The organism is Cellulomonas sp. Marseille-Q8402 (assembly GCF_965119525.1).
In genome coordinates, this window is the sequence record NZ_CBCPLX010000001.1 from 1 (window position 1) to 451,885 (window position 451,885).

Annotated in this window: 412 protein-coding genes, 5 tRNA genes, 10 pseudogenes and 4 riboswitches (1 of these 431 cut by a window edge); of the genes and pseudogenes, 278 read left to right on the top strand and 149 right to left on the bottom strand. The window is 75.1% G+C overall.

What is annotated here, in order from left to right; translation table 11 throughout:
• Positions 1-180: 180 nt before the first annotated feature.
• The 6 genes from ACWPWW_RS00005 to ACWPWW_RS00030 form a co-directional block, all read right to left on the bottom strand.
• Positions 181-573 carry a DUF7144 family membrane protein gene (locus tag ACWPWW_RS00005; RefSeq protein WP_454048307.1) on the bottom strand — a complete coding sequence of 131 codons (393 nt, stop codon included), beginning with the start codon at positions 571-573 and terminating at the stop codon, positions 181-183.
• A 70-nt stretch (positions 574-643) separates the two neighbouring features.
• Positions 644-1,282, bottom strand: a complete 639-nt coding sequence (locus ACWPWW_RS00010) for a GyrI-like domain-containing protein (RefSeq protein WP_454048308.1) — start codon at positions 1,280-1,282, stop codon at positions 644-646.
• Between the two features lie 181 nt (positions 1,283-1,463).
• A complete protein-coding gene (locus ACWPWW_RS00015; RefSeq protein WP_454048309.1) occupies positions 1,464-2,846 on the bottom strand; it encodes a DNA polymerase IV in 1,383 nt (460 codons plus the stop codon).
• Between the two features lie 88 nt (positions 2,847-2,934).
• Positions 2,935-3,336, bottom strand: a complete 402-nt coding sequence (locus tag ACWPWW_RS00020; protein ID WP_454048310.1) for a (R)-mandelonitrile lyase — start codon at positions 3,334-3,336, stop codon at positions 2,935-2,937.
• A complete protein-coding gene (locus tag ACWPWW_RS00025; RefSeq protein ID WP_454048311.1) occupies positions 3,336-3,644 on the bottom strand; it encodes a carboxymuconolactone decarboxylase family protein in 309 nt (102 codons plus the stop codon). The genes ACWPWW_RS00020 and ACWPWW_RS00025 overlap by 1 nt, the downstream gene beginning before the upstream one ends.
• Before the next feature lie 38 nt (positions 3,645-3,682).
• Complete coding sequence (locus tag ACWPWW_RS00030) at positions 3,683-4,732, bottom strand: zinc-binding dehydrogenase (RefSeq protein WP_454048312.1); 1,050 nt, start codon at positions 4,730-4,732, stop codon at positions 3,683-3,685.
• Between the two features lie 203 nt (positions 4,733-4,935).
• Here ACWPWW_RS00030 and ACWPWW_RS00035 point away from each other — a divergent pair, with 203 nt between their 5' ends.
• Complete coding sequence (locus ACWPWW_RS00035; RefSeq protein WP_454048313.1) at positions 4,936-5,829, top strand: helix-turn-helix domain-containing protein; 894 nt, start codon at positions 4,936-4,938, stop codon at positions 5,827-5,829.
• A gap of 67 nt (positions 5,830-5,896) precedes the next feature.
• Here ACWPWW_RS00035 and ACWPWW_RS00040 read toward each other — a convergent pair whose 3' ends face one another.
• On the bottom strand, positions 5,897-6,577 hold the full coding sequence (locus tag ACWPWW_RS00040) for a response regulator (RefSeq protein ID WP_454048314.1): 681 nt from the start codon (positions 6,575-6,577) through the stop codon (positions 5,897-5,899).
• A complete protein-coding gene (locus ACWPWW_RS00045; RefSeq protein ID WP_454048315.1) occupies positions 6,574-7,857 on the bottom strand; it encodes a sensor histidine kinase in 1,284 nt (427 codons plus the stop codon). Before ACWPWW_RS00045 ends, ACWPWW_RS00040 begins: the two co-directional genes overlap by 4 nt.
• 298 nt (positions 7,858-8,155) lie before the next feature.
• On the opposite strand from ACWPWW_RS00045, the gene ACWPWW_RS00050 reads away from it, so the two are divergent.
• Entirely contained in the window at positions 8,156-10,366 is a 2,211-nt protein-coding gene (locus tag ACWPWW_RS00050; protein ID WP_454048316.1) for an MMPL family transporter, read from the top strand.
• Between the two features lie 93 nt (positions 10,367-10,459).
• On the opposite strand, the gene ACWPWW_RS00055 is transcribed toward ACWPWW_RS00050, so the two are convergent.
• Entirely contained in the window at positions 10,460-11,329 is an 870-nt protein-coding gene (locus tag ACWPWW_RS00055; RefSeq protein WP_454048317.1) for a helix-turn-helix transcriptional regulator, read from the bottom strand.
• A 130-nt stretch (positions 11,330-11,459) separates the two neighbouring features.
• On the opposite strand from ACWPWW_RS00055, the gene ACWPWW_RS00060 reads away from it, so the two are divergent.
• From ACWPWW_RS00060 to ACWPWW_RS00085, 6 genes are all read left to right on the top strand, one after another.
• Positions 11,460-12,935, top strand: coding sequence for an MFS transporter (locus tag ACWPWW_RS00060; protein WP_454048318.1), 1,476 nt, complete (start codon positions 11,460-11,462; stop codon positions 12,933-12,935).
• A 54-nt stretch (positions 12,936-12,989) separates the two neighbouring features.
• Positions 12,990-13,376, top strand: a complete 387-nt coding sequence (locus ACWPWW_RS00065) for a nuclear transport factor 2 family protein (protein WP_454048319.1) — start codon at positions 12,990-12,992, stop codon at positions 13,374-13,376.
• A 44-nt stretch (positions 13,377-13,420) separates the two neighbouring features.
• Complete coding sequence (locus ACWPWW_RS00070) at positions 13,421-14,281, top strand: SDR family oxidoreductase (protein WP_454048320.1); 861 nt, start codon at positions 13,421-13,423, stop codon at positions 14,279-14,281.
• Between the two features lie 153 nt (positions 14,282-14,434).
• Positions 14,435-15,319, top strand: a complete 885-nt coding sequence (locus ACWPWW_RS00075) for an aldo/keto reductase (protein ID WP_454048321.1) — start codon at positions 14,435-14,437, stop codon at positions 15,317-15,319.
• A 2-nt stretch (positions 15,320-15,321) separates the two neighbouring features.
• Positions 15,322-16,338: an aldo/keto reductase gene (locus ACWPWW_RS00080; RefSeq protein WP_454048322.1), complete on the top strand. Its 1,017-nt coding sequence runs from the start codon at positions 15,322-15,324 to the stop codon at positions 16,336-16,338.
• Positions 16,339-16,403: 65 nt separating this feature from the next.
• Positions 16,404-16,790, top strand: coding sequence for a DUF2255 family protein (locus tag ACWPWW_RS00085; protein WP_454048323.1), 387 nt, complete (start codon positions 16,404-16,406; stop codon positions 16,788-16,790).
• 124 nt (positions 16,791-16,914) lie between these two features.
• Here ACWPWW_RS00085 and glnA read toward each other — a convergent pair whose 3' ends face one another.
• Positions 16,915-18,339: a type I glutamate--ammonia ligase gene (glnA, locus tag ACWPWW_RS00090; protein ID WP_454048324.1), complete on the bottom strand. Its 1,425-nt coding sequence runs from the start codon at positions 18,337-18,339 to the stop codon at positions 16,915-16,917.
• 175 nt (positions 18,340-18,514) lie between these two features.
• On the opposite strand from glnA, the gene ACWPWW_RS00095 reads away from it, so the two are divergent.
• Complete coding sequence (locus ACWPWW_RS00095) at positions 18,515-19,012, top strand: RDD family protein (RefSeq protein ID WP_454048325.1); 498 nt, start codon at positions 18,515-18,517, stop codon at positions 19,010-19,012.
• Between the two features lie 240 nt (positions 19,013-19,252).
• On the opposite strand, the gene ACWPWW_RS00100 is transcribed toward ACWPWW_RS00095, so the two are convergent.
• The gene (locus tag ACWPWW_RS00100) at positions 19,253-19,978 is read right to left on the bottom strand and encodes a DUF4191 domain-containing protein (protein ID WP_454048326.1); all 726 of its coding nucleotides are present in this window, start codon (positions 19,976-19,978) and stop codon (positions 19,253-19,255) included.
• 141 nt (positions 19,979-20,119) lie between these two features.
• On the opposite strand from ACWPWW_RS00100, the gene ACWPWW_RS00105 reads away from it, so the two are divergent.
• On the top strand, positions 20,120-20,656 hold the full coding sequence (locus tag ACWPWW_RS00105) for a flavodoxin domain-containing protein (RefSeq protein ID WP_454048327.1): 537 nt from the start codon (positions 20,120-20,122) through the stop codon (positions 20,654-20,656).
• Between the two features lie 35 nt (positions 20,657-20,691).
• Here the strand turns inward: ACWPWW_RS00105 and ACWPWW_RS00110 are convergent, their stop codons facing one another.
• Positions 20,692-21,294: a MarR family winged helix-turn-helix transcriptional regulator gene (locus ACWPWW_RS00110; protein WP_454048328.1), complete on the bottom strand. Its 603-nt coding sequence runs from the start codon at positions 21,292-21,294 to the stop codon at positions 20,692-20,694.
• Between the two features lie 10 nt (positions 21,295-21,304).
• On the opposite strand from ACWPWW_RS00110, the gene ACWPWW_RS00115 reads away from it, so the two are divergent.
• Complete coding sequence (locus ACWPWW_RS00115; RefSeq protein ID WP_454048329.1) at positions 21,305-23,632, top strand: MMPL family transporter; 2,328 nt, start codon at positions 21,305-21,307, stop codon at positions 23,630-23,632.
• A gap of 13 nt (positions 23,633-23,645) precedes the next feature.
• Positions 23,646-24,680 carry a Gfo/Idh/MocA family protein gene (locus ACWPWW_RS00120; protein ID WP_454050361.1) on the top strand — a complete coding sequence of 345 codons (1,035 nt, stop codon included), beginning with the start codon at positions 23,646-23,648 and terminating at the stop codon, positions 24,678-24,680.
• A 15-nt stretch (positions 24,681-24,695) separates the two neighbouring features.
• Here ACWPWW_RS00120 and ACWPWW_RS00125 read toward each other — a convergent pair whose 3' ends face one another.
• A complete protein-coding gene (locus tag ACWPWW_RS00125; RefSeq protein WP_454048330.1) occupies positions 24,696-25,583 on the bottom strand; it encodes a TIGR01777 family oxidoreductase in 888 nt (295 codons plus the stop codon).
• 109 nt (positions 25,584-25,692) lie between these two features.
• Between ACWPWW_RS00125 and ACWPWW_RS00130 the strand changes: the two genes are divergently transcribed.
• Complete coding sequence (locus ACWPWW_RS00130) at positions 25,693-26,727, top strand: LacI family DNA-binding transcriptional regulator (RefSeq protein WP_454048331.1); 1,035 nt, start codon at positions 25,693-25,695, stop codon at positions 26,725-26,727.
• A gap of 116 nt (positions 26,728-26,843) precedes the next feature.
• On the opposite strand, the gene ACWPWW_RS00135 is transcribed toward ACWPWW_RS00130, so the two are convergent.
• The 3 genes and pseudogenes from ACWPWW_RS00135 to lpdA all read right to left on the bottom strand — a co-directional run bounded on the left by ACWPWW_RS00135 (position 26,844) and on the right by lpdA (position 32,165).
• A complete protein-coding gene (locus ACWPWW_RS00135) occupies positions 26,844-28,787 on the bottom strand; it encodes a glucoamylase family protein (RefSeq protein WP_454048332.1) in 1,944 nt (647 codons plus the stop codon).
• A gap of 162 nt (positions 28,788-28,949) precedes the next feature.
• Positions 28,950-30,747, bottom strand: a pseudogene (sucB, locus tag ACWPWW_RS00140) (2-oxoglutarate dehydrogenase, E2 component, dihydrolipoamide succinyltransferase).
• A 32-nt stretch (positions 30,748-30,779) separates the two neighbouring features.
• The gene (gene lpdA, locus ACWPWW_RS00145) at positions 30,780-32,165 is read right to left on the bottom strand and encodes a dihydrolipoyl dehydrogenase (RefSeq protein ID WP_454048333.1); all 1,386 of its coding nucleotides are present in this window, start codon (positions 32,163-32,165) and stop codon (positions 30,780-30,782) included.
• 208 nt (positions 32,166-32,373) lie between these two features.
• Here lpdA and ACWPWW_RS00150 point away from each other — a divergent pair, with 208 nt between their 5' ends.
• Positions 32,374-32,760: an oxidoreductase gene (locus ACWPWW_RS00150; protein ID WP_454048334.1), complete on the top strand. Its 387-nt coding sequence runs from the start codon at positions 32,374-32,376 to the stop codon at positions 32,758-32,760.
• Positions 32,761-33,006: 246 nt separating this feature from the next.
• Here ACWPWW_RS00150 and ACWPWW_RS00155 read toward each other — a convergent pair whose 3' ends face one another.
• Entirely contained in the window at positions 33,007-34,500 is a 1,494-nt protein-coding gene (locus ACWPWW_RS00155) for a leucyl aminopeptidase (RefSeq protein WP_454048335.1), read from the bottom strand.
• 39 nt (positions 34,501-34,539) lie between these two features.
• Here ACWPWW_RS00155 and ACWPWW_RS00160 point away from each other — a divergent pair, with 39 nt between their 5' ends.
• The 4 genes from ACWPWW_RS00160 to ACWPWW_RS00175 are packed head-to-tail and all read left to right on the top strand — an operon-like array spanning position 34,540 to position 36,638.
• Positions 34,540-34,896, top strand: coding sequence for a hypothetical protein (locus ACWPWW_RS00160; protein WP_454048336.1), 357 nt, complete (start codon positions 34,540-34,542; stop codon positions 34,894-34,896).
• Positions 34,896-35,354, top strand: a complete 459-nt coding sequence (locus ACWPWW_RS00165; RefSeq protein ID WP_454048337.1) for a hypothetical protein — start codon at positions 34,896-34,898, stop codon at positions 35,352-35,354. Before ACWPWW_RS00160 ends, ACWPWW_RS00165 begins: the two co-directional genes overlap by 1 nt.
• A gap of 10 nt (positions 35,355-35,364) precedes the next feature.
• The gene (locus ACWPWW_RS00170; RefSeq protein ID WP_454048338.1) at positions 35,365-36,396 is read left to right on the top strand and encodes a quinone-dependent dihydroorotate dehydrogenase; all 1,032 of its coding nucleotides are present in this window, start codon (positions 35,365-35,367) and stop codon (positions 36,394-36,396) included.
• The gene (locus ACWPWW_RS00175) at positions 36,396-36,638 is read left to right on the top strand and encodes a hypothetical protein (protein ID WP_454050362.1); all 243 of its coding nucleotides are present in this window, start codon (positions 36,396-36,398) and stop codon (positions 36,636-36,638) included. Before ACWPWW_RS00170 ends, ACWPWW_RS00175 begins: the two co-directional genes overlap by 1 nt.
• Positions 36,639-36,657: 19 nt before the next feature.
• Here ACWPWW_RS00175 and yczR read toward each other — a convergent pair whose 3' ends face one another.
• Entirely contained in the window at positions 36,658-38,148 is a 1,491-nt protein-coding gene (gene yczR, locus ACWPWW_RS00180) for a MocR-like transcription factor YczR (RefSeq protein ID WP_454048339.1), read from the bottom strand.
• 61 nt (positions 38,149-38,209) lie between these two features.
• Between yczR and yczE the strand changes: the two genes are divergently transcribed.
• Complete coding sequence (gene yczE / locus ACWPWW_RS00185) at positions 38,210-38,896, top strand: membrane protein YczE (protein WP_454048340.1); 687 nt, start codon at positions 38,210-38,212, stop codon at positions 38,894-38,896.
• A gap of 69 nt (positions 38,897-38,965) precedes the next feature.
• Here yczE and ACWPWW_RS00190 read toward each other — a convergent pair whose 3' ends face one another.
• Both ACWPWW_RS00190 and ACWPWW_RS00195 read right to left on the bottom strand, forming a co-directional pair.
• Positions 38,966-39,976 carry an aldo/keto reductase family protein gene (locus ACWPWW_RS00190; RefSeq protein ID WP_454048341.1) on the bottom strand — a complete coding sequence of 337 codons (1,011 nt, stop codon included), beginning with the start codon at positions 39,974-39,976 and terminating at the stop codon, positions 38,966-38,968.
• A gap of 79 nt (positions 39,977-40,055) precedes the next feature.
• Positions 40,056-40,673 (bottom strand): DUF3043 domain-containing protein, encoded by a 618-nt coding sequence (locus ACWPWW_RS00195; RefSeq protein ID WP_454048342.1) that lies wholly within the window; start codon positions 40,671-40,673, stop codon positions 40,056-40,058.
• A 32-nt stretch (positions 40,674-40,705) separates the two neighbouring features.
• Here ACWPWW_RS00195 and ACWPWW_RS00200 point away from each other — a divergent pair, with 32 nt between their 5' ends.
• Positions 40,706-42,094 carry a M20/M25/M40 family metallo-hydrolase gene (locus ACWPWW_RS00200; RefSeq protein ID WP_454048343.1) on the top strand — a complete coding sequence of 463 codons (1,389 nt, stop codon included), beginning with the start codon at positions 40,706-40,708 and terminating at the stop codon, positions 42,092-42,094.
• A gap of 111 nt (positions 42,095-42,205) precedes the next feature.
• On the opposite strand, the gene ACWPWW_RS00205 is transcribed toward ACWPWW_RS00200, so the two are convergent.
• Positions 42,206-42,805, bottom strand: a complete 600-nt coding sequence (locus tag ACWPWW_RS00205) for a DJ-1/PfpI family protein (RefSeq protein WP_454048344.1) — start codon at positions 42,803-42,805, stop codon at positions 42,206-42,208.
• A 49-nt stretch (positions 42,806-42,854) separates the two neighbouring features.
• Positions 42,855-44,069 (bottom strand): quinolinate synthase NadA, encoded by a 1,215-nt coding sequence (gene nadA, locus ACWPWW_RS00210; RefSeq protein WP_454048345.1) that lies wholly within the window; start codon positions 44,067-44,069, stop codon positions 42,855-42,857.
• A gap of 84 nt (positions 44,070-44,153) precedes the next feature.
• Here nadA and ACWPWW_RS00215 point away from each other — a divergent pair, with 84 nt between their 5' ends.
• Both ACWPWW_RS00215 and erpA read left to right on the top strand, forming a co-directional pair.
• Positions 44,154-45,416, top strand: coding sequence for a glycerate kinase (locus tag ACWPWW_RS00215; protein WP_454048346.1), 1,263 nt, complete (start codon positions 44,154-44,156; stop codon positions 45,414-45,416).
• A gap of 257 nt (positions 45,417-45,673) precedes the next feature.
• On the top strand, positions 45,674-46,024 hold the full coding sequence (erpA, locus tag ACWPWW_RS00220) for an iron-sulfur cluster insertion protein ErpA (RefSeq protein WP_454048347.1): 351 nt from the start codon (positions 45,674-45,676) through the stop codon (positions 46,022-46,024).
• Between the two features lie 77 nt (positions 46,025-46,101).
• Here the strand turns inward: erpA and ACWPWW_RS00225 are convergent, their stop codons facing one another.
• Positions 46,102-47,289: a cysteine desulfurase family protein gene (locus ACWPWW_RS00225; protein WP_454048348.1), complete on the bottom strand. Its 1,188-nt coding sequence runs from the start codon at positions 47,287-47,289 to the stop codon at positions 46,102-46,104.
• 230 nt (positions 47,290-47,519) lie between these two features.
• Here ACWPWW_RS00225 and ctaC point away from each other — a divergent pair, with 230 nt between their 5' ends.
• The 3 genes from ctaC to ACWPWW_RS00240 all read left to right on the top strand — a co-directional run bounded on the left by ctaC (position 47,520) and on the right by ACWPWW_RS00240 (position 50,700).
• Positions 47,520-48,419, top strand: a complete 900-nt coding sequence (ctaC, locus tag ACWPWW_RS00230; RefSeq protein ID WP_454048349.1) for an aa3-type cytochrome oxidase subunit II — start codon at positions 47,520-47,522, stop codon at positions 48,417-48,419.
• The gene (ctaD, locus tag ACWPWW_RS00235) at positions 48,419-50,233 is read left to right on the top strand and encodes an aa3-type cytochrome oxidase subunit I (RefSeq protein ID WP_454048350.1); all 1,815 of its coding nucleotides are present in this window, start codon (positions 48,419-48,421) and stop codon (positions 50,231-50,233) included. Before ctaC ends, ctaD begins: the two co-directional genes overlap by 1 nt.
• A gap of 68 nt (positions 50,234-50,301) precedes the next feature.
• Positions 50,302-50,700: a cytochrome c oxidase subunit 4 gene (locus ACWPWW_RS00240; protein ID WP_454050363.1), complete on the top strand. Its 399-nt coding sequence runs from the start codon at positions 50,302-50,304 to the stop codon at positions 50,698-50,700.
• A gap of 65 nt (positions 50,701-50,765) precedes the next feature.
• On the opposite strand, the gene ACWPWW_RS00245 is transcribed toward ACWPWW_RS00240, so the two are convergent.
• From ACWPWW_RS00245 to ctaE, 6 genes are all read right to left on the bottom strand, one after another.
• Positions 50,766-51,371 (bottom strand): dihydrofolate reductase family protein, encoded by a 606-nt coding sequence (locus tag ACWPWW_RS00245; protein WP_454048351.1) that lies wholly within the window; start codon positions 51,369-51,371, stop codon positions 50,766-50,768.
• Between the two features lie 471 nt (positions 51,372-51,842).
• Positions 51,843-52,472 carry a superoxide dismutase gene (locus ACWPWW_RS00250; RefSeq protein WP_454048352.1) on the bottom strand — a complete coding sequence of 210 codons (630 nt, stop codon included), beginning with the start codon at positions 52,470-52,472 and terminating at the stop codon, positions 51,843-51,845.
• Positions 52,473-52,769: 297 nt separating this feature from the next.
• Complete coding sequence (gene qcrB / locus ACWPWW_RS00255) at positions 52,770-54,515, bottom strand: cytochrome bc1 complex cytochrome b subunit (protein ID WP_454048353.1); 1,746 nt, start codon at positions 54,513-54,515, stop codon at positions 52,770-52,772.
• Positions 54,512-55,540, bottom strand: coding sequence for a cytochrome bc1 complex Rieske iron-sulfur subunit (gene qcrA / locus ACWPWW_RS00260; RefSeq protein ID WP_454048354.1), 1,029 nt, complete (start codon positions 55,538-55,540; stop codon positions 54,512-54,514). The genes qcrB and qcrA overlap by 4 nt, the downstream gene beginning before the upstream one ends.
• On the bottom strand, positions 55,537-56,340 hold the full coding sequence (qcrC, locus tag ACWPWW_RS00265) for a cytochrome bc1 complex diheme cytochrome c subunit (RefSeq protein WP_454048355.1): 804 nt from the start codon (positions 56,338-56,340) through the stop codon (positions 55,537-55,539). The genes qcrA and qcrC overlap by 4 nt, the downstream gene beginning before the upstream one ends.
• A 55-nt stretch (positions 56,341-56,395) precedes the next feature.
• Positions 56,396-57,043, bottom strand: a complete 648-nt coding sequence (gene ctaE / locus ACWPWW_RS00270; protein WP_454050364.1) for an aa3-type cytochrome oxidase subunit III — start codon at positions 57,041-57,043, stop codon at positions 56,396-56,398.
• Positions 57,044-57,240: 197 nt separating this feature from the next.
• On the opposite strand from ctaE, the gene ACWPWW_RS00275 reads away from it, so the two are divergent.
• Both ACWPWW_RS00275 and trpD read left to right on the top strand, forming a co-directional pair.
• Positions 57,241-57,675: a hypothetical protein gene (locus ACWPWW_RS00275; protein WP_454048356.1), complete on the top strand. Its 435-nt coding sequence runs from the start codon at positions 57,241-57,243 to the stop codon at positions 57,673-57,675.
• Positions 57,672-58,721: an anthranilate phosphoribosyltransferase gene (gene trpD / locus ACWPWW_RS00280; RefSeq protein WP_454048357.1), complete on the top strand. Its 1,050-nt coding sequence runs from the start codon at positions 57,672-57,674 to the stop codon at positions 58,719-58,721. The genes ACWPWW_RS00275 and trpD overlap by 4 nt, the downstream gene beginning before the upstream one ends.
• A gap of 108 nt (positions 58,722-58,829) precedes the next feature.
• On the opposite strand, the gene ACWPWW_RS00285 is transcribed toward trpD, so the two are convergent.
• Both ACWPWW_RS00285 and ACWPWW_RS00290 read right to left on the bottom strand, forming a co-directional pair.
• Positions 58,830-59,111, bottom strand: coding sequence for an Lrp/AsnC family transcriptional regulator (locus ACWPWW_RS00285; protein ID WP_454048358.1), 282 nt, complete (start codon positions 59,109-59,111; stop codon positions 58,830-58,832).
• A 7-nt stretch (positions 59,112-59,118) separates the two neighbouring features.
• Positions 59,119-61,026, bottom strand: coding sequence for a DEDD exonuclease domain-containing protein (locus ACWPWW_RS00290; RefSeq protein ID WP_454048359.1), 1,908 nt, complete (start codon positions 61,024-61,026; stop codon positions 59,119-59,121).
• Between the two features lie 86 nt (positions 61,027-61,112).
• On the opposite strand from ACWPWW_RS00290, the gene ACWPWW_RS00295 reads away from it, so the two are divergent.
• Entirely contained in the window at positions 61,113-62,426 is a 1,314-nt protein-coding gene (locus ACWPWW_RS00295) for an NYN domain-containing protein (protein WP_454048360.1), read from the top strand.
• A 12-nt stretch (positions 62,427-62,438) separates the two neighbouring features.
• Here ACWPWW_RS00295 and ACWPWW_RS00300 read toward each other — a convergent pair whose 3' ends face one another.
• The gene (locus tag ACWPWW_RS00300) at positions 62,439-64,253 is read right to left on the bottom strand and encodes an AMP-dependent synthetase/ligase (protein WP_454048361.1); all 1,815 of its coding nucleotides are present in this window, start codon (positions 64,251-64,253) and stop codon (positions 62,439-62,441) included.
• Between the two features lie 269 nt (positions 64,254-64,522).
• On the opposite strand from ACWPWW_RS00300, the gene ACWPWW_RS00305 reads away from it, so the two are divergent.
• Positions 64,523-65,467: an ROK family glucokinase gene (locus tag ACWPWW_RS00305; protein ID WP_454048362.1), complete on the top strand. Its 945-nt coding sequence runs from the start codon at positions 64,523-64,525 to the stop codon at positions 65,465-65,467.
• A 20-nt stretch (positions 65,468-65,487) separates the two neighbouring features.
• Here ACWPWW_RS00305 and ACWPWW_RS00310 read toward each other — a convergent pair whose 3' ends face one another.
• Complete coding sequence (locus ACWPWW_RS00310; RefSeq protein WP_454048363.1) at positions 65,488-66,189, bottom strand: hypothetical protein; 702 nt, start codon at positions 66,187-66,189, stop codon at positions 65,488-65,490.
• Between the two features lie 99 nt (positions 66,190-66,288).
• Here ACWPWW_RS00310 and ACWPWW_RS00315 point away from each other — a divergent pair, with 99 nt between their 5' ends.
• From ACWPWW_RS00315 to ACWPWW_RS00325, 3 genes are all read left to right on the top strand, one after another.
• Complete coding sequence (locus ACWPWW_RS00315; protein WP_454050365.1) at positions 66,289-67,065, top strand: lysophospholipid acyltransferase family protein; 777 nt, start codon at positions 66,289-66,291, stop codon at positions 67,063-67,065.
• A gap of 137 nt (positions 67,066-67,202) precedes the next feature.
• On the top strand, positions 67,203-68,423 hold the full coding sequence (locus tag ACWPWW_RS00320) for a pyrophosphate--fructose-6-phosphate 1-phosphotransferase (RefSeq protein WP_454048364.1): 1,221 nt from the start codon (positions 67,203-67,205) through the stop codon (positions 68,421-68,423).
• Complete coding sequence (locus tag ACWPWW_RS00325; protein ID WP_454048365.1) at positions 68,423-69,775, top strand: class II 3-deoxy-7-phosphoheptulonate synthase; 1,353 nt, start codon at positions 68,423-68,425, stop codon at positions 69,773-69,775. The genes ACWPWW_RS00320 and ACWPWW_RS00325 overlap by 1 nt, the downstream gene beginning before the upstream one ends.
• A gap of 71 nt (positions 69,776-69,846) precedes the next feature.
• Here the strand turns inward: ACWPWW_RS00325 and ACWPWW_RS00330 are convergent, their stop codons facing one another.
• The 4 genes from ACWPWW_RS00330 to ACWPWW_RS00345 all read right to left on the bottom strand — a co-directional run bounded on the left by ACWPWW_RS00330 (position 69,847) and on the right by ACWPWW_RS00345 (position 74,208).
• Entirely contained in the window at positions 69,847-70,263 is a 417-nt protein-coding gene (locus ACWPWW_RS00330; protein ID WP_454048366.1) for a VOC family protein, read from the bottom strand.
• A gap of 5 nt (positions 70,264-70,268) precedes the next feature.
• Positions 70,269-70,649 (bottom strand): helix-turn-helix transcriptional regulator, encoded by a 381-nt coding sequence (locus ACWPWW_RS00335; RefSeq protein WP_454050366.1) that lies wholly within the window; start codon positions 70,647-70,649, stop codon positions 70,269-70,271.
• Between the two features lie 68 nt (positions 70,650-70,717).
• The gene (gene pknB, locus ACWPWW_RS00340) at positions 70,718-72,751 is read right to left on the bottom strand and encodes a Stk1 family PASTA domain-containing Ser/Thr kinase (RefSeq protein WP_454048367.1); all 2,034 of its coding nucleotides are present in this window, start codon (positions 72,749-72,751) and stop codon (positions 70,718-70,720) included.
• A 47-nt stretch (positions 72,752-72,798) separates the two neighbouring features.
• Positions 72,799-74,208: a LysM peptidoglycan-binding domain-containing protein gene (locus ACWPWW_RS00345; RefSeq protein ID WP_454048368.1), complete on the bottom strand. Its 1,410-nt coding sequence runs from the start codon at positions 74,206-74,208 to the stop codon at positions 72,799-72,801.
• A 250-nt stretch (positions 74,209-74,458) separates the two neighbouring features.
• Between ACWPWW_RS00345 and ACWPWW_RS00350 the strand changes: the two genes are divergently transcribed.
• The gene (locus ACWPWW_RS00350; RefSeq protein WP_454048369.1) at positions 74,459-74,887 is read left to right on the top strand and encodes an Rv2175c family DNA-binding protein; all 429 of its coding nucleotides are present in this window, start codon (positions 74,459-74,461) and stop codon (positions 74,885-74,887) included.
• 3 nt (positions 74,888-74,890) lie between these two features.
• Here ACWPWW_RS00350 and ACWPWW_RS00355 read toward each other — a convergent pair whose 3' ends face one another.
• The gene (locus ACWPWW_RS00355) at positions 74,891-76,009 is read right to left on the bottom strand and encodes a polyprenyl synthetase family protein (protein ID WP_454048370.1); all 1,119 of its coding nucleotides are present in this window, start codon (positions 76,007-76,009) and stop codon (positions 74,891-74,893) included.
• Between the two features lie 17 nt (positions 76,010-76,026).
• On the bottom strand, positions 76,027-76,533 hold the full coding sequence (locus tag ACWPWW_RS00360; RefSeq protein ID WP_454048371.1) for a hypothetical protein: 507 nt from the start codon (positions 76,531-76,533) through the stop codon (positions 76,027-76,029).
• Between the two features lie 127 nt (positions 76,534-76,660).
• On the opposite strand from ACWPWW_RS00360, the gene ACWPWW_RS00365 reads away from it, so the two are divergent.
• The 3 genes from ACWPWW_RS00365 (at position 76,661) to ACWPWW_RS00375 (ending at position 80,362) form a co-directional block, all read left to right on the top strand.
• Positions 76,661-78,049, top strand: a complete 1,389-nt coding sequence (locus ACWPWW_RS00365; protein ID WP_454048372.1) for a DUF4192 family protein — start codon at positions 76,661-76,663, stop codon at positions 78,047-78,049.
• A gap of 127 nt (positions 78,050-78,176) precedes the next feature.
• Positions 78,177-78,575 (top strand): universal stress protein, encoded by a 399-nt coding sequence (locus ACWPWW_RS00370; RefSeq protein ID WP_454048373.1) that lies wholly within the window; start codon positions 78,177-78,179, stop codon positions 78,573-78,575.
• 185 nt (positions 78,576-78,760) lie between these two features.
• A complete protein-coding gene (locus ACWPWW_RS00375) occupies positions 78,761-80,362 on the top strand; it encodes an RNA polymerase sigma factor (RefSeq protein WP_454048374.1) in 1,602 nt (533 codons plus the stop codon).
• 302 nt (positions 80,363-80,664) lie between these two features.
• On the opposite strand, the gene ACWPWW_RS00380 is transcribed toward ACWPWW_RS00375, so the two are convergent.
• Positions 80,665-80,892, bottom strand: a complete 228-nt coding sequence (locus tag ACWPWW_RS00380) for a DUF7455 domain-containing protein (protein ID WP_454048375.1) — start codon at positions 80,890-80,892, stop codon at positions 80,665-80,667.
• A 150-nt stretch (positions 80,893-81,042) separates the two neighbouring features.
• Here ACWPWW_RS00380 and ACWPWW_RS00385 point away from each other — a divergent pair, with 150 nt between their 5' ends.
• The 3 genes from ACWPWW_RS00385 (at position 81,043) to ACWPWW_RS00395 (ending at position 84,854) form a co-directional block, all read left to right on the top strand.
• Entirely contained in the window at positions 81,043-83,235 is a 2,193-nt protein-coding gene (locus ACWPWW_RS00385) for a DNA gyrase/topoisomerase IV subunit B (RefSeq protein WP_454048376.1), read from the top strand.
• Between the two features lie 66 nt (positions 83,236-83,301).
• A complete protein-coding gene (locus ACWPWW_RS00390) occupies positions 83,302-84,360 on the top strand; it encodes a GNAT family N-acetyltransferase (RefSeq protein WP_454048377.1) in 1,059 nt (352 codons plus the stop codon).
• Between the two features lie 20 nt (positions 84,361-84,380).
• On the top strand, positions 84,381-84,854 hold the full coding sequence (locus tag ACWPWW_RS00395; RefSeq protein ID WP_454048378.1) for a MarR family winged helix-turn-helix transcriptional regulator: 474 nt from the start codon (positions 84,381-84,383) through the stop codon (positions 84,852-84,854).
• Positions 84,855-84,884: 30 nt separating this feature from the next.
• Here ACWPWW_RS00395 and ACWPWW_RS00400 read toward each other — a convergent pair whose 3' ends face one another.
• A complete protein-coding gene (locus ACWPWW_RS00400) occupies positions 84,885-87,401 on the bottom strand; it encodes a DNA gyrase/topoisomerase IV subunit A (protein WP_454048379.1) in 2,517 nt (838 codons plus the stop codon).
• Positions 87,402-87,519: 118 nt separating this feature from the next.
• On the opposite strand from ACWPWW_RS00400, the gene ACWPWW_RS00405 reads away from it, so the two are divergent.
• The 4 genes from ACWPWW_RS00405 (at position 87,520) to ACWPWW_RS00420 (ending at position 92,874) form a co-directional block, all read left to right on the top strand.
• Positions 87,520-90,348 carry a bifunctional acetate--CoA ligase family protein/GNAT family N-acetyltransferase gene (locus ACWPWW_RS00405; protein WP_454048380.1) on the top strand — a complete coding sequence of 943 codons (2,829 nt, stop codon included), beginning with the start codon at positions 87,520-87,522 and terminating at the stop codon, positions 90,346-90,348.
• A 49-nt stretch (positions 90,349-90,397) separates the two neighbouring features.
• On the top strand, positions 90,398-90,967 hold the full coding sequence (locus ACWPWW_RS00410; RefSeq protein WP_454048381.1) for a DUF5998 family protein: 570 nt from the start codon (positions 90,398-90,400) through the stop codon (positions 90,965-90,967).
• 2 nt (positions 90,968-90,969) lie between these two features.
• Entirely contained in the window at positions 90,970-92,148 is a 1,179-nt protein-coding gene (locus ACWPWW_RS00415; protein WP_454048382.1) for an alkaline phosphatase family protein, read from the top strand.
• Between the two features lie 69 nt (positions 92,149-92,217).
• Positions 92,218-92,874, top strand: a complete 657-nt coding sequence (locus ACWPWW_RS00420) for a thymidine kinase (protein ID WP_454048383.1) — start codon at positions 92,218-92,220, stop codon at positions 92,872-92,874.
• Positions 92,875-92,877: 3 nt separating this feature from the next.
• Here ACWPWW_RS00420 and sepH read toward each other — a convergent pair whose 3' ends face one another.
• Positions 92,878-93,993, bottom strand: a complete 1,116-nt coding sequence (gene sepH, locus ACWPWW_RS00425) for a septation protein SepH (RefSeq protein ID WP_454048384.1) — start codon at positions 93,991-93,993, stop codon at positions 92,878-92,880.
• A gap of 125 nt (positions 93,994-94,118) precedes the next feature.
• Between sepH and ACWPWW_RS00430 the strand changes: the two genes are divergently transcribed.
• From ACWPWW_RS00430 to ACWPWW_RS00445, 4 genes and pseudogenes are all read left to right on the top strand, one after another.
• Positions 94,119-94,847, top strand: coding sequence for a trimeric intracellular cation channel family protein (locus tag ACWPWW_RS00430; RefSeq protein ID WP_454048385.1), 729 nt, complete (start codon positions 94,119-94,121; stop codon positions 94,845-94,847).
• Between the two features lie 189 nt (positions 94,848-95,036).
• Positions 95,037-95,465, top strand: a complete 429-nt coding sequence (locus tag ACWPWW_RS00435) for an inositol monophosphatase family protein (RefSeq protein WP_454048386.1) — start codon at positions 95,037-95,039, stop codon at positions 95,463-95,465.
• A pseudogene (locus ACWPWW_RS00440) lies at positions 95,384-95,677 on the top strand (inositol monophosphatase family protein); the annotation flags it as partial. The gene ACWPWW_RS00435 and the pseudogene ACWPWW_RS00440, both read left to right, overlap by 82 nt.
• A 278-nt stretch (positions 95,678-95,955) precedes the next feature.
• Positions 95,956-96,162, top strand: a pseudogene (locus ACWPWW_RS00445) (DUF4193 family protein); the annotation flags it as partial.
• Positions 96,163-96,166: 4 nt separating this feature from the next.
• On the opposite strand, the pseudogene ACWPWW_RS00450 reads toward ACWPWW_RS00445, so the two are convergent.
• Both ACWPWW_RS00450 and ACWPWW_RS00455 read right to left on the bottom strand, forming a co-directional pair.
• Positions 96,167-96,636: pseudogene (locus ACWPWW_RS00450) on the bottom strand (DUF3093 family protein).
• A pseudogene (locus tag ACWPWW_RS00455) lies at positions 96,593-96,880 on the bottom strand (hypothetical protein); the annotation flags it as partial. The pseudogenes ACWPWW_RS00450 and ACWPWW_RS00455, both read right to left, overlap by 44 nt.
• Between ACWPWW_RS00455 and dut the strand changes: the two are divergent.
• From dut to ACWPWW_RS00475, 4 genes and pseudogenes are all read left to right on the top strand, one after another.
• Positions 96,836-97,347 (top strand): annotated as a pseudogene (dut, locus tag ACWPWW_RS00460) (dUTP diphosphatase). The pseudogenes ACWPWW_RS00455 and dut sit on opposite strands and share 45 nt — an antisense overlap.
• Positions 97,348-97,423: 76 nt before the next feature.
• Positions 97,424-98,209, top strand: a complete 786-nt coding sequence (locus ACWPWW_RS00465) for a DUF3710 domain-containing protein (RefSeq protein ID WP_454048387.1) — start codon at positions 97,424-97,426, stop codon at positions 98,207-98,209.
• Between the two features lie 11 nt (positions 98,210-98,220).
• Complete coding sequence (locus tag ACWPWW_RS00470; RefSeq protein ID WP_454048388.1) at positions 98,221-98,589, top strand: OB-fold nucleic acid binding domain-containing protein; 369 nt, start codon at positions 98,221-98,223, stop codon at positions 98,587-98,589.
• Positions 98,582-99,337 (top strand): DUF3159 domain-containing protein, encoded by a 756-nt coding sequence (locus ACWPWW_RS00475; RefSeq protein WP_454048389.1) that lies wholly within the window; start codon positions 98,582-98,584, stop codon positions 99,335-99,337. The genes ACWPWW_RS00470 and ACWPWW_RS00475 overlap by 8 nt, the downstream gene beginning before the upstream one ends.
• Here the strand turns inward: ACWPWW_RS00475 and ACWPWW_RS00480 are convergent.
• Together ACWPWW_RS00480 and ACWPWW_RS00485 are read right to left on the bottom strand one after the other, a co-directional pair.
• On the bottom strand, positions 99,246-99,944 hold the full coding sequence (locus ACWPWW_RS00480) for a potassium channel family protein (protein ID WP_454048390.1): 699 nt from the start codon (positions 99,942-99,944) through the stop codon (positions 99,246-99,248). The genes ACWPWW_RS00475 and ACWPWW_RS00480 overlap by 92 nt on opposite strands.
• The gene (locus ACWPWW_RS00485; RefSeq protein WP_454050367.1) at positions 99,941-100,591 is read right to left on the bottom strand and encodes a potassium channel family protein; all 651 of its coding nucleotides are present in this window, start codon (positions 100,589-100,591) and stop codon (positions 99,941-99,943) included. The genes ACWPWW_RS00480 and ACWPWW_RS00485 overlap by 4 nt, the downstream gene beginning before the upstream one ends.
• Before the next feature lie 84 nt (positions 100,592-100,675).
• Between ACWPWW_RS00485 and ACWPWW_RS00490 the strand changes: the two genes are divergently transcribed.
• From ACWPWW_RS00490 to ACWPWW_RS00510, 5 genes are all read left to right on the top strand, one after another.
• Complete coding sequence (locus ACWPWW_RS00490) at positions 100,676-102,679, top strand: APC family permease (RefSeq protein WP_454048391.1); 2,004 nt, start codon at positions 100,676-100,678, stop codon at positions 102,677-102,679.
• A complete protein-coding gene (locus tag ACWPWW_RS00495; RefSeq protein WP_454048392.1) occupies positions 102,669-103,952 on the top strand; it encodes a class I SAM-dependent RNA methyltransferase in 1,284 nt (427 codons plus the stop codon). Before ACWPWW_RS00490 ends, ACWPWW_RS00495 begins: the two co-directional genes overlap by 11 nt.
• A gap of 272 nt (positions 103,953-104,224) precedes the next feature.
• Positions 104,225-104,416 carry a translation initiation factor 2 gene (locus ACWPWW_RS00500; protein ID WP_454048393.1) on the top strand — a complete coding sequence of 64 codons (192 nt, stop codon included), beginning with the start codon at positions 104,225-104,227 and terminating at the stop codon, positions 104,414-104,416.
• Between the two features lie 151 nt (positions 104,417-104,567).
• The gene (locus ACWPWW_RS00505) at positions 104,568-107,408 is read left to right on the top strand and encodes an aconitate hydratase (protein ID WP_454048394.1); all 2,841 of its coding nucleotides are present in this window, start codon (positions 104,568-104,570) and stop codon (positions 107,406-107,408) included.
• A 112-nt stretch (positions 107,409-107,520) separates the two neighbouring features.
• Positions 107,521-108,087, top strand: coding sequence for a GNAT family N-acetyltransferase (locus ACWPWW_RS00510; protein WP_454048395.1), 567 nt, complete (start codon positions 107,521-107,523; stop codon positions 108,085-108,087).
• A 4-nt stretch (positions 108,088-108,091) separates the two neighbouring features.
• Here the strand turns inward: ACWPWW_RS00510 and ACWPWW_RS00515 are convergent, their stop codons facing one another.
• The 11 genes from ACWPWW_RS00515 to ACWPWW_RS00565 all read right to left on the bottom strand — a co-directional run bounded on the left by ACWPWW_RS00515 (position 108,092) and on the right by ACWPWW_RS00565 (position 119,419).
• Positions 108,092-108,514 carry a DUF1801 domain-containing protein gene (locus tag ACWPWW_RS00515; protein ID WP_454048396.1) on the bottom strand — a complete coding sequence of 141 codons (423 nt, stop codon included), beginning with the start codon at positions 108,512-108,514 and terminating at the stop codon, positions 108,092-108,094.
• 35 nt (positions 108,515-108,549) lie between these two features.
• On the bottom strand, positions 108,550-109,470 hold the full coding sequence (locus ACWPWW_RS00520) for a phosphotransferase (protein ID WP_454048397.1): 921 nt from the start codon (positions 109,468-109,470) through the stop codon (positions 108,550-108,552).
• An 83-nt stretch (positions 109,471-109,553) separates the two neighbouring features.
• Positions 109,554-110,330 (bottom strand): EI24 domain-containing protein, encoded by a 777-nt coding sequence (locus ACWPWW_RS00525; RefSeq protein WP_454048398.1) that lies wholly within the window; start codon positions 110,328-110,330, stop codon positions 109,554-109,556.
• Between the two features lie 11 nt (positions 110,331-110,341).
• The gene (locus tag ACWPWW_RS00530) at positions 110,342-111,883 is read right to left on the bottom strand and encodes an MATE family efflux transporter (RefSeq protein ID WP_454048399.1); all 1,542 of its coding nucleotides are present in this window, start codon (positions 111,881-111,883) and stop codon (positions 110,342-110,344) included.
• Between the two features lie 128 nt (positions 111,884-112,011).
• Positions 112,012-112,707, bottom strand: a complete 696-nt coding sequence (locus ACWPWW_RS00535; RefSeq protein WP_454048400.1) for an NUDIX hydrolase — start codon at positions 112,705-112,707, stop codon at positions 112,012-112,014.
• The gene (locus ACWPWW_RS00540; protein ID WP_454048401.1) at positions 112,704-113,408 is read right to left on the bottom strand and encodes a type 1 glutamine amidotransferase; all 705 of its coding nucleotides are present in this window, start codon (positions 113,406-113,408) and stop codon (positions 112,704-112,706) included. The genes ACWPWW_RS00535 and ACWPWW_RS00540 overlap by 4 nt, the downstream gene beginning before the upstream one ends.
• A 20-nt stretch (positions 113,409-113,428) precedes the next feature.
• The gene (locus tag ACWPWW_RS00545) at positions 113,429-114,883 is read right to left on the bottom strand and encodes a GuaB1 family IMP dehydrogenase-related protein (protein ID WP_454048402.1); all 1,455 of its coding nucleotides are present in this window, start codon (positions 114,881-114,883) and stop codon (positions 113,429-113,431) included.
• Positions 114,884-114,956: 73 nt separating this feature from the next.
• Positions 114,957-115,874 (bottom strand): carbohydrate ABC transporter permease, encoded by a 918-nt coding sequence (locus ACWPWW_RS00550; RefSeq protein ID WP_454048403.1) that lies wholly within the window; start codon positions 115,872-115,874, stop codon positions 114,957-114,959.
• Complete coding sequence (locus tag ACWPWW_RS00555) at positions 115,871-117,061, bottom strand: carbohydrate ABC transporter permease (protein WP_454048404.1); 1,191 nt, start codon at positions 117,059-117,061, stop codon at positions 115,871-115,873. Before ACWPWW_RS00555 ends, ACWPWW_RS00550 begins: the two co-directional genes overlap by 4 nt.
• Positions 117,062-117,066: 5 nt before the next feature.
• A complete protein-coding gene (locus ACWPWW_RS00560) occupies positions 117,067-118,338 on the bottom strand; it encodes a sugar ABC transporter substrate-binding protein (protein WP_454048405.1) in 1,272 nt (423 codons plus the stop codon).
• Positions 118,339-118,393: 55 nt separating this feature from the next.
• Positions 118,394-119,419, bottom strand: coding sequence for a LacI family DNA-binding transcriptional regulator (locus ACWPWW_RS00565; RefSeq protein WP_454048406.1), 1,026 nt, complete (start codon positions 119,417-119,419; stop codon positions 118,394-118,396).
• 205 nt (positions 119,420-119,624) lie between these two features.
• Between ACWPWW_RS00565 and ACWPWW_RS00570 the strand changes: the two genes are divergently transcribed.
• From ACWPWW_RS00570 to pflA, 4 genes are all read left to right on the top strand, one after another.
• A complete protein-coding gene (locus ACWPWW_RS00570) occupies positions 119,625-121,694 on the top strand; it encodes a glycogen debranching N-terminal domain-containing protein (RefSeq protein WP_454048407.1) in 2,070 nt (689 codons plus the stop codon).
• Between the two features lie 104 nt (positions 121,695-121,798).
• Entirely contained in the window at positions 121,799-123,679 is a 1,881-nt protein-coding gene (gene dxs, locus ACWPWW_RS00575; protein WP_454048408.1) for a 1-deoxy-D-xylulose-5-phosphate synthase, read from the top strand.
• 281 nt (positions 123,680-123,960) lie between these two features.
• Positions 123,961-126,228: a formate C-acetyltransferase gene (gene pflB, locus ACWPWW_RS00580; protein WP_454048409.1), complete on the top strand. Its 2,268-nt coding sequence runs from the start codon at positions 123,961-123,963 to the stop codon at positions 126,226-126,228.
• A 92-nt stretch (positions 126,229-126,320) separates the two neighbouring features.
• Positions 126,321-127,229, top strand: a complete 909-nt coding sequence (gene pflA, locus ACWPWW_RS00585) for a pyruvate formate-lyase-activating protein (RefSeq protein WP_454048410.1) — start codon at positions 126,321-126,323, stop codon at positions 127,227-127,229.
• On the opposite strand, the gene ACWPWW_RS00590 is transcribed toward pflA, so the two are convergent.
• The 4 genes from ACWPWW_RS00590 to ACWPWW_RS00605 form a co-directional block, all read right to left on the bottom strand.
• Positions 127,226-129,403, bottom strand: coding sequence for a 3-hydroxyacyl-CoA dehydrogenase NAD-binding domain-containing protein (locus ACWPWW_RS00590; RefSeq protein ID WP_454048411.1), 2,178 nt, complete (start codon positions 129,401-129,403; stop codon positions 127,226-127,228). The two genes, pflA and ACWPWW_RS00590, sit on opposite strands and share 4 nt — an antisense overlap.
• 126 nt (positions 129,404-129,529) lie before the next feature.
• Positions 129,530-130,876 carry an HRDC domain-containing protein gene (locus tag ACWPWW_RS00595; RefSeq protein WP_454048412.1) on the bottom strand — a complete coding sequence of 449 codons (1,347 nt, stop codon included), beginning with the start codon at positions 130,874-130,876 and terminating at the stop codon, positions 129,530-129,532.
• Between the two features lie 77 nt (positions 130,877-130,953).
• On the bottom strand, positions 130,954-131,550 hold the full coding sequence (locus tag ACWPWW_RS00600) for a response regulator transcription factor (RefSeq protein ID WP_454048413.1): 597 nt from the start codon (positions 131,548-131,550) through the stop codon (positions 130,954-130,956).
• 124 nt (positions 131,551-131,674) lie between these two features.
• Positions 131,675-132,256 (bottom strand): DUF3000 domain-containing protein, encoded by a 582-nt coding sequence (locus ACWPWW_RS00605; RefSeq protein ID WP_454048414.1) that lies wholly within the window; start codon positions 132,254-132,256, stop codon positions 131,675-131,677.
• Positions 132,257-132,368: 112 nt separating this feature from the next.
• Between ACWPWW_RS00605 and gndA the strand changes: the two genes are divergently transcribed.
• Together gndA and ACWPWW_RS00615 are read left to right on the top strand one after the other, a co-directional pair.
• Positions 132,369-133,808 carry an NADP-dependent phosphogluconate dehydrogenase gene (gndA, locus tag ACWPWW_RS00610; RefSeq protein ID WP_454048415.1) on the top strand — a complete coding sequence of 480 codons (1,440 nt, stop codon included), beginning with the start codon at positions 132,369-132,371 and terminating at the stop codon, positions 133,806-133,808.
• Positions 133,805-135,067 (top strand): carboxylate--amine ligase, encoded by a 1,263-nt coding sequence (locus tag ACWPWW_RS00615; RefSeq protein ID WP_454048416.1) that lies wholly within the window; start codon positions 133,805-133,807, stop codon positions 135,065-135,067. Before gndA ends, ACWPWW_RS00615 begins: the two co-directional genes overlap by 4 nt.
• A 66-nt stretch (positions 135,068-135,133) precedes the next feature.
• On the opposite strand, the gene ACWPWW_RS00620 is transcribed toward ACWPWW_RS00615, so the two are convergent.
• A complete protein-coding gene (locus tag ACWPWW_RS00620; RefSeq protein WP_454048417.1) occupies positions 135,134-135,619 on the bottom strand; it encodes a hypothetical protein in 486 nt (161 codons plus the stop codon).
• Positions 135,620-135,628: 9 nt separating this feature from the next.
• Positions 135,629-136,438 (bottom strand): dihydrofolate reductase family protein, encoded by an 810-nt coding sequence (locus ACWPWW_RS00625; RefSeq protein ID WP_454048418.1) that lies wholly within the window; start codon positions 136,436-136,438, stop codon positions 135,629-135,631.
• 64 nt (positions 136,439-136,502) lie between these two features.
• Between ACWPWW_RS00625 and zapE the strand changes: the two genes are divergently transcribed.
• Positions 136,503-137,543, top strand: coding sequence for a cell division protein ZapE (zapE, locus tag ACWPWW_RS00630; RefSeq protein ID WP_454048419.1), 1,041 nt, complete (start codon positions 136,503-136,505; stop codon positions 137,541-137,543).
• Positions 137,544-137,618: 75 nt separating this feature from the next.
• Here zapE and treZ read toward each other — a convergent pair whose 3' ends face one another.
• The 3 genes from treZ to glgX are packed head-to-tail and all read right to left on the bottom strand — an operon-like array spanning position 137,619 to position 144,231.
• Positions 137,619-139,442 (bottom strand): malto-oligosyltrehalose trehalohydrolase, encoded by a 1,824-nt coding sequence (treZ, locus tag ACWPWW_RS00635; RefSeq protein ID WP_454048420.1) that lies wholly within the window; start codon positions 139,440-139,442, stop codon positions 137,619-137,621.
• Positions 139,439-141,970 (bottom strand): malto-oligosyltrehalose synthase, encoded by a 2,532-nt coding sequence (gene treY / locus ACWPWW_RS00640; protein WP_454048421.1) that lies wholly within the window; start codon positions 141,968-141,970, stop codon positions 139,439-139,441. The genes treZ and treY overlap by 4 nt, the downstream gene beginning before the upstream one ends.
• The gene (gene glgX / locus ACWPWW_RS00645; RefSeq protein ID WP_454048422.1) at positions 141,967-144,231 is read right to left on the bottom strand and encodes a glycogen debranching protein GlgX; all 2,265 of its coding nucleotides are present in this window, start codon (positions 144,229-144,231) and stop codon (positions 141,967-141,969) included. Before glgX ends, treY begins: the two co-directional genes overlap by 4 nt.
• Positions 144,232-144,543: 312 nt before the next feature.
• Here glgX and ACWPWW_RS00650 point away from each other — a divergent pair, with 312 nt between their 5' ends.
• Positions 144,544-144,753 (top strand): hypothetical protein, encoded by a 210-nt coding sequence (locus ACWPWW_RS00650; protein WP_454048423.1) that lies wholly within the window; start codon positions 144,544-144,546, stop codon positions 144,751-144,753.
• A 22-nt stretch (positions 144,754-144,775) separates the two neighbouring features.
• On the opposite strand, the gene ACWPWW_RS00655 is transcribed toward ACWPWW_RS00650, so the two are convergent.
• The 3 genes from ACWPWW_RS00655 to ACWPWW_RS00665 all read right to left on the bottom strand — a co-directional run bounded on the left by ACWPWW_RS00655 (position 144,776) and on the right by ACWPWW_RS00665 (position 147,367).
• Complete coding sequence (locus tag ACWPWW_RS00655; RefSeq protein WP_454048424.1) at positions 144,776-145,774, bottom strand: IS481 family transposase; 999 nt, start codon at positions 145,772-145,774, stop codon at positions 144,776-144,778.
• 105 nt (positions 145,775-145,879) lie between these two features.
• On the bottom strand, positions 145,880-146,518 hold the full coding sequence (locus tag ACWPWW_RS00660) for an isochorismatase family protein (RefSeq protein WP_454048425.1): 639 nt from the start codon (positions 146,516-146,518) through the stop codon (positions 145,880-145,882).
• Between the two features lie 48 nt (positions 146,519-146,566).
• Entirely contained in the window at positions 146,567-147,367 is an 801-nt protein-coding gene (locus ACWPWW_RS00665; RefSeq protein ID WP_454048426.1) for a putative protein N(5)-glutamine methyltransferase, read from the bottom strand.
• Between the two features lie 130 nt (positions 147,368-147,497).
• On the opposite strand from ACWPWW_RS00665, the gene ACWPWW_RS00670 reads away from it, so the two are divergent.
• Both ACWPWW_RS00670 and ACWPWW_RS00675 read left to right on the top strand, forming a co-directional pair.
• Positions 147,498-148,514: a methyl-accepting chemotaxis protein gene (locus ACWPWW_RS00670; protein WP_454048427.1), complete on the top strand. Its 1,017-nt coding sequence runs from the start codon at positions 147,498-147,500 to the stop codon at positions 148,512-148,514.
• A gap of 211 nt (positions 148,515-148,725) precedes the next feature.
• A tRNA-Leu gene (locus ACWPWW_RS00675) sits at positions 148,726-148,798 on the top strand.
• A 43-nt stretch (positions 148,799-148,841) separates the two neighbouring features.
• On the opposite strand, the gene ACWPWW_RS00680 is transcribed toward ACWPWW_RS00675, so the two are convergent.
• Positions 148,842-150,077, bottom strand: a complete 1,236-nt coding sequence (locus ACWPWW_RS00680) for an RNA polymerase sigma factor (RefSeq protein ID WP_454048428.1) — start codon at positions 150,075-150,077, stop codon at positions 148,842-148,844.
• 3 nt (positions 150,078-150,080) lie between these two features.
• A complete protein-coding gene (locus ACWPWW_RS00685; protein ID WP_454048429.1) occupies positions 150,081-150,434 on the bottom strand; it encodes a YciI family protein in 354 nt (117 codons plus the stop codon).
• Positions 150,435-150,713: 279 nt separating this feature from the next.
• On the opposite strand from ACWPWW_RS00685, the gene ACWPWW_RS00690 reads away from it, so the two are divergent.
• The 5 genes from ACWPWW_RS00690 to ACWPWW_RS00710 all read left to right on the top strand — a co-directional run bounded on the left by ACWPWW_RS00690 (position 150,714) and on the right by ACWPWW_RS00710 (position 154,305).
• Positions 150,714-151,340 (top strand): ANTAR domain-containing response regulator, encoded by a 627-nt coding sequence (locus tag ACWPWW_RS00690; protein WP_454050368.1) that lies wholly within the window; start codon positions 150,714-150,716, stop codon positions 151,338-151,340.
• Between the two features lie 361 nt (positions 151,341-151,701).
• Entirely contained in the window at positions 151,702-152,964 is a 1,263-nt protein-coding gene (locus tag ACWPWW_RS00695) for an ABC transporter substrate-binding protein (protein WP_454048430.1), read from the top strand.
• Between the two features lie 117 nt (positions 152,965-153,081).
• A complete protein-coding gene (locus ACWPWW_RS00700) occupies positions 153,082-153,465 on the top strand; it encodes a VOC family protein (protein ID WP_454048431.1) in 384 nt (127 codons plus the stop codon).
• Positions 153,465-153,830 (top strand): DUF2277 domain-containing protein, encoded by a 366-nt coding sequence (locus ACWPWW_RS00705; RefSeq protein WP_454048432.1) that lies wholly within the window; start codon positions 153,465-153,467, stop codon positions 153,828-153,830. Before ACWPWW_RS00700 ends, ACWPWW_RS00705 begins: the two co-directional genes overlap by 1 nt.
• 13 nt (positions 153,831-153,843) lie before the next feature.
• Positions 153,844-154,305: a VOC family protein gene (locus tag ACWPWW_RS00710; protein WP_454048433.1), complete on the top strand. Its 462-nt coding sequence runs from the start codon at positions 153,844-153,846 to the stop codon at positions 154,303-154,305.
• A gap of 98 nt (positions 154,306-154,403) precedes the next feature.
• On the opposite strand, the gene ACWPWW_RS00715 is transcribed toward ACWPWW_RS00710, so the two are convergent.
• The 4 genes from ACWPWW_RS00715 to ACWPWW_RS00730 are packed head-to-tail and all read right to left on the bottom strand — an operon-like array spanning position 154,404 to position 158,594.
• Entirely contained in the window at positions 154,404-155,234 is an 831-nt protein-coding gene (locus ACWPWW_RS00715; RefSeq protein WP_454048434.1) for an ABC transporter ATP-binding protein, read from the bottom strand.
• Positions 155,231-156,229, bottom strand: coding sequence for an ABC transporter ATP-binding protein (locus ACWPWW_RS00720; protein WP_454048435.1), 999 nt, complete (start codon positions 156,227-156,229; stop codon positions 155,231-155,233). Before ACWPWW_RS00720 ends, ACWPWW_RS00715 begins: the two co-directional genes overlap by 4 nt.
• Positions 156,219-157,205 carry a branched-chain amino acid ABC transporter permease gene (locus ACWPWW_RS00725; RefSeq protein WP_454048436.1) on the bottom strand — a complete coding sequence of 329 codons (987 nt, stop codon included), beginning with the start codon at positions 157,203-157,205 and terminating at the stop codon, positions 156,219-156,221. The genes ACWPWW_RS00720 and ACWPWW_RS00725 overlap by 11 nt, the downstream gene beginning before the upstream one ends.
• A gap of 9 nt (positions 157,206-157,214) precedes the next feature.
• Complete coding sequence (locus tag ACWPWW_RS00730) at positions 157,215-158,594, bottom strand: branched-chain amino acid ABC transporter permease (protein WP_454048437.1); 1,380 nt, start codon at positions 158,592-158,594, stop codon at positions 157,215-157,217.
• A 480-nt stretch (positions 158,595-159,074) separates the two neighbouring features.
• Here ACWPWW_RS00730 and ACWPWW_RS00735 point away from each other — a divergent pair, with 480 nt between their 5' ends.
• On the top strand, positions 159,075-159,821 hold the full coding sequence (locus ACWPWW_RS00735) for an N-acetyltransferase family protein (protein ID WP_454048438.1): 747 nt from the start codon (positions 159,075-159,077) through the stop codon (positions 159,819-159,821).
• Here ACWPWW_RS00735 and ACWPWW_RS00740 read toward each other — a convergent pair.
• Positions 159,734-160,186 (bottom strand): PaaI family thioesterase, encoded by a 453-nt coding sequence (locus tag ACWPWW_RS00740; protein WP_454048439.1) that lies wholly within the window; start codon positions 160,184-160,186, stop codon positions 159,734-159,736. The genes ACWPWW_RS00735 and ACWPWW_RS00740 overlap by 88 nt on opposite strands.
• On the opposite strand from ACWPWW_RS00740, the gene polA reads away from it, so the two are divergent.
• Positions 160,185-162,914: a DNA polymerase I gene (gene polA / locus ACWPWW_RS00745; RefSeq protein WP_454048440.1), complete on the top strand. Its 2,730-nt coding sequence runs from the start codon at positions 160,185-160,187 to the stop codon at positions 162,912-162,914. The two genes, ACWPWW_RS00740 and polA, sit on opposite strands and share 2 nt — an antisense overlap.
• Before the next feature lie 159 nt (positions 162,915-163,073).
• Here polA and ACWPWW_RS00750 read toward each other — a convergent pair whose 3' ends face one another.
• A complete protein-coding gene (locus ACWPWW_RS00750; RefSeq protein WP_454048441.1) occupies positions 163,074-163,919 on the bottom strand; it encodes a class I SAM-dependent methyltransferase in 846 nt (281 codons plus the stop codon).
• 117 nt (positions 163,920-164,036) lie between these two features.
• On the opposite strand from ACWPWW_RS00750, the gene ACWPWW_RS00755 reads away from it, so the two are divergent.
• The 23 genes from ACWPWW_RS00755 (at position 164,037) to ACWPWW_RS00865 (ending at position 191,441) form a co-directional block, all read left to right on the top strand.
• Entirely contained in the window at positions 164,037-165,062 is a 1,026-nt protein-coding gene (locus ACWPWW_RS00755) for a 6-phosphofructokinase (RefSeq protein WP_454048442.1), read from the top strand.
• Between the two features lie 120 nt (positions 165,063-165,182).
• The gene (gene rpsA / locus ACWPWW_RS00760; protein ID WP_454048443.1) at positions 165,183-166,691 is read left to right on the top strand and encodes a 30S ribosomal protein S1; all 1,509 of its coding nucleotides are present in this window, start codon (positions 165,183-165,185) and stop codon (positions 166,689-166,691) included.
• Between the two features lie 184 nt (positions 166,692-166,875).
• Positions 166,876-168,732 carry an ABC transporter ATP-binding protein gene (locus ACWPWW_RS00765; protein WP_454050369.1) on the top strand — a complete coding sequence of 619 codons (1,857 nt, stop codon included), beginning with the start codon at positions 166,876-166,878 and terminating at the stop codon, positions 168,730-168,732.
• Positions 168,729-170,546 carry an ABC transporter ATP-binding protein gene (locus ACWPWW_RS00770; protein ID WP_454048444.1) on the top strand — a complete coding sequence of 606 codons (1,818 nt, stop codon included), beginning with the start codon at positions 168,729-168,731 and terminating at the stop codon, positions 170,544-170,546. The genes ACWPWW_RS00765 and ACWPWW_RS00770 overlap by 4 nt, the downstream gene beginning before the upstream one ends.
• Before the next feature lie 61 nt (positions 170,547-170,607).
• On the top strand, positions 170,608-171,027 hold the full coding sequence (gene hisI / locus ACWPWW_RS00775) for a phosphoribosyl-AMP cyclohydrolase (protein WP_454048445.1): 420 nt from the start codon (positions 170,608-170,610) through the stop codon (positions 171,025-171,027).
• Positions 171,024-172,589 carry an anthranilate synthase component I gene (locus ACWPWW_RS00780; protein WP_454048446.1) on the top strand — a complete coding sequence of 522 codons (1,566 nt, stop codon included), beginning with the start codon at positions 171,024-171,026 and terminating at the stop codon, positions 172,587-172,589. Before hisI ends, ACWPWW_RS00780 begins: the two co-directional genes overlap by 4 nt.
• The gene (locus tag ACWPWW_RS00785; RefSeq protein WP_454048447.1) at positions 172,586-173,260 is read left to right on the top strand and encodes a Trp biosynthesis-associated membrane protein; all 675 of its coding nucleotides are present in this window, start codon (positions 172,586-172,588) and stop codon (positions 173,258-173,260) included. Before ACWPWW_RS00780 ends, ACWPWW_RS00785 begins: the two co-directional genes overlap by 4 nt.
• Before the next feature lie 45 nt (positions 173,261-173,305).
• Positions 173,306-173,629: an HGxxPAAW family protein gene (locus tag ACWPWW_RS00790; protein WP_454048448.1), complete on the top strand. Its 324-nt coding sequence runs from the start codon at positions 173,306-173,308 to the stop codon at positions 173,627-173,629.
• A 133-nt stretch (positions 173,630-173,762) separates the two neighbouring features.
• Positions 173,763-174,320 carry a DUF4190 domain-containing protein gene (locus ACWPWW_RS00795; RefSeq protein WP_454048449.1) on the top strand — a complete coding sequence of 186 codons (558 nt, stop codon included), beginning with the start codon at positions 173,763-173,765 and terminating at the stop codon, positions 174,318-174,320.
• Positions 174,321-174,322: 2 nt separating this feature from the next.
• Complete coding sequence (locus ACWPWW_RS00800; protein WP_454048450.1) at positions 174,323-174,760, top strand: DUF2752 domain-containing protein; 438 nt, start codon at positions 174,323-174,325, stop codon at positions 174,758-174,760.
• Between the two features lie 101 nt (positions 174,761-174,861).
• On the top strand, positions 174,862-175,542 hold the full coding sequence (locus ACWPWW_RS00805; RefSeq protein WP_454048451.1) for a DUF4190 domain-containing protein: 681 nt from the start codon (positions 174,862-174,864) through the stop codon (positions 175,540-175,542).
• A gap of 195 nt (positions 175,543-175,737) precedes the next feature.
• On the top strand, positions 175,738-176,553 hold the full coding sequence (gene trpC / locus ACWPWW_RS00810; RefSeq protein WP_454048452.1) for an indole-3-glycerol phosphate synthase TrpC: 816 nt from the start codon (positions 175,738-175,740) through the stop codon (positions 176,551-176,553).
• 38 nt (positions 176,554-176,591) lie between these two features.
• Entirely contained in the window at positions 176,592-177,893 is a 1,302-nt protein-coding gene (gene trpB / locus ACWPWW_RS00815) for a tryptophan synthase subunit beta (protein WP_454048453.1), read from the top strand.
• Complete coding sequence (trpA, locus tag ACWPWW_RS00820) at positions 177,890-178,708, top strand: tryptophan synthase subunit alpha (protein ID WP_454048454.1); 819 nt, start codon at positions 177,890-177,892, stop codon at positions 178,706-178,708. Before trpB ends, trpA begins: the two co-directional genes overlap by 4 nt.
• 194 nt (positions 178,709-178,902) lie before the next feature.
• Positions 178,903-179,820, top strand: coding sequence for a prolipoprotein diacylglyceryl transferase (gene lgt, locus ACWPWW_RS00825; protein WP_454050370.1), 918 nt, complete (start codon positions 178,903-178,905; stop codon positions 179,818-179,820).
• Between the two features lie 157 nt (positions 179,821-179,977).
• Positions 179,978-184,552 (top strand): glutamate synthase large subunit, encoded by a 4,575-nt coding sequence (gltB, locus tag ACWPWW_RS00830; RefSeq protein ID WP_454048455.1) that lies wholly within the window; start codon positions 179,978-179,980, stop codon positions 184,550-184,552.
• Complete coding sequence (locus tag ACWPWW_RS00835) at positions 184,545-186,035, top strand: glutamate synthase subunit beta (protein WP_454048456.1); 1,491 nt, start codon at positions 184,545-184,547, stop codon at positions 186,033-186,035. Before gltB ends, ACWPWW_RS00835 begins: the two co-directional genes overlap by 8 nt.
• Positions 186,036-186,361: 326 nt before the next feature.
• Entirely contained in the window at positions 186,362-187,792 is a 1,431-nt protein-coding gene (gene pyk, locus ACWPWW_RS00840; RefSeq protein ID WP_454048457.1) for a pyruvate kinase, read from the top strand.
• Positions 187,793-188,016: 224 nt separating this feature from the next.
• The gene (locus tag ACWPWW_RS00845; protein WP_454048458.1) at positions 188,017-188,733 is read left to right on the top strand and encodes an SRPBCC family protein; all 717 of its coding nucleotides are present in this window, start codon (positions 188,017-188,019) and stop codon (positions 188,731-188,733) included.
• A gap of 120 nt (positions 188,734-188,853) precedes the next feature.
• Positions 188,854-189,363: a mycothiol transferase gene (locus ACWPWW_RS00850; RefSeq protein ID WP_454048459.1), complete on the top strand. Its 510-nt coding sequence runs from the start codon at positions 188,854-188,856 to the stop codon at positions 189,361-189,363.
• Between the two features lie 34 nt (positions 189,364-189,397).
• Positions 189,398-190,048, top strand: a complete 651-nt coding sequence (locus ACWPWW_RS00855) for a uridine kinase (protein WP_454048460.1) — start codon at positions 189,398-189,400, stop codon at positions 190,046-190,048.
• Between the two features lie 143 nt (positions 190,049-190,191).
• On the top strand, positions 190,192-191,199 hold the full coding sequence (locus ACWPWW_RS00860; RefSeq protein ID WP_454048461.1) for a hypothetical protein: 1,008 nt from the start codon (positions 190,192-190,194) through the stop codon (positions 191,197-191,199).
• 95 nt (positions 191,200-191,294) lie between these two features.
• Positions 191,295-191,441, top strand: a complete 147-nt coding sequence (locus ACWPWW_RS00865) for a chromosome partitioning protein (protein ID WP_454048462.1) — start codon at positions 191,295-191,297, stop codon at positions 191,439-191,441.
• 21 nt (positions 191,442-191,462) lie between these two features.
• Here ACWPWW_RS00865 and ACWPWW_RS00870 read toward each other — a convergent pair whose 3' ends face one another.
• Together ACWPWW_RS00870 and ACWPWW_RS00875 are read right to left on the bottom strand one after the other, a co-directional pair.
• The gene (locus ACWPWW_RS00870; RefSeq protein ID WP_454048463.1) at positions 191,463-192,740 is read right to left on the bottom strand and encodes a DUF2252 domain-containing protein; all 1,278 of its coding nucleotides are present in this window, start codon (positions 192,738-192,740) and stop codon (positions 191,463-191,465) included.
• A gap of 122 nt (positions 192,741-192,862) precedes the next feature.
• Positions 192,863-193,243 carry an SHOCT domain-containing protein gene (locus ACWPWW_RS00875; RefSeq protein WP_454048464.1) on the bottom strand — a complete coding sequence of 127 codons (381 nt, stop codon included), beginning with the start codon at positions 193,241-193,243 and terminating at the stop codon, positions 192,863-192,865.
• A gap of 190 nt (positions 193,244-193,433) precedes the next feature.
• Between ACWPWW_RS00875 and ACWPWW_RS00880 the strand changes: the two genes are divergently transcribed.
• Positions 193,434-196,142, top strand: a complete 2,709-nt coding sequence (locus ACWPWW_RS00880; protein ID WP_454048465.1) for a cation-translocating P-type ATPase — start codon at positions 193,434-193,436, stop codon at positions 196,140-196,142.
• Positions 196,143-196,204: 62 nt separating this feature from the next.
• Positions 196,205-197,692 carry an MFS transporter gene (locus ACWPWW_RS00885; RefSeq protein ID WP_454050371.1) on the top strand — a complete coding sequence of 496 codons (1,488 nt, stop codon included), beginning with the start codon at positions 196,205-196,207 and terminating at the stop codon, positions 197,690-197,692.
• Between the two features lie 44 nt (positions 197,693-197,736).
• Here the strand turns inward: ACWPWW_RS00885 and ACWPWW_RS00890 are convergent, their stop codons facing one another.
• On the bottom strand, positions 197,737-198,033 hold the full coding sequence (locus ACWPWW_RS00890; protein WP_454048466.1) for an SHOCT domain-containing protein: 297 nt from the start codon (positions 198,031-198,033) through the stop codon (positions 197,737-197,739).
• A 30-nt stretch (positions 198,034-198,063) separates the two neighbouring features.
• Positions 198,064-198,531: a DUF6325 family protein gene (locus tag ACWPWW_RS00895; protein ID WP_454048467.1), complete on the bottom strand. Its 468-nt coding sequence runs from the start codon at positions 198,529-198,531 to the stop codon at positions 198,064-198,066.
• Between the two features lie 274 nt (positions 198,532-198,805).
• Here ACWPWW_RS00895 and ACWPWW_RS00900 point away from each other — a divergent pair, with 274 nt between their 5' ends.
• Entirely contained in the window at positions 198,806-201,358 is a 2,553-nt protein-coding gene (locus ACWPWW_RS00900) for a LuxR C-terminal-related transcriptional regulator (protein ID WP_454048468.1), read from the top strand.
• A gap of 3 nt (positions 201,359-201,361) precedes the next feature.
• On the opposite strand, the gene ACWPWW_RS00905 is transcribed toward ACWPWW_RS00900, so the two are convergent.
• The 7 genes from ACWPWW_RS00905 to ACWPWW_RS00935 all read right to left on the bottom strand — a co-directional run bounded on the left by ACWPWW_RS00905 (position 201,362) and on the right by ACWPWW_RS00935 (position 204,573).
• Positions 201,362-201,859: a hypothetical protein gene (locus ACWPWW_RS00905; RefSeq protein WP_454048469.1), complete on the bottom strand. Its 498-nt coding sequence runs from the start codon at positions 201,857-201,859 to the stop codon at positions 201,362-201,364.
• A gap of 21 nt (positions 201,860-201,880) precedes the next feature.
• Entirely contained in the window at positions 201,881-202,363 is a 483-nt protein-coding gene (locus ACWPWW_RS00910) for a DUF1269 domain-containing protein (protein ID WP_454048470.1), read from the bottom strand.
• A 61-nt stretch (positions 202,364-202,424) separates the two neighbouring features.
• A complete protein-coding gene (locus ACWPWW_RS00915; RefSeq protein ID WP_454048471.1) occupies positions 202,425-203,351 on the bottom strand; it encodes a MerR family transcriptional regulator in 927 nt (308 codons plus the stop codon).
• A gap of 14 nt (positions 203,352-203,365) precedes the next feature.
• On the bottom strand, positions 203,366-204,157 hold the full coding sequence (locus ACWPWW_RS00920; protein WP_454048472.1) for an alpha/beta fold hydrolase: 792 nt from the start codon (positions 204,155-204,157) through the stop codon (positions 203,366-203,368).
• A gap of 132 nt (positions 204,158-204,289) precedes the next feature.
• A tRNA-Val gene (locus ACWPWW_RS00925) sits at positions 204,290-204,364 on the bottom strand.
• Between the two features lie 11 nt (positions 204,365-204,375).
• A tRNA-Cys gene (locus tag ACWPWW_RS00930) sits at positions 204,376-204,446 on the bottom strand.
• Between the two features lie 55 nt (positions 204,447-204,501).
• Positions 204,502-204,573, bottom strand: a tRNA-Gly gene (locus ACWPWW_RS00935).
• A 182-nt stretch (positions 204,574-204,755) separates the two neighbouring features.
• On the opposite strand from ACWPWW_RS00935, the gene ACWPWW_RS00940 reads away from it, so the two are divergent.
• Together ACWPWW_RS00940 and ACWPWW_RS00945 are read left to right on the top strand one after the other, a co-directional pair.
• Positions 204,756-205,922: a chorismate-binding protein gene (locus ACWPWW_RS00940; RefSeq protein ID WP_454048473.1), complete on the top strand. Its 1,167-nt coding sequence runs from the start codon at positions 204,756-204,758 to the stop codon at positions 205,920-205,922.
• The gene (locus ACWPWW_RS00945; RefSeq protein ID WP_454048474.1) at positions 205,919-206,758 is read left to right on the top strand and encodes an aminotransferase class IV; all 840 of its coding nucleotides are present in this window, start codon (positions 205,919-205,921) and stop codon (positions 206,756-206,758) included. Before ACWPWW_RS00940 ends, ACWPWW_RS00945 begins: the two co-directional genes overlap by 4 nt.
• A 17-nt stretch (positions 206,759-206,775) precedes the next feature.
• Here ACWPWW_RS00945 and ACWPWW_RS00950 read toward each other — a convergent pair whose 3' ends face one another.
• Positions 206,776-207,204, bottom strand: a complete 429-nt coding sequence (locus tag ACWPWW_RS00950; RefSeq protein WP_454048475.1) for an SsgA family sporulation/cell division regulator — start codon at positions 207,202-207,204, stop codon at positions 206,776-206,778.
• A 258-nt stretch (positions 207,205-207,462) separates the two neighbouring features.
• Here ACWPWW_RS00950 and ACWPWW_RS00955 point away from each other — a divergent pair.
• A tRNA-Val gene (locus ACWPWW_RS00955) sits at positions 207,463-207,534 on the top strand.
• Positions 207,535-207,587: 53 nt separating this feature from the next.
• Here ACWPWW_RS00955 and ACWPWW_RS00960 read toward each other — a convergent pair.
• Complete coding sequence (locus ACWPWW_RS00960) at positions 207,588-208,784, bottom strand: MalY/PatB family protein (RefSeq protein ID WP_454048476.1); 1,197 nt, start codon at positions 208,782-208,784, stop codon at positions 207,588-207,590.
• Positions 208,781-209,254, bottom strand: a complete 474-nt coding sequence (locus tag ACWPWW_RS00965; protein WP_454048477.1) for a mycothiol transferase — start codon at positions 209,252-209,254, stop codon at positions 208,781-208,783. The genes ACWPWW_RS00960 and ACWPWW_RS00965 overlap by 4 nt, the downstream gene beginning before the upstream one ends.
• A 94-nt stretch (positions 209,255-209,348) precedes the next feature.
• Between ACWPWW_RS00965 and ACWPWW_RS00970 the strand changes: the two genes are divergently transcribed.
• The 20 genes from ACWPWW_RS00970 (at position 209,349) to ACWPWW_RS01065 (ending at position 229,554) form a co-directional block, all read left to right on the top strand.
• Entirely contained in the window at positions 209,349-209,897 is a 549-nt protein-coding gene (locus tag ACWPWW_RS00970; RefSeq protein ID WP_454048478.1) for a CGNR zinc finger domain-containing protein, read from the top strand.
• Between the two features lie 82 nt (positions 209,898-209,979).
• Positions 209,980-212,001, top strand: coding sequence for a threonine--tRNA ligase (gene thrS / locus ACWPWW_RS00975; RefSeq protein WP_454048479.1), 2,022 nt, complete (start codon positions 209,980-209,982; stop codon positions 211,999-212,001).
• 4 nt (positions 212,002-212,005) lie between these two features.
• Positions 212,006-212,617, top strand: a complete 612-nt coding sequence (locus ACWPWW_RS00980; RefSeq protein ID WP_454048480.1) for an HIT family protein — start codon at positions 212,006-212,008, stop codon at positions 212,615-212,617.
• Between the two features lie 7 nt (positions 212,618-212,624).
• Positions 212,625-213,233 (top strand): phosphatidylinositol phosphate synthase, encoded by a 609-nt coding sequence (pgsA, locus tag ACWPWW_RS00985; protein ID WP_454048481.1) that lies wholly within the window; start codon positions 212,625-212,627, stop codon positions 213,231-213,233.
• Positions 213,230-214,201 carry a phosphatidylinositol mannoside acyltransferase gene (locus ACWPWW_RS00990; RefSeq protein ID WP_454048482.1) on the top strand — a complete coding sequence of 324 codons (972 nt, stop codon included), beginning with the start codon at positions 213,230-213,232 and terminating at the stop codon, positions 214,199-214,201. Before pgsA ends, ACWPWW_RS00990 begins: the two co-directional genes overlap by 4 nt.
• A 20-nt stretch (positions 214,202-214,221) precedes the next feature.
• Positions 214,222-215,412 (top strand): glycosyltransferase family 4 protein, encoded by a 1,191-nt coding sequence (locus ACWPWW_RS00995; RefSeq protein ID WP_454050372.1) that lies wholly within the window; start codon positions 214,222-214,224, stop codon positions 215,410-215,412.
• A gap of 16 nt (positions 215,413-215,428) precedes the next feature.
• On the top strand, positions 215,429-216,061 hold the full coding sequence (locus ACWPWW_RS01000) for a hypothetical protein (RefSeq protein WP_454048483.1): 633 nt from the start codon (positions 215,429-215,431) through the stop codon (positions 216,059-216,061).
• Between the two features lie 88 nt (positions 216,062-216,149).
• Positions 216,150-217,073 (top strand): pyridoxal 5'-phosphate synthase lyase subunit PdxS, encoded by a 924-nt coding sequence (pdxS, locus tag ACWPWW_RS01005; RefSeq protein ID WP_454048484.1) that lies wholly within the window; start codon positions 216,150-216,152, stop codon positions 217,071-217,073.
• Positions 217,070-217,687, top strand: a complete 618-nt coding sequence (locus ACWPWW_RS01010; RefSeq protein WP_454048485.1) for an NUDIX hydrolase — start codon at positions 217,070-217,072, stop codon at positions 217,685-217,687. The genes pdxS and ACWPWW_RS01010 overlap by 4 nt, the downstream gene beginning before the upstream one ends.
• A 52-nt stretch (positions 217,688-217,739) precedes the next feature.
• Positions 217,740-218,963, top strand: a complete 1,224-nt coding sequence (locus tag ACWPWW_RS01015; RefSeq protein ID WP_454048486.1) for a pyridoxal phosphate-dependent aminotransferase — start codon at positions 217,740-217,742, stop codon at positions 218,961-218,963.
• Between the two features lies 1 nt (position 218,964).
• Positions 218,965-219,591 (top strand): pyridoxal 5'-phosphate synthase glutaminase subunit PdxT, encoded by a 627-nt coding sequence (gene pdxT / locus ACWPWW_RS01020; RefSeq protein ID WP_454048487.1) that lies wholly within the window; start codon positions 218,965-218,967, stop codon positions 219,589-219,591.
• A 91-nt stretch (positions 219,592-219,682) separates the two neighbouring features.
• On the top strand, positions 219,683-220,438 hold the full coding sequence (locus tag ACWPWW_RS01025) for a YebC/PmpR family DNA-binding transcriptional regulator (RefSeq protein WP_454048488.1): 756 nt from the start codon (positions 219,683-219,685) through the stop codon (positions 220,436-220,438).
• Between the two features lie 101 nt (positions 220,439-220,539).
• The gene (gene ruvC, locus ACWPWW_RS01030; RefSeq protein WP_454048489.1) at positions 220,540-221,109 is read left to right on the top strand and encodes a crossover junction endodeoxyribonuclease RuvC; all 570 of its coding nucleotides are present in this window, start codon (positions 220,540-220,542) and stop codon (positions 221,107-221,109) included.
• An 87-nt stretch (positions 221,110-221,196) separates the two neighbouring features.
• A complete protein-coding gene (gene ruvA / locus ACWPWW_RS01035; RefSeq protein ID WP_454048490.1) occupies positions 221,197-221,817 on the top strand; it encodes a Holliday junction branch migration protein RuvA in 621 nt (206 codons plus the stop codon).
• Positions 221,810-222,865, top strand: coding sequence for a Holliday junction branch migration DNA helicase RuvB (ruvB, locus tag ACWPWW_RS01040; protein WP_454048491.1), 1,056 nt, complete (start codon positions 221,810-221,812; stop codon positions 222,863-222,865). The genes ruvA and ruvB overlap by 8 nt, the downstream gene beginning before the upstream one ends.
• 147 nt (positions 222,866-223,012) lie before the next feature.
• Complete coding sequence (gene yajC / locus ACWPWW_RS01045) at positions 223,013-223,435, top strand: preprotein translocase subunit YajC (RefSeq protein WP_454048492.1); 423 nt, start codon at positions 223,013-223,015, stop codon at positions 223,433-223,435.
• Positions 223,436-223,535: 100 nt separating this feature from the next.
• Positions 223,536-225,407, top strand: coding sequence for a protein translocase subunit SecD (gene secD / locus ACWPWW_RS01050; protein ID WP_454048493.1), 1,872 nt, complete (start codon positions 223,536-223,538; stop codon positions 225,405-225,407).
• A complete protein-coding gene (gene secF / locus ACWPWW_RS01055; RefSeq protein ID WP_454048494.1) occupies positions 225,407-226,516 on the top strand; it encodes a protein translocase subunit SecF in 1,110 nt (369 codons plus the stop codon). The genes secD and secF overlap by 1 nt, the downstream gene beginning before the upstream one ends.
• On the top strand, positions 226,513-227,070 hold the full coding sequence (locus ACWPWW_RS01060; protein WP_454048495.1) for an adenine phosphoribosyltransferase: 558 nt from the start codon (positions 226,513-226,515) through the stop codon (positions 227,068-227,070). The genes secF and ACWPWW_RS01060 overlap by 4 nt, the downstream gene beginning before the upstream one ends.
• Positions 227,071-227,229: 159 nt before the next feature.
• On the top strand, positions 227,230-229,554 hold the full coding sequence (locus tag ACWPWW_RS01065) for a RelA/SpoT family protein (protein WP_454048496.1): 2,325 nt from the start codon (positions 227,230-227,232) through the stop codon (positions 229,552-229,554).
• On the opposite strand, the gene ACWPWW_RS01070 is transcribed toward ACWPWW_RS01065, so the two are convergent.
• The 3 genes from ACWPWW_RS01070 to ACWPWW_RS01080 form a co-directional block, all read right to left on the bottom strand.
• Complete coding sequence (locus ACWPWW_RS01070; protein ID WP_454048497.1) at positions 229,514-230,143, bottom strand: hypothetical protein; 630 nt, start codon at positions 230,141-230,143, stop codon at positions 229,514-229,516. The two genes, ACWPWW_RS01065 and ACWPWW_RS01070, sit on opposite strands and share 41 nt — an antisense overlap.
• Positions 230,144-230,231: 88 nt before the next feature.
• On the bottom strand, positions 230,232-232,055 hold the full coding sequence (locus tag ACWPWW_RS01075; protein ID WP_454048498.1) for a DUF349 domain-containing protein: 1,824 nt from the start codon (positions 232,053-232,055) through the stop codon (positions 230,232-230,234).
• The gene (locus ACWPWW_RS01080) at positions 232,052-232,834 is read right to left on the bottom strand and encodes a peptidylprolyl isomerase (protein ID WP_454048499.1); all 783 of its coding nucleotides are present in this window, start codon (positions 232,832-232,834) and stop codon (positions 232,052-232,054) included. Before ACWPWW_RS01080 ends, ACWPWW_RS01075 begins: the two co-directional genes overlap by 4 nt.
• Before the next feature lie 189 nt (positions 232,835-233,023).
• Here ACWPWW_RS01080 and ACWPWW_RS01085 point away from each other — a divergent pair, with 189 nt between their 5' ends.
• Both ACWPWW_RS01085 and hisS read left to right on the top strand, forming a co-directional pair.
• A complete protein-coding gene (locus tag ACWPWW_RS01085) occupies positions 233,024-233,749 on the top strand; it encodes an MBL fold metallo-hydrolase (RefSeq protein ID WP_454048500.1) in 726 nt (241 codons plus the stop codon).
• Between the two features lie 5 nt (positions 233,750-233,754).
• Positions 233,755-235,122: a histidine--tRNA ligase gene (hisS, locus tag ACWPWW_RS01090; RefSeq protein ID WP_454048501.1), complete on the top strand. Its 1,368-nt coding sequence runs from the start codon at positions 233,755-233,757 to the stop codon at positions 235,120-235,122.
• Between the two features lie 7 nt (positions 235,123-235,129).
• Here hisS and ACWPWW_RS01095 read toward each other — a convergent pair whose 3' ends face one another.
• Positions 235,130-235,672, bottom strand: coding sequence for a TspO/MBR family protein (locus ACWPWW_RS01095; RefSeq protein ID WP_454048502.1), 543 nt, complete (start codon positions 235,670-235,672; stop codon positions 235,130-235,132).
• 120 nt (positions 235,673-235,792) lie between these two features.
• Between ACWPWW_RS01095 and ACWPWW_RS01100 the strand changes: the two genes are divergently transcribed.
• From ACWPWW_RS01100 to ACWPWW_RS01110, 3 genes are all read left to right on the top strand, one after another.
• Complete coding sequence (locus ACWPWW_RS01100; protein ID WP_454048503.1) at positions 235,793-236,866, top strand: Rv2578c family radical SAM protein; 1,074 nt, start codon at positions 235,793-235,795, stop codon at positions 236,864-236,866.
• Between the two features lie 106 nt (positions 236,867-236,972).
• Positions 236,973-238,799, top strand: coding sequence for an aspartate--tRNA ligase (aspS, locus tag ACWPWW_RS01105; protein WP_454048504.1), 1,827 nt, complete (start codon positions 236,973-236,975; stop codon positions 238,797-238,799).
• 408 nt (positions 238,800-239,207) lie between these two features.
• Entirely contained in the window at positions 239,208-239,594 is a 387-nt protein-coding gene (locus ACWPWW_RS01110) for a GNAT family N-acetyltransferase (RefSeq protein ID WP_454048505.1), read from the top strand.
• A 148-nt stretch (positions 239,595-239,742) separates the two neighbouring features.
• On the opposite strand, the gene ACWPWW_RS01115 is transcribed toward ACWPWW_RS01110, so the two are convergent.
• Positions 239,743-241,992, bottom strand: a complete 2,250-nt coding sequence (locus tag ACWPWW_RS01115) for an MMPL family transporter (protein ID WP_454048506.1) — start codon at positions 241,990-241,992, stop codon at positions 239,743-239,745.
• Between the two features lie 67 nt (positions 241,993-242,059).
• Between ACWPWW_RS01115 and ACWPWW_RS01120 the strand changes: the two genes are divergently transcribed.
• The 54 genes from ACWPWW_RS01120 (at position 242,060) to ACWPWW_RS01385 (ending at position 297,470) form a co-directional block, all read left to right on the top strand.
• A complete protein-coding gene (locus ACWPWW_RS01120) occupies positions 242,060-243,484 on the top strand; it encodes a replication-associated recombination protein A (protein WP_454048507.1) in 1,425 nt (474 codons plus the stop codon).
• A 232-nt stretch (positions 243,485-243,716) separates the two neighbouring features.
• On the top strand, positions 243,717-244,343 hold the full coding sequence (gene rpsD, locus ACWPWW_RS01125) for a 30S ribosomal protein S4 (RefSeq protein ID WP_454048508.1): 627 nt from the start codon (positions 243,717-243,719) through the stop codon (positions 244,341-244,343).
• A gap of 158 nt (positions 244,344-244,501) precedes the next feature.
• Complete coding sequence (locus tag ACWPWW_RS01130; RefSeq protein ID WP_454048509.1) at positions 244,502-244,867, top strand: DUF948 domain-containing protein; 366 nt, start codon at positions 244,502-244,504, stop codon at positions 244,865-244,867.
• Entirely contained in the window at positions 244,864-245,361 is a 498-nt protein-coding gene (locus ACWPWW_RS01135) for a hypothetical protein (RefSeq protein ID WP_454048510.1), read from the top strand. Before ACWPWW_RS01130 ends, ACWPWW_RS01135 begins: the two co-directional genes overlap by 4 nt.
• Positions 245,362-245,486: 125 nt before the next feature.
• Entirely contained in the window at positions 245,487-248,180 is a 2,694-nt protein-coding gene (gene alaS / locus ACWPWW_RS01140; protein ID WP_454048511.1) for an alanine--tRNA ligase, read from the top strand.
• Between the two features lie 23 nt (positions 248,181-248,203).
• A complete protein-coding gene (gene ruvX / locus ACWPWW_RS01145) occupies positions 248,204-248,818 on the top strand; it encodes a Holliday junction resolvase RuvX (RefSeq protein ID WP_454048512.1) in 615 nt (204 codons plus the stop codon).
• Positions 248,815-249,978 (top strand): endolytic transglycosylase MltG, encoded by a 1,164-nt coding sequence (gene mltG, locus ACWPWW_RS01150; protein WP_454048513.1) that lies wholly within the window; start codon positions 248,815-248,817, stop codon positions 249,976-249,978. The genes ruvX and mltG overlap by 4 nt, the downstream gene beginning before the upstream one ends.
• Before the next feature lie 276 nt (positions 249,979-250,254).
• The gene (locus tag ACWPWW_RS01155) at positions 250,255-251,139 is read left to right on the top strand and encodes a shikimate dehydrogenase (RefSeq protein ID WP_454048514.1); all 885 of its coding nucleotides are present in this window, start codon (positions 250,255-250,257) and stop codon (positions 251,137-251,139) included.
• 143 nt (positions 251,140-251,282) lie between these two features.
• Positions 251,283-252,953 carry a GspE/PulE family protein gene (locus ACWPWW_RS01160; protein ID WP_454048515.1) on the top strand — a complete coding sequence of 557 codons (1,671 nt, stop codon included), beginning with the start codon at positions 251,283-251,285 and terminating at the stop codon, positions 252,951-252,953.
• Positions 252,954-253,464: 511 nt separating this feature from the next.
• Positions 253,465-254,586 carry a type IV pilus twitching motility protein PilT gene (locus tag ACWPWW_RS01165; RefSeq protein ID WP_454048516.1) on the top strand — a complete coding sequence of 374 codons (1,122 nt, stop codon included), beginning with the start codon at positions 253,465-253,467 and terminating at the stop codon, positions 254,584-254,586.
• Entirely contained in the window at positions 254,586-255,815 is a 1,230-nt protein-coding gene (locus ACWPWW_RS01170) for a type II secretion system F family protein (RefSeq protein ID WP_454048517.1), read from the top strand. Before ACWPWW_RS01165 ends, ACWPWW_RS01170 begins: the two co-directional genes overlap by 1 nt.
• A 176-nt stretch (positions 255,816-255,991) precedes the next feature.
• The gene (locus tag ACWPWW_RS01175; protein WP_454048518.1) at positions 255,992-256,459 is read left to right on the top strand and encodes a type II secretion system protein; all 468 of its coding nucleotides are present in this window, start codon (positions 255,992-255,994) and stop codon (positions 256,457-256,459) included.
• Between the two features lie 94 nt (positions 256,460-256,553).
• The gene (locus tag ACWPWW_RS01180; RefSeq protein ID WP_454048519.1) at positions 256,554-258,410 is read left to right on the top strand and encodes a prepilin-type N-terminal cleavage/methylation domain-containing protein; all 1,857 of its coding nucleotides are present in this window, start codon (positions 256,554-256,556) and stop codon (positions 258,408-258,410) included.
• Entirely contained in the window at positions 258,407-259,147 is a 741-nt protein-coding gene (locus ACWPWW_RS01185; RefSeq protein ID WP_454048520.1) for a PulJ/GspJ family protein, read from the top strand. Before ACWPWW_RS01180 ends, ACWPWW_RS01185 begins: the two co-directional genes overlap by 4 nt.
• 5 nt (positions 259,148-259,152) lie before the next feature.
• Entirely contained in the window at positions 259,153-261,063 is a 1,911-nt protein-coding gene (locus ACWPWW_RS01190; RefSeq protein ID WP_454048521.1) for a hypothetical protein, read from the top strand.
• Positions 261,060-261,848, top strand: coding sequence for a prepilin peptidase (locus ACWPWW_RS01195; protein WP_454048522.1), 789 nt, complete (start codon positions 261,060-261,062; stop codon positions 261,846-261,848). Before ACWPWW_RS01190 ends, ACWPWW_RS01195 begins: the two co-directional genes overlap by 4 nt.
• Positions 261,849-261,942: 94 nt before the next feature.
• Positions 261,943-262,998 (top strand): type IV pilus assembly protein PilM, encoded by a 1,056-nt coding sequence (gene pilM, locus ACWPWW_RS01200; protein ID WP_454048523.1) that lies wholly within the window; start codon positions 261,943-261,945, stop codon positions 262,996-262,998.
• Positions 262,995-263,687 (top strand): PilN domain-containing protein, encoded by a 693-nt coding sequence (locus ACWPWW_RS01205; RefSeq protein ID WP_454048524.1) that lies wholly within the window; start codon positions 262,995-262,997, stop codon positions 263,685-263,687. The genes pilM and ACWPWW_RS01205 overlap by 4 nt, the downstream gene beginning before the upstream one ends.
• On the top strand, positions 263,684-264,466 hold the full coding sequence (locus tag ACWPWW_RS01210) for a hypothetical protein (protein WP_454048525.1): 783 nt from the start codon (positions 263,684-263,686) through the stop codon (positions 264,464-264,466). The genes ACWPWW_RS01205 and ACWPWW_RS01210 overlap by 4 nt, the downstream gene beginning before the upstream one ends.
• Before the next feature lie 86 nt (positions 264,467-264,552).
• Positions 264,553-265,743 carry a chorismate synthase gene (gene aroC, locus ACWPWW_RS01215; protein WP_454048526.1) on the top strand — a complete coding sequence of 397 codons (1,191 nt, stop codon included), beginning with the start codon at positions 264,553-264,555 and terminating at the stop codon, positions 265,741-265,743.
• Entirely contained in the window at positions 265,740-266,309 is a 570-nt protein-coding gene (locus tag ACWPWW_RS01220; protein WP_454048527.1) for a shikimate kinase, read from the top strand. Before aroC ends, ACWPWW_RS01220 begins: the two co-directional genes overlap by 4 nt.
• Entirely contained in the window at positions 266,306-267,430 is a 1,125-nt protein-coding gene (aroB, locus tag ACWPWW_RS01225; protein WP_454048528.1) for a 3-dehydroquinate synthase, read from the top strand. The genes ACWPWW_RS01220 and aroB overlap by 4 nt, the downstream gene beginning before the upstream one ends.
• A gap of 85 nt (positions 267,431-267,515) precedes the next feature.
• Positions 267,516-268,178 (top strand): hypothetical protein, encoded by a 663-nt coding sequence (locus ACWPWW_RS01230; RefSeq protein WP_454048529.1) that lies wholly within the window; start codon positions 267,516-267,518, stop codon positions 268,176-268,178.
• Complete coding sequence (locus tag ACWPWW_RS01235) at positions 268,175-268,687, top strand: hypothetical protein (protein ID WP_454048530.1); 513 nt, start codon at positions 268,175-268,177, stop codon at positions 268,685-268,687. Before ACWPWW_RS01230 ends, ACWPWW_RS01235 begins: the two co-directional genes overlap by 4 nt.
• A 111-nt stretch (positions 268,688-268,798) precedes the next feature.
• Complete coding sequence (gene efp / locus ACWPWW_RS01240) at positions 268,799-269,362, top strand: elongation factor P (RefSeq protein WP_454048531.1); 564 nt, start codon at positions 268,799-268,801, stop codon at positions 269,360-269,362.
• 1 nt (position 269,363) lies between these two features.
• Entirely contained in the window at positions 269,364-269,780 is a 417-nt protein-coding gene (gene nusB, locus ACWPWW_RS01245) for a transcription antitermination factor NusB (protein WP_454048532.1), read from the top strand.
• A gap of 351 nt (positions 269,781-270,131) precedes the next feature.
• Positions 270,132-270,332 (top strand): hypothetical protein, encoded by a 201-nt coding sequence (locus tag ACWPWW_RS01250; protein ID WP_454048533.1) that lies wholly within the window; start codon positions 270,132-270,134, stop codon positions 270,330-270,332.
• A gap of 131 nt (positions 270,333-270,463) precedes the next feature.
• Positions 270,464-271,048: a bifunctional pyr operon transcriptional regulator/uracil phosphoribosyltransferase PyrR gene (gene pyrR / locus ACWPWW_RS01255; RefSeq protein WP_454048534.1), complete on the top strand. Its 585-nt coding sequence runs from the start codon at positions 270,464-270,466 to the stop codon at positions 271,046-271,048.
• Positions 271,045-272,085 carry an aspartate carbamoyltransferase catalytic subunit gene (locus tag ACWPWW_RS01260; protein ID WP_454048535.1) on the top strand — a complete coding sequence of 347 codons (1,041 nt, stop codon included), beginning with the start codon at positions 271,045-271,047 and terminating at the stop codon, positions 272,083-272,085. The genes pyrR and ACWPWW_RS01260 overlap by 4 nt, the downstream gene beginning before the upstream one ends.
• Positions 272,082-273,434 (top strand): dihydroorotase, encoded by a 1,353-nt coding sequence (locus tag ACWPWW_RS01265; protein ID WP_454048536.1) that lies wholly within the window; start codon positions 272,082-272,084, stop codon positions 273,432-273,434. Before ACWPWW_RS01260 ends, ACWPWW_RS01265 begins: the two co-directional genes overlap by 4 nt.
• Positions 273,434-273,976, top strand: a complete 543-nt coding sequence (locus ACWPWW_RS01270; protein ID WP_454048537.1) for a PH-like domain-containing protein — start codon at positions 273,434-273,436, stop codon at positions 273,974-273,976. The genes ACWPWW_RS01265 and ACWPWW_RS01270 overlap by 1 nt, the downstream gene beginning before the upstream one ends.
• Positions 273,973-275,199, top strand: coding sequence for a glutamine-hydrolyzing carbamoyl-phosphate synthase small subunit (carA, locus tag ACWPWW_RS01275; protein WP_454048538.1), 1,227 nt, complete (start codon positions 273,973-273,975; stop codon positions 275,197-275,199). The genes ACWPWW_RS01270 and carA overlap by 4 nt, the downstream gene beginning before the upstream one ends.
• On the top strand, positions 275,199-278,519 hold the full coding sequence (gene carB, locus ACWPWW_RS01280; protein WP_454048539.1) for a carbamoyl-phosphate synthase large subunit: 3,321 nt from the start codon (positions 275,199-275,201) through the stop codon (positions 278,517-278,519). The genes carA and carB overlap by 1 nt, the downstream gene beginning before the upstream one ends.
• On the top strand, positions 278,516-279,373 hold the full coding sequence (gene pyrF, locus ACWPWW_RS01285) for an orotidine-5'-phosphate decarboxylase (RefSeq protein ID WP_454048540.1): 858 nt from the start codon (positions 278,516-278,518) through the stop codon (positions 279,371-279,373). Before carB ends, pyrF begins: the two co-directional genes overlap by 4 nt.
• Positions 279,374-279,584: 211 nt before the next feature.
• Positions 279,585-279,896 (top strand): integration host factor, actinobacterial type, encoded by a 312-nt coding sequence (gene mihF / locus ACWPWW_RS01290; protein ID WP_122148508.1) that lies wholly within the window; start codon positions 279,585-279,587, stop codon positions 279,894-279,896.
• 62 nt (positions 279,897-279,958) lie between these two features.
• On the top strand, positions 279,959-280,534 hold the full coding sequence (gene gmk, locus ACWPWW_RS01295; protein ID WP_454048541.1) for a guanylate kinase: 576 nt from the start codon (positions 279,959-279,961) through the stop codon (positions 280,532-280,534).
• 47 nt (positions 280,535-280,581) lie between these two features.
• A complete protein-coding gene (gene rpoZ, locus ACWPWW_RS01300; protein ID WP_203667121.1) occupies positions 280,582-280,845 on the top strand; it encodes a DNA-directed RNA polymerase subunit omega in 264 nt (87 codons plus the stop codon).
• A gap of 13 nt (positions 280,846-280,858) precedes the next feature.
• Entirely contained in the window at positions 280,859-282,097 is a 1,239-nt protein-coding gene (gene coaBC, locus ACWPWW_RS01305; protein ID WP_454048542.1) for a bifunctional phosphopantothenoylcysteine decarboxylase/phosphopantothenate--cysteine ligase CoaBC, read from the top strand.
• A 10-nt stretch (positions 282,098-282,107) separates the two neighbouring features.
• A complete protein-coding gene (gene metK / locus ACWPWW_RS01310) occupies positions 282,108-283,316 on the top strand; it encodes a methionine adenosyltransferase (protein WP_454048543.1) in 1,209 nt (402 codons plus the stop codon).
• Positions 283,317-283,549: 233 nt separating this feature from the next.
• Positions 283,550-285,490, top strand: coding sequence for a primosomal protein N' family DNA-binding protein (locus ACWPWW_RS01315; RefSeq protein ID WP_454048544.1), 1,941 nt, complete (start codon positions 283,550-283,552; stop codon positions 285,488-285,490).
• Positions 285,487-286,119, top strand: coding sequence for an HAD family hydrolase (locus ACWPWW_RS01320; protein WP_454048545.1), 633 nt, complete (start codon positions 285,487-285,489; stop codon positions 286,117-286,119). Before ACWPWW_RS01315 ends, ACWPWW_RS01320 begins: the two co-directional genes overlap by 4 nt.
• A 36-nt stretch (positions 286,120-286,155) precedes the next feature.
• Positions 286,156-287,103, top strand: a complete 948-nt coding sequence (gene fmt, locus ACWPWW_RS01325; protein ID WP_454048546.1) for a methionyl-tRNA formyltransferase — start codon at positions 286,156-286,158, stop codon at positions 287,101-287,103.
• Complete coding sequence (locus ACWPWW_RS01330; protein ID WP_454048547.1) at positions 287,100-288,641, top strand: RsmB/NOP family class I SAM-dependent RNA methyltransferase; 1,542 nt, start codon at positions 287,100-287,102, stop codon at positions 288,639-288,641. Before fmt ends, ACWPWW_RS01330 begins: the two co-directional genes overlap by 4 nt.
• 22 nt (positions 288,642-288,663) lie before the next feature.
• The gene (gene rpe / locus ACWPWW_RS01335) at positions 288,664-289,341 is read left to right on the top strand and encodes a ribulose-phosphate 3-epimerase (RefSeq protein ID WP_454048548.1); all 678 of its coding nucleotides are present in this window, start codon (positions 288,664-288,666) and stop codon (positions 289,339-289,341) included.
• A 62-nt stretch (positions 289,342-289,403) separates the two neighbouring features.
• A riboswitch (FMN riboswitch) is annotated at positions 289,404-289,536 on the top strand.
• 96 nt (positions 289,537-289,632) lie between these two features.
• Complete coding sequence (gene ribD / locus ACWPWW_RS01340; RefSeq protein ID WP_454048549.1) at positions 289,633-290,670, top strand: bifunctional diaminohydroxyphosphoribosylaminopyrimidine deaminase/5-amino-6-(5-phosphoribosylamino)uracil reductase RibD; 1,038 nt, start codon at positions 289,633-289,635, stop codon at positions 290,668-290,670.
• On the top strand, positions 290,670-291,272 hold the full coding sequence (locus ACWPWW_RS01345; RefSeq protein WP_454048550.1) for a riboflavin synthase: 603 nt from the start codon (positions 290,670-290,672) through the stop codon (positions 291,270-291,272). Before ribD ends, ACWPWW_RS01345 begins: the two co-directional genes overlap by 1 nt.
• On the top strand, positions 291,269-292,609 hold the full coding sequence (gene ribB / locus ACWPWW_RS01350; RefSeq protein WP_454048551.1) for a 3,4-dihydroxy-2-butanone-4-phosphate synthase: 1,341 nt from the start codon (positions 291,269-291,271) through the stop codon (positions 292,607-292,609). Before ACWPWW_RS01345 ends, ribB begins: the two co-directional genes overlap by 4 nt.
• A complete protein-coding gene (ribH, locus tag ACWPWW_RS01355) occupies positions 292,606-293,076 on the top strand; it encodes a 6,7-dimethyl-8-ribityllumazine synthase (protein ID WP_454048552.1) in 471 nt (156 codons plus the stop codon). Before ribB ends, ribH begins: the two co-directional genes overlap by 4 nt.
• The gene (gene pnuC / locus ACWPWW_RS01360; RefSeq protein ID WP_454048553.1) at positions 293,073-293,771 is read left to right on the top strand and encodes a nicotinamide riboside transporter PnuC; all 699 of its coding nucleotides are present in this window, start codon (positions 293,073-293,075) and stop codon (positions 293,769-293,771) included. The genes ribH and pnuC overlap by 4 nt, the downstream gene beginning before the upstream one ends.
• A gap of 44 nt (positions 293,772-293,815) precedes the next feature.
• The gene (locus ACWPWW_RS01365) at positions 293,816-294,079 is read left to right on the top strand and encodes a phosphoribosyl-ATP diphosphatase (protein ID WP_454048554.1); all 264 of its coding nucleotides are present in this window, start codon (positions 293,816-293,818) and stop codon (positions 294,077-294,079) included.
• A gap of 45 nt (positions 294,080-294,124) precedes the next feature.
• Entirely contained in the window at positions 294,125-294,973 is an 849-nt protein-coding gene (gene hisG, locus ACWPWW_RS01370) for an ATP phosphoribosyltransferase (RefSeq protein ID WP_454048555.1), read from the top strand.
• Positions 294,974-295,088: 115 nt separating this feature from the next.
• Positions 295,089-295,493 (top strand): PH domain-containing protein, encoded by a 405-nt coding sequence (locus ACWPWW_RS01375; RefSeq protein ID WP_454048556.1) that lies wholly within the window; start codon positions 295,089-295,091, stop codon positions 295,491-295,493.
• Positions 295,494-295,635: 142 nt separating this feature from the next.
• Entirely contained in the window at positions 295,636-296,877 is a 1,242-nt protein-coding gene (locus ACWPWW_RS01380) for a carboxylate-amine ligase (protein WP_454048557.1), read from the top strand.
• A gap of 80 nt (positions 296,878-296,957) precedes the next feature.
• Complete coding sequence (locus tag ACWPWW_RS01385) at positions 296,958-297,470, top strand: SRPBCC family protein (RefSeq protein WP_454048558.1); 513 nt, start codon at positions 296,958-296,960, stop codon at positions 297,468-297,470.
• Here the strand turns inward: ACWPWW_RS01385 and ACWPWW_RS01390 are convergent.
• A complete protein-coding gene (locus tag ACWPWW_RS01390) occupies positions 297,437-298,615 on the bottom strand; it encodes an acyltransferase family protein (RefSeq protein WP_454048559.1) in 1,179 nt (392 codons plus the stop codon). The two genes, ACWPWW_RS01385 and ACWPWW_RS01390, sit on opposite strands and share 34 nt — an antisense overlap.
• Before the next feature lie 52 nt (positions 298,616-298,667).
• Positions 298,668-299,297, bottom strand: a complete 630-nt coding sequence (locus ACWPWW_RS01395; protein ID WP_454048560.1) for an acyltransferase — start codon at positions 299,295-299,297, stop codon at positions 298,668-298,670.
• 161 nt (positions 299,298-299,458) lie between these two features.
• On the opposite strand from ACWPWW_RS01395, the gene ACWPWW_RS01400 reads away from it, so the two are divergent.
• The 11 genes and pseudogenes from ACWPWW_RS01400 (at position 299,459) to ACWPWW_RS01450 (ending at position 310,775) form a co-directional block, all read left to right on the top strand.
• Entirely contained in the window at positions 299,459-300,547 is a 1,089-nt protein-coding gene (locus ACWPWW_RS01400) for a Gfo/Idh/MocA family protein (protein ID WP_454048561.1), read from the top strand.
• Positions 300,544-301,602 (top strand): SDR family NAD(P)-dependent oxidoreductase, encoded by a 1,059-nt coding sequence (locus ACWPWW_RS01405; RefSeq protein ID WP_454048562.1) that lies wholly within the window; start codon positions 300,544-300,546, stop codon positions 301,600-301,602. Before ACWPWW_RS01400 ends, ACWPWW_RS01405 begins: the two co-directional genes overlap by 4 nt.
• 14 nt (positions 301,603-301,616) lie before the next feature.
• On the top strand, positions 301,617-302,732 hold the full coding sequence (locus ACWPWW_RS01410; RefSeq protein WP_454050373.1) for a DegT/DnrJ/EryC1/StrS family aminotransferase: 1,116 nt from the start codon (positions 301,617-301,619) through the stop codon (positions 302,730-302,732).
• Positions 302,729-303,424 carry a NeuD/PglB/VioB family sugar acetyltransferase gene (locus ACWPWW_RS01415; RefSeq protein ID WP_454048563.1) on the top strand — a complete coding sequence of 232 codons (696 nt, stop codon included), beginning with the start codon at positions 302,729-302,731 and terminating at the stop codon, positions 303,422-303,424. Before ACWPWW_RS01410 ends, ACWPWW_RS01415 begins: the two co-directional genes overlap by 4 nt.
• Positions 303,421-304,533, top strand: a complete 1,113-nt coding sequence (locus tag ACWPWW_RS01420) for a DegT/DnrJ/EryC1/StrS family aminotransferase (RefSeq protein ID WP_454048564.1) — start codon at positions 303,421-303,423, stop codon at positions 304,531-304,533. Before ACWPWW_RS01415 ends, ACWPWW_RS01420 begins: the two co-directional genes overlap by 4 nt.
• On the top strand, positions 304,530-305,789 hold the full coding sequence (locus ACWPWW_RS01425; RefSeq protein ID WP_454048565.1) for a glycosyltransferase family 4 protein: 1,260 nt from the start codon (positions 304,530-304,532) through the stop codon (positions 305,787-305,789). The genes ACWPWW_RS01420 and ACWPWW_RS01425 overlap by 4 nt, the downstream gene beginning before the upstream one ends.
• The gene (locus tag ACWPWW_RS01430) at positions 305,786-307,369 is read left to right on the top strand and encodes an oligosaccharide flippase family protein (RefSeq protein WP_454048566.1); all 1,584 of its coding nucleotides are present in this window, start codon (positions 305,786-305,788) and stop codon (positions 307,367-307,369) included. The genes ACWPWW_RS01425 and ACWPWW_RS01430 overlap by 4 nt, the downstream gene beginning before the upstream one ends.
• Positions 307,366-308,478 carry a glycosyltransferase family 2 protein gene (locus ACWPWW_RS01435; protein ID WP_454048567.1) on the top strand — a complete coding sequence of 371 codons (1,113 nt, stop codon included), beginning with the start codon at positions 307,366-307,368 and terminating at the stop codon, positions 308,476-308,478. Before ACWPWW_RS01430 ends, ACWPWW_RS01435 begins: the two co-directional genes overlap by 4 nt.
• Before the next feature lie 659 nt (positions 308,479-309,137).
• Positions 309,138-309,596 (top strand): annotated as a pseudogene (locus tag ACWPWW_RS01440) (glycosyltransferase family 1 protein); the annotation flags it as partial.
• Between the two features lie 599 nt (positions 309,597-310,195).
• Positions 310,196-310,444, top strand: a pseudogene (locus ACWPWW_RS01445) (DUF6492 family protein); the annotation flags it as partial.
• Positions 310,445-310,526: 82 nt separating this feature from the next.
• Complete coding sequence (locus tag ACWPWW_RS01450) at positions 310,527-310,775, top strand: hypothetical protein (RefSeq protein ID WP_454048568.1); 249 nt, start codon at positions 310,527-310,529, stop codon at positions 310,773-310,775.
• A gap of 6 nt (positions 310,776-310,781) precedes the next feature.
• Here ACWPWW_RS01450 and ACWPWW_RS01455 read toward each other — a convergent pair whose 3' ends face one another.
• The 6 genes and pseudogenes from ACWPWW_RS01455 to ACWPWW_RS01480 form a co-directional block, all read right to left on the bottom strand.
• The gene (locus tag ACWPWW_RS01455) at positions 310,782-311,795 is read right to left on the bottom strand and encodes a hypothetical protein (protein ID WP_454048569.1); all 1,014 of its coding nucleotides are present in this window, start codon (positions 311,793-311,795) and stop codon (positions 310,782-310,784) included.
• Complete coding sequence (locus ACWPWW_RS01460; RefSeq protein WP_454048570.1) at positions 311,774-313,111, bottom strand: O-antigen ligase family protein; 1,338 nt, start codon at positions 313,109-313,111, stop codon at positions 311,774-311,776. The genes ACWPWW_RS01455 and ACWPWW_RS01460 overlap by 22 nt, the downstream gene beginning before the upstream one ends.
• Positions 313,112-313,173: 62 nt before the next feature.
• A complete protein-coding gene (locus ACWPWW_RS01465) occupies positions 313,174-314,478 on the bottom strand; it encodes a hypothetical protein (RefSeq protein WP_454048571.1) in 1,305 nt (434 codons plus the stop codon).
• Entirely contained in the window at positions 314,475-316,349 is a 1,875-nt protein-coding gene (gene epsE / locus ACWPWW_RS01470; RefSeq protein WP_454050374.1) for an exopolysaccharide biosynthesis GT4 family glycosyltransferase EpsE, read from the bottom strand. Before epsE ends, ACWPWW_RS01465 begins: the two co-directional genes overlap by 4 nt.
• A gap of 17 nt (positions 316,350-316,366) precedes the next feature.
• Positions 316,367-317,746 (bottom strand): annotated as a pseudogene (locus tag ACWPWW_RS01475) (glycosyltransferase family 2 protein); the annotation flags it as partial.
• On the bottom strand, positions 317,692-318,609 hold the full coding sequence (locus ACWPWW_RS01480; protein WP_454048572.1) for a WecB/TagA/CpsF family glycosyltransferase: 918 nt from the start codon (positions 318,607-318,609) through the stop codon (positions 317,692-317,694). The pseudogene ACWPWW_RS01475 and the gene ACWPWW_RS01480, both read right to left, overlap by 55 nt.
• 489 nt (positions 318,610-319,098) lie before the next feature.
• On the opposite strand from ACWPWW_RS01480, the gene ACWPWW_RS01485 reads away from it, so the two are divergent.
• Genes ACWPWW_RS01485 through ACWPWW_RS01495 form a run of 3 tightly spaced genes read left to right on the top strand, consistent with a single transcriptional unit; the run spans position 319,099 to position 323,167 of the window.
• A complete protein-coding gene (locus ACWPWW_RS01485) occupies positions 319,099-320,832 on the top strand; it encodes an ABC transporter ATP-binding protein (RefSeq protein ID WP_454048573.1) in 1,734 nt (577 codons plus the stop codon).
• On the top strand, positions 320,829-322,811 hold the full coding sequence (locus ACWPWW_RS01490; protein WP_454048574.1) for an ABC transporter ATP-binding protein: 1,983 nt from the start codon (positions 320,829-320,831) through the stop codon (positions 322,809-322,811). The genes ACWPWW_RS01485 and ACWPWW_RS01490 overlap by 4 nt, the downstream gene beginning before the upstream one ends.
• The gene (locus ACWPWW_RS01495; RefSeq protein WP_454048575.1) at positions 322,808-323,167 is read left to right on the top strand and encodes a hypothetical protein; all 360 of its coding nucleotides are present in this window, start codon (positions 322,808-322,810) and stop codon (positions 323,165-323,167) included. Before ACWPWW_RS01490 ends, ACWPWW_RS01495 begins: the two co-directional genes overlap by 4 nt.
• Before the next feature lie 118 nt (positions 323,168-323,285).
• On the opposite strand, the gene ACWPWW_RS01500 is transcribed toward ACWPWW_RS01495, so the two are convergent.
• Genes ACWPWW_RS01500 through ACWPWW_RS01515 form a run of 4 tightly spaced genes read right to left on the bottom strand, consistent with a single transcriptional unit; the run spans position 323,286 to position 326,951 of the window.
• The gene (locus ACWPWW_RS01500; RefSeq protein WP_454048576.1) at positions 323,286-324,668 is read right to left on the bottom strand and encodes an NtaA/DmoA family FMN-dependent monooxygenase; all 1,383 of its coding nucleotides are present in this window, start codon (positions 324,666-324,668) and stop codon (positions 323,286-323,288) included.
• An 11-nt stretch (positions 324,669-324,679) separates the two neighbouring features.
• Complete coding sequence (locus ACWPWW_RS01505) at positions 324,680-325,795, bottom strand: LLM class flavin-dependent oxidoreductase (protein ID WP_454048577.1); 1,116 nt, start codon at positions 325,793-325,795, stop codon at positions 324,680-324,682.
• A gap of 44 nt (positions 325,796-325,839) precedes the next feature.
• Positions 325,840-326,406 carry a flavin reductase family protein gene (locus tag ACWPWW_RS01510; RefSeq protein ID WP_454048578.1) on the bottom strand — a complete coding sequence of 189 codons (567 nt, stop codon included), beginning with the start codon at positions 326,404-326,406 and terminating at the stop codon, positions 325,840-325,842.
• Positions 326,403-326,951, bottom strand: a complete 549-nt coding sequence (locus ACWPWW_RS01515) for an NAD(P)H-dependent oxidoreductase (protein WP_454048579.1) — start codon at positions 326,949-326,951, stop codon at positions 326,403-326,405. Before ACWPWW_RS01515 ends, ACWPWW_RS01510 begins: the two co-directional genes overlap by 4 nt.
• Positions 326,952-326,970: 19 nt before the next feature.
• Positions 326,971-327,106: riboswitch (SAM riboswitch) on the bottom strand.
• A gap of 227 nt (positions 327,107-327,333) precedes the next feature.
• Positions 327,334-327,447: riboswitch (SAM riboswitch) on the top strand.
• 149 nt (positions 327,448-327,596) lie between these two features.
• Here ACWPWW_RS01515 and ACWPWW_RS01520 point away from each other — a divergent pair.
• The 16 genes from ACWPWW_RS01520 to ACWPWW_RS01595 all read left to right on the top strand — a co-directional run bounded on the left by ACWPWW_RS01520 (position 327,597) and on the right by ACWPWW_RS01595 (position 347,501).
• Positions 327,597-328,796 (top strand): LLM class flavin-dependent oxidoreductase, encoded by a 1,200-nt coding sequence (locus ACWPWW_RS01520; RefSeq protein ID WP_454048580.1) that lies wholly within the window; start codon positions 327,597-327,599, stop codon positions 328,794-328,796.
• On the top strand, positions 328,793-329,392 hold the full coding sequence (locus ACWPWW_RS01525) for a GNAT family N-acetyltransferase (RefSeq protein ID WP_454048581.1): 600 nt from the start codon (positions 328,793-328,795) through the stop codon (positions 329,390-329,392). The genes ACWPWW_RS01520 and ACWPWW_RS01525 overlap by 4 nt, the downstream gene beginning before the upstream one ends.
• Positions 329,389-330,477: an amino acid ABC transporter permease gene (locus tag ACWPWW_RS01530; protein ID WP_454048582.1), complete on the top strand. Its 1,089-nt coding sequence runs from the start codon at positions 329,389-329,391 to the stop codon at positions 330,475-330,477. The genes ACWPWW_RS01525 and ACWPWW_RS01530 overlap by 4 nt, the downstream gene beginning before the upstream one ends.
• Entirely contained in the window at positions 330,474-331,316 is an 843-nt protein-coding gene (locus ACWPWW_RS01535) for an amino acid ABC transporter ATP-binding protein (RefSeq protein WP_454048583.1), read from the top strand. Before ACWPWW_RS01530 ends, ACWPWW_RS01535 begins: the two co-directional genes overlap by 4 nt.
• Before the next feature lie 41 nt (positions 331,317-331,357).
• Positions 331,358-332,374 (top strand): ABC transporter substrate-binding protein, encoded by a 1,017-nt coding sequence (locus tag ACWPWW_RS01540; RefSeq protein WP_454048584.1) that lies wholly within the window; start codon positions 331,358-331,360, stop codon positions 332,372-332,374.
• A 29-nt stretch (positions 332,375-332,403) separates the two neighbouring features.
• The gene (locus tag ACWPWW_RS01545) at positions 332,404-333,624 is read left to right on the top strand and encodes an LLM class flavin-dependent oxidoreductase (RefSeq protein ID WP_454048585.1); all 1,221 of its coding nucleotides are present in this window, start codon (positions 332,404-332,406) and stop codon (positions 333,622-333,624) included.
• 12 nt (positions 333,625-333,636) lie between these two features.
• A complete protein-coding gene (locus tag ACWPWW_RS01550; protein WP_454048586.1) occupies positions 333,637-333,996 on the top strand; it encodes a rhodanese-like domain-containing protein in 360 nt (119 codons plus the stop codon).
• 32 nt (positions 333,997-334,028) lie between these two features.
• A complete protein-coding gene (locus tag ACWPWW_RS01555) occupies positions 334,029-335,144 on the top strand; it encodes an LLM class flavin-dependent oxidoreductase (RefSeq protein ID WP_454048587.1) in 1,116 nt (371 codons plus the stop codon).
• 9 nt (positions 335,145-335,153) lie between these two features.
• Positions 335,154-336,254: an LLM class flavin-dependent oxidoreductase gene (locus ACWPWW_RS01560; RefSeq protein ID WP_454048588.1), complete on the top strand. Its 1,101-nt coding sequence runs from the start codon at positions 335,154-335,156 to the stop codon at positions 336,252-336,254.
• A gap of 105 nt (positions 336,255-336,359) precedes the next feature.
• A riboswitch (SAM riboswitch) is annotated at positions 336,360-336,474 on the top strand.
• Between the two features lie 79 nt (positions 336,475-336,553).
• Positions 336,554-338,188, top strand: coding sequence for an ABC transporter substrate-binding protein (locus ACWPWW_RS01565; RefSeq protein WP_454048589.1), 1,635 nt, complete (start codon positions 336,554-336,556; stop codon positions 338,186-338,188).
• Positions 338,188-339,150, top strand: coding sequence for an ABC transporter permease (locus ACWPWW_RS01570; RefSeq protein WP_454048590.1), 963 nt, complete (start codon positions 338,188-338,190; stop codon positions 339,148-339,150). The genes ACWPWW_RS01565 and ACWPWW_RS01570 overlap by 1 nt, the downstream gene beginning before the upstream one ends.
• Positions 339,147-340,085 carry an ABC transporter permease gene (locus ACWPWW_RS01575; protein ID WP_454048591.1) on the top strand — a complete coding sequence of 313 codons (939 nt, stop codon included), beginning with the start codon at positions 339,147-339,149 and terminating at the stop codon, positions 340,083-340,085. The genes ACWPWW_RS01570 and ACWPWW_RS01575 overlap by 4 nt, the downstream gene beginning before the upstream one ends.
• Positions 340,082-341,761: a dipeptide ABC transporter ATP-binding protein gene (locus tag ACWPWW_RS01580; protein ID WP_454048592.1), complete on the top strand. Its 1,680-nt coding sequence runs from the start codon at positions 340,082-340,084 to the stop codon at positions 341,759-341,761. Before ACWPWW_RS01575 ends, ACWPWW_RS01580 begins: the two co-directional genes overlap by 4 nt.
• Positions 341,758-343,092, top strand: a complete 1,335-nt coding sequence (locus ACWPWW_RS01585) for a M20/M25/M40 family metallo-hydrolase (RefSeq protein WP_454048593.1) — start codon at positions 341,758-341,760, stop codon at positions 343,090-343,092. The genes ACWPWW_RS01580 and ACWPWW_RS01585 overlap by 4 nt, the downstream gene beginning before the upstream one ends.
• Positions 343,093-343,245: 153 nt before the next feature.
• Positions 343,246-346,797 (top strand): ATP-binding cassette domain-containing protein, encoded by a 3,552-nt coding sequence (locus ACWPWW_RS01590; protein ID WP_454048594.1) that lies wholly within the window; start codon positions 343,246-343,248, stop codon positions 346,795-346,797.
• 23 nt (positions 346,798-346,820) lie between these two features.
• On the top strand, positions 346,821-347,501 hold the full coding sequence (locus tag ACWPWW_RS01595) for a GOLPH3/VPS74 family protein (protein WP_454048595.1): 681 nt from the start codon (positions 346,821-346,823) through the stop codon (positions 347,499-347,501).
• Between the two features lie 151 nt (positions 347,502-347,652).
• Here ACWPWW_RS01595 and ACWPWW_RS01600 read toward each other — a convergent pair whose 3' ends face one another.
• From ACWPWW_RS01600 to ACWPWW_RS01610, 3 genes are all read right to left on the bottom strand, one after another.
• Positions 347,653-348,153, bottom strand: a complete 501-nt coding sequence (locus ACWPWW_RS01600) for a glutathione peroxidase (RefSeq protein ID WP_454048596.1) — start codon at positions 348,151-348,153, stop codon at positions 347,653-347,655.
• Between the two features lie 23 nt (positions 348,154-348,176).
• A complete protein-coding gene (locus tag ACWPWW_RS01605) occupies positions 348,177-349,370 on the bottom strand; it encodes an NAD(P)/FAD-dependent oxidoreductase (protein ID WP_454048597.1) in 1,194 nt (397 codons plus the stop codon).
• Between the two features lie 87 nt (positions 349,371-349,457).
• Positions 349,458-349,940 (bottom strand): PLDc N-terminal domain-containing protein, encoded by a 483-nt coding sequence (locus ACWPWW_RS01610; RefSeq protein WP_454048598.1) that lies wholly within the window; start codon positions 349,938-349,940, stop codon positions 349,458-349,460.
• Between the two features lie 160 nt (positions 349,941-350,100).
• Between ACWPWW_RS01610 and ACWPWW_RS01615 the strand changes: the two genes are divergently transcribed.
• The 5 genes from ACWPWW_RS01615 (at position 350,101) to ACWPWW_RS01635 (ending at position 357,531) form a co-directional block, all read left to right on the top strand.
• Positions 350,101-352,434 (top strand): family 43 glycosylhydrolase, encoded by a 2,334-nt coding sequence (locus ACWPWW_RS01615; RefSeq protein WP_454048599.1) that lies wholly within the window; start codon positions 350,101-350,103, stop codon positions 352,432-352,434.
• A gap of 55 nt (positions 352,435-352,489) precedes the next feature.
• Positions 352,490-353,278 carry a class I SAM-dependent methyltransferase gene (locus ACWPWW_RS01620; protein WP_454048600.1) on the top strand — a complete coding sequence of 263 codons (789 nt, stop codon included), beginning with the start codon at positions 352,490-352,492 and terminating at the stop codon, positions 353,276-353,278.
• A 149-nt stretch (positions 353,279-353,427) separates the two neighbouring features.
• Complete coding sequence (locus ACWPWW_RS01625) at positions 353,428-354,246, top strand: ABC transporter ATP-binding protein (RefSeq protein ID WP_454050375.1); 819 nt, start codon at positions 353,428-353,430, stop codon at positions 354,244-354,246.
• Between the two features lie 88 nt (positions 354,247-354,334).
• Entirely contained in the window at positions 354,335-355,330 is a 996-nt protein-coding gene (locus ACWPWW_RS01630; protein ID WP_454048601.1) for an ABC transporter substrate-binding protein, read from the top strand.
• 26 nt (positions 355,331-355,356) lie between these two features.
• Positions 355,357-357,531 (top strand): iron ABC transporter permease, encoded by a 2,175-nt coding sequence (locus tag ACWPWW_RS01635; RefSeq protein ID WP_454048602.1) that lies wholly within the window; start codon positions 355,357-355,359, stop codon positions 357,529-357,531.
• A 1-nt stretch (position 357,532) separates the two neighbouring features.
• On the opposite strand, the gene ACWPWW_RS01640 is transcribed toward ACWPWW_RS01635, so the two are convergent.
• From ACWPWW_RS01640 to ACWPWW_RS01680, 9 genes are all read right to left on the bottom strand, one after another.
• Entirely contained in the window at positions 357,533-358,351 is an 819-nt protein-coding gene (locus ACWPWW_RS01640) for an alpha/beta fold hydrolase (RefSeq protein WP_454048603.1), read from the bottom strand.
• Positions 358,352-358,421: 70 nt separating this feature from the next.
• Positions 358,422-359,474, bottom strand: coding sequence for an NAD(P)/FAD-dependent oxidoreductase (locus tag ACWPWW_RS01645; protein ID WP_454048604.1), 1,053 nt, complete (start codon positions 359,472-359,474; stop codon positions 358,422-358,424).
• Entirely contained in the window at positions 359,471-360,004 is a 534-nt protein-coding gene (locus ACWPWW_RS01650; RefSeq protein ID WP_454048605.1) for an isoprenylcysteine carboxyl methyltransferase family protein, read from the bottom strand. The genes ACWPWW_RS01645 and ACWPWW_RS01650 overlap by 4 nt, the downstream gene beginning before the upstream one ends.
• On the bottom strand, positions 360,001-361,089 hold the full coding sequence (locus ACWPWW_RS01655) for a type III polyketide synthase (protein ID WP_454048606.1): 1,089 nt from the start codon (positions 361,087-361,089) through the stop codon (positions 360,001-360,003). The genes ACWPWW_RS01650 and ACWPWW_RS01655 overlap by 4 nt, the downstream gene beginning before the upstream one ends.
• A 69-nt stretch (positions 361,090-361,158) precedes the next feature.
• Positions 361,159-362,007, bottom strand: coding sequence for a UbiA family prenyltransferase (locus tag ACWPWW_RS01660; protein WP_454048607.1), 849 nt, complete (start codon positions 362,005-362,007; stop codon positions 361,159-361,161).
• Positions 362,008-362,028: 21 nt separating this feature from the next.
• Positions 362,029-362,691 carry a PAS domain-containing protein gene (locus ACWPWW_RS01665; protein ID WP_454048608.1) on the bottom strand — a complete coding sequence of 221 codons (663 nt, stop codon included), beginning with the start codon at positions 362,689-362,691 and terminating at the stop codon, positions 362,029-362,031.
• A gap of 127 nt (positions 362,692-362,818) precedes the next feature.
• The gene (gene dinB / locus ACWPWW_RS01670; protein WP_454048609.1) at positions 362,819-364,042 is read right to left on the bottom strand and encodes a DNA polymerase IV; all 1,224 of its coding nucleotides are present in this window, start codon (positions 364,040-364,042) and stop codon (positions 362,819-362,821) included.
• 70 nt (positions 364,043-364,112) lie between these two features.
• Complete coding sequence (locus ACWPWW_RS01675) at positions 364,113-364,496, bottom strand: hypothetical protein (RefSeq protein ID WP_454048610.1); 384 nt, start codon at positions 364,494-364,496, stop codon at positions 364,113-364,115.
• 5 nt (positions 364,497-364,501) lie between these two features.
• Positions 364,502-366,379 carry an anthranilate synthase family protein gene (locus tag ACWPWW_RS01680; RefSeq protein ID WP_454048611.1) on the bottom strand — a complete coding sequence of 626 codons (1,878 nt, stop codon included), beginning with the start codon at positions 366,377-366,379 and terminating at the stop codon, positions 364,502-364,504.
• Between the two features lie 206 nt (positions 366,380-366,585).
• Between ACWPWW_RS01680 and ACWPWW_RS01685 the strand changes: the two genes are divergently transcribed.
• The 11 genes from ACWPWW_RS01685 (at position 366,586) to ACWPWW_RS01735 (ending at position 379,719) form a co-directional block, all read left to right on the top strand.
• Positions 366,586-367,029, top strand: coding sequence for a hypothetical protein (locus ACWPWW_RS01685; RefSeq protein ID WP_454048612.1), 444 nt, complete (start codon positions 366,586-366,588; stop codon positions 367,027-367,029).
• Positions 367,030-367,291: 262 nt separating this feature from the next.
• Entirely contained in the window at positions 367,292-368,173 is an 882-nt protein-coding gene (locus ACWPWW_RS01690) for a manganese catalase family protein (RefSeq protein ID WP_454048613.1), read from the top strand.
• A 10-nt stretch (positions 368,174-368,183) separates the two neighbouring features.
• The gene (locus ACWPWW_RS01695) at positions 368,184-369,077 is read left to right on the top strand and encodes a hypothetical protein (RefSeq protein ID WP_454048614.1); all 894 of its coding nucleotides are present in this window, start codon (positions 368,184-368,186) and stop codon (positions 369,075-369,077) included.
• A gap of 158 nt (positions 369,078-369,235) precedes the next feature.
• Positions 369,236-369,610, top strand: coding sequence for a phage holin family protein (locus ACWPWW_RS01700; RefSeq protein WP_454050376.1), 375 nt, complete (start codon positions 369,236-369,238; stop codon positions 369,608-369,610).
• Complete coding sequence (locus ACWPWW_RS01705) at positions 369,603-370,244, top strand: DUF3618 domain-containing protein (RefSeq protein ID WP_454048615.1); 642 nt, start codon at positions 369,603-369,605, stop codon at positions 370,242-370,244. Before ACWPWW_RS01700 ends, ACWPWW_RS01705 begins: the two co-directional genes overlap by 8 nt.
• Before the next feature lie 142 nt (positions 370,245-370,386).
• Positions 370,387-371,379, top strand: a complete 993-nt coding sequence (locus ACWPWW_RS01710) for an ABC transporter ATP-binding protein (protein ID WP_454048616.1) — start codon at positions 370,387-370,389, stop codon at positions 371,377-371,379.
• The gene (locus ACWPWW_RS01715) at positions 371,376-372,062 is read left to right on the top strand and encodes an ABC transporter ATP-binding protein (RefSeq protein WP_454048617.1); all 687 of its coding nucleotides are present in this window, start codon (positions 371,376-371,378) and stop codon (positions 372,060-372,062) included. The genes ACWPWW_RS01710 and ACWPWW_RS01715 overlap by 4 nt, the downstream gene beginning before the upstream one ends.
• Complete coding sequence (locus ACWPWW_RS01720; protein WP_454048618.1) at positions 372,059-375,361, top strand: FtsX-like permease family protein; 3,303 nt, start codon at positions 372,059-372,061, stop codon at positions 375,359-375,361. The genes ACWPWW_RS01715 and ACWPWW_RS01720 overlap by 4 nt, the downstream gene beginning before the upstream one ends.
• Entirely contained in the window at positions 375,358-378,069 is a 2,712-nt protein-coding gene (locus ACWPWW_RS01725) for an FtsX-like permease family protein (RefSeq protein WP_454048619.1), read from the top strand. Before ACWPWW_RS01720 ends, ACWPWW_RS01725 begins: the two co-directional genes overlap by 4 nt.
• Positions 378,070-378,256: 187 nt before the next feature.
• Positions 378,257-378,556 (top strand): hypothetical protein, encoded by a 300-nt coding sequence (locus ACWPWW_RS01730; RefSeq protein WP_454048620.1) that lies wholly within the window; start codon positions 378,257-378,259, stop codon positions 378,554-378,556.
• A gap of 173 nt (positions 378,557-378,729) precedes the next feature.
• On the top strand, positions 378,730-379,719 hold the full coding sequence (locus ACWPWW_RS01735; protein ID WP_454048621.1) for a D-alanyl-D-alanine carboxypeptidase family protein: 990 nt from the start codon (positions 378,730-378,732) through the stop codon (positions 379,717-379,719).
• Here ACWPWW_RS01735 and ACWPWW_RS01740 read toward each other — a convergent pair.
• The gene (locus ACWPWW_RS01740) at positions 379,710-380,642 is read right to left on the bottom strand and encodes a formate/nitrite transporter family protein (protein ID WP_454048622.1); all 933 of its coding nucleotides are present in this window, start codon (positions 380,640-380,642) and stop codon (positions 379,710-379,712) included. The genes ACWPWW_RS01735 and ACWPWW_RS01740 overlap by 10 nt on opposite strands.
• Positions 380,643-380,766: 124 nt before the next feature.
• Here ACWPWW_RS01740 and ACWPWW_RS01745 point away from each other — a divergent pair, with 124 nt between their 5' ends.
• A complete protein-coding gene (locus ACWPWW_RS01745) occupies positions 380,767-382,422 on the top strand; it encodes a GGDEF domain-containing protein (RefSeq protein WP_454048623.1) in 1,656 nt (551 codons plus the stop codon).
• Between the two features lie 50 nt (positions 382,423-382,472).
• Positions 382,473-383,270 (top strand): NAD-dependent epimerase/dehydratase family protein, encoded by a 798-nt coding sequence (locus ACWPWW_RS01750; protein WP_454048624.1) that lies wholly within the window; start codon positions 382,473-382,475, stop codon positions 383,268-383,270.
• A gap of 20 nt (positions 383,271-383,290) precedes the next feature.
• Here the strand turns inward: ACWPWW_RS01750 and ACWPWW_RS01755 are convergent, their stop codons facing one another.
• A complete protein-coding gene (locus tag ACWPWW_RS01755; RefSeq protein ID WP_454048625.1) occupies positions 383,291-383,878 on the bottom strand; it encodes a DinB family protein in 588 nt (195 codons plus the stop codon).
• 59 nt (positions 383,879-383,937) lie between these two features.
• Here ACWPWW_RS01755 and ACWPWW_RS01760 point away from each other — a divergent pair, with 59 nt between their 5' ends.
• The 4 genes from ACWPWW_RS01760 to ACWPWW_RS01775 all read left to right on the top strand — a co-directional run bounded on the left by ACWPWW_RS01760 (position 383,938) and on the right by ACWPWW_RS01775 (position 387,637).
• Positions 383,938-384,960, top strand: a complete 1,023-nt coding sequence (locus tag ACWPWW_RS01760) for a phosphotransferase family protein (protein ID WP_454048626.1) — start codon at positions 383,938-383,940, stop codon at positions 384,958-384,960.
• An 86-nt stretch (positions 384,961-385,046) separates the two neighbouring features.
• Positions 385,047-385,832 carry an ANTAR domain-containing protein gene (locus ACWPWW_RS01765; protein WP_454048627.1) on the top strand — a complete coding sequence of 262 codons (786 nt, stop codon included), beginning with the start codon at positions 385,047-385,049 and terminating at the stop codon, positions 385,830-385,832.
• A gap of 171 nt (positions 385,833-386,003) precedes the next feature.
• Positions 386,004-386,708 (top strand): ANTAR domain-containing protein, encoded by a 705-nt coding sequence (locus ACWPWW_RS01770; RefSeq protein WP_454048628.1) that lies wholly within the window; start codon positions 386,004-386,006, stop codon positions 386,706-386,708.
• 74 nt (positions 386,709-386,782) lie between these two features.
• A complete protein-coding gene (locus tag ACWPWW_RS01775) occupies positions 386,783-387,637 on the top strand; it encodes an aminotransferase class IV (RefSeq protein WP_454048629.1) in 855 nt (284 codons plus the stop codon).
• A gap of 18 nt (positions 387,638-387,655) precedes the next feature.
• Here the strand turns inward: ACWPWW_RS01775 and ACWPWW_RS01780 are convergent, their stop codons facing one another.
• Positions 387,656-388,807 carry a M20/M25/M40 family metallo-hydrolase gene (locus ACWPWW_RS01780; RefSeq protein WP_454048630.1) on the bottom strand — a complete coding sequence of 384 codons (1,152 nt, stop codon included), beginning with the start codon at positions 388,805-388,807 and terminating at the stop codon, positions 387,656-387,658.
• Positions 388,808-388,854: 47 nt separating this feature from the next.
• Entirely contained in the window at positions 388,855-390,144 is a 1,290-nt protein-coding gene (locus tag ACWPWW_RS01785) for a sensor domain-containing phosphodiesterase (protein WP_454048631.1), read from the bottom strand.
• 141 nt (positions 390,145-390,285) lie between these two features.
• Here ACWPWW_RS01785 and ACWPWW_RS01790 point away from each other — a divergent pair, with 141 nt between their 5' ends.
• The 3 genes from ACWPWW_RS01790 (at position 390,286) to ACWPWW_RS01800 (ending at position 393,546) form a co-directional block, all read left to right on the top strand.
• Entirely contained in the window at positions 390,286-392,163 is a 1,878-nt protein-coding gene (locus ACWPWW_RS01790; protein WP_454048632.1) for a glycosyltransferase, read from the top strand.
• A complete protein-coding gene (locus tag ACWPWW_RS01795; protein WP_454048633.1) occupies positions 392,105-393,256 on the top strand; it encodes a hypothetical protein in 1,152 nt (383 codons plus the stop codon). The genes ACWPWW_RS01790 and ACWPWW_RS01795 overlap by 59 nt, the downstream gene beginning before the upstream one ends.
• Before the next feature lie 80 nt (positions 393,257-393,336).
• Positions 393,337-393,546, top strand: a complete 210-nt coding sequence (locus tag ACWPWW_RS01800; protein ID WP_454048634.1) for a hypothetical protein — start codon at positions 393,337-393,339, stop codon at positions 393,544-393,546.
• Positions 393,547-393,631: 85 nt separating this feature from the next.
• Here ACWPWW_RS01800 and ACWPWW_RS01805 read toward each other — a convergent pair whose 3' ends face one another.
• The 3 genes from ACWPWW_RS01805 to ACWPWW_RS01815 all read right to left on the bottom strand — a co-directional run bounded on the left by ACWPWW_RS01805 (position 393,632) and on the right by ACWPWW_RS01815 (position 396,138).
• Positions 393,632-394,210 carry a Dps family protein gene (locus tag ACWPWW_RS01805; protein WP_454048635.1) on the bottom strand — a complete coding sequence of 193 codons (579 nt, stop codon included), beginning with the start codon at positions 394,208-394,210 and terminating at the stop codon, positions 393,632-393,634.
• A gap of 99 nt (positions 394,211-394,309) precedes the next feature.
• Positions 394,310-395,212 carry a non-homologous end-joining DNA ligase gene (gene ligD, locus ACWPWW_RS01810; protein WP_454048636.1) on the bottom strand — a complete coding sequence of 301 codons (903 nt, stop codon included), beginning with the start codon at positions 395,210-395,212 and terminating at the stop codon, positions 394,310-394,312.
• Positions 395,212-396,138, bottom strand: coding sequence for an ATP-dependent DNA ligase (locus ACWPWW_RS01815; protein WP_454050377.1), 927 nt, complete (start codon positions 396,136-396,138; stop codon positions 395,212-395,214). Before ACWPWW_RS01815 ends, ligD begins: the two co-directional genes overlap by 1 nt.
• Positions 396,139-396,217: 79 nt before the next feature.
• Here ACWPWW_RS01815 and ku point away from each other — a divergent pair, with 79 nt between their 5' ends.
• The 5 genes from ku to ACWPWW_RS01840 all read left to right on the top strand — a co-directional run bounded on the left by ku (position 396,218) and on the right by ACWPWW_RS01840 (position 400,355).
• Positions 396,218-397,222, top strand: a complete 1,005-nt coding sequence (gene ku, locus ACWPWW_RS01820; protein ID WP_454048637.1) for a non-homologous end joining protein Ku — start codon at positions 396,218-396,220, stop codon at positions 397,220-397,222.
• A gap of 12 nt (positions 397,223-397,234) precedes the next feature.
• Positions 397,235-398,287, top strand: coding sequence for a PHP domain-containing protein (locus tag ACWPWW_RS01825; protein WP_454048638.1), 1,053 nt, complete (start codon positions 397,235-397,237; stop codon positions 398,285-398,287).
• A 142-nt stretch (positions 398,288-398,429) separates the two neighbouring features.
• On the top strand, positions 398,430-398,711 hold the full coding sequence (locus ACWPWW_RS01830) for an HU family DNA-binding protein (RefSeq protein WP_454048639.1): 282 nt from the start codon (positions 398,430-398,432) through the stop codon (positions 398,709-398,711).
• A 151-nt stretch (positions 398,712-398,862) separates the two neighbouring features.
• Positions 398,863-399,267 (top strand): Fur family transcriptional regulator, encoded by a 405-nt coding sequence (locus tag ACWPWW_RS01835; protein ID WP_454048640.1) that lies wholly within the window; start codon positions 398,863-398,865, stop codon positions 399,265-399,267.
• A gap of 35 nt (positions 399,268-399,302) precedes the next feature.
• Positions 399,303-400,355 (top strand): threonine aldolase family protein, encoded by a 1,053-nt coding sequence (locus ACWPWW_RS01840; RefSeq protein ID WP_454048641.1) that lies wholly within the window; start codon positions 399,303-399,305, stop codon positions 400,353-400,355.
• A 529-nt stretch (positions 400,356-400,884) separates the two neighbouring features.
• Here the strand turns inward: ACWPWW_RS01840 and ACWPWW_RS01845 are convergent.
• Complete coding sequence (locus ACWPWW_RS01845; RefSeq protein ID WP_454048642.1) at positions 400,885-402,759, bottom strand: DEAD/DEAH box helicase; 1,875 nt, start codon at positions 402,757-402,759, stop codon at positions 400,885-400,887.
• A gap of 267 nt (positions 402,760-403,026) precedes the next feature.
• Entirely contained in the window at positions 403,027-403,443 is a 417-nt protein-coding gene (locus ACWPWW_RS01850) for a CoA-binding protein (RefSeq protein WP_454048643.1), read from the bottom strand.
• Positions 403,444-403,538: 95 nt separating this feature from the next.
• On the opposite strand from ACWPWW_RS01850, the gene ACWPWW_RS01855 reads away from it, so the two are divergent.
• The 8 genes from ACWPWW_RS01855 to ACWPWW_RS01890 all read left to right on the top strand — a co-directional run bounded on the left by ACWPWW_RS01855 (position 403,539) and on the right by ACWPWW_RS01890 (position 409,092).
• The gene (locus ACWPWW_RS01855) at positions 403,539-404,186 is read left to right on the top strand and encodes a CDP-alcohol phosphatidyltransferase family protein (protein ID WP_454048644.1); all 648 of its coding nucleotides are present in this window, start codon (positions 403,539-403,541) and stop codon (positions 404,184-404,186) included.
• Positions 404,183-405,166 (top strand): DUF881 domain-containing protein, encoded by a 984-nt coding sequence (locus tag ACWPWW_RS01860; protein ID WP_454048645.1) that lies wholly within the window; start codon positions 404,183-404,185, stop codon positions 405,164-405,166. The genes ACWPWW_RS01855 and ACWPWW_RS01860 overlap by 4 nt, the downstream gene beginning before the upstream one ends.
• A complete protein-coding gene (locus ACWPWW_RS01865; RefSeq protein WP_454048646.1) occupies positions 405,163-405,495 on the top strand; it encodes a small basic family protein in 333 nt (110 codons plus the stop codon). Before ACWPWW_RS01860 ends, ACWPWW_RS01865 begins: the two co-directional genes overlap by 4 nt.
• Before the next feature lie 4 nt (positions 405,496-405,499).
• On the top strand, positions 405,500-406,306 hold the full coding sequence (locus ACWPWW_RS01870; RefSeq protein ID WP_454048647.1) for a DUF881 domain-containing protein: 807 nt from the start codon (positions 405,500-405,502) through the stop codon (positions 406,304-406,306).
• Between the two features lie 112 nt (positions 406,307-406,418).
• Positions 406,419-406,934 (top strand): FHA domain-containing protein, encoded by a 516-nt coding sequence (locus ACWPWW_RS01875; RefSeq protein ID WP_454048648.1) that lies wholly within the window; start codon positions 406,419-406,421, stop codon positions 406,932-406,934.
• Complete coding sequence (gene ftsR / locus ACWPWW_RS01880; RefSeq protein ID WP_454048649.1) at positions 406,931-407,728, top strand: transcriptional regulator FtsR; 798 nt, start codon at positions 406,931-406,933, stop codon at positions 407,726-407,728. The genes ACWPWW_RS01875 and ftsR overlap by 4 nt, the downstream gene beginning before the upstream one ends.
• A 69-nt stretch (positions 407,729-407,797) precedes the next feature.
• The gene (locus ACWPWW_RS01885; protein ID WP_454048650.1) at positions 407,798-408,355 is read left to right on the top strand and encodes a bifunctional nuclease family protein; all 558 of its coding nucleotides are present in this window, start codon (positions 407,798-407,800) and stop codon (positions 408,353-408,355) included.
• A gap of 131 nt (positions 408,356-408,486) precedes the next feature.
• Positions 408,487-409,092, top strand: a complete 606-nt coding sequence (locus ACWPWW_RS01890; RefSeq protein WP_454048651.1) for a MerR family transcriptional regulator — start codon at positions 408,487-408,489, stop codon at positions 409,090-409,092.
• Between the two features lie 111 nt (positions 409,093-409,203).
• On the opposite strand, the gene ACWPWW_RS01895 is transcribed toward ACWPWW_RS01890, so the two are convergent.
• Genes ACWPWW_RS01895 through ACWPWW_RS01925 form a run of 7 tightly spaced genes read right to left on the bottom strand, consistent with a single transcriptional unit; the run spans position 409,204 to position 419,721 of the window.
• Complete coding sequence (locus ACWPWW_RS01895) at positions 409,204-410,016, bottom strand: endonuclease/exonuclease/phosphatase family protein (RefSeq protein ID WP_454048652.1); 813 nt, start codon at positions 410,014-410,016, stop codon at positions 409,204-409,206.
• On the bottom strand, positions 410,013-413,423 hold the full coding sequence (locus ACWPWW_RS01900) for a hypothetical protein (RefSeq protein ID WP_454048653.1): 3,411 nt from the start codon (positions 413,421-413,423) through the stop codon (positions 410,013-410,015). The genes ACWPWW_RS01895 and ACWPWW_RS01900 overlap by 4 nt, the downstream gene beginning before the upstream one ends.
• A complete protein-coding gene (locus ACWPWW_RS01905; protein ID WP_454048654.1) occupies positions 413,416-414,315 on the bottom strand; it encodes a hypothetical protein in 900 nt (299 codons plus the stop codon). Before ACWPWW_RS01905 ends, ACWPWW_RS01900 begins: the two co-directional genes overlap by 8 nt.
• Positions 414,312-416,573, bottom strand: coding sequence for an exo-beta-d-1,3/1,6-glucosidase (locus tag ACWPWW_RS01910; RefSeq protein WP_454048655.1), 2,262 nt, complete (start codon positions 416,571-416,573; stop codon positions 414,312-414,314). Before ACWPWW_RS01910 ends, ACWPWW_RS01905 begins: the two co-directional genes overlap by 4 nt.
• A gap of 6 nt (positions 416,574-416,579) precedes the next feature.
• On the bottom strand, positions 416,580-417,479 hold the full coding sequence (locus tag ACWPWW_RS01915; RefSeq protein ID WP_454048656.1) for a carbohydrate ABC transporter permease: 900 nt from the start codon (positions 417,477-417,479) through the stop codon (positions 416,580-416,582).
• 2 nt (positions 417,480-417,481) lie between these two features.
• Positions 417,482-418,432 (bottom strand): carbohydrate ABC transporter permease, encoded by a 951-nt coding sequence (locus ACWPWW_RS01920; protein WP_454048657.1) that lies wholly within the window; start codon positions 418,430-418,432, stop codon positions 417,482-417,484.
• The gene (locus tag ACWPWW_RS01925; RefSeq protein ID WP_454048658.1) at positions 418,429-419,721 is read right to left on the bottom strand and encodes an extracellular solute-binding protein; all 1,293 of its coding nucleotides are present in this window, start codon (positions 419,719-419,721) and stop codon (positions 418,429-418,431) included. Before ACWPWW_RS01925 ends, ACWPWW_RS01920 begins: the two co-directional genes overlap by 4 nt.
• Before the next feature lie 187 nt (positions 419,722-419,908).
• Between ACWPWW_RS01925 and ACWPWW_RS01930 the strand changes: the two genes are divergently transcribed.
• Entirely contained in the window at positions 419,909-420,997 is a 1,089-nt protein-coding gene (locus ACWPWW_RS01930; RefSeq protein ID WP_454048659.1) for a LacI family DNA-binding transcriptional regulator, read from the top strand.
• A gap of 6 nt (positions 420,998-421,003) precedes the next feature.
• On the opposite strand, the gene ACWPWW_RS01935 is transcribed toward ACWPWW_RS01930, so the two are convergent.
• A complete protein-coding gene (locus ACWPWW_RS01935; protein WP_454048660.1) occupies positions 421,004-421,774 on the bottom strand; it encodes a ParA family protein in 771 nt (256 codons plus the stop codon).
• Between the two features lie 65 nt (positions 421,775-421,839).
• Between ACWPWW_RS01935 and ACWPWW_RS01940 the strand changes: the two genes are divergently transcribed.
• Positions 421,840-422,517 carry an MBL fold metallo-hydrolase gene (locus tag ACWPWW_RS01940; RefSeq protein ID WP_454048661.1) on the top strand — a complete coding sequence of 226 codons (678 nt, stop codon included), beginning with the start codon at positions 421,840-421,842 and terminating at the stop codon, positions 422,515-422,517.
• Between the two features lie 10 nt (positions 422,518-422,527).
• Here ACWPWW_RS01940 and ACWPWW_RS01945 read toward each other — a convergent pair whose 3' ends face one another.
• Both ACWPWW_RS01945 and ACWPWW_RS01950 read right to left on the bottom strand, forming a co-directional pair.
• Positions 422,528-423,526 (bottom strand): LacI family DNA-binding transcriptional regulator, encoded by a 999-nt coding sequence (locus tag ACWPWW_RS01945; protein ID WP_454048662.1) that lies wholly within the window; start codon positions 423,524-423,526, stop codon positions 422,528-422,530.
• A gap of 61 nt (positions 423,527-423,587) precedes the next feature.
• Positions 423,588-423,746: a hypothetical protein gene (locus ACWPWW_RS01950; protein WP_454048663.1), complete on the bottom strand. Its 159-nt coding sequence runs from the start codon at positions 423,744-423,746 to the stop codon at positions 423,588-423,590.
• 148 nt (positions 423,747-423,894) lie between these two features.
• On the opposite strand from ACWPWW_RS01950, the gene ACWPWW_RS01955 reads away from it, so the two are divergent.
• On the top strand, positions 423,895-425,079 hold the full coding sequence (locus tag ACWPWW_RS01955) for an AI-2E family transporter (RefSeq protein WP_454048664.1): 1,185 nt from the start codon (positions 423,895-423,897) through the stop codon (positions 425,077-425,079).
• 32 nt (positions 425,080-425,111) lie between these two features.
• Here ACWPWW_RS01955 and ACWPWW_RS01960 read toward each other — a convergent pair whose 3' ends face one another.
• Positions 425,112-425,846, bottom strand: coding sequence for a methyltransferase domain-containing protein (locus ACWPWW_RS01960; RefSeq protein WP_454048665.1), 735 nt, complete (start codon positions 425,844-425,846; stop codon positions 425,112-425,114).
• 108 nt (positions 425,847-425,954) lie between these two features.
• Here ACWPWW_RS01960 and ACWPWW_RS01965 point away from each other — a divergent pair, with 108 nt between their 5' ends.
• The 5 genes from ACWPWW_RS01965 (at position 425,955) to ACWPWW_RS01985 (ending at position 429,656) form a co-directional block, all read left to right on the top strand.
• A complete protein-coding gene (locus ACWPWW_RS01965; RefSeq protein ID WP_454048666.1) occupies positions 425,955-426,290 on the top strand; it encodes a cupin in 336 nt (111 codons plus the stop codon).
• Between the two features lie 10 nt (positions 426,291-426,300).
• Positions 426,301-427,035: a class I SAM-dependent methyltransferase gene (locus ACWPWW_RS01970; protein WP_454048667.1), complete on the top strand. Its 735-nt coding sequence runs from the start codon at positions 426,301-426,303 to the stop codon at positions 427,033-427,035.
• A gap of 103 nt (positions 427,036-427,138) precedes the next feature.
• Positions 427,139-427,567, top strand: a complete 429-nt coding sequence (locus tag ACWPWW_RS01975; protein WP_454048668.1) for a YciI family protein — start codon at positions 427,139-427,141, stop codon at positions 427,565-427,567.
• Between the two features lie 35 nt (positions 427,568-427,602).
• The gene (locus tag ACWPWW_RS01980; protein WP_454048669.1) at positions 427,603-428,817 is read left to right on the top strand and encodes an RNA polymerase sigma factor; all 1,215 of its coding nucleotides are present in this window, start codon (positions 427,603-427,605) and stop codon (positions 428,815-428,817) included.
• On the top strand, positions 428,814-429,656 hold the full coding sequence (locus ACWPWW_RS01985; RefSeq protein WP_454048670.1) for a phosphotransferase family protein: 843 nt from the start codon (positions 428,814-428,816) through the stop codon (positions 429,654-429,656). The genes ACWPWW_RS01980 and ACWPWW_RS01985 overlap by 4 nt, the downstream gene beginning before the upstream one ends.
• On the opposite strand, the gene ACWPWW_RS01990 is transcribed toward ACWPWW_RS01985, so the two are convergent.
• Positions 429,646-430,410: a glycosyltransferase family A protein gene (locus ACWPWW_RS01990; protein WP_454048671.1), complete on the bottom strand. Its 765-nt coding sequence runs from the start codon at positions 430,408-430,410 to the stop codon at positions 429,646-429,648. The genes ACWPWW_RS01985 and ACWPWW_RS01990 overlap by 11 nt on opposite strands.
• A gap of 163 nt (positions 430,411-430,573) precedes the next feature.
• On the opposite strand from ACWPWW_RS01990, the gene ACWPWW_RS01995 reads away from it, so the two are divergent.
• Both ACWPWW_RS01995 and ACWPWW_RS02000 read left to right on the top strand, forming a co-directional pair.
• Complete coding sequence (locus tag ACWPWW_RS01995) at positions 430,574-431,665, top strand: EAL domain-containing protein (protein ID WP_454048672.1); 1,092 nt, start codon at positions 430,574-430,576, stop codon at positions 431,663-431,665.
• A gap of 61 nt (positions 431,666-431,726) precedes the next feature.
• Positions 431,727-431,897 carry a DUF1059 domain-containing protein gene (locus tag ACWPWW_RS02000; protein ID WP_454048673.1) on the top strand — a complete coding sequence of 57 codons (171 nt, stop codon included), beginning with the start codon at positions 431,727-431,729 and terminating at the stop codon, positions 431,895-431,897.
• 54 nt (positions 431,898-431,951) lie between these two features.
• Here the strand turns inward: ACWPWW_RS02000 and ACWPWW_RS02005 are convergent, their stop codons facing one another.
• Both ACWPWW_RS02005 and ACWPWW_RS02010 read right to left on the bottom strand, forming a co-directional pair.
• Positions 431,952-432,593, bottom strand: a complete 642-nt coding sequence (locus tag ACWPWW_RS02005) for a winged helix-turn-helix transcriptional regulator (protein WP_454048674.1) — start codon at positions 432,591-432,593, stop codon at positions 431,952-431,954.
• A gap of 5 nt (positions 432,594-432,598) precedes the next feature.
• Positions 432,599-433,033, bottom strand: coding sequence for a VOC family protein (locus ACWPWW_RS02010; protein WP_454048675.1), 435 nt, complete (start codon positions 433,031-433,033; stop codon positions 432,599-432,601).
• Positions 433,034-433,209: 176 nt separating this feature from the next.
• Between ACWPWW_RS02010 and ACWPWW_RS02015 the strand changes: the two genes are divergently transcribed.
• The 8 genes from ACWPWW_RS02015 to ACWPWW_RS02050 all read left to right on the top strand — a co-directional run bounded on the left by ACWPWW_RS02015 (position 433,210) and on the right by ACWPWW_RS02050 (position 439,871).
• A complete protein-coding gene (locus ACWPWW_RS02015; protein WP_454048676.1) occupies positions 433,210-433,551 on the top strand; it encodes a YciI family protein in 342 nt (113 codons plus the stop codon).
• Between the two features lie 37 nt (positions 433,552-433,588).
• Positions 433,589-433,999, top strand: coding sequence for an NAD(+)--rifampin ADP-ribosyltransferase (gene arr, locus ACWPWW_RS02020; protein WP_454048677.1), 411 nt, complete (start codon positions 433,589-433,591; stop codon positions 433,997-433,999).
• Between the two features lie 63 nt (positions 434,000-434,062).
• Positions 434,063-435,304 (top strand): MFS transporter, encoded by a 1,242-nt coding sequence (locus ACWPWW_RS02025; protein ID WP_454048678.1) that lies wholly within the window; start codon positions 434,063-434,065, stop codon positions 435,302-435,304.
• A gap of 4 nt (positions 435,305-435,308) precedes the next feature.
• Positions 435,309-435,647: an ArsR/SmtB family transcription factor gene (locus tag ACWPWW_RS02030; protein WP_454048679.1), complete on the top strand. Its 339-nt coding sequence runs from the start codon at positions 435,309-435,311 to the stop codon at positions 435,645-435,647.
• Between the two features lie 138 nt (positions 435,648-435,785).
• Positions 435,786-437,324 (top strand): arylsulfatase, encoded by a 1,539-nt coding sequence (locus ACWPWW_RS02035; protein WP_454048680.1) that lies wholly within the window; start codon positions 435,786-435,788, stop codon positions 437,322-437,324.
• 10 nt (positions 437,325-437,334) lie between these two features.
• A complete protein-coding gene (locus ACWPWW_RS02040) occupies positions 437,335-438,279 on the top strand; it encodes an HAD family hydrolase (protein ID WP_454048681.1) in 945 nt (314 codons plus the stop codon).
• Positions 438,276-439,241 (top strand): formylglycine-generating enzyme family protein, encoded by a 966-nt coding sequence (locus ACWPWW_RS02045; protein ID WP_454048682.1) that lies wholly within the window; start codon positions 438,276-438,278, stop codon positions 439,239-439,241. Before ACWPWW_RS02040 ends, ACWPWW_RS02045 begins: the two co-directional genes overlap by 4 nt.
• A gap of 51 nt (positions 439,242-439,292) precedes the next feature.
• Complete coding sequence (locus ACWPWW_RS02050) at positions 439,293-439,871, top strand: GNAT family N-acetyltransferase (protein WP_454048683.1); 579 nt, start codon at positions 439,293-439,295, stop codon at positions 439,869-439,871.
• Positions 439,872-439,876: 5 nt separating this feature from the next.
• On the opposite strand, the gene ACWPWW_RS02055 is transcribed toward ACWPWW_RS02050, so the two are convergent.
• Positions 439,877-440,269, bottom strand: a complete 393-nt coding sequence (locus tag ACWPWW_RS02055; RefSeq protein WP_454048684.1) for a MerR family transcriptional regulator — start codon at positions 440,267-440,269, stop codon at positions 439,877-439,879.
• 66 nt (positions 440,270-440,335) lie between these two features.
• Between ACWPWW_RS02055 and ACWPWW_RS02060 the strand changes: the two genes are divergently transcribed.
• The 6 genes from ACWPWW_RS02060 to ACWPWW_RS02085 all read left to right on the top strand — a co-directional run bounded on the left by ACWPWW_RS02060 (position 440,336) and on the right by ACWPWW_RS02085 (position 445,377).
• The gene (locus ACWPWW_RS02060) at positions 440,336-441,025 is read left to right on the top strand and encodes an SDR family oxidoreductase (protein WP_454048685.1); all 690 of its coding nucleotides are present in this window, start codon (positions 440,336-440,338) and stop codon (positions 441,023-441,025) included.
• 72 nt (positions 441,026-441,097) lie between these two features.
• Entirely contained in the window at positions 441,098-442,030 is a 933-nt protein-coding gene (locus tag ACWPWW_RS02065) for an oxidoreductase (RefSeq protein ID WP_454048686.1), read from the top strand.
• Positions 442,031-442,352: 322 nt separating this feature from the next.
• Positions 442,353-443,282: a hypothetical protein gene (locus ACWPWW_RS02070; protein WP_454048687.1), complete on the top strand. Its 930-nt coding sequence runs from the start codon at positions 442,353-442,355 to the stop codon at positions 443,280-443,282.
• Entirely contained in the window at positions 443,279-443,668 is a 390-nt protein-coding gene (locus tag ACWPWW_RS02075; RefSeq protein WP_454048688.1) for a GntR family transcriptional regulator, read from the top strand. The genes ACWPWW_RS02070 and ACWPWW_RS02075 overlap by 4 nt, the downstream gene beginning before the upstream one ends.
• A 306-nt stretch (positions 443,669-443,974) precedes the next feature.
• Positions 443,975-444,469: a flavodoxin domain-containing protein gene (locus tag ACWPWW_RS02080; protein WP_454048689.1), complete on the top strand. Its 495-nt coding sequence runs from the start codon at positions 443,975-443,977 to the stop codon at positions 444,467-444,469.
• A 179-nt stretch (positions 444,470-444,648) separates the two neighbouring features.
• The gene (locus ACWPWW_RS02085; RefSeq protein ID WP_454048690.1) at positions 444,649-445,377 is read left to right on the top strand and encodes a dienelactone hydrolase family protein; all 729 of its coding nucleotides are present in this window, start codon (positions 444,649-444,651) and stop codon (positions 445,375-445,377) included.
• Here ACWPWW_RS02085 and ACWPWW_RS02090 read toward each other — a convergent pair.
• Positions 445,374-446,042 carry a TetR/AcrR family transcriptional regulator gene (locus ACWPWW_RS02090; RefSeq protein ID WP_454050378.1) on the bottom strand — a complete coding sequence of 223 codons (669 nt, stop codon included), beginning with the start codon at positions 446,040-446,042 and terminating at the stop codon, positions 445,374-445,376. The genes ACWPWW_RS02085 and ACWPWW_RS02090 overlap by 4 nt on opposite strands.
• Before the next feature lie 110 nt (positions 446,043-446,152).
• Here ACWPWW_RS02090 and ACWPWW_RS02095 point away from each other — a divergent pair, with 110 nt between their 5' ends.
• From ACWPWW_RS02095 to ACWPWW_RS02105, 3 genes are read left to right on the top strand one after another with little or no spacing between them, the layout of a single operon-like run.
• Entirely contained in the window at positions 446,153-446,944 is a 792-nt protein-coding gene (locus tag ACWPWW_RS02095) for an SDR family oxidoreductase (RefSeq protein WP_454048691.1), read from the top strand.
• Positions 446,937-447,380, top strand: coding sequence for a nitroreductase/quinone reductase family protein (locus ACWPWW_RS02100; protein WP_454048692.1), 444 nt, complete (start codon positions 446,937-446,939; stop codon positions 447,378-447,380). The genes ACWPWW_RS02095 and ACWPWW_RS02100 overlap by 8 nt, the downstream gene beginning before the upstream one ends.
• Before the next feature lie 47 nt (positions 447,381-447,427).
• Positions 447,428-447,721, top strand: coding sequence for a DUF1214 domain-containing protein (locus ACWPWW_RS02105; RefSeq protein ID WP_454048693.1), 294 nt, complete (start codon positions 447,428-447,430; stop codon positions 447,719-447,721).
• Between the two features lie 433 nt (positions 447,722-448,154).
• Here the strand turns inward: ACWPWW_RS02105 and ACWPWW_RS02110 are convergent, their stop codons facing one another.
• On the bottom strand, positions 448,155-448,694 hold the full coding sequence (locus ACWPWW_RS02110; protein ID WP_454048694.1) for a TetR/AcrR family transcriptional regulator: 540 nt from the start codon (positions 448,692-448,694) through the stop codon (positions 448,155-448,157).
• Between the two features lie 82 nt (positions 448,695-448,776).
• Between ACWPWW_RS02110 and ACWPWW_RS02115 the strand changes: the two genes are divergently transcribed.
• Positions 448,777-449,166 (top strand): hypothetical protein, encoded by a 390-nt coding sequence (locus ACWPWW_RS02115; RefSeq protein ID WP_454048695.1) that lies wholly within the window; start codon positions 448,777-448,779, stop codon positions 449,164-449,166.
• Between the two features lie 177 nt (positions 449,167-449,343).
• Here ACWPWW_RS02115 and ACWPWW_RS02120 read toward each other — a convergent pair whose 3' ends face one another.
• The 3 genes and pseudogenes from ACWPWW_RS02120 to ACWPWW_RS02130 all read right to left on the bottom strand — a co-directional run.
• The gene (locus ACWPWW_RS02120) at positions 449,344-449,676 is read right to left on the bottom strand and encodes a DUF732 domain-containing protein (protein ID WP_454048696.1); all 333 of its coding nucleotides are present in this window, start codon (positions 449,674-449,676) and stop codon (positions 449,344-449,346) included.
• A 141-nt stretch (positions 449,677-449,817) separates the two neighbouring features.
• On the bottom strand, positions 449,818-450,171 hold the full coding sequence (locus ACWPWW_RS02125) for a DsrE family protein (protein WP_454050443.1): 354 nt from the start codon (positions 450,169-450,171) through the stop codon (positions 449,818-449,820).
• Between the two features lie 529 nt (positions 450,172-450,700).
• Positions 450,701-451,165, bottom strand: a pseudogene (locus tag ACWPWW_RS02130) (SDR family NAD(P)-dependent oxidoreductase); the annotation flags it as partial.
• Positions 451,166-451,301: 136 nt separating this feature from the next.
• Between ACWPWW_RS02130 and ACWPWW_RS02135 the strand changes: the two are divergent.
• Positions 451,302-451,885, top strand: the 5' portion of a protein-coding gene (locus ACWPWW_RS02135; protein ID WP_454048697.1) for a helix-turn-helix domain-containing protein. 247 nt of this gene lie beyond the right edge of the window; 584 of the gene's 831 nt are visible here — the first part of the coding sequence; its start codon is at positions 451,302-451,304; its stop codon lies off the right edge, out of view.

Consider the following 451,885-nt stretch of genomic DNA (forward strand, 5'->3'; position numbering starts at 1 on the left):
GCCCTGACCCACGTCGCCGGGGCCGAGGGGGGCAGCGGGCCGCGGGCCGGCACGCCCAGGGCGTCTTTCGCCGGGTCCCAGCGGGGGACCGCCGCGAAGGGGGCGCCGCGGCCGCCCTGACGCGCCGGCGGGGGGGCGGGCCGGGGGGCGGGCCCCCGCGGCCGTCCCGCCACGGTCGGATCACGCCGTGATGTCGCGGCCGTGCGCCGTCAGGGCCCAGATCACGAACACGTCGAGGGCGATCACGACGATGCCCCAGATCGGGTAGTACGGCAGCCAGACGAAGTTCGCGATCGCGCTCAGCGCCGCGACGACGACGCCGACGGACCGCGCCCAGACGGATCCCTGGAAGACGAAGAACCCCGCGAGGGCGACGACGACGCCCAGGATCAGGTGCACCCACCCCCAGGTGGTGATGTCGAAGGAGAACGTCCACTCCTGGCCCACCACGTAGAGGGTGTCGTCGGCCAGCGCGACGAGGCCCTGGACGGCGTGCAGGACGCCGATCACGATCATCATCGTGCCGGCGAAGACCGTGAAGCCCACGGCCGCGGTGCTGCGCGTCTCGCTCATCGCTATGTTCCCTCCGGTGCGCGGGTCCGTCCGACGCCTCGAAACTAGGAGGGGCGCAGCGGGCACGGCATCACCCGCCGCGGGCGACGTGCCCGCCGGCGGGCCGTACGGGCTGCCGCAGCACGGTCCGCAGCCGCGCCGGGGGGACCCGGCGCGGGTCGCTGAGGTAGATCTCGTGGTGCGGGCCGTTCCAGGTGAGCCCGCGGGCCGGCATCACCTCGTCGTGGAGCCGGGCGAGCGTCGGGCCCTCGTCGTCGTAGGCGCCGACGTGCAGGATCTGGAGCACGCGGCCCTCGTCCAGGCGCAGCAGCCGCACCCGGTCGACGGGCAGCCCCGGCTTCCTCGTGGTCGCGGTCGCGAGGCCCGCAGCGACGTCCTCCTCGCCGACCTGGTCCGGCAGCGGGAGCAGCATCGTCCAGTCCCAGTCGCCCTTCGCGCGTGCGGTGAACGCCCGGGGGTCGGCGCTGGTCCACAGCCCCTCGAGCGGCCCGACGACGACCTCGGTGCCGGTCCGCGCCCGGAACGCGGACCTGACGGCGTACCCGGCGGCGTACAGCGCGCCGACCGCGGCGGCGTAGGCGGGAGCGGTGTCCGGGTCGCCGTGGCCGTCGACCCCGAGGTACGTCGTGGGCGGGACGACCACCTCGACGACGTCCGCCGCGCCCGGCTGGTAGAGGTCCTTCCGGTCCTTCTTCAGGTCGATCCGCACCCGCGTCAGCCCCGGCGGGTCAGCCGGACGACCGGGAGCACGCGGTCCGTCCTCGTCTCGTCCCCCGCGGGCTGCGGGGCCACGGCGCGGGCCGCGCGGTCGTCGTCGACGCTCATGGAGACCTCCCGGTGCGGCGTCGTCCTCGACGCAGGCGTCCGGACCACACTGGCACACGCGCGGCCTACTCCGCCGGCGGCAGCTCCGTGCCGTCCGGCCCGAGGGCGCCGACCAGCTCGATCTGCTCCGCCTCCGGGTCGAGCACGCGCTGGCGTCCCGGCCCGGTGGCGGCGGTCTCGAACCGGACCGCGACCCGGCCGTCGTCCCGCGCCTTCACCACCCAGCCGCGGCCGTGCTCAGGGTGCCGCACGTCGAGCCCGGGCACGGCGTCCTCGTGGCGCAGCCGCCCCCGCCGGCGCCGCGCGACGGGCCGGAGCGGGGCGCCGTCCTCCGGGTCGGGGTCCTCGGCGGCGACCGCGGGGGCGAGGTCGAGCATCAGCTGCGCGTGCTCGGACAGCCCGTGGAACGACACCCCGAGCAGGCGCACCGGCTCGGTCAGCTCCACCAGGTCGAGCGCCCGCCCGGCCGCCTCCAGCAGCGCGCCGCGGTCCGCGGTGGGCGACGGCAGCGTCACCGACCGCGACACCGTGCTGAACCCCGCGAACCGGACCTTCACCGTCACGGTCCGCGCCGCACCGCCGTGCCGCTCCAGGCGGCCGAGCGCCTGGTCCGTGACCGCCGGCAGCTGGGCGGCGACCTGCGGGCGCCCGTGCAGGTCCCGCTCGAACGTGTGCTCCGCGCCGGCCGACTTGCGCTCGCGGGTCTCGGCGACGGGCCGGTCGTCCCAGCCGCGCGCGACCCGGAACAGGTTCTCGCCCGCTGCCTCGCCGAGCACCATCGTCAGGGTGTCGAGCGGCTGCGCCCGCAGGTCCGCGACGGTGCGCACGCCGATCTTCTCCAGGCGCTCGGCGGAGACCGGGCCGACGCCCCACAGGGACCGCACGCGCATCGGCAGCAGGAACGCGTCCTCGTCGCCGGGCGCGACGACGAGGACCCCCGCGGGCTTCGCCGCTGCCGAGGCGAGCTTCGCGACGAGCTTGGACCGGCCCATCCCGACGGACACCGGCACGCCGGCCAGCTCGACGGCGCGCTCGCGCAGGGACCGGGCGACCTCGGGCCAACCGCCGGGTCCCGGGGTGACGGCGCCCAGGTCCGCGAACGCCTCGTCGATGCTGAGCGGCTCGACCGCGTCCGTCCGCTCGCGCAGCGCCGCCATGATCCGGGCGGAGTACGCGCTGTAGGCGTCGAAGCGCGGCACGACCACCGTGGCCCGCGGGCAGGCCCGGCGGGCGCTCTCCATGGACATCGCCGACCGCACGCCCATCGCGCGGGCCTCGTACGACGCGGCGGCGACGACCCCGCGCGGACCGGTGCCGCCGACCAGGACCGGGCGCCCGCGCAGGGACGGGCGCTGCGCCTGCTCCACCGACGCGAAGAAGGCGTCCGCGTCCAGGTGGGCGATGCTCGGCTCCGGCCGCATCCGGGGTGCCGTCACCGCGCTGCTCACGTCCCCACTGTGCCGCACGGACGGCCGGCGGGCGCAGCGCGACGACGGCGCGGGATCCGTGGTTCCCGCGCCGTCCGTCCCCGGTGGCTCAGCGTCCGGCGTACTCGGTGTCGGTGACGTGCTCGAGCCACGTGGTGGTGGTGGCGGGGTCGTCGGCGCTCTCCAGCATCGCCAGGTGCTCCATCCAGCGGTCCGGCCCGGCGCCGTGCCAGTGCTCCTCGCCCGGCGGCGTGTACACGGTCTGACCCGGGTGCACCTCGACGACCGCGCCGTCGCGGGTCCCGACGAGCGCGGTGCCCTGCGTGACCCGCAGGAACTGCCCGCGGGCGTGCGAGTGCCACGCCGTCCGGGCGCCCGGGGCGAACCGCACGGTCGCCACCGTCATGCGCTGGTCGGCCTCGTGCGGCCCGGCGACCGGGTCGAGCCAGACGTCGCCGGTGAACTGCTCCGGCGGGTTCTTGGTCGTGCGGGGGGTGGGCTCGATCTGCATCAGGCGAACAGCTCCTTGGCCAGGGTGAGTGCGGAGACGGCGCGGGGCCACCCGGCGTAGAACGCCACGTGCGTGATGGCCTCGACGATCTCCTCGCGGGTCAGGCCGTTGTCGAGGCCCATCGGGATGTGCGCGCGCAGCTGCTCGACGTTGCCGGCGGTGACCAGGCTGGTGATCGTCACCAGCGACCGGTCGCGCGGCGACAGCTCGGGTCGCGCCCACACCTCGCCGAACAGGACGTCGTCGGTGAGGTGCGCGAACGTCGGCGCGAGGTCGCCGAGCATGCGCTGGATCGGGGTGTCGGACATGGTGCTCTCCTTCGTCTCGGTCGGGCTCGGGGCGGGCGTCAGGGGCGGAGCATGACCTTGAGGGCCTCGCGCGCGTCCATCGCCCGGTAGCCCTCCGCCGCGTCGTCGAGGGACAGCGTCCGGTCGAACACGCGGCCGGGCTCGATCTCGCCGGACAGCACCTGCGGGATCGCGGCGTCGAGGTAGGCCCGCACCGGGGCGGGGCCGCCGTTGAGCGTGACGTTCTTGCCGAACAGCGAGCCGAACCCGACGGGGGCGTCCTCGTACTGCGGCACGCCGACGCGGGAGATGGTGCCGCCGGCCCGGACGACGCCGTAGGCCTGCTCGTAGGCGGGCATGTGGCCGACGGCCTCGAGCACGACGTGCGACCCCTCGCCGCCGGTCAGGTCCAGGACCTGCGCCACGCCCTCGTCGCCGCGCTCGGCGACCACGTCGGTGGCGCCCAGCTCGCGGCCCAGGTCGGTGCGCGACGTGTGCCGGCCCATCAGGATGATCCGCTCGGCGCCCATCTGCCGGGCGGCGAGCACGGCCGACAGGCCGACCGCGCCGTCACCGATGACCGTGACCGTCTTCCCGGGCTCGACGCGGCCCACGGACGCGGCGTGGTAGCCGGTCAGGTAGACGTCGGACAGCGTGAGCAGCGAGGCGAGCAGCGACTCGTCCGCCGTCGCCGGGTCCACGTCCGGGACGACGACGAGGCTGCCGTCCGCCAGCGGGACGCGGGACAGCTCGGCCTGCAGGCCGTTCGTCTCCGGGGTCGCGTAGAAGCCGCCGTGCGGGCAGGCGGTCTGGAAGCCGTCGCGGCAGATCGGGCAGGTGTTGTCGCTGAACGCGAACGGGGCGATCACGAAGTCGCCCTTCCGGACGGAGGTGACGGCGGAACCGGTCTCCTCCACGACGCCGATCAGCTCGTGGCCCATCGACTGGCCCTGCTCCGACGCGGGCATGGAGTGGTACGGGTGCAGGTCCGACCCGCAGACGCACGCGCGGACGGTCCGCACGATCGCGTCGGTCGGCTGCTGGAGGACGGGGTCGGCGGTCTGCTCGACGCGGACGTCGCCGGCGCCGTACATGAAGGTGGCACGCATGGGGGGACGATCTCCTCGGAGGTCGGGGTCGGGGGGTGCTTCCAGGTTCGCCCACGCCGACCGCCGGGTCGCCCGGAACAGGCCCTCGAGTCAGGCCCTGTCAGTACCCCCCACCGGCGCCCCGGCGCCGGGTGACCGTGCCCGGGAACGGGGGGCCTGACCGGACCTGTCTCGCGCGCGGCCGCGTGCCTACGCTCGACGGCATGGACCCTCGCGACGAGCTGCGTGACTTCTTGATGGGCCGTCGCGCCCGCATCACCCCCGAGCGGGCCGGCATCACCTCGACCGGGTCGCGACGCGTGCCCGGGCTCCGGCGCGAGGAGGTCGCCGAGCTCGCGGGCGTGTCGACCGACTACCTCACGCGCCTCGAGAAGGGGAAGGTCGCCAACCCGTCCGACTCGGTGCTGGAGGCGGTGTCCCGGGTCCTCGAGCTGGACGAGGCCGAGCACACCCACCTCGTGGACCTGGTGCGGGCGCTCGGTCCCGGGGGCCGGGTCGCGGCGCGTCGTCGTCCCGGCGGTCCGGCACCCCGGCCGAGCCTGCAGTGGATGCTGGACGCGATGTCCGACGCGGCCGCGTTCGTGGGCAGCCCGTTCCTGGACGTGGTGGCGATGAACCACCTCGCGCGAGCGGTGTACTCGCCGATGCTGGACGGGGCGGGGGAGGAGCGGCCCAACTTCGCCCGGTTCGCGTTCCTCGACCCGGCGTCGCAGGACCTGTACCCGGACTGGGAGGGCGCCGCGCGGGTCGCCGTCGCGCAGCTGCGGCTGGCGCTCGGCCGGCACCCGCGCAGCCGGGCGCTCGCGGGCCTGGTCGGGGAGCTCGCGACCCGCAGCGACGAGTTCCGCACGATGTGGGCGGCGCACGAGGTGCGGCTGCACTTCGCCGGGACCAAGCAGTTCGCGCACCCGGCGGTCGGGCCGCTCGAGCTGTCGTACCACTCCGTGGAGCTGCCGAGCGACCCCGGGCACACCCTGACGATCTACAACGCCGTGCCCGGCTCGCCGTCGGCGGACGCGCTGCGGCTGCTGTCGGCGTGGGCGGCCTCCCGGGCGACGGGCGGCACGACGGCCGGTGCCGAGGTCGGCAGCCGGTAGCCGCGCGCGACCTGACGCCCGCGTGCAGGACGGCAGCGACCCACGACCGGGCCCGGCGGGCAGGTGGTCAGCCCAGCGGCGCCGTCCCCGGCTCCACCAGGCCGCTCTCGTAGGCGAACACGACGAGCTGCGCCCGGTCGCGGGCGGCAGTCTTCATCATGGCCCGGTTGACGTGGGTCTTCGCGGTCGCGGGGCTGATGTAGAGCCGCTCCGCGATCTCGGTGTTCGACAGCCCGGCCGCCACGAGGGCGACGATCTCGCTCTCACGGGCCGTCAGCTGGTCGAATCCCGGGACCGCTCGCGCCGGCCGGCGCTCGGGCTGCCCGAGCACCCGCTCGACGAGGGCGCGGGTGGCGCCGGGCGACAGCAGCTGGTCGCCGGCCGCGACGGTCCGGATCGCGTCGATGAGCACCTCGGGCTCGACGCCCTTGCCGAGGAACCCGCTGGCGCCCGCGCGCAGCGCGGTGACGACCAGCTCGTCGGTCTCGAAGGTGGTGAGGACCAGCACCCGCACGCCGGCGAGCGCGTCGTCCTCGGTGATCCGGCGGGTGGCCTCGATGCCGTCCACCTCCGGCATGCGGATGTCCATCAGGACGAGGTCGGCCCGGGACGCGCGCGCCGCCGCGACGGCCTCGGTGCCGGTCGAGGCCTCGCCGACCACCTCGATGTCCTCGGTGGCGTCGAGCAGCAGGCGGAAGGTGGCGCGCAGGAGCGCCTGGTCGTCGGCCAGGAGGACGCGGACGGTCACGGGGAGGCTCCTTCAGCAGGGGCGTGGTCGGCCCGCGGGTCCGCGGGCAGGGTGGCGACGACCTCGAAGCCGCCGTCGGAGGTGCGACCGGCGCGGAGCACGCCGCCGGCGGACGCGGCGCGCTCCCGCATGCCGATCAGCCCGTTGCCGGTGCCGGGGGCGGGCGGGTGGTCCGGCCGGCGATCCGCGGGGTTCACGACCCGGAGGCGGACCCCCGTCGTCGTCCAGGCCAGCTGCACGTCCACGACGGTGCCGGGCGCGTGCTTGGCGGCGTTCGTCAGCGCCTCCTGCACGATGCGGTAGGCCGCGAGGTCCACCTGCTGCGTGAGCGGGCGCGGGATGCCGGTCACGGTCGGGCGCACCTCGGTCCCGGCGGTGCCGAAGGACGCGACCAGCTCGTCGAGGGCCGCCAGGCCGGGGACGGGACCGAGGTGGCCGGCGGCTTCCGTGGCATGGCCGGCGTCGGCGGCGTCCGGGCCTCGCAGGAGCCCGATCGTGGCGCGCAGCTCGTCGATGGCGCGGCCGGTGTGCTGGGTGATGTCGCGCAGCGCCTGCTCGGCCGCGTCCGGCTGGGCCCGCAGCAGGTACCGGGCGACCCCGGCCTGCGCGTTCACCAGCGTGAGGTTGTGCGCGAGGACGTCGTGCAGCTCGCGGGCGATCCGCAGGCGCTCGTCGAGCACCGCCTGCTGGGTGTGCGCCTCGCGCTCCTCGGCGAGACGCTGCGCACGTTCCCGGCGCCCCGCGCGCCACACGCCCAGCGCGGCAGCGGTGACCACGACGTAGAACACGACGAGGTCCGTCAGCACGGTCTCGGACGACTGCGTCGTCAGGCCGACGACCGCGAGGACGCCGCCCGCGACGAGGCCGGACACCCACCCGGCCACCCGGGGCGCCCGGGAGGCGAAGGTGGCGACCGCGAGCATCGTCGCGAGCGGCGCGGGCTGGTACGCACCCATGCCGCTCGCCGCGCGGGCGACGTCCGCCGGCAGAGACAGGAAGACCAGGATCGCCGACTCCGCGACGACCGTCCCGGTGAGCGCGACCAGCGGCCGGTAGGTCCGCAGGAGCAGCGGGGCCCACGCCCCCACGATGCCGATCCACAGCGCGAGGTCGGGGAGCTCCGTGCGGCCGGTGCGGACGGTGGCGACCTGGATCATCGCGAGCAGCCAGAGCAGCGTCACGGCGGTCTGCCGCCCGGTCGGGCGGGTCCCGCGGGTCGACGCGTCGACCGCGAGGATCGTGGCGGGGATCCGGCGGACGAGCTCGGCGGTGCGGGTCACGGTGCCTCGTGGTGCTAGTGGTGCGGTCGGTGCGGCTCAGGGTGTCACGGCGTGCGGCTGCCGGGTCGAGCCTCGTCGGTCCGGCGGCCCCGGTCATCGGCCTGGTGCGGTATCACCCGGTACGGCAGCCGCCGTAGTCCCGCCTGGTGCGCGGCCGGCGCGGTCCGACGCACGCCGTGGGGCGAGAGGCGGTACCGCGGATGCGGTAGGGCGCATGGTCCGCCTGCACGATTCGCCGCGCGGACGGCGCGATGACGATGGCTCACGCATCCCCGTCGTCGTGTCACCAAGGAGAGCCATGTCCACGTTCCTCGCCCAGCTGGGGCGCTTCAGCGCCACCCACCGGGTGGTGGTGGTCCTGACCTGGGTGGTGGTGCTCGCCGGTCTCACCGGCGTGCTCGCCGTCAACGGGTCGGGTGAGTCCGCCGCCGAGACCATCCCGGACTCGCGCGCCTCCCAGGCGCTCGAGGAGATGGACGAGCACTTCCCGAGCGAGGGGGCCGCCGGTGAGTCGGCGCGGGACGCCTCGCTCCAGCTCGTGTTCCACCCCGAGGGGTCGACCGTCACCGACCCTGTCGTCGACGCGCAGATCGCCCAGGTGCTCACGGACGCCGCGACGCTCCCGGGCGTCGAGTCCGTCAGCGACCCGTTCGACACGGCTCGGCCCGTCGTCTCCCCGGACGGCGAGCTCGCCGTCAGCACGCTGACGTACGGGACGCTCGACGAGGAGCAGCAGGTCGACTACTACGACGCCGCCCTGGCGCTCCGGGACTCCGCCCCGGCCGACCTCGGCGTCGAGCTCGGCGGGAACCTGGTCCCGATCGGCGCCCCGGAGACCGGCATCGGCGAGCTGCTCGGCGTCGTCATGGCGTTCGTCGTCCTGCTGCTGACGTTCGGCACGCTGCGGGCGGCCGGCGCGAACCTGCTGGTCGCGGTCGTCGGCGTCGGGGTGGGCCTGCTCGGCGTGCTCGCGTACGGGTCGATCTGGCCGATCGGCGAGAACTCCATCATCCTGGCCTCGATGCTGGGCCTGGCGGTCGGCATCGACTACAGCCTGTTCATCCTCTCGCGGTTCCGCAACGAGCTGCGCGCCGGCAGGAGCGTCCTGGACGCGGTCGCCAAGGCCACCGGGACCGCGGGCACGGCGGTCGTCTTCGCCGGCCTGACGGTCGTCGTCGCCCTGGTCGCCCTGGTCGTCGCGAACATCGGGTTCATCACCGAGATGGGTGTGGCGGCGGCGTTCGCCGTCCTGGTGGCGGTCCTCCTCGCCCTGACGTTGCTGCCCGTCCTGATGCGGACGATGGGTCTCACGACGCTCTCCAAGAAGCACCGCGGCGAGCTGGCCGCCGGCCACGTCTGGGAGGAGTCCGAGCACCCGACGAAGGGCTTCCTGGTCAGGTGGGGCGATGGCGTGGTGAAGCACCCGGTGCCGGCGCTGCTCGGCGGAGTCCTCGTGCTCGTGATCGTCGCGCTCCCGGCGCTGAGCATGAAGACGGCCTTCAGCATCCCCGGCGGCAGCGACCCGGAGTCCACCGAGCGGACCGCGTACGACCTCATCGTCGACGAGCTCGGCGGCGTGCAGAGCCCGATCATCGTCCTCGCCGAGGGTGACGACATCGCCACGCACACCCCCGAGGTCGAGGCCGAGCTCGCCACGCTGCCCGGCGTGGCCCAGGTCGTCCCGGCCGAGATCGACGCCGACGGGGACTACGCCCGGATCACGGTCATCCCGGCCGGTGGCCCGATCGACGACTCCACCACGGACCTCGTCCACTCCGTTCGCGACCGGGCCGACAGCATCTCCGGTGTCCACCTCGAGGTCACCGGGGAGGCCGCCATCGGCATCGACCAGACCGAGGCGCTGAACCAGGCGCTCATCACGTACGTCATCGTGATCGTGCTGATCTCGCTCGCGCTCCTGGTCCTGATGTTCCGTTCGCTCCTGGTCCCGTTCTTCGCCACGGCGGGGTACCTGCTGTCGGTGCTGGCCTCGTTCGGAGCGAGCGTCGCGGTGTTCCAGTGGGGCTGGGACTTCCCGCTGATCCAGGCGCCGCAGGGCGACCCGATGATGAGCCTGCTGCCGATCCTGCTCGTCGGTGTCCTGTTCGGCCTGGCGATGGACTACCAGGTGTTCCTGGTGTCCCGGATCAAGGAGATGCACGACAACGGGCTGGACGCCAGGGCCGCGATCCGTGAAGGGTTCGCCCGGTCCGCCCCGGTCCTGGTGGCGGCGGCGTCGATCATGACCGTCGTGTTCGCCGGGTTCGCCTCCAGCACGTTCAACGTGGCCGCCTCCATCGCCTTCGGCCTCATGGTCGGCGTCGTCGCGGACGCGTTCGTCGTGCGGCTCGTGCTGATGCCGGCGCTGCTCTCGCTGTTCGGGGAGTCCGCCTGGTGGCTGCCGAAGTGGCTCGACACGATCCTGCCGACCATCGACACCGAGGGCCACGCCCTCGAGCACGCCCAGGACGCCCGGGCCGGAACCGAGCCGCAGCCGGCCCGGGTCTGATCCGCCCGCACCCGGCCCGCGCACCCCGTTGCCGGTGCGCGGGCCGCGTCGTGCGTGGGGACGGCGCGGCTCGTCGCCTGCCGGACGCCGTCGTCAGGTGGCGACGGCCCCCGCGCGGCGCTGGGTCGCGCTGATGGAAGCCAGCAGCGCGAGCGCGTCGTGCGAGGGGGAGCCCGGCTCCGCGTAGTACGCGATGAGCGTGAGCCCGTCGTACCCCGGCAGCTCCAGGGCCTGGAAGGACAGCTCGAGGTCCCCGACGCCGGGGTGGTGGAACTGCTTGACCCCGCTGCGGTGGAACCGCACGTCGTGCACCGTCCACATGCGCCGGAAGTCCTCGCTGCCCACGGATAGCTCGCCGATCAGGTCGGACAGCTCCCGGCTGTGCGGGGCGCGGCCGGCCTCCTGCCGGAGGATGGCGACGGTGTCCTCGGCCATGTCCTCCCACTTCCCGAGGGCGGTCCGGGCCGCGGGGTCGAGGAACAGGTACCGGGCGAAGTTCTCGGCGGCGGGGGCCGACGCCCCCTCGGGGTGGTAGAGCTCGCGCGCCAGGTCGTTCATCGCCAGGACGTCCAGCCGCCCGTTGCGGACGAACGCGGGGATACCGGTCATGCCGTCCAGCAGGTGCTGCACGCCCTGCGGCAGCCGGGCCGGAGCCCGCCGCCGGCGCGGGTTCGCCCCGGCCGACGCCGCGCGCGCGAGGTCGAACAGGTGCTCGCGCTCGGCGGCGTCGAGCCGCAGCGCCCGGGCGAGCGCGTCCAGGACCGGCTCGGAGGCGCCGGCGATGTTCCCGCGCTCGAAGCGGTTGTAGTAGTCGACGCTCATCCCCGCGAGCAGCGCGATCTCCTCGCGTCGCAGGCCGGGGACGCGGCGTCGCCCGCCGCCGGCGGGCAGGCCGACCATCTCGGGGGTCAGCCGGGCACGCCGGCTGCGGAGGAAGTCGTGCACCTCGTCTCGGATCGCCATCCCGCCACGCTACGTCCGGCCCGAAGCCGCAGACAGGCACTGGCGTTACACGCACACGCCGTCACTACCGGACCCTCCGCGCAGCCGGTTCGCTGGGTGGCGTCCCCACCGACGTCCGCAGAGAGCAGCCATGTCTTCGACCTCCACCGCCCCGACCGGGGGCACCCAGCGCTGGTACGCGCTGGCCGTCATCTCCATCGCCCAGCTCATGGTGGTGCTGGACGCGTCCATCGTGAACATCGCCCTGCCGCAGGCGCAGGTCGACCTCGCCTTCGACGACTCGCTGCGCCAGTGGGTCGTCACCGCCTACAGCCTGGCGTTCGGCGCCCTGCTGCTGCTGGGCGGGCGGCTGTCCGACATGTGGGGCCGCAAGCGCTCGTTGAGCATCGGCCTGGTCGGGTTCGGCCTGGCGTCCGTGCTCGGCGGGATCGCCCCGCACATCGGCGTCCTGCTCGCCGCACGCGCGCTGCAGGGTGTCTTCGCGGCGCTGCTGGCGCCCGCGGCCCTGTCGGTGCTGTCGACGACGTTCACCTCCGGCACGGACCGCGCCACCGCCTTCGGCGTGTTCACCGGCATCGCCGGCGCGGGGGGCGCCATCGGCCTGCTGCTCGGCGGCGTGCTCACCGAGTTCGCGTCGTGGCGGTGGACCCTGCTGGTCAACGTCGTGTTCGCCGTCGTCGCCCTGGTCGGCGCCGCGCTGTTCATCCACGAGCCCGCTGGTGGGCGCAACCGCAACCGGCTCGACGTGGTCGGGACCGTGCTCGCCTCGGTCGGCCTGGCCGCGCTGGTCTACGGGTTCACCCTGGCCGAGGAGCGCAGCTGGGGCGCGTGGCAGACGCTGGTCTCCTTCGCGGTGGCGGTCGTGCTGGTCGTGGTCTTCGTCGCCACCCAGACCCGCGCCGCGCACCCGCTGCTGCCGCTGCGGGTGGTCACCGACCGCGCGCGCGGCGGCTCGTACCTGAGCATCGCGCTCGGCATGGCGGCCAACTTCGCCCAGTTCCTGTTCCTCACGTACTACCTGCAGCAGGTCCTCGGGTTCACCCCGCTGGCGACCGGCTTCGCGTTCCTGCCGCTCGTCGTCAGCCTGGTGGTCGGTACCAGCCGGCTCGGCGGCCGCTTCACCGCGCGGTTCGGGGTGCGACGCGTGATGGGCAGCGGCTACCTGGTCGCCGCCATCGGGCTTGTCTGGCTGACCCGGATCAGCACCGGGGACGACTACTGGACCGTCGTCGTCCCGGCGACCGTCGTGATGGGCCTCGGGCTCGGGACCGCGCTGATCGCGGGCATGACCACCGCCACCCGCGGCGTCCAGGTCACCGACGCCGGCGTCGCGTCCGCCCTGGTGAACACCGCCCAGCAGGTCGGCGGCTCGGTCGGCACCGCCTTGATGAGCGCCATCGCCGGCGGTGCGACCGCGGCCTGGCTCGCGGCCGGGCGCGGCACGTCCGCCGCGGCCGCGGTGCACGGCTACAGCGTGGCGTTCTGGGTGGCGACTGCGTTCCTCGCCGCCGCCGCCCTGGTCGCCTTCACCGTCGTCACGGACCGGAGCGGGACCGACGCGGACCGGGACAGCGACGACGCCGCGCCCCTGGTGCACGTCGGCTGACCACCACGGTCACGTCTCCCCGACCCGCCGCACGCGATGAAGGAGCACCCACCCATGATCCCGACGTACGACGACAGCAGCGACCGGCGCGCGATCCGGGCGGCCGACCGCGCCCTGCTCGACGGACTGGTCCGGCGCGACGTGGCCGCTCTGGAGCAGCTGCTGGCGCCCGACTTCGTCGCCGTGCACATCACGGGCCACGAGCAGTCCCGCGCGGACTGGCTGGCTCAGATCGCGTCCGGCGACATGGCCTACCACCACGTCGCCGAGGAGTCGAGCGACCTCCACCTCGACGGGGACCACGCGGTGCTGGTCACCCGGAACCGCGTGACCCCGACCATCTGGGGCTCGCGCGCGACCTGGCCGCTGGAGTCCACCACCCACTACGCACGGCACCCCGGCGGCTGGACGATCGTCCGCTCCGCCGCCACCACGTACTGATCCCGTCCCGCACCGCGCGGGAGACCCACACCGAGGAGCACGTCATGTCCGCACCCACCGCACCCACCTCGACCACCGAGGTCGTCGTCGTCATCGGCGCCGGCGCCATCGGCCAGGCGATCGTCCGCCGGGTCGCCGCCGGCCGCACCGTCCTGGTGGCCGACATCGACGACGACAACGCCGCCGCGGCGGCCCGCACCCTCGAGGGCGCCGGATACCAGGTGACCACCGGTCACGTCGACGTCTCCGACGGCGCCTCCGTCACCGCCCTCGCCGAGCAGGCCGCCGCGCTCGGCGCCGTCACCCGCGTGATCCACACCGCCGGGCTGTCCCCGGCGCAGGCGAGCCCGCAGGCGATCGTCGCCGTCGACCTGGTCGGCACCGCCCACGTCCTGGAGGCCTTCGGGCGCGTGGTCGCCCCCGGCGGATCCGGCGTCGTCATCGCCAGCCAGGCCGGGCACATGATCCCGCCCCTGCCCGCCGAGCAGAACGAGGCGCTGTCCCGCACGCCGGCGAGCGAGCTCACCGGCCTGCCGATGCTGCAGGCCGACGCCGTGCCCGGCTCCGGGTTCGCCTACGCGCTCGCCAAGCGCGCGAACGTCCTGCGGGTCCAGGCCGCCAGCGTCGAGTGGGGCGACCGCGGCGCCCGCCTGAACTCCCTGAGCCCCGGCATCATCATGACGCCGCTGGCGCTCGACGAGCTCAACAGCCCCGCGGGCGAGACGTACCAGGAGATGATCCGCGCCTCCGCGGCCGGTCGCGTCGGGTCGCCCGACGAGGTCGCCGGAGCCGCCGCGTTCCTGCTCGGCCCCGACGGCGCGTTCGTCACCGGCACCGACCTGCTCATCGACGGCGGCGTCATCGCGTCGATCGTCACCGGGCGGTTCCAGGTCCGCATCAGCTGACCGGACCGCGGACCGCCCCGCACGCCGAACCACCCGGTCGGCACGCGGGGCGGTCAGGACGCCGAGTGCCTCTCCCGTGCACCCCCGGTCCAGGTAACGACAGTGCCCCCTCCGGGGGCAGCGCGCGGGCGAGGGCGGGCTTAGCGTCGAAGCATGACCGAGCACACCCTGACCCTCAACAACGGCGTCACCCTGCCCGCCCTCGGCTTCGGCGTGTTCCAGACGCCGCCTGCCGAGACCGTCGCCGCGGTGACCGAGGCCCTGCGCGTCGGGTACCGCCACATCGACACCGCCGCCGCATACGGCAACGAGCGCGAGGTCGGCCAGGCGATCGCCGCCTCCGGCGTCGACCGCGCGGACGTCGTCGTCCAGACCAAGATCTGGATCAGCGACTACGGCTACGACGCCACGCTGCACGCGTTCGACAAGAGCGCCGGCAAGCTCGGCGTCGAGCAGATCGACCTGCTGATCCTGCACCAGGCGCTGCCGAGCCGGTTCGACCTCACGGTCGACGCCTACCGCGCCCTGGAGCAGCTGCTCGCGGACGGCAAGGTCCGCGCGATCGGCGTCAGCAACTTCATGCCCGAGCACCTGGACCGGCTCGTGGCGGAGACCTCGGTCGTGCCCGCGATCAACCAGATCGAGGTGCACCCGTACTTCCAGCAGCGCGACCTCCTCGCCAAGGACGCCGAGCTCGGCATCCTGTCGCAGGCGTGGTCACCCATCGGCGGCATCACGTTCTACCGCGACGGCGCCCACGGCAGCACGTTGCAAGACCCGACGATCGTCGAGATCGCGCGGGCGCACGGCAAGACGCCTGCGCAGGTGATGCTCCGCTGGCACCTGCAGCAGGGCCGCCAGGTGATCCCGAAGTCGACGAAGCCGGAGCGCATCGCGGAGAACCTCGACGTGCTCGACTTCGCGTTGTCCGCCGAGGAGCTGGCGCGCATCGACGCCCTGGACACCGGCGTGCGCGGCGGGCCGGAGCCCGAGCAGATCACGCTGGACACCTTCGGCCGCGACATCCCGGAGGCGTGACCATGGAGCAGCGCAGGCTCGGGCGCACCGGCGTCTCCGTGAGTCCGCTGTGCCTCGGGGCGATGATGTTGGGGCCCTGGGGCAACGACGACCGCGCCGACGCGACCCGGATCATCCACCGCGCGCTCGACGCCGGGATCACCTTCGTCGACACCGCCGACGTCTACTCCGGCGGCGTCTCGGAGGAGATCGTCGGCGAGGCGCTCCGGGGTCGGCGGGACGACGTCGTGCTGGCCACGAAGTTCTTCATGCCGATGGGTGACGACCCGAACCAGCGCGGCGGCTCGCGGCGCTGGATCATGCGGGAGGTCGAGGCGTCGCTGCGCCGGCTGCAGACCGACCACATCGACCTCTACCAGGTGCACCGGCCGAGCCCGGACACGGACGTCGAGGAGACGCTCGGGGCCCTGACGGACCTGGTCCGGCAGGGCAAGGTCCGGTACATCGGCTCCTCGTCCTACTCCGGCAGCCAGATCGTCGAGGCGCAGTGGGCGTCGCGCGACCGGCACCTGGAGCGGTTCGTCACCGAGCAGCCGCCCTACTCGATCCTGGTGCGGGGCATCGAGCAGGACGTCCTGCCGACGACCCAGCGGTACGGCATGGGCACCCTGACGTACAGCCCGCTGTCCGGCGGCTGGCTGTCGGGCCGGTGGCGCAAGGGCGCCGAGGCGTCGCCGACGTCGTCGGCGCGGCCGTCGGCGCGGTTCGACATGAGCAGCCCGGCCAACCAGCGCAAGCTCGACGCCGTGGAGGAGCTGGCCCAGCTGGCCGAGCACTCCGGGATGTCGCTGCTGGAGATGGCGATCGCGTTCGTCATCCGCCACCCGGGCGTGACGTCGGCGATCGTCGGTCCGCGCACGATGGAGCAGCTGGAGTCCTACCTGCAAGCCGCGGAGATCGCGCTGCCGACGGACGTGCTGGACCGGATCGACGCGATCGTCCCCCCGGGCGTGACGATCAACCCCGATGACGACAGCTACGGCGCGGCGGAGCTGGTCCCGGCGGCGCGCCGGCGCTGAGGCGTCTCGCCGCCGGGGCCGACCACCGTGCCGACATCCCGATCGAGACCGACGAGGAGCACATCATGACCAGCTGGACGTCCAGCGAGCTCGAGCGCATCGGCGCAGCCACCGAGCTGCGCCTGGCTTCGCGGCGCGCCGACGGATCCCTCCGACCGTTCGTGACCATGTGGGTCGCCCGCACGGGCGACGGGATCTACGTCCGTTCCATGAACGGCGTCGACAACCCGTGGTTCCGGCACGCGGTCTCCGCCGGGCGCGGCCGGCTCAGCGCCGGGGGAGTGGAACGCGACGTCCGACTCGAGCAGCCCGAGCCGGACGTGCACGCAGCGCTCGACGCGGCCCTGCACACCAAGTACGACCGGTACGGGCCGGGGCCGGTCGGCTCCATCACCGGACCCGACCGGTACGACGCGACGCTGCGGCTGGTGCCGGAGAGCGCGGACAGCTGACCCGGTGCGCAGCGGCTCGTTCCCGGCTCGTACGGGACGAAGCGGAACCCCCGCCACCACAGGGGTGACGGGGGTTCCGGTCGTGCGGGTCAGGCGCTACGGGAGCAGCCGTGACACCTGACGATCACACGTCGTAGTACAGCTCGAACTCGTGGGGGTGCGGGCGCAGCCGGATCGGGTCGATCTCCGCGGAGCGCTTGAAGTCGATCCAGGTCTGGATCAGGTCCGGGGTGAACACGTTGCCGGCGGTCAGCCAGTCGTGGTCGGCCTCGAGGTTGTCCAGCACCTCGCCGAGCGAGCCCGGGACCTGCTGGATGAGCGCGTGCTCCTCCGGGGGCAGCTCGTACAGGTCCTTGTCGACCGGCTCCGGCGGCTCGATGCGGTTCTGGATGCCGTCCAGGCCGGCCATCAGCATGGCCGCGAAGCACAGGTACGGGTTGGACGACGGGTCCGGCACGCGGAACTCGATGCGCTTGGCCTTCGGGTTCGAGCCGGTCACCGGGATGCGGATGCACGCGGAGCGGTTGCGGGCCGAGTACACCAGGTTGACCGGGGCCTCGAAGCCGGGGACCAGGCGGTGGTAGGAGTTCACCGTCGGGTTGGTGAACGCCAGCAGCGCCGGGGCGTGCTTGAGCAGGCCGCCGATGTACCAGCGCGCGACGTCGGACAGGCCGCCGTAGCCCTTCTCGTCGAAGAACAGCGGCTTGCCGTCCTTCCACAGGGACTGGTGCACGTGCATGCCCGAGCCGTTGTCGCCGAACAGCGGCTTCGGCATGAAGGTCGCGGTGCGGCCGTCGGCGTGCGCCACGTTCTTCACGACGTACTTGAACAGCTGCACCTTGTCGGCCGACTTGGCGAGCGTGTCGAAGCGGTAGTTGATCTCCGCCTGGCCGGCGGTGCCGACCTCGTGGTGGGCGCGCTCGACCTCGAAGTCGAGGGCGTCCAGCTGCAGCGAGATCTTGTCGCGCAGGTCGGCGAAGTGGTCGACCGGCGGCACGGGGAAGTAGCCACCCTTGTAGGGCGTCTTGTGGCCGAGGTTGCCACCCTCCTCGACGCGGCCCGTGTTCCAGGCGGCCTCGATGGAGTCGATGGAGTAGAAGGACGAGTTCTGCTTCGTCTCGAAGCGCACGTCGTCGAAGATGTAGAACTCGGCCTCGGGGGCGAAGAACGCCGTGTCCGCGATGCCGGTCGACCGCAGGTACGCCTCGGCCTTCGCGGCGACCTGACGGGGGTCGCGCGTGTAGGGCTCGTCGGTGTACGGGTCGACGATGTGGAAGTTCAGGCAGAGCGTCTTCTCGGCGCGGAACGGGTCGATGAACGCCGTCGTCACGTCGGGGAGGAGCTTCATGTCCGACTCGTTGATCGCCTGGAAGCCGCGGATCGAGGACCCGTCGAACATCTGGCCCTCGACGAAGAAGTTCTCGTCCACGGTCGCGGCGGGCACGTTGAAGTGCTGCATCACGCCGGGCAGGTCGCAGAACCGGACGTCGACGAACTTGACGTCCTCGTTCTTGATGAAGGCCAGGACTTCCTCTGGCGTGCTGAACATCCGCTGCTCCTCGGGTTGACGTGCCCGTACCTGCCGGGCTCCGTCGAGGCTAGGCGTGCGCAGTTTCCCTGCGGTGTACCCATTGTTTCGAGCGTGTTACGCGACCCCGGATCCGTGTTGCCGGGAGGTGACGGCAGCGCGCGGGGCCCGCGTCCGCGCCGGTTACCGTTGACGCATGGTCGATCGCGAGGACGTCGGTTCGTGGCTGCAGGGACCCCCGGCGGGGGAGCCCGGTGCGGCCGCCGGCACCCGGCTGGGTCTCCCGGCGTCCGGTCGCGGGTCGCTCGCCCCGCTGAGCCGGCGCCTCCTGGCGCTGGTCGTCGACTGGTTCGCGTGCCAGCTGATCGCGTTCGCGTTCCTGCCCGCCGACGTGCAGGCCGGGGCGACGCTGGCGATCTTCGCGCTGGAGAACGTGCTGCTGGTCGGGACCGTCGGCGGGACTCTGGGGCACCGGCTGCTCGGCATCCGGGTGCGCCGGGTGCTGCCGCCGCGCACCCTCGCCCGGCACCCGGACGCGGCGCCGTCCGACCCCGGGCCGGACGTGCCGCCGAACCTGCTCCTCGCGCTGGTGCGGACCGTGCTGGTGTGCCTGGTGATCCCCGCCGTCGTGTGGGACGCCGACGGCCGCGGCCTGCACGACCGCACCGCCGGCACCGCCATCGTCCGCCGCTGACCGGCTGACCGGCTGACCGGCTGACCCGCGGGCGGCGGCCCGGGACCCAGGCGAGGGCGTCGGTGGTGCACGAGGTCATCCGTCGTGCCCGAGGTCGTCGTCTCTGCGGGACGACCTCGTGCCGGAGTGACGACCTCGGTGCAGCGATCGCGCGGCCGGGTGGCAGCGTGTCCGCACAGCAGAGCGCCCGGCCTCCGTCGAGGAGGCCGGGCGCCGTCGTGCGTGCGGGTGCGCGCGGGCTCAGCGGCCGCGCATGCCCTTGCGGTCGGGGCGGGCGCGCATCGGGTCGACGCCCTTCGGCACGGGCATCTTCACGGCGCCGAGCGCGGTCAGCCGCTTGAGGACCTCGCCGGTCTCCTGCTTGGTGAGCTGCGGCTTGAGGCGCTGCACCCTGCGGGCGAGCTGCGGCAGCGGGGTCTGGCCCTCCTCGCGTCCGACCTCGATCAGCGTGATCGGCACGCCCTGCAGGACGCGAGCGGTGCGCTTGCGCTCGGACTCGAGCAGCTTGCCGATGCGGTGCGCCGGGCCCTCGCCGATCAGCACGATGCCGGGCCGGCCCACGCCGCGGAACACGAGGTCCTGGGTGCGGGGCGCCACGGCCACGGGCTCCTCGGTGAACGTCCAGCCGCGACGGATGGTGCCGAGCGCGGACATCGCCGCGCCGGGCTGGCCCTCGATGCGGGAGTACGCCGCGCGCTCGGCGCGGCGGGTCAGCGTGAACATGGCGCCGAGCAGCGCGAACGGGATGCTCAGCAGCAGCATGTAGACCCACGGGCCCCAGAGCAGGCCGATGACGACGCCGACGGCGACGATGCCGAAGAACACCGCGAGGATCAGCCAGGTGACCGCCGGGTCCTGCTGGCGGGTCATCTGGTACGCCTGCCAGACCTGGTGGTACCAGCGGGTCTTCTTCACCTTGGGGGGCTTCGGCGCCCCGGTCGCGGTGGCGTTCTTCTCACGGGCCATGACGTCGGAGTCTACCGGCGCCCGCGACCGGTTCGTCGCCCGCCCGCGGGGCGTCGGTCACCCGGTCCGTGTCGGGACCGAGGTCCCTCGTGGGTGGCCCGCCGCCGGGTGAACCTGGGGGGAGGTCGCGGCACCGGCGCCGTGGCCCAGGACGCAGGGGAGGGCGACATGCGGGTCCTGGTGACGGTGGCGTCGCGGCACGGCGGGACGCAGGGGATCGGTGCGGAGGTCGCGGGCGTGCTGCGCGCCGCGGGCCACGAGGTCGCGGAGCTCGACCCGGACGACGTCGACCAGCTGGAGCCGTACGACGCGGTGGTGCTGGGGTCGGCGGTCTACGTGGGCCGGCTGGCGGCGGCGCTGCGCGAGCTGGTCGACCGGCTGTCCGCCCAGCTCGTGGCGCGGCCGGTGTGGCTGTTCTGGTCGGGGCCGGTGGGCGACCCGCCGCTCCCGGCGTCCGCGCCGGACGACGTCGACGTCGTCGCGCGCCGGGTCGGTGCGCGGGACGTGGCGTGCTTCGCGGGGCGGTTGCGGCGCGAGGAGCTGGGCCTGGCCGAGCGTGCGCTCGTGGCGATGATCGACGCCGAGGCGGGTGACTTCCGCGACTTCGAGGAGGTCGGCGCGTGGGCGGCGACCGTGGCGTCGGCGCTCAACCGGCTGGAGCGCGCCGGCCGGCGCTGAGCGGGTCGGGCTACCGGAGGGCGACGGGGCGCCGCTCAGCCGGCGCGCGGCTCCGGGTCCGCGTCGGAGCCGGCGTCGGCCCGGGTGGTGGCGGACGCGGGGGCGCGCCGGGCCACGACCAGCAGCAGCGCCCGCAGCTGCTCGACCTGCTCGGGCGTCAGCCCCTCGGTCACCATCGCCTCGGCGGCCTCGGGGTCCGACGCCGCGAGCACCGCCTCGCGCCCGGCGTCGGTGATCGCGATCTGCTGCTTGCGCCGGTCGGTGGCGTGGGCCGAGCGGGTGACGTAGCCGGTGCGCTCGACGCGGGCGAGCACGCGGCTCATCGTCTGCTCGGTGACGTCGCACATCGCGGCGAGCTCGGCCTGCGTGCGCGGCCCGCGCAGGAGGATCACGAGGACGGGCTGGCTCGCGTGGTTGAGGTCCCAGGACGCCAGGTGCGCGTTCCAGTCCCGCTCGACGCGGCGCGCGGCCGCGGACAGCAGCCGGCCCACCGGCCAGCCCCCCGGCTCGCGGGCGGCCATCGCCGTCCACCGCGGGTGCCGGTCGGCGCTCTCCGCCGCGTGCCGCTCCACCACGTGCTCCTCCTCGTCGGGCTGGTGCCCCGGGCTCATGTTGCCGGAACGAGGCGCGTCCCGCATAGTGCTCAGCATGCTGAGTAACGGGGTGCGGGGGATCGGGCGGGGCCTGGTGGTGCTGGCGGTCGCCGCGGGCTGGCTGGCGGTGGCGGCCTTCGGCGGGATGGCGCAGGGGCAGCTGTCGCAGGTGCAGACCAACGACTCGGCGGCGTTCCTGCCGTCGTCGGCGGAGTCGACGCGCGCCGCGGAGCTGTCGTCGGAGTTCACCCAGGCCGAGTCGTTGCCGGTGCTGGTGGTGCTCGAGGCGGAGGACGGCGGCGCGCTCGACCCCGGCGCGATCGCCGCGGTGCAGCCGGTGGTCGAGGGGCTGCCGGACGTCGCCGTGCCCGGCGCCGATCCCGCGGCGGGCGATCCGGCCACCCTCGGCGACGTGCTCGTCGGTGACGTCGTGGTCGTCCCGTCCGAGGACGGTGAGGCGCTGCTGGTCCCGCTGTCCCTGGACGCCGCGGCGGCCGAGGCGTCGCTCGCCGACGACGAGAGCGTCGTGGGCGCCGTCGTGCAGGCCGTGCGGGACACCCTGGCCGACGAGCTCGGCGCGACGGCGGACAGCGCGGGGGAGGCCGGGCTGCGCGCCTGGGTCACCGGCCCGGGCGGGTTCGTGGCGGACCTGACCAACGCGTTCGGCGGGATCGACGGGGTGCTGCTGCTGGTCGCGCTCGGTGCCGTGCTGGTCATCCTGGTGCTGGTCTACCGGTCGCCGTTCCTGCCGCTCGCCGTGATCCTCACCGCGGTGTTCGCGCTCTGCGCCGCCGCGCTCGCGGTCTACCACCTCGCCGACTCCGGGGCGCTCACGCTCAACGGGCAGGCGCAGGGCATCCTGTCGATCCTCGTGGTGGGCGCGTCGGTGGACTACGCGCTGCTGATCGTCGCCCGCTACCGCGAGGAGCTGCGCGCGGTGGAGGCGCCGGCGGTCGCCGTGCGCCGCGCGCTGCGCCGCAGCATCGAGCCGATCACGGCCAGCGCCGGCACGGTCGTCGCGGGCCTGCTCTGCCTGCTGCTGTCCGACCTCGCCTCGAACCGCTCGCTCGGCCCGGTCGGCGCGATCGGCATCGCGTCGGCGTACCTCGCGGCTTTCACGCTGCTGCCGCTGCTCCTGCTGGTCGCGGGCCGCCGGTCGCGGGTCCTGTTCTGGCCGCGGGTCCCGCGCGTGGAGACCGCCGGCGCGCACGCCGCCGGCCCGGTCCCCGCCGAGGCGGGCGTCGCGGCCGCCCCGCACCACGGCGCGCACGTCGTGCCCGGGTCCGACGTCGACCCCGCCCCGGCCGCCGGGCTCTGGGGCCGGCTGGCGCGCGCCGTCGGACGGCGGGACCGCGTGGTGTGGATCGGCACCGCCGTCGTGCTGCTGGCGTTCGCCGCGTTCCTCCCGACGTTCCGGGCGTCCGGCACCGGCCAGGCCGACGTGTTCCTCACCGACGTCGACGCGGTCGCGGGCGAGGAGGTGCTGGCGGACCACTTCCCGGCCGGCACCGTGCAGCCGGCGACGGTGCTCGTCGCCCAGGAAGAGGCCGACGCGGTCGTCGACGCGGCGCTGGCCGTCGACGGCGTCGTGTCCGCCACGCCCTACACCGGTGCGGCCTCGGGGGCTCCGACGGGTGCGCCCGCCGCCGAGGACGCGGAGCCGGTCGTCGTCGACGGCCTGGTCCGGGTCGACGTGGCCACGGAGGCCGCGGCCGACACCACCGCCGGCGTGGACACCGTGGAGCGGCTCCGCGCGGCGGTGCACGAGGCGGCGCCGGACGCGCTGGTCGGCGGTGCCGCCGCCGAGACGCTGGACGCGCAGGACGCGGGCACCCGCGACCTCCGGGTGATCGTGCCGGTGGTGCTCGTCGTGATCCTGCTGATCCTCATGGTGCTGCTGCGCTCGGTCGTGGCCGCTGTGCTGTTGATGATCGCCAACGTGCTGTCCTTCGCGGCGGCGCTCGGCGTCGCGGCGCTGGTGTTCGAGCACGTGTTCCACTTCCCGGGCGCCGACCCCGCCGTGCCGCTCTACGCGTTCACGTTCCTGGTCGCCCTCGGCGTGGACTACTCGATCTTCCTGATGACCCGGGTGCGGGAGGAGAGCGCCCGGTCCGGGACCCGGGACGGGGTGCTGCGGGGGCTCGCCGTGACCGGCGGGGTGATCACGTCGGCGGGCGTGGTGCTCGCGGTGACGTTCGCCGCGCTGGGCGTCATCCCGCTGCTGTTCCTCGCGCAGCTGGCCTTCATCGTGGCGTTCGGTGTGCTGCTCGACACCCTCGTGGTGCGCAGCCTCCTGGTGCCGGCGCTCGTGCACGACCTCGGCCCCCGCACCTGGTGGCCGAGCCGGCTGGCCCGCGCGGAGGAGCGCGCCCCCGCGGCCTAGGGTGGCGGCCATGATGGACGCGCTGCGGGTGGGACTGGTCGGCTACGGCTCGGCGGGGCGGGGCATCCACGCCCGCCTGCTGCGGGAGGTCGGCGCCCAGGTCGCGCGCGTCGTCTCCCGGAACCCGGACCGCGCGGCGGCCGCCGAGCAGGACTGGCCGGGCGTGGCCGTCGACCCCGACGTGCAGAGCCTGCTCGGGCACGCGGCGGAGCTCGACGTCGTCGTCATCGCCAGCCCGACCGGCGAGCACGTGGAGCACGTCGGCCTCGCGCTCGCCGCCGGGCTGCCGGTCGTGGTCGACAAGCCGCTCGCGACGACCGCCGAGGAGGCCGCCGACCTGACCCGGCTCGGCGTCGCGGCGGGCGGGTTGCTGACGGTGTTCCAGAACCGCCGGTGGGACCCGGAGCAGCTCACGCTGCGGGCGCTGCTCGACGCGGGGGAGCTGGGCCGGGTGCACCGGTTCGAGCGGCGCTGGGAGCGGTGGCGTCCCGTGCCGCAGCACCGGTGGAAGGAGAACGACACCCGTGCCGGCGGCCTGCTGCTGGACCTCGGTGCGCACCTGGTCGACTCGGCGGTGCAGCTGTTCGGCCCGGTGGCCCGGGTGCACGCCGAGCTGCGCAGCCTGACGACGCCGGCGGAGGACGACGTGTTCCTCGCGCTGACGCACGTCGCCGGGGAGGACGGGTCCGCCGTGATCAGCCACCTGCAGGCGGGCGGGCTCGTCGGCGCGCCGGGGCCGCGCACCCGGGTGCTCGGCGACCGCGGCGCCTACCTGGTGACCAGCTTCGAGGGGGAGGCGACCCCGTTCGCCACGCTCGACGACGCGGTGCAGGGCGACGACCACGAGGGCTGGCTGGTGCACGGCGACGAGCGGACCCCGGTCCGCCGCGCGCCCGGCGGGCACCCCGACTTCTACCGCGCTGTCGAGGCGTGGGTGCGGCACGGCGGACCGGTCCCGGTCGACCCGGCCGACGCGGTGATGACGGCCCGGGTCCTGGACGCGGCCCGGGTCTCCGCGCGGGAGCAGCGCGTGGTCGCGCTGGGCTGACGCGCGCCGCGCCGGTCAGCCCAGCAGGGCCCGCGCCGCCGACCGCGGGGTGGGGTGCCGGTGCACGAACCCCGAGGCCGTGAGGACCGCGGGCGTCGCGCGCAGCGAGCCGAGGATCTCGTCCGAGAACTGCCCGAGCGCCAGGCGCAGCGCGAACGCCGGCACCGGCAGGACGGCGGGCCGGTGCACGGCCTCGGCCAGGGCGCGGACGATCTCGATCTCCGTCGCCGGCTCGGACACCAGGTTGACGGGTCCGGCCACCGGTGCGTCGAGCAGGTGCAGGATCGCGCGGACCTCGTCCTCCAGGCTGATCCAGCTCCAGTACTGCCGCCCCGAGCCGAGCGGTCCGCCCAGGCCGAGCCGGATCAGCGGCAGCAGCCGTCCCGCCGCGCCCCCGGAGCGTGCGAGCACGATGCCGGTCCGCAGGAACGCGACCCGCACGTCCGGCCGGGCCGCCGCGGGTGCCGCGGCCGCCTCCCACTGCTGCACGACGCCGGCCAGGTAGGAGGAGCCGTACGGGTCGGCCTCGGTGACGACGGCGTCGCCGCGGTAGCCGTACGCACCCGTGGCGGAGCCCTGCAGCAGCACGCGCGGGGGTACGTCCATCGCGGCGATCGTCGCGGTGATCAGGCCGGTGGTCCGGGTCCGGGACTGCAGCACGACGCGCTTGCGGGCCGCGGTCAGCCGCTTGTCCCCGACGCCGGCACCGGCCAGGTTCACCACGGCGTCGGCGCCCGCCAGCGCGGCCGGGTCGAGCACGCCGCGGTCCGGGTCCCAGGTGTGCTCCTCGGGGCTCCGGGCGGGCCGGCGGACCAGCCGCCGGACCGTGTGCCCCTCCGCGCGCAGGCGCTCGACCAGCGCCGTCCCGATCAATCCGCTCGACCCCGCCACGACCACGACCATGCGCCGACCCTACGGGGGCGCGCGCCGGCCGGCCCGCGCGGCACCAGCCCGGGACGCCCCGGGCCCCACCCGGCACCCGCCCGCGGGCACGGCCCTAGGGTGGGGCGGCATGGACGCCGTCCCGCCGACCGCCGGGCTCACGCCGCCCCCGCCGCCGCTCGCGGTCGTGGCCGCCGAGGCGGGCGTGTCGGTGCCCACGGTGTCCAAGGTGCTGAACTCCCGCCCCGACGTGGCAGCGGCGACCCGCGCCCGGGTGACCGAGGTCCTGGCGCGGCACGGGCACGCGGTGCGGCCGTCGGGCAGCCGGCGGACCGGGTTCGTCGACCTGCGCGTCGTCGACCTGGACAGCACCTGGGCCGAGGCCGTCGTGCGCGGCGCCGCCCGGGCCGCCGCGCGGCTCGGCGCCGACCTGGTCGTGACGGTGGACCCGGAGACGGAGTCGTGCGGCCCCTGGGTGCGGCACGCGCTGCGGCGGGGCACCGACGCCCTGGTGAGCGTCGTCGGCGTCCCGGACGAGGCAGCGCGGGCGGACCTGGCGCGGGCGGCGGTGCCGGTGGTGGTCGTCGACCCGCGGACCCGGCCGGACCCCGACCTGCTCGCCGTCGCGGCGACCAACTTCCGCGGCGGCCTCGACGCGACGGCGCACCTGGTCGGGCTCGGCCACCGGCGCATCGCGACGATCACCGGCCCGCAGGACCAGGACAACGCCGTGGCGCGGCTCGCCGGCTACCGGACGGCCCTCATCCAGGGCGGCCTCGCGGTCGACGACGACCTGGTGCGCGGCGGCGCCTACGGGGTGGACGCCGGGTTCCGTGCCGCCGAGGTCCTGCTCCGGTCCGACGAGCCGCCGACGGCCGTGTTCGCCGCCAGCGACGACACCGCGATCGGCGTGCTGCGGGCGGCCCGTGAGCACGGCGTGCGGGTGCCCGCCGACCTGTCGGTGGTCGGCTTCGACGACCAGCCGGTCGCGGCGTGGCTGGACCCGGCGCTCACCACCGTCCGGCAGCCGCTCGACGAGATGGGCGACGCGGCCGTCGCCCTCGCCCACCGTGCCCGCGCGGCAGCGGCCGGGCCGGCGCACCTCGAGCTGGCGACCCGGCTCGTCGTCCGGGCGTCGACGGCGCCCCTGCGTCGGCACCCCTGAGCCGCCGCTCCCCGAGCAGGCCCTGCGCCTGCTCGCCGCCGGTACGACACGCGACCCGCGCATCCACCGATCGGTCGGTGCGCGGGTCGCGTGCGCGGGCCCGGGGCCCGCCGGACTCAGCCCCCGACGGTCAGGACGACGGGCTCACCGGGCACGGTGACGCCCGCGTCGTTGGTCGTGCCGATGCCGAGCGTCAGCGTGCCCGGGGTGGTCACCGGAGCGCCCGCGCAGGTCCACGCGCCGTCGGCGTCCACGTCGGCCGTGCACCAGACGGCGCCGTCGGCGGCGGTGACCGTGAGGTGCGCCCCGGGCTCGCCGGTGCCGGCCAGCCGGTCGACGGCCGCGACGGTGGACCCCGGCGCCGGCTCGGTCACCACCGGGACGACGGGCGCGGCGGACGACGAGAACACCTCGGCGGCGAGCACCGGCCGCAGCCGCTGCTCCATGTCCGGCCCGACCACGTGGTCGCGCAGCAGGCCGTCCCCGAGGTAGTTGCCGATCGCGGCGACGATCATCGACTGGTCGAGGGACAGGTACCGTTCGGCGACGGTGCCGGAGCGGACCGCCACCGCGTCGTAGAACCCACCGGGGCCGTAGGCGTCGAAGTCCTCGGCGATGTTCTGCAGGTTCTCGACCACGGCGCGCGGGTCGTACTCGAGCCCGAGGAACGCCGCGTGCGGGGTCACGACGCCGTCGCCGAACGCCGGCTCCGGGTTGGTCGCCTCGCGGCAGCCGGTGAAGCCCAGGTCGACGTCGGTGGTGCCGTCCGACAGGTAGCCGTCCGACCGCATGCCGAGCACGTCGACCCCGTACTCCGCGTACCCGCCGTGCGGGTCGCTGGCGGGGGAGAAGCCCCAGTAGCCGTAGCCCGCGTCGTCCAGGCCGTGCCGCCGCTGCGCCTCGACGACCAGCGGGTGGTTCACGCCCCACGACCGCGGGGCCCACTCCGACTCGGGCACCAGCATGTCGGGCATCAGCGCCTCGAACATCGAGCCGCCCCAGCCGGGCACCAGCGCCAGCTCGTCGTCGTGGTAGACGCCCTCGTAGACCGGCACGCCGTCGTAGGTGCGGGTCACGCCGCTCGGGCGCTGCTCCTGCCACGCCCAGTCGCAGGTGGAGGGGAACGTGCGGTAGGTGCCCCAGTACGCCTCGGACGGGATCTCGCCGTCGGCGATGCCCAGGTACAGCGCGATCCGGGTCTCCGACACCGTCGTGTCGTAGTGGTGGCAGGTGTAGTAGACGGTCGACCCGCCCTGGTAGCTGCCCGGCACCGAGCAGCCCGAGGGCTCCTCGTCCCAGAACCCGCCGCGGATCAGCCCGACGCCCAGGTCCGGCCGGCCCTCCGGGTTGTAGTAGACCCCGAAGTGCATGGAGTCGTAGAGCGCGGTCGCCTCGGCGGCCAGCCGCGGCTCCGCGGACGCCACCACCCGCAGCGCGGCCGCCAGCCAGCCGTTGTCGACGGAGGACAGGAAGTGCTCGACGACGGCGCCGTCGTCCGGCCACGTGTCCACGCGGTCGCCGGTGGCCGGGTCGTACCAGTTGTAGAACATGCCCGACTCGTCGTGCCGGTCCATCCGCCCGAGGGTGTCCAACGTCGTCGCCAGCCGCTGCCGCGCCTCGCGGCGGTCGAGCAGCCCGAGGTCGCGCGCGACGACCGTCGACCACAGGTACCCACCGATGTTGGTGGGCGACGTGTACGCGCTGGCCGTGGCGGGGTCGAGCGAGCCCTCGATGTTGTCGGCCACCAGGCCCGTGCCCGGGTCCGTCATCGCGTCGAGCGAGGTGTACGTGTCGGCGAGCCACTCCCGCAGCAGGCGTCGGTCGCCGCCGCCGCCGTGCCCGCCGCCGTGGCCGTTCCCGTTCCCGCCGCCGGCGGCGACGGGTGGTGCGGCGGTGGCGGTGACCGGCACCAGCGCGGCACCCGCCGCGGCCAGCAGGGCGGCGAGCCCTGCGGCCACGACGCGCCGGCCGGTCCGCCGCCATCGTGGCCGCCGGGCGCGGGGCGGGTCCTCGGGGGAGTCGGGCTGGCGCCGGTCGACGGCGCGGGGTGCTGCTCGCATCGGGCACGTCCTCGTGGTCCGGGGTGCCGAAATTTCGACACCCGTTGTCGAAAGAGCGCCAGCACGGTACCGGCGCCGCCCGGCCCGGTCAACGGGAGCGGACACGCCGACGCCCCGGCGACCACGAGGGTCACCGGGGCGTCGCGCGCGCTCAGCGAGCGGTCAGAGGCCGACCTCGGCCTCGAACGCGCCCTCCTCGATCCGCTGCTTCACGGTCATGAGGTACCGCGACGCGTCCGCGCCGTCCACCAGGCGGTGGTCGTAGGACAGGGCCAGGTAGCACATCGACCGGATCGCGATGACCTCCTCGCCGTCCGCGCCCTTGACGACGACCGGGCGCTTGACGATCGCGCCGGTGCCGAGGATCGCGGACGTGCCGCCGGGGACGATCGGGGTGTCGAACAGCGCGCCGCCGGAGCCCGTGTTGGTCACCGTGAAGGTCGCGCCGGACAGCTCGTCCGGGGTGACCTTGTTGGCGCGGGTGCGGCCCGCGAGGTCGGCGATCTTCCGGCCGATGCCCGCGAGGTTGAGGTCACCCGCGTCGCGGATCACCGGCACGACGAGGCCGCGCTCGGTGTCCACCGCGATGCCGATGTTCTCGGAGCCGTGGTAGGTGATCTCCTTGCCCTCGAGCACGCCGTTGATCTTCGGGTGCACCTTGAGCGCCTCGACCGCGGCCTGCACGAAGAACGGCAGGAACGTGAGGTTGACGCCCTCGCGCGCCTTGAACGAGTCCTTGGCCTTCGCCCGGAGCCGCGCCACCTTGGTGACGTCGACCTCGACCACGGAGGTCAGCTGCGCCTGGCTGTGCAGGGCGTCGACCATGCGCTCCGCGATGACCTGCCGCAGGCGGCTGGCCTTCTCGGTGGTGCCCCGCAGCGGCGAGGGCTCGACGGCCTTCGGCGCGGCGGCGGCGGCAGCGGCGGGCGCGGCGGCGGGAGCCGGGGCGGCGGCCTTCGCGGCCTCCTCCGCCTTGGCGGCCGCCTCGAGGACGTCCTCCTTGCGGATGCGGCCGCCCACGCCGGTGCCGGTCAGGGTCGACGTGTCGACGCCCTTCTCGGCGGCCAGGCTTGCGGACCAGCGGCGTGAGGTACGACCCGGCGGCCTGCGGCTGCGCCGGGGCCTGCGCGGCGGGCGCCGGGGAGGCGGCCTGCTGCGTCGGGGCCGGCACGGGGGCAGGCGTCGGAGCCGGCGTGGGGGCGGGGGCCTCCTCCGGCGCGGCGACCTGCGGAGCGGCCTCGGTCGCGGCAGGGGCGGACGCCTGGGCGGCGCCGTCCTGGGCGGGCGCGGCGGCGGCCGGGGCGGAGCCCGAGCCGATCACGGCGAGCGGCGCGCCGACCTCGGCGGTCTCGTCCTCGCCGACCAGGATCTGCTGCAGCGTGCCGGCGAACGGCGACGGGACCTCGGTGTCGACCTTGTCGGTCGAGATCTCGAGCAGGGGCTCGTCGACCTCGACGGTGTCGCCGACCTGCTTGAGCCAGCGGGTGACGGTGCCCTCGGTGACGGACTCGCCGAGCGCCGGCAGGGTGACCTGCTGGCCGTCGCCGGAGCCCTGGGCCTCGGCGGCGGGCGCCGGGGCGGGCTGCTCGGTGGCGGGCGAGGCGGACTCGACCTCGGGGGCCGGGTCGCCGTAGCCCTCGCCCTGCGTCGTCGCGCCGGTCTGCTGCTGCGGCGCGGCCTGCGGCGCCTGCTCGGCCGCAGCGGAGTCGCCGCCCGCGCCGGAGCCGTCGCCGATCACGGCCAGGACGGCGCCGACCTCGGCGGTCTCGTCCTCGGCCACGAGGATCTGCTCCAGCACGCCGGCGAACGGCGACGGGACCTCGGTGTCGACCTTGTCGGTCGAGATCTCGAGCAGGGGCTCGTCGACCTCGACGCGGTCACCCACGTTCTTGAGCCAGCGGGTGACGGTGCCCTCGGTGACGGACTCGCCGAGAGCGGGAAGCTGCACGTTGTCGGACATGACCGCTCGTGTCTCCTTCGAAAGTGCTGTGGTCAGTTGTGGGCGTGCAGCGGCTTGCCGGCCAGCGCCAGGTGCGCCTCGCCGAGAGCCTCGTTCTGCGTCGGGTGGGCGTGCACGAGCGCCGCGACGTCCTCGGGGTAGGCCTCCCAGTTCACGATGAGCTGGCCCTCGCCGATGAGCTCGCCGACCCGGGCGCCGATCATGTGGACGCCGACGACCGGCCCGTCCTTCTGGCGCACGAGCTTGATGAAGCCCTGCGTCGCGAGGATCTGGCTCTTGCCGTTGCCGCCCAGGTTGTACTCGAGGGTCTCGATCGCGTCGGCCCCGTGCACCTCCTTGGCCTTCGCCTCGGTCAGACCGACGGACGCGACCTCGGGGTCGGAGTACGTGACGCGGGGGATGCCGGACTCGACGATCGCCTGCGGCTTCAGGCCCGCGATCTCCTCGGCGACGAAGATGCCCTGGGCGAAGCCGCGGTGCGCGAGCTGCAGGCCGGGGACGATGTCGCCGACGGCGTAGATGTTGCCGACGCCGGTGTGCAGGCGGTCGTTCGTGATGACGAAGCCGCGGTCCAGCGTGATGCCCTGCTGCTCGTAGCCCAGGTCGGCGGTGCGGGGGCCGCGGCCGACGGCGACCAGCATGAGGTCGGCGTCGAACGTCTTGCCGTCCTCCAGCGAGACGTGCACGCCGTTCTCGTCCTGGGTCACGCCGGAGAACCGGACGCCCAGGTTGAAGTTGATGCCGCGCTTGCGGAACTGGCGCTCGAACGCCTTGGACAGCGCCTCGTCCTCGTTGGGGACCAGGTGGGGGAGCGCCTCGATGATCGTGACGTCCGCGCCGAACGACTTCCAGACGCTCGCGAACTCCGAGCCGATGACGCCGCCGCCGAGGATGATCGCCGACTTCGGCACGAAGTCGAGCTTCAGCGCCTGGTCCGACGTGATGACCTTGCCGCCGATCTCCAGGCCGGGGAGCGAGCGGGCGTAGGAGCCGGTGCCGAGGATGACGTTGCGGCCGGTGACGCGCTCGCCGTTCACCTCGACGGTGTCCTGGGACACGAGCTTGCCGTAGCCCTCGAAGACGGTGATCTTGCGGGACTTGATCAGCCCCTGCAGGCCCTTGTAGAGGCGGGCGATCACCGAGTCCTTGTACTCGTTGACGCCGTTCATGTCGATGCCGGTCAGCTGCGTCTGCACGCCGAAGTGCGCGCCGTCGCGGGCGTTGTCGGCGAGCTCGGCCGCGTGCAGCAGGGCCTTGGTCGGGATGCACCCGTTGTGCAGGCAGGTGCCGCCGACCTTGTCGGCCTCGATGAGGGCGACGCTCAGGCCGAGCTGGGCACCGCGGAGCGCAGCCGCGTAGCCGCCACTCCCTCCGCCCAGGACGACGATGTCGAAAGCGGATCCGGTCGTGTCGGACACGTGAAGACTCCTCCGGCGCAGACATAGGGGAACGCGGTTGTTCCGCGGACCATCTTGTCATCTCCACTTAGGCCCGACGACCCAGATCACGGGGGTCGCCCTGTGATTCTGGGAACAGTCATCCCATGTCTCGACGTCCCGGGCGGGCGTGGTGCGCCTCCTGGGTGAATCCCAGCGGACGTCCAGCCGGCGCCGTTAGGCTCCCGCCATGGGCCTGTTCTCCCGTCTCCGCCGACCGGCCGCTGCCGGCACCCCGGACGCCGAGCCGACCGGCCGCGCCGCCCGCGAGGAGACGGTCGAGCACCTGCGCGAGTTCATCCGGACGCGCGTCGGCGTCGAGGCCCACCTCGAGCCGCCGACCAACGTCACCCAGTCGACGCTCATGCTCATCGCCACCGACGGGGAGTGGACCCGGCGTCGGGTCCCCGACGCCAAGGCGGGCTGGGCGCTCGCGCGGTCGCTCGGCGTGCCCGTGTACGACGTGCAGCGCACCGGGTACCCGCAGCGCATGCGCGACTGGAACAGCCGGCAGCGCATCGAGCGCCAGCGCGCCCAGCGCGAGCGCGCCGCACGCCGCGCCACCGACCCGCGCTGACCCCGCCGCCCGCGCCGCCCCGCTCCGCCCGCACGCCCGTCGAGGTAGTGCGTTCGCGCCGAGGTAGTGCGGGATGGCGCACTATCTCGCGGATATCGCACTACCTCGGCGCACGGTGGTGTGCGCGGGAGCCGGGGGAGCGTGCGGGTGCGCGGGAGTCGGCGGGGCGCGGGGTGGGGCGCGGGGTGGACGCGACGACGCCCCGGGCGCCTCGCGGGCGGCCGGGGCGTCGTCGGACGCGGGCGGTCAGCGCTGGGCGCGGGCCTCGATCAGCGCGAGCATCGTCCGCACGCCCACGCCGGTGCCGCCGACGGGGGTGTAGCCGAACGGCGCCTTCTCGTTGAACGCCGGTCCGGCGATGTCGAGGTGCGCCCACGGCGTCGTCCCGACGAACTCCTGCAGGAACAGGCCGGCGGTCAGCATGCCGCCGAACCGGTCGCCGATGTTCGCGATGTCGGCGACCTTGGACTTCAGGCCGGCGCGCAGGTCGACGGGCAGCGGCATCGGCCAGAACGCCTCGCCGGCGGCCTCGGCGGAGTCGACGACCTCGGTGCGGACGTCGTCGGTGCCCATGACCGCGGAGACGCGCGGGCCGAGCGCCACGAGCTGCGCGCCGGTGAGGGTCGCGATGTCGAGCACCAGGTCGGGCTTCTCCTCGACCGCGGCGACCAGCCCGTCCGCCATGACGAGGCGGCCCTCGGCGTCGGTGTTGAGCACCTCGACGGTCTTGCCGCCGCGGATGGTGAGCACGTCGGACGGGCGCTGGGCGCTGCCGGACGGCATGTTCTCGGCCAGGCAGAGCCAGCCGGTGACGGCGACGGGCAGCTCGAGACGGGCCGCGGCCACGACGGTGTGCAGCACGGCGGCGGCACCGGCCATGTCGGACTTCATCGCGTCCATGCCCGCGGCGGGCTTGATCGAGATGCCGCCGGAGTCGAACGTGATGCCCTTGCCGACCAGCGCCACCTTGGCGGCCGGGCGGGACGGGGTGTAGGCCACCTTGACCAGGCGCGGCGGGCGGACCGAGCCCTGGCCGACGCCGAGGATGCCGCCGTAGCCGCCGGCCGCGAGGGCCTTCTCGTCGAGGACGGTGATCTTGAGGTTGCGGGTGCCGGCGTCCTTGACCGCGGCCTTCGCGACGTCGGCGAACGCGGCGGGGTACAGGTCGTTCGGGGCGGCGTTCACCAGGTCGCGCACGCCGTGCACGGCGGCGGCGAGCACCTCGGCGCGCGCCAGCGCGGCCGCGGCCGACTTGTCGCGGGCGCGGGGGGTGAGCACCGCGATCTCCGTGACCGGCACGTCGGCGTCGGTCGTGCGGTAGCGGGTGTACGCGTAGGCGCCGAGCAGGGCGCCCTCCGCGACGGCCGTGACCTGCTCGAGGTCCTCGGCCGGCAGCGCGACGGCGACGGTCGCGGTGCCCGTGAGCTCGCGCAGCGCGGCGCCGGCGGCGCGACGCAGGGTCTCCGCCTCCGGGGTCGCGCCGGCGTCGAGCGCGCCGATGCCGGTCAGCACGACGGCCTTGGCGGCGAGCGCGCCGGAGGCGGGCAGGCGGCGCACCTCGTCGGCGGCGCCGGTGATGCCGAGCACGCCGGCGAGGTCGGCGACCTGGGTGGCGGTCTCGGCCGGCAGCCAGTCGGCGCCGACGACGCGCGGGCCGTCAGGGCTGCTCGCGACCGCGACGACGAGGGCGTCGGCGGTCTGGCGGGTGGGGTTCGCGGAGGTCAACGTCACTCGGGGCACCCGCCGATGCTATCGGTGCTCCGGGTACCGTGGGGCTCCGTGACCCCGCCCCTCCTGTACGCCGTGTCCGTGGCGGCGCTGCTGCTCGCCGGCTGGGCCTGCTGGTTCGCGGTCCGCGACCGCGCGGTGGTGCTCCGCCAGCTGTGGGGTGCGGCCGTCGTCGAGGGGCTGATGCTGGTGCAGGCGGTGGTCGCCGCGGTGCAGCACGCGACCGGCACCGTGCCCGCGGAGCCGGTGGTCTTCTGGGGGTACGTCGTGACGCAGCTGGTGCTGCTGCCCGCCGCGGCGCTGTGGGCGTTCGCCGAGCGCACCCGCTGGTCGTCCGTCGTGCTGCTGGTCGCCGCACTGGCCGTGGCCTTCCTGCAGCTGCGCCTCGAGCAGACGTGGGCCGCCTGATGACGCAGCCACCGACGGCCCCCACCGCCAGCACCGCGACCGGCCCCGGTCGCGTGCTGGTCGCGATCTACGGGGTGTTCGCCCTCGCGGCGACGGCGCGCGCCGGCTTCCAGATCGCGCAGAAGTTCGGCGAGGCGCCGCTCGCGTACCTCCTCTCCGCCCTGGCGGGGGTCGTCTACGTGCTGGCGACCGTCGCGCTCGCGAAGGACTGGCGGCCGGCGGCGTGGACCGCGGTGCTCGTCGAGCTGGTCGGGGTGCTCGCGGTCGGCACGCTGTCCGTGCTGGACACGGGTGACTTCCCGGACGAGACGGTGTGGTCGGTCTACGGCCAGGGGTACGGCTACGTCCCGCTGGTCCTGCCGTTCCTCGGGATCGCGTGGCTCTGGCACACCCGCCCCCGCCCCGGGGGCGCCCGCTCCGAGCGACCGTCCCGGCCGGGTGCCGCCGCGGACCAGTAGGTTGGGGGCCGTGTACGGCCTCCTCTTCCGCCAGGTCTTCTCCCGCATCGACCCCGAGCAGGCGCACCACCTCGCGTTCCGCGCGATCCGCGTCGCCTCCCGCGTCCCCGTCGTCAACGGCGTGCTGCGCACCGTCTTCGCCACCCCCTCGTCGGGTGCCGTGCGGGTGCTCGGCCGCACCTTCCCGTCGCCCTTCGGGGTCGCCGCGGGCTTCGACAAGAACGCCGTCGGGGTGCCGGGGCTGACGATGCTGGGCTTCGGGTTCGTCGAGGTCGGCACCGTGACCGCGTGGCCGCAGCCGGGCAACGAGGCGCCGCGGCTCTGGCGGGTGCTGGACCAGCGCGCGCTCCGCAACCGGATGGGCTTCAACAACGAGGGCGCCGTCGCGGTCGCGAAGCGCCTGCGCGCGCTCCGCTCGACGCCGTCGGGCCGGGCGTACGTGGTCGGCGTGAACATCGGCAAGACCAAGGTCACGCCGCCCGAGGACGCGGCCGACGACTACGCCACCAGCGCCGGGCACCTCGCGCCGTACGCGGACTACCTCGTGGTCAACGTGTCGTCCCCCAACACCCCGGGGCTGCGCGACCTGCAGTCGGTGGACGCGCTGCGGCCGATCCTGCAGGCGGCCCGTGCCGCCGCGGACGAGTCGGCTGCCGCCGCCGGGCGCCCGCGCGTGCCGCTGCTGGTGAAGATCGCCCCGGACCTCGCGGACGCGGACGTCGACGCGGTCGCGGACCTGGTGGCCGAGCTCGGCCTCGACGGCGTCGTCGCGGTCAACACGACGATCGCGCACGACCTGGGCGAGGGCGGCCTCTCGGGGCCGCCGCTGCTCGAGCGCGGGCTCCGCGTCGTCGCGCGGCTGCGCGACCGGCTCGGCCCGGATGCCGTGATCATCGGCGTGGGCGGCATCACGACGGCCGCGGACGCCCGCGCCTACCGTGCCGCCGGCGCGGACCTGGTCCAGGGCTACACCGGCTTCATCTACGAGGGCCCGGCGTGGCCGTCGCGGATCGGACGGGCGCTCGCCGGGGGTGCCGCGTGATGGTGCTGCGCCCGCAGTGGGCCTGGGAGCTGACGGGGGAGTCGGGCACCGTGCTGGACCGGCCCGTGTCGCCCGTGTTCACCACCCGGTTCGATGCCGAGGAGTGGCTCGGCCTGCAGTGGCGGGCGCTGCGGGACCAGGGGGTGCGGTCGCTGGTGCTGCGCAACGACGGGACCCTGGTCACGCCGGTCTACGACCTGCTCGCGGTCCCGGACCAGGTGACGGTGCGTCCGCGCGACTGAGGCGTCGCCGGGCGCCGGGTCAGACGAGCGCGCTCGGCCGGGCGGCGACGGTCCCGGGGGCGAGATCGCGGCCCGGGGCGCCCAGCGCGGCCCACGCGAGCGCCAGCCCGTCGACCGCGCGGCGCAGCGCGTCCGGGCCCGCGGTGAACGGGAGCCGGATCCGGTCCTCCAGGGCGCCGTCGACCGCGAACGCCGGCCCGGGCGCGACCCGCACGCCGTGCGCCAGCGCCAGGGCGCTCAGCGCCGACGAGACGGGCGCTCCGAGGTCGACCCAGAGGCACTGACCCCCGGCCGGGACGGTGAACCGCCAGTCCGGCAGCCGCTCGGCCAGGAGCCCGGCCAGCAGGTCGCGCCCCGCCCGCAGGTGCGCGCGGCGCTCCGTGACCGGCCCGGTGCCGAGGCGCAGCAGCTCGACGGCGACCAGCTGGTCGAGCACCGCCGTGCCGAGGTCCCCGCTGCGCCGGGCCAGCGCCAGGCGGGTGACCAGGTCCGCGGGACCGCGCAGCCAGCCGACCCGCAGCCCGCCCCAGTGGCTCTTGGACATCGAGCCGATCGCCACGACCCGCGCGCCCGTGCCGTCGCCCGCCCAGGGCTCCGGCTCCGGGCCGTCGAGGGTCAGGTCGGTGAGCACCTCGTCCCCGACGACGACCGTGCCCGTGCGCCGTGCCAGGTCGCGCACCCGCGCCCGTCCGGCGGCGTCGAGGGTGGCGCCGGTCGGGTTGTGGTGGTCGGGGATCAGGTAGACGAGGCGCGGCGCGACCTGGCGCACGGTGGACTCCAGCAGGTCCAGGTCCGTGCCGCGCACGCCGCCCGAACCGGTGGGCACGGGGACCGGCCGGGCGCCGGCGGCCCGGACGGCCTCGATCGCGTGCGGGTAGGTGGGCTGCTCGACGACGACGCGGTCGCCGGGGCCGGCGTGCGTGGACATGAGCAGCGCGATGGCGTGCTGCGCCCCGGTCGTGACGAGCACCTGGTCGGGTGTCGTGGGGGTGCCACGGGCGGTGTACCGGTCCGCGATCGCCTCCCGCAGGACGTCCAGCCCGAGCGGGGCGTACCCGTGGCCGGCGTGCGCGGGGAGGGCGTCGACGGCGCGCCGGGCCGCCGCGTGCAGGTCGCGCGGCGGGGTGCACGCGGCGATGGTCAGGTCGACGACGCCGTCCGCGTCGAGCGGGCGGTGCACGGGCAGTGCCGTCGCCGGTCTCCCGGCGCGTGCGGCCGTCCCGGGCGGCAGCGCCGTCACGGTGCCCGACCCCTGCCGGCTCAGCAGGTACCCCTCCTGGCGGAGCACGTCGTACGCTCCCGAGGTCGTGGTGCGGGAGACGCCGAGCGCGGCCGCCAGCTCGCGCTCGCCGGGCACGCGCGTCGCGAGCGGGAGGTCGCCCGACAGCAGGGCGCGCCGCAGGGCGTCGGCCAGCGCGGCGTACGCGGGGCCGGGGCGGCGCCACTGACCGACGACGGTGGCCAGGCCGGTGCCGCCGATCCGGCGGTCGGAGACGAGGAGCGTGGACATGAGGCCACTTTCTCCCAAGTGGCTGTCGAAAGGAAGGCCTCTCATGCCAGAAGATGAGGCCATGACACCGCAGACCCCGGCCACCACGTCCCCGCGCACCGCGGCCGGCAACCGAGCAGTCCGTCGCGGCGTGCAGCTGGTCGTCGGGCTCGTGCTCTACGCCGTCTCCATCGGGCTGCTCGTGCACTCCGGCCTCGGCAACATGCCGTGGGACGTCCTCAGCCAGGGCGTCTCGCGCCAGATCGGCTGGTCCCTCGGCACGGTCACGGTGGTGCTGAGCGTGGTGATCCTGGTCTGCTGGTGGCCGCTGCGGCAGCGCCCGGGCGTCGGCACCGTCGCGAACGTCCTGGTGATCGGCGTGCTGATCGACCCGGTCCTCGCGCTGCTCGACCGGCTGCCGGACCCGATGCCGCTGCCCGGCCGCATCGGCCTGGTGGTCGCCGGCATCCTGCTGAACGGCCTCGCGAGCTCGCTCTACATCGGCGCCCGCCTCGGGCCGGGGCCGCGCGACGGGCTCATGACCGGTCTCGTGGCCCGGACCGGCTGGCCCGTCGGGCCCGTGCGGATCGCGATCGAGGTGACCGTCGTGGTCGTCGGCTGGCTGCTCGGCGGCACGGTCGGCCTCGCGACGGTGGCGTACGCGCTCGGCATCGGGCCGCTGATCCACGTGCTGCTGCCGCGCCTGACGGTGCCGGTGCCGCCCGCGGTCGCGGTGCACGAGCCGGCCGAGCCGGGCGAGGGTCGCTAGGGCGCACGACACGGCCGGGCCCCGCCGCTCCGGAGGGAGCGACGGGGCCCGGTACCGCCGAGGCGGACGTCAGCGGGTGGCGGGCGAGCTCTTCGCCGTCTCCGCGGGGTCCGTGATCACGGCGTCGCCGAGGATCTCGTCGATCCGCGTCATCAGCTCGGCCGGGATCTGCACGCCGGACGCCTTGACGTTCTCGACGACCTGCTCCGGGCGCGAGGCCCCGATGATGGCCGCGGCGACGTTCTGGTTCTGCAGCACCCAGGCCACCGCGAGCTGCGCGAGCGACAGCCCGAGCTCCTGCGCGACCGGCGTCAGGTCCTGCACGCGCTGCAGCACGTTCGGCTGGTCGAGGAAGCGCTTGATCGTGTTCGCGCCGCCCTTCTCGTCCGTGGCGCGCGAGCCCTCGGGCAGCGGCTGGCCCGGCTTGTACTTGCCGGTGAGCACGCCCTGGGCGACGGGGGACCAGACGATCTGCGACAGGCCCAGCTCCTCCGAGGTCGGCACGACCTGGCCCTCGATGACCCGCCACAGCGCGGAGTACTGCGGCTGGTTCGAGATCAGCTGGAAGCCGAGCTCCTGCGACAGCGCGTGGCCGGCGCGGATCTGGTCCGCGGTCCACTCGCTGACGCCGATGTACAGCGCCTTGCCCGAGCGGACGACGTCGGCGAACGCCTGCATCGTCTCCTCGAGCGGCGTCGCGTGGTCGTAGCGGTGCGCCTGGTACAGGTCGACGTAGTCGGTCTGCAGGCGCCGCAGGGAGCCGTCGATGGACTCCATGATGTGCTTGCGGGACAGGCCGGAGTCGTTCGGGCCCTTGGGGCCGGTCGGCCAGTAGACCTTCGTGAAGATCTCGAGCGACTGCCGGCGCTCGCCCTTCAGGGCCTCGCCGAGCACCTCCTCGGCGACCGTGTTCGCGTAGGCGTCCGCGGTGTCGAAGGTGGTGATGCCGTTGTCGAGGGCGGCCCGGACGCAGGCGGTCGCGGCGTCGTTCTCGACCTGCGAGCCGTGCGTGAGCCAGTTGCCGTAGGTGATCTCGGAGATCTTGAGGCCGGAGCGGCCCAGGTGGCGGTAGTTGACCATGCGACCACTGTAGGCACCAGGCAGCGGTGCCACCGCCCGGGGCGGTCAGGCCGGCGGCCGGGCCGCGGTCAGGCCGCGGTCACTCCGGGTACTCGCCGTGCTTGACCTGCGGCTTCGGCAGGCGCGCGCGGCGGATCTGGAACACGCGGGTGATCGCGTACATCATCAGCCCGCGCTGGATCGCGTCCGGGCCGAACCTGGCGACCAGGCGCTTGCGCAGCCGGCGCCACATGATCGCGACGTCGACGACCATGCCGATGATGAACAGGTAGAGCACGATCAGGCCGAGGAACGCCAGCTCCGGGCTCACCGACGTCAGCAGCATGTTGAGCAGCAGCATGACGATGGCGACCGGCAGGAACAGCTCGCCGAGGCTCCAGCGGGCGTCCACGTACTGCCGGACGTACCGGCGCACCGGGCCCTTGTCCTTGGCGGGCAGGTAGCGCTCGTCGCCGGTCTGCATGGCGGCGTACTGGCGGTCGCGCTCGACGCGCTGCGCCGCCTTCGCCTCCTTGGCCGCGGCCTTGCGGTCCTGGGGCACGAGCGGGCGACGGTTGGCCGCCTCGGCGACCTTCCGCTTGGGGGTGGGGCGGCCCTTGCCGCCGGGTCCCTCGATGATCCCGGGGGTCTCCTCGGTCAGGGGCACCTGCTCCACCGAGTCCGTCGGGACCGTGCTGTCCTTGCTGCGTCCGAACACCCCTTCAGGGTAGTCGAGTAGCGTGGCGATCCGTGACAGAGCCCACCACCCCCACGTCCCCGTCCGCTGCAGCGCAGGTCGAGGACCTGCGCGCCCGCGTGGCAGCCGCGTTCGCCGGCGTCCGCGCCGACCTCGAGGCCCTCGTCCGGGTCCCCAGCGTGTCGAACGCCGACTTCGACCAGGCGCACGTCGCCGCCAGCGCGGAGCACGTCGCCCGGCTGCTCGGCGAGGCCGGCCTGCCCGAGGTGCAGATCCTGTCGGTCGAGCGCCCGGACGGCACCCCCGGCGCCCCTGCGGTCGTGGCCCGCCGCCCCGGCCCGGCCGGCGCTCCGACGGTGCTGCTGTACGCGCACCACGACGTGCAGCCGCCCGGTGCCCGCGAGGACTGGGACACCGAGCCGTTCGAGCCGACCGAGCGCGACGGCCGCCTGTTCGGCCGCGGCGCCGCGGACGACAAGGCCGGCGTCGTGGCGCACCTGGGTGCGCTGCGGGTGCTCGGCGACGAGCTCGGCGTCGGCGTGACGGTGTTCGTCGAGGGCGAGGAGGAGGTGGGCTCGCCGTCGTTCACCCGGTTCCTGCACACCTACCAGGACCTGCTCGCGGCGGACGTCATCGTGGTCGCCGACTCGTCCAACTGGAAGGTCGGCGTGCCCGGCCTCACCACGTCGCTGCGCGGGCTGGTCGACCTCGAGGTCGAGGTCGCCGTGCTCGACCACGCGGTGCACTCCGGCATGTTCGGCGGCCCGGTGCTCGACGCGGTCACCCTGCTGTCGCGGCTCATCGCGACGCTGCACGACGACGCGGGCGACGTCGCGGTCGCGGGGCTGGTCACCGCGGCGGACCCGGCCGTCGACTACGACGAGGCGGCGTTCCGCGCCGACGCGAGCGTGCTGGACGGCGTGACCCTCGCCGGCACGGGCCCGCTCACCGCGCGGCTGTGGACCCGCCCGACGATCGCCGTCATCGGGCTGGACGCCCCGCGCGTCGCCACGGCGTCGAACACCATCGCCCCGAAGGCGACCGCCAAGCTGTCCATGCGCATCGCCCCGGGGCAGGACCCGGCCGCTGCGCTCGCCGCGCTGCGCGCCCACCTCGAGGGCCACGCGCCGTTCGGCGCCCGCGTGACCGTGCGGGACGGCGAGCTCGGCAAGCCGTTCCAGGCGCCCGCCGACTCCCCGGCGATGCAGGCGGCGCGCGCCGCGTTCGCCGACGCGTGGGGCACCGACCCGGTCGACATCGGCATCGGCGGCTCCATCCCGTTCATCGCCGACCTGCTCGAGGTCTACCCCGACGCGGCGATCCTCGTGACGGGCGTCGAGGACCCGGACTCGCGGGCGCACGGCGCGAACGAGTCGGTGCACCTCGGCGAGCTGGAGAAGGTGGTCCTGGCCGAGGCGCTGCTGCTGGCCCGCCTCGCCTGAGCCGCTCGCCCCGCCGGGTGGAGGGTCGCGACGGACACGCCGAGGGCGTGTCGGCCCGGACCTTCCACCCGGTGCCGGTCGACCGTGCCGGTCGGAAGGGGCCGGGTTGCGTCAGACCGGGGGAGCGGGGTCGTACTGGATCTGGCGGCGCACCGCGCGGGCCGCGTCCGGCGACTCCAGGCGGGCGACCAGGTGCAGCGCCATGTCGATCCCGGCGGAGACCCCGGCCGACGTGATCACGTCGCCGTCGTCGACGTACCGGGCCTCGCTGTCGACCAGGACGCTCGGGTCGAGCGCCGCGAGCTCGTCGAAGGCGGCCCAGTGCGTGGTGGCGGGCCGGCCCGCGAGCAGCCCGGCGGCCGCGTACACCAGGGCGCCCGTGCAGACCGAGGTCATCAGCGGCGTCTCCGCCCGCGCGGCCCGGACCCACGCCAGGTGCCCGGTGTCACGGGCCAGCGGGCGGGTCCCCCGTCCGCCGGGGTGCACGAGGACGTGCAGCGGGCCGACCTCGTCGCGGGACGTGTCCGGGACCAGGCGCAGCCCCTTCGCGCAGCGGACGCCGTTGCCGTCGGCGGAGAACGTCAGCACCTCCGGCCGCAGCGTCGACTCTGCCGCCCACGCGGCGAGCACGTCGTAGGGGCCGACGACGTCGAGCTCCTCCGCGTCGTCGAACACGACGATCCCCACCCGCATCGGGTTCCCGGTGCTCACGTGCGACCCCCTCCCACGCGTCGCCCGGCGGGCGCGTCCCCCCAGGGTCTCAGTACCCGGGCAGGGCCAGCATCTGGTCGAGCGCGACCCGGGCCCAGTGCGCGTCGTCGGCGTCGACCACGATCCGGTTCGGCACCCGCCCGTCGCGCAGCGACTCCATCGCCCAGACCAGGTGCGGCAGGTCGATCCGGTTCATCGTCGAGCAGAAGCAGACCGTCGAGTCGAGGTAGGTGATCTGCTTGTCCGGGTGCGCGGCGGCGAGCCGGCGCACCAGGTTGAGCTCCGTGCCGATGGCCCACGACGACCCCGCGGGGGCGGCGTCCAGGGCCTTGATGATGTACTCGGTCGACCCGACCATGTCCGCGCCCGTGACGACCTCGTGCTTGCACTCCGGGTGCACCAGGACGGTGACGTCCGGGACCGCGGCGCGCACGTCGACGAGGTTCTGCGCCGAGAACCGGCCGTGCACCGAGCAGTGCCCGCGCCACAGGATCATCCGGGCGTCGCGCAGCTGCTGGGTGGTGAGGCCGCCGTTCGGCTTGCGGGGATCGAACACGACGCACGCGTCGAGCGGCAGGCCCAGCTCGAGCACCGCGGTGTTCCGGCCGAGGTGCTGGTCCGGCATGAACAGCACCTTGCCGGTGCCGTCGACCCCGCCGACCTGGTCGAACGCCCAGCGGAGCGCGACGTGCGCGTTGGACGACGTGCACACGGTGCCGCCGTGCCGGCCGGTGAACGCCTTGATGGCGGCCGTCGAGTTCATGTACGTGACCGGGACCGTGTCCTCGGCGACGCCGGCCTCGGCCAGCACGTCCCACGCGTCCTCGACCTGGTCGATCGCGGCCATGTCGGCCATCGAGCAGCCCGCGGCCATGTCCGGGAGGATCACCTGCTGCCGGTCGGACGTGAGGATGTCCGCCGACTCCGCCATGAAGTGCACCCCGCAGAACAGGATGAACTCGGCGTCGGGCCGGGCCGCGGCCTCGCGCGCCAGCTTGAACGAGTCGCCCGTGACGTCGGCGAAGTCGATGACCTCGTCGCGCTGGTAGTGGTGGCCGAGCACGAAGGCGCGGTCGCCCAGCGCGGCGCGGGCGGCACGGGCGCGTTCCACCAGGTCGGGGTCGCTGGCGGCGGGCAGGCCGCCGACGCACTCGACGCCGCGCTCGGAGGCGAGGTCGGTGCCCCGGCCGAGCAGCAGGAGGGCGGAGGGCAGCGGTTCCGCGAACGAGGTCGCGGGGGCGAGCAGACTCACGCGCAGGATCATCCCACAGCGCCCCGGTGCGCTGACCAGGACCGCGGCGCGGTGCACGCGTGGGACGGGTGCGGGCCGCGTGCGAGGATCGGCGGCGTGCACGTGCTCGTGGCCCCCGGCCGGTTCGACGCGCGGCCGGACGACGGCCCCGCGGCCGCGCGCGGGCCCGCGCACAGCGCCGTGCGCGCCGACTCCTGGCCGGTGCTGACCGCCGCAGAGGCGGTCGCGGCGATCACCGCGGGCTGGCAGGACGCCGTGCCCGGCGACACCCTCGTGCCGCTGCCGCTGTCGGACGGGGGAGCCGGCCTGGTCGAGGCCGTCCGGGCGGCCCGGGGCGGCGAGCTCCTCGCGGTCACCACCACCGACGCCCACGGCGAGGTCGTGCCCGGTGCGGTGCTCGTGGTCACCGAGCCCTCCGGGGCGCGGACCGCCTACGTGGACGGCGCACTGGCTCTCGGGGCGGCGGACCCGGAGGCCCTGCCGGTGGCGGCGACCACCTCCGCGGGGCTCGGCACGCTGGTCGCGGCGGCGCTGGACACCGGCGCCGGGCGGGTCGTGGTCGGCCTCGGCGGCCGCCGGACCGTGGCGCACGACGCGGGTGCGGGGCTCCTGGCGGCGCTCGGCGCGGCGCCCGCGGCGGCGGCGCGCGGGCTCGACGGCGCCGCGCGGCTCACCGCCGCCGACCTCGGGGAGCTGACGGCGCTGCGGGCGGCGCTGCGCGGGCGGGACCTGGTGGCCCTGCACGCGCACGACCTGCCGCTGCTCGGTCTCGCCGGGGTCTCGGCGGACCTCGCCGAGTCGCGCCGGGTCGACGCCGCGACCGCGCAGGACGCCGAGCGGGCGGCGGCCGCGTTCGCGCACGCGGCGGCCGGCGCCGGCGCGAGCCCGCGCCGGGACCTGCTCGCCGGCGACGGACCCGCGCCCGGCGGGGCCGCCCGCGCACCGGGGTCGCGCGCCGCGCTGGTCGCGGGGTCCGGTGCCGGGGGTGGCGCCGCCTTCGCGCTCGGCCTGCTGGGGGCGCGGCTCGTGGCGGGCGCGGCCTGGGTGGCCGACGCGGTGGACCTGGCGGGGCACGCGGCTGACGCCGACCTGGTGCTGACCGGCACCGGCGTGCTCGACGGTGCCGGGCTGGAGCACGGCGTGGTCGGCGCGGTCGCGCGGGCGGCGCTCCCGCTCGGCGTGCCCGCGGTGGCGGTCGCGGCGCAGCTGCGCACCGGCCGGCGCGACTGGGGCGCCGCCGGGCTGGCGGCCGGCTTCGCCGTCCTGGAGCGCCCGGAGGACGACGACCTCTGGCGGCACGACGCGGCCGCCGCGCTGCGGGCCCGGCTGCCGCGGATCGCCCGCACCTGGTCGCGCTGAGGTCGCGCTGAGGTCGCGCTGCGCCCTCCGTGGCCCTGCCCGAGGTCCCGGGCCGGGTCCCGGCGAGCGAGCGGGTGCGGGGCGGGTCGCGGGCGGGTCCCGTGCGCGTCCCGTGCGCGTCCCGTGAGCACGGGCCGGTGGGCGCGTACATTGGGGAACAGATCACGCGGGGGCGCGGTTGTGCTCGTCGTGACCGTCCCGCGGCCCGCGTGCGAGCGCGCGTCCGCGACCGTTCCGAGACACCGTCTGGAGACACCATGAGCGAGACCACCGAGACCGCGACGCACGGCGTCCAGCTCACCGACGTCGCGGCCGGCAAGGTGCGCAGCCTGCTCGAGCAGGAGGGGCGCGACGACCTGCGCCTGCGCATCGCGGTGCAGCCGGGCGGGTGCTCCGGCCTGATCTACCAGCTCTACTTCGACGAGCGCGTGCTCGACGGCGACGCGCTGGTGGACTTCGACGGCGTCGAGGTCGTCGTCGACCGGATGAGCGTCCCCTACCTCGAGGGCGCCACGATCGACTTCGCCGACACCATCGAGAAGCAGGGCTTCACGATCGACAACCCGAACGCCGGCAGCAGCTGCGCGTGCGGCGGCTCGTTCAGCTGACCAGCACCCCGCGCTGACGGGAGCCCCGGACCTGGTGGTCCGGGGCTCCCGTGCGTCCGGGCGGGGTGCGCGGGTCGTCAGAGGCCGGTGAGGCCCGCGGCGCGGCGGATGCCTGCGACCACGCCCGGCAGGACGTCGCAGAACCGCTCGACGTCCGCCGCCGTGGTGCCCAGGGGCAGCGACAGCCGCACGTTGCCCTGGGTCAGGGCGCCCATCGCGGCGAGCACGTGGCTCGGCTCGTCGGTCGCCGAGGTGCACGCGGAGCCCGACGCGACCGCGAACCCGGCCCGGTCGAGCGCGGTCACCACGGCCTCGCCGTCGACGTACAGGCAGGAGAACGTCAGGACGTGCGGCAGCCGGCCGGTGGCGGGCCCGGCGACGTCGACCATCGGCACCTCGGCGGCGACCCGGGCACGGATCCGGTCCACGAGCCCGGCCCGCGGGTCGTCGCCGGCCCGGACCCGGGCGGCGGCGACCTGCAGGGCGACGGCGGCGGCGAGCGCCGCGGGCACGGACACGCCTCCGGGGAACCAGCGGTCCTCGTCGGGCGGTCCGACGGGGGAGCGGCGGACCCCGGCCCGGGTGACGAGCACCGCGACGCCCGGGACCGCGCCGACGTCGCCCGGGTCGAGCGCCAGGACGTCCCAGTCCGGTCCGACGGGCGCGTGCCCGAACGACGAGCCGGCATCCACCAGCAACGGCACCCCGGCGGCCCGGACAGCCTCGTGCGTCCCCGCGACGGGCTGCACGGTGCCCACCTCGCCGTTGGCGTGCTGCAGGGCGGCCAGCGCGACGCCGGGGCGGGCGACGGCGTCCGCGAACGCCGCGACGTCCACGCGCCCGTCGCGGTCGACCGGGACGGTCAGCCGGTCCCCGGCCACGTCGGCGGCGTCCAGCACGGCCATCCGCTCCACGGCGGAGGCGACGACTCCGGGACCGACCCGGCGCCGACCGCGGGCGACGGTGAGCACCGCGCCGTGCAGCGCGGCCGTCAGCGACGGCGCGAGGTCGACCTCCTCCGTCCGCGCGCCGACCAGGGCGGCGACGGCCTCCCGCGCGCCGTCGAGCAGCGCGCGGGCGCGCCGGCCCTCGCTGTGCAACCGCCGCGGGTCCGCCCAGCCCTCGTCGAGCGCGGCGAGGAAGGCCTCGCGCGCGGCCGGCAGCACGGGCGCGCGGCCGCCGGAGTCGAGGACCACGCGGGGGGCCGGGCCGGGTTCGGCGGGAGCGCCGGGGCCAGGACGTGCGGGGGAGCCGGGAGCGGTCACCCCCGCACGGTAGCCGGGGCGGCGCCGGCCCGGCCGGGCACGGCCGGACCCGGACGTGATCCAGATGACACTGCGTCATCTCGTGTGCCCGAAACGCGGGTCTGGGACCACCTCACCGCGACCAGCGCGCTACGCTGCACGGGATCGAGGACATAGGTCCTAGGTGTATTCCCTGTCGGACGACGCCGGGTGGCGTCGAGGGCGACGGGGACCGAAGTGGAAGGCCCCCGGTGCGCTCGCAGACCCCCCGCCGCCCGAGGCGGACCCGACTGGCCGTCGCGGGACTCGTGTCCGTCGTCGCGTTCGCGCTCGCCGGTTGCTCGCCCGACGTCCAGCGCGGCTGGCTCCCCGGTGACTCGGACAACGAGATCACCAACCAGACCGGCCGCATCACGAACCTCTGGGTCGGCTCCTGGGTCGCCGCGCTGCTCGTGGGCGTGCTCGTCTGGGGCCTGATCATCTGGTGCGTCACCGTGTACCGGAAGCGCAAGGACGACGACCAGCTCCCCGTGCAGCTCCGCTACCACGTGCCGCTCGAGATCATGTACGTGATCCTGCCGATCATCATGGTCGGCGTGCTGTTCTACTACACGGCGCGGGACATGTCGGAGATCCAGGACCGCAGCGCCGAGCCGGACCTCACGGTCCAGGTGATCGGCAAGCAGTGGAGCTGGGACTTCAACTACGTCGACGACGACGTCTACGACACCGGCCAGCACGCGCAGCAGGTCAGCGAGACCGGCGTCCTCGCCGACCAGCCGACCCTGTACCTGCCGGTGGGCGAGCGCGTCGAGTTCGTGCTCGACTCCCGCGACGTCATCCACTCGTTCTGGGTGCCCGCGTTCCTGTACAAGCAGGACATGATCCCGGGACGCACGAACACGTTCCAGGTCGTCCCCGAGGTCGAGGGCGAGTACGTCGGCAAGTGCGCCGAGCTCTGCGGCGAGGAGCACTCGTCGATGCTGTTCAACGTGAAGGTCGTGTCGCGCGACGAGTACGACGCGCACATCGAGGAGCTGCGGGACGCCGGCCAGGACGGTCAGCTGGGTCTCGAGTACAACCGCCTGCAGGACGTCCGCGTGACCGGTGACGGTTCCGAGGACGCCGAGGGCGAAGAGGGAGCGAACTGATGGCCGCCACCGTCGAGGTCGTGCCGGGGCTCGCCCCGCGCCGCCAGACCCTGGGCCGCACCGTCGTCAAGTGGGTCACGTCGACCGACCACAAGACGATCGGTTACATGTACCTGATCGCGGCCTTCGCCTGGTTCGCGATCGGCGGCATCATGGCCCTGCTGATCCGCGCCGAGCTCTTCGAGCCGGGCATCCAGATCGTGCAGAGCAAGGAGCAGTACAACCAGCTCTTCACGATGCACGGCACGATCATGCTGCTGCTGTTCGCGACGCCGCTGTTCTCCGCTTTCGCCAACATCATCATGCCGCTGCAGATCGGTGCTCCCGACGTCGCGTTCCCGCGGCTGAACGCGTTCTCGTTCTGGCTGTACCTGTTCGGCGGCCTGATCGCCGCGGCCGGGTTCCTCACCCCGCAGGGCGCCGCGTCGTTCGGCTGGTTCGCCTACGCGCCGCTGTCGAACTCCGTGTACTCGCCGGGAGCCGGTGGTGACCTCTGGGTCTTCGGCCTCGCGCTGACCGGATTCGGCACGATCCTCGGTGCCGTCAACTTCATCACCACGATCGTCACCATGCGCGCGCCCGGCATGACGATGTTCCGGATGCCGATCTTCACCTGGAACACGCTCATCACGAGCCTGCTGGTGCTGATGGCGTTCCCGCCGCTGGCCGCCGCGCTGTTCGCGCTGGGTGCCGACCGCCGGCTCGGTGCGCAGGTGTTCAACCCCGAGAACGGCGGCGCCATCCTCTGGCAGCACCTGTTCTGGTTCTTCGGGCACCCCGAGGTCTACATCATCGCGCTGCCGTTCTTCGGCATCGCGACCGAGATCCTCCCGGTGTTCAGCCGCAAGCCCGTGTTCGGCTACAAGGGCCTGGTGTACGCGACCATCGCGATCGCCGCCCTGTCGGTCACGGTCTGGGCGCACCACATGTACGTCACCGGCGCCGTCCTGCTGCCGTTCTTCGCGCTGATGACGATGCTGATCGCCGTCCCGACGGGCGTGAAGTTCTTCAACTGGATCGGCACGATGTGGCGCGGGAAGCTCACGTTCGAGACGCCGATGCTGTGGACGATCGGCTTCCTCACGACCTTCCTGTTCGGCGGCCTGACGGGCATCATCCTGTCCAGCCCGGCCCTCGACTTCCACGTCTCCGACACGTACTTCGTGGTCGCGCACTTCCACTACGTGGTGTTCGGCACCGTCGTGTTCATGATGTTCGGCGGCATGTACTACTGGTGGCCGAAGTTCACCGGGCGCATGCTCAACGAGCGGCTCGGCAAGGTGCACTTCTGGCTGCTGTTCGTCGGGTTCCACATGACGTTCCTCATCCAGCACTGGCTGGGTGCGCTCGGCATGCCTCGCCGGTACGCGGACTACTCGCCGGAGGACGGGTTCACCTGGATGAACCAGCTCTCCACGGTCGGCTCGATGATCCTCGCGATCTCGACGCTGCCGTTCCTGTGGAACGTCTACATCACCTGGCGCAAGGCGCCCAAGGTCACCGTCGACGACCCGTGGGGCTACGGCCAGTCGCTCGAGTGGGCGACGTCCTGCCCGCCGCCGCGGCACAACTTCACGTCGCTGCCCCGCATCCGCTCGGAGCGCCCGGCGTTCGACCTGCACCACCCCGAGGTCGCCGCCATGGACCACGTCGAGCCCGACCCCGGGTTCTTCGACTGGGAGTCCGAGCGCACGGGTGAGCAGGGCGTGGCCCGCGACCGCATGGAGCACGGCGGCGGCGAGCCCGAGCAGTCCAGCTCGACGATCGTGGACGACCGCCCGCGCGACACCGACGAGGAGGGCCGCGACCGATGAGCAGCCTCAACGAGCCCGGCGCCCGCCCGTCGGTGCACGGCGACGCGAGCACCCGCCCGCGCCACGCCATGAAGGTGGAGCCGTACCTGTTTCTGGGCGGCGTGCTGTTCTTCATCCCGATCGGGCTGGTCTACGCCTGGTGGAGCGGTGGCGAGGCCGTCGGCACCGTCGGCATCCCGCTGGTCGGCGGTCTGGTCGGCATGATCGGTGGCTACCTGGCGCTGCTGGCCCGCCGGATCGACGCGCGGCCGGAGGACGACCCGGAGGCGCTCATCGCCGAGGGCGCCGGCGACCAGGGCGTGTTCAGCCCGTGGAGCTGGTGGCCCATCACGATCGCCTTCGCCGGAGCCCTCGCGTTCCTCGGCATGGCGATCGGCTGGTGGCTGCTGTACATCGGCGTGGCCCTCGGGGTCATCGGCCTGGTCGGCTGGATCTTCGAGTTCAGCCGCGGCCAGCACGCGCACTGACGCCTGACGTCCGCAGGGCCGGTCTCCCTCCCGGGGAGACCGGCCCTGCGTCGTCCCGGGCCCGCTCAGCCCGTTCGGTCCTCCCGGCCCTCCTGGCGCACCCGGTAGCGCAGGTGCAGCACCCGGACGCCCTGCAGCACCACGACCGGGTCCTGGAGCAGGTGCTGCGCGCCGGCCGAGCCGAAGAACCGCCTGCCGGACCCGAGCACGACCGGGGCGACGTCCATCCGCACCTCGTCGACCAGGCCCGCGGCGAGCGCCTGGCCCCCCACGTCGCCGGCGGCGACCTCGACGACGCGGTCGCCGGCGAGCTCCTGCGCCCGGGCCACGGCGGCCTCGACGCCCTCGACGAAGTGGAACGGCGCCCCGGGGTCCCAGCCCGCGGGCGGCGGCCGGTGCGTCACCACGACCACGTGGTCGACCCCGCTCGGCGGCGTCCCGTCCCAGCCGTCCGTCAGGTCGAAGACGCGGCGGCCGACGACCGTCGCGCCGATCTGGTCCCAGTACGGCCGGACGTAGTCGTACGACGCCTGCGACACCTGCAGCGCGCCGCTGTCGTCCAGCGGGACGTCGCCCTGGACCAGCCAGTCGAAGAGGGGTCCTGGCTGGTCCTGCTCGTCCGCGACGAAGCCGTCCACCGACACCGAGCCGTACATGACCACCGTGCCCACGCGCGCTCTCCTCTGCTCGGCAGCGCCCCGGGCGACGCCCGCGGACCCTCGAGGACCTCGTCGCGCCGCCGACGCTACCGGCCCCCGCGCACGCGCGACCACCCCCGCCGCCCCCTGCCCGCCCCCTGCCCGCCCCCGCGGCCCCCGTGCTCGCCCCGTGCCCGCCCCCGCCGCCCCCGCCGCCCCCGCTCGCCCCGCACCCAGCCGCCGAGGTAGTGCGTTCTCCGCGAGGTAGTGCGGCACGGCGCACTACCTCGGCGTGAACGCACTACTTCGGCGCACGGGGCGGGTGGGCGGGAGCGGGCCGGGCGGGTGGAGCGGGGCGGGCGGGAGCGGGTCGGGCAGGTGGGAGCGGGGTAGGGCGGCGGGAGCGGGGTGGGGCGGAGCGGGGCGTGGGCGGGGGTGTGCGGGCACGGGAGAGGCCGGCCGCCCCGGGAGGGGGCGACCGGCCTCTGCGGGCTCAGACGGCTCTCAGAGCGACGGGACGATCAGCCCGGCGGTCTGGGTGCGGGCGCGGGTGAAGCGCGCCGCGGCGTCGGACCAGCTGACGATGTTCCACCACGCCTTGACGTAGTCCGCCTTGACGTTGACGTAGTCGAGGTAGAACGCGTGCTCCCACATGTCGAGCACGACGATCGGCACGAGGCCGAGGGGGATGTTGCCCTGCTGGTCGTACAGCTGCACGATGACCAGCTTCTGGCCGATGGAGTCCCACGCGAGGATCGACCAGCCGGAGCCCATGATCGTGGTGGCGTTGGCGGTGAAGTGCGCCTGGAACTTGTCGAACGAGCCGAAGAACTCGTCGATCGCCGCGGCCAGCTCGCCCTCGGGCTTGTCGCCGCCGTCGGGGGAGAGGTTCTCCCAGAAGACCGAGTGGTTCACGTGGCCGCCGAGGTTGAACGCGAGGGTCTTCTCGAGGCCCGCCACGGCGCCGAAGTCGCCGGACTCCCGGGCCGCTGCCAGCTTCTCCAGCGCGGTGTTCGCGCCGGCCACGTACGTCGCGTGGTGCTTGTCGTGGTGGAGCTCCATGATCCGGCCGGAGATGTGCGGCTCGAGCGCCGCGTAGTCGTAGGGCAGGTCCGGAAGGGTGTAGTCGGCCATCAGTGCCTCTCCTGCTCGGGCCGCGGCTCTTGCGCCGCGACGACGTCTTCGCAGTCGGCGCACCCGTGAGCACGCCTCCTGTAGTCGTACCACGTCCGCCTGCCTGCTGCCCGGGGGGCTCGTGCACGACGGTGCGGGACGTGCGGCGCCCCGGCCTGCCGACGACGACGCCCGGGCGTCCTCCGGCGTGGTGCCGGTGGAGCCCGGGCGTGGTCGGTGGGGTCGATCCGCGCCTACTGGGTCGAACGACCGGTCGGAGCGGATGATTCCCCAGGTCAGAGCCTGTTCAGCATGCGGTCACCCGCGCTGGGTGCCCTCGGTGTCCTCCGGCTCGGGGGCGAGGTGCCGGGTGCCGCTGCCGGCGCCCGTGAGCTCCTCGTGCTGCTCGGCCGGCGCCGCCGGGAGGGCGTCGTGCCCGCCGTGCGACTGCGCCGCGAGCAGCTCGGCCGGGGTGACCGGCTCGACGCGGTCCTCGTAGAACACGTGCGAGAGGCGCTTGCGCATCGCGTCGATGCGGTAGCCCTTGCGGCGCACGCCGCGGGCGTCCTCGGCCGGCTCGATCTCGAGCGGGCGTCGGGGCCCGTGCTGCACCCGGAGCCAGCGCTCGTGGGCGTCGAGGGGCTTGTGCACCTCGATGTACTCGCCGGAGGCGAACCGCACGATGCGACCCGTCTCGTGCCCGTGCAGGACCAGCTCGCGGTCCTTGCGCTGCAGCGCGAGGCAGATGCGCTTGGTGATCCAGTAGGCGACCGCCGGGCCGACGAACAGCAGCACCCGGAACGTCCACGTGATGTCGTTGATCGACAGGTGGAAGTGCGTGGCGATGAGGTCGTTGGAGCCCGCGAGGATCAGCACCATGAACGCCGTGAGGAACGCGACGCCGAAGGCGGTGCGGAACGGCGCGTTGCGGGGACGGTCCAGCACGTGGTGCTCGCGGTCGTCACCGGTGGCGAACGCCTCGATGAACGGCCAGAGCGCCAGCGTGGTGAACAGGATGCCCGGGATCACGACGCCGGGGACCAGGATGTTCAGGGACAGCGTGTACTGCCCGATGACGACCTCGGCCCCGCCCGGCATGAGCCGCAGACCGCCCTCGAGGAACAGCATGTACCAGTCGGGCTGGGCGCCGGCGCCGACGATCGACGGGTCGAACGGCCCGTAGTTCCACACCGGGTTGATCGTCATGGTCGCGGCCATCAGGGCGATGACGGCGAACACGACGAAGAAGAAGCCGCCGGCCTTGGCCACGTACACGGGGAACAGCGGGTAGCCGACGACGTTCTTGTCGGACCGGCCGGAGCCCGGGTACTGCGTGTGCTTGTGCAGCACGACCATCAGCAGGTGCAGCCCGATCAGCGCGAGGATCAGCGCCGGGATCAGCAGGATGTGCAGCGTGAACAGCCGGGGGATCAGCTCGGTGCCCGGGAACTCGCCGCCGAACAGCGCGAACGAGATGTAGGAGCCGGCGATCGGGATCGCGCGGGCCACGCCGTCGGCGATGCGCAGGCCGTTGCCGGACAGCACGTCGTCGGGGAGCGAGTAGCCGGAGAAGCCGGCCAGCAGGCCCAGGATCATCAGCGTGAAGCCGACGAGCCAGTTGAGCTCGCGGGGCTTGCGGAACGCGCCGGTGAAGAACACGCGCATCATGTGCGTCACGATCGACGCCATGAAGATCAGGGCCGCCCAGTGGTGGATCTGCCGCATGAGCAGACCGCCGCGGACCTCGAAGGACAGCCGCAGCGTCGAGGCGAACGCCTCGGACATCTGCACGCCGTTCATCGCGGCCCAGGGGCCGTCGTAGTGCACCTCGGTCATCGAGGGCACGAAGAACATGGTGAGGAACGTGCCCGAGATCAGCAGCACGACGAAGGAGTACAGCGCGATCTCACCCAGGAGGAACGACCAGTGGTCGGGGAAGATCTTGCGGGCGAACTCCTTGACCGCGGCGCCGACGCCGGTCCGCTGGTCGAGGTAGTCGGCGGTCCCGGCCGCCGCGCGCGCGCCGCGGGTCAGCGGGGCGCTGGGGGAGTCGACGGTGCTCATGTGAGGCGCTCCCAGAAGGACGGGCCGATGGGCTGGTTGAAGCCGTCCTGCGCGACGAGGTAGCCCTCGTCGTCGACGGTGATCGGCAGCTGGGGCAGCGGGCGCTTGGCCGGGCCGAAGACGACCTTGGCGCCGTCCGCGGCGTCGAAGGTCGACTGGTGGCACGGGCACAGGATGTGGTGCGTCTGCTGCTCGTAGAGGGCGACCGGGCACCCGACGTGGGTGCAGATCTTGGAGAAGGCGACGATGCCGTCGTACGACCAGCCCTCGCCCTGCTCGGACCGGAGGTCGGCCGGGTCCATGCGGACCATGAGGACGACTGCCTTGGCCTTCTCGTCGAGCGGGTGGTCCAGCTCCTCGAGGCCCTCGGGGATGACGTGGAACGCCGAGCCGATGGTCACGTCCGCCGCCTTGATCGGGCGGGCCGTGGGGTCGGTGACGAGGCGGGTGCCGCGCTTCCAGACGGTGCGCTTGGAGCGCGACACGTCCCAGTCGCCGCCGATGTTGCCGATCAGCGGCACGGCGATGGAGAGCGGGAACAGGGCCAGCGACGTCACCATGGCGCCCTTGAGCACGCCGCGGCGGCCGATCGCCGAGTCCTTGGCACCCGCGCGCAGGGCCTCGACGGCCTTGACGCGGGTCTCGTCGGAGGTGCGGATCGCGTGCCGGTCCTCGGACTGCTCGCGGTCGTTCATGAGCGACTTGGCCCAGTGCACGGCGGCGAGGCCGATGCCGGCGAGGCCCAGGAACATGGCCAGGCCGAGCAGCAGGTTGGACATCCGCATGCTGCCGACCGTCTCGCCCGGGGGCACCAGGGCGTACGCGACGATCGCGCCGATGGTGCCGACGATCGAGAGGGTGAAGAGGACGACGACCTGGCGCTCCGCGCGCTTGTTGGCCTTCGGGTCCGTGTCGCCGAGCCGCTCGTGGTGCTCGTGCATGCCCGGGTCCTCGAACTGCTCCGGCACGGAGGCGTGCTCCACGCGGGCGGTGAGGTCGGTCGAGGGGTCGTGGTGCGTGCTCACGAGGACTTGGCTCCGATCCAGACCGAGGCGGCGATCAGCAGGCCGATGCCGACGACCCAGGCCCACAGGCCCTCGCTGACGGGGCCGACCGAGCCGAGGGTGAGGCCGCCGGGCGACCCCTCCCGCTGCGTCTCGAGGTAGGCGATGATGTCGCGCTTCTCGTCCGGGGTGATGTTCGCGTCGTTGAAGACCGGCATGGACTGCGGGCCGGTCAGCATCGCCTCGTAGAGGTGCGTGGGGGTGGTGTCGTTCAGCGACGGCGCCCACTTGCCCTCGGACAGCGCGCCGCCGGCGCCGGTGACGCCGTGGCACATGGCGCAGTTGGTGCGGAACAGGGCGCCGCCGGTGGCGACGTCCCCGAGGCTCGCGTCGACCTGCTCCTCCGTCGGGATCGAGGGACCGGCGCCGAGGGAGGCGACGAACGCCGCCAGCTGGGCGATCTGCTCGTCGTCGAACTGGACGGGCTTGGCCTGGATCTGCGCGCCGTTCATCTGGGCGGGCATGCGGCCGGTGCCGACCTGGAAGTCGACCGCGGCGGCACCCACGCCGATGAGGGAGGGGCCGCCGGCGCCGCCGTCGACCGCCTCACGGCCCTCGGCGGAGACGCCGTGGCAGGTGGCGCAGTTGGCCTGGAACAGCTTCTGACCGGCGGCGATGTCGCTCTCGCTGGCCGCAGCCTGCGCCGCGTCGGCGCTGGCGGGCTGGGCGATGGCGTACACCGCTCCGGTGAGCAGCAGCGCCAGCAGGAGCAGCACCACCGGTGCGGACCGGTGATGCCTGCGGGCGGCGAGTGCCTTCACGGATGGATCCTCGTCTCGGGCGTGCGGGGGGCGTGGGTGGTGCGGGGGGTCGTCGTCACTTGATCAGGTAGATCGTCGCGAACAGCGCGATCCAGACCACGTCGACGAAGTGCCAGTAGTAGGACGTCACGATGGCCGTGGTGGCCTCGTGGTGCCCGAAGCGCTTGGACGTGAACGAGCGGCCGAGCAGGAACAGGAAGGCGATCAGGCCGCCGACCACGTGCAGGCCGTGGAAGCCGGTCGTCAGGTAGAAGACCGAGCCGTACGGGCTCGAGGAGATGGTGAGCCCCTCGTGGACCAGCTCCGCGTACTCGAAGATCTGGCCGCCGATGAAGAACGCGCCCATGACGTAGGTCAGGGTCATCCACTCGTTCATGCCCCAGCCCTTGACGTTCAGCAGGCCGCCGGAGCGGACGGGCTGGAACCGCTCGGCGGCCCACACGCCCATCTGGCACGTCACGGAGGAGAGCACCAGCACCGTCGTGTTGATCAGCGCGAAGGTGATGTTGAGCTTCTCCGTCTGGACCGCCCACTCCTCGGGCACCGTCGACCGGAGGGTGAAGTACATGGCGAAGAGGCCCGCGAAGAACATGAGCTCCGAGGCCAGCCACACGATCGTCCCGACCGACACAGGGTTCGGTCGGTTGACGCTCACATGGGGAGCGGAGGCGGGGGCAGCCGTTGCGGTCGTCACGCACGTCAGTATGGCCGATAACGGCGCTACATGGGTCACAAGTCCCAGGGCGTCGCCGAGGTTTCTGTCACATCGTCACCTCGTTCCGCGTGTTCTCCGGGGTCGCCCGCGGCGCGCGGGGAGTCCCGGGACCACGCCGCCGGCGGCGTGCCAAGATGCTGGCACCGGACGCGCGCGACGCGTCCCCGCACGAGCGAAGGACCACCATGGCTGCTGACCGCGCCCACGACGAGACCGACGCCGCGTCCGTCCCGGGCCCGCGCATCCTGCTCTACAGCGACGACGTCGACACCCGCGCCCAGGTGCGGCTCGGCGTCGGGCGCCGGCTCGGCCGCGGCACGCCCGACATCCGGTGGAGCGAGGTCGCGACGCCGCAGGCCGCGCTGGAGCAGGCCGGGACCGGCGCGTACGACCTGTTCGTGTTCGACGGGGAGGCCGCCAAGGTCGGCGGCATGGCCCTGGCGCGCCAGGTCAAGGACGAGGTGTTCCGCTGCCCGCCGGTGCTGGTCCTCACGGGCCGGCCGCAGGACGCGTGGCTCGCCGCGTGGGCCGACGCCGACGCGGTCGTGTCCCAGCCCCTCGACCCGGTCGAGCTCCAGGCCGCCGTCGCCGGGCTGCTGTCCCGGACCCCCGCCGCATGACCGAGACGGTCACCTGGTCCGACCTGCTGACGACGCTCGTCGACGGCCAGGACCTCGGCGAGGCCCAGACCACCTGGGCGATGGACCAGATCATGTCCGGCGAGGCCTCGCCGGCCCGGGTGGCCGGGTTCCTGGTCGCGCTGCGGTCCAAGGGCGAGACCGTCACCGAGCTGACGGCGCTGGCCGACACGATGCTCGCGCACGCCCTGCGGTTCGAGGTGCCCGGGCGCGCCGTCGACATCGTCGGCACGGGCGGCGACCGCGCGCACACCGTCAACATCTCCACGATGGCCTCGGTCGTCGTCGCGGGCACCGGCGTGCGGGTCGTGAAGCACGGCAACCGCGCGGCGTCGTCCTCGTCGGGCTCCGCGGACGTGCTCGAGGCGCTCGGCATCCGGCTGGACCAGACGCCGGAGCGCGTGGCGGAGCTCGCGCACGAGGTCGGCATCACCTTCTGCTTCGCCCTGACGTTCCACCCGGCGATGCGGCACGTCGCCGTCGCGCGGCGCGAGCTCGGGATCAAGACGGTGTTCAACTTCCTCGGTCCGCTCACCAACCCCGCGCAGCCCGCGGCCGCGGCGATCGGCGTCGCGGACCCGCGGATGGCGGGCCTGGTCGCCGGGGTGCTGGCCCGGCGCGGGACCGAGGCGCTGGTGTTCCGCGGCGACGACGGGCTCGACGAGCTGGCGCCCACCGGGACGTCGCACGTGTGGCACGTGACGGGCGGCGCGGTGACGGAGCACGTCCTCGACCCCGTCGCCGACCTCGGCCTCGCACGGCTGACCGTGGCGGACCTGCGCGGCGCCGACGCGGAGTTCAACGCCGGCGTCGCGCGGGCGGTGCTCGCCGGCGAGCCCGTGGCGTCCCGGGAGACGGTGCTGCTGAACGCCGCGGCGGCCCTGGTGGCGGACGGCAGCCTGTCCGGCACGGGCGCCGACGGCGGCACCCTGACCGCGCGGCTGCGCGCGGGCCTCGGCCACGCCGCCCGGGCGGTCGACACGGGCGCGGCCGCCGACGTCCTCGCCCGCTGGCGCGCGGCGTCCTGACGCGGGCGTCGGCCGCACCAGGCCGGGGTCGCCGCACCTGGCGGAGAGCCCTGCCCGACACGCCGCAGCGTGCCGGGCAGAGTTCTCCAGCTCGTGCAGGTGGCGCGGTCAGTCCTCGATGCCGAGGGCGAAGGCCTGCTCGAGGTCGTGGCTCGAGTACGTCCGGAACGCGATGAACGTCTGCGTGCTCAGCACGCCCTCCACCTTGCTCACGCGGTCCGCGATGATGTCGGCGAGCTCCTCGTGCTCGCGGACGCGGACCATGGCGATGAGGTCGACGCCGCCGGTGACCGAGTAGACCTCGCTCACGCCGGGGATCTCGGCGATGGCGGCGGCGGCCTCGGGGATGCGGGCGGCGTCGGTGTCGATGTGCACGATGGCGGTCAGCATGACGCCATCATGCCGCGCCGGGCGCCTCCGCGGCGGGGCCCTGCGTCCCGGCCGCGGCCGGCGCATCGTGCTCGACCCGCGTGCCGTGCTCGCCCCACGCCGCCTCGGCGGTGAACCGGTCGTCCCGCCCGGCGGCGTCGTCGGGGGCGCCGGCGGCGAGGTCCGTCGCCACGCGTCCCGCCGCGACGGCGTCCGCGGGGTCCGTGCGGGCCTGGGCGGACCGCACCGGGTACGCCCACGGCGTGCTGACCCCGACGATGCGCACCCCCGGCCGCCCGAGCCACGCCAGCACGAGGTCCGCCTCCTCCGGGTGGCCCGCCGGCGCGGGCGGCACGGGGGCCGGCACGTGCTCACCGGTGACGCGCAGCGAGTCGATGGCGGGCACCGGGTCGGTGCGGGGCGGTACCAGCGCGGTGCCGGCCAGGCGGCCGTACCGGACCAGGACGACCTCCCAGCCCCCCGCGTCGGTGCGCCGGGCCGCGACCAGCTCCTCGCAGGCGGCGAGCGGTGCCAGGCGCTGCGCCCGGGCGGACCCGCGCAGGAACGCCGCGAGGCGGTCGCGGACGCCGGCGGCCTCCTCGTACCGCTCCTGCACAGCGAGCGCGGCGATCCGGTCGGCGTGCGCGTCCACGACGGCGGCCGGGTCGGTGAGCATGGACTCGCGCACCCGCTCCACGGTCCGGGCGTACTCGTCGGCGGCCTCGGGCCGGACGCAGGGGGCGGGGCAGCGGCCGATCTCCGCGAGGTGGCACGCGCTCGCCCCGGGCGCGGGCACGGCGGGCAGGCGCGCGGTGCACCGGCGGATCGCGAACGCGTCGTGCAGCGCCTCGAGCGCGGTCTGCGCGGCACCGCGGGACGCGAACGGCCCGATGTGCGTCGCGTCGTCGCGCACCTCGCGGACCACGGAGAGGCGCGGGAACGGCTCCGTGGTGAGCCGGATCCACGGCATCCGCTCGGGGGAGCGGGACCGCCGGTTGTACCGCGGGGCGTGCTCGGCGATCAGCCGCAGCTCGCGCACCTGCGCCTCCAGCGGCGTCGCGCACACGACCGGCGTCACCGCCTGCGCGATGCGGACCATCTCCCGCATCCGGGAGCGCTTCTCGGCCGCCGTGAAGTAGGAGCGGACCCGCTTGCGCAGCGACGTCGACGTGCCGACGTACAGCACCTCGTCCTGCGGGCCGCGGAACAGGTAGACCCCCGGGGCGTCGGGCAGGCCGTCGGCGAGCGTGCGCTTGCGCCGCACGTCGGCCGGCACCGGGTCCGCGGCGGTCGCCAGGTCCTCCAGGTGCGTGATGCCCAGCGGTGCCAGGCGGCTGAGCAGCGCGTGCAGGACGTCGACGGTGGCCTGCGCGTCGGCCAGGGCGCGGTGCTCCGGCACGACGGTCGCCCGGAACAGCGCGGCGAGGGTGCTCAGCTTGTGGTTGGGCGCCTCGTCGCGCGTCACCACCCGCCGGGCGAGCCGCACGGTGTCGACCACGGGGAAGCCGGGCCAGGCGTGCCCGGTCTCGGCGGCGGCCGCCTTGAGGAAGCCGACGTCGAACGGCGCGTTGTGCGCGACGAGCACCGACCCGCGCGCGAACTCGAGGAACGACGGCAGCACCTCGGCGATCCGCGGGGCGCCGATCACCATGGCGGTGGTGATGCCGGTGAGCACCTGGATCTGCGCCGGCACGGGGCCGCCGGGGTCGACCAGCGTCTGGAACTCGCCCAGCACCTCGCCGCCACGGACCTTCACGGCACCGATCTCGGTGATCGCGGAGGTGCCGGGGGACGCCCCCGTGGTCTCCAGGTCGACCACGACGAAGGTGACGTCGTGCAGCGGCGTCCCGATGTCGTCCAGCGTCACCTGCACGGGCCGCCCGGTGAGCGGGGGCGCCGGCTCGGCGCGGGGCGGGACGGGGAACCGGTGGACCATGTCCGGCACGCTAACGGCGGGGTCCGACACGGCAGCAGCCACCGGCAGCCACCGGCAGCCACCGGCTGAGCCGTAGGGTGACCGGCATGTCCGAGCCCGTCCCCGACGCCGTGCGCGCGGCCGTGCTGCCCCTGGCCGCGGAGGTGCTGGGGACGCTCGACGCGACGGCGGTCCCCGCGGCGCTGGCGGCGGTGCGCCGGTTCGCCCCGCGCCGGCGTGCCGCGGCCGGGGCCGGCCCGCTGTGGCTCGCCGTCGAGCGGGACGACGCGTTCCGCGCCCGGGTGGCCCGGGCCTGGTCCCAGGCGCACCCCGCCCTCGCCGCCGACCTGCTCGCCGACCCGCCCGCGCCGGGCGCGCCCGAGGACCGGCTGACGCTGGCGGTCGGCGCCGTGCTGCTGCGCCCCGAGGGCTGGGCGGCGCGCCTGTCGGCCCTCGGTCACGAGCCCGGGACGCCGGAGGGCGTGCAGGCCGCCGGCGACTCCGTCGTCCCCGTCCAGGACGACACCCACCGCGCGCACCGGGCCGAGGCCGAGGTGCGCCGCCTCGCCGCCCGGCTCGCCGCGGAGACCGAGCGTGCCGACACCGCCGAGCGCGAGCTGACGACCCTCCGCAAGGACCTGCGTCGCCTCCGGTCGGACGCCGACCGCGCCCGCGCCGAGGCCCGCCGCTCCGCCGAGCACGCGGCCGACGTCGCGGCGGCGGCCGAGCGGGTCCACGTCGAGGCGGCGCGGGTGCGCGCGGGCGCCGACGCGGACCGGCGGCGGGCCGACGACCTCGCTCGCACGGCCCGGCAGGACGCCGCGGCCCTGCGGGAGCTGGCGGAGGTGCGGGTGCGCCTGCTGCTCGACACCGTGGTGGAGGCCGGCGCGGCGCTGCGCGACGAGCTGGCGCTGCCGCCGGCGGGGCGGATGCCGGCGGACCTCGTCGCGCCGGTGCCGGCGTCGACCGGCCCCGGCCCCCGCCCGACCTCCCGCGGCCGCGCGGCCGAGGACCCCGCGCTCCTGGACGACCTGCTGGCGATGCCGCGGGCGCACCTGGTCGTCGACGGCTACAACGTGTCCAAGCTCGCCTGGCCCGACCAGCCGCTCGGTGAGCAGCGGCGGCGGCTCACCGAGCGGCTGGCCACGCTGGCCGGCCGGACGGGCGCCGAGGTGACGTGCTGCTTCGACGGGCAGGAGGGCACCCAGGACCGGGCGCCCGCGGGTCCCCGGGGCGTGCGGGTGCTGTTCTCCCAGGGGGAGATCGCGGACGACCTGATCCGCCGCCTCGTGCGCGCCGAGCCCGCGGGTCGCGTGGTCGTCGTGGTGACCAGCGACCGCGCGCTCGGCGCGCACGTCGAGGCGGACGGCGCCCGGGTGCTGCCGTCGGCGACCCTGCTGGCGCGTCTGGGCCGCGTCTGAGCCGGACCGCGGCTACGCCGTCGGCTGGTCCTCCCGGTAGATCGCCTCGACGTCGGTCGCGAAGTCCTTCAGCACGTGCGTGCGCCGCACGCTGAGCTTCGGCGTCAGGTGCCCGCTCGCGATCGTCAGGTCGTGCTCCAGGATCCGGTACTTGCGGATCGACTCCGCGCGGGACACCGCCCGGTTCGCCCGCTCGACGCCCTCGTCGATCGAGGCCAGCACCTCGGGGTCCTGCGCGGCCTGCGCGACGGTCAGCTCGGGGCGGCCGTGCGCGGCGCACCAGCCGGGGAGCCCCTCGGGGTCGAGGGTCACCAGCGCGCCGATGAACGGCCGCCCGTCGCCCACGACCACGACCTGGCTGATCAGCGGGTGGGCGCGCAGCCGGTCCTCGAGCACCGCCGGGGCGACGTTCTTCCCGCCCGCGGTGACGATGATCTCCTTCTTGCGCCCGGTGATCCGCAGGTACCCGTTCTCGTCGAGCGAGCCGAGGTCGCCGGTGCGGAACCAGCCGTCGTCGAACGCCTCGGCGGTGGCGGCAGGGTTGCCGTGGTACTGGCGGAACACCTGGTGCCCGCGCACCTCGACCTCGCCGTCGGCGGCGATCCGCACGGACGTGCCGGGCAGCGGCAGCCCGACGGTGCCGATCCGGGTCCTGCCCGGCATGTTGACCGTGGCCGGCGCGGTCGTCTCGGTCAGGCCGTAGCCCTCGAGCACCTTCACGCCGATGCCCCGGAAGAAGTGCCCGAGCCGCTCGCCCAGCGGCGCGCCGCCCGAGATGGCCCACTCGACCTTCCCGCCCATCGCGTCGCGGAGCTTGTGGAACACCAGCCGGTCCGCGACGGCGTGCTGCACCCGGAGCGCGAGGCCCGGCCGGCCGTCGTCGAGCGCGCGCGAGTAGGCGATCGCCGTGCGCGCCGCCCACTGGAAGATCTTCAGCTTCCCGCCGGCCGCGGCCTTCTGCTCCGCCGAGTTGTAGACCTTCTCGAACACGCGCGGCACCGAGAGGATGAACGTCGGCCGGAACTCCTGCAGGTCCGTCAGCAGCTGCTTGGTGTCGGGCGTGTGGCCGAGCACCGCGCCGGCGGGCATGCACAGCACCTCGACGAACCGCGCGAACACGTGCGCCAGCGGCATGAAGAGCAGGGTCCGGGCACCCGGCGTGGCGACGACCTCGTGCAGCCCCTCGACGGCGTTGCGCGCGAGCACGGCGAAGTTGCCGTGCGTGAGCGCGACGCCCTTGGGCCGACCGGTGGTGCCGGACGTGTAGATCAGCGTGGCGAGGTCGTCGCGGCCCGCGACGTGGCGCCGGCGCTCCAGCTCCGCGTCGGGCACGTCCGCCCCCTCGGACTCCAGGGCGGCCAGCGCGCCGTCGTCGAGGACGAGCACGTCGCGCAGCAGCGGCGCCTCCGGACGCACCTCGGCGACGGTGGCGGCGTGCGCGGCCGACTCGACGACGAGCAGCGTCACGGCGGCGTCGGTCAGGATCCAGTGGACCTGCTCCGCCGACGACGTCTCGTAGACGGGGACGGGCACGGCGCCGGCGCTCCACAGCGCCCAGTCGAGCAGCGTCCACTCGTAGCGGGTGCGGGACATGATGCCGACGCGGTCGCCGGGGGAGACGCCGCGGGCGACGAACCCGCGCGCCACCGCCCGGACGCGGCGGTCGAACTCGCGGGCGCTCACCGTGTGCCACGTGGTGCCCGTGCCCGGCGTCTTGTGCTCGATGAGCGGGCCGTCCCCGGTGGCGGCCACGCGCGCGTCGAGCAGGTCGACCAGGTTCTCGCGCGGTCCGGCGGCGACGAGCAGGGGGGTGCTGTACTCCTCCATGAGTCTGGCTCCATCGTCAGAGGTCGGAAGGTGTCCGCAGCATAGGGGACTTCCGTCCCAGAAGGCAGGAGCCCGCGCCGTCGCCCGTCCGGGTGGTCGTGCGCGGACGCGGCCGAACCGTGGGAGCGTGTGCGAACCAGTCCGATTTGCACGCTAGCGTGGGTGCGCACGCGCGCAGGGTCGCCGCCGCCGCACCGGTGCTGCAGCGTCCCGGGAGCCGGTGGAACCGCGCCGTGCGGCTGGGAACCTTCACGCGGAAGCAGGGAAGCATGCACGCCATCGGTGTGGACATCGGCGGGACCAAGATCGCCGCCGGTGTGGTCGACGAGGACGGCCGGATCATCGCGAAGACCCGTCGCGACACCGACCCGCGCGACTCCGGGAGCGTGGACCGCGGCGTGATCGAGGCGTGCCAGGAGCTCGCCGAGCAGCACGAGATCGGCGCGATCGGCCTCGCGGCCCCCGGCTTCATCGGCACCGACCAGGCCACCGTGCTGTTCACCCCGAACCTGCCGTGGCGCGAGCACCCGCTGCGCGACATCGTCGCCAAGGAGCTCGGCGAGGACGTGAAGATCGTCGTGGCCAACGACGCCAACGCCGCCGGCTGGGCCGAGTTCCGGTTCGGCGCCGCCCGCGAGGAGCAGGACATGCTCCTGCTGACGATCGGCACCGGCCTGGGCGGCGCGATCGTCGTCAACGGCGAGCTCGTGCTCGGCGCCTGGGGCGTGGCGGCCGAGGTCGGCCACATGCGCGTCGTGCCCGGTGGCCACTACTGCGGCTGCGGCCACGAGGGCTGCTGGGAGCAGTACGCCTCCGGCAGCGCCCTGGTGCGCGACGCGCAGTCCGCGCTGATCACCGAGCCCGCCCGCGGCACCCGGCTGCTCGAGCTCGCCGGCGGCGACGCCGACGCGCTGACCGGCCCGCACGTCACCCAGGCCGCGCAGGAGGGCGACCCGCTCGCCGTCGAGCTGCTGGCCGAGCTGGGCCGCTGGATCGGCGAGGGGTCCGCGTCCGTCGCCGCGCTGCTGGACCCGTCGATCGTCGTGATCGGCGGCGGCGTCAGCGCCGCCGGCGACCTGCTGCTGGCGCCGGCGCGCCGCGCGTTCCTCGACCAGCTCTCGGCCCGGGGCCACCGGCCCGAGGCCACCTTCGCGCTCGCCGCGATGGGCAACGACGCCGGCATCGTCGGCGCGGCGGACCTCGCGCGCCGCTGAGGTCTCCCGGGCGGCGCCGGTCAGACGACGGCGCCGTCCGAGTCGTCGTCGCGGTCGTCCTTGCGGTGGGGCATCCGCCAGAGCAGGACGCCCAGCCCGAGCAGGAACACGACGACCGACGCCTGCATGACGGCGGCGGGTGCGCCGCGCCACGCGATCAGGACCACGAGCCACACGACCGGCATCCCGGCCACGGCGAACCACGCCATCGTGAGCAGCGGGTCGCCGCCCAGGACGGGGCCGGGCTCCGGAGGGCGGAAGTGCTCGGCGTCGTCGACACGGCGCTCGGCGTCGTCCATCTGGCTCGTCGCGTCCCAGTCGCGACCGGAGAGCGACGGGTCGTCGGGCCCGGGGCGGGCGCCACCGGCCGTGCCGGACGTGCCCGAGGCGCCAGCGGGATCGCCCGGCCGCGCGGGTCGGACGACGCGGCGGTCGGTCACCCAGGGTGCGACGGGGTAGGTTACGGCGGGACCGGACGACGTCCGCGGGTCGTCCTGGCCAGCGGGGGCGGCGCTCGGCGGCTCCGCCGCACCGGTCGGGCCGGGTTCGCCGCGCAGGTCGGCGACGATCGCGGCCCACTGCTCGTCGGTGACCCGTTCCCCGCGGTCGTCCGGACGGTCGTCGCGCGGACCCGGTACGCCGGGGGCGCCGGAGGCGTCGTGGACGCCGTCGGGCTCGTCGCCGTCGGGGGACGGGTCGGGACGGTCGGGACGCGGAGCCATGGCAGCACTCTAGAGTCGGCCACGAGCACAGGGCACGGGGACGGCGCACGGCGTCCCGCGGTGACGAAGGCGAGAGGTGGCAGGTTGTTCTACTGGTTCATGAAGCGGGTCCTCGTCGGCCCGCTGCTGCACCTGCTGTTCCGTCCGTGGGTGCGGGGTGCGGAGCACGTGCCGAGCAGCGGCGCCGCGATCCTCGCGAGCAACCACCTGGCCGTCGTCGACTCGTTCTTCCTGCCGCTGGTGCTGGACCGCGAGATCGTGTTCATCGGCAAGAACGAGTACTTCACCGGGCGCGGGCTGAAGGGCCGGCTCACCGCCGGGTTCATGCGCGGCGTGGGCACCATCCCCGTGGACCGCAGCGGTGGCAAGGCCTCCGAGGCCGCTCTGCGCACCGGCCTGAACCGGCTGGGCGAGGGCAAGCTGTTCGGCATCTACCCCGAGGGCACGCGCAGCCCCGACGGCCGCCTGTACCGCGGCAAGACCGGCGTGGCGCGGATGGCGCTGGAGTCCGGCGCCCCGGTCATCCCGGTCGCGATGATCGACACCGACAAGGCGCAGCCCCTCGGGCAGCGGCTGCCGCGGCCGCGGCGCATCGGCGTCGTGATCGGCGAGCCGCTCGACTTCAGCCGGTACCGCGGCATGGAGAACGACCGGTTCATCCTGCGCTCCGTGACCGACGAGATCATGTACGCGCTGATGTCGCTGTCGGGCCAGGAGTACGTGGACATCTACGCGGCGACGCAGAAGGCACGCATCGCCACCGGCCACCCCGCCGCGACGGGCCAGGCCGCGCCCGAGCCGACCGCCCCCGGCGGGCGCGCCGTGCCCGATGTCCAGCCTCCGGTCCCGCCGGAGGACGACGCCCCGGCTCAGTAGGATGAGCCCGTCCGTCCGGGCCCGTCGGTGCCGGACGCCCCAGGACCTCGGTCCCGGGTCCGGGTCGCACGCGTCGCCTTGAGTGTCCGCGCGGCCGGGAAACGCCCAGCTGTGCAGTTCAACGAGAGGTGTGTCTCATGTCGGTTCGTCGCGTCGCGCTCCTGACCGCGGGTGGCTTCGCTCCGTGCCTGTCCTCGGCCGTCGGTGGTCTCATCGAGCGGTACACCGAGATCGCCCCCGAGGTCGAGATCATCGCCTACCAGCACGGCTACTACGGGCTCCTGCGCGGCGAGAAGATCGTCATCGACGCCGAGGGTCGCGCCCAGGCGCACCTGCTGCACCGGTTCGGCGGCTCGCCGATCGGCAACTCCCGCGTCAAGCTCACCAACGCCGCCGACTGCGTCAAGCGCGGCCTGGTCCAGGAGGGCCAGGACCCGCTGCAGGTCGCGGCCGAGCAGCTCAAGGCCGACGGCGTCGACGTCCTGCACACCATCGGCGGCGACGACACGAACACCACCGCGGCCGACCTCGCCGCGTACCTGGCGGACAACGACTACGGCCTGACCGTCGTCGGCCTGCCGAAGACCATCGACAACGACGTGGTGCCGATCAAGCAGTCGCTCGGCGCGTGGACCGCCGCCGAGGAGGCCGCGGGCTTCGCCGCGAACGTGATCGGCGAGCACCGCTCGGGCCCGCGCATGCTGATCGTGCACGAGGTCATGGGCCGGCACTGCGGGTGGCTGACCGCCGCGTCCGCTGCCGCGTACCGCAAGTGGCTCGACACCCAGGAGTGGGCCCCGGCCCTCGGCCTGACGCGCGAGCGCTGGGACATCCACGCCGTGTTCCTGCCCGAGCTGGCCCTCGACATCGACGCCGAGGCGGAGCGCCTCAAGGCCGTCATGGACACCCAGGGCAACGTCAACATCTTCCTGTCCGAGGGTGCCGGCATGCACGAGATCGTCGAGCAGCTCGAGGCCTCCGGCGCCGAGGTGCCGCGCGACCCGTTCGGGCACGTCAAGCTCGACACGATCAACCCGGGCCAGTGGTTCGCGAAGCAGTTCGCGGAGAAGCTGGGCGCCGAGAAGGTCATGGTCCAGAAGTCGGGCTACTACTCGCGCGCCGCGGCCGCGAACGCCGACGACCTCCGGCTCATCAAGTCGATGACCGACCTGGCCGTCGAGTGCGCCCTGCGCGGCGAGGCCGGCGTCATCGGCCACGACGAGGAGGACGGCGACCGGCTCAAGGCGATCGCGTTCCCGCGGATCGCCGGCGGCAAGGCGTTCGACGTCTCCCAGCCGTGGTTCGGCGAGCTCCTGGAGGGCATCGGGCAGTCCCTGGTGCCCGCGACGGCGCACTGATGAGCGTCGAGGCCGACCCGCAGGTCCTCGAGGGCCTCGAGCACTGGCGGACCCTGCCCGTCACCCAGCAGCCGGCGTGGCCGGACCGGGACGCGCTCCGGCGCGCCACGGACCGGCTCGCGAGCCTGCCGCCCCTGGTGTTCGCGGGGGAGGCCGACGCGCTGCGCGGCCAGCTCGCGGCCGCCGGGCGCGGCGAGGCGTTCCTGCTGCAGGGCGGCGACTGCGCGGAGACGTTCGCGGAGGCCACGGCCGACAACATCCGCGGCAAGATCATGACGGTGCTGCAGATGGCCGTCGTGCTCACGTACGGCGCCAGCCTGCCGGTGATCAAGATGGGCCGGATGGCGGGGCAGTACGCCAAGCCGCGGTCGTCCGACTCCGAGACCCGCGACGGCGTCACGCTGCCGGCGTTCCGGGGCGACATCATCAACGGCTTCGAGTTCACGCCCGAGGCCCGCACGCCGGACCCCGAGCGGCTGCTCGACGCGTACCACACGTCCGCGTCGACGCTGAACCTCATCCGCGCGTTCACCACCGGGGGCTTCGCGTCCCTGCTGCGGGTGCACGAGTGGAACCGCGGGTTCACCGCCAACCCGGCGTACGCCCGGTACGAGGAGATCGCGGCCGAGATCGACCGCGCGATCCGGTTCATGGCCGCGTGCGGCGCGGACTTCGACGCCCTGCGCACCGTGGACTTCTACTCGAGCCACGAGGGGCTGCTGCTCGACTACGAGCGGCCGCTCACCCGGATCGACTCGCGCACGGGTCTGCCGTACGACTGCTCGGCGCACTTCCTGTGGATCGGGGAGCGCACCCGGCAGCTCGACGGGGCGCACGTCGACTACTTCAGCCGCGTGCACAACCCGCTCGGCATCAAGCTCGGGCCCACGTCGACCGCGGACGACGCGCTGCGCCTGATCGACAAGCTCAACCCGAGCGCGGAGCCGGGCCGGATCACGTTCATCACCCGCATGGGGGCGAGCAAGATCCGCGACCTGCTGCCGAGCCTGGTGGAGAAGGTCACGGCCGACGGCCGGCCCGTCACGTGGGTGTGCGACCCGATGCACGGCAACGGCATCACGTCGGCGTCCGGGTACAAGACCCGCCGGTTCTCCGACGTCATGGACGAGGTCGCCGGGTTCTTCGAGGTGCACCGCGCGCTCGGCACCGTGCCGGGCGGGCTGCACATGGAGCTCACCGGCGACGACGTCACGGAGGTGCTCGGCGGCGCCGAGGAGATCGACGACGCCGGCCTGGCCCGGCGGTACGAGACGCTCGTCGACCCGCGCCTGAACCACCAGCAGTCGCTGGAGCTCGCGTTCCAGGTGGTGGAGCTGCTCCGGCGCTCCTGACCCGGCGGCACGACGACGCCCGCACCACCGGCCCTCGCGGGTCGGCGGTGCGGGCGTCGTCGTGCGCGGGGTCAGGCCTGCTTGCGCTGGCTGAACCGCAGGAGGTTGCCCGACGGGTCGCGGAACGCGCAGTCCCGCACGCCGTAGGGCTGGTCGATCGGCTCCTGCAGCACCTCGCCGCCGGCGGACCGGATCCGCTCGAACGTGGCGTCGCAGTCGTCGGTGGCGAAGATGACGCCCCGCAGCAGGCCCTTGGCCAGCAGCTCGGCCATCGCCTGCTTGTCGGCCGGCGAGGCGCCCGGGTCCGCCAGCGGCGGCTCGAGCACGATGTGCACGTCGGGCTGGGCGGGGGAGCCGACGGTGACCCACCGCATCCCCTCGAACCCGACGTCGTTGCGTACCTCCAGGCCGAGGACGTCCCGGTAGAACGCGATGGCCGTCTCGTGGTCGTCGACGGCGATGAAGCACTGCGAGAGGGTGAGGTCCATGCCCCTCACGCTAGGGCTGCCGGGCGCGGCGGGGCTTCTCCGTTCCTGACCGGTCGGGTCCGGACCTTGGCGACGCACGCCGGGATGTCCGCGCCGGCGTCGTGCGAGCGGGCGCGGTACGCGCTCGGGCTCATCCCGACCAGCTCGGTGAACCGGCTGCTGAACGACCCGAGCGACGTACAGCCGACGGCCATGCAGACCTCGGTGACGCTCAGGTCGCCCCGGCGGAGCAGCGCCTTGGCCCGCTCGATCCGCCGGGTCATCAGGTAGCTGTACGGCGACTCGCCGTAGGCGGCGCGGAAGCTGCGGGAGAAGTGGCCGGCCGACATCAGCGCGTCGCGGGCCAGGGTCGGGACGTCGAGCGGCTGGGCGTACTCGCGGTCCATCCGGTCGCGGGCCCGGCGCAGCCGGACCAGGTCCTCGATGCTCACGCCCGCCTCCTCGCGTCGCCGCGTCAGACCACGGTCAGCGTGATCGTGGTGCCCTTCGGGACCTGCGTCCCCTCGGCGACGCTCTGGTCGCGCACCGTGCCGAACAGGCCGCCCAGCACGTTCCGGCGCTCGGCCTTCAGACCCAGCCCCTCGAGCGTCGCGGCCGCCTCGGTGAACTGCTTGCCGGTGAGGTTGGGCATGGCGACCGTCTCCGGCCCCTTCGACACCTGCAGCGTCACGGTGTCGGTCCGGTGCCCCTCGGCGCCGCCGGCGGGGTCCTGGGAGATCACGTCCCCGGCGGGCACCGTGTCGTCGAACGCCTCCTCGGCCGCGACCTTCAGGCCGAGGCTCTCGAGCTGCCGCGTCGCCTCGTCGAGGGAGGCGCCGACCACGGACACGATCGTCACGGGCGCCGGGCCGTCGGACACCGTCAGCAGCACCGACGACCCGCGCTTGACGCGGGCACCGGGCTCGACGGGGGTGCCCTCCTCGTCCGTCGCCGCGAGCACCTGGCCGAGGGCGGCCGCGTCGTCGAAGAAGTCGCCCTCGACGTACTCCGGGACGAGGTCCGCCGCGGCGAGCGCCGCCTCCGCCTGCGCCTGCATGGCCCCGACGACGCCCTCGGGCACGTCGACCAGGTCCACGCCGCGCGAGACCGTCAGCGTGACGGTGCCGTCCTTGCGCACCCGCTCGCCGTCGCCGGGGTCGGCGGAGACGACGGAGCCCGCGGGAACGGCGTCGTCGAACTCGCGCACCGTGTCGCTGTCCAGGCCCTCGGACGCGAGCAGGTCGACGGCGTCCTCCTCGGTCAGCGCCGACACGGCGGGGACGGTCGTGTACGCGCCGGGGCCGTTCGCGAAGAACCACCACGTCCCGCCGCCGATCGCGGCGAGCAGCAGCACGACCACGGTCAGCCAGGTCCAGAGACGCCGCCGAGCACCGCGGACCGCCGGGGGAGCACCGCTGCCGGAGACGGACACCGCGCCGATGGGCAGGGCGACCGTCCGGCCGGGGGCGTCGATGCGGGTGGTGTCGCCGTCGCTCCCGGGCGCGCCGGTGAGCGCGGTCCGCGTGGCGCCCGAGCGGGTCGAGACGCCGCCGGTGCCCGACGCCCCGGTGTCGTCCTGCTCCGGGTCGGTGGCCTGGGGGAGCGAGACGACGGGGGCGACGTCCACCCGGCGGCCGAGGGTCGCGGGGTCCAGCGCGGCCCGCGTGCGGCGGAGGAGTGCCAGCGCGGCGCCGGCGTCGGCCGGGCGGTCGTCGGGCTCGCGCGAGGCCAGCGCGCCCACCAGCTCGTCGACCTCGACGGGGAGCCAGGCGGCCCCTTCGGCGTCGGACGGCGCGGGGACGTCGGAGTTCACGTGCTGGAAGGCGATCTGGATCGGCGTCTCGCCGGTGAACGGCTGCGTGCCGGTCAGCATCTCGTAGACCAGCACGCCCGCGGCGTACACGTCGGTGCGCGCGTCGCTCTCGCCCCGGACGACGAGCTCGGGCGCCAGGTAAGCCACGGTCCCGAACACGGTCCCGGTCGTGGTGGAGGTGACCTCGGTGACCGCGCGTGCCAGGCCGAAGTCGGCGACCTTGATGCGGCCGTCGGAGGCCATCAGCACGTTCTCGGGCTTCACGTCGCGGTGCACGAGACCGGCGCGGTGCGCGGCGGCCAGCGCGTCGAGCACCTGCTCCGCCACGTCGAGCGTCTCCGCCACGGTCAGCGAACCGCGCTCCGACAGGTGCCGGCGCAGGTTCACGCCGTCGACGTACTCCATCGTGAGGTAGGAGGTGTCGCCGTCCACGCCCTGGTCGTAGACGCCCACCAGGCCCGGGTGCGTCAGGCGGGCGGCCGCTCGGGCCTCGCGGCGGAACCGGGCGACGAAGTCCGCGCCGGCGCCGCCCTCGGCGAGGTGCGGGTGCATGACCTTGAGCGCGACGTCCCGGTCGAGCCGGCGATCCACCGCGAGGTACACCGTGGCCATGCCGCCGCGCGCGATGCGCGACACGACCTCGTAGCGCCCGTCGACCAGGCGGCCGACGAGCGGATCGGTGACGGTTGCTCCCACGGGCCGAAGTCTACGGGCGCGGTCGGGTCAGGCCCTGCAGGCGGGGCTCAGAACCGTGCCATGTGCGTCTGGACGTTCGCGACGTAGCGGCGCGTGTCGCTGAACATGCCGTTGCGCTTCACGGAGGAGGCGCCCTGGTAGTACGACGCGATGGCGGTGGGCAGGTCGGGGGACGTGCGCACGAGCTGCCGCAGGATCGCCACGCCGGCCACCACGTTGTCGTCCGGGTCCAGCAGGTTGATCTCGCGGCCGGTGAGCTGCTCGGCCCACTCGCCGGAGCTCGGGATGACCTGCATGGTGCCGATGGCGTTGGCCGGGGACACCGAGGTGTGGTTGAAGCCCGACTCCTGGAACGCGATCGCCTGCGCGAGCGCCGGGTCGACGCCCATCGACCGGGCGGTGGCGGCGACCTTGGCCTGCATCTCCGCCTTCGACGGCACGCCCATCGCCAGCAGCGCCGCCTTGTTCGCGTTCGCGGAGGCCACGACGGTGGGCGCGTAGGTCCGGCCGAGGAAGGTGTTGCCGACGAGCGTCGCGCCGCCGTCGGCCGCCGCGGCCGGTGCGGACGTCGCCGGCGCGCCGGGGACGGTCAGGCGCTGGCCGACACGGATGAACGCGCGGGAGTCCAGGCCGTTGGCGGACACGATCGCCGAGACCGTCGTGCCGTAGCGCTTCGCGATCGAGGAGACCGTCTCGCCCGATGCGACGGTGTGCGCCCCGCCGGCGCCGGTCGTCGGGGTGGCCGCCGCGGCGGGGGCCGTCGTGGCGCCGGTGACCTGGAGGGTCTGGCCGACGCGGATGAACGCGCGGGAGTCCAGGCCGTTCGCGGACACGATGGCCGAGACGGTGGTGCCGTAGCGCTTCGCGATGGCGGACACGGTCTCGCCGGAGGCGACGGTGTGCACGCCGCCGGCCGTGGCTGCTGCGGGGGCGGCAGCCGGGGTGCTCGCGGCGGGGGTCGCCGCGCCGCCGGACACCCGCAGGGTCTGACCGACGCGGATGAACGCCCGCGAGTCGAGGCCGTTGGCGGACACGATGGCCGAGACGGTGGTGCCGTAGCGCTGCGCGATGGCGGACACGGTCTCGCCCGAGGCGACCGTGTGGGTGCCGCTGCTCGCGACGGCGGGGGCTGCGGCCGCGGTGCTCGCCGTCGTGGTCGGGATGGTCAGCGACTGGCCGGCGCGGATGAACGCGCGGGCGTCCAGGCCGTTCGCGCTGCGCACCGCCTGCACCGAGGTGCCGTGCTTGGCCGCGATGCGGCTGACGGTGTCGCCGTTCTGCACCGTGTACTGCTCGTCCGCGTGGGCGACACCCCCGGTCGCGGTCGCGGCGACGGCGGCGATCGCGATGGCACCGGTCCCGGTGGCGAGGCGGCGAGCCCGGCGTGCGCGGGTCGTCGAGCCGTCCTCGCGGGAGCGAGCGACCTGGTCCGTGAGGGCGAGGGCGGGCTGCGTCATGGTGGGAACCCCTGTGCTGAGAGAGCGTGGTGCCGGTGTGATGCACGTGGCCAGTGAGGCGCGTGTGACTGATGTGACTAGTGCGACGGTAGTGCACACGCCGGAGGGTGGGAAGCGGGCGCGGCATTTGTCCGTTTGACCTGTGCATTTCCGGGGCATTCCTCACACGAGCGGGGGAGGACGCGTGCGCCGCACGGGGGAACGCGCCGCCGGGACGTCGGACGGCCCGCAGGTCGATACGCTGGCCCGCGTGACTGCACAGCCCCTGCCCGATGACCTGGTCGACTCCTGGCTGACCGTTCCCGACGTCGCGGACGAGCTCGGCCTCGACGCCGGCAAGGTCCGCCGCCTGCTCAAGGAGCGCCGCCTGGTCGGCGTCCGTCGCGGCACCCCGCCGGTGCTCAGCATCCCGGCCGCCTTCCTGGTGCCGGTGGACGCGGCGAACCCGGCGGCCGACCCGCACGACGAGGACGCCGACGAGCCCTCCGCCCTCGTGGCCCGCGCCACGGTGCTCGCGTCGCTGCAGGGCACCTTCAGCGTCCTCGGCGACGTCGGCCTGTCCGACACCGAGGCCGTCGCCTGGCTGTTCACGCCCGACGACTCGCTGCCCGGCCGTCCGGTCGACGCGCTGCGCGCGGGCCACAAGACCGAGGTGCGCCGGCGGGCCCAGGCGCTCTGAGCGTCAGGCCCGGCGGTCGACCGCCGCGTGCCCCAGCTCGACCAGCACGCGGCGGCCGTCCTCGTGCAGAGGGGCCGCGTCGAGGGCCGTGAACGCCCGCTCGCCGAGCTCGGCGATCAGCGCCTCGACGTCGGCCACCGCGCCGCTGGCCGCGATCCGGTCGGCGAGCGCGCTGCACGCGACGTCGTCCAGCCCCCGGTCGCCGAGGCCGGCGTGGAGCGCGGCCTCGAGGTCGGCGTCACCGGCCAGCCGGGCGTGCGCCATCGCCCGCGCCACCAGCACGGTCCGCTTGCCCTCGCGCAGGTCGTCGCCGGCGGGCTTGCCGGTCGTCGCCGGGTCGCCGAACACGCCGAGCAGGTCGTCGCGCAGCTGGAACGCCTCGCCGAGCGGCAGGCCGTACGCGCTCGTCGCCGCCAGCGCGGCCTCGTCGGCCCCCGCCAGGACCGCGCCCAGCAGCAGCGGGTGCTCCACGCTGTACCGCGCGGCCTTCGCGACGACGACCTCGCGCGCACGCTCCTCGTCGGCGGCCGGGTCCTGGCCCCACGGCAGCACCTGGGCCAGCAGGTCGAGGTACTGGCCCACGGTCACCTCGGTGCGCATGCGCTCGAACACGGCGTGGGCGGCCGCCCGGCGCTCCGGAGTGCACCCGGCGACGGCGCGGACGAACTCGCGCTCGCTGGCGACCAGCGCGAGGTCGCCCAGGAGGATGGCCGCCGACTCGCCGAACCGGCCGGCGTCACCGGACCACCCCTGCTCGGCGTGCATCGCGGCGAACCGGCGGTGCGCCGCGGGCCGGCCGCGGCGGGTGTCCGAGTCGTCCATGACGTCGTCGTGGAACAGCGCCGCCGCCTGGAACAGCTCCAGCGCCGCCCCGACCCGCAGCACCACCTCCGCGTCGGGGCCGGCCGGGTCGCCGCCGTGCGCGCGCCAGGACCAGTAGCAGAAGGCGGCCCGGAGCCGCTTCCCCCCGCCGAGCATGTGGCCGAGCGCCTCGGCCAGGGGAGCCGCGCCGGCGCCGGACGAGACGAGCTCGGGGAGCAGCTCCGTCACGTGCGCGGTGAGCAGGGCGTCGACCCGGCTGCGGAGGTCCTCGGCGTCGACGGGTGCGGTGCGGGGGCTCACCCGGCGAGCCTAGGGCCTCAGAGCCGGACGGTCCCGCCCAGTGTCAGCGTGCGCACGCCGTCGCGGTCCAGCACCCCGAGCGTGAGCAGCTCCTCGCCCGCGTCGCCGCGGACGAACGTGGAGGTGGCCGCGAGCCCGGTGGACCCCGGGTCGACGACGGACTCGGTGAACCCGGCGGCGACGAGCTGGTCGCGGACGCGGCCGACCAGCTCGGCCGTCTCGACCGGGCTGCGCAGGTTGAGGCTGATCGTGGTGAGCCCCGTCGCCGCGTCCGGCTCCGCGCTGGACACGAGGATCTCGCTGCCCTCGGGAGGCGACACCAGGTCGGTCGGGAAGCCGGCGGCGAGGTCGCCGACCGCGGAGCCGGTCGTCGACGGGCTGGGCAGCAGCGACTCCCCGGGGGACGGCGCGGCGTCGGCTGCCGTGGACGCGGACGGCGCCGGCGGCTCGGAGCCGCCCGTGCACGCCGCGGTGGTGAGCGTCGCCAGCGCGAGCAGCAGGACGGCGGCGGGACGGGGGAGCACGGGCGCCAGGGTAACGCCGCTCCAGCGGCGGGCGCCGGGTCCTCCACAGCCGCGCGTGACGTGCGTCGTCCACAGGCAAGGCCCACGGCGCGGGCCTCGGGGCCCCGGGACCGGGTGGGGTGGGCCCATGACCACCACCACGACCCCGACGACCGGCCGACCCCGCACCGCCCTGCGGCTCGGGCACACCCGCGAGCTGCTCACCCTGCTGCCCCACCAGCTCGGTTTCCACCCCCGGGACTCGGTGGTGCTCGTCGCGCTGCGCCCGCCCGGTCGCGGAGTGGGGCTCGTGGCGCGGATCGACCTGGCCGACCTGCTCACGCCGGACGGTCCCGACATCGCGGCGAGCGCCGTCGGGCACCTCGCGGCGGACGACGCCCGGGAGGTGGTGGTCGTCGTGTACGGCGACGAGGCGGACCCGCGCGACCCGGGACGGGGGCTGCGCGTCCCTCCCCGCGGGGACGCGGCGCGCGCGGCGGCGGTGGCCCGCGCCGCGGGTGCGACGGTCGGACCGGTGACCGTCTGGTACGTCGCCGGCGGCCGGTACCTCGGGCTCGACTGCCGTGAGCGGGGCTGCTGCCCTCCCGGAGGACGCCCCCTCGCCGATCTCACCGGCGGCGAGCTCGCCGGCCGCCTCATGGGCCGCGGCGAGGTCGCTGCGAGCCGCGAGGACGTCGGGGCGATCGCGTCGGCAGCCCCGGGACCGCGGCGCGCGGCCGCCTCGGCCCGGTCGCGGTGGTGCGACGCGCTGCTGCGCGCCGACGACGGCGACGAGCTGCTGGGCTGGCGCCGCGAGTCGCTCGCCGAGTGGCGGGCCGCTCTGGCCGCGGTCCTCCAGGACCCGGGTGCGCTCGTACCCGTCACCGCGCTCGGGCGGCTCGAGGCGGCGCTGCCGGACCGGGTCCTGCGGGACGCGGTCGTGCTCACCCTGGTCGCGGGCGACGACGACCTGCCCGACGCGCTCCTGCGGGCCGCACCCGCGGGCGCCGGTCGTCGGGTGCCCGAGGACGGGCCTGGCCGGGAGTCCGAGGTCGAGCGAGCGGGCGAGGAGCTGCGTGACGACGGGGCGGACGAGGACGAGCGCGAGGTCGTCGAAGGCGGGCCGGTCGCCGACGCCTCCGGCTCCACCGACGTCCCGGACGACTCTCCCGCCGCTCCGGACTCCTCCGGCCCCACGCTGCCGGGACCGGGCGACGAGGCGTCGGCGGTCTCCGGGCGGGTGCAGGACGCCCTCGACCTGGTGGTCGACCCCCGGCGAGGTCGTGAGCCGGACGACGCGCTCGCCGCCGCGGCGCGCACCCTTCTCCAGCAGGTCGTCGCGCACGGGCGCCGCGAGCGGCAGGCGCCCGCGCTGACGGTGCTCGCGCTGCTCGCCTGGTGGACGGGCGATGCCGTGCGGGCGTCCGTGCTGGTCGAGCGCGCCCTGCGGGACGACCCCGGCCACCGGCTCGCCGAGCTGCTCGACCGCGCGCTCGGCGCGGGACTGCCGCCGGGGTGGCTGCGTCGTCGCTGCTGAGCGCGTCGGCGGCGGTCGTGCACGGGGGGACTGTCCGGTACCGTCGGCAGCACGGTCCACGGCCGCACCCGCGCGAGGGCGCTCCGGTGCCCGGCCCGGGACGTGGAGCAATGTGCAAGGAGCACCCATGAGCATCGTGGTCGGGTACCTGGCGACGGTCGAGGGGCGCGCTGCCCTCACCGCCGCGACGAGCGAGGCGGTCCGCCGCTCGGAGACCCTCGTCGTGGTCGTGAGCGAGCGTGGCGACGAGACCGACGAGCAGAGGTCCGAGCTGGCGACCGCCCTCGACGAGGTGCGCGCGTCGCTGGAGCAGCGCGGCGTGCCGCACGAGGTGCGGGTGGTCGAGGGCGGCCGCGACGTGGCCGAGACGCTGATCGGCACGGCCGAGGAGACCGACGCGTCCCTCATCGTCATCGGGCTGCGTCGCCGCAGCCCGGTCGGCAAGCTCATCCTCGGCGCGAACGCGCAGCGGATCCTCCTCGACTCCCCGTGCCCGGTCCTGGCGGTCAAGCCCGACCCGAGCTGACGGCGGGCGCCCGGGCGGGCCGGTGCCGTCCGGGTGACACGCCCGGGTGAAACCCGGGGGAATCCGTGGGTGCGCTCGTGCGTTGAGCAGATCTGACAGGTCATCCGGTCCGCTGGACCGGGCCTCGCCGCCCGGACGGCGGCGCCCCCTCGGGAGCGCAGGCCGGTACAATATCGAGGTACCCGATGCGCCGAACCGGGTCCCTTGCTGCCGAAAGGTCATTCGTGACGCCCCAGACTTCCACCCCCACCCTCCCGCGTGAGTTCGAGCACCCCGCCCTGCAGGACCTCGTCCGCGTCGGGCGCACCAACGGGAGCGTCGACGCCGCTGCCCTGCGCTCGGCCTGCGAGGCCGCTCAGGTGGAGGACGCCCGTCGGCTGAAGGCCGTCGTGCGCGGTCTGGCCAACGCCGGCATCACGGTCTCCGAGCCGACCGCGGCCGCGCCGCGCGTCGCCGCCGCGACCACCGCCAAGGCCCGCCCGTCGACCAAGGCGGTCGTGGCCGCCGAGGACGGCGAGGAGCCCGCCAAGCCGGCCGCGCGCAAGACCCGCGCCACCGCCGCCAAGCCCGCTGCGAAGAAGGCGACCGCCGGCAAGGCCGCCACCGCGAAGCCGGTCAAGGCGACGAAGGCCACCAAGGCCACGTCCGACGACGAGGTCGACGAGGACGAGGTCGAGATCGAGGACGTCGAGATCGACGACGTCGAGGTCGACGCCACCGACGTGGTCGAGACGGCCGACACCGACGACGCCGCCGAGGGCACCGAGGCGACCCCGGCCGCCGCCAAGGCGACCACGGAGCAGGAGGACACCGGCTTCGTCGTGTCCGACCGCGACGAGGACGACGCCCCGGCGCAGCAGGTCGTGACCGCCGGTGCCACCGCCGACCCGGTCAAGGACTACCTCAAGCAGATCGGCAAGGTCGCGCTGCTGAACGCCGAGCAGGAGGTCGAGCTCGCCAAGCGCATCGAGGCCGGCCTGTTCGCCGAGGAGCGCCTCGCCGCGATCGGCGACGACCTCGAGCCGAAGGCACGCCGCGAGCTCCAGTGGATCGCGGGCGACGGCCGCCGTGCGAAGAACCACCTGCTCGAGGCGAACCTCCGCCTGGTCGTCTCGCTGGCCAAGCGCTACACCGGCCGCGGCATGCTGTTCCTGGACCTGATCCAGGAGGGCAACCTCGGTCTGATCCGCGCCGTCGAGAAGTTCGACTACACCAAGGGCTACAAGTTCTCGACGTACGCCACCTGGTGGATCCGGCAGGCGATCACCCGCGCCATGGCGGACCAGGCCCGCACCATCCGCATCCCGGTGCACATGGTCGAGGTCATCAACAAGCTCGCGCGCGTCCAGCGGCAGATGCTGCAGGACCTCGGCCGGGAGCCCACGCCGGAGGAGCTCGCCAAGGAGCTCGACATGACCCCCGAGAAGGTCGTCGAGGTCCAGAAGTACGGTCGCGAGCCCATCTCGCTGCACACCCCGCTCGGCGAGGACGGCGACAGCGAGTTCGGTGACCTCATCGAGGACTCCGAGGCCGTCGTGCCCGCCGACGCCGTCAGCTTCACGCTGCTCCAGGAGCAGCTGCACCAGGTGCTCGACACCCTCTCCGAGCGCGAGGCCGGCGTGGTCTCGATGCGGTTCGGCCTCACCGACGGCCAGCCGAAGACGCTCGACGAGATCGGCAAGGTCTACGGCGTGACCCGTGAGCGGATCCGCCAGATCGAGTCGAAGACGATGTCGAAGCTCCGGCACCCCAGCCGCTCGCAGGTGCTGCGCGACTACCTCGACTGAGCCGTACCGCACGAAGGGCCCGCCTCCCGCGAGGGAGACGGGCCCTTCTGCATCGTCGGGGACCCGGGTGACCCACGACCCGCGCCGACCGCCACGCGCCACGGGCCGCGCGCATCGAAGCGGCGGGGAGGCGCCTCCGGTCCGGGCGATCGAGCGCCGCACCCCGGTCCGGGAGATCGCGCGGCGGGACCGTGCGCACGGAACGACGGACGGGCCCGCCCGGCTCTCGCCGGACGGGCCCGTCCGAAGGTCGTGCGGCGGCGCGGCCCCGCGCAGGGGTGCGCCGCCTGGGGTTGGTGCGCTCAGCGAGCGGCGCCGGCCCCCGCGCCGTGCTCGGCGAGGAGCTTGTCCGTCTCGTCCTGCACGTGCGTGGCGAGCTGCGAGTACTTCGGCGCGTGCTCGCGCGCGTGGTGGGCGCAGAACAGGAGCTCGCCCACGGGCAGCTGCACGCGGACGTAGGCCTGAGCGCCGCAGCGGTCGCAGCGGTCGGCTGCGGTCAGCGGGTTCGTGGTCTCGATCGTCTCCGTCACGTTGTCATACAACCATCTTCCGGCGGGATCCTTCCCGTCGGGGGCGGGTGGTTCGCTCAGCGCGAAGCAGATGTCACCCGGGCGTCACACGGTCGCAACACGGCGCGCACGCGATCCCGCGGTTCCGGGTCGCCGAGCGCCGGTCACGGCATGGTGCCGGGGGACTGTCACCGGGAGCGATTACGCTCGGGCCTCGTGTCGACCGCATCTGCCGAGTCCAGCTACACCGCCCGCCACCTCTCCGTGCTCGAGGGCCTCGAGGCCGTCCGCAAGCGCCCGGGCATGTACATCGGCTCCACCGACTCCCGGGGCCTCATGCACTGCCTGTGGGAGATCATCGACAACTCCGTCGACGAGGCGCTGGCCGGCCACGGCGAGCGGATCGACATCGTGCTGCACGCCGACTCCTCGGTGGAGGTCCGGGACACGGGCCGCGGCATCCCCGTGGACGTCGAGCCGAAGACGGGGCTGACGGGCGTCGAGGTCGTGCTGACCAAGCTGCACGCGGGCGGCAAGTTCGGCGGCGGGTCCTACGGCGCGTCCGGCGGTCTGCACGGCGTGGGCGCCTCGGTGGTGAACGCGCTGTCGGAGCGCCTCGACGTGGAGGTCGACCGCGGGGGCAAGACGCACCGGATGACGTTCCACCGCGGCGAGCCGGGCCTGTTCGACGACAAGGCCGGCCGCAGCCCGGAGTCGCCGTTCGAGCCGTTCGTGGCGCGCTCGCAGCTCGAGGTGGTCGGCAAGGTCGCCAAGGGCCGCACGGGGACGCGCATCCGCTACTGGGCGGACCGCAACATCTTCCCGAGCACCGCGGTGTTCTCCTACGACGAGCTGGTCACGCGCGCCCGGCAGACCAGCTTCCTGGTGCCGGGCCTGACGATCACGGTCCGCGACGAGCGCGGCCTGGCGGGGACCCCGGGCGCCGAGGGTCCGCACGAGGAGGTGTTCCGGCACGACGGCGGCACGGTGGACTTCGCGGAGTTCCTCGCGCCGGACGCGCCGGTCACGGACACCTGGCAGCTGACGGGCTCGGGGTCGTTCACGGAGACCGTCCCGGTGCTGGACTCCCGCGGGCACATGACGCCGCAGGAGGTGACGCGCGACTGCGAGGTCGACGTGGCGCTGCGCTGGGGCACGGGGTACGAGACCGAGGTCCGCACCTTCGTCAACATCATCGCGACGCCGAAGGGCGGCTCGCACCTGGCGGGGTTCGAGACGGCGCTGCTGCGCACGCTGCGCAAGCAGGTCGAGGCGAACGCCCGCCGGCTGAAGATCTCCGCGAAGGACGGCGGTGACCGGATCGAGAAGGACGACGTGCTCGCCGGCCTCACCGCGGTCGTGACGGTGCGCCTGGCCGAGCCGCAGTTCGAGGGCCAGACCAAGGAGGTCCTCGGCACCGCGCCGGTGCGCGCGATCGTCGCGAAGGTCGTCGACACCGAGCTGGCGAACCTGCTGACGTCCCCCAAGCGCGAGCACAAGGCGCAGTCCGCGGCCCTGCTCGACAAGGTCGTGGGGGAGATGCGTGCCCGCGTGTCGGCGCGCAAGCAGAAGGAGATCTCCCGCCGGAAGACGGCGCTGGAGACCTCGTCGCTGCCCGCGAAGCTCGCGGACTGCCGGAGCGACGACGTCGAGCGCACCGAGCTCTTCATCGTCGAGGGCGACAGCGCGCTCGGCACGGCCAAGCTGGCGCGCTCCTCGGACTTCCAGGCGCTGCTGCCGATCCGCGGCAAGATCCTCAACGTCCAGAAGGCGTCGATCTCCGACATGCTCCGCAACGCCGAGTGCGCGGCGATCATCCAGGTGCTCGGCGCCGGCTCCGGCCGCACCTTCGACCTGGACGCCCGCCGGTACGGCAAGGTCGTGCTGATGACCGACGCCGACGTGGACGGCGCGCACATCCGCACGCTGCTGCTGACGCTGTTCTTCCGGTACATGAGGCCGCTGGTCGAGGCCGGGCGCGTGTACGCGGCGGTGCCGCCGCTGCACCGCATCGAGGTGATCGGGGCGGGCAGCCGGAAGAACGAGTACCTGTACACGTACTCCGAGGCCGAGCTCACGGCGACGCTCAAGAAGCTCGACAAGGCCGGCAAGCGCTACAAGGACGACATCCAGCGCTACAAGGGCCTGGGGGAGATGGACGCGGACCAGCTGGCGGAGACGACGATGGACCCCCGGCACCGCACGCTGCGCCGGGTCACCATGCCCGCGGCCGAGCACGCGGACGCGCTGGTCCGCAGCGCGGAGGAGACGTTCGAGCTGCTGATGGGCTCCGACGTCGCCCCGCGCAAGGACTTCATCGTCGCCGGCGCCTCGACGCTGGACGCGTCGCAGATCGACGCCTGAGCCCGTCGCCGGCCCGTGCGGGTTTGCGCGTGACAGGACGCGCACCCGTCGGGCACCGTGGGCGGCATGCCCGAGACGATCGACCCCGCCGTGCCCCCGACCGCCACGCCGCCTCTCGCGGTGCGCGCCGCGCCCCCGGAGACCCTCCCGGAGCCCGACCCGGTCGCGACGGGGCTGACGTGGCGCCCGCTCGTCCGCGACGACGTGCCGGCCCTGGCGGAGCTGGTGGCCCGCGTCGAGGCGTTCGACGCGCAGCCGTTCCGGACCAGCCCGGTCGAGGTCGGCGAGTGGTTCGACGGCGACTGGAAGGACCCCGCGCGCGACTCGCGGGTCGGTGTCGACGCCGACGGCACGCTGCGGGCGTGGACGACGCTCGAGGCCCCGCCGGGGGACGTGCGCGTCATCCGCGTCTACACGGGCGGCGGGGTCGACCCGGAGTGGCGGGGTCGCGGCGTCGGCCGGGCGATGGTCGCGTGGGGCACGGCACGCGCCCGGCAGAAGCTGGCGGAGTCCGGCAAGGACGCGCCGGGGCGGATCGCCGCGTTCATCGAGGACCACCGCACCGACGCCCTCGCCCTGCACGCCGCCGCGGGGTTCGCGCCCATCCGGTACTTCACCGACATGCGCCGGGACCTGGCGCAGCCGCTGCCCGAGCCGCGGCCGCACGACGGCGTCCGCATCGTCCCGTGGTCCGACGACCTGGACGAGGCCGTCCGGCTGGCGCACAACGAGGCGTTCGCCGACCACTGGGGCAGCGAGCCGCGCACGCCCGCCTCCTGGCAGTCGGGCCGGGCGATGTTCGCGCCGCAGTGGAGCCACGTGGCGGTCGACGAGGCGACGGGCGAGGTCGCGGGCTACACGATCTCGGGCCGGTACGAGCACGACTGGGCGGTCGCCGGCTTCACGTCCGGCTACACCGAGCTGCTCGGCGTGCGGCGCGCGTACCGGGGCCGGGGCCTCGCTCCCGCGTTGCTCACCGCGGCGATGCGGTCGTTCCGGGCGGACGGCATGCAGTACGCCGAGCTCGACGTGGACACCGCCAACCCGTCCGGCGCGCACAGCCTCTACGCGAGCCTGGGCTACGAGGTCACGCACGGCGCGGTGATGACCACCGTCGAGGTGTGACGGACCCCTACGCTGTGCCCATGGCTCCAGCAGACGGGCACCCCCAGGTCGACGAGGACACGACCTGGCGGATGTACCTGGGACTCTCCCGCGAGATGTTCACGGCGCTCGAGCGCGGGCTCGGGGCGGAGGCGGACGTGTCCGTCGCCGACCTCGAGCTGCTCGAGCCGCTGCTCGCCGCCGCCGAGCCGGGGCTGCGCGCCAAGGACCTCGCCGCGGCGGCCGAGTGGCAGGACAGCCGGGTGTCGCACCAGCTGCGCCGGATGGAGCAGCGCGGCCTGGTCACACGCACCCGCGACCGCCAGGACGCGCGCGGGACCGTCGTCCGCCTGACCGAGCAGGGCGTGGCCGCGGCGCGCACGGCGCAGCGGACCCGACGGGAGATCGTGCGGTCGCTGCTGATCGCGCCCCTGGACGACGCGCAGGTCCGGGCGCTGGTCGAGGTGTCGGCGCTGGTGCGCGCGCGCATCGCCGAGGCGGGCACGGGCCGCTAGCGCTCCCTCGCCCGCGGCTCGCGGCCGCGGTCAGCCGACCGCGAGCACCGGCGCCGTGAGCAGCTGCCCCGACCCGTCCCGTCGCTCGTCCGGCTCCGGCAGGTCGACCGGCTGACCCGCGGAGCCCGTGGCGCGCGCCGGTGCCGGGCCGACCCAGCCGAGGATCAGCACGTCCTCGCCCTTGAGGAACCGGTGCGCCCGGACGCCGCCGGTCGCGCGGCCCTTGCCCGGGTAGCGGGAGAACGGTGTCACCTTGGCCGATCCCGGCTGCGTGCCCGGGAGCGCCGTGGACGACCCGGAGATGGTCACCACGACCGGGCCCTCGTCCTCCGCGGCGTCCTCGGCGCCGGGTGCGGGCAGCGCCCCGAAGTGCACGACGCGCTGGCCGGCCCCGAGCTTGATGCCGGCCATGCCGCCCGCGGGCCTGCCCTGCGGCCGGACGGCCGACGCCGGGAAGTGCAGCAGCGCCGCGTCGGAGGAGACGAACACGAGCTCGTCGTCCTCGCCGACCGCGGCGCAGCCGACGACCTCGTCCCCGTCCTTGAGCGCGATGACCTCCCAGGAGTCGCGGTTCGCGGGCGGCTCGCCGGAGGTGACGCGCTTGACGACGCCCTGCGCGGTGCCGACGGCGAGAGTGGGGGCGTCGGCCGCGACGGAGACCAGCCCGACGACGCGCTCGCCCTTGTCCAGGGCCAGCAGCTCGCTCAGCGGCAGGCCGCCCGACAGGTTCGGGGCGCCCTCGGTCGGCGGCAGCCCGGGCAGGTCGAGCACCGAGACCCGGCGGACGACGCCGCGGGAGGTGAGCACGCCGACGTCACCCCGGACGCTGGTCGTGACGGCGCCGGCCAGCACGTCGTGCCGGGATCGGCCCGCACCCGACGCGGGGCGCAGCTGCACGTCGGTGCTGCCGGTCCGCGCCACGAGCCCGGTGGCGGACAGCAGGGCGTAGCAGGGGGAGTCCTCGATCTCGAGCGAGAGCGCCGGGCCGGCGTTCCGGGCGGACCGCGGCGCGGGTGCGCCCTCGGCCGCGGTGACCGTGCCGCCGGCGGACTCGAGCAGGATGGTGCGGCGCGGCGTGCCGTAGGTCGCGGCGACCTCGGCCATCTCGTCGGAGACGGCACCGCGCAGCAGCGCCTCGTCCGCCAGCAGGGCACGGAGCGCGGCGATCTGCTCGGCGAGCTCGTCGCGCTCCTTCTCCAGCTCGATCCGGGAGAACTTGGTCAGGCGACGCAGGCGCAGCTCGAGGATGTACTCGGCCTGGGCCTCGGACAGGTCGAACACCTGGCGCAGCCGGGTGCGGGCGGTGTCGGAGTCGTCCGAGGACCGGATGACCTGGATGACCTCGTCGATGTCGAGGATCGCGACGAGCAGGCCCTCCACGAGGTGCAGCCGCTCGAGCTTCTTGCGCAGCCGGAACTGGCTGCGGCGGCGGACGACGTCGATGCGGTGGTCGACCCAGACCTGCAGCAGGTCGCGCAGGCCGAGGGTGCGCGGCTGGCCCTCGACGAGCGCCACGTTGTTGATCGAGAACGAGTCCTCGAGGGGCGTGTACCGGTAGAGCTGCTCGAGGACGGCGTCGGGGTTGAACCCGGTCTTGACCTCGATGACCAGCCGGAGGCCGTGCTGGCGGTCGGTCAGGTCGAGGGCGTCCGAGATGCCGGAGAGCTTCTTGGACTGCACGCCCTCCTTGATCTTCTCGATGACCTTCTCCGGGCCGACGGTGTACGGCAGCTCCGTGATGACGATGCCCTTGCGGCGCGGGGTGACGTTCTCGATCCGCGCGGTGGCACGGGTGCGGAACGCGCCGCGGCCGGTGCGGTAGGCGTCGCGCACGCCGTCCAGGCCGATGATCTTGCCGCCGCTGGGCAGGTCCGGGCCGGGGACGAACCGCATGAGCTCGTCGAGCGTCGCCTGCGGGTGCAGCACCAGGTGCCGGGCGGCGGCGACGACCTCGACCAGGTTGTGCGGCGCCATGTTGGTGGCCATGCCGACGGCGATGCCGGACGCGCCGTTGACCAGGAGGTTCGGGATCGCGGCGGGCAGCACGCCGGGCTGGGTCAGCTTGTTGTCGTAGTTCGGGACGAAGTCGACGACGTCCTCGTCCAGGCCCGCCGTCATCGCGAGGGCGGACGGCGCCATCCGGGCCTCGGTGTACCGGGCGGCGGCGGGGCCGTCGTCGAGCGAGCCGAAGTTGCCGTGCCCGTCCACCAGCGGCAGCCGCAGCGAGAACGGCTGGGCCATCCGGACCATCGCGTCGTAGATGGCGGAGTCGCCGTGCGGGTGCAGCTTGCCCATCACCTCGCCGACGACGCGCGCCGACTTCACGTACGGCCGGTCCGGGCGCAGGCCCATGTCGTGCATCTGGAACAGGATGCGGCGCTGCACGGGCTTCAGCCCGTCGCGGGCGTCGGGCAGGGCGCGCGAGTAGATGACGGAGTAGGCGTACTCGAGGAACGAGCCCTCCATCTCCGTGGCGACGTCGATGTCGACGATGCGCTCGACGACGTCCTCGGGCGGGACGTCGGGGGTGCTGCTGCGGCGCGCCATGCGGACTCGGGCTCCCGGGGTCGAGGGTGGGCGGGTGCGGGACGGCGACCATTGTCCTCGCTGATCGGGCCTGTGGACGACCACGACGCGCGGCGGGCTTCTGGATAGGCTCGTGGACATGGCCGAGGTCACGGGGGAGAAGCGCCCGTACGACGACGCGGACTACCCGGCGGACTGGGAGGCCGACGTCGTCCTGCGCGACGGCACCACCACGCACGTGCGGCCGATCCGGCCGGAGGACGCGGACGCCCTGCAGGCGTTCCACGTCGGCCAGTCCGAGGCCTCGACCTTCCTGCGGTTCTTCGCGGCGCTCGAGCGGCTGCCGGACCGGGACCTCGCGCGGTTCACGACCGTCGACCACCGGGACCGCGTCGCACTGGTCGCGGTCACGGGCGACGACGCGATCATCGGCGTCGCGCGGTACGACAAGATCGCGCCCGACGAGGCCGAGGTCGCCTTCAACATCGCCGACGCGCACCACGGGCGCGGGCTGGGCAGCGTGCTGCTGGAGCACCTGGCCGCCGCGGCGCGCGAGCGGGGGGTGCGCCGGTTCACTGCCGAGGTGCTGCCGCAGAACGGCCGGATGATCGCGGTGTTCCGCGAGGCGGGGTACTCCCTGCAGCAGCGGCTCGAGGACGGCGTCGTGACCGTGACCTTCGACATCGACCCGACCGACCGCTCGCTCGCGGTGATGATGGCGCGCGAGCACTCGGCCGAGTCCCGCAGCGTGCAGAGCCTGCTGACCGCGCGCTCCGTCGTCGTGCTGTCCTCCGCCACCGGCGGTCCCGGCTCGCTCGACGACCGCCGTGCCGCCCGCGCGCTGGCCGACCTGGTCGCCGGCGGCGGGCTGGGCACCGACCCGGCGGACCGGACGGGCGCGGTGCACCCCGCGGCCGGGGACGACCGCCCGGTGCAGGTGCACGTGGTCGGGCGCGCGGCGCCGGCCGACGCCGACGGCGGGGCTGGTCGCGCGCAGTACTGGGACTCCCTGGACGACGTGCCCGGCCCGGTCGACCTCGCGGTGCTCGCGCTGCCCGCGGCGGAGGCCGTGCTCGCGGTGCGCGCCCTCGGCCGGCTCGGCGTGCGCGGCGTGGTGGTGCTCTCCGGCGGGTTCGCCGAGCAGGGGCCGACCGGGCTGGCGCTGCAGCGCGCGCTGCTGCGGACGGCGCACGCCGCGGGGATGCGCGTGGTGGGCCCGCGGTCCTACGGCTTCCTCTCGCACGCGGCGGGCGGGCTGCTCAACGCCTCGCTGACCGAGGACCCGCCGCCCGCGGGCCGCATCGGGCTGTTCTGCCAGTCGGCGTCGACCGCGGTGTCGATCCTCGGGTCCGTGCGCCGCCGGCACCTCGGGCTCGCGCACCTCGTCTCCGCGGGCAACCGCGCGGACGTCTCCGGCAACGACCTCATGCAGTTCTGGCAGGACGACGACACGACCGACGTCGTGGCGCTGTACCTGGAGTCCATCGGCAACCCGCGGAAGTTCTCCCGGGTCGCGCGGCGGCTCGCGACGGCCAAGCCGGTCATCGTGGTCGCGGCCGGCCGGTCCGGGCACGTCGTCCCGCCCGGGCACGCGGTCCGGCCGACGCAGACCTCGCGGCACACGCTCGAGGAGGTGATGCGCCGCTCGGGCGTGGTGCTGGTCGACAACGTGCACCAGATGCTCGAGATGGCCCAGCTGTTCGCGCTCCAGCCGCTGCCGCCGGGGCGGCGCGCGGCGGTCGTCGCGTCGTCGTCCGCCGCGGCCTCCCTGGTGACCGAGGCGGCGCTGGCGGCCGGGCTGCTGGTCCCGCAGCCGCCCGCGATCCTGCCCGAGGACGCCGACGACGACCGCGTCGACCGCGTCTTCGCCGAGGTCTTCACCGACCCGGGCGTGGACGTCGTCGTCACGATGCACGTCCCCACCGTGGGGCCGCGGGACGAGCGGGTGGCCCAGGCCCTCGCGCGGCACGCGGCCGGGTCGGGACGCACGTCGGTGGCGTGCCTGCTCGGCCTGCACGGCGCCACGCCGCAGCTGACCGCTCCCGACGCCGAGGGCACCCTGCGCACCATCCCGGCGTACACGACCCCCGAGGACGCGGTGCTCGCGCTGGGCCACGCCGTCCGGTACGCCACCTGGCGCGCGGCCGACCGCGGCCATCTCGTGCACCCCCCGGGCATCCACGCACGGACGGCGCGCCGCCTGATCGACGCGTGGCTGGACGAGGCGGGCCGGCCGGCGTCGCTCGACCTCGGCCCCGAGCGCACCGCCGAGCTGCTGGAGCTCGCCGGGGTCCGGGTGTTCCCGTCCGTCGGCGTGCACGACGCCGACGAGGCCGTGGCCGCGGCCGAACGGCTGGGCTGGCCCGTCGCGCTGAAGTCCACCCTGCCGGCGCTGCGGCACCGGTCCGACCTGGGCGGCGTCCGCCTCGACGTGCACGACGAGGCCGAGCTGCGTGCCGACGTCGCGCAGGTGCTGGCGCTCGCGGCGGGCCACACCCCGTCGAGCAGCACCGCGCCGGCGACCGGGCACGGCGCCGAGGCCCGCGCGCCCCTGGAGGTGCAGGCGATGGCCCCGCACGGCGTCGCGTGCGTGATCCGCACCTCGGAGGACCCGCTGTTCGGCCCCGTCGTCGAGTTCGGCCTGGCCGGCGACACCACGGACCTGCTGGGCGACGTCGCGTTCGCCGTGCCGCCGCTCACGGACGTAGACGTGGCGGACATGGTGCGCGCACCGCGGTCCGCGCCCCGGCTGTTCGGCTACCGCGGGGTGCCGCCGCTCGACGTCACGGCGCTGGAGGACGTGCTGGCGCGCGTCTCCGTGCTGGCCGACCAGCTGCCCGAGCTGCTGCACCTCGAGGTGAACCCGGTGGCGGTGGCGGTGGACGGGGCGTACGTGCTCGGCGCGACCGCGCGGGTGGGCGCCGCGGCGACCCGCGCCGACGGGCCGCGGCGGGCGCTGCCGGTCTGAGCCGGGGCGCGTGCGTGACGCCGCGCTCCGGCGGTGCGAGGATGTGCGGGTGCCTGCACCGTCCACCGACCTCCTCCGTGACCTGCACCGCGCCGGGTACTACCCGGACCTGGTGGCCGACGTCCTCGACGTCGCCCTCGCGGACGAACCCGTCGAGGCCCACCTGGTGCACCCGGAGACGACCTTCGACGCCGCCGAGGTCCGCCGGCACGTCACCGTCCTCGCGCTGACCCCGACGCGCCTGGTCGTGGCGCACGTGGACGACCACCCGGCGGACAGCGAGCACCCGTCGGCGAGCGCCGCGGCGACCACCGAGGCGGTTCCGCTGTCCGAGCTGCGCTCCGTCGCGCTGACGCACGTCATCGGCACCCCGGAGCAGCACACGCCCGGCACGGCCGCGACCGAGCTGACGCTCGCGATCGGCTGGGGCGCGGTGTCCCGGGTCGACCTGGAGCCGGCCACCTGCGCCGACCCGAGCTGCGAGGCCGACCACGGCCTGACCGGCACCCTGACCCCGGACGACGTCGTCGTGCGGGTGAGCGCGGTCGCCGAGGGCGCGGGCGCCGTCCGCGACGCGGTGGCGTTCGCCCGGCGGCTGTCCGCGGCGAGCGCGCGCTGACGATGACGGCCGCCGCGTCCACGACCGTGCCGGCCCGGCTCGCGGACGCGGGCCTGGTGCTGCCGGACTACGAGGGCCCGTCGCTGTCGGGCCTGCTGCCGGCCGTCGCCGACGCGCTCGGCGCCCCGGTGGCCGGCGGGTCGGCACGCCGCGCCCAGCTCGGCCTGCCGGAGACGCACCGGGTGTGCGTCGTCCTGGTCGACGGGCTCGGCTACGAGAACCTCGTCGAGCGCGCCGGGCACGCCCCGTTCCTGCGGTCGCAGCTCGACGGCGTCGCCGCGCTGTCGGCCGGGTACCCGTCGACGACCGCGGCGTCGATGGGCTCGTTCGGCACGGGCACGGGTCCCGGGCGCACCGGGCTGGTCGGGTACACGGTCCGCAACCCGCGCGACGGCACGCTGGCCAACCTGGTGTCGTGGGACGGGCTCGGGCCGGCACGCGAGTGGCAGCGCGAGCGCACGGTGTTCGAGCACCTCGTCGCGCACGGCGTCACCGTCACCACCGTCGGGCCGCACAAGTTCCAGGGCTCCGGGCTGACCGAGGCCGCGCTGCGCGGCGGCGGCTACCGGGCGGCGGAGTCCCTCTCCGACCGGGTGGACGCGGCCCTGCGGCTGCTCCGCGAGCCCGGTCTCGTCTACCTGTACTGGGGCGACGTCGACAAGACCGGCCACCACGAGGGCGTCGGCTCGTGGCAGTGGGGCGACCAGCTCGAGGCGCTCGACGGCGAGCTGCGCCGGCTGGTCCGCTCGCTGCCCCGCGGCGCGTCCGTCGTCCTCACCGCCGACCACGGCATGGTGGACGTCGACCTGGCCCACCGGTGGGACGTCGCGACCACCCCGGGGCTCGCGGCGGACGTCGCGCTGGTCGCCGGGGAGCCGCGGGCCCTGCACGTGCACCTCCAGGACGGCGCCGACGCGGACGCCGCGGCGGACCGCTGGGCCGACGTGCTCGGCGACGACGCGGTCGTGCTCCGCCAGGACGACGCGATCGCGGCCGGGCTGTTCGGCCCGGTGGCCGAGCACGTGCGGCCGCTGCTGGGCGACCTGGTCGTCGCCACCGCGGGGCGGGCCACCGTGGTGGACTCCCGCACGCAGACCGCGGCGTCGCTGCGGCTGGTCGGCGTGCACGGCTCGCTGACCTCGACCGAGGTCCGGGTGCCCCTGCTCGCGGTGCACACCTGACGCGACGCGTCCCCACGACCGACCCGGACCACCGTCCGGCCGACCGACCCCGCACGGAACGAGGAGAGCGTGGCAGAGCTGGTCTTCTTCTGCGGCACGATGGACTGCGGCAAGTCCACGCTGGCGTTGCAGATGCACCACAACCACACGGCGCGCGGCCGCGGCGGCGTGCTGTTCACCCGCAACGACCGGGCGGGGGAGCACCGGCTGTCGTCCCGGCTCGGCCTGTCCGTGCCGGCGGACGAGGTCAGCGACACCACGGACTTCTGGGCCGAGGTCGTCGACCGCCGCACCCGCGGGCGGGCCGTCGACTTCCTGATCTGCGACGAGGCGCAGTTCTACTCGGCCGAGCAGGTCGAGCAGCTCGGGCGGGTCGTGGACGACCTGGACGTCGACGTGTTCGCGTTCGGCATCACCACCGACTTCCGCACCCGGCTGTTCGCCGGTTCGGCGCGGCTGCTGGAGCTCGCGGACCGCGTCGAGACGCTGCAGGTCCAGGCGCTGTGCTGGTGCGGGGCGCGCGCCACGCAGAACGCGCGCACCGTGCACGGCGTGATGGTGGTCGAGGGCGCGCAGGTCGTCGTCGGCGACGTGGCCGTGGCCGAGGACGACGACGCGGTCGGCTACGAGGTGCTCTGCCGCCAGCACCACCGGCTGCAGATGACCGCGCGGTCGTCGCGGGCCGCGTCGATGTCCCCGCAGACGCTCGGCGTCCTGGGGGACTGAGCGCTACTCCGGCTTCGCGCCGAAGACGATCTCGTCCCAGCTCGGCACCTTGGGCCGGCCGCGGCGGGCGGCCCGGGGCCGGCTCTCGCGCTCCTCCGGGCGGGCGGGGGCGGGTCCGTCGCCGGGCTCGGGCTCGCCGGGCTCGAGCGCCACCGGGGTCTCCGGCTCCGGCTCGGCGGCGCGGGCGCGCACCGGCGTCGGGTAGATCCGGGCCTCCGTGGCGGGGTCCGTGTCCGCGGGGTGGGCGCCCGGGGCCTCGGGCTCGTCCAGCTGCCCGAAGTCGAACGCGTGCTGCGGCCCGAAGCCCGGGAAGGCGTCGTCGTCCGCGTCGTCCTCCAGGTCCAGGGTCTGCCGCACGCCGCGGCGGGCGCGCAGGTCGTCCAGCAGCTCGTGGGTGGCGCGGAGCTCGTCCGCGGGGTCGGTGACGTCGTCCTCGCGGTGCTGCGCGTGGGCGGGGCCGTCCACGGCAGCCAGCACCGGGCGCACGTCCGCGTCGACGTCGAACACCAGGTCCCGCACGGCGGACAGGTGCCGGCGCGGGACCGGGCCGTCGGAGATCTCCGTCTCGGAGAGCCAGCGCGCCTCGTCCTCCTCGGCGTGCACGGCACGCGCCGAGCCGTCGTAGGTCCAGCGCGCCTCGCGGGCGTCGTCCTCGACCTGGAACCGGGCGACGACCGTCCAGCCCTCGCCGGCCTCGCGATAGGCGTCCCACGCCACGGCGGCGGGGTCGACGCCGCGCGCGGCGAGGCGGTCGACCACCAGGTCGCCCAGCACCGGCGCACCGACGTCGCGCCCGACCCGGGTGCCGCGCGCCTGCTCCGCGACGAACTCGCGCTCGGCGAGGACGGGGCCCTCGAAGCGCCGCACGTGCTCGACGGTCACGCCGGTCTCCTCGGCGACCTGCTCCGCGGACTGGCCCGCCCGCACGCGCGCCTGGATCTCGCGCGGGCTCGGCCGGCCCGACTGCTCGGCGCGGACCTGCTCCAGCTGCGGCCGGTCGCGGCGCACGGCGGCGCGCAACGGCTCGTCGATGTGCAGGCGGTAGCGCTGCCCGTCGGCGGCGGTGAGGACGAGGTGCTCCCCGTCCTCGTGCAGCCCGATCAGCTCCAGCTCAGCCATCACATCTCCCATCGTCCGCCGACGAGCCTGCCATCGCGCGCCCGGGTTCGCGGGGAGGCGCGGCGGTGCGCCGCGCGATCGTCGCCCCACCCGGTCCACCCGGCCCTGCTGCCATGATCACCCCTGTGCCTCCCGACCTCCCGCTGCAACCGGTGCTCGAGCTGCTGGGGGTGTTCGTGGGTGCCCTGTCGGGCGGCCTGGCCGCGGTCCGCAAGCGGTTCGACATCTTCGGCATCGTGGTGCTGGCGTGGGCCGCGGGCCTCGGCGGCGGCATCCTGCGCGACGTCCTGATCGGCGCCGTGCCGCCGGTCGGCATCGCGCAGTGGGAGTTCGTGGTGACGGCGTGCGCCGCGGGCCTGGTCACATGGGCTGCGCACCCGGGGCTCGGGCGGCTGCGTCGGTCGGTGCTGGTCCTCGACGCGGGCGCGCTCGCGCTCTTCACCGTGGTGGGCACCGTCAAGGCGCTCGAGTACGGCACCGGCGCGACGGCCGCGGTCTGCGCCGGCGTGATCACCGGCGTGGGCGGCGGCGTGCTGCGGGACCTGCTCACCGGCGAGGTGCCCGTGGTGCTGCACCAGCGCCAGCTGTACGCCATCCCCTCCATGCTCGGCGCGGTCCTCGTGGCGGTGCTGTGGCACGAGGACGCGCTGACCGTGCCGACCGAGATCCTCGCGGTCGTCGTCGTCCTCGGCACCCGGCTGCTGGCGCTGCGGTTCCGCCTGCAGGCCCCGGGGCCCTGGGAGCCGCCGGCGGCCCGGGTCGGGCGGGTGCGCGGGTTCCGCCGGCGCCCCGCCGACGAGCCCGCGCCGCTCCTGCGCTGGTTCGCGCGGCTGCGGCGCTCGCGCCGGCCGTGACGGCGGCCCCGGCACCCGCGCCGGCCCCGGACCGGGCGCAGGCCGGCGCCGGGCGACCGTGCGGGCCGGCAGGCCGGCGGTCCGGCAGGATGGCCCCGTGACGAGCGAGCAGCAGCCCCCACCACCGTCCCGACGCCCCCCGCGCACGAGCAGCCGCACCCCACCGACCCCGCCGAGGTCCGGGCCCTGATGGACCTCGCCGAGCGCCTCGCGCGATCGGCGGGCGACCTGATCCGCGCCGGGCGACCCGCCCACGTCGAGGTCGCGGCGACCAAGTCCAGCGAGGTCGACCCGGTCACCGCGATGGACCTGGCCTCGGAGACCCACCTGCGTGCGCTGATCGCGCAGCACCGGCCGCACGACGGCGTGCTCGGGGAGGAGCACGGCTGGGAGCCCGGCACCTCGGGCCTGACCTGGGTGCTGGACCCGATCGACGGCACCGTGAACTACCTCTACGGCGTCCCGGCGTACGCGGTGTCGGTCGGGGTCGTGGCGGGGAGCCCGACCCCGGGCGGTGGACGCCGGTCGCGGGCTGCGTGCACGCGGTCGTCGACGGCCGGACGTACACCGGCGGTCGCGGGCAGGGCGCCTTCCGCGACGGGCAGCGGCTGTCGGTGAACCCGGCTCGGCCGCTCGCGACGTCGCTGATCGGCACCGGCTTCGGGTACCGCGCGGACCGGCGCCGGGTGCAGGGCCGGGTGCTGGCCGCGCTGCTGCCGCAGGTGCGGGACATCCGGCGCATCGGGTCGGCGGCGCTGGACCTGTGCCGGGTGGCGGAGGGCACGCTCGACGCGCACTACGAGCGCGGGCTCAACCCGTGGGACCTGGCGGCGGGTCAGGTGATCGCGATCGAGGCAGGCGCGCAGGTCAGCGGGCTGCGGGGCCGTCCGGCGGGCGTCGAGATGTCGGTCGTCGGGCCGCCCGCGACCGTCGTCGAGCCTGGCCGAGAAGCTCGCAGCGCTGGGTGCCGACGCGGACGACTGAGCCGGGCGTGCGCCGCACGGCGAAATAAGGCACAATCCGCAGCGCCTGACGGGAACAAACGCCGCCTCGGACGACTTGATCCCGCGTACCACATCACCGACCACACGGAGCGTGACCCCACCTCATGGCAACCGACTACGACGCCCCGCGCAAGACCGAGGAGGACCTCAGCGAGGACTCGCTGCAGGAGCTCCAGGCCCGGCGCTCCGACAAGAACTCGGGCGTGGTGGACGAGGACGAGACCGAAGCCGCCGAAGGGTTCGAGCTCTCCCGGGCGCGGACCTGTCGGGCGAGGAGCCTCTCCGTCCGGGTGCTGCCGCGCCAGGCCGACGAGTTCACCTGCTCCAAGTGCTTCCTGGTCCATCACCGCAGCCAGGCTCGCCTACGAGAAGGACGGCATGCCCGTCTGCTCGGAGTGCGCGGCCTGAGGCTGCACCGGGTGCGCGCCCGTCGCGCGCCCGCCCCGCACCGTCACGACGCCGGCCGGACCCCCGTGGTCCGGCCGCGTCGTCGTGCGCGGCGAGCGCCGCGACCAGCGCGTCGGGCCGCCGGGTCGAGACGATCCAGTAGGGCGTCGGGTCGGCGGGGTCGTCGGCTCGACCCGGACCGCGGTGCGCACCCAGCCGCGCTGGGCGAGGTGCGCGCGGGCGTCCAGGCCGGGGCCGAGCTCGTGGCGGGTTGCGTCGGCGTCGAGCGCCCGCGGAGCGCGCAGCAGCCCGAGCGGCACGTGCGCCGCGCCGGCCCGCAGGCTCGCCGTCCGCGACGCGGACCCGGGTCGACAGCAGCACGGCCACCACGGCGGCACCCACCAGGCCGACCACCGCGCCGGCGACCCCCGCGGGCACGGCGACCGGCCACAGGGCGATGCCGAGCATCGCGGCGAAGGCGGGCACGGCGATCCAGCCGGACGCGGAGGGCCAGAGGCGCTCGTCGAACGCGGGCGGCGCCGAGGGGACGGAGGGCGCGGGGGCGGGGGTCTGCACGCCCCCAGCATCCCATCCGTGCTGTGTAGGGTCGGGGCCCGTGACTTCCGCCGAGACGATGACCATCCAGGCCTGCGCCGCCTCGACGAGGGCGTGCCGGTGCCGCACTACGCGCACCCGGGCGACGCGGGCGCCGACCTGGTGACCCGGGTCGACGCGACGATCGCGCCGGGGGAGCGGACGACCGTCCCGACCGGCATCGCGATCGCGCTGCCCGAGGGCTACGCCGCGTTCGTGCACCCGCGGTCCGGCCTGGCCGCGAAGCACGGGCTGACGATCGTCAACGCGCCGGGCACCGTGGACGCCGGCTACCGCGGCGAGATCGCCGTCACCCTGCTCAACACCGACGCGCGGGAGCCGGTGGTGCTGCGCCGCGGCGACCGCGTCGCCCAGGCTCGTGATCCAGCGGGTCGAGCGGGCGCGGTTCGTCGAGACCGACGAGCCTGCCGGACTCCGTGCGGGGCGCGGGCGGCTTCGGGTCGAGCGGCGGGTGGGGCGCCACGCCCGCAGCGGACACGGAGACCGCCCGCTAGGTGCTCCGCAGGGAGCGGGACTACTGTGAAGACGTCGTCGCCCGCGCTGCGGGCGACCCGGGGAAAGGGACTGAGGGTGGCGCTATTCCGGCGTGGTGCGAAGGACAGCACCGCCCAGGACGAGACCGCTGGCGGCGTCGACGCTCCGGAGGTGGCCGCCGACCCGGCGATCCCCGCGGACGGCACGCCCGCCCCCGACGGCGTGGCGGCACCCGCCCCCGCCGACCGGGCGAACGGACCCTGGGACTCCACCGAGCAGGTCCCGCCGGGCCCGCGCGTCGACCTCGGCGCCCTGCGGCTGCCCGGCGTGCACGGCATGGAGCTGCGGATGGAGATCGACAAGAAGTCGGGCACCGTCACCGCGGTGGGCGTCACGATCGACGGCTCGACCCTGCAGATGCAGGCGTTCGCCGCGCCGCGCACCGACGGCATCTGGGACGAGATCCGCGAGGAGATCGGCGAGTCCGTGCGCAAGCAGGGCGGCGCCGTCGACGACGTGCCCGGCCCGTTCGGCCGCGAGCTGCTCGCCCGGCTCCCCGTGCGCACCCCGGAGGGCCGCACCGGGCACCGCCCGGCGAGGTTCGTCGGCGTCGACGGCCCCCGCTGGTTCCTGCGGGGCGTCATCACGGGCCGCGCCGCGGTCGACGAGGAGGCCGGCACGAAGCTGGAGGACCTGTTCCGCCGCACCGTCGTGGTGCGCGGCACGGAGGCCCGCGCCCCGCGCGACCTGCTCGCCCTCACGCTCCCGAACCAGGGCGACGGCGTGTCCGCCGGCCCGGCCCCCACGACGGCACCGGCCACCCCGGCCGTGCCCGGCTTCGACCCGCTCAAGCGCGGGCCCGAGATCACGGAGATCCGCTGACCATGTCCCCGGTGTCGCTGCGCGAGAGCCTGCGCAAGGCCGTCGCCTCCCAGGAGGAGATCGAGGCCGACGAGGAGCGCGAGGACGCGGTCCGCGCGACCGGCTGCACGGCCGTCGCCCAGACCTCGGACCGCCACCGCGTCAAGGTGTCCGGCGTCATCCGCTCCGTCGTGCTGCGGCCGCGGCAGGGCGTGCCCGCCCTCGAGGCCGAGCTGTACGACGGCAGCGGCAACCTGGTGCTCGTCTGGCTGGGCCGGCGGGAGATCGCCGGCATCGAGCCGGGGCGCCGCCTCAAGGTCGAGGGCCTGGTCTGCACCCGCGAGGGCCGGCGCTCGATGTTCAACCCCCGCTACGAGCTGCGGCCGCGACCCGGTGAGTGACCGGACGCCGGCCGGCGCCGAGGACCCCGCGGCCCCGGTGACGCCGGAGGACCCCGCAGCGCCCGCGCGCGGGATGCGCGCCATCGAGGCGGACAGCTTCTCGATCGCCGACTCGGTCGGCGGCGTGCGCGGCGCGGTGGAGTCCGTGCTGCCCGGCCTGGTGTTCGTCGTGGTCTACGTCGCCGGGGGCCAGGAGCTGCGCCCCGCGCTGATCGCGTCCGTCGCCGCCGCGCTGCTGGCCGTCGTCGCGCGGCTGGTGCAGCGCAGCCCGCTCACCCAGGCGCTGTCCGGCGTCCTCGGCGTGGGCATCGGCGTGGTCTGGGCGTGGCGCACCGGGGACGCGAGCGACTACTTCGCGTGGGGGCTGCTCACCAACGTCGCCTACCTGCTGGCGTTCGCCGTGTCCGTGCTGGTGCGCTGGCCGCTGGTCGGTCTCGTGCTCGGGCTGTTCCGCGGCGACGGCCCGATGTCGGAGTCGGGCTCCTGGGCCGGCGCGGTCGCGTGGCGCCAGGACCCCGCCCTGCTCCGTCGGTACGCGCTGGTCACCTGGCTGTGGGCCGGCATGTTCGCGCTGCGCCTGGTCGTGCAGGTGCCGCTGTACTACGCCGACGAGGTCGCGTGGCTCGGCACCGCGAAGCTGGTCATGGGCGTCCCGCTCACCGCGCTGGTGCTGTGGGCGAGCTGGATCCTGGTACGCGGCTCGACAGCAGCGCGGCCAGCTCGGACTCCGACGCCTCCCGCCCCGTGACGAACAGCAGCTCGTCGCGGCCCTCGAGGGTGTCGTCCGCGGAGGGCTGGAACGGGCGGTCGTCCCGCACGATCGCGGCGAGCACGGTGTCGGCCGGCCACGCGATCTGACCCACCAGCGACCCGGCCAGCGGCGAGTCCTCCGGCAGCGTGAGCTCGAGGATGTCCGCCCCGGACTGGTGGAACGTGAAGATCCGCACCAGGTCGCCGACGGACACGGCCTCCTCGATCATCGCCGTCATGATCCGCGGCGTGGACACGGCGACGTCGACGCCCCACGCCTCGTCGAACATCCACTCGTTCTTCGGGTTGTTGACCCGGGCCACCGTGCGGGGCACGCCGTACTCGGTCTTCGCGAGCAGCGAGATGACCAGGTTGGCCTTGTCGTCGCCGGTCGCGGCCACGACCACGTCGCACTCGTCGGTGCGTGCCTGGGTCAGCGTCGGCAGCTCGCAGGCGTCGGCCAGCAACCAGTCGGCGTCGGCGACCTGGGCCACGCGCATGGCGGACGGCTGGCGGTCGATGATGGTGATCTCGTGGCCGTTGGCCAGCAGCTCGCGCGCGATGGACCGGCCGACGGACCCGGCACCGGCGATGACGACCCTCATGCCTGCACCTCCGGCGCCGCGGTGACGATGCGCTCGACGGTGGCCGACTCCTCGGCCCGCAGCAGCAGGTGCACGATGTCGTTCTCCTGCAGGACGGTCTGGGCGTCGGGCAGCAGCCCGTCGCCGTAGCGGGTGAGGTAGGCGACGCGGGCCCCGGTGGCGTCCTCCAGCAGCCGCAGCGGCTTGCCGACCCAGCCGTCGTGCACGTCGACCTCCGACAGGCTGATCTTGCCCGAGGCGTCGGTGAACTGGCTGGTGGCGCCCATGGGCAGCAGCCGGCGCAGCACCTGGTCGGCCGTCCACCGCACGGTGGCGACCGTCGGGATGCCGAGACGCTGGTAGATCTCGGCGCGGTGCGGGTCGTAGATGCGGGCGACGACGTTCTCGATCCCGAACGTCTCGCGCACCACGCGCGCGGCGAGGATGTTGGAGTTGTCGCCGTCCGACACGGCCGCGAACCCGAAGGCGTCGTCGATGCCCGCCTGGCGCAGGGTGTCGCGGTCGAAGCCGAGGCCCGTCACCTTGCTGCCCTGGTACTCGGGGTCGAGCCGGCGGAAGGAGTCCGGGTTCTGGTCGATCACCGCGACGGAGTGGCCGTGGCCCTCCAGCGACTGCGCGAGCGTGGCTCCGGCGCGGCCGCAACCCATGATGACGAAGTGCACAACGCGGAACGCTATACCCGCCCGGCCGCGTTGCGCTGATCACCTGCCGTGCGCCTAGCATGGTCACTCGTGCCGGACCTCGCGGATGCCGCCAAACGCTTGCTGCTGGGCCGACCGGTCCGCAGCGAGAACCTGGGGCACACCCTCCTCCCCAAGCGCATCGCGCTCCCGATCTTCGCCTCCGACGCGCTGTCGTCGGTCGCCTACGCCCCCGACGAGGTGCTGCTGACCCTCGCGCTGGCGGGCGTCGGCGCGACGATGATCTCCCCATGGGTCGGCCTCGCCGTCGTCGTCGTGATGGCGACGGTGATCGCGTCCTACCGGCAGAACGTCCACGCGTACCCGTCGGGCGGCGGCGACTACGAGGTCGCGACCGTCAACCTCGGCCCGCGGGCCGGCGTGACCGTGGCCAGCGCGCTGCTGGTCGACTACGTCCTGACGGTCGCGGTGTCGGCGTCCTCGGGCGCCCAGTACGCGGCGTCGGTGCTGCCCGCGCTCCGGGGCCACGAGGCGACCTTCGCCGTCGCCGTGGTCGTGCTGCTCGCGCTGGCCAACCTGCGCGGCGTCAAGGAGTCCGGGCGGGCGTTCGCCGTGCCGGTGTACCTGTTCATGATCGCCGTCGGCACGGTGGCCGTCGTGGGGTTCGTGCAGTACCTCACGGGCGACCTGCAGCAGGCCGCGACGCACGACCTGACGATCGTCCCGGTGGAGGGCTTCGACCAGGGGCTGTCCGGGGCGGCCGGGGCCTTCCTGATCCTGCGCGCGTTCGCCTCCGGCTCCGCGGCGCTCACCGGCGTCGAGGCGATCAGCAACGGCGTGCCGTCGTTCCGGAAGCCGAAGTCGCGCAACGCCGCGACGACGCTGCTGCTGCTCGGCTCGCTGTCGGTCTTCCTGATCATGTCGATCCTCACGCTCGCCCGGCTCACCGGCGTGCACTACGTGGAGGACCCCGCGACCCAGCTGCTCCGCGACGGGGTGCCGGTCGGCGAGGACTACGTGCAGGACCCGGTGATCGGGCAGCTGGCGCAGACCGTGTTCCACTCGTTCCCGCCGGCGTTCTACGCGGTGGGGATCGTCACCGGGCTGATCCTGGTGCTCGCGGCGAACACGGCCTTCAACGGCTTCCCGGTGCTCGGGTCGATCCTCGCCAAGGACGGCTACCTCCCGCGCCAGCTGCACACGCGCGGCGACCGGCTGGCGTTCTCCAACGGCATCGTGGCGCTGGCCGCCGGCGCCATCGTCCTGATCCTCGCCTTCGACGCGCAGGTCACCCGGCTGATCCAGCTCTACATCGTCGGCGTCTTCGTGTCGTTCACGCTGTCCCAGCTCGGGATGATCCGGCACTGGACCCGGGAGCTGCGGACCCAGCCGGACCCGAGCCGCCGCGCCCAGATGCTCCGGTCGCGGGTGATCAACGCGGTCGGCTTCGGCATGACGGCCACGGTGCTGGTCATCGTCCTGATCACCAAGTTCATGCTGGGCGCCTGGATCGCGATCCTCGCGATGATCGTCGTGTTCATCGGGATGCAGGGCATCCGGAGGCACTACGACACGGTCGCGGCCGAGCTCGCGCTCGGGGACGACGTCACGTCCTCCCGCGCGCTGCCCAGCCGGGTGCACGCGATCGTGCTGGTCTCGCACCTGCACCGGCCGACCATGCGCGCCGTGGCCTACGCCCGGGCCTCGCGCCCGCAGGTGCTCGAGGCCGTGACGGTCGGCGTCGACCCCGAGGAGGCGCAGCTGCTCCGGGACCAGTGGGAGCAGCTGGACCTGCCGGTGCCGCTGCGGATCCTGGACTCGCCGTTCCGGGAGATCACCCGGCCGATCATCGCCTACGTCCGCTCGATCCGGCGGGAGAGCCCGCGGGACCTGGTGGTCGTGTACATCCCCGAGTACGTGGTCGGGCACTGGTGGGAGCAGCTGCTCCACAACCAGAGCGCGCTGCGGCTCAAGGGCCGGCTGCTGTTCACCCCCGGCGTCGTCGTGGCGTCGGTCCCGTGGCAGCTGGCCTCGACGGAAGGACAGACCGGAATGGAAGACCACGTGCGCAGGACGACCTCTCGTGGGCTCTGAGGCGGTGGGGGCCCGGCCGTCGCCCGGCGACGTCGTGGAGCTCGAGATCGGCCCGGTGGCCCACGGCGGCCACTGCGTCGCGCGGTATCGCGAGCCGGGCGCCGACGGTCCCGGCCGTGTGGTGTTCGTGCGGCACGCCCTGCCCGGGGAGCGGGTCCGCGCCCGGTTCACCGACGCCGGGTCGAAGGCGACGTACTGGCGGGCCGACGCGGTCGAGGTCCTCGAGGCCTCGCCGGACCGCGTCGAGTCGGCGTGGCCCGAGGCCGGCCCGGGCGGGGTCGGCGGCGGCGAGCTCGCGCACGTGCGCCTGGACGCGCAGCGGGCCTGGAAGTCCGCGGTGCTCGCCGAGCAGCTGCAGCGGCTCGCGAAGGTCGAGCGCGACGTGCCGGTGCGGGCGCTGCCCGGCGACGACGAGCGCGGTGGCCTGGGCTGGCGCACCCGCGTCGGCTTCCTCGCCGACCGCGAGGGCCGTGCCGGCATGCGCCGGTTCCGGTCGCACGACGTGGTCTCCGTGGAGCGGATGCCGCTGATGAGCGAGGGGCTGGCGGAGCTGGACCTGCTCGGCCGCCGGTGGGACCGCGGCGTGCGGATCGAGGCCGTGGCGCCCGCCGACGGCGACGCGCCGCTCGTGCTCGTCGACGACCAGCCGTTCGACCTGCGCCGCGGCCGGGTCGACCACCGGCCCAACGCCCGCAACGCCGTGCGCGAGCGGGTGCGGGCGGGCGAGCGGGAGTGGACCTACCGCGTGGCCGCCGCCGGGTTCTGGCAGGTGCACCGCGAGGCGCCCGCCGCGCTGACCGGGGCGGTGCTGGACGCGCTCGGGGACGTCGGCGGTGCGACCGTCGTCGACCTGTACTCCGGCGCGGGGCTGTTCACGCTGCCGCTGGCGGACGCGGTGGGGGAGCAGGGCTCCGTCGTCGCCGTCGAGGGCGACGCGCGCGCCGTCAAGGACGCGCGGCGCAACCTGCACGACCGGCCGCAGGTCGCCCTGCACGCGGGGGACGTCGCGGGCGTGCTCGCGTCCGGCGTCGCCGGCGGGGGAGCGGACGCCGTCGTGCTCGACCCGCCGCGGGTCGGCGCCGGCCGGGACGTCGTGCGCGCGGTCGCCGGGCTCGCCCCGCAGCGGGTGGTCTACGTGGCGTGCGACCCGGCCGCGCTGGCGCGGGACGTGGCGTACCTGGCCGAGGAGGGCTACGCCCTGACCGCCGTCACCGGCTACGACCTGTTCCCGATGACGCACCACGTCGAGGCCGTCGCGGTCCTCGAGCGCTGAGGCGAGGCACCGCCGTGACGCCGGCAGCGACGCACGACGCCGACGCCGCCGCGGCGTGCCGCGCACGCGTCGCCCACCCTTTCTCTCCCCGCGAGCGCGTTTCGCGGGCGGCGACGCGCGAATCGGTGGGCGACGTGGCCTGACGTGGGCCCGACGTCGCGTGACGTGGTCGTGAGGTGGCGTGACGTCGCGCTCGCTTCCGCACCGCGCGGGTCCTAGCGTGGGAGCGGGCGCCGCGGGCCTGCGGCGTCCGGGACCGGAAGGAGTCGACGATGACGTCCACGCACGAGGGCGACGGCCGCGAGAGCGCCGCGGAGGCGACGCGCCGGGTGGCCGAGGCCAGCCGCCGCGCGTCCGCCGAGCTGCACAAGCAGGGCACCCCCGACTACGACCCGCGCCAGCACCAGAAGGCCGTCGAGCGCGAGCGGCGGGCTGCCGACGGCGCGTCGAGCGGCCAGCAGTAGCCCGTCCGCCCCGGTCCGCGGCCGGGCGGTGGCGCCGTGCGCGTCGCCGCCCGGGCCGCGTCGGGGTAGGATGTATCTTGACGTCAAGATACTTACCGTTCCGGTGGCCGACCCCCAGCCCGGCCGCACTCGCCAACGAAGGAGCCCACCTGTGAGCACCGTCGACAGCTTCGGGTCGAAGTCCCGGCTGCAGGTCGCCGACGAGACCTACGAGATCTTCCGGCTCGACGCCGTCCCCGGCACCGAGAAGCTGCCGTACAGCCTCAAGGTGCTCGCCGAGAACCTGCTGCGGACCGAGGACGGCGCCAACATCACGGCCGACCACGTCCGCGCGCTCGCCGAGTGGGACCCCGCCGCCGAGCCCGACACGGAGATCCAGTTCACGCCCGCCCGCGTGATCATGCAGGACTTCACCGGCGTGCCCTGCGTCGTCGACCTGGCCACCATGCGCGAGGCCGTGGCCGAGCTCGGCGGCGACCCCGCCCGGATCAACCCGCTGGCGCCGGCCGAGCTGGTCATCGACCACTCCGTGCAGATCGACGTGGCCGGCCGCCGTGACGCCTTCGAGCGGAACGTCGAGCTCGAGTACGAGCGGAACCACGAGCGCTACCAGTTCCTGCGCTGGGGCCAGACGGCGTTCGACGACTTCAAGGTCGTCCCGCCGGGCACCGGCATCGTGCACCAGGTCAACATCGAGTACCTCGCGCGCGGCGTCATGACCCGTGAGGTCGACGGCGTGCTCCGCGCCTACCCCGACACCTGCGTCGGCACCGACTCGCACACCACGATGGTCAACGGCCTGGGCGTGCTCGGCTGGGGCGTCGGCGGCATCGAGGCCGAGGCGGCCATGCTCGGCCAGCCCGTGTCGATGCTCATCCCGCGCGTCGTCGGCTTCAAGCTCACCGGGCAGATCCCGTCCGGCGTCACCGCCACCGACGTGGTCCTCACCATCACCGAGCAGCTGCGCGCGCACGGCGTCGTCGGCAAGTTCGTCGAGTTCTACGGCGACGGCGTGGCGGCGGTCCCGCTGGCCAACCGCGCGACCATCGGCAACATGAGCCCGGAGTTCGGCTCCACCTGCGCCATCTTCCCGATCGACCAGGTGACGATCGACTACCTGCGCCTGACCGGCCGCTCCGAGCAGCAGCTCGCCCTCGTCGAGGCGTACGCCAAGGAGCAGGGCATGTGGCTGGACCCGGCCGCGGGCGTCGCGGACGCGGTCTACTCCGAGTACCTCGAGCTGGACCTGTCCACCGTGGTGCCGTCCATCGCCGGCCCGAAGCGCCCGCAGGACCGCATCGAGCTGACGGCCGCCAAGGAGTCGTTCGCCACGTCGATCCTCGACTACGTCGACGCCGACGAGGCCGCGCCGTTCACGGGTGCCGCCCGCGAGTTCACCGGCCTGGACGAGTCGGTCGACGAGACGTTCCCGGCCTCCGACCCGATCGCCGCCGGCGAGCACACCGACAGCAGCGACGCCCCGGCGCACGTGGCCGGCGGGGACAGCGCGCGGCGCCCGCACAAGCGGGTCCCGGTCACGCTGGCCGACGGCACGCAGACCGAGCTCGACCACGGCGCCGTCGTGATCGCCTCGATCACCTCGTGCACCAACACCTCGAACCCGTCGGTGATGCTGGCCGCCGCGCTGCTGGCCCGCAAGGCCGTCGAGCGCGGGCTCTCCGCCAAGCCGTGGGTCAAGACGTCGATGGCGCCGGGCTCCCAGGTCGTCACGAACTACTACGAGAAGGCCGGGCTCTGGCCGTACCTGGAGAAGCTCGGCTTCCACCTGGTCGGCTACGGCTGCGCCACCTGCATCGGCAACTCGGGCCCGCTGCCCGAGGAGGTGTCGGCGGTCGTCAACGAGCACGACCTGTCGGTCGTCTCGGTGCTGTCCGGCAACCGGAACTTCGAGGGCCGGATCAACCCCGACGTGAAGATGAACTACCTGGCCTCGCCGCCGCTGGTCATCGCCTACGCGCTCGCCGGGACCATGGACTTCGACTTCGAGAACCAGCCCCTCGGGCAGGACGAGTCCGGCGCGGACGTGTTCCTCGCGGACATCTGGCCGGCGCCCGAGGAGGTCCAGGCGACGATCGACGCGTCGATCGACCGGCAGATGTTCGAGGCCGACTACGCCGACGTGTTCGCCGGCGACGACCGGTGGCGTGCGCTGCAGACGCCCGAGGGCGACACGTTCGCCTGGGACACCGGGTCGACGTACGTGCGCAAGCCCCCGTACTTCGAGGGCATGGGCGCCGAGCCGTCCCCGGTCGTCGACGTCACGGGCGCCCGCGTCCTCGCCAAGCTGGGCGACTCGGTGACCACCGACCACATCAGCCCGGCGGGGTCGATCAAGGCGGACAGCCCGGCCGGCCAGTACCTGGCCGAGCACGGCGTGGAGCGGCGCGACTTCAACTCCTACGGCTCGCGCCGCGGGAACCACGAGGTCATGATCCGCGGCACCTTCGCCAACATCCGCCTGCGGAACCAGCTGGTGCCGGGCGTCGAGGGCGGCTTCACCCGCAACCTCCTGACCGGCGAGCAGACGTCCATCTACGACGCCGCGCAGGCGTACGCGGAGGCCGGCCTGCCGCTCGTCATCCTGGGCGGCAAGGAGTACGGCTCCGGCTCGTCCCGCGACTGGGCGGCCAAGGGCACGGCGCTGCTCGGCGTCAAGGCCGTCATCACCGAGTCGTTCGAGCGGATCCACCGGTCGAACCTCATCGGCATGGGCGTGCTGCCGCTGCAGTTCCCGGCCGGCGAGTCGGCCGACTCCCTGGGGCTCGACGGCACGGAGACGTTCGACATCACCGGCGTCACCGCGCTCAACGAGGGCACGACGCCGCGCACCGTCCACGTCACCGCGACGAAGGGTGACGGCTCCGTCGTCGAGTTCGACGCGGTCGTGCGCATCGACACCCCCGGCGAGGCGGACTACTACCGCAACGGCGGCATCCTGCAGTACGTGCTCCGGTCGCTCGTCGCGGCCTGAGCCGCCGACGGCCCGCCGACGGCGCCCCCACCACCCGCGCGGTGGTGGGGGCGTCGTGCGTCCGGCGGAAATGCGGCTGCGCCCGGCAGCTCCGGCGGCTAGCGTCGCGGCCGTGATCCCCGCCGACGCCCTCGCCCCCGTGCCCACGCTCGTCACCCCGCGGCTCCGGCTCGTCCCGCTGGGGCCCGAGCACCTGGACGACACCTGGGCGGCGCTGCAGGAACCGGAGCACCTGCGGCTCACCGGTACCCGCGCGGCCTTCACCCGCGAGCAGGTGCTCGCCCACCTGGAGGGGGTGGGGACCGACGACGAGCGCGGTGACTGGGCGATCACCCGGGCCGACGACGGCCGCTACCTGGGGGAGGTCGTCCTCAACGACCTGGCGGCCGACGACCGGGCGATGAACGTCCGCATCGCGCTGGCCCCGGGCATGCCGGGGCAGGGGTACGGCACCGAGGCGATGACCGCCGTGCTCGACCACGCGTTCGACGCCGTCGGGCTGCACCGGGTGAGCCTGGACGTGTTCGCGTTCAACCCCCGGGCGCAGCGGTCCTACGAGAAGGCCGGGTTCGTGGTCGAGGGGCGGCAGCGGGACACGCTGCTGTGGGACGGGGAGTGGACGGACTCCGTGCTGATGGGCGTGCTCGCCACGGACCCGCGGCCGACGCTGCGCGCCTGACGGCTCAGTCCCGGGGGTTGCTGCCGCGGGCGGCCCAGGCGTCCCGCACCATGCGCTCCAGCACCGGGAGGTCCACCCGGTCGAGGTCCTTCAGGTAGAGGCAGCCCTGGCCGACGGTGTGCTCCCCGAGCTGCGCGAGGTCGTCGGCGTGCGCCGCGAGGCCGTCCATCAGGTACACGGTGAGCGCGGTCTTCCTCGGGGAGAACCCGACCGGCGGCCAGTCGCCGGACCGGCCGCTGGCGTAGGTGTAGCGCACCGAGCCGAACCCGACGATCGACGGTCCCCACATCACGGGCGGCTCGCCGGTCACCTCGGCCATCAGGTCGAGGACGCGCTCCGCGTCCCGCCGACGGCGCTCGGGCGTGGCGGCGGCGACGAAGGCGCGCGGGTCCGCGTCGGTCGGCAGGGTCTTCGGTGCGTCGGCCATGCGCGCCATGATGCCGTGCCCGGTCGCGGGCGCGCTCAGCCGAGGAGCAGCTCGCGGACCGCGTGCGCGCCGATGGCGCCGATCACCGGGTCGTCGTCGCCGTGCGTGACCATCGCCGAGGCCATGACCAGGGCCCACCCGGCGGCGCGCCGCCAGCGGCCGGGGTCGTCCTCGGCGACGTGCCCGCCCGCGTCCGCGAGCGCGTCGCTGCGCGTCCGGAACGCGGTGCGCCCGGTGGCGTCGAAGGTCAGCCAGGCGGTCGCCAGGTCGCACGCCGGGTCGCCCGCGGTGACGTCGCCGAAGTCCAGCAGCGCCGCCAGCGTCCCGTCGCGCGTCACCAGGTTGGCCGGGTGCGGGTCGCCGTGCGCCCAGACCGGCGGCCCGGGCCACGCCGGCGCGGCGAGTGCGTCGTGCCAGAGGGCCTCGGCGCGGGCCCGCGCGTCGGGCACCAGGTGGTCGAGGTGCCCGGCCGCGAGGCGCTCGCGCAGGGCGGCGCTCCGGCCGGCGAGCGCGCCGCCCCGCACGGGGTTCACCGGTGCCCCGGCGGGTGCCGGCACGTGCAGCGCGGCGAGCGCCTCCGCCAGCGCCCCGGCCCAGGGCGTCCGGGCCGCGACCGGCTCGTCGGCGGCGTGCCGGCCCGCGAACCACGGCACCACGCTCCACGCCCAGGGGTAGGTGGGCGCCGGCGCGCCGACCCGCACCGGGGCCGGCACCGGGACGGGGCAGAGCGCGGCGAGCAGGGGCAGCCACTGCTGCTCGTGCTCGACCAGCCGGGCCGCGGCGGCGCGACGGGGGAGCCGCACCGCGAGGTCGTCGCCCAGCCGGAACGTCGCGTTGTCCCAGCCGTGCGCGACCAGGCGCAGCGGCAGACCGGCGAGGTCCGGGTGCTGCGCCGCGAGCAGGCCGTGCACGAGGCCGGCGGTCAGGTCGACCTCGGCGGACGGCTTGGCGAGCACGGGGACGGACCTCCACGTCGGGGCGGGGCGGTGCGGGCGCTCGACGCTACACCCGGTGCCGCCCGGGTCCGCCGCCGCCGACGTCAGGCCGGGGCGTGCCCCGCGCGATCGGGTGCCGGCACCGCGCGCTGCCCCGGCGTCGCGAGCAGCGACTGCGCCAGCAGCGTCGACCCGGCCACCGCGGCCGGCATGGTGGCGACGGCGCCGCCCGGCACCAGGAAGCACAGCTGCGTCGCCACCCCGAACCCGAGCGCCCGCGCCCGGTGCGCGCGCAGCAGCGCGCTCCGCTCGCGCCGGTCGATCCCGCGGGCCACGAGCGCCCGGGACGACAGCTCGTGCGCCAGCACCCAGCCGGTGAGCAGGACGCCGACCACCCAGCCGAGCACCGTGCCCACCAGCGGCACCAGGCCGACCGCGCCCGCGACCGCCGCCGCGACCAGGCCGCGGGCGACGAGGGACACGCCGTCGACGGCCCCGCGCCAGAAGCCGGTCGACCCCTCCGGGACGGTGCCGGTGGACTCCTGCTCGACCGCGCGCCAGATGCGGTCGTAGAACGGCTCGCCGACCGTGAGCGTCAGCGCCGTGAAGGTGACGACGACGAGGACCACGGAGGCGACCAGCACGACCGCCTGCGCCGCGAACGACGCCGTGCGCTCCCAGAACGGCGTCCAGTCGTCGGCGAACGGGGTGAGCCAGTCGCCGATCGGACCCAGGTTGAGCACGAGCGTGCCGATCGCGATGACGACCAGCAGGCCCACGAGCGCGGCCGGGATCAGCCCCCGCGCCATCGTGGCCGGCCGGCGGCGCCACATGCCCCAGCCGTGGCCGAGCAGCCGCGCGCCGTCCAGGAACTCCCGCATGGGACGGCAGCCTAGGTGGCCGGGGTCGCCTCGCGCGCGTCGTCCACCCGGTCCGCCCGCGACTCCGCGGCGTCGGCGGGGGCCTCCGGCGCCACCGGCTCCACGGGCGCGAGCCGCGGCTGCGGCACGACCGCGTCCACGACCATCGAGCCGTCGTGCGGCCCCTCGACCGGGACCGGCTCGGGCGTCGCCTCGACCAGGGACAGCGGGGCGATGGGCAGGGTCGCGAGCTGCCGGTGCGCGCGCACGTACGCGGGCACCAGGAGGACGACCGCGCCGAGCCACGCGAGCGGGTTGCCCCAGACGACGCCGACGTAGCCGAACGCCGCGCCGAGCGCGATCGCCGCCCCCACGCGCATCACCAGCTCGACGACCCCGGTCAGGGTCGGGACGCCGGTGTGCCCGAGGCCCTGCAGGGCGCCGCGCAGCACGAACAGCACGCCGAGCGCCGTGTAGAGCGCCCCGTTGATGTGCAGGAACTGCGTCGCCAGCTCGACGACGGTGTCCGAGCTGGTGCCGTGGCCGACGAACAGCCGCACGAGGGCGCTGCCCGACACCACGACGACCGCGCCGACGGCCACGGACCCGGCGACGGCGAGCCAGGTCGCCTGGACGACGCCCTGCCGGATGCGGTCCGGCCGGCCGCCGCCGAGGTTCTGCGCGACGAACATCGACACGGCCAGTCCCAGGGACTGCAGCAGCGCGACCGCGAGGCCGTCGACGCGGGACGCCGTGGTGTAGGCCGCGACGGCGTCGGCGCCGAGCTCGTTGAGCCGCACCTGCACGGCGAGCGTGCCGATGGCGATGATCGACGCCTGGAAGCCCATCGGCAGCCCGAGACGCAGGTGCTCGGTCAGGTCCGCGCGGGAGACGCGCCAGTCGGCGCGGTGCACGTGCAGCACCGGGATGCGGCGGCGGACGTACTCCAGGCACAGCAGGACGGACAGCGCCTGCGACACCACCGTGGCCAGCGCCGCGCCGCCCACGCCGAGGCCCATGGGCCCCACCAGGACGACGACGAGCACGACGTTGAGCGCGCACGCGATCGTGAGGAACACCAGCGGCGTCCGGGAGTCGCCGATCGCCCGCACGATGGCGCCGAGGAAGTTGAAGAACATCACGGCGCTCGCGCCGAGGAAGCTGACCTGGGCGAACGTGGTCGCCTCGGCCATCAGCTCCTCCGGCGTGCGCAGCAGCTGCAGCATCGGGCCGGCGAGCAGCGGGGCGCCCGCGGTCAGCACCACGCTGAACGCGCCGGTCAGCACGGTCCCGGCGGCGACGGAGCGGCGGACGGCGGCGTGGTCCCGCGCGCCGTACGCCTGGGCGGTCGGGATCGCGAAGCCGGACGTCATGCCCCAGGCGAAGCCGAGCAGCAGGAACAGCAGGCTGCCCGTCGCGCCGACCGCAGCCAGGGCGTCCACGCCGAGGTGCCGCCCGACGACCACGGCGTCGGCGAAGTGGTAGAGTTGCTGGACGACGTTGCCCACGAGCAGGGGGACGGCGAACACGAGGATGACGCGCCAGGGACTGCCGGCGGTCAGGACCTTGGCCATGACGAAGATGCTCCGGGGCTGCAGGGGAGGGCGGGGCCGAGCGAGGGGGTGGAGGCTCCCCGATCGTATCGTTACGACCGCCCCTGAGCTGCAGGGTTTTCCCGGGTGATCCCGGCCACTCGCGCGGTTCAGACGGGCGCGGGCACCGTGCGCGCCTCGTCCCACGGCACCGCCCAGCCGAGCGCGTCCAGCAGCCGGTCGAGCACGTACGCCGTGAACCCCCACACCAGCACGCCGTCGGCGTCGAAGGCCGGCCCGCGGTACTCCCGCCCCGCGTGCGCCACGACCGCCGTCACGCGGTTCGCCGGGTCGACCAGGTCCGCGACCGGGACCCGGAACACGTCGACCGTCTCGGCGGGGTCGGCCGCCGCCACCGCCGAGGGCCGCTCCCACCACCCGAGCACCGGCGTGACCAGGTTGCGGCTCGCGGTGACCGGCAGCGGGGGCAGGGTCCCGAGCACCCGCACCCCGTCCGGGTCGAGCCCGGTCTCCTCCTGCGCCTCCCGCACGGCGGCCGCCTCGGGCCCGGCGTCCCCGGGGTCGATGCCGCCGCCGGGGAACGAGACCTGGCCGGGGTGGTGCCGGAGCGTGAGCGAGCGGCGCGTGAGCAGCACGTCGAGGTCCGCGGCGACGACCGGGTGGTCGGTGCGCGCCGCCGCGTGGTCCAGCACGCCGAACAGCACGAGCACCGCCGACTGCCGCACCGGCCGGTCGGCGGGGGCGAACGCGCGCGCCGGGTCCGGCGACCAGACCGGCCGCGCGTCGCACAGGGCCAGCAGGTCGGCCAGGGCCGCGCCGGTCCCGGGACCGGTCGTCCCGGTCACGCCCGCTCGCGCACCGACCGCGCGAACGCGGCCAGCCCCAGGTCGGCGCCCGGCCGGAGCGCGGCGAGGTGCTGCCGCGAGCCGAGCCGGATCGTGTCGACGTCCGCCTGCTCGAGGTCGGCCGTCATCCGGGGGGTGGCCAGCCACAGGTCGAGCACGCCGGCGTCGACCTCCAGGTGGAACTGCACGCCGACGGCGCTGCCCGCGCGGAACGCCTGCACCGGCGTGACGTCGGTCGACGCCAGCAGGGTCGCGCCCGCCGGCAGGTCGACGGCGTCGGAGTGCCAGTGCAGCACCGTCGGCCGCGGTCCCGCCCCGGCGAGCAGCGGGTCGTGGGCGACGACGTCGACCGGGGCGAACCCGATCTCCGTGCCGTGCCGCCGGTGCAGCGGCGCACCGAGGGCGAGCGCGAGCAGCTGCATCCCCAGGCAGACGCCGAGCGTCGGCACCCCCGCGTCGACCGCCTCGGCCAGCAGCCGGCGCTCGGCCGCGAGCCCGGGGTGCCCGGCGTCGTCGTCCGCGTCCTGCGGTCCGCCCATCACCACCAGCCCCGCGAGGTCCTGGACGGCCGGCAGCCGGGGGCTGGCGTCGTCCAGGACCGTGCGGGTCGTGATCGGCACCCCGTCCAGCGCGCGGGCGATCAGGCCCGGCCCCTCGTGCGCGACGTGCGTGAGGACGAGGACGGGGCGCGGCGAGGTCACGGGCCGACGATAGCCGCCGCTCACCAGCCGTCGGGCAGCGGCCGCCCCTCGTCGTACCCGGCGGCGGACTGGATGCCGACCGTGGCGCGCTCGGCGAACTCCGTCAGCGAGGTCGCGCCGACGTAGGTGCAGGACGACCGGACGCCGGAGGTGATCCGGTCGAGCAGGTCCTCCACGCCGGGGCGCTGGGGGTCCAGGTACATCCGCGAGGAGGAGATGCCCTCCTCGTACAGCGCCTTGCGCGCCCGGTCGAAGGCCGACCCGCCGCGCGTGCGGGCGGCGACGGCGCGGGCCGAGGCCATGCCGAACGACTCCTTGTACAGGCGGCCCTCGCCGTCGGCGTGCAGGTCGCCGGGCGACTCGTGCGTGCCCGCGAACCAGGAGCCGACCATGACCTGCGAGGCGCCCGCGGCCAGCGCGAGCGCGACGTCGCGGGGGTGCCGGACACCGCCGTCGGCCCACACGTGCTTGCCGAGCTCGCGCGCCGCGGCGGCGCACTCCAGCACGGCGGAGAACTGCGGCCGGCCGACCGCCGTCATCATGCGCGTGGTGCACATGGCGCCCGGGCCGACGCCGACCTTGACGATGTCGGCGCCCGCGCTGATCAGGTCGCGGGTGCCCTCGGCGGTGACGACGTTGCCGGCGACCACGGGCACCTGCGGGTCGAGCGAGCGCACGGCCTCGAGGGCGTCGAGCATCTTGCGCTGGTGCCCGTGGGCCGTGTCGACGACGAGCACGTCCACCCCGGCGTCGAGCAGCGCGGCGGCCTTGCCTTTGACGTCGCCGTTCACGCCGACGGCCGCGGCGACCCGCAGCCGGCCCTGCGCGTCGAGCGCCGGCGCGTAGATGGACGAGCGCAGCGCACCCACCTGGGTCAGCACGCCGACCAGGCGGCCGTCGCGGACGACGGGGGAGAACTTGCGGCGGGACGCGTGCAGGCGCTCGAACGCCGCCTCGAGCCCGCGGGTGCCGCCGGACTCGACGACGGACAGCTCGACCGTGGTCGGGTCGGCCGACATCACGTCGGCGATCTGGGTGAACCGGTCGACGCCCTCGCAGTCCGCGGGCGTGACGACGCCGACGGGGCGGTCGTCCACGACGACGACGGCCGCGCCGTGCGATCGCTTGCCGATCAGGGTCAGCGCGGTGTGCACGGTGTCCTGCGGGGACACCACGACGGCGCTCTCGACGACCGTGTGCTTGGCCTTGACGGACGCGACCACGTCGGCGACGACCTCGGTCGGGACGTCCTGCGGCAGCACCGCGAGGCCACCGCGGCGGGCGACCGTCTCGGCCATCCGGCGGCCGGCGACGGCCGTCATGTTGGCCACCACCACCGGGATCGTGGTGCCGGTGCCGTCGGGCGCGGACAGGTCCACGTCGAAGCGGGAGGCGACCTCGGAGCGCGACGGGACGAGGAAGACGTCGCCGTAGGTGAGGTCGGAGGTGGGCGAGTGCCCGGGCAGGAAGCGCATAGGTGTGTTCCCCTTTCCACCAGATGCTACCCGGCACCGCGCGGGGCCCCGCCGGGCCCCGCGCAGGCCTGCACTACTCCTTCACAGCGCCGGCGCTCTGGTTCATGATCCGGCGCTGGAACACGAAGAACAGCGCCGCGACGGGGATCGTCATGATCGCCGCCGCCGCCAGCTTCAGCGGGTACTGCGTGCCCTGGGACAGCTGCCCGGACGCCAGCTGTGCGACGCCCTTGGTGAGGGTGACCAGCCGCGGGTCCTGCGAGGCGACGATGAAGTGCGAGAGCTCGTTCCACGACCCCTGGAACGCCAGGATGACGATGGTGATCAGCGCGGGCCGCGCCATCGGCAGCACGACCGACCAGAACACGCGGAAGGTGCCGGCGCCGTCCATCCGCGCGGCCTCCTCGACCGACGGCGGGATCGACTCGAAGAAGTTCTTCATGATGAAGATGCCGGCGGCGTCCGCGAGCAGCGGGATGATCAGGCCGGCGAACGAGTTGTAGATGCCGACCTGCTTGATCACCAGGAACTTCGGGATGAGGAGCACGACGTTCGGCACGGCCATGACGGCCACCAGCCCGGCGAACACCAGGCCGCGCCCGCGGAACCGCAGGCGCGCCAGGGCGTACCCCGCCAGGGAGCTGATGAACACGCGCCCGATCGTGACCACGACGGTGACGACGACGGAGTTCCGGAACCACAGCGGGAAGTCGGAGCGCAGGAACAGCCGCTCGTACGCCGCGGTGGTCCAGGTCCGGGGGAGCAGGGCGACGGCGTTCTGCGCGGCCTCGGCGTCCGACTTGAACGACGTCGCCACCTGGATGAGGAACGGGTACACGTACAGGAGCGCGAGGACGACCAGCACGGCGTACGTGAACGAGGCGGCCAGCACCCGGCGGCGGCTGCGGCGCGGCCGGCCCGCCGTGGCTCCCGGACCGCCGGGCCCGGTGCGCGGCGGGGTGGGGGTCCGGGCTGCGGTCGCGGTGGTCATCGGTCGCTCCCGGACGTCGTGGAGGTGGTGGTGCCGGCGCCCGGCCCGCCGGTGGTGCTCGCGGTGGCCGCGACGGCGGCGGGCGGGGCGGGCGGGTCCCGGTGGAACCGCTTGCGGCGGGGCACGGTGTCCCGGTCCCGCAGCACGATCCGCTGCAGCACGGTGAGGGCCACGATGATCCCGAACAGCACGAACGCGATCGCGGCGCCGCGGCCCCACTCGTTGTTCTGGAACGCGGCGGTGTAGGACAGGTACGCGGGGGTCATCGTCGTCTTGGCGGGGCCGCCCTGGGTGCCGGTGTAGATCTGGTCGAACACCTGCCATGTGCCGATCAGCCCGAGCGTGACGACGGTGAACACGGTGGGCCGGAGCATCGGCAGCGTCACGCGGAAGAACCGTTGCCGGCCGTTCGCGCCGTCCACCAGGGCGGCCTCCTCGACCTCGGCGGAGACGGCCTGCAGGGCGGCGAGGAACAGCAGCATGAACGTGCCGGACGTGGTGAACACCGCGAGCAGGATGAACGCCGACATCGCGACGCTCGGCCCGGCGGCCCACTGCCACAGGGGGATGCCCAGGAAGCCGTGCTGCGCGAGGAACGCGGGGGCCGCGTCGACCCCGAGGGACGCCAGCACCAGGTGCAGCACGCCGTCCGGGTCGTTGAACCAGTTCGGCCCTGTGATCGAGAGCCGCGCGAGGATCCCGTTGATCGTGCCGGACGCGGAGAACAGGAACAGCCACAGCACGGTGATCGCCACGGACGACGTGACCGAGGGGAAGTAGAACGCGGTGCGGAAGAAGCCCTTCCCGCGCAGCGCCTTCCGGTTCACCATCGTCGCCAGGAACAGGGCGAGGGCGGTCTGCAGCGGGACGACGAGCAGGACGTAGTACGCGTTGTTGCGCAGCGCGGTGCCGAAGTCCTGGGTGGCCAGCCCGCCGCCGAGCAGCAGGGTGTCGTAGTTCGCCAGCCCCACGAACGACACGTCCGAGGACAGCGGGCTGCCGCGGCCGCTCCAGTCGGACAGGCTGACCCACAGCGCCATCAGGACGGGCACCACGAGGAACAGCCCGAGGATCACCAGCATCGGGGTGAGGAACAGCCACCCCGACGCGGCCTCGCGGCCCCGGGCGGACCCGGGGCCGCGACGCCGGCGTCGGCGCGGCTGCGCCGTCGACGGCACGGTCGTCATGCTCGTCAGGACGCGTTCTCGTCGAGGACGGCCTGCAGGTTGGTCTGCACCGAGGCCAGGACGGCGGCCGGGTCGCCGGTCTTCAGGCCCTCGAGCTGGGCGTTGAAGTCGGTGATCACGTCGGCCGCGCCGCGGGCGTTGACCACGTTCTGCGCGTAGTCCGCGGAGTCGATGAACGCCGTCATCTCCGGGAACAGCTCCTTCCAGCCGTCGGCGGCCGACCGGACGGACGGCATGACGCCGAACGCCTCGGAGAACGCGAGCTGCTGGTCGGTCGAGGTCAGGTACGCGACCAGGTCGACGGCGTCCTCCTGGTTGTCGGAGTCGGCGGCGACGCCCCAGCAGTTGGTGAACTGCAGCGTGCCCTGGCCGGCCGGGCCCGCGGGCAGCTCGGCGACCCGGTACGCGACGTCCGGGTAGTCGTTCTCCATGGCGCCGGTGATCCAGTTGCCCTCGATGGTCATCGCCGCGGCACCGGTGCCGAACGCCTCGCCGCCCCAGCCCGTGCCGAGGTCGGTGGCGTAGGCGGCGCTGCCGGACGCGAGCATCTGCTGGACGTAGGTCAGGCCCTCGAGGTTCTCGGGGGAGTCGACGGTCGCCTCGGTGCCGTCCTCGTTCGTCATGGTCCCGCCGGCCTGGGCGAGGAACGCGCCGACCCGGGCGTACTCGCCGGAGAACGCGAGGCCGACCTGCCCGTCGGTGGTGAGCGTGCCGGCGACGTCCGTCAGCTGCTCCCAGGTGGTGGGCACGTCGGCGTCGGTGAGCCCCGCGGCCTCCCACGCGGCGGTGTTGATGACCAGGCCCAGCGTCGAGAAGTCCTTGGGGGCGCACACCAGCTCGCCGTCGTAGGTGAACTGGTCGACCAGGCTCGGGTAGAAGTCGTCCGCCGCGTCGAGCTCAGTGCCGTACGGGTGCAGGGAGCCGTTGGACGCGTAGGTCTGGAACTGGTCGGCGCTGACGTAGAACACGTCCGCCGGGTCGCCGGACGCGAAGCCCTGGCTGACCTCCTGCGTGAGGTCGGAGGCCACCTGCACGGTGGCGTCGACGCCCGACTCCTCGGACCAGGCGGCGACGGCCGCCTCGACGGCGTCGGTCTCGGCGTCGCCGGACGACCCGATGAGGATGCTGAGCGAGCCGCCGCCCCCGGAGGCCGCGGCGTCGTCGCCGCCCTCGTCGTCGAAGCCGGAGCCGCCGCAGGCGGTCAGGGCGAGGAGGCCGGCGGCGCCGGCGGCGGTGGACGCCAGCAGGCGCCGTCCTCGCGTGGGGATGGTGTGCATGGGGGTCTCTCCTTCGAGGGTGGTGCGGGTCGTGCGCGGGGGTGGGTCGGACGGGTCAGGGGGTGCGGCTGGACGTGCGCTCGACCAGGTGGGGGGCGAGCAGCACCTCGCGGCTGCGGGTGCCGCCGGTGCCGTCGAGCTGGTCGAGCAGCAGGTCGAGCGAGCGGTGCGCCGCCTCGGTCAGCGGCTGGGCGACCGAGGTGAGGCCGACGGCCGCGGCGACGGGGGTGTCGTCGAAGCCGACCACCGCGAGGTGCGTGCCGTGGCTCCGGGCCACCGTGAGCGCGCCGAGCGCGAGCGAGTCGGAGGCGCACACGACGGCGGTCGGCGCGGTGTCGGCGAGCACGCGCTCGGTCGCCTGGGCGCCGGCGGCGACCCCGTCGGGCACGCGGGCGTGCAGGCGGCGCAGCAGCGCGGCATCGTGCCCGGCGTCGACCATCGCCGACAGCCAGCCGGACGCGCGGTCCTCGCCGACGTCGGAGCCGTCGGGCCAGCCCAGGTAGGCGATGCGCTCGTGGCCGAGCCGGCGCAGGTGCGTGACGGCCGCGTGGGTGCCGGCCGCGCCGTCGACGTCGACCCAGGGGTGCTGCGTCCCGCCGTCCGTGCGCCCCCAGGGCCGGCCGAACGTCACGAACGGGACGTCCCGCTCAGCGAGCCACGCAGTGCGGGCGTCGTCGCGGTGCGTGCTGGTCAGCACGAACGCGTCGAGGTCCGCCGTGTCGAGCAGCTCGCTGTACCCGTCGATCTCGCGCTCGTCGTCGGGAGCGGTGAACAGCATCACCCGGTAGCCGCGGGTCTGCGCGCTCTCGGTGAGCGCGTGCAGGAACCGGTCCAGCACCGCGCCGTTGATCCCGTCGTGCACCGGCTCCAGCCTCAGACCGAGCACGCGGGACCGCCCCGTGCGGAGCTGGCGGGCGGCGGAGGAGGGGCGGTAGCCGAGATCGTCGATCGCGCTGCGCACGCGGTCCGTGGTCTCGGCGCGGACCAGGTGGGGCGCGTTCAGGACGTTCGACACCGTCTGCCGGGACACGCCGGCGCGCTGGGCGACGCTCTCGAGCGTCGGCCTCGCGGTGCTCTCCATGGGGCCCCTTCGGCTCGGATCGGTGCATATGATCGTTCCAAGTGGCGATTGGAACGCTCAAACGATGAGCCCTAGAGTTGCCAGCGCCTCCCGGGCTGTCAAGCCGGGGGGAGTCTGCCCCGGGTCACGATCCGGTCTCGGGGGCAGTCCCGCACCGCTCGCCCCCCGCACCCGCCCGACCGCACCGACCGACGACGAGGTACCCATGGAGCTCCAGCCCCTGCTGCACGACCTGCTGGTGGCGGTGGCCGCCCCGACCCAGGCGTGGTCCGGCCCCGACGGGCAGATCGCCCTCGCCGACGGCCGCGGCGCCCAGGGCGTGTACCACGGGGACGTCCGGGTGCTCGCGGGCGCCCGGCTGACCGTGGGCGGCGTCGTGCCGGAGGCCGTCGCGTCGGGCGCGGACGGCCCCGGCCGGGCCCGCACGGTGCTGCTCGCCCGCTCGGTCGACGGCCCGGGTGCCGATCCCACCGCCCGGCTCGAACGCCTGCGCACCGTCGCCCCGGGCGCGGTCACCGAGGCGCTCACGCTGACCTGCTCGACGGCCGACCCCGTCACGGCCCGGCTCGAGGTCGCGCTGCGCACGGACGGCACGCCGATGGACCGGATCAAGTCCGGCGCCGCCGTCGACGCCGCGCCGGCGCCGGAGGCCGTCGACGGCGGCGCGCGGTGGCAGGCGGACGCCGACGTGGCCGTGCACCTCCAGGCGCCCGGCGCCGAGGTCGCGGTCGACCCGGACGGCACCGTGCACCTCGCGTGGGACGTGCGGGCCGTCACGGGGGACCCGCAGGTCCGGACGTGGTCGCTGGCCGTCACCGACGCGGGCGGCGTCGTCACCGCACCGCGCCGGGCCGAGCCCGAGTGGGCCCCGCCCCGGGTCGAGGCCGCCGACCGCCGGCTGCCCGCCCTGCTGGACCAGGCTCTCGCCGACCTCGGCACCCTGCGGCTCAGCGCGCGGTTCGCGCCGGACGACGTGTTCCTGGCCGCCGGCGCGCCGTGGTTCTTCACCCTGTTCGGCCGGGACTCGATCTGGGCCGCGCGGATGCTGCTGCCGCTCGGCACGGAGCTCGCGGCCGGGACGCTGCGCACGCTCGCCGCGCTGCAGGGCACGACCACGGACCCCGCGACGGCCGAGCAGCCCGGCAAGATCCTGCACGAGGTCCGCCGCGCCGAGCTCTCCATGCCCGGCGAGGGCACGGTGCTGCCGCCCGTCTACTACGGGACCGTCGACGCCACCCCGCTGTGGGTCTGCCTGCTGCACGACGCCTGGCGCTGGGGCATGCCCGCCGCCGAGGTCGAGGCCCTGCTGCCCGCGATGGACCGCGCGCTGACCTGGATGTCCGACCACGGCGACTCCGACGGCGACGGGTTCCTCGAGTACGCCGACGAGACCGGCACGGGCCTGGCGAACCAGGGCTGGAAGGACTCCGGCGACTCCGTGCAGTGGCGGACGGGCGAGTTGGCCGCCGGGCCGATCGCGCTCGCCGAGGTGCAGGGCTACGCGCACGAGGCCGCCGTCGCCGGCGCGGCGCTGCTCGACGCGTTCGGCCGCCCGGGCGGTGACCGGTGGCGCGCGTGGGCGGCGGCGCTGGCCGAGCGGTTCCGGTCGTCGTTCTGGACCTCCGACGAGCGCGGCGCCTACCCCGGCATCGCGCTGGACGCCGACAAGCGCGTCGTCGACACCGTGACCTCGAACATCGGCCACCTGCTCGGCACCGGCCTGCTGTCCGCCGAGGAGGAGGCGACCGTCGCCGCGCGCCTGGTCGGGCCCGACATGGACTCCGGCTACGGGCTGCGGACGATGTCGGCCGGGTCCGCCGGCTACTGGCCGCTGCGCTACCACGGCGGCGCGGTGTGGCCGCACGACACGGCGATCGTCGTGCAGGGCCTGGCCCGCGCGGGGCACGCCCGCGAGGCGGCGGCGCTGGCCGAGGGCCTGCTCGCGGCCGCGCAGGACTTCGACGACCGGCTGCCCGAGCTGTACGGCGGCGACGCCCGGGGCTCCGTGCCGCGCGTGGTGCCGTACCCGGCGGCGTGCCGGCCGCAGGCGTGGTCCGCGGCGGCGGCGGTGTCCGTGCTCGGCGCGGCGCTCGGCCTGCGTCCCGACGTCCCGGGCGGGCGGCTGGACGTCGCACCCCCCGCGCCCGCGCCGCTGGGTGCGGTCCGCGTGCGCGGGCTGCGGCTCGCCGGGCTGCCGCTCGAGGTGCAGGTGCACGCCGACGGCCGCGCCTCGGCCACCGCGGAGGCCGACGTGGCGGTGCACGTCGCGGGGTGATCCCGTGCCGCACCCGCGTGCGGGCGGGCCCGCGGCGAGGTCGCCCCATAGGGTGGGGGCCTCGTGCGCGGGCCGCGCGCACGACGGCGACGGGCGGTGAGGACATGGGGCTGCTGGAGACCATCGGCTCTCCCCGGGACGTCCGGGCGCTGTCGCCCCGGCAGGTGCGGGCGCTGGCCGGCGAGATCCGCGAGTACCTCGTCGACCGTGTCTCCCGCACGGGCGGGCACCTGGGGCCGAACCTCGGGGTCGTCGAGCTCACCCTGGCGCTGCACCGCGTGTTCGACTCGCCGCGGGACACCCTCGTCTTCGACACGGGGCACCAGGCGTACGTGCACAAGCTGCTGACCGGGCGGCAGGACTTCGCCCGGCTGCGCCGCCGCGGCGGGCTGTCCGGCTACCCGAGCCGTGCGGAGTCCGAGCACGACGTCGTCGAGAACTCGCACGCGTCCACCGCGCTGTCCTGGGCCGACGGCATCGCGCGGGCCAACGCCCTGGCGCGCCGCTCCGACCGGCACGTCGTGGCCGTGGTCGGCGACGGCGCGCTCACCGGCGGCATGGCCTGGGAGGCGCTGAACAACATCGCCGACGGCGCCGACCGGCGCCTGGTCGTCGTGGTGAACGACAACGGCCGGTCCTACGCGCCGACGATCGGCGGGCTGGCGCTGCACCTCGACGCCCTGCGCACCACCCGGGGCTACGAGACCGTGCTGTCCTGGGGCAAGCAGGCGCTGCAGCGCTCCGGCCCGCCCGGCCGGGTCGCGTACGACGCGCTGCACGGGCTGAAGAAGGGGATCAAGGACGTCGTCGCCCCGCAGGGCATGTTCGAGGACCTCGGACTCAAGTACGTCGGGCCCGTCGACGGCCACGACGCCGCCGCTGTCGAGTTCGCCCTGCAGCGGGCCCGGGCGTTCGGCGGGCCGGTGATCGTGCACGTCATCACCGAGAAGGGCCGCGGGTACAGCCCGGCCGAGCAGGACGTCGCCGACCGGTTCCACGCCGTCGGGCAGATCCACCCCGAGACCGGCCTGCCCGTGGCGCCGTCCCGGTTCGGCTGGACCGGGGTGTTCGCCGACGAGATCGTCCGGATCGGCCGGCGCCGACCGGACGTCGTGGCCCTGACCGCGGCCATGCTCAACCCGGTCGGGCTCGCCCCGTTCGCGCAGGAGTTCCCGGACCGGACGTTCGACGTCGGCATCGCCGAGCAGCACGCCGTCACGACCGCGGCGGGCATGGCGTTCGCGGGCCTGCACCCGGTGGTCGCCGTGTACGCGACGTTCCTGAACCGGGCGTTCGACCAGGTGCTGATGGACGTCGGCCTGCACCGCGCCGGCGTGACGTTCGTGCTGGACCGCGCCGGGCTGACCGGTGACGACGGGGCGAGCCACAACGGCATGTGGGACCTCGCGATGCTCGGGCTCGTGCCGGGCCTGCGGCTCGCGGCGCCCCGCGACGAGGACACGCTGAGGTCGGCGCTGCGCGCGGCGGTGGACGTCGACGACGCCCCGACGGTGGTGCGCTACCCCAAGGGCGCGCTGACCGAGCCGCTGCCCGCCGTGGACGACGTCGACGGGGTGGACGTCCTGGCCCGGCACGGTGCGCCGGACCGGCCCTCGGTGCTGGTCTGCGGCTTCGGCTCGATGGCCCGCACCGGCCTCGCGCTCGGCGAGCTGCTCGCGGCGCACGGCCTGCGCGTCACCGTCGCCGACCCGCGCTGGGTGCTGCCCGTGCCCGCCGCCCTGGTCAAGCTCGCGGGGGAGCACGACCGCGTCGTCACGATCGAGGACGGCGTCCGCGAGGGCGGCATCGGCTCGGCCCTCGCGCTGCGCGCCCGCGACGCCGGCATCGGCACGCCCGTCCAGGCGTTCGGCGTGCCGCGCCGGTTCCTCGAGCACGCCACCCGCGACGAGCTGCTCACCACCCTGCGCCTCACCCCGCAGGACATCGCCGCCGACGTCCTCGCGGCCCTGACCCCCCGCGCCTGACCCGCAGGGCCCCGCGCGCCTGACCACGCCCGGCTCCCGCCGCCCGCTCCCGCCGCCTCGAGGTCGTCACAACCCGCCGAGGTCGTCAGGCACGAGTGACGACCTCGGCCACGTCTGACGACCTCGCGGTGCCCGGCGCGACGCCGTTCCCGGGCGACGTGAGCGGCGTCACCGTCGCGTCCCCGCCGGTCAGCGCGCCCCCGGGACGGAGGTCCCAAGACATCCCATGACCTCGTGAATAGCGTCACGAGTACGACGCACTCAGCGAGGGAGCCCCACACATGTCCACCACCGCAGTACCTCAGACCGGCACCGACGCCACCGCGGGTGCCTGGGACGGATTCGTCGCCGGACCCTGGTGCGACGGCATCGACGTCCGCGACTTCATCCAGCGCAACTACACGCCGTACACCGGCGACGCCGCGTTCCTCGCCGGGCCGACGGAGCGCACCACGGGCATCTGGGCGAAGCTGTCCGCGATGTTCCCGGCGGAGCGGGCCAAGGGCGTCTACGACATCGACAACCACACCCCGTCGACGATCGTGTCGCACGGCGCCGGCTACATCGACCAGGCCAACGAGCTGATCGTCGGCCTGCAGACCGACGCCCCGCTCAAGCGCGCCATGTTCCCCAACGGCGGCTGGCGCATGGTCGAGAAGTCGCTCGAGACCTACGGCTACGACGTGGACCCCGAGGTCGCGAAGACCTTCACGACCTACCGCAAGACGCACAACGACGGCGTCTTCGACGTGTACCCCCCGAACGTGCGCGCCGCGCGCTCGTCGCACATCATCACCGGCCTGCCGGACGCCTACGGCCGCGGCCGGATCATCGGCGACTACCGCCGCGTCGCGCTGTACGGCGTCGACGCCCTGATCGAGGCCAAGCGCCTGGAGCGCCACGAGCTCGACATGGAGCCGTCCGTCGAGGACGTCATCCGGGACCGCGAGGAGAACGCGGAGCAGATCCGCGCCCTGCAGGAGCTCAAGCGGATGGCCGCCTCGTACGGCTTCGACATCTCCCGGCCGGCGACCACCGCCCACGAGGCGGTCCAGTGGCTGTACTTCGCGTTCCTCGGCGCGGTCAAGGAGCAGAACGGCGCGGCGATGTCGCTGGGCCGCACCTCGACGTTCCTCGACGTGTTCATCCAGCGTGACCTCGCCTCGGGTGCGATCGACGAGCGGTTCGCGCAGGAGCTCATCGACGACTTCGTGATCAAGCTGCGCATCGTGCGGTTCCTGCGCACCACGGAGTACGACAACCTGTTCTCGGGCGACCCGACGTGGGTCACCGAGTCGATCGGCGGCATCGGCGAGGACGGCCGGCCGCTGGTGTCCAAGACGTCGTTCCGGTTCCTGCAGACCCTGTACAACGTCGGCCCGGCCCCGGAGCCGAACCTCACCGTGCTGTGGAGCAACCGGCTGCCGGAGGGCTTCAAGAAGTTCTGCGCGCAGGTGTCCATCGACACCTCCGCGATCCAGTACGAGTCGGACGACCTGATCCGCACCTCGTGGGGCGACGACGCGGCCATCGCGTGCTGCGTGTCCCCGATGCGGGTCGGCAAGCAGATGCAGTTCTTCGGCGCCCGCGTGAACATCGCCAAGGCCCTGCTCTACGCGATCAACGGCGGCCGCGACGAGATCACTGGCAAGCAGGTCGCGCCGGTCAGCGCACCCGTCGTCGGCGACGTGCTCGACTACGACGACGTCGCGGCCAAGTACGACACGCTGCTCGACTGGCTGGCCGAGACCTACGTCGACGCCCTCAACTGCGTGCACTACATGCACGACAAGTACGCGTACGAGCGGCTCGAGATGGCGCTGCACGACCGCACCATCCTGCGCACCATGGCGTGCGGCATCGCCGGCCTGTCCGTCGTCGCCGACTCCCTGTCCGCGATCAGGTACGCCACGGTGCACCCGGTGCGCGACGAGGACGGCCTCGTCACGGACTACGTGATCGAGGGCGACTTCCCGGCCTACGGCAACGACGACGACCGCGCGGACGACATCGCGGTGGAGATCGTGAAGTCGTTCATGGCGAAGATCCGCCAGCACAAGACGTACCGGGACGCGCTGCACACGCAGTCGGTGCTGACCATCACGTCGAACGTCGTCTACGGCAAGGCCACGGGCAACACTCCCGACGGCCGCCGCGCCGGCGAGCCCTTCGCCCCGGGCGCCAACCCGATGAACGGGCGGGACTCGCACGGCATGCTCGCCTCCGCGATGTCGGTCGCGAAGCTGCCGTACTCCGAGGCGATGGACGGCATCTCGCTCACCTCGACGGTCGTGCCCTCGGGCCTCGGCCGCACCAAGGAGGAGCAGGTGGCGAACCTGGTGGGCCTGATGGACGCGTACAACGTGTCGTCCGGGTACCACCTCAACGTCAACGTGCTGAACCGGGACACCCTCGAGGACGCCATGGAGCACCCCGAGAAGTACCCGCAGCTCACCATCCGGGTCTCCGGCTACGCCGTGAACTTCGTCCGGCTCACGCGCGAGCAGCAGCTCGACGTGCTGTCCCGGACGTTCCACGGCGGGGTCTGAGACCCGGGGGTGCCCGCCGGGGGAGCAGCCCCGGCGGGCACCCGCCCCCCACCACCCGACCCACCTGCAGCGGCAACCCGGAGGAGGTCCCGATGACCAGCACCGTCGAGCACGAGGCGCCCGGGTCCGTCCCCGGCCCGCAGGAGGGCGCCCCGGTGATCGAGCTGGGCATCCCCGTCACCGGCGGGTCGCACCACCGCTCCACCTCCGGCACCGCGGGGCTCGAGATCAGCGACGCGGACCGCAGCGAGAGGTTCGCGCAGATGCGCGCCGGGGAGCTCGGGTCGCTGCACTCGTGGGAGCTCGTCACCGCGGTCGACGGCCCCGGCACCCGGCTGACCACCTTCCTGTCGGGCTGCCCGCTGCGCTGCCTGTACTGCCACAACCCCGACACCATGGAGATGCGCCGCGGCGAGCCCGTCCTGGTGACGGAGCTGCTCCGGCGGGTCGAGCGGTACCGCGGCGTGTTCGGCGCGACCGGCGGCGGCCTCACCGTCTCCGGCGGCGAGCCGCTCATGCAGCCGGCGTTCGTGGCGCGCCTCCTGCGCGGCGCGAAGGAGCTCGGCGTGCACACCGCGATCGACACGTCCGGCTACCTCGGCGCGCACTGCACCGACGCGATGCTCGAGGACGTCGACCTAGTGCTGCTCGACGTGAAGTCCGGCATCCCCGAGACGTACCGGCGGACCACCGGCCGGGACCTGCAGCCGACGCTCGACTTCGGCCGCCGCGTCGCCGCGAGCGGCACCGAGATCTGGGTCCGGTTCGTGCTGGTCCCCGGGCTGACCGACGCCGAGGAGAACGTCGACGCCGTCGCCGGCTACGTCGCCACCCTGCCGACCGTGAGCCGCGTCGAGGTGCTCCCGTTCCACCAGATGGGGCAGGACAAGTGGCGCGCGCTCGGCATGCCGTACGAGCTCACCGGCACGCAGCCGCCGAGCCCCGAGCTCGTCGCCCGGGTGCGGCAGCAGTTCCGCGACCGCGGTCTGACGGTGTTCTAGGCCGCCGACCCCGCGTCCGCCACGCCGGGCGGCAGCAGCCGCCGGCCGAGCACCCGCTCCGACCAGCCCTCCCGGTCCAGGTAGGGGCAGATCCCGCCGAGGTGCGCCGGCCACCCGGCGCCGAGCAGCATCGCCAGGTCCACCTGCTCCGCCGAGGGCACGACGCCCTCGTCGAGCAGCAGCCCGATCTCCTCGGCGAGGCCGCGGGCCACGCGCTCCCGCACGGCCGCCTCCTGCTCGGTGCGGGACCCCGGGGCGGCGGCCGCGCCGAACGCGTCCTGGATCGCCGGGTCCACCTCCGCGAGGCCCCCGGCACCGCGCCGGGCCACCGTCCGGCCGTCGTCGACCAGGCGGTCCAGCCCCGGCGAGCGGGGGTACCGGTCGCCGAGCTCGTCGTGCAGCGTGACCAGCACGTGCCGGGCGACCGGCAGCCCGACCAGCTGCAGCAGCGCGAACGGGCTCATCGGCAGCCCGAGCGGCCGCAGGGCGGTGTCGGCGACCGGCACGGGGATGCCGTCCTCGACCGCGCCGAGCACGTCGGCGAGCATCCGCAGCAGCACCCGGTTCACGACGAAGCCGGGGCGGTCGGTGGTGCGGACCACGGTCTTGCCGGCGCGCCGGGCGACGTCCACGGCCGTGGCGAGCGCGGCGTCGTCGGACGACGGCGTGGCGACGACCTCGACCAGCGGCATCTGCGCGACCGGGTTGAAGAAGTGCAGGCCCACGACCCGCTCCGGGTGCGTCAGGCCGTCGGCCATCGCGGTGACCGACAGGGCGGACGTGTTCGTGGCGAGCACGCAGTCGGGCCGGACCAGGCCCTCCAGCTCCGCGAACACGGCTCGCTTCACGTCCAGCACCTCGGTCACGGCCTCGACGACGAGGTCGGCGTCGGCGAGCTCGGCCAGGTCGGTGCCGACCCGCACCCGGTCCACCAGGCGGCGGGCGGCGTCCTCCGGGAGCTTCCCCCGGGCGACGGCCTGCTCCGCCAGGTCCCGCACCCGGTCCCGGCCCGCGGCGGCCCGCTCCTCGTCCACCTCGCGCATCGTGACGGGCACGTCCAGGCGGGTGCCGAGCAGCACGGCCAGCTGCGCGGCCATGAGCCCGGCGCCGACGATCCCGACCCGGCGCACCGGGCGGGGCTCGGCCCCGGTGTCGGACCGGGCGGCCCGGCGGGCGCCCCGGCCGGTGAGCTCGGCGGCGTACAGGGCGGCGCGCGCCTGGTCCGACATCAGCAGCTCGGCGAGCGCGACGTCCTCGGCGCGGAAGCCGGCCTCGCGGTCCCGCGTGCCGGCGCGGGCCAGCAGGTCGAGCACGTGCGCGTAGGCGGGAGCGGCCCCGTGCAGCCGGGCGTCCAGGGTGGCGGCGGCGTGCGCCACCGGGTCGGGATCGCCCTCGGGCACGGGCGGGACGGCGGCGTCGCGGCGGTCCGGAGAGCCGGCGCGCAGCAGGCCGGCGGTCCACGCCAGCGCCGACTGCTCGAACCCCTCGACGGGCAGCACGGCGTCCACGAGGCCGAGCTCCAGCGCCTGCTCCGCGGAGGTGAGGCGGTTGCCTGCCAGAGGCCGCAGCACGGCGAGGTCGACGGCGGCGGGCAGGCCGACCAGCCGGGGGAGCAGCCAGCACCCGCCCCAGCCGGGGACGATGCCGAGCGACGCCTCGGGCAGCCCGAGGGACCGGATCCCGGCGGCGGCGACGCGGTGGTCGCAGTGCAGCGCGAGCTCCAGGCCGCCGCCGAGCGCGTGCCCGGTCAGCCAGGCGAACGTCGGGACGGGCAGCTCGCCGAGCAGCCGCAGCGCGGCGTGGCCGGCCTCCGCCAGCGCGCGGGTCCGGGCCAGGTCCTGCAGGCCCCGCGCGACGGTCAGGTCCGCGCCGGCGACGAAGCACCCGGGACGGCCGGTCACCGCGACCGCGGCGATCTCCCCGGCCTCCGCGCGGGCACGCAGCGCGACGAGCGCGTCGTGCAGCACCGCGAGCCCGCGGGGCCCGAGCGTCGTGGGCCGGCTCGGGTCTGTGGCGGTGAGCGTGAGGACGGCGAGCACACCGCCGTCGTCGGGCAGCGTGACGTCCCGGGCGTCGACCCGCAGCACGTGCGGGTCGGGCTCCGCCGGGAGGGCGGACGGCCCGGGGCGGGGGGCGGACGACGAGGACTGCTCGGTGGTGCCGACGTGGCGCATGCGCTCTCCGGGTTCGGGCTGGACTGCGGTGTCCGACGGAACACCGCGACCCTAGCCGCGCCCGCCCGCGCTGTCGCGGAGAGGCGGACCCCCGGCGCGCCGCCGGTCAGGACGGCGCGCCGCAGGTCAGGCGGGTGCGCCCTGCGCCGCGAACGCCTCCGCGAGCCGCGGCGCGATCAGCGCGATCTGCCAGGGCCGGGCGCCGCCGGCCGCGAGGCGCTCGGCGAGGTGCTGCTCGTCGGCGGGCGCCGGCGGCGACCAGCAGACCCGGCGCAGCAGGTCGGGCTGCAGCAGGTTCTCGGCGGGCACCTGGTGGGTCGCGGAGAGGTCGGCGACGACGGCGCGCGCCGCGAGGAGCCGCTCGTTGGCGGCGGGGTCGCGGTCGGCCCAGGCGCGCGGCGGCGGCGGGCCGTCGGTGCGGGGTCCGCGGCTGCTCGGCAGCTGGTCGTCCGGGAGCGCGAGCCCCTCGTCGATCGCCCGCTGCCACAGCGCGGCGCGCCGGCGGGTGCCCTTGCCGGAGAACGCGGGCAGCGCGACGAGCGCCGGCACCGAGCGGGGCAGCGCCTGCGCGGCGGCGACGATGGCGGCGTCGGGCAGCACCCGGCCCGGCGAGATGTCGCGCTGGCGGGCGTTCTCGTCGCGGGTCTCCCACAGCGAGCGCACGACGGCGAGCCGCCGCGGGTCGCGGATGGCGTGCACGCCGGACACCCGGCGCCAGGCCTCGACGCGCGGGGCGGGCGGCGGCGCGAGCCGCACGGCCTCGAACTCCTCGGCGGCCCACTGCGCCTTGCCGGCGAGGGCCAGGCGCTCGGCGAGCACCTCGCGCAGCTCGACCAGCACCTCGACGTCGAGCGCCGCGTACCGCAGCCACTGCTCGGGCAGGGGGCGCGTCGACCAGTCGACGGCCGAGTGCTCCTTGGCCAGGCCGAGGCCGAGCAGCTCGGCGACGACGGCGGCCAGGCCGACCCGCTCCAGGCCGAGCAGCCGGGCGCCGAGCTCGGTGTCGAACACCCGGCTGGGCCGCATGCCCTGCTCCGCGAGCGCGGGCAGGTCCTGCGACGCGGCGTGCAGCACCCACTCGACGCCGACCAGGGCGTCGGACAGCGCGGACAGGTCGGGCAGCGCGGCCGGGTCGATCAGGGCGGTGCCGGCGCCCTCGCGCCGCACCTGCACCAGGTAGTTGTGCTGGCCGTACCGGTAGCCGGACGCGCGTTCGGCGTCGACGGCCACGGGGCCGGTGCCGGCGCCGAACGCCTCGACGACCCGGGCGAACGCCTCGGGGGTGTCGACGACGGCGGGCACGCCCTCGGCGGGCTCGGTCAGCGGGATGATCACCGGTGCCGGGGCGGCGTCGACGCCGTGGGCGCCGTCCAGGTCGCCGGCGGGGGCGGCGGCCGGCTCGGTGAGGTCGGCGCCGGCCAGGGCGGGGTCGTCGTCGGCCGGGGTGCCGGCCGGGTGCGGGACAGACTGCATGGGACAACCGTAGGCCGTCGGCGGGGCCCGGCCGGCACGCCGCGCAGGGACGCCGGTGCCGGCCGGGAGCAGCCGGCTCAGGCCAGGAGGCCCGTGCGGATCGAGATGGCGACCAGGGCGGCGCGGTCACCCGTGCCGAGCTTGCGGGAGATCCGGGCCAGGTGGCTCTTGACCGTCAGGGCGGACAGCCCGAGCTCCTCGCCGATCGCGCGGTTGCTGCAGCCGTCCGCGACCAGGCGCAGGACGCTGAGCTCCCGGGACGTGAGGTCGGGGCGCGCCCGGGCGAACGGGGAGGGCACGGCGCCGGGGGCGGACCCGGGCGGGCCGACCGTCGCGTTCGGCTCGGTGGCGACCGCGCCCCGCAGGCCGCCGGTCAGCAGGCCGACCAGGTCGCGGCGGCCCGCACGGCGGGCGAGCAGGATCACGCGGCCGGAGCCGCGGCGTCGCAGGTTGCGCACCAGGGTCTGGCCGTCGCCCTCGGCGAGCTCGGTGACCACGACGCACATCTGGCCGAGCGGGCGGCGGCGCGGGTCGGTCTGGGTGCCCGTGCCCGCGGCGGTGCCGAGGGGTCGGCGCCCCTGCGGGGCGAGCGTGGCGGCGCGGGCGCCGGCTGCCGCGGCGGCCTGGGTGCCCGGCGCGAGGCCGGGGCCTCGACGGATCGGCTCGATGCTCACTGCGGTGCCCCCTCGACGGTCCACGATCTTGACCCCTCTATCGGCCCGCCACCCCGTTGTCTTGAGCACATCGGGTGACATCGTGACCCCGCCGTGACCGGGCTGTCACGGGTGCTGGTGCCCGCTAGTGGTGCGGTCCGAGCGCGACGACCCCCTCGGGGAGGGGCGGCAGGCCTGCGACGGTGCACAGCAGCACGCCCCAGGCGCGCAGGTGCGGGGCCAGGTCCTCGTCACGCGCCGTCCAGGACGCGCGCAGCTCGAGCTCGCAGAGCTCCGGGCGCTCGTCCAGGGCGCCGAACGACTGCGACAGCACGCGGGTGACGGTCCCGCCGGCCGCGCGGACGTCGACGTCGGCGGTCGCGAGCGCGTCCGAGAACCAGCTCCACGCGACCTCGGCGAGCAGCGGGTCCTGGCCGACCTCGGGCTCGAGCGTCGCCCGCACCAGGGTCACGAGCCGGAACGCGCCGTCCCAGGCCTCCTGGCCGGCGGGGTCGTGCAGGACGACGAACCGGCCGGAGGCGAGCTCGTCGGCCTCGGGGTCGCGGCGGCTGCTGCGCACCTCCGCCACCAGGGCGGCGGTGTAGGGCGCGATCCGGGTGGGGCCGGGCGCCTCCTCCAGGGAGACCTCCGGGCGCAGCGTGACGCCCCGCAGCGACCGCAGCGCGCGCAGGAACTCCGGTGGCGCGTCTCGGGGGCCGGTGCTCACGAGGCCGAGCGTAGGGGCGGACCGCCCGCGCAGCGGGCGCGGCACGCCGGTGGCCGACCCCGCGGACTAGGGTGAGGACGCCCTGGCACCGCCTTCGAAGGAGCACCCGCGCATGTCTGCACCCGCCGCACAGATCGGTGTGACCGGCCTGGCCGTCATGGGCCGCAACCTGGCCCGCAACCTCGCCCGGCACGGCTACACCGTCGCGGTGCACAACCGCTCGAACGCCCGCACCGAGTCGCTGGTCGCCGACCACGGCGACGAGGGCACGTTCGTGCCGTCGGCCTCGACGGAGGAGTTCGTGGCCTCGCTGGAGCGGCCCCGGAAGATCATCGTGATGGTCAAGGCGGGCGGCCCGACCGACGCCGTGATCGACGAGCTGGTGCCCCTGCTCGACGAGGGCGACATCGTCATCGACGCGGGCAACGCGCACTTCCCGGACACCCGGCGCCGCGAGGCCGCGCTCCGGGCCCGCGGCCTGCACTTCGTCGGCACCGGCGTCTCCGGCGGCGAGGAGGGCGCCCTGAACGGCCCGTCGATCATGCCCGGCGGCTCCCGCGAGTCCTACGAGGTGCTCGGCCCGATCCTCGAGGACATCTCGGCCAAGGTCGACGGCACCCCGTGCTGCACCTACGTCGGCCCCGACGGCGCCGGGCACTTCGTCAAGATGGTGCACAACGGCATCGAGTACGCCGACATGCAGCTGATCGCCGAGGCGTACGACCTGCTCAAGCAGGGCCTGGGCGCGAGCGCCGCGGAGATCGCGGACATCTTCCGCACGTGGAACGAGGGCGACCTCGAGTCGTTCCTCATCGAGATCACCGCCGAGGTGCTCTCGCAGGTCGACGCGGCGACCGGCCGGGCGTTCGTGGACGTGGTGCTGGACCAGGCGGAGCAGAAGGGCACCGGCCGCTGGACCGTGCAGAACGGCCTCGACCTGGGCGTGCCGATCACCGGCATCGCGGAGGCCACGTTCGCGCGCGCCCTGTCCGGCTCGGTCCCGCAGCGCACCGCCGCGCTGGGCACGCTGCCCGCGCACGCCGGGCCGTTCGAGGTCGTCGACCGCGACGCCTTCATCGAGGACGTGCGCCTGGCGCTGTACGCCTCGAAGGTCGTCGCGTACTCGCAGGGCTTCGACCAGATCGCGGCGGCGTCGGCGGAGAACGGCTGGGACATCGACCGCGGCGCCATGGCCCGCATCTGGCGCGGCGGCTGCATCATCCGCGCCCGGTTCCTCAACCGGATCACCGAGGCCTACGAGCGCGACGCCCACCTGCCGCTGCTGCTGGCCGACGAGTACTTCACCGGCGCCGTGGGCAACGGCGTCCAGGCGTGGCGCCGGGTCGTGGCCCAGGCCGCCCTCGCCGGCGTGCCGACCCCCGCGTTCTCGTCCTCGCTGTCGTACTACGACGGCGTCCGCGCCGAGCGGCTCCCGGCCGCGCTGATCCAGGCGCAGCGGGACTTCTTCGGCGCGCACACGTACCGCCGCACCGACCGCGACGGCACGTTCCACACCGACTGGTCCGGCGACCGCACCGAGCAGCCCGCGTGAGCGCTGGGACGACGGCCGCCGAGGTCCCGGGCCTGCAGCCCGTCATCCTCGGGGCCGACATCGGCGTGTACGCGCTCGCCCGGGCGTTCCACGAGCAGTACGGCGTGCGGTCGGTCGTCGTGAGCGGGGCGGCCCTCGGGCCGGTCGCGCACTCGGCGATCCTGGACAACGTCCTGGTGGCCGACGGCCACGACCCGCGTCAGCTGGTCGACGCGCTGCTGCGGGTCGCCCGCGAGCAGGCCGGCCGGCGGCTGGTGCTGCTGGCGAACTCCGACTGGCTGGTCCGGGTGGTCGTGCAGCACCGCGACGAGCTCGAGCCGCACTACGTGGTGCCGTTCCTCGGCGAGGAGCTGATGGACCGGCTGTCGGACAAGGCGACCTTCGCGGAGATCGCCACCGACCTCGGCATCGCCGTGCCGCGCACGATCGTCCAGGACTTCGCGCTCGCCGACGACCCCGCGTGGTCGCCGGTGCCGGTGGACGTCGGCTACCCGCTGATCGCCAAGGCGGCCAGCAGCGCCGACTACCAGGAGGTGTCGTTCCCGGGGAAGAAGAAGGTCTTCGAGATCGGCTCCGCCGACGAGCTCGACGCCCTGTGGGCCTCGCTGCGGGCCGCCGGCTACCGCGGGCGGTTCGTCGTCCAGGAGCTGGTCCCGGGCGACGACACCCAGATGCGGTCGATCACCGCGTACGTGGACAGCCGCGGGGAGATCACCCTGCTGTGCTCGGCGCACGTGCTGCTCGAGGAGCACACCCCGTCCGGCCTGGGCAACCCGGCCGCGATGGTCGTGACCCGCGAGGACGCCATGCTCGACCAGGCGCGGACGTTCCTGCGCGGTGTCGGGTACGTCGGGTTCGCCAACTTCGACGTGAAGGTCGACCCGCGCGACGGGTCGTTCCGGTTCTTCGAGGTCAACCCGCGGATCGGGCGGAACAACTACTACGTGACCGCCGCCGGGGCGAACGTCGCCCGGTTCCTCGTGGAGGACCGGGTACTCGGCCACGCCGTCGAGCCGGTCGTGGTGGACACCGAGGTGCTGTACTCGATCCTCCCGCACCGCCTGCTGCTGAAGTACGTGCTGGACCCGGCGCTGGCCGGGCGGGTCCGGGGGCTCATCCGGGCGAGGCGGGTGGCGCACCCGCTCCGGTACGCGCGGGACGCCGGCCCGCGGCGGCGGTGGTACGCGCTCGCCGCGGCGGTGAACCAGGTGCGCAAGTTCCGCCGGTACTACCCGGAGGTCACGGGCACCGGGTTCTGACCCGCCAGCACGCGCCGACGGCCGCCCCTCCCTGCCCGGGAGCGGCGGCCGTCGTGCTGCGCGGCGTCAGCCCAGCTCGGACGTGCCCGAGTAGAGGTGCAGCACGGGGACCTGCAGCTCGTCGCGGGCGCGGGACGCCCAGTCCCGGTGGAACGTGTCCTCGAGGGCGTGCGGGTAGGTCACGACCACGACCTCGCGGGCACCCTCGGACGCGACGGCGGCGCGCAGCGCGGGCAGCGGGTCGTCGTCGACGACGGTGCCGGTGGCGGTGACGCCGGCCTCCGCGAACGCGGCGAGGCTCTCGGCGAGCTGCTCGGCGGCGTCGGCCGTCGCCTCGGACGCCTCGGGCTCGCGGCCCAGGACGGTGTCGAGCGCCTCGCGGAGCTCGCCGAAGCTGAGCTGGTCGACCAGCGACACGAGCACGTTGCGCTCGGTGTCGGCGGGGACGAGCACGCGGTACTCCAGCGTCTCGCCGTCGTGCAGGGCGACGATGTGCGAGACGTCGGCCGAGGCCAGGGTGTCCTCCGTGAGGACCAGGATCGTGTCGGTCACGGATCGACCCTAGCGGGCGTCGGCGCTGCTCACGCGGTGGGGGAGCTGCCACCGGCCGAGCAGCATGCCCGCGTGGTGCAGCAGGTGCGCGGCGCGTGCGGGCACCGGTCCGATCCAGCCCGGGCCCTGCACCGCGCGCAGGGCCGGACCGCCCACCACCAGCGGGCTGGTGGTGAGGCACAGCTCGTCGACCAGGTCCGCCTGCACCAGGTCGGTGAGCAGCCGCGGACCGCCCTCGGCGAGCACCCGGGCGAGCCCGCGGGCGGCGAGCGCGGCGAGCGCCGCCGGCAGGTCGACGGTCGCCCCGCCGGTCACGAGCACGCGGTCCTCGCCGAGCTCGGCGCGGAGCTCGGCCAGGCGCGGGCAGGCGCTGGACGTGACGACGTACGGCGGCCGGTCGGTGCCGCGCAGCCCCGGCGGCAGGTCGCCCGACACGGTGACCAGCGCGAGCTCGAGGTCCGGCGCCTGACCCCGGGCGGCGCGCGCGTCCCGCAGGTCGGCCGGGACGGCGAGCGGCGTGTAGCCCTCGGCGCGCGCGGTGCCGGCCCCGACCAGCACGACGTCGGCGACCGCCCGCATCACCCGGAACACCCGCCAGTCGGCGGGGCCGTTGATGCTGCGGGACCGGCCGTCCGGGCCCTGCGCGGCGCCGTCCAGCGTGGCGATCATGTTGGCCCGCACCGCGGCCGCGCGCCCCGGCGCGGGGGCGGGGTGCGCGTACAGCTCGTGCAGCACCGGCTCGCCCGGCTCCGGTGCCAGCGTGACGCCGGCGCGGTCGAGGGGCAGCAGCACGTCCAGGGGCGGGAGCTCGCGGGGCATGCGGTCAGGCTAGTCGGCGGACCCGCCTCGCCTCCGTGCGCGGCCCGGCCTAGGCTGTGCGGCCGTGACCCCCAGCCCCGCCACCCCGACGACGGCCAGCCTCACCGCCCGGCGCCCCGAGGTGGCGCCCGACCGGCTGCTGGCCGAGCGCGTCCCGCCCCGGCACTTCGCGGACGAGTCGTTCGACACCTACCGCCCCGACCCGCAGTACCCGAGCCAGGCCGCCGCGGTGGCGCGGCTGCGCGACGTCGCGGCCGAGCTGCAGCGCGGGTCGTCCGGCGGCGGGCTGCGCTGGTTCCGCCGCCGGCCCGCGCCGGTGCCGGCGGTGTACCTGGACGGCGGGTTCGGCGTCGGCAAGACCCACCTGCTCGCCTCCCTCGCGACGGCGCTCGGCCCGGAGGCGTCCGCGTACGGCACCTTCGTCGAGTACACGAACCTGGTCGGCGCGCTGGGGTTCCGCCCGACCGTCGACGCCCTCGCCACCCGCCGGCTGGTGTGCATCGACGAGTTCGAGCTCGACGACCCGGGCGACACCGTGCTGATGTCGCGGCTGCTGCGGGAGCTGACCGACCGCGGGGTGGCGCTCGCGGCCACGTCCAACACGCTGCCGGAGTCGCTCGGCGAGGGCCGGTTCGCGGCCGACGACTTCCTGCGCGAGATCCAGGACCTGTCGGACCGGTTCGAGGTGCTGCGCATCGACGGCCAGGACTACCGGCGGCGCGAGGCCGTGACGGACGCGCCCGGGCTCGCGGACGACGCGGTGCGGGCCGCGGTCGACGGGGTGGCCGGCGCGACGCTGGACGACTTCGCCGGGCTGCTCGCGCACCTCGCGACGGTGCACCCCTCGCGGTACGGCGCGCTGCTGGACGGCGTCGACCTGGTCGGGCTCACCGGCGTCGGGCCGGTGCCCGACCAGGACGTGGCGCTGCGGCTGGTCGTGCTGGTGGACCGGCTGTACGACCGCGACGTCCCGGTGCTGCTCGGCGGCGCGGGTGAGTCCGGGCTGTTCACGGAGCAGATGCTCTCCGGCGGCTACCGCAAGAAGTACTTCCGCGCGCTCTCCCGCCTGGGCTCCCTGGCCGAGCGCGGCCGCGCGCGCGCCTGACCCCGTGCGGTGGAAGGTCCGGACCGACACGCCGTCGGCGTGTCGGTCCGGACCTTCCAACTGAGCCGGCGGGTGCTACGCGAGCACCGCCACCGAGCGCGCGGCCAGGACGACGTGCGCCTCGCCGTCGTCGCCGGCGGGCAGCACGCGGGCCTGGGTCCACGCCGCCCGCACCTCGAGGGTGTCGCCCGACCCCAGCGGCACGGTGCGCTCCGCGTCGGCCAGGTTGACCACGACGCGGGCGGCACCGCGGTGCAGCACCAGCCAGTCCGCCCACGGGCCCTCGGCCGGCGCGTCGACGGGCGCCCACGTGAGGTCCGTGACCCGCCGGTCGCCGGACGCGAGGTCCGGCACGGCGTCGCGCAGGGCGACGAGCGCCCGGTACCAGTCGAGCATCCGGGCGTGCCCCGGCAGCTCCGGCTCGGTCCAGTCCAGCAGGCCGGCGGCGAACGTCGCGGGGTCCTGCGGGTCGGGGACGTGGAACGTCTCGGCGTCCTCGCCGTACATCGCGGCCCAGCCGTGCCCGCCGAACTCCCGCGCGCGGCCTTCGCGGACGGCCTGCGCGAGCTCGGGCTCGGGGTGGTCGGTGACGTACATCCACGGGGTCCGGGCGGCCCACTCCTCGCCCATGAAGAGCATCGGCGTGAACGGGGACAGCAGCACCAGGGCGGCCTCGGCGGCGAGCGCGCCGTCGTCCAGGACGGCGGACGGCCGGTCCCCGAGCGCGCGGTTGCCGACCTGGTCGTGGTCGGAGCCGAACACGACGAACCGGTGCCCGTCGACCTCGGGCGGCACGGGCACCCCCCAGTCCTGCTCGCGGAAGGTCGAGTACCCGCCGTCGTGCACGAACACGTCGCGCATCGCCTTGCGGAGCGTCTGCGGTGCACCGAAGTCCACGTAGTAGCCGTGCCGCTCGCCCGTCAGCAGCGCGTGCAGCGCGTGGTGCACGTCGTCGGCCCACTGGGCCGTCATGCCCCAGCCGCCGTCGGCGGTCGGGGTGACGCTCACGGGGTCGTTCAGGTCCACCTCGGCGATGAGCGAAAGCGGGCGGCCCAGCTCGGCGGACAGCGCGGCGACCTCGTCGGACAGCTGCGCGAGCACGTGCCGCGGCGAGTCGTCGACGAGGGCGTGCACGGCGTCCAGGCGCAGGGCGTCGACGTGGAAGTCCCGCAGCCAGCGCAGGGCGCTGTCGAGGATCCAGCGGCGCACGTGCTCCGCGCCCTCGCCGTCGAGGTTGATCGCGGCACCCCACGGGGTGTGGTGCGCGTCCGTGAAGTACGGCCCGAACTCGCCCAGGTAGTTGCCGGACGGCCCCAGGTGGTTGTGCACCACGTCGAGGCACACGGCGATCCCGGCGGCGTGCGCGGCGTCGACGAACCGCTGCAGCGCGGCCGGCCCGCCGTAGGGCTCGTGCACCCCGTACAGGCCGACGCCGTCGTAGCCCCAGCCGTGCACCCCGTTGAACGGGGCGACCGGCAGCAGCTCGACGACCCCGACGCCCAGCGCCGCGAGGTGGTCCAGCCGCTCGGCGGCGGCGTCCAGGGTGCCCGACGGCGTGAACGTGCCGACGTGCAGCTCGTAGACGACGGCGCCGCGGACGTCCCGCCCGGACCAGCCGTCGTCCGACCAGGCGTGGCGGGAGGCGTCGAACACGCGGCTCGCGCCGTGCACGCCGGCGGGCTGCCACGGGCTGCGCGGGTCCGGACGCGGGTCCCCGCCGTCCAGCGAGAACGCGTAGTCCGTGCCGTGCGGCAGGTCGCGGTCGGGCGTCCACCAACCGTCGCCCGCGGGGTGCAGCGGGACGTCGACCACCCCCGCGTCGTCGGCGGCGGGGAGGTGCAGGGTCACGGCGCCGGCGCGCGGCGCCCAGACGGAGCCGGGGGCGATCGGGTGGGTCATGCGTCGGACCTCTTCACGAGCAGGGCCACGGGCAGGCGGTCCAGCAGGGCCGCCAGGGGCTGGACGCCGCCGTCGACGCGGCGGTCGGCGAGCACGTCGTGCCACTCGCCCTCGGGCAGCGCGACCGTGTGGTCGGCCCACCCGCCGAGCCGGTCGACCATGGCGGCCAGCCGGGTGGCGACGACGGCGACGCGCGGCTCGCCCTCGGCGGTGCGGGCGTAGGTCAGGACGTGCCCCGAGGAGTGCGGCAGCGCCGTGATCCCGGCGCCCGGGCCGACGAACGCCTCGGGCAGGTCCCGGCGCAGCCGCAGGGCACGGGAGGTGACGAGCAGCTTCTCGTCGGCGAGGTCGCGCGGGCCGGCGCCCTCGTCGAGCCGCGCCAGCCGGGCGGCCAGCGCGTCGGTGTCCACGGGCCGCCGGTTGTCGGGGTCGACCAGCGCGACGGCGGGGACCTCGGTGCCCTGGTAGACGTCCGCGACGCCCGGCAGCGTCAGCTGGACCAGCTTCTGCCCCAGCGTGGCGGCGCGGACGGGCTCGCGGGTGCGGTGCTCCCAGTCGGCCAGGAGGGCACCCACGCGCTCGTCGGCCAGCGCCTGCGTGGCGACGTCCAGCACCGCCCGCTCGTAGGCCTCGTCGGGGCTGGTCCAGGACGTGCGGGCCTTCGCCTCGCGCACCGCCTTGGTCAGGTACTCGGTGAGGCGGTCGGCGGAGATCGGCCCCTCGGCGGTCCAGGTACCGGCCAGCGTCTGCCAGAGCAGGTTCTCGGTGCGGCCGTCCAGCAGGGCGCTCCGGTACGGCGCGGACGCCGCGCGCAGGCGCTCCACCAGCTCGGCCCACTCCACGGGCAGCTCGGACAGCACGCCGAGCCGGGCCCGGACGTCCTCGCTGCGCTTCGTGTCGTGGGTGGACAGGGTCGTCATGCCGAGCGGGGTCTGGTGCTGCGCCCGGACGGCCCACGCGAGCAGCTCGGTGGGGGACAGGGAGAACCGCTCGGGCTCCCCGCCGACCTCGGTCAGGGCGACCAGGTGGGTCCACCGGTAGAACGCCGTGTCCTCGACGCCCTTGGCCATCACCGCGCCGCACGTCTGCTGGAACCGCACGACCAGCTCGTCGCGGCGCGGGTCCCGGGTCCGGCCCGCGCTGCCGACCTCCCGGCCGAGCAGCAGGTCGACGACCACGTCCATGGTCTCGGCGCGCTCGGGCGACAGGCGCTCGCGGGCGAGGCGGGCGGCGTGCTCCAGCACCTCGACGTCCGTGGGGTGCGGGGTGCGGCCGGGCACGACGTAGGCGCGGTACCGGTCCATCGCGACCAGCAGCTCGACCAGGCAGTCGTGCAGCGAGCGCCACGTGTGGTCGCGCAGCCGCAGGTCGTCGCGGCACACCTCGGCGGCCAGCTCGGTCAGCCGGTACACCTCGGCGTAGAGGGCGCGGTCGACGATCTCGCGCTTCGCGGTGTCGACCAGCTCGGGCAACGCGTCCGAGGACTCTCCGGTCAGCCGGTGCATCAGGGCGCCGAGCCGCGCGGCGCCGCCCGGGTCGACGAACGTCTGCTGGATCCGCCAGAGGGCCTCGTACCCGGTGGTGCCGGCGGTGTCCCAGTCGGCGGGCAGCTCCTCGTCGCCCTGCAGGATCTTCTCGACCACGACCCAGGCGCCGCCGGACCGCTCCCGCAGCCGCTCGAGGTAGCCGCCGGGGTCGGCCAGGCCGTCCGGGTGGTCGATGCGCAGGCCGTCGAGCACGCCCTCGTCGAGCAGCCGCAGCACCAGGGCGTGCGTCGCGTCGAAGACGTCCGGGTCCTCGACCCGGACGGCGGCGAGCGTGCCGACGTCGAAGAACCGGCGGTAGTTCAGCTCCTCGTCCGCGACCCGCCAGTAGGCGAGGCGGTAGTGCTGCCGCTCCAGCAGCTCGGCCAGCGGCAGCGCCTCGGTGCCCGGGCGGACCGGGAACGCGTGGTCGTAGTACCGGAGCACGGGCTGCGGCTCGTCGCCCTGCCCGGGGACCACCTCGTGCTCGAGGTGCAGCTCGCCCGACGCCAGCACGGTGCCGATCCGGTCGCCGAGGACCGGCATGAGCACGTCGCCCGCGCCCGCGGACCAGTCGACGTCGAACCAGGACGCGTACGGCGACTCGGGGCCCTCGGCCAGCACGGACCACAGGGCCTTGTTGTGCCAGGCGGGCGTCGGCACGGCCATGTGGTTGGGCACGATGTCGAGCACCAGGCCGAGGCCGGCGGCGTGCGCCCGGTCGGCGAGCCGGCGCAGGGCCGGCTCGCCGCCGAGGACCGGCGAGATCTCGTCGTGGTCCACGACGTCGTACCCGTGCGTGGAGCCGGGTGCCGCGGTGAGGACGGGCGACAGGTACACGTGGGTGACGCCGAGCCCGGCCAGGTACGGCACCCGGTCGGCGACGTCGTCCAGCGTCAGGTCGGCGCCGAGCTGCACCCGGTACGTCGACGTCGGCACCGGGCGGTCCGGTGCGGGCAGCCGGCGCGGGGGCGTGCGGGTCTCGGTCCCGCGGTCGACGCTCACTTCTTCCGTCGCGGCGCGGCGGGCTGGTCACCGGCCGGCGCCTCGGGGGTCGTGCCCTTGAGGTGCGAGGGCACGTCCGTGGACGCCGTCGACGGCGCGCCGGACGCGAGCGAGGTGGTCGCCGGCGCCTGCGTCACGGGGTCGATCTCCTGGACCGGCGGCCGCCGGAGCACGACGGTCGAGCGGTGCACCAGCTCGACCTGGGTGCCGTGCTTCAGCTCGTCGCCGGGCGCGAGCTGGTGGTCCGTGTCGAGCGCCACCGTCCAGGTCTCGCCGTACTCCGCGTCGGGCAGCGTGAACGTCGTCGACTCCGGCTGGGCGTTGAACAGCACGAGGAACGAGTCGTCGACGATCTCCTCGCCGCGCAGGTCCGGCTCGGCGATCGCGTCGCCGTTGAGGAAGACCATCACGGAGCGGGCGAACTCCTCCTGCCACTGCGCGTCGGACATGTGGGTGCCCGCGGGGGACATCCACGCGATGTCGCGCAGGTCCGACTCGCCGCCGCGCTCGGGGGCGCCCGCGAAGAACCGGCGGCGCCGGAACACCGGGTGCTCGCGGCGCAGGTGCACGACCTGCCGGGCGAACTCCAGCAGCTCGGTGCTCGGCTCGTCCAGGTCCCAGTCGACCCAGGACAGCTCGTCGTCCTGGCAGTAGACGTTGTTGTTGCCCTGCTGGGTGCGGCCCAGCTCGTCGCCGTGGGCGATCATCGGCACGCCCTGCGAGAGCAGCAGCGTGGTGAGGAAGTTGCGCCGCTGCCGGCCGCGCAGGTCGTTGATCTCCGGGTCGTCCGTCGGGCCCTCGACGCCGCCGTTCCAGGACCGGTTGTGGCTCTCCCCGTCCCGGTTGTCCTCGCCGTTCGCCTCGTTGTGCTTCTCGTTGTACGCGGTGAGGTCGGCGAGCGTGAAGCCGTCGTGCGCGGTGACGAAGTTGACGCTCGCGATGGGCCGGCGCCCGGTGTGCTCGTACAGGTCCGAGGAGCCGGACAGCCGGCTGGCGAACTCCGCCAGCGTGGAGGGCTCGCCGCGCCAGAAGTCGCGGACGGTGTCCCGGTACTGGCCGTTCCACTCCGACCACAGGGGCGGGAAGCCGCCGACCTGGTAGCCGCCGTCGCCCAGGTCCCAGGGCTCCGCGATCAGCTTCACCTGGGAGATGATCGGGTCCTGCTGCACGATGTCGAAGAACGCCGACAGGCGGTCGACCTCGTGGAACTGGCGGGCCAGCGTGGCGGCGAGGTCGAACCGGAACCCGTCGACGTGCATGTCCTGCACCCAGTAGCGCAGCGAGTCCATGATCAGCTGCAGCACGTGCGGGGACCGCATGAGCAGCGAGTTGCCCGTGCCGGTGGTGTCGAAGTAGTGCGCCAGGTCGTCGTCGACGAGCCGGTAGTACGACGCGTTGTCGATGCCGCGGAAGCTCATCGTCGGGCCGAGGTGGTTGCCCTCGGCGGTGTGGTTGTAGACCACGTCGAGGATGACCTCGATGTCGGCGGCGTGCAGCGCCTTCACCATGGCCTTGAACTCCTGCACCTGCTGGCCGGTGCTGCCGAAGGCGGCGTAGGCGTTGTGCGGCGCGAAGAACCCGATCGTGTTGTAGCCCCAGTAGTTCGACAGCCCCTTCTCCTGCAGGGAGGGGTCGTTGACGAACTGGTGCACCGGCATCAGCTCGACGGCCGTCACGCCCAGGCTGCTGAGGTGCTCGATCACCGCCGGGTGCGCGAGCGCCGAGTAGGTGCCCCGCATCTCCTCGGGCACCGCGGGGTGCAGGCGGGTCAGGCCGCGCACGTGCGCCTCGTAGATGACCGAGTCGTGGTACTCGTGCTGCGGCGGGCGGTCGTGGCCCCAGTCGAAGTACGGGTTGACCACGACGGACTTCATCGTGTGCGCGGCGGAGTCGTCCTCGTTCCGCTCGTCCTCGGCGCCGAAGGTGTACGAGTACAACGACGGGTCGCCGTCGATCTGCCCGTCGATCGCCTTGGCGTAGGGGTCCAGCAGCAGCTTCGACGGGTCGCACCGGTGCCCCTGCTCGGGGTCGTACGGGCCGTGCACCCGGTAGCCGTACCGCTGGCCGGGCTGGAGGGCGGGGACGTAGCCGTGCCAGACGAACGCGTCGACCTCGGGCAGGTCCACCCGCGTCTCGTCGCCCGCCTCGTCGAACAGGCAGAGCTCCACCCGCTCGGCGACGCCCGAGAACAGCGCGAAGTTCGTGCCGCTGCCGTCGTACGTCGCACCCAGGGGGTAGGGGCGTCCGGGCCAGATCCTCATGCGCGTCAGTCCTCCGGGGTCGGTCGGTGACCGGGTGGGTGCCGGGGCGCGGTGGCGCCCCACTGCGCACAGCGTGCCAGGGGTGCTCACGGGTCGCCCGACGAAAGCGGGTGCACGTGCGTCACACGGCGGACCCCCGTACCGGCCGCGGCGGGACGGGGTGAGTGGTCCGCGGGCAGGGCCGTCCGGGTGACGGGACGCGAGGCCGGGCGGCGGCCGGGCCGGGTATCCCCGCAGTTCACCCGCTGCCAGCAGCCCGTTCACCCCTCTGGACTATCGCATAACGGGCAAATCGGACTCATGCTCATCGGTATGGCGGACGAGGACGAGGCGCGGGTGGTCATCACCAACGCAGACATCGCGGCAGCGAAGCGCGACTGGCAGCTCGCCCGGTCCCGTGGCGAGCTGCCGCACCGCGTGGACGCCGCGTACGACGTGTACCGCCGCCTGGTCTCCGCGCAGGCGCAGCAGATCGCCGACACCTTCCGCGAGGGCGGGGTGCTCCGGGCGGACCAGGGCTGAGCGGGCGGACCAGGGCTGAGCGCTAGCTGTAGTTCGCCGTGAGGTTGTGAACGCGGTCTGCGGGGACGGCGCCGCCGATGCCGGTGTGGGGTCGGTGGTGGTTGTAGTCGTGCAGCCAAGTCTCGTAGGTCGCGGTGCGTGCCTCGTCCGAGGCGTAGGTCGCGGCGTAGGCCCACTCGGTTGCCAGGGTGCGGTTGAACCGTTCGACCTTGCCGTTCGTCTGCGGTCGGTAGGGGCGGGTCCGTCGGTGCTTGGCCTCGCCGAGGGCGGCGGCGAAGTCCCGGGACCGGTAGCAGGCGCCGTTGTCGGTGATGACCGCGGTGACCTGGATCCCGATGCCCGCGAAGTGCGCGCGGGCTCGGGTCCAGAACGCAGCGGCGGTGTCCTTGCGCTCATCGTCCAGGATCTCGGAGTAGGCCAGGCGGGAGTGGTCGTCGACCGCGTGGTGCAGGAACCGGTAGCCGCGTGAGCCCTTCGCCCCGGCGCGCGCAGCCCGGTCACGGGTCACGCCGGCGGCGCGGTCTTGGGCCGAGCCGCGTCCGTGGGCGCGCCAGCCGCCGCCGTCGGGGATGCGTCCGAGCTTCTTGATGTCGACGTGCACCAGGTCACCGGGCGCGGCGGCCTCGTAGCGGACCGGTGCTGGTCGGCGCACCGGTAGGCCGGTGGCCTGGTCCAGGTGCGCCAGGTGCGGCATCCGGTAGCGGGCCAGGACCCGCCCGACCGTCGCCCGCGGGACGCCCAGGTGGTAGCCGATGCGGTGTGGCCCCCACCGGCGGGTGAACCGCAGCGCGATGATCCGCCGCTCGGTGCGGCGCGGGCAGCGCCCGGGCGAGCGCCGCGGGCGCGAGGACCGGTCGGTCAACGGCTCACCGGCGCGATACCGCCTGGCCCACTTCGCGGCCGTGGCCGGTGAGCACTGGAACCGCTCGGCGGCGCGGCGCACGGACCAGCCGTCCTCGACCACGACGCGCGCGAGCCGGAGCCTGCCGGTCGGTGTCAACGGGGCGTTAGCGTGGGTCACGAGGACCTCCGGGTGTTCGAGGACGGTGTGGTAACCCCTTGAATACCGGAGGTCCTCGTCATCTGTCCCGGACCACGCTGATCACAACGTCCCGAGGAACTACAGCTAGCGCGCGTCCGACGTCGTCAGGGTCACGCCGCGCGCCGAGAGGCGGGTCAGCGCGTCGATCGTGGTCCGGACCCCGACGCCCGCCGTCAGGTCGGTGAGCACCCGCACGTCGAAGCCCGCGTCCAGCGCGTCGAGGGCGGTCGCGGTGACGCAGTGGTCGGTCGCCAGGCCCACGACGTCCACGCCGTCGACCCGGGCCCCCCGCAGCGCGTCGGCGAGGCCCTCCGGTGCGGCGTCGCCCTGCGCACCGGTCTCGGCCCGGGCGCCGGCCCCGAGCGGCGTGACCTCACCCGCGAACCCCGAGTAGTCCTGGCGGCCTTGGCCCTTGCGGACGTGCACCGTGCCGGCCGGCAGCCGCAGCGCGGGGTGGTACGCCGCGCCGGCGGTGCCCCGCACGCAGTGCTCGGGCCAGGTGGCCACGTAGTCGGGGTCCGCGCCGACGGCGAAGTGCCCGGCGTTGTCGTGCGGCAGCGGCTCGTGCCAGTCGGCGGTCGCGACGACCACGTCGTACCCGTCGCCCGCCCGGGCGATCAGCTCGCTCACGCGCTCGGCGACCGCGGCTCCGCCCGCCACGGCCAGGGCGCCGCCCTCGCAGAAGTCGTTCTGCACGTCCACCACGATCAGCGCCCGGCCCACCGTCGACTCCCTCCGCGGGCGCGCCCCGTGCGGCCCGGCGGGTCCACTCTACGAACGCGGCCTCGACGGACGCCGCGCGACGACGACGGTGCCGTCCAGGTCGTCGTCGTGGACCACGCGCACGGCGAGCCCCTGCCCCTCGCACGCGGCCGCGGTGGCCCCGGCCTGGCGGACGCTGGTCTCGATCAGCAGGTGCCCGCCCGGCGCGAGCCACCGGGGCGCGGCCGCGGCGACCCGGCGGTGCAGCTCGACGCCGTCGGCCCCGCCGTCGAGCGCGGTCCGCGGCTCGTGGTCCCGGGCCTCCGCCGGCATGTGCGCGATCTCCGCCGTGGGCACGTACGGCGCGTTCGCCACCACGACGTCCACCCGCCCGCGCAGGTCGTCGGGCAGCGGCCCGTCGAGGTCGCCCAGGAGGACCGTGCCGAGCCCGCCGAGGTTCCGCCGCGCGCACGCCACCGCCGCCTGCTCGACGTCGACGGCCCAGAGCGCGGTCCCCGGCCGCTCGGTGACCAGCGCCAGTCCCACCGCCCCCGTCCCGCAGCACAGGTCGACGAGCGTGCCGCGGTCCGGCAGGACGTCCAGCGCCTCCCGGACCAGCAGCCCGGTGCGGGCGCGCGGGACGAACACCCCGGGCTCGACGGCGACCCGCAGGCCCCGGAACTCCGCCCAGCCGACCACCTGCTCGAGCGGCTCCCCGCCGACACGGCGGTCCGTCATCGCGGCGAGCGCGGCGGGGTCGGCGGCCTCCGCGACGAGCAGGGCGGCCTCCTCCTCGGCGAAGACGCAGCCGGCGGCGCGCAGCCGGCCGACGAGCGCGACGAGGGCGGCGGGGTCCAGGGCGACGGGCACGACCGGAATCTACGCCGGGGCACCCGCCGGCCCCACCGGATCCCCCGTCCGCCGTGGCTCAACGCAAGCCCCGGCCGGTCGATAGGCCTGGTGAGCGTGAGGGAACCGCATACCTGGAGGGAAGGCCGTCGTGCCGGAACGGGTCGTGCGTCTGGCCGACGAGGTCGGGCGTGTCACGGGCGAGAAGCTGCAGGGCATCGAGCAGGTCGCCCGCAGCACCAAGATGCTGGCGCTGAACGCGCTCATCGAGTCCGCACGCGTCGGCGAGGCGGGCGCGGGCTTCGCCGTGGTCGCGCGGGAGGTCGGTGAGATCGCGGACCGGGCGCGCGCGCTGTCCGAGGAGCTGTCCTCCGAGCTGCAGCCGCGGATCGCCGAGCTGACCGAGCTCGGGCACCAGCTGGTGGGCCGGGTGCGCGGGCAGCGGCTCGCGGACCTCGCGCTCAACGTCATCGAGCTGATGGACCGCAACCTCTACGAACGGTCCTGCGACGTCCGGTGGTGGGCGACCGACGGCGCGCTCGTCGACGCGCTGACCTCCGGGGAGCCGGCGGCGGCGCAGCACGCGGGTGGCCGGCTGGCGACCATCCTGCGCAGCTACACGGTGTACCTGGACCTCTGGCTGGCCGACGCCGACGGACGGGTGGTCGCCCGCGCCGCGTCGGACCGCGCCGGGGACCGCGTGCTCGGCGCCGACGTCCGCGACCAGCCCTGGTTCCGCGCCGCGATGGCCACCCGCTCCGGCGACGACTACGCCGCGCTCGACGTGGCCCGCGACCCGCTGCTCGGCGCGCCGACCGCCACCTACGCCACCGCGGTGCGCGAGGGCGGACGCCCCGACGGGCGCGCCATCGGGGCGCTCGGCGTGTTCTTCGACTGGGAGCGCCAGGCGCAGGCCATCGTCGACGGCGTGCGCCTCGAGCCCGCGGAGCGCGACCGCACGCGGGTGCTGGTCCTCGACCGCGACGGGCTGGTGCTCGCCGCCTCGGACGGCGTGGGCGTCCTCGCCGAGCGGCTGCTGCTGCGCACGGGGGACCAGGCGACCGGGTCGTACGTCGACGAGGACCGCACCGTCGGCTTCGCCGCGACGCCCGGCTACGAGACCTACGAGGGGCTCGGCTGGTACGGCGCGCTCGTGCAGCAGGCCTGACCGCAGCGGGGCGGTGGCGGGGTCGGGAGTGCCCTGCCGACCCCGCCGGTCCCGCGGACCCCTCCCGGCCGCGGCACCCCGGGAGTGGAGCACGGCGCGCGGGCGCCTGAGTGGTGCTCGGTGACGAGCTGAGTGGCACCACCCCGCACACGGGTGGCGTCGCTCCGGGGGGCGTCACCCGGGACGGCTCGCGCCGGTAACCTGGTCCGGCGCCCCGATAGCCCAACGGCAGAGGCAATCGGCTCAAACCCGATCCAGTGTGGGTTCGAATCCCACTCGGGGCACCTCCGCCGTCCTCCCGGGCCGAGCGCCTCGTGCCCGCGCGACTCAGCCGCCCAGCGCGTCCCGCCGCCGGCGGAGGAACGCCTGCTCGGCCGGGTTGCCCGTCGCCGCGATCGCCCGGGCGTACGCGTCCGCCGCCTCCCCGTCCCGCCCGAGCCGTCGCAGCAGGTCCGCCCGCACGGCGTGCAGCACGTGCAGCCGGTCCAGGTCGAGGGCGTCCACCACGGGCAGCGCCGCCCCGGGCCCGTGCACCTCGGCGAGCGCGACGGCCCGGTTCAGCGCGACGACGGGGGAGGGCGCGATCACCATCAGGTGGTCGTACAGCGCCAGCACCTGCACCCAGTCGGTGTCCCGGGCCCCGCCTGCGGTGCTGTGCACCGCCGCGATCGCGGCCTGCAGCTGGTACGGCCCCGGCCGGTCCCGGCGCAGGCAGTCCCGCACGAGCGCGCGCCCCTCGTCGGCCTGCGTGCGGTCCCAGAGCGAGCGGTCCTGCTCGTCGAGCGGGACGAGGTCCCCGGCGGCCGAGGTGCGGGCGGGGCGGCGTGCCTGCGTGAGCAGCATCAGGGCGAGCAGCCCGCGCACCTCGGGCTCGTCGGGCATCAGCTCCAGCAGGAGCCGGCCCAGCCGCACCGCCTCGGCGCACAGGTCGTCGCGCACGAGCCCCGCGCCGCCCGACGCCGTGTACCCCTCGGAGAACACCAGGTAGACCACGGCCAGGACCGCGCGCACCCGGTCCGGCAGCTCGGCGCCGTCCGGCACGCGGTAGGGGATGTGCGCGTCACGGATCTTGCTCTTCGCCCGCACCAGACGCTGCGCCATCGTCGCCTCGGGCACCAGGAACGCGCGGGCGATCTCGGCGGTGGTCAGCCCGCCGAGCAGGCGCAGCGTCAGCGCCACCTGCGCCGCCGGGGCCAGCGCCGGGTGGCAGCAGGTGAAGATCAGACGCAGCCGGTCGTCCTGGACGGCGTCGGCGGTGGCGATGGCGTCCACCTCCTCCGGGGTCGGGTCGTGCAGCAGCGCCGCCTCGCGGTGCCGGCCGCGCCCGACCGCCTCGCGCCGGAGCCGGTCGAGCGCGCGACGGCGGGCGGTCGTGACGATCCAGCCCGCCGGGTCCGGGGGGAGCCCGTCCGCCGACCACCGCCGCAGCGCCTCCACGAAGGCGTCCTGCACCGCGTCCTCCGCCAGGTCCAGGTCGCCGTAGGCGCGGGTCAGCGTCGCGACGGCGCGGCCGTGCACCGCACGGAACACGCCCGCGACCTCGGCGGGCCGGGCTCCCCGCACGCCTCAGTCCGTGCCGCCGTGCCGGAAGGGCCGCACCTCGACCGGGAGCCCGACGGCCTCCGCGAGCCGACGGCCCCAGTCCAGCGCGCCGTCCAGGTCGGCGGTCCGGATGACGGTGAACCCGCCGAGGTGCTCCTTGCCCTCCAGGTACGGACCGTCGGTGACGAGCACCTGGTCGCCCTCGGGTCGCAGCACCGTCGACGCGGTCGGCTGGTGCAGGCCGCCGGCGAACAGCCAGACGCCCGCGTCCCGCATCTCGCGGTCCAGGGCGCCCACCCGCTCCATGACCGGCTGCAGCGCCTCCGGCGGGGGCGGGGGGCCGACGGGCTCCCACAGGTTCAGCACGTACTGCTCCATGGCACACCTCCGTGGTGCTGGCGCCGGCCGGGGTGGCCGGCGCTCACCCTCTGCACGAACGATGCGCCCCGGGATCGACACGACGGAAGGGGCGGATCCGGCCGTCGGCCGCCGTCGCGACCGCCCGCACATCCCGACCAGGTGGTCGGCGTGCCGAGGTTCACAGGCCCCGCATCCGCCACCACGGCGGTCGTGGTCCTAGAATCACTCCTCGTGAGCACCCAGGACGCGACGCCGAGCGACGAGGCGCAGACCGCCGACACCCCCCTCGACCTCGAGATCCCGCAGGCCCGTGCGGCCGAGAAGGCCCCGGAGCCGGGTGCCAGGCCGGCCCGGCGCGCGGTGGTCGCGGAGGACGAGGCCCTGATCCGCATGGACGTCGTGGAGACGCTCCGCGAGGCGGGCTTCGACGTCGTGGGCGAGGCCGGCGACGGCGAGCAGGCGGTCGCCCTGGCCACCGAGCTCAAGCCGGACGTCGTCGTCATGGACGTGAAGATGCCCGTCCTGGACGGCATCTCCGCCGCCGAGCGGATCGCCAAGGCCCACCTGGCGCCGGTCGTGCTGCTCACCGCGTTCTCGCAGACCGAGCTCGTGGAGCGCGCCCGCGACGCCGGCGCGATGGCGTACGTCGTCAAGCCGTTCAGCCCGTCCGACCTGCTGCCGGCGGTGGAGATCGCGATCTCCCGCTACGCGCAGATCACGGCGCTGGAGTCCGAGGTCGCCGACCTCGCCGAGCGCTTCGAGACCCGCAAGCGCGTCGACCGCGCCAAGGGCCTCCTCATGACCAAGATGGGCCTGTCGGAGCCGGAGTCGTTCCGCTGGATCCAGAAGACGTCGATGGACCGCCGCCTCACCATGCGCGAGGTCGCGGACGCCGTGATCGACCAGGTCGGCGGCGCCGCCTGATCCCAGACGCCCTCCGGCGTCGCCGAGGCCCGGTCCACCACCCGGTGGGCCGGGCCTCGTGCTGTCCGGACCCCGCGCCGCCGGGACCGTCGTCGGTCGGTCGTCCGGCCGTCGCCGGCCACGCGGGTGCGGGCTCGTCCCCGCCGTGCGAGCCTGTGCGGTCTGGGGCGCCCTGCCCCGTGATGACGCGGGGGAGCCGGGAAAGTCACGAATCGGCAACAACCTCGCGATGAGACGCGAATGTCACACGGTGGACACACAGGACGCATACGTTCACGCGCAATCGCCGGTGCACGGGCAAGGCGCCGGCATCCGACCGGGGCTCCCGGCCGGCAGTACTCATCGACAGGAGTACCACCGCATGACTCGTACGACACAGGCCGTCCAGGCCGCAGCCCTCGCCGGCGCCGTCGCCCTCGTGCTGACCGCGTGCGCCGGTGACGACGGTGGTTCCGGCGGCGAGGAGACCTCGGGCGGCGGCTCGAGCAGCCCGCTGATCCTCGGCACCCTGCTGCCCCAGACGGGCACCCTGGCCTATCTCGGCCCGCCCGAGATCGCGGGCGTCGACCTCGCGGTCGAGGAGATCAACGAGGCCGGCGGCGTGCTGGGCGAGGACGTCGAGGTCGTGCACGCGGACTCCTCCGACGCCGACCACGCCGAGGTCGCGACGCAGTCCGTGACCGACCTGCTGTCCCAGGACGTCCAGGTCATCATCGGTGCCGCGTCGTCGTCCGTGACGCTCAACGTCATCGACGACATCACCGGCGCCGAGGTCGTGCAGATCTCGCCGGCGAACACCGCGACGTCGCTGTCCGGCTACTCGGACTTCTACTTCCGCACCGCCCCGCCGGACACCGTGCAGGGCGCCGCGCTCGGCAACCTGATCGTCAGCGACGGCCGGGCCAACGTCGGCATCCTCGTGTTCAACGACGACTACGGGACCTCGCTGCGCGACGTCGTCAAGACCACGGTCGAGGACGCGGGCGCCACGGTCGTCTACGGCAACGAGGGCGAGGAGTTCGACCCGGCCGCGAGCAGCTTCGCGACCGACGTCACCGCCCTCATGGCGACCAGCCCCGACGCCGTCGTGGTCCTGGCCTTCGAGCAGACCAAGCAGATCATCCCCGAGCTCGTCGCCGCCGGCGTCGACCCGTCGACGATCTACATGGTCGACGGCAACACGGCCGACTACTCGGCCGACTTCCAGCCGGGCACGCTCGAGGGTGCCCAGGGCACGATCCCCGGCGCGTTCCCGAGCGACGACTTCCAGGAGCGCCTGAAGGGCGTCAACGCGGACCTCACCGACTACGCGTACGGCCCCGAGTCGTACGACGCGACCATCCTGGCGGCCCTCGCGGCGGTCAAGGGCGGCGGGACCGACGGCCCGACGATCCAGGCCAACCTGGCCGCGGTCTCCGGCGCCGACGGCGGCGAGGAGTGCACCACGTTCGCGGACTGCGTCGAGCTGCTCGACGCCGGCGAGGACATCACCTACGTCGGGCAGGCCGGCATCGGCCCGTTCAACGAGGACAACGACCCGTCGTCCGCGTTCATCGGCGTCTACCAGTACGGCGCCGACAACAAGAACACCTGGATCGAGGCGGTCGAGGGCGAGGTCGGCTGACCCGCTCCGATCTGCGGCCGGGAGCAGGGGGACCGGCCGGCTCCACCGGGGGCCCGGGACGCGCGAAGCGTCCCGGGCCCTTCCGGCGTGCCGCGCCGCGGGCGTACCGTCCGGGAGATGGACTTCCGACTGGAGCTCGTGCAGGTGCCGGTCTCGGACGTGGACCGCGCCAAGGACTTCTACACGCAGCGGGCCGGCTTCGTGCTCGACCACGACCACGAGGTCGGTGGGGGCATCCGGTTCGTGCAGCTGACGCCACCGGGGTCGGGGGCGTCGATCGCGATCGGCACCGGGCTGACGACGATGCCGCCCGGCTCGGTGGAGGGGCTGCAGCTGGTGGTCTCCGACATCGAGGCCGCCCGCGCCGAGCTGACGGGCCGCGGCCTCGACGTCGGGGAGGTGCAGGACTTCGCGTGGGGGCGGTTCCTGTTCTTCGCCGACCCCGACGGCAACCGCTGGGCCGTGCAGCAGATCGTCGCCACGGGACAGGAGCAGGGCTGATGTGCCGGAACATCACGACGCTGCGCGGGCTCGAGCCCGCCGCGACCGGAGACGAGATCGAGGCGGCCGCGCGGCAGTTCGTCCGCAAGGTCAGCGGCGTGCAGGCGACGAGCGCGGCCACCGAGGGGCCCGTGGAGCGCGCGGTCGAGGAGATCGCGGCGGTCGTGACCCGGCTGCTCGAGGAGCTGCCGGAGCGCCGCAGCCCGCCGGCCACCGTGCCGCCGCTGCGCCGGCCCGAGGTCCGTGCCCGGCTCGGTCTCGACGCCTTCGGGGACGACCACGACCACCCGCACGACCACGACCACGACCACGACCACCCGCACGACCACCCGGACGTGCACCCCCACGAGCACGTGCACGCGTGAGCGGGGACCGCCGATGAGCCGCCGGATCCAGGTCACCTTCGACGCGCACGACCCGCGCGCCCTGTCGACGTTCTGGCGGGACGCGCTCGGGTACGTCCACCCCGGCCCGCCCGGCGTGGCGGTCCCGGACGGCACCGACCCGCTCGCGGCGTGGGAGGAGCTCCTCGACTCGATGGGCGTCCCGGAGGACCAGCGCAACGAGCGCTCCGCCATCGAGGACCCGGACGGCGACGGCCCGCGGGTGTTCTTCCAGAAGGTGCCGGAGGGCAAGGTCGCCAAGAACCGCGTGCACCTCGACGTCCGGGCCGCCCCCGGGCTGGACGGCGACGCCCGGATGGCCGCGCTGGAGGCCGAGTGCGACCGCCTCGTCGGCCTCGGTGCGACCCGCGTCCGCCGGTTCGACCCGGAACCCCCGCTCGGGGCCGGCCACATCGTCCTGCAGGACCCGGAGGGCAACGAGTTCTGCCTCGACTGAGCGGGGTCGTGCGATGACGCACGGCGAGGTCGAGGGGTTGCCGGCCTGGACCGGCCGGAACCCCTCGACCTCGCGGCAACCCCTCGACCTCGCGGCCGTCAGACGACGGGGGGTGCCTCCGGGGGGGTCGGCTTGGTGGCCGACTCGACGTCGGTGGCCAGGGTGCCGAGGTAGAGCTCGATCACCTTCGGGTCGTGCATCAGCTCGCGGCCGGGGCCGGAGTACGCGTTCGACCCCTGGTCCAGCACGTACGCGCGGTCGCAGATCTGCAGGCAGCGCCGGGCGTTCTGCTCGACGATGACGACCGACACCCCGGCCTTGTTGATCTTCCGGGTCCGCAGGAACGTCTCGTCCTGGCGGACGGGGGACAGGCCCGCCGACGGCTCGTCGAGCAGCAGCACCGACGGGTCCATCATGAGCGCCCGCGCCATGGCGACCATCTGCCGCTCGCCGCCGGACAGGGACCCCGCCCGCTGCTTGCGCCGCTCGCCGAGCACCGGGAACAGGTCGACGATGAAGTCGAACCGCTCCGCGAACCGCCTGGGCGCCTGGAACAGCCCCATCTCCAGGTTCTCCTGGATGGACAGGGACGGGAACACGTTGTTGGTCTGCGGGACGAAGCCGACCCCGCGGCGGACCAGCGAGTCGGCCCGGTGGTTGGTGATGTCCTCGCCCTTCAGCACGACCGACCCGGACCGGATGTTCACGAGCCCGAACAGCGCCTTGAGCAGCGTGGACTTCCCGGCGCCGTTCGGCCCGATGATGCCGACGAGCTCGCCGGGGTGCACGACCAGGTTGCAGTCGTTGAGGATGTTCACGCCCGGGACGTAGCCGGCCACCAGGTCGGTCGCCGCGAGCAGCGGCTCCCCGACGGGTGCGCCGCGGTGGACGGTCGAGGGGTCGGACCCCTGCACGGCGGTGCTGCTCATCGGGTGCCCTCCTGGTTGGCGGCGGCGGCGGCCGCCTGGTTGGCCTGCTCCTCGGCCTCGAGCTGCTCGATGCTGCCGTCGTCCAGCAGCGCGTCGTCGCCCAGGTCGGTGTCGTGGTGCGCGCCGAGGTACGCGTCGATGACGGCCTGGTCGGCCATCACGTCCTCCGGCGGACCCTCGGCCACGATCTTGCCCTCGGCCATCACGACGACCCAGTCCGAGATGTGCCGGACCATGTGCATGTCGTGCTCGACGAACAGCACTGTGGTGCCGTCCTCGCGCAGCGCCTGGATGTGCCCGAGCAGCGACTGGGTCAGCGCGGGGTTCACGCCGGCCATCGGCTCGTCGAGCATGACCATGGTCGGGTTGCTCATCAGCGCGCGGGCCATCTCCAGCAGCTTGCGCTGGCCGCCGGACAAGGATCCGGCGTAGTCGTCGCGCTTGGCGTCGAGCTTGAACCGGGCGAGGAGCTCCTCGGCCTGCTCGGTGATCTCCCGCTCCCGCGCCTTCCACAGCGGCGGGACGAGGGCGGTGAACAGGTTCTCGCCGGACTGCCTCGTGGCCCCCAGCTTCATGTTCTCGATCACCGTCATGCGCGACAGCGCCTTGGTGAGCTGGAACGTCCGGACCATGCCGGACCGGGCGACCTTCGCGGCGGACACGCCGGAGAGCGACCGGCCCTCGAAGGACCAGGTGCCGGTGCTCGGCTTGTCGAAGCCCGTCAGCAGGTTGAACAGCGTCGTCTTGCCGGCACCGTTCGGGCCGATCAGCGCGGTGATGGCGCCGCGCTGCACCTCCAGGTGCCCGACGTCGACGGCGGTCATGCCGCCGAAGTGCCGGGTGACCTGGTCGGCGACGACGATGGCGTCGGGCTTGGGCACGCCGGGCGTGTGCGCGACGTGCGCCAGGTCCGCGACGACGCGGTCGCGGCCGGTGGCCGTGGTCGCGTGCGGGACGTGCGCGGGGACGTGGCCCCTCGGGGACTCAGCGGACATCGATCGCCAGCTCCTTCTTGTCGCCGAGGATGCCTTGCGGTCTGAAGATCACCAGCAGCATCAGCGTGACGCCGACGATGATCCAGCCGAACTGCTCGATCTGCTCGGTGCGCATGATCGACTCGGGGACGCCCACGCGCATGACCGACTTGATGAGCATGAGCGACACCCAGAAGATGATCGACCCGAGCACCGGGCCGAACACGGTCGCGGCGCCGCCGAGCAGCAGGATCGTCCAGACGAAGAACGTCATGGGCCGGCCCATGGAGTCGGGCTGCACCGCGCGGGGCAGGACGTAGATGATGCCCGCCACGGCGCCGATCACGCCGCCCAGGACGAGCGACTGCATCTTGTACGAGTAGACGTTCTTGCCGAGCGAGCGCACGGCGTCCTCGTCCTCGCGGATGCCCTTGAGGACGCGTCCCCACGGGCTGCGCATGAGCAGCCACACGAGGAGGCAGGCGAGGGCCACGACGGCCCAGCCGACGATGCGCACCCACCACGAGTTGGAGGCGTTCATCGCGTACTCGAACGGCCCGAGCGCGAAGTTCCCGTCGGGCAGGGGAGACGCGTCCTGGAACGTGTCCTTGTACGAGTTGCCCCGCAGGCCCGAGGAGGCGCCGGTGAGGTCGGTGAGCGCGGTGGACCGCCCGATCAGGCGGACGATCTCGGCGGCGGCGATCGTGACGATCGCCAGGTAGTCGCCGCGCAGCTTGAGGGTCGGGATGCCGAGCAGCAGGCCGAACACGGCGGCGCACGCGATCGCGACCAGCACCGCGGCCCACAGGGGCCAGCCGGCGATGGTGGAGATGGCGAAGCCGTACGCGCCGAGCAGCATGAACCCGGCCTGACCCATGTTCAGCAGGCCGGTGAGGCCGAAGTGCACGTTGAGGCCGATGGCGGCCAGGGCGTACGCGGCGGTCGTCGGGGCGAAGATCTCGCCCGCCACGTTGACGAGGATGCGGGACCACTCCATGACGACTCCTTAACCGATCCGCTCGGCGCGACCGAGGATGCCCTGGGGCCGCAGCAGCAGGACCAGGATGAGGATGAGCAGGGCGCCGGCGTAGCGCATGTCGCTCGGGATGACGAGGTTCGACATCTCGACGACCAGGCCGATGACGATCGAGCCGGCGAGCGCGCCGAACGCCTGGCCGAGGCCACCGAGCGTGACGGCGGCGAACATCAGCAGCAGCAGCGCGCCGCCCATGTTCCAGGACGTGGCGTTCAGGTACAGGCCCATGAGGACGCCGCACAGCGCCGCCAGCGCCGCCCCGAGCACCCAGACGATCCGGACGATCCGGCTGACGGTGATGCCGGACGCAGCGGCGAGCGCCGGGTTGTCCGACACGGCCCGGGTGGCGCGGCCGACACGCGTGCGCAGCAGGAAGTACGCGACGCCGCCCAGCACGGCCGAGGCGATCACGAGCGACCACAGCGAGGTGGTGCTGATCCGGACCGGCCCGAGCGTGACCATGGTCGGGTTCTCCGTGACGATGCGCAGCGCGCCGCCGCCGAAGAAGAACTGGAACGTGTACTGGAGCGCCATCGACAGACCGATCGTGACGATCATCTGCTGCGTCGTGCCGACGCGGCGCTTGCGCAGCGGGTTCCAGATGCCGGCGTCCTGCAGCCACCCGGACGCCGCGCCCACGGCGACGGCGATCACCCCGGCCGCGATCAGCGGCAGGTCCCAGGACTGCACGGCCACGTAGGCGACGATCGCGCCGAGCGTGACCTGCTCGCCGTGCGCGAAGTTCGACAGGCCGGTCGTGCCGTAGATCAGGGAGAGGCCGACCGCGGCCAGCGCGAGCAGCACGCCGAAGACCAGGCCGCTGGTCGCCTGCTGGGCCAGGCGGCCCCAGGAGAACCCGCCGCTGTCCGAGCTGCCGACGGGCGCGCCGACCTCGCCGTCGGACGCCGGGGCGGTGCTGCCCGGGTCCGGCTCGGCGGTCGACCCGTCGTCGGACCCGCCGGAGCCCCCGGCCGGCGCGCCGAGCGGGAAGAGCGCGCCCGCGGAGGCGCCGAGCGCGACGGTCACGGTCCGCGGGTTGCCCGCGGGGTCCCGCAGGGTCTCGCCCGCGGGCAGCGTCGCGGTGTCCAGCGTGACGGTGTACTCGCCGGCCTCGGTGACGGCAGCCGTCCAGCGGCCCTCGGCGTCGGTGGTGGCCTGGACGGTGCCGCCCGGGCCCTCGACGTCGAGGACCACGCCGACAGCGGGCTGCTGCTCGGACGTGCGGATCGTGCCGTTGATGCATCCCGTGGCGGCGTCGGCGACGCACCCGGCCGCGGCCGTCGGCACCGTGGGTACCGCGCGGGCCGTGCCGGGTACGGCGACGGTGAAGAGGAGTGCGAGGAGGAGCACGCCGAGGGCGGAGATCGCCCCGGCGGTGGAACGGTCCCTGGTAGCGGCTCGGCGCACCTGGTCCTCCGTCCGGTCGTGGCCGACCCCCTGGTCGACCGTCGGCTGCGGGCCCGCGGTGGATCAGCGTCGGTGCTGCCGCGAGTTGGCGCAAAGGTATGGAGCGTTTGTGTCCGGGCGATTACGGGCGTGTTCGCGGCGATCGCGTGGCGTGCAGCCTGCGGCATCTCGCGCGTGGCGGCCGCCCACACGCCGCACCGCTCCCCGAACGGAGCAGAGATTCACCCGGAGGAGTGAGAAGCCCCACAACGCGCGGCTGTGACCTGCTCCTGCGTCGCGGGGCGGGGCGAAGCGGTTCGCGGGCGACTAGGCAGGAGCGCAGGTGGTGCGCCATGATCGGTCGATGCCGCGGGGGGCGCAGCAGGCTCGTGACGACACCGATGTCGCCACGCCGTCCGAGGTAGTCCAGGAGGTCGTCGAACCGTGCGCACGCCCGTGGCCGTCCGACCCGCCCGCCCCGAGGACCTCGACGTCCTCGTCTCGCTGAGCCTCGCGGCGCGGGCCGAGTCGCAGGTCGGCTCCCAGCTCTGCACCGACGACGCGGACCGCCTGCGGCACCAGATCGGCGCGCTGGTCGGTGAACCGGGCGCCTGCGGGCTGGTCGGGCTGCTGGACGACGAGGTGTGCGGCCTCGTGCTCGCGCGGATCGTGGGACCCAGCATCTTCACCGAGGACGTCACGGTGTCCATCGAGGTCGTCTACGTCGCGGAGGGCGCCCGCCGGCGCGGTGTGGGGCACGCCCTGCTCGGCGGGGTGGTGGAGGAGGCGCGGCGGGTCGGCGCGACCGACGTGCTCGCCGTCCCGCTGCCCGGCGCGCGCGGCATGCTCCGGTTCCTCGCCCGGCTCGGGTTCGCCCCCGCGGCGGCGCACCGCGTGGTGAGCACGGAGGCGCTCCAGCGCCGGCTCGTCGCCGACGCCCCGGCGCAGCAGAGCGCGGGCCGCCGCTCCGGGCGGGTGGGCGCCATCGGGCTGGACGACCTGATCGCCCGTCGCCGGCGCGCCCGCGCGGCGCGGGCCGTGCCCGGGACGCCGGGCGTCTCGGGCGTCTCGGGCGTCTCGGGCGTCTCGGGCACGGAGGCCGCTCAGGCCGGTCGCGCGTCGATCAGCATGCAGGTCAGCCGCGCGGAGCACAGCCGCCGGCCGCGCGGGTCCTCGACCACCACGTCGTAGGTCGCGACCTTCCCGCCGAGGTGCACGGCGGTCGCGGTGCCGGTGACGACGCCGCCGGTGGCCGACCGGTGGTGGGTGCAGCTCAGCTCGATGCCGACCGCCTGCCGCCCCGGGCCGGCGTGCGCGTTCGCCGCGTAGGAGCCCAGGGTCTCGGCGAGCACGGCCGACGCGCCGCCGTGCAGGAGGCCGTAGGGCTGGACGTTGCCGGCCACCGGCATGGTGCCGACGGCGCGGTCCGGGCCGACCTCCAGGATCTCGATGCCCATGCGCTCCATGAGCGTCCCCGGGGGCACCCGGGTGCCGAGCGGCAGGGGGTGCGCGGACGGGTCGTCGGGGGTCGCGCCGGGCGCGTCGGTGTCGGTCATGCCCGCTAGGTTGGCACCCGTGACTGACGCGACGCGAACCCTGCCCGACGGCCACTCCGGACGGCTCCTCCTGGTGGACGGGCACTCGATGGCCTACCGCGCCTTCTTCGCGCTCCCGGTGGACAAGTTCGCCACCTCGACGGGCCAGCCGACCAACGCGGTGTTCGGCTTCGTGTCGATGCTCGCCAACCTGCTCCGCGACGAGGAGCCGACGCACGTCGCCGTCGCCTTCGACGCCGGCCGCACCACGTTCCGCACGGAGCAGTACGAGGAGTACAAGGCGAACCGCTCGGCCTCGCCGGAGCCGTTCCGCGGTCAGGTCGAGGTCATCAAGCAGGTCCTCGCGACGATGCACATCCCGACGCTCGACAAGCCGGGGTTCGAGGCCGACGACATCCTCGCGACGCTGGCGCGCCAGGGGGCGGCCGAGGGCCTCGACGTCCTCGTCTGCTCCGGCGACCGGGACTCGCTGCAGCTCGTCACCGACCGCGTCACCGTGCTGTACCCGGTCAAGGGCGTGTCCGAGCTGGCGCGGATGACGCCCGAGGCGGTCGAGGCCAAGTACGCCGTCCCGCCGGCGCGCTACCCCGACATCGCGGCGCTCGTGGGCGAGTCGTCCGACAACCTCCCCGGCGTCCCGGGGGTGGGTCCGAAGACGGCCGCGAAGTGGATCAGCACCTACGACGGCCTGCAGGGCGTCGTCGCGAACGTCGACAAGATCACCGGCAAGGCGGGGGAGTCGCTGCGGGCGAACCTCGACCAGGTGCTGCTGAACCGGCAGCTCAACCGCCTGCTGGACGACCTCGACCTCCCGCTCGGCCCGGAGGACCTGGCGGCGCGGCCCTGGGACCGCGAGGCGCTGCACACCATCCTCGACGAGCTCGAGTTCCGCACCCTGCGGGACCGGTTGTTCGCGATGCTGCCGTCCGAGGACGGGGGCCCGGCGGACGTCGCGGGGCCGTCCGAGGGCCCCGCGCTGGTGACCCCGGTCGACGGCGGCCTGGCTGCGTGGCTCGAGCGGCACGCGGGCGCGCGCACCGGCGTGGACGTGCAGGGGTCCGCCTCGCCCGCCGGCGGGGACGCGTGGGGGATCGCGCTGGTCGTCGGGGACGAGGCCGTCGCCTACGACCTCGGCCAGATCGCGCCGGCGGACGAGCAGGCGCTGGCCGCCTGGCTCGCCGACCCCGCCCAGCCCAAGGTGCTGCACGCCGCGAAGGAGGCCTGGCACGCGCTCACCGGCCGCGGCCTGACGCTCGCCGGGGTGGAGTTCGACACCGAGCTGGGCGCCTACCTGCTGCAGCCCGACCGTCGGGGCTACGACCTCTCCGACCTCGCCATCGGGTACCTGCGCCGCGAGCTCGGCGCCGTCGCCGACGAGGGCGGGCAGGGCGCGCTGGACCTCGACCTCGAGGGCCCGCAGGAGGGCGCGCGCGGTGCCGTCCGCGCGGCAGCCGTGCTGGACCTGGTCGACGTCCTGGGCGAGCAGCTCGCCGAGCGCGGCGCCGACCACCTCCTGCGGGACGTCGAGCTGCCGCTCGAGGGCGTGCTGGAGCGCGTCGAGCACGTCGGCATCGCCGCGGACGCGGGCTACCTCTCGGCGCTCGAGAAGGAGTACGACAGCGCCGTGCAGCGCGCCGCGGGGGAGGCCTACGACGCGATCGGGCGGGAGGTGAACCTCGGGTCGCCCAAGCAGCTGCAGGAGGTGCTCTTCGACCAGCTCGACATGCCGAAGACCAAGAAGACCAAGACCGGCTACACCACCGACGCGAACGCGCTGGCCGACCTGTTCGCCCGCACCGGGCACCCCTTCCTGGAGCACCTGCTCGCGCACCGTGACGCCATCCGGCTGCGGCAGACCGTGGAGGGGCTGCTGCGCTCCGTCGCCCCCGACGGCCGCATCCACACCACCTTCCAGCAGACCATCGCCGCGACCGGGCGGCTCTCCTCGACCGACCCGAACCTGCAGAACATCCCGATCCGCACCGAGGCCGGCCGGCAGATCCGCCGCGCGTTCGTGGTGGGCGCCGGGTACGAGACGCTGCTGACCGCCGACTACTCGCAGATCGAGATGCGGATCATGGCGCACCTGTCCGGCGACGCCGGGCTCATCGAGGCGTTCACCGCGGGGGAGGACCTGCACTCGTACGTCGGGTCCCGGGTGTTCGGCGTGCCGACCGACCAGGTCACCAGCGCCCAGCGGTCCAAGATCAAGGCGATGTCGTACGGCCTCGCGTACGGGCTGTCGTCCTACGGCCTGTCGCAGCAGCTGAAGATCGACGTGGCCGAGGCAGCGACGTTGATGCAGGACTACTTCCACCGGTTCGGCGGGGTGCGCGACTACCTCACCGGCGTCGCGGACGAGGCCCGCGCCACCGGGTACACCGCGACCATCCTCGGCCGGCGCCGCTACCTGCCCGACCTCACCAGCGACAACCGGGTCCGGCGGGAGGCCGCGGAGCGGATGGCGCTCAACGCCCCGATCCAGGGCTCCGCCGCCGACATCATCAAGCTCGCGATGCTCGGCGTGCAGCGCGAGCTCGACGTCCAGGGCCTCGGGAGCCGGCTGCTGCTCCAGGTGCACGACGAGCTCGTGCTCGAGGTCGCACCCGGGGAGCGGGACCAGGTGGAGGCGCTGGTGCGCGAGCAGATGGGCGCCGCCTACGCCCTGGACGTGCCGCTCGACGTCTCGGTCGGCGTGGGCGAGAGCTGGCACGCCGCGGGCCACTGACCCGAGCCCGGGCCCGCCCGCTCGGGCCCGCCCCCGGCGAGGTCGTCACACGCGCACGAGGTCGTCCCGCAGGACTGACGACCTCGTGCACGAGTGACGACCTCGACCGGGTCTGGTGACCTCGCCGGGGTGCACCCGACCTCGCCGGGTTCTCCCTCGCTACGCCGGGCGGTGGGCGACGAAGATCGCGGTGCCCGGGAGGTGCCGGCCGCGCAGGGGGCTCCAGCCGCCCCAGGTGCGGTCGTTGTCGGCGGGCCACGCGGGCTCGACCACGCGGTCCAGCACCAGGCCGGCGCCGACCAGGTCCGCGACGTGGTCACCCATCGTGCGGTGGTACTCGGCGTACAGCACCCGCCCCCGGTCGTCGGTCTCGACGTAGGGCCGCCGGTCGAAGTAGGACCGGTCGGCGGTCAGCCCGCGCTCCCCGGGATCGTCGGGGAACGCCCAGCGCACGGGGTGCGTCACGGAGCAGACCCAGCGCCCGCCCGGTCGCAGCACGCGCGCGGCCTCGGCGTGCACCCGCCCGGCGTCGGGCACGAACGGGATCGCCCCGTAGGCGGTGAACACGACGTCGAACGAGGCGTCCGGGAACGGCAGCGCGCGGGCGTCGGCCTGCACCAGCGGCACCGCCGGCGCTCGGCCCGCGACGGGCCCGCCGTCCGGTGCCGCGCGGTCGACCGCCGCGGCGGCCGCGAGCATGCCGGCCGACACGTCGGTCGCCACCACGTCGGCACCCCGTGCCTGCAGCCAGCGCGAGCACTGCGCCGCCCCGGCACCGACCTCGAGCACCCGGCGGCCGGCGACCTCGCCCAGCAACCGGGCCTCGGACTCGCGCAGCCCCTCCGGGCACCAGAGGAAGTCGTCGTCGCCGAGGAACGCTCCGTGCTCGTCGAGGTACTCGCGGGCGTTCGCGTCCCACCAGCGCCGCCCGGCGCCCTCGGTCGCGGCGGCCGGGACGTCGAGGTAGCCGGCGGCGGCGAGCCGGTCGCTGTCGTCGGATGTCACCCGCACGACGGTAGCCGCCCGGGACCTCCGGCTCACCGGCGCCTGCGCGACCCGGATAGCCTGGTCACGCCGCGCGACGCCGCTGCGGCGCCCCCCACCTGCGAAGGAGACCCCAGCGTGCGAGTCGGACTGCTCACCGGCGGAGGCGACGTCCCCGGGCTGAACGCGGCGATCCGGGCCGTGGTCAAGCGCGGCGAGGGGGAGTACGGCCACTCGATCATCGGGTTCCGCAACGGCTGGCGCGGCGTGGTGGACGGCGACATCGTGCCGCTGACGCGGAGCCACATCCGCAACGTGCTGCCGGTGGGGGGCACGCTCCTGGGCACGGCGCGGTTCCACCCGCACGCCGCGAACGGCGGCATGGACGCGGTGCTCGCCACGCTCGAGGCGGAGCGGATCGAGGCGCTGATCTGCATCGGCGGCGACGGCACGCTGCACGCGGCGTCCAAGGTCGCGGAGGCCGGCGTGAAGATCGTCGCGATCCCGAAGACCATCGACAACGACGTCTGGGGCACCGACCGGTCCATCGGCTTCGACACCGCGGTGGAGATCGCGACCGAGGCGATCGACCGGGTGCACACGACGGCCGAGTCCCACAACCGCGTGATGATCGTCGAGGTCATGGGCCGGAGCGCCGGCTGGATCGCGGTGACCGCGGGCATCGCGGGCGGCGCTGAGGTCGTCCTGGCGCCCGAGGAGCCGTTCGACATGGACAAGATCGTCAAGTTCCTCAAGCACCGGCACCGCGCGCACGCGAACTTCTCGATCGTGGTCGTGGCGGAGGGCGCCGTGCCCGCCGAGGGCACGTCGATGTCCTACGAGGCGCCGGTCGGCCAGTTCGGGGAGATCGTCGCCGGCGCGATCAGCGAGCGGGTCAAGGCGGAGATCGAGTCGCGCACCGGGTTCGACACCCGCGTGACCGTGCTCGGGCACGTGCAGCGCGGCGGCAGCCCGGTCCCCGCGGACCGGATCCTCGGCAGCCGGTTCGGCGTCGCGGCGATCGACGCCATCAGCCGGGGGGAGACCGACGTGATGACGGCGCTGCGCGGCGAGGAGGTCGTGCTGGTCCCGCTGCCGGAGATCGCGGGCAAGGTGAAGAAGGTCCCCGCCGGGCTCCTGCAGGTGGCGCGCGCCCTCGCGTGACGCCTTTGACCCGCTGTCGTCGGGGCCGGTAAGGTATTCGGCGGTGTGGCGTGTCATCTGACGTGTCGCCCGAACCCCTTGTCCCCACTCATCCATGTCCGCAACGGAGCCCATCCCTACATGAGCATCTCCACCCCCGCCAAGCCCGGCACCCCGCAGGTCGCGGTCAACGACATCGGCACGGCCGAGGACTTCCTCGCCGCCGTCGACGCCACGATCAAGTACTTCAACGACGGCGACATCGTCGAGGGCACCATCGTCAAGGTCGACCGCGACGAGGTCCTGCTCGACATCGGTTACAAGACCGAGGGCGTCATCCCGTCCCGCGAGCTGTCCATCAAGCACGACGTGGACCCGGGCGAGGTCGTCAAGGTCGGTGACGAGGTCGAGGCCCTCGTCCTCCAGAAGGAGGACAAGGAGGGTCGTCTGATCCTGTCCAAGAAGCGTGCGCAGTACGAGCGCGCCTGGGGCACGATCGAGAAGATCAAGGAGGAGGACGGCGTCGTCACCGGCACCGTCATCGAGGTGGTCAAGGGTGGCCTCATCCTCGACATCGGCCTCCGTGGCTTCCTCCCGGCCTCCCTCGTGGAGATGCGTCGTGTCCGCGACCTCCAGCCGTACGTCGGCAAGGAGATCGAGGCCAAGATCATCGAGCTCGACAAGAACCGCAACAACGTGGTCCTGTCGCGCCGTGCCTGGCTCGAGCAGACGCAGTCCGAGGTCCGCTCCACCTTCCTGCAGACCCTGCAGAAGGGCCAGGTGCGCCCCGGTGTCGTGTCCTCGATCGTCAACTTCGGTGCGTTCGTCGACCTGGGCGGCGTGGACGGCCTCGTGCACGTCTCCGAGCTGTCCTGGAAGCACATCGACCACCCGTCCGAGGTCGTCGAGGTCGGCCAGGAGGTCACCGTCGAGGTCCTCGACGTCGACTTCGACCGCGAGCGCGTCTCCCTGTCGCTGAAGGCGACGCAGGAGGACCCGTGGCAGGCCTTCGCCCGGACGCACGCCATCGGCCAGGTCGTCCCCGGCAAGGTCACCAAGCTCGTCCCGTTCGGTGCGTTCGTGCGCGTCGAGGACGGCATCGAGGGCCTGGTGCACATCTCGGAGCTGGCCGTGCGCCACGTCGAGATCCCGGAGCAGGTCGTCCAGGTGGGCGACGACGTCTTCGTCAAGGTCATCGACATCGACCTCGAGCGTCGCCGCATCTCGCTCTCGCTGAAGCAGGCGAACGAGGGCTTCGACCCGACCTCCGAGGACTTCGACCCCGCGCTGTACGGCATGGCGGCCGAGTACGACGAGGAGGGGAACTACAAGTACCCCGAGGGCTTCGACCCGACCACCAACGAGTGGCTCGAGGGCTACGAGACCCAGCGCGAGGCCTGGGAGGGCCAGTACGCCAAGGCGCACGAGCGCTGGGAGGCCCACCGCAAGCAGGTCCTGGACGCCGTCCAGGCCGACGCGGAGGCCGCGAACGGCGAGGGCGCGTCGTCGTCCTCGTCGTCGAGCTCCTCGAGCTCGACCGCGTCGTCGTCCAGCTCCTCCTACTCCTCGGCCCCGGCCCAGGAGGCGACCGGCACGCTGGCGTCGGACGAGGCGCTCGCCGCGCTGCGCGAGAAGCTCACCGGCAACTGAGCCGACCGGCGGGGCCGTGCGCCCCGCCACCGACCGCGAGGCCGGCCACCTTCGGGTGGCCGGCCTCTCGGCGTCTCACGGGCAGGTCGCGCCGCGTCCGCCACGTGAGAGGATCGACGGCGCCGCCACCCACCACGCGAAAGGCCGTGCTGTGCCCGCCCGCTCCACCACGCCCCGTCCGGCGATGCTCACCGGGTCGGTGCTGCGGCGCTCCCTGCTGCTGATGGGCCGGGGCATCGCGTCCCAGCCGCGCACGTACGTCCTGGCCATCTCCACGTCGGCCGCCTACGGCGCGCTGACCGTCGCCGTCAGCCGGGTGCTGGGCTGGGCCACCGACGACGTGGTCGTCCCCGCCCTGGGCGGCTCCGCCGACGCGCGCGGCCGGATCTGGCTCGCGGGCGGGGTGCTCGCGCTGGTCGCCGTCTCGCTGGCCGCCGCCGTCGCGGGCCGCCGGATCTTCGCCGGCATGGGCGTGGCCGACCAGCAGGCGATGCACCGCCGCGCGGTGACCCGCCAGTACCTGCGGCTCCCGATGACCTGGCACCGGCAGCACCCCACCGGGCAGCTGCTGTCCAACGCGTCGGCCGACGTCGAGGCCGCGACCAACGTCTTCAACCCGCTGCCGTTCGCGCTCGGCGTCGTCGTGATGATCGCCGTGGCGGCGGTCGCCCTGTTCAGCACCGACGTCTGGCTCGCGCTGGCGGCGATGCTCGTGCTGCCTGCCGCCGTGGTGGCGAACCTGGTGTTCCAGCGCCGGATGTCGCCGGCCGCCACCCGGGCGCAGCAGCTGCGCGCCGAGGTCGCCGACATCGCGCACGAGAGCTTCGAGGCCGCGCTGCTGGTCAAGTCGCTGGGCACGGAGGAGCGGGAGGAGCGCCGGTTCGCCGAGCGCGCCACGGAGCTCCAGGACGCGAACGTCCGGGTCGGCGTCGTCCGTGCGTACTTCGACCCGGTGATCGACATGCTGCCGAGCCTCGGCACGCTGCTGGTGCTGCTGGTCGGCGTGCAGCGGGTGCAGGCCGGCGCCGTCGGCACCGGGGACATCGTCTCCGCGGCCTACCTGCTGACGCTGATGGCCGTGCCGGTCCGGGCGTTCGGCTGGGTGCTGGGCGAGCTGCCGCGCGCCCTGGTCGGGCACGAGCGCGTCGCCCGGGTCGTCGACGCCGAGGGCGAGCTGGTCCCCGGCACCCGTCCGCTGGTCCGCAGCGACGGCGGTGCCGCGCTGCACCTGGCCGGGGTGGGGGTCGAGGTCGACGGTCCGGAGGGCCCCGTCCCGCTGCTGCGCGACGTGCACCTGGACGTCGCCCCGGGCCGCGTGGTGGCGGTCGTCGGCCCCACCGGCTCCGGCAAGACGACGCTGGTGTCCCTCGTGCCCCGGCTGACCGACCCGAGCACCGGCACGGTCGCGGTCGACGGCACCGACGTGCGCGACCTGGTCCCGGACGACCTCACGGACCAGGTGGTGCTGGTCGGCCAGCAGACCTTCGTCTTCGAGGACACCGTGCGCGGGAACGTCACGCTGCGCGACGCGGACGACCCCGGCGCGCCGTCGGACGACGAGGTGTGGGACGCGCTCCGGCTCGCCCGCGTGGACGGGGTCGTGCGGGACCTGCCCGGCGGGCTGGACGCCCCGCTCGGCGAGCGGGGCTCCAACCTGTCCGGCGGTCAGCGGCAGCGCCTCGCGATCGCCCGCGCGCTGGTGCGCCGGCCACGGCTGCTGGTGCTCGACGACGCGACGTCCGCCGTCGACCCGCGGGTGGAGCAGGGCATCCTCACCGGCCTGCGCGAGCAGACCGGCGGGGGCGGCGGCGGGCCCACCGTGCTGCTGGTCGCGTACCGGATGTCGTCGGTGCTGCTGGCCGACGAGGTCGTGCACGTGGAGGGCGGCCGGGTGGTCGACCAGGGCACCCACGCCGAGCTGCTGGCCCGCGACCCCGGGTACCGGGCCCTCGCGACCGCGTACGAGCAGGAGACCGAGCGGCGCGCCGCGCGCAAGGCCGAGCTGGCCGAGCTGGAGCTGGACGAGGAGGCGGCCCGATGAGCGCCGAGCAGCGGTCCGGGCTGGGCGGCACCGAGCGGAGCGTGCTCGCGACGCTGCGCCGCGGGGTGCAGGTCTCGCCGCAGCTGGTGCAGGGCATCGGGGTCACGCTGCTGCTGGCCACGCTGGCGGCCGCGGGCAAGGTCGTCGTCCCGGTGGCGGTGCAGCAGGTGATGGACACCGGCATCCTCGCCGAGGGCGGCCCCGACACCCGGCGCGTGCTCACCCTCGTGGTCGCCGCGGCCCTCGCGCTGGTCGCGGGCGGTGCGTGCTCCGCCCTGGTCAACGTGCGGCTGTTCCGCGCCAGCGAGGCCGGGCTCGCCCAGCTCCGCGTGCGCGCGTTCCGGCACGTGCACGACCTGTCCGTGCTGACGCAGAACACGGAGCGCCGCGGGTCGCTGGTGTCGCGGGTGACCTCCGACGTCGACACCATCTCGATGTTCGTGCAGTGGGGCGGCATCATGCTGCTCGTCTCGATCCTGCAGGTGCTGGTCGCGACGGTGCTGATGGCCGTGTACTCGTGGCAGCTGACCCTCCTGGTCTGGCTCTGCTTCGGGCCGCTGGTGCTCGCGCTGCGGCCGCTGCAGCGCCGGGTGAACGTCGCGTACACCCGGGTGCGGGAGCGGGTCGGCGCCATGCTCGGCGCGGTCTCCGAGGCCGTCGTCGGTGCCGAGACCATCCGCGCCTACGGCGTGCAGCGCCGGGTGCAGCGCACCGTCGACGCCCGGATCGGTGCCACCCGCGACGCGATGGTGACCGCGCAGAACACGGTGTCGGTGGTGTTCTCCTCCGGCGTGCTGGTGGCCAACCTGGTGCTGGCCGTCGTGGTGGTGGCCGGGACCGCGCTCGGCGTCGCCGGCGACCTCACCGTGGGGCGGCTGCTGGCGTTCCTGTTCCTCGTCCAGCTGTTCACCGGCCCGGTGCAGCAGGCGACCGAGGTGCTCAACGAGCTGCAGAACGCCGTCGCGGGATGGCGTCGTGTGCTGGGCATCATCGACACGCCCGTGCAGGTGGCCGACCCCGGGCCGCGCGGGGTGCCGTCGCCCCGCGGGCCCGCCGCCGTCGAGCTGCGCGGCGTCGGCTTCGCGTACCCCGAGGGGCCGCCGGTGCTGCACCAGGTCGACCTGCACCTGCCCGCCGGCCGGTCGGTCGCCGTCGTCGGTGCGACGGGGTCCGGCAAGACGACGATCGCCAAGCTGGTGACCCGGCTGATGGACCCGACCCACGGCGCCGTGCTGCTGGACGGCACCGACCTGCGCAGCGTCCGGCCCGAGGACCTGCGCCGGCGCGTCGTCATGGTGCCGCAGGAGGGCTTCCTGTTCGACGCCACGCTGGCCGACAACCTGGTGTACGGCCTGCGCACCGAGGCCGGTGCGGCCGCCCCGTCGCCCGCCGAGGCGGAGCCGCGGCTGCGGGCCGCGCTGGACGAGCTGGGCCTGTCCGACTGGCTCGCCGAGCTGCCGGCCGGGCTGGCGACGCAGGTCGGCCAGCGCGGCGAGGCGCTGTCGGCGGGGGAGCGGCAGCTGGTCGCCCTGACCCGCGCCTACCTGGCCGACGCCGACCTGCTCGTCCTCGACGAGGCCACCTCCGCGGTGGACCCGGCGACGGAGGTGCGGATCGCGCGCGCGCTCGACTCGCTGACCTCCGGGCGCAGCACGGTGACCATCGCCCACCGGCTGTCCACCGCGGAGGCCGCCGACCTGGTCGTCGTCGTCGACGCCGGGCGGGTCGTCGAGCACGGCCCGCACGAGGACCTCGTGGAGCAGGACGGCGTGTACGCCGCGATGCACCGCGCGTGGGTGTCGCAGACCCGCTGAGCCCGCCCGGCGACGCCGGACGCCGCCCGGCGCGCTCCCGCGGACATGGGAGGATCGGGGCGTGAGCGAGCAGCAGACCTCCGGCCCCACGGCGCCCACCGGCTCCCTCGACCCGGCGGTCGCCGCGCGCCTGCGCCGCGACGACGCCGGCCTGGTCGCGGCGATCGTGCAGCAGCACGACACCGGCGAGGTGCTGATGCTCGGCTGGATGGACGACGAGGCGGTGCACCGCACGCTGACCAGCGGGCGCGTGACGTTCTGGAGCCGGTCGCGCCAGGAGTACTGGCGCAAGGGCGACACCTCGGGGCACGCCCAGTACGTGAAGTCCGTCGAGCTGGACTGCGACGGCGACGCGCTGCTGGTGCGGGTGGACCAGGTCGGCGCGGCCTGCCACACCGGGACCCGGACCTGCTTCGAGGCCGGCGGGTCGCTCGGCGCCGTCGTCGGGGACCGCCCCGCCGCGACGGAGCAGCACGGATGACCGCCACCGCACCCGTCGGCACGCCCGTCGACGTCCCCTGGGGCGCGACCTGGCCCGCGCTGGAGGAGTTCCGGGACCTCGCCGGGAGCCGCCGGGTGATCCCGGTCGTGCGCCGCCTGCTCGCCGACGACACCACGCCCGTCGCCCTGTACCGGACGCTGGCCGCCGGTCGCCCGGGGACCTTCATCCTCGAGTCGGCCGAGCAGGACGGCAGCTGGTCCCGCTGGTCGTTCGTCGGCGTGCGGTCGCGCGCCACGCTGACCGTGCGGGACGGACGCGCCGTCTGGACCGGGGACGTCCCCGCCGGCGTCCCGGTCGACGGCGACCCGGTCGAGGTGCTGGCCGAGACGCTCGAGGTGCTGCGCACCCCCGCCGTGCCCGGTCTGCCGCCGCTGACCGGGGGGCTGGTCGGCGCGCTCGGCTGGGACGTCGTGCGGCACTGGGAGCCGACGCTGCCCGCCGCCGCGCCCGACGAGCTCGGCGTGCCCGAGATGACGCTGTGCCTCGCGACCGACCTGGCCGTCACCGACCACCGCGACGGCTCCGTGTGGCTGGTCGCGAACGCCATCAACTTCGACGGCACCGACGCGCGCGTCGACGAGGCGCACGCCGACGCCGTCGCCCGCCTGGACGCCATGCAGGAGGCGCTGCTCCGCCCCGCCGCGCCCGCCGCGGCCCGCCTCGCGGACGTGCCCGTGCCGGAGCTGGAGTTCCGGACCTCCCAGGCCGAGTACGAGGCCGCGGTCGCCACCGGCAAGGAGGCGATCGTCGACGGCGAGGTGTTCCAGGTGGTGCTCTCCCAGCGCCTCGACCTGGACTGCCCGGCTGCGCCGCTCGACGTCTACCGGGTGCTGCGGACGATCAACCCGAGCCCGTACATGTACTACCTGCAGCTGCAGGACGCCGACGGCCACGACTTCGCCGTCGTCGGCTCCAGCCCGGAGACGCTGGTCAAGGTCAGCGAGGGGCACGTCACGACGTTCCCGATCGCCGGGTCCCGGCCGCGCGGCGCCACGCCCGAGGAGGACCGCGCGCTGCACGACGAGCTCGTCGCCGACCCCAAGGAGCGCGCCGAGCACCTGATGCTGGTCGACCTGTCCCGCAACGACCTGGTCAAGGTGTGCGAGCCCGCGACCGTCGAGGTCGTCGAGTTCATGGCCGTGCGGCGGTTCAGCCACATCATGCACATCTGCTCGACGGTCGTCGGCCGGCTCCGGGCCGGCGCCACGGCGCTCGGCGCGCTGACCGCGACGTTCCCCGCCGGCACCCTGTCCGGTGCGCCGAAGCCCCGCGCGATCGCCCTCATCGACGCGATCGAGCCCGCGCGCCGCGGCATCTACGGCGGCACGGTCGGCTACTTCGACCTGGCCGGTGACATGGACATGGCCATCGCCATCCGCACCGCCCTGATCCGGGACGGCCGCGCCAGCGTGCAGGCCGGGGCCGGCATCGTCGCCGACTCCGTGCCGGCCACCGAGTACCAGGAGTCGCGCGACAAGGCGGCCGCCGCCGTGCGCGCCGTCCAGGTCGCGGCGCGGCTCCGTCCGGTGGGACCCGCGTGAGCGCGGAGCCGGCGGCGGCGACCGCCGCGCCCGCCCCCCGGTCCGGCGGGGGCCGCGGGCGCTGGGTGCTCGTGCTGCTGCTGCTCTCCGGGCTGGTCGCGCTGGCCGCCCTGCCCACGTGGATCACGGCGACCGGGACCAGCCCGCTCACCGGGGACGTCGCCGTGCGCGTCGGCGGGACGGCCGCCGCACCGGGGCTCGTGGCCGCCGCGCTCGTGCTGCTCGCGGCCGCGGGCGCGCTCGGACTGGTCGGCCGCGTCGGGCGCTGGGTCGTGGTGGCCGTCGTCGGCGCTGCCGGCGCGCTCGTCGCCGCCTCGGCGCTCGCCGCGCGGTCCGGCGCCCTCGGCACCGCCGAACGCGCCGCCGCCGAGGCGACCGGTGTGTCGAGCCTCACCGGCGGCGTGCAGGTCGGGCCCTGGCCCTGGGTCGCCGCCGTGCTCGGCCTGCTGGTGCTCGCCGCAGCCGTCGGCCTCGCCCGGGCGTCCGGACGGTGGGCCGCGCCCTCCGACCGGCACGAGCGCCAGGGGACGGCCGCCGGAGCCGGCGCGGCGGCGGCACCCGAGGTCACGGGCCACCGGCGGGGGGCCGTCGACGACCCCGCCCGGCCCGACGGCCCTGCCGACGAGCGCGGCACCTGGGACGCGCTGTCCCGTGGGGACGACCCGACGTGAACCGTCCGCTAGGGTGACGACACACAGTCACGAAAGGTGTTCTCGATGGTCGAGCAGTCGGTTCGTTCCCACGGCGTCGTGACGGGAGCGGCACAGCAGACGCCCCGCACGGAGACGCTGCGGCTGCCCCCGACGGCCCCGCCCACCAACCACGGGCACACCACCGCCGCCTGGACCACCACGGTGGTCGTCCTGATCGGCTCCGTCGCCGGCGCCCTCGGTCTGATCTTCGCCCTGATGTGGCTGTTCTGGGCCGGCCTCGGCGTCGCGCTGCTCGGCGTCGTCGTCGGCGTCGTGCTCCGCCAGCTCGGCTACGGCCAGGGCGGGAAGCACACCATCGAGAAGGCGCGCCGCACCGGCGGTCACTGACCAGCCACGGGAGCCCGGCGTCGACGGGGCTGCGGTGGACGCGCCGCCCTCGCTCCGGTAGACCTGGGGCCCGGCAGGCCCCCGACCAGGGCGGATGCCGTGGACCGCACCACCGAGTGACGAGGAGCCGATGATGTCGACCCCGAACCAGCCGCAGGACCCGTACTCCGCCCCGGACGGACAGGGATACGGCGACCAGTCCGGCTCCGTGCCGCCGTACCCGGGCGGCGGGGACCAGGGCGCGCAGCAGGGCCAGCCCGGTCAGACGGGCCAGCCGGGGCAAACCGGTCAGGGCGGCGTCCCGCAGTACGGGCAGTACGCCGGCGGCGAGCCCGCCGGCGGCTACGGCCAGGCCGGCGGCTACGGGCAGCCCTACCCGGGCGGCGCCCAGGGCTACGGCGGCGTGTACCCGAAGAACAACCTCGCCGTCTGGTCGCTCGTGCTGGGCGTCGTGGGGTTCTTCGTCTGCTGGCTGTTCACCAGCATCCCGGGCATCATCGTCGGCTCGAAGGCCAAGCAGGCAGTCGCGCGCGGCGAGGCGAACAACGGCTCGCTCGCCAACGCGGGCTACATCGTGTCGTGGGTCGTGACGATCCTCAACGTCGTGTGGCTGGTCCTGGTGATCATCCTGGCGGCGACCGGCGCGCTCGCGTCGACGTTCGACTTCGACTCGTACTCCACGACGTACTGAGCGTGGCCACGGCCGCTCCCCCCGAGACCCTCGCGCCGCGCGCGCGGCTGCGTGCCGCACGGGCACCGCTGCTGGTCGCGGGCGGGGCGGCCGTCCTCGCGCTCGGGCTCGTGCTGCGCGACCCGCACCAGCAGGGCTCCTGGGGCGTCTGCCCGTTGTACGCGCTCACCGGCACCTACTGCGCGGGCTGCGGCGGGCTGCGCGCCACCCACGACCTGCTCGTCGGCGACGTCGCGGGCGCCTGGGGCGCCAACCCGCTCTGGGTGCTGCTCGTCCCGGTGCTCGCGGCGCTGTGGGTGCGCTGGCTCGTCCGCGCGCTGCGCACCGGGCGTCGCGCGTCGGCGCCGCCGGTCGCGGTCGCGCTCGGTGCCGCCGCGGTGGTCGTGCTCTACAGCGTCGCGCGCAACGTGCCGGCGTGGGCCGGCCTGCTCGCGCCGTGAGCGGACGAGTGAATCGCGCCGGGCGGGCCCCTGAGTGGTCCCGGCTTCCCTAGGATGCCGACGGCGCGCACCGCGCCGAGCTGCACCTCAGGAGGTTCCCCGTGACCACGCCCGACCAGCCGACGGACCCGTTCCGGCCGCAGCCGGACCCGACCGGTCCGTCGACCGGGGGCACGGAGCCCTACGGCCAGCAGGACCCGTACGCCCAGCAGGACCCGTACGGCCAGCACGGGCAGCACGAGCAGTACGGGCAGCACGAGCAGTACGGGCAGCAGCCGCCGGTGCAGCCGTACGGTCAGCAGCCGTCCTCCGCCGACCCGGCGTACGGCTCGTACGGCTCGTACGGCCAGCAGCCCCACGGCCAGGCGCCGTACGGCCAGGCGCCCTACGGCCAGCAGCCCTACCCCGCGCAGCAGCAGCCCGGCGGCTACCCGGGCTACGGCGGCTACCCGTCGCAGCCCGCCGCCGGCCAGTGGGGCGCCGCCCCGTACGTGCCGGTCTACGGGTACCCGAAGAACAACCTCGCGGTCTGGTCGCTCGTCCTCGGCATCGTCAGCCTGGTGTGCCTCGGCCCGTTCACCGGCGTCGCGGCGATCATCACCGGCGTCCTGGGTCGCCGGGCGGCCGCGCGCGGGGAGGCGAACAACGGCGGCATGGCGCTGGCGGGCCTGATCATCGGGGCCGTCGGGTCCGCGGTGTGGGTGTTCTTCTTCGCGCTGGGGTTCGTCGGCGCGCTCGACGACAGCTTCGGCTCGGGCTACGGGTACGGCTACGGCGTCTGACCACCGGGCGCGCTGACCGCGGAGTCCACCCGCTGGCCGCGTGGTCGGCGTCACCCTCGTCCGCCCGTACGATGGCGGAGGTGGTCGTCAGGACGCCCGTCGCCCCTCGCCGGGCGGAGAGCGTCCGCGAGGAGCCCAGCCGGCTCCCGTGCCGTGGGGTGCGCCGCCGCCGAACCCCGGGGGAGATGAGCGCCGATGGGCACCGTGCTGGACGACATCGTGGCGGGCGTGCGCGAGGACCTCGCGGTGCGCGAGGCGGCGACACCGCTGGCCGTGGTCAAGGAGCGGGCCGCCCGCGTCCCGGGTGCGATCGACTGCGTGCCGCGGCTGCGGGTCGAGGACGCGGTCACCGTGATCGCCGAGGTCAAGCGGTCGAGCCCCAGCAAGGGCGCGCTCGCGACGATCACCGACCCGGCCGCGCTGGCCGCGGAGTACGAGAAGGGCGGCGCGACCGTCATCTCCGTGCTCACCGAGCAGCGGAAGTTCAACGGCAGCCTCGCCGACCTGGACAGCGTGCGCGCCGCCGTGGACATCCCGGTGCTGCGCAAGGACTTCGTCGTGGGGCCGTACCAGGTGTGGGAGGCGCGGGCGCACGGGGCGGACCTGGTCCTGCTGATCGTCGCCGCGCTGGAGCAGACGGTGCTGACCTCGCTGGTCGAGCGGGTGCACTCCCTGGGCATGACGGCCCTGGTCGAGGTGCACGACACCGAGGAGGTCATGCGGGCGGTCGACGCGGGCGCCCGGGTGATCGGCGTCAACGCCCGGAACCTCAAGACGCTCGAGGTGGACCGTGGCACCTTCGCGCGGGTGGCCCCGGCCATCCCGGCGGACGTCGTCAAGGTGGCCGAGTCCGGTGTGCGCGGGCCCCACGACGTCATGGACTACGCCCGGGCCGGCGCGGACGCCGTGCTGGTGGGCGAGGCGCTGGTGACGGACGACGCGCCGCGGCAGTCGGTCGCGGACCTGGTGGCGGCGGGCTCGCACCCGTCGCTGCGGGCCGTCCGGCAGTGAGCGTCGAGGACACCGCAGGAACGAGCGAGGAGCAGCAGGTGACGACCGGTCGACAGGGCCCGCAGGTGCCCACCACCCCGGGCGGCCCGCTGGCCACCCACGCGGGGCCGTACTTCGGCGACTTCGGCGGGCGGTTCGTACCGGAGGCGCTCGTCGCCGCGCTCGACGAGCTCGACACCGAGTTCCACAAGGCGCTGGCCGACCCGACGTTCGGCGCGGAGCTCGCCCGGCTGCACCGCACCTACACCGGCCGTCCCAGCCCGCTCACCGAGGTCAAGCGGTTCGCCGAGCACGTCGCCCCGGGCGTCCGCGTCTTCCTCAAGCGCGAGGACCTCAACCACACCGGCTCGCACAAGATCAACAACGTGCTCGGCCAGGCGCTGCTCGTGAAGCGGATGGGCAAGACCCGCGTGATCGCGGAGACGGGCGCCGGTCAGCACGGTGTCGCCACGGCGACCGCCGCCGCGCTGCTCGACCTCGAGTGCGTCGTGTACATGGGCGAGGAGGACACGCAGCGCCAGGCGCTCAACGTCGCCCGGATGCGGCTGCTGGGCGCGACGGTCGTGCCGGTGACCATCGGCTCGCGGACGCTCAAGGACGCGATCAACGAGGCCCTGCGCGACTGGGTCGCCAACGTCGACACCACGCACTACCTGCTCGGCACGGTGACGGGACCGCACCCGTTCCCCGAGATGGTCCGCGACTTCCACAAGATCATCGGCGAGGAGGCGAAGGCGCAGCTCGCGGAGGAGATCGGCCGGCTGCCCGACGCCGTCGCGGCGTGCGTGGGCGGCGGCTCCAACGCCATGGGCATCTTCAACGCCTTCCTCGACGACCCGTCGGTCCGGCTGTTCGGCTTCGAGGCCGGCGGCGAGGGCATCGCGTCGGGGCGGCACGCGTCCCGGTTCAGCGGGGGCTCGCCCGGCGTGCTGCAGGGCACCAAGTCGTACCTGCTGCAGGACGAGGACGGCCAGACGCTGCCGAGCCACTCGGTGTCCGCGGGGCTGGACTACCCGAGCGTCGGGCCGGAGCACGCGTGGCTGCACGACATCGGGCGCGCCGAGTACCGCCCGGTGACGGACGTCGAGGCCATGGACGCGTTCCAGCTGCTCTGCCGCACGGAGGGCATCATCCCGGCCATCGAGTCGGCGCACGCCCTGGCCGGGGCCCTGCAGCTCGGCCGCGAGGCGGCCACGTGGGAGACGCCGGACGGCCGGGAGCCGGTCGTCCTGGTGAACCTGTCGGGCCGCGGCGACAAGGACGTGGCCACCGCCGCCGCGTGGTTCGACCTGATCGAGGACAAGCCGGTCGTGCAGGCCGACGAGGGGGAGCAGCTGTGAGCGACGTGCAGGTGGGCTCGCGGACCGCGCAGACGCTGGACCGGCTCAAGGCCGACGGCCGCGCCGCGCTGGTCGGCTACCTGCCCCTCGGCTTCCCCGACGTCGCCGGTTCGGCGCGCGCCGCCGTGGCGATGGTCGAGGCCGGCGTCGACGTGATCGAGCTGGGCCTGCCGTACTCCGACCCCGTGATGGACGGCCCGGTCATCCAGCACGCCGTCGACCACGCGCTGACCGGCGGCACCCGGGTCCGCGACGTGTTCGGCGCCGTGGAGCAGATCGCCGCGACCGGCGCACCGGTCCTGGTGATGACGTACTGGAACCCGGTGCTCCGGTACGGCCCCGGCGCGTTCGCCCGCGACCTCGCGGCCGCAGGCGGTGCCGGGCTGATCACGCCGGACCTCATCCCCGACGAGGCCGGCGACTGGATCGCCGCGGCCGACGCGCACGACCTGGACAAGGTGTTCCTCGTGGCGCCGTCGTCCACGCCCGAGCGTCTGGCCATGACCGCCGCCGCGTCGCGCGGGTTCGTCTACGCCGCGTCGACGATGGGCGTGACGGGGGAGCGGACCACGGTCGGCGCCCGCGCCGAGCAGCTCGTCGCCGACACGCGCGCCGCCGGCGCCGCGCACGTGTGCGTCGGGCTCGGCGTGTCCCGGCCCGAGCAGGCGCGCGACATCGGCCGCTACGCCGACGGCGTCATCGTCGGCTCCGCCTTCGTGCGCGCCCTCGCCGACGCCGACACGCAGGCGGCCGGACTGGACGCCGTCGCCGCCGTCGCCGCGGGCCTCGCGGAGGGCATCCGCACCGCCCGCTGACCCACCCGGCGCGCCGGCGCCGACGCGAGCGAGCCGCGAGGTCGTCACACCGGCACGAGGTCGTCAGTCCTGCGGGACGACCTCGTGCGGGAGTGACGACCTCGACGCCGTCGGGCGGGGCGCCGTCGCGCCGGGCGCCGTCGGCCCGGACGCACGTCGGGGGCGCGCGCCCGGTCGCATACAGTGCCCGTGTGATGATCCCCGCCGCGATCCCGAGCCCGTCCCAGGCCGTCTGGTACCTCGGCCCCGTGCCGCTCCGCGCCTACGCCCTGGCGATCCTCGCCGGCATCGTCGTCGCCGTGATCCTCACGCAGCGGCGGTGGAAGGAGCGCGGGGGCGATCCCGAGCAGGTCCTGGACATCGCGTTCTGGGCCGTGCCGTTCGGCATCGTCGGCGGCCGGCTCTACCACGTGGTCAGCTCCCCGGACGCGTACTTCGGCGCCGGCGGCGACCCGGTGCGCGCGCTCTACATCTGGGAGGGCGGCCTGGGCATCTGGGGTGCCGTCGCGCTCGGCGCCGTCGGTGCCTACATCGGCTGCCGCCGTGCGGGCGTGAGCTTCCCCGTGTTCGCCGACGCCCTCGCACCGGGCCTGCTCGTCGCGCAGGCCATCGGCCGGCTCGGCAACTGGTTCAACCAGGAGCTGTTCGGCGGCCCGACGACCCTGCCCTGGGGCCTGCGGATCGACGACGCCCACCTGCCCGCCGGCTTCGACTCCGGCACGCTGTTCCACCCGACGTTCCTGTACGAGCTGCTGTGGAACCTCGCCGGCGCCGCGCTGCTCATCTGGCTGGACCGCCGGTTCCGGCTCGGGCACGGCCGGGTGTTCTGGCTGTACGTCGTCGTCTACACGACCGGCCGGCTCTGGATCGAGCTGCTGCGGATCGACCCGGCCGAGATGATCGGCCCGTTCCGGCTCAACGTGTGGACGTCGATCATCGTCGGGCTCGGCGCGCTGGTAGCGTTCATCGTCGTCGGACGTCGTCATCCTGGACGCGAGACCACACCTCTCCTGGCCGGCAGCGCCGGATCCGCGGAGGACCTCGGACCCGCCGAACACGACGGATCCGCAGGCCAGGACGACGAGGTGGAGGAGCACGGCACCGCCCGCTGACCGCGGCCCCCTGTCCGTGTGACCCACCTCACTTTCTCGCGATGTGAGCGCCTGTGTTTCCGGCAGGTATCGTCGCCACACTTGTCACCCGGGCCGATGACGTCCCCTCCCCCCAGAGCTCTACCTGGCCCCCAGCGGGTCCGTGAGGACGGTGCTGATGCCCGCGTCGCCACAGCGTCTCGGTGCTTCCCCCGCCGTGCCGCAGCAGCAGGGTCTGTACGACCCGGCCGCTGAGCACGACGCCTGCGGTTTCGCGTTCGTCGCGACGCTGCGCGGCACGCCCGGCCGCGACATCGTCGACGCCGGACTGACCGCCCTGCTCAACCTCGACCACCGCGGTGCGGTCGGTGCGGAGGAGAACAGCGGCGACGGAGCCGGCATCCTGACCCAGATCCCGGACGCGTTCCTGCGCGACGTCGTGGACGCCGAGCTGCCCCCGGCCGGCCACTACGCGATCGGCATGGCGTTCCTGCCCCAGGACGACGAGGAGCGCGCGGTCGCCGTGCGCGCGGTCGAGGCGGTCGCCGCCGAGGAGAAGCTCGACGTCCTCGCCTGGCGCGACGTCGCCGTGACCGCCGACCTGGTCGGCCCCACGGCACGCTCGTCGATGCCGGTGTTCCGCCAGCTCGTCGTGGCGGACCCGTCCCGCGAGCTCGCCGGCGTCGACCTGGACCGCCGGGCGTACCGCCTGCGCAAGCGCGCGGAGCGGGAGCTGGGCGTGTACTTCGCGTCGCTGTCCGCCCGCACGCTGTCCTACAAGGGCATGCTCACGCCGGGTCAGCTCGAGCCGTTCTTCGCCGACCTGTCGGACCCGCGGTACGCCTCCGAGCTCGCGCTCGTGCACTCCCGGTTCTCCACGAACACGTTCCCGTCCTGGCCGCTGGCGCAGCCGTTCCGGCTCATCGCGCACAACGGCGAGATCAACACCGTGCGCGGCAACCGCAACTGGGTGGCGGCGCGCGAGGGCACCCTGCGCTCCGACGTGCTGGGCGACCTGGCCCCGCTGCTGCCCGTCTGCACGCCCGGCGGCTCCGACTCCGGCTCGTTCGACGAGGTGCTCGAGCTGCTGCACCTGGGCGGCCGCTCCCTGCCGCACGCGATCATGATGATGATCCCGGAGGCGTGGGAGAACCACGCGCAGATGGACCCCGCGCGACGGGCGTTCTACGAGTACCACGCCAGCCTGATGGAGCCCTGGGACGGCCCGGCGGCGATGACCTTCACCGACGGCACGCTGATCGGCTCCGTGCAGGACCGCAACGGCCTGCGTCCCGGCCGGTTCTGGGTGACCGAGGACGGCCTGGTCGTCATGGCGTCCGAGGCCGGCGTGCTCGACCTCGACCCTGCGACCGTCGTCCGCAAGGGCCGCCTCGAGCCCGGCCGGATGTTCCTGGTCGACACCGGCCAGGGCCGGATCATCGAGGACGACGAGATCAAGGCCCAGCTCGCCGCCCAGCGCCCGTACGCGGACTGGGTGCGGGAGAACTCCGTCTACCTGGAGCAGCTGCCGGAGCGCGAGCACGTGCAGCACTCGTCCGCCTCGGTGCGGCGTCGCCAGCGCGCGTTCGGGTACACCGAGGAGGAGCTGAAGATCCTCCTCACGCCCATGGGCGCGTCCGGGGCGGAGCCGCTCGGCGCCATGGGCTCCGACACCCCCATCGCGGTGCTGTCGCAGCGGCCGCGGATGCTGTTCGACTACTTCACGCAGATGTTCGCGCAGGTGACCAACCCGCCGCTGGACGCGATCCGCGAGGAGCTGGTCACGTCGATCGGCGGGGCCATCGGCCCGGAGCCGAACCTGCTCGAGGACACGCCGCTGCACGCCCGCAAGCTCGTGCTGCCGTTCCCCGTGCTGGACAACGACGGCCTGGCCAAGATCGTCAAGATCCACAAGGACCCGGAGATGGCCGGCGTCTTCCGGTCGACGATCGTCCGCGGCCTGTACAAGGTCGACGGCGGGGGAGCGGCCCTCGAGCAGCGGCTCGAGGAGATCTTCGCCGAGTGCGACCAGGCGATCGCCGACGGGGTCAGCTTCCTCGTGCTGTCCGACCGGAACTCCGACGCCGACCGCGCGCCGATCCCGTCGCTGCTGCTGCTGTCCGCCGTGCACCACCACCTGCTGCGCCGGCACACGCGCACCCAGGTGTCGCTGGTCGTCGAGGCCGGTGACGTGCGCGAGGTGCACCACGTCGCGCTCCTGATCGGCTACGGCGCCGCCGCGGTGAACCCGTACCTGGCGATGGAGACGGTCGAGGACCTCGCGACCAACGGCTACCTGCCCGGCGTCGAGCCGCAGCAGGCGGTCAAGAACCTCATCAAGGCGCTCGGCAAGGGCGTCCTGAAGGTCATGTCCAAGATGGGCATCTCGACGATCGCGTCCTACCGCGGCGCCCAGGTCTTCGAGGCCATCGGCCTGTCGCAGGCCCTGGTGGAGCGGTACTTCACCGGCACCACCAGCCGGCTCGGCGGCATCGGCCTGGACGTCATCGCCGCCGAGGTCGCGGCCCGGCACAACGACGCCTACCCGGCCAACGGCAACCGCCTCGCGCACCGCCGCCTGGCCACGGGCGGCGAGTACCAGTGGCGCCGCGACGGCGAGGACCACCTGTTCGACCCCGAGACGGTGTTCCGGCTGCAGCACTCCACCCGCACGCGGCAGATGGACGTGTTCCGCGACTACACGCACCGGGTGAACGAGCAGTCCTCGCGCCTGATGACCCTGCGCGGCCTGCTCGACCTCAAGGTCGGCGCGCGCCCGCCGGTGCCGATCGACGAGGTCGAGCCGGTCAGCGAGATCGTCAAGCGGTTCAGCACGGGCGCGATGTCGTACGGCTCCATCTCGGCGGAGGCGCACGAGACGCTCGCGATCGCCATGAACCGGCTCGGCGCCAAGTCGAACACCGGTGAGGGCGGCGAGGACCCGGAGCGGCTGCACGACCCGGAGCGCCGCTCCGCGATCAAGCAGATCGCGTCCGGCCGGTTCGGCGTGACGTCCGAGTACCTGACGTTCGCGGACGACATCCAGATCAAGCTCGCCCAGGGCGCCAAGCCCGGCGAGGGTGGTCAGCTGCCCGGCCCGAAGGTCTACCCGTGGGTCGCGAAGACCCGGCACTCCACGCCGGGCGTCGGCCTGATCTCGCCGCCGCCGCACCACGACATCTACTCGATCGAGGACCTGGCGCAGCTGATCCACGACGCCAAGAACGCCAACCCGTCGGCGCGGATCCACACCAAGCTCGTCAGCGAGTTCGGCGTGGGCACCGTCGCGGCCGGCGTGGCCAAGGCGCACTCCGACGTCGTGCTCATCTCGGGCCACGACGGCGGCACGGGCGCCAGCCCGCTGACCTCGCTCAAGCACGCGGGCACGCCCTGGGAGATCGGCCTGGCCGAGACCCAGCAGACGCTCGTGCTGAACAACCTGCGCGACCGCGTCGTGGTGCAGGTCGACGGCCAGCTGAAGACCGGCCGCGACGTGATCGTCGGCGCGCTGCTCGGCGCGGAGGAGTTCGGGTTCGCCACGGCGCCCCTGGTCGTCTCCGGCTGCATCATGATGCGCGTCTGCCACCTCGACACCTGCCCGGTGGGCGTCGCCACGCAGAACCCCGACCTGCGGTCCCGGTTCACCGGGAAGCCCGAGTTCGTCGTGACGTTCTTCGAGTTCATCGCGCAGGAGGTGCGCGAGCTGCTCGCCGAGCTCGGGTTCCGGAGCATCCTCGAGGCCGTCGGCCACGTCGAGCTCCTCGACACCCGCGCCGCCGTCGACCACTGGAAGGCGCAGGGCCTCGACCTCGCCCCGGTGCTCGCGATGCCCGAGCCGGTCCCCGGCTCCGCGCTGCACCACGTGCACGCCCAGGACCACGGGCTCGACCGCGCGCTCGACAACCAGTTCATCGCGATGGCCGGACCCGCCCTGGAGGACGCGCGCCCGGTGCGGATCGAGCTGCCGGTGCGCAACGTGAACCGCACCGTGGGCACGATGCTCGGCCACGAGGTCACCCGCCGCTACGGCGGCGCCGGCCTGCCGCACGACACCATCGAGGTGCGCCTCACCGGGTCCGCCGGGCAGTCGTTCGCCGCGTTCGTGCCGCAGGGCATCACGCTGCGGCTCGAGGGCGACGCCAACGACTACGTCGGCAAGGGCCTGTCCGGCGGCCGTGTCGTCGTGCGCCCCGACCGCAACGCCGTGCTGAGCGGCGAGCACAACGTCATCGCCGGCAACGTCATCGGCTACGGCGCGACGTCGGGGGAGATGTTCCTGCGCGGCGTCGTCGGCGAGCGGTTCGGCGTCCGGAACTCCGGCGCGACCCTGGTCGTCGAGGGCGTGGGCGACCACGGCTGCGAGTACATGACCGGCGGCACCGTGCTGGTGCTCGGCCGGACTGGCCGCAACTTCGCGGCGGGCATGTCGGGCGGCACGGCCTACGTGCTCGACCTCAAGCCCGAGCGCGTCAACGTCCAGGCCGTCGCCGCCGGCGAGATCGGGCTCGACCCGCTCGACGACGAGGACGCGGCGCTGGTGACCGACCTGCTGCGGCGGCACGCCGACGAGACGGGCTCGCGGGTCGCCGCCGAGCTGCTCGCGGACCCCGCAGCGACCCGTGCCCGGTTCACCCGGGTGCGGCCGAACGAGTACTCGCGCGTCCGTGCGGCGCTCGCGAAGGCCGAGGCCGACGGCCTCGACCCGAGCGCGCCCGGCGTGTGGGAGGGCATCCTGGAGGTGGCTCGTGGCTGACCCCCGCGGCTTCATGAAGGTGCGGGAGCGCGAGCTGCCCGCCAACCGGCCCGTGGCCCTGCGGCTCATGGACTGGCGCGAGGTGCACGAGCACCGCAGCGTCCAGGACGACCCGCAGGCCGCGACCCTGCTGCACCAGCAGGCGGGACGCTGCATGGACTGCGGCGTGCCGTTCTGCCACAACGGGTGCCCCCTGGGGAACCTCATCCCCGAGTGGAACGACCTGGTGTGGCGCGGCCAGTGGGGCGACGCCATCGAGCGCCTGCACGCCACGAACAACTTCCCGGAGTTCACGGGCCGGATCTGCCCGGCGCCGTGCGAGTCCGCGTGCGTGCTCGGCATCAACCAGCCGGCGGTGACCATCAAGAACGTCGAGGTCTCGATCATCGACGAGGCGTTCGACCGGGGCCTCGTGCACCCGCAGGTGCCGCAGCGCCTGTCCGGGCACACCGTGGCCGTCGTCGGGTCCGGCCCCGCCGGGCTCGCCGCCGCCCAGCAGCTCACGCGCGCCGGGCACACCGTCGCCGTGTACGAGCGGGACGACGCCATCGGCGGCCTGCTCCGCTACGGCGTCCCCGACTTCAAGCTCGAGAAGCGGCACATCGACCGCCGCCTCGAGCAGATGGAGGCCGAGGGCACCCGGTTCCGCCCGAACGTGGAGATCGGCCGCGACATCACCTGGGCGCAGCTGCGCGCCCGGTACGACGCCGTCGTCGTGGCCACCGGGTCCACCGTCCCGCGCGACCTGCCGCTGCCCGGGCGCGAGCTCGACGGCATCCACCCCGCGATGGACTACCTGCACGGGTCGAACGCGCTCGTCGCCGGCAAGGTCGTCGCCGACCCGATCGGCGCCGCGGGCAAGCACGTCGTCGTCATCGGCGGCGGCGACACCGGCTCCGACTGCGTCGGCACCGCGCTGCGCCAGGGCGCCGCGTCGGTCACCACCCTCGCGATCGGCAAGCAGCCGCCCGTCGAGCGGCCCGCGAACCAGCCGTGGCCCACCGACCCCGTGCTGTTCGAGGTCTCCTCCTCCCACGAGGAGGGCGGCGACCGCGCGTTCCTCGCCTCCACCGTCGCGTTCGTCGGCGGCGAGGGCGACGAGGCCGGCCAGGTCCGGCACCTGCGCCTCGCGACCACCGAGTACCAGGCGGACGGCCGGCGGGTGCCGACCCCCGGCACCGAGCGGGACATCCCGGCCGACCTCGTGCTCATCGCCATGGGCTTCACCGGCCCCGAGACGGACGACCTCGTCTCCCAGGCCGGCGTCGACCTCACCTCGCGCGGCCTCGTCGCGCGGTCGGACGACTTCGCGACCTCCGTCCCCGGCGTGTTCGTCGCCGGCGACGCCGGGCGCGGGCAGTCGCTCATCGTGTGGGCCATCGCCGAGGGCCGTGCGGCCGCGGCGGCCGTCGACACCTACCTCGGCGGCTCCACCGAGCTGCCGGCGCCCGTCAGCGCGGGCACGGTGGCGCTCCGCGCCTGACGACACGTGACGGGCGGCCGAACGTCCGGCGAACTCTGGGACCTCCGTCCCGGGCCCGCCCGTTCGGCCGCCCCTCGTCGACCCCTCCGTGCGGGTGGTCCCGGCACGCGGGCGCGTCCCCGGGCGGGCGCGGGCCCCCGGCGGCCGTAGACTCGTGCGCGTCTGGCAGTACCGCGCTGCCCGCCCGCCGCCCCGACCGGGTGCGAGCACGGTGGCGCGCCGCCGTCGACCATCAACCGCGCGCGTCCTCCTCGTCACGGGCAGCCCCGAGCCGACCAGGACGTTCGGTCCGAACCGTCTGTCACGAAAGGCCTAGGCTTTCCCCCATGCGTAGAGCGAAGATCGTCTGCACCATCGGCCCCGCCACGGAGTCCGCCGAGCAGATCCAGGCCCTTGTCGACGCCGGCATGGACGTGGCCCGACTGAACCGCAGCCACGGCGAGACCGAGGTGCACAAGCGCGTGTACGACAACGTGCGCGCCGCCGCGAAGGCGTCCGGCCGCTCCGTCGCCGTCCTGGTCGACCTGCAGGGCCCGAAGATCCGCCTGGGCCGGTTCGTCGAGGGCAAGCACGTCCTGGCCGAGGGTGACACCTTCACCATCACCACCGAGGACGTCCCCGGCACCAAGGAGCTCGTCTCCACCACCCACAAGGGCCTGGCGGACGACGCCCGCGTCGGCGACCCGCTGCTCATCGACGACGGCCGCGTGCTCGTGCGCGTCACCGCCGTCGAGGGCCCGCGCGTGGTCACCCGCGTCGAGGTCGGCGGCCCCGTGTCCAACAACAAGGGCATCAACCTGCCCGGCGTCGCCGTGTCCGTCCCCGCCATGAGCGACAAGGACGAGGAGGACCTGCGCTGGGCGCTGCGCACCGGCGCCGACATCATCGCGCTGTCCTTCGTCCGCAACGCCGCCGACTACGACGACGTCCGCCGGATCATGGAGGAGGAGGGCCGGGTCGTCCCGGTCATCGCCAAGATCGAGAAGCCGCAGGCCGTCGAGAACCTCGCCGAGATCGTCGACGCGTTCGACGGCATCATGGTCGCCCGCGGCGACCTCGGCGTCGAGCTCCCGCTGGAGCAGGTGCCGCTCGTCCAGAAGCGCGCCGTCGAGCTGGCCCGCCGCAACGCCAAGCCGGTCATCGTCGCCACCCAGGTGCTCGAGTCCATGACCAACAACCCGCGCCCGACCCGCGCCGAGACCTCCGACTGCGCCAACGCGGTGCTCGACGGTGCCGACGCGGTCATGCTCTCCGGCGAGACCAGCGTGGGCGAGTACCCGATCGAGACCGTGCGGACCATGGCGCGGATCATCGAGGCGACCGAGGAGCTCGGCCGGGAGCGCATCGCGCCGCTCGGCTCGACCCCGCACACCCGCGGTGGTGCCATCACCCGCGCGGCCGCCGAGATCGGCGAGACCCTCGGCGTGAAGTACCTCGTGACCTTCACGCAGTCCGGTGACTCCGCGCGGCGCATGTCCCGCCTGCGGTCGTCGATCCCGCTGCTGGCGTTCACCCCGACCGCGTCCGTCCGCAACACCCTGTCGCTCAGCTGGGGCACGCAGACCTACGAGGTGCCGCAGGTCGAGCACACCGACGCCATGGTCCAGCAGGTCGAGTCCACCCTGCGCGCGCAGGGTCTCGCCGAGGTCGGCGACTACGTCGTCGTCGTCGCCGGCACGCCGGTCGGCGTCGTCGGGTCGACCAACTCGATCATCGTGCACAAGATCGGTGACGACGCCTCGGGTCGCGTCGCCTGACGCACCCGGTCCGGCGCACCGACGCCTGACGCATGACGCCCGACCCGCACGGCGTCACGTACGACACGAGGGGCCCCGCAGCCGAGCGCTACGGGGCCCCTCTGCGTCGGTGCGCGGTCTTCTCCTCCGAGGCTGCCGGGGACCTGCGGGCCTGGTCGGGGGGGCCGCGCCCTGGGACCTGTGGTCCTGGTCGTCGGGGCCACGCCCTGGTGGAGTTGCCTGACATGGGACACACGCGGCGGTTGACGGTCGGAGCGGGTCTGCTGATCGGGGGCCTGGTGCTGCGGCACCGGGTGATGCGCCTCGGCGCCACGCAGGTCGAGCTCGCGCTCGACCTCCCCGGCGACGACGTCCTCCCGTTCTCCGACCTCTCCGCCACGCGGGCGATCACCGTGGACGCGGCACCCGTCGACGTGTGGCCGTGGCTCGCGCAGCTCGGCTGGGGGCGCGGCGGCTTCTACTCCTACGACGCCCTCGAGAACCTCGTCGGCCTGGACATCCGCAGCGCCGACCAGATCGTCCCCGCCTGGCAGGACCTCGAGGTCGGTGACCAGGTCCACCTCGCCCCGCAGGTGGCCCTCGACGTCCGCATCGTCGACCCGGGCCGCGCGCTCGTGCTCGCCGGGGTCGCCCCCGACGGCGAGACCGCGGCCGCGCCCTACGACTTCACCTGGGCGTTCGTGCTCCGACCCGGTCCGGTCGCGGGAACCACCCGCCTGGTCGTGCGCGAGCGGTACTCCGGGCGATCCCCGGCGGGGCGGGCTCTGGTCGAGGCGGTCTCCGCCGTCAGCGCCCTCATGAGCAGCCGGATGCTCCGCGGCATCCGTGACCGGGCTCAACGCGGCGTGGGAGGACGCACGCCGGTCCCGGCTCGATCCCGGGCCAGCGGCATCACCAGCCGATTCTCGCGGCGCCGGCCGAGGTGTCGGCCGGCGCCGTGAGAATCGGCTGGCGTCGAGGGGTGGCGCACCGCCGCGCGCGTGCCGGTGTCCCGGCATAGCGTGCGAGGCGGACGTGAACACGCGACGTGGCCGCGACGGGCGGCCGGTGAAGGAGCAGGTGTGAACGGGGTCGAGGTGCTGCAGGACGGGTTCGGCCGGGTCGGGGACCTGGTGCACGGGGTGCTGGACGGGGCGGGGGAGCGGGAGCTGACGACGCGGCTCGGTCCGGAGGCGAACACGGTCGCCTGGCTGGTCTGGCACCTGGCCCGGGTCGAGGACGCGCAGGTCGCCGACCTGGCCGGGACGGAGCAGGTGTGGACGGCGCAGGGGTTCGCGGAGAAGCTGGACCTGCCGTTCGACGCCGACGCGACGGGCTACGGGCAGAGCCCCGACGAGGTGGGGCAGGTGCGTACGGGCGCCGACCTGCTCCGTGCGTACGCGGACGCCACGCGCGCAGCGACGGACGCGTACCTGGCGCGTCTGCAGGACGAGGACCTGGCGCGGGTGGTCGACGAGCGCTGGGACCCGCCGGTCACGGTCGGGGTGCGCCTGGTGAGCGTCCTCGGTGACGTGCTGGAGCACGCGGGGCAGGCGGCGTTCATCAAGGGCGTCGTCACGTCGCAGGGCTGACCGGGCACCGCTGCCGACGCGGCAGACTGTCGTGGTGCGTGTCGAGCCGGTGACCCCTGAGGTGCTCGTCGAGCGGCTGGTGGATCGCGTGCTCGCGGGTCTCGCGGCGGCCGCCGACGCCGGCGAGGACCGCCGGTGGCGGGTGCTGGTCGACGGCGCGCCGCCCACCCGGCCGGGGGCGCTCGCCGACGCGCTGGTGGAGCCGCTGCGCGTGCGGGGGCACGCGGCGGTCCGGGTGTCGGCGGGCGACTTCCTGCGCCCGGCCGGGGTGCGGTGGGAGCACGGGCGCGAGGACCCGGACGCGCTGCTCGACGACGCGCTCGACACCGGCGCGCTGATCCGTGAGGTGCTGGACCCGCTCGGGCCCGGCGGCGACGGCCGCTACCTGCCGGCGCTGTGGGACGCGGAGCGGGAACGGTCGGCTCGTGCCGAGCGGACGGGCACGGCCCCCGGGACGGTGCTGCTCCTGGACGGGGGCCTGCTCCTCGGGCGCTGGCTGCCGGCCGATCTCGCGGTGCACCTCGCGGTGCGCCCGGGGACGCTGGCCAGGCTGACGCCGCCGGACGAGACCTGGCGGCTCGCGGCGGAGGACCGGTACCGCGTGGAGACGGACCCGGAGGGGACGGCCGACGTGGTGGTCCGGGTGGACGACCCGCGCCGACCCGGGTGGGTCCTCGAACGCTGACCGTCGGAAAGGGTCGCCACCGGCACGCCGCGACGTCGAGCCGATCGGGCGGGAGCACCGGGGCTGTGGTGCCGCCCGGTGGACAGGTGCATCCTGAGGACAGGGCCGTCCGGACGGACGCTCGGCGCGGGGAGGTGCTGGTGATGGACGAGGCTGCGGTGCGGCGGCGCCCCGACGGTGGAGCGGGCGGGGACGCGCCGTCGACGCCCGAGTACGACGCGTTCGGCCCGTGGGTCGACCCGGTCCGGACCCCCGAGGACGTCCCGCCGCTGTACCGGGACCACCCGCTGGACATGGCCGCCAGCCGCCTGGTGCTGAAGGTGCCGCGCGACATCGCCCGGCGGGACGCGACCCCCGACATGGACCTCTACGACCACCTGCTGGTCCTGGGGCCGGACCGGTTCACGGCGCTGAGCCGGGTGACGACCCCCACGGGACGCCGCCCCGCCCCGGCGCAGGGCAGCGCGGCCCGGCGCTACGACGTGCTCGAGGTCCCGTACGACCGGGTGGCCGCGGTGGGCACGAGCGTCGACCTGCTGGACGGCCGGCTGACGGTGCACGCGCTCAGCGGCACCCCGGTGTCGGTCCGGTACAACGGGTCCTCGACCGACGTGGTCGAGCGGTTCGTCGACCTGCTGCGGGTCCTGGCGTGGCCGGTCCCGGCGACGGGCGACCCGGCGCCCCGCGACCCGACGGTCCGCACGCCGGGGACGGCTCGCCTCGACCGCCGGGCCCTGGGGGAGAAGGAGATCGGCCTGGTGTCCGCGTACCGCGAGGTCGCCGACCGCGAGCCGGGGCTGAAGGCGCTGGCGGCGCACCCGCGGCAGACGGTGGCCCCGGCAGGCGGCGGCCCGGCCGGGCTGATGCACCTGCTGCGCCCGATGACCGTGCAGGCGGCCGTGATCGCGTCGGAGGGCCGGGAGCTGCAGGTGTTCGGGCGCCGGGCCTGGCTGGTCCGGGGTCGCACACCGGTGCACTCGGAGTCGCGGCTGGTCGTGCCGCTGGACCGGCTCACGGACGTCGCGACGCGCACGCACCCGGTGTACCGGGACGTCGCGGTCGTGACGCTGCGCGCCGGGGACGCCGCGGTCGAGCTGCCGGTGCCGGCGGCGTCGGACGCGCACCGCGTGCTGGCCGGCCTCCTGGGCTGAGCCCCGCCGGGCTGGGCCACGCCGGACCGGACCCGCGCCGGACCGGACCCGCGCCACCACGTGCGCGCGCCACGGCACGGTGCGACGGTGGTGGCATGACCGAAGAGCTCCCCGACAGCTTCGACCCGCAGCAGCCCGACCTGCCGAGCCTGGGCGTCGACCCCGACCCGCTGCCCGACGACCACGACGGCGAGGCGCCGACGCGGGACGAGGCACCCGAGGACGGTCCGGCCGGCGCGTAGCCGGACCCGGCGCGGGCCGCCTCAGCCGCTCTCGGCGGGGAGGCGGCCGGACGCCACGGCCGCCGCGAGCAGCGCGTGGTCGGCCTCGGCGCGGTCGGCGTACGCGCCGGCGAAGTCGGCGAACGCCACGTCCGCCCGGTCGCCGCTGCCGAGGTACGCGGCGACGGCGACGCGGTCGCCGGACCGGGCGTGCGCGCGGGCGAGCGTCCAGGCGCAGACGCGCGCGTAGGCGGCCAGGCCCTCGGGGCGCATCGCGTCGGGGGTCAGGGAGCCCTTCCAGTCCCGCAGCTGGCGGACGTAGTAGTCGCGCGCGAGCCCGTCCAGGCCCGCGGTGCGCTGCCAGCCCAGGAGCATGTCGGACGCGGACTGCATCAACCGCTGGCCCTCGACCACGCGGCGGCCGTGCTGCCCGCGCCGGACGATGCCGCGGGCCGTGTCCAGCACGGACGCCTGCGCCTCCTTGGCCTGCAGCACGAGGGCGTCGTCGGGGTCGTCGCCCTGCATGAGCAGCACGAAGGCCCGGGTGCCGACGCTGCCGACCCCGACCACCTTCCGCGCGACGTCGACCAGCCGGTACCGGTCGAGCAGGCGCCGGCGGTCGGACGGCAGCGTCCGGCGGTAGTGCCGCAGCAGGTCGCGCATCCCGGCGGTGAACGTCGCGGCACCCTGGGCGTCGAGCAGGTCGACGGCGGTCCGCAGCAGCGGCGGGTCGGGGACGAACCGCCGCACCCCGTCGCGCACCTCGGTGAGCCGGGTCAGGGCGTTGGCCTGGTCGCGGCGCAGGGCCTTGTCGACCGCGCCGCGCGCCCGGCGGACCGCCCCGGCACCGGCGGGCCGGGCGTACTCGTCGAGCAGGACGTCGACGTCCGGGCGGGCGTACCAGACCTCCAGGGTCCGGCGTCCGGCCAGGTCGCGGACCGCCTCGCGGTAGGCCCGGGCGGCGCTCGTGACCAGGGTGCGCCGGGTGCTGCGCCGCACCCCGGTGTGCCGGGCGGCGAGCTCCACGCTGGCGACCAGGCGCTGGACGTCCCACTCGAACGGCCCGGCCGCGGTCTCGTCGAAGTCGTTCACGTCGAACAGCAGGTTCCGCTCGGGGCTGGCGTAGAGCCCGAAGTTGGCGAGGTGCGCGTCGCCGCAGAGCTGGACCACCAGCCCGCTGTCGGGCAGCGCGGCGAGGTCGCGCGCCATGATCAGGGCGCTGCCGCGGTAGAACCCGAACGGTGACGCCGACATCCGGCCGTACCGCAGCGGCAGCAGCTCGGTGACGCGCGAGCGGCCCTGCTCGACGAGGAGCTCCACGGGGTCCGCCCCGGCGGGCCGCGTGGCGACGTCCGCCAGGCCGGACCGGGGCCGGGACGTCCGCGCCCCCCGGCCGCGGGCGGCCCGCTCCTCCCGCGTGCCGAGGGGTGGCGCCTCTGTCGTCATCCGGCCAGCGCGCGCTGCTTGAGCGAGCCGAACTCCTCCGGGGTGATCGCGCCCTGGTCGAGCAGGGACTTGGCGTTCGCGATCTCGTCGGCGGGGGAGCGGCCCGCGGTCGCCCGGATGTAGTCGTCGGTCGCCTGCCGCGCCTGCGCGACCGCTGCGCCCTGGCGCTCGGCCATGCCCTTGCCGCGGGCGATGACGTAGACGAGCACGGACAGGTAGGGCAGCACGACGAGCGCGACGATCCAGAGCGCCTTGGCGAAGCCGCCGAGCCGGCGGTCGCGGAACAGGTCGCCGCAGATGTGCCACAGCAGCACCAGGTACGTCACGAACACGAACCACCAGACCATCAGCCAGAACCAGTCCCAGAACGAGTCCACCGCGCCACCTCCGTGTCGTGCCGGCGACGTCGCGCCGACGGCACCACGGTCCTCGCCCCGGCGCGGCGGACCCTCACCCGGGAGGGGTGAGAACGCGCGGGAGCAGGGCGTCTACCCGCAGCGGGTAGGGCGCCTCCGGGGCGCCGACGCGACGGTGGAGTCAGGGTGGGGCGACACGCGGAGCGAGGACATGACGACGACTCAGGCGCCGGCACGGGAGTGGTACGCGGCCTCGGTGGCCCAGGTCTGCGAGGCGTTCGCGGTCGATCCCGCGCGGGGGCTGACGGCGCGCGAGGCGGCGGAGCGGCTCCAGCAGTACGGCCCGAACGCGCTCGCGGCCGAGCAGCCCGAGCCGCACTGGCGCGCGTTCCTGCGGCAGTATGCCGACCTGATGCAGCTGGTGCTGGTCGGGGCGGCGGTGGTCAGCGTGGTGGCGCTGCGCGACCTGTCGACGGGGCTGGTGGTGCTCGGTCTCACGGTGCTGAACGCGCTGATGGGGCTGCACCAGGAGGGCAAGGCCGCCGAGAGCGTCGCGGCCCTGCGGCAGATGCTGATCATGACCGCACGTGTGCGGCGGGACGGGGTGCTGGTGCAGATCCCCGCGGAGGAGCTGGTGCCGGGCGACGTCGTCGGGTTCGAGGCGGGGGACAAGGTCCCGGCGGACGGCCGGCTGATCGTGGCGGCGTCGCTGGAGATCGAGGAGGCCGGGCTGACCGGCGAGAGCACGCCGGTGCCCAAGTCCGTGGAGCCGGTGCCGGGTCCCGACGTCGCGCTGGGCGACCGGGTCGACGTCGCGTACATGAACTCGCAGGTGACGCGGGGCCGCGGGGAGATGGTCGTCACCGGCACGGGGATGGGCACCGAGGTCGGGCACATCTCCGGGATGCTCAGCGCCGTGGAGCAGGACGAGACCCCGCTGACCCGGCAGCTGGACCGGCTCACGGTCGTCATCACCCTGATGGCCGCGGTCGCCCTGGTGGCGGTCGTGCTGCTGGGCCTGGCCCGCGGCGAGGACTTCGACACGCTGTTCCTGGTCGGCATCAGCCTGGCGATCGCGGCGATCCCGACCGGGCTGCCCGCGGTGGTGACGATGCTGCTGTCGATGGGGACGCGCGACCTCGCGGGCGCGGGTGCGATCGTCAAGCGGCTGCGGTCCGTGGAGACGCTCGGCGCCACGTCGGCGATCTGCTCGGACAAGACCGGAACCCTGACCCTGAACCAGATGACCGCCCGTCGGCTGGTGCTCGCGGGGCGCCGGTTCGGCGTCGACGGCGAGGGGTACGCCACGACCGGGCGGATCCTGGCGACCGGTGGTGGCCCGGACGTGCGCCTGGAGCCGTTCCTGCTGCCGATGGCGCTGGCGAGCGACGCGGTCATCCGCGACGGGGTCTGCGTCGGCGACCCGACCGAGGGCGCGCTCGTCGTGCTCGCGGCCAAGGGCGGGCTGGACGTCGAGGAGACCCGGCTCGCGTTCCCCCGCGTGGCGGAGGTGCCGTTCGACACCGCCTACAAGCTGATGGCGACCTTCCACCGGGTCGCGGTCGACGGCCGCACCGTCGTCCGGTGCTACGTGAAGGGCGCCCCGGACGTGCTGCTCGCGCGGGCCGCGCGGTACCGGGACGTCGACGGGGTGAGCCGGCCGCTGGACGACGCCCGCACCCGGGTCGTGGCGGAGAACGACGCGCTCGCGGGGGAGGGCATGCGGGTGCTGGCGCTGGCGGAGCGGGACCTGGAGCCGGCCGCGCTCGAGCAGGCCGCCGACCTGCTGGACCTGGTGACGGGTCTGGACCTGCTGGCGCTGGTCGGCATCGTCGACCCGCCGCGCCGGGAGGCCGCCACCGCGATCGCGGAGTGCAAGGCGGCGGGCATCCGGGTGCGGATGATCACCGGTGACCACGCCACGACGGCCGCCGCGATCGCCGCGCAGCTGGGCATCGAGGGACGGGCGCTCACCGGAGCCGAGTTCGCGGCGCTGCCCGACGAGCGGCTGGAGGCGGAGGTCGACGGCATCGGGGTGGTCGCCCGCGTCGCGCCGGCGGACAAGGTGCGCCTGGTGGACGTGCTGAAGCGCCGGGGGGAGGTCGTGGCGATGACGGGCGACGGCGTCAACGACGCGCCGGCGCTCACCCGGGCCGACATCGGGGTGGCGATGGGCATCACCGGCACGGAGGTGACCAAGGACGCCGCCGAGATGATCCTGACCGACGACAACTTCGCGACGATCGTGACCGCGGTCGAGCGCGGGCGCGGGCTCTACGAGAACCTGATGAAGTACGTCCGGTTCCAGATGGTGGTCCTGGTGGGGTTCATCCTCACGTTCGTCGGGGCCGGGATCTTCGCGATCGCCGACGGCGTCCCGCTGTCCCCGCTGCAGATCCTGTGGATCAACTTCGCGATCGACGTCGTGCTCGCCGTCGGGCTCGGCTTCGACGCGGCGGCGGGGGACCTGATGCGCCGCCGGCCGCGTGCGCCCGACGCCCCGGTCCTCGGCCGCGCGCTCGGCGCGCGCCTGCTGCTCGACGGGCTGATCATCGCGGTCGCGACCGTGCTCGTCGTCGCCTGGGCCGAGCCGCGGTACGGGCTGCTGGTGGCGACGACCATGGGCCTGACCGCGGCGTCGCTGGCGCACGTCGTCGCCGCGGCGAGCTGGCGGGACGAGCGGCGCAGCGTGATCAGCCACGAGACGGTGGCCAACGGCCGGTTCGTGACGCTGGTGCTCGTCGTGCTGGGGCTCACGGTCCTGGTGACGTCGGTGCCGATCCTGCAGCGGCTCTTCGGCACCACGGACCTGGCCCCGGGGCAGTGGGGCGCGTGCCTGCTGGCGGCGGCGGGCTACCTGGTGTGCGCGGAGGTCGCCCGCGCCGTGGTCCGCGCCGTGGGCCGGGCCCGCCGGACGTGACCGCCGCGCCCCGCACGCTCGGCCGCACGGAGCGCCGCCTCGCGGTGCTGCTCGCGCTCGCCATGTTCGTGCTGGTGGTCGACACCTCGCTGATGAACGTGTCGATCTCGGCCGTGGTCCGCGACCTCGGGACCACGGTGAGCGGGGTGCAGTCGGCGATCGCGCTCGAGGCGCTGGTGTCCGCGGCCTTCATCCTGGTCGGCAGCAAGACCGGCGACCTCATCGGACGCAGGCGGGCGTACGTGCTCGGCCTGCTGGGCTACGCCGTCGGGGCGGCCGCGATGACGTTCGCGCAGAGCCTGACCGCGGTCCTCGTGCTGTGGGCGGTCGTCGGCGGTCTCGGGGCGTCCCTCCTGCTGCCGGCCATGCAGTCGCTGGTGCACGGCAACTTCGCGGGGGCCGCCCAGAAGCAGGTGTACGCGATGGTCGGAGCCGCCGCCGCGATCGCCGCCGCGGTCGGCCCGCTGCTCGGCGGGTTCATCACGACGTACCTGTCGTGGCGGGTGGCGTTCGCCCTCGAGGTGGTCGTCATCGGCGTGGTGCTGTCCGGCATCCGCCTGGTGCACGACGTGCCCTACACGGGGTCCAGGCACGTGGACGTGGTGGGCGCCCTGCTCTCGGCCGGCGGGATGGGGGGCGTCGTCCTCGGCGTGCTCGCCTGGCAGGAGGGGGGTGAGGCGGTCGGCGTCCTGCTCGTGGTCGGCGTGGTCGCCCTCGTCGCGCTCGCGCGGTGGCTGGTCCGCCGGGACCGGCTCGGCCGGCCCGTGCTGATCGACCCCGCGCTGTTCCGGGCCCTGCGGTTCCGCGTCGGGGTGTCCCAGCAGCTGCTGCAGCAGATCGCCCTGGGCGGGGCCATGATCGCGCTGCCGATCTACCTGCAGATGGTGCTCGAGTACGACGCCATGGCGGCCGGGCTGTCGCTGGCACCCCTGTCGCTGAGCATGTTCGGCACCGCCGTGGCGATGGGCAGGCTGCCCGGGCGGTGGCCGCAGCACCGCGTGGTCGCCGCAGGCTTCGGCCTGCTCGTCGTGGGGATCGCCGTCCTGCTGCCGGTCGTCCCGCGCGCGGCGTCCGGCTGGGCGCTCGCTCCGCCGCTGCTGGTGGCGGGCTGCGGGCTGGGCCTCCTGGTGTCCCAGCTCAACGACTACACGCTGTCACCGGTGTCCGAGGAGCGGGTGAGCGAGGCGGCCGGCGTGAACTCGGCCGCCGGGTCGTTCGGGCTGTCGTTCGGGCTGGCCCTCGCCGGTGCCGTCCTCCTCGGCACCCTCAGCGCCGGGTTCACCGCCCAGGCCGCCGCGAGCGACGTGCTCGCCCCGGAGGACCAGGAGCGCGTGGCGCAGGTGCTCGACGAGGACGCCGAGCTGATGAGCACGACCGCGCTCACGGCCCTGCTCGCGGACGAGCCGCCCGCCGCGGCGGCCGAGGTGGTGCGGATCAACACCGAGGTGCGCCCCCGGGCGCTCCAGGCGGCGCTGCTCGTCCCGCTCGCGGCCGGCCTCCTGGGCGCGGCGAACACCCTGCGCATGCGGAAGGCCGCGGCGGCCGGCTAGCACCGGCACGCACGCGGCCCGCTGCACGGCGCCTCACGGCGACCTCAGGACGCGAGGATCCGCGCCTTCTGCGCCTCGAACTCGGCGGGCGTCAGCACGCCCTGGTCCCGCAGCTCCGCGAGCTGCCGGAGCTGGTCGAGGCGCACGTCCACGACGCCGCCCGCCTGCTCGGCGGGCGCCGGCGGCGCGTACGCCTGCTGGGGCGGCGGCTGCTGGTACGCCGTCTGCGCCTCCTGCGCGGCCCAGCGCCCCTGCTGACGGCGCTGCACCCGACCGGAGACCGCGGTCGCGGTCCCGGCGACGACGGCAGTCCTCGCGACTCCTCGCAGCAGTCCTGGCATGTCGGTCCTCCTCGGTTCGTGGGTGTGCCGTCAGGTGCCGGGTCGGTCGCCCTCGGCCGCGTCGAGCGCGGCGATCAGCGCCTGCACCGGGATGCGACCGCTCGCGACGAGCTGACCGCCGCCGCGCCGCAGCGCCGTGGCGAACGGCGCCGCCCAGGTGTTCTCGTAGACGAGCACGCCGGCAGCGGTCCCGGGTGCCAGCGCACCCGCGGCCTCGGCCAGGTCGTCGTCCCCGAGCAGACCGGAGGAGGCACCCTCCAGCACGGTCAGGTCGAAGTCGCCCGTCGCGTCCAGGTCCCGCAGCTCCAGCCCGGCGACGGTGCCGTCCTCCGCCTTCGCCACGAACGCCAGGTCGAGCACGCGCACGACGCCGCGCTCCACCAGGTCCAGCAGCAACGGGAACGCGGTGCCGTCCAGGCGGTTCTCCGGGAACTCGATGACGATGTAGTCGACCGGCCCCATCTCCAGGACGTTCAGCTCGTCGGTCGTGGTCTCCACGCCAGCCCCCTCGCGGTGCGCGCGGCCCTCCGGGCCGGGGACGCACCTCGCGTCCCGGGTCCACGCTGCTGCCACGCGGGGCACGGGGCATCACCCCCGCCGGGTAGCGGCCGCCCTCGTCCCCGGAGCGGCACGGGTATACGTTGCCCGCATGGGCCTCCCGGTGCGGAGCCCCGGACGGGAGCTGCGCGAGCCACCGGCTGGAGGGCGGGGCTCGCGGCGCCCGGCCGGGAGCACGGAGCAACGCCTCCTGAGGCCCCCGCCTGCCCGGACCGTGCAGCGACCCACGCTGGACCACCTGCTGGACGCCGGCCCCCGCGACCGACTGACGGTCGTCTCGGCGGGCGCGGGCTGGGGCAAGACCACCGCCGTGGCGTCCTGGGCCGCCGCGCAGCCCGACCCGGTGGCGTGGATCGCCCTCGAGCCGCACGACACCGTGCCGCAGACGCTCATGAGCCGGGTCCTCGACGCCCTGCGCAGGAGCGGCGCCGTCCCGCCCGAGCACGACCTCGCCCGCCTCCGGGTACCCCCGACCAGCACGCCCGCGTTCGTCGCGCGCTGGGTCCGCGGCCTGGCGGCCCTCCCGGCGCCCGCCACCCTCGTCCTGGACGACCTCGACGCGGTGCACCACCGCACGGTCGTCGCGACGGTGCGCGACCTCCTCGCCGCCGAGGTCCCGCTGCGGCTGATCGTGGTCGGCCGGGCCGAGCCGCCGTTCTCCCGCGGCGGGACCACGTACCTCGCCGCGGAGGACCTCGCCTTCACGACGGCCGACATCCGGGCGCTCGCGGACCTCGAGGGCGTCGAGGTCTCCCCGCAGGAGGCGCACCTGGTCCTCGAGCGCACCCGGGGCTGGCCCACCGGCGTGCGACTCGCGCTCGGCCGGTTCGCCCGCGTGCAGGCGGGTGCCGACGACGCGGGACCGGTCGAGGCGCTCGCGGACGACCGCGCGGTCGCCGCGTACCTGATGGACGAGGTCGTCGACCGCCAGCCGCCTGCCGTCCGGTCCTTCCTGCTGCGCTCCAGCGTGGTCCCGACCTTCAGCCCCGAGCTGGCCCGGGCGCTCAGCCCGAGCGCGGCGCCCGGCCGGCTGCACGACGCGCTCGCGGCCGCCCACGACTTCGTCGCCCCGGTGCAGGCGGACAGCGCCGCCCTGCGGTACCACCCGCTGCTGCGGGAGATCCTGCACGCCACCCTGCGCGTGCGGGACCCCGCGAGCCACCAGGACGCCCACGCCTGCGCCGCGCGGTGGCTGCTGCGGCACGGCGATCCCGTGGCGGCCCTGGACCACGCCGCCGAGGCCGAGCGCTGGGACCTGATGGGCCGCGTGCTCGCGGAGGCCGCGGCACCGCTGCTCGTCGGCCCCGGGCGGGAGGCGGTGCGGGAGGCGCTGGTGCGGATGCCGTACGACGAGGTGGCCACGGGGGAGTGGTCCGAGCTGTGCGCGGCCGCGCTGGCGCTGACGGACCACGCCTACCCCGCGTGCCAGGCGCACGTGGCGCGGGCCCGGTCGCTCCAGGCGCACGCGACTGCGCCACCCACCGCGGCCGACGTGCTGACGGAGCTGCTCGACGCCGCGTCGGCGCGGGGGCTGGGCGACGTCGTCGTCCAGGAGCGCGCCGCCACGGCCGCCACGGAGCAGCTGGCGCGCGTCGAGTGGCCCTTCCCGGCGTTCGGGGGCTACCTGCGCAGCGCGCACGAGCTGCGCGGCACGGCGCTGCTCTGGCGCGGGGACGCCGGCGCGGCTCGCGGGGAGCTGGCGGCCTCGGTGGCGGAGGAGCCGGGGGTCGTCGACCTCACGTCGCTCAGCGCCCGGGCGAACCTGGGTCTCGCGCACGCGGCGCTCGGTCGTCTCGACGCGGCCGAGCGGGAGGCGCGGGCGGCCGTCGACCTGGCCACCGCGTCCGGCTGGACCTCGTACTCCTACGTCCGCCCGGCGTACACCGCGCTCGCCTGGGTGGCCCTGCTCCGCGGACGGTGGGCCGACGCGGACCGCGCCGTCGCGTACGGGTTCGCCGCGTCCGAGGCGGGCGCGGAGCCGGTGTGCGGGGCAGCCCTGCACGCGGTCCAGGTCCTGATCGCGCTGTCCCGCGGTCGGGTACGTGCGGCCGGGTCGGCGACGGCCGCCGGGCGCGCCGACGGCCCGATGCCGGCGCTGGTCGCGGCCCTCCGGCTGCGCGGCGAGGTGGAGCTGGAGGCCGTCACCGGACCCGAGGCGCCGAGCGCCGCCACGGCGACCGGCGTGGGCCGGATCGCCTCGCCGCTCGAGGCGCTGGTCGCGGGGCGACGTGCGCTGGCACGGGGCGACCTGCTCGCGACCCGGCGGCACGCGCGCGTGGCGGCGGGCTGGGCGACCGACCTGGCCGACCCGCTCACCGAGACGGAGGCCCTGCTGCTGCTCGCGGAGGTCGCGGAGCAGCGGCACGCCGCCCGGCTCGCCGAGGACCTGGTCCGCAGCGCGCTCGCGGTCGCCGGGCCCGAGCGGCTGGTCCGGCCCTTCGTCGCCGGCACCGGTCCCGGCGCGCGCGCCGCCCTGTCGCGGGTGCTGCCGGCCCGGTCCGACCTGCTGGCCACCGAGGTCGCCGCCCACCTGCGGGCGCCCGCGCCGGCGACGGAGCCGGAGCCCCTGCCGGTGGCGCTCACCGACCGGGAGCTGACGGTGCTGGCCGCCCTGCCGACGATGGCGAGCAACGCCGAGATCGCCGACGAGCTGGTGGTGTCGGTCAACACGGTGAAGGCGCACCTGAAGTCGCTGTACCGCAAGCTCGACGTCCCCACGCGGCGCGCCGCGGTGGCCCGCGGGAGGGCACTCGGCCTGCTGCCCTGAGGGTCAGTGCAGGAGCGTGTACTTCAGCACGACCATCGCGACGCCGAGCAGCCCGGTCCCGGCGGCCGACAGCACGCGGGAGAGGCCGCGCACGCCGCCGGTCGTGCTCATGCGCCAGCCGACGAGGACCAGCAGCACGACGTTGGCCGCCAGCGCCACGCGCACGCCGGCACCGGTCGGCACGTGCAGGAGCGCCTCGGCCAGCAGCACCAGGACGGGCACGAGGCAGGCCGCCACCATCGGCAGCCCGTCGACGAGCACCTCCCGCCGCTCGTCGGGGTGCAGCGGCCGTCCCTCGTGCGTGCGCAGGGCGATCCAGTGGGCGTACGACTCGGCCGCCCAGTACACGACGAGCGTCCCGGCGACCACGGTGGCGATCCGGGCGAGCCCGAGGTCCTCCGGGGCGGCCGCCAGCACCGAGCCGGCGACCACCAGCCCGTAGAGGTGCGCGGCGCGCCGGCGGACGGCCCGGGGCGGGGCCTCGGGCGCGGTGCCCGTCACGGGACCGGTCACCTGCGCCGCTCAGCCGAACGTCTCGAGCAGCAGGTCGCGCTCCGCCTCGGTGAGGTTGGTGGAGACCAGGCGCGACCCGAGCCCGTGGAACCGCTCGCCGAGCCGGTCCAGGTTCCCGTCCTGGGTCACGGCCAGCAGCAGCGACGTGCCCTCGGTCGTCTCGTCGCGGAGCTTGTGCAGGTCGGCCTCGTCGATGCCGACGCCCTCGACGGACTTCGCGATGGCGCCGATGCCGGCGCCCGCCGCCGCGCCGAGCAGCGGCGCGAAGAACAGGCCGCCCACGAGGAACCCCCACAGGGCCCCCCAGCCGGCCTTGCGCTTGCCGGCGTCGTGCTCGTGGTGCAGCTCCGGGCGCTTCTCGCCCGGCGGCCAGCTCACGACCGCCGAGTCGACGACCGTGACCAGGCCGTCGTCCTGAGCGGCGCGCAGGGCGCCGAGCGCCTTCTCCGCCCCCTCCGGGGTGTCGAACTTCCAGGCGGTGAACGTCGTCATGGCCGTCCTCCTCGAGCGGTGCCGGGACGGCCACTGTCCCGCTCCGACGGCGAGGACCGGCTCACCCGCGCGGGGGGACGCTGGGGGCAGCGGGCGTCGGTGGGCGTCGGTGGGCGGCGGTGGGCGGCGGTGGGCGGCGGTCCGGCTGTCGGCGGCGATGCGCGACCCTGCGGGGGTGGGGCCGGGGGTGGGGGGTCAGCGATCCCGGGGGATCCGCTCCTCCGGGACGCGTTCGAGCCTGCGTCCAGCCGCGCCACCCGCGCTGCTCGAGGATCGCCAGCAGCCGTCGGGCGACCGGCGTGGACTCGGCCATGGCCGCGTCCAGCAGGACGACGAACGGGTCCGACGGGTCGGGGTCGCCGATCTCCACGTCACCGCGCTGCACCGCGCGGATCCGGATGTGCTCGACCATGTCGGCGAGCTCGACCACCCGCGGGTCGTCGGCCGAGGACTGCGACACGGCGCCGAGGAGGAGGTAGAGCCGGGTCATGTCGGGGTCCTCGTCCAGCTGCCGGTTCTTCTCGGCGATCACGGACTCGAGGTCGAGCGGGATCTGCGGGGCGAGCATGATCCACGCGTCCCGCTCGAGCTCGAGGTAGCCCTTGCCGACGCCGAGCCCGCGCAGCCGGTCCAGGTAGTCCAGGACGACCTGGGGGAGAGCCAGGTGATCGCCGGCGGCGAGCCTGGCGATCCGCTCGCGGTTCCTCCGGAGGCGACGGATGTCGGCGCGCAAGGCCTTGTCGATCTCCTCGACGCCTCGGGTGAACTCGTCCGGGCCGGCGACGAGGAGCTCCTGCACCCGGGCCAGGGGCACGCCTGCGTCCGCCAGCACGCGGATCCGGATCAGCCGCACGACGGCGGCTGCGTCGTAGCGGCGGTAACCGGAGTGGTCGCGCTCGGGCTCGGCGAGCAGCCCGATCTGGTGATAGTGCCGCACTGTCCGCACCGTCACCCCGGCGTAGGAGGCCAGCTGGCTGATCGTGAGCATGGCCCCAGGGTGCCTCAGCCCGTGACGCCGCGGACCGCCTCGGCGACCGTGCGGAAGTCCTTGCGCAGGATCGCCCCGTGACCGCTCGCGACCTTCGCGTGGATCGTGATGTGCGGGTTGCGCTCGGCCACCGCGGGCACGCTGGCACGGATCGTCTCCTGCCCGTCCCCTCTGCTCCCGAACGAGCTCCCGGAGGCGAGGACGTACCGGGTCGGGACGGTGATCCGGTCCAGCACCGGACCCAGTGCCCGCTCTCGCGCGAGCCTGCCGACCTCGATGTTGCACCCGGACATCTCCGAGGCGGTCATGCGCGGCACGAGGCCCGTCACGCGCAGGGGCACGATCAGCGGGTGCAGGCGACGGAAGACCGTCCGGATCCCCTGCTCCATGTCGTCCGTGAGCCAGTCGTGCGGCTGTGCCCCGTCGACCAGGACGGCGCCGATCGTCCGGTCCGGGTTGCGGCTCGCCCAGTGCGCGGCGACGAAGGCGCCGTACGACCAGCCGACCACCAGCGCCCGGCCGACACCTCGGGCGTCGAGCACGGCACCGACGTCACGGACGGCGGCCGCGAACGAGTAGTCCGCCGAACGTCCGGACCTGCGCCCCCGGGCCCGCTCGTCGTAGGTGATGTGCCGCCAGCCCGGTCCGAGCTCGGCGACGACCCGCCGCCAGTACCCCTGGGTCGCGAACTGGCCGTTGAGGTAGATCACCGGGTTCCCGGGACCCCGCGAGTCGGTGACGGCCAGAGCCGTGTCGTCGACCGGGACCATGCCGGTCCAGCTCGGTGTCGTGGTGGCGGTGACCATGGTGCGTCCTTCCGTCCTGCGAGGTGCGACCCAGCATGGCGGGTTGACGCGGCGTCAGGGTCAAGCGGTGTCGGGCCGGACCGAGGGCCGGGGACACGACGAAGGCCCCAGGTCGATGACCTGGGGCCTTGCTGGTGGGCGATACTGGGATCGAACCAGTGACCTCTTCCGTGTCAGGGAAGCGCGCTACCGCTGCGCCAATCGCCCATGGTGCTACGAGGTGGAGATGGGATTCGAACCCACGTATACGGCTTTGCAGGCCGCTGCCTCGCCTCTCGGCCACTCCACCCTGAGACCTCAGTCCTCAGCGACCGATGAAGGTCGGCCGGGAGTGTCTGCCTCCGAGCGGACGACGGGATTCGAACCCGCGACCCTCACCTTGGCAAGGTGATGCTCTACCACTGAGCCACGTCCGCGCGCCTCGTTCAGCCGGTTGTTACCCGGCGTTCCGCGGTGCGTTGAGAACATTAGCCGACGCCGGACGCGGCCGTCCAATCGCCTCCCTGTGGGTCGGAAGTCCCGCATGATCACGCGGATCGCCGGGTCGGGACGACCGGGCACGCCCCCGACGAGGACCTGCGCTGACTACGGTGACGGGGTGCCGACGCCCTCGCCCGAGATGTCCGCCCGGCCGGTCGCGCCGGTCGCCCCCGGCGGTGCGGGCAGCGCGGACGGTGCGGACGGTGCCGACGGTGCCGCCTGGTTCGCCGGCCGGGTGCTGCGCGACCCGGTCGCGCACGTGCCGGACGTCGCGCGGGAGCCCTGGCGCCTGCGAGAACCCGGGCACTGGGTGCTGGTGGGGGACTTCGACGGGCCGGTGGCCGCGTGGCGGTTCGCCCGGGCGGAACCTGACGCCGGCGCGCCGCGCCCCGCGCCGTGGCGCGGCCCGGACCCGGCGTCCTGGACGTCGTCGATGGACGAGGCGGCGTATACCGGCGCGGTGGAGGAGGTCCGGGCGGCCGTCCGTGAGGGCGTGGTCTACCAGGCGAACCTCTGCCGGGTGCTGGCTGCGCCGCTGCCGGGACGCGACGGCCGTGAGCCGTCCGCCCGGGCGCTGGGCGCCGCGCTGGCGGCCGGGAACCCGGCGCCCTACGCCGGCGGCGTGCACGTGCCGGCCGGGGGACCGCTGCCACCGGTGTGGGTGGTGACGGCGTCGCCCGAGCTGTTCCTGCGCGTCGAGGACGGCTGGGTGACGTCCGCGCCGATCAAGGGCACCGCGACGACCGCCGCCGGCCTGTCGGGGAAGGACCGCGCCGAGAACGTGATGATCACCGACCTGGTGCGCAACGACCTGCAGCGGGTGTGCGAGCCGGGGACGGTCGAGGTGACCACCCTGCTGGGCGTCGAGGAGCACCCGGGGCTCGTGCACCTGGTGTCCACGGTGCGCGGGCGCCTCGCCGCCGGGGTGCGGGACGGGGCGGACCTGTGGGCGCGGCTGCTCGAGGCGACGTACCCGCCCGGGTCCGTGTCCGGTGCGCCCAAGTCGTCGGCGCTCGACCTGATCGCGCGGCTCGAGGCGGTGGCCCGCGGACCCTACTGCGGCGCGATCGGCTGGGTCGACGTCGACGCGGCGGGCGGGCTGCGCGCGGAGCTCGCGGTCGGCATCCGCACGTTCGCGTGGCGGGACGGCGTGCTGCGGTTCGGCACGGGCGCCGGGATCACGTGGGGGAGCGACGCCGCGGCGGAGTGGCGGGAGACCGAGCTGAAGGCGCGCCGCCTCGTCGCGCTGGCGTCGGGGGAGCCGGTGGGAGACTGGCCACCGTGAGCAGCGTGACGACCGTCTGGGCCGGGGGACGGCTGCGCGACCCCGCCGAGCCGCTGGTCACGGCGCTGGACCCCGGTCTGACGACGGGGCTCGGCGTCTTCGAGACCTGCGCGGTGGCGGACGGCCGCGCGTTCGCCCTCACCCGCCACCTGGACCGGATGGCGACGTCGCTCGACGGGCTGGGCCTGCCGGCGGTCGACCGGGACGAGGTCCGTGCCGGCGTCGCGGCGGTGCTGGCCGCCGACCCGGGCGCCCGACGGCTGCGGATCACGGCGACGCCAGGCGCTCCGGGCGCGGTGGCGCCGACGCTCGTGGTCACCGCCGGCCCCGCCCCCGTGCGCGGCCCGGCCCACGTGGTGCGCGTCGGCTGGGTGCGCAACGAGCGGTCGCCGCTGGCGGGGCACAAGTCGACGTCCTACGCCGCCGACGTCCTCGCGCTGGCGGCCGCGACCCGGGCCGGAGGCAACGAGGCCGTGCTCGCGAACACCCACGGCGACCTCTGCGAGGGGACGGGGTCCAACGTGTTCGTCGAGCGCGGCGGCGAGCTGCTGACGCCCGGACCGGCGTCGGGCTGCCTGCCGGGCGTGACGCGGGCGCTCGTGCTGGAGTGGGCCGGCGCCGCGGGCCTGCCGGTGCGCGAGGCGGCGCCGGGGGAGCTGCCCTGGGCGGTGCTGGACGAGGTCGTCGCGGGCGCTGCCCACCTCGCGCTGAGCGGGTCGCTGCGCGGCTTCGCCGGGGTGCACGTCCTGGACGGGGCGCCGGTGGCGCCGGGGCCGTTGTCCGCGGAGGTGGCGCGCCTGTTCGCCGAGCGCGCGGGAGCCGACCCCGACCCGTGAGGGCCGGGCGGCAGGGGTCAGGCGGTGAGGAGCGCGGCGATGAGGGCCGCGATCTCGCCTTCCATGCGGTCGCTCTCGGTACCGAGAGCGACGAGCTGCTCGGTCGCCGTGAGGAACCGCTCGAGCGGCTCGGACGGCGAGGCGAGCAGCGCGCTGCCCTCGATGCCGGTGAGCGAGATCAGGGTGAACAGGGGGTCCTCGTCCCGCCACACCTGGACGTCCCCGCACCCGGCGGGGTCCTCGGCGTCCGCGAGCATGCCCTGGAGCAGGAGCTCACGTCCGAGCAGCCACACCGACGTGGACTGCGGGCTGGTGAACACGGCACGCACCGTGTACGGATCGCTCACGCGGTACGACAGCTCCGCGGTGACCGGCAGCACGCTGGCATCGGAGCTGATGAGCTGCATGGCGACGGACTCGACGACGTCGTACGAGCGCTGGGCCACTGCATCCTCCTTCACACACATCACGCGAGACGACCATCATGACAGCCGAAGTCTCCGGGACCGAGGTCCCGCGGCGACTTTCACCCGGTAGGACCCCTCATCGGTCCGCGGCCTGCGCCGATGCCGGTGACCGTCGTAGGCCCGACACGCCCGGACCGCCGCGGATCCCGCTCGTGGAGCGGTACTCGCGCGCAGCGGCCGGCGGCGCCGGCGCCGATTTCGGCCGCGCGCACCGGTCGGGTATTGTCTTCACCTGCCGGGCGATTGGCGCAGTGGTAGCGCGCTTCGTTCACACCGAAGAGGTCACTGGTTCGAACCCAGTATCGCCCACCCGAGCCGAAGGCCCCTCACCTGCGCAGCAGGCGAGGGGCCTTCGTCGCGTGTCACTCCCCGCGTGCCGCCGCGGCGACCGCGCGGTCGACCCGGTCCAGCAGTGCGGCGAGCTGCGTCGGGCCGGTGGCGAAGTTCAGCCGCGCGAACGCCCGGGTGTCCACGGCGGTGTGCTGCGCGAACTCCGCGCCCGGGCTCAGCCGCGCCCGCCCGAGCCGCAGGACGTCGTCCGCCGGGTCGTCCGCGCGCAACGCGGTGCGGGACAGGTCGAGCCAGGCCAGGTACGTCGCCTCCGGGGCGTGGAACCTGATGCCGGGGCGGTCGGCCGCCCACTCGACCAGGCGGGCCCGGTTGGCGTGCAGGACGACCCGCAGGCGGTCCAGCCAGTCCTCCGACTCCCGCCAGGCCGCGACCGTCGCGATCCGTCCCAGGGTGCTCGGGGTGCCGAAGATGTCGAGGGGCTGCGCATCGAGCCGGGCACGGACGCGGGGGTGCCCGACGTGCACCACGGCGCACCGCAGTCCCGCGATGTTGAACGCCTTCGTCGCCGACGTGGTCGTGATCGTCCGGGCCGCGGCACCGGGGCCGAGCGACGCGAACGGCACGTGCTCGTGCCGGTCGTAGGTGAGGTCGGCGTGGATCTCGTCCGACAGGACGACCAGGTCCAGCTCCTCGGCCACGTCGGCCAGGGTGCGCAGCTCCGCGCGGGTGAGCACGCGACCGGTCGGGTTGTGCGGGTTGACCAGGACGAGGAGCCGGACGCCCGCGTCGCCGAGCCGGGTGGTGAGCCCGTCCGCCTGGAACGCCCAGCCCGTGCCGTCGTCCACCATCGCCACGGGGACGATCCGCCGGCCGGCGCGCTCGATGGCGGCCAGGAACGGTGGGTAGCTCGGGACCAGGACCGCGACGCCGTCGCCGGGTTCGGTCGCCTGCTCCACGACCACCTGCAGGACCTGCAGCACGTCGGTGAGGACGCGGGTCCGGCCGGGTTCGGGGGACCAGTCGTAGCGGCTGCGCATCCGCTGCTCGAAGGCGAGCACCACGGGGTCGCCCTCCGGCCAGAAGGGGTAGCCCAGGTCGCTGCGGGCGACCGCGTCGGCGACCCGGTCCCGCACGACCTGCGGTGCGGCGAAGTCCATGTCGGCCACCCACGCGGGCAGCACGTCGTCGTCCACGGCCCCCCACTTGACCCCGGTACCGGCCCGCAGCCGCGCGCTGTCGACCTCGAAGGCCGTGTCGTCGCCGATCACGCCCGCACCCCGGTCCCGGAGACGAGCAGGTCCCGGATCTGCTGCATCTGACCGTGGTGCTGGGCCAGCTCCTCGTAGACGTGCATGAGGGCGGCGCCCTGGGTCAGCTCGCGGTCGGGACCCTCGAACGCGGCCGGCGGCGCCGAACGCAGCGGCGCACCGGGGTCGGCCGCCGCCACGTCGAGCGCCAGCTGGGCACGCACCGCCGCCGTCCGGGCGAGCAGCGGCGCGACGGGTCCCGTCGCCTCGAACTCGCCGTCCCGGTCGCGTTCGACCCGACGTCCGTGCACGAGCTGCCCGGCCCACGCCTCGACGACGCCCAGGCAGTGGGTCAGCAGGCCGTAGGGCGAGTTGGCGCCGGGCAGCGCAGGGCGCCGGGTGCTCAGCCCGTCGCCCAGGGCCGCCACGATCCCGGCCATGCCGTCGAGGGCGCGGTCGGCGAAGTAGCAGTACTCCTCGGTCGTGATCATGCGTGCCGCCTCTTCTGGTGCGTGCCGGTGTGTCGTCACCGGTCTGACAGGTGACACGGTTGCGTACCCGTGCGTCACCGGTCAAGATGGTGACGTGTTCGTCTTCGTCAGCGGTGATCCCGCCCTCGACTTCGTCGGGACGCTCAAGTGGCGGCGCAGCCCCGAGCCGGAGGAGCTGCTGGTCGATCCCGGCGCGCTCGACGCGTGGTTCGTCGGGAGCGGGACGGTGACCAGCCCACCGGGGAGCTCGGCGGCGGACCTGCACGCCGCACGCGCGCTGCGCGAGTCCGCTTACGGCCTCGTGGTCGCGGCACTGCAGGGCCGCCCCGCCCGGGCGGAGGACGTCGCGGCGGTGAACCGGGCGGCGGCGGACCCGCCGGCCACGACGATGCTCGTCGACGGCAGGCGCGCGGCCTCGGGCACGGCGGCGCAGGCGCTCTCCTCGATCGCCCGCGCGGTGATCGAGGTCGTCGCGAGCGCCGACCCGGCCGAGCTCAAGGAGTGCGGCAGACCCGCGTGCACCCGGGTGTACCTGGACCGCTCCCGCGGGCACCGCCGGGCGTGGTGCGGCATGGAGGAGTGCGGCAACCGGGTCAAGGCCGCGGCGTACCGCGAGCGGCGCCGGGCGCGCGCCGCGACGTGACGGCGGCACGGGTGCACGTGACGGGTCGGTAGCATCGCCTGAGGACCCCGCGTGCGAGGCGCGGGCCCGACCCGAGGAGACCATGCACGTGCCCGAGCTCATCACCCTCACCGTCGACGGCACCAGCACCACGGCCGAGGCGGGGACGACGGGCACGGACCTGTTCTCCGCCCGCCGCGACGTCGTGGTCGTCCGCGTCGACGGCGAGCTGCGGGACCTGTCCCGCCCGCTCCCGGACGGGGCCGCGGTCGAGGCCGTCACGATCGACTCGCCCGACGGCCTCGCCGTCCTGCGGCACTCCGCGGCGCACGTCCTCGCGCAGGCGGTGCAGGAGGTCAACCCGAAGGCGCGGCTCGGCATCGGCCCGCCGGTCACCGACGGCTTCTACTACGACTTCGACGTGGAGACCCCGTTCACGCCCGAGGACCTCAAGGCGCTCGAGAAGGTGATGACCCGCATCGTGCGCGAGGGGCAGACCTTCCGCCGCGTCGAGGTCTCCGACGACGAGGCGCGCGCGCTCGCCGCGGACGAGCCGTACAAGCTCGAGCTGATCGGCCTGAAGTCCACCGCCGACACCGCGGGCGAGGGCGCCTCCGTCGAGGTCGGGGCCGGCGGCCTCACCTACTACCAGAACGTGCGCGGCGCGGGCCGGGAGACGGAGACGGTCGTCTGGCAGGACCTGTGCCGCGGCCCGCACCTGCCCAGCACCAAGCTGCTCGGCAACGGCTTCCAGCTCACCCGGTCCGCCGCCGCCTACTGGCGCGGCTCCGAGAAGAACCCGCAGCTGCAGCGGATCTACGGCACCGCGTGGCCGACCAAGGACGAGCTCAAGGCGTACCTGGAGCGGATCGCCGAGGCCGAGCGCCGCGACCACCGCCGGCTGGGTGCCGAGCTCGACCTGTTCTCGTTCCCGGACGAGATCGGCTCCGGCCTGGCGGTGTTCCACCCCAAGGGCGGCATCATCCGGATGGAGATGGAGGAGTACTCGCGGCGCAAGCACGTCGAGGCGGGCTACTCCTTCGTCAACTCGCCGCACATCACCAAGCAGCAGCTGTTCGAGATCTCGGGGCACCTCGACTGGTACGCCGACGGCATGTACCCGCCCATGCAGCTGGACGAGGAGCGGGACGCCGACGGCAACATCAAGCGCGCGGGGCAGAACTACTACCTCAAGCCGATGAACTGCCCGATGCACAACCTGATCTTCGACGCCCGCGGGCGCTCGTACCGCGAGCTGCCGCTGCGGCTGTTCGAGTTCGGCACGGTCTACCGGTACGAGAAGTCCGGCGTGGTGCACGGCCTGACCCGCGCCCGCGGCTTCACGCAGGACGACGCGCACATCTACTGCACCCGCGAGCAGATGAAGGGGGAGCTGACCAGCCTGCTCACCTTCGTGCTCGACCTGCTCAAGGACTACGGGCTCGACGACTTCTACCTGGAGCTGTCGACCCGCAACCCCGAGAAGTCGGTCGGCGAGGACGCGGCCTGGGAGGAGGCGACCGAGACGCTGCGCCAGGTCGCCACCGAGTCGGGCCTCGAGCTGGTCCCGGACCCGGGCGGCGCCGCCTTCTACGGCCCGAAGATCTCCGTGCAGGCGCGGGACGCGATCGGCCGGACGTGGCAGATGTCGACGATCCAGCTCGACTTCAACCTGCCCGAGCGGTTCGAGCTCGAGTACACCGCCGCCGACGGCACCCGCCAGCGCCCGGTGATGATCCACCGTGCGCTGTTCGGCTCGATCGAGCGGTTCTTCGCGGTGCTGACCGAGCACTACGCGGGCGCGTTCCCGGCCTGGCTCGCGCCGGTGCAGGTGCTGGCGGTCCCGGTGGCGGAGCCGTTCGAGCCGTACCTCGAGGACGTCGTCGCCCAGCTGCGTGCCCAGGGGATCCGCGCCGAGCTCGACCGGTCCAGCGACCGGTTCGGCAAGAAGATCCGCAACGCGAGCACGCAGAAGATCCCGTTCGTGCTGATCGCCGGCGGCGAGGACGCGGAGGCGGGCGCGGTGTCGTTCCGGTACCGCGACGGCCGGCAGGAGAACGGCGTGCCCGTGGCGGAGGCCGTGCAGCGCGTCGTGGACGCCGTCCGCGAGCACGCGCAGGTCTGAGCGCGTGACCGAGCACGACGGGACCGGCCCGCACGGGGCGGCGGCGGAGGACGCGGTTGCCGGTCACCACGCCCTCGCGGGCGTGCCCGACGGCTTCGGCCGGCTGTGGACCCCGCACCGGATGGCGTACATCGGGGGCGAGAACAAGCCGTCGGGCTCCGGCGCCGGCGACGGCTGCCCGTTCTGCCGCATCCCGTCGCTCTCCGACGAGGAGGGGCTGGTCGTCGCACGCGGCGAGGTCGCGTACGTCGTGCTCAACCTCTACCCGTACAACGGCGGGCACGTGCTGGTCGTCCCGTACCGGCACGTCGCCGACTACACCGACCTGACCGACGCCGAGGTCGCCGAGGTGGCGGAGCTGACCCGCACCGCGATGCGCGTGCTGCGCGAGGTGAGCGGTCCGCACGGCTTCAACCTGGGCATGAACCAGGGCGACGTCGCGGGCGCCGGCATCGCCGCGCACCTGCACCAGCACGTGGTGCCCCGGTGGTCCGGGGACGCCAACTTCCTGCCGATCGTCGGCCGCACCCGGGCGCTGCCCGAGCTGCTGCACGACACGCGGTTCCGGCTCGCGGCCGGGTGGCCGGCGCCGGCCGACCGCGACCAGAAGGGATGAGCCGCAGGTGCTGAACCGACTGCGCGGGGCCATGACGCGGATCTTCACGCCCGTGGCCGACGCGCTCCTCAAGCGCGGGGTGTCGCCCGACGCGGTGACCATCGCCGGGACCGTGGCCGTCGTCGCCGCGGCGCTCTGGCTGTACCCGACCGGCCACTTCCTCGCGGCCAGCCTGGTGATCGGGCTGTTCGTGCTCACCGACAGCCTGGACGGCGTGATGGCCCGCCGCTCCGGCCGGTCCGGCCCGTGGGGCGCGTTCCTCGACTCGACGCTGGACCGGTTCGGCGACGCCGCGATCTTCACCGGCCTCGTGCTCTGGTTCGCGGGCGAGGGCGACTCCGCCTGGGGCGTCGGCACGGCGCTGGCGTGCCTGGTGCTGGGCTCGGTCGTGCCCTACGCCCGGGCCCGAGCCGAGGGTCTCGGCATGACCGCGCAGGTCGGGATCGCCGAGCGCGCCGACCGGCTGGCGGCCGTGCTGGTCGCGACGCTGCTGGTGGGCCTCGGCCTGCCGCAGGTCGTGCTGGTCGTCGTGCTGGCCCTGCTCGCGGTCGCCTCGCTGGTGACGATCGTCCAGCGGATGGCCACCGTGCGGCGCCAGGCGGTGGGCACGGCGTGACGGCACGCATCGACATGGCGCGGCTGTTCGCCCTCGCCTGGCGCGTCGTGGGCAAGGTCCCCGACCCGGTGGTGCGCGGGGTGTTCCGGCTGGTGGCGGACGTCCTGTGGCTGCTCCGCGGCTCCGGCGTGCGACAGCTGGAGGCGAACCTGCGGCGGGTCCGCCCGCACGCGCGGCCCGAGGAGCTCCGCCGGCTGACGCTGCTGGGGATGCGCTCGTACATGCGGTACTACGGCGAGTCCTTCGCGCTGGTCGGGATGAGCCAGGAGCAGATCGCGGCCCGGGTGCGCCTGGTCGACGGCGGCGACGTCCAGCAGCTCATCGCCGAGGACCGGATGACCGTCCTGGCGCTCGGCCACCTGGGCAACTGGGACCTGGCCGGGGCGTGGGCGACCCGGCACCTGGGCCGCACGGTCACCGTCGCCGAGCGGCTGAAGCCCGAGGCGCTGTTCCAGGAGTTCCTCGCGTTCCGCGAAGGCCTGGGGCTCGAGATCATCCCGCTGTCCGGGTCGGGCGGCGGGGTGTTCCGCGAGCTGGTGCGCGCCGTCAAGCAGCCCACCGGCGGCCTGGTGCCGCTGCTGGCCGACCGCGACCTGACCGCGCGCGGCGTCGAGGTCGACCTGTTCGGCGAGCGCGCGCGGGTGGCCGCGGGTCCCGCCGCCCTCGCCGTGGCCACCGGCGCGCCGCTGTGCTCCGCCTCGATCACGTACGAGCGGCTGCACGGCGAGCGGCGCCGCGCGGCGGGGTCGCCGTGGGGCGTCGTCATCGAGTTCGGCCGGCTGCTGACGGTCCCCGAGGACGTGCCGCGTGCCGACCGCGTGCGCGCGCTCACGCAGGCCTGGGTCGACGAGCTCGCGGCCGGCATCGACCGGGCGCCGCAGGACTGGCACATGCTGCAGAAGGTGTTCGTCGCGGACCTCGACGCGGAGCGGTACGCGCGGACGCTCGCCGCCGAGGGCGCGTCGTGACGGCCGCGCCCGCGCGGCCGCTGCGGGTGGGCATCGTCTGCCCGTACTCCTTCGACGTGCCGGGCGGCGTGCAGTTCCACGTGCGCGACCTCGCCGAGGCGCTGATCGAGCGCGGGCACAGCGTCTCGGTGCTGGCGCCCGCGGACGACGACACCCCGATCCCCGCGTACATGACGTCGGCGGGCCGGGCCGTGCCGGTCCGGTACAACGGCGCCGTCGCCCGGGTGACCTTCGGGCCGCTGACCGCGGCGCGCGTGCGGCGCTGGCTCGAGGCCGGGCAGTTCGACGTGCTGCACCTGCACGAGCCGGTCACCCCGTCGCTGAGCATGCTGGCCCTGTGGATCGCCGACGGCCCGGTGGTCGCGACGTTCCACTCGTCGCTGGTCCGGTCCCGGTCGCTGCAGCTGGCCTACCCGCTGGTGCGGCAGTCGCTCGAGAAGATCAGCGCCCGGATCGCGGTGTCCGAGGACGCCCGCCGGACGCTGGTCGAGCACCTGGGCGGCGACGCCGTCGTGATCCCGAACGGCGTGTACGTCGACGCGTTCGCGCGTGCCGGGACCGACCCCCGCTGGGTCGGCACGCCCGAGCGGCCGACGGTGGTGTTCCTGGGCCGGCTGGACGAGTCGCGCAAGGGGCTGCCCGTGCTGCTGGACGCCGTGCCGGCCGTGCGCCGTGCGGTTCCCGGGGTGCGGGTCCTGGTCGCCGGCCGGGGCGAGACGGGCCCGGAGGAGGCCCGCGAGCTGCTGGGCGACGACGCCGACGCCGTGGAGTTCCTCGGCGGGATCAGCGACGACGAGAAGGCGCGGCTGCTCGCCTCGGCGGACGTGTACTGCGCGCCGCAGACGGGCGGCGAGTCGTTCGGCATCGTGCTGGTCGAGGCGATGAGCGCCGGGACCGCCGTCGTGGCCTCGGACCTCGGCGCGTTCCGGCGCGTGCTGGCCGACGGCGAGGCCGGGGTGCTGTTCCGGACCGGCGACTCCGCCGACCTGTCCCGCACCCTGGTCGAGCTCCTCGGCGACCCGGACCGGCGCGCCCGGGTGGCGGCGGCGGGGGAGTCGGCGGTGGGCCGGTACGACTGGTCGTCCGTGACCCACGAGGTGCTCACGGTGTACGAGATGGCCGTCGAGGGCAGCGAGCTGCCCGTCGGCGAGGACCCGACGTCGCTGCGCGGCGCCCGGACCGCCCTGCGCCGCCTGCGGGGCGACGAGTGAGCGCGGAGGGCGTGCGATGAGCTGGTCGGAGACCGCGGTCGTGGTCGTCGCCGTCGTGCTGCTGGTGCTGTGGTGGTCCTGGGTGGCCGCGTCGCGCATCGACCGGCTGCACCGCAAGGTCGCCGCCTCCGGCGCGGTCGTGGACACGCAGCTGCTGCGCCGCGCGTCGGCCGCGTCGACGCTCGCGGCGTCCGGGGTGCTGGACCCGGTCAGCTCGGTGCTGATCGGCGAGGCGTCCTGGGCGTCGATCGCGGCCAACCAGCCGCAGACCCAGGGCATGGCCCGGCTGCCGGACGAGCTGGCGGCACCCGGCCGGCCGGGCAGCGGCCCGGACGAGCGCGGGCTGATCGAGAGCGAGCTCTCCTCGACGCTCCGGGAGGCGCTCGACGACCCCGCCGAGGTCGCCGCGCTGCGCGAGGAGCCCGGGGCCGACGAGCTGCTCGACGCCCTGGCCGACGCCTGGTACCGCGTGCAGCTGGCGCGCCGGTTCCACAACGAGGCCGTCGCCCAGGCGCAGCGGATGCGCCGCGGCTGGGCGGTGCGCACCCTGCGGCTCGCGGGGCGGGCACCCATGCCGCAGACCCTCGAGCTGGACGACGCCTGGCCGCCGGCGCTGGGCCGCCCGGGTCGCCCGCCGGCCGCGGCCTGACCTGTGGACGCCGCCGACGCGCCCCCGGGTGCGGATTAGGATGGGCGGTGGAAACCCGCCACCCTCCCCTCGAGATGTGAGGCCCTCAGTGACCAGCGAGACCAGCCAGCCCGTCACCGCCGCCGACGCCCCCGCGGTCGGCACCGCGCGCGTCAAGCGCGGCATGGCGGAGATGCTCAAGGGCGGCGTGATCATGGACGTCGTCACCGCCGAGCAGGCCAAGATCGCCGAGGACGCCGGCGCGGTCGCCGTCATGGCGCTCGAGCGCGTGCCCGCCGACATCCGGGCCCAGGGCGGCGTCGCGCGGATGAGCGACCCCGACCTGATCGACGGCATCATCAGCACCGTCTCCATCCCGGTGATGGCCAAGGCCCGCATCGGCCACTTCGTCGAGGCGCAGGTCCTGCAGAGCCTCGGCGTGGACTACATCGACGAGTCCGAGGTGCTGACCCCGGCCGACTACGCGCACCACATCGACAAGTGGCAGTTCACCGCCCCGTTCGTGTGCGGCGCGACCAACCTGGGCGAGGCGCTGCGCCGCATCACCGAGGGCGCGGCGATGATCCGCTCCAAGGGCGAGGCCGGCACCGGCGACGTCTCCAACGCCACCACGCACATGCGCACCATCCGCGACGAGATCCGCCGCCTGTCCTCGCTGCCCGAGGACGAGCTGTTCCTCGCCGCGAAGGAGCTGCAGGCGCCGTACGACCTGGTCGTCGAGGTCGCCCGCGCGGGCAAGCTGCCCGTCGTGCTGTTCACCGCCGGCGGCATCGCCACGCCGGCGGACGCCGCGATGATGCGCCAGCTCGGCGCCGAGGGCGTGTTCGTGGGCTCCGGCATCTTCAAGTCCGGCAACCCCGCCGAGCGCGCCGCCGCGATCGTCAAGGCGACCACGTTCTACGACGACCCGGACGTCATCGCGAAGGTGTCCCGCGGCCTCGGCGAGGCCATGGTCGGCATCAACGTCGACGACGTGCCCGTCCCGCACCGGCTCGCCGAGCGCGGCTGGTGACGAGCGCCCTGCCGACCGACGGCCCGTCGACCCCCTCGGGGGCCGGCGGGCCGTCGCCGTCCGGGACGACCGCGTCCGCGCTCGGCGCCGACTGGGTGCTGGGCGAGGACGGGCTGCGGTTCCGGCGTGCCGCGCGGGTGCTGCTGCTCGACGCCGACGACCGGCTGCTGCTGGTCCGCGGGCACGACGCCGACCAGCCCGAGCGGTCGTGGTGGTTCACCGTCGGCGGCGGGATCGACCCGGGGGAGTCGTCCCTGGCCGCAGCCGTGCGCGAGGTGCGCGAGGAGACGGGCCTGGTGCTGGACCCGGGCGACCTGGTCGGGCCGGTGCTGACCCGGACCGGGATCTTCGACTTCTACGCCGAGCGGTGCCGCCAGGACGAGGAGTTCTTCGTGGCGCGCGTCGGGTCCGTCCTCGACACCGACGCCATCGGCCGCGACGGGTGGACCGACGTCGAGCTGGACCTGCTCGACGAGCTGCGCTGGTGGCACCTGGACGACCTGGACGCCGAGTCGCGGGAGGTGTTCCCCGAGGGGCTCGCCGACCTGGTGCGCCCGCTGCTGCGCGGGTGGGACGGCGTGACCCGTCACCTCGGCCCCCAGCACGACCGCTGACGCTGTTACCAGGGAGTAACTTCCGGGCCCGGTTCTCCGCTAGGGTGCGCCGGTGCCCCTCTCCACGTCGCCCGTCACCCGCATCCACCGCAGCGGCATCCGCACCCTGATGGAGCTCGCCCTGCGCGACCCGCAGGCCATCCGGCTGGAGATCGGCGAGCCGGACGTGCCGACCCCCGCGCACGTCGTGGCGGCCGCCGGCCGTGACGCCGCCGCCGGGCACACCGCGTACACGTCGAGCACCGGGACGCCCGAGCTGCGCGCCGCGCTGGCCGAGAAGGTGCGCCGGGTCAACGGGCTCGACGTGACCGCGTCCGACGTCGTCGTGACGCACGGGGCGATGCACGGGCTCGCGATGGCGATCAACGCGCTGGCCGGCCCGGGTGACGAGATCCTGCTGCCCGACCCCGAGTTCCCGAACTGGCGGATGGCCGCCGTGGCCGCGGGGGTCGGCGTGGCGACCTACCCCGCGCACGCCGCGAACGGCTTCGTGCCGACGCTGGCCGACATCGCCGCGTCGATCACGCCCGCGACCAAGGCGGTCGTCGTGTGCTCGCCGAACAACCCGACCGGTGCGATGTACCCGCCCGAGCTGCTCGCCGGCGTGGTGGAGCTCGCCCGCGAGCGGGACCTGTGGGTGCTGTCCGACGAGTGCTACGAGGCGATCACCTTCGACGCCCCGCACGTCAGCCCCGCCACCTTCGACACCGACGGCCGTGTGCTCACGTTCTTCTCGTTCTCCAAGACCTACGCGATGACCGGCTGGCGGCTCGGCTACGTCGTGGCGCGCGACCCCGGGGTCGTGGACCTGCTCGGCCAGGTCGCGGAGGCGACCGTCGCCTGCCCGTCCTCGGTCAGCCAGCGCGCGGCCCTCGCCGCGCTGACCGGGCCCCAGGACGACGTGGTCGCCGCGGTGGCCTCGTACCGCGAGCGGCGCGACGCCGCGGTCGCGCTGCTGGACGCGCGCGGCGTGCCGTCCGTGCCGCCGCTCGGCGCGTTCTACCTGATGGTCGACGTGTCGGCGGCGACCACCGACTCCGAGGCGTTCGCGCTCCGTCTCCTGGACGAGCGGCACGTGTCGGTGTCGCCGGGCAGCGCGTTCGGCGCGGGCGGCGAGGGCATGGTCCGCGTCTCGCTGGCGAGCGACCGGGCGGCGCTCCTGGAGGGGCTGGCCCGGCTCGCGGACCTGGTGCGGGACTGGACGGCGGTCGAGGTGCCCGTGGCCGCCGCGGCCGCGCTCACGGCGCCGACGGCACCGGCGTCCGGCGATTCGTAGGATGAGAGGTGTGAGCGCCTCTCCCACCATCGGTGTCCTGGCCCTGCAGGGCGACGTCCGCGAGCACGTCGCCGCCCTCGAGGCGAGCGGCGCCACCGCCGTCCCCGTGCGCCGGACCAGCGAGCTCGACGCCGTCGACGCCCTGGTCCTGCCCGGCGGCGAGTCCACCACCATCGACAAGCTGCTCCGGGCGTTCGAGCTCGACGGCCCCGTGCGGGAGCGGCTGGCCGGCGGGATGCCCGCCTACGGGTCGTGCGCCGGCATGATCCTGCTGGCCGACCGGATCGTCGGGGGCATCGACGGCCAGCGGACGCTCGGCGGGCTGGACGTCACCGTCCGGCGGAACGCCTTCGGGCGGCAGGTCGACTCCTTCGAGTCGGACCTGCGGATCGACGGGGTCCCCGACTCCGGGGACGACCCCGTGCACGCCGTCTTCATCCGCGCGCCCTGGGTCGACGAGGTGGGGCCGGCGGCCACGGCGCTCGCCCGCGTGGAGTCCGGGCCTGCCGCCGGTAGGATCGTCGCGGTGCGCCAGGGACCGCTGCTCGCCACGTCCTTCCACCCGGAGGTGACGGGGGACACGCGGGTGCACCGACTGTTCGTCGAGATCGTCCGCGACGCCGTGTGAGCGCGCCGGCGCCGTCCGCTGCCGGGCGGTGCCGCACCGTTGGTCCGCCGGCGACGTCGGTCGAGGCGCTGGAACGAGAGGGTACGAAGCGATGTCGGGTCACTCCAAGTGGGCCACCACGAAGCACAAGAAGGCCGTGATCGACGCGAAGCGCGGCAAGCTCTTCGCGAAGCTGATCAAGAACATCGAGGTGGCCGCCCGCACGGGCGGCGGTGACCCCGCGGGCAACCCGACGCTGTTCGACGCCATCCAGAAGGCGAAGAAGACCTCGGTCCCGAACGACAACATCGACCGCGCGGTCAAGCGCGGCTCGGGTGCCGAGGCCGGCGGCGCCGACTACCAGACGATCCTCTACGAGGGCTACGGCCCCGGCGGCGTGGCGTTCCTGGTCGAGTGCCTCACCGACAACCGCAACCGCGCCGCGGCCGACGTCCGCGTGGCGTTCACCCGCAGCGGCGGCCAGCTCGCCGACCCCGGCTCGGTGGCCTACCTGTTCTCCCGCAAGGGCGTCGTCATGGTCCCGAAGGAGGGCACCACCGAGGACGACGTGATGATGTCCGTGCTGGAGGCCGGCGCGGAGGAGGTCAACGACGCGGGCGAGGCCTTCGAGGTGCTGTCCGAGGCGACCGACCTGGTCGCCGTGCGCACGGCGCTGCAGGATGCGGGCATCGAGTACGACTCCGCGGACGTCGTGTTCCACCCGGCCACCCAGATCGAGGTCGACGCCGAGGGCGCCCGCAAGATCTTCCGGCTGATCGACGCGCTCGAGGACTCGGACGACGTGCAGAACGTCTACGCGAACTTCGACGCCTCGGACGAGGTCATGGCGGAGCTCGAGGACGACTGACGCCGACGCACGACGCACCGACGCCCCGCCCGGCCCCGAGCCGCGCGGGGCGTCGGCGCGTCCGGCCGGGTGCGGGACCCCCGGCCTGGGAGACTGCAGGGGTGCGCGTACTCGGTGTGGACCCCGGCCTGACGCGGTGCGGGCTCGGCGTCGTCGACGGCCTGCCGGGGCGGAAGGTCCGGATGGTCGCGGTCGGCGTCGCGCAGAGCGCCCCGTCGGCGGACATCGACCAGCGCCTGCTCACCATCGCGGCGAGCATCGACGAGTGGCTCGAGGAGCACGCGCCCGACGCCCTCGCGGTGGAGCGGGTGTTCGCCCAGCACAACGTCAGCACGGTCATGGGGACGGCCCAGGTGGCGGGGATCGCGATGCTCGCGGCCGCGCGGCGGCGGATCCCCGTCGCCATGCACACGCCGTCGGAGGTCAAGGCCGCGGTCACCGGCAACGGACGGGCCGAGAAGCTGCAGGTGCAGACGATGGTCGCCCGGCTGCTGTCCCTCGACGCCCTGCCGAAGCCCGCCGACGCGGCGGACGCGCTGGCGCTGGCGATCTGCCACCTCTGGCGCCCCGCCGGCGCGGTGGGCACCCCCCAGCGTGCGCCGGGCTCGATGACCGCCGCGCAGCGCGCCTGGGCGCAGGCGGAGCAGGCCGCGCGCCGCGTCCGCGCCTGACCGCGGCACCCGGGCGCGCGTGTCGTTCGTACAGGTGTTCGCACCCGTGGCAGACTGCACGCCGACGTCCGACGGGAAGGAGCCGGTGTGATCGCCTCGGTGCACGGGACGGTGCTGGCCGTGCGGCTGGACGCCGCGGTGGTGGAGGTCGGCGGGGTCGGCATGCTCGTGCAGGCGACCCCGGCGACGCTGGCAGGCCTGCGGGTGGGTCAGACGGCGCTGCTGCACACCCAGCTGGTGGTCCGCGAGGACTCGCTGACGCTGTTCGGGTTCGCGGACGCCGACGAGCGCGAGGTGTTCGAGGTGCTGCAGACCGTCAGCGGCGTCGGGCCGCGGCTCGCGCTGGCGATGCTGGCGGTGCACACCCCGGACGGGCTGCGCCGCGCGGTGGCGGGGGAGGACCTGGCCGCCCTCAAGCGCGTTCCCGGCATCGGCCACAAGGGCGCGCAGCGGATCGTGCTCGAGCTCGCCGACCGGCTGGGCGTGCCCCGGGACGTCCAGGCCGGCGCCGGCGCCCCCGTGGCGGCCGGGCCGGCGGACCGGCGCGACCAGGTGGTCGAGGCGCTGGTCGGGCTGGGCTGGAACCTCAAGGCCGCGCAGGACGCCGTCACGTCGGTGCTCGACGGCAGCGACGAGCCGGTGGGGGAGGCCGAGGTCGCGGGCCTGCTCCGCGCGGCCCTGCGCACATTGGGCGGCGGACGTGGCTGACGACCTGCCGGACGACCTGCCGGACGACGGCCCGGAGTCGCTGGTCCGCCCGGGTGCGGACGAGCTCGAGCGCGCCGCCGAGGCCGCCCTGCGCCCGCGGCACCTGGACGAGTTCGTCGGGCAGAAGGTCGTGCGCGAGCAGCTGTCGCTCGTGCTGCAGGCCGCCCTCGGCCGGGGTCGCGCGCCGGACCACGTGCTGCTGTCCGGGCCGCCCGGGCTGGGCAAGACCACGCTGGCCATGATCATCGCCGCGGAGCTGGGCACGTCGTTGCGCGTGACGAGCGGTCCCGCCGTCCAGCACGCCGGCGACCTCGCGGCGATCCTCTCCTCGCTGGAGGAGAACGAGGTCCTCTTCATCGACGAGATCCACCGGCTCGCCCGGCCCGCCGAGGAGCTGCTGTACGTCGCGATGGAGGACTTCCGCGTCGACGTGGTCGTCGGCAAGGGCGCGGGCGCGAGCGCGATCCCCCTCGCGCTGCCGCCGTTCACCGTGGTCGGCGCCACCACCCGCGCGGGCCTGCTGCCCGCGCCGCTGCGGGACCGGTTCGGCTTCACCGGCCACCTGGACTTCTACGCCGACGACGAGCTGGAGCGCGTGCTGCTGCGCTCCGCGGGCCTCCTCGACGTCCCGCTCGCCCACGAGGCCGCCGCGGAGATCGCGTCGCGGTCGCGCGGGACGCCCCGCATCGCCAACCGGCTGCTGCGCCGCGTCCGCGACTGGGCGCAGGTCCGCGGCGACGGGACCCTGTCGCTGGCGGCGGCCCGTGCGGCGCTCGAGGTGTACGAGGTCGACCGCCTCGGGCTGGACCGGCTCGACCGCGCGGTGCTCACGGCCCTGTGCACGCGGTTCGGCGGCGGCCCGGTGGGCCTCACCACGCTGGCCGTGGCCGTGGGGGAGGAGCCGGAGACGGTGGAGACCGTCGCCGAGCCGTTCCTGGTGCGCGAGGGCCTGATCGGCCGGACCGCGCGCGGCCGCGTGGCGACGCCGGACGCGTGGGCCCACCTCGGGCTCGACGCCCCCGCGCCCACCGGCACGCTGTTCGGCTGAGCCCGGGCGTCGGCCCGCCCCGGCGCTCGACTCCGCTGCCGGGGCGCGGGAGGATGTGGGAACCGACGCGCGTGCGCAGTCGTTAGGAGCCCGGAGCCGCGGCACCTAGACTGCGGCCGACGTCATTTGCGATCAGGAGCCTTCTTCGTGGACCCGACTTTCCTCATCATCCTCGTCATCGGCATCGGGGCGATGTTCCTGCTGTCCAGCCGGCAGCGGAAGGCGCAGCGCGAGCAGCTCAGCTTCCGCGACAACCTGCAGCCCGGCCAGCGGGTCATGACCGGCTCCGGCATGTACGGGACCGTGATCGAGGTCGAGGGCGACGAGGTCACCCTGGAGTCCACCCCGGGCGTCCGCAGCGTGTGGATCAAGGCCGCGATCGCCCGCCTGGTCGACCCGCCGGTCGAGGACGTCGTCGAGGACGACGAGGAGCTGGCGGACGACTCCGAGTGGCGCGACGAGCCGGGCGCCGTCCCGCCGGGCCGCATCGACGTCCCGGACGACCTGTCGTCGCTGCAGCCGCCGCGTGACGACGAGGGCCCCGACAGCACCACGAAGCCCCAGCAGTAGTCGAGAGCGGGGGATCGCGGTCCCGATCCGGGTCCGCGCCCCCACCACCCGCACCGCCCGCTCCTGAGCGGGCGGTGCGCGCACGAGAGAAGACGAACCGTTGGCCCCACCCACCCGTCGCCGCCACCCGGCGCGCACGCTGCTCACGCTCGCCGTCCTCACGGTCGCCGTCTTCGGGGCGATCTTCGCCGGGACGAGGTGGTCCGACGCGACGTGGACCCCGAAGCTGGCCCTCGACCTCGAGGGCGGCACGCAGCTGATCCTCGCGCCGGTGGCCGAGGACGAGTCGAGCGTCTCCTCGGAGACCATCGCCCAGGCCATCGAGGTCATCCGGCAGCGTGTCGACTCCTCCGGGGTCGCCGAGGCCGAGATCACCAGCCAGGGCGGGTCCAACATCGTGGTGGCCCTGCCGGGCCGGCCCAGCGAGGAGACGCTGGACCTGGTCCGGACCTCCGCGCAGATGGAGTTCCGGCCGGTGCTGACCTACGGCGCCCCGGAGCCGACCGCGGCCGCGACGCCGACGCCGACGGCCGGTGAGACCGCCGCCGCCGAGGAGCCCTCCGACGAGCCGACGAAGGCCGCACCGGACAGCGCGAGCGACGCGGAGTACTACATCACCCCGGCCGTGCAGGCGGACTACGACGCCCTCGACTGCACCGACCCGGCCAACCTCACGGGTGGTCAGTCGGGTGCGGCGGACGCGGCGCTCGTCACCTGCGACCCGACCGGCACGGTCAAGTACGTGCTCGGCCCGGTCGAGGTCGAGGGGTCGCGGATCGCGAACGCCAGCTCGGGCCTGCAGGTCAGCCAGTCGGGCGCGGTCACGAACAACTGGGCCGTGAACATCGAGTTCGACGGTGCCGGCACCCGCGAGTTCGCCGACGTGACCGAGCGCCTGCAGGGTCTGACCGCTCCGCAGAACCAGTTCGCGATCGTGCTGGACGGCCTGGTCATCTCGGCGCCGTCGCTCGACCCCGGCGTGGTGATCTCCGACGGCAAGCCCGAGATCTCGGGCAGCTTCACGCGGGAGACGGCGACGACGCTGGCCAACCAGCTGAAGTTCGGCTCGCTGCCGCTGAGCTTCGAGGTGCAGAGCGAGGAGCAGATCTCGGCCACGCTCGGCTCCGAGCAGCTGGAGAAGGGCCTGATCGCCGGCCTCATCGGCCTGCTGCTCGTGGTGATCTACTCGCTGTTCCAGTACCGCGCGCTGGGCCTGGTGACGGTGGCGTCGCTGGTGATCGCCGGCGTGCTCACGTACGGGGTCGTCACGCTGCTGTCCTGGACCCAGGGCTACCGGCTGTCGCTCCCTGGCGTCGCCGGCCTGATCGTGGCCATCGGCATCACCGCGGACTCGTTCATCGTGTACTTCGAGCGCATCCGCGACGAGCTGCGCGAGGGCCGGACGCTGGTGGCGGCCGTCGACCGTGCCTGGGAGCGCGCGCGCCGGACGATCATCGCGTCCGACGCGGTGAACTTCCTGGCCGCGATCGTCCTGTACTTCCTCGCGGTCGGCTCGGTGCGCGGGTTCGCGTTCACCCTCGGGCTCACGACCCTGCTCGACCTGCTCATCGTGTTCACCTTCACCCACCCGGTGATGCGCCTGATCGCGAAGACGCGGTTCTTCGGCTCCGGCCACCCGCTGTCCGGCCTGGACCCGCGGCGCCTCGGCGCCCCCGAGGCCACCCGCTACGTCGGCCGCGGCCGCGTCGTGCACGGCCGCCGGGCCGACGCGGACGCCGAGCCCGATGGGGCGGAGGCCGGCGCGGGCCTGGACGTCCCGACGTCGACGCTGGTGGCGGCGCCGGTCGGTGCCGGCGGCACGATCGCCGAGCGCCGGGCCGCCGCCCGCGCCGCGCAGGCCGGCAGCGCAGGCACCGCCGGTCCCGTCGTCGACGGCCCCGCCGACGACACTCCCGACGACGGCAGCACCCCCGAGGACGCCGCACGACGCACCGAGGGGAACGAGTCCTGATGGCCGTCAACTTCGCCCAGTGGGGCAACGACCTCTACACGGGCCGCCGCTCGTACGACATCGTCGGCCGCCGGAAGCTGTGGTTCAGCATCTCCGGCGCTCTCGTGGTCATCTCGGCGATCCTGCTCATCACGCCGGGCCTGCACGCCGGCATCGAGTTCCGCGGCGGCTCCGAGTTCACGGTGTCGAACGCGAGCAGCACCGACCAGCAGCCGGCCATCGACGCCGTCACCGAGGTCTCGCCGGAGGAGGTGCCGCGCGTCACCAACGTCGGCTCCTCCGCCCTGCGGATCCAGACCGCCGAGCTCACCGCGGACCAGGTCGACCAGGTCCGCACGGCGCTCCAGGACGCGTACGGCGTCTCGGAGGACGACGTCGCGAGCTCGTTCATCGGCCCGACCTGGGGCCAGGACGTGTCGCAGAAGGCGCTGACCAGCCTCGTCGTGTTCCTGGTGCTCGTCAGCGTGGTCATGACGATCTACTTCCGGAACTGGCGCATGGCGCTGGCCGCGATCGTGGCGCTGTTCCACGACATCGCCATCACCGCGGGCGTCTACGCCGCGATCGGCTGGGAGGTCACCCCGGCGACGGTGATCGGCTTCCTCACGATCCTCGGCTACTCGATCTACGACACGGTCGTGGTGTTCGACAAGGTGCGGGAGAACACGGCCGGCATCACCGACCAGACCCGCGCCACCTACGAGGAGCGGGCCAACCTGGCCGTCAACCAGACCCTGGTGCGCTCGATCAACACCTCGGTCGTGGCGCTGCTGCCGGTGGCGGGCATCCTGTTCATCGGGGCGTTCGTGCTCGGCGCCGGCACGCTGCGGGACATCGCCCTCGCGCTGTTCGTCGGCATGCTGGTCGGTGCGTTCTCCTCGATCTTCCTCGCCACGCCGCTCGAGGTCGCCCTGCGCCTCCGCGAGCAGCCGATCCGCGAGCACACCGCCAAGGTCGTGGCCCTGCGGGCCCGCGCCGCGGGGAGCACGGGCACGGACGGCGGGACGGACCACGAGGAGGTCGCCGTCGGCCGGTACACCGGGCAGGTGCGCGCGGGCGGCCACCAGGGCGTCGCGGCGCAGCCGCGCAGGAAGAAGGGTCGACGATGAGCGGCACCCAGGAGGACGCCCTGACGGGCCAGGCGCTGGTCGAGCGGATCGAGGCGCTCGTCCGCGACGTGCCCGACTACCCGACGGCCGGCGTGGTGTTCAAGGACATCACCCCGCTGCTCGCGGACGGACCCGCGTTCGCCGCCGTCGTCGCCGAGATGGCTGCGCGGGTGCCCGGCCCGGTCGACCTGGTCGCCGGCATGGAGGCCCGCGGGTTCATCCTCGCCGCCCCGGTCGCCCTGGCCCTGGGCGCCGGCTTCCTGCCGGTGCGCAAGGCCGGCAAGCTGCCCGGACCGGTCGCGCGCCGCGACTACCAGCTGGAGTACGGCGCCGCCACGGTCGAGCTGCACCCGTTCACGGTGCCGGCGGGTGCGCGGGTGCTCGTGGTCGACGACGTGCTCGCCACCGGCGGCACCGCGGCGGCCACCGTCGAGCTGCTCGAGGAGTGCGGGGCGGAGGTCGTGGGGCTGTCGTTCCTCATGGACCTGACGTTCCTGCCGGGCCGGTCGCGGCTGGCCGGGCACCACGTCGACGCGCTGCTCGAGGTCGGCTGACGCGCTCGGCGACCGGCTGACCCCGCCCGGCGGCGGGGACGCCGTAGAATCGTGCGGATCAGCGGCCCACCGGCCGGCACCGGCGACCTCGCGGGTGCCGGCCGGTGCAGGCCGGTAGGGCCAGGACAGCCGGACACCCCGGCACGGCGGGAGGCGCGCATGGCGGACCAGGTTCGGACGTCTGCCCCCGACACGCCGCCGGAGGCCGCCACGACCACGGGCAGCACCAGCCGCGTGCGCTCGCGCCTGGCCCGGTTCGGGCAGGGCAGGGGTCCGCAGCAGTCGCCGGTGATCGAGCCGCTGCTGCAGGCCGTCCGCACCAACCACCCGCGCGCCGACCTCGGCCTGCTCGAGCGGGCGTACGCGACGGCGGAGCGCGCCCACCGGGGGCAGCTCCGCAAGAGCGGCGACCCGTACATCACGCATCCTGTCGCGGTCGCGACCATCCTCGCCGAGATGGGCATGACCCCGCCGACGCTGGCGGCGGCGCTGCTGCACGACACGGTCGAGGACACCTCGTACTCCCTCGAGCAGCTGCGCACCGAGTACGGCCCCGAGATCGCCATGCTCGTCGACGGCGTCACCAAGCTGGACAAGGTGACCTACGGGGACGCCGCGCAGGCGGAGACCGTGCGCAAGATGGTCGTCGCGATGTCCCGGGACATCCGCGTGCTGGTCATCAAGCTCGCGGACCGGCTGCACAACGCCCGCACCTGGAAGTTCGTCCCGGCGGCGTCCGCCGAGAAGAAGGCCCGCGAGACCCTCGAGATCTACGCGCCCCTGGCGCACCGCCTCGGCATGAACACCATCAAGTGGGAGCTCGAGGACCTGTCGTTCTCGACGCTCTACCCCAAGGTCTACGACGAGATCGTGCACCTGGTGGCCGAGCGCGCGCCCGCTCGCGAGGAGTACCTGGCGGTCGTCCGCGACCAGGTCGGCGCGGACCTGCGCACCGCGAAGATCAAGGCGACGGTCACCGGCCGCCCGAAGCACTACTACTCGATCTACCAGAAGATGATCGTGCGGGGCCGCGACTTCGCCGACATCTACGACCTGGTGGGCGTGCGCGTCCTGGTCGACACGGTGCGCGACTGCTACGCGGCGCTCGGCGCCCTGCACGCGCGGTGGAACCCGGTCCCCGGCCGGTTCAAGGACTACATCGCGATGCCCAAGTTCAACCTCTACCAGTCGCTGCACACGACGGTGATCGGCCCCGGCGGCAAGCCGGTGGAGATCCAGATCCGCACGCACGACATGCACCGGCGGGCCGAGTACGGCGTCGCCGCGCACTGGAAGTACAAGGAGAACGCCAAGGGCGCCGGCGGGACCGACACCGACGGCAACGACATGGCGTGGCTGCGCCAGCTCGTCGACTGGCAGAAGGAGACCGCCGACCCGTCGGAGTTCCTGGACTCCCTGCGGTTCGAGATCGCCGACGGCGAGGTCTACGTCTTCACGCCGAAGGGCGACGTGATGGCGCTGCCCGCCGGGGCGACGCCGGTGGACTTCGCGTACGCGGTGCACACCGAGGTCGGGCACCGCACGATGGGCGCCCGGGTCAACGGCCGCCTGGTCCCGCTCGACTCGACGCTGGAGAACGGCGACGTCGTCGAGGTGTTCACCTCCAAGTCCGAGACCGCGGGCCCGTCCCGCGACTGGCTCGGCTTCGTCACCAGCCCGCGCGCCCGCAACAAGATCCGCCAGTGGTTCACCAAGGAGCGGCGCGAGGAGGCGATCGAGCACGGCAAGGACGCCATCGCCAAGGCGATGCGCAAGCAGAACCTGCCGATCCAGCGCCTGCTGTCCCACGAGTCGCTCGTCGCGCTCGCCAACGAGATGCGGTACGCCGACGTCTCCGCCCTCTACGCCGCGATCGGCGAGGGCCAGGTCTCGGCCGCCACGGTGGTGCAGCGTCTCGTGCACGCCATGGGCGGGGAGCCCGGCGCCGAGGAGGACATCGCCGAGGTCGCGCGCCCCGGGCAGACCGCCCGGCGGGTCCGCACCGGCGACCCCGGCGTCGTGGTCAAGGGCGTCGACGACATCTGGGTCAAGCTCGCCAAGTGCTGCACGCCGGTGCCGGGCGACGACATCGTCGGGTTCGTGACCCGCGGCCAGGGCGTCAGCGTCCACCGGTCCGACTGCATCAACGTCACGTCGCTGCGGGAGCAGCCCGAGCGGATGGTCGACGTCTCCTGGAGCCAGAGCAGCACGGCGCTGTTCCTGGTGCAGATCCAGGTCGAGGCGCTGGACCGCAGCCGGCTGCTGTCGGACGTCACGCGGGTGCTGTCCGACCACCACGTCAACATCCTGTCGGCGTCGGTGTCGACCTCCCGCGACCGCGTGGCCATGTCCCGGTTCGTGTTCGAGATGGCCGAGCCGTCGCACCTGGCGTCCGTGCTGTCGGCCGTGCGCAAGGTCGAGGGCGTGTTCGACGTCTACCGCATCACGGGCGCGAAGGCCGACCAGCCGGTCGTCGAGGCCTGACCGCCTCGTCGCCCGCACGGGGCACGGCGTCGAGGCGGGGGAGCAGTGCCGCGGCGGCACGCACGCCCCGGCGCCCTGCGGCCTGCGCGACGTCCGCCCGCACCTGGGCCAGGTCCAGCCCGGCCGCGCGCAGCCGGGCGAGCTGAGCCAGGGCCTGGTCGGGCGGGTCGTGGCTGAGCAGGTCGACGGCGGTGCGCCGCGGTGTCGTCACGCGCACCGCGCCCAGCACGACTACGTCCCGGTCCGCCAGGTCGGCGACCATGGAGGCGCGGCCCGGTGCCGGCTCCGGCACCCGCACGTCGCGCGGCGCGACCACCTGCACGCGGCCGGGGTCCGGTCCGCCGAGGTGCACCCAGACCGCCGAGCCGCGGCCCACGACGCAGCGCACCGGGACGAGGGGCGCCAGCGCGGCGGCGCGGAGCGCGGCGGTGGCGACGACGCGCGCCGGCAGGGCGACGTCCTCGCGGAGCCGCACCAGGTCCCCGTCGCGCAGGAGCACCTGCCAGGCGATGTCGCCGACGTCCTCGCGGCGCACCAGGGCCGTCGCGGCGGGGTCCGGAACGTCCGGCGGCGGAGGCTGGGGGGTCATCGCAGCAGGATGCCGGTCGACCCCCGCACGGGGCGAGGGGCGACCGGCATCCTGTGGACGACGCCCGGCGTGTCGGCCGGGAGGCGGGTCAGCCGCGCGAGTCCTGCGCGGCCCGCTGCACCTGCTCCAGCCAGGCCCGGCGCGCGTCGAGGGCGGCCTGCGCGTCGGCGACCTTCCGCTGGTCGCCACCGGCCTGAGCCGTGGCCAGGTCGGCCTCGAGCTGGGCGATCGCGTTCTCGAGCTGCGCCAGGGCGCCCTCGGCCCGCGCGCGGGTCTCGGGGTTGGTGCGCCGCCACTCGGCCTGGTCGGCGTCGCGGATGGTGCTCTCGACGGCACGCAGGCGGGCCTCGACGCGCTGGATGTCGCCGCGCGGGACCTTGCCGGCCGCCTCCCAGCGGTCCTGGATCGAGCGGAGCGCCGCCTTGGCCTGGCCCAGACCGCGGGACACGTCGATGGCCTCGGCCTCGACGAGCAGCGCCTCCTTCACCTCCAGGTTGGCGCCGTACTCGCGGTCGGTGGCCGCGTTCAGCTCGTCACGGGCGTGGAAGAACGTGTCCTGCGCCGCGCGGAACCGGGCCCACAGCGCGTCGTCGTCCGCCCGGCTCGCGCGCCCGGCGGCCTTCCACCGCGCCATGAGGTCGCGGTACTGGCCGGCGGTGGCGCCCCAGTCGGTGCTCGTCTGCAGGCGCTCGGCCTCGCGGACGATCTCCTCCTTGGCCGCCTTCGCTCCCGCGTTCCGCGACTCGAGCTCGGCGAAGTAGTGCCGCCGCTCCCGGTCGAACGTCGTCCGGGCGTGGCTGAACCGCTTCCAGAGCGCCTCCTCCGAGGTGCGGTCGACGCGCGGACCCGTCCGCTGCGCCTCCTTCCACTCGTCGAGCAGGGTGCGCAGCTGCTCGCCCGCGGGACGCCACTGCATGCGGGCGGGATCGGTGCCGGCGATCTTCTCGGCGCGCTCGACGATCTGCGTGCGCGCCTCGAGGGCAGCAGCCCGGGCGGCGGCCCGCTCGGCGTCCACCGCGGCGCGGCGCTCGGCCGCGGTCGCCCGCAGCCCGTCGAGCCGGGCCCGGAGCCCGTCCAGGTCGCCCACCGCGGCGGGCTCGGCCGTCTCCTCGGTCAGGCGCGCGAGCGTCTGGTCGATCTCCTTGACCGCGAGGTCGGTGGCCGTGAGGCGGGCCTCGAACAGCACCACCTTCGCCTGCAGGTCGAGGAACCGGCGCACGTACAGCGCCAGGGCCTCGTCCGGGGTGGCGCCGGGGAACTGCCCGACGGCGCGCTCGCCCGCGGCCTCGCGGACGTACACGGTGCCGTCCTCGTCGACGCGGCCGAACGCGGTCGCTGCCGCGGCCTCGGCGGAGTCGTCGGGTGCCGGCACGGGGACGGCCGGCACCGTCGGGGCGGCTGCCGCGGCGGCGGGGACGCCCGGAGCCGCCGGGGTCGGGCGCGGCCGCGGGCGCATGGCGCTGGGCAGGGGAGCGCGGGGCGCGGGGGCGGGGGTCGCGGGCGCCTCGGAGGTCGCGGGCGCATCCGGCTCGGTGGCGGCCTCATCGGCCGGCGCCTCGGTGGCGGTGCCGGCCTGCTTGTCTGCGGCCTGCTCGTCGGCGGCGGAGTCGTCGGCGGGGACGTCGGCGGGGACGGCGTCGGCGGCGGCCTCCTCCGTGGCGACCGCGTCGGAGGCGGGCTCCTGGGCGGCCTGCTCGTCGGCGGCGGGCTCCTCCGTCGCGACAGCGTCGTCGGCCTCCTCGGGGGCGGTCTCCGGCGTGACGTCCTCGGGCGCGGCCTCGACGGCCGGCTCCTCGGTGATCTCCGGAGCGGTGCCCGCGTCCTCGGGCGTCGCGGCGTCCGGCGTCGTCGTGGCCACCGCGGCCTCGTCGCTGTCGTGCGAGCGCTGCTGCTCGTCGGGGGTCTCGGTCACTGGGTCTCCACTCCCTCGATGGTGACGGGGGTGGCCGGGGTGCCGTCGGAGGCACCTCCGCTCACGCCCGCGTCAGCGACTGCCTGCACCACGTCGAGGCCCGACGTGATACGGCCGAACACGGTGTAGCCGCCGGCGTCGTCCGCCGGGATGGTCGAGTCCTCGTAGACGAGGAAGAACTGGCTCCCCATCGACTCGCCGTCGCCGCCCTGGCGCGCCATCGCGATGGTGCCCGCCGGGTAGACGTCGTCCTCGGGTGCGTTCTCGATGGGGCCGAACGCGTAGCCCGGGCTGCCGGTGCCGGTGCCCGTGGGGTCGCCGCACTGCAGCACGTAGATGCCGCTGGTGGTGAGGCGGTGGCAGTCGGTCCCGTCGAAGTAGCCCTCCTGGGCCAGGGTCACGAAGCTCGCGACGGCCTGCGGGGCGAGGTCGCCCGCGAGCTCGATGCCGATGTCGCCCTGGCTCGTGGTGAGGGTGCCGGTCCAGGTGCGGCCCTCGGCGAGCGCGGCGTCGGGGAGCACGCCGCCGTTGCCGAGTCGCTCGGCCGGGGTGGTCGCGGCCGTGGTGGCGTCCGGGGTGCTCCCGGTGCCGGCGGCGGGGTCGTCCGTGCCCGAGAGCACGATCCCGGCGGTCACGCCGACGCCCAGCACGAGCACGCCGACGACGGCGCCGGCGATCACCTGCTGGCGGCGGCGCCTGGCCCGCTTCGCGACCTGGCGCTCCTGCCACTTCTCGTACCGGCGGCGCTCGTACTCGCGCTCGCGCTTGCTGGACGGCACGCACACTCCTCGGTCTCGACTGCGGGGTCCCCCGTGCTCGGGGCGCGGAGCACCCGCGCCCGCCCGACAGTCTAGGCAGCCGGGTGGCCCACTGAGTGACCCTCCACGCCGTGCACCTGCCGTGCACCTGCGGCGGGCCGGCACCGACGTGCCCGCGGGGGCGTCCGTCCGTGCGGCTAGCGTGGCCGCGTGCGCATCCTCGGACTCACGTCGCCCGTGTTCGCCGCCGCCTGCTACGTCGTCGCCGCGGACGACGGGACCTGCGTCGTCGTCGACCCGGGGGCGGGCGTCGCGGACGCCGTGCGGAGCACGGTCGCCGAGCAGGGCCTGCGGGTGGCGGGGGTCGTCGCGACCCACGGCCACGCCGACCACGTGTGGGACGCGGGGCGGGTCGCCGCTGCCGCCGGCGTGCCGCTCCGGCTGCACGCGCGCGACGCGCACCGGCTGGCCGACCCCCTCGGGACGCTGCGCGGCGCCGGTCCGGGCGACGTCGACGCCCTCGGCGTGCGCGACGCGCTGCGGTCCGGGCTCGTCACCGCCGGGCTCGACCCCGACGCGTTCGACGCGGGCGACGTCGAGCCGTTCGGCGGCGGCGACCCCGGCGCCCGCACCGCGGACGTCGCGCTCGAGCTCGGCGGGGTCCGGCTGGTCGCCCGGCACGCGCCCGGGCACACCGAGGGGTCGACGCTGTACCTGCTCGAGGAGGGCGGGGAGCGGGTCGCGTTCACCGGGGACGTGCTGTTCGCGGGGAGCGTGGGACGGACGGACCTGCCGGGCGGCGACCCGGCCGCGATGGCCGCGACGCTCCGCGAGGTGGTCGGCGCGCTGGCTCCGGGGACGCACGTCCTGCCGGGCCACGGCCCCGCCACCCGCGTGGACGTGGAGCTGAGGACCAACCCGTACCTGGCAGGATGACGCGCATGGCACGTCCGACTCCTCTGTCCGGTTTCCCCGAGTGGCTCCCCGACGGCCGCGTGGTCGAGCAGCACGTCCTCGACACGCTGCGGCGCACCTTCGAGCTGCACGGGTTCGCCGGCATCGAGACCCGTGCGGTCGAGCCGCTGGACCAGCTGCTGCGCAAGGGGGAGACCTCCAAGGAGGTCTACGTCCTGCGCCGGCTGCAGGAGGAGGGAGAGGGCGGCACCGACCGCTCGGGCCAGCTCGGCCTGCACTTCGACCTCACGGTGCCGTTCGCGCGCTACGTGCTCGAGAACGCCGGTCACCTCGCGTTCCCCTTCCAGCGCTACCAGATCCAGAAGGTCTGGCGGGGCGAGCGGCCGCAGGACGGCCGGTTCCGCGAGTTCGTCCAGGCGGACATCGACGTGGTCGGGGCCGGCGACCTGCCGTACCACTACGAGGTCGACCTGCCGCTCGTGATGGCCGAGGCGCTCGGGGCCCTGCAGGAGATCGGCGTGCCGCCGGTGCGCATCCTCGTGAACAACCGCCGGGTCGCCGAGGGCTTCTACCGCGGCCTCGGGCTGACGGACGTCGACGCGGTGCTCCGCAGCATCGACAAGCTGGACAAGGTCGGCGCCGACCGGGTCGCGGACCTGCTCGTCGCCGAGGCGGGCGCGACGCCGGAGCAGGCGCGGGCCTGCCTCGCGCTGGCGGCGATCAGCGGCGGCGACGCCGGCGTCGTGGACCGCGTGCGGGAGCTCGCCGCCACCCACGGGGTCGAGTCCGAGCTCATGGAGCAGGGGCTGGCAGAGCTGCGCCAGCTGGTGGAGGCCGCCGCCGTGCGCGCCCCGGGCGTCGTGGTCGCGGACCTCAAGATCGCGCGCGGGCTCGACTACTACACCGGCTCCGTCTACGAGACGGTGCTGGTGGGGCACGAGCAGCTCGGCTCCATCTGCTCCGGCGGCCGGTACGACACCCTGGCGTCCGACGGCAAGCAGACCTACCCGGGCGTCGGGCTGTCCATCGGGGTCTCGCGGCTGGTGTCCCGTCTGCTGACCGGCGGGCTGGTGCGGGCGACCCGCGGCGTGCCCGCGGCCGTGCTGGTCGCCGTCACCGACGAGCAGACCCGCCCGGCCTCGGACGCGGTCGCCTCCGCTCTGCGCGCACGGGGCGTGCCTGTCGAGGTCGCGCCGACCGCCGCCAAGTTCGGCAAGCAGATCAAGCACGCCGACCGGCGCGGGATCCCGTACGTCTGGTTCCCCGCGTCGGAGGACGGCGCGGCGGACCAGGTGAAGGACATCCGCTCGGGGTCGCAGGTGGACGCCGACGCCGCGACGTGGGCGCCGCCGGCCGAGGACCTGCACCCTCGCGTGGTGCCGGCGGGGTCCTGACCCGCCCTCAGGCGAGCGCCGCGACGCCGGCGTTGAGCGTCGTCGCGTACAGGACCCAGACCAGGTACGGCCCGAGCAGCCACGCCACCCACGGCGTCAGCCGGTGGAACGCCACGATCGTCGCCACCAGCGCCACCTCGAGCGCGAGGATGATCGCCAGCCCCGCGCCGAGCTGCTCGGCGCCGAAGAAGACGGGCGTCCACGCGGCGTTCAGCGCGAGCTGCACGCCGTAGAGCACCAGGGCGGTCCGTGCGGCGCGGGCGCCGTGCCGCCGCCAGATCAGCCAGGCGGCGACGGCCATGACCACGTAGAGCACCGTCCACACCGGGCCGAACACCCAGTTCGGCGGGGTCCACGCCGGCTTCTCGGCGTCGGCGTACCAGCCGTCGACGCCCGACGTCGACGCGAGGCTGCCGCCGAAGGCCACCGCGGCGTTCACGAGGAGCAGCAGGACGAGCACGGGCCAGGCGCGCGACGCGGACGCGCCACGCTGGTCCGGGGTGCGAGCGGTCGAGGGCGGGGCCGCCGGGGCCGGGTGCGCGGACGTCATGCCTCCACGGTCCGACGGCCCGGGCCGTCCGGCAACCGGGAGGCCAGCATGCTGAGCACCGCCACGGGCGCCGAGAGCAGGGCGCTTGCCTCCGCGTCGAACACGTGTTCGAATCGACCCATGCGGTGGGACGGGCAGAAGATCGCGGCGGAGGCGGCAGCAGCGCTGCCCGGACTCGCCCTGGCAGGGCACCAGCGCTCGGTCCGGACGCCCGAGTTCGCCGGCGTGACGTTCCACGAGGTGCACGCGAAGTCCGCGCTGAACAAGGTGCCGGAGGCGTCCTCGATGCCGGTCCGCTGGACCGTGAACCCGATGCGCGGGTGCCTGCACGCCTGCACCTACTGCTTCGCCCGGCCGACGCACGAGTACCTCGGGCTCGGCCCGGACGAGGACTTCCAGACCCAGATCGTGGTCAAGACCAACGTGGTCGACGTGCTGACGGCGGAGCTGCACCGGCCGTCGTGGCGCCGCGAGCACGTCGCGCTCGGGACCAACACCGACCCGTACCAGCGCGCCGAGGGCCGCTACGCGCTCATGCCGGGGATCATCGGGGCGCTGGCGGACTCCGGGACGCCGATCTCGCTGCTCACCAAGGGCACGCTGCTGCGCCGGGACATCCCCCTGCTGACCGAGGCGGCGACGCAGGTGGGCGTCGGCGTGGCGGTCTCGCTCGCGATCGGCGACGAGGACCTGCAGCAGGTGATGGAGCCCGGCACGCCGACGCCCCGGGCCCGGCTCGCGCTGATCCGGGCGGTCCGGGACGCGGGCCTGGAGTGCGGCGTGCTGGTGGCGCCCGTGATGCCGTGGCTGACGGACTCGACCGCGCACCTCGACGGCCTGCTCCGCGACCTCGCCGAGGCGGGCGCGTCCTGGGTGACCGTCATCCCGCTGCACCTGCGCGGGCCCGTGCGCCCGCTGATGCTCTCCTGGCTGGCCGAGCACCGCCCGGACCTCGTGCCGCACTACCGCCGGCTGTACGCGCGGGGCGCCTACGTGCCCGAGGAGTACGCGCGGTGGCTGCGGGAGCGCGTGCGTCCGCTGCGCCGCCGGTACGGGCTGCACGGGCCGACCGCGACGCCCGCCGACGGCTCGCCGCCGTCGGCCTCGCCGTGGCGCGTGCGGCCGGACGGCCGGGTCGCGGCGGAGACGCCGGCGGGGGTGCTGGCCGGGGTGGTGCAGCCGGCGCTCTTCTGAGCCCGTGCTGTCCTGAGCCGCCGGCGGAGGCGACGGCCGCGGGTCCGGCCGCAGTAGACTCGCCGGGCTGCTCCGAGCAGCGCCCCACCACCTGAGAGGACTCCTCGTGCTGCGCACCCACACCGCCGGCTCGCTGCGGGCCGAGCACATCGGCACCACCGTCACCCTGACCGGGTGGGTGGATCGCCGGCGCGATCACGGTGGGGTGGCGTTCGTCGACCTGCGGGACGCCTCGGGCATCGCCCAGGTCGTCATCCGCGACGAGGCCGTCGCGCACGGCCTGCGCGCCGAGTACGTGCTGCAGGTGACCGGCCAGGTCGGCCGCCGGCCCGCGGGCAACGAGAACACGCACCTGGCCACGGGCGAGGTCGAGCTCGTCGCCGAGCAGGTCGTCGTGCTCAACGAGTCCGCGCCGCTGCCGTTCCAGGTGTCCTCGTCGCTCGACGAGCCCGTCGGCGAGGAGGCGCGCCTGCGTCACCGCTACCTCGACCTGCGTCGCCCCGAGCCCGCCAAGGCGATGCGCCTGCGGGCCAAGGCCAACCAGGCCGCGCGCCGCGTGCTCGACGCCCAGGACTTCGTCGAGGTCGAGACCCCGACGCTGACCCGGTCGACCCCCGAGGGCGCCCGCGACTTCGTCGTCCCGGCCCGCCTGGCCCCCGGCTCCTGGTACGCCCTGCCGCAGTCGCCGCAGCTGTTCAAGCAGCTGCTCATGGTCGGCGGCCTGGAGCGCTACTACCAGATCGCCCGCTGCTACCGGGACGAGGACTTCCGCGCCGACCGGCAGCCGGAGTTCACGCAGCTCGACGTCGAGATGTCCTTCGTCGACCAGGAGGACGTGATCGCGCTCGGCGAGCAGATCCTGCGCGCGCTCTGGGACCTGATCGGCTACGAGATCAGCACGCCGATCCCGCGGATGACCTACGCCGACGCCATGGCGCGGTTCGGCACCGACAAGCCCGACCTGCGGTTCGGGCTCGAGCTGGTCGAGCTGACCTCCTTCTTCGCCGACACGCCGTTCCGCGTGTTCCAGGCGCCGTACGTCGGGGCCGTCGTCCAGCCCGGTGGCGCCGCCACCCCGCGCCGGGGCTTCGACGCCTGGCAGGAGTGGGCCAAGCAGCGCGGCGCCAAGGGCCTCGCCTACGTCACCGTGGCCGAGGACGGGACGCTCGCCGGCCCGGTCGCCAAGAACATCTCCGAGGCCGAGCGCGAGGGCCTGGTCGCCGCCGTCGGTGCGCAGCCGGGCGACGCGGTCTTCTTCGCCGCGGGCAAGCCGTCCGAGGCCCGCGCGCTGCTCGGCGCCGCCCGCCTGGAGATCGGCCGCCGCGGCGAGCTGATCGACGAGTCGGCGTGGGCGTTCGTCTGGGTCGTCGACGCGCCGCTGTTCAAGCCCACGGGCGAGGACGACGACGTCGCCGTCGGCGAGGGCGCCTGGACCGCCGTCCACCACGCCTTCACGTCCCCGACGCCGGAGTGGATCGACCGCTTCGAGGAGGACCCGGGCGAGGCGCTGGCCTACGCCTACGACATCGTCTGCAACGGCAACGAGATCGGCGGCGGGTCCATCCGTATCCACCGCCGCGACGTCCAGGAGCGCGTGTTCGCGGTCATGGGCATCGGCGAGGCGGAGGCGCAGGAGAAGTTCGGCTTCCTGCTCGACGCCTTCCAGTTCGGCGCCCCGCCGCACGGCGGGATCGCGTTCGGCTGGGACCGCATCGTCGCCCTGCTGACCGGCTCCGAGTCGATCCGCGACGTCATCGCGTTCCCGAAGTCCGGCGGCGGCTACGACCCGCTGACCGGTGCCCCGGCCCCCATCACGGTGCAGCAGCGCCGCGAGGCCGGCGTCGACGCCAAGCCGAAGGCGACCGACGTCGCCCCGAAGGCCGCCACGGCGGAGACCCCGGTCGCGGACGCCGCCGCACCCGCCCAGCAGTGACCCCGGCCGCCGACGAGGCGGCTGCCGGGACGAGGTCGTCCGCCCACCCCGTGCTTCCCGCGCGGTGGGCGGACGACCCGTTCCTGCTCGACGAGCGGCGCTGGTGGCGTCCCGTGCACGTGCGCTCCGACGGCGACGCGATGCTGCTCGTGCAGCGGTCGACCTCCGCGGACGCCACGATGCTGGTCGCCGTCGGGCCGGCCGAGCCGGTCGCCGGGCTGCTGCGCGCCCACGACGACGCGGGGCACCGGTTCGCGTGGGTCGACACGGCCGCGCTCGGCCTCCTGCGCCGCGCCGACGTCGACCGGTTCGGGCTGACCCCGAACCGCACGGGCTGGGAGTGGATGGTGCACGGAGCACGCGCCCGCTCCCGTCGCCGGCGAGGCGCACGTCCGCGAGCTCGACCCGGTGGCGCACGCCGACGCGATCCGCGCCTGCCTCGTGGAGGCCAACCCGACCACCGACGCCGACCCGGCCGCTCCCGGCGAGCGCTGGTGGGGCGTCCTCGCGGGCGACGGCCGCGGGCATCTGGGCGGTGTCATCGGCGCCGGCCCGCGGGCCGGACGACCCGGGGGTCGGGGCTCCGCGCACCTGCACGGGCTCGGCGTCCGGCCGGGGGAGCGCGGCCGCGGCCTCGGTGCCGCGCTCACTGCCGCGGCCGTCCGCGCGCTGCTCGCCGACGGCTCCGACTGGGTGTCCCTCGGCATGTGGGACGACAACGACGGCGCGCGCCGGATCTACCACCGGCTGGGCCTGCGCACGCACCACCGCCTGACCACGCTCCGGCGCGGCTGACCCGGGCGCGCGCTCGACGGGCGCGCGCCTGCGGACGTCCCGCCGAGCGCGCGGCGCGCCGAGCGGGCACCCACAGGACACGCACCGGACGCGTCGCGTGCCCGCTCGACGATCGGGCCCGCCGAGCCGCGCGGTCGGGCCACCCGGGTCAGTGGGTGATCGCGAGGCGCTCGTGCAGGCGGCGCAGCGGCGCCGGGGCCCACCAGTTGGCCTCGCTCAGCACGGTCATCGTCGCCGGCACCAGCAGGAGCCGGACCAGCGTGGCGTCGATCAGCACGGCGACCGCCAGCGAGAACCCGACCTCCTTGATCACCAGCAGCTCGCCGGCGACGAAGCCCGCGAACACCGCGATGATGATCGCCGCGGCGGAGGTGATGACCCGGCCCGAGCGCTGCAGGCCCAGGCGGACGGCCCTGTCGTTGGGCACGCCGGCGTCGTGCAGCTCCTTGATCCGGGACAGCAGGAACACCTCGTAGTCCATCGCCAGCCCGAACGCGAAGGCGATCACCAGGGCGACGACGTAGGTCTCGATGCCGCCGGTGCTCTCGAACCCGAGCAGGCCCGACAGGTGGCCGTCCTGGAACACCCAGACCAGCACGCCGAGCGACGCGCACAGCGACACGACGTTGGTGAGCAGCGCCTTGATCGGCACCACCACGGAGCCGGTCATGAGGAACAGCAGGACGAGCGTCGCGACGGCGACGATGCCGAGCGCCCAGGGCGCGCGGTCGAGCAGCGCGTCGGTGAAGTCGATCTGGTTGGCCGCCTGACCGCCGACGAAGGCCTCGAACGGCAGGTCGAGGTCGCGCAGCCCGTGCACGACGTCCTGCGCCTCGGCCCCGCCGGGGTCGGTGCCCTCGGGCCGCACGCCGATGACGACCACCGAGTCGCGGGCCACCGGGGCGTCGACGGACGCGACGCCGTCGAGGGCCTCGATCGCCGGGACGGCGGCCTGGGCGTCCGCGACGCTCGTCTGCGCGACGACCTGCACCGCCGGCGAGGAGGAGGCGGGGTACTGCTCGGCGAGCACCGCCACGAACTCGCGCTGCGGGCTGGACAGCGGCAGCAGCTCCGTCGTGGAGTTCCGGAGCTGGAGGTGCAGCAGCGGCGCGGCGAGCACGAGCAGGACGGCGAGCGTGCCGCCCATCACCCACCACGGCCGGCGCTGGACGCGCTCCGCGAGGCGGGAGAACACGCCCTCCTCGGCGTCGACGTCGGCGGTGCGCGCGAGCACGCGCCGCAGCCCCGGCACCCGCGAGAGCAGGCTCGGCCCGGCGAGGCGCCGCCCGGCCAGCACCAGCAGCGCGGGCACCAGCGTCAGCGCCGTCGCGACCGCGAACACGATGACGGCCACCGACCCGGCGCCGAACGCCCGCAGGATGTCCTGCCGGAACACGAGCAGGCCCGCGATCGAGATCGCCACGGTGAGCGCGGAGAACGCGACCGTGCGGCCCGCCGTCGACATCGTGGTGAGCAGCGCGGACACCACCGCGCCGTCGCCGCGGCGGCGGCGGGAGGACCGGCCCTCGTCGTCGCCGAGCGTGCGGCCCAGCTCCTCCCGGAACCGCGACACGATGAGCAGCCCGTAGTCGATGGACAGGCCCAGGCCGAGCACGGTGACGACGTTCACCACCGAGGACTCGAGGTCGTCCATCAGGTACGACAGGCCGACCAGCGCGCCGAGCCCGCCGGCGATCGACGCGACCGCGCCGACCATCGGCATCGCGGCGGCCAGGAAGCCGCCGAACACCAGCACCATGATCAGCAGGGCCACCGGCAGCGCGATCGCCTCGCCGGTGGTCAGGTCCTGCTCGACCTGGTCCGTGATCGCGGAGACGATGAGCGAGCCGCCGCCGACCAGGCCGGTCGCGTCCGGCGCCACCTCGGTCAACGCGCCCGGCACGGCCTCCAGGCGCTGCTCCAGCTCCGCCAGCGCGGCCGACCGGGCGTCCTCGTCGAGCGCCGGGTCGAGGTCCGCGACCAGCAGGAAGCCGGTGCCGTCCTGGGCGAGCAGGGGCGCCGCCGCGGGGTTCGCGACGCCTTCGGGGAGCACGAACGGGTCGATCACCGAGACCACGCCGTCGACGGCTGCCACGTCCTCGCGTGCCGGGGCCAGCGCCTCGGCGAGGCCCGGGGCGGCGGGGTCGACGTCCTGGACCAGCAGGCTGAGCGAGGCGCCGGACTCGTCGGTGGACGTCAGCAGCTCGGCGGCACGGGCGCTGTCGGACCCCGGGACGACGGGCTGGCCGGTCGTCAGGCGGTCGAAGAGGTTCTGGCCACCGACGCCGACGAGCGCCAGGAAGAAGCAGGCCACGGCGACCACGGCCCAGACGAGCACCGTGAGGCGGGGGTGGCGGGCGACCAGGCGACCGAGGCTCTCGAACACGCGGGTCAGCATCGCAGGCCGCGGGGTCCGCGCGCACCACGGGCGCGTCGTGTGGGACCGCGCCCGTAGGCTCGCGGGCATGGATCTGTTCGACGCGGTCACCTCGACCGCGCAGGGGACGCCCGCCGTGCAGGCCGGGGCGCCCCTCGCGGTGCGCATGCGGCCGCAGAGCCTGGCAGAGGTCGCCGGGCAGGAGCACCTGCTGGTGCCGGGCTCGCCGCTGCGCCGTCTGGTCGAGCCGGGGGACGCCACCGCCCGCCGCGCCGCGCCGTCGTCCGTCGTGCTCTGGGGGCCGCCCGGGACGGGCAAGACCACGCTCGCGTACCTGGTCGCGACGACGTCCGGCCGGCGGTTCGTCGAGCTCTCCGCGGTGACGGCGGGCGTGAAGGACGTCCGGCAGGTGGTCGACGACGCCCGGCGCCGGCTCGCGTCGGACGGCTCGGAGACCGTGCTGTTCATCGACGAGGTGCACCGCTTCACCAAGGCCCAGCAGGACGCCCTGCTGCCGAGCGTCGAGAACCGCTGGGTGACCCTGGTCGCCGCGACGACCGAGAACCCGAGCTTCTCCGTCAACTCGCCGCTGCTGTCCCGCTCCCTGCTGCTCACGCTCAAGCCGCTGGAGACCGCCGACGTGCAGGCGCTGATCCGGCGTGCCGTCGAGGACGAGCGCGGGCTCGGCGGCGCGGTGCGGCTGACCGAGGACGCCGAGGACCACCTGCTGCGCCTGGCCGGCGGCGACGCCCGCAAGGCGCTGACGATCCTCGAGGCCGCGGCCGGCGCCGCGCTGGCCGACCGCGAGGCGCGGCTGGCCGACCCCGACGTGGACCTCGGCGACGCCGCCGAGGAGCCCGCCGTCGTCGACCTGGCGACCACCGAGCGGGCGATCGACGTCGCCGCCGTGCGCTACGACCGGGACGGCGACCAGCACTACGACGTGATCAGCGCGTTCATCAAGTCGGTGCGCGGGTCGGACGTCGACGCGTCGCTGCACTACCTGGCACGCATGATCGCGGCGGGGGAGGACCCGCGGTTCATCGCCCGCCGGATCGTCATCTCGGCCGCCGAGGACGTCGGCATGGCGGACCCCAGCGCGCTGCAGACCGCCGTCGCGGCGGCCCAGGCCGTCGCGCTGATCGGCATGCCGGAGGCGCGGATCATCCTGGCCGAGGCGGTGGTGCACCTCGCGACGGCCCCGAAGTCGAACGCCGCCTACAACGGCATCAACGCCGCGCTCGCCGACGTGCAGGCAGGCAGGATGGGGTCGGTGCCGTCGCACCTGCGCGACGCGCACTACGCGGGCGCCAAGGCCCTCGGCCACGGCAAGGGGTACCTGTACGCGCACGACCACCCGCACGGGGTCGCCGCGCAGCAGTACCTCCCCGACGACCTGGTCGGGAGCCGCTACTACACGCCGACGGACCACGGCTACGAGCGCCAGGTCGGCGAGCGGCTCGGGCGGATCCGGTCGGTGCTCGACCAGGCGCCGCCGCCCGAGGCGCGCTGAGCGGCGCGGGGCGACCTGCCCCGCGCCGGCTCCCGGGTTAGGTCCTGCGCCCGTCACCCGGTAGAGTCGACAGGTCGTCCTCACCAGGTGCGCCCCGGATCCGTCCGGGTGGGCCCGCGCAGGACGGCCACCTGGGGTCCTAGCCGCGTCCGTCGGACGCATCCAAGGTCGGCCCCACGCCCCGCCGGGAGTCACCCGGCACGGGTGTGCCGTACGAACGACAGGAAGATCCATGAGCAACGTGACCCGTGCGCGTCGCCAGGTGCGCCTCTCCCGCGCCCTCGGCCTCGCGCTGACGCCCAAGGCCGTCAAGCACTTCGAGAAGCGTCCCTACCCGCCCGGCGAGCACGGTCGCGCCCGTCGCCGCACCGAGTCGGACTACGCGGTGCGTCTGCGCGAGAAGCAGCGGCTGCGCGCCCAGTACGCGCTCCGCGAGAAGCAGCTCGCCCGTGCGTACGAGGACGCCCGCAAGGCCCCGGGCCTGACCGGTGAGGCCCTGGTCGAGGACCTCGAGACCCGCCTGGACGCGCTGGTGCTCCGCGCCGGCTTCGCCCGCACCATCCTGCAGGCCCGCCAGGTCGTCGTGCACCGCCACGTCCTGGTCGACGGCAAGATCGTGGACCGCCCGTCGTTCCGCGTGAAGGAGGGCCAGACCCTCCAGATCAAGCCGAAGTCGCAGACGACCGTGCCGTTCCAGGTCGCCGCCGCCGGTGCCCACCGCGACGTGCTGCCGGCCCTCCCGGGCTACCTGGACGTCCAGCTCGAGAAGCTGAGCGCCGTCCTGGTGCGCCGCCCGAAGCGCGCCGAGGTGCCCATCACGTGCGAGGTCCAGCTGGTCGTCGAGTACTACGCCCGCTGATCGCACCACCCGCCGTACGTCCGCGACGCCCTCGCACCGCCCCGTCCGGGGTCGGAGCCGGGGCGTCGCGGCGTTGTGCGGCGCCACCTGCGGCGCGACGCGCCGGGTAGGGTTCATCCGACGTCGGCCACGGCGTCCACACGACCGAAGGGCTGGCCATGCTGGGAGACATCGCGGGGCTCATCGCGGCCATCGCCTTCGTGCTGCTGGTGGGTGCGCTCGCCGTGCCGCTGGTGAAGCTGGGCCGCGTGCTCGACGAGACCCGCACCTCGGTGCGCGAGATCACCGAGCACACGGTGCCGATCCTCGACGAGGCCGCCACCACCGTGTCGTCCACCAACACGCAGCTCGAGCGCGTCGACGCGATCACGACGTCCGCCGCGCAGATCACGCAGAACGCCTCCGCGCTGACCTCGCTGTTCGCGGCGACGGTCGGCGGGCCGATGATCAAGGTCGCCGCCTTCTCCTACGGCGTGCGCCGCGCGCTGTCCGGCCTCGGCCTGCGCGGGCGGTCCGGGCGATGAGCCGGCTGCTCTGGGTCGGCGTCGGCGCGGCGGCCGCGGTCGCCGGTGCCAAGCGGCTGGGGCTGCTCGACTCGCTGACGGGAACGCCCGACGGCGCGCACACGGCCGGCAGCACCGCGGCCGGCGCCGCGTCGACGGCCGCCCGGGCCGCGCGCACCGCGTTCCGCGCCGGGGCGACGACCGCGGGCGCCGTGCGGTCGCTGTCGGACGCACGACGCGAGTTCCGGCTCGGCATGGCCGAGCGCGAGGCCCAGCTGCGGCAGGACCTGGTCGGCGACGTGGACGTCGACGCGATCCGCGAGGAGCGCGCGGCCCACCGCGCCGCCGGGCGCGGGGCGCACGAGGCCGACGCGACCGGCACCGTCCCGCCTGCGTGGCACGACGACACCGAGACGCGCGCGGAGGCCCGCCGGGCCCGTTCGCGGCGCGGCTGGGCCGACGAGCCCACGGAGGACCCCGCGGACGGCGACGGCGACCTGCCGTACGCCTTCTGACGACGACCACCGCGGCCACCTAGGCTGCACCCCGGTCGCGCGGGACGGGAACACCCCGGTCCGGCGCGACGCTGAGCACGAGGACGGCGGGGAGCGACCCCCGCCCGCGAGATGACGAGGACACCATGCGCACCGCCGAGATCCGCCAGCGTTGGCTCGACTTCTTCGAGGCCCGCGGCCACGCCGTGGTGCCCTCGGCCCCGCTGATCTCGCCCGACCCCTCCACCCTGTTCGTCATCGCGGGCATGGTGCCGTTCATCCCGTACATGCTCGGCGAGCAGACCGCGCCCTGGCCGCGCGCGACCAGCGTGCAGAAGTGCGTGCGCACCCTCGACATCGAGGAGGTCGGCAAGACCACCCGCCACGGCACGTTCTTCCAGATGAACGGCAACTTCTCCTTCGGCGACTACTTCAAGGAGGGGGCGATCACCCACGCGTGGGAGCTGATCACCACTCCGCAGGACCAGGGCGGCTACGGCTTCCCGAAGGAGAAGATCTGGGTCACGGTCTACGAGACCGACGACGAGGCCGCCGCGCTCTGGAAGACGATCGCCGGCCTGCCCGACGAGCGCATCCAGCGCCGCGGCATGAAGGACAACTACTGGTCGACCGGTGCGCGCGGCCCCGCCGGCCCGTGCTCGGAGATCTACGTCGACCGCGGCCCGGAGTACGGCGCCGAGGGCGGCCCGGTCGTCGACGAGGACCGGTACATCGAGATCTGGAACCTCGTGTTCATGCAGTACGAGCGCGGCGACGGGGGCGGCAAGGAGGACTTCCCGATCCTCGGCGAGCTCAAGCAGAAGAACATCGACACCGGCATGGGCCTGGAGCGCGTCGCGTTCCTGCTGCAGGGCGTCGACAACATGTACGAGATCGACGAGGTCTTCCCCGTCATCGAGGCCGCGCAGCAGCTCTCCGGCCGCCGGTACGGCGCGGACCACGAGGACGACGTCCGCATGCGCGTCGTCGCGGACCACGTGCGCTCGGGGCTGATGCTGATGGGCGACGGCGTCGTGCCGTCCAACGAGGGCCGCGGCTACGTGCTGCGCCGCCTGCTCCGCCGTGCCGTGCGCGCCATGCGCCTGCTCGGCGTCGAGACCCCCGCGCTGCCGACCCTGCTGCCGGTGTCCCGCGACGCGATGTCGCCGTCGTACCCCGAGCTGGCGCGCGACTTCGACCGGATCGCGAAGGTCGCGTACGCGGAGGAGGAGGCGTTCCTGCGCACCCTCGTCGCGGGCACCTCGATCCTCGACCTCGCGGTCAACGAGGCCAAGCAGACGACGGCGGGCACGAAGCCGCTGCTCACCGGTGACAAGGCCTTCCAGCTGCACGACACCTACGGCTTCCCGATCGACCTCACGCTCGAGATGGCCGCCGAGCAGGGCGTGTCCGTCGACGAGCGGGCGTTCCGCACCCTGATGCAGGCGCAGCGCGACCGCGCCCGCGCCGACGCGCTCGCCAAGCGGGCCGGCCGGACCGACACCGCGGCGTACCAGGACCTGCACGCGACGCTGAGCGGCTCCCGGGCGAAGCCCGTCGAGTTCGTCGGCTACGAGCAGGCCACCGCGCGTTCGCGCGTCGTCGGGCTGCTGGTCGACGGCGTGCCCGCGCCCGCGGCGACCGCGCCCGCGGACGTCGAGGTCGTCCTGGACGTCACGCCGTTCTACGCGGAGATGGGTGGCCAGCTCGCCGACCACGGCACCATCGTCCTGGACGGCGGGGCGACCATCGAGGTCGACGACGTGCAGGCGCCGGTCAAGGGCCTGCCCGTGCACCGCGGCCGCCTGGTCGAGGGCACCGTCACGCTGGACGAGCCCGGGGTCGCGTCGATCGACACCACCCGGCGGCTGGCGATCAGCCGCGCGCACACCGCGACGCACATGGTGCACAAGGCGGTCCAGGAGGCCCTCGGCGACACCGCGACCCAGGCCGGCTCCGAGAACGCGCCGAGCCGCGTGCGGTTCGACTTCCGCTCGGGCCAGGCCGTCCCGGCCGGGGTGCTGTCCGAGGTCGAGGAGCGGGTCAACACCCGGCTGCAGGAGAACCTCGACGTCACCGACCAGACCATGCCCATCGCCGAGGCCCGCGCGCTCGGCGCGATGGCGCTGTTCGGCGAGAAGTACGGCGACCAGGTGCGCGTCGTGTCCATCGGCGGCGACTGGTCCCGCGAGCTCTGCGGTGGCACGCACGTCCGCCGGTCCGGCGAGCTCGGCCTCGTCACGCTGCTGGGCGAGTCGTCCATCGGCTCGGGCGTGCGCCGCGTCGACGCGCTCGTCGGCGACGGCGCGTACGGGTTCCACGCCAAGGAGCACGCGCTCGTCGGCCAGCTCTCCGGCCTGCTCGGCGCGCGCCCCGACGAGCTGTCCGACCGCGTGGCCTCGCTGATGGCGCGCCTCAAGGACTCCGAGAAGGAGCTCGCGGCCGTCCGCGCCGCCCAGGTGCTCGCGGGCGCCGGCGCGCTGGCCGCCGCGGCGGTGGACGTCGCCGGCACCCGCGTCGTCACGCACGACGCCGGCGAGGTCGCGGCCGACGACCTGCGCACGCTCGTCCTCGACGTCCGCGGCCGGCTCGGCGAGTCCGCGCCCTCCGTGGTCGCGGTCGGCGGCGTCGCGAAGGGCCGGCCGGTGGTGGTCGTCGCGACCAACGCCGCGGCCCGCGCGGCCGGCGTGCGCGCGGGTGCGCTGGTCAAGACCGCCTCGACGCTGCTCGGCGGCGGTGGCGGCGGCAAGGACGACCTGGCGCAGGGCGGTGGCACGGACGCGGCCCGGCTGCCGGAGGCCCTCGCGGGCATCCGCGACGCGATCGGGGCGGGGGCCTGAGCCCCGTGACGGGGCCGGGGGCGGTGGACGACACGGCCGCGCCCGACCCCGACGCCGTCGTGCGGGGGTCCCGGCTCGCGGTCGACGTCGGCTCCGTCCGCGTCGGCCTCGCGGCCAGCGACCCCGACGGCCTGGTGGCCACCCCGGTGGCCACGCTGGCCCGCGACACCAAGGTCCCGGCGCCCGGCGCGCTGCCGCAGGACGTGGCCCAGATCGTCGCCGAGGTGGCCGAGCGGGGCGCCGCGGCGGTCTACGTCGGGCTGCCGAAGCACCTTTCCGGGAGCGAAGGCGCTGCGGCGGAGTCCGCACGCGCGTACGCTGGTGCGCTGGCGCAGGCTGTCGCACCCGTACCGGTGCGTCTGGTCGACGAGCGGATGAGCACGGTGTCCGCCCATCAGGCGCTGCACGCGTCCGGCAGGTCCGGACGTCGTCACCGGGCGGTCGTCGACCAGGCAGCCGCCGTGGTGATCCTGCAGACCGCGCTCGACGCGGAGCGTTCCTCGGGCCGCCGGCCCGGCGAGCGGGTCACGGCGACCCGCCCGGACGACGCTCCCGCCGGGCGCCCGGGGGGTCCGCAGGACGCTGACCGCGCTCGACATGCCGGACATGCTCGACAGACCGAAGGGACGACCGAGTGAGCGACCTCTTCCTCGGTGCTCCGCAGCAGGAGCACCACGAGGCGCCCCCGCCCTCGCGACGCTCGCGCCGGGACACGCAGGAGCAGCGCGTCAAGCAGCGCAAGCACCGCCGCCGCCGCACGGTGGTCGTGCTGGTGCTCGCGCTCGCACTCGTCGGCGGCGCCGTCTTCGTGATGTGGAGCGTCGTCGGCGGGCTGTTCTCCTCCGACGGCACCGAGGCCACCGTCGAGGACTACCCGGGTCCTGGCAGCGGCGAGGTCCAGGTGACCGTGGCCGCCGGTGACACCGGCGGCGCCATCGGCGCGACCCTCGCCGACGCCGGCGTCGTCGCCACCGCAGGCGCCTTCACCAGCGCGTACGCGGCGAACCCGGCCGCCACCGGCATCCAGCCCGGCACGTACAACCTCCTGCTCGAGATGAAGGCCAGCGACGCCGTCAACGCGCTGCTCGACGACGCGAACCGCGCCTCGTCCCGCGTGACGATCCCCGAGGGCTACACCGCGAAGCAGATCTACCAGCGGCTCTACGAGATCACGACGATCCCCGTCGAGGACTTCCAGGCCGCCGCGGCGGACCCCGCCGCCATCGGCCTGCCCGCCGAGGCCGGCGGCAACGTCGAGGGCTGGCTGTTCCCGGCGACGTACGAGATCGAGCCGGGCGCGTCCGCCGCGAGCGTGCTGGGGCAGATGGTCGGCCGGACCACCACGCTGCTCACCGAGAAGGGCGTCGCCCAGGACCAGTGGGAGACGGTGCTCAACAAGGCGTCGATCGTCGAGCGCGAGGGCAAGCTGGACGAGGACCGGGCGAAGATGGCCCGAGCGATCCAGAACCGCCTGGACATCGGCATGCCGCTCCAGATCGACGCGATCGTGGCGTACGGGCTGGGGAAGTCGGGCACGGACCTGACGTACGCCGACACCCGCGACGCGCAGCCGCCGTACGACCCGTACAACACCTACAAGGTCACGGGACTCCCGCCGACCCCGATCGCGAACCCCGGCGAGGTGTCGATCGACGCGGTTCTGAACCCGGCGGACGGGCCGTGGCTCTACTGGGTGACGGTCAACCTCGACACCGGTGAGACCAAGTTCGCGGAGACTTTCCCCGAGCACGAGGCCAACCGGGACGAGCTGCGCGCGTGGCAGGCGGCCAACGAGTAGGTCGCGCCCTGGCAGAACAGCCCCGTCGGTGCATCCGGCGGGGCTGTCCTGTGCTCACGGGCGAGGAGCTCCGTGACGTCATCCTGCTGCTGCTCTCGCACGTCGATCTGATTCGCTGCGCTGCGTCGTGGGGGCAGCTCGGATGGTGCGAGATGCGCTTCCTGAATGGCTGGTCCTACTAGGACGACGCTTCTGGCTACGCCGGCGGACACCGTCTCCGTCGGCGTGGCCGGTAGCGGTCGTCGCGCGTCTCCGGACCGCCGTACCCTGGTGCCGATGACCAACTCTGCTCGTCGGCCTGGCCAGCGCCGCGCCGCGGTTCTCGGGCACCCCGTCGCCCACTCGCTCTCGCCGCGGCTGCACCGCGCCGCGTACCGGGCGCTCGGCCTCGACGGCTGGACCTACGAGGCCGTCGACGTCACCGAGGAGCAGCTGCCGGCGTTCGTCGCCGGGCTCGACGGCACGTGGGCGGGGCTCAGCCTCACCATGCCGCTCAAGCAGACGGTCATCCCGCTGCTGGACCACGTCGAGCCGCTCGCCGGGGTGGTCGGCGCCGTCAACACGCTGCTCGTGCAGCCCGGCGGGCGGCGGCCCGTGCTGACCGGGGCGAACACCGACGTGCACGGCATCGTGGCGGCGCTGTCCGAAGGCCTCGCGGCCGCGGGCTCGTCGGCTGCCGTGGGGGAGCGCAGCGCCGTCGTGCTCGGTGCCGGCGCCACCGCCGCGTCCGCGCTCGCCGCCCTGGCCGAGCTCGGCTGCACCGCGCCGGTCGTGCACGTGCGGTCGCTCGGCCGTGTCGGCGGGCTCGCGCGCGCCGCGCACCGGATGGGCGTCGAGCCGGTGTTCCGGCTGCTCGGGGACGCCCCGGCCGCGATGGCCCGGGCCGACCTGGTGGTGTCGACGCTGCCGCCCCGCGCCGCCGACGACCTCGCGGGCGGACTGCTCACGCCCCGCCCCGGCGCCGTGCTGCTCGACGTCGCGTACGACCCGCGGCCCACCGCCCTGCAGTCGGCCTGGCACACCCACGGTGGGATCGCGGTGCCGGGGGAGCGGATGCTGCTGCACCAGGCCGTCGAGCAGGTCCGCCTCATGACGGGCCGCCCCGGCCCGGTCCAGGCGATGGCCGCCGCCCTCGACGAGGCCCTCCCCGCCCCCGTCTGACTGGCTGCGGGCCGGCGAGTTCACCCGCAGTCACGACCCGATCGCCCACTCGGGCGACCCGGGTTGCTCATCTCCACCCGGGGACGTGCCGATGGTGCCAACGGGACAGGTTGCACCGACCTGCCCCGGAACGGAGGCACAGGGTGAAGCAGCTCGGCGAGATCCTGCTGGACGAGGGCCTGGTCAGCGAGGCGCAGCTCATGGCGGCGCTGGACGAGCAGATGGCACGGGGGCAGTCCCTCGGCCGGACGCTCGTGGAGATCGGCATCCTCACCGAGGGTCAGCTCGTGGCTGCCCTGGCGCGGCAGGTCGGCATGTCCTTCGTCGACCTGGACGAGTACCAGGTCGACCGCGCCGCCGTCTCGATGGTGCCCGCGGCGCTCTGCCGCCGGTACACCGTCCTGCCGGTCGGGTTCCAGGACGGCGCGCTCGTGCTCGCCACGGCCGACCCGGGCAACGTGGTCGCGGTGGACGACGTCCGCACCGTGTCCGGGATGACGGTGCTGCCGATCGTCGCGACGTACGAGAACCTCAGCCGGGCGATCGAGCGGTTCTGCCGCGCCGACGGGGAGATGGAGGACTTGTCCTCGGCGTTCGAGGAGGAGTCGCGTGTCGAGGTCGATCTCAGCCAGGTCGGCGACGTGGTCGAGGACGACGCGCCGATCGTCCGCTACGTCAACCTGCTGGTGACCCAGGCGATCTCCGACCGGGCCTCCGACATTCACATCGAGCCCTCCGAGCACGACCTGCGGGTGCGGTACCGGATCGACGGCGTGCTGCACGAGATGCAGCGCTCGCCCAAGCAGATCCAGGGCGGCGTCATCTCCCGCGTCAAGATCATGTCGGACATCGACATCGCCGAGCGGCGCAAGCCGCAGGACGGCCGCATGTCGGTCACGCACAACGGGCGGAAGATCGACCTCCGCGTGGCGACGCTCCCCACCGTGTGGGGCGAGAAGATCGTCATGCGAATCCTCGACAACTCGACGGCCAGCCTGGACCTGCGTGACCTGGCGTTCCTCGAGGAGAACTACGACACGTACCGCGAGGCGTACACCAAGCCGTACGGGATGATCCTCGTCACCGGACCTACGGGTTCCGGCAAGTCGACCACGCTGTACGCGACGCTGAACGCGGTCTCCAAGCCGGAGATCAACGTCATCACCGTCGAGGACCCGGTCGAGTACCGGCTGGCCGGCATCAACCAGGTGCAGGTGAACCCGAAGGCCGGCCTGACGTTCGCCGGCGCGCTCCGGTCCATCCTGCGGTCCGACCCCGACGTGGTCCTGCTCGGTGAGATCCGCGACCACGAGACCGCGCAGATCGCCATCGAGGCTGCGCTCACCGGTCACCTCGTGCTCTCGACGCTGCACACCAACGACGCGCCGTCGGCGATCACGCGTCTCGTCGAGATGGGCATCGAGCCGTTCCTCGTCGGGTCGGCGCTGGACGCCGTGGTCGCGCAGCGGCTCGCGCGGAAGCTGTGCGACAAGTGCTCCGAGCCGTACACGCCGACCGAGACCGAGCTGATCGGGGCGCGGTTCCCGTGGGTGCCGGGGGAGCCGCTGCCACAGCTGTACCGGCCCGTGGGGTGCGTGACCTGCTCGCGCACGGGGTACCGCGGCCGTGTCGCGCTCCACGAGGTCATGCGGGTCACCGAGGACATCGAGCGCCACGCGGTCGCGAGGTCCTCGGCCGCCGACATCGCTGCGACTGCGCGCAAGCAGGGCATGATCTCGCTCCGCGACGACGGCTGGCGCAAGGTCGTGCTCGGGCAGACGTCCGTCGAGGAGATCCTGCGGGTCGTCGCGTGAACGGGTGGTCCTGGTCGTCCGCGTGCCCGGTCTCCTCAAGCACCGAGGCAGTCCGGCCGATGTGGGGGAAGCACGCCCCGGGCCACCGCCCGGGCTCGACGACGGAGGTGGAACGGTGACCGAGGCGTACCCGGGCGCGGGGACGGGCCCTGCGCCCGCTCTGCCGCCGACCGTCCCGCATCAGGCGGCGCCGCACGCGAGCACCCCGCCGCCGGGGTTCGCGTTGCCGCCGTACGGCGGGCCGCAGGCTCCGGCGACCACGCAGCACGTCGCACCACCGGTCGCTCCGCCGGCTCCGGCCGCTCCCGGTGCGCCTACCGGCTCGCCCTCCGGGTACGGCGGGCTGAGCGGGCCGCCGCCGACCCAGCCGCTGCCGGCCGGCCAGCAGCAGGTCGCGCCTCCCGCGCCCGGATCGCGCGCGGCGATGCGCCAGGCGTCGTCGGGTCAGCCCCCGGCGGGCCGCCTCGGCGCTGCGACTCGGTCCGAGATCCCGAGCATCGACCTCGATGGTGTGCTCAAGCGCATGCTCGAGCTCGGCGCGTCGGACCTGCACCTGACCAGCGGCGCCCCGCCGATGGTGCGGCTCAGCGGTGCCCTGGTCCCGCTCGACGGCTTCGAGCCGATGCACGGGGAGGCTCTGCGCCGGACGCTCTACGGCATCCTGCAGCAGAAGCAGCGCGAGGCGTTCGAGGCCGAGCTCGAGCTCGACTTCGCGTACGCCGTGCGCGGTCATGCCCGGTTCCGCGTGAACCTCTACCAGCAGCGCGAGTCGATCGGCGCGGCGTTCCGCGTCATCCCCTACGAGATCCGGCCGCTCGAGGACCTCGGCGTCCCGGCGGTCGTGTCGTCGTTCGCGGGTCTGCCTCGAGGGCTCGTGCTCGTGACCGGCCCGACCGGCTCGGGCAAGTCCACGACGCTCGCGTCGATCATCGACCTGGCGAACCGCACGCGGGCAGACCACATCATGACGGTCGAGGACCCGATCGAGTTCCTGCACCGGCACAAGAAGTCGATCGTGAACCAGCGTGAGGTCGGTGCCGACACGCACTCGTTCGCCGCCGCACTCAAGCACGTGCTCCGACAGGACCCGGACATCATCCTGGTCGGCGAGATGCGTGATCTGGAGACCATGTCGGTCGCGCTGACCGCCGCCGAGACGGGTCACCTCGTGTTCGCGACGCTGCACACCCAGGACGCCGCGCAGACGGTCGACCGCATCATCGACGCCTTCCCGGCGCACCAGCAGGACCAGGTCCGAGCGCAGCTGGCGTCGGCGCTGCAGGGCGTCGTGTGCCAGACGCTGTGCAAGACCGCGGTCGGGAAGGGGCGTGTGGTCGCCACCGAGGTGCTGCTCGCCACGCCCGCCATCCGGAACCTGATCCGCGAGGGCAAGACCCACCAGATCTACTCGGCGATGCAGGCCGGGGCGCAGCTCGGCATGCACACCCTGGACCAGCACCTCGCGGACCTGGTACGCGTGAACAAGATCTCCTACGAGGTCGGGCTCGAGAAGTGCCACAGCGTGGAGGACTACAACCGGCTCACCGGCCGTTCGACCCGCATGAACCAGGGTGCTTCGGCACTGAACTCGGTCGGCAACGCGCTCGGCGCCCCGTCCCAGGGAGGCTACTGATGGCCGGGAACGACCTGCGGACGTTCGAGTACACCGTCCGCGACCAGAACGGCAAGGTCGCCAAGGGCCGGATCGAGGCGGGCAACCAGTCCGCCGTCGCCACCCGGCTGCGCGGCATGGGGATCGCTCCGCTGTCGATCTCCGAGGTCAGCACGACCGGCCTGAACCGCGAGATCAACCTGGGCTTCGGCTCCGGCATCGGCACGAAGGACCTGGCCGTGATGGCCCGGCAGCTCGCCACGATGATCTCCGCCGGGCTCAGCCTGCTGCGCGCTCTGACGATCCTGGCCGAGCAGACCGAGAACGAGGCGCTCGCCAAGGTGCTCGGCCAGGTCCGCTCGGAGGTCGAGACCGGTGTCGCGCTCTCGGTCGCGCTCTCCCAGCACAAGCAGGTCTTCCCGCCCATCATGATCAACATGATCCGCGCGGGGGAGACGGGTGGCTTCCTCGAGGAGGTGCTCGTCTCGGTCGCGGAGAACTTCGAGGCCGAGGTCCGGCTGCGAGCGAAGATCAAGTCGGCGATGACCTACCCCGTCGTCGTCTTCTGCATCGCGATCCTGGCCGTGATCGGCATGCTGCTGTTCATCGTGCCGATCTTCCAGGGCATGTTCGAGGACTTCGGCGGAGAGCTGCCGCTGCCGACCAGGATCCTCGTCGTGCTCTCGTCGGTCATGAAGTGGACCGCCATTCCGCTGGTGGTTCTCGTCGTGGTCTTCCTGGTCTGGTGGCGCAAGCACAAGAACGACGACAAGGTGCGCGACGCGCTCGACCCCCTGAAGCTCAAGGCACCCATTTTCGGCCAGCTGTTCAAGAAGGTCGCGATCGCACGGTTCAGTCGCAACTTCGGCACGATGCTCCGCGCGGGCGTACCGATCCTGCAAGCGCTCGACATCGTCGGCGGCACCGCCGGCAACGTCGTGATCACCCGCGCGGTCCAGGACGTCCAGATGTCCGTCCGCACCGGTCAGTCGCTGTCGGCCCCGCTGGCTCAGCATCCGGTGTTCCCGCCGATGGTCGTCCAGATGCTGGCTGTGGGCGAGGACACCGGAGCGATGGACGTGATGCTGGACAAGGTCGCGGAGTTCTACGACCAGGAGGTCGAGGCGACCACGGAGTCGCTGACCTCGCTCATCGAGCCGCTCATGATCGCGGTCCTCGGCATCATCGTCGGCGGCATGATCATCGCGCTGTACATGCCGATCTTCAACATCTTCAACGTCATCCAGTGAGCTCCCTCGTCCGCTCGAACGGGTGAGTTCTCGTCCGGACGGGTGACACCTCTCAAGTCCCGGCCGGGCCCGTCGATAACCAAGTTGCAACACGGCGTGACCCCGCTGGGAATGCTCCCCGGGGACGCGCACTGGACATTGACAGTGACAGTTCCCCGAACGGAGACAGCCCCATGATGGCTCGTATTCGCAAGTCCATGGAGGAGAAGGACAAGGGCTTCACCCTCGTCGAGCTCCTCGTGGTGATGATCATCGTCGGCATCCTCGCCGCGATCGCCATCCCGGTGTTCCTGAACCAGCGCAAGAAGGCTGCGGACACCGCGGCCAAGTCGGACGTCTCGACGCTCGGCAAGGAGCTGGCCACCTACTACGTCGACAACCTGGGCACTGCGCCGACCATCGCGGTCGCGAGCGGGCAGTACAGCTTCGGCACCGGCGCGGGCAGCGAGCTCGGCCCGGCGTCGGACAACATCACCGCCGTGTCGCAGGGTGTCAACAACGCTACGACCGGTGACACCTGGTGCGTCCAGGTGACCTACGCGAACGGCACGGACACCACCATCGCCTACGGCTCCACCTCGGGCCTCGGCGAGCTCGGCTCGACCTGTGGTGCGACCACCGGTCTCGTGACCGTGACTCCGTGATCTGACTCGTCCCACCGGCTGCGGCCCCCGTCCGCGGGGGTCGCAGCCGGTGGCATGTCCGGCACCACCCACCAGCCACGACCCGGAGGACGACATGACCCGCGAGACGCCTCGCGACCGCGGCATGACCCTGATCGAGGTCGTCGTCGCCATGGTGGTCCTCGGCATCCTCGCCGCCGCGACTCTCACGGTCATCCTCAAGGCCCAGGAGGGCTCGGCGGACAACCGCTCCCGTGTGGCGGCGGCGAACCTCGCCGCCCGGGAGATCGAGATGGTCCGGGCCCAGTTCGGTGCGAGCAAGGCCGGTCCCCGCGCGGTCGCCGATGCGGGCACCGTGACGAACCCCCACCCGCTGTCCGACGGCGTCGCCGGGCAGCCCCTGACTCTCGACGGCACCGCGTACACCGTGGTGCGGTCCGTCGCCTGGAACATCGTCGGCAACGGCGCATCGGCGTGCGACGGCGGCAGCCTGGTGAAGTACCCCTCGCTGAACGTGACGGTCACGGTGACCTGGCCCGACATGCACGGCGTCGCACCGGTCGTGTCGAGCACCACCATGGCGCCCGAGAAGGGCGAGGGCGTCCAGACGGGTGCCGCGTTCGTCGCGGTGAACGTCGTCGACTCGGACGGCGAGCCGAACGCGGGTCGCAGCGTCCGTGTCAGCGGCGCCGGCACCGCCCGGACGGCGGTCACCGACTCCTCCGGGTGCGCCGTCGTCGAAGTCACCCCGGGTGTGGCGGGCACCGACTACACGGCCCAGATGATCGACAGCGGCTACGTCGACATCTCGCGTGCGGCGCAGCCGTCGAAGCCGGTGGGCAAGGTCATGCCGGGTGCGCTGAACAACAGCGTCTCGTTCGCCTACGACCGGGCCGCGAGCCTGCGACTCCGGTTCGTCGACTCGGCGGGGACGCCGGTCGACGGCGGTTCTCTCGGCAGCAGCTCGGTCACGCTCGTGGCCTCCGAGTTCTCGGGCCCCAACGGCCGGTCCGAGTGGCCCGTCACCGGCACGGTGACCTCGGTCGTCGGACTGTGGCCCACGCAGTACGGCGCCTACTTCGGCACCACCGCTCCTTCGGAGTACCGGTCGGCCGACCTCGAGGCCGGCGCGACGGTGGACCTCGACGTCCTCGTGGGCGCCGCGACGTCCGCCATCGCCGGGCTGCCGGCCGGCACGACCGAGGTGGTCGCCGTGCCCGCTTCCGCCACGACCTGCACAGGCCTCGGGAACCGCGTCGTGGACCCGGCGGGCTTCACGGTCCTGCCCGGTTCCTGGACCTTCTACGCCACGGGCGCCGCGTTCCTCTGCAGCCCCGGGCCGTCCGCTGTCGCGCTCGACGACGGCGCGAACGACGGGATCTCCTGGAGCACGACGACGCTCCGGGTGAACAACGCGCCGGCGGGCAGCTTGTGGGGCGTGAGTCGCTCGCGCGTGGGTGGTGCGACGATCACGACCTGCCCCGGCCCCGGATACGCCGGCGTCGCGGTCCCCCTGGACGCCGCTCGCAACGGCCCTCTCGCCATCCCGGCGGGAGACTGGTTCGTGTACGTGACGACCGGCGGGGCCGGGGACACGTGCGTCAGCACCCCGGGTTCGCAGTACTCGATGCAGCTGCCGTACGGCGCCGCCACGACCCTCACCTGGCCCGCACAGACGACGAAGCTGAGCGTCACCTCGCTGAGGAGCAGCTCGACCGTGGTGCTCAGCAAGACGTCGCTCGCAGGTAACAACTGCCGCACGAGCGGTGACGTGCGCCTCGGCCCGACGGGCTCGCAGAGCACCAGCTCGACGCTCTCGACCACCGTGTCGCGCCCCGCTGCGGGCACGCAGACGTGGTACGCGTACGTCCTGCGCAGCAACACGTGCACGTCGATCGGCACCTTCGTCGTCGGCACCGCGAGCACCGATCTCTCCAAGGCTGCGACGGCCACCGGGCCGGTGGGACCGTGATCGCCCGGCTGCGCGGCCGCCTGGCCGAGGACCGGGGGACGACCCTGGCCGAGCTGCTCGTGGTCATGATGATCCTCGGGATCGTCGTCGCCGCGACGGCGACGCTGACGATCGGGTTCCAGCGGACGAACGCGCAGACGGTCGTGCGTCAGGACCAGGTCGACGCCGCTCGGACCGCCTCGGAGCGGATGAGCAAGACCGTGCGGACGGCCGTGAAGCCGTCTCAGCTGTCGCCCGGGTGCACCAGCTGCACCGCCGACGCGTTCATCGCAGCCACCCCGACGGGTCTGCAGTTCTACGCCAACCTCAACAACGCGGGGAACTCCGTCGGGCCGTCCCGGGTCTCGTACTCCCTCCAGAGCACGGCGGAGGACGGCATGGCTCTGGTGGAGAAGGTCCAGCGCCCCGACGACTCGGACCCGACCGGTGCCTACACGTACTGCCCGGCCGAGTCCCCCACGGCCTCGACGGACTGCAAGCGCCGTCTGACCGTGCGGACCATCGTCAGCGGTGTCGTGACCGGGGGGCCGTCCCTGTTCTCCTACTTCAAGAACGGGGGCGACCCCATCTCGACCCCCGCGTCGGGCATGTCCTCGGCGGACCTGGCGAACATCGTCCAGGTCGAGTTCCGGCTCGAGGTCGAGAAGGTCGCCGCCACTCCCGTCGGATCCACCACGTACGTCCAGCGGGTCACGCTGCCGAACGCGCAGGCACTGATCACCGACGAGGAGGAGTAGGACCCATGAGTGGATCGCACCGCGGGGTGCTGCACCGGATCGCGCGCCGTCGTGACGACGACGGCGCCGCGCTGGTGGTGGTCGTGGGTTCGATGCTCGTGCTCGCCATGCTGGCGATGACCGCGCTCGCCTACACGATGTCCGGGCAGCGGTTCGCCCGCTACGACCAGGACTACAGTGCGGCGATGGCCGCGGCGCAGGCGGGTGTCGACGACTTCATCTCCCGCCTGAACCGCGACCCCGGGTACGGCGACCTCGTCGACTGCTCGAACGAGTCGTGGAAGGGCCCGGTGACGGACGCGAACACCTGCGGCTGGAACGCCTCGACGGAGGCGGGCTGGCTGCCGGTGTCACCCGCGGACGAGAGCCACGACGCGGCCTGGTTCCACGTCGCCGTGCAGAACATGGCGGCCAACAAGAACAAGGACGCCGTCGACCTGCTGGTCACCGGTCGGGTCCAGGACGTCACCCGCACCGTGCAGGCGACGGTGGGCAAGGGCGGCTCGACCGACTACGTCTACTACACGGACCGGGAGTCGGCCGATCCTGCCAACACCCAGGCCTACACCGCCGGTGTTCCGCACGACTACTGCGGCAAGACCAGCTATGAGGGCTCCAGGCTCTGGTGGGACGGACGCAGCACGATCTACAACAACGTCGGCACCCGTTGCCAGGAGATCCAGTTCGGCGACCAGGATGTGCTGTACGGCTCGGTGTTCAGCAACGACGCGATCCTCAGTGTCGGCGGTGAGTTCCAGGGCGCGTTCGAGACCGCGTACCCGCAGTGCCAGAACGTGACGGCGACAGTCGCGAGCTGGACCTCCCAGTGCCTGCGCGCCGGCAGCTCGAGCACGACGTTCCAGAGCCGCCCCACGTACTCGGAGCCGCGCTTCCTGGCCGACACCTCGGCGGAGTTCGCGAACCATCCCGGCTGCCACTACTACGGCTCGACCCGGGTCGTGCTCAGCGCAGACGGGTACATGACCGTGTGGAACAAGAAGTCGGTGAACGGAAACACCGCGCCGGTGGCGATCGGAGAGCTGGGGGAGCTGCCCCCGACCTGCGGCAGCCTCGACGCCCTCGACTCGGCGGCAGGTGCCAGGGTCCCGGTACCGGACGACATGGTCATCTACGTCGCCACCGCCCCCGACACGGTGACGAAGCGGCAGTGCTACAAGGACGAGCTGGGCGGGCCGGAAGGCCGGACCCTGCCGCTCGGGTCCTACGCCGCGAGCCACGCGTCCGCCCCGGCCGCAGGCGCGAGCTACACCGTGGACACCAACATGACGGACGAGACCCGGTACTGCGGCGAGGGCAACCTCTACATCGAGGGCGTGCTGCACGGTGCCGTGACGGCCGCATCCGCGCAGTCGATCATCGTCACGGGCGACCTGGTCATGAAGGAGGGTGTGGGCAACTCGAGCGGCGACATGCTCGGTCTGGTCGCGACCAACGCCGTCGAGGTGTTCCACCCCCGGGTCGGCACGGTCGACGCCGTCAAGAAGACCCCCTCCTGCTCCTGGAACTGCGCGTACAAGTGGGCCGAGGTGAGCGGCATCGGCGAGACGTCGGGTTGGCCCACGCGGTACATCGACCCTGTGGAGGGCAAGATCTGGCCGACGAGCGGGGTCCAGATCGCGGCGTCGATCCAGACGCTCCAGCACTCCTTCTACGTGCAGAAGTACTCCGAGGGCCCGCAGAAGGGCGAGCTCATGGTGAGGGGCTCGATCGCCCAGCGCTGGCGCGGCATCGTGGCCCGGCAGGGGACGTCCGGTTACACCAAGCTGTACGTGTACGACGACCGCCTGCAGTCGCGCTGGCCCCCGTACTTCCCCAAGTGGGTCAACGCCCAGTTCACGCTGCGCGTGAGCGGTGAGGTCGACACGCCGGACGCCATCCGGGCCTCCGTTCCGTGACCGGTGCGCTGGTCGTCCTGGTCACGGTGCTCGGTCTGCTGATCGGGTCGTTCCTCAACGTCGTGATCTGGCGCGTGCCGCGTGGGGAGTCGGTCGTCAGCCCCGGTAGCGCCTGCCCGGCGTGCGGGCACCGGGTCCGTGCACGGGACAACGTCCCGGTGCTGTCGTGGCTGCTGCTGCGAGGCCGGTGCCGGGACTGCGGCGCGCCGATCTCCGTGCGCTACACCGTGGTGGAGATCGTCACGGCGGTGCTGTTCGGGTCGGTCGCGGTGGCCGTCGGCTGGGACTGGTCGCTGCCGCTCTACCTCTACCTGGTCGGGTGGGCGGTCGCGTTGACGGCGATCGACGTCGAGCTGCACCGGCTCCCGGACGCGTTGGTCCTGCCGGCCTACCCGGTCGTCGCCGCGTTGCTGACGCTGGCGACGTGGGCTCCGTCGGCGGACGGGCAAGCGGGCGCACTCGGGCGGGCACTCCTCGGCGGCGTGGTGCTCGGGGCGTTCTACTTCGTCGCGATGGTGGTCTACCCGCGGGGCATGGGCTTCGGTGACGTCAAGCTCGCCGGAGTGCTCGGCATGGTGCTCGCGTGGCACGGGTGGGGGAGCCTGCTGATCGGCGCGTTCGCCGCATTCCTGGTCGCCGGTGTCGCCGTGCTGCCCGGGCTGATCACCCGACGTCTGGCGCGGACCTCGGAGATTCCGTTCGGTCCGTTCATGCTGGCAGGCGCCGCACTGGGCATCGCCGTGGGTGAGCCGTTGTGGACCGCGTACCTCGGTGTGTTCGCATGACGAGGGCGCGGGCGGGTGAGGTGGTGGCGGGTGCCTCAAGAACACCGAGACCCCGGCCGATGGACAGGACGACACTTCCGGAAGGGGACATGCTGTGGCAAAGCCGCGGGTGATCGGCCTCGACATCGGGACGACGCACGTGCGCGCCGCCGAGGTCGAGTTCACGGGGACCGGGCCGTCCGGGCGCGCTGACGCGACGCTCGTGCGGATCGGGGCACGGGCTCTCCCTCCTGGCGCCGTGCGCGATGGGGAGGTCGCCGAGCCGCACACCGTCGCGACCGCCCTCAAGCAGCTCTGGAACGAGCAGAAGTTCGGCTCCAAGGACGTGGTGATCGGGCTGGGTAACCAGCGAGTCCTGGTGCGCGACCTGGATCTGCCGGCGATGCCTCAGGCACAGCTCAAGGCGTCGCTGCCGTTCCAGGTGCAGGACTCGCTGCCGATGGCCGTCGAGGACGCGATCCTCGACTACCTCCCGACGTCGTCCGAGGTCGGCCCGAACGGGCCGATCCACCACGGCCTCCTGGTCGCGGCGACGCGCGAGACCGTGCAGGCCAACGCTCGTGCGGTGACCCTTGCCGGCCTGCGCCCGGTCCAGGTGGATCTCAACGCGTTCGCGGTCGCCCGCGTCCAGGCGCGTGGGACGCTGGCTTCGGGCGTCTGGGCCTTCGTCGACATCGGCGCGCGCGTCACCAACGTGACGATCGTCATCGACGGCACGCCGCAGTTCGTCCGCATCCTCCCCGCAGGGGGCCAGGACGTGACGGATGCGGTGGCCAACACGCTCAACATCGCGCACGCCGACGCCGAGCAGGTCAAGCGTCAGGTCGGCGTCGGCCTCGCCGTCGACCCGACCCTCGAGAACGCGCGCGAGGTCGTCCGCGAGGTCACCTCCTCGCTGGTCGAGGCCGTGCGCAACACGATGGTCTACTTCGCGAGCGGCCACCCCGGCAAGGGGGTCCAGCAGATCGTGCTCTCGGGTGGTGGCAGCTTCCTTCCCGGCCTGGGTCAGTACCTCGCGAGCTCGAGCCGGCTCCCGGTCGCTCTCGGGGAGCCGCTCACCACCCTGAGGAGAGCTCGGACCGTGACCAGCACCCCTCCCGAGCCGACGGTCGTGACCGCGGTCGGCCTGGCGTTCGGGATCGCAGCATGACCGCGCTCAAGGACGCGCCGGCCCCCGCCCGTCCTCTGCTGACCACCGGTTGGCCGCAGGTGGACCTGCTGCCGCAGGAGATCCGGGACGCCAGGCGGCTGCGCGCGACGCAGAAGCGGCTCGGGGTGCTCCTCCTGGTGATCGTGCTGCTCGCTCTCGCCGGCTACGCCGGTTCGCTGTTCCTCGCCGCGCAGGCCCGTGCCGACCTGGCGGAAGCCCAGGCCGAGACCCAGCGTCTGCAGGGCGAACAGGCCAAGTACGCGGAGGTTCCGCTCACTCTCGGCCAGATCGCCGAGGTGGAGGGAGCGATGCAGGTAGGTACGTCGACCGAGGTCCTCTGGGCTCCGTACCTCTCGGCGCTCCAGGCAGTCACGCCGGCCGGGGTCACCTACGACTCGGTGATCACCGACGCGGGGTCACCGATGGCCCCCTGGGCGGGTAGCGCCTCCGAGCTCCAGCTCCTGGCGGTCGGCCAGATCACGTTTACCGCCCGCGCGGCGTCCCTCCCGGACACGGCGGCGTGGACCGACGCGCTCAGCACGGTGCCGGGTTTCTCCAACCCGTGGTTCACCACCGCGACGCTGTCGGATGAGGACGGCGCGGTGTTCTTCCAGGTGTCGGGCACCGTCGACATCGTCTCGTCCGCCTACGCGAACCGGTTCGCCACTGCTACGGAGGACCCCTCGTGAACCTGAAGTCGACCTCCACGTGGATCGCCGGCACCGCCTTCGTCGCACTCGGCATCCTCGCGCTCACCTGGTTCTTCGCCGTGTCGCCGACGCTCGACTCGGCGTCGGACGCCCAGACGCAGACCGTGGACGAGCTCGCTCGCGCCGACCTCCTCGAGATCCAGGTGGCTCAGCTCGCGAAGCAGTTCGCGGAGATCGACACCCTGCGAGGCGAGCTGGCCGACGTCCGCACGAAGGTCCCCGCGACGGCGGACCTGTCCGGCTTCACTCGCGAGCTCCAGGAGCTCGCCAGCGCTGCGGGCGTCACGGTGACCGGCCTCGCCCCGAGCAGCCCGCAGGCGTTCGTCAGCGCGGCAGCGACCGTCGACCCCGCGTCCACGGCCGACGCCAGCGCGACCGACGCGGCGACCACCGAGGGTGCGGCGGCGGCCGATCCGTCTGCTGCTGTCGCAGCAGCGACCGGAACCGGGGTCTACGCGGTCCCCGTCAGCTTCACCACCCTGGGCTCGTACGATGCCGGTGTGGCGTTCCTCAAGGGGATCCAGGAGCAGGCGTCACGGCTCGTTCTCGTCACGGGGTTCACGGCGACCAGCCAGACGGAGCAGGGTGCCGTGAGTGGCCGCCCGGCAACTGTGCGCGGCGACGTCGAGCTCGTGGCGAACGCGTACATCTACCTGCTCCCGGACGGCACCGACCTGATGGCCGACGCCGTCGAAGAGCAAGGCGCAGCGCTGCCCGTGCCGTCGGGTCAGGCGAATCCGTTCGCGCCCGTGAACTGAACGCCTGACCCGCACCACCCCGCGCCCCGGCCCACGACGTGGACCGGGGCGCGGTCGCGTCCCCGCGACATGAAAGACTCCGCCCCATGCTCCGTTGGTTGACGTCCGGTGAGTCGCACGGCCCCGCCCTGGTGGGCGTGCTGGAGGGCCTCCCCGCGGGGGTCGAGGTCGAGTCGGCCCACATCCGCGACGCCCTGGCCCGGCGCCGGCTCGGCTACGGCCGTGGTGCGCGCATGAAGTTCGAGCAGGACGAGGTCCGCATCCTCGGCGGCGTGCGCCTGGGCGAGTCGCAGGGCGGCCCGGTGGCCATCGAGATCGGCAACACCGAGTGGCCGAAGTGGGTGGACGTCATGTCGTCCGACCCGGTCGACGACCCGGAGAAGCTGAACCGTGCCCGCAACGCCCCGCTGACGCGCCCGCGCCCGGGCCACGCGGACCTGGTGGGGATGCGCAAGTACGCGTTCGACGACGCCCGGCCGGTGCTGGAGCGGGCATCGGCGCGCGAGACGGCGGCCCGGGTCGCGCTCGGCACGGTCGCCCAGCGGTTCCTCGAGCAGGCCGCCGGCATCCGTCTCGTGTCGCACGTCGTCGGCATCGGCCCGGTCGCGGCGCCGGACGACGCCCCGCTGCCGACCCCGGACGACACCCCGGCGCTGGACGCGGACCCGGTGCGCTGCTTCGACGCGGCGACGTCGGCGGCGATGGTCGCGGAGATCGACGAGTGCCACAAGGACGGCGACACCCTCGGCGGGGTCGTCGAGGTGCTGGTCTACGGCCTGCCCTCGGGCCTGGGCTCGTACGTGCACGCGGACCGGCGCCTCGACGCGCGGCTGGCGGGCGCGCTGATGGGCATCCAGGCGATCAAGGGCGTCGAGGTCGGTGACGGCTTCCGCACGGCGACGCGCCGGGGTTCGCAGGCGCACGACGAGATGGAGCGGGACGCCGACGGCGTGATCCGGCGCCGCAGCAACCGCGCGGGCGGGCTCGAGGGCGGCATGACCAACGGCGAGATCCTCCGGGTGCGCGCCGCGATGAAGCCGATCTCGACGGTCCCGCGCGCGCTGGACACCGTGGACACCTCCAGCGCCGAGCCCGCCAAGGCGCAGCACCAGCGCTCGGACGTGTGCGCGGTGCCGCCGGCGGCTGTGGTCGCCGAGGCGATGGTCGCGCTCGTGGTGGCCGACGCGCTGCTGGAGAAGACGGGCGGCGACTCGGTGGGCGAGGTGCGGCGCAACCTCGAGGCGTACGTCGCGTCGATCCCCGACCTGCTCCGATGACGCCGCGGCCGCGGGTCGTCCTGGTCGGGCCGCCCGGCTCGGGCAAGTCGACCGTCGCGCTGGCGCTGGCCCGACGCTGGCACCTGACGCCGCGTGACACGGACGGTGACGTCGAGCGGCTGGCGGGCAAGTCGGTGCCGGACATCTTCGTCGAGGACGGGGAGCCGCGGTTCCGGGAGCTGGAGCACGACGCGGTCCGCACGGCGCTGGTCGAGCACGACGGCGTCCTCGCGCTGGGCGGTGGCGCGGTGCTGCACCCCGAGACGCAGGAGCTGCTGGCCGCGTACCGCGAGGCGGGCGGCGTGGTGGTGTTCCTCGACGTGTCGCTGCGGCACGCGGCGCCGCGGGTGGGCTTCAACCAGTCCCGCCCGCTGCTGCTGGGCAACCCGCGGGCGCGCTGGCAGCAGCTGATGACCGAGCGCCGCCCGGTGTACGAGGCCGTCGCGACGGTGGCGGTGTCGACCGACGGCGTCAGCCCGGCGCAGGTGGCGGAGCGGATCGAGGAGGCGCTGGCGGACCAGCGCGCGGACGACGGCGACGGCGCCGGGAACGAGGCAGGACGATGAGCGGGACGCGCACGGTCGAGGTCCGGGGAGACCAGCCCTACGAGGTCGTGATCGGCCGGAACCTGCTGGGCGAGCTGCCGCGGCTGCTGGGCGACGGCGTCCGCAAGGTGCTGGTGATCCACCCGGCCGCGCTGGCGACGACGGCGGACGTGGTGCGCGAGGACCTGACCGCGCACGGCTACGAGGCGCTGCTGGCCGAGGTCCCCGACGCCGAGCCGGCGAAGTCGGCGCAGGTGGCGGCGTTCTGCTGGCAGGTGCTGGGCCAGGCCGACTTCACGCGCAGCGACGCGATCATCGGTCTCGGCGGCGGCGCGACGACCGACCTCGCGGGCTTCGTCGCGTCGACGTGGCTGCGCGGTGTCAAGGTCGTGCACGTCCCGACGACGCTGCTGGCGATGGTCGACGCGGCCGTCGGCGGCAAGACCGGCATCAACACCGTCGAGGGCAAGAACCTGGTCGGCACGTTCCACGCGCCCTCCGGGGTGCTGTGCGACCTCGCGGCGCTGGAGAGCATGCCGAAGCACGACTACGTGGCCGGGCTGGCCGAGGTGGTCAAGTGCGGGTTCATCGCGGACCCGCGGATCCTCGAGCTGGTCGAGGCGAACGGCCCGGAGGTCACCGACCCCGTGCGGGCCGCGGGCTCCGAGGTGCTGGCCGAGCTGGTCGAGCGCGCGGTCGCCGTGAAGGCCCGGGTCGTGGGGGAGGACCTCCGCGAGGCGGGGCTGCGGGAGATCCTCAACTACGGGCACACGCTCGGGCACGCGATCGAGCACGTCGAGCGGTACTCGTGGCGGCACGGCGCGGCGGTCGCGGTCGGGATGGTCTACGCCGCCGAGCTCGCGCGGCTGGCCGGCCGGCTGGACGACGCGGTGGTGGCCCGGCACCGGTCGATCCTCACCGGGCTCGGCCTGCCGACGACGTACCGCGGGGACCGGTGGGACCAGCTGCACGCGGCGATGCGCCGGGACAAGAAGACGCGCGGCGACCTGCTGCGGTTCGTCGTGCTGGAGGACGTCGCCCGGCCCGCGCGCCTGGAGGGGCCCGACCCGACGCTGCTGGTCGCGGCGTACGCGGAGATCGCCGAGGGTGCGGCGGCGCCGCGAGGTCTGTCGCTGGGCTGAGGTCCGCACAAGGCCCCAGCCCTGTAGGTCTCCGTACAAGGTTCTCGCCTTGTATCGCGACGTACAAGGTCCTACCCTTGTGCGCATGTGGACGATGACGATCGACCAGGAGGGCAGCCGCCGCGTCGGCGACCGGGTCGTCGCGCTGCTCGACGACCTCGCCGCCCGCTCGCCGCTCGTGACCGCGGCCCCGGGTGCGGTCGTGCTGCCGTTCGACCGGACCGTCGGCGACGAGGTCCAGGGGGTGCTCGCCGACCCGGACCTGGTCGTCGCGCTGGCCCTCCACCTGGTGCGCATCGGCGGCTGGAGCATCGGCATCGGGGTGGGGGGCGTCGACACCCCGCTCCCGGCGTCGTCCCGTGAGGCGTCGGGCAGCGCGTTCATCCACGCCCGCGAGGCCGTCGACGCGGCGAAGTCCCGGTCACGTGGCGTGCCGCTGGCGGTGCGGGGGGAGCGGCCGGACGTGGCGGCGGAGGCGGAGGCGGTGCTGACGCTGCTCGGTGCGGTCGTCGCCCGCCGCACGCCGGCGGGGTGGTCCGTGGTCGACCGGATGACCGCCGGAGCAGCGCCCCGCCAGGAGGACGTCGCGGCGGACCTCGGCATCAGCCAGCAGGCGGTGAGCGAGCGACTGCGCACCGCGCTGTGGTTCGAGGAGGTCGCGGCCCGGCCCGCTGCGGCGCGCCTGCTCCGGCTCGCCGGCGGCTCCGGCCACGATGGGCAGCCGGACGACCGCGAGGGGGAGGCATGACGCCGCTGTGGGGAGCCGCCGTCGTGGTGGGCGCGCTGGTGGTGAGCGGCGGCTTCGGCTGGGTCGTCGCCGCGGGCGTGCTGCGGCTGGCGGACCGGGGGAGCCGGCGTCCCGCTGGGGGCGCTCGTCCGCAGGCCGCCCAGGTCCCCGAGCCCGCGAACCGGCACGACGCCGCCTACCGCAAGGGCCGCGCCAACCGGAAGCCCGCCAAGGGTGGCGCACGCGGTGGCCCGGCCGGTGACGGCCCGGACAGCGACCGCGCCCGGCAGAAGCTGCGCGGCGGCACCTGGATCGGCGTCCTCGAGCGGCTCGCCGTCACGGGCAGCCTGCTCGCCGGCGAGCCCGGCGGCGTGGCCGTGGTCGTCGCGGTGAAGGGTCTGGGTCGCTACCCCGAGCTGCGCACCGGCGACGACCCGGCGGTGTCCGAGCGGTTCGTCATCGGCACGCTGGCCTCGCTGGTCTGGTCGGCCGGGGTGGGCGTGCTCGGACGCTGGCTGCTGACCCGCTGAAGCCGGGGTCGCCGCCCGCACGCTAGGATGGTCGGCGGCCCAGCCCCGTCCGCGACCCGCGGGTGCGCGCGGCGGCCGACCGACGCACCCCAGGACAGGAAGCAGCGACACGTGGCGACGACGAACGACCTCAAGAACGGCACCGTGCTGAAGATCGACGGCCAGCTCTGGACGGTCATCGAGTTCCAGCACGTCAAGCCCGGCAAGGGCGGCGCGTTCGTCCGCACCAAGCTGAAGAACGTCCTCTCCGGCAAGGTCGTCGACCGCACGTTCAACGCGGGCCTGAAGATCGAGACCGCGAACGTCGACAAGCGCGACATGCAGTACCTCTACAAGGACGGCGACGACTTCGTGTTCATGGACACGAGCACGTACGACCAGATCACCGTCCCGGCCGCCACCGTCGGCGACGCCGCGAACTTCATGCTCGAGAGCACCAGCGCGATGGTCGCGACCAACGAGGGCGTGCCGCTGTACGTCGAGCTGCCGCCGTCGGTCACGCTGATGGTCACCTACACCGAGCCCGGCCTGCAGGGCGACCGCTCCTCCGCCGGCACCAAGCCGGCCACGCTGGAGACCGGCTACCAGATCCAGGTGCCGCTGTTCCTCGAGACGGACACCAAGGTCAAGGTCGACACCCGCGACGGCAGCTACCTGGGTCGCGTGAACGACTGACGTGGGTGCACGCACCAAGGCCCGCAAGCGGGCCCTCGACGTCCTCTTCGAGGCGGAGCAGCGCCGGCTCGACCCGCTGACCGTGCTCCGGGACCGGATCGCCCAGCCCGGCACCGAGGCGGCCCTGCCGCAGTACTCGGTCGACCTGGTCGAGGGCGTCCAGGCCCAGCGCGCGCGCATCGACGAGGTCATCGCGACGCACTCGCACGGCTGGACGATCGAGCGCATGCCCGCGGTCGACCGCGAGCTGCTGCGGATCGGCACCTGGGAGATCCTGTTCAACGACGACGTGCCCGACGCGGTCGCCGTGGACGAGGCCGTCGAGCTGGCGCGCAGCCTGTCGACGGACGAGAGCCCCGGGTTCGTCAACGGCCTGCTCGGGCGGCTGGTCGACCTGAAGCCGACCCTCCTGGCCTGAGCGCAGCGCACGGTGCCGTGGCCCCCTCCCGTCTCGCGGGGAGGGGGCCACTGCCGTCGGTGGCCGACGTCGTCGCGATCCGGGGCTGGTGCCGAGCCCGAGGTGGTGACTAGCGTCGCGAGTGCACGACACGGTCGACGAACGCCTCCGCCGCTCGCTCGCAGCGAGCCGGCCACCGGGGTGCCGCCGTTCCCGACCTCCAGCACCACGCGCGCCCGGACGGCGCGCGTGCCCCGGAGGGAGAGCAGCATGGGTGGTCGGACCAGGGGCCGGTACGTGTGGACCGGCGCGGCGCTCGTCGCGCTCGGCACGGTGTCGGCGTGCACCACCGCGGTGGACCGGGACGCCTAGGTGCGCGCCTACGAGCGGTACGTCGCGTGCATGGACCGGGCCGGGTTCACCGTCGAGCTCCTCGACGACTCGGGCCCTGTCCTCGAGTACCGGCTGCCCGGCGCTGCCGTCGACAGCGGGGACGACGAGCGGTGCTACGCCGCCGAGTTCGCCGACATGGACACGGCCTGGCAGCTGCTCGCGGAGCAGGACGCCGACTGATCCGGCAGTGGTGCGGGTCACGCCGCCACCTCGCGGACGCACGCCGGGCGCTGTCCGGTTCGCCCTGTAAGGTGCCCGGGACAGGCATTCCTTTAACACCGTCCCGTGAGGCGGGGAAGGAGACGGCCCGGATGACTTCCGGTACCCCCGTGCCCGACGACGCTGGCGCAGCCACCGTCGTGCTGGGCGAGCAGGACGTGGCCCGCGCGCTGACGCGCATCGCCCACGAGATCCTCGAGCGCAACAAGGGCGGCGACGACCTCGTCGTCCTCGGCATCCCGACCCGCGGCGTCCCGCTGGCGCGCCGGCTGGCGGAGCGGCTGGCGGCCGTGGAGCCCGGCCTGGTCGCGGAGCACCTGGTCGGCAGCCTCGACGTCACGATGTACCGCGACGACCTGGCGCAGCACCCCACCCGCACGATCGGCGCGACGAGCGTCCCGGCGGGCGGCATCGACGGCAAGGTCGTCGTGCTGGTGGACGACGTGCTCTACTCCGGCCGGACGATCCGCGCGGCGCTGGACGCCCTGAACGACCTGGGCCGGCCGCGGGCGGTGCAGCTGGCGGCGCTGGTCGACCGGGGCCACCGCGAGCTGCCGATCCGCGCGGACTTCGTCGGCAAGAACCTCCCGACGTCGACGGCCGAGCGCGTGCGCGTGCTGCTGGCCGAGACCGACGGCCGGACCGCCGTCGTCATCGAGAGCGGGGCCGGACGATGAGGCACCTGCTCGCCACGACCGACCTGGACCGTGCCGCCGCGATCCGGGTGCTCGACACCGCCGCGCAGATGGCCGCGACCCAGGGCCGGCAGATCAAGAAGCTGCCGACGCTGCGCGGGCGCACGGTGGTGAACCTGTTCTTCGAGGACTCCACGCGCACGCGCATCTCGTTCGAGACGGCCGCCAAGCGGCTGAGCGCGGACGTCATCAACTTCTCGGCCAAGGGGTCGAGCGTCTCCAAGGGCGAGTCGCTGAAGGACACGGCGCTGACCCTGCAGGCGATGGGCGCCGACGCGATCGTGATCCGGCACCAGGCCTCGGGCGCTCCGCACACGCTGGCGCACGCGGGCTGGACGGACGCCGCGGTGGTGAACGCCGGTGACGGCATGCACCAGCACCCGACGCAGGCGCTGCTGGACGCGTTCACGATCCGCCGGCACCTGACGGGCACGCCGCAGAACCCCGACGGGGTGGGCAACGACCTGGCGGGCCTGCACGTGGCGATCGTCGGCGACGTGCTGCACAGCCGGGTGGCGCGGTCCAACGTCGACCTGCTGCACACGCTGGGCGCGCGCGTCACGCTGGTGGCGCCGCCCACGCTCCTGCCGGTCGGCGTCGGCCCCTGGCCGGCCGCGGTGTCCTACCGGCTGGACGACGTGCTCGCGCAGGGCCCCGACGCGGTGATGATGCTGCGCGTGCAGCGCGAGCGGATGTCGACGGCGGGCGGCGGGTTCTTCCCGAGCCCCCTGGAGTACACCCGGCTGTACGGCCTGGACGCGCGCCGGCTCGCGACGCTGCCGGACCACGCGATCGTGCTGCACCCCGGCCCGATGAACCGCGGCCTGGAGATCTCGGCGGTCGCGGCGGACTCGCCGCGCTCGGTGATCGTGGAGCAGGTCGCGAACGGCGTGGCCGTCCGGATGGCGGTGCTCTACCTGCTGCTCGCCGGCGACGGCGACACCGGCGCGCCCCCGGCGACCGGAGCCGTCCCCGCCCCGACCAGCACCAGCACGAGCACGACCGGAGCGATCGCATGACCACCCAGTACCTGCTCAAGGACGTGGCGCCGCTCGGCGGCGACGTCACCGACGTCCTGGTCGCGGGCGGCCTGATCGCGGCGATCGGCCCCGACGCGGGCGACGCCTCCGAGAACGCCCCGGACGACCTGCACATCATCGACGCGACCGGCATGGTGCTCCTGCCCGGGCTGGTCGACCTGCACACCCACCTGCGGGAGCCGGGTCGCGAGGACGCCGAGACCATCGCGTCCGGCACCCGTGCCGCGGCGGTCGGCGGGTTCACCGCGGTGCACGCCATGGCCAACACGACGCCGACGCAGGACACCGCGGGCGTCGTCGAGCAGGTGTGGCGGCTCGGCACGGCGGCCGGCTGGGTCGACGTGCACCCGGTCGGGGCGGTGAGCGTCGGTCTCGCGGGGGAGCACCTCGCCGAGCTCGGTGCGATGGCCGACTCCGCCGCGCGGGTCCGGGTGTTCTCCGACGACGGGAAGTGCGTGCACGACCCGGTGCTGATGCGCCGCGCGCTGGAGTACACGAAGGCGTTCGACGGCGTGGTGGCGCAGCACGCGCAGGAGCCCCGGCTGACCGAGGGCGCCCAGATGCACGAGGGCGTCGTCTCGGCGGAGATCGGCCTGGCGGGCTGGCCCGCGGTCGCCGAGGAGGCGATCATCGCCCGCGACGTCCTGCTGGCCGAGCACGTCGGGTCGCGGCTGCACGTCTGCCACCTGTCGACGGCGGGGTCGGTGGAGATCATCCGCTGGGCCAAGTCGCGGGGCATCGACGTCACCGCCGAGGTGACGCCGCACCACCTGGTCCTGACCGACGAGGAGGCGCGCGGCTACGACCCGGTGTTCAAGGTCAACCCGCCGCTGCGCACCCAGGCCGACGTCGACGCGGTCCGCGCGGGCCTGGCGGACGGCACGATCGACATCGTCGCGACGGACCACGCCCCGCACACCCGCGAGGACAAGGACTGCGAGTGGGCCGCGGCCGCGTTCGGCATGACCGGGCTGGAGACCGCGCTGTCGGTCGTGCAGCAGACGATGGTCGACACCGGGGCGTTGACCTGGGCCGACGTCGCCCGGGTGCTGTCCACGACGCCCGCCCGGATCGGCCGGGTCGAGGGCCACGGCCGCCCGATCGCCGTGGGGGAGCCCGCCAACCTGGTGCTGGTGGACCCCGCCGCGCGCCGGGTCGTGGTCCCCGCCGAGCAGGCGACCGCCTCGGAGAACACCCCGATGCGCGGCCGGGAGCTGCCGGGCCGGGTCGTCGCGACGTTCCTGCGCGGCCGGGCCACGGTGCTCGACGGGGTGCCGCAGGACGACGCGGCCGACCCGCGCTACGCCGCCGGGCGGGTGACGCCCTGATGCCGCCCTGGCTCTCGGTGACGATCCTCGTCGTGCTCGGCCTGGCGCTGCTGGCCGGGATGGCGAAGGGCTGGCGGCGGCTGCAGCGCGGCCCTGCCGAGGTGCCCGCCCCGCCGGCGGTTCCGGACGACGCCGACCTCGGCGCGGCCCGGAGCGAGGCGTTCGACGCGACGTACGTGTCCAGCACGCGCGCCGGCGACTGGCTGGACCGGGTCGGCGCGCACGGCCTCGGCGTGCGCTCGGTCGCGACGGTCCAGGTGCACGACGCGGGCGTGGTGGTGCGACGACGAGGGGCGCCGGACGTGTTCGTCCCGCGCGCATCCCTGCGCGCGGTCGGCACCTCCGGCGGCATGGCCGGCAAGGTCGTCGGCGGCGAGGGGCTGGTCGTCCTGACCTGGGCCCCCGACGCCGGCCGCGACCCCCGCGGCCTCGACACGGGCCTGCGCCTGCGGCACCCCCGCCAGGGGGACGAGCTGCGCGCGGCCGTACAGACTCTGATCGGATCGACGCCCGCCACGCGCGGGCATGAGGAGAACTCATGACGGACGCACTGCTGGTCCTGGAGGACGGGCGGACGTTCGCCGGCGAGGCCTACGGGGCCACCGGCACGACCTGGGGCGAGATCGTCTTCAACACCGGCATGACCGGGTACCAGGAGACGCTCACGGACCCGAGCTACCACAAGCAGATCGTCGTGATGACGGCGCCGCACGTCGGCAACACCGGCGTCAACGACGAGGACCAGGAGTCGGGGCGCATCTGGGTCTCCGGCTACGTGGTGCGCGACCCCGCCCGCCGGGCGTCGAACTGGCGCTCGCGCCGGACGCTGGACGAGGAGCTGGCGGCGCAGGGCGTCGTCGGCATCTCCGGCATCGACACCCGCGCGCTCACCCGGCACCTGCGGGAGCGCGGCGTGATGCGCGCGGCGATCGTGTCCGGCGACGCGCTGCGGGACGGCGCGGGTCGCGCCCGCGCGGTGGAGGACCTGGTCACCGAGGTCCGCGAGCGCCCGCAGATGGCCGGCGCCGACCTGGCCGGCGAGGTCTCGACCGACACGGCCTACGTCGTCACGGCGCTCGGCCCCGACGGCGCACCGCTGGCCGAGCCCGTCGCGCGCGTCGCCGCGGTCGACCTGGGCATCAAGTCGATGACCCCGGCCCGGATGGCCGAGCGCGGCATCGAGGTGCACGTGCTGCCCGCGCTGTCGTCGATCGACGACGTGCTCGCGACGGCGCCCGACGGCGTGTTCTTCTCGAACGGCCCCGGCGACCCCGCCGCGGCCACCCACGAGGTCGAGCTGCTCCGCGAGGTGCTCGACCGGAAGATCCCGTTCTTCGGGATCTGCTACGGCAACCAGCTGCTCGGCCGCGCGCTCGGCTACGGCACCTACAAGCTCGGCTACGGGCACCGCGGCGTGAACCAGCCGGTGCTCGACCGCGCCACGGGCCGCGTCGAGATCACCGCGCACAACCACGGCTTCGCCGTCGACGCCCCGCTCGACGAGGTCTCGGTCGCCCCGCACGACGGCGGCCGCTACGGCCGCGTCACGGTCTCGCACGTCGACCTGAACGACGACGTGGTGGAGGGTCTCGCGGCGCTCGACCTGCCGGCGTTCTCGGTGCAGTACCACCCGGAGGCCGCGGCCGGCCCGCACGACGCCGCCTACCTGTTCGACCGGTTCCTGGACCTGATGCGCGACCCCGCCGCGGGCGCGGCCGCTGCCGGCCAGGCCACCGACGTCACCGACTCCCCGAAGGGCGCCTGATGCCTCGCCGCACCGACATCCACTCCGTCCTCGTCATCGGGTCCGGCCCGATCGTCATCGGCCAGGCCGCGGAGTTCGACTACTCCGGCACCCAGGCGTGCCGCGTGCTCAAGGAGGAGGGCCTGCGGGTCGTCCTGGTGAACTCGAACCCGGCGACGATCATGACCGACCCGGAGTTCGCCGACGCCACCTACGTCGAGCCGATCACCACCGAGGTGCTCACCTCGATCATCGCCAAGGAGCGCCCCGACGCGATCCTGCCGACCCTGGGCGGGCAGACGGCGCTCAACGCCGCGATCGCCCTGGACGAGGCCGGCGTGCTGGAGCAGTACGACGTCGAGCTGATCGGCGCCAACATCCCCGCCATCCAGAAGGGCGAGGACCGCGAGCAGTTCAAGCAGGTGGTCGAGGTCTGCGGCGGCGAGTCCGCGCGCTCGGCGATCGTGCACACCATCGACGACGCCCTCGCGGCGGTGCAGGACCTCGGCTACCCGGTGGTCGTGCGCCCGTCGTTCACCATGGGCGGCCTCGGCTCGGGCATCGCGTACGACGAGGCCGACCTGCACCGCATCGTCGGCCAGGGCCTGCACTACTCGCCGACGACCGAGGTGCTCCTGGAGGAGTCGATCCTCGGCTGGAAGGAGTACGAGCTCGAGCTCATGCGCGACAAGCACGACAACGTCGTGGTCGTCTGCTCCATCGAGAACGTCGACCCGGTCGGCGTGCACACCGGCGACTCGGTGACCGTCGCCCCGGCGCTGACGCTGACGGACCGCGAGTACCAGCGGATGCGCGACATCGGCATCGCGGTCATCCGCGAGGTCGGGGTCGACACCGGCGGCTGCAACATCCAGTTCGCGGTGCACCCGGACACCGGCCGGATCATCGTCATCGAGATGAACCCGCGCGTGTCGCGGTCCTCCGCGCTGGCGTCGAAGGCCACCGGGTTCCCGATCGCCAAGATCGCCGCGCGCCTGGCCGTCGGCTACACGCTGGACGAGATCCCGAACGACATCACCGGCTCCACCCCGGCGTCCTTCGAGCCGACGCTCGACTACGTCGTGGTCAAGGTGCCGCGGTTCGCGTTCGAGAAGTTCCCGGCCGCCGACCCGACGCTCACCACCACGATGAAGTCGGTCGGCGAGGCCATGGCGATGGGCCGCAACTTCACCGAGGCGCTGGGCAAGGCGATGCGGTCCATCGACCGCAAGGGCAGCACGTTCCACTGGGACGGCGTCGCGCCCGCCGGCGAGGAGCTGGACGCGCTGGTCGCGACGATCTCGCGGCCGACCGAGCACCGCCTGGTCGACGTCCAGCAGGTGCTGCGCGCCGGCGTCTCCGTCGACGAGGTCTACGCCCGCACCGGCATCGACCCGTGGTTCCTGGACCAGGTCCAGCTGATCAACGAGGTCGCCGCCGACACCGCGGCCGCCCCGGAGCTCACCCGCGCCGTGCTGGCCCGGGCCAAGCGGCACGGCCTGTCCGACGTGCAGGTCGCGAGCCTCCGCGGCGACAGCGAGGACGTCGTCCGCGGCGTCCGGCACGCCCTGGGCGTCCGGCCGGTCTACAAGACCGTCGACACCTGCGCCGCCGAGTTCGCCGCCCGCACGCCGTACCACTACTCGTCCTACGACGAGGAGACCGAGGTCGCCCCGCGCGAGCGGCCCGCCGTGCTGATCCTCGGGTCCGGCCCGAACCGCATCGGCCAGGGCATCGAGTTCGACTACTCCTGCGTGCACGCCACGCTGGCGCTCAAGGGCGAGTACGAGACCGTCATGGTCAACTGCAACCCCGAGACCGTGTCGACCGACTACGACACCGCCGACCGCCTGTACTTCGAGCCCCTGACGTTCGAGGACGTCCTCGAGGTCTACGAGGCCGAGAAGGCCGCGGGCCCGGTCGCCGGCATCATCGTGCAGCTCGGCGGGCAGACCCCGCTGTCGCTGGCGCAGCGGCTGCAGGACGCGGGCCTGCCGATCCTCGGCACCCCGCCGGCCGCCATCGACGCCGCCGAGGACCGCGGCGCGTTCGGGGCGGTCCTGGCCGCCGCCGGGCTGCCCGCGCCGGCGTTCGGCACCGCCACCACCCTGGCCGCCGCGCGGGAGACCGCGAACCGGATCGGGTTCCCCGTGCTGGTCCGCCCGTCGTACGTGCTCGGCGGCCGCGGCATGGAGATCGTCTACTCGGACGAGCAGCTCGAGGAGTACGTCAGCCGCGCGCTCGTCGAGGCGACCTCGCGCGGCGGCAGCCTGCCGCCGCTGCTGATCGACCGGTTCCTGGACGACGCCATCGAGATCGACGTGGACGCGCTCTACGACGGCACCGAGCTGTTCCTCGGCGGCGTCATGGAGCACATCGAGGAGGCCGGCATCCACTCCGGCGACTCGGCGTGCGTCCTGCCCCCGGTCAGCCTGTCGGAGTCCGAGCTGCAGCGGATCCGGACGTCGACCGAGGCCATCGCGGCCGGCGTCGGCGTGCGCGGCCTGCTGAACATCCAGTTCGCGCTGGTGTCGGACGTGCTCTACGTGCTCGAGGCCAACCCGCGCGCGTCCCGCACCGTCCCGTTCGTGTCCAAGGCGACGGGCGTGCCGCTGGCCAAGGCGGCGGCGCTGGTCATGACCGGCCGGTCCATCGCGGACCTGCGGGCGTCCGGCGTGCTGCCGGCCGACGACGCGAGCGTCATCGACCTGGACGCGCCGATCGCCGTCAAGGAGGCCGTGCTGCCGTTCAAGCGGTTCCGCACCGCCGACGGCACCGTGGTCGACACCGTGCTCGGCCCGGAGATGCGCTCCACCGGCGAGGTCATGGGCTTCGACACCGACTTCCCGACGGCGTTCGCCAAGTCGCAGTCGGCCGCGTTCGGCGGGCTGCCGACCTCGGGGCGGGTGTTCATCTCGGTCGCGGACCGGGACAAGCGGTCGATCGTGTTCCCGGTGAAGCGGCTCGCGGAGCTCGGCTTCGAGATCCTCGCGACCGAGGGCACCGCCGTGGTGCTGCGGCGCAACGGCATCGCCTCGACGGTCGTGCGCAAGTTCTCGACCGGCCGCGGCCCGGCGGGGGAGCCGACGATCGTCGACCTCATCACCGCCGGCGAGGTCGACATGGTCGTCAACACGCCCTCGGGCCAGGGCGCGCGCGCCGACGGCTACGAGATCCGTGCAGCCACGACGGCGGCCGACAAGGCGATCGTCACCACCGTGCAGCAGCTCGGCGCCGCGGTGCAGGGCATCGAGGCGGCGCTCGCCGGGCCGTTCCGCGTCGCGAGCCTGCAGGAGCACGACGCCGCCACGGCCGCCCGGCGCGCGGGGACCACGGCGTGAGGCCGTTCGGCGCCCGGCTCGCGGAGGCGATGTCGGCGCACGGCCCGCTGTGCGTCGGCATCGACCCGCACGTCTCCCTGCTGGAGGCGTGGGGGCTGCCCGACGACGCCGAGGGGCTCCGACGGTTCGCGCTGACCGTGCTCGAGGCGGTCGGCGGCCAGGTCGCCGCCGTGAAGCCGCAGTCGGCGTTCTTCGAGCGGCACGGCTCGCGCGGCGTCGCCGTGCTCGAGGAGGTCGTGGCCGCGGGCCGGGACACCGGCACCCTCGTCGTCATGGACGCCAAGCGGGGCGACATCGGCTCGACGATGGGCGCCTACGCGGACGCGTACCTGCGGGACGGCTCGCCGCTGGCGGCCGACGCGCTCACGGTGTCGCCGTACCTGGGCTTCGGGTCGCTCGCGCCCGCGGTCGACGCGGCGCTGGCCACGGGGCGCGGGCTGTTCGTGCTCGCGCTGACCTCGAACCCCGAGGGCCCGGCCGTGCAGCACGCCCGGGACGCCGCGGGCCTGGCCGTCGCGGACCGCGTGGCCCGCGAGGCGGCGGCCCTGAACGCGGCGGAGCTGGCGCGGGTCGGGGGAGACCTCGGCTCGGTCGGCCTGGTGGTGGGTGCCACCATCGGCGACGCCGCCGCCCGGCTGGGCGTCGACCTGGCCGCCGTGCGCGGCCCGCTGCTCGCCCCGGGCGTGGGCGCCCAGGGCGCGGGCCCGGCCGAGCTGGCGGCGGTGTTCGGCGCCGCCCGGTCCTCGGTGCTGGCCTCGTCCTCGCGCGGCGTGCTGGCCGCGGGCCCGGACGTCCGCGCCCTGCGCGACGCCGCCCGGTCTGCGGCGGACGCCGCCGGGGCAGCGCTGGGCTGACCCGCGCCGGCGGCAGGGGCCGGGGGGCGGTCGGTGGCGGGCGGGTTCAGGTGGGTGGGGCCGACACGCTGCCGGAACGTGCCGCTTCGCCCATCCCGTGCCATCCTCGGGAGATGGGGTCCGCGGGTCCCGGCGCGACGTCGCTCCGGGGTCAGGGACCGCGTACGTTTCATGTCCCTGCCTGTCGAACTGTGATGAGAAGGTGACTCACGTGGCACTTCCGACTCTCACCCCCGAGCAGCGCGCAGCGGCTCTGGAGAAGGCCGCCGCCGCCCGCCAGGCCCGTGCGGAGGTCAAGAACCGGCTGAAGTACTCGCAGGGCACCCTGTCCGAGGTCATCTCCCAGGGCCAGAAGGACGAGACCATCGGCAAGCTGAAGGTGCTCGCCCTGCTCGAGTCCCTCCCGGGAGTGGGTAAGGTCAAGGCACGCCAGATCATCTCCGAGATCGGCATCTCGGAGACGCGCCGCGTGCGTGGCCTCGGCCCGCACCAGGTGAAGGCGCTGGTCGACCGGTTCGGCTGAGCCGGCACCCACCGTCGCCGGCCCCGCGAGGGGCCGCACAACTTCAGGAGCACCAGAGCAGCATGACGACGTCGCGCGCCCGGCTGACCGTCCTCGCCGGACCGACCGCCGTCGGCAAGGGCACCGTGTCCGCCGACCTCCGTGCCCGGTACCCGCAGGTCTGGCTGTCCGTCTCGGCCACCACCCGGTCCCCGCGGCCGGGGGAGGTGGACGGGGTGCACTACCACTTCGTGACGCCCGAGCAGTTCGACGCGATGGTGGCGGACGGCGAGCTCCTGGAGTGGGCCGTGGTGCACGGCCGGAACCGCTACGGCACGCCGCGCCGGCCGGTCGAGGAGCGGCTGGCCGCCGGTGAGCCCGCGCTCCTGGAGATCGACCTCCAGGGCGCGCGGCAGGTGCGGACCACCATGCCGGAGGCGCAGTTCGTGTTCCTCGCGCCGCCGTCGATGGAGGAGCTGGTCCGCCGCCTCGTGGGACGCGGCACCGAGGACGAGGAGGAGCGCGCGCGCCGGCTGCAGACGGCGGAGGTCGAGATGGCGGCGGAGCCCGAGTTCGACCACGTCGTGGTCAACGACGACGTGCGGCGCGCCACGGACGAGCTGGTCGCCCTGATGGGGCTGCCGGTCGCGGTAGACTGACCGGCAGACTTTCGTCCAGCCACCCCCTCCAACCACCGGGAGCCACCGTGTCCGGAACCGTCGCCGAGCCCATCGGCATCACCGACCCGCCGATCGACCGCCTGCTGGAGCGCGCGGACTCGAAGTACGCGCTGGTCATCTACTCGGCCAAGCGCGCCCGCCAGATCAACGCCTACTACTCGCAGCTCAACGAGGGCCTGCTCGAGTACGTCGGCCCGCTGGTCGAGACCCGCCCGCAGGAGAAGCCGCTGTCCATCGCGATGCGCGAGATCGACGCGGGCCTGCTCACGGTCACCGCGAACGAGGCCTGAGCCTCGTCCTGACGTGCGCATCGTCCTCGGCGTCGCCGGCGGCATCGCCGCGTACAAGGCCGCCCACGTCCTGCGGCTGCTGACCGAGGCGGGGCACGACGTGCGCGTCGTGCCCACCCGGGCGGCCCTGGAGTTCGTGGGGCGCGCCACCTGGGAGGCCCTGTCGGGGCACCCGGTGACGCCCGAGGTGTTCGACGACGTCCCCGAGGTCGCGCACGTGCGGCTCGGCCGCCAGGCCGACCTGGTCGTCGTCGCACCGGCGACCGCTGACCTGCTGGCCCGCGCGGCGTCGGGGCGGGCGGACGACCTGCTCGCCGCCACGCTGCTGACGGCGACCTGCCCCGTGCTGATGGCCCCGGCCATGCACACGGAGATGTGGCAGCACCCGGCCACGCGCGCCAACGTCGCCACGCTGCGCGAGCGCGGCGTGCACGTGCTGGACCCCGACTCGGGCCGGCTCACCGGCGCCGACAGCGGTCCCGGGCGGCTGCCCGAGCCCGAGGCGATCGCCGCGGCCGCCCTCGCGCTGGTCGACGCGGAGGGCAAGCCCCGCGCGCGCGACCTCGACGGACGGTCGGTCGTCGTCTCCGCCGGCGGCACCCGCGAGCCGCTCGACCCGGTGCGGTTCCTCGGCAACCGGTCCTCGGGCCGGCAGGGCGTCGCGCTGGCGCGCACCGCGCTGGCCCGCGGGGCGCGGGTGACGCTGGTCGCCGCGAACCTGACGGTCCGGCCCCCGGCCGGCGTGCACGTGGTGGCCGTCGAGACCACCGCCGAGCTGCGGGACGCCGTGCGCGCCGCGGCCGCCGCCGCCGACGTCGTGGTGATGGCCGCCGCCGTCGCCGACTTCCGGCCCGCGGCCGGCTCGGCGCACAAGATCAAGAAGCAGGCGGACGGCAGCGCCCCGCCGCTCGCGCTGGTGCAGAACCCGGACGTGCTCGCGGGGCTGGTCGCCGACCCGCCGCGCACCGACGCGCCCCAGGTGGTCGTCGGCTTCGCGGCCGAGACGGGCGACGCCGAGGGCGACGTCCTCGACCACGGCCGCGCGAAGGCGCGCCGCAAGGGTGCCGACCTGCTCGCGGTGAACGCCGTCGGCGGGGGCCGCGGGTTCGGCACGGCGGACAACGCGGTCACGCTGCTCGACGCCGCCGGGGAGCCGGTCGGCCACGTCGAGGGCAGCAAGGACGCCGTCGCGGACGGGATCTGGGACGCGGTGGTCCGCGCGCTGCCGGAGCAGGTCACCGGGACCCAGTAGCCTGGGCCGCATGACTGCTGCTGACACGCGCCTGTTCACGTCCGAGTCGGTGACCGAGGGCCACCCGGACAAGGTGTGCGACCAGATCTCCGACTCGATCCTGGACGCGATCCTCGAGCAGGACCCCACCGCGCGCGTGGCCGTCGAGACCATGGTCACCACCGGGCTCGTGCACGTCGCGGGCGAGGTCACGACGACCGCGTACGTCGAGATCCCGCAGATCGTCCGCCAGGTGGTCCGGAGCATCGGCTACACGTCCTCCGACATCGGCTTCGACGGCGACTCCTGCGGCGTGTCGGTGTCCATCGGGCAGCAGTCGCCCGACATCGCGCAGGGCGTCGACAAGGCGTGGGAGTCCCGGCAGGACGCCGCGGACCACGACCCGCTCGACCTGCAGGGCGCCGGCGACCAGGGCCTGATGTTCGGCTACGCCTCGGACGACACCGCCAGCCTGCTGCCGCTGCCGATCTGGCTCTCCCACCGGCTGGCCGAGCGCCTCGCGCTGGTCCGCAAGGAGGGCGTCGTGCCCGACCTGCGGCCCGACGGCAAGACCCAGGTCACCGTCGGCTACGACGGCGACCGCGCGGTCCGCCTCGACACCGTCGTGCTCTCCACGCAGCACGGTCCCGACGTGCACCTCGAGGGCGAGCTCGCCCCGGCCATCGCCGAGCACGTCGTCACGCCCGTCCTCGAGGCCGCGGGCCTCGAGCTGGACACCAGCGACTACCGGCTCCTGGTGAACCCGACCGGCCAGTTCGTCGTCGGCGGCCCCCAGGGCGACGCCGGCCTCACCGGCCGCAAGATCATCGTCGACACCTACGGCGGCATGGCCCGGCACGGCGGCGGCGCGTTCTCCGGCAAGGACCCGTCGAAGGTGGACCGCTCGGCCGCGTACGCGATGCGCTGGGTCGCCAAGAACGTCGTGGCCGCGGGCCTGGCCCGCCGCTGCGAGGTGCAGGTCGCCTACGCGATCGGCAAGGCGCACCCCGTCGGCCTCTACGTCGAGACGTTCGGCACCGGGACCGTGCCGGTCGACCGCCTGACGGCCGCGATCCGCGAGGTGTTCGACCTGCGCCCCGCGGCGATCATCCGCGACCTCGACCTCCTGCGGCCGATCTACCGGCAGACCGCCGCGTACGGCCACTTCGGCCGCGAGCTGCCCGACTTCACCTGGGAGCGCACGGACCGCGTCGACGCGCTGCGCTCCGCGCTGGCCTGACCGGCACCGGTCGAGGGGTGACGGGCGGCGGGTCGGCGGCGACGTCGGGGGTCCCGGAGCAGCCGACGCTCCTCGGTCTCGACGCGCCCCCGCCCGCCCGCCCGCGCCGCCCGCGCCCGCGCCCGGGACGTCGACGTCGAGCCCGCTGCCGAGCCTGCCGGTCGCGCGCGTCGCCGTCGAGCCTCGCGCCGGCGCACCTGGACCGGTCGTTCGAGTACCTGGTCCCCGCGACGATGGCCGACGCGGCCGCGCCCGGGACCCGCGTGAAGGTGCGGTTCGGCGCGCAGGACGTGGACGGCTTCGTGCTGGACCGGGTCGCCGAGCCCGACCACGACGGCGCGCTCGTGCCGCTGCGCCGGGTCGTCTCGCCCGAGCCGGTGCTGACGCCGGCGGTCGGCCGCCTGGCGCGCGCGGTCGCCGACCGGTACGCCGGGACGCTGGCGGACGTGCTGCGGCTCGCGGTGCCCCCGCGGCACGCCCGCACCGAGGCCGAGGTGCCCCCGGAGACGGAGCCGGCCGAGCGGGACGCGCCTGCCGGTGACCCGGTGAGCACCGCCTGGGCGCCGTACCGCGGCGGTCCCGCGTTCCTGGCCCACCTCGCCGCCGGCGGGTCACCGCGCGCGGCGTGGTCCGCGCTGCCCGGCGACGCCGGGGAGCGGTGGCCCGACGCCGTGGCGCAGGCCGCCGCCGCCACGCTCGCGAGCGGCCGGGGCGCTCTGGTCGTCGTGCCCGACGCGCGGGACGTCGACCGGGTGTGCGCCGCCCTGGCCGCGGCGGGGGTCCCCGCGTGGTCGCCGGACGGCACGGACGCCTCGCACGTGCGGCTCATGGCCGACGACGGGCCGGCCCGCCGCTACCGCGCCTACCTCGCCGCGCTGCGCGGGCACGCCCGCGTGGTGGTCGGCACCCGCGCCGCCGCGTTCGCCCCGGTGCGGGACCTGGGGCTCGCGGTGTGCTGGGACGACGGCGACGACCTGCACGCCGAGCCGCGCGCCCCGTACCCGCACGTCCGCGAGGTGCTCGGGCTGCGCGCGGAGCTGGAGGGCTGCGGCCTGCTGCTCGCCGCGCACACCCGCTCCACCGAGGTGCAGGCGCTCGTCGAGTCGGGCTGGGTGCGCGCGGTCGCCGCCGACCGCGACGTGGTGCGCGCGCGGACCCCGCGGGTGCGGGCGCTCACCAGCGTCGAGCTCGCGCGCGAGGGCGCCGCGGCCGCGGCCCGGCTGCCCGGCGAGGCGTGGCGCACCATCCGCGAGAAGCTCGCGGACGGCCCGGTGCTGGTGCAGGTCCCGCGCGCGGGCTACCTGCCGGCGGTGGCCTGCGGGCGGTGCCGCGAGATCGCGCGGTGCGGGCACTGCCACGGCCCGCTGCAGATCGGCTCCGGCGACGGCCCGGCGCAGTGCCGCTGGTGCGGCCGGCTGGCGATCGGCTGGCGGTGCGAGGCCTGCGGCAACGACACGTTCCGCTCGGTGGCCGTCGGGTCCGACCGCACCGCCGAGGAGCTCGGCCGCGCGTTCCCGGGCGTGACGGTGCGGACGTCCGGCGCGCGGTCGGCCGGTGGCGTGCTCGCGGAGGTGCCCGACCGGCCTGCCCTGGTGGTGTCGACGATCGGCGCCGAGCCGGTGGCCGCGGGCGGGTACGCGGCGGCCGTGCTGCTCGACGCGGCGGTGACCTCCGGCTCCGCGTCGCTGCGAGCCGCCGAGGACGCGCTGCGCACCTGGCTGGCCGCGGCGGCGCTGGTGCGGTCGGCGCGGGACGGCGGCGTGGTGCTGCTGGTCGGCGACGGCGCCGAGCGACCCACCCAGGCGCTGGTCCGCTGGGACCCGGTCGGCCTGGCGACCCGCGAGCTCGCCGAGCGCGCGGAGGTCCGGCTGCCGCCGGTCGTCCGGGTCGCCGAGCTGATCGGCACCCGCGAGGTCGTGGCGGCGGTGCTCGCGCGCGTCGAGCTGCCGCCGGACTCGGACGTGCTGGGCCCGGTGCCGCTGCCCGAGCCGCTCGCGCACGGCACCACGGCCGTCCAGGAGTCGCTCGACCCGCCCGTGCGCACCCTGGTGCGCGTGCCCGTCGCGCACGGCCGCGGCCTGGCCCGGTCGCTGGCGGCGTCGCTCGCGGTGCGCAGCGCCCGCCGCGAGGGCGGGTCCGTCCGCGTGCGGCTCGACCCCGAGGAGATGCTGTGATCGCGCCCCACCAGCCGCACGACCTCGTCGAGGCGGTCGTGTTCGACCTGGGGAACGTGCTGGTGCACTGGGACCCGGCGCGCGCCTTCGACGGGCTGCTGGCACCGCAGGACGTCGAGCGGTTCTTCGCCGACGTCGACTTCCCGGCGCTCAACCTGCGGCAGGACGCGGGCCGGCCCTGGCACGAGGCCCGCGCCGAGGTGGCCCGCTCGCACCCGGAGCACGCCGCGACCCTCGACCTGTACGTCGAGCGGTTCGCGCACGCGCTGCCCGGCCCGGTCGAGGGCAGCGCGGCGGTCGTCGACGACCTGCGTGCGGCGGGGGTGCGGGTGCTCGGCCTGACCAACTGGTCCGCCGAGACCTACCACCACGCCGTCCCCGCCGCCCCGGTGATCGGCCGGCTCGAGGCGGTGGTGGTCTCCGGCCGCGAGGGCGTGGCCAAGCCGGACGCGCGGGTGTTCCGCCTGCTCGCGGAGCGGCACGGCCTGGACCCGGCGCGCACGCTGTTCACCGACGACAGCCCCCGCAACGTCGAGGCCGCCGCCGCGCTCGGGTTCCAGGCGCTGCTGTTCACGTCGGCGGCGGCGCTGCGGCAGGCGCTGGTCGCGCGCGGGGCGCTGCCGGCCTGATCGGCGGGCCGCCGTCCGGCACTAGGATCGGTGCCCATGCGCCTGCTCTTCGCCGGGACGCCCGCGGTGGCGCTGCCCTCGCTGGACGCCCTGCTCGCCTCCCGCCACGAGGTCGTCGCCGTCCTCACCCGACCCGACGCCCGCGCGGGCCGTGGCCGCACGCTCACGCCGAGCCCGGTCAAACAGCGCGCGCTCGAGGAGGGGCTCGAGGTGCTGACGCCGACGACGCTCAAGGACCCCGAGGTCCAGGCGCGGCTCGCCGAGATCGCCCCCGACGCGGCGCCGGTCGTGGCGTACGGGAACCTGGTGCCGCCGGCGGTGCTGGACCTGCCCCGGCACGGCTGGGTCAACCTGCACTTCTCCGTGCTGCCCGCCTGGCGCGGCGCGGCACCGGTGCAGCACGCGATCATCGCGGGCGACGAGGTCACCGGCGCCAGCACGTTCCGGCTCGAGGCGGGCCTCGACACCGGACCGGTGCTCGGCATGCTGACCGAGACCATCCGGCCGCTGGACACCTCCGGCGACCTGCTGGCCCGGCTCGCCGCCGCCGGCTCCGACCTGCTGGTGAAGACCCTCGACGCGCTGGAGGAGGGCATCCTCACGCCCGTGCCGCAGCCCGCCGACGGCGTCAGCCTCGCGCCGCGACTCACCACCGAGGACGCCCGCGTGCGCTGGCAGCACCCCGCGATGGCCACCGACCGGCGGATCCGCGGCTGCACGCCCGCGCCCGGTGCCTGGACCACGCTGCCCGACGGCGCGCGGCTGGGCCTCGGACCCGTGCGGCTCGTCCCCGAGGTCACCGACCTCGCACCCGGGCAGCTGCGCGCCGGGCGCGGCGAGGTGCTGGTCGGCACGGGCACGCACGCCGTGCGGCTGGGCGAGGTCCGGCCTGCCGGCAAGCGCGGCATGGCGGCGGCGGACTGGGCGCGCGGGGCGCGGCTCGACGAGGGCACCGTGCTCGGTGCCGAGGGGGCGGCCGCGTGAGCGGGGACCGGCAGGGACAGCAGGGCGGCCAGGGCCGCCCGCGCACGCAGGGCACGCAGGGCACGCAGGGCGGTCAGGCCCGTCGCGGCCCCCGGCAGCGCACCGCGGCCGCCCCGGCCCAGCGCCGGCGGGGCGCGGACCCGGCGCGCACCGCGGCCTTCGAGGTCCTGCGCACCGTCGACGAGTCCGACGCCTACGCGAACCTGGTCCTGCCCCCGCTGCTGCGCGAGCGCGGCATCCGCGGCCGGGACGCCGGCTTCGCGACCGAGCTGGCCTACGGCACGCTGCGCCTGCGCGGCCGGTACGACGCGGTCGTCGAGCAGTGCGCCGGGCGCCCGCTCGACCAGATCGACCCGCCGGTGCTGGACGCGCTGCGCCTCGGCGCGCACCAGCTGCTCGGGATGCGGGTGCCGCCGCACGCCGCGGTGTCCGAGACCGTCGGCCTGGTGCGCGAGCACGTGGGCGCGGGGCCCGCGCAGTTCGTCAACGCGGTGCTGCGCGCCGTGTCGCGGGAGCCGCTCGACGTGTGGCTGCGGCGGATCGGCGACGCCGCCGACCCCGCGGAGACCGACGAGGTCGCCCGGCTGTCCTTCGTCGACAGCCACCCGGCGTGGGTCACCCGCGCGCTGCGGGAGGCGCTGGTCGGGCACGGCCGCACCGCCGGCGAGCTCGGCGACCTGCTCGCGGCCGACAACGAGGCGCCGCGCGTGTCGCTGGTCGGGCGGCCGGGCCTCGCCGAGCGGGACGAGCTGCTCGCGGCCGCCGGCCCGGACGCCACGCCGGGCCGCTGGTCGCCCACGGCCGTGACGCTGGCCGGTGGCGGTGACCCCGCCGGGCTGGCCGCCGTGCGCGCCGGGCGGGCCGGCGTCCAGGACGAGGGCAGCCAGCTGGTCGCGCTCGCGCTGGCCGCGGCGCCGCTGGACGGGGCGGACGACCGCTGGCTCGACCTGTGCGCGGGTCCCGGTGGCAAGGCCGCCCTGCTCGGGGCGCTGGCGGGGGAGCGCGGCGCGCGCCTCGTCGCCAACGAGGTGCAGCCGCACCGTGCCCGCCTGGTCCGCCAGGCCGTGGCCGCGCTGCCCGACGGGGCCGTCGAGGACGTGCGGGTCGGCGACGGCCGCGAGGTCGGCGAGCTCGAGCCCGGCGCGTACGACCGGGTGCTGCTCGACGCGCCGTGCACCGGCCTGGGCGCACTGCGCCGCCGGCCGGAGTCGCGGTGGCGGCGCACGCCGTCCGACCTCGCCGCGCTGGCCCAGCTGCAGCGCGAGCTGCTCGGCTCCGCGCTGCGCGCGGTGCGCCCGGGCGGGGTCGTCGCGTACGTGACGTGCTCGCCCGTGCTGGCCGAGACCCGGCTGGTGGTGCTCGATGCCACGCGCGCCGCGCGGAAGACCGGCCTGGAGGTCGAGCTGCTCGACGCCCCGGCCGTGCTGCACGGCATCGCGCCCGGGCTCGACCTGCCCGAGCGGGAGGACGCGCAGCTCTGGCCGCACGCGCACGGCACCGACGCGATGCACCTGACCCTGCTGCGGCGCACGGTCTGAAGCCCGCGGATACGCTGGTCGCGTGCCCGCTCTGATCAGCCCCAGCATCCTGTCCGCCGACTTCGCGAACCTCGAGCGCGACCTGCACGCGATCGGCCGGGCCGACTACGCGCACGTCGACGTCATGGACAACCACTTCGTGCCGAACCTCACGCTGGGCCTGCCCGTCGTGAAGCGGATCATCGAGGTCGCGCCGGTGCCGGTCGACGTGCACCTGATGATCGAGGACGCCGACCGCTGGGCCGTCGAGTACGCCCACGCCGGCGCGGCCTCCGTGACGTTCCACGCCGAGGCGGCGCAGGCGGCCGTCCGGCTGGCCCGGGAGATCCGCGGCGCCGGCGCCCGCGCCAGCATCGCGCTGCGCCCCGCCAGCCCGGTCGAGCCGCTGCTGGACCTGCTGCCCGAGTTCGACATGGTGCTGGTGATGACCGTGGAGCCCGGGTTCGGCGGGCAGGCGTTCATCGAGGGGACGCTGCCGAAGATCCGCCGGCTGCGCGCCGCGATCGAGGAGCAGGGCGCCGGCACCTGGATCCAGGTCGACGGCGGGGTGTCCCGGGACACCATCGGGCGCGTGGCCGAGGCCGGGGCGAACGTCTTCGTGGCGGGCTCGGCGGTGTACGGCGCGGCCGACCCGGGCGCCGAGATCGACGTGCTGCGCGACCTCGCGGACGCCGCGGGCGGGGCCGGCGCGCACCGCTGAGCCGCCGGTGGGCCGACGCGGGCGGGAATGTCCCGTGTGGCATCATCGTTGGCAGAACACACACACGTGCTCCGGGGTCGGTGCAATTCCGAGCCGGCGGTGACAGTCCGCGACCCGCGATCGCCTCAGGCGTGAGCGGTTGACCTGGTGGAACTCCAGGACCGACGGTGAAAGTCCGGATGGGAGGAGACGTGGCGGTGCGCCCGGCGTGAGCCGGGGGCGCCGTGGTCGTCGTGCACCTGCGCGCCGCCCAACACCCCGGAGCCCGACGGGCCGAGGGAGCAGGAGCGGATGGACGGGCGGGCAGCAGCCGAGCGGGACGCGATGGTGCGCGCCCTCGACCTCGCCGCACGCGGACCCGCGCACGGACCCAACCCCCGCGTCGGCTGCGTGCTGCTCGCGCCCGACGGCACCGTCGCCGGGGAGGGCTGGCACCGCGGGGCCGGCACCCCGCACGCCGAGGTCGCCGCCCTGGCCGACGCCCGGGACCGGGGTCAGGGCGTCCGCGGCGCGACCGCCGTCGTCACCCTGGAGCCCTGCGACCACACCGGCCGCACCGGGCCCTGCTCCGTCGCGCTGCTCGAGGCCGGTGTCGCGCGGGTCGTCGTGGCGGTGCCCGACCCGAACCCGGTCGCGGGCGGCGGCGCGGCCCGGCTGCGCGCGGCGGGCGTCGACGTCGAGGTGGGCCTCGAGGAGGCCGCCGGGCGGACGCTGCTGCGGCCGTGGCTGACCGCCGTCGGCCGGGGCCGGCCGTTCGTCGTGCTCAAGACCGCCGCCTCCCTGGACGGGCGCGTCGCGGCGGCCGACGGGTCGAGCCGGTGGATCACCTCGCCGGAGTCCCGCGCGCACGCGCACGCCCTGCGCGGCGAGGTGGACGCCCTCGTGGTCGGCACCGGCACCGCCCTGGCCGACGACCCCGCCCTGACCGCGCGCACCCCGGACGGCGCCGCGGCGGCGCACCAGCCGCTGCGGGTCGTCGTGGGGGAGCGCGACCTGCCCGCAGGGGGCCGGCTGGCCGGCCCCGGCGGCGAGGTGCTGCACCTGCGGACCCGCGACCCGCACGCGGTGCTCGCCGCGCTGCACGCGCGGGAGGCGCGCCGGGTGCTGGTCGAGGGCGGGCCGACGCTCGCCGCCGCGTTCCTGCGGGCGGGCGTCGTCGACGAGGTGCACGCCTACGTCGCGCCGGTGCTGCTCGGCGCGGGCCGGGCCGCGGTCGCGGACCTGGGCATCGGCACCCTCGGGGACGCGCTGCGGCTGCGGACCCGCGAGGTGCGGCAGCTGGGCCCCGACGTGCTCGTCGTGGCCGACATCGAGGAGGAGGACCGCTGATGTTCACGGGCATCGTGGAGGAGGTCGGCGCCGTCGTCGCGCTGGACCTGGCGAACGACGGGGGCGACGCGCGGCTCACCGTGCGCGGCCCCTTGGTCACGTCCGACGCGGGGCACGGCGACTCGATCGCGGTGAACGGCGTCTGCCTGACCGTCGCGGAGCTGCCGGGGGACGGCACGTTCGTCGCCGACGTCATGCCCGAGAGCCTGCGGCGCACCGCGCTGGGCGACCTCGGCGCCGGCGCGCCGGTCAACCTCGAGCGCGCCGTCCGGGCCGACGCCCGGCTCGGCGGCCACGTCGTCCAGGGCCACGTCGACGGCGTCGGCACGGTCCGCCGCCGGGACCCCGGCCCGCGCTGGGACGAGGTCGAGATCGCGATCGACCCGGCGCTCGCGCGGTACGTCGCCGAGAAGGGGTCGGTCGCCGTCGCGGGGGTCTCGCTCACGGTCACCGCCGTCGGGCCCGACTGGTTCGGCATCTCCCTGATCCCGACCACGCTCGCCGGGACCACCCTCGGGTCGGCGAGCGTCGGGTCGCGGGTCAACCTCGAGGTCGACGTGCTGGCCAAGTACGTCGAGCGGCTGCTGGCGGTGACCCGGTGACCGCCGAGATCGCCCTGGGGACGGTCGAGCAGGCGCTGGCCGAGCTCCGCGCCGGCCGGCCCGTGCTGGTCGCCGACTCGCCGGACCGCGAGAACGAGGCCGACGTCGTCCTGGCCGCGGAGCACGCCACCGCCGAGTGGGTCGCGTGGACCATCCGGCACTCGTCGGGCTACCTGTGCGCGCCGATGACGGGTGCCCGGGCCGACGCCCTCGACCTGCCGCTGATGGTGCCGTCGAGCCAGGACCCGCGCCGCACTGCGTACACCGTGACCGTGGACGCGGCGACGGGCGTCACCACCGGCATCTCCGCCGCGGACCGGACGCGCACGCTCCGCGTGCTCGCCGACCCGGCGTCCGGCACCGAGGACCTGATCCGGCCCGGCCACGTGCTCCCGCTGCGCGCCGTGCCCGGGGGCGTCCTGCACCGGGCCGGGCACACCGAGGCCGCCGTCGACCTGTGCCGGCTGGCCGGGGTGGCGCCCGTCGCGGCCATCGCGGAGCTGGTGCACGACGACGGCACGATGATGCGGCTCGACGCGACCGCCGCGCTGGCCCGGGAGCACGGCCTGGTCGTCCTGACGATCGCCGACCTGATCGCCTGGCGCACCGAGCACGGCGACCTGCCCACCGAGCCCGCGACCGGCGCGGAGGCGGCCGCCACGGCGCCCGGGCGCCGGGTGCACCGCGCCCACTCCGCCGTCCTGCCCACGCGGCACGGCGACTTCCAGGTGCACGCCTACCGCGACCTGCGCACCGGCGCCGACCACGTGGCGCTCGTCGCCGCCCGCGGCCTCGCGGACCAGCCCGTCGTCCGGGTGCACTCGGAGTGCCTGACCGGCGACGCCTTCGGGTCGGCGCGCTGCGACTGCGGCCCCCAGCTGGACGCGGCGCTGGAGCTCGCCGCGCGCGACGGCGGGGCCGTCGTCTACCTGCGCGGGCACGAGGGCCGGGGGATCGGCCTGCTCGCGAAGATCGGCGCGTACGCGCTGCAGGACCAGGGCCGGGACACCGTCGAGGCGAACCTGGACCTCGGCTGGCCCGCCGACCGGCGGGAGTACGGGGCCGCCGCCGCGATCCTCGAGGACCTCGGCGTGCGGCGCGTGACCCTGCTGACCAACAACCCGGCGAAGGTCGCCGGCCTCACCGCGCACGGCATCGAGGTCGCCGCCGTCCGCGGGCTGGAGGTCGGGCGCACCCCGCACAACGAGGCCTACCTGCGCACCAAGGCGCGGGCGATGGGGCACCTGCTCCCGGGCCTCGACCACCGGACCGGCACCACCAGCACCAGCACCAGCACCAGCACCAGCACCAGCACCAGCACGGAGGACGCACGATGAGCGGCAGCGGCGCACCCAGCATCACCACCGACGGCAGCGGCCTGCGGGTCGTCGTCGTGGCGGCGAGCTGGCACACGACCGTGATGGACGGCCTGCTGGCCGGGTCCCGGCGGGCCCTGGCGGCCGCGGGCGTCACCGACGTCCGGGAGATCCGGGTGCCGGGCACGTTCGAGCTCCCCGTCGCCGCGGCGCGGGTCGCGCGCAGCGGGGACGTCGACGCGGTCGTGGCGCTCGGCGTCGTGATCCGCGGCGGCACCCCGCACTTCGAGTACGTCTGCCAGGCCGCGACCTCGGGGCTCACGGACGTCGCCGTCGCGACCGGCGTGCCCGTCGGCTTCGGCGTGCTGACCTGCGACGACGAGGCCCAGGCGCTCGACCGGGCGGGGCTGGAGGGCAGCCACGAGGACAAGGGCGCCGAGGCCGCGGAGGCGGCGGTCGCGACGGTCGTCGCGCTGCGCGGGCTGTGAGCGTCCTCACCTGGCTGTTCGACGCCCAGCTGGTCGTCGCCGGCCACCCCGTGCTGTGGCGGGAGGTGATCGGCAACCTGTTCGGGCTCGCGTCCGCCCTCGGGGGGCTGCGGCGCAAGATCTGGGCGTGGCCCGTCGGCATCGTCGGGAACGTGCTGCTGTTCACCGTGTTCCTGGGTGGCGTGTTCCACACCCCGCAGGCCACCGACCTGTACGGGCAGGCCGGCCGGCAGGTGTTCTTCGTCGCGGTCGCGGTGTACGGCTGGGTGCGGTGGGCGCAGACGCGGCGCGTCGCGCGTGCGCACGGCGAGCCGGACGCGCCGGCCGTCGTCCCGCGCTGGGCCGGGCCGTCCGGGTGGGTGCAGATCGGCGTGGTGGCGGTCGTCGGCACGGTGGTCTGCGCGCTGGTGTTCCGCGAGCTCGGGTCGTACGGGCCGTGGGCCGACGCCTGGATCTTCGTCGGCTCCCTGCTGGCGACCTACGGCATGGCCCGGGGCTGGATCGAGTTCTGGCTGATCTGGATCGCGGTCGACGCGGTCGGGGTGCCGCTGCTGCTGAGCGCCGGGTACTACCCGTCGGCGTTCCTCTACCTGGTGTACGCGGGCGTCGTCGTGTCCGGCTTCGTCGTCTGGTGGCGGGCGCGGCGGGAGTCCGAGCCCCAGCAGGTGACCGCCGCCGCGGGAGTCGAGGGCTGAGCGGGGTGCCCGAGCGGCCCCGCCGACCGTCTACCCTGACGGGCGTGAAGACGTTCGACTCGCTGTTCGCAGAGCTCACCGACAAGGCGAGGACCCGGCCCGCCGGGTCCGGGACGGTCAAGGAGCTGGACGCCGGGGTCCATGCGATCGGCAAGAAGATCGTCGAGGAGGCCGCCGAGGTCTGGATGGCCGCCGAGCACGAGGGCGACGAGCGCACCGCGGAGGAGATCTCGCAGCTGCTCTACCACCTGCAGGTGCTCATGGTGGCCCAGGGCCTCACGCTCGAGGACGTGTACGCCCACCTCTGACCCGCCCCGCACCCCGTCGCACCTGAACCCCCCGAGGACACCCCTGTGCTGAGGATCGCCGTCCCGAACAAGGGCTCGCTCGCCGAGCCCGCCGCCGAGATGCTGCGCGAGGCGGGCTACCGCCAGCGCCGCGACTCCCGTGAGCTCGTCCTGCCCGACCCCGACAACGGCGTCGAGTTCTTCTTCCTGCGCCCCCGCGACATCGCCGTCTACGTCGGCACCGGCACCGTCGACGTCGGCGTCACCGGGCGCGACCTGCTGCTCGACTCCGGGTCGCCCGCGACCGAGCACCTGCAGCTCGGCTTCGCGCGGTCGACCTTCCGGTTCGCCACCCAGGCCGGCCAGATGAACGACGTGCGGGAGGTCGGCGGCCGCCGCGTCGCGACCTCGTACCCGGTGCTGGTCGGCGACTACCTGCGCGGCCAGGGCGTCGAGGCCGCGGAGATCGTCCGCCTGGACGGCGCCGTGGAGACCGCGATCCGGCTGGGCGTCGCGGACGTCATCGCGGACGTCGTCGAGACCGGCACCACGCTGCGCGCCGCGGGGCTCGACGTGTTCGGCGACCCGATCCTCAGGTCCGAGGCCGTGCTGGTCCGGCGCGCCGACGGCGAGGAGCCGACCGGCCTGGACGTGCTGACCCGCCGCCTGCAGGGCGTGCTCACGGCGCGCGAGTACGTGCTCATGGACTACGACGTGCCCCTCGACCTGGTGGACCGCGCCGTCGCCGTGACGCCCGGCCTGGAGTCGCCGACGATCTCCCCGCTGCACAACTCCGAGTGGGCCGCGGTTCGCGTGATGGTGCGCCGGGCGGAGACCAACCGGGTCATGGACGCGCTGTACGACGTGGGCGCCCGCGCGATCCTCGTCACCTCGATCCACGCCTGCCGGCTCTGAGGTCCGCGGCGGTGGCGGAGCAGCCCGGTCGGCCGGGCGGGGACGGGGCGCACGCGACGGCGGGGGCCGGCGGCCCGCGCTGGACGACGTGTTCCGGCCGCGGTTCGCGCGCTGGGTGACCACCGTGCTCGCGGTCGTCGTGGCCGTGGCCACCGTCCTGCTGCTGGTCCTCCTGCCCGGGGTCGGGCTGGCGGGCTACACCGCCGCCGACCGCGCGGGCATCGCCCTGGTCGGGCTGGCCATCGTCTGGTTCTGCTGGCGGCAGGCGACCGTGGCCGCGACGCCGACGCCGGAGGGGCTGCGGGTGCGCAACCTCGCCACGACCCGGACCGTGGCGTGGGCCTCGATCGTCTGGGTGCGGTTCGGCGAGGGCCGGCCCTGGGTGCAGCTCGACCTCGACGACGGCGACACCCTCGCCGTGATGGGCGTCCAGAGGTCCGACGGCGAGCGCGCGCGCCGGGAGGCGCGGCGGCTCGCCACGCTGGTCGCCGCGCGGCAGCGGACCGGCCGGGAGGGCTGACCGCGTCGCCTCCGGCGTCGCGCGCTCGCGAGCCGTGCGCGACCCGGTGTGTGAGGCTGTGCCTCGCGACGGTGCAGCGCTGCGCCGCCGTGCCGGACCCCGGCCGCGACGACGCGGACCGCTCTCTCGAGGGACCTCACCCATGGACCGGACGCCGACCACCACCGACCCGCGGCCGCACCGGCTGCCCGAGCCCTGCTTCGAGGGCGAACCGGTGACCCTCGCCGCCGTGCTGGACGTGGCGGCGGGAGTGCTCGCGGGCGGGGCGCCGGGTGCGGAGGGCGCGGCGGCCGCACCCACCGTGCGCACCGTCGGGGTGGAGGAGGAGCTGCTGCTGGTGGACCCGCGCACCGGGGTGCCGGTGCCGTCCGCCGCGGCCGTCCGGGCGGCGGCCGGGTCGGGCGCGGACGGCGCACCGGTGCTCACCGCCGAGCTGCAGCAGGAGCAGGTGGAGACGGCCACGCCGCCGCGCACCGCCCTCGCCGACATCGAGGCCGACCTGCGGGACCTGCGGGCGCGGGCGGCCGCAGCGGCGCGGTCGGCCGGCGCGCTCGCCGTGCCGCTGGCGACGTCGCCGCTGCCCGCGCACCCGTCGCTCACCCCGACGTCGCGGTACCGCGCGATCCAGGACCGGTTCGGCGTCACCTGCGCGCAGCAGCTCACCTGCGGCTGCCACGTGCACGTGGCGGTGGCCTCGCCGGACGAGGGCGTCGCCGTCCTCGACCGGATCCGGCCGTGGCTGCCCGTCCTGGCCGCGCTGAGCGCGAACTCGCCGTACGTCGACGGCGGTGACACCGGCTACGCCGCGTACCGCGTGCAGGCGTGGGGTCGCTGGCCGACGACCGGGCCGGCGGACGTGTACGGCTCGGCGGCCGCGTACCGCGGCCGGCTGCAGCAGCTCCTCGACACGGGGGTGCTGCTCGACGCCGGGATGTTCTACGGGGACGCGCGCCTGTCGCACCGGTACCCCACCGTGGAGGTGCGGGTCGCGGACGTCTGCCTGGACGCCGCCGACGCCGCGCTCCTCGCCGCGCTGACCCGGGCGCTCGTCGAGACGGCCGCCCGGGAGTGGCGTGCCGGGCTGCCCGTGCCGGCGACGAGCACGGCCGTGCTGCGGCTCGCGGGCTGGCTCGCCAGCCGGTTCGGCGTCGAGGGCGAGCTGCTGCACCCCGCGAGCGGCCGGCCCGTCCCGGCGGGGACCGCCGTCGAGGGGCTCGTCGACCACGTCGCCGCCGCTCTGGGGGAGTCGGGGGACGCCGAGGCCGTCGAGCAGCGGGTCGGTCATGTGCTGGCCCGCGGCACGGGCGCGACCTGGCAGCGGGCGGCGGCCGGGCGGACCGGTGACCTCGCGGAGGTCGTGCGGCGGGCCGGGGCGCTGCTCTGACGCGGGCGGGGGAACCCGGCCCTGGTGCCGGGCGGGCACCGGCTGGGACAGTGGTCGTCCGGCGATGCGGAGGAGCTGCCATGTCCGTCCAGGCCACGGGCCGTCACGAGCGGCGCGACGGCGTCGACCTGCTCGTCCTCGAGCGCACCCTGCCGATCCCGCCCGGGGAGCTGTGGGCGGCGGTCACCGAGTCCCCGCGGCTCGGGCGCTGGATCGCGACCTGGGAGGGGGACCCGGCCTCCGGGCGGGTCCAGGTCCAGATGGTCGCCGAGGGCGAGGACGTGGCACCGGCGGAGTACGAGGTCCGCGCGTGCGAGCCGCCGCGCCGGCTGGCCGTGCGCTACGCGGGGGACTTCGGGGTGTGGGAGATCGAGCTCACCGTGGCGGCCGCGGACGGGGGAGCGACCCTCACCTTCACGCAGGTGGTGCACGACGCGGCGGCGCTGGAGAGCATCGGCCCCGGCTGGGACTACTACCTGGACCGGCTCGTCGAGGCCGAGACGGGTGGTGAGCCGGGCGCGGTCGCCTGGGACGACTACTACCCGGCCCTCGCCGGCCACTACCGGGAGGTCGCGGCGCCGCTCCTCGGCTGAGGCACCGCCGGGGTGCGCTCCAGCCGGTGCCGCAGGCGTGCCGCGGGGCGCTCGACCAGCCACCAGCTGCCGGTCGCGGCCGCCAGGGTCAGGGCGGCGCCCAGCAGGCCGCCCGCCAGGTCCTTCGGGTCCCCGAGCCACTGCTGGACGGGCAGGTTCCACAGGTACGCGGCGTACGACACGGTGCCGAGCGCCACCAGCCACCGGAGCGGCCCGCGCACGGGCCCCCGGAGGTCGCGCGCCAGCAGGATCAGGGCGGCCGAGGCGACGGCGGTCACCGGGACCACCAGCAGGTACATGGCGGCGGAGCCGTCGATGCCGGGCGCGGCGGCACCGGCGACGAACGTGGCGACCAGCACGCCGGCCAGCGCGCGGCGGGCGGCCGGGCGCCGGGGGAGCAGCCGCTCGGCGCGGTCGAGGCCCAGCCGCAGCCCGCAGCCGACGACGAGCGCGACGGACCAGGACGTGGGAAGCGCGTAGACGCGGGCGACGTCGGGCCACTGGTAGCCGATGGTCCCGGCGCACAGGAGCAGGGAGCCCACGAGGCCCAGGACCACGGCGAGCCGCGTCCGGCCCCGGCGCCACGCGACCGCCAGCACCAGGGGCCACACCAGGTAGAACTGCTCCTCGGTCGCCAGCGTCCAGAGGTGGAAGAACGCCCCGCTGCCGTGCGGCAGGTAGGGCAGGTTCGCGGTGTAGGTGAGCGCCGTCAGGATCGTCTCGGCCAGGTGGGCGCGCCCCGCGAAGTGGTCGAGCAGGCCCTCGACCACGAGGTAGCCGGCCAGCACGAGCAGCAGCGGCGGGACCAGGCGCAGGGCCCGCGCGCCGACGAACCGGCCGAGCCGGACCCGCCCGTGCCGCTCGAGGTCGCGCAGCAGCACGCCGGTGATGAGGAACCCGGACAGCGTGAAGAACAGGGTCACGCCCAGCATGCCGCCGGAGCCGAACCGGTCCGCGTCGGCGTGGGTCAGCATGACGAGCGCGATCGCGATCCCGCGCAGCGCGTCCAGGCCGAGGAGCCGGCCGCCGGAGGACGAGGGCTCCGTGGCACGGGCACCGGCCCCGGCGGTGGCGGGAGCGGCGCCGGGGTTCGGGGCGACGGTGGTCACGGAGTCGACGGGTCGCGGGTGGGTCGAGGCGGTCACCCGCGGAAAAGTAGCCGTTCGCGGACCGAATTGCGTGCATATGCCCGGTATGTCACTCGTTCAGCGCGAGCACCCCTGCCACCTCGGTGAACGCGTCCCCCGTCTCGGGGCAGCGCCACCGGCCCTCGCCGGCCGGGTGCAGCCGGGCGCCGGTGCGGCCGACCCACGCGACGCGGCGCGCGGGGGACCCGACGACCAGCGCGAAGTCCGGCACGTCGCGGGTCACGACCGACCCGGCGCCGACCAGGGCCCAGCGGCCGACGGTGACCGGCGCGACGCACACGGACCGCGCGCCGATCGACGCGCCCGCCCGCACGGTGACGCCGACGGCGTGCCAGTCCGCGGCCGACTTGAGCGACCCGTCGGGGTTCACGGCGCGAGGGAGCAGGTCGTTCGTCAGCACGACGGCAGGCCCGACGAACGCACCGTCCTCGAGCACCGCGGGCTCGTAGACGAGCGCGTGGTTCTGGATCTTGCACCGGTCGCCGACCCGCACGCCCGGGCCGACGTACGCGCCGCGGCCCACGACGCAGTCGCGGCCCAGCACCGCGTCCTCGCGGACCTGGGCGAGGTGCCAGACCCGGGTGCCGGGGCCGATGGTGGCCCGGTCGTCGACGTCGGCGGATCCCGCGACCTGCGCGGTGGCGGGCGCCGCGGGGGCGGGTGCGGCGTCGAGGTCCATGCGAGCTCCCGGTGCGCGGAGGGCGCCGTCTCCGGCGACGGCCGTCACCGGACAGTACGGCCCACTCATTGTGGGCGTCGAGTGGGTGAAATGTGGTGATTTGCGTGACATGTCCGTTTCGGAGTGACCACGCTGTCGCCTGTCGAAGGAGGCGAGCCGCCATGACCGATCCCCTACGGGTCGCGGTGATCGGCGCGGGGTACTGGGGCCCCAACCTGGCCCGCAACTTCCGCACCGCACCGGACTGGGACCTCGTCGCCGTGTGCGACCTGGACGCCGAGCGCGCGCGGCGGGTGGTCGGCCCGCGCAGCACGGTGGAGGTCGTGACCTCCGCCGCCGAGCTGCTCGCCCGGGACGACCTGGACGCCGTCGCCGTGGCCACGCCGGCCGCGACGCACGTCGGGCTGGTCCTGGCCGCCCTCGACGCGGGCAAGCACGTGCTCGTGGAGAAGCCGATCGCGCACGACGGCGCCGCCGCGCGGCGGATGGTCGCCCGCGCGGCGGAGGTCGACCGGGTGCTGATGGTCGACCACACGTTCTGCTACACCGCACCGGTGCTGAAGATCCGCGAGCTGGTCGCCGACGGGTCGCTGGGCGACATCCAGTACGTGGACTCGGTGCGGATCAACCTGGGCATCGTGCAGCCGGACGTCGACGTGTTCTGGGACCTGGCCCCGCACGACCTGTCGATCCTCGACTTCATCCTCCCGGGCGGGCTGGTGCCGACCGGGGTCGCCGCGCAGGGCGGCGACCCGCTGCACGTCGGCCAGTCCTGCGTCGGGTACCTGACGCTGCCTCTGCCGGGCGGCGCGATCGCGCACGTGCACGTGAACTGGCTCAGCCCCACCAAGATCCGGCAGATGGTGGTCGGCGGCAGCCGGCGCACCCTGGTGTGGGACGACCTGGCGCCGCAGCAGCGGCTCACCGTGTACGACCGGGGCGTCGACCTCGGGCAGAGCCTGCCGGACCGGACCGCCGCGACCGTGTCGTACCGGCTCGGCGACGCGTGGGCGCCGGCGCTGCAGGAGCGGGAGGCGCTGTCCGTGATGGTCGCCGAGCTCGGCGCGGCGATCCGGGAGCACCGGGCGCCGCAGACCGACGGGCACGCGGGGCTGCGGGTGCTGGACGTCCTGGAGTCCGCCTCGCTGAGCCTCGCGGACGGCGGCCGGACGACGCCGGTGGCGGGTACGACGGGTACGGCCCTGGGCGCCGGCGGGCGCCTGAGCGTCGGACAGGCGGCGGCCTCGTGACGGCGCTGGCGGGTGCGACGGTCCTGGTGACCGGCGGCGCCGGGACCATCGGGTCGACGGTGGTCGACCAGGTGCTGCACGCCGGGGCGTCGCGCGTGGTCGTGCTGGACAACCTGGTCCGGGGCCGCCGGGAGAACCTGGCTGCAGCGCTGGCCGGCGGCCGCGTGGAGCTGGTCGAGGGCGACATCCGGGACCGCGACACCGTGCACGACCTGGTGCGCGGCACGGACCTGGTGTTCCACCAGGCGGCGATCCGGATCACCCAGTGCGCCGAGGAGCCGCGGCTGGCGCTCGAGGTGCTGGTCGACGGGACGTTCACGGTGCTCGAGGCCGCGGCGGAGCACCGGGTGGGCAAGCTCGTCGCGGCATCGAGCGCGTCGGTGTACGGGATGGCCGAGGAGTTCCCGACGGGGGAGCGGCACCACCACCACAACAACGACACGTTCTACGGCGCCGCGAAGTCGTTCAACGAGGGCATGGCCCGCAGCTTCCGCGCCATGCACGGCCTGGACTACGTGCTCCTGCGCTACTTCAACGTCTACGGGCCGCGGATGGACGCGCACGGCGCGTACACGGAGGTGCTGATCCGCTGGATGGAGCGGATCGCCGACGGGCTGCCCCCGCTGATCTTCGGCGACGGGACGCAGACGATGGACTTCGTGTTCGCCGGCGACGTCGCGCGGGCCAACGTGCTGGCCGCGGGGTCCGACGTCGTCGAGGGCGTGTACAACGTCGCGAGCGGCACCGAGACGTCCCTGCTCGGGCTGGCGGAGGCGCTGCTGCGGGCGACGGACAGCGACCTGGAGGTGGAGCACGGGCCCGAGCGGGCGGTGAACGGCGTGGTCCGCCGGCTGGCCGACACGTCCGCCGCCCGGCGCGACCTCGGGTTCGAGGCCCGGGTCGGGCTCGAGGACGGGCTGCGGGAGCTCGTCGCGTGGTGGCGGCCGCAGCGCAAGGCGGTCGCGGCGGGCCGTGCGGCGGGTCAGGCGGCGGGCCGTGCGGCGGGTCAGGCGGCGGGCCAGGCGGCGGGTCAGACGGCGGGGGTGCGAGGGTGAGCCGGATCCACGTCATGCAGCCGTGGCTGGGCGCCGAGGAGGTCGCGGCGGTCACCGAGGTGCTCGAGTCCGGCTGGGTGGCGCAGGGCCCGCGGGTCGCGGCGTTCGAGCGGGCGTTCGCGGCGGAGCAGGGCGCGGACCACGCCGTCGCCGTGTCGTCCTGCACGGCGGCGCTGCACCTCGCGCTGGTGGTGGCCGGCGTCGGCCCGGGCGACGACGTGGTGGTGCCGTCGTTCTCGTTCATCGCGACGACCAACGCCGTGGTCTACGTGGGGGCGCGGCCGGTGTTCGCCGACGTCGACCCGGCCACCGGCAACGTCACGGCGGCGACGGTCGGGGACGTGCTGACGGACCGCACGCGCGCCGTGATCGCGGTCGACCAGGGCGGCGTCCCCGTCGACCTGGACGCGATCCGGGCCGTCACGGACCCGCGCGGCGTCGTGGTCGTCGAGGACGCGGCCTGCGCGGCCGGCTCCACGTACCGCGGGCGGCCGGTGGGGGCACGCGCCGAGATCGCCGCCTGGTCGTTCCACCCGCGCAAGATCCTCACGACCGGCGAGGGCGGCATGGTGACGACGGCCCGGGCGGACTGGGCCGGGCGCGCCCGGCGGCTGCGGGAGCACGCGATGAGCGTGTCCGCCGCCGACCGGCACGCGAGCGTGCTCGCCCCGGCGGAGGAGTACACCGAGGTGGGGTTCAACTACCGGATGACCGACCTGCAGGCGGCGGTCGGCCTGGTGCAGCTCGGCCGGCTGCGGGAGGCGGTGGACCGCCGGCGGGCGCTCGCCGCGGTGTACGCGAAGCAGCTCGCCGAGATCCCCGGCCTGCGGCCGGTGGCGGACCCGCCGTGGGGCACGGCGAACTTCCAGTCGTACTGGGTGGAGGTGCTGGACGGGTTCCCGCTGGGGCGGGACGGCCTGCTGGTGCACCTCGCCGCGGCGGACGTCTCGGCCCGGCGCGGCATCATGGCGGCCCACCGCCAGCCCGCCTACGCCGGGCACGCGTCGGCGCCCCTGCCGGTGACGGAGCGCCTCACGGACCGCACGCTGATCCTGCCCCTGTTCCACCAGCTGTCCGACTCCGAGCAGGCGCGGGTCGTCGACGCGCTCCGGTCGGCGGCGCGGCGATGACGACCGCACGCCGGCCGCTGGTGCTCGTGGGCGCGAGCGGGCTGGCCCGCGAGGTGCTCGCCGTCGTGCGCGCGCACGGGCCGCACGAGGCCGTCGGCGTCCTCGACGACGACCCGGCCACCCACGGGCGGGCGGTCGGCGGCGTCCCGGTGCTCGGCGGGCTCGACGCCGTGGGGTCCTGGCCCGGCGCCGACGTGCTGGTCTGCGTCGGCCGGGGCGCTGCCCGCCAGGTGCTCGTCGGCCGGCTGCGGGCGCTCGGCGTCGGGGACGACCGCTGGGCCACCGTGGCCCACCCGTCGGTGGAGGTCCCGCCGGACTGCGAGGTCGGCCCCGGCTCGGTGCTGCTCGCCGGCGTGGTCCTGACGACGGCGGTCACGGTCGGCGCCCACGTCGTGCTGATGCCGCACGTGACGCTGACCCACGACGACCGGGTGGGCGACCACGCGACGCTCGCCGCGGGGGTGGCGCTGGGGGGTGGCGTCGTGGTCGGCCCCCGGGCGTACCTCGGGATGCGGTCGAGCGTCCGCGAGCGGGTGCGCGTCGGCGCGGACGCGACGCTCGGGATGGGCGCCGTGCTCCTGACCGACCTGCCCGCCGGCGAGACCTGGGCGGGCGTGCCGGCGCGGCGGCTGCCCGGGACCGGTGTCGTCCCGGCACCGCCGGTGTCCGACGAGAGGACCGTGCCCGCATGAGGATCCCCCTGGTGGACCTGGCCGCGCAGCACGCCGAGGTGGCCGAGGAGGTCCGGGCCGGCCTCGACGAGGTGTTCGCCACGACCGCGTTCGTCGGCGGCCCCGCGGTCGGCCGGTTCGAGGCCGCGTACGCCGCGACCGTCGGCGTGGCGCACTGCGTGGGCGTCGCGAACGGCACCGACGCCCTGGAGCTGGCGCTGCGCGCGGTCGGCGTCGGGCCCGGCGACGAGGTCGTGCTGCCCGCCAACACGTTCGTCGCCACCGCCGAGGCCGCGTCCCGGATCGGTGCCGTGCCGGTCCCGGTCGACGTCGACCCCGAGCACCTGCTGATCGACCCCGCGGCGGTGCGCGCCGCCGTCGGCCCGCGGACCGGCGCCATCGTCCCGGTGCACCTCTTCGGCCAGGTCGCACCGGTCGAGGAGCTGCTGAAGACCGGCGCGGACGCCGGCGTTCCCCTGGTCGAGGACGCCGCCCAGGCGCAGGGCGCCCGCCGGATGGGCCGGGCCGCGGGCTCCTTCGGGCTCGCGGCCGGGACCAGCTTCTACCCGGGCAAGAACCTCGGCGCGGCCGGGGACGCCGGCGCCGTCACCACGGACGACGCCGCGGTGGCCCGCACGGTCCGGCTGCTCGGCGGGCACGGCAGCGCGCAGAAGTACGACCACGAGGTCGTGGGGATGAACTCCCGGCTCGACACCGTGCAGGCGGTGGTGCTCGGGGCCAAGCTGTCGCGGCTGGCGGGCTGGAACGAGCGCCGGCGGGCGGCCGCCGCCCGGTACGACGTCCTGCTCCGCGGCGTCGACGGCGTGCGCACGCCCGCGAGCGCCCCCGGCAACGAGGACGTCTGGCACCTGTACGTCGTGCAGGTCGAGGACCGCGACCGTGTGCTCGGGGCCCTGCACGCCGCCGGGATCGGGGCCGGCGTCCACTACCCGGTGCCGGTGCACCGGACGGGTGCCTACGCCCACCTCGGCCTCGGCGCCGGGGCGTTCCCCGTCGCGGAGGCCGCGGCCGGCCGGATCCTGTCCCTGCCGCTGCACCCGCACCTGACCTCCGCGCAGCAGGAGCAGGTGGTCGAGGTGCTCGCCCGCGCCCTCGCGGGGACGTCATGAGGATCCTCGTCTACCCCGGGACGATGGAGGTCGGGGGCAGCCAGATCAACGCCCTGGAGCTCGCGCACCAGGCCGCGCACGACGGCCACGACGTCGTGCTGTTCGGACCCGACGGCGACCTCGTCGCGCTCGTCGCCGAGCTCGGGCTGGAGTACTTCCGGGCACCGCAGGAGGGCCGGTGGCCGTCCCGGCGGAACATGGCCGCGCTCGCCCGGCTCGTCGCCGAGCGGCAGGTCGACGTGGTGCACGGGTACGAGTGGGGCCCGTCGGTGGACCTGGCCTTCGGCCCGCACCGCGCCCTCGGCACGCCGCTGGTGACGACCGTGCTCTCGATGGACGTCCCCGAGCACGTCCCGCGGCACGAGCCGCTGGTCGTCGGGACCCGGCTGCTGCAGGAGCAGCAGCAGGGGGTCCGGCAGCGGGTGCACCTGATCGAGCCGCCGGTCGACACCGTCCTCAACGCGCCCGGCCGCGGCGGTGCCGACGCACGGGCCCGGCTCGGGCTGGGGCACGACGACCTGGTGCTGTCCGTGGTGGGCCGGCTGTCCTCGGACCTGGGCAAGGCCGAGGGCGTCCTCGCCGCGATCGACGTGGTCGGTGCCCTCGCCGCGGAGGGCCCGGACCTGCCGCTGCGGCTGGTCGTCGTCGGGACCGGCCCGGGCGCCGGGCGGGTCGGCGAGCGCGCCGCCGCCGTCAACGCCACCGCCGGTCGGCCGGTGGTGGTCGTCACCGGGCAGCTCCTCGACCCCCGGCCCGCGTACGACGCCGCGGACGTCGTGCTGGGCATGGGCAGCTCGGTGCTCAAGGGCATGGCGTTCGCGAAGCCGGTGGTCGTGCAGGGGGATCGCGGGCGCTGGGTGGCGCTGGAGCCGGCGTCCCTGGCCGGGTTCCTGCACGACGGCTGGATGGCCACCGGGACCGGCGACGGCCGCGACCTGGCGCAGGCGCTGCAGGTGCTGCTCGCGGACCCGGCGGCACGGGCCGAACGGGGCGCGCTCGGCCGGCGCGTCGTGCGCGACACCTACAGCCTGGCCGCCGCCGCCCGCCGCCAGGACGCCGTGTACGCCGACGCCGTCGCGATCCGGCCGTCGCCGGCGGAACGCCGGGACGCGCTGCTGCGGTGCGCCCTCGACGTCGCCAAGTTCAAGGCGGCGCTGGCGCGGCAGCGGGTCGCGGCAACGCCCCGCCGCACCGACCACCCGGACCGGCCGGCGGGCGTCCAGCGGGCGTCCCGCTCGCCACGGGTCGCGCTGTGACCGGCGCCGGCGGGCTCGGGCGGCAGGTCGGTCGCGGCCTGGCGTGGGGCAGCGCCGGCGGCCTGGTCCTGCGGTTCGGCAACGTCCTGGTCGGGATCGTGCTCGCGCGGCTCCTCGCACCCGAGGACTTCGGCGTGTTCGCGCTCGCGCTCGCGGTGCAGGGCGTGCTGGTCACCGTCGTGGACCTCGGCCTGAGCGCCGACCTGGTCCGCGCACGCGAGCCACGCCGCCTCGAACCGACCGTGGCGACGCTCAGCCTCGCGTCGGGCGTCCTGCTCGCGACGGCGATGGCGGCGTCCGCCGTGCCGGTGGCCCGGGCGCTCGGCAGCGAGCGCGCCGCACCCGTCATCGCCGTGCTCGCGGCGACGCTGGTCGTCTCCGCCGCCGGCGTCGTCCCCTACGCCCGGATGCAGCGGGCGTTCCAGCAGCGGGAGATCTTCGCCACCGGTTTGGTGGACCTCGTGGTCGGGACCGTGGTCACCGTCCTGCTGGTGCTGGCCGGCTGGGGGCCGATGGCCCTGGCCGTGTCCCGCCTGGTCGCCCAGCCGTGCGCCACCGCGGCCCAGTTCCTGCTCACCCGGACGGTCCCGCGGTTCGGGTACGACCGGGAGCTCGCGCGCGGCGCCATCGCCTACGGCGTCCCCCTCGCCGGAGCCAACCTGCTGTCCATCGCGCTGCTCGCCGTCGACAAGGTGGTCCTGGCCCGCGGCGCCGGCGAGGTCGCCCTCGGGTACTACGTGCTGGCCTTCAACGTCGCGAGCTGGCCGATGACGGTGATCGGGCAGACGGTGCGGCCGGTGGCGCTCGCGGCCTTCGCGCGCCTGGACGCGCGGCACGCGGACGACGCGGACGACGCCGGGACGTCCGGGGAGTTCGGGGGACCGGCGCCGCCGCCGGGTCCCGGGTCCGCGGACGGCGGGCTGACCTTCGCGGTCCGGCTCACGTGGGCGGCGGCGGTCCCGGTGGCGTGCGTGCTGGGCGCGCTGAGCGCCCCGGTCGTCGTGCTGCTCTACGGCGAGCGCTGGCTGCCCGCGGCGGGAGCGCTCACGGCCCTGGCGGCGTTCGGGGCCGTGCGGGTGCTGTTCGACCTCATGGCGACGTACCTCATCGCGCGCGGCGCGACCCGCCCCGTGCTGTGGATCCAGCTGGCCTGGCTGCTGGTGCTCGTCCCGGCGGTGGTCGTCGGCGCCCGGTCCTGGGGCTCGGCGGGCGTCGGCTGGGCGCACGTGGCGGTCGCGGTCACCGTGGTGCTGCCGCTCTACCTGGTGGCGGTCCGGCGCAGCGGCGCGGACCTGCGCGGGCTGCTGGGCGCGACCTGGCTGCCGCTGCTCGCCGCCGCGCCCACGGCGGTCGCGGCCGGGCTGGTGGCGCGGCAGCTCACGAGCCCGCTGCTGGCGCTGCTGGCGGGCGGGCTCACCGGGGCCGTGGCGTACGCCGCCGTCGTCGGCCGGCCCCTGCTGCGGGACCTGCGGGCGCTCCGTGCCGCCCGTGCCGCCCGTGCCGCCCGTGCCGCCCGTGCCGCCGACGCCGCTGCGGCCGGGGACCCCGTCCCGGCCCCCGACCCCGCCGCGGTCCCGTGAGCGCCGTCGACGCCGGGCTGCGCGGCGCGCTGCACGTCCGCCCGCGGGGGGTGCCGACGGCCGGCAGCACGGTCACCGTGGTGGTGCCCTGCTACAACTACGGCCGGTTCCTCGCCGGAGCCGTCACCAGCGCGCTCGACCAGCCCGGCGTGCTGGTCGACGTCGTGGTGGTCGACGACGCCTCCACGGACGACTCCCGGGAGGTCGCGGCCCGGCTCGCGGCGGCCGACTCCCGCGTGACGGTGCTCGCGCACCCCGTGAACCGCGGGCCGGTCGACACGTTCAACGACGGGCTGGCCCGGGCGTCGGGGGAGTTCCTGGTGCGGCTCGACGCCGACGACCTCCTCACGCCCGGGTCGCTGGCGCGGTCCGTGGCGCTGGCGCGGGCGTTCCCGTCGGTCGGGCTCGTCTACGGGCACCCGCTGCACTTCACCGCGTCCCCCCGGCGCGCGCGGTCCCGGGTGCGCCGGTGGACGGTCTGGCCGGGGCGGCGGTGGCTCGCCGACCGGTGCGCCGACGGCTACAACGTCATCACCTCGCCCGAGGTCCTCATGCGCCGGTCGGTGGTCGCGCAGGTCGGCGGCCAGCGCCCGCTGGCGCACACGCACGACATGGAGATGTGGTTGCGGCTGGCCGCGTTCTCCGACGTCGGCTACGTGGCGGGCCCGGACCAGGCGTGGCACCGGGACCACCCCGCGAGCCTCTCCGCGCGGGAGGTCGACGACGCCACCGACTTCCGGGAGCGCGTCGCGGCCTACGCGGAGCTGGCGGACGGCGTCGCCCGGGACGTGCCGGGCATGCGGGGGCTGGTGGACGCGGCGCACCGGGCGATGGTGCGGCAGGTGGTGCGGGCGTGCCGGTACGAGGTCGACCGCGGGCGGCGCGACCCCGCGCGGGTGCGGCTGCTGATGGCGCAGGCCGTGGAGCTGGACCCGCGGCTGGCGAGCAGCCCCGCGTGGCGGCGGCTGGACGCGGCGCTCGACGCGACGGCCGGCCCGGCCCAGCGGGTGGCGGGCCTGGCCCGCGCGGCGGTGGTCCGGGCGGACGACCTGCGTCGCGTCCGCCGGTGGCGCCGCACGGGCACGTACACCGCCGCCCGGGACCCCTGAGCCCGCCGAGACTGCACCGCTCGCGGGGTTCGAGTGCCCGGACACCCGCAGCTGCTGCAGTCTCGACGGTTGCTCGTCCGCGCAGGAGCCGGACGCCGCCCACGACGCACGGAGGTGGAGCACATGAGCGCTCGGACGACACCGGGCTCGGCCCTGGCGGCGACGCTGCGGGTGGGGCGGGTGGGGCAGGTGGGGCGGGTGGCGCGCCGGGTGCGGGCGATGGGGGCGCGGGAGACGGCGCAGCGGCTCGCCGCCCGGCTCTACCAGCGCACCGGGGCGGCGGCGCTCGACTTCCCGCTGCTGCCCGGCGACGTCACCGGCCCGGACGAGGCGGCACGGTCCCTCCCCCGGTGCCGCCCGCGCCCGGGCAGCCGCTCACGATCGGCTGGCTCACGGTGCCCCCCGGGCTGCGGTCGGGCGGGCACACGACGATGTTCCGGATGGTCGAGGCGCTCGAGGACGCGGGCCACCGGTGCGTGCTGTACCTGTACGACCGGCACGGCGGCGACCTCGAGCAGCGGGCCGACGTGGTCCGGCGCGGCTGGCCGCGGGTCCGCGCGGAGGTGCGCGACGTCGCCGACGGGATCGCAGGCGTCGACGCCTGCGTGGCGACGTCCTGGCAGAGCGCCCACGTGCTCGCGCGCCGCGGCGTGGCACCGATGCGGCGCCTGTACTTCGTGCAGGACTACGAGCCGTACTTCTACCCGCACGGCGCGCAGCACGCGCTCGCCGAGGACTCCTACCGCCTGGGCCTGCGGGTGCTGGCGCTCGGCGAGATGGTGGCGGGCCACGTGCGGGCGCTCGACGCCGACGTGGACGTGGTCCCCTTCGGCTGCGACACCGATGTCTACGGCGCCCTCGGGCGGACGACCCGCCAGGGCGTCGTGCTGTACGCCAAGCCCGACGTCGCACGGCGCGGCTACGACCTCGCGCGGCTGGCCCTGGAGCGGTTCCACGCCCGCCACCCCGAGCAGGAGATCCACGTCTACGGCGACGCGGTGCGGGACCTGCGCGTGCCCGTCACCCAGCACGGCGGCCTCGCCCCCGACGCGCTGAACGCGCTGTACAACACGACGGTCGCCGGCCTGGCGCTGTCGTTCACCAACATCTCGCTGGTGGCCGAGGAGATGCTCGCCGCCGGGACGGTGCCGGTGGTCAACGACGCCGCCGACGCCCGGGCCGACCTGCCCAACCCGCACGTGCTCTGGGCGGCGCCGACCCCCGCGCGGTCGCGGACGCCCTGTCGGCCGCGGTCGAGCACCCCGACCTGGCCGGGCGGGCGGCCGAGGTGGCGGCCAGCGTCACCGGCCGGTCCTGGGCGGCGTCGCAGGCCCGCCTGGTCCGGCTCGTCGAGCAGCACGTCTACGGGACCACCCTCGTCCGGCTGCCCGCCGCGGACGCGCCGTGAGCACCTCGATGCTCGTGCTCACCCCCGCCTACCGGCCGGACCACCCGCTGTGCGCCGACCTGAACCGCTCCGTGCTGCGCTGGGCCCCGCCCGAGGTCCGGCACGCGGTCGTCGTGCCCGCCGCGGACCTGCTGCTGTTCGCCCGCTCGCGACCGGCCGGCGCACGACCGTGCTGGACGTCCGCGACGTGCTGCCGCGCCAGGCCTGCGCAAGGTGCCGCGCCTCAACGTGTGGCTCAACGTCCGGCGGCCGGTCCCGCCCGTGCCCGTGCGCGGCTGGGTGGCGCAGCAGGTGGTCAAGGCGGCGGCGGTGGCGGCCGCCACCGAGGACGTCGTGCTGGTGGCCGACTCGGACCTCGCGTTCATCCGGCCGTTCGACGCCACGACGTACGCGCCCGGCGGCGTCGTGCCGCTGTACCGCCGGGAGGGTGCCGTCACCGCGCACCTGCCGCGGCACATGATCTGGCACGACACGGCCCGTCGGCTCCTCGGGCTGCCGCGCGGCACCGACCCGGTGCGCCCGGACTACATCTGCTGGCCCTGCGCCTGGGAGCCGGCCGTCGTGCGGCGGCTGCTGGCGCGGGTCGAGTCGGCCACCGGCCTGCCGTGGGCGACGACGGCCGTCGCGCGGGAGCCTGCACGTGTCGGAGATGGTGCTCTACGGGGTGTTCGTCGACGAGGTCGAGTCCCGCACCCGGGCCGTCGTGCACACCGACGACATGCGCTGCCCCGGGTACTCGGACGAGGTGCCCCTCGACCACGACGGGCTCACCGCGTTCCTCGGCCGCGTGCGGGAGCGCGACGTGGCCGTGATGGTGTCCGCGAAGTCCGGGACCGCGCTGGAGCTGCGCCGCCGGGCACTGGCCCGGGTGGCCGCCACGCCGCGCTGACCGGCGTCAGCCGCGCCGCTTCGCGGTGGGCAGGCCCGCGCCGCGGACCCGGGCCGGCTCGGGGTCCGCCGACGCGTCGTCGTCGCCGGTGGGGGCGGGACGCGGCGGGGTCTTCGACCGGGACGGGGCCGAGCGCGTGCGCGTCCGGGTCGGGTCGGCGCGCCGGCGAGCGGCGGCGGGCAGCGGTGGTGCGGGCTCCTCGGACGACGGAGGAGGCGCCGCGGGCACGGGCGCCGTGGCGGGTTCCGGCGGTGGGGCGGTTTCCGGGGGTGCGGGGGTGGTCGGCGGTGGGGCGGTGGCGGGCCGGCCCGCCACCGCCGGGCCGGCGGCGGACGGGTCGCCCGGGTCCACCACCGCGTCGCGCCCCTCCGCCGGCACGGCTCGCGCGGCCCGGGCGCGTCCGCGGTACCGCCCGAGCGACGCCGCCGCGAAGACCAGGACGGCGCCGGCGAGCAGGACCATGATCACGGCGCGCAGCCGGCTCGAGAACTGCTCGGTCGCGCCCTCCGGCCCGGCCAGCAGGAGCGGGACGAACAGGTACCGGTCGTCTGCGCCGTTGACCTTCTGCAGGGCGCGCAGCTCGGTCTCGAGCACCGCGCCGACCGCCGTCGTGGTCGCGATGGCGTCCTCGGGCGTCGGCCCCACGCCGGTGATGTCGACGACGAACCCGTTGCCGCCGACGCCCGGGCCGACCCCGTAGTCGGTGCCGATGCCGGCGGCCTCGAGCGTCTCGACGGTCGAGGAGGCCGTCAGCCGGGCGATCACCGCGTCCGCGATCAGGTTCGTGTCTGCGGACCGCAGGTACGGGTTGTCCCCGTTCAGAGCGGCCAGCCCGGGGTCGCGCTCCAGCTCCTCCGAGGTGGGCACGGCCGGGTTCACCAGCGCGTAGGTGGCGGTGGTCTCGTACGACCGCGGGGCGAACTGGTAGACGTACGCCGCGGCGCCGAGCGCGAGCAGCAGGGCGGGGATCACGTACCACCGCTGCTGCCACAGCACTCTCAGGACGTCGGTGGGGTCCATCGCTCCTCCTCGTGTCGCTCGTGACGCACCAGCAGCCAGGCCGCTCCGGACAGCCCCACCAGCGCGGGGAACGTCAGGGCGAAGACGGGGAAGGACAGGGAGTCGAACGTCGACGAGCAGACGGCGCCCGCCAGCGTCCCCGCGGCCAGGGCGCCGGCGAGGCAGCGCAGGCTCGCGGACCGCGCGGTCCGCGCGGCGTGCAGGCCGGCGACCCCGGGCAGCACCAGGTAGACGATCGTCGCGACGACGCCGACAGCGCCCGTCGTCACCAGCGAGTTCAGGTACTGGTTGTCCAGGATGTGCAGCGCGTCCGTCGGCATGTAGTTGCCCGGGCCGAGCCCGAGGAGCGGGTGCGCGTCGTACATCGCCACCACCCGCGGGTAGTTGTCGAGCCGCGTCGAGATGGACGGGTCGGACGCGTCGGCGCCGAGCGCGCCCCCGAGCGTGCTGACCAGCCCCGGCACGGCCAGGAACAGCCCGGCCACCGCGACCGGTGCGGTGACCAGCACCCAGCGCCGGGTGGTCCGCGGCAGGAACGGGAGCACGACCGCGAGCGCCACCGCGATCCCGAGGATGCCCGACCGCGAGATGCTCACGGCCACGGCGAGCACCAGGACGCCGGTCTGGGTCCAGCTCAGCCACCGGCGACCGGCGTCGTCGAAGACCGCGCGCCAGAGCGAGAGCGGCAGCAGCATCGACGCCACGACCCCCAGCTCGATCGGCGAGAACGTGGTGCCGGCGACGCGCACCAGGGCGCCGCGCGGCTGGAACGGGGTGCTGCCCCCGTTCTCGGTGAACCCGGGCATGACGTAGTGCGCCCAGGTCACCGGGTCGACGTGGGACGTGAACTGCACGAGGGCCACCAGGCAGCAGACGGCGAACCCGTTCAGCAGGGCGCGGACGCACTGGGCCACGTCGGCCGTGGTGCGTGCGCACTCCGCGCACACCGTGATGAGGGCCGCGCTGGCGACCACGAGCAGCAGCCACCGCTCGCCCGCGGCGCGCGTGACGTCGGTGCTGCCGCCCGTCGCGCCGACGTACAGGGCCGCGGCGGAGGCGGCGGAGGCGAGCAGCAGCGCCGCGACCGCGACCCGGCCGGGGTGCCGGGCGGGTACGGGGTCGTGCAGGCCCCAGGCCCAGGACACCGCCCAGAAGGCGCCGAGCAGCAGCGCGAGCAGCATCGGGACGGTGCCGGCGGCGCCGATCGGCCCGACCACCATGCTCGCGGGGACCGCGCCGATGGTGAACAGGGCGGCGCGGAGCAGCAGCGGGACGCCGCGCCCCGGGCGGCGCGCCGCGGACGTCGGGGGCCCCACGGGCCCCACGGGCGCTGCGGGCGCTGCCGGGGGTGCCGGCGCTACCGGTGTGGTCGTGGCCGTCACGGCGCGGCGCACCCCGCGGCCGCACCGGGTGCGTGGGCGTACTGGTAGAGGTGCACGGCCAGCCCGTCGGCGAACGTGTCGGTGAACCCGCCGTCCACGACCGCGAGCTGCCGGTCCTCGCCGAGCACCGTCACCGGGCCGTCGGCGGCGCAGGTCAGGTCGAACCTCACCTCGGCGCCACCGTCCTCGGTGGCGGCGGCCAGCAGGTACTGCTGGTCGCCGTCGACCTTGACCGCGGTGTCGACGGGGCCCTCGACGTCGACGGCCCCGTCGAGGAACGGGGCGTTCAGCGCGGGCGCCAGCTCGACGAGCTGCCGGTTCACCTCGGTGACCCAGGGCCGCACCGCGTCGCCGCACGCCTCGCGGAGCAGGTGGAACGACTCGCAGTCGCCGCCGAAGCTGTGGTTGAAGTAGACGATCCCGCGGGCGCCGTGGATCACACTGCTCCACACCGCCGCCCGCACCTGGGGGCCGGTGATCGTCGGGGCGTCGTCCTCGGAGAACGGGTGGCCGAGCTCGACGAACGCCCAGACGGGCATCGTGCCGGCCGGCTCGACCAGCGAGCGGACGCGGTCGACGGTCCTGCCGTAGTTCGCCGCCCGGCGGCACTCGGCCTGCGACAGCTCGCGCCCGCCGCCGATCAGCCCGCCGCCCTCGCCTGCGCCGCAGATGTTCGGGTCGGTGAACCAGTAGGTGTCCACCGAGACCACGTCGGAGAACTCGTTGACGAACCGGGCGGCGTCGGCGTCGTCGAGCCAGAACGCGACCCCCTTGCCGTAGTTGGCGTAGGTCAGGCCCGGCGCGGGCAGGTTTGAGCGCACGGTCTCCTGCACGGTGTAGCCGCACGCCGTGTCGTCGCCCACGGGCGCGCAGACCTCGCCCTGGCCGGGCCACAGACCGGTCCAGCCGGCGTCGCCCGCGCCCGCCCACATGTCGACCTCGTCGGCGAGCACGAAGCCCGACGCGCGCGGGTCCTCGCGCCCGACCATCGCCACCGAGCCGCTGCCGTCGAGCAGCGCCAGGTCCGAGTCCTCGGTGAGCTCGACGTAGGTGTTCAGCCCTGCCTGCAGGTCCAGCTGGACGTTGCCGGGGTCGGTCAGGCTCTCCAGCCAGACGCCGACGGGGAAGTAGCCGGGGCCGGCCGGCAGGGTCGGGGCGTACCGGTCGTAGTAGCCCGCACCGCCGTCGACCGCCCGCCACGTGGGCTGCGTCGGCGGCGGGTCGTCCGTGGGGAACGGCGCGCAGGCGGCGAGGAGCAGGAGCCCGAGCGCCGCCGCCGTCCGGCGTGCGGGCCGGCTCACGACCGGCCTCCGGCGGCCGGGCGCCCGACGAGCGCGAGCAGCGTCCGCGCGCTCCGGTCGCTGCCGAACCCCGCGACCACGTGCCCCCGGCCCCCGCCGCCGAGGGTGGTCGCCAGCACGGGGTCGTCCGCGACCCGGGTGATCGCGGCCGCGAGCGCCACGGGATCGCGGGGCGGCACCAGCATCCCGGTCGTGCCGTCCCGGACCAGGGTGCGCACCCCGCCGCCGTCCGCCACGACCACCGGCACCTCCAGCGCCATCGCCTCCATGATCGCGACCCCCAGCGGCTCGGCGTGGCTGGCGAGGGCGAAGACGTGCGCCTGCTCCAGCAGCGCCCGCACCTCGTCCTCGCCGGCGGAGCCGATCAGCCGGACCCGCCCGCCGAGCCCGCTCGCGGTCACGAGCGCCTCGAGCTCGCGGCGGTAGCCGGTGCCGCCGTGCTCGTCCTCGCCCGCGACCGTGAGCTCCACGTCGCGGCCGGCGTCGGTCAGGAGCCGCACCGCCCGGACCAGGTCGTCGTGGCCCTTGCTCGGGTTCAGCCGGCCGCAGCTGACCACCCGCAGCGGGCCGGAGCCGGGCCACGGGCGGTACGGCGTGCCCCGCCGGAACCGGTCGGTGTCGACTCCCATCGGGGCGACGGCGACGGTGGCCGGCAGGTCGCGGTCGAGCGCCGCCACGACGTCCCGGCGGAGCTGCTCGGTGATCACCAGGGCGAAGGCCGCGTGCCGCCACTTGCTCCGCTGGTTGCCGCCGTAGTCCGCGAGCGGACCGTGCAGCGACACGCTGTACGGCAGCCCGGTGAGGGCGTGCGTGAGGACGGCGACCTGCGCCGCGCCGGCGCACGAGTGCACGTGGACGTGCTGCCAGCGGCCCTCCCGCGCCAGCGCCGCCAGGCGGGCACCGGCGAGCAGCAGCCCCACCGCCCGGACCGCCCCGACGTCGGCGGCCGCGGCGCGCACCTCGCGCCCGGCGTCACCGGCACGGCCTTGCAGCAGCGCGCGGCCGAGCACCGCCGCCGTGCTCGCCGCCGCGCGGACGGACCACCCCGTGAGGTAGCGCGTGCGCGCGACGGCCCGAGGTGCCCAGGCGTGCGCCGCCGGTGTCCCGTGCGGCCGGCGGGTGGACACCAGCACGGGGCGGGCGCCCGCGGCGGTGAGCGCCGCGACCTCCCGCCAGAAGAACGCGTGCGTCTGCCCGGGGAACTCGGGCACCAGGTAGCCGAGGACCACGCGCGGCAGCGCGGCGGCCGGCTCGAGCACCGGCCGGGGGGCGACGGGGACCGGGGCCGCGCGGGGCGCCCTCGCCGGTTGCTCTCGCCGCGCCCCCAGCGGGCGCCGGCCGCCGGCCGCCCGCCCGGGCCCGGGACCGGCGGCCCGCGTCGCACGCGCGCCAGCGTGACCAGCGCGGCGTACACGCCGGCGTCGACGGCGCTGCGCGGCCCGCGCACGGTCCGGAGGAGCTGCCCGGCGGTGCCTCGGGTGCTGTGCGTGCCCTGCGTCGCCGTCGCGCCCAGGGAGCCGGGCCGCGGCGACCGGCCGAGCGCGGCGTGCACCTCCGCGTTGCCGCGGTACGTGCGGCGCAGCACCCGCAGGAGGCTGCGCGCCGTCCGGGGCGCCGCCACGCGGACCGGGGGAGCGGCGACGACCGTCTTCTCCGCGGGCGCGAAGAGCCGGTCGACCCACAGGTCGTCGGCGACGAGGCCGGGGAACCGCCCGAGCCGCGCGTGCCCCGTCTCGGAGAGCCCGTAGATGCCGGCGCCCCACATCGCGCCCCGGGTGACGCCGAGCCGCCGGCGGGCCCGCAGGTACGCGCGGACGACGGCGGACGCACCGCCCGCGTCGACCACCGCCGGCGGACGGGCGGCCATCCACGGGCCGTCCCCGAGCGCCCGCAGCGTCGCGGCGATCGCCACGGGGTCGGCCCGCACGTCGGCGTCGACGTACACCCGGGGGAAGGACCGGGCCGCGTCGTCGCCGGCGGCCAGCGCCGCGGACTTCGAGGCCCGTCCCAGCTCCAGCACGCGCACGCCCGGGTACGAGCGGGCGACCGCCGCGGTCGCGTCGGAGCAGCCGTTGGCGACCACCAGCACCTCCACGCCCGCCGCCTGGGCCCACGGCGCGACCGGGCCGAGGAGCCGGCCCACCACGGTCGCCTCGTCGTGGGCGGGGACGACCACCGTCCCGGTCACGGTGCTGGTGTCGCCGCGGGCAGCAGCGGCCCCGCGCGTCGGTGCGGGCGGGTCGGCCACGGCGCGCGGCGGGACCGCCGTCGGCCGGGCCTGCGGCAGCGCGCGGCGGCGGGCCGGCACGAGCAGCGCGCCGACGGCCGACCGGTGGCCGGGGTCCCAGGTGCGGGCCGCCGAGCCCAGCGCGGTCACCGCGAGCGTCGCCCCGGCCACGGCGGCGGAACGGTGCTTGCGGGCGTAGCGCACCCGGTTGACCTGGAGCAGCGCGGTGAGCTGCGGACCGCTGCCGGAGCCGCCCTGCGCGTGCCGGACCCGGGCACCCGGCTCGAACCACACCTCCCAGCCCGCCTCGCGCGCCCGGCGGCAGTAGTCGGTCTCCTCGGAGTAGAGGAAGAACCGCTCGTCCCAGTCGCCGACCGACCACACGACCTCCGCGCGGATCAGCATCGCGGCGCCGGTTCCCCAGTCGACCGGGTGCGGCCAGGCGTAGGCCGTCGTGTCGCGCACCGTCTCGGACAGCCAGCCCGGCCGGTCGCCGAGGTGCCGGCCCAGCACCGCGTCGCCGAGCGAGCGGGCCACGGTCGGCTCCCGGCGCAGGGAGGGCGTCACCGCGCCGTCCTCGTCCAGGAGCAGCGGCAGCACGATCCCCGCGCGCGGGCGCTGCAGCCGCTGGAGCAGGGCGGCGACGGCACCGGGCTCCACGACCAGGTCGGGGTTGAGCACCAGCACCGCGTCGACGTCCATCAGGTGCATGAGGCCGACGTTGATCCCGCCCGCGTACCCCAGGTTGCCGTGTCCCGCCACGGTCACCACGTCCTCGTGGGCCCGCGCGCGCGCCAGAGTCCCGTCCGACGACCCGTTGTCGACGACGACGACGCGCATGAGGACGCCGGCGGCCTCGTGCCGCAGGCTGCCGATCAGCCGGTCCAGGTGCGCCTCGCTGTCGTAGGTGACGACCACCACGCCCACGGTCGCGCGGGCCGTGGCGGGGGCGAACGCCGGCGCGGCGGTGCGCTCGGCCTGGGTCGTCACGACAGCACGCCGGTGCTCAGGGCCGGCCGCGGGGCCGCGGCGGGCGTGCACGGGATGAGGACGAAGCTGCGGCGCGCCAGCACCTCGTACGCCGGCGGGCCGTCCAGCAGGTAGCGGCGGGCCAGGCGCCGCGGCTCCTGCGCCAGGCGCCAGGCCCACTCCATGCCGTGCTCGCGGACGACCTCGGGTGCCCGCTCCACCGCACCGGCGAGGAAGTCGACGACCGCCCCGAACGCCAGCAGCACGGACGCACCGGTCAGCGGCCCGTAGCGCACGATCCAGCGCTCCTGGCGCGGCTTGCCGAGGCCGACCACGAGGAGGTCCACGCGGGCGGCCCGGACCTTCTCGGCCCAGACCCGGCACCGGTCGGCGTCGTCGAGCTCGCGGCGCTCGGGGGACCACAGCCCGCCGACCACCAGGCCGGGCCGGTCGTCCGCGAGCCGCCTCGACAGCGCGTCCAGGACCTCGGGCCGGCCGCCCAGGAACCCGACCGTGAGCCCGCGCGCCTCCGCCTCGTCGAGGACCGGGTCGATCAGGTCGCTGCCCGCGAGCCGCGGCCACGGCCGGCCGGTCAGGTGCGTGGCGTGCCGGACCAGCGGGGCGCCGTCCAGCAGGTTCAGCCAGCGCACGGGCGGGCGGGCGCGGCGGTCGGCCCGCGCGCGGACGGCCCCGGCGTACGTCCCGGGGAAGGGCTCCCCGGCGTGGGGGTGCGCCCAGGCGAACGGGACCAGCGAGGAGGGCCCGTGGTAGCCGAAGTGGTGGATGTGGTCGAGGTTGGCGCTCATCACCCCGAGGGGCCAGGGGGCACCCGAGGCGGCGTGCCCGACGATCGTGGCGACGGCGTCGGGGGTGTCGAAGAGGTCGACCGGTGTGCCGCCGAGGAGGACACGCGGCCAGGCCAGACGTGCGTTCATGCTTCACCGTCCGGGTGGTCGGCTGCTGCAGGGAGTACCGGGGAGGGAGGACGCGGCCGGGTGCGGTCGGGGGACCGGCGGCCGGGCCGGGTGGGGTGCGGCGCGAGGCAGCGGCTCGAGGTGGCGCGCGCACTCGGGGCGTCGCGGACTGCTCCTCGGTCCTCGGCATCGCTGCTCGATCCTTCGGTCACGCCCCAGGGATCCTGCGGCCGTTCCGCAAGAAAGGGACATTTCGGACATCCAGGACACGAGGACCATAGGGTGTACCCCAGACGAGGGACAAGGGTGGTCCCCCCGTCCCGTCGCCCGTGCCGACGTCAGCCGGGTGAAATCGGGGAGCGCCGCCTGCCGGGCGGCCCCTACGCAGAGTCCGAAAAGGGGCTGTGCGTGTCGGTGGCGGTGCGTACCCTCACCTGAGTCGATCGCGGACGGCTCCCCCCGTCCGGCCGTGGTCGCGGACCTCGCCGCCCGCCCACCCAGGAGACCCACGTGCTCGGACGACTGCTGCTGCGCTACCTGCGCCCCTACCGATGGCTCCTCGCCGGCGTGCTGGTGTTCCAGCTCGGCTCGGCGCTCGCCATGCTCTACCTGCCCAGCCTCAACGCCGACATCATCGACCAGGGCGTGGCCCGCGGGGACACCGCTTACATCTGGCGGACCGGCGGCGCGATGCTCGCGGTGTCGCTCGGGCAGATCCTCGCCGCGATCGTCGCGACCTACTTCGCCGCACGCGCGGCGATGCAGGTCGGCCGCGACCTCCGCGACGACGTCTTCGGCCGGGTGAGCGGGTTCTCCGAGCGGGAGATCTCCCGGTTCGGCGCCGGCTCCCTGATCACCCGCAACACCAACGACGTCCAGCAGGTCCAGATGCTGGCGATGATGGGCGCGACCATGCTGGTCACCGCCCCGCTCCTGGCGATCGGCGGCGTCGTCATGGCGCTGCGCCAGGACGTCGGGCTCTCGTGGCTGATCGCCGTCTCCGTGCCGGTCCTGCTGCTGATCGCCGGCCTGGTGATCAGCCGGATGGTCCCGCTGTTCCGGTCCTACCAGGGCAAGCTCGACGCGGTGAACCGCATCATGCGCGAGCAGCTGACCGGCGTGCGCGTGGTCCGCGCGTTCGTCCGCGAGCCCATCGAGGCGGAGCGGTTCCGCGCCGCGAACACCGACATCATGGTGGTCGGGCGCAAGATCGGGTCGCTGTTCGTCGTGCTCTTCCCGCTCGCGATGCTCGTGCTCAACGTGACCGTGGTGGGCGTGATCTGGTTCGGCGGCATCGAGGTGGACGCCGGGAACGTGCAGATCGGCACGCTGCTGGCGTTCATGCAGTACATCGGCCAGATCCTCATGGGCGTGCTCATGGCCTCGTTCATGACGGTGATGATCCCGCGCGCCGCCGTGTCCGCCGAGCGCATCACCGAGGTGCTGGACAGCGAGTCCACGCTCGTCGAGCCCGAGGCGCCCGTCCTGGCGACGCCGGAGCCCGGGGAGGTGTCCTTCGAGGACGTCTCCTTCGCGTACCCCGAGGCCGAGCACCCCGTGCTGTCGGGCCTCACCTTCACGGCGCGGCCCGGGCAGACCCTCGCGATCATCGGGTCCACCGGCGCGGGCAAGACGACGCTGGTGTCCCTGATCCCGCGGCTGCTCGACCCGACCGAGGGCACGGTGCGCGTCGGCGGCGTCGACGCCCGGGAGGCCGACCTGGAGACCCTGTGGGCCGAGATCGGCCTCGTCCCGCAGCGGCCGTTCCTGTTCGCCGGCACCGTGGCGTCGAACCTGCGGCTCGGCCAGGAGGACGCGACCGACGCCGACCTGTGGCGCGCGCTGGAGATCGCCCAGGCGAGCGACTTCGTGCAGCAGATGGACGACGGGCTCGAGGCCCGGATCGCCCAGGGCGGCACCAACGTGTCCGGCGGGCAGCGGCAGCGGCTCGCGATCGCCCGGGCGATCGTCCGCCGGCCCCGGGTGCTCGTGTTCGACGACTCGTTCTCGGCCCTCGACCTCGCGACCGACGCCCGGCTCCGGCAGGCGCTGTGGCGCGAGCTGCCCGACGTCACCAAGATCGTGGTCGCGCAGCGGGTCTCCACGGTGACCGGTGCCGACGCGATCCTCGTCCTCGAGGACGGCCGCGTGGCCGGGCTCGGCACGCACGCCGAGCTGCTCGAGTCCAACCAGACCTACCGCGAGATCGCGGAGTCCCAGCTCGCGGTGGAGGCCGGCGCATGAGCAACGAGACCCTCACGGAGGACGAGAAGCTCGAGATCGAGCTCGGCGAGCAGGCGCGTCTGGCGTCGGACTCGTGGGACGGCGTGGCGCCGGGCAAGGCGGACAACTTCAAGGAGTCGTTCGGCCGCATGCTCGGGCTGCTCGCCCCGTACAAGGCCGCGCTGGTCGCGGTCACCCTGATGGGCACGGCCGCCGTGGTGCTGACCGTGCTCGCCCCGCGCGTCCTCGGCCGCGCGACCGACGTGGTCTTCACCGGCTTCGTGTCCCGGCAGCTCCCGGCCGGGATCACGCAGGAGCAGGCGGTCGAGGGGCTGCGCGCGGACGGCCAGGACCAGCTCGCCGGCATGGTCGAGGCGATCGACGGCCTCGTCCCGGGCGCGGGCGTCGACTTCGGTCTGCTCGGGCGCCTGCTGATGACGGTGCTGGCGCTGTACGTCGCCGGCGCGTTCCTGACCTGGTTGCAGGGCTACATCATCAACATCGTCATGGTCCGGGCGATGTGGCGGCTGCGGGAGTCCGTCGAGCTCAAGATCAACCGGCTGCCGCTCGCCTACTTCGACAAGGTGCAGCGCGGCGAGCTCATCTCCCGGGTCACCAACGACATCGACAACATCACGCAGACGATGCAGCAGTCGCTGTCCAGCGCGCTGACCTCGGTCCTCACCGTCATCGGCGTGCTGGTGATGATGTTCTCGATCTCCTGGCAGCTGGCCCTGGTCGCCCTGGTGTCGCTGCCGCTGATGGGCGTGATCTTCGGGGTCATCGGGCCGCGGTCCCAGAAGGCCTTCGGGCTGCAGTGGCGCAAGGTCGGCCGGCTGAACGCCCGCGTCGAGGAGTCGTTCTCCGGCCACGCGCTGGTCAAGGTCTTCGGCCGCCGCCGCGACTTCGCGGACCGGTTCCGCGCGGAGAACGAGGAGCTCTACCAGGCCTCGTTCAAGGCGCAGTTCCTCTCCGGGATCATCTGGCCCGGCATGTCGTTCGTCGGCAACCTCACGTACGTCGGCATCGCGGTGCTCGGCGGGCTGATGGTCGCCAACGGCACGATGCGCCTCGGCAGCGTGCAGGCGTTCATCCAGTACTCGCAGATGTTCACGCAGCCGCTGTCCGAGCTGGGCGGCATGGCCGCGGTGGTCCAGTCCGGCACGGCGTCCGCCGAGCGCGTCTTCCAGCTGCTCGACGAGGACGAGCAGGCCCCGGACGACGAGGACGCCCCGGCCCCGGCCGACGGCGACGGCACGATCGCGTTCGAGCACGTGTCGTTCTCGTACAGCCCCGAGCACCCGCTCATCACCGACCTGTCCTTCACGGTGCGCCCCGGTCAGACGGTCGCGATCGTCGGACCCACGGGCGCGGGCAAGACGACGCTGGTCAACCTGCTCATGCGGTTCTACGAGCTGGACGGCGGGCGGATCCTGGTCAACGGGCAGGACATCGCGACGCTCTCCCGGCACGACGCCCGGTCGCGCACCGGCATGGTGCTCCAGGACCCGTGGCTGTTCGCCGGCACGATCCGGGAGAACATCCGCTACGGCCTGCAGACGGCGACGGACGAGGAGATCCTCGACGCCGCCCGCGCGACCTACGTGGACCGGTTCGTGCACTCGCTGCCGCAGGGCTACGACACCGTGCTCGAGGAGGACGCCGCGAACCTGTCGGCGGGGGAGAAGCAGCTGCTGACGATCGCGCGCGCGTTCGTCGCCCAGCCCTCCGTGCTGATCCTCGACGAGGCGACGTCGTCGGTCGACACCCGCACCGAGCGGCTGCTGCAGCAGGCGATGGCCTCGCTGCGGCACGGCCGGACGTCGTTCGTCATCGCGCACCGCCTGTCGACCATCCGCGACGCCGACCTGATCCTCGTGATGGAGCAGGGCGCCATCGTGGAGAAGGGCACGCACGACGAGCTCATCACCGCCCGCGGCGCGTACCACCGGCTGTACCAGTCGCAGTTCGCCGGTGCCGCGGTCGAGGAGAACGCGTGACGGGCACCCCCGGATGGCAGCGGGTCGCGGCTCCACGCGGCCCGCTGCCGTCGGTGCCGACCGGGGTGGTCGCGGCCGTGACCCTCGTCCTCGCGTTCGCCGTCGTGCTGGGCACCGGGATCCGGGCGCTCGGCGGTGCGGTGCTGCTGCTCGGCGTCGCCTGGTGCGCCTGGCGGGCGCTGCCCGCGGCCGGCGTGGTCCGGGTGCTCGCGGTGGTGGTGCTGGGCGGCGTCTGCTTCGCGGGGGCGCACGTGCTGGCACCGGCCCTCGGCGCGTGGCTGTCGGTGGCGTTCGTGGCCTTCGTGCTGGCGGTCGGCACGACCCTGCTCCTCGACCTCCGCCCCTCGACCCCCTGACCCGGCCGCACCTGACCCGTGGCGCTGCCGCCTGACCGCAGGCCGAGGTCGTCACCTCGGCACGAGGTCGTCCCGCAGGACTGATGACCTGGTGCGCGTGGGACGACCTCGGCCCCCGCTACGCGTCGACCAGCTCGGCCGCGGGCGCCGGCGTCCCCCGACGGGTCAGCGGCCCCCGCAGGCCGAGGTGCTCGCGCAGCGTGCTGCCGGTGTACGCGGTGCGGTAAGCGCCACGCTCCTGGAGCGCGGGCACGACCCGGTCGACGATGTCGTCGAGCCCGGACGGGACGATCCAGGGGCTGATGTTGAACCCGTCGACCGCCCCGGTCCGGACGAACCGCACCAGCTGCTCGGCCACGGCCGACGGTGTCCCGACGAACCCGCCCTCGCCCGCGACGCGGATGGCGAGCTCGCGGATCGACAGCCCGTCGGCCTCGGCGATCGCGCGCCACCGGGCGGCGATCTCGAGAGTCCGGGCGCCGGTGGTGGACGAGCCGCCCTCACCTCCGAGCTCGGCGACCGCGGGGTCGTGCGCGGGCAGCGGGCCGTCGGGGTCGTAGCCGCTGAGGTCCTCCGCCCAGATGGTGCCGACGAGGTGCAGCGCCGTGGCCGGGGTGACCTGCTGCCGGCGGACCCAGCGGGCCTTCTCCTCGGCGTCGGCCGGCGTGTCGCCGACCACGATGGCGGTGCCGGGAAAGATCTTCACGTCGTCCGCGGGCCGACCCGCCGCGACGACGCGGGACCGGATGTCGGCGGCGAAGTCGAGCGCGTCCGCGAGCACGCTGCCGTGCCGGGAGAAGATCACGTCCGCCGAGCGCGCCGCGAAGTCCCGCCCCTGCGCGGAGTCGCCGGCCTGGAAGATCACCGGGTGGCCCTGCGGGCTGCGCGGCGTCGTGGGGTCGATCTCGGCGTCGAGCAGCGGTCCGTGCACGGAGACGTGCCCGACCGGACCGCCGGCGTCGGGTCGGTCGGGCCAGGCGTCCCAGACGCGGCGCGCCGTCGCGAGCACCTGGGCGGCGCGCTCGTACCGGTCGGCGTGGTCGAGGTAGCCGCCGCGGCGGAAGTTCGCCCCGGTCCACGCGTTGTCCGTGGTGACCACGTTCCACGCGGCACGGCCGCCGGACAGCACGTCGAGGCTCGCGAGCCGGCGGGCCAGATCCACCGGGTCGTTGTAGGTGGTGTTCTGCGTCGCGACCAGGCCGATCCGCTCGGTGACGGCCGCGAGCGCCGCCAGCTGGGTGATCGCGTCGGGGCGGCCGACGACGTCGAGGTCGTGCAGCTGCCCGCGGCTCTCGCGCAGCCGCAGGCCCTCGCCCAGGAAGAACGCGTCGAACAACCCGCGCTCGGCGGTCCGGGCGACGCGCTCGAAGGACGCGAAGCCGGTCTGGGAGCCGGACTCGGGGTCGGACCAGACGGTGGTGTGGTTGACGCCCTGGAAGAAGACGCCGAGGTGGACCTCCGCGTCGGGCCGGGTGATCGGGGGCTCGGTGTGCGCAGTCATCGTGCTGCTCCTCAGGCGGTGCGGCGGGCGGCGCCCGCGAAGCGGTTGGCGGGCCTGGTCAGGCCCAGGTGGTCGCGCAGGGTGGCGCCGGACCGGGGTGCGGCCGTGAGCCGCGCGGCGCGCAGGGCGGGCAGCACGTCCCGCGCGAGCACGGGCAGGTCCACGTCCAGCACGGCGGGCAGCAGGCGGACCCCGTCGACCGACGGGTCGGCGGCGAGCTCGGTGAGCAGCGCCAGGAGGCCGGCGGCGTCACCGACGTGCCGGAGCGGGGCACCTGCCGACCAGGGACCGGCTGCGTCGAGCTCGGTCAGGCGGTCCCGCGCGCGTCGGCCGGGGGTGTCGAGCACGAGCTCGACCTCGATCGCGGCCAGCGCGGCGCCGGCCGTGCGCGCGGCCGCGGCGGACCTGCGCGCGGCCGCGACGTCCGGCCCCCCGACGAGGGCGACGTCCACCAGCTCCTCGTCCCGCTCGCCCGGTGCCACGTCGCCGGGCCGGGCGAGCACGACCAGCTGCCCCTGCGGCGGGCGGGGCGTGATCAGCGGCCCGACCACGGAGAAGCTCTCCCCGGTGAAGTCCACGCGGTGGATCCGCTCGCGGTCGACGTACCGGCCGGTGGCGACGTCGCGGATCACGGCGTCGTCCTCCCACGAGTCCCAGAGGTCGCGCACCACCTGGACGACGTCGCGGGCCTCCCGGTCGAGGTCGGGCACCGCGGCGCGGCCGTAGGCGGCGGGCGTCGCCCCGCCCGGGGTGACGGCGGCGATCCAGCCGCCGCGGCCGGAGGCGGCCAGGTCGAGCGCCGCGAGCTGCGCGGCGACGTGGAACGGCTCCGGGTAGGTGGTCGGCACCTCGGGCACCAGGCCGATCGCCGTGGTGGTGCGGGAGACGAACGCGGCGCGGGTCACGGCCTCGAGCCGGGCCGCGGTGGTGGCGCCGGGGGTCGCGGGCAGGACGGCGTCCGCGAACGACGCGAACGTGAGGCCGGCGTTCTCCGCGTGCCGCACGGTGCGGGCCAGGCGGGCGCCGGAGACGAGGTCGGCGGCGGGCAGCCCGGACGCGGCGGCGGCCGCGGGGTGGCTGCCGGCGCCGTCGACGTCGAGGCCGAGGAACAGCGGGGGGACGGTCATGTCAGGGCTCCGGAAAGGTGGTGGGGGACGGCGGCGCGGCGGCGTCAGAGCGCCGAGTGGTCGCCGATCCGGTGGTAGCTGCGGTCGTGGTAGACGAGCGGCGACGCCGTGGCGGCGGCGGGTGCGTCGGCCGCGGCGCTCGAGGACAGCGCGCGCAGGGACACGAGGTAGCTGTCGCCGACCGGCGTGCGCTGGAGCACGCGGGCGCGCACCCAGGACACGGCACCGTCGATGACGGGCTCGCCGGTGGTCAGGGACGTCCAGCCGCCGTCGGCGAACCGGTCGACGCCGCTGGTCGCGAACCGGGCCGACACGTCGTCCTGGTGGTCGGCCAGGAAGCTGACCGCCAGCGTCGGGGCCGCGGACACCGCGGGCCACGACGAGGACGTCGACGCCAGCGAGAACGCCAGCAGCGGCGGCGCCGCCGACACGGAGATCACCGAGGTCGCGGTGAACCCGACCGGGCGCCCCTCGTGGCGCAGCGCAACCACGGCCACGCCGGCGGGGTGCCGGCGGAACACGGACTTGAACTGCTGCGGGTCGAGCTGCGGCTCGTCCTGCTCGGCCAGGAGGTGCTCCAGGGCGTCGAGGTCGGCGCGCTCGGCGGTCACCGCGCCACCGCCGCGAGCCCGGCGTCGGCGCCGGCGGCGCGGCGCAGCGCCGGCTCGGCCCGCACGAGCCAGGTGTCGAGGACGGCGTCCAGGTCGGCCAGCTGCCCCTCGGTGACGGTGAGCGAGCGGGTCGGCACGACCGCGCCGAGCTCGACCAGGACGGGGCGCAGGTGCACCTCGCCGACCAGCGCGTGCGCGGGGTTGCCGGACACGACGAGCGGCACGACGACGACGCCCGTGAGGCCGTCGGGGCCGTACAGGTCGAGGAACGCCTTCAGCAGGCCCGTGTAGGAGGCCTTGTAGACCGGGGTCGCGACCACCGCGACGTCGGCGGCGGCGAGCCGGGCCAGCGCGGCGTCGGCGGCGGGGTGCACGGGGGTGAGCAGCTCCCCGGCGATCTCCGCGAGGTCGACGGTGGCCACCTCGGGGGAACCACCGAGCAGGGCGGCGACGCGGTCGGCGGCCGCGCGGGCCGCGAGCAGGGTGCGGGAGCCGGGTCGCGGGTTGCCGGAGACGGCGACGACGGCAGGGGGACGGGACGTCATGGAGTGCCTCGCAAAGGGTCGATCACGCTTGCCGCGCGGCGGAGCGGGCACCCTCGCGGGCGTCCGGCCGACGGCCAGGTCATCTCCCGGAGCACCCCGCCGTGATGTGGGGTTGCTGCCCAGCGAGCCGGGGCTTGGCGCTGGGACTCTCGACCTGGGCGGGTGTCTAGCAGCGATGCGGCCCAGCACCGAGCAGGTGCCGCCGACTTCTCACGATCCGGGACCGTGCGTCCCGCTGGGACCTTCGTCCCGTGACAACGCTCCGCGATGCGAGACGCGGCACGGATTCGTTGACGCGGGCGGACGCCGGTTCGTATGTTCCCCGGCACCGGACCACGACGACGGACTCCCTGGGGAGCCAGCGCGTCGGCGGGGTCCGGCAGGTCATGAGCTCCGACACCAAGCCCCGGCTCGTCGGACGGCAACCCCCGCGTGGGTGGGTGCCCCGGGTGAGGACCAGGTCCGCTGCCGACCGGCAGCGGGCAACGCGCGAGCCCGCCCCGGCGGGCGCAGGAGGAGATCGCATGATCCGGAGCACGGTGGCGCCGCCCGCGCACCCGCTCTCCCTGCGCGAGCACGGCCGGCCGTCCCCGGCCGGCCGGCCGGGCGCGACGCGGGGCACCGCCGTCCCCGAACGGAGCCGTCATGCCCGCCTCCTCCCCGAGCCCGGCCGGAGCCGCTGTGCCGCACGAGCCGCACGACCCGCCGCACGAGCCGCCCGACCTCGGCGCGACGCACGTCGTCCTCGGCGTCGACCTCAGCGCGGTCGGCGCGCGCCCGGGTGAGCACGGGCCGCTCGCCACGGTGGCGGCGCGCCCGTTCGACGGCGAGCGCCTCGCCCGGCTGGTGCACCGCGCCGACCGCGGGTTGCTCGACCTGGTCGTGCTCGGCGACGCGCTGCTGCTGCACCCCGGCCGGCGCCAGGTGCCCGGCCGGTTCGACGCCGCCGTGGCCGCCGCCCGCGTGGCACCGCTCGCGTCGCAGACCGCGCTGGTCGCCGGCGTGGCGCACCGCGAGGTCGAGCCGGCGCACCTGGCGGCCGCGATCCGCGGCGTCCAGCGGGCCGGCGCCCTCGCGGGCTGGCAGCTCGCGGCGCCGGCCGGGTACCGGGACGAGGCCGACGACGCCGCCTGGGCGGCCGACGCCGCGGCCGCGCTCGCCGCCGTCGTCGCGGCGTGGGACGGCGGGCAGGACGCCGGGGCCGTCCGGCGCGACGGGCAGGGGCGGTACCGGGTGGACCACGAGGGCATCCGGTTCGCGGTGCGCGGCCGGGCGGCGGCCGCGCCCGCGCCCGGCGCCGGTGTCCGCCCGCTCGTCGTGGTCCCCGTGACCGGGCCGGCAGGCGCGGCGGTCGCGGGCCGGTACGCCGACGTGGCGCGGGTGGCCGTCCCCGACCCGGCGAGCGGTGCCCGCCTGCGGCAGCTGGTGCGGTCCGCCGCGACGGCGGCCGGCCGGCGCGCGGACGCCGTGCGGGTCCTGGCGGACGTCGACGTCGCGCTCGCCGACGACCGGGCGAGCGCCGCGGCCCGCCTCGACCTCGTCCGCGCCGTCGAGCGTCCCGGCGACGCCGAGCCCGGCCGGGCGGGGGACCGCGCGCTGGTGCTCGCCGGCACCGGGGCGGACCTGGCCGGTGTCGCCGCGGACTGGGTCCGGGCCGGCGCGGCCGACGGCTTCGTCGTCCGGCCCTCGTCACCGGAGGCCGACCTGGACGCGCTGGTCGACCGCGTCGTCCCCGCGCTGCAGCAGGCGGGCCTCTTCCGGCTCCGGCCCGCCCCGCCCGCCCCGCCCGACCGGCCCCGCCAGTCCGACGTCCGACCCCTTCACCCGATCGAGGTGACCCGATGACCACGACGAGCCTGCCGCACCCGCGGCCGGCCGACCCGGCGCGGCTGACCGTGCGCGCGGTCCGCCTGCAGGACCCGCTGGTGGGCCCGCTGCTGGACGGCCTGGCGCACGAGTACAGCACCCGCTACACCGGCCTGCTGACGCCGGCGCAGCTGCGCGACGAGCTGCAGCACGACGGCGCCGACGAGATCGCGCCCCCGGACGGCGAGCTCGTGCTCGTCCTGGAGGAGGGCGCGCCGGTGGCCGGCGGGGCCTTCCGCCGGCGGACCGAGCCCGAGCACGGCGACGCCGCGCGCCTCGCCGACCCCGCTGCCCGCGACGCGGACGGCGCACCCGCCGTGCCGACCGCCGAGCTCAAGCGCATCTGGACGCACGCCGAGCACCGGCGCCGCGGCCTGGCCCGCGTGGTGCTCGACGAGCTCGAGGCGCGCGCGGCCGCCCGGGGGTACCCGCGGCTGTACCTGACCACCGGTCCCCGTCAGCCCGAGGCGGTCGGCCTGTACCTCGCGGCGGGCTACACGCCGTTGTTCGAGCCGGCCGACTACCCGGGCGAGCTCGTGCCGCACGCCTTCGAGAAGTGGCTGGTGCAGCGGTGAGCGCCCCGGCAGCCGTCGTGGTCGAGCCGCCCGCGGGCCCGCCGGCGACCGCCACGGCGCTGGCCGACCTGCCGGTGCTGCCCGCCCGGCACCCCGGCCGCTGGGTCGCGACGGCCGGCGTAGCCGTACTGCTCGCGATGGTGCTCAGCTCCCTGCTGACCAACCCGCAGTGGGAGTGGGACGTCGTCGCGCAGTACCTGACCTGGCCGTCGGTGCTGCAGGGCGTGTGGGCGACGATCCGGCTCACGGCCGTCGCGGCGGTGATCGGGTTCGGGCTCGGCACGGTGCTCGCGCTCATGCGGCTGTCCCGGTCGCCGCTGCTGCGCTCGGTGTCCTGGGCGTACTCGTGGGTGTTCCGGTCGGTGCCGCTGATCCTGCAGCTGCTGCTCTGGTACAACCTCGCGTACCTGTACCCCGAGCTGTCGCTGGGCATCCCGTTCGGACCGCCGTTCCTCGCGTTCGACACCCTGGACGTGGTCGACAAGTTCGGCGCCGCGGTGCTGGGCCTCGGGCTGTCGCAGGCGGCGTACTCGGCGGAGATCGTGCGGGCCGGCATCCTCGGCGTCGACCAGGGGCAGCACGAGGCCGCCGCGGCGCTCGGCATCCCGCGCGCCCGGCAGCAGCTGCGGATCGTGCTGCCGCAGGCCATGCGCACGGTCGTCCCGACGTCGGTCAACGAGATCATCGGCCTGCTCAAGGGCACGTCCGTGGTCTACGTGCTGGCGTACGGCGAGCTGTTCTACACGGTGGGCGTGATCTACGGCCGCAACCAGCGGGTCGTCCCGCTGCTGATCGTCGCGGCCCTGTGGTACCTCGCGACCACCACGGTGCTGACCGTCGCCCAGTACTACCTGGAGCGGCACCACGCGAAGGGCGCCCTGCGCACCCTGCCGCCGACGCCGTTCCAGCGGCTGCGGTGGACGCTCGGCGTCGCCGCCGCGCGGGCGACCGGTCGGCCGCTGCCCGCCGACCTGCCGCCGTCGTTCCTGTCCGGACCCGCCGGCACGCGGCGCGGCCACCTCACCCGCGCCGGCGCACGCCGGGACGCCCACCTCGAGACCCCGCGCGACGGAGGCCCGGCATGACCACCACGCTGCCCCGGACGGCGATCGCCCCGATCGCCGCGCCCGACGCCCGCCCCGCCGGCGGCCACCTGCAGATCCACGGCCTGCACAAGTCCTACGGGACGCTCGAGGTGCTCCGGGACGTCGACCTCGAGGTCCGGCCGGGCGAGGTCACCGCGATCCTGGGCCCGTCCGGCTCCGGCAAGTCGACGCTGCTGCGGCTGATCAACCACCTGGAGCGGCCCGACCGCGGATTCGTGGCGCTGGACGGCGAGGTGATCGGGTACGCGCAGCAGCGGACCCGTCGCCGCGGACGCGGGCCGGTGCTGCGCGAGCTCACCGAGCGCGACGTGCTGCGCCAGCGCACCCGCATCGGGTTCGTGTTCCAGAACTTCCACCTGTTCCCGCACCTGACCGCGCTGGAGAACGTCGTCGAGGCGCCCGTCTCGGCGCAGGGCCGCGACCGCACCGAGGTCGAGGCCGAGGCCCGGGCGCTGCTCGCCCGCGTCGGCCTGGCCGACAAGGCGGACGCGCGGCCCCGGCAGCTGTCCGGCGGCCAGCAGCAGCGCGTCGCCATCGCCCGGGCGCTGGCGATGCGGCCGTCGCTGCTGCTGTTCGACGAGCCGACGTCCGCGCTCGACCCCGAGCTGGTCGGCGAGGTGCTCGCCGTCATCCAGGGGCTCGCGCACGGCGGCACGACGCTCGTGGTCGTCACCCACGAGGTCGGGTTCGCCCGCGACGTGGCCGACACCGTCGTGTTCATGGACGCCGGCGTCGTCGTCGAGCAGGGCCCCGCGGCCCAGGTGCTCACCGCGCCCGCCCACGCCCGCACCCGCGCGTTCCTCGACAAGGTCCGCTGACTCCTTCCTCCCCTCACCCCTTCCCCGAGAGGTACCTCCCGATGACCACCACCACGACGCGCCCGGTCCTGCGGCGCCGACCCGTGCGCGCCGCCCTGGCCGCCCTCCCGGTCCTGGCCCTGCTCGCCGCCTGCGGCGGGACCTCCGACGCCGCCGAGAACGGCGAGGTCGGCGACGAGCTGCAGGCCGCCGCCGAGGCAGCCGGGCTCGAGGTCGACACCTCGCCCGAGCAGGACCGGATCCGCACCACCGAGAACCCCGACGCGATCGCGCTGCTCCCGCCGGAGCTCGCCGACAAGGACACGTTCACCGTCGCGGTCAGCGCGTACGTCGCGCCGCTGGCGTTCCTCGCGGACGACGACGCGACCCCGATCGGCCACGAGACCGACATCGCGCAGCTGGTCGCCGACGCGCTCGGCAAGGACCTGGACCTGCAGGTCAAGGCCTGGGCCGACTGGCCGCTGGCCGTCCAGTCCGGCGACGTCGACGCAGTGATCTCCAACGTCACCGTCACCGAGGAGCGCAAGGAGACGTTCGACTTCTCCTCGTACCGCAACGACGAGCTCGGCTGGCTGGTGAAGGCCGGCAGCGACATCACCGAGATCGACGAGGCCGCGGACATCGCCGGCCTGACCGTCGCCGTCGGGTCGGGCACCAACCAGGAGAAGATCCTGCTCGCCTGGAACGCGGAGAACCAGGAGGCCGGGCTCGACCCGGTGCAGGTGGAGTACTTCGAGAACGACGGCGACACGATCCTCGCCCTGCAGTCGGGCCGGATCGACGCCTCGTTCGGGCCCAACGCCACCGCCGCGTACAAGGCCAAGGTCTCGCCGCAGGACTTCACGGTGGTCGGCACGCTGAACGGCGGCTGGCCGGACACCGCGCAGATCGCCGTCACCACGCTCAAGGGCAGCGGCTACGCCGAGGCGGTCACCGCCGCGCTGCAGGGCGCGTTCGACGACGGCAGCTACCAGCAGGTCCTGGAGCGCTGGGGCCTGGAGGACGAGGCCATCGAGGCGCCGGAGACCAACCCGCCCGGCCTGCCCACGACGTCCTGACGCCCACCGCCGCACCTCGGAGGAGAACCATGTCCGACACCCTCGCCCGGGTCCCGCTGTCCGTGCTCGACCTCGCGGTCGTGCCCGAGGGCGGGACCGGCACCCAGGCGGTGCGGGCCGCCGTCGACCTCGCGGTCGACCTGGACCGGCTCGGCTACCACCGCGTCTGGTACGCGGAGCACCACCTGTCGCCCGGCGTCGGGTCCGCGGCCCCGGCCGTGCTGGCCGCCGCCGTGGCCGCGCGCACGCAGCGGATCCGCGTCGGGTCGGGCGCGGTGCTGCTCAGCACCACCAGCCCGCTGATCGCCGCGGAGCAGTTCGGCACCATCGCCGCGCTGCACCCCGGCCGGGTCGACCTCGGGCTCGGGCGGGCGTTCACCCCGCCGCCCGGGGCCGGTGCGTCCGGCGCGTCCGGTGCGCCCGTCGTGCCCGTCGTGCCCGCGCGACCTGCGGCCGGGGCGCGCGTCGTCGACGGCCTCTACGTGCCACCCGCCCCGCCGGTCGACGGCTCCGACTCGGTGCTGCGCGAGCGCCTGCTGGCGCAGAAGCGCGTGGTCGGCGCGTCCCGGACGCCGGCGGCGTTCCGGGAGGAGCTGGAGCTGGTGCTCGGGCTGCGCGCCGGCACGTACGCCGAGGCGGACGGCACACGGCACGTGGCGCCGCCCGTCGAGGGCGCCGAGCTGGACGTGTGGGTGCTGGCGTCGTCGGCGGGGGAGAGCGCCCGCGTCGCCGGGGAGCTCGGCCTGCCGATCGCCGCGAACTTCCACGTCAGCCCGGCGACGACGCTCGACACGATCGCCGCCTACCGCGCGGCGTTCCGGCCGGGCGTGCTCGCCGAGCCCTACGTGGTGGTGTCGGCCGACGTGCTGGTCGCGGAGACCCCGGAGCGGGCCCGCGAGCTCGCGACGCCGTTCGCCGACTGGGTCCTGTCGATCCGCCGCGGCGCTGCCGGGGCCATCGCCTACCCGCGGCCCGGGGACGCGGTGCCGTGGGCGGAGCGCGACGCCGACGAGCGCGCCGTGGTCGCCGACCGCGTCGACACCCGCGTCGTCGGGGACCCGGAGACCGTCGTGGCCCGGCTGGAGACGCTGCAGCGCGTCACCGGTGCCGACGAGCTCCTGCTCACCACCGCCACGCACGACCCCGCCGACGCGCGCCGCTCGTTCGCGCTGCTCGCCGAGGCCTGGCGCCGCCCCGCCGGCGCCGCACCCGACCGGGCGGCGACCGCCGTCCCGACCCTCGTCAGCTGAAGGAGACGCACCATGTCCCGCACCCCTCGTCTCGCACCCCCCGTCGAGGCCGCCGCCGAGGTCGCGCACGGCGCCTTCCTGATCGACGTCCGCTCGGCCGGCGGCCGCGGCGCCCACGGGGACATCCCCGGCGCGACGCTCGCCGACCGCACCGACCTCGACGCCCTCTTCGGGCCGGCCGGCGCGCCGGTGATCTCGATCGACACGCCCGTCGTCGTCGTGTGCGGCTCGGAGGCGGGCTCGCGCCCGGTCGCCGAGGAGCTCGCGGCCCGCGGCTACACCGTGTCCCACGTCGACGGCGGCTTCCCGGCCTGGAAGGCCGCGGGCCTGCCGGCGGCCGAGCCCGCCGCACCCGTCGCCGACGCGGTCTGACCCCACCCGCCCTCGAGAGAAGGAGTCCCCCGATGCCCGTCGAGTTCCTCGGCATCGCGACCACGAACGACGCCTCCGAGACCCGCGCCGCCACCACCCGCCCGTTCGACCCCGCCTACCTGGAGCGGATCGTCCGCGCCCACGAGGACAACGGCTGGACCCGCGTGCTGTTCGCGTACGGGTCGTCCGGGCCGGAGCCCGCCGCGCTGGCCGCGTACACCGCGTCCCGCCTGCAGTCGATCGAGCTGCTGCTCGCGCACCGGCCGAACGTGTCCTACCCGACGTACGCCGCCAAGACGTTCGCCACGCTGGACCAGCTGTCCGGCGGCCGGCTGTCCGTGCACTTCATCACCGGCGGCAACGACCACGAGCAGGGCCGCGAGGGCGACACGCTCACCAAGGACCAGCGCTACGCCCGCACCCAGGAGTACATCCAGATCGTCAAGCAGGCGTGGACCAGCACCGAGGCGTTCGACCACCACGGCCGGTTCTACGCCTTCGACGACTTCCACCTCGACACCCAGCCCGTCGACGGGCACGTGCCGACCATCTCGTTCGGCGGGTCCTCGGACGCCGCGTTCCGGGTCGGCGCGGCGGAGGCCGACATCTACGCCGTCTGGGGCGAGCCGCTCGACCGGACGCAGGAGCAGATCGACCGGGTGCACGCCGAGGCCGCTGCGGCCGGGCGCGAGACGCCGCCGCGGATCCACGCCGCGTTCCGCCCGATCATCGCCCCGACCGAGGCGCTCGCGTGGGAGAAGGCGCACCGGGTGCTCGACGCCATCGAGGCGCGCAAGGCCGCGCTCGGGGGCGTGCTGAGCAAGCGGCACCCGGTCGACGCGCCGGAGAACGCCGGCTCGCAGCGGCTGCTCGAGATCGCGGCGCAGGGCGACCGGTTCGACTCCGTCCTCTGGACCGCCACCGCGAAGGCCACCGGCGGCGCGGGCAACTCCAACGCGCTGGTCGGCACGCCCGAGCAGGTCGCGGAGGCGCTGCTGGTGTACTACGACCGGGGCGTGCGGATCATCTCGGCCCGCGGGTACGACCTGCTGGACGACGCGGTGGACTTCGGCCGCTACGTCATCCCGCTGGTGCGGGAGGGCGTCGCCGCGCGCGACCGCGAGGCCGCCGCCGCGGCCGCCGCCTGAGAGGCCACGGTGCGCTTCCAGCTGCTCGACATCGTGTTCAACCCGCCGCACCCGGTGACGGGTGCGGCGGTGCCGCCGGCCGACCGCCTCGCGCGGACCGTCCGGCACGCCGTCCTGGCCGAGGAGCTCGGCTTCGACTCGTTCGCCGTGGGGGAGCGGCACGCCGGGGACGTCCTGTCCTCGGCGCCCACCGTCATCCTCGGCGCGATCGCGGCGTCGACCAGCCGGATCCTGCTGTCGACGGGCGTGACCGTCCTGTCGCTGCTCGACCCCGTGCGCGTGGCCGAGGACCTGGCGACGGTCGACCAGCTGTCCCGCGGGCGGCTCGAGATCGTCATCGGCAAGGGGAACGAGGTGCTGCAGTACCCGCTGCTCGGCCTCGACATCGACAAGCAGTACGAGTACCTCGAGGAGAACTACGAGCTGCTCCGGCTGCTGCTGTCCGCCGAGGACGTGACCTGGGAGGGCCGGCACCGGCACCGCCTGGAGCACGCCACCACGCTGCCGCGGCCGTACGCCGGGCCGTTCCGGATCTGGCACGGCTCGGCGACGTCCCGGTTCGCCGTGGAGCTGGCGGCGCGGTGGGGCGACCCGATCGTCACCGCGAACGCGCTGCAGCCCCGGGAGAACTACCAGGTGCTGATCGACCACTACCGCGAGCAGTACGCCGCGCACGGGCACGACCCGGCCGCGGCGTACGTCGGCTCCGGGTCCGGCGGGCTGTTCCTCGCCGACACCACGGAGGCCGCCGTCGCCCAGTACCGGCCGCTGTACCAGGGGCAGGTGGACGCGGCGGCGCGGCGCGGGTACGGCGCGGACGCGGTCGGCAGGGCGCCGAGCTTCCGCACCCTGGAGGACGCCGTCGAGCGCGGCCCCGCCCTCGTCGGGTCGCCCGAGCGTGTGGCCGAGAAGATCCTCGACTACCACGCGTCCTACGGGCACGCGCTGCAGTCGGTCTCGGTGAACCACCTGCTGGACCCGGCGGAGCAGGAGGACGTGCTGCGCCGGTTCGCCGAGGAGGTCGTACCGCTGGTGCGCGCCGAGGTGAAGTCCGACCTGTGGACCGAGGCTGACCCGCGCCGGGCGGCCGGGTTCACGGCGGCACCCTGACCCTGCACGACCCAGCACGAACCCTGCCGGACACCCCGATCCGGCATGTGAGAACCCGCGGCGGTTCCTTGACCCGGCCCGCCGCCGCGGGTTCCCTCACCCCCAGGTGACGAGCGTCAGCACCAAGGCCCGGCTCGCTGACCAGCAACCCTTCGACGGGACGGGGGGCTCCGGGGACGACCTGACCCGACCGCGACCGCGGGACGGGTAAGCACGGCGACGGACGCCGCCAGCGCCCCAGCGCGCCCGGCGACCTGCGCCCACCCCCGCCCCCCGCCGGTGATGACCAGGAGCTCAGCATGACCACATCCCCCCGCCGGCGGACCACCCGCTCGAGCACGGCAGCCGTCCTGACGACCTCGGCCCTGCTGCTCGCGGCGTGCTCCGGCGGCACCGGCGGCACGGGCACCGCGCCCGACGGCGACGCCGGCGCCTCGGCCGCGCCCGTGGAGGGCGGCGACCTGCGGTTCGCGATCACCGTCGACTCCCGCTGCATCGACCCGCAGCAGGTCGGCAACAACGACGCCATCGCCGTCGCCCGGCAGACCGTCGCCTCGCTGACGGCGCAGGACCCGGAGTCCGGCGACATCGTGCCGTGGCTCGCCGAGAGCTGGGAGGTCAGCGACGACGCGTCGAGCTACACCTTCCACCTGCGGGACGACGCGACGTTCGCCGACGGCACCCCGATCGACGCCGCGTCGGTCAAGACCAACTTCGACGCGATCGTCGCCCTCGGCGCCACCGCGTCGCTCGGTTCGCAGTACCTGGTCGGCTACGAGGGCACGACGGTCGTCGACCCGCACACCGTGACCGTCGACTTCGCGGCGCCCAGCGCGCAGTTCCTCCAAGCCAGCTCGACGTTCTCGCTCGGCCTGCTGTCGCCCGCGTCGGCGGAGCTCACGCCCGAGGAGCGCTGCGCCGGGGACTACGTCGGCTCCGGACCGTTCGCCGTCGACTCCTACACGCCCGACCAGGAGGTCGTCCTCACCCGGGTCCCCGGCTACGCGTGGGGCTCCGAGGCCAACGACCACACCGGTGCGGCGTACCTCGACACGGTGACGTTCCAGGTGATCCCCGAGTCCTCGGTCCGCGCGGGCAGCCTGCAGTCCGGGCAGATCGACGCGACCGCCGCGATCGCCGCGGTGGACCAGCCGCAGTTCGACGGCAACGGGTTCTGGCTCGAGCAGCGCGCCAACCCGGGCGTCGCGTACCAGCTGTTCCCCAACGAGTCGAGCGCCCTCGCGTCCGACGAGGCCGTGCGCGTCGCGATCTCGAAGGGCATCGACCGCCAGCAGATCGTCGACACGGTCCTCACCGAGCGCGACCAGGCGGCGACCGGCGTCCTGTCCCACTCCACGCCGCTGTTCGAGTCGCTCGCGGACGACCTCGCCTACGACCCCGACGGCGCCGAGCAGGTGCTCGAGGACGCGGGCTGGGAGCTCGGGGACGACGGCATCCGGGAGAAGGACGGCCAGAAGCTGTCCACCACGGTGACGTTCTGGCAGGACCCCGCGCCGCTCGAGCTGGTGCAGCAGCAGCTGCGGCAGATCGGCGTCGACCTGCAGCTGCAGCACGTCGAGATCGCGGAGTCGACGGCCATCAAGGCCGACGGCGACTTCGACTTCGACTACTACAACCTGACCCGGTCCGACCCGGACGTCCTGCGCCTGGTGTTCTCCGCGAACGCCCGCAACATCAACAAGCGCGCGCCGTCCGAGGTCGACGACCTGCTCGACCGGTCGGCGGCCGCCACCGACCCGGCCGAGCGGGGCGAGCTGATCGCCGAGGCGTCCCGTCTGCTGATCGAGCAGGGCCACGCGATCCCCGTGTACGAGCTGTCGACGACCATCGCGGCCGCCGACCACGTGCACGGCCTCACGTTCGAGGGGTCGAGCCGGCTCGACTTCTACGACGCCTGGGTCGACGCGAGCTGATGAGCCGCTACCTCCTGCGGCGCGCCGCCCAGGGCCTGTTCGTGCTCTGGGCGGCGTTCACCATCGCGTTCTTCGTGCTGTACCTGCTGCCCAGCGACCCGGCCGCCCTCGCGGCCGGCGCGGGCGGCGAGGTGCAGGACGTCGACCCGGCGCTGCTCGACGACCTGCGCGCCCAGTACGGCCTGGACCGGCCGCTGCTCGTGCAGTACGGCGACGCCCTCGGGCGCGCGGTGCGGCTCGACTTCGGCGCGTCGTACCAGTCGGGCGCCCCCGCCGGGTCGCTCGTCGCGCAGGCGCTGCCCGAGACGCTGAAGCTCACCGGCGCCGCGCTGCTGCTTGCGGTGCTCGGCGGCACGGCCCTGGCGGTCGCGAGCGTGCTGCCGCGCAGCCGCGCGCTGCGGCAGGTGCTGTCCGCGCTGCCGCCGCTAGGCGTCGCGCTGCCGACGTTCTTCGTCGGCCTGGTGCTGCTGCAGTGGATCTCGTTCCGCGCCGGCCTGCTGCCCGCCATCGGGAACGCGGGCTGGCAGAGCCTGGTGCTCCCCGCCGTCACGCTGGCCGTCCCGCCCGGCGCCCAGCTCGCGCAGGTGCTGTCCCGGAGCCTGCGGGGCACGCTCGGCGAGCCGTACGTCGAGACCGCCCGGGCCAAGGGCGCCGGCCGCCTGCGGGTGCACCTCGGGCACGCGCTGCGGAACGCGGCGATCCCCGCGTTCACGATGCTCGGCGTCATGGTCGGCGCGCTGCTCGGCGGCGCCGTGGTGACCGAGACCGTGTTCTCCCGGGTCGGGCTCGGGCGGCTCACCGTGCAGTCCGTCAACACCCAGGACGTGCCCGTGGTGCTCGCGATCGTCACGCTCTCGGCGCTGGTGTTCGTGGTCACGACGCTGCTCGTCGACCTGCTCTACCCGCTCCTCGACCCGCGGATCGAGACCCGGGTCGCCGGCCGTCAGGCGGTGCCCGCATGACCACGACCACCACGCCCACGCACCCGGACGCGATCGAGGTCGCCGACCGCCAGGACGCCCGCGCGATCATCCGGCACGGCCGGGTGCGCGGCGCGCGGGCCGCGGGCCCCTGGGCCGTCCGTGCCGGCCGCTACCTCCTGCGCCGGCCCGGCCTGGTGCTCGCCGGCCTGGTGCTGCTGCTGGTCGCCGCGTGGGCCGCCGCCCCGGGGGTGTTCGCCCCGGGCGACCCGCTGACCGGCGTGCCGGCCGACCGGCTGCTGCCCCCGTCGGCCGCGCACCTGTTCGGCACGGACCACCTCGGCCGGGACGTGCTGACCCGCGTGGTGCACGGCGCGTCCCTCTCGCTGCGCACCACCGCGCTGGCCGTGCTGGTCGGCCTGGTGGTCGGCTCGCTGCTCGGCCTGCTGGCCGGGTTCCTGCGCGGCTGGGTGGACGACGTCGTCGGCCGGCTGGTCGACGTGCTCCTCGCGGTGCCGAGCATCCTGCTGTCCCTGGCGATCATCACGGCCCTGGGCACCGGGTCGACCAAGATCGCCGTCGCGGTCGGCATCGGCGCGGTGGCCACGTTCGCCCGGGTGATGCGCGCCGAGGTGCTGCGCACGTCCACGTCGGTGTACGTCGAGGCCGCGCGCGGCTCCGGGCTGCGCTGGTACGCCGTGCTCGGCCGGCACGTGCTGCCGAACTCCTCCGGCCCGGTGCTCGCCCTGATCGCGCTCGAGTTCGGCGGGGCCGTCCTGGCGGTGTCCGCGCTGAGCTTCCTCGGGTACGGCACACCGCCGCCCACACCGGAGTGGGGGTCGCTGGTCTCCGGCGGCCGCGACTTCCTCGCCACCGCCTGGTGGCTGACCACCCTGCCCGGGCTCGTCATCGTCGCCGTGGTGCTGGCCGCCAACCGCGTCGCGCGCGCCCTCGAGACGACGGGAGAGGACCAGTGACCCAGCAGCAGCACGACGGAGCACCCGTGCTCGAGATCACCGGCCTGGAGGTCGGCTACCGCGCCGACGGCGGCACCTACCGCGCGGTGCGCGGCGTCGACCTCACGCTCCGCCCCGGGGAGGTCGTCGCCCTGGTCGGCGAGTCCGGCTCCGGCAAGAGCACCACCGCGCACGCCGCGCTGCACCTGCTGTCCCGCGGCGGCGCGGTCACCGGCGGCACCATCCGCCTGGCGGGCCGCGACGTCTCCGACCTCACGGAACGCGAGTGGCAGGCCGTCCGCGGGCGCGAGGTCGGCCTCGTCCCGCAGGACCCCACCGTCTCGCTGAACCCGGTGCAGCGGGTCGGCGACCAGGTCGCCGAGGTGCTCGTCATCCACGGCCTGGCCCGGCGGCGCGAGGCGCGCCGGCGCGCGGTCGCCCTGCTCGCGCAGGCGGGCATCGACGACCCGCCGGCCCGCGCGCGGCAGTACCCGCACCAGCTGTCCGGCGGGATGCGGCAGCGCGTCCTCATCGCCATCGCCATCGCCGCGGGGCCCCGGCTCATCGTGGCGGACGAGCCGACCAGCGCGCTCGACGTCACCGTCCAGCGACGGATCCTCGACCACCTGGAGACTCTGGTGCGGGAGCACGGCACCGCGCTGCTGCTCATCACGCACGACCTCGGGGTGGCCGCCGACCGCGCCGACCGGATCGTGGTGCTGGAGCAGGGCGTCGTCGTCGAGCAGGGCACGGCGGCCGAGGTGCTGCACGCTCCGCAGCACCCCTACACGCGGCAGCTGCTCGCCGCGGCGCCCAGCCTGGCGAGCGGGCGGCTGACGCCGGCTGCGCCCGCTCAGCCCGCTGCTGCGACCGCTGGGCCCGCTGGGCCCGGAACGCCCGTGCTGGAGCTGGTCGACGTCCGCAAGGAGTTCCCGCTCCCGCGCGGTGCGGCGAGCCGGTCGGTCGTGGCGGTCGACGGCGTGAGCCTGCGCGTCGAGGGCGGCCGCACCTACGCGCTGGTGGGGGAGTCGGGGTCGGGCAAGAGCACGACCGCCCGGCTCGCGCTCCGGCTGGAGCGCCCGACGTCCGGGCGGGTGCTGTTCCGCGGCGACGACGTGACCGACGCCCGGGGCGAGACGCTCCGGCGCCTGCGCCGCGGGTTCCAGGTCGTCTACCAGAGCCCGTACGCCTCGCTCGACCCGCGGTTCACCGTCGAGCAGGTGATCGCCGAGCCGCTGCGCGCCTACGGCGTCGGCACCCGGGCCGAGCGCGCGGAGCGGGTCCGCGAGCTCGTCGCCGACGTGGCGCTGCCCGCCGACGCCGTGCGCCGCAGCCCGCGCGAGCTGTCCGGGGGGCAGCGCCAGCGCGTCGCCATCGCCCGGGCGCTCGCGCTCCGGCCCGACCTCGTGGTGCTGGACGAGCCCGTCTCGGCGCTCGACGTGTCGGTCCAGGCGCAGATCCTCGAGCTGCTCGTCCGCCTGCAGGCCGGGCACGGGCTCACGTACCTGTTCATCTCGCACGACCTCGCGGTGGTGCGGCAGGTCGCGGACGACGTCGGCGTGCTGCACCGCGGGCAGCTGGTCGAGCAGGGCACCGCCGAGCAGATCCTGCTGGACCCGCAGCAGGCCTACACCCGCGAGCTGATCGCGGCGATCCCCGGCGGGCGCGTGCGTGCGGCAGCGGGGGCCGCCCGGTGACCGCGCGGCCGGACGCCGCGCACCTGGCGGGGGAGACCGTCGAGCTGCTGCAGGCCCTCATCCGCAACGCCTGCGTCAACGACGGCACGGTCGACTCCGGGCAGGAGATCCGGAACGCCCGCACCATCGCCGACTACCTCGACGGCGCCGGGCTGGACCTGGAGATCGTCGAGCCGCAGCCCGGCCGCGCCTCGCTGGTGACCCGGATCGAGGGCCGCGACCCGGCGGCGCCGTCGCTCGGGCTCGTCGGGCACACCGACGTGGTGCCGGTGGAGCCCGACGGCTGGACCCGCGACCCGTTCGACGGCGAGCTCGTCGACGGCTGGGTCTGGGGCCGCGGCGCGATCGACATGCTCGGCCTCACCGCCGCGTACGCCGTCGTGACCCGCGCCCTCGCCAGGTCGGGTCGCCGCCCTGCCGGCGACCTGCTGCTCGCCGCCGTGGCGGACGAGGAGCACGGCAGCGTCTGGGGCGTCGACTGGCTGACCACCCACCGCTGGGACCTGGTGCGCGCCGACCACGTGCTCACCGAGTCCGGCGGCGTGCCCGTCGGCGCGCACCGGACGCTCGCCGTCGGGGAGAAGGGCGGCGCCGGCCGGCGGCTGCGCGTCGTCGGGACCCCCGGGCACGGGTCGGGGCCGTGGGGCAGCCGGAACGCGATCGTGCTCGCCGCGGAGGCCGTGCGCCGGATCGCCGCGATCCGCGGGCCGGTCGTGGTCGGCGACCTGTGGCGGCGGTACGTGGACGCCCTCGACCTGCCCGCCGACGTGCGGGCCGCCGCCCTCGACCCGGACCGGCTCGGCGACGTCCTGCCGCTGCTCGGCGCCCTGGCACCGGTCGCGCACGCCACGACGCACACCACCGTGGCCCCCACGGTGCTGCGCGCCGGCGGCAAGCCGAACGTCATCCCCGGGCTCGCCGAGGTCGTCCTCGACATCCGGGTGCTGCCCGGCACCCGGCCCGAGGACGTGGACGCGCTGCTCGCGGAGGCGCTCGGCGACCTCGCCGACCACGTGCACGTCGAGGGCGACCGGTTCGGCGAGCCGTCGCTGTCGCCCACCGACACCGACCTGTACCGGGTGATCGAGAAGGTGGTCGCGCACCGCACCGGCGGCGCCCCCGTGCTGCCGACCCTCGGCACCGGCGGGACCGACGGCCGGTTCTACCGCCGGCGCGGCGTCCCGGCCTACGGGTTCGGGCTGCTGTCGTCCGGCTGGGACCCGGGCACGTGGCGCGGGCTGTTCCACGGGAACGACGAGCGGGTGGACGTCGCGTCGCTGGAGCTGACCACCACGGCGCTGCACGACGTCGTGACGGGGTTCCTCGGCTGAGGCACCGCCCGGGGCGCGGCCGGTGCGGGCCGTCGGTCCGCTGCGCAGGGCGGGCGGGCTCGGGCGCGCGGGCAGGCAGGCGGGCGGGCGGGCGGGCGGGCGGCGCAGTATTCGCTCGGCCGTGTCCCACCCGGCTCCTAGGGTGGGCGCACGATGCTCGACACCTCAGCCGCCCCGACCACCGACGCGACGTCGGCCACCCCGCGCACCCGGCCGACGGACCCCGCACGCCGTCTCGACCGGCGCCGGCTGCGCGGCCCGGTCGCCGGGTTCGCCCTGCTCGCGCTGACGATCGCCGCGGTGGGGTCCGCCCTCGGCACCGTGGTCGCCGGCTCGCTGGCGGAGGACCCGACCGGCGCGGGCGTCGCGCTCCTCGCGGTCTGCCTGGTCGGGGCCGCGCTCGTCGACGCCGTCGGGCAGGTCGCGTGGGCCGGCGTCGTCGACCGTGCCGAGGGCCGGCTGCGCGGCGACCTGCTGAGCGCCGCGCTGCACCAGCCCCTCGCCACCCTGACCGAGCAGGCCGTCGGGGAGGTGCTGGACCGCGTCGACGACGACACGCACGCCGTCGGCACCCTCGTCCGGCGCCAGCTGTGGGGGATGGGCCGCACCGTCGTCGGCACCCTGCCGATGTGGGTCGTCGCGGGCCTCACCTGGTGGCCGGCGTGGTTCCTGTTCCCGGTGCTGGGCGGCCTCGTCGTCCTGGTGGTCCGGCCCTCGCTGGGCGAGATCACGCGCCGCAAGGTGGTCGAGGAGCGCGCGTGGACCGACAACGCCGCCGCCTTCGAGGAGGCCGTGGCCGCGCGCGACGACCTGCGCACCAGCGGCGGGCAGGCGTTCGCCGTCCGGCGGCTCGCCGAGGCCTCCGCGCTCGTGCACCGCACGCTCGACCGGGTGCTCGCCGTCGAGACCGCGATGACCGCCCGCGCCGGGACGCTGCTGCACGTCCTGCTCGCGGCGGTCGCGGTGGCGGGCGTCGCCCTGACCTCCGGCGGCGACCTGTCCGTCGCGCGGCTCGTCACGCTGTTCCTGGTCACCGCGCAGTTCGTCGGGCAGTTCGACCAGCTCGCGCGCAACCTCCCCGACCTGCAGGAGGGCATCGGCGCCACCCTCCGCATCCGGGAGATGCTCGAGTCCGAGCCGGAGCCCGCCGGCGGGCGTCCGGTGCCGGAGGGCCCGCTGGACGTCGAGGTCCGCGACCTGCACTTCGCCTACGACGAGGGCGCGTTCGCGCTGCAGGGCGTGTCGCTGCGCGTCCCCGCGGGGCACACCGTGGCGCTCGTCGGGCGGACGGGTTCGGGCAAGACGACGCTCGCGTCGCTGCTGTCCCGCGCCGTCGAGCCGGATCCCGGCACCGTCCTGCTCGGCGGCGTCGACGTGCGCGACCTCGACCTGCAGGCGCTGCGCGCGACCGTCGGCGTCGTCACGCAGCGCACCGAGATCCTGGCCGGGACCCTCGCGGAGAACGTCGCGCTGTTCGCCGACGTGCCGCGCGCGACCGTGGAGGAGGCCGTGGACCAGCTGCGGCTGACCGACTGGGTCGCCGGGCTCCCCGACGGCCTGGACACCGTGCTCGGCCCGGGGGGCACGTCGCTCTCGGCCGGGGAGGAGCAGCTGGTCGCGTTCGCGCGGCTGCTGGTCCGCGACGTCCAGGTGGTCGTGCTGGACGAGGCCACGGCGCGCATGGACCCGCTGACCGAGGCCCGGGTCGTCGCCGCCTCGGAGCGCCTGCTCGGCGGGCGGACCGGCGTGCTCGTGGCGCACCGCCTCGGCACCGTCGAGCGCGCCGAGCAGGTGGTCGTGCTCGACCACGGCCGCGTCGTGCAGCAGGGGCCGCGGGCCGAGCTGGCGCGGGTCGCGGGGCCGTTCCGCGCGCTGCTCGCCGCGAGCCGGAGCGACGGCCACGACGGCGCCACCGTGCCCGCCGACGTCCCGACCCCCGCGACCGTGACCGCGGCGGACCCCGACGCCGGGCTCGGCGCACGTCGCCGCACGGGCCCGCCGCCGCAGCTGCCCGACCCCGGCACCGGACCGAGCCTCGCCCGCGGCATCGCGCACGCGCTCGTGGTGCGGCCGCGGTGGGGCGTCGTGGGCGGCGCGCTGTTCCTGGCGTCCAGCCTGTTCGCCGCGCAGGGCGCCGTCACCGGGTTCCTCTGGGGCCGCACGGTCGAGGGCCTGCGCGGCGGCGAGGTCGCGACCGGGCTCGTCGTGGCGCTGGTCGTGCTGCTGCTGCTCGTCGCGCCCGCCAACTCGCTGGCGTTCCGGCTCTACCCGCGCTGGTGGATCGAGATCCTGCTGCGGGTGCGCATGTCGGTGCTGGTCGGGCAGACCCGGCAGCACCGGCTGCGCCGGACGCCGCCGGGCGAGGTCGTGGCGCGCGCGCTCGACGCCGACCGGTTCGCCCGGTACGCCGACCGCTGGGTCGACCTGGTCAACGGCCTCGTGCTCGTCGCGGTGACCGCCCTGCTGAGCTGGTCCCTGCTCGCGGGTGCCGTGCTCCTCGCGGTGCTCGTGGTCAGCGCGGCCTGCGCGCTGGTCGGCCGTCCCGTCGCCGGGCGCTCCGCCACCCACTCGGCCGCGCAGCGGGCCGGGTTCGGCCGCTCGCTCGTGTCCGCGCTGGACGCCGCCCGCACCGTCAAGCTCGCGGCGCGCACGCCGCAGGTGCACGCCCACCTGCGCTCGGTGGACGCGGGCCGCGTCGAGGCCGCGGTGTTCGAGCACCGCGTGCAGGCCGTGCTCGACGGCGTGCCGATCATCATGGTGCAGGTCGGCGCGGTCGTGGCCTGGTGGGCGCTGCTCGCCGGCGTCTGGGACCTGGCCAGCACGCTGCTGGTCGCCGGAGCCGTCGCCGGGTTCAACTGGTTCGGCGTCGTGGCCGGCGCGGTCGTCACCGAGGCGCCGGGTACCCGGGCCTGGCAGCGGGCGACCGCGGCCTTCGCCGGCGGGGCCGACGTGGCCGGGCTGCCCGCGGGCGTCGACCTCGCGGCCGGCACCGCCCCGGCGCCCGCGCCCGACCACCGTGACCGGCTCGACCGGCTCGAGGTGCGCGACCTCGCCGCCGTGCACGACGACGGGACCATCGGCGTGGCCGGCGTCGACCTCACCCTGCACCGCGGCGAGCTGGTGCTGCTGCTCGGCCGGGTGGGTTCGGGCAAGTCGAGCCTGCTGTCGGCCCTCGCCGGGCTGATGGAGCACACGGGACGGATCGCGTGGAACGGCACGGACGTGGCCGACGCGCAGACGTTCCTGCGGCCGGGCCGCGTCGCGCACGTCGCCCAGGTGCCGCGGGTGCTCTCCGGGACGTTCGCCGACAACGTGCGGCTCGACCACGCGCGCGAGGTCGTCGGCCCGCTCGACGCCGCCCGCCTCACCACCGACGTCGCCGAGGCCGGTGGTCCGGACGCGCTGGTCGGGCACCGCGGCGTGCGGCTGTCCGGCGGGCAGGTGCAGCGCCTCGCGCTGGCCCGGGCGCTCGCCACCGACGCCGAGCTGCTGCTCGCGGACGACGTCTCCAGCGCGCTGGACGCGGCGACCGAGATCGAGCTCTGGCAGTCGCTCCGCGAGCGGGGCACCACCGTCGTCGGGGCGACGTCCAAGCGCGCGGCCCTGGCCCGGGCGGACCGGGTCGTGGTCCTGGACGAGGGGAGCGTCGCCGCGATCGGGCCGTGGCGGGACCTCGCGGGCCGGTGGGGGCACCTCGCGGGCTGAGGCCCGCCGCTAGGGTCGGGCACGTGACGACACTCATCGCCGAGGACCTGCTCCTCCTGCTGCTGGACGACGAGAAGGGCACGGCCACTTCGTCGTACCTCGACGTGGCGCTGGGCGGCGCGGTGCTGCTCGAGCTCGCCCTCGCCGGCGCCGTGACCGTGCGCGAGCGGACCAGCATCTGGTCGGGCGCGAAGGTGGTGGCCACGCCGGGCGCGGTCCTCGACGACCCGCTGCTCGACTCCGCCCTGCCGCTCGTCGCCGAGAGGGAGCGCTCCGCGAGCGACCTGGTGCACCGGCTCGGCAAGGGCGTCAAGGACGTGCTCGCCGACCGCCTCGTCGCCCGCGGCGTGCTGACCCGGCAGGACGACCGGGTGCTCGGCCTGTTCCCGCGCACCCGGTGGCTCGCCGCGGACACCGCGCACGAGACCGAGGTCCGACGTCGGCTGACCGCGGTGCTCGTCCAGGGCGTCGAGCCGGACGCCCGCACCGGCGCTCTCGTCGCGCTGCTGCAGGCCGTCGACAAGGCGCCCGCGTCGGTCGCGCACGACGGCGTCCCGAAGCGGGACGTCCGCCGCCGCGCCCAGGAGGTCGCCGAGGGCGCCTGGGCCGCCGACGCGGTGAAGGACGCGATCGCGGCGTCGACGGCCGCGGTGATGGCCGGCGTCACCGCCGCGACGGCCGCGACCACCGCCACCTCGACCTGAAGCCCGTGCGACGCCGCTGCCCGCTCGGCGCCGTCCGCCTGGCGGCACACCCACCGCGCCTGTTGTCGTCGACCGCGGTAGGCAGAGCCGCCGCGCTCGCCGGGAACCACCGCGCTCGGCGGGAGCTCGCGCCAGGCTACGCAGTGCCGGGCTACGCCTCGTCGGCGCGGGCGCCCAGCAGCGTCTCGATCGCCTCGACGACCTCGGGCGCGTCCGGGAGCACACGCGGCCGGAACCGGCGTGCGCGGCCGTCGGGCGCCACGAGGAACTTCTCGAAGTTCCAGGTGATCCGTCCGGCCTTGCCGGTGTCGTCGGGGACCTGCGTCAGCTCCTGGTAGAGCGGGTGCGCGTGCCGGCCGTTCACCTTGGCCTTCTCGAGCATGGGGAACGTCGTCCCCCAGGTGGTCGAGCAGTACTCCTCGATCGCGTCGGCGGTCGCGAGCTCCTGCAGGAACTGGTTGCTGGGCACGCCGACGACGGTCAGGCCGCGGTCGCCGTAGTCGCGGTGCAGCGCCTCGAGCTGCTCGTACTGCGGGGCGAGCCCGCACCGGGACGCCACGTTGACCACCAGCGCCACGCGGCCGTCGACCAGCTCGCCGAAGGTGGTCTCGCGGCCCCGCAGGGTCGTGACCGGGATGTCGTCGAGGTGCATGGGGCCCATCCTGCACCCCGCCGTCAGGAGACCTTGCCGGGGAGCAGCCTGCGCCAGTAGATCTGCGGCTCCAGGAACCGGTCGAACAGCAGCAGGCTCCGCCGCGGGCGCGCCAGCTCGGGGAACGGGACCGTGGGCTGCGGCACGCCGTCCCGGTCGAACTCCGCCAGCAGCAGGCGGCTGCGCGAGGTGGTCACGGGGGCGATCGAGTAGCCGTCGTAGCGCTGCATGCTCCGGCGCCTGCGCCGCGCCTGGATGTTGCGCGCGACGACCGGGACCTGCTTGCGCAGCGCACCGCCCGACGGGAGCGTGCCGACGGTCGCGGCGTCGCCCAGGCCCCACACGTTCGCGTGGGCGACGTGCTGCAGCGTCGACGGGTCGACGGCGACGAAGCCCTCGCTCTCCGGCGTCGCGAGGCCGCTCGCGGCGATCCAGCCGTAGGCGCGGTGCGGGGGCGCCAGGTACAGGGCGTCGTAGTCCGCGGTCTCCTCGCCCCGGGGTGCGCGGAGCCGCAGGGTGCGGGCGTCCGCGTCGACCGACTCGACCGTGGTGCCGAGCCGGACCCGCACGCCGTACCGGTCGGCGGCCGCGTGCAGCTCGCGGTCGCCGCGCGCGTGCCGCACCAGGTGCGGTCCCTCGACCAGCAGGTCGACCGCGATGTCCCCGAGCACGCCGGTGCTGCGCCAGTGGTCCACGGCGGCGAACAGCGGCTTCAGGCCGACCGGCGCGCACGGCACGTGCCGGTCCGAGATCGCGAACACCGCCCGGCCCGCGGTGAGCGACGACAGCATCGTCCACGTCTTCGCGGCCTGCTCCGGCAGGTAGCTGGTGGCGGCGTGCTCGGTCGCGACGGCCTCGCGCGACCCCGGGATCGCGTCCCAGTCGACCTCCGAGCCGGGGCAGACGGCGAGGTCGCCGTAGCCGAGCTCCGTCCCGTCGGCGAGCCGGACCAGCGAGCGGTCCGGGTCGACGGCCTCGACGCGGTCGGCGTACCAGCGCACGCCGTCGGGGACGACCTCGGCCTGCGGGCGGCGCAGGTCCTCCAGGGCGGCGGTGCCGGACGCGACGTACGACAGCAGCGGCCGGTAGTGGTGCACCGACCGCGGCTCGACCACCGCGACGTCGGGGCAGCCGTCCCGGCGGAGCCGCCCCGCGAGGGACAGGCCGGCGTTGCCGCCGCCGAGGACCAGCACGTCGTGCCGCCGGGGAGTGGTCATGCGCGCACCTGCTCGAGGTCGGGGACAGCGGTCCCGGGCCACGGTAGGTGCGGGTGCCCGGACGCGCGCCCTGAGGGGAGGGCGGTGTCAGCGCCCGTCCCGGACCGCCGGGCCCTCCGGGTCGCCGTCGGCGGCGTCCCGCACCGGCGCGCGGTCCTGCGGCAGCCCCTGCTCGCGGGACCGCAGCTGCGCCTCCCAGTCGCGGAGCATCTGCTCGTGCAGCCGGTCCGACTCCCGGTCCTGCGCCAGGCGCTCGGCGTCGTCGTCCGGGCCCGGTGCGCGCCGCGGGCGCTCGTACTCCGGGAAGCCCGCCGTCCCGGTGCTCGGCCAGGGCACGTCTGCGCTGCGCGCGGCGCGTTCGGGCCGGCCGGCGACCAGCCACGCGATCCCGCCGACCAGCGGCAGCAGCACGATGAGCAGGATCCAGCCGCCCTTGGGCAGGTTGCGGACCCGCCAGGAGTCCGTCTGGATGCAGTCGACCAGGCAGTAGACCAGCAGCCCGAGCTCGATGATGACCGGCAGGACGCGCAGCACCGTCAGGACCCCCTCCGTGAGCGCCGTGGACGGCACGACGTTAGGGGAGCGGGCACGGGCGTGTCCGGCGAACGGACCTGCGGCTTCGCCGACGTCACCCGCTCGGACGCCTGCCCGGTGCCGGGCACCCGGTGGCGCAGGGGCCGGTTCCGGCGTACAAGAGGACCACCACCCGTTCGGTCGAAGGAGCCCGGCGATGCAGCAGCGCACCCTGGGGACCCCGCACCGGCGCGCCCGGCGCCGGCTGGTCGTCCCCGTCGTGACCCTCGTGGCAGCGGTCCTCGCGGCTGCGGCTCCCGCAGCCCTCGCGGACGGAGGCGGGCACGGCGGCGGGCACGACGGTGGCGGTCACGGGGGCGGCGGGCAGGGACCCGGGACGTACACCAACCCGGTCAGCGCGGACTTCGCCGACACCTACGCCGACCCCGCGGTGATCCGGGGCCAGGACGGCTGGTGGTACGCCTACGGCACGACCGACCCGCTGCGGGAGGGCGAGGGCACCCGGCACCTGCTGCCGGTGTCGCGGTCCGCGGACCTCGTCGACTGGGAGCACGTCGGCGACGCGTTCACCGAGGACACCCTGCCCGCGTGGGCGGACACCGGTCGTGGCGCGTCGCTCTGGGCGCCGGACATCCGGTACGTCGACGGCGAGTACCGCCTGTACTACGTGGTCACCGAGACCACCGTGACGCCCGGAGCCGGCGACGGCGCCATCGGCGTGGCCACCGCTCCCACGCCGACCGGTCCGTGGACCGACTCCGGGGACCCGGTGGTGGACCCGCGTCCGGGCGCGGGCGGCCCCGACGACTTCCTGTGGACCTTCGACCCCTCGCACGTCACCGGCCCCGACGGCACCGAGCACCTGTTCTACGGCTCGTACTACGGCGGGATCTGGGTGACGGAGCTCGACGACTCCGGCACCGAGGCCGTCGGCGACCCCGTGCAGGTGACGATCGACAACAAGTACGAGGGCGCCTACGCCGTGTGGCGCGACGGGTACTGGTACCTGTTCGTCTCCTCGGCCAACTGCTGCGCCGGACCGACGACCGGGTACAGCGTGCACGTCGGGCGGTCGGAGCAGATCACGGGCCCGTACGTGGACCGCGAGGGCGTGCCGCTGCTGCAGTCCCGCGCCGGCGGGACCCCGGTGGTCGCGCCCGACGGCGACGCCTGGGTGGGCACCGGCCACAACGCCGTCGTCACGGACCTGGCCGGGCAGGACTGGGCGGTCTACCACGCGATCGACCGCGCCGACCCGTACCTCGACGGCACCGAGGGCATCAACGAGCGGCCGATGCTGATCGACCGGCTGGACTGGGTCGACGGCTGGCCGGTCGTGCGCGCCGGAGCCGGTCCGTCCGACGACGAGCAGACGGCGCCCGTCACCTCCGGGCGCGCGGTGACGGGCTTCGACGACGGGGTCCGGCACCCGTGGCGCGGCGGCGCGTGGCGCGCCGCGGGCGAGGACCCGCAGGGTGGGCCGCACGCCGTGTCCCGCGCCGCCGGGTCCCTGGTGACCGGGCAGAGCCCGGGCGGGGACGTCCGGGTGGAGGCCGATGTGCGGCTCGAGCCGCGGGCCGCCGGCGGCGTCGTGGCGGGGGACGTGACCGCCGTCGTCGACCCGGCGAGCGGCCGGCTCGTGCTGCGGTCCGGTCGCGCCGTCGCCACGGCGCCGCTGCCGGGAGACGTCGACTGGTCCACCTGGCACGCCGTCGTGCTGGAGGTGGCGGGCCGGACGGCGCGCGCCGAGGTGAGCCACGCGCGCCTGGGCGATCCGCTCGCCCAGGTCGTCCTCGACCTGCCGCGGCGGACGGCGACCGCACCGGCCGGGGCGACCGCGCAGTCCCGCGGCGTGCACGTCGACGACCTCTCGGCCGTCCCGCTCGCCACGCCGGTGACCGAGCGCGAGCCGCTGCCGGCGACCGGGTCGGTGATCGAGGACCTGCGGTTCGACGACGGGCTCGGCGAGGGCTGGACCGCGGTCCGCGAGCCGGCCGTGACCGTCGAGGACGGGGCGCTCGTGTGGCCCGTCGAGCAGGCCGACCTGACCGGCACGAGCAACGACGCGGGCCTGCTGCTGCGCGACGTGCCCGACGGCGACTGGACCGCGGAGACGGCCGTGCAGCTCGACGTCGGCGTGGACGACGTGCGCAACTTCCAGCAGGCCGGCCTGGTCGTGCACGCGGGCGACGACCTGTTCGCCCGGCTGTCGCACGTCGCGATCTGGAACACCCGGCAGACCGAGTTCGGGTACGAGACGCCCTACGCGGGCCGCCTGCAGTACGGCGGCACGATCGTCGGCCCGCCGGGGGACACCACGTGGCTCCGCGTCGTGCACCGGACCGACGAGGCCGGCGGGCACGAGGTGCAGGCGCTCACCAGCACCGACGGGGCGACCTGGGTCGCCGGCGGTACCTGGACGTTCCCGCCGGGCACCGAGCTGCGCGTCGGCCTGGCCGCGCACGGCTGGAACGGCACCGACCCGCGCGCGACGGCTCGCTTCGACCACCTGACCGTCTGGTCCGACTGAGCGGGCGGCGCCGGAGCACGTCGGGCGTCGGACGCCGGCGGGGCAGGATGGGGGGATGACGGCGGCGAAGGACCGGTGGACCGCGGGCCACGACGAGCAGGACGAGGACCCGTGGACCGCGCTCGCCGGGGACTGGGCCGCCCTGTGGGGCGCGTTCGCCGACCCGGCCCGCCGGGCGCTGGTCGACGCGACGGGGGCCGGGCCCGGGACGCGGGTGCTCGACGTCGGGTGCGGCAGCGGGGAGCTGCTGGCGCTGCTGGCCGGAGTCGGCGCGCGCGTGGCAGGCGCGGACGCGGCGGCGGGCATGGTCGCGCTCGCCCGCCGTGCCGCGCCGTCGGCGGACGTCCGGGTCGCCGCCGCCGAGGCGCTGCCGTGGGCGGACGGTGCGTTCGACCTCGTCACCGCGGTGAACGTGCTGCACGTGGCCGACGAGCCGGAGGTGGCCCTGGCCGAGGCAGTGCGCGTCGTGGCACCGGGCGGCCTGGTGGCGGTCTGCGGGTGGGCCGAGCGGACGCAGGTGGAGCTGGACGTCGTCGAGGCCGCGCTCGCCGAGGACGACGGGGAGCCGCCGGCGGAGGAGAGCCCGCTCCGGCGCGAGGAGGCGACCCGCGCGCTCCTGCGGGACGCCGGCCTGTCCGTCGAGCACGTGGCGCTGGTGGAGGTGCCGTGGACCGCGGCCGACGACGACGCCCTCGTGCGCGGGGCGCTGCTGGGCGAGGACGCGGCGGGGATCGCCGACCGCGGGCCGGTCGTGCTCCGCGCGGCGGCGCCGTACCGGACGGCCGACGGCGGCTACCGGTTCCGGAACGCCTTCCGGCTGCTGGTCGGCCGCGCCCCTGCCTGACGCGCCGGCCGCGGCGCGCACGGGTGGACGGTCCGGACCGACGCGCCGCCGGCGTGTCCGTCCGGATCGTCCACCGTGGTGGGCGAGACGGATTGCCAGATGAGGTAAGGCTTGGCTAAGGTCCGTCCGTGCCTGTCCACCCCATCGCGATGTCTGCCGCCGACGTGAGCATCGGTTACGGAGGCGACCCCGTCGTCACCGGAGCGAGCGTCGAGCTGACGGCCGGCCGGGTGACCGCGCTGGTCGGGCCCAACGGCTCGGGCAAGTCCACGCTGCTGCGGGGCATGGCGCGGCTCCAGCGGCTCTCCGGCGGGCAGGTGCAGCTCGCGGACGCCGACGCGTCCGCGCTGTCCGCCCGCGACTTCGCCCGGCAGGTCACGCTGCTCGCGCAATCCCGGCCGACCCCGGCCGGCATCACGGTCCGCGACGCCGTCGAGTTCGGGCGGCACCCGCACCGCCAGGGCTGGCGCGGGCTCGACCCGGACGGACGGGCCGCGGTCGACCGCGCCCTCGCGCTGGCCGGGATCGCGGACCTGGCGGGGGACGACGTCGACGCGCTGTCGGGCGGCCAGGTGCAGCGGGTCTGGTTCGCCTCGGCGCTCGCCCAGGACACGGGCGTGCTGCTGCTCGACGAGCCGACCAACCACCTCGACCTGCGCTACCAGGTCGAGGTGCTCGAGCTGATGCGGTCGCTCGCCGACGCGCACGGCGTCGCCGTCGGGGTGGTGCTGCACGACCTGGAGCAGGCGGCCGCCGTCGCGGACCGCGTGCTCGTGCTGAGCCGGGGCCGCGTCGTCGCCGACGGAGCGCCCGAGCAGGCCCTCACGTCCGCGCTGCTCAGCGACGTGTACGAGATCGACATCGTCGTCCGCGCCGACCCCGGCACCGGGCACCTCGGCGTGCACGCCCCGCGGCTGCAGCTCCGCCGCGTCGCCCCCGCCGGAGAACCCGCCGCCGTCGGCGCCTGACCCACCGACCACCGCCGCACGGCACGTGCGGCGCACAGGGGCGAGACGCGCGGGCGCCCCGGACCCACCCGCGCAGACACGAGGAACCATGACCACGCGACGGACGCTCACGGCCCTGCTGGCCGTCGGCGCGCTGACCACCCTGGCGGCCTGCGGCACCACCGACGAGCCCGCGGACGACACCGCCACGACGTCCGCCGCCGGCGGCGCGGTGTCGATCACCGACGACCGCGGCGAGACCGTCGAGCTCGACGGCCCGGCCACCCGCGTGGTGTCGCTGGAGTGGATGCAGACCGAGATGCTCACGTCGCTCGACGTCACCCCGGTCGGCGCGGCCGACGTCGAGGGCTACACCTCCTGGGTCGGCACCGTCGTCCCGCTGCAGGGCGAGCCCGAGGACGTCGGCACCCGCGGCGAGCCCTCGGTCGAGGCGATCGCGGCGCTCGAGCCCGACCTGATCATCGGCGTGACGTCCTCGATCCCCGAGGGCGCCATGGAGCAGATGGAGCGCATCGCCCCGGTCGCGCTCTTCGACGGCGCGTCCGCCGAGGACCCGATCGGCTACGTCGAGGACACGTTCCGCTCCGTCGCCACCCTGGTCGGCGCGGACGACAAGGCCGACGAGGTCGTCGAGGCCACCGAGGCGGAGGTCGCCGAGAACGCGCAGGCGATCGCCGACGCGGGCCTGGAGGGCACGCCGATCGTGTTCGCGTCCCCGTACGCGGAGGGCGCCAACGTCACGATCCGCATGCACGGCCCGCGCTCGGCGTTCCAGGCCGTGGCCGACGCCATGGGGCTGACCGCCGCGACGACCGACCCGGGCGACGACGGCTACGGCCTGTCGTACGTGGACGTCGAGGGCCTCACCGCCCTGCCGGCGGACACCCGCTTCCTCTACTGGGGCAACGACTCCGAGGACGACGTCGTGGAGACGGTGCTCGCGTCCAACCCGGTCTGGCAGTCGCTGCCGTTCGTGCAGCAGGACCACGTCTACCGCGCCGGCGTCGGCATCTGGGCCTACGGCGGCCCGGAGTCGCTGGCCGGCTGGTCGGACGACCTGGTCGCGCAGCTCACCGCCGAGTGAGCTGACCACCACCACCTGAGGGAACCGTGACGACCTCGACCCCGCGCAGCCCGCGACCCGACGCCTCCCCGGCGCGGGTCGCGGGCCCGGCCACGGCACTGCCGGCACCGCCCGCACCGGCCCCGACGGACCCCGTCCCGCGCGAGCGGAGCCGGCAGCCGGTGCGCACCGTCGTCGCGCTGGGGGTCCTGGTCGCGTGGCTGGTCGCCGCCGCGGCGTGGCACCTGACGCAGGGCACCGCCGACGTGACCGTCGGGGAGCTCTTCCGTGCCCTGACCGGGCAGGGCGGGCTCGACCAGGCCGCCGCGGTCGTCACGGCCTCGCGGCTGCCGCGCCTCGCGGCGGGGGTCCTGGTGGGGTGCGCGCTCGGCGCCTCCGGCGCGGCGCTGCAGGGCATCGCCCGCAACCCGCTGGCGGCACCCGACACGCTCGCGGTGAACGCGGGCGCGCACCTCGCGGTCACGGTGGCGGCCGTGGCGGGCGCGTCGCTCGGCGCGCTGCCGGGGGTCGTCGTCGCGTTCGTCGGCGGCCTGGGTGCGGCGGGCGTGGTCATCGGGCTGTCCGGCGGCGCGGCCGCGTCACCGGTCCGGCTGGTGCTCGCGGGGTCCGCGATCACCCTCGGGCTCGCGTCCGTCACGCAGGCGCTGCTGGTGCTGTTCCCCTGGGAGACCCAGGGGCTGTTCGCGTGGGGCGCCGGGTCGCTCGGCCAGAACGGGATGGGCACGATCCGCGCGGTCCTGCCGGTCGTCCTGGTCGCGTTCGCCGGGCTGCTGCTGATCGCCCGCCGGCTCGACCTGCTGCAGCTCGGCGACGACGCGGCGCGGTCGCTCGGCGTCGACATCGCCCGCACCCGGCTGGTCGGCGTGGTCCTGGCCGTGCTGCTCGCGACGTGCGCCGTGACGGTGACGGGGCCCATCGGGTTCGTCGGCCTCTGCGCGCCGCTGCTGGTGCGGCTGCTCGCCACCTGGGTGCGGCCGCTCGCGCGGCACCGCCTGCTCATCCCGGCGGCCGCGGTCGCCGGCACCGCGCTGGTGCTCACCGCCGACGTCGCGCTGCGCGCGGTGTTCGGGGCGATCAGCGGCGTCACGGTGCCCACCGGCGTCGTCACCAGCCTCATCGGCGCGACAGCCCTGATCCTGCTCGCCCGCCGCGCGCGCGCCGCCCTCGAGCCCGACACCCTCGTCACGCTGAAGGCCGGCAGCGCGCTGTCGCGCCGTGCGCCGGCGGTCGTGCTCGGGCTCGCCGTGCTGCTGCTCGTCGTCGTGGTGGTCGCCGGCGTCCTGCTGGGCGACCAGACCGTGCTGCTCGGCGACGTCCAGAACTGGCTGGCGGGCCGCGCGTCCGTGCGGCTGGACATCATCCTCGACTCCCGGGTGCCGCGCGTCGCCGCCGCGCTGCTCGCCGGCGCGTGCCTCGCGCTGGCGGGCGGCCTGGTGCAGACGGTCACCCGGAACCCGCTCGCCGACCCCGGGGTGCTCGGCGTGGCGCACGCCGCCGGCCTGGGCGCCGTGGTCGTCATCGTGATGACGAGCGCACCGTCCTTCGCCCTGGTGTTCACCGGGGCGCTCGCCGGCGCGGTCCTCGCGGGGCTGCTCGTGTTCGGCGTCAGCGCGGGCGCCGGGGGCTCGGCAGGGCGCATCGTGCTGGTCGGCCTGGGTACGGGCGCCGCGGCCGGGGCCGTCACCACGCTGCTGCTGGTGCGCACCGACCCGTGGAACCAGAACCGCGCGATCACCTGGCTCGGGGGCTCGACGTTCGGAGCGGGCGTCCCGCAGCTCGTGCCGATGGCCGTGGCGCTGCTGATCGGCGTGGTCGTCGTCGCCCGCACCCACCGCGACCTCGACCTGGTGCAGGTCGACGACGTCACCCCGCGCGTGCTGGGCGTCGACCTGCCGCGGTCCCGGCACCTGCACGTCGGCCTGGCGGTCGTGCTCACCGCGGCCGCGACGGCCGCGATCGGCCCGATCGTGTTCGTCGGCCTCGTGGCCCCGCACGCCGCCCGGATGGTGATCGGGAAGCGGCACCGGTGGCTGCTGCCGATGACGGTGCTGCTCGGTGCGGCGCTGGTCTGCGTGGCGGACACGGTCGGGCGGACGGCGATCGCCCCCGCGCAGCTGCCCGCCGGCCTGGTGACCGCCGTCATCGGGACGCCGTACTTCCTGTGGCTGCTCTGGCGGATGCGGGCGACGTCCCGCCGCTGACTCAGCCCGCCGCGTGCCGCCGCAGGAAGTCCCGCACGGCCGCAGCCGCCGCGGGGCTGTCCAGGTGCAGGCCGTGCCCGGCCCCCTCGACCACCACGAGCTCGGCCCCCGGGATCGCGCCCGCCAGCCGCTCGGCCGACGGCAGGGTGGCGAGCCGGTCCTCCGTCCCGTGCACGACCAGCGTCGGCGCGGCGATCCGCGGCAGGTCCGCCCACGCGTCGTGCGTGGTGCTGGCCCGGTACAGGGCGCGCAGCGTGGGCCGGTCGGCGTCGAGCGCGAAGAACGCCCGGACCTCGCCGGGGTGGTCGTCGGCCCAGGCGTCGCCGAAGAACAGCCGCCGCCGCTCGGCCGGGTCGCCGCGGAGCAGCAGGCGGTGCGCCGCCTCGTCGCGCGGCACGCCGTCGGCGGCGCCCGCACTGGTGGCGAGCAGCACGAGCGACGCGACACGGCCGGGGGAGTCGACCGCGAGCCACTGCGCGATCTTCCCGCCCATCGAGTGCCCGACGACCTGGGCGCGGTCCACGCCGGCGGCGTCGAGCACCGCGCGGACGTCCTGGGCGAGCGCGCGCGTGGTGAACCGGTCGTCGGACCCCGGCGCGCTGCCGCCGGTGCCGCGCTGCTCGCACCGCAGCACGCGGAACTCGCCGGCGAGGTCGGCCGCGACCCGGTCCCAGCCGGCCATCGGGGTGGCCTGGCCCTGCAGGAGCAGGACCGCGGGCCCGGCGCCCTGCTCCTGCCACACGAGCCGGACGCCGTCGTCGGCGGGGGCGGAGCGGGTCACGGGGAGTCCGGGAGCGGGAGGTCCGGGCAGATCGGGCACCGGCCGACGGTAGCCGAGCGGGCCTCCGGTGCGCGCGTCACGCCGGCGCGGCCCGAGGGACCCCGTCGCGTCACCGCGCCAGCCGCTCCACCGCCCCCGCGAACACCGGCGGCAGCCGGACGGCCGCCGGGACCAGCGCCCCGCGCAGCGGTGAGGTCGCGACCGCCACGAGCGTCGTGGTGAGCATCCGGTAGTCGCGGGTCGCGGCGTCCCACGCGCGGCCGTACCCGGCCGGGTCGCCGAGGTGGGCGACGGCGGACCGGGCCTGCGCGAAGCCCAGCCGCAGCCCCTCGCCGGTGAGCGCGTCGACGTAGCCCGAGGCGTCGCCGACCAGCAGCACGTGGCCCGCCGTGCGGGCGCGGGTGCGCTGGCGGAGCGGTCCGGCGCCGCGGTCCGCCGCGTCGACCGGGGCGCCCGCCAGGCGGTCCGCCAGCGCGGGCATGCCGGCCAGCTCGGCGTCCACGTCGATCGGCGCCGGGCCCAGCAGGGCGACGCCCACCAGGTCCGGGCCGACGGGGGTGACGTACGCCTCGGTGCGCCGGCCCCAGTGCACCTCGACCAGGTCCGTCCAGGGTGCGACCCGGTAGTGCCGGCGCACGCCGTACCGCCGGACGCCGTACCGGGTTGGCGTGCGGGCGCGCGGGGCGACCTCCAGGCCCGTGAGCCGGCGGACGGTCGAGTGGAGGCCGTCGCAGCCGAGCAGCCAGCGGGCGCGGACCCCGCCCGCGGTGACGCCGTCCGCGTCCTGCGCCAGGTCGGTCACCCGGCCGGTGCGGCGCTCGACGCCGAGCTCGTCGGCCCGGGCCCCGAGCGCGGCGTGCAGCACGGTGCGGCGGACCCCGCGCCCGGGCGGCCCGGCGAACCGGTGCTCGGCGCGCCGGTGGTCGCGCACGTACGCGATGCCGGCGATCGGGTGGCCGGCGGGGTCGATGCCGAGCCGGCCCAGCGCCGCGACGGCGCCGGGCATCAGGCCCTCGCCGCACGCCTTGTCGACGGTTCCCGCACGTGGCTCCAGCACCAGGACGGACAGCCCGGCGAGCCGCGCCTCGATCGCGGCGGCCAGCCCGACCGGGCCGCCCCCGGCGACCAGGACGTCGACGTCCGGAGCGGGCGGGACGGTCATGCCGCGGGCTGCGTGGCGGCGCGCAGGGCGCGCTCCTCGGCCGGGACCCGGAACCCCAGCAGGAGCACCGCGTTCAGCACGGTGAACGCCAGCGCCGTGACCCAGGCGGTGTGCACCAGCGGCAGGGCGATGCCCTCCACGACGACGGCCACGTAGTTGGGGTGCGGGATCCACCGGTACGGGCCGCCGCTGACCAGGGGCAGGCCGGGCACCACGATCACCCGGGTGTTCCACCGGTGGCCCAGGGTCGCGATGCACCACCAGCGCAGCGCCTGGCTGGCCAGCACCAGCACCAGGGCGGGCCAGCCCAGCCACGGGAGGAACGGCCGGTCGGCCAGGTGCGCCTCCAGCAGGCAGGCCACCAGGAGGCCGGTGTGCAGGGCGACCATCGGCGGGAAGTGCCCGCGCCCCGACTCGACCGCCCCGCGCGCGAAGGACCAGCGCGCGTTCCGTGCGGACACGACCAGCTCGGCCAGCCGCTCGAGGGCGGTCAGCGCGATCAGCACGTCGAACCACAGCAGCGAGCTCATCGGGTCTCCTCCGTCGTCCCGGACCAGCGCAGCGCGACCAGCTCACCCGTGACGCCCGGGCCGAACGCGAGGACGGCGCCCAGCGCGTCGGGCTCGGGCGGTGGTCCCTCGAGGGTGTCCGCCAGCACGTGCAGCACGGCGGCGGAGGACAGGTTGCCGGCCCGGGACAGCGAGGCCCGGCTGCGTGCCAGGGCCGCGGGCGGCAGGCCGAGCGCCTCCTCGACCGCGTCGAGGATCTTCGGCCCGCCCGGGTGCACCACCCAGCGCGCGACGTCCGCCGGTGCCGCCCCGAGCGGCGTGAGCAGCGCGGCGACGTCCTCGGCCGCGTGCGCCGCGACGGTGTCCGCCATCCCGCCCGACAGTACGATCCGGAACCCGGACCCGCCGACCTGCCAGCCGAGGTCGTTGGCCGTGCCTGGGTACAGGGTGCTGCGGCTCCCGACCACCTCCGGGCCGGCGGAGCCGAGGGCCGCGGCACGCCGCTCGCCGGCGAGGACGACGGCGGCTGCACCGTCCCCGAACAACCCGCTGGCCACGAGGTTGGCCGTCGAGTCGTCGTCGTGCTGCAGGGTCAGGGAGCAGAGCTCGACCGACAGCAGGACGGCCACCTCGTCCGGGTGGCCGAGCAGGTGGTCGTGGACGCGCCCGAGCCCCGCGGCGCCGCCGGCGCAGCCGAGCCCGAAGCTCGGGACCCGCCGGACGTCGGGCCGCAGGCCGAGGCGCTCGACCAGCAGGGCGTCGAGCGACGGTGCCGAGACGCCGGTCACCGTGGTGAAGAACAGGTGGTCGACGTCGGCGGGCCGCAGACCCGCGCCGGCCAGCGCGTCCAGCACCGCCCGCGCCGCGAGCTCGGCGCCCTCCCGGAGGAAGACGTCGTTCGTCTCGCCGAACGAGGACAGCCCGGCGTACTTCTCCAGCGGCAGCGCGAGGTGCCGGGTGGCGATCCCGCTGGACGCGTGCACCCGCTCCAGCAGCGCGCGCCGGCGCGGGTCGCGCGTGACCAGCCCGGCGATCTCGGCGGTGATCTCCTCCTGGGGGTAGACGTGGTCCGGCAGGACGGGGGCGACGGCCAGGATCCGCGACATGCACCGGATCCTCTCGCGGAGCCCTCGCGGCCGCGACCGCGCGGTGCCGCTGACGGGCGGGGACGCCCGTCAGCCGGAGACCACGAGCAGCACGACGGCGACACCCGCCACCGCCATCGCCGCGCCGAACGGCCACCTGCTCGCCGGCCGCGCGAGTGCCGCGACGACCGCCGACGCCGCGAGCGCCACCGCGACGCCGAGCGCGACGAGCGCGGCAGCGCCGGGTGCGCCGGCGGGGGCGAGCACCACCACGAGCACGGCGGCCAGCAGCACGGCGGCCGCGGCGAACGCGGTGCCGCGGCGGCCGAGGCGGTGCGGCAGCCCTCGCACCCCCGTCGCGGCGTCGTCCTCCAGGTCGGGCAGGACGTTGGCCAGGTGCGCGCCGACGCCGAGCAGCGCCCCGCCCGTCGTCACCCACCACGGTGCCCAGACCGCACCGCCGGGCACGCCGAGGGTGGCCACCGACGGCAGGCCGCCGAACGCCACGGCGTACGGCGCCCAGGACCAGACGGTCGACTTCAGGCGTGCGTTGTACGCCCACGCGACCGCGACCAGCCCGAGGTGCAGCGCGGCCGCGGGCAGCCCGAGAGGGAGGGAGAGCGCGACGCTCGCCGCGACGGCGAGCAGCGCGGCCCGGCGGAGCAGCGCGGGCGTGACCGCGCCGCTGACCACGGGCTTGCCGGCGCGGCCGACGGCGAGGTCCCGGTCGGCGTCGATCCAGTCGTTGGACCACCCGACGGAGAGCTGGCCGGCGAGCACGACCGCGGCGACCAGCAGCGCGCGGCCCGTCCCGGCACCGGCGGCGCCGGCGGCGTACGCGCCCGCGAACAGGGTGACCGCGGCGGCGGGCGGTGCGTGCGCGGCGCGGACGAGCGCGACCGTGCGGCGCCCGGTGGTGGTCCCGGGTGCGGGGGCCATGCGTCTCCTCGCGTCGGTCGGTCAGGCGTCCGGTGCCGCGCGGTGCCCGGGGGAGAGCAGCCCCTGGATGAAGTGGGACACCCGGGACGGGTCGTGCCGCAGCGTCGGCAGGGCACCCACGATGGCACGGGCGAGCACGCGGATCGGGACGTTGGCGTCGTTGGACGCGGCGCGCAGCACCGCGAACGCGGCGGCGGGCTCGAGCGAGAGGCTGAACGCCACGACGCCGACCGCCTGGTCGATCACCGCGCGGCTCTGCGCCGCGGCGGCGATGGACGCCGAGGCCGCGGCCTGCGCGCGGTCGTCGACGACGTCCGTGACGTCCATGAAGTACCCGCAGAGCTCCGTCGGCGCGCCGTCGTCCCCCGTGCCCTGCCCCTCGCCGACCACCGCGACGACGCGCACCCGTCCGCGGGCGTCGACGATCCGGTGCACGGAGGAGTACGCCCTCCCCGTGCGGGCGGCGTCGGTGAGCGTCTCGACGACCCGGTCGCGGTCGCCCGGGTGCTTGTGGGCGAGCAGCAGCTCCGTGGTCGGCACCACCTCGTGCGGCGCGAAGCCGTGGATCGCGTAGACCTCGTCGGACCACCACCACCGCTGCGTGGCGAGCTCCAGCCGGTAGGTCCCCGCACGTGCGGGCGCACCCAGCGTCAGTGCGTGCTCCGGACCGCTCAGGTCGTGCATCGGACGCCCCCGTCCCGTGGTGCGCAGAGCCGCGGGAGCCGACCGCCGACCCCGCCAGGCCGTGTGCTGCCGACGGTACGCGCGGTGGCTCGGGCGCGACACCGGAACGGCCGCCCCCGCGAGCGGGTCACGCGCCGCCCGGGTCGGGCAGCGTGGGCACCTCCAGGCCCGTGCCGTGCCGGAGCAGGGCGCCGCGCACGACGGCCCCGGACCCGAAGCGCTCGGCGACGGCGTCGACCGCGGCGTCCAGCCCGCTCACGTCGGGGCCGTCCAGGTCGAGCGCCGGCTGCCAGTGGTCGTCCGGCTCGAGCCCGGTCAGGGCGACGCCGACGAGCGTGAGTCCCCGCTCCCGGATCAGCGGCAGCGCCTCGTCGAGCAGCGCGGTCGCAGCGGCGCCGAGCTGCGCCCCGGCGGCGGTGGCGTGCGGGAACGAGCGCGAGCGGGTGGCCTTCGTGTAGTCGGCGAACCGGAGCCGGAGCACCACGGTGCGCGCCAGCCGGTGCCCGCCGCGCAGCCGCCGGCACACCCGGTCGACCAGGCCGAGCAGGGCCGCCCGCACGTGTGCCGGGTCGTGCGGGCCGGTGCCGAGCGCGCGCTGGGCGCCCACCGAGCCGCGCCGTCTGCCGGTGACCACGAGCTCCGGGGTCGCGCCGTGGACGACGGCGAACAGGTGCCGGCCCATCGCCGGGCCGAGCGCGCCGACCAGCACGTGCTGGGGGAGCGCCGCCACGTCGCCCGCGGTGACGAGCCCGAACGCGTGCAGCCGGGTGGCGGTCACGTCGCCGACGCCCCACAGCAGCTCGACCGGGAGCGGGTGCAGGAAGGCGTCCTCGTGGTCCGGCTCGACCAGCAGCAGCCCGTCCGGCTTGGCGACCCGGCTGGCGACCTTGGCGAGGAACGGCGTGCGGGCGACCCCCACCGTGATCGTCAGCCCGACCTCGTCCCGGACCCGGTCGCGGAGCCGGGCCCCGATCCGCACCGGCGGGACGTCGACCCGGTGCAGGCCGTGCACGTCGAGGAACGCCTCGTCGATCGACACGCCCTGCACGGCGGGCGTCGTGTCCTCGAAGATGGCGAACACGGCCCTGCTGGCCGCCGTGTACGCCTCGAACCGCGGGCGCACGACGACCAGGCCCGGGCACAGCGACCGCGCCTGGCGGGCGCTCATCGCGGTGCGGACGCCCCGCCGCTTCGCCTCGTAGGACGCCGCGAGCACGACCCCGCCGCCGACCGCGACCGGGCGACGGCGCAGCCGCGGGTCGTCGCGCTGCTCCACCGAGGCGTAGAACGCGTCCAGGTCGGCGTGCAGGATCGCGGCCCGCCGGGCGGGTGGGGGCGAGGAGGTCGGCATAGAACACATGTTCGACCCGGGGTCCGACACGCGCACCCGCCGCACGTTCCGGCGCGGTCGCCCGACGGCGTCACACGAGCGGCGGCCCGACCCGGCGCGTCGCCAGCAGGCCGGAGCCGAGCAGCAGCCCGAGCACCGCGCCGCCGACGCCGAGCCAGAGCGCGCCGGCGTCGTCGTAGGCCAGCGCGCGCACCACCGCCGAGAGCAGCAGCCCCGCGCCGGCCAGCAGCGCCGCCAGCCCGACGGTCGCGAGGGCGCCGTCCACCAGCGTGGACAGCTGCGTGCCGGGGTCGAGCAGCCAGCCCGCCCCGAGCGCCACGACGGCGGCGAGCGGCAGCAGCCAGGCCCCCGGCGGGCGGCCGAACCAGCCGGGCACCAGCAGGACCACCGCGCCCGCGAGGGCGACGACGGCCACCCAGCCGGAGGCGGTCGAGACACCGGTGCGCGCGGACATGGCGGTCAGGCTAGCGGTCGTCGGTCGGCATCGAGGACGTGCCCGACCAGCCGCCGGAGGGTGACGAGCCCGTCGGACGACAGCACGCTCTCCAGGTGGCCCTGCACGGACGCGACGCCCGGGCCGCGCAGCGCGTGCACGACGCCGGTCTCCGGGTCGGCCGACACCTCGAGGCCGAGCAGCGGCGTCCGGGCGGTTCCCGGCGCTCCGGGCTCCGCCCGCGCGGCGAAGGTGTTGTAGAACCCGATCGCGGGCTGCTCGCCGAAGACCTCGACCTCGAGACGGACCCCCTGGCGGGGCGCGGGCAGCGGCGCCACCGGCAGCCCCGCCTGGAGCGCGAGCACCTGGTGGCTGAGGCAGACGGCGAGCACCGGCGCGCCCTGCCGGAGCCGGCGCGCCAGCAGCGTGTGCAGCCGCGCCACGCGCGGGTCGTCGAGCCGGCGCGGGTCCCCGGGGCCCGGGCCGAGCACCAGCAGGTCGGGCCCGGCTCCCTCGGGCTCGTCCGGCACGTCGCCCCAGGGCACCACGCGCGCGTCCAGGCCCAGGTGGCGCAGCTGGTGGGCCAGCATCGTCGTGAACTGGTCCTCCGCGTCGACGACCAGGGCGGTGCGCCCGACCAGGCCCGGCACCGGGTCGACCGCCTGCGGCCGGAGCCAGAAGGCCGCCAGCCGGTCGTTCCGCGACGCCAGCGCCGCGGCCACGCCGGGCTGCTCGGCGAGCGCCGGGGCGGGCGCGCCCGGCGCGACCGGCGGCAGGGCGCCGGTCGCCAGGAGCACGCCCGCGGCCTTGGCGTGCGTCTCGGCGACCTCGCCCTCCGGCGACGAGTGCCGGACCAGCGTCGCGCCCACCGGCACCGTGACCCGGCCGGCGTCGTCCAGGTACGCCGTGCGGATGAGGATCGGCGCGTCCAGCGCGTAGCCGTCGCCGTCCGGCTCCAGCAGGGCGAGCACGCCCGAGTAGTACCCGCGCGGCGTGGTCTCGTGCCGCGCGATGACCGCGCAGGCGTTGCCCATGGGCGACCCGGTGACGGTCGGCGCGAACATCGTCAGCCGCAGCACCTCCCGCACGTCCAGGTCGGTGCGGCCCTCGAGCACGTACTCCGTGTGCGTGAGCCGGGACATCTGCGCCAGGTACGGCCCGAGGATCCGGCCGCCGTCCGGGCACACCGCGCTCATCATCTTCATCTCCTCGTCGACGACCATGAAGAGCTCCTCGCTCTCCTTGGTGTCGGCCAGGAACGTCAGCAGCTGCGCACCGGTCGGCGGCTGCGCACCGTGCCGGAAGGTGCCGCTGATCGGGTTCATCCGGGCCACGCCGTCGCGCACGCTCACGTGCCGCTCGGGCGTGGCACCGGCCGCCGCGAGCCCGGGCGTGCGCACCGCGAACGTCCAGTAGGCACCCTGCTCCCGCTCGAGCAGCGCGCGCAGCCAGCCCAGCACGGCGGTCGCCGGCGGCGCGTCCGTCGACGCCACGTAGTCGCGGCGGAGCACGAAGTTGGCGCCCTCGCCGCGGCCGATCTCGTCGCGCAGCACGGTGCGCACCCGCTCGGCGTACGCGGCGTCGTCCACGTCGAAGCCGCCGGGCGTGACGCCGACCGGGTCGGGCAGCAGGGCGAGCGCCTCGGTGACCGGGACCTGCTCGCGGTCGCGCACCAGCAGGCAGCGCAGCGGGGCGCCGTCGTCGTGGGCGGCGAAGCCGCGCTCACGCACCTGACGGAACGGGACCATCGCCAGCACGGTCCCGCCGTCGAGCGGGATGTCGGCGAGCCGGTCCACGTCGTGCACGTCGCCGACCAGGACGTCCAGCACGGTCGAGCCGCGCCGGTGCAGCACGGCGAAGGGCGGCGCGTCGTCGGCCAGCAGGGAACGCAGGAGAGAGGTCATCGGGGAGCCGTTCGGGTCGGGACCGGGAGGGCCCCGCCGCACCCGCGGCTCGACCACCGGTCGTGAGGCGGTGGTCGACGCGTCGAGGGTCCGCCTAGGAGGCGGGCCACCAGGAGGACTGCGACGCGAACATGGCCGACACCGTACTCCAGGACGAGCGGCCGTTGCGCGCGCGCCCGGACCCGTCCCCTGGGCACGATGGGCCGATGAGCCCCGCAGACCCCGGTCCCGATCCCGCGCACCTGCCCCCGGACGGCGTGCCCGACGACGTGGTGGAGGCGGTCGGCGGCGTCACGGCCGCCTTCGAGGTCGTCGAGCACGCGCGCGGCATGCTCTACGCCTTCCACCGCCTGATCGGCCGTGCGGACGCGGAGCTCGCGGAGGCGCTGGACCGCCTGGCGGAGGCGGGGCACCCGGACGTCGCCGACGAGCTGCGGTCGGAGGTCGTGGGCCGGAACGTCCTCGAGGGCCGGTGGACGTTCCAGGTGGTCGAGGACTTCGACGACGGCTACTACCGCGCGTTCGCCGACGCGGAGCGGCGCACGCGCGACCGCCTGCTGGGCGGGCGGCGGCACGTGTACGAGTCGCAGCTGAAGGAGCGGAACCGCACGCACGGGCGGCCGGGGCACGAGTCCCGGCCGGCCGGCTGACGGGCGCGCCGGCCTGCGCGCGGATCGCACGCCGGCGCTGGTCGCGCAACTGGGCGTTCAACGCGCGCGGTTCACCCGAGCGGCCTAGCGTCGGTGACGGCGGGAACAGCCGGGAACTCCCTGGTCCCCGCCGCAGCACCGGTGGAGCAGACCGCCGGCGCCACTCGTGTCGTGGGGGTGGCCGCCGAGCCGGCGCCCGCCTCGACGACCGCGAGTGCATCCCTGCTCGTGTCCGCCCCGACCGAGGGGCGCGGAGGTCGCGATGTTCTTCCACCGTCAAGAGCTGCAGCACAAGGCCACGCCCGACAAGCCGGACGCCGTGTACGCCCGCAAGCTCCAGGAGGTCCTGGGCGGGCAGTACGGCGAGATCACGGTCGCCATGCAGTACGGCTTCCAGTCCTGGAACACCCACCTGCCCGGGAAGTACCGGGACCTGCTCTACGGCATCGGCGCCGAGGAGTTCGGCCACGTCGAGATGCTCGCCACGATGATCGCCCAGCTCCTGGAGAAGGCCCCCGTCGGCATCACCGAGGAGGCGATCCAGAAGGACCCGACCGTCGCCGCGGTCCTCGGCGGCACGGACCTGCAGCACGCGATCGTCGCGGGCGCCGGCGCCCGTCCGGTCGACAGCATGGGCAACCCGTGGAGCGCGGGCTACATCACCGCGAGCGGCAACCTGCTGGCCGACTTCCAGGCCAACGCGAACGCCGAGATGCAGGGCCGCGTGCAGGTCGCCCGGCTCTACCACATGACCGACGACCACGGCGTCCGCGACCTGCTCGCGTTCCTGCTGGCCCGCGACACGATGCACCAGAACCAGTGGATCGCCGCCGCGCGGGAGCTGCAGGAGGAGGGCTTCGAGGGCCTGCCGGTCCCGAGCAACTTCCCGCTGCAGCAGGAGGACCGCGACGTGTCGTACCAGTACATCAACTTCTCGGACGGCCAGGACGCCGACAAGGGCTCCTGGGCCTCCGGACCGACCCCGGACGGACTGGGCGAGTTCACGTACGTGGCCGAACCCCCGGCCGGCGTCCCGATGCCGCCCCCCACGCAGCCCGACCCCCGGTTCTACGGCACCACGCCGAAGCCGAACACGGTCGAGAAGGCCACGGGGAAGCTGAAGGACACCTTCAAGAGCGAGTGAGGGAGACACGATGAGCACGAACGAGACCGGCGGCGGGGCCGCCGCCGCCGTGGGCACCGCGAAGGACGAGGCGTCGGGCCTGGCCCAGAGCGCCGCGGAGAGCGGGCAGGGACTCCTCCAGGAGGCCAAGGGCCAGGCGAGCGACGTCGTGCGCGAGGCGACCGGGCAGGCACGCGACCTGCTCGGCGAGGCGCGCTCCGGGCTGCAGAGCCAGGCCTCCGACCAGCAGGCCAGGGCCGCGTCCAGCCTCCGCCAGCTCGGGGACGAGCTGGGCCGGATGGCCGACGGCTCCGAGCAGGGCGGTCTCGCCGCGGACCTGGTCCGGCAGGTGGCGGGGCGCACCGGCTCCGTGGCCGGCTGGCTCGAGGACCGCGAGCCCGGGGACGTCCTGCACGAGGTCGCGGACTTCGCCCGGCGCAAGCCCGGGACGTTCCTGGCGCTGGCCGCGGGGGCCGGCATCCTCGCGGGCCGCCTGACCCGCGGGCTCAAGGACGCGCCCTCCGGCGGGACCTCGACCGGCTCCCGGCTGTCCGGGTCGACGACCGGCCTCTCGACGCCCACCGCCGGATCGGCGGGCGGCTCCCCGGCCGCGACCACGCAGGACCTGTCCGGGGCCGTGGGCCTCGCGGGCGGCCCGGGCGTGGTCGCCGGCGGCACCGCCCAGGTCGACGAGCTCGGCATCGAGTCCGGCGGCGAGTCGGGGGCGCAGCACCGCGAGCCGGGCCCGGCGTCGACCGACGACGCGCCCGAGTGGCCCGCGCTCCCGTCGGAGCAGCAGGCGTGGGCGGCCAGCGGCGGTGAGGCGCCGGTGACCACGACGCCGGGCCACCTGCCCACCGCCGACGACGCCGGCACGTCCGGCGGCGACCCGCTGGCCGGGCTCCGCCGCGAGGACCAGCCGTGACCGGGCCGGGGGACCCGACCGTCGCCGCGGCGCCGGGCACGGGCCCCACGGGCGGCTACGGCACGGGTCCGGCGGGCGTCCCGCCGACGGGTGCGACGGGGGCGCCGGGTGCGACGGGCGCTGCCGGCACGTCGGGCGCCGGCGACGACCGGCCGTCGCTGGGCGACCTCATCGGCGCCGTGACCCAGGACCTCTCGCAGCTGGTCCGCGACGAGGTCGAGCTGGCCAAGGCGGAGCTGACGCAGTCGGCCAAGCGGGCCGGGACCGGCACCGGGATGCTCGCCGGAGCTGGGGTGGCGGGGCACTTCGTCCTGCTGTTCCTGTCCATCGCCCTGTGGTGGGCGCTGAGCCACCCGCTCGGCCACGCCTGGTCGGCCCTGGTCATCGCCGTGATCTGGGGCGTCGTCGCGGCGGTGCTGGCGCTCAGGGGCAGGGCGGAGCTGCGCCGGGTGAAGGGCGCGCCGCGCACGGCGCAGACGGTCAAGAAGATCCCGAACGCCCTGAAGGGTGACGAGGAGGCGAACCATGAGTGAGAACCCGGAGCAGATCCGCGCGCGCATCGACGCGACGCGGGCGGACCTGAGCGCGAACGTCGACGCGGTCGGCGACGCGCTGGACCCGCGCCAGATGGCGCAGCGCCAGGCGGACCGGGTCCGCGGCAAGGTCGGGGCGGTGCGCGACCGCGTGATGGGCACGGTGCACGACACCCGCGACTCCGTCAGCGGCGCGGCGCACGGCGGCGCGGACTCCGTGCACTCCGCCGCCGGCTCGGCGCGGACGGCCGCCGGCAGCCTGGCCGAGGGCGTCAAGGGCGCGCCGTCCACCGTCGCCCAGAAGGCGGAGGGCAACCCGCTCGCCGCCGGGCTGATCGCGTTCGGCGTCGGCTGGCTCGCCGCGTCGCTGCTGCCGGCGTCGCAGAAGGAGCAGCAGGCCGCGCAGGCGGTCAAGGAGCAGGCCCAGGCTGCGGTCCCGCAGGTCAAGGAGGCGGCCGGCCAGGTCGCCGACGAGCTCCGCGAGCCGGCGCAGGAGGCCGTGCAGCAGGTCAAGGACCGGGCGACCGAGGCGGCCGGCGCCGTCAAGGACCAGGGCACCGAGGCCGCGACCGACCTGCGCGACCAGGCGCAGCACTCCGCGCAGGAGGTGCGCGAGGCCCCGCAGCAGGGCTGAGCCACCGACCGACGGCGCCGTACCCGGGGCAGCTCCCGCGGTGCGGCGCCGTCGGCGCGCTCGGGTGACGTCGTGAGACGCCTCCTGACCTGGGGGGTCGGCGCGGGATACAGTCCGCGCGGTCGCGTCGATGGAGGGCACCGTGCAGCGCAGCGTCGTGGACGAGCTCGGGTCTCGTCTCGCCACCCCCGAGGAGTTCGGGCGGGAGGCCCTGGTGGTGTGCGACGCGGTCGTCCGCATCTTCCGGTCCGGGGGTGTCGAGGTGCAGGCCCTGCAGGGCCTCGACCTGCTCGTGCACGAGGGCGAGATGGTCGCCGTCGTCGGCGCGTCCGGGTCGGGCAAGTCGACGCTGCTGCGCATCCTGGCGGGCGCCGACGCGCCGAGCGCCGGCCGGGTGCGGGTCGGCCGCTGGGACCTCGGTGCCCTCGGGGCGCGGGACCGGGTCGCCTACCGCCGGACGGTCGTCGGCACGGTGCGGCAGCAGACCGCCCGCAACCTCGTCCCGTACCTGACCGCGCGGCAGAACGTCACCCTGCCGCTCACCCTGGCCGGGACCCCGCGCCGGCAGCGCGCCGGGCGGGTCGGGGAGCTGCTGGACCTGGTCGGCCTGGCCGACGCGGGCGACCGCCGGCCCGCCGAGCTCTCCGGCGGCGAGCAGCAGCGCGTCGCGATCGCCGTCGCGCTGGCCAACCGCCCGCGCCTGCTGCTGGCGGACGAGCCGACCGGCGAGCTCGACACCGCCACCGGGCAGCAGGTGTTCGACGCGCTGCGCGCCGCCCGCCAGGACGCCGGCACCACGGTCGTCGTCGTCACCCACGACCCGACCGTCAGCGGCCAGGTCGAGCGCACCGTGGCGATCCGCGACGGCCGGACCAGCAGCGAGGTGCTGCGCCGCGAGCACGTCGGCGACGACGGCGCGGCGGCGGTCGTCGCCGAGGAGTACGCCGTGATGGACCGGGCCGGGCGGGTGCAGGTGCCGCAGGACTACCGCGAGGCGCTCGACCTGACGCGGCGCGTGCGGCTCGCCCTCGAGGCGGACCACGTCTCGGTGCGGCCGGGCGGGGCCGGTGCGGGCGGGGGCACGGGCGGTGCCGCGGACGCGCCGCCCCGGCGACGTCGGCACGGCGCCGCGTGACGGACCTCGCGCCCCTGGTGCGCGTCCGCGGCGTGCACCGGACCTACGGGTCGGGTCGTGCCGCCGTGCACGCGCTGCGCGGCGTCGACCTGGACGTGGCGCCCGGCGAGCTCGTCGCCCTGGTCGGCCGGTCGGGGTCCGGCAAGACGACGCTGCTCAACGTGGTGGGCGGCCTGGACCGCCCCGACGCCGGCTCGGTGCACGTCGACGGCACGGACGTCACCACCCTCGGCAGCGCGGGGCAGGTGCGGCTGCGCCGGGACGTCGTCGCGTTCGTGTTCCAGACGTTCGGTCTGGTCCCCGTCCTGAGCGCCGCGGAGAACGTCGCGGTCCCGCTGCGGCTGCGCGCCCTGCCGGTCGCCGACCGCGAGCGCCGCGTCGCGCTCCTGCTCCGGCTGGTCGGGCTCGACGGGCACGCGGACCTGCGCCCGGACGAGCTGTCCGGGGGGCAGCAGCAGCGGGTCGCGATCGCCCGCGCCCTCGCCGGGTCCCCGCGCCTGCTGATCGCCGACGAGCCCACCGGTCAGCTCGACAGCGAGACCGGCCTGGCCGTGATGGCGCTGATCCGCGCGGTCGTGGAGGCCGAGGGGATGGCCGCCGTGGTGTCGACCCACGACCCGGTGATGATCGGCCTCGCGGACCGGGCCGTCCGCCTGGTCGACGGGCACGTGCAGCCGGCATGAGCGCCGGCTGGGCGGCGGACGCCGCCGCGCTGGCCCTGCACCGCGCTCGGGCGCAGGCCCGGCTGCTGGTGGCGGTGACGGCGACCGCGCTCGTCGCCCTCACCGTCCTGGGGGTGTGCGGGCTGCTGCTGACCTCCGGCCGGCGGGACGCCCTCGACGGCGCGCTGGCGGAAGCGGGACCCGGGGGCACGCAGGTGGTGGTGCGGGTCGTGCCGCCGGTCGGCGCGGGCTCCGGCGACGTCGCGGCGCTCGTGCCCGACGTGGTCGCCACCGCGACCGGGGCGGTCGCGCCGCTGCCCGCGACCTCGACCCTTTGGACCGAGTCGCCCCTGCTCGCGCTGCCCCGTGCCGCCGGCCCGGGCGGGCCGGGCGGGCCGGGCGGGCCGGACGACGACGGGCAGGCCGGGTTCGCGTACCTCACCGACGCCCCGGAGCTCCCCGGTGCGGCCCGGCTGGTGACGGGGGACTGGCCGGCCGGGACGACGGGCACGGCGGCCGCGCGCGACGTCGCCGTGCCCGCCGCGACCGCGGACGCCCTGGGTCTCGCCGTCGGCGACGTGCTGGCGCTGGCGCCCTCGCCCGAGGCACCGGACGCGCCGGACGCCACCGCGGTGCGCGTGGTCGGGGTGTTCGCGCCGCTCGACCGCGGTGCCGCCGGCACCCCGCTGTGGCAGCGCGACCTGCTGCGCGGCGCCGGGGCCGACCTCGACCACCCCCGCCCGGGCACGTCCGGGCGGCAGGTCGCGCCCGCGTACGGCCCGTTCGTCGTCGCGCCGGGCTCCCTCGCGGACGCCGGCACCGGGGTCGGTGCCGTCAGCGTCGTCGTCCGGCCCGATCCCGCCGGTGCCGCGGTCGCCGACCTGCAGCACGTCGCCCAGGACGTGAGCCGCCTGCGCATCGCGCTCGACGCCCGGCTCGGCGACCGCGCCGACCGGACCGTCGTCCGCTCGTCGCTGCCCGCGACCGTGCGGGCGACGGCCGCGCAGGACGCGGTGTCCGCCGGCGCCGTGCTGACGGCCGGGCTGGTCGGCGCGGCGCTGGCGGGCGCCGCGCTGCTGCTCGCCGGCCGGCTGCTGGCCGCCCGCCGGGCGCCGGAGCGCACGCTGCAGGTCGACCGCGGTGCGCGGGAGCGGCAGCTGGCCGGGCTGGCGGTGACCGAGGCGGCGGCCGTCGCCGTGGTCGCCGGCGTGCTCGCCGTGCCGCTGGCCCTGCTGGCGTACCGGGGGCTGACCGCGGTGCCGCTCCTGGCCGAGGCGGGCATCGCGTCGGCCGACGGCGTGCCGGCGGCGCTCGTGGCGACCGTCGGCGCGGGCGCCGCGGCGCTGGTCGTCGCGCTGGTCGCCCCCGCCGCCCGGCCCTCCGGCGGGCGCCGGGCCTCCGTGGCGGCGGGCCGGCGGCTGGCGCGCAGCGGCGGCGACCTGCTGCTGGTGGTGCTGGCGGTGCTCGCGGCGGTGCGCCTGCGCGGCGAGGGCCCCGTGGACGCCGTCCGGGTGCTGGCGCCGGTGCTCGCCCTCGTCGCGGCCTCGGTCGTCGTGCTGCGCCTCGTGCCGCTGCTGGGGCGGCTCGCCGAGCGCGGCGCCCGGCGGTCCCGCCGGTTCGTCCTGCCGCTGGCGGCCCTCGACGTCGCGCGCCGGCCACGGGCGGCCACCGCCCTCCTGCTGCTGGTGCTGGCGACCGCGGGCGCCGCGTTCGGCGCGGGCTGGGCCGCCACGTGGTCGAGGTCGCAGGCCGAGCAGGCGGACGCGCTGGTCCCTGCCGCGGTGGTGGCGGCGGACGTGCCCGGCGCCCCGGCGGCGCAGGGCGCCCTGGTGCGGTCGTCGGCGGGCGAGGACGCGCTGCCGGTGACGGACCGTGCCACCGGGTTCGGCACGGCCGCCGTCGCGGGGGAGGGCGACGCCGAGCCGCGGCTGCTCGCGGTGGACACCACCGCCGCCGCGTTCGCCGGCCGCCTGCCCGCGGGGACGACGTGGGCCGGGCTGACCGCCGGGCTGGCACCGGACGACGACGAGCTCGCGGCGGCGCTGCCGTTCGTGGCCTCCGGCGACGGCCTGACGCTGCGGGTCGGCGGGACCACCGGCAGCCCGTACCCGATGTCCGTGCTGCCGACGGTCGTGCTGGACGACGGCCACGGGGTCCGCGTCCGGGCGCTGGGGGAGCGCGTGCCGCTGGACGGCGCGGAGCACACCGTGCGGGCGGCGGTCGCCGGCGCGCCGGCGGCGCTCGGACCGGAGGCGCGGGTGCTGGCGGTCGCCCTGCGCGTGTTCACCGACGTGGTGCTCGACGAGGGCCAGGGCGGCGTCGCGGACGTGGTCGTCGACGTGGGCTGGGACCGTCCGGCGCCCGACGGGACCAGCGCTCCCGCGACCTCCGCCGGGGGCTGGTCCGCCACCCCGACCCTGATCACGGCGCGGGACCAGTCGCTGACCCGGGCCGAGGTCGCCGTCTCGGGCACCGGGCTGCGGGCCACCGCCCGGGCCGCCGTGTCCCGCGCGTCGTACCTGCCCGCGGTCGTCGTCCTGAGCGCCTTCCCGTCGACACCGGAGCTGCCGGTGGTGGTGAGCGCGGACCTGGCGGCCGCCGCGGGCGTGGCGCCCGGCGACCGGCTCGACGTGCTGGTGGCGGGGACCTCGGTGCCGGCCGCCGTGACCGCGGTCGCGCCGTACGTCCCCGGCGCCGTCGGGGGCCCGGCGGTGCTCGCCGACCTCCGGACCCTGTCCCGGGTCGCGATCGGGCAGGCGGAGACGAGCAGCCTGGTCGACCGCTGGTGGCTGCCCGCGCGGGCGGACGTGGCGGCGCTGCGGGACGCCGGCGCCGAGGTGACCGTCCGCGCGGAGGTGGCGGCCGGGCTGCGAGGCGGCCCGCTGCGCGTCGGCGTCCTCGCGGCGCTGGGCCTGCTCGTCGTGGCCGCGGTCGCGCTCGCGCTGGTGGGTACCGCGCTGCACGCCGCCGAGACGGCGGAGGACCGCGGCCCGGAGGTGGCCCGGCTGCTCGCGGTCGGCGCGTCGTCCCGGGCGGTCGCGGGCACGTACGTCGTGCAGCACGTCGTCGTGGACGTGCTCGCCGTGGCCGCGGGCACCGCCGCGGGAGCCGCCGTGGCACGCGCGCTGGCGCCCGCGCTGACGGTGTCGCCCAGCGGCGGCAGGCCGGCGCCCGAGGCGCTGCCGGTGTGGTCCTGGCCCGCCGCCGGCCTGCTCGCCGGCCTCCTGATCGCCGGGTCGGCAGCGGTCGTGCTCCCCGTGGTCACCGGTCTCGTGCGACGGGCCTCAGCGGCCCACCTGCGCCTCGGGGACGCCGAGTGAGCGCCCGGCACCGGTCCCGGCCCGCGCGCCGGCGGTCCACGGCCGACCTGGGGACCCTGCCGCGCCGGTCCGCTGCGCAGGCGGGGCCGCTCGTCCTCGTCGCGGTCCTCGTCGCGCTGGTGGTGGCGCTGGCCTCGGCGGTGCCCCGCGCCGTGGCCCGGGTGGCCGACGACGCGGTGCACGCCGCCGTGGAGCGCGCGGGCACCGACGCCGACGTGGTCGTCACCACCCGGAGCGGCTTCGTCCTCTCGGAGTCCGGGCACGACCCCGACCCCGCGGCAGGCGTCGTCGCCGCGGCGGACGACGTCGCCGCCGGGCTCCGCACCCGGCTCGGCGACGTGCTGCGGCCGTACGCCGCCGCCACGACGACACCGCCCCTGGAGCTGGCGGTCGACACGCCGACCCCGGGCGAGACCACCGTGCGGCTGGTGTGGACGCACGACGGCGACCAGGTCGAGTGGACCTCCGGCGCCGAGCCGGGCGGGCCGTCGTTCGACGTCGCCACCGACCGCGACCCCGAGCCGGAGCCCGTGCAGGTGGGCCTGTCCGAGGAGGTCGCGCGGAGCCTCGGCGCCGCGACGGGAGACGTGCTGCAGGCCGCCGCCGCCGACGGCTCGGCCGTGGACCTGCGCGTGTCCGGGCTGTTCCGGCCCGTCGACCCGGAGGCGGCGCACTGGCGCGACGTCGACGACCTGCTCCGGCCCCGGGTGGCCACGGTGGGGCCGGCCACCAGCACCCGGGTCGCCGCTCTGCTGTCCGACGCGTCGCTGGCCACCGCGCTGGTCTTCCTCGACCCGGGCGGCGTGCAGCGCACCGTGCGCCTGGCCTTCGACCCCGGCGCGGTCGGGGTCGCCGAGGCCGACCGGGTGCTCGCCGAGCTGCCCGCGGCCCAGGCGTCGCCCGCGCAGATCGGCTGGGGCGCGGCCGGGGCCGCGCTGCACTCCAGCGCCGCCGGCGTCCTGCGCGGTGCGCTGGCGGACCTCGCCGCCGCACGCGCCGCGTCCGCGGCCCTGGTGGCGGGGGCCGTGGCGGTCGGGGCGCTGCTCCTCGTGCTCACGTCGGGCCTGCTCGCGCGGCGCCGTGCCGCCGAGCTCGCGACCCGGCGCACCCGCGGCGCCTCGTCGCCCGGGACCGCGGTCGAGCTCGGGGTCGAGGCGCTCGTGGTGGTCGCCGCCGGCACCGGCGCCGGGCTGCTGCTCGCGGGGGCCGTGGTGCCCGGTCCCGTCCCGCTCGGCACGGTGCTGGTGGTCGGGACGGCCGCGGTCCTGGCGCTGGTCGTCGCGGCGCTGCGGACGGCCCACCCGCGGACCGGTGGCGCCGACCCCGGGGGTGCCCGCCCGCGCGGCGGCGTCCGCGACGTGCGCGGCCGGCGCCTCGCCGCGGAGCTCACGCTGCTCGCGCTGGCGGGCGCCGCCGCCGTCACGCTCGGGGCGGCCCCGGGCACGGTCCCGGCGGGCCGGGGCCGTGGTGGCGCGGCCCCGGCGGCGTCGCCCGACCTGCTCGCCGCGGCGACGCCCGTGCTGCTCGCCGCCGCCGGCGCCGTCCTCGTGGCCCGGGCCCTGCCCGCCCTCCTGCGGCGGCTCGGCCCGGCCGCGTCCCGGTCCCGCCGCGCCGTGCCGGTCCTCGCCGTCGCGCGCGCCCGCTCCGACGGCCTCGCGGCCCTCCCGCTCCTGACGGTGGCGACCGCGGCCGCGCTCGTCGTCGTCGGTGCGTCCTCCGCGGCCGCGGTCCGGCACGGGCAGGACGCCGCCGCCTGGCGGGCCGTCGGCGGCGACGTGCGGGTGCAGGGGGACGCCGACGCCCGCCTCACCACGTCCGCAGCGGACTGGGCCGCAGCGCCGGGCGTCACGGTCGCGGTCGCCGTGCGCGTCGCGGAGGACGTGCCGGCCCGCACCGCGGACGGCTCGGTGCGGCTCGACGTCGTCGCCGGCGACCCCGACGCCCTGGCGGCGCTCGCGGCGGCGACCCCGCCGGACACGCGTGCGGGTGCCGCCGCTGCTGCCGGAGCCGTCCCGGCGGGCGAGGTCCAGCTGCGGTGGGACGGTCAGGACCGCACCGTGCACGCGATCGCCGGCCTCGCGGTCCCCGCGCCGGCGACCGGGCGCGCGGAGGGCCGCGCGGTGGTCGCCGTCGACGTCGAGGAGCTCGGGGGAGCGGACGCCGTCCCGCCGACCACGGTCTGGCTGGTCGGGCCCGGTGCGGCGGACGCGGTCCGGGCCGCCCCGCCCGGCGGCGAGGCCGACGTCGTGGACCGGGCGACGGTCCTGGCGGGCCTGCGCGCCGACGTGCTGCCGCGCGCCCTGGTCGGGGCGGCGGTCGCCTCCGTCGCGCTGCTGCTCGCGCTCGTGGTGCTCGCGGTGCTCGTCACCGCCGCCACGGGCGGACCCGCGCGGCGCCGCGCGCTCGACGTCCTGCGCACCGTGGGCCTCACCGACCGCGAGGCACGCTGGGTCGCCGCCGGTGAGGTGCTGCCCGGCGCGCTGCTCGCCACGGCGGCCGGGGCCGCGCTCGGCTGCGCCGTGGCCCTGGTGGTGCTCGGCCCGCTCGGCCTGGCCGGGGACGCCGGAGCCGGGACCGCCCTGGTCGCGTGGCCGGCCGTCGCGCTGCCCGTGCTGGCCGGTGCGCTCGCCGGCGCGGCCGTGCTGCAGGTCGAGCACGCCCGCCGCCGCACCCACCGCCTCGGGCAGGTGCTCCGCACCTCGGCCTGAGGGGCCCCTGCTCCCGCCGGGCCCGCCTGCAGCACTCAGCCGCGGCCCGCCGACCCGGGTGCCGACCACGCAACGGCGGTCTCGGGGGTACGCAGTCACCACTCAGGTCCGGTGCGGCGCGTGCAGCCTGGACCGGCGATCCGCCGCCAGCCGGGTGCGCGGGCGCCCGGAGCCCCCGGAGGCCGCCGTGGAGACCGACCCGCACGCGCCCGCGACGCAGACCACGCAGACCACGCAGACCACGGTGCCCACGGTGCCCACGGTGCCCGACGGCCGCACCCGCGCCCGGCTGCTCGCGGCGATGCTGTCCCGCCCGCTGACGGGCACCGAGCTCGGGCGCCGGTCGGAGGAACCCGGTGTGCCGGCGGCGGTGGCGTCGGTGCTGCGGACGGGATCGGCTCGGCGGACGGCCGACGGCGGCCTGGCGCTGGACGACCGGCGCCGGTCGGCCGCGCTCGGGGCGCTGGCGCGCGACCTCGGGCTCTGACACCGGCTCTGACACCGCCTCCGGGCTGTCGCTCGGCGCCGATCCGTCGGAGACTGGGTCCCGCACCGGCCCGACCAGCCCTGACCAGCGACCACCAGCCCGGGCCGGCCCGCCGGCCGGTGCTCGACCCCGACCGGCCCCGCGGCCGCCTGCACGTCCCAGGAGACACCGCCGTGACCACGCGCCCGCAGCACGTCCGAGGCAGTGGCCCGGGCGCGCACCGGCGGGGCCGTGCCGCCGGCCGCCGGGTCACCCGGGCGGCGCAGATCGGGTCGGTCGTGCTCCTCGGCGGGTTCTCGCTCGCGTTCGCCACGCAGAGCGCCGGGACGGCGTCGCCGAGCGCCGGCAGCGCCGAGCCCGCCGGCGCTCCCCGCCCGTCCGCCACGACGCCGGCGACGGACGCCGCGTCCGACGCGGTGACCCGCAGCCCGGTCGACGCCCTGCTCCGGCCCGGCGCGGTGGACCCCCTCGGGGACCCGCTCGCGTCGCCGCGCCGGACGCCGGACGCCGTGGTCCCGTCCGCGCCGGCCACGCTGACGCCACCGGCGCCCGCGCCGACGCCGGCGGGGATCGACCTCGCGCAGCACGCCACCGGCGACCCGGCCAGCCCCTGGGTCGTGGTCAACAAGCCGCTGCCGCTGACGCCCGCGGACTGGGCGCCCGGCGACCTCGTGCCGGTCGCCGGCTACGAGGTCCGCTCGGCGCTCGCGCCGTCGTTGACCGCGATGCTCGCCGCCGCCGCGGCCGACGGCGTCGCCGTGGAGCTGCGCAGCGGGTTCCGGTCGGCGGAGTACCAGGCCGGCGTGCACGCCGGGTGGGCCGAGCGCGTCGGCCAGGCCCGCGCCGACGAGGTCAGCGCCCGCCCCGGGCACAGCGAGCACCAGACCGGCCTCGCCGTCGACGTGGGCAGCGGCAGCCGGCCGGCCTGCGACTTCCAGGCCTGCTTCGACGAGACGCCCGAGGGCCGGTGGGTCGCGGAGCGCGCGGGGGAGTTCGGCTTCCTCGTCCGCTACACGGCGGCCAACCAGGCCGTCACCGGGTACGCGCCCGAGGGCTGGCACCTGCGCTGGGTCGGCACCGAGCTGCTCGGCGAGCTGGACCGGCAGGGCGTCACCACGCTCGAGGAGCTGTTCGGCCTGCCCGGCGGACCCGCCTACCCCTGACGGGGGCCGGAACCGGTCGGTGCCGTCGGCCCGGTCGGCCCCGTCGGCCCCTCCGGCGTGCTGGTGCCGCGCCCCTGCTCGCGCAGCCACTGGGTGTCGTCGTTCACGTACGCGTAGTAGAGGCCGATCAGCAGGCCGCCGCCGATGAAGTTGCCCAGCAGCGCGATCCCGACGTTCGCGGCCGCGACGGCCACGTCGATGCCCTCACGCAGCCCGACGATGGAGAACAGCACGGTGTTCGCCACCGAGTGCTCCAGCCCGAGGAACGCGAAGATGAACACCGCCGTGATCATGACCAGGCACTTGGTCAGGTCGTCCTTGATCAGCCCGTTGTAGACCAGCAGCATCGCGATGTTGATGCAGAAGTTGCACAGCACGGCGCGCAGCAGCAGGTCCACCCAGCCGGCCGGCCCGTCCGTGACGTAGGCGAGCTTGTGCGCGACGGAGTCGACCATCTCGTCCAGCGGGGGGCCCTCGACCAGGGTGGTGAACCGCAGCAGCACCGCGACGAACAGCCCGCCCGCCAGGTTGCCCAGGTAGCACAGGCCGAGCATCCGCAGCGCGCGGGGCCACGACGTGCGCCGGTGGTAGGCGCCGATCGAGACGATCATCATGTTCGAGGTGAGCAGCTCGGAGCGCGAGTAGTAGATGAACACCAGCGCCCAGCCGAACACGACGGCGCCGACGAGGCGCCCGAGGGCGCGCAGGGACGACCCCTCGCCGACCTCGATCCCGGCGAACGCGGCGAGCACCGCGTAGAACGTCGCGTAGAGCAGCCCGATCAGCACGCCGGCCATCGCCGCGCGCTGCAGGTAGCGCCGGGCGAGCCCGCCGGACATCGTCGTCTTGGTCTCCAGCACCTCGAGCGCGGTGCTGATGAACTGCTTCCCGGGGAACAGGGACTGCGGGTCGGCGGGGCTCACGCGGAACACGCTCCCACACCGCCGGCGTGACCCGGGTGAAGACGTGCCGATCGGCTCATCGTCGCAGGCCGGCGGCCCGATGAAGCAGGAGACCCGCGACGGACCGCGGGCGGGACGAAGGACCATGACGGCCACAGCGATCGACGCAGCAGCAGCACCGGCACCCCCGACGGACTGGGACACGGCCGTGGAGGAGGTCGCCCTCCTCGCGGAGTCCGACGCCGCCGCCTGCGTCCGGCGGGCCGAGGTCCTCCTGGCGTCCGCCGTCGCCCAGCGCGCGGGCGGTGCCGAGATGCGGCTCTGCTACCACGCGGCCGTCGCGCACCACGCGCTCGGCGAGGACCGCCGGTCGCTGGACCGCGCCGTGCGCGCCGAGCAGCTGGCGCGCGAGCGCGGCGCGCTCGTCTGGGAGTCGCGGGCGCTGGCCCGCCAGGGCGTCGTGCACCACGACCTGGGGCAGCTCGAGGACGCGGTCGACCTGCTGACCCGTGCTGCCGAGCTGCGTCGCGAGGCGGACGACGTCGCCGGGACCGCCGACGTGCTCACCATCCTCGGGTCGGTGTACACCGGGATGCCGCACTTCGCGCCGCAGGCGGCCGGCGTGCTGACGCAGGCCCGCCGGCTCTGGCTCGCCGCCGGCGACCCCGACCGCGCGTCCATCGCGCTCGCGAACCTCGCCCGCACCTTCGTCGAGACCAGCCGCCGGCTCGCCGTCGACAACCCCCGGGGGGCCCGCGCCTCCGCACGGCGGGCGCTGGGGCTCGCCCTCGAGGCGGTCGACGAGGCCGACGCCGCCGGGCTGACCCGGACCGCCGTCGACGCCCGCCTCACCACCTCAGTCGCGCACCTGCTGGCCGGGGACGCCGACGCGGCGACGGCCGTGCTCGACGCGGCGGAGGCGATGCTCACGCGCTTCCCCTCGACCGGCCAGCAGCTGAGCGTGCACCGGATCCGGGCGGGGATGCTGGCCGACGCCGGCCACCTCGCGGAGGCCGTGGCCGAGGCCCGCGCGGGCATGACCCTGTGCGACGCCATGCGCCGGCCGGCCGAGCGGATGGAGCTGCTGCGCGTGCTGTCCGACGCGCACGAGGCCCTCGGCGACCCCGTGGCCGCGCTGGCGGCGCTGCGCGAGCTCCACACGCTGACCGTGCGGATGGGCGACTCGCAGGCCGAGCGGCGGGCGACGCTGCTGGGGGCCCGGATGGAGGTCGAGCAGGCGGAGCGCCAGGCCGAGGCCGAGCGCCGCCGGTCCGAGGCGCTGGAGGAGCGCAACGCCCGCCTCGCGCACGAGGCGGCGCACGACGCCCTCACCGGGCTGGCGAACCGCCGCACGCTGGACACGGAGCTCGAGCGCTGGTCCGCGGAACGCAGCGCGTTCGCCGTCGCGCTCGTCGACGTCGACCACTTCAAGCGCGTGAATGACACCTGGTCGCACCAGGTGGGCGACGTCGTGCTGGCGCGGGTCGCCGCCGCGCTGCAGCACGCCCTCCGCCGCGACGACCTCGCCGCCCGGTACGGCGGCGAGGAGTTCGCGGTGCTGCTCGACGGCCTCAGCGGGACCCGCACCGCAGACGTCTGCGACCGGCTCCGGGCCACCGTCGCCGAGCTGGCCTGGGACGACCTCATGCCGGGGCACCGCGTGACCGTGAGCATCGGCGTCGCCGAGCGCGAGCCCGGCGAGACCGTGGCGGACCTGCTGGCCCGCGCCGACGCCGCGCTCTACCGGGCGAAGCGGGAAGGGCGCGACCGCGTCAGCGTGGCGACCCCGCGCGCCGCCTGACCGGCCCGGGACCTGGTGCGCGCGCGGAGAACGCGCCGCACACTGCGGGCATGGAGCAGCGCGACGTCGTGGTCACCGGCGCGGCCGGCCGGATCGGCACCTACCTGCGCACCGCCGACGGCGGGCTCGGCGCCCGCGGGTGGCGTCTGCGCCTGGTCGACGCGGACCGTCCCGACCCCGCCGCCCGGGCGGACGAGACCTTCACCCGGGCGGACCTGACGGACGAGGACGCGACCGAGCGGCTCGCGCCCGTGATGGCCGGCGCCGACGGGGTGGTGCACCTGGCCGGCATCCCGTCCGAGGACTCCTGGACGCGGGTCCGGCGGGCCAACGTCGACGGCACCTACCGCGTGCTCGAGGCCGCGCGCCGAGCAGGTGTGCGGCGGGTGGTCCTCGCCAGCTCGAACCACGCCGTCGGGTACTACCCGACCGGGCAGGAGGCGCCCGTGGACCGGGCGCCTCGGCCGGACTCGTTCTACGGCGTGTCCAAGGTCGCGGGGGAGGCGCTCGGCAGCCTCTACGCGGACAAGTACGGCCTGGAGGTGGTGTCGCTCCGGATCGGGCTGTGCGCCGACCGGCCGGCCACCACGTTCGACCTCGGCATCTGGCTCAGCCCGGGTGACGCGGTGCGGCTGGCGGACGCGGCGCTCCGCGGGCCGGTGGCGGGACCCGTCGTCGCCTACGGCATCTCCGCGAACACGCGGGCGTGGTGGGACGTCACCACCGCGCGGGCGCTCGGGTACGAGCCCGCCGACGACGCCGAGGTGTACGCGGGGCAGGTCGAGCCGTACGACGGGCCGACGGGCGTGCTGGGGCACGCGATGGTCGCGGAGGACCCCCTGCGCTGAGCCGCTCGGCTGCCCGGCCGTCAGCCCTCGGCCGCGGCCGCCTCCCGCGCCGCCGCCTCGATGCGCGCCCGGTGCGCCGCCCAGCGCTCCCGGTCCTGGAACGGCACGTTCGGGTCCTGCGGCCCGCTGCCGATCCGGCCGTCGATGGTCTCGCGCAGGATGTCGGCGTGGCCGGCGTGCCGGGCCGTCTCCGCGACCATGTGCACGAGGATCCGGTGCAGCGTCACCCGGGACCGCTCGTCCGGCCACCACGGCACCCGGCCGGCCGCGTCGAGGGGCAGCGCCTCGATCGTCGCGTCGGCGTGCGCGGCGGAGAACGCGTGCAGCTCCCGGACGGACGCGAGGCTCTCGTCCGCCGGCAGCCACATGTCGGCGTTGACCTCGGCGTCGTCCGCGAACCAGGGCAGCCGGCGGTCGTGCGGCCGGTCGAACACCTCCCCGAAGTAGTCGAGCTGCACGCTCGCCACGTGCTTGACGAGCCCGGCGAGATTGGTCCCGCTGTCGACCAGGGGCCGGCGCGCGTCGTACTCGCCGAGCCCGTCCAGCGTGCCGAGCAGCCCGTCCCGCTCACGTCGCAGGTAGTGCAGCAGCGTCGTCTTCTCGTCCATCGGCCCAGTGTGGCGGAACGGTCCGACACGACCCGGTGCCGCACCGCTAGCGTGCCCCGGTGAGCACGACCAGCGACGACACCGACGTCACCGACCCCGCCGATCCCGCCGACCGGCGGCTGCGCGACGCCCTCCCGGCCGTCCTGGCCCCGCTCGGCCGCGTCGAGCGCCTCGACCGGCTGACCGGCGGGCTGTTCGCGACCACCTACCGCGCGACGCTGTCCGACGGCACGCGGGTGGTGGTGAAGACCGCGCCGACCGCCACCGACCGGCTGCTGACGTACGAGCTCGACCTGCTGCGCACCGAGGCCCTCGTCTACGGGCTCGCGGCCTCCCGGCCGGAGCTGCTGATGCCGCGCGTCGTCCTGACCGACTTCACGCGGTCCGTCGTGCCGTCCGACGTCGTCGTGGCGACCCACCTCGACGGCGTCCCGCTGACCGCGCTCGACGAGGACGGCCGCCAGCCGGCGCACGTCCGGGAGCGCGTCGAGCCGCAGCTGGGTGCCCTGATGGCCCGGCTGCACACGGTGACCGGCGACCGCTTCGGCTACCCGAACGCCGCCACCGGGCTGGTGGGCGCGACCTGGCCCGAGGCGTTCGGCCGGATGGTCGGCGCGCTCCTCGCCGACGCGGCGGCGTGGGGGACCGACGTGCCCGCCGACGACGTGCGCGCGGCGCTGACCCGGCACCGCGGGGCGCTCGCCGACGTGGGGTGTCCCGCGCTCGTCCACACCGACCTCTGGTCCGGCAACCTGTTCGTCGCCCCGGAGTCCCTCGAGCTCACGGGCGTCATCGACCCGGAGCGCGCCGTGTGGGGCGACCCGCTGCTCGAGCTCGCCGGCGCGGACCAGCTCGGTCTCGGGCCGGTGCCTCCCGCCCTGCTCGCCGGCTACGCCGCGGCCGGGGGCGACCTCGCGCTCGGCACGCCCGCCGGAGAGACCCGGCTGCTGCTCTACCGGATGTCGATGTCGCTGGTGATGCTCACCGAGATCGCGCCGCGCGGGTACGCCGGTCCCGGCGCGGACGCGCACCGCGCCCGCTGCGCCGCGACCCTGCGGGCGGTGCTCGACGCGCTCGCGTAGGCCGGCGTCACCCGGTCGGTGCAGCCGGCGGCGCCCCGCCGCGGGCTCGGCGTGCGGCGGGCCCCGTGGGGGCCGACACTGACCGCGTGACCGACCGCGCCCACCTGCTCCGTGCGCTCGCCCAGGCCGTCGCGCGCCACGAGCCGACGTCCCCCGGCGGCGCGGACGTGCCCGTCGCCGAACGGCTGTGCCGCGCCGCGGTGGACCTGCTGGGCGCCCGCGGCGCGGCGCTGACCTGCGCGCCCACCGGGGCCGGGCGGTACACGGCGTGCGCGACGGACGACGTCGCGTCGCGGCTGGACGAGATCGAGGGCGTGGTCGGCGACGGTCCCGGCGTGCGCGCCTTCCGGGAGGGCCGCCCCGTCGGCACCCTCCTGGGCGTGGTGCCCCGGCCGGTCGGCGGGGAGGACGTGCCCGGCCCGGACGACCGGACCGGTGCGCGCCCGGAGGAGCTCCCCGTGTTCGCGGTGCTCGCGGGGGAGGTCACCAGCGGATCGGGCGTCGAGGGGCCGGTGTCGGTCCGGTCCTGGCCCGTCCGGTCGGCGACCCGTCCCGTGGCGGTCCTGACGGTGTACGGCCTGCCGGCGTCCGCGGGGGCCGACGTCGTCGAGGACGGGCAGGTGCTGGCGGACGCGCTCGCCCCGGTGCTGGCGGGCGCCACGGCCGCGGACGCCGACGACCAGTCCCGGGTGCACCGGGCGGTCGGCATGGTGGTCGCCCAGACCGGGCTCGCGCCCGCCGACGCGCACGCGATGCTGCGGGCGCGTGCCTGGGCGGAGGACGTCCGGGTGACCGCGCTCGCCGGTGCGGTCCTCGAGCGGCGGGCGTCCTTCGACCGCGGCGGGGCGCCGGAGACGCAGCCCCCGCTCTGACCTCCCGGGGGCCGCGGACGGTCACCCACCCGGGCGATCCGCAGGATCACGCGGCTGTTTCGCCGTCGCGGGCCCGTTCCGCGTGCCACCATGACGGTGCGTGTCGGCAGCGCACGCGACGGCGACGGGGCTCGGCGAGGAGACCCGCACCTGCTGCCCAGGGGGCTCGGTATGACTGACGTGTGCGCGGTATGGCCCGGTGCGGAACCCGCCCGGAGCGTCCTCGCGCTGCTCGACGACCTCGTGGAGATCGTCGGGCGGCGGACCGGGAGCGTGGTCGAGGGCACGGTCCACGCCCGCCGCCGCGGGGCGGACTGGCTCATCACGACGACCGGGGAGCGCGCCGCGCGCTGCGATGCCGCCCCGCCCGGGAACCGGCCGTGGCGGGCGGCGCTGGACTCGAGCGCCGCCGTGCTGCTGCCGGACCTGCGCGACGCGCGGAACGGCTGGGAGCCGTGGCGCAGGGCGACGCTGGACGAGGGCTTCCGCTGCGTCGCAGCGCTGCCCGCGCCGCTCGCCCGCGGCGGCGTCACCGCCCTGTCGCTCTACCTGGACGACCCCGGGGCGTGCGGACCGGAGGTCGTCCGCCGCGCCACGGGCTTCGTCGGGGAGATGGCCTCGCTGATCGAGCTGCACAGCAGCATCCCGGTGCGCGAGCCCGCCGCGCCCGCGGAGCGCCGGCGGCAGGCCCGCGCCTCCGTCGACCACGCCGTCGGCGTGCTCATGGAGATCCGCGGCTGCGACGAGGACGAAGCCCGGCACGTGCTCGAGGTGCTCGGCTCCGCCCGGGGACGCACGACGGAGGCGGTCGCCGCGCAGGTCGTCCAGCACGCGGTGCGGGTGCCCTCGGGGTCGCCCGTGACCCGCCGGGACTGACCCCGGCGCACCCGCGGACGTACGCTGCAGCGGACCCGCGCAGCGCGGCGTCGACGCGGACGGAGAGTGGAGCGGTGACGGACTACGCCTCGACGGTGTTCTGGGTCAACGGCCGGCTGGTGCCGGAGGCGGAGGCGACGACCTCCGCACGCGACCACGGGTTCGTGGTGGGCGACGGGGTGTTCGAGGCGGTCAAGGTCGACCGCGGTCGCCCGTTCGCCCTGACCCGGCACCTCACGCGGATGGCACGCTCGGCGGCGGGCATCGGCCTGACGGGCTTCGACGCGGACACGGTCCGCGTGGCGGTGCACGAGGTCGTGGATGCCAACCGCGACGTGCTGACCAGCGCCTACGATCTCCTGCGCCTCACGTTCACCGCCGGTCCCGGCATGCTGGGCAGCGGCCGGGTGGGCGGGGCGCCGACCCTGGTCCTCGGCGTGACCCCGGGCCACGACCCCGACCCGGAGACGGCCGTCGCGACGGTGCCGTACCGCCGCAACGACGTCGGCGCCCTGACCGGCCTCAAGACGACCTCCTACGGCGAGAACGTGCTCGCGCTCGCGCAGGCGCAGGCCGTGGGTGCCACCGAGGCGGTGTTCGCGAACACCCGCGGGCAGCTCTGCGAGGGCACCGGGACGAACGTGTTCGTGGTGCAGGACGGCGAGCTGCTGACGCCGCCGCTGTCGTCCGGGTGCCTGGCCGGCGTCACCCGCGCCCTGGTGCTGGAGTGGTACGGCGCGCGCGAGGCCGACCTGCCGTTCGACGCGCTGACCACCTCCGACGAGGTGTTCCTGACCTCGACGGCGAGGGACGTCCAGGCGGTCGTCGCGGTGGACGGGTCGCCCGTCGGTCCCGGCCGGTCCGGTCCGGTCACCCGGGAGGTCGCGCGGGTCTTCGCCCAGCGGCAGCGCGAGCGCACCGACCCCTGACCGCGGGCGCGCGCGGGGTCAGACCGCGTGCAGCACCGCGGCCAGCAGGGCCGCGCGCGAGGCGATGCTCCCGAGCCGGACGTGCTCCGTCGCGGCGTGCGCGCCCCCGCCCGCCGGACCGAACCCGTCGAGCGTCGGCAGCCCGGCGGCGGCGGTGAGGTTGGTGTCGGCGGCGCCCGGCGCCGGTGCGCCGGTCACGTCCTGGCCGATCCGGGCGCCGGCGGCGCCGACCGCGGCGAGCAGGTCCGCGGACGCGGCGCCCGGCTCCCACGCCGGCCGCCGGGACAGCACCTCGGCGCGCACGTCGGCGCCCTCGCGCACGGGCCGGGGGTCGGTGAGGTGCCGCAGGACCGTCCGCTCGCTCGCGGCCGACACGAACCGCAGGCCCACGTCGGCGTCGGCGCGCTCCGCGACGACGTTGGTCCGCGTGCCGCCGCGGACGGTGCCGACGTTCGCCAGCACCGACGGGTGCCCGGCCAGGTAGCGGCGGGCGGCGAGCAGCTGGTCGACCAGCTCGTCGATCGCGGACACGCCGGCGCCCGGGTCGACCGCGGCGTGCGCGGCGCGGCCGGTGACGTGCAGCCGGATCCGGGTCGACCCTCGCCGCGCCGTCTTGAGCCCGCCGTGGGCACCGGGAGCCTCGAGCCCCAGCGCGTAGGCCGCGTCGGCGGCGGCCGCGGTCACCACGCCGGCGGACGCCCCGGAGCCGACCTCCTCGTCCGGCGTGACCACCAGGCGCACGGGCCGGTGGTCGAGGCCGAGCTCGGTCAGCAGCGCGACCGCCGCGAGCGCCACCACGACGCCCGCCTTCATGTCGTAGGTGCCGGGCCCGTGCAGGACGTCCCCGTCGCGGCGCACCGGAACGGCACCGACGGGGTGCACGGTGTCGAGGTGCGCGAGCAGCAGCGCGGGGGCCTCGCCGGACCGGCGCCCGCGTCCCGGCAGGTCCAGGACGAGGGCGTCACCCGTCGCGGGGTCGGCGGTCGGCACACGCCCGCCGCGCAGGCCCGCCGCCCGTGCGTCGGCGACGACCGTGTCGGCCAGTGCGTCGAGGGCCGGGGCGTCGCCGGTCGGCGTCTCGTGGCGCACGTACCGTTCCAGGCGCTCGACGTCGCCGGCCAGACGCCGGCGCGCTGCCTCCTGGAGTCCCGCCAGCCCGTCGCCGCCCATGGCACGGAACCTAGGCCCGCGGGCGCGGGGCCGCCTGCCGGAGCCCCTCAGCCGCGCGGGTCCGCCCGGAACCGCCGCAGGAGGGACTGCGCCGCCTCGGCGACGAGCCCGTGGTCGTACGTCACGGCGAACTCGAACTCCCGGGCGTCGTCCGCGGCCGACCCCGGCCGGCTGCCCACGGGGGGCGGGCCGACCTCCCGGCCGACCAGCGCGACCGACTCGTGCGCGCCGAGCACCACCACGGCCCACTCCCGCGCCAGCGGCTCGGTGGGGTCGACCGACGCCCAGCGCACGCCCTCCGGCAAGTTGGTCGGCCAGCCCGAGCCGAGCGCGCCGATGAACGGCAGCCGGCCCGCGAGGCGCCCGTACCGCCGGGCCGAGCGGCCGGTGAAGAACCGCTCGTCCTGGAACGCGCCGAGCACCACCGGGGGTACGCGGTGCGACACGGCGGCCGTCTCGAGCGTGCGGGACAGCGGCAGCAGCAGGTGCTTGGGCGCGAGCCGGACGGCACGGCGGGTCGCCACCAGCTCGTACGGCGTCGCGGACCCGCCGAGCGGTGCGTGCGGCCGCGGCAGCCGGCCGCCGTGCCGCTCGCCCTCGGGCAGCTCCCGCGACGGGCGGCCGAGGTACCACCCCTGCCCGAGGTCGGCACCGAGCACCAGGGCGCGGGTCAGGTCGTCACGCGTCTCGATGCCCTCGGCGACCACCCGCGCCCCGGTCGCCTCGGCCCGGGCACGGACCGCGCCGGCCACGGTGATGGTCTCGGGGTCCTCGAGCGTGCGCAGCAGCTTCAGGTCGAGCTTGATGATCTCGGGCGCCAGGAGCGGGATGAACGCGAGCGACTCGGGGACCGCACCGACGTCGTCCAGCGCGATCGCGCAGCCGGCCGCGCGCAGCCGCGCGGCGGCGTCGAGCATGCCGGCGGGGTCGTGGGCCAGGGCGCGCTCGGTGATCTCGACGACGACGCGCACGTGCGGTCCGCGCTGCGCCAGCGTCTCGAGCACCAGCGGCAGGTGCCGGGACAGGGTGCGCGGCTCGATGTTGAGGAACAGGGTGTGCGACGCGCCGCCGGAGGCCGCCGCCGCGTCCGCGAGCGCCCGGGACATCGCCGCGCGCTCCAGCTCGCCCAGCAGCCCGTCCGCCTCCGCGGCGTCCAGCACGTCGAGCGGGGACGTCCAGCCCGATCCCTCGGCGGTGCGCAGCAGCGCCTCGCGCCCGAGGACCTCGCCCGTCGCCAGCTCGACGACCGGCTGGTAGGCGCAGTGCACGCCGCCGGTGCGCAGCAGCTCCGGCACGGGCAGGCGGCCCGGGCGCTCCGGAGCGGACAGGAGAGTCACATCTCCCTCATCGGCCAGTCGCAGCGGAGTCTGAAGGTCCTGGCTGCGCGGGTGTGCGGGGCCGCGGTCAGGTCGCGCCTGCGAGGCGGGACGCCGCGCGCGTGCTTATCGTGGCGCGAGCACGGGAGGGCGGGGGAGCACGTGGCACGACACCAGCAGGACCGGAGGGTCGGCGACCACCTCGTCGACCGCGGCCTGGTCAGCACCGCGACGCTGGACGCCGCGCAGCGCGTCGCCCGGGACTCCGGCGCGTACATCGGCGAGGTGCTCGTCGCGATCGGCGCCGTCGACTCCGAGTCCCTCAGCCGTGCGCTGGCCGACCTGTGGGGCCTGCCGTACGTGGTCCCGACGCGCACCGCCGCCGCGCTGGACGCCCCGGGCGTCGACGTCGGCCGGGTGCTCGCCGAGCGCTGGCTGCCTCTGGAGCGTCGGGCCGACGGCGTCCCGGTCGTCGCCGTCATCGACGAGCCGACGCCCGGGATCCGCGCCACGATCGCGGCGGCGCTGGGGACGGAGCCGTTCCTGGTGCTCGCCGACCGCTGGGAGTTCCAGCAGGCGGTGCTCGACCGGTACGGGCCGGAGCTGCGCGACCGCGCGAGCCTCGGGCTGTGGGGCCGGTCACCGGCCCAGTCGGCGCGGACGGTCCTCGTCCGGTGGCAGAGCATCGCGCTGGTCGTCGCCCTGGTGGTCGTGGCCGTCGCCGCGGTGGTCGTGCCCCGCGTGGTGGTCGTGACGCTGTCCGTGGTCGTCGGGCTCGCGTTCCTGGTCGGCACCGGCTTCAAGTTCTGGGCGTCGCTGCGCGGCGCGCGGATGGAGCACGTGACCCGCACCGACCCGGCAGCCCTCTCCGCGCTGCGCGACCACGAGCTGCCGCGGTACACGGTGCTGGTGCCCGTGTACAAGGAGGCGAACATCGTCGCCCACCTGATCGACAACCTCGGCGCGCTCGACTACCCGGCGCACCTGCTCGAGGTGCTGATCCTGGTCGAGGAGGACGACGCGGAGACCCGCGCGGCGGCCGAGGCCGCGCACCCGCCGGCGCACTTCCGGTTCATCACCGTCCCCGCGGGTGCGCCGCAGACCAAGCCGAAGGCCTGCAACGTCGGCCTGGAGTTCGCGACCGGCGAGCTGCTCGTCATCTTCGACGCGGAGGACAAGCCGGAGCCCGACCAGCTGAAGAAGGCGGTGCTGGCGTTCCGTGAGGCAGGGGAGGAGCTGGTCTGCGTGCAGGCCGCGCTCAACTACTTCAACGCCGACGAGAACCCGCTCACCCGGATGTTCACGCTCGAGTACTCGTTCTGGTTCGACTACATGCTGCCCGGGCTCGAGTACGGCCGGCTGGCGATCCCGCTCGGCGGGACGTCCAACCACTTCCGGGTCAGCGGCCTGCGGCGGCTCGGCGGCTGGGACCCGTTCAACGTCACCGAGGACGCCGACCTCGGCATCCGCGCCGCGGCGGAGGGGCTGCGGGTGGGCGTCGTCGACTCGACCACGTACGAGGAGGCCAACACCTCCTACCCGAACTTCGTGCGGCAGCGGTCCCGGTGGATCAAGGGCTACATGCAGACCACCCTGGTGCACCTGCGCAACCCGGTCCGGCTGGTGCGGGTGGCCGGGCTGCGGCAGACGCTGTCCTTCCTGTTCCTGGTCGGCGGCACGCCCGCGACGTTCCTCGCCGTGCCGGTGCTGTACGCCGTGTTCCTGGCGTCGCTGCTCCTCGACCCGGAGCAGCTCTCGTTCCTCTTCCCGGCGTGGGTGCTGTGGCTGTCGATGTTCAACCTGGGCGTGGGCAGCGCGCTGATGATCTACGTCTCGATGATGGGGGCGTTCAAACGCCGCCGGTACGGGCTGGTGCTGTGGGGGATCGCGAACCCCGCGTACTGGCTGCTGCACTCCGTCGCCGCGTACAAGGCGCTCTGGCAGCTCATCACCAACCCGCACTACTGGGAGAAGACCGCGCATGGCCTCACTGGTGTCGACGCCGACCCGCACCTCGCCCCGGCGCCGGTACGAGGCTGAGGCGTGGCCGGGCGGCCCGGTCGCCCGCTGGCTGGTGCGGCTCGCGTTCGCGGCGCCCTTCGTCGTCGTGGCGCTGCTGTCCCAGGACTCGCCGTGGCAGCCGACCGCCAACGAGGCCCTGGCCGCGCGCGGCGACGTGGTGCGGTGGGGCGACACGGGCCTGGGCTGGACCGCCGAGACGTTCCCGCCGCTGTCCGCCGCGCTGTCCTCGTTGCTCGGCGGCAGCCACCTGGGGATGAACCTCGTCGCCGCGGCCGTCCTCGGCTTCACGCTGCAGCGCCTCGCCGGGGTGCTCGTCCGCGAGGGCTTCGGGCCGTGGGCGACCAGCGCCGTGATGAGCATCTTCGTCCTGGCGCCCCCGCTGTACTTCCTCGCCGCGAACAACCTCGAGTCGCTGCTGGGCATCGCGCTCCTGGTGCTCGCCCTCGACGGCATCGCGGCGTTCGTCGAGCGCCGGTCCACCGAGGCGGGGTTCCGCGCCGGGCTCGCCCTCGGCGTGGCCGTGATGGTCGACCCCGGCGCCTGGCTCTACGCGCTGACCCTCGGCGCGGTGGCCCCGTTCTTCGCCCGCCGCGCCGGTCAGCAGGGACGTGGGGCGACCACCGCCACGGTCGCCGTGCTGCTGTTCCCCGCGGCCGCCGCGGTGGCGTTCTGGCTGTACGTCTCGTGGTGGTTCTCCGCCGACGCGCTCGGTGGCATGCAGAGCGCCACGGCCGCGGGCTGGTTCCCCGGCGGCGTCGAGGTCTCCGCGGTCGAGGCGGGCCGGCAGATCGCCCTCGCCCTGATCTCCGCGCCGCTGGTCCTCATCGCGTTCACCGTCCGCGCCGTGCGCGACCCCTGGTCGCTCATCGCCCCGGGGATCGCCGTCGCGGGCCTGTACCTGTCCCTGTGGCTCGGGCTCCGGGAGCCCGTCGGCCAGTCGTACGTGCTGCTCACGGCCCTGTACGTGCTGCTGCTCGCGCCGCGCCGGCCGACCCACCGCCGGCAGGGGATCATCGTCGCGGCCGCCGTCGTCCAGCTCGCGCTCGGCTGGCTCGTCGTCCTCACCTCCGGCGGCACGCTGGGCGAGTGGGTGCGGACCATCTCGGGCTGAGCGCCGGCGCCGACGGGCCCGCGGGCACGACGTCCTCCCGCGGGGTGGTCAGCCGGCGCGGATCGGGGTAGAACCGGGACATGACGACCCGCCCGCGCAACCTCACCTCCGACCCCTCCGCCGAGCGCCTCGCCGACGCGCCGACCTCCGAGGCGGAGCTCCGCGCCGCCGACGCCCGCTCCGGCGGCGACCCGGCCCGCGCGCCCCGGTCGCTGCGGGACAGCGAGCTGCTCCCCGACGACGAGGCGATCGCCGCCTCGGACGAGTGGGACCAGGCCGAGCGCCTCTGACGAGCGGCGTCGCGCGTCGCGCAGCACGAGGCCCCGGCCACCTCCAGGTGACCGGGGCCTCGGGCCTGCCGCTGGCCGGCCGTCGTCAGGCGACGTCGGTGACGGCCGCGCCCGCGTCGCGGGCGGCCTCCTTCTCGGAGTGGGCGCCCGCGGTGCTCAGCTCGCCGCCCGCCGACTCCAGGTGCGCGCGCACGAACCAGTGGAACAGCTCGAGCTCGTGCAGGTGGCCGACCAGCAGGTCGTTGGTGACGGTGTCGAGGTCCTCCGTCGCCGCGGCCGCCTCGCGGTGGTCGGTGACGACGCCGACGTACACCTCGTCGAGCGCGCCCAGGTGCTCGATGGCGCCGGCGCGGCCGATGGAGTAGTCGTCCCAGCTGCGGTCCTGCACCAGTGCGCCCGGCGTGCCGATCGGCGCGACGCCGAGGGTGGCGATGCGCTCGGCGATCGCGTCGACCATCGCGCGGACGGCGTCGACCTGCGGGTCGATCATCTCGTGCACCGCGATGAAGTGCGGGCCCGTGACGTTCCAGTGGATGTGCTTGAGCGTGAGCGCGAGGTCGTTGAGCGCGTTGAGACGCTGCTGCAGGATCGCGGCGATCGTCCGGCCGTCCTCGACCGACAGCGACGGGACGGTGTACTTGGGCAGCTCCGTGCGGCGAACCATCTTGTGTCCTCCTCAGACTCCACGGCGTCCGACGACGCCGGCCACCGCTCACGTTGCCGCACGCGGTCGGAGCCCGCAATCGCAGGTGACGGCCCTGCGTCAGCCGTGGGTGAACGGGTCCCCGTCGGACTCCAGCCGGTCCAGCACCTCGCCCGGGGACAGCTGCGTGAGCCCCGGCCCGACCTCGTCCCACCAGCGGGGCGCGGCGACGGCGGGCTGCTCCCGGCCGCGCAGCGAGTAGGGCGTGATCGTGGTCTTCGCCGGGTGGTTCTGCGACCAGTCGAGCAGCACCTTCCCGCCGCGGACGTCCTTGCGCATCACCGCGACGACGAGGTCGGGGTGCGCGGCCGCCAGCTCGTGCGCCAGGTCGCGGGCGTACTGCCGGACCTCCATCACGGTGCGGCGGCCGTCGAGCGGCGCGTAGAGCTGCATGCCCTTGCTGCCCGACGTGACCGGGACCGTGCTGAGCCCGTCGGCGCGGAGCCGGTCGGCGACGAGGTGGGCCACCTGCGCGCACTCGGCCAGGCCGGCAGGCGCCCCGGGGTCCAGGTCCACCACGAGCCGGTCCGGGTTCCGCAGCCCGCCGCGCGGGCCGACGGTCCACTGCGGCGTGTGCAGCTCGATCGCGCCGGCGTTGGTGGCCCACACCAGCGACGCGACGTCGTCCAGGAACGGCAGCTCCAGCTGCTTGCCCTCGTCCTCGGCGCCGGGCGCGGCGGGCAGGGTCTGCCGGCGCAGCCACGGCGGAGCCCCGCGCGGGGTGTTCTTCTCGAAGAACGTCTCACCGCCGACGCCCTCCGGGAACCGGATCCGGGTCACCGGGCGGTCCCGCAGCTGGTCGAGCAGCGCCGGCGCCGCGCGCACCACGTAGTCGATCGCCTCGGCCTTGGTCAGCCCGGTCGACGGGTACAGCACCCGGTCCAGGTGCGTGAGCCGGACGTCCCGGCCGTCGATGCGCACCCGCTGCGGCGGCTCCGACGGTGCGGGCGGTGGCGGGGTCATCAGGCCTCCCAGGGGTCGACGTCGGTGTCCTCGCGGCGCCCGCGCAGCACCGGCTGCCGCAACCGGCCGGACGGCGTGCGGGTCAGGTAGCGGACGTCGAGCAGCACCTCCGGCTCCACCCAGACGGTCCCGCGCGCGTCCACCGGGTCCAGCCGCTCCGCGAACGGCGAGGTGGGCCGTTCCAGCGGTGCCAGCAGCGTCGTCAGCTCGCGCGCGAGCGGTCCGGCCAGCCCGCTGCCGGCCCGGCAGAGCAGGTGCAGGTCACCCGCCGCGTCCGGCGCGCCGAGCAGCACCGCACCCATCCGCCCGCTGCCGGTCGTCTCCGGCCGCCAGCCCGCGACCAGGGCCGTGCGGGTCGTGTGGTGCACGGCCTTCAGCCAGTCGGTCGAGCGGCGGCCCGGCTGGTAGGTCGAGGTCCGGCGCTTGGCGACGACCCCCTCCAGGCCCTGGCCCCGGGTCGCCGCCCAGATGAGGTCGCCGTCGTCGTAGGCGGGGGAGAGCTGCACGTGCTCCGGCAGCTCCAGCCCCTCCAGCGCGGCGCGGCGCTCCTCCAGCGGCCGGCGGGTCAGGTCCTCGCCGGCCAGCACCGGCACGTCGAACACCAGGTAGCTCACCGGCGCGCGCCGGGCCAGCGCCGCCGCGCGGGTGGGGTCCCGGACGTGCATCCGCTCGGCCAGCGCCGGGAACGACGGGATGCCGTCGCGCATCGCCACCACCTCGCCGTCGACGACGGTGCCCGCCGGCAGCGCGTCCAGCGCGGCCAGCTCCGGGTACGCCGTGGCGGCGTCCCGGCCGTTGCGGCCGAGCAGCCGGAGCCGGTCGCCGGTGGTGTCCGCGAGGATGCGCACGCCGTCCCACTTCACCTCGAAGAGCCAGCCCGGGCCGACCGGGAGCCGACCCGGTTCGGGCGCAGGGGTGGCGAGCATGGGCTGCACGGGTCCATCCTGCCCACAGGACGAGGTTTCGTCGCGGGGGACTGCCCCCTGCTCAGGAGGGGTGGTCACGATGCGCGCGATCTGGAAGGGCGCCGTCGCGTTCGGGCTGGTCAACGTGCCGGTCAAGCTGTACGCCGCGACGGGCGAGCACGAGGTGCCGCTGCACCAGGTGCACAAGAAGGACGGCGGCCGGATCCGCTACCGCAAGGTGTGCAGCATCGAGGACGAGCCCGTCGAGTACTCCGAGATCGCCAAGGGCTACGAGACCGACGACGGCCGGCTGGTCGTGCTCACCGACGAGGACCTGAACCAGCTGCCGCTGGCCACCGAGCGGGAGATCGAGGTCATCGAGTTCGTCCCCTCCGACCAGGTCGACCCGATCCTGCTCGCCAAGACGTACTACCTGGAGCCGGACCGCACGGCGGCCAAGCCGTACGCGCTGCTCCGCGAGGCGCTCACCAGCACCGACCGGATGGCCGTGGTCAAGGTGGCGCTGCGGCAGCGCGAGTCGATGGCGGTCCTCCGGGTGCGCGACGACGTGATCTGCCTGCAGACCCTGCTGTGGCCGGACGAGGTGCGGGAGGCGGACTTCCCGATCCTCGACCAGGACGTGACGGTGCGGCCCCAGGAGCTCGCGATGGCGTCCTCGCTCGTCGAGTCCCTCGCCGGCGACTTCGACCCCTCGGGCTTCGAGGACCGGTACCGCGCGGCGCTGGAGCAGGTCATCGAGGCGAAGGTGTCCTCCGGGCGCACGCAGTCCGTGCCGCAGCCGGAGGAGGTCGGCGAGGGCGGCGCCCAGACCGGCGAGGTCGTCGACCTGCTGGCGGCGCTGCAGCGCAGCGTGGAGAAGGCGCGCGGCGGCAAGGCCGCGGACGAGACCGCCGACGAGCCCGCGGAGAAGCCGGAGCCGAGCACCCGGTCCCGGGCGACGAAGGCGTCGAAGGCCGACGACGACGGGGACGAGGCGCCGAAGAAGCGCAGCACCCGGTCGCGGGCCGCGAAGAAGGACGAGCCCGAGGCGGAGGAGGCCGCGGAGTCCAAGCCCGCGCGCACCCGCCGCAAGCGGGCGTCCTGACGCGTGGGGGGCGTGCCGGGGACGGCTGACGTGCGCGACGAGGTCGTGGCGGCGCTGCGGCGCGCCGCGTTCCTGCTGGAGCGCGGCGGGGCGACCTCGTACCGCGCCGACGCCTTCCGCGCGGCGGTCCGCACGCTCGAGCGGCTGGACGCGGACGAGCTGGCGGCGCGGGTCGCGGCCGGCACGCTGACGGACCTGCCGGGCGTCGGCGCGCGCACCGCGGAGGTCGCGACCGCCGCGGCGACCGGCGGGCCCGTGCCGTACCTGGTCGACCTCGAGTCCCGGTACCCGGCGGCCGAGGCCACGGGCCCGGGAGCCGAGCTGCGCGCCGCGCTGCGGGGCGACCTGCACGCCCACACGGAGGCCAGCGACGGCTCGACCACCATCCAGGAGATGGTGCTGGCCGCGATGGAGCTCGGGCACGAGTACCTCGCGATCACCGACCACTCGCCGCGGCTGACCGTCGCGAACGGCCTGTCGCCCGCGCGGCTGCGCGCGCAGCTCGACCAGGTCGAGGCGCTGAACCGCGCGATCGCGCCGTTCCGCGTGCTCACCGGCATCGAGGTGGACATCCTCGACGACGGGTCGCTCGACCAGGAGCCCGAGCTCCTGGACCGCCTCGACGTCGTCGTCGGGTCCGTGCACTCCAAGCTGCGGATGGACTCCGCGGCGATGACCCGCCGGATGCGGGCCGCCGTCGCGAACCCGCTGCTCGACGTGCTCGGCCACTGCACCGGCCGCCAGCTCACCGGGAAGCGCCAGCGCCCGCAGAGCGAGTTCGACGCCGCCGCCGTGTTCGCCGACTGCGCCGAGCACGGCGTCGCCGTCGAGGTGAACTGCCGCCCCGACCGCCTCGACCCGCCGCACGCGCTGCTCGACGTCGCCGTGCCCGCCGGCTGCCTGTTTACCATCGACACCGACGCCCACGCGCCGGGCCAGCTCTCGTGGCAGCCCGTCGGCTGCGACCGCGCGGCCGCGCACGGCATCGGGCCCGACCGGGTGCTCGACGCGTGGCCGCTGGACCGCCTGCAGGCCCACCTGGACGGGCGTCGTCCCGCGTCCTGAGCGACACACCGCCCGCGTGGCGTTTGCGGGAAGCGGCCTGCCTGCCGTTATGGTCGTCCGCGTCGGCCCGCCGGATGCTGACGTCCCGTGACGGGACGCCGCGCAGGCCGAACTCCCAGTTCGATCCACAAGGAGCACATCCGTGAGCGTGAACCGCACCGAGCTCGTCCAGGCCATCGCCGCCAAGGCCGGGCTCACCAACACCGCTGCCGACTCGGCCCTCAAGGCCTTCCAGGAGGTCCTGGTCGAGCAGCTCAGCGCCGGCGAGAGCGTGACCATCCCGGGTCTGCTCGCGGTGTCCCGCGCCGACCGCGCCGCGCGCACCGGCATCAACCCGCAGACCGGCGAGAAGCTCGACATCCCGGCCGGCTTCCGCGTGAAGCTGACCGCGGGCAGCGCCCTCAAGCGCGCCGTCGCCAGCTGAGCGACGCCCTCCGCAGCACCGCCCGCGAGCCGGGGACCCGCACGGGTCCCCGGCTCGCGGCGTGCCGGGACTCCCGCGGGGCGCCCGCGCGTTGAGTACGATGATCAGTCGCGTCTCGCACCCGGCGCGCAGAGCGGAAGGAGCACGCACGATGGCCGTCACCCAGCGCACCACCCGGCAGCGCACGGAGATCCTCGGGCTGCTCGACGACCTCGACGAGTTCCGCAGCGCCCAGCAGCTGCACGACCTGCTGAAGGGCCGTGGGTCCAGCACCGGCCTGGCCACCGTGTACCGCGCGGTCCAGACGCTCGCCGACGCCGGCGAGGTCGACGTGCTGCGCTCGCCCGAGGGCGAGGCCGTGTACCGCCGCTGCGTCCAGCGCGAGCACCACCACCACCTGGTCTGCCGGTACTGCGGCAAGGCCGTCGAGATCGACGGCCCCGGCGCCGAGGCGTGGGCCGCGCAGGTCGCGTCCGCGCACGACTTCTCCGACGTCGAGCACACCATCGAGCTGCTCGGCACCTGCGCGGAGTGCCGCGCCGAGCGCGCCGGCTGACCGGAGCACCCCCTGCCGTCAGGCAGGATGGTCGGGTGGACACGCTGCACGACCCCGCCCGGCACGACTTCGCCTCCGACAACTACGCCGGGGTGCACCCCGAGGTCCTCGCGGCCGTCGCCGCCGCGAACGACGGGCACGTCCCCGGCTACGGCGCCGACCCGTACACCGAGCACCTGCAGGAGGTGCTGCGGGGGCACTTCGGCCGCGACACCACCGCGTACCCCGTGTTCAACGGCACCGGGGCGAACGTCGTCGCCCTGCAGACGATGCTCCCGCGCTGGGGCGCCGTCATCTGCGCGGAGACCGCGCACATCAACACCGACGAGAACGCCGCGCCCGAGCGCGTCGGCGGCATCAAGCTGCTGACCGTCCCCACGCCCGACGGCAAGCTCACCCCCGAGCTCGTCGACCGGCACGCCCACGGCTTCGGCGACCAGCACCGCGCGCAGCCCGGTGTCGTCTCGATCACGCAGGCCACCGAGCTCGGCACCGTGTACACGCCCGACGAGATCCTCGCGATCACCCAGCACGCGCACGGCCTCGGCCTGCGCGTGCACCTCGACGGGTCGCGCCTGGCGAACGCCGCGGCCGCGCTCGACCTCCCGCTGCGCGCGCTGACCACCGACGTCGGCGTCGACGTCGTGTCCCTGGGCGGCACCAAGAACGGCCTGCTGTTCGGCGAGGCCGTCCTGGAGCTCACGCCCGGCGCGACCCCCGGCATCGCGTTCCAGCGCAAGGTCGACATGCAGCTCGCGTCGAAGATGCGCTTCGTGTCCGCCCAGCTGATCGCGCTGCTCGAGGGCGACCTCTGGCTCCGCTCGGCCCGCCACGCCAACACGATGGCGGCCCGGCTCCGCGCCGGCGTCGAGTCGGTGCCCGGCGTCCGGATCACGCAGGCCACCGACGCCAACGCCGTGTTCGCCGCGCTGCCGCCCGGCACCGCCGACGCGCTCCGTGAGGTCCGCCGGTTCTACGACTGGAACCGCGCCACCGGCGAGGTCCGGTGGATGTGCGCGTTCGACACCACCGAGGCCGACGTCGACGCCTTCGTCGCCGAGGTCCGCCGCGTCCTCACCCCCGCCTGACCTCCGTCCCGGCTGCCCCCCGCACCCCCGCACGCCCGACCCCCCGCACGCCCGACCCCGAGATCGGTGGTCGCATCCGACCCCGAGACCGGTGGCGGGAACCACCGATCTCGACGCACGCCCCCGTTCCCGGCGAGCGCACCCGCCTCACAGACGCGAGCTCCTCGCCGAGGTAGTGCGTTCCCGCCGAGGTAGTGCGCGATGCAGCACTACCTCGCCGAGGTCGCACTACCTCGGCGACGAGATCGGTGGTCGCATCCGAGATCGGTGGCGGGAACCACCGATCTCGACGGAAGCCCCCGTTCCCGGCGAGCGCACCGGCCTCGCAGACGCGAGCCGCTCGCCGAGGTAGTGCGTTCCCGTCGAGGTAGTGCGCAATGCGGCACTACCTCGCCGAGGTCGCACTACCTCGGCGCCGAGATCGGCGGGCGCGGGGCGGCGGCGGGCGCCCGGGGACGGGGAAGGCCCGGCGCCTCCGTCGGGAGGGGCCGGGCCTTCGGGGCGCTCGGGTCAGCGCGGGGCGCTCGGGTCAGCGCGGGGTGGTCGTGCGGCGCGGGCGCGCGTCCCGGCCGCCGTCGCGGCTGCCGGCGCCGTCGCGCGTGCCGTAGCCGCCGGAGCGGGGGGCGCCGCCCTGCGGGCCGTGGTGCGCCGGGCCGCGCGAGGCGCCGCGCTCGGGCCGGGCGCTGCCGCCGGCACGCGGGCCCGGGCCCTCGTCGACGCGGATGCGCAGCGGCCGGCCGGCGACGCGGGCGCGGCCGATGCGGTCGAACGCCTCGGGGCTGAGACCCGTGGGGATCTCGACGAGCGAGAACGTCGAGAAGATGTCGATCTTCCCGAGGTCCTTGCCGTTGAGGCCGCCCTCGTTGGTCAGCGCGCCGACGATCGCACCGGGCTGGACGCCGTGCTGCGAGCCGACGGACAGGCGGTAGCGCGGGCCGCCGCTCGGGCGGGCGGCGCTGCGGGTGCGGCCGCCCTCGCTGCCCTCGCGGCGGGGACCGCGCTCGGCGCCGAGCGACGCGCGGGACAGCGCGTCGTCCAGGTCGTCGCCGTCGGTCGGCCGGGGCGCGGGGCCCTCGTCACCGACGGCCAGCGCGGCCAGCACGGCCACGAGGTCGGCGGTGTCGACGTCCGGGTGCGCGGCGAGGAAGTCCGCGGCGGCCGTGCGGTACAGGTCCAGGCGGCCGAGCTCGCGGCGGGCCGGCACGCGGTCGAGCAGCGCGGTGACCCGGTGGGCGGAGACGTCGGCGGGCGAGGGGATCTGGATCTGCTCGAGCTGCTGGCGCGTGGTGCGCTCGATCGCGCGCAGCTTGCCCTGCTCGTTCGGGGTGACGAACGTCAGCGCCTCGCCGGTGCGCCCCGCGCGGCCGGTGCGGCCGATGCGGTGCACGTAGGCCTCGGGCTCGCCGGGGACGTCGAAGTTCACGACCAGGCCGATGCGGTCGATGTCGAGGCCGCGGGCCGCGACGTCGGTGGCGACGAGGACGTTGATCGCGCCGGAGCGGACGCGCTCGACGATCTTCTCCCGGTCGCCCTGCGCCACGTCGCCCGAGATGTAGGCGGCGGCGACGCCCCGCTCGACGAGCGAGACGGCGACGTCCTCGGCGGCGCTGCGGGTGCGGACGAAGACGATGGCCGCGTCGGCGTCCGAGACGGCGAGCACGCGGGCCAGCGCGCCGGCCTTGTGGCGGAACGGCACGACGGCGTAGGTCTGCTTGACGCTGGTGACCGTCGAGGACTGCCGGGAGACGGTGATCTCGACCGGGTCGGTGAGGTGCTGCGCGGCGACGCGGCGGATGGCCGGCGGCATCGTGGCGGAGAACAGCGCGACCTGCTTGCTCACGGGCGTGGCGGACGCGATGCGGTCCACGTCGTCGACGAAGCCCATGCGCAGCATCTCGTCGGCCTCGTCCAGCGCGAGGAACCGGACGGCGTCCAGCTTCAGGCTGCCGCGGTCGAGGTGGTCGATGATGCGGCCGGGCGTGCCGACGATGACCTGGGCGCCGCCGCGGATCGCGCGCTGCTGCGGCAGGTAGGGGGAGCCGCCGTAGACGGGGACGACCTGCAGGCCGGGCATCTTGGACGCGAAGGACTCGAGCGCCTCGGCGACCTGCATGGCGAGCTCGCGCGTCGGGGCCAGGACGATCGCCTGGACCTCGCGCAGCTCCGGGTCGACGGCGGCGAGCAGCGGCAGGCCGAACGCGGCGGTCTTGCCGGTGCCGGTCTGGGCGACGCCGGTGATGTCGCGGCCCGACAGGAGGGCCGGGATCGCCTCGGCCTGGATGGCGGTGGGGGTGGTGAAGCCGAGCTCCAGGACGGCCTCGCGCAGCGGCGCGGGCAGGTCCAGGTCGGCGAACGTGGTCGTGGCCACGTCGGAGGGCAGGGTGGAGTCGAGCACAGACGTCATTCGGTCAGCACCGTTTCGTGTCGCTGGGGGGAGCTGCTGGGCCGGACGGGATCGGTCGGCCACGCGGTCGCACTCCCACACCCACACATCACGAGGCCGCACCGGAAAGTCAGGGGTGGGCCTCGGCACGCACATCACGGGACACTGCGACGAACTCCGAGTAGCTCTTACTCTACCCGCCGGGCGCCCCGGACGCGGGGGAGCGGCACGGTGACCTCGGGCACACGCGCGGCCGGGGCCTGAACCGGGTCGGCCCGGCGGACGGCCTCAGCCCAGGCCGAGCCGCCGGCCCTCGATGGCCGGGCACGCGTCCATCACGACGTCGAGCCCCGCGGCGGCGGCCCGGGCCGCCGCGTCCTCGTCGACGACCCCGAGCTGCAGCCACACCGCCCCGGCCCCGGCGGCGACCGCCTGGTCGACGACCGCCCCCGCCCGCGCGGCGTTGACGAACACGTCCACGACGTCGACCGGCCCGTCCACCTCGGCGACCGTGCGGACGCCCGGTGCGCCGTGCACGGTCTCCGCACGCGGGTGCACGGGCACGACGCGCTGGCCGAGGTCCTGGAGGTAGGCCGACACCCCGTACGCGGCGCGCGCCCGGTTGGTCGACAGCCCGACGACCGCCCAGGTCCCCGGCGTGGTGAGCAGGCGGCGGATCACGGCGGGGTCGTTGACGTGGGCCATGCCGCCAGCGAACCACAGGGGTGCGCCGTGCGCCCGTGCCCACCAGCGGCGGGGTGGGTGCGGCGGGTGCTGAGGGGCGCCGGGGGGTGCGTAGGATGTGCGTCCATCAGGTCGGACGACTCGGGGGTGCTGTGGCAGAGCGGGACGTGGTGAGCGACCGCGTCCTCACCGTGCCGAACGTCATCAGCCTGGTCCGGCTGCTGATGGTCCCGGTGTTCGCGGTCCTCATCGCCCAGGGGCACGACGGCTGGGCGCTGCTCGTCCTCGCCGTGTCGGGCGCGAGCGACTGGCTCGACGGCGTGCTGGCCCGCCGGCTCGGTCAGGTGTCCCGCCTCGGCCAGGTGCTGGACCCCGCCGCGGACCGGCTCTTCATCCTCGTCACCCTGGTGGGTCTCGCGGCGCGCGGCGTGGTCCCGTGGTGGCTCGTCGTCGTGCTGCTGGCGCGCGACGTCATGCTCATCGTGATGCTCATGGTGCTGGCACGGCACGGCTACGGGCCGCTGCAGGTGCACCTCGCGGGCAAGGCCGGGACGTTCGCGCTGCTCTACGCGTTCCCGCTGCTGCTGCTGGCCCACTGGGGCGGCCTCGTCGGCGACGCCGCGTCGGTGCTCGGCTGGGCCTGCGCGTGGTGGGGCGTCGCGCTGTACTGGTTCGCCGGCGCGCTGTACGTGCGGCAGGCGTGGACGCTCGTGGGGCGTCGCGGAGGTGCCGACGCGGGCGAGCCCCGCACGGTGGCTGCGTGACCGGGCCGGCCCCGCGCCGGCCGGACGCCTCGATGTCGCTGCTGACCGAGGTGACCACCCACCCCCTGGACCCGGAGTACCGGGAGGCCGCCGAGCGCCGCGCGCGCTCCGGCCGGAGCGGGCGCCGGCTCGGGCCCGGGACCGTCGGCGTCGCCCTGCTCGCCGTCGCGCTCGGTGTGGCGACGACCTGGTCCGTGCTGTCGCTGCGTGCGCCGCAGCCGTCGGCCCTGGCCGCGCGGGAGGTGCTCGCCGGGCAGATCACCGAGCGCAGCGGCGAGGTCGAGCGGCTGCGGGACCGCAGCACCGAGCTCTCCGACGAGATCGGCGCCCTGCAGGAGCAGGCGCTGTCGGCCGCGGACTCGCCGCTGGTCGACCAGCTCGCCGTCGACTCCGTGGCGTCCGGCGCCACCGCCGTCACGGGCGGCGGCCTGAGCATCACGCTGCAGGACGCCGAGCAGGTTGCGGGGGAGGAGGACCCGGACGCCCGCGTCCGCGACTCGGACCTGCAGCTGATCGTCAACGGGCTGTGGGCCTCGGGTGCCGAGGCGATCGCGGTGAACGACGAGCGGCTCGCGCCGACCACGGCCATCCGGACCGCGGGCGACGCGATCCTGGTGGACGTCGTCCCCCTGGTCGGGCCGTACACGATCGAGGCCATCGGCGACGCGCAGGGCATGCAGACCGCGCTCACCCGTACCTCGGGCGGGCAGCTGCTCGCCGTCCTGCAGTCGACCTACGGCATCCGCACGCAGGTGTCCGCGCAGCGCGAGCTCGACCTGCCCGCGGCGGGCACCGTGACGCTGCGCTCGGCGGAGGTGCCCGAGGGCGTGGCGATCGTGCCGGGGCTGGAGAGCCCGAGCCCGTCCGGCGTCGCCGCGCCGTCGGGCACACTGTCCGAGGGGCCGGTGCCGCGCGCCGCCCCGGCGGCACCTGCACCCGGCGGTCCGTCCGCCGTCGACGACAGCGAGGGGGACCTGTGATCGCGGTGATCGGGCTGCTGGTGGGCGTCGTGGCCGGCCTGGTGCTGGAGCCGACCGTGCCGGCGGCGCTGCAGCCGTACCTGCCGATCGCGGTGGTCGCGGCGCTCGACGCGCTGTTCGGCGGCCTGCGCGCGGTGCTGGACGGGTTGTTCGACGACCGGGTGTTCCTGGTGTCGTTCCTGTCGAACGTCGTCGTCGCGGCCCTGATCGTCTTCCTCGGCGACCAGCTGGGCGTCGGCTCGCAGCTGTCGACGGGCGTGGTCGTCGTGCTCGGCATCCGGATCTTCTCGAACGTCGCCGCGATCCGGCGGCACGTGTTCAAGGCGTGACCCGGTGAGCAGCACCGACCCGCAGCCCACGGAGCCGACGGAGCCGACGGAGCCCACGGCGGCACCCGCCGCGCGTCCCGCCCAGCCGGTCGTCGGCTGGCGGGCCCTGGGCCGCGCGCTGCGGCCCCGCGCGACCCGCGCGCAGGTGCTCACCGGGGTCCTGTGCGTGCTGCTCGGGTTCGCGATCGCCGTCCAGGTGCGCCAGACCGACACCGCCAGCCTCACCGTGATGCGCGAGTCCGAGCTGGTGTCGCTGCTCGACCAGACGACGCGGCAGGCGGACGAGCTGCAGGAGCAGGTCTCCGAGCTGGAGCGCACGCACCAGGAGCTGCAGTCCGGCACCACGAGCCGCGAGGCCGCCCTGGAGGCCGCGACCCGCAGCGCCGCGGCGCAGGGCATCCTGTCCGGCCGGCTGCCCGCGGTCGGGCCCGGCGTGACCGTCACGATCGCGGACGGCTCGCGCTCGGTCTCCGCGCTGACCCTGCTGAACCTGCTGGAGGAGCTGCGGAACGCCGGCGCCGAGGCGGTGCAGCTCAACGACCAGCGGCTCACGGCCTCGTCCTACGTGCTCGGCACCGACGAGGGCATCGAGGTCGACGGCGCGCTCGTGGCCCCGCCGTACCGCTGGGTGGCGATCGGCGAGCCGGAGACGATCGCCACCGCCCTCGCGATCCCCGGCGGCGCCCTGGCCAAGGTGCAGATCGACGGGGGCGACGCGACCGTGCGGACGCAGGAGGAGGTCGAGGTGACGGCGACCCGCGACGTGCCGGACCCGCAGTTCGCGACCCCGCAGACGTCCGGCGGCGGGTGAGGACGACGCGCCAGGGTCCGGGCGGGGTGTGCTCAGGGCGGTCCGGGCGCATAGGCTGTCGAGGACCCCGGTGCAGGTCGGGGCCGTGCACGAGCAGGTCTGGGAGGGTGTCATGAGCGACGACAAGCAGGTGCCGGGCGGCGATCAGCGGCCCACCGCGCCCGACGGGGCGACGACGCCCGCGAACCCCGACACCACCATCAGCTTCGGCTCGCTCGGTGCGATCGACCCGGAGCCGGCCGGCCCGGTCGGCCTCACCGCGGAGCAGGCGGCGGCCGTGCAGGCGCTGCCCCGCACCTCGGCGCTCCTGGTGATGCAGCGCGGGCCGAGCTCCGGGGCCCGGTTCCTGCTCGACGCCGAGCGCACCGTCGCCGGCCGCAGCCCGAACGCCGACATCTTCCTCGACGACGTCACCGTGTCCCGCAAGCACGCCGAGTTCGTCCGCGAGCTCGACGACTTCCTCGTGCGCGACATCGGCTCGCTCAACGGCACGTACGTGAACCGCGAGCGGATCGACTCCGCGGTGCTGCGCCCCGGTGACGAGGTGCAGATCGGCAAGTTCCGCATGACGTTCCACCCGAGCCCCGCGGTGCGACCGGGCGGCCAGCAGGCCGACCCCGCGCAGTGAGCGGCGCCCGCCCCGCACGCCGCCCGGACACCGAGGACGTCGCCGGCACCGCCGCGCACGCACCGGCCGGCCAGGCCGTCGAGCCCGCCCGCTGGCCCCGCGGGATCTCCCGCCAGGCCTCCATGCGGATCTCCGACGTGCTCGCCGCGCTGCGGATCGAGTTCCCGACGGTCACCAACTCCAAGCTGCGGTTCCTCGAGGAGCAGGGCCTGGTCGACCCGGTCCGCACGCCCGCCGGCTACCGGCAGTACAGCCCGGCCGACCTGGAGCGCCTGAGGTTCGTGCTGCGCGAGCAGCGGGACCGCTACGTGCCGCTGAAGGTGATCGGCGAGCGCCTGGCCGAGCTCGACGCGAGCGTGGACGCCGAGCAGCCGTCGCCGGCCCTCATCGTGACCGAGGACGGGGTACCCCGGTCCGGGGCCGTCGACGCCCGCTACACCACCGCGGCCCTCGCGGGGGAGGCCGGCGTGGACGAGGACCTCGTGGTGGACCTCGTGCAGGCCGGCGTGCTGCGGCCGTCGGCGTCCGGGCACTTCGACGCGTGGGCCAAGGACGTCGTCGTCGCCGCGGCGGCTCTCGCCGAGCACGGGCTGGAGGCGCGTCACCTGCGGTCGTTCCGCAGCGCGGCCGACCGGCAGGTCGACCTGGTCGAGACCGTCGTCGCCCCGTGGCGCGGCCAGACGTCGCCGTCCGCCAGCGGACGCGCCAGCACCGTCGCAGCCGAGGTGGGCGAGCTGTGCACGCGCCTGCACACGGCGCTCGTGCGCGCGGGCGTGGCGGGTCTCGCGCCCTGACGCGGCGTGCCGGACCGAGCGGCCACCCGCCCGGTGCACGGACCGCCCAGGCGTCGTAGCGTGGGCCGCATGCACGAGGACGACATGGTGCAGCTCGAGGTGCTCGGGGTGCGCCGCCACCCCGGCGACGACGAGCTCGTCGTGCTGCTCCTCGAGCCCGTCGGCGAGCTGATCGTCCCCATCGCCATCGGGCCCACCGAGGCGGGGGCGATCGCCACCGCCCAGGCGGGCGTGGTCCCGCCGCGGCCGATGACGCACGACCTGATGCGCGACCTGCTCGTCGCCCTGGGCGTGCGGGTGCGGCAGGTCGAGATCACGGAGCTGGTCGGCGGGGTGTTCCACGCCGCGCTCGTGCTGGGGGAGCAGCAGGTGCGGGTGGACGCGCGCGCGTCCGACGCCATCGCGCTCGCCGTGCGGGTCGGCTGCCCCGTGATGTGCGCGACCGACGTGCTGGCGGAGGTCGGTGTCGAGGCGTCGCCCGTGCCGGTGGAGGACGCGGAGGAGCCGAGCCGTTCCCCGGACGAGCAGGTCGCACAGTTCCGCGACTTCCTCGACCACGTGTCACCGGATGACTTCGAGAAGGGCGAGCCGGGTCAGGGCCGAGGTTCAACCTCAGGTGGAGGGTAAGACACGCCGTGCGCGACACGCCGACGCGCGTGGGCGCGGCGGTCGTTGACCCACCCCCTCACCGGCCCTAGCGTTGCTCCCAGATACGCAGCACGTGCACCAACACCCGCGACGCCGCACCGGCGAGACGGATGCGACGAGTGGAGGACCCCGTGACCGGCACCGAGCAGGCAGCAGACGCTGCCGGAGGCGTCCCGCAGCGCGCCCAGGGCCTGCTGTTCGGCGACGACCTGCCGGACCTGGACGTCACCACCGGCTACCGCGGCCCGACCGCGTGCCGCGCGGCCGGCATCACCTACCGGCAGCTCGACTACTGGGCCCGTACCGGGCTCGTCGAGCCGTCCGTGCGCCCGGCCACCGGCTCCGGCACGCAGCGGCTGTACTCGTTCCGCGACATCCTCGTGCTCAAGGTGGTCAAGCGCCTGCTCGACACCGGGGTCTCGCTGCAGCAGATCCGCGCCGCCGTCAGCCACCTGCGCGAGCGGGGCGTCGACGACCTCGCCCAGATCACCCTGATGTCCGACGGCGCGAGCGTGTACGAGTGCACCTCGGCCGACGAGGTCATCGACCTGGTCCAGGGCGGCCAGGGCGTGTTCGGCATCGCGGTCGGTCGCGTCTGGCGGGAGGTCGAGGGCACCCTCGCGGAGATGCCCACCGAGCGGGCCGAGGACGACGCGCCGGCCTCCCACGCGCACGACGAGCTCGCGGAGCGGCGCCGGGCACGCAGCGCCGGCTGAGCAGCACGACGACACCGGGACGGCCCGGACCCCGCACGGGGTCCGGGCCGTCCTCGTCCTCCCGCGCGGTCGGACGTCCGCCGCCGTGGCGCGTCCGCAGGGGGTGGGGCGTCAGGGACGGGCGACGGGCAGCCGGACCGAGGCCACGACCGGGTCGTGGTCCGACGGGTGCCGCCCGCCGGGTCGGGCGTCGACCACGGCGTACGCGTCGACCGCGACGTCCGGGCTCACGAGCACGTGGTCGATCCGCTGCCGCGCGGCCGGCTCGGGCTCCGGGCCGTCGGGGTCGGGCAGGTGCGTGAACGTCGTCTCGGGCCCGGACGGCGGCGTCGCGCTGACCTGCCGGGCGTCCACCAGCGCGACCCCGGGCACCGTGCTGCCGAGCAGGACCCGCAGCGGCTCCGAGCCCGGCTCGGCGTTGAGGTCGCCGGTCAGCACGACCGGCCCGCCCTCCGCCACCACCGCGGCTCGCGCGAGCAGCAGCCGCGCCGACTCGACCCGTGCGCGGGCCCCCTCGTGGTCCAGGTGCGCGTTCAGCATCGCGAACGTCGCCCCGGTCGCGAGGTCGCGGAACCGTGCCCACGTGCAGAGCCGGCGGTAGGTGGGCGCGTCCCAGCCCGTGCTGGGCTCGTCGGGGGTCGGGGACAGCCAGAAGTCCCCGGTCGCCAGCACGGCCAGGCGCGCGGGCCGGTACAGGATCGCCGAGTGCTCCCCGGCGGTTCCGCCGTCCCGCGACCGTCCGACGGCGGCGAACCCCGTGCCGTCGGTCAGCGACGTGAGATGAGCCGTCGTGCCCTCCTGGGTGCCCAGCACGTCGACGTCGTCCAGTGCCGCGCGGACGAGCGGGGCCCGGTGGTACGTCCGTGCCGCCGGCCAGTGCGCGACCCACAGGTTGTACGTCCCGACGCGCAGGGACGCCGTCACGGCCGGGTGCCGGCCGGCGTCGTCACCTCGAGGACGCGGGCGCCGTCCAGCAGCCCCAGGTCCAGCGCGGCGCTGGGCCACCGGTACGGGTGGGCGACCGGCGTCGTCGCCGCGACGTGGCCGTCGACGCGCACCTCCACCGCGGTCGCCGTCGGGTCGACCCGGTACCGCACGGTGCGCCGGGCCCCGGCCAGGTCGAGGACCACCTCCAGCCCGTCGTCCTCCGCCGCGAGCGTGGGCCCGACGACGAGCGCGTCGTGCCGCTCGTCCAGGCCGAGCAGCCCGTGCAGCACCTGCCGCAGGTAGATGCCCGGGCCGGACGAGTAGACCCGCCAGCCGTCCGCGGTCGGCACCTCGCCGGTGCGGAGCAGCTCGAAGTCGCGCGCGGCGGCGTACCGGTCGGGGAACGTCGCGTCGGACGACGACGTGTAGCAGGTGCGCTGCCGCGGCAGCGCGCTCGGGACGCGGTCGTGCATGCCGATGGGCGACAGGCGCAGCAGCTCGTCGCCGACGTCGGCGCGCCCGAGGGCGGCGAGCGCCTCGGCCCACCGGATGTGCGCGTGGGCGTACATCAGGCCGACCTCGCGGCCGAAGAACGCCGCCTGCTCGGCGCGCCGGAACGACTCGGTCTCCCCGTCGGCGAACCGGGTGGGCCGGTCGGTCAGCCGGACGCCGTCGGGGAACAGCAGGTGCTCGCGGATGATCGCCTCGTGCCGGTCGGCGCCGTCCTGGTCCAGCACGCCGGCGAGCACGAGCTGCGTCATCGGGATCAGGCGGTAGGTCAGCCCGGTCGACGTGTCGCGCGGGTGGATGACCGGGGTGGTCACGCCGTCGGCGACGGTGACGAAGCCGGCCGCGATCCCGTCCGGGAGCATGTGCCGGCGCAGGTCGGCGGTGATCGCGGCGCCGAGCGCGTCCATCCGGGCGACGAGCCCGGTGGCTCCGGGCGCGGAGCGCAGCTGCTCCGCGGCGAGCGTGAGCGTCTGCACCGCGAGCGCGGTGGTCCAGGTCGACGCCATCGAGGCGCGCATCTCCGCGCGGGCGGGCTGCAGCGTGTCGTCCCAGTCGCCGTCGCCGTAGGCCGGCAGCGACGTCCCGGGCACGAGGTCGGTCTCCAGGTGCCGGACCAGCGCGTCGAGGTGGTCGGCCACCGTCGCGGGCTCGCCGGTGCGGAACGGCACGGGCGCGTCCAGCACCGCGACGTCGCCCGAGGCCCGCAGGTACTGCCCGAGCGCGAACAGCGGCCAGTGCACGACGTCGCCGTGGGCGTGCTCCTGCAGGATCTCGGCGTACGCGTCGAACATGAACCACTGCGGGAACGTCCCGTCGGTGGCCTGGGCGCCGAGCACCCGCAGCACGACGTCGCGGCACGCGTCGAGCCGGCCGGCCGCCAGCAGCAGCTCGAACGGCCCCTGGCAGACGTCGCGGGTGCCCCACGCGGCGCCCTGGTACTGCTCCAGCCCGTGCGGGACGAGGTAGTGCACGCGGGCGTCGTTGGCCCACCAGGGCAGCAGCGTCTCGAGCTCGGCGAGCCGGGAGCCTGCGGCCACAGCCAGCCCGCGGGTCAGCCGCGCGAGGGTGGCACGGTGGCCGGCCGCCTCGTGCGCCGCGTCGAGCCCGCGGGCCGCGACGTCGCGCGCCAGGCCGGCGCTGGTGCCGCCGTCCCGGTCGGCCGTGGTGACGACCCGCAGCGCGGCCCCGGGGCCTGCGGTGCCCCGCACCGTCAGCACCGAGGTGCCTCGCGGCGCGCCGCCGGCGAACAGCGGGTCGTCGCCCGTGACCTCCGCGCCCGGCGTCGTGGCCAGCACGTAGGTCAGGCGCGGGTGGTGCCGGCGGGTCGCCGTGCCCTCGTCCGCGGTGAGCAGCACGGCGCCGTCCTCCGCCCGGGCCTCCCAGGCACCGCCGCCGAGCTCGACCTCCGTGGTGACGAGGACGTCGACCGTGGTCGCCGCGGCGACCTCGAGGAGCAGCGCGTCGCGCGCCGCCTCGGCCACGGTGCGGACCTCGACGCGCCCGCCGTCCAGGTCGTAGACCCAGCGGGCCTCGCCGACGTCCAGCACGAACGCCGACGGGGTGCCCAGCATCCGCCAGGTGCCGTCGACGCGGACCAGCACCCGGACGCCGTTGGCACGCAGCAGGTTGAGGTGGTTGCGGTGCACGGTGGTGAGGGTGTCGAAGCTCGTGTTGCCGAGCACCGTGTGCGAGCCGAACACGCCGTGCGCGAAGACGGTGGTCGACAGCACGGGCCGGTCCGGGCTCAGCGAGTCGCCGGCGAGCAGGACGTGGCCGTGCGGCCGCAGCAGGTCGAGGTCCTTCTCGCCGCGGACCACGTGGGCGCCGCCGGCGGTGAAGTACGACAGCACCCGGCCCGAGGAGTCGCGCTCGACGTGCCCGGCACCGTCGCCGAGGGCGAGCAGCCCGGCGTCGGGCAGCGGCGCCCCGCCGAGCAGGGGAGCGGTGGCGAGCAGGGACCGCGCGGCCACGGTGTCGACCGCCTCGCCGTCGGGCTGCTCCGCCGCGCGGGCGTCCGCCAGGGCCACCAGCCCGGGCACCTCCGCCTCCAGGTCCGGCAGCGCGTCCAGCACGGCCCCGCGGCGGTCGTCCCAGTACCGGCCGACGACGTGCAGCACCAGCGGCTCGGCGAGCGCCGACGGCCGGGAGAGCAGCCCCGCCATCGCCATCTCGTGCTGCCGGACCCGGTCGGGCCAGGGCGCGCCGGAGAGGAACGCGGGCGTGCGGCCGGCGCGCGCGGGCGGGCCGTAGAGGTCGAAGCCGTCGGTGCCGGCCGCGGCGGAGCCCTCCGCGATCGCGTGCGCGAACAGCGGCAGGGCGGGTGCCGAGGTCATCGTCTGCCGGGACAGCACGACGGTGCCCAGCCCGGCGGACGTGGCGAGGCGGTGCGCCACGTACTGCGAGACGTACGGCTCGGAGGACGAGGCGGCCTGCTCCGGGGCGAGGGACAGGTCCTGCGTGGCGGCCACGTCCCAGGTCGCGCCGGCGAGCGGGTCCGGGGTGCCCGCGCCGTCCCGGACCCGCGCCACCTCGACCCGCCAGACCAGGGCCGAGCGCGTGCCGTCGAGCACGAGGTCCACGGTCCACGCGGCGCCCAGGCCCGAGCCGGTCCACCGCACCGATCCCGGCCCGGCGTGCCAGGCGGCGCCCGACCGGCTGCCGGTCAGGGGCACGTGCGCCACGGCGCCGTCGGCGGTCGTCCGGCGCAGGAACGGGCCCGCGATGCCCGCGTCGTGCTCGCCGATCCGGTACTGGTTCACGAGGTGGCCGCCCGGTGCGGCGATCCCGGCGACGTCGCCGGCCGGGGTCATCCGGACGGCGAGGCCGCCGCCGGCGTCGACGGTGCGCGTGCGGTCGGTGCGGTCGCGGTGCGGGCGGGTCAGGGTGTCAGGCATGTCGGGTCCCCCGGGGGTCGAGCGGTCGGGTGGTCGTCGTCGGCCGGGCGTCGTCCCCGGCAGGGGCGGCGGGCGTGCCACCGGGCAGGAAGCGTGCGACCGCGTCGCGCAGCATCCCCGCGGTCGTGCGGTACCAGAGCCACACCCAGACGCCACCGAGCAGGACGAGGAGCAGGTCGGAGGCGAGGGCAGCGACGGCGACCGCCCCGGCCAGGAGCGCGAGCGTCCCCAGCGAGGCGCGCCACCGCGCGACGAGGTAGTAGGCGCCGGCCTGCCACGCGGCGGCGACGGGGAGGCGGAAGAACGTGCGCAGCGCGAGGGCGTGCAGCGCCACGACCAGCAGCAGCACACCGGCGCCGGGGGCCAGCCCCGCCACCAGGGCCGGGACGTCGGAGGCCGCGGCGCCGGCACCGACCAGGGCGACGAGCCCGCCGAGCAGGCACACCGGCACCGCCACGGCCAGCGCGTCGCGCGCGCCGAGCCCGTACCCGCGCGCGAACGCCCGGACCAGCGGGACACCCGGGTCGACGTAGTGCTCGCGCACCGCGTGCAGCGCGGCCGACAGCGCCGGGCCCGCCGGGACCGCCGCGAGGGCGACGAGCCAGGCCACCGCCGGGTCCGGGCGCAGCAGGAGCGCGAGGGCCACCAGGGGCAGGTTCGCCACCGCGAGCAGCCCGGCCAGGCCGGCGCCCCACGCGAACGCGGTCACCGCGCGCCCGAACGGGCCGTCGCCGACCTCGTCGCCGCGGCGCCGGCCCGGGTGGGCGTCGTCCCGGTCGCGGGGGGTGACGGGGAACGACGCGGGGTCGACGGACCGCACCGGGCCGGCGGGCGCCTCGGGCCGGGAGGCGGGCCCGGGCGCGATCCCGACGCCGCTCACGACGCCGCTCACGAGGCCGCTCCGTCGTCCCGCACCCGGAACCCGGCACGCAGCAGGTCCTGCGGCCGGCTGCTCGGGCCGACGAGGAGCTCGAACCCGCCCGGCTCGACGACCCGCCGCCCGGCGGCGTCGACGATCGTGCAGTCCGCCGACCGCACGACGAGGGGCACCCGGACGCTCGCGCCCGGCGCCAGCTCGACCTGCGTGTACGCCTTCAGCTCCCGGTCCGCCCAGGACGCCGACGTGACCAGGTCCCGGACGTACACCTGGACGGTCTCCAGCGCCGGCCGCGCGCCGGTGTTCGTCACCGTGACGTGCGCGCGCACCTCGTCCGCGGCGGTCACCTCGGGGGTGTCGACGACGAGGTCCGCGTACTCGACCGTGGTGTAGGACAGCCCCTGCCCGAACGCGAATGCCGGCTCCTGGGTCAGGTCGGCGTACCGGACGCCGTGCTGGCCGCGCACCTGGTTGTAGTAGGTGGGCTGCTGCCCGACGTGCCGGGCGAACGAGATCGGCAGCCGCCCGCTCGGCTCGACGTGCCCGAGCAGCAGGTCCGCCAGTGCGCGCCCGCCGGTCATGCCGGGGTGCGCCGCCCAGACGAGCGCGTCGGCACCGAGCGCCGAGGGCGGCAGCACCATCGGCTTCGACGCCTGGAGCACCACGACGAGCGGCGTCCCGGTCGCCGCGAGGGCGTCCAGCAGGGCGACCTGCCCGCCGAGCAGCTCCAGCGTCGCCGTCGACGTGCCCTCGCCGACGAGCTCGATCCGGTCGCCGACCACGGCCACCACGACGTCCGCCTCCCGCGCCGCCGCGACGGCCGCCGCGAGCTGGTCGGGGTCGACCGGCGCGGGGGCGACCACCTGCGGGCGGGGCTGGCCGTCGGGGAAGAACGGGCCCTCGGGGTCGTCCTCGTGGGTGAGGATCGCGGCGCCGGGGGAGTAGGTGACCGTCCACCCGTCCGGCACCTCGGTGCGGAGCCCGTCCAGCACGGTCGTGATCATGTCGCGGGGCTGCCCGTGCGCCATCGACGCGACCTGGCCGGAGGATCCGGCCCAGTCGCCGAGCTGGGTCTGCGGGTCGTCGGCGAGCGGACCCACGACGGCGACGGTCAGCGGGCGGTCGCCCTCCGGAGCCGTGCCGCCGGCCAGCGGCAGCACCCCCGAGTTCCGCAGCAGCACCAGCGACCGCCGGGTGAGCTCCAGGTTGAGGTCCTGGTGCGAGCCGACCACCGCGCCCATGGTCGCGAGGTCGGGCCGGCGCGGGTTCTCGAACAGGCCGAGCTCGAACTTCAGCGTGAGGATCCGGGACACCGCCGCGTCGAGGTCCGACTCGGCGATGAGGCCGCGGGCCACCGCCTCCTGGGCGCCGGAGAAGAACCCGGCCGTCGTCATGATCATGTCGTTGCCGGCCCGGACCGCTGCGGCGGACGCGTGCACGTGGTCGGGCTGGACCTGCTGCTCCCACACCATCCGGCCGACGTTGTCCCAGTCGGTGACGAGCATGCCGGTGTAGCCCCACTCGCCGCGGAGCACGTCGGTGAGCAGCCAGTCGTTGACGGTGATCGGGACCCCGTCGATCGTCTGGTAGCCCAGCATGAACGTGGCGCAGCCCTCCCGGGCCACCCGCTCGAACGGCGGGAGGAACCACGAGCGGAGCTTGCGCGGCGAGAGGTCCGCCTCCGACGCGTCCCGCCCGCCCTGCGTCTCCGAGTACCCGGCGAAGTGCTTCGCGGTCGCGAGCACCGCCGTGGGGTCGGCCAGGCCGGTGCCCTGGTACCCGCGCACGGCCGCGCTGGCGAGCTCGCCGATGAGGAACGGGTCCTCGCCGAACGTCTCGTCCACCCGACCCCAGCGCAGGTCGCGGGCGACGCACAGCACGGGGGAGAAGGTCCAGTGCAGGCCGGTGGCCGCGGCCTCGACCGCGGTGGCGCGCGCCATCCGCTCGACCAGCTCCGGCGACCAGGTGGCCGCCATGCCGAGCTGCGTCGGGAAGATCGTCGCGCCGTCGCAGAACGAGTGGCCGTGGATGGCGTCCTCGCCGACCAGCAGGGGGATCCGCAGCCGGGTCTGCTCGGTGAGGGCGTGCGCCTCCAGGACCAGCTCCGGCGTGGGGTGCAGGATCGAGCCGACGTGCTGCTCGAGCACCTGCTCCTTCAGCCCGTCCGGGGCCGACAGCTGCATCATCTGCCCGACCTTCTCCTCGAGCGTCATGCGCGCGAGCAGGTCGGCGACGCGGTCGGCGACGGGCAGGGTGGCGTCCAGGTAGTCCATGTGCTCCTACTTGATCCCGGTCATGGCGATGCCCTGCACGAAGTGCTTCTGCATGGCGATGAACACCACGAGCACGGGCACGATGATGAGGACGGAGCCGGCCATCTGGAGGCCGAACTCGGCGCCCTTGTCCCCGGTCGGGCTCGTGTAGAGCGCGAGGGCGACGGGCAGGGTGTACAGCGAGTCGCGCTGGGACACGATGAGCGGCCACAGGAAGCCGTTCCACGAGCCCATGAACGTGAAGATCGCCAGGGTCGCGAGCGGCGCGCGGCACAGCGGCATGACGATCCGCGCGAAGATCCGGAACTCGCCGGCGCCGTCGATGCGCGCGGCGTCCAGCAGGGAGTCCGGGATCTCCAGCATGAACTGCCGCATGAGGAAGACGCCGAAGGCGCCCACCATGCCGGGCAGGATCATGCCCCAGTAGGTGCCGACCATGTTGAGGTTGGCGACCAGCACGAACTGCGGGATCAGGGTGACGATGCCCGGCACGAACATCGTCCCGAGGACGACGGTGATGAGCACCTTCTTGCCCGGGAACTCCAGCTTGGCGAGGGCCCAGCCGACCATCGAGCAGAACAGCAGCGTGGTGGCGACCGAGACGACGGCCAGGAACACCGAGTTGACGAAGTACCGCGTCATGTCGAAGTCGAAGAACCAGGCGCGGAAGTTGTCGAGCGTGGGCGCCTGCGGCCACCACGTGATCGGGCGCCGCATGATCTCGCCGTTGGTCTTGAACGCGCCGAGCAGCATCCAGGCGAAGGGCAGGAGGGTCCCCGCGAGGCCGACCGTGAGGACGGCGACGAGGGCGACGCGGCCCGGCGTGAGGCGGCGACGGCGGCGGCGGACGACCGGCGCGATCGGCACGGCGGTGGTCGTCGGCGCGAGGGAGGTCGAGGTGGTCATGGTCATGTCCTCTGCCGGAAGAACCGGAACTGGATGATGGCGAAGATGCTGATGATCGCGAACAGCACGTACGCACCGGCTGCTCCCACGGAGTAGCTGCCCCACTGGAACTGGTTGAACACGTAGAGCGCGATGGACGTCGTGGACTGCAGCGGACCGCCGTTCGTCATCACGAACGGCTCGTCGAAGAACTGCATGAACCCGGTGGTCGTGAGGATCGCGTTGAGCAGGATCGTCGGCATCATCATCGGGACGGTGATGCGGAAGAACCGCTGGACGGCGGACGCGCCGTCGACCATCGCCGCCTCCTTGACCTCGGAGGGGATCGCCTGCAGGCCGGCGAGGAAGATCACCATGCTCGACCCGATGCTGCGCCACACGGCCATGAGGGTCAGCGCGGGGAGGGCGGTCCGCGTGTCGCCGAGCCAGTTCGGCCCGTCGATCCCGATGTCGGCGAGCAGCGAGTTGATCAGGCCGTTCGGCTGGTACATGATCCGCCACACCACGGCGACCGCGACGATCGTCGTGACCACGGGGGTGTAGTAGCCGACCCGGAAGAACGTCGCCGCGCGGCGCCCCAGCGCGTTGAGCATGACCGCGAGCACCAGCGCCGAGAGCAGCGAGAGCGGCACGCCGACGACCACGAACCCGAGCGTGTTGCGCAGGGCCCGCAGGAACGTCGTGTCGGACAGCACGGTGGCGAAGTTGCCGAGGCCGACGAAGTCGACGGCGAACGGGGTGCGGATGTCGTTGACCCGCAGGTCGGTGAACGCCATCCCGAACGAGCTGAGCAGCGGGATCAGCCCGAACACGCCGAACGACAGCACGAACGGCGCGGCGAACAGCCAGGCGATCACGGCGGTCCGGCGGCGCCGGGCGGCCAGGGACACGGACTTCCCCGGCCGCCGCGACGTCGCGGGCGGCGTGCGCCGCGCCGTGGTGGTGCTGGTCACCAGCCGAAGCCGATCTGGTCGGCCTCGTCCTGGATCGCCTTCGCGGCCTCCTCGGAGGTCAGCTCGCCGTGCGCGACGCGCTCGGAGTAGATGCCGATCTGCTCGGCGATCTGCGACCACGACGGGTAGCTGGGGGTCTCGACGGTGTGCGGCATCTGCTCCTTGAGCACCGACATCACCGGGCTGTCGTCGATCGGGGCGTAGTCCGCCGACTCGACGCGCGCCGGGAACGAGCCCGCCAGGTCGAACAGCGTCTTCTGCTGCTCGTCCTCCAGGAGCCACTGCAGGAAGAGCCACGAGGACTCCTGGTTGTCCGACGACGAGAAGACGCCGAGGTTCCCGCCGCCGATGTACGAGTCGTTGTTCTCCGACCCGGCGGGCAGCGGGACGTAGCCGATCGACTCCGCGGTGAAGCCCTCCGGCGCCGCGCCGGTGTCGATCAGCTCCTGGTAGGTGTCGACCATCCAGGGACCCGAGATCAGCAGCGGGGAGCCGCCGTTCTCGAACGTGGCCTCCGTCTCGGAGAGCGCGGCCTCGCCGCGGTCGAAGAAGCCCTTGTAGAAGTCGAGCGCCTCGACGAACTCCGGGGTGTCGAACGTCCAGGAGTCGCCGTCGGCGACCGCGCCGCCGGCCTGCGACAGGAACGGCACGATGACCTGCGCCGGGTTCTCGATGGGGCGCGGCAGGCTCATGCCGTACTCGCCGCCCGGTCGCGAGGCGAGCGCGCCGCTCAGCTCCTCGAGCTCGGCCCAGGTGGTGGGGGCGTCGTAGCCGAGCTCGGCCGCGAGGTCGGCCCGGTAGAACAGGAACCGGGTCTCGACGTACCACGGCACCGAGTACAGGCCGTCCTCGCCGGTCACCGAGGCGACCGCGGCGGGGTAGAAGTCGTCCTCCGCGAACACGTCGTCCGGGACGGGGGCGAGGCCGCCCATGGCGACGACCGAGGCGGTCTGGTCGGCGCCGGTCATCACGATGTCCGGGCCGGTGCCGGAGGCGACGGCCGTCTGGTTCATCGTGATGATCTCGCCCCAGGGCACCTCGGTGACCTTGATGGAGGCCTCCGGGTTGTCCTCGGTGAACTGCTCGCCCAGGGTCTCCAGCGCGTCGCCGTTGCCGGCCGCGGCCCAGATCTCGATCTCCCCGGTGGCCTCGTCCGCGACGGCACCGGCCGCGGCCTGGCCGCCGTCCCCGCCGGTGTCGTCGGACCGGCCGCAGGCCGCGACCGGCGCGAGGGCCAGGGTGGTGACGGTCGCGGCGACCAGGGCGCGCCGGACGGTACGTCGGGTCATGTGTTCCTCCTTGAACGGCTGTCTGCGCCCGCGCCACGGCGCGCGGGCCGACCTGCGTCTTCACGGGTCAGAAAGCGTGTAATGCGCTTTACAAGAACGGGAATCTAAGCGTGTAGACTGCCGCTGTCAACCCGGTCCCGGGGCGTGGTGCACCGCGCGCCGCCACTCGATGTCGAGGAGTTCTCGCGTGGCCCGCCGACCCACCGTCTACGACGTCGCCGAGCGCGCCGGGGTGTCGATCACGACCGTGTCGTTCGCGTTCCGGCAGCCGGCCCGCGTCGCCGCCGCCACCCGCGCGGCGGTCATGGACGCCGCCCACGAGCTCGGGTACGTCCCGTCCGCCAGCGCCCGCGGCCTGGCCCGCGGGGCGACCGGGGCGTTCGGGCTCTACTCGTTCGACATGATGCTCGCCGACGTGGACGGGGCCGCCGCGCCGGTCCCGCTGGAGGCGGCGGCGGTGCCGGAGGGCGACCCGCGGGTGTTCCCGCTCTACGTCGACGAGGTCGAGCGCGGCTTCGCGCTCGAGTGCCGGGAGAACGGGCACGCCCTGCTGCTCGCCTCCGGGGCGCCCAGCGGGGCCGCGATGTACGACATCGCCGGGCGGGTCGACGGGCTCGCGATCTTCCCGGGCACCCACAGCCTGGACGCGGTGCACGCCATCGCCCAGTCGGTGCCGCTGGTCGCGTTCAACACGCCCGGTACCGACGCGTCCTTCAGCCACGTGTCGGTGGACAACCGCGCGGCGATGACCGGGGTCGTCGAGCACCTGGTGGGCGTGCACGGCGTGCGCGACCCGGCCTTCGTGGGCGAGGGCTCCATGTACGACTTCGCCGAGCGGCTCGCGGGGTTCCGGGACGCCACGGCGGCGCTGCTCCCGGGCGGTGCCGCGGTGCCGGCGGCGTACGACGGGCTCGCGTCGACGGAGTGGCTCGCGGCCCTGACCGGCCTCGCCGCGGCCGACCGGCTGCCCGGGGCGCTGGTCTGCCAGAGCGACCAGGCCGCGCTCGTGGTCCTGGACGTGCTCGCGGAGCACGGCGTCGACGTGCCGGGCCGGGTGCGCGTGACGGGGTTCGACGGCATCCTCGCCGGGCGGCTGTCGACGCCGGCGCTCACGACCGTCCGGCAGCCGTTCGAGCACATGGGCCGCACGGCGGTCCGGCTGCTGCGGGACCGGGTCGCGGACCCGCGGGCGGCGTCCCGGTTCCAGACGCTGCCGACCCGGTTCCTCCCGCGCGCGAGCTGCGGCTGCGCCGGCGAGGCGGCCGCGGTCCGCTGACGACCGTCAGGTGCGCGGCGCCCGCAGCGCGCGGTCCAGCAGCTCCTCGAACGCCCCGGCGACCTCGCGCGCGCCGGCGCCGGGCCAGGCGTGCACCGGCTGCGCGGCACCCTGCGCCTGCTGCAGGGCCGCCCGCTCGGGGACGAACGGCGTGAGCACCAGCGGTCCGTACAGCCCGCGGAGCTCCTCGAGCCGGAACGCCTGCTCGACCGAGCGTGCCTTGACCCGGTTGACGACGACCCCGAGCGGCTGCAGCTGGCCCGCGGGACCGCGGCGGAGCTCGTCGATGGTCCGCATCGCCCGCCCGACGGCGGTGACCGAGAACAGCCCGGGCTCGGTCACGACGACGGCGCGGTCGCAGGCGGTGAGGCCGGTGCGGGTCAGGCCGCCGAGCGACGGCGGGCAGTCCACGAGCACCAGGTCGTAATCGTGCAGCCACGCCAGGGCGTACCGCAGCCGGTCGACGTCGGCCACCGCCCCGTCGTAGGCGTCGTGCCGGGACGAGGCCGCGGAGCCGACGAGCACGTCGAGCCCCGCCTCGGCCCACGCGCTGGGCGCGATCGCCGCGGCGAGCGTCTCGGCGGTGGGGGAGTCCAGCAGGGAGGCGACGTCGCCTCCGGCCGGCGCGGTCGCGAGGGCCAGGGTGCTGTCGCCCTGGGGGTCCAGGTCCACGACCAGCGTGCGCAGACCGCGCTCGAGCGCCGCCGAGGCCAGCCCGAGGGTCACCGATGTCTTCCCCACGCCGCCCTTGAGCGAGCACACTCCCAGCACCAGCACGGGCCACACGGTAGCCGGACCCGCCCCGTTCGCGGAATCCGCTCACCTGGGGTGATGCTGCTGGCATGACCGCACCGACCACCGTCACCCACTGGGGACACGCCTGCGTCCGGTTCGAGCGCGACGGCCGCCGGCTCGTCCTCGACCCCGGCGGGTTCAGCGACGCGTCCGTCCTGGCCGACGCCGACGCCGTGCTGATCACGCACGAGCACCCCGACCACGTCGACCCGTCGACCCTCGTGCCGGCGCTCGCCGCCCGGCCGCACCTCGAGGCGTGGGCACCCGCGGGCGTCGTCGAGCAGCTGGTCGGCGCCGGCGCCCCGGCCGACCGGGTGCACGTCGCGGCCGCGGGCGACACCTTCGTCGCCGCGGGCTTCGAGGTCCGGGCCACGGGGGAGCGGCACGCCGTCATCCACCCCGACCTCCCGGTCCCCGCGAACGTGGCGTACCTCGTGGACGGCGCGGCCCTGCATCCGGGCGACTCGTTCACCCCGCCGCCGGCCGGCGTCGCCGTCGACCTGCTGCTGGTCCCGGTGGCCGGGCCGTGGATGAAGCTGGCCGAGGCGATCGACTACGTGCGTGCCGTGGGCCCGCGCGTCGCGGCACCGATCCACGACGCGATCCACAGCGCCCCCGGCCGGGCGCTGTCGGACCGGATGGTCGGCGGACTCGGGGGCGCGGGCGAGTACGTCCGGATCAGCGCCGAGGCGCCGTACGCGTGGAGCCCGCCGGCGCGGACCTGACCGGTCGGCCTCAGCGCGGCGGGGCGGTCGTGCGGCGGCGCACCAGCGAGGTCGGGAGGCGCACGTGCGGCTCGCTGACGTCGCCGCCGTCGAGCAGCGCCGTGAGCAGGCCGATGGCCGTGGCACCCATCTGCTGGATCGGCTGGTGCACGGTGGTCAGCGGCGGGTCGGTCTGCGCGGACTCGGGGATGTCGTCGAACCCGATGACCGAGAGCTGGTCGGGGACGTGCAGGCCGAGCTCGCGCGCCACCTCGATGGTGGCGATCGCCGAGAGGTCGTTGGCCGCGAAGATCGCGGTCGGCGGGTCGGGCAGCGTGAGCAGCTCGTGGACCGGCTCGCGGGTCGGCTCCTTGCGGTAGTCGCCCGCCCGCACCAGCACCTCGTCGACCGGCACCCCGGCGGCGGCCATCGCCTGCCGGAACCCCTGCTCGCGCAGCCGGGAGGACTCCAGGTCCGCGCGGCCGCCGACGAACGCGATCCGCCGGTGCCCGAGCTCGAGCAGGTGCTCCGTGCCGAGCACGGCGCCGCCGAGGTTGTCGGAGTCGACGGTCGGCAGGCCCGTCGGACCGGTGTGCGGGTCGATGGCGACGACGGGCACGCCTGCGTCGGCCTCGACCACGGTCGGCGTGACCAGCACCGCGCCGTCGATCAGCGTCCCGCTGAGCCGGGACAGGTACCGCCGCTCCCAGCCCGCGCCGCGGCCCTGGAGGCCGCCGGTGTAGGCGAGCAGCTCGTACCCGGAGTCGGCGAGCGCCGACGCGGCGCCCTTGAGGATCTCCGCGCTGAAGGGCTCGAACTCGGCGACCAGGATCCCGAGGACGTGCGTGCGGTGGGACCGGAGGCTGCGCGCCACCAGGCTCGACTCGTACCCGAGGTCCTCGATGACGGACAGGACGTGCGCGTTGGTGGCCTGGGCGACGCCGTACCGCCCGTTCAGCACCTTGGACACGGTCGCGACGGAGACGCCGGCCGTGCGTGCCACGTCGGTGATCGTCACTCGCTGCCCCATGGGGAGGATGGTAGCGCGTGGAAAACGTTATCGATAACGATGGCCGCCACGACGTGGTGCCTCAGCGCGGCGGGTGCTCCCGGCGCGAGGCCGGGTCCATCGTCAGCCGCAGCGCGACGTCCAGGGGCAGCCGCGTCCGCACCCGGCGGCGCCGGGCCAGCAGCTCGGCGCGCTGGCGGGCGCGCGCGTCGTCGAGCCGGTGCGGACGGTCCTGTGCCATGCCCACCACTGTGCCCCGAGGCGCTGGCCTGCGTCGTCGTCCTCACGGCGGAGACCCGCGTACGCCGGGAGGTGGACGCGGGACCCGGGTCGCGCGGCACCGGCGCGCCCCGTAGCGTCCGAGGCCGGACACCGGGAAGGGTGGGCACATGTGGTTCGGACGAGGTAGGACGACGGCGGTCGCACCCGCCGACGCGGCACGCGCGCACGAGGTCGCCCACGACACCGGGGCACGGGCGGGCCGCTCGGCGGGGTCGCTCTGGGCCGACGGCTTCGGCCGGGTCGGCACCCGGTCGGTGCAGGTGCTCGCCCTGCTGACGCTCGTCACGGTGCTGGTCTTCGCCGTCACGCGCCTCACGCTCGTCGTGATCCCGGTGCTGATCGCCCTGGTGCTCGCCAGCGCCATCCACCCGCTGGTGTCCTGGCTCCGGCGGCACCGGATGCCGTCGATCCTGGCGACCTGGGTGTCGCTGTTCCTCATCGTGGGGGTGCTCGGCGGCGTGCTCGCGGCCGTCGTCTACGCGGTGGTCCACCAGTGGGACGACCTCGCCGACCAGGCCACCGCCGGTCTCGGCGAGCTGCAGGAGTCCCTCAGCGGCCTGCCGGTGCAGATCTCGGACGACCAGATCGAGGACGCGCGGACGGCCGTGACCGACTTCCTCACGTCCAGCAGCTTCGGGGCCAGCGCGGTCGCCGGCTTCTCGGCGACCGCGAACTTCGTCACGGGGTTCGTCCTGATGCTCGTCGTGCTGTTCTTCTTCCTCAAGGACGGCCCGAAGATCTGGGAGTTCCTGCTGCGCCCCTTCGAGGGCGAGCACTACGCGCGCGGCCGGCGCGTCGGCCACCGCGTCGTCACCACCATGGGCGGCTACGTCCGGGGCACCGCGATCGTCGCGGCCGTCGACGCCATCGGCATCGGGGTCGGCCTGGCGGTCGTGGGCGTGCCGCTCGCGATCCCGCTCGCCGTGCTGGTGTTCCTGCTCGCCTTCATCCCGCTGGTGGGGGCGACCCTGGCCGGCATCCTCGCCGCGCTGGTCACGCTGGTCGCGATCGGGCCGGTCGAGGCGCTGATCGTCGTCGGCATCGTCGTGGTGGTGAACCAGCTCGAGGGCAACTTCCTGCAGCCTGTCGTCATGGCGCGGTCGCTGGCCCTGCACCCGCTGGTCATCCTGGTCGCGCTGACCGTCGGCACCGTCCTCGCAGGCATCACCGGCGCCGTGCTGGCCGTGCCGATCGCCGCGTCGATCTGGGGTGCGGTCCAGGTGTGGAACGGCGAGCACGAGCCCGCCCGGCCCGCGCAGCAGAAGCGCCGCGAGGTCGCCGAGCGCCGCTGAGCCGGTGGGCCGGCCCGTGCGGCGCGACCCGCTCAGGCGGGCGTGCGCCAGACCGAGACGTGCGACGTCGACTCCGCGGTGAACGGGGTCTCGTCGAAGCCGGCCCAGCGCTCGGTGGGCGTCATCCCCGCCAGGCGCGCCATCAGGTCGAGCTCCGCGGGCCACACGTACCGGTGCGGCGACCGGCCGGTGGTCACCGTGCCGTCGGGAGCCGTCCCGTAGTGGTGCGACACGAGCTGCTGCTCGACGACGTCGTAGCGGTCGAAGCCCAGGTGGTCGTCGCTGACGTCGAACGGGATCGCCACCTCGCCCGGCGGCAGCCGCCGCAGCTGCGGCACGAACACCTCGAGGACGAACGCCCCGCCCGGCTCCAGGTGCCGTGCGGCGTTCCGGAAGCACGCCACCTGCGCGTGCTGCGTCAGCAGGTTGGTGATGCCGTTGTACACGAGGTACACGAGGCGGAACCGGCCCGGGACGGTCGCGGACGCCATGTCGCCGAGCGTCACCGGCACCCGCTCGCTGCCGGGCTTCGCGGCGAGCTGCGCGGCCATCGCCGGCGACAGCTCGACGCCGTGCACCGGGACGCCGCGCCGGGACAGCGCCAGCGCGACCCGGCCGGTGCCGACCGCCAGCTCCAGCGCGGCACCGCCGGCGGCCCGGGCGGCGAGGAAGTCGACCGCCGGACCGAGCACCGCGGGGGCGTACATCGCGGCGCTCGACGTGTCGTACCGCTCGGCGACCTCGGCCGTCCACACGTCGTCCGTCATGGCCCCGACGGTCTCACCCGCGCGACGCGCCGGGCCACCTGATTCGCCGTGGCCGGCGCGGACGTGTTGAGTGGGTGCGGTCTGCAGCCGACGACGCCGGAGGACCCCATGGACGTGCACCAGCTCGCGCAGGACCAGCTCGCCCTCGCGCACGACGACCCGCACGGGCGCAGCGCCCAGATCGTCGTCCACGACGGTCCGCTGCGGCAGACGGTCATCGCCCTGACCAAGGGCACCCGCCTGGCCGAGCACAACTCGCCGCCCGCCGGCAGCATCCTCGTCCTGCGGGGGACCGTGGCGGTCAGCACGGCCGACGAGGTCGACACGCTCCCGACCGGGTTCCTCGCGACGCTGACCCACGACCGGCACGGCGTCGAGGCCCTGAGCGACGCGGCGCTGCTGCTGACCACGGTGACCGGGACCGGCGAGCCCTCGCACGGCTGAGGACACCGGCGTGCACGAGCCCGACGCGATCTTCGCCGACCCCCGCCTGGCCCCGCTCCACGACGCCTTCGACGACGACCGGGGCGACCTGCGGCTCTACCGCGACGTGGCGGCCGAGCTCGGCGCGCGCTCGGTGCTGGACGTCGGCTGCGGCACCGGGTCGCTGGCGGTGCTGCTCGCCGCCGACGGCCTGACGGTGACCGGGGTCGACCCGGCCGCGGCGTCGCTCGACGTCGCACGGGCCAAGCCCGGCGCCGGGCGGGTGACGTGGCTGCACGGCGACGCCACGACGCTGCCGCCGCTGGCCGTCGACCTGGCGACGATGACGGGCAACGTCGCCCAGGTCTTCCTCGACGACAGAGCCTGGGCCGCGACCCTGCGGGGCGTCCACGACGCGCTCGCGCCGGGCGGGCACGTGGTGCTGGAGACGCGCCGCCCCGAGGCGCGGGCCTGGGAGACGTGGACCGCGGAGGCGGGGACCGAGCGCCGGGACGTGCCCGGCGTGGGCACCGTCGAGCGGACCTTCGAGGTCACGGCGGTCGACCTCCCGCTCGTGTCGTTCCGGGAGCACTACCGGCTGCCGGGCGGCGGGCCCGAGGTGGTCTCCCGCTCGACGCTGCGGTTCCGGTCGCTCGACGAGGTCGTCGCGTCGCTCGGGGACGCGGGTCTGCGCGCCGTCGACGTCCGCGACGCCCCGGACCGGCCGGGCCTGGAGCACGTCGTCCTGGCACGCCGCTCCGGCTGACGCGGCCCGTCCCGAATTCCGCGCGCCCCGGGTGTCGATCCGGGGGTTCCCCGTTCGACTCGTGGGTGAGAGGGTCCGCTGAGGACCCCCACGACAGGAGGCGATGACGGTGAAGTACATGCTCATCATGCGGGCCACGGACGAGTCGGCGTTCGCGGCGTTCGCGGACGTCCCGATGGAGGAGATGCTGGCGCGGGTCGGTGCCTTCAACGAGGAGATGATCGCGGCGGGCGTCCTCGTCGCGGCCGAGGGGCTGGACGACGCGTCGGCCGGCGTGGTCGTGGACTACTCCACCACGCCGCCGCTCGTGACCGACGGTCCCTACGGGGAGGTCAAGGAGCTGTTCGGCGGGTACTGGATCCTCGACGTCGCCTCGCTGGAGGAGGCGGTCGAGTGGGCCAAGCGCGCACCGGTGGCCGGGCCGGGCCTCAAGACCGAGATCCGCCGGGTCCCGGGCATCGACGAGTTCCCGCAGGAGAACCCCTACGTCCAGCGCGAGCGGGCGTGGCGCGAGAAGACGGGCCAGCTCTGACCACCGGCCGGGCCGCGGTCGAGGCGGTGTGGCGGATGCACTCCGCGCGCATCGTCGCGACCCTGGCCCGGTCGACCGGCGACCTCCCGCTGGCGGAGGACCTGGCGCAGGAGGCGCTCGCCGAGGCGCTGGTCACCTGGCCCCGCGACGGCGCGCCCGCCAACCCGGCGGGGTGGCTCGTGACCGTCGGCCGGCGGCGCGCGGTGGACGCGTACCGCCGCCGCGCCGCGCTCGACGAGCGGTACGCGACGCTCGCCCGCGACCTCGAGCCTGCGCTCGGCGCGGACGACGAGCTCGTCGACCCCGACCACATCGACGACGACGTGCTCGCGCTGATGTTCACCGCGTGCCACCCCGTGCTGTCCCGCGAGGCGCAGGTGGCGCTGACGCTGCGCGTGGTCGGCGGGCTGGGCAGCGACCAGGTCGCGCGCGCCTTCCTCGTGCCGACCGCGACCGTGCAGGCCCGGATCACCCGCGCGAAGAAGACCCTCACGGCGGCGCGCGTGCCGTTCGCCGTGCCGCCCGCGGAGGACCGCCGGGAGCGGCTCGCCGCCGTGCTGGCGGTCGTCTACCTGATCTTCACCGAGGGGTCGACCGCCACCTCCGGGGCCGACCTGATCCGTCCGGACCTCGCGTACGAGGCGGTGCGGCTCGCCCGCGTCCTGGCCCAGCTGCAGCCGGACGAGCCCGAGGTGCACGGCCTGCTGGCGCTGCTCGAGCTGACCGCCGCACGGTTCCCGGCGCGCACCGCCCCCGACGGCACGCCCGTGCTGCTGGACGAGCAGGACCGCCGGCGGTGGGACCGGTCGGCGGTGCGCCGGGGCCGCGCGGCGCTGGCGACCGCCGCCCGGGCCGGCCGGGGACTCGGCGCCTACGGGCTGCAGGCGGCCGTGGCCGAGTGCCACGCGGTGGCGCCGTCGGTCGCGGCGACCGACTGGGAGCGGATCGTGCTGCTGTACGAGGCCCTGGGCCGGCTGGCCCCGTCACCGGTGGTCGACCTGAACCGTGCGGTCGCCGTGTCGCAGGCGCGCGGCCCCGCCGCGGCGCTGCCCCTCGTCGACGAGCTGGTCGCCGCGGGCGCCCTGCGCGGTTCCCACCTGCTGCCGAGCGTGCGGGGGGAGCTGCTGCGACGGCTCGGCCGGCACGCCGAGGCGCGCACCGAGACCGAGCGCGCCCTGGCGCTGTGCGGCAACGACCAGGAGCGCGCGCTGCTGCGCCGGCGGCTCGCCACGCTCACGGGACCGGCGTGAGCGCGGCCGCCGACGCGCTGGTCGCGGCCGTCCTGGGGCGCGGGGCCCGGGTGACGGTCGAGGCCAGCGGTGACGGCGGTGCGGTCTCGTGGCGCGTCACCGGGCCGGCCGGCGAGCCGCTGGTGGTCAAGGTGGCGCCGGCGCACGCGGCCCCGGCGCTGTCGCTGACCCGCTCGGCGCGCGCCCAGCGGGCCGCCGCCGCGGCCGGGGTGCCGGTGCCGCGGGTGCTGGACGCGGGGGTCCGCGACGGGCAGCAGTACCTGGTCTCCGAGCACGTGGCGGGGCGTCCCTGGCACGAGGTCGCGCCCACCGTCCCGTCCGACGGGCGCGGCCGGGTGCTGGCCGGGCTCGCGGACGTCCTCGCTCGCCTGCGCACCGTCACGCTGCCCGCCCACGGCGACCTCGACCGGCCGGTCCTCGACGCGCTGGACGCGTTGCGTGCACGCGCCCGCTCCCGCATCGCGGATCCCTCCCGCCGGGCGGTCGCCGAGCGGGTCCTGGACCGGCACGCGCACCGGTTCGGCGCCGGGGAGACCGCCGTGCTGGTGCACGGCGACCTGCACCACGCCAACGTGCTGGTCCACCGGGACGGGGACGGGTGGGTGGTCGTCGCGGTCCTGGACTGGGACAGCGCCTGGGCCGGTCCGGTGGACTCCGACGCCGCCCGGTCGGCCCTCTGGGACGACATGCCGGGGGAGCCGCGGCCGGTCGACCTCCGCGCCGCGGTGCACCAGCTGCTCTGGTGCCTCGAGTACCCCGCCGACACCCCGCGGCACCGTGCCGACACCGCCCGGCTCGCGGCCCTGCTGGGTGTCGAGGACCCGTCGGTCAGCGGGTGAGCACCCCGCGCGCCGCGCCGACCCGGGCCCGGACCCGGACGCCCGCCGCGCGCCAGGGGCCCTGCTGCGGCCAGTGCACGACCACCGACCGCCACCCACGGGCCAGGCGGACGGCCATGCCGGCGGGGGAGCGGAGCGGGCGCGCGGAGATCGAGACCGTCAGGCGGTCGTCGTACCGGATCGAGCCCGGGCGCAGGTGGAAGCTCAGGTCCAGGTCGTCGTGCACGTCGTCGTCACGGTGCACCTGCGACCGCGCCGCGTGCCAGGCGGAGGCCCGGACCGCGAAGGCCGAGCCGAACACCGGCGGGCCGCCCAGCGCCAGGCCGCCGAGCAGGAAGTACGTCTGCATGTACAGCAGGTGGGCCAGCCCGCCGGGCAGCCTCCGCAGGCCCCGGAACCGCCCCGGTCCCGTCACGGCGTCGCACGAGGGGTCCCCGGCCAGCAGCCGCTCGACCCGCTCCAGCCAGTCCGGCGGCAGCACGCTGTCGGCGTCGACCCGGGCGATGACGTCCCCGGTGGCCGCGTCGTAACCGGTGGCCGCGGCGGGCCAGATCCCGCGCACCGGCTCGTGCACCACGCGGGCGCCGGCCGCGGCGGCCAGGTGCGCGGTCGCGTCGGTGCTGCCGTTGTCGACGACGAGCACCTCGTCGGGCTGCCGCGTCTGCGCCGCCACGGACGCCAGGCACCGGGGGAGCCGGTCGGCCTCGTCCAGGGCGGGGACGACCAGGGAGATCCGGAGCGGGCGGTCGGGCACGCCTCATCCCCTCACGAGGCCCGGGGCGCCGCAACCGGATCGCCGGGCGGCGCGGTGGCCCCGGTGCTCCGTCGCCTCAGGGGTGCCGGGGACCCGCCGATGGGAGGGGGAGCGGAGCCGTCCGGGCCGTCCGCGCGCACCGAGGGGAGCCGTCATCGACGCCGTGCAGGAAGCGCCACCCGTCGACGACCCGAGGTGGCAGGCCGCGCTGCAGGCCGTGCTCGACGACCCGTCGGCGCACGCGCTGCACGCGCAGCCGATCGTCGAGCTCGCGACCGGGCTGGTCACCGGCTACGAGCTGCTGTCGCGGTTCGGCGGTCCCTGGCGCACCTCGCCGGACGTGTGGTTCGCGGCCGCGCACCGGTGGGGCTACAACCCGCCGCTGCAGGCCCGGGTCCTCGAGAAGGCGGTGGCCGCGCGGGACGACCTGCCCCCGAACACCTTCCTCACGGTGAACGTGGACCCGCACCTGCTGGCGGACGACACGGTGGCGGCGGCCCTCCTGCAGCACGCCGACCTGTCGCGCGTGGTCCTCGAGCTCACGGAGCACACCCAGGTCGACGAGGGCGGCCGGGCGATGGCGGCGCTGAACCGCGCCCGGGCCGCCGGCGCGCTCGTCGCGATGGACGACGCCGGCACGGGCTACGCCGGCCTGCAGCTGCTGCTGGAGCTCCGCCCGGACATCGTCAAGCTCGACCGCGCGCTCGTGACCGGGGTCGACGCCGACCCGGTGAAGCGCACGCTGGTCGAGGTGTTCGGGGACCTGGTCGGCCGGATGGACGGGTGGATCCTGGCGGAGGGCATCGAGACACGCGACGAGCTCGACACGCTGATCGGGCTCGGCGTGCCGCTGGGCCAGGGCTGGGCGCTCGGCCGGCCGCACCCGCACATGCTGGTCGCGCTGCCCGAGGCGGACGTGGCGCACATCCGCAGCACCGGCGCCCGGACCTCGCTGACCGGCAGCGTGGCGAGCGTGGTCCGCCCCGCGGACGTCGGCCGGGATCGCGACGGGTGCGACGTCCTCGTCGGGGACGACGGGATGGTGACCGAGGTCCGGGACGCCCTGGGCCGGTGGGTGCCGGCGATGACGGTGGCGCCGAGCGCGTCCGTCGTCGACGTCGTCCGGCGTGCGTTGCTCCGGCACGACCTGCGCCGGTGGGACCCGCTGGTCTGCACCGACGCGAACGGTGCGGTGGTCGGCACCGTGGCGATGGACCGGGTGATCCTCGCGGCCACCGGCTCAACGGGGACCTGAACCCGGCCGATAGGCCTGGCAGAGGCCCCGACGGGGCCGACACCGAGGAAGAGGACAGGGCATGAAGGCTTTCCGCTGCGGCGACGTCGTCCCGGGCTGCGCCCGCGCGTTCACCGGCACCGAGGACGAGATCCTCGGCCAGGTGGCGCTGCACGCGCAGCACGACCACGGCCTCGCTGAGATCCCCGACGAGCTGGTCGCGCAGGTCCGGTCCGCGATGGTGCCCGCCTGACGCACCCCGTCCCGGCCTGAGGGCGGCCCGCGTCGTCGCCGACCCGGGCCGCCCTCAGGCCGCCAGGTGGAAGGTGCGCGCGAACCGGTCGAGCAGCTCGACCCGTCCGTGCAGCACCTCGACCACGCTGGTCGCGATCGCGCGGTCGGGCGCGAGCTCGCCCGAGATCAGCCGGCGGATCCCCGGGCCGGCGGCGAACGCGAGGTCGACCGGCCCGTCCCCGGGGGCCACGTCGAGGTCGGTGCCGTCCACCCGGATCAGGAGCTCCGCGGGTCCGAGACGGGCCGCGTAGGCGGTCGGGGGCAGCTCCGCCGCCACGTGGGGCCGGAAGGCCGTGCGCAGTGCGACGGTCATCGAGTCGGCCGTGACGACCTGACCCTCCCGGGGCTCGCCCATCGCCTTGAAGCCCCAGGCGCCGAGCGCGAGGACGATCGGCTCGAGCTCCCGCCCGTAGGGCGTCAGCTCGTAGACGACCACGCGGGAGCGCGGTGCCCGGCGGATCACCCCGGCCTCCTGCAGCTCCTTCAGGCGCGCGGCGAGGACGTTGCTCGGGATGCGGGGGAGCCCCGCGGCCAGCTCGCCGTAGCGGCGCGGCCCCACGAGGAGGTCGCGGACGATGAGGAGGGCCCAGCGCTCCCCGACGAGCTCGAGGCCGCGCGTGACCCCGCAGTACTGCCCGTAGTCGCGCGCGGCCATCGTGCTCAGGCGTTCTGGTCGGCGACGGCCTGCGGGCCGTTCGCGGCGGCGACCGGGTCCATCCAGCCGAACTCGAGCAGGTTGCCGTCCGGGTCCGCGAGCTGGCGCTGGTACATGAAGCCGTAGTCCGAGGCCGGACGCTCCTCGACCCCGCCGCCCGCGATGCCGTCGGCGACCGTGCGGTCGACCGCCTCCCGGCTGTCCAGGAAGACCGCCGTCGCCACGGAGACCGTGGTCGCGGGGTCGCCGACCGGCCGGTCGCTGAAGGTCTGGAAGTAGTCGCGGGTGACGAGCATGACGTAGCTGTGGTCGTCCTCCACGACGACGCACGCCGCGTTGTGGTCCGTGAACATCGGGTTGATGGTGAAGCCGACCGCCGAGTAGAACGCCTTCGCGCGCTCCAGGTCGGTCACCGGCAGGTTGACGAACATCGCGGTCATGGTGGTCTCCTCGGGCGCGGCGGTGCACTGACGTCCCCCACGCTTGCAAAAAACAAGTGCGGGGTCAAGACCCTGCGGACCGTTGGCTCCGGCGGCCCGCCGTGCCACAGTGGTCGGCGCCCGTCATCGCGCCTGCGACCGGGCCGGCCGGACCGCTGCGCTGCGACGGAGGAGCGATGACGCGTTACCTGATCTCGTTCGACGAGGGTGCGATGGCGCACCTGTCCGCCCAGGAGCTGGCCGCCGCCGGAGACGTCAGCCACCGGGTCGTGGCGGACGCCAAGGAGGCCGGGGTCTGGGTGCACGGGGGCGGCGTCGTGAGCGCGGCGGCGAGCGTCGTCGGACCCGACGGCTCGGTCACCACGGCTGCGTACCCGGAGCCGAAGGCGGTCGTCGGCGGGTTCTCGATCATCGACGTCGCGACGCGGGACGAGGCGCTCCGGTGGGCCGCCCGGATCGCGGACGCGTGCCGGTGCCCGCAGGAGGTGCGCGCGCTGATGGACGACCCGGAGGCCTGACGGGCCGGGTGGTCGTCCGGCCCGCTAGCCTGAACGCGTGACGCAGCCGTCGGACCCGGGCCCGTTCTTCCACGGCACGAAAGCCGATCTCCGGACCGGCGACCTCCTGACCGCGGGCTTCCGGTCGAACTACCGCCCCGAGGTCGTCATGAACCACGTGTACTTCACCGCGCTCGTCGACGGCGCCGGGCTCGCCGCCGAGCTCGCGGCCGGCGACGGTGCCCCGCGCGTCTACGTGGTCGAGCCGACCGGGCCGTACGTGGACGACCCCAACGTGACCGACAAGAAGTTCCCCGGGAACCCCACGCGGTCGTACCGGAGCGGCGCGCCGCTGCGGGTCGTCGGCGAAGTCACCGGCTGGACCCGGCTGAGCCCCGAGGCGCTGGAGGCGTGGCGGCTGCGGCTGGACGCGCTCCGCGCGGACGAGCGGGGCGAGATCGTCGACTGAGCGAACACCGCCGACGGTGATCTGCGGACTTGCGCAGTCACGCAGATATGCAACGATCAGCGGGTGCTGACTGCTCTCGCCGTGCCGACGTACCGCCGGCTGCTCGCCGCTCAGGTCATCTCGCTGGCGGGGACCGGGTTGACGACGGTCGCGCTCGGCCTGCTCGCCTACGACCTCGCGGGTCCCGGTGCCGGGCTGGTGCTGGGCACCGTGTTCGCCATCAAGATGCTGGCGTACGTCGCGGTGGCCCCGGTGGCGGCCGCGCTGGTGCACGCCGCACCGCCGCGGGTGGTGCTCGTCTCGGCGGACCTGGTCCGCGTCGTCGTGGTCCTCGGGCTGCCGCTGGTGTCCGCGGTGTGGCAGGTGTACGTGCTGGTGCTGCTGCTGCAGGCTGCGTCGGCCGTGCACACCCCGGCGTACCAGGCGGCCCTGCCCCGGGTGCTCCAGGACGAGGCGCGCTACACCCAGGCGCTGTCGCTGTCCCGGCTCAGCGAGGACCTGGAGATGGTCCTGTCGCCGCTGCTCGCCGCGGCGCTGCTGCTCGTCGTGCCGAGCTCCGACCTGTTCGTGGGCACCGCCATCGGGTTCGCGGTGTCGGCCGTGCTGGTCGCGCGGCTCCCTCTGGGTCGGCCTGCCGCCGAGGGGGTTGCCGCCGCGACGTTCGCCGTGCGCGCACGGCGGGGCGTCCTGCTGATGCTGCGGACGCCGGCGCTGCGTGCCGTGCTGGCGCTGAACATGGCGATCGCGGCGGGGGGCGCGTACGTCCTGGTGGAGTACGTGGTCGTCGCGCGCGAGGCCTACGCCCGGGGCGACGGCACGGCCGCGCTGCTCATGGCCGCGCTCGGGGCGGGGTCGATCACGGTGGCGCTCGTGCTCCCGCGCGCGCTCGAGGCCCTTCCCGAGCGAGCGCTGATGCTGGGCGGCGGGGCCGTGCTCGCCGTGGCCACGGCGGCCGTCGCGGCGGCGCTGCACCTGCACGGCACCGCGGGGCTGGTCCTCGTCGGCGCGCTGTTCGCCCTCGTGGGCGCGGGCTGGGCCGCGGCGGAGACGCCCGTGGGGCGCATCATCACGCGCACCACTCCCGAGCGGGACCGGCCCGCGGTGTTCGCCGCCCAGTTCTCGCTGTCCCACGCGTGCTGGCTCGTCACCTACCCGCTCGCGGGCTGGCTCGGGGGTCTGGGCCTCGGCACCTCGGCGCTCGTCCTGGCCGCGCTGAGCGCGGCTGCTCTCGCCGGGACCGCCGCGCTGTGGCCGGCCCGGGACCGCGTCGGGCACGGAGGGCGCGTCGACCACGTGGCAGGCTGAGCGCGTGAGCGCCGACACCTCCCGGGCAACCGTCCCCGACGCCGAGCTCGACACGGCCGTCGAGGTGCTGCGCCTGCTCGCCGACCGCACCCGGCTGACGGTCCTCGGGCTGCTGCACGACGGCGAGCTCTCCGTCGGCGCCATCGCCGACCGGCTCGGGCGGCCGGTGCCGGGCGTCTCGCAGCACCTCGCGAAGCTGCGCACCGGGCGCCTGGTCGCGACCCGCCGCGACGGCGCCACGGTCTACTACCGGCTCGCCAACGAGCACGTCGACGCGCTCGTCCTGAACGTCCTCCACCAGGCCGAGCACCTGCGGTACGACACCCCGCCGCACCACCTCTGACCGGTCCCGCACCTCCGGCCAGGACGTCGCCGGTCGGCGTTCACCTGCACCGGGTGAGGGAATCGGCGCGCGCCCGTGCGGACACTGGCCCGGTACGCCACGGCGCGACCGTGGGCCGGGCGAGCGCGGGGGACGGACATGCCGGACGGGAAGCCGAACATCCTGGTGATCTGGGGCGACGACATCGGGATCACGAACCTCAGCTGCTACAGCGACGGGCTGATGGGGTACCGCACCCCGAACATCGACCGGATCGCCGACGAGGGCATGCGGTTCACCGACTCCTACGGCGAGCAGAGCTGCACCGCCGGCCGTGCGGCGTTCATCACCGGCCAGTCGGTGTACCGGACCGGGATGAGCAAGGTCGGCATCCCGGGCGCGGACATCGGCCTCGACGCCGAGGACCCGACGATCGCCGAGCTGCTCAAGCCGCTCGGCTACGCCACGGGGCAGTTCGGCAAGAACCACCTGGGCGACCACAACGCGTACCTGCCGACCGTGCACGGCTTCGACGAGTTCTACGGGAACCTCTACCACCTCAACGCCGAGGAGGACCCCGAGCAGGAGGACTTCCCCCGCGCGGAGGACAACCCGATGCTGCACGCGATCTACCAGCCGCGCGGTGTGCTGCGGGCGTGGGCGACGGACCAGCACGACCCGACCGTCGACCCGAAGTTCGGCGTCGTCGGCAAGCAGCGCATCGAGGACACGGGGCCGCTGACCCGCAAGCGCATGGAGACGATCGACGACGACACGACCGCCGCGGCCATCGACTTCATCCGCCGCCAGCACGAGGCGGGCACGCCGTTCTTCGTGTGGATGAACACCACGCACATGCACCTGCGCACGCACACCAAGCCGGAGAGCCGCGGGCAGGCGGGGCGGTGGCAGTCGGGCTACCACGACACGATGATCGACCACGACGGCCACGTGGGGCTGCTGCTCGACGCGCTGGACGAGCTGGGCATCGCGGAGGACACGATCGTCGTCTACAGCACCGACAACGGCCCGCACGCCAACACCTGGCCGGACGGCGCGACCACCCCCTTCCGCAGCGAGAAGAACACCAACTGGGAGGGCGCGTTCCGCGTCCCGGAGGTGATCCGCTGGCCGGGGCACATCCCCGCGGGCGTCGTGTCGAACGAGATCGTGCAGCACCACGACTGGCTGCCGACGTTCCTGTCCGCTGCCGGCGAGCCGGACATCGTCGAGAAGCTCAAGGCCGGCCACGTCGCCGGGAGCAAGACGTTCCGCGTCCACATCGACGGGTGGGACCTGCTGCCGTACCTCACGGGCGAGGTCGACGAGAGCCCGCGCAAGGGGCTGATCTACTTCTCCGACGACTGCGACGTGCTCGGCATCCGGTTCTTCAACTGGAAGGTCGTGTTCATGGAGCAGCGCCTCGCCGGGACGATGGGCATCTGGTCGGAGCCGTTCACCCCGCTGCGGGTGCCGAAGCTGTTCAACCTGCGCACCGACCCGTTCGAGCGCGCCGACGTCACCTCGAACACCTACTGGGACTGGTTCATCGACCGGGACTTCGTCGCGCTGTACGGCACCGCGATCACCACGGAGTTCCTGCAGACGTTCCTGGAGTTCCCGCCCCGGCAGGAAGCCGCGACGTTCACCATCGACCAGGCCGTGGCGCGCCTGCACGCGGCGCTCGCGCGGGACTGAGGCGGCGGGCGTGGCCGACGACCGGCTGCCGACCTGGCGGGACGGCGCGACGCGCACGGCGGTCCTGGACTTCGTCGACCGCGTGACCCGGGAGGGCGGGCCGGACCACGTGCCGCCCGCCGCACGGGTCGCGGTCGTCGACAACGACGGGACCCTGTGGTGCGAGAAGCCCATGCCCATCCAGCTCGACTTCACCGTCCGGCGGCTCGCGGAGATGGCGGAGGCCGACCCGGCGCTGCGCGAGCGGCAGCCGTGGCAGGCCGCCTACACCCAGGACCTGCACTGGCTCGGCGCCGCGATGGTGAAGCACTACCACGGCGACGACGACGACCTGCGGCTGCTGATGGCGGCGGTGACCGAGGCGTTCGCGGACGTCACCGTCGAGGAGTACGACGCGCGGGTCCGGGCGTTCTTCGCCGAGGCCCGGCACCCGACGCTCGGCATCCCGTACCGGGAGTGCGTCTACGCGCCGATGGTGGAGCTGCTGCGGTTCCTGGAGGCGCACGGCTTCACGGTCTACATCGCGTCCGGCGGTGACCGGGACTTCATGCGACCGGTCGCCGGCGACCTGTACGGGGTGCCGCCGGAACGGGTGATCGGCAGCGCCCTCGGGCTGACCTACCGCCCCGGCGCCGAGCAGGACGACCTCCTCTACAAGAGCGCGATGGACTTCTTCGACGACGGCCCCGAGAAGCCGGTGCGGATCTGGAGCCGGATCGGCCGCCGCCCGATCCTCGCGGTGGGCAACTCGAACGGTGACCTGCCGATGCTGACGTTCTCCGGGACCGGCTCCGGCCCGGCGCTGCGGCTGCTGGTCCTGCACGACGACGACGAGCGCGAGTTCGAGTACGTCGCCGGCGCCGAGGACGCGCTCGCCGCCGCGGCCGCACGCGGCTGGGGCGTCGTCAGCATGCGGGACGACTGGACGACCGTCCTCGCGGACGGCGCGCGGTGAGCACGCTCCTGGACGACGTCGGGCTGGCCGAGCTGCGACCGGTGCCCGCGCAGGTCTTCGTCATGGGCTCCGACGCGCACTACCCGGAGGAGGCGCCGACGCACCGCGTCCGGCTCGACGCCTTCGCGATCGAGAGCCACCAGGTGACCAACCGCCGGTACGCCGCCTTCGTGCGGGAGACCGGCTACGTCACGGTCGCCGAACGTCCGCTCGACCCGGCCGACTACCCCGGCGCCCCCGCGGCGAACCTGCAGCCGGGGTCCCTGGTGTTCACGGGGACCGCTGGCCCGGTCGACCTGCGGCACCTCAGCCAGTGGTGGGCGTGGACCCCCGGTGCGTCCTGGCGGCACCCGGAGGGCCCGGGGTCGTCGCTGGCCGGGCGGGCCGAGCACCCGGTCGTGCACGTCGCCCTCGAGGACGCCGAGGCGTACGCCGCGTGGGCCGGCCGGTCCCTGCCGACCGAGGCGGAGTGGGAGGCGGCGGCGCGCGGGGGACTGCCGGGGGAGCCGTACACCTGGGGCGGCGAGCCGGAGCAGCCCGGCGCGCGCCTCGCGAACTTCTGGCACGGCGACTTCCCCTGGCGGGCCGACCCCGGGTACGGCAGCACCGCACCCGTCGGCAGCTTCCCCGCGAACCCGTACGGCCTGCACGACATGGCGGGCAACGTCTGGGAGTGGACCTCGGACTGGTACGCGCAGCACCACGAGGAGGACGCCGCCGACGACTGCTGCGTCCCCGTCAACCCGCGCGGCCCCGACGTCGCCGCCAGCCTCGACCCCGCCCAGCCGCAGTTCCCGGTGCCCCGCAAGGTCATCAAGGGCGGGTCGTTCCTGTGCGCGGACTCCTACTGCCGGCGGTACCGGCCCGCCGCGCGCCGCCCGCAGATGGTCGACACCGGGACCAGCCACATCGGCTTCCGCTGCCTGCTCCGTCCGCGCCCCACGCTCCCGCTCGCCCACTAGACAGCGCCGCCCGGACTTCCGTCGGACGGGCGACCGGACCAGGATCTCGACATGGCCGACCACGTCATCAAGCCGCTGGTGCCGGAGACGTTCCCCGCCTGGCTGGCGCTCGCCCAGAAGCACAACGGGGTCTGGGGCGGCTGCTACTGCAGCTACTTCCACGGCGACACCCCGACCACGGTCAAGCGCGACCACGACGGGCCCGACTTCAAGCGGCGGCTCGTCGACGAGGGGGTCGCCCACGCCGCGCTCGTGTTCGACGGCGACCAGGCGATCGCCTGGTGCCAGTACGGCAGCCCGGACGAGCTGCCGGGGATCTACCACCGCAAGCAGTACGACGCCGGCGAGACCCGGACGGCACCGTGGCGGATCACGTGCTTCTTCGTCGACCGGGACCACCGCCGCCACGGCGTCGCGCTCGAGGCGCTGCACGGCGCCCTGGACCTGATCGCCCGCGCGGGTGGCGGCGAGGTCGTGTCGTTCCCGAACGAGCTGCCGCCGGGGAAGCGGACCTCGTCGTCGTTCCTGCACAACGTCACGCGCAGCATGTTCGAGGAGGCCGGGTTCGTCTTCGAGCGGCACATCGGGAAGAGCAAGACCGTGATGCGCACGACGGTCCCGCCCGCCTAGCGCCGTCAGGACGCGGCGGCACATCCGTCCTGGTCCGGGCGCCGGTCCCGGCCCGCGCGGTGCGCCTGCCCCAGCCGGATCACGTCGTCGAGCTTGTCGCGCGTCGCGGTCAGCTCCTCCAGCTGGCGCTGCACCCGCGCGCGCTCGGCCAGCAGCCGGTCGTGCATCTCGTCGGTCAGCCCGCCGTGCTCCATGCACGGCAGGATCCGCAGCACGGCCTTGCTGCCGAGCCCGGCGGCGTACAGGTTCTGGATGAACCCGACCCGGGCGACCACCTCGGGCGTGTACCGGCGCTGCCCGCTCGGGCTGCGCTCGGCCGTCAGCAGCCCCTGCTCCTCGTAGTAGCGCAGCGCCCGCACGCTCACGCCGGCCTGCGCGGCGACCTCACCGATGCGCACCCGTTCCCCCGACCGCTCGACCTGGACTTGCCCCTGACGTCAACGTCAGGTCCTAGCGTGCCAGACATGACAACCGCACTCATCACCGGGGCCAACCGCGGCCTCGGCCGCCACTTCGCCACCGAGCTGCTCGCCCGTGGGGCCACCGTCTACGCCGCCGCACGCGAGGCGGCCTCCATCGACCTGGAGGGCGTCCGCCCGATCGCCCTGGACATCACCGACCCCGATGCCGTCGCCGCAGCCGCTGCGCTGGCCGACGACGTCGACCTGCTGGTGAACAACGCCGGCATCTCGACCGGCGCCCAGCTGCTCGGCGACCTCGCGGGCGTCCGAGCCGAGATGGACGTCAACTTCTGGGGCACGCTGTCGATGGTCCGCGCCTTCGCCCCCGTCCTCGCGGCCAACGGCGGCGGGGCGGTCGTCAACGTCGCCTCCGCGCTGTCCTGGTTCTCCGCCCCGGGCGCCGGCGCGTACGCGGTGTCCAAGGCCGCGAACTGGAACATGAGCAACGCCCTGCGCCTGGAGCTGGCCGGGCAGGGCACCCGGGTCACCTCGGTGCACCTCGGACTGGCGGACACGGACATGGCCAGCGGGATCGAGGGGCCGAAGACCGACCCGGCGGTGGTGGTCCGCCGCACGCTCGACGCCGTGGAGGCCGGCGACCTCGAGGTCGTGGTCGACGAGTGGAGCGCGATGGTCAAGGCGTCGCTGGCCGAGGACCCCCGCGCGTTCTACGACCGGTTCCACGCGGCCTGACGCGAAGCCGGCGCGCCCCACGGCAGACCCGCGCCAGCCGGCCCCCGGCGCACGAGGGCTAGCGTCGCCCTCATGACGACCGAGAGCGACCCCCGTCCGGGTTCGGACCGCCAGCCCCCGTCGCACCCGCGGACCGCGGTCGTCGGACCCGGCGCGATCGGCACCACCGTCGCCGCCGCGCTGCACGAGCAGGGACGGACCCCGTACCTCGCCGGCCGCTCGGCGCGACCCGAGCTCAGGCTCGACTCCCCGCGGGGGAGCGTGGTCGTGCCGGGGCCGGTCCACACCGACCCCGGTGGGGTGCGCGAGCACGCCGACCTGGTCTTCCTGGCGGTGAAGGCGACGCAGACCGCGGCGGCGGCGAGCTGGCTCGACGCGCTCTGCGGGCCGGGCACCGTGGTCTGCGTGCTGCAGAACGGCGTCGAGCAGCGCGAGACGGTCGCGCCGCTCGTCGCCGGGGCCGACGTCGTACCGGCCGTCGTCTGGTTCCCGGCCGTGCGCCAGGACGACGACTCCGTCCGCCTCCTCGGCGACGCGCGCCTGACCGTGCCGGACGGACCCGGATCCGCGGTGGTCGAGCAGGCGCTGCGCGGAACGCTCTGCGCCGTCGACACCTCCCTCGACTTCCCGACCGCCGCCTGGCGGAAGCTCCTGCAGAACGCGGCGGCGGGTCTCATGGCGATCACCGGGCGGCGCGCGGGCGTGTTCGCACGCGACGACCTCGGCGACCTGGCCCACGCCTACCTCGCCGAGTGCCTCGCCGTCGCACGAGCCGACGGCGCGCACCTGGACGACGGCGAACCCCGGCGGATCCTCGACTCGTTCCGCGCCATGCCTCCCGACCGGGGAACCTCGATCCTCGCCGACCGCGAGCAGCAGCGGCCGCTCGAGTGGGACGTCCGCAACGGCGTCGTCCAGCGACGCGGCCGCGCGCACGGCGTCGCCACACCCCTCAGCGACGTGCTGGTGCCGCTCCTGGCCGCCGCGAGCGACGGGCCGGGCTGAACGGGCGCCGGCTCGCGGTCGACGTCACTCCCTCGCCGCCGTCGTCGTCCCCACGACCGACGCGTGCCCTGTCCCGCCGCCGGAAGTGGTCACGTCGTGCCAGCGGACCGGTCGACCAGGGCGGCGACCCGGGGAACGCGCGAGCGCACGGAGCGCAGGACGTAGCCGACCGGGCCGCCGACCACCGTCCGCCACCTCGTACCCCGCGACGGGCTCGAGGGTCAGGTGGGCGCTCCACGGGGCGTCGCCGGGGTCAGACCTTGACACCCCCGTGCCGTCCCGTCCATTGTTCATTGTACGTGTTCAATGAACAGGAGTCGCCGTGTACATCTCCGGGCTGTGCGTCAGGACCGCCGGCGACGGGTCGGTCTGCGTGCCGTGGCCGACAGCCGGGATCATGCTGATGATCGTCGTGGCGGTGCTGGCGATCGCCCTCGTGCCGCTCGTCGTCAGCAGCCGACGTGTCGCGACCGCCTCGGGCGCTGCCGCTCGCGCGAACCGTCACGCGACGCTCGGATCGCTCACCGGTGCAGCCCTGCTCGTGGGGGTGCTCTGCGGGTTCGCGTTCGTCGCGCTGTTCGCCCCGATCGTGGCAGACGGCCGGGTCGTCGCCGTCCTGCCTGCCGTCGCAGGCCTGTGCCTCGTGCTGGCCCAGGCGCTCACCCAGGTGACCTGGCCGCGCCCCACGGGAGCGCTGCGGGATGCGGACCTGGTGCGTCGGAGCCGCGCGGACGTGGTGCCCGTCGGTGCTCACCGGCTCCTGGTCACCTGGGGGCTCAGCCTGGTGGTCGCGCCTGCCGCGTTCGCCGCACTGGCCGAGGGACCGCGCATCGTCGCCGGCGGCAGCGGCGCGGACCGCCTGACCTGGGGCCCGTACCCGGGGCTCTACTACGGCGTGCCGGTCGCGGTCGCCGCCGTGGTCGTCCTCGCGGCGACCGAGCTCGCGCTTCGTCTGGTCCTCCTGCGCCCGGCGGTGCCCGGCGTGTCCCGGGAGTGGGACCTGCACCTGCGGCGCCGCTCGGCGCGGCACCTCGTCGGTGGCGTCCAGCTCGCGCTCGCCGCGATGCTCACGGGAGTGCTCGTCCTCGCCGGTCTGGGGCACCGGTCGGTCGGCCCCGTGGTTCTCGGCTCCTTCCTCCTCACCGCCGCGGCCGCCGTGGCGCTGGCCGCGCTGGTCGCGCAGCTGCGGATCCCGCGCCGCCGGACCGGGCGAGCTTCAGCCCGGTCGACCGTCGAGGCGGCGGCGCCGTGAGGATCACCATCGACCTCGGCAGCGCGACACCACAGTACGAGCAGCTCCGGCAGCAGGTCGCCGCACTCGTGGTGTCCGGAGCACTGGTCGAGGGGGACCGGCTCCCGACGGTCCGAGCCCTGGCCACGGACCTCGGCATCGCGGCCGGCACCGTCGCCCGCGCGTACCGGGACCTCGAGTCGGCGGGTGTCGTCACGACGCGCCGCCGGGTCGGCACCGTGGTCACCTCGGCCACGCGGGCACCCGGCCGGACCGGGCAGGCCGCGCGCGAGCTCGTCGCACTCGCTGCTGCCGAGGGCGTGACGCCGCACGAGCTCCTCGACCTCGTGCGGTCCGAGCTCCTGACCGCGGCCGCGGGCGACGTCCCTCCCGTGGCGGGCGCGTGACCGTGGGCGAGCCGGAGTCCCCGCCCCCGAGCCCGACGTCGATCGACGCCGCACGCCTCGAGCGACGCGACTCGCTGCTGCTCACGCTGCGGACCGGTGCTCCGCACCCGCAGCGGTGGCGCCGACTCGGGACCTCGACACGGCGTCTCGCAGAGCAGTCGCCGGGCCGGCCGGCCGGGGAAGGGTCCCGCGCTGACGACGCAGGAACGGGGGACCAGGGGCCGAAGGTCCGGCGGGTGGCCGCCCGGAGCGCGGGAGACTCCTCCGGAGCGGCAGCGCGGCTGCTCCCGACGGGAGGCACGGCACATGAAGATCCTGGTGGCGACGGCGAGCCGGCACGGCTCGACCCGCGAGATCGGTAGCCGGCTCGCCGACGAGATCTTCGCCGGCCTCCGCACGCGTGGCGTCGAGGCCGAGGTCGAGCACCTCGACGCCGGGCTCGTCGGCGACGTGGCGGCGTACGACGCGGTGGTGCTCGGGAGCGCGGTCTACCTGGGACGGTGGCTGAAGGACGCGGTCCGGCTGGCGGAGCGCCGGCTCGCCGTCCAGGACCGGCCCGTGTGGCTGTTCTCCAGCGGACCTGTCGTGGAGGGGGACGACGCCGAGAACCTGTCGTGGGCTCGCACGCCCTGGGCGGTCGAGCACCACATGTTCGGCGGGAAGCTCGACCGGTCGGTGCTGTCGTGGCACGAACGGCTCGCCGTGCGAGCCGCCCGTGCACCCGACGGAGACCGGCGCTCGGACGACGAGATCGTCCGGTGGGCGGCGACCATCTGCGCCGCGCTGGCGGAACGCCGGTGAGCGACGCAAAAGTCGTTGTGCCCCGGCAGCAGCGCCGCTACGTTCCGAGTGCCGGTCCCCGAGTCCAGGAGGTGGTATCCGTGAACGCCGTATCGACATGGGTGCTCCCTGTGCGGGACACGGTCGGGCGATAGGTCGCCCGGGAGCGCCGGCAGCGAGCGCTCCCGAGAGGCACGACCATGCGATTCACCTCCGAGCAGCACCACGACGACCGCGTCGTCGAACGCGAGTTCACCCTCGGCGACATCCCCGGGACCTTGTGGGCACCCCGCGCCACGCCCGCACCGCTCATCCTGATGGCGCACAACAACGGTCTCCCGCGGTCCGATCCCCGCTTGGTGGCCAGAGCCCGGTACACGGCCGGCGCGCACGGTTACGCGGTCGCGTCCATCGACGCAGCCGGCTGCGGTGACCGCGGCGGCTCCGGCGCCCTCGAGCAGGCCCGCGCCGACCTCCGCCGGGCCCTGCAGGCCGGCGAGCCGGTGGAGGAGATCCTCGAGTCCCTGGTCGCACCGCTCGTGCACGACGCGGTCCCGGAGTGGCGGGCCACCCTGGACGAGCTCCTCGCGCTGCCCCAGGTGACCGGGCCCGTGGGGTACTGCGGGTGGGCGGCCCTCGGCATCCGGCTCGCCGTCACCGAGCCGCGCGTCGCTGCTGCGTGCCTGTTCGCCGGAGGCTTCGTACCGCGTGCTCAACGCGACGAGGCGCGGCAGGTGACCGCCCCGATGCTCTTCCTGCTGCAGTGGGACGACGAGGGGAACCCGCGGCAACGGGCCGTGGACCTGTTCGACGCCTTCGCCAGCGCCGAGAAGACGCTGCACGCCAACCGGGGCGGGCACCTCGGCACGCCGGCGTTCGAGCTGGAGGACACCTGCCGGTTCTACGACCGGCACCTGCGGGGCGCCTAGGCGTCCGCGTCCGATCGTGCTCGACCGCCCCGGGCGCCGGTGTCACGTGACCGCTCGTGCGTCCCGTAGCGAGCGGACATGGTCAGCGCCGCCTCTTCGACGGCGCGGGCGACCGCGTCCGTCGCGGGGTCCCAGTCGACCAGGAACATCCGCGGCCACAGCACGAAGTTCGAGATCATCCCCATCATCTGCGTGGCCGCCATCGTGGGGTCCCCGACGGTCAGGGTCCCGGCGCGTGCGGCGGCTTCCAGGTAGCGACGCACCTCCTCGAAGAACGGCAGCTTGCCGAGGTCGAACTGCCGGCGGCCGAGGTCGGGGGACGACGGGGCCTCGCTGATCACCAGGCGGAACAGCTCGGCCATCCCCGGTCGGCGCAGCAGGTCGGCGTAGACGGTGCCGAGTGCTCTGATCCCCGCCTCGGGGTCGGCCGGGTCGAGGTCCGCGGTGAGCTGCGTACGCGGTGTCCACACGTCGTCGACGATCGCGTCGAACAGCGAGTCCTTGGTCGGGAACTGCTTGAACAGCGTGGACTTCGACACCTGGGCGGCCGTGGCGACCTGCGTGAGCGAGGTTCGTGCGAAGCCCTGGGTCCCGAAGAGGGTGGTGGCAGCGGCGAGGATCGCGGCCCGCTTGTCGGCGGCGACGCGCTGGTGGAAGGACGACATACCCGGCACGGGCGCCAGCGTACCGGTGAGCGAGTCACTTGACTCGCCTCACGCGAAGGCGCACGATTCGTGCTGCGAGTCGAACGACTCGCAGCACGGGAGGGAACAGCATGGGAACGCGCTACGACGAGGCCGTCGTCCTCATCACCGGAGCCACGGGCGGGATGGGGGAGTCCCACGTCCGCGGCTACCACGCCGAGGGCGCACGGGTCGTCATCACGGGCCGACGCGACGACGCGGGAGAGGCTCCGGCACGCGAGCTCGGAGAGCGGGCTGCGTTCGTGCACCTCGACGTCACCGAGCCCGACCACTGGTCGCGTGCGGTCGAGGTGGCCGAGGCGGAGTTCGGGCCGGTCTCCGTCCTGGTCAACAACGCCGGCCTGCAGACGCCACCCGCTCCGATCGAGCACACCGACCCGGCCGACTGGGCGCGCGCCCTGGCCGTCAACGCCACCGGTGCGTTCCTCGGGATCCGGGCGGTGACTCCGTCGCTCCGCCGTGCCGGAGGGGGCTCCATCGTCAACATCGCCTCGACGATGGCCCACGTCGGCACCGCCCGCTTCGCGCCCTACACCGCCGCCAAGTGGGCCGTGCGTGGCCTGACGCGCACCGCCGCGCTGGAGCTGGGGCGTGACCGCATCCGGGTGAACTCGGTGCACCCCGGCGTGGTCTCCACGCCGTTCGTCCACGAACCGGTGCCCGGGTCCGGCGTCGCGATCGCCGACGCCTTCTCGCCCGACGTCTTCGCCGTCCCGCGCCTGGCCGAGCCGCGTGAGGTGACCGACATGCTGCTGTGGCTGACCTCGCGCGAAGCCACCTTCGTCACCGGCTCCGAGTTCGTCGTCGACGGTGGCCTGCTGCTGGGCCCCGCGATGCCGGCGGGGGAGACCGTCCGTGCCTGACCTCGCCGCCGTCAGGGCCGCCCTGTCCCTCGACCGGCGGTCGAGCGCCACGGCACGCACGATCGACCTGACCACCACCGGAGCCCGTTCCGGGCGCCCCCGCAGGATCGAGATCTGGTTCTACCGGGCCGGCGACGAGCTGTACCTCAGCACCGCACCGGCCCGCCGGGACTGGTACGCCAACATCGTCGCGAACCCGAGGATCGTCGTGCACCTGAAGAACGGTGTGCGAGCCGACCTCCCGGCCACAGGCATCGCGGTCACCGACCCCGCCGAGCGCGAACGGGTGCTCCGCGAGATCGTCGACGAGCTCCGGCACCCGGACAACCGCGGTGGCGTGCAGGAGATCATCGGCTCGGCCGACGACTGGATCGCCGGGAGCCCGCTGGTGCGCATCGACCTGGACGACCGGTCGTTGCTGCCCGGCGACCGGTAGGTCCCTCGCCCGAGCGATCGTCCGCCGTGGGTGAGGCGGTGCGAGAGGTGACTCCGGAAGTCTCCGTCCTGTGGAACCTGGCGATGTACGACGCGGGCAAGCTGTTCGTGCCGAACGACTTCGGCCTGTACTCGATCGGGTCGACGACCGACGGGTTGACGCCTGACGACGACGGCGGGCTGACGTTGCGCATCCAGCACGTCCCCCCGGACGACACCGCCAACTGGCTCCCGGCACCGGCAGCCGGTTCCTTCACCCTCACCATGCGCCTGTACGGCGCCGGACCTGCGTACCTGGACGGGAGCTGGCGGCTGCCCCCGGTGACCCGAGCGACCCAGTGACGCACCCGGCGAGGTCCAGACCTCGAGCTCGGGTGCCTCGCTGAGCTCACGCGGACACTGCGGGCAGCGGACCACACCGGTCGACGTCAGCGCGGTGCGAGGGGAGCCGCGATGGGCGACCGCCCGCCGAGCAAGACGCGCTACGGCCGTCGTCGGTACTGGGCGCACCTCGGCGGGCTCCTGGTTCAGCCCACCGGCGATGGCACCACGTTCTGGCGCAGGCACCGGCCGCCCTCGTCCGAGCTCGCCGTTCCTTGACTCCCCGTGACGGACTCGTGCAGGTGACACCGGCCGACGAAGCGGCGCCGCTGGTGTCCGGGGCGGGCGTCGTCGTGGACCTCGGTCCCGTACCAGGCATCAGCATGGCGACACCGCGACACGCACGGCGGCCGTCCGCACCTGGCGCCGTCGGCGTCGAGAACTGCGGGCTGCCTCAGTCCGGGCGCAGCCCTGCGCGGAGCACGGCCGTGATGGTGCCTCGGTCGGCGGGGGTGCCGAGGCGGACGGCGTGCTCGATCCCGCACACCAGGCGCATGAGCTGCTCGAGGGTCACGTCGGTCCGAACCGCCCCGGCCTCCTGCGCGCGGTCGAGCAGAGTGGCCGCGGACCGGGTCAGCTCGACCTTGGCCGCGCCGACCTCGGTCGAGGAGTCGTCGACGGCCAGGAGCACGCGCTGCAGCCCGTCGTCGGAGAGCATCAGGTCCAGCATCGTGGACAGGAAGTCGTCGAACGCGGCTCCCGCGTCGTCGGACCGCAGGGCGGTGCGCGCGGACTCGAGAGCCCTCTGGACGGTGCCTGCGGCGAGCGCCTCGACGAGAGCCTCGACGGTGGGGAAGTGGCGGTACACGGTCCCGACGCCGACTCCCGCCGCCCGGGCGACGTCGTTCAGGCGCAGTCCGGCGCGGTCCCCGCCCGCGGCTGCGGCCAGGATGCGCTCACGGCTGCGCGCGGCGTCGGAACGGAGCGGCGGCATGGGACCCACTCTAGCCGAAGCGGATGGATCATCCGGTACTGTGCAGACACGGATGCCCTATCCGCTTCGAGATGAGGACTTCATGACCGAGACGACCGGCATCATCGACCGCGGCGCGTGGGACCGCCTGCGCGCCGCCGGCCGGCCCGTCGGGTCGGTGGTGACGCACCCCGGCGTCGGGGTCGACGCCCGCACTCCTGAGCGACCGGGGATCCGCGACGGCTCCACCCCGTACCAGCGCAACCCGTACTCGCCCTGGGCCCAGGGGAAGGACGCCGCGGCATGGCCCGGCGTGCGGGCGCTGACGGACCCCGGGGTGCGCGGCGGGGAGTACTACGGGCCCGCCGAGGGGATGCGTGGCATCCCGGTTCGCCTGCCCGTGCCTGCGCGCACCGCGGAACCGGACGCCGCTGTGGCGCGACGCCTGCGGGCCGAGGTCGAAGCGCTGGCCGGGGTCGAGCTGCGCGTCTGAGACACGACGCGCGGGCTGATCGGGCGACCCAGGTGCCGGGGAATGGAACCACGATCTGGCGGGGACGGCAGACGTCCGGCGTGGCGACGTTCTGACATAACGTCCATTATCGGCGTTCGATCAGGACGGGTACCGACTCGAGCGAAGTGCTTCGTGTCGCCATCCAAGTTGGTGTCGTTACCCGAGGAAGCCCGCGGGCGCGTCGTCCGGACACAGGGTCCGGGCGGCGAGTGCGACGACCACTCCGCTCACGAACTCGTCGGTGTCGAGCTGGTCTGTGACGGATCGCGTGGCAGCGGCGAACGCCTCCTCGGCGTCGTCCTCCTGCGCCATGACGTGGCAGCTGGTTCGGCCGGCGTCGAGAGCAGCTTCATCGTCGGGGTAGCCGGGCTGCTCGAGGATCACCTCGTCGTAGCCCTCGCGGAAGTCCTGCTCGGCGGGGTCCGGCGCGCACGCCGCCAGCAGGGGCACGAGGACGACGAACACCGCCGCTCCAACTGATCTCCGCACAGTCGCACGATAGCGGGGCGGCCCGGGCCGCTACGTTCGCAGCGACCCGTCGCCGTGACGCGGAACGCGTGCTACTCGACTCGACCCGATACGTCTCGGTACCAGTCGATCAGGTCGAGCTGCGACCCGACCACCTACGCCTCAGAACGTGACGACGGTGGCACCCTCGAGCGTGAAGCGCAGCAGCTCGTCGCGTGCGACCCGGAGCCGGAACCCTCGGGCGTCCAGGTCGGCCTCGACGCCGTCCGCCCGTGCCGAGTTGACGCACGCTCCGACGACGACGCCGGCGGCGACCAGCTCGTCGAGCTGGCGGTCGAACGTCGCGTCGGCTTCAGTGGCGCCCCGGCCGATCCGACGCTGCGCGGGACCGAAGCAGAACACCTCGAGCTCCACGCCCTGGTCTGCCGCGACCTCGAGGATCCGCTGCGCCACCCGGGTTCCGAGAACCACGGAGTCGTCGTCGTCGTGGAACACGTGGACCACTGTCTTGGGCATGAGCTCGCCTCTCGCGTCGGTGTGGCCGCACCCTCGCACCTGGCCGGCCTACCCTCACGGCGCGTTCCAGCCTCTGGGAACGGATACCCCATCCGGGGGCTCTCGAGCAGGCGTCCGCCGCGGTGCGGTCCGTCGAGGTGCGGACGGCGACGGCACCCGCTGAGCGGTTCCGAGGGCGCCGGCCCGGAACGGGGACGCCGAGGGCCACCGGGAGGGCAGCACTCCCCCGGCGTCCGACGGTGCCCCCGGGGATCAGCGTCCGGGCAGCGCGCTCAGCGCCCGCGACCGCTGCTCGAGCAGCTCGGCGTAGGTGCCGTCGCGCTCCGCCCAGCGCAGGGCCTGGGCGCGCTCGACGACGATCTCCCGCGGCGTCGGCGTCCGGGCGAGCAGCCCGAGGGCCTCGTCGAGGTACGCGTCCAGCGGCAGTGCGGCGGGGTTGATCTTCTCCTGACCGGCGGTCGCGACGGCCCGGCGGCACGAGCTCCGTCACCTCGACACCGGTCCCCGCGAGCTGCGCGCGGAGCGACTCGGTGTAGGCGTGCACACCGGCCTTCGAGGCGCCGTAGCTCGCCATCAGCGGGAAGGGCATGAACGCGATCCCGGAGGTCACCGTGAGGATGTCGCCGCGTCCCAGGCCGACGAGGTGCGGTGTGAAGGCGTCGACGACCCGGATGGTCCCGAGCAGGTTGACGTCGATGGTGGTCTCGGCCTGCGTGATGTGCGCGGGGTCGCGGAGGTCCTCGAGGAGCATGACGCCCGACATCGTCACGACGAGGTCCAGGTCGGGGTGTGCGGCCAGCACCTCGTCGCGGGCGCGCAGGACGGAGCCGGGGTCGGTGACGTCGACGGTGACGGTCTCGAGCCCGACGACGCGGTCGGTGCTGCGGCCGCCGACGACGACGGTGGATCCCGCGTCGGCGAGGCGCCGCGCGAGGCCGTGGCCGATCCCCGAGGTCCCTCCGACGATCAGGGCGGTGCGCTGGGTGAGGTCCATGTGTCTGCTTCTTCCTTCGTGACGACGGGTGCCCGAGGATCATCACGGCGAGCGAGGTCCGGCAGACAGGCCCCTGCTGGTCCGGGGAGTGACAGGGCCCCCTCTCGCCGTCGCCACCGCAGCTAGCGTGACGCGCATGAGCGAACCCGCCGGCTCGAACCGGCTCGGCCGGTACCTCCTCGCGCGGCGCGCGCTGGTCACGCCCGAGCAGGTCGGCATCCCGGGCGGCAGCAACCGCCGGGTGACGGGGCTCCGCCGCGAGGAGGTCGCGATGCTCGCCGGCATCAGCGCCGACTACTACCTCCGCCTGGAACGCGGACGCGACGACAACCCGTCCGTGCAGGTCCTGGAGTCCCTGGCCCGCGTCCTGCTGCTGGACGAGGTGGAGACCGAGTACCTCCTGGGCCTCGCCTCCGGCCGGCCGACGACCCGCCGCCGGCGACGCCGCGAACGCGTGCCCGACCGCCTGGAGCACCTCCTCGCGGCCCTGGACGTGCCGGCCTTCGTCGAGGGGCGCTACTTCGACGTCCTCGCGGCCAACCCGCTCGCGATCGCCCTCTCCCCCCGGCTGGCGCCGGGACACAACCGCCTGCGGTCGGTGGTCCTCGATCCCGAGGAGCGCGAGTTCCACGACGACTGGGACACGGCGGTCGTCGACACCGTGGCCGCGTTCCGCCACACCCTGGGCGACGACATCTCCGCCCCACGCGCGGTCGAGCT

What these genes read in the sequence shown, in the direction of transcription:
- ACWPWW_RS01500 (WP_454048576.1), bottom strand. Translation starts at nt 324,668, where the DNA reads ATGACTGCGCACACCGAGCCCCCGATCACCCGGCCCGACGCGGAGGTC.
- ACWPWW_RS01655 (WP_454048606.1), bottom strand. Translation starts at nt 361,089, where the DNA reads ATGTCGCGGATCCTGGCCGTCGCCCCCGTCCTGCCGGACCACGTCTAC.
- ACWPWW_RS00095 (WP_454048325.1), top strand. Translation starts at nt 18,515, where the DNA reads ATGGTCGATCGCGAGGACGTCGGTTCGTGGCTGCAGGGACCCCCGGCG.
- ACWPWW_RS00125 (WP_454048330.1), bottom strand. Translation starts at nt 25,583, where the DNA reads ATGGTCGTGGTCGTGGCGGGGTCGAGCGGATTGATCGGGACGGCGCTG.
- ACWPWW_RS01395 (WP_454048560.1), bottom strand. Translation starts at nt 299,297, where the DNA reads ATGGACCTCGACGCCGCACCCGCCCCCGCGGCGCCCGCCACCGCGCAG.
- ACWPWW_RS00550 (WP_454048403.1), bottom strand. Translation starts at nt 115,874, where the DNA reads ATGACCACCGCGACCGCAGCCCGGACCCCCACCCCGCCGCGCACCGGG.
- ACWPWW_RS00025 (WP_454048311.1), bottom strand. Translation starts at nt 3,644, where the DNA reads ATGTCCGACACCCCGATCCAGCGCATGCTCGGCGACCTCGCGCCGACG.
- ACWPWW_RS01380 (WP_454048557.1), top strand. Translation starts at nt 295,636, where the DNA reads ATGGACCGGACGCCGACCACCACCGACCCGCGGCCGCACCGGCTGCCC.
- gmk (WP_454048541.1), top strand. Translation starts at nt 279,959, where the DNA reads ATGACGACGTCGCGCGCCCGGCTGACCGTCCTCGCCGGACCGACCGCC.
- ACWPWW_RS01650 (WP_454048605.1), bottom strand. Translation starts at nt 360,004, where the DNA reads ATGAGCTCGCTGCTGTGGTTCGACGTGCTGATCGCGCTGACCGCCCTC.
- ACWPWW_RS01750 (WP_454048624.1), top strand. Translation starts at nt 382,473, where the DNA reads ATGGAGCAGCGCGACGTCGTGGTCACCGGCGCGGCCGGCCGGATCGGC.
- ACWPWW_RS01415 (WP_454048563.1), top strand. Translation starts at nt 302,729, where the DNA reads ATGACGACCGCACGCCGGCCGCTGGTGCTCGTGGGCGCGAGCGGGCTG.
- ACWPWW_RS01800 (WP_454048634.1), top strand. Translation starts at nt 393,337, where the DNA reads ATGACGACCCGCCCGCGCAACCTCACCTCCGACCCCTCCGCCGAGCGC.
- ACWPWW_RS00705 (WP_454048432.1), top strand. Translation starts at nt 153,465, where the DNA reads ATGTGCCGGAACATCACGACGCTGCGCGGGCTCGAGCCCGCCGCGACC.
- ACWPWW_RS00055 (WP_454048317.1), bottom strand. Translation starts at nt 11,329, where the DNA reads ATGGCGATCCGAGACGAGGTGCACGACTTCCTCCGCAGCCGGCGTGCC.
- sepH (WP_454048384.1), bottom strand. Translation starts at nt 93,993, where the DNA reads ATGGCTGAGCTGGAGCTGATCGGGCTGCACGAGGACGGGGAGCACCTC.
- ACWPWW_RS00860 (WP_454048461.1), top strand. Translation starts at nt 190,192, where the DNA reads ATGGACGAGGCTGCGGTGCGGCGGCGCCCCGACGGTGGAGCGGGCGGG.
- ACWPWW_RS01805 (WP_454048635.1), bottom strand. Translation starts at nt 394,210, where the DNA reads ATGGTTCGCCGCACGGAGCTGCCCAAGTACACCGTCCCGTCGCTGTCG.
- ctaD (WP_454048350.1), top strand. Translation starts at nt 48,419, where the DNA reads ATGGCCGCCACCGTCGAGGTCGTGCCGGGGCTCGCCCCGCGCCGCCAG.
- ACWPWW_RS00060 (WP_454048318.1), top strand. Translation starts at nt 11,460, where the DNA reads ATGTCTTCGACCTCCACCGCCCCGACCGGGGGCACCCAGCGCTGGTAC.
- rpsA (WP_454048443.1), top strand. Translation starts at nt 165,183, where the DNA reads ATGAGCATCTCCACCCCCGCCAAGCCCGGCACCCCGCAGGTCGCGGTC.
- ACWPWW_RS02015 (WP_454048676.1), top strand. Translation starts at nt 433,210, where the DNA reads ATGACGCGTTACCTGATCTCGTTCGACGAGGGTGCGATGGCGCACCTG.
- pflB (WP_454048409.1), top strand. Translation starts at nt 123,961, where the DNA reads ATGTCCACCACCGCAGTACCTCAGACCGGCACCGACGCCACCGCGGGT.
- ACWPWW_RS01770 (WP_454048628.1), top strand. Translation starts at nt 386,004, where the DNA reads ATGACTGACGTGTGCGCGGTATGGCCCGGTGCGGAACCCGCCCGGAGC.
- ACWPWW_RS00500 (WP_454048393.1), top strand. Translation starts at nt 104,225, where the DNA reads ATGACGTCCACGCACGAGGGCGACGGCCGCGAGAGCGCCGCGGAGGCG.
- ACWPWW_RS02090 (WP_454050378.1), bottom strand. Translation starts at nt 446,042, where the DNA reads ATGTCGTCCTTCCACCAGCGCGTCGCCGCCGACAAGCGGGCCGCGATC.
- ACWPWW_RS02005 (WP_454048674.1), bottom strand. Translation starts at nt 432,593, where the DNA reads ATGGCCGCGCGCGACTACGGGCAGTACTGCGGGGTCACGCGCGGCCTC.
- ACWPWW_RS00435 (WP_454048386.1), top strand. Translation starts at nt 95,037, where the DNA reads ATGGACCTCGCCGAGCGCCTCGCGCGATCGGCGGGCGACCTGATCCGC.
- fmt (WP_454048546.1), top strand. Translation starts at nt 286,156, where the DNA reads ATGCGCCTGCTCTTCGCCGGGACGCCCGCGGTGGCGCTGCCCTCGCTG.
- ACWPWW_RS00050 (WP_454048316.1), top strand. Translation starts at nt 8,156, where the DNA reads ATGTCCACGTTCCTCGCCCAGCTGGGGCGCTTCAGCGCCACCCACCGG.
- ACWPWW_RS01780 (WP_454048630.1), bottom strand. Translation starts at nt 388,807, where the DNA reads ATGGGCGGCGACGGGCTGGCGGGACTCCAGGAGGCAGCGCGCCGGCGT.
- ACWPWW_RS00910 (WP_454048470.1), bottom strand. Translation starts at nt 202,363, where the DNA reads ATGACGACGTTCACCGCCTGGAAGTTCGACACCCCGGAGGGGGCGGAG.
- ACWPWW_RS00740 (WP_454048439.1), bottom strand. Translation starts at nt 160,186, where the DNA reads ATGACCGACACCGACGCGCCCGGCGCGACCCCCGACGACCCGTCCGCG.
- ACWPWW_RS00405 (WP_454048380.1), top strand. Translation starts at nt 87,520, where the DNA reads ATGGCCGAGGTCACGGGGGAGAAGCGCCCGTACGACGACGCGGACTAC.
- ACWPWW_RS02065 (WP_454048686.1), top strand. Translation starts at nt 441,098, where the DNA reads ATGACGACCGAGAGCGACCCCCGTCCGGGTTCGGACCGCCAGCCCCCG.
- ACWPWW_RS01135 (WP_454048510.1), top strand. Translation starts at nt 244,864, where the DNA reads ATGAGCCGGCTGCTCTGGGTCGGCGTCGGCGCGGCGGCCGCGGTCGCC.
- ACWPWW_RS00295 (WP_454048360.1), top strand. Translation starts at nt 61,113, where the DNA reads ATGTCCGAGCCCGTCCCCGACGCCGTGCGCGCGGCCGTGCTGCCCCTG.
- ACWPWW_RS01120 (WP_454048507.1), top strand. Translation starts at nt 242,060, where the DNA reads ATGGATCTGTTCGACGCGGTCACCTCGACCGCGCAGGGGACGCCCGCC.
- ACWPWW_RS02000 (WP_454048673.1), top strand. Translation starts at nt 431,727, where the DNA reads ATGAAGGCTTTCCGCTGCGGCGACGTCGTCCCGGGCTGCGCCCGCGCG.
- hisS (WP_454048501.1), top strand. Translation starts at nt 233,755, where the DNA reads ATGGCACGTCCGACTCCTCTGTCCGGTTTCCCCGAGTGGCTCCCCGAC.
- ACWPWW_RS01545 (WP_454048585.1), top strand. Translation starts at nt 332,404, where the DNA reads ATGTCCGACACCCTCGCCCGGGTCCCGCTGTCCGTGCTCGACCTCGCG.
- ACWPWW_RS01960 (WP_454048665.1), bottom strand. Translation starts at nt 425,846, where the DNA reads ATGACGGACGACGTGTGGACGGCCGAGGTCGCCGAGCGGTACGACACG.
- secF (WP_454048494.1), top strand. Translation starts at nt 225,407, where the DNA reads ATGGCCGTCAACTTCGCCCAGTGGGGCAACGACCTCTACACGGGCCGC.
- ACWPWW_RS01170 (WP_454048517.1), top strand. Translation starts at nt 254,586, where the DNA reads ATGGCCGGGAACGACCTGCGGACGTTCGAGTACACCGTCCGCGACCAG.
- treZ (WP_454048420.1), bottom strand. Translation starts at nt 139,442, where the DNA reads ATGACCCACCCGATCGCCCCCGGCTCCGTCTGGGCGCCGCGCGCCGGC.
- thrS (WP_454048479.1), top strand. Translation starts at nt 209,980, where the DNA reads ATGCACGTGCCCGAGCTCATCACCCTCACCGTCGACGGCACCAGCACC.
- rpsD (WP_454048508.1), top strand. Translation starts at nt 243,717, where the DNA reads ATGAGCAACGTGACCCGTGCGCGTCGCCAGGTGCGCCTCTCCCGCGCC.
- ACWPWW_RS01665 (WP_454048608.1), bottom strand. Translation starts at nt 362,691, where the DNA reads ATGCACGACCTGAGCGGTCCGGAGCACGCACTGACGCTGGGTGCGCCC.
- ACWPWW_RS01270 (WP_454048537.1), top strand. Translation starts at nt 273,434, where the DNA reads ATGCCGCCCTGGCTCTCGGTGACGATCCTCGTCGTGCTCGGCCTGGCG.
- ACWPWW_RS00005 (WP_454048307.1), bottom strand. Translation starts at nt 573, where the DNA reads ATGAGCGAGACGCGCAGCACCGCGGCCGTGGGCTTCACGGTCTTCGCC.
- carA (WP_454048538.1), top strand. Translation starts at nt 273,973, where the DNA reads ATGACGGACGCACTGCTGGTCCTGGAGGACGGGCGGACGTTCGCCGGC.
- ACWPWW_RS01315 (WP_454048544.1), top strand. Translation starts at nt 283,550, where the DNA reads ATGGCCGACGCGGCCGCGCCCGGGACCCGCGTGAAGGTGCGGTTCGGC.
- ACWPWW_RS01910 (WP_454048655.1), bottom strand. Translation starts at nt 416,573, where the DNA reads ATGGACTACCTGGACGCCACCCTGCCCGTCGCCGACCGCGTCGCCGAC.
- ACWPWW_RS00035 (WP_454048313.1), top strand. Translation starts at nt 4,936, where the DNA reads ATGGACCCTCGCGACGAGCTGCGTGACTTCTTGATGGGCCGTCGCGCC.
- ACWPWW_RS00275 (WP_454048356.1), top strand. Translation starts at nt 57,241, where the DNA reads ATGGCTGCTGACCGCGCCCACGACGAGACCGACGCCGCGTCCGTCCCG.
- ACWPWW_RS00845 (WP_454048458.1), top strand. Translation starts at nt 188,017, where the DNA reads ATGGGACACACGCGGCGGTTGACGGTCGGAGCGGGTCTGCTGATCGGG.
- ACWPWW_RS01235 (WP_454048530.1), top strand. Translation starts at nt 268,175, where the DNA reads ATGACGCCGCTGTGGGGAGCCGCCGTCGTGGTGGGCGCGCTGGTGGTG.
- ACWPWW_RS01890 (WP_454048651.1), top strand. Translation starts at nt 408,487, where the DNA reads ATGCGACGAGTGGAGGACCCCGTGACCGGCACCGAGCAGGCAGCAGAC.
- ACWPWW_RS01025 (WP_454048488.1), top strand. Translation starts at nt 219,683, where the DNA reads ATGTCGGGTCACTCCAAGTGGGCCACCACGAAGCACAAGAAGGCCGTG.
- ACWPWW_RS00920 (WP_454048472.1), bottom strand. Translation starts at nt 204,157, where the DNA reads ATGGTCACCGCCACCACGACACCGAGCTGGACCGGCATGGTCCCGGTC.
- ACWPWW_RS00590 (WP_454048411.1), bottom strand. Translation starts at nt 129,403, where the DNA reads ATGCGCCACGTCGGCACCACCGAGCAGTCCTCGTCGTCCGCCCCCCGC.
- ACWPWW_RS00685 (WP_454048429.1), bottom strand. Translation starts at nt 150,434, where the DNA reads ATGGAGCAGTACGTGCTGAACCTGTGGGAGCCCGTCGGCCCCCCGCCC.
- ACWPWW_RS02115 (WP_454048695.1), top strand. Translation starts at nt 448,777, where the DNA reads ATGACCGAGACGACCGGCATCATCGACCGCGGCGCGTGGGACCGCCTG.
- ACWPWW_RS00415 (WP_454048382.1), top strand. Translation starts at nt 90,970, where the DNA reads ATGACGGCCGCCGCGTCCACGACCGTGCCGGCCCGGCTCGCGGACGCG.
- ACWPWW_RS00305 (WP_454048362.1), top strand. Translation starts at nt 64,523, where the DNA reads ATGCACGCCATCGGTGTGGACATCGGCGGGACCAAGATCGCCGCCGGT.
- ACWPWW_RS00335 (WP_454050366.1), bottom strand. Translation starts at nt 70,649, where the DNA reads ATGGACCGCGAGTACGCCCAGCCGCTCGACGTCCCGACCCTGGCCCGC.
- ACWPWW_RS00110 (WP_454048328.1), bottom strand. Translation starts at nt 21,294, where the DNA reads ATGCGGGACGCGCCTCGTTCCGGCAACATGAGCCCGGGGCACCAGCCC.
- ACWPWW_RS01980 (WP_454048669.1), top strand. Translation starts at nt 427,603, where the DNA reads ATGCACTCCGCGCGCATCGTCGCGACCCTGGCCCGGTCGACCGGCGAC.
- ACWPWW_RS00880 (WP_454048465.1), top strand. Translation starts at nt 193,434, where the DNA reads ATGACGACGACTCAGGCGCCGGCACGGGAGTGGTACGCGGCCTCGGTG.
- ACWPWW_RS02085 (WP_454048690.1), top strand. Translation starts at nt 444,649, where the DNA reads ATGCGATTCACCTCCGAGCAGCACCACGACGACCGCGTCGTCGAACGC.
- ACWPWW_RS01945 (WP_454048662.1), bottom strand. Translation starts at nt 423,526, where the DNA reads ATGGGGCAGCGAGTGACGATCACCGACGTGGCACGCACGGCCGGCGTC.
- ACWPWW_RS00530 (WP_454048399.1), bottom strand. Translation starts at nt 111,883, where the DNA reads ATGGCCAAGGTCCTGACCGCCGGCAGTCCCTGGCGCGTCATCCTCGTG.
- ACWPWW_RS00560 (WP_454048405.1), bottom strand. Translation starts at nt 118,338, where the DNA reads ATGCACACCATCCCCACGCGAGGACGGCGCCTGCTGGCGTCCACCGCC.
- ACWPWW_RS01875 (WP_454048648.1), top strand. Translation starts at nt 406,419, where the DNA reads ATGAGCGACGACAAGCAGGTGCCGGGCGGCGATCAGCGGCCCACCGCG.
- ACWPWW_RS01155 (WP_454048514.1), top strand. Translation starts at nt 250,255, where the DNA reads ATGACCAACTCTGCTCGTCGGCCTGGCCAGCGCCGCGCCGCGGTTCTC.
- ACWPWW_RS01175 (WP_454048518.1), top strand. Translation starts at nt 255,992, where the DNA reads ATGGCTCGTATTCGCAAGTCCATGGAGGAGAAGGACAAGGGCTTCACC.
- dinB (WP_454048609.1), bottom strand. Translation starts at nt 364,042, where the DNA reads ATGCCGACCTCCTCGCCCCCACCCGCCCGGCGGGCCGCGATCCTGCAC.
- ACWPWW_RS00770 (WP_454048444.1), top strand. Translation starts at nt 168,729, where the DNA reads ATGAGCGCCGAGCAGCGGTCCGGGCTGGGCGGCACCGAGCGGAGCGTG.
- alaS (WP_454048511.1), top strand. Translation starts at nt 245,487, where the DNA reads ATGCGCACCGCCGAGATCCGCCAGCGTTGGCTCGACTTCTTCGAGGCC.
- ACWPWW_RS01720 (WP_454048618.1), top strand. Translation starts at nt 372,059, where the DNA reads ATGAGCGCCGGCTGGGCGGCGGACGCCGCCGCGCTGGCCCTGCACCGC.
- ACWPWW_RS01095 (WP_454048502.1), bottom strand. Translation starts at nt 235,672, where the DNA reads ATGACGTCCGCGCACCCGGCCCCGGCGGCCCCGCCCTCGACCGCTCGC.
- ACWPWW_RS01070 (WP_454048497.1), bottom strand. Translation starts at nt 230,143, where the DNA reads ATGACCCCCCAGCCTCCGCCGCCGGACGTTCCGGACCCCGCCGCGACG.
- ACWPWW_RS01745 (WP_454048623.1), top strand. Translation starts at nt 380,767, where the DNA reads ATGACGGCCACAGCGATCGACGCAGCAGCAGCACCGGCACCCCCGACG.
- ACWPWW_RS01795 (WP_454048633.1), top strand. Translation starts at nt 392,105, where the DNA reads ATGGCCTCACTGGTGTCGACGCCGACCCGCACCTCGCCCCGGCGCCGG.
- gndA (WP_454048415.1), top strand. Translation starts at nt 132,369, where the DNA reads ATGTCTGCACCCGCCGCACAGATCGGTGTGACCGGCCTGGCCGTCATG.
- ACWPWW_RS01675 (WP_454048610.1), bottom strand. Translation starts at nt 364,496, where the DNA reads ATGTCCGCGCGCACCGGTGTCTCGACCGCCTCCGGCTGGGTGGCCGTC.
- qcrB (WP_454048353.1), bottom strand. Translation starts at nt 54,515, where the DNA reads ATGAGCACCGTCGACTCCCCCAGCGCCCCGCTGACCCGCGGCGCGCGC.
- ACWPWW_RS00310 (WP_454048363.1), bottom strand. Translation starts at nt 66,189, where the DNA reads ATGGCTCCGCGTCCCGACCGTCCCGACCCGTCCCCCGACGGCGACGAG.
- ACWPWW_RS01420 (WP_454048564.1), top strand. Translation starts at nt 303,421, where the DNA reads ATGAGGATCCCCCTGGTGGACCTGGCCGCGCAGCACGCCGAGGTGGCC.
- metK (WP_454048543.1), top strand. Translation starts at nt 282,108, where the DNA reads ATGACTGCTGCTGACACGCGCCTGTTCACGTCCGAGTCGGTGACCGAG.
- pyk (WP_454048457.1), top strand. Translation starts at nt 186,362, where the DNA reads ATGCGTAGAGCGAAGATCGTCTGCACCATCGGCCCCGCCACGGAGTCC.
- ACWPWW_RS00395 (WP_454048378.1), top strand. Translation starts at nt 84,381, where the DNA reads ATGGCTCCAGCAGACGGGCACCCCCAGGTCGACGAGGACACGACCTGG.
- ACWPWW_RS00190 (WP_454048341.1), bottom strand. Translation starts at nt 39,976, where the DNA reads ATGGTCAACTACCGCCACCTGGGCCGCTCCGGCCTCAAGATCTCCGAG.
- ACWPWW_RS01630 (WP_454048601.1), top strand. Translation starts at nt 354,335, where the DNA reads ATGACCACGCGACGGACGCTCACGGCCCTGCTGGCCGTCGGCGCGCTG.
- ACWPWW_RS01620 (WP_454048600.1), top strand. Translation starts at nt 352,490, where the DNA reads ATGACGGCGGCGAAGGACCGGTGGACCGCGGGCCACGACGAGCAGGAC.
- ACWPWW_RS01925 (WP_454048658.1), bottom strand. Translation starts at nt 419,721, where the DNA reads ATGACCCGACGTACCGTCCGGCGCGCCCTGGTCGCCGCGACCGTCACC.
- ACWPWW_RS02035 (WP_454048680.1), top strand. Translation starts at nt 435,786, where the DNA reads ATGCCGGACGGGAAGCCGAACATCCTGGTGATCTGGGGCGACGACATC.
- ACWPWW_RS00325 (WP_454048365.1), top strand. Translation starts at nt 68,423, where the DNA reads ATGAGCGTCGAGGCCGACCCGCAGGTCCTCGAGGGCCTCGAGCACTGG.
- ACWPWW_RS00790 (WP_454048448.1), top strand. Translation starts at nt 173,306, where the DNA reads ATGGTCGAGCAGTCGGTTCGTTCCCACGGCGTCGTGACGGGAGCGGCA.
- ACWPWW_RS00290 (WP_454048359.1), bottom strand. Translation starts at nt 61,026, where the DNA reads ATGGTCCACCGGTTCCCCGTCCCGCCCCGCGCCGAGCCGGCGCCCCCG.
- ACWPWW_RS00320 (WP_454048364.1), top strand. Translation starts at nt 67,203, where the DNA reads ATGTCGGTTCGTCGCGTCGCGCTCCTGACCGCGGGTGGCTTCGCTCCG.
- ACWPWW_RS01955 (WP_454048664.1), top strand. Translation starts at nt 423,895, where the DNA reads ATGTGGTTCGGACGAGGTAGGACGACGGCGGTCGCACCCGCCGACGCG.
- ACWPWW_RS01100 (WP_454048503.1), top strand. Translation starts at nt 235,793, where the DNA reads ATGCGGTGGGACGGGCAGAAGATCGCGGCGGAGGCGGCAGCAGCGCTG.
- lgt (WP_454050370.1), top strand. Translation starts at nt 178,903, where the DNA reads ATGATCCCCGCCGCGATCCCGAGCCCGTCCCAGGCCGTCTGGTACCTC.
- ACWPWW_RS00135 (WP_454048332.1), bottom strand. Translation starts at nt 28,787, where the DNA reads ATGCGAGCAGCACCCCGCGCCGTCGACCGGCGCCAGCCCGACTCCCCC.
- trpD (WP_454048357.1), top strand. Translation starts at nt 57,672, where the DNA reads ATGACCGAGACGGTCACCTGGTCCGACCTGCTGACGACGCTCGTCGAC.
- ACWPWW_RS02125 (WP_454050443.1), bottom strand. Translation starts at nt 450,171, where the DNA reads ATGCCCAAGACAGTGGTCCACGTGTTCCACGACGACGACGACTCCGTG.
- ACWPWW_RS00300 (WP_454048361.1), bottom strand. Translation starts at nt 64,253, where the DNA reads ATGGAGGAGTACAGCACCCCCCTGCTCGTCGCCGCCGGACCGCGCGAG.
- glnA (WP_454048324.1), bottom strand. Translation starts at nt 18,339, where the DNA reads ATGTTCAGCACGCCAGAGGAAGTCCTGGCCTTCATCAAGAACGAGGAC.
- ACWPWW_RS01940 (WP_454048661.1), top strand. Translation starts at nt 421,840, where the DNA reads ATGACCGCACCGACCACCGTCACCCACTGGGGACACGCCTGCGTCCGG.
- trpC (WP_454048452.1), top strand. Translation starts at nt 175,738, where the DNA reads ATGGGCACCGTGCTGGACGACATCGTGGCGGGCGTGCGCGAGGACCTC.
- ACWPWW_RS01565 (WP_454048589.1), top strand. Translation starts at nt 336,554, where the DNA reads ATGACCACATCCCCCCGCCGGCGGACCACCCGCTCGAGCACGGCAGCC.
- ACWPWW_RS00070 (WP_454048320.1), top strand. Translation starts at nt 13,421, where the DNA reads ATGTCCGCACCCACCGCACCCACCTCGACCACCGAGGTCGTCGTCGTC.
- ACWPWW_RS00150 (WP_454048334.1), top strand. Translation starts at nt 32,374, where the DNA reads ATGGGCCTGTTCTCCCGTCTCCGCCGACCGGCCGCTGCCGGCACCCCG.
- ACWPWW_RS00285 (WP_454048358.1), bottom strand. Translation starts at nt 59,111, where the DNA reads ATGCTGACCGCCATCGTGCACATCGACACCGACGCCGCCCGCATCCCC.
- ACWPWW_RS01490 (WP_454048574.1), top strand. Translation starts at nt 320,829, where the DNA reads ATGAGCAACGAGACCCTCACGGAGGACGAGAAGCTCGAGATCGAGCTC.
- ACWPWW_RS01130 (WP_454048509.1), top strand. Translation starts at nt 244,502, where the DNA reads ATGCTGGGAGACATCGCGGGGCTCATCGCGGCCATCGCCTTCGTGCTG.
- ACWPWW_RS01000 (WP_454048483.1), top strand. Translation starts at nt 215,429, where the DNA reads ATGAGCTGGTCGGAGACCGCGGTCGTGGTCGTCGCCGTCGTGCTGCTG.
- ACWPWW_RS00625 (WP_454048418.1), bottom strand. Translation starts at nt 136,438, where the DNA reads ATGCCCCGCGAGCTCCCGCCCCTGGACGTGCTGCTGCCCCTCGACCGC.
- ACWPWW_RS01600 (WP_454048596.1), bottom strand. Translation starts at nt 348,153, where the DNA reads ATGCACCTCGACGACATCCCGGTCACGACCCTGCGGGGCCGCGAGACC.
- ACWPWW_RS00565 (WP_454048406.1), bottom strand. Translation starts at nt 119,419, where the DNA reads ATGGAGAGCACCGCGAGGCCGACGCTCGAGAGCGTCGCCCAGCGCGCC.
- ACWPWW_RS00075 (WP_454048321.1), top strand. Translation starts at nt 14,435, where the DNA reads ATGACCGAGCACACCCTGACCCTCAACAACGGCGTCACCCTGCCCGCC.
- ACWPWW_RS01180 (WP_454048519.1), top strand. Translation starts at nt 256,554, where the DNA reads ATGACCCGCGAGACGCCTCGCGACCGCGGCATGACCCTGATCGAGGTC.
- ACWPWW_RS01115 (WP_454048506.1), bottom strand. Translation starts at nt 241,992, where the DNA reads ATGCTGACCCGCGTGTTCGAGAGCCTCGGTCGCCTGGTCGCCCGCCAC.
- ACWPWW_RS00485 (WP_454050367.1), bottom strand. Translation starts at nt 100,591, where the DNA reads ATGGGTTGCGGCCGCGCCGGAGCCACGCTCGCGCAGTCGCTGGAGGGC.
- ACWPWW_RS00315 (WP_454050365.1), top strand. Translation starts at nt 66,289, where the DNA reads ATGAAGCGGGTCCTCGTCGGCCCGCTGCTGCACCTGCTGTTCCGTCCG.
- ACWPWW_RS01410 (WP_454050373.1), top strand. Translation starts at nt 301,617, where the DNA reads ATGCAGCCGTGGCTGGGCGCCGAGGAGGTCGCGGCGGTCACCGAGGTG.
- ACWPWW_RS01845 (WP_454048642.1), bottom strand. Translation starts at nt 402,759, where the DNA reads ATGACGTCTGTGCTCGACTCCACCCTGCCCTCCGACGTGGCCACGACC.
- ACWPWW_RS01705 (WP_454048615.1), top strand. Translation starts at nt 369,603, where the DNA reads ATGAGTGAGAACCCGGAGCAGATCCGCGCGCGCATCGACGCGACGCGG.
- ACWPWW_RS01525 (WP_454048581.1), top strand. Translation starts at nt 328,793, where the DNA reads ATGACCACGACGAGCCTGCCGCACCCGCGGCCGGCCGACCCGGCGCGG.
- ACWPWW_RS01220 (WP_454048527.1), top strand. Translation starts at nt 265,740, where the DNA reads ATGACGCCGCGGCCGCGGGTCGTCCTGGTCGGGCCGCCCGGCTCGGGC.
- ACWPWW_RS01230 (WP_454048529.1), top strand. Translation starts at nt 267,516, where the DNA reads ATGTGGACGATGACGATCGACCAGGAGGGCAGCCGCCGCGTCGGCGAC.
- ACWPWW_RS01550 (WP_454048586.1), top strand. Translation starts at nt 333,637, where the DNA reads ATGTCCCGCACCCCTCGTCTCGCACCCCCCGTCGAGGCCGCCGCCGAG.
- ACWPWW_RS00330 (WP_454048366.1), bottom strand. Translation starts at nt 70,263, where the DNA reads ATGGACCTCACCCTCTCGCAGTGCTTCATCGCCGTCGACGACCACGAG.
- ACWPWW_RS01385 (WP_454048558.1), top strand. Translation starts at nt 296,958, where the DNA reads ATGTCCGTCCAGGCCACGGGCCGTCACGAGCGGCGCGACGGCGTCGAC.
- ACWPWW_RS01205 (WP_454048524.1), top strand. Translation starts at nt 262,995, where the DNA reads ATGACCGCGCTCAAGGACGCGCCGGCCCCCGCCCGTCCTCTGCTGACC.
- ACWPWW_RS01505 (WP_454048577.1), bottom strand. Translation starts at nt 325,795, where the DNA reads ATGACCGTCCCCCCGCTGTTCCTCGGCCTCGACGTCGACGGCGCCGGC.
- ACWPWW_RS00080 (WP_454048322.1), top strand. Translation starts at nt 15,322, where the DNA reads ATGGAGCAGCGCAGGCTCGGGCGCACCGGCGTCTCCGTGAGTCCGCTG.
- ACWPWW_RS01455 (WP_454048569.1), bottom strand. Translation starts at nt 311,795, where the DNA reads ATGGACCCCACCGACGTCCTGAGAGTGCTGTGGCAGCAGCGGTGGTAC.
- ACWPWW_RS01555 (WP_454048587.1), top strand. Translation starts at nt 334,029, where the DNA reads ATGCCCGTCGAGTTCCTCGGCATCGCGACCACGAACGACGCCTCCGAG.
- ACWPWW_RS00545 (WP_454048402.1), bottom strand. Translation starts at nt 114,883, where the DNA reads ATGCGCTTCCTGCCCGGGCACTCGCCCACCTCCGACCTCACCTACGGC.
- ligD (WP_454048636.1), bottom strand. Translation starts at nt 395,212, where the DNA reads ATGACCCCGCCACCGCCCGCACCGTCGGAGCCGCCGCAGCGGGTGCGC.
- ACWPWW_RS00400 (WP_454048379.1), bottom strand. Translation starts at nt 87,401, where the DNA reads ATGGCGCGCCGCAGCAGCACCCCCGACGTCCCGCCCGAGGACGTCGTC.
- ACWPWW_RS01625 (WP_454050375.1), top strand. Translation starts at nt 353,428, where the DNA reads ATGTCTGCCGCCGACGTGAGCATCGGTTACGGAGGCGACCCCGTCGTC.
- ACWPWW_RS02110 (WP_454048694.1), bottom strand. Translation starts at nt 448,694, where the DNA reads ATGCCGCCGCTCCGTTCCGACGCCGCGCGCAGCCGTGAGCGCATCCTG.
- ACWPWW_RS01690 (WP_454048613.1), top strand. Translation starts at nt 367,292, where the DNA reads ATGTTCTTCCACCGTCAAGAGCTGCAGCACAAGGCCACGCCCGACAAG.
- ACWPWW_RS01835 (WP_454048640.1), top strand. Translation starts at nt 398,863, where the DNA reads ATGGCCGTCACCCAGCGCACCACCCGGCAGCGCACGGAGATCCTCGGG.
- ACWPWW_RS00865 (WP_454048462.1), top strand. Translation starts at nt 191,295, where the DNA reads ATGACCGAAGAGCTCCCCGACAGCTTCGACCCGCAGCAGCCCGACCTG.
- ACWPWW_RS01575 (WP_454048591.1), top strand. Translation starts at nt 339,147, where the DNA reads ATGACCACGACCACCACGCCCACGCACCCGGACGCGATCGAGGTCGCC.
- ACWPWW_RS01975 (WP_454048668.1), top strand. Translation starts at nt 427,139, where the DNA reads ATGACGGTGAAGTACATGCTCATCATGCGGGCCACGGACGAGTCGGCG.
- ACWPWW_RS00515 (WP_454048396.1), bottom strand. Translation starts at nt 108,514, where the DNA reads ATGGCCGACGCACCGAAGACCCTGCCGACCGACGCGGACCCGCGCGCC.
- ACWPWW_RS00725 (WP_454048436.1), bottom strand. Translation starts at nt 157,205, where the DNA reads ATGGAGTGGTCCCGCATCCTCGTCAACGTGGCGGGCGAGATCTTCGCC.
- yczR (WP_454048339.1), bottom strand. Translation starts at nt 38,148, where the DNA reads ATGTCCACGCTCCTCGTCTCCGACCGCCGGATCGGCGGCACCGGCCTG.
- ACWPWW_RS00250 (WP_454048352.1), bottom strand. Translation starts at nt 52,472, where the DNA reads ATGGCCGACTACACCCTTCCGGACCTGCCCTACGACTACGCGGCGCTC.
- ACWPWW_RS00650 (WP_454048423.1), top strand. Translation starts at nt 144,544, where the DNA reads ATGGCGGACGAGGACGAGGCGCGGGTGGTCATCACCAACGCAGACATC.
- ACWPWW_RS01815 (WP_454050377.1), bottom strand. Translation starts at nt 396,138, where the DNA reads ATGCTCGCCACCCCTGCGCCCGAACCGGGTCGGCTCCCGGTCGGCCCG.
- ku (WP_454048637.1), top strand. Translation starts at nt 396,218, where the DNA reads ATGCGCGCGATCTGGAAGGGCGCCGTCGCGTTCGGGCTGGTCAACGTG.
- erpA (WP_454048347.1), top strand. Translation starts at nt 45,674, where the DNA reads ATGAGCGAGACCACCGAGACCGCGACGCACGGCGTCCAGCTCACCGAC.
- ACWPWW_RS00375 (WP_454048374.1), top strand. Translation starts at nt 78,761, where the DNA reads ATGCGCCGAACCGGGTCCCTTGCTGCCGAAAGGTCATTCGTGACGCCC.
- ACWPWW_RS01850 (WP_454048643.1), bottom strand. Translation starts at nt 403,443, where the DNA reads ATGGCCCACGTCAACGACCCCGCCGTGATCCGCCGCCTGCTCACCACG.
- ACWPWW_RS00165 (WP_454048337.1), top strand. Translation starts at nt 34,896, where the DNA reads ATGACGCAGCCACCGACGGCCCCCACCGCCAGCACCGCGACCGGCCCC.
- ACWPWW_RS00085 (WP_454048323.1), top strand. Translation starts at nt 16,404, where the DNA reads ATGACCAGCTGGACGTCCAGCGAGCTCGAGCGCATCGGCGCAGCCACC.
- ACWPWW_RS01950 (WP_454048663.1), bottom strand. Translation starts at nt 423,746, where the DNA reads ATGGCACAGGACCGTCCGCACCGGCTCGACGACGCGCGCGCCCGCCAG.
- ACWPWW_RS01515 (WP_454048579.1), bottom strand. Translation starts at nt 326,951, where the DNA reads ATGACGTCCCGTCCCCCTGCCGTCGTCGCCGTCTCCGGCAACCCGCGA.
- ACWPWW_RS02060 (WP_454048685.1), top strand. Translation starts at nt 440,336, where the DNA reads ATGACAACCGCACTCATCACCGGGGCCAACCGCGGCCTCGGCCGCCAC.
- ACWPWW_RS00385 (WP_454048376.1), top strand. Translation starts at nt 81,043, where the DNA reads ATGGTGCCGGGGGACTGTCACCGGGAGCGATTACGCTCGGGCCTCGTG.
- ACWPWW_RS00370 (WP_454048373.1), top strand. Translation starts at nt 78,177, where the DNA reads ATGAGCATCGTGGTCGGGTACCTGGCGACGGTCGAGGGGCGCGCTGCC.
- ACWPWW_RS00570 (WP_454048407.1), top strand. Translation starts at nt 119,625, where the DNA reads ATGGAGCTCCAGCCCCTGCTGCACGACCTGCTGGTGGCGGTGGCCGCC.
- ACWPWW_RS01345 (WP_454048550.1), top strand. Translation starts at nt 290,670, where the DNA reads ATGTTCACGGGCATCGTGGAGGAGGTCGGCGCCGTCGTCGCGCTGGAC.
- ACWPWW_RS01855 (WP_454048644.1), top strand. Translation starts at nt 403,539, where the DNA reads ATGTGCGTCCATCAGGTCGGACGACTCGGGGGTGCTGTGGCAGAGCGG.
- ACWPWW_RS00240 (WP_454050363.1), top strand. Translation starts at nt 50,302, where the DNA reads ATGAAGGTGGAGCCGTACCTGTTTCTGGGCGGCGTGCTGTTCTTCATC.
- ACWPWW_RS00030 (WP_454048312.1), bottom strand. Translation starts at nt 4,732, where the DNA reads ATGCGTGCCACCTTCATGTACGGCGCCGGCGACGTCCGCGTCGAGCAG.
- ribD (WP_454048549.1), top strand. Translation starts at nt 289,633, where the DNA reads ATGGACGGGCGGGCAGCAGCCGAGCGGGACGCGATGGTGCGCGCCCTC.
- ACWPWW_RS02010 (WP_454048675.1), bottom strand. Translation starts at nt 433,033, where the DNA reads ATGACCGCGATGTTCGTCAACCTGCCGGTGACCGACCTGGAGCGCGCG.
- ACWPWW_RS01645 (WP_454048604.1), bottom strand. Translation starts at nt 359,474, where the DNA reads ATGACCGTCCCGCCCGCTCCGGACGTCGACGTCCTGGTCGCCGGGGGC.
- ACWPWW_RS00885 (WP_454050371.1), top strand. Translation starts at nt 196,205, where the DNA reads ATGTTCGTGCTGGTGGTCGACACCTCGCTGATGAACGTGTCGATCTCG.
- aroC (WP_454048526.1), top strand. Translation starts at nt 264,553, where the DNA reads ATGCTCCGTTGGTTGACGTCCGGTGAGTCGCACGGCCCCGCCCTGGTG.
- ACWPWW_RS00345 (WP_454048368.1), bottom strand. Translation starts at nt 74,208, where the DNA reads ATGACGCAGCCCGCCCTCGCCCTCACGGACCAGGTCGCTCGCTCCCGC.
- ACWPWW_RS01425 (WP_454048565.1), top strand. Translation starts at nt 304,530, where the DNA reads ATGAGGATCCTCGTCTACCCCGGGACGATGGAGGTCGGGGGCAGCCAG.
- ACWPWW_RS01915 (WP_454048656.1), bottom strand. Translation starts at nt 417,479, where the DNA reads ATGACCACCTCGACCTCCCTCGCGCCGACGACCACCGCCGTGCCGATC.
- ACWPWW_RS00100 (WP_454048326.1), bottom strand. Translation starts at nt 19,978, where the DNA reads ATGGCCCGTGAGAAGAACGCCACCGCGACCGGGGCGCCGAAGCCCCCC.
- ACWPWW_RS01540 (WP_454048584.1), top strand. Translation starts at nt 331,358, where the DNA reads ATGACCACCACCACGACGCGCCCGGTCCTGCGGCGCCGACCCGTGCGC.
- ACWPWW_RS00065 (WP_454048319.1), top strand. Translation starts at nt 12,990, where the DNA reads ATGATCCCGACGTACGACGACAGCAGCGACCGGCGCGCGATCCGGGCG.
- ACWPWW_RS00390 (WP_454048377.1), top strand. Translation starts at nt 83,302, where the DNA reads ATGCCCGAGACGATCGACCCCGCCGTGCCCCCGACCGCCACGCCGCCT.
- ACWPWW_RS00480 (WP_454048390.1), bottom strand. Translation starts at nt 99,944, where the DNA reads ATGAGGGTCGTCATCGCCGGTGCCGGGTCCGTCGGCCGGTCCATCGCG.
- ACWPWW_RS01605 (WP_454048597.1), bottom strand. Translation starts at nt 349,370, where the DNA reads ATGACCACTCCCCGGCGGCACGACGTGCTGGTCCTCGGCGGCGGCAAC.
- ACWPWW_RS00555 (WP_454048404.1), bottom strand. Translation starts at nt 117,061, where the DNA reads ATGACGACCGTGCCGTCGACGGCGCAGCCGCGCCGACGCCGGCGTCGC.
- polA (WP_454048440.1), top strand. Translation starts at nt 160,185, where the DNA reads ATGCCCGCTAGGTTGGCACCCGTGACTGACGCGACGCGAACCCTGCCC.
- ACWPWW_RS00765 (WP_454050369.1), top strand. Translation starts at nt 166,876, where the DNA reads ATGCTCACCGGGTCGGTGCTGCGGCGCTCCCTGCTGCTGATGGGCCGG.
- ACWPWW_RS01965 (WP_454048666.1), top strand. Translation starts at nt 425,955, where the DNA reads ATGGACGTGCACCAGCTCGCGCAGGACCAGCTCGCCCTCGCGCACGAC.
- ACWPWW_RS00780 (WP_454048446.1), top strand. Translation starts at nt 171,024, where the DNA reads ATGACCGCCACCGCACCCGTCGGCACGCCCGTCGACGTCCCCTGGGGC.
- ACWPWW_RS00890 (WP_454048466.1), bottom strand. Translation starts at nt 198,033, where the DNA reads ATGCCAGGACTGCTGCGAGGAGTCGCGAGGACTGCCGTCGTCGCCGGG.
- ACWPWW_RS01900 (WP_454048653.1), bottom strand. Translation starts at nt 413,423, where the DNA reads ATGCCTGACACCCTGACCCGCCCGCACCGCGACCGCACCGACCGCACG.
- ACWPWW_RS00720 (WP_454048435.1), bottom strand. Translation starts at nt 156,229, where the DNA reads ATGTCCGCTGAGTCCCCGAGGGGCCACGTCCCCGCGCACGTCCCGCAC.
- ACWPWW_RS00115 (WP_454048329.1), top strand. Translation starts at nt 21,305, where the DNA reads ATGCTGAGTAACGGGGTGCGGGGGATCGGGCGGGGCCTGGTGGTGCTG.
- gltB (WP_454048455.1), top strand. Translation starts at nt 179,978, where the DNA reads ATGCCCGCGTCGCCACAGCGTCTCGGTGCTTCCCCCGCCGTGCCGCAG.
- pdxT (WP_454048487.1), top strand. Translation starts at nt 218,965, where the DNA reads ATGAGAGGTGTGAGCGCCTCTCCCACCATCGGTGTCCTGGCCCTGCAG.
- ACWPWW_RS02050 (WP_454048683.1), top strand. Translation starts at nt 439,293, where the DNA reads ATGGCCGACCACGTCATCAAGCCGCTGGTGCCGGAGACGTTCCCCGCC.
- ACWPWW_RS00175 (WP_454050362.1), top strand. Translation starts at nt 36,396, where the DNA reads ATGGTGCTGCGCCCGCAGTGGGCCTGGGAGCTGACGGGGGAGTCGGGC.
- carB (WP_454048539.1), top strand. Translation starts at nt 275,199, where the DNA reads ATGCCTCGCCGCACCGACATCCACTCCGTCCTCGTCATCGGGTCCGGC.
- ACWPWW_RS00795 (WP_454048449.1), top strand. Translation starts at nt 173,763, where the DNA reads ATGTCGACCCCGAACCAGCCGCAGGACCCGTACTCCGCCCCGGACGGA.
- ACWPWW_RS00715 (WP_454048434.1), bottom strand. Translation starts at nt 155,234, where the DNA reads ATGAGCAGCACCGCCGTGCAGGGGTCCGACCCCTCGACCGTCCACCGC.
- ACWPWW_RS00700 (WP_454048431.1), top strand. Translation starts at nt 153,082, where the DNA reads ATGGACTTCCGACTGGAGCTCGTGCAGGTGCCGGTCTCGGACGTGGAC.
- ACWPWW_RS02095 (WP_454048691.1), top strand. Translation starts at nt 446,153, where the DNA reads ATGGGAACGCGCTACGACGAGGCCGTCGTCCTCATCACCGGAGCCACG.
- pyrR (WP_454048534.1), top strand. Translation starts at nt 270,464, where the DNA reads ATGACTTCCGGTACCCCCGTGCCCGACGACGCTGGCGCAGCCACCGTC.
- ACWPWW_RS01570 (WP_454048590.1), top strand. Translation starts at nt 338,188, where the DNA reads ATGAGCCGCTACCTCCTGCGGCGCGCCGCCCAGGGCCTGTTCGTGCTC.
- ACWPWW_RS01400 (WP_454048561.1), top strand. Translation starts at nt 299,459, where the DNA reads ATGACCGATCCCCTACGGGTCGCGGTGATCGGCGCGGGGTACTGGGGC.
- ACWPWW_RS01480 (WP_454048572.1), bottom strand. Translation starts at nt 318,609, where the DNA reads ATGAACGCACGTCTGGCCTGGCCGCGTGTCCTCCTCGGCGGCACACCG.
- ACWPWW_RS00020 (WP_454048310.1), bottom strand. Translation starts at nt 3,336, where the DNA reads ATGCAGATCGAGCCCACCCCCCGCACGACCAAGAACCCGCCGGAGCAG.
- ACWPWW_RS01755 (WP_454048625.1), bottom strand. Translation starts at nt 383,878, where the DNA reads ATGGACGAGAAGACGACGCTGCTGCACTACCTGCGACGTGAGCGGGAC.
- aroB (WP_454048528.1), top strand. Translation starts at nt 266,306, where the DNA reads ATGAGCGGGACGCGCACGGTCGAGGTCCGGGGAGACCAGCCCTACGAG.
- ACWPWW_RS00365 (WP_454048372.1), top strand. Translation starts at nt 76,661, where the DNA reads ATGACCACCACCACGACCCCGACGACCGGCCGACCCCGCACCGCCCTG.
- ACWPWW_RS00130 (WP_454048331.1), top strand. Translation starts at nt 25,693, where the DNA reads ATGGACGCCGTCCCGCCGACCGCCGGGCTCACGCCGCCCCCGCCGCCG.
- pflA (WP_454048410.1), top strand. Translation starts at nt 126,321, where the DNA reads ATGACCAGCACCGTCGAGCACGAGGCGCCCGGGTCCGTCCCCGGCCCG.
- yczE (WP_454048340.1), top strand. Translation starts at nt 38,210, where the DNA reads ATGACACCGCAGACCCCGGCCACCACGTCCCCGCGCACCGCGGCCGGC.
- nadA (WP_454048345.1), bottom strand. Translation starts at nt 44,069, where the DNA reads ATGATCCTGCGCGTGAGTCTGCTCGCCCCCGCGACCTCGTTCGCGGAA.
- ACWPWW_RS01265 (WP_454048536.1), top strand. Translation starts at nt 272,082, where the DNA reads ATGACCACCCAGTACCTGCTCAAGGACGTGGCGCCGCTCGGCGGCGAC.
- ACWPWW_RS00525 (WP_454048398.1), bottom strand. Translation starts at nt 110,330, where the DNA reads ATGCGGGAGTTCCTGGACGGCGCGCGGCTGCTCGGCCACGGCTGGGGC.
- ACWPWW_RS00710 (WP_454048433.1), top strand. Translation starts at nt 153,844, where the DNA reads ATGAGCCGCCGGATCCAGGTCACCTTCGACGCGCACGACCCGCGCGCC.
- ACWPWW_RS01520 (WP_454048580.1), top strand. Translation starts at nt 327,597, where the DNA reads ATGCCCGCCTCCTCCCCGAGCCCGGCCGGAGCCGCTGTGCCGCACGAG.
- ACWPWW_RS00120 (WP_454050361.1), top strand. Translation starts at nt 23,646, where the DNA reads ATGGACGCGCTGCGGGTGGGACTGGTCGGCTACGGCTCGGCGGGGCGG.
- ACWPWW_RS01590 (WP_454048594.1), top strand. Translation starts at nt 343,246, where the DNA reads ATGCTCGACACCTCAGCCGCCCCGACCACCGACGCGACGTCGGCCACC.
- ACWPWW_RS01060 (WP_454048495.1), top strand. Translation starts at nt 226,513, where the DNA reads ATGAGCGGCACCCAGGAGGACGCCCTGACGGGCCAGGCGCTGGTCGAG.
- ACWPWW_RS01535 (WP_454048583.1), top strand. Translation starts at nt 330,474, where the DNA reads ATGACCACCACGCTGCCCCGGACGGCGATCGCCCCGATCGCCGCGCCC.
- ACWPWW_RS01685 (WP_454048612.1), top strand. Translation starts at nt 366,586, where the DNA reads ATGAGCCCCGCAGACCCCGGTCCCGATCCCGCGCACCTGCCCCCGGAC.
- ACWPWW_RS01680 (WP_454048611.1), bottom strand. Translation starts at nt 366,379, where the DNA reads ATGACCTCTCTCCTGCGTTCCCTGCTGGCCGACGACGCGCCGCCCTTC.
- ACWPWW_RS00915 (WP_454048471.1), bottom strand. Translation starts at nt 203,351, where the DNA reads ATGCTCACGATCAGCCAGCTGGCCTCCTACGCCGGGGTGACGGTGCGG.
- ACWPWW_RS00595 (WP_454048412.1), bottom strand. Translation starts at nt 130,876, where the DNA reads ATGCAGTCTGTCCCGCACCCGGCCGGCACCCCGGCCGACGACGACCCC.
- ACWPWW_RS01065 (WP_454048496.1), top strand. Translation starts at nt 227,230, where the DNA reads ATGGCGGACCAGGTTCGGACGTCTGCCCCCGACACGCCGCCGGAGGCC.
- ACWPWW_RS01190 (WP_454048521.1), top strand. Translation starts at nt 259,153, where the DNA reads ATGAGTGGATCGCACCGCGGGGTGCTGCACCGGATCGCGCGCCGTCGT.
- ACWPWW_RS00965 (WP_454048477.1), bottom strand. Translation starts at nt 209,254, where the DNA reads ATGATCACGACCGAGGAGTACTGCTACTTCGCCGACCGCGCCCTCGAC.
- ACWPWW_RS01260 (WP_454048535.1), top strand. Translation starts at nt 271,045, where the DNA reads ATGAGGCACCTGCTCGCCACGACCGACCTGGACCGTGCCGCCGCGATC.
- ribH (WP_454048552.1), top strand. Translation starts at nt 292,606, where the DNA reads ATGAGCGGCAGCGGCGCACCCAGCATCACCACCGACGGCAGCGGCCTG.
- ACWPWW_RS01615 (WP_454048599.1), top strand. Translation starts at nt 350,101, where the DNA reads ATGCAGCAGCGCACCCTGGGGACCCCGCACCGGCGCGCCCGGCGCCGG.
- dxs (WP_454048408.1), top strand. Translation starts at nt 121,799, where the DNA reads ATGGGGCTGCTGGAGACCATCGGCTCTCCCCGGGACGTCCGGGCGCTG.
- ACWPWW_RS00695 (WP_454048430.1), top strand. Translation starts at nt 151,702, where the DNA reads ATGACTCGTACGACACAGGCCGTCCAGGCCGCAGCCCTCGCCGGCGCC.
- ACWPWW_RS01885 (WP_454048650.1), top strand. Translation starts at nt 407,798, where the DNA reads ATGCACGAGGACGACATGGTGCAGCTCGAGGTGCTCGGGGTGCGCCGC.
- glgX (WP_454048422.1), bottom strand. Translation starts at nt 144,231, where the DNA reads ATGAGGATCTGGCCCGGACGCCCCTACCCCCTGGGTGCGACGTACGAC.
- ACWPWW_RS01695 (WP_454048614.1), top strand. Translation starts at nt 368,184, where the DNA reads ATGAGCACGAACGAGACCGGCGGCGGGGCCGCCGCCGCCGTGGGCACC.
- ACWPWW_RS02080 (WP_454048689.1), top strand. Translation starts at nt 443,975, where the DNA reads ATGAAGATCCTGGTGGCGACGGCGAGCCGGCACGGCTCGACCCGCGAG.
- ACWPWW_RS01660 (WP_454048607.1), bottom strand. Translation starts at nt 362,007, where the DNA reads ATGGCCCCCGCACCCGGGACCACCACCGGGCGCCGCACGGTCGCGCTC.